This is a genomic window from Mesorhizobium sp. M0139 (assembly GCF_040322455.1).
GTDB lineage: Bacteria > Pseudomonadota > Alphaproteobacteria > Rhizobiales > Rhizobiaceae > Mesorhizobium.
Window position 1 is genome coordinate 1 of sequence record NZ_JAMYTN010000003.1, and the last position, 451,184, is coordinate 451,184.

A 451,184-nucleotide genomic window follows, 5' to 3' on the forward strand; every position below is an offset into this window, starting at 1 on the left:
CATCGCCCGGCGCGGCATCCGTGATCACGTTGCCGCTCGCCGTGCCGCCTTCCGTGACGCTGTCCGTGTCGGCAACCGCCGTCGGCACGTCGTCGACGATCTGAACGGACAGCGTGCCCGGAAGGGACACGTCTCCGTCGGTGTCGGTAACCGTCATCGTCATGTCGTCGAAGATGGAATCTGTCCCCGCGTCGGGGTGAGTCGCGCTATGGACGAGCGTGTAGCTGTAGCTCACCTGGCCTGTGCTGGCGTCGTAGCCGTTGACGGTCAGCGTGTTGCCGAGCGGCGTGATGATGTCGATCGGCGTCGATGCGCTGTTGGCAAGAGCCGCGCCCGAAATCACCTGGCCGGCGATGGTCAGCGAGCCGACACCGTCGGGAGAGGCGATGGTGAAGGTGCCGGTGTTGTGTTCGGAGATGTCGCCGTCAACGCCTGGCGCCGACGCTTCGCCCGAACCTTCCGGCCCAGGGCTTTCCGGCAGGCCCTTTTCATTGACGATGGTGTCGCCGCCCTCGACGGAAGGCGTCAGGTCGATGATCGACGGTGTGGAATCCGGCCGCAGGCTTGGGAACAGCTCGCGATGATCCGGCTGGCCGAACGCCAGGTCTGTCGGAGGCAATAGTGCCGAAAGACCGAACCCGTCGCCGATGCCACCGGGGGGAACCGAGAAGTCTGCGCCGGCGCTTGGGTTCGAACCGCCCGGGCCGGCCGAGATCGAACCATCGGCACCGAAGGCGACATCGACGTGGCTCGCTTCAAGAGCGGCCAGCAAGGCCACGCGCGGAACTTCGACATCACCGATGATGAAGGTCGGCACGTTGAGCGCGCCATCCTTGATGAGGATGACTGAACCGTCGGGCTGTTCCAGCAACAGATTGTGGCCGTCGACCTTGATGTTGTCGATGGAGACGTCCGCCGGAAGTTTCACGATGTTGCTGGCGTCGGCCACGTATTCATGCGGCGCGGCTGCCGCCGGCGCTTTCGCCTCCGCGGGTGCTGCCGGCTGAACGGGTGCGCCACTGCCGACATCGACCGGCACCGGCTCGGCAGGCGCCGCCTGAGCGGCCTGCGCTACCTGGATGCCTGCCTGCGATGGCGAGCCGCCATGTTCATGTGAAGAGTGCTCGTCCCAAGAATTCGAGACGGTATCTAAATCGTTACTGGTCGTCATCGCCAAACCCCTCCGGCATTTCCCGGATAAAGACAGTGACGACTTCTGCTTTGCAACTGTCCCGCAATCAATTTCATATATCCCGGTATGCAAGTCTCGGCATTTTTTACGTGTGGTAAACCCGGAAGATATAATCTGATATACATTGGCCGCGCCGCGCTTCGTTTGATATCCGCCGGCTGAGCTGGATTGGTAAACAGAAGTATAAATTTGAATAAAGTTTTACACAAAATAGGTATTCCCGATTGAAGGAAACTTATCCACCTTCCTTTCCAGTAATTTGAGACAATATTGGTACCGTCCACAGTCAAGAGGTGGGCGTCATGAAAAAAGAAAACTCTGCCCTGGGAATAACCGGGCTCAGGCTCCTCCTGCTGGCAATGGCGATTGCAAGCCTGCCGCAGCCATCATCCGCGAAAGCAATTGCCGTGAATGCCGGCGCTGCCGCTGGAGTTCTGGCGGCGGTCGAAACCCCGTCCAGTCTCGGCGGCGTTTCGCTGGCTCGGCCGCAGCCATGGCAGCCGGTTTCAGCCTACCGGATCGGCATGATTTTCAGCAGCTCTGTTGCCGTTGATGAAAAGCGTGGTTCTTCGATCGCGCCGCCCGCCGCCGGGATCGACCTGATCCAGACGGCGGCGATCATTCCCGGCGTGTTCGGTTCTGTTGCCCTGTCGATGCGCAATTTCCCGGTTTCGGCGCGCTGGGCGCCGGTCTACAAGGCAATTGTCGACTGTACCGCGAGCAGCGCGTGCGAACGCAAGAACAGCGCCTTTGCCGAGATAGTCAAGGCAGCCGGGAACAAGAGCTTCATCGACAAGTTGTCCTTCGTCAACTCAAGTATAAATCGCGCCATCGCCTACAAGAAGGACAGCGTGGTTTACGGCAAGCTCGACTACTGGGCCAAGCCCCGGGAAATCCTTGAGCGGCGGGCAGGGGACTGCGAGGATTTCGCCATCCTCAAGATGGCCGCGCTGCTGCATGCAGGCATCCCGGCGCAGAGCATGTCGCTGGTCGTCTTGCAGGATCGCAAGCGCGGTTTCTTTCATGCCGTGCTGTCGGTCAGCACCGGCAGCGGCGTCTTCATCCTCGACAGTTTGAGCAATGTAGTTTCCCGCGACACAGACCTGCCGACCTACGTACCGCTCTATTCGTTCAGCACCGATCGCGCGTGGATCCATGGCGCGAAGACCGGTTCTGCTCAAATAGCCGATATCAAGGGCGGCCTTTCGACGGTCGCGCCTGGTGAAGGTGTGCAGCCGTAAGCTCCCATCAGAGAGTCTTGAGCGCTCTATCTCTTGTTTGACGCAATTTTCCACGAAAACCGCTCACACTTTTCCCGGAATTGCTCTAGCCGCCGAAGACGAACGCCATCAGCAGTTCCGGCTCGACCACCGGCGCCCGCACCGCGCTCAGTTGACCGCGGTAGCGGCGGTCGCCGGCGCCTATGACGAAACCGGTCGCGACCGGCGTCTCGCCATTGGCGTCGAGCCTGGCGAATATGTCGGCGACATTGAGGTCCAGCGCCAGCTTGAGATCCTGGCGCGCGTCCTCGTTCGGCGCCACCGGCAATTGCCGCCGCACCAGTTGCTGGAACGGCGCATTGAAGGTCAGGATCTTCTTCGACGATGCCAGGGCAAAGGCCGGCGAGGGACAGGCGACGAGAATGGCGCTGATGGTCTTGATCGACGCGAGCCTCTGCAAGGTGAGGTTTTGGTCGGCCAATCCACGCATGCAGGCTACGCGAATTGCCGATGTCAGGTTTCCGGCGTTGGCGTGGCTCTCTGCAATTTCCTCGATCAGTGTGCCGATGGTGCATTTGCGGCTTTCCGCCATCTGCTTCAGCGATGTCCAGAACGCCCGTTCCAGACGAATGCCGCGGCGCATGCCGCCACGCGCCACAACCCGGAACTCCAGTCCGAAATCCTCTGCCGCCAGCGGTGGCAGCAGCCGGTCGCGATCGGCAGGAAGGGAGACCGCGCTATCGCTCACTCATTGCCTCCTCTCGCGCCTTGTTGATCGGCTTCATAAGGTAGGTGAGAATCGTTTTGCGTCCGGTCTTGATGTCGACCGAACAGATCATGCCGGGGATGATCGAATAGGTCTTGCCGTCGCGTGTCAGCGTCGATTTGTCGGTGGCGACACGGACCTGATAATAGGGTTCGCCGGTCTTCTGGTCGACCAGGCTGTCGGCAGTGATGTTCGAGACCTTGCCTTCGATGCCGCCGAAAATCGAGAAGTCATAGGCGGTCACCTTGATCAGGGCATCCTGGCCCGGCCGGATGAAGGCGACGTCCCGCGGTGAGACCCGGGCTTCGACCAGCAGGGTCTCGGACGTCGGCACGATACCCGCGACGACCGCGCCGGGCTGGACGAAGGCGCCGACCGTGTTGATGTCAAGCGTGTTGACGATACCATCGACAGGCGAACGGATATCGGTACGCGCCACCTTGTCGGTGGCACCGCGTATCGTCTCGTCCACCACCGAGAGATCGGCCAGCGCCTGCGTCAGATCGCTGAGCGCTTCCTGTTGCAGCTGGAGGCCAAGTTCGTCGACCTGAAGCTTGGCTTCCGTGATGGCAGACCTGGCTTTCTTGATGGTCTCTCCGGCAAGCGTCAGCTGACCATTGAGCTCGGTCTGCTCGCGCTCGACGCGGAGCTGCTCGGTTCGCGCCATCAGGCCTTTCTTGACCATCGCTTCGACCAGCTTCGCCTCCTGGTCGCTGACGGCCAGGTTCTTGGTGAGGCGATCGGCATTGGCGTTGGCTTCGTCGAGTTCCTTCTCACGCTGATCGAGCCGCGACTTTAGAACCGACAGTTTGACTTCGAAGTTATCGCGCCGCGCGATTAGCAGCTTCTGCTCGTTGTCACAGATTTCCGGCGCCACCTTCTGGATCTCTGACGGACAGGGAAACGCGCCCTCGAGGCTGCCGGTCTGTTCGAATTGGAGCCGTGCAATGCGCGTCTGCAGCGCCCGCGCCTTGGCCTGCTGCTCGCCAAGGCTGGAAGTGTTGAAGGTGTTGTCGAGACGAATGATGAGGTCATTCTTCTTGACGACCTGACCGATCGTCACGGCGATTTCCTGAACCACGCCCGGCTCGCTGGCCTGGATGATCTGGGTCTTCGACGCCGGTATGATCTTGCCGTCGCCGCGTGCGATTTCATCGACCTCGGCGAAGGATGCCCAGGCTACCGAACTCGCAAAAAGCGCCCCGATAATGAATATCGAAGCCGACGCAAAAAGCGGCGGACGGTCTTCCCTGGCTAGCATTTACCACGTCCCAACGTGCTGTGTTCACGCATAATTCTGTTCGTCAGGCGCTTGTTTTCTGCAGCGCTTGTATCACTTGGTCTTTCGGTCCATCGGCAACGATCTTGCCCTGCTCGATGACGATCAGGCGGTCGGCCAGCTCGAGCATGCTGAAGCGGTGCGTCGATACGATCAGGGTCGTGTTGCGATCGAAAGCCACTTTGAGCTGCTTGATCAGCTGGCGCTCGGAAGCCAGATCCATCGAGCCGGACGGCTCGTCCAGGAACACGATTTTCGGTTTGGTCAGCAACAGGCGGGCAATTGCCATTGTCTGCCTCTGACCGCCCGAGAGATTGGTGCCGCGCTCGCCGACATTCATGTCGTAGCCTCGCGGATGGCGGGAGACGAAGTCGTCGACGCCGGCAGCCTTGGCCGCCTCGACGATCTGCTCATCGGTCGCCTCCGGGCACGCCATCAGGAGATTTTCCTTGATGGTGCCGGAAAATAGATCGTTGGCTTGCGCGACGATCCCGACCGCGGCGCGAACCTCAGATGGGTGGTATTGGCGGATGTCGATCCCGTCCAGCAGCAGCTCGCCGGAGGTCGGCAGGAAAAGCCTGCCGATCAGCCTCCCCATGGTCGTCTTTCCCGAGCCTATGCGGCCGATGATGCCAATCCGCTCACCGGGCTTCACCGAGAAATTCAGGCCGGTCAGCACTTCGTTTTCGGAACCCGGGTAGACAAAGCCGACATTCCTGAATGCCATTGCACCGTTGCGAATGGGGCGGTTGACGAAACCAACCGTGTCCGGCCGATCCTCAGGCTGCGCCATGATCGAATTCACCATTCGCAGGGACAGCATCGCCTGGCGAAGTCTGGACAAGGTGATCGCAATCTGCCCAAGCGGGGCCACCGCCCGGCCTGCCAGCATGACGGTGCCGATGATGGCGCCGGTCGAGACATGCCCTTCCGAAAAGGCATAGGCGCCGGCCACGATCAAAGCGACGGTGACCATCTGCTGGATGGCTTGGGTTATGTTGCCGGCGGCAGCCGAAAGCTGTTTGATCTTCTCGGACGTGTTGGATGCGTTCTTGGAATGCTCCGCCCATTTTCGCAGAAGGTAAGCCTCTGCGCGCAGCGATTTGATCGTTTCCAGCGTGGAGATGGATTCCACCAGCAGGGCCTGGCGCTGCGAAGCCTCGTTCATGGAAGCGGCAACGCGTTTGCCGATGCGCCGTTGCGTGATCAGCCCGACGATCACCGAGGCCACAAAGGCAATGGCCGGTATGACGACCAGCCAACCGCCTATCGCATAGATGACAAGAAGAAAGACGAAGACGAACGCTGTGTCGATGAAGACGCTGATGGTGTTCGACGTGAAAAACTCACGCACGAACTCGTACTGGGTCACCCGATTTGCATATTCGCCGGTTGAGCCGGGCCTTGCCGACAAGGACGAATTCAGCACCTTCTCGAAAAGCATATAGGAGATGCGAAGATCGGCCTTGCGCCCGGCATAGTCGATCAGTGACGCTCTGGCGGTCTTCAAGAGCAGGTCGAACAGAATGACCGCGCCGATCCCGATCGACAGCACCCAGAGCGTCGATATCGCCTTGTTCGGCAAGATCCTGTCGTAGACGTTCATGGTGAAGATCGGTGAGGCAAGAGCCAGCAGATTGATGAATACCGCCGACAGGATGACCTTCGAATAGGTGCGCCAGAACGGCCCCATCGTGCCGGTCAGCCAATGTCGCCGCTCGATCTTGGCCGCCGAACCGACGCTCATCGCCTCTACTGCGTTGGCATAGGTTATCGAGAAGGAAACGCCGCCACTAATATAACTTCCGGAAAACTCGGATTTGCTAATTGTGGTGCGCCCGTCTTCCTGGGGAGCGGTCGTAAATCCACCGTCCTCGGTCTGGGCAAGCAGCGCAACCGGCAACTGGCTGACGCGAAACAGAATGGCGGGAAGGTCGATGCGTCCGCGAAGAAAGTCGCGATGGCTGAATTCCGTGATTTCAAGACCGATGCGTTCGGCAAGATGCCGGATGGCGTCGATATCGATGCGGGTGTCTGACAGCGGCACGCCGGCAAACAGCACGGTCTCGGAACTCGGCCTGCCGAGGTACCCGGCAACAGCGGAGAAGCAGGCCTTGAACGCCTCTTTTGGGGAGAGGATTTTGGGTTGTGGGTTCACGATCGGCCCGCAGGACTATCGTTCGTCCTTGACCTTCCTACTTCTTTCTTACCGGTGCGAGGATGTCGAAAGGCAGATCGTTCGTCTGCTCCGACGGCGTGCGCCCATACGTTTCGGTGTCGGCCGTTTCAGGCGCATTGAACTCGGCCTTGGCATAGGCGGTGGCCTGTTTTGCCGGCTGAAGATTCATGGTCTTCAGCAACTGCCCGGTTGCCGCCAGCAGCCGGTACTGCGCGAAAAGCGACGCGTAGGATGCGGTGTCGGCAAGCGTAGCTGTGTTGAACCGCGTGTTCTGCGCGTCGAGCACGTCGAGCAGCGAGCGCTGTCCGACCTTGAACTGCTCGCGATAGGACGCCACCAGCCTTTCGTTGGCGGCAGCCTGAAGCTTCAATGTCTTTGCCAGATCGGCCTGCCGGAAGCGGCGATCCCATGACGTACGGACGGCTTCCTCGATCTCGCGCAGAACCTGGTGCAGCACAAGGCGCTGCTCGCTGGTGCGGCGGACCTGCTCTTGCTCGTTGGCTTTGTCGATGCCGCCGCGATAGAGGTTCCAGCGCAGCACCAGCCGCGCCTGCAGGTCGCTAGCGTCGCCATCGTCGCCGTCGATGTCATAGCCGCCGCGGGCGCGGCCTTCGGCGATGACGGAGGGCCCGAATTTCGCCCGCGCCGCATCCACCAGGGAGGCGGCGGCGTCGATATCGCTGTTGGCCATGTGGACGCGCGGATTGTTCTGTCGCGCCAGCCCTAGCGCGTCGTCGAGCGACCTTGGCAGCGCGCTCGAGACATCGCCTGGCCTTGACGCGTTGGTCAGCGGCTTACCGACCGTCTTGAAGAACCGTATCTTGGAAGCCTCCAGTTCTTCGGTCGCCTCCTGCATACGTGCCTTGGCAGCGAACAGCCGCTCCTCGGCCTGCTGGCGATCAGCCTCGTTCAACGCGCCGCCTGCAATACCTTGCCGGATGTCGCCGAGGATTGCCTGGTGAAAGCCCAGATTCTTCTTCGCTTCTGAAACGATCGAAGCCTGCAGCATGTATTCGAGATAGTCCTGGACGACAGACAGTCCAATGAATTCAGACCGTTCCAGCACCCGGAACGATGCGCCGTCGACCCGCGACGCCTGACGGTTCAGTTCCGCCCGCCTTGCGCCGCTGTCATAAAGCGTCTGCGTGACAACGACATCGGCTTCCGCCGGATAGAGCGCGTCATCCTCTATGGACAGCGAACGCCGGGAGGAATTGTCGAGACGACGAACCCCCGCCGACGCCTCGACATCGACGCTGGGAAGATAAAGTCCCTTCGCTTGGCGTAGCTCGAATTCGATTGCTTCGCGGTTTTCGATCGCTTGGCCAATTTCGGGGTTGGACTCCACGGCAACCGCCATCGCCTCCTGGAGAGTGAGCGCGTGAGCATTCCCACAACTCAATATGGCGACCGTCGTCAGCAGGCCGAGGCGCTTGCCTATCGCCGACATAGATGTCGTATTCATTTCACCCCACCCCAACGTTCCCCTGCGCCATTATTGCCAGGCGTTACAACTCAACCGTGATTGTTCACAAATTTGCAAAATATGGGAGCACTTATTGATTTAGTGACCGCTAAAACGCTGAATTCAAGCAAAATTCTATAGAATGTCGCAAAAATGGCACATAAAATACCCACTGCGGTGTTTGGGTAACAGCCGTCCGAGTTTGAACAGGCAAGCGAAACCGCTCCGGGAAGGAGGACCGCAAGGCCACCTTATGACCTATTTGCTCCTGATGGCTTGACTATTTCTGGGTGTACTTTTTCAGCGAGGTGACCGACAACATCTTGGTTGGCAGCTACAATCGGCAGGATAGGCCAGCGTGCCAGCATAGGGCTCGTATGACGGCCGATCAACGAGTGGGTCAACCGAAGAGGTGACGGTACTTTTTGAGGCGGTTCGGTAGGCCATCGAATGCCGCAAGGTCCAAAAATCGCTCGATTGATCCCATAGCTGGTGAAACCTCAAAATATTTCTTGCGGCGATTTTCCGTTAAAATCAAAAGCGTAATTTTTTGACGGTTCTAGTGTCGGCCTTTCGCAGCTCAGAAAAAAATTTGACTGTAACGAGTCATACGCTGTTTAAACAATGCGGAACGAAGTGGTCGGTAGCGCCACCACTTTGCGGGACGACATACGAGAGTTGCAGGACGAGCGGTCAAACATCGAGGGGCCGCCGGCTCGTTAGATACCGCTACTCGTTCTTCCGCGCCATTCCAACAGGCTGAACTTCGAGGCAAGTGAGCCCGTCCTGGTCCGGCGCCTCGACTCGTAAATCCATTCCACCGATTACAACTGCCTGCAAGCTGCCGCTTGTTTGTTACTTCCCAAGTCTCATCGGCATATCGAGGCGCTAGACCGTCGGCTGGTCGCGCGCTGTTGCCGCAGCTGCCGATCTGCAACCGTCCCCATTTCCGCCGTTCTGGACCCTGTCTCCCAACGTTTGCAAAACGAGGTCAGCTATGGTCGGCAGTTTGGGGTCGCGGGAGCATACGGAATGATACGGGACCTTTCAGATTTTGGCCCACCAAAATTCAGCAAAATCAACAGTTTCCGTTCGCCCTCCGGGCCCACCAATAACTCACGGCTTACGCCGAACTCTTTGTTTTGTGAATTGAGCGCTTTCCCGAAAGTATGTGCCTTTGGATCGACATAGTCGTCAGTCCGTTCGTCGATTCACCTTCTGGGGATGCCACCTGTCACACGTAACCCAAGAATTTCAGCTTCGAAAGACTTCCAGCGATTCGTGCGGCAATCGGCGGCTACGACGTGCAACAGGATGGGTTCACACGACCGATGGCTCAAACCACGGGAAGGCGCTCGTTGACAGTCACTATGGTTGTCACGGCCTCACGCTTCAGCTGTCGCTCTCCGCCCCGCCGGCGCTGGGAGGGTCACCACCGAACTTTGGATGGTGTCTCTGGCCGGGGGATATCCAGGTTTCTATGAAATCCAACGGATCTACGCTCCCCGTCATTTCCTTCGCGAGCGTCAGACGCTCCTCCAGGCGCTGCTCACGCTCCTCGTTCGTGCACTTGAGGCGCTCATGCGCATCCGCGAAAAAGCACTCTACCGTCAAAGCCTTTCCCCACCTCTCGATAATTTCGCAAGCTGCTGCTGGCTATCGGCGGATCGTTGATGCGCAACTGTGACGGCGGTCGTTACCGTGGCTCGAGTGTCAGCAGATGTGGTAAGGTTGATTGTCGGCGAGTAGCAGAGGGGTCCAGCAACAATGACTTTGAGACGAACCAGAGCTTACGGCGGATCCGGCTTGGTTCTGGCGGTTTGCACTGTATTTGCTTGGCAAAACGCCACCGCCGCTCAAGATTGCTACGCAGCCGCGACGCCTGGCGTCAATTGGCAGGAGTGTGACAAAAAGCTTCTCATCCTGGAAGGACAGGACCTGAGCGGGGCAAACCTGTTCGGTGTTGATTTCACTTCGACCGACCTCAGGAACAGCAATCTCCTTGCGGCAAATTTTGAGAAGGCAACGCTTGTGCGCGCTTCCCTGGCCGGCTCGACCGCCAAAGGCGCCCGGTTCGACAAAATCGAGGCGTACAGGACCGACTTCAGCCAGATGGACGCGCAGGGCGCTGTGTTTACGGGCGCGGAAGTGCAGCGCTCGAATTTCCAGAACGCCAATCTGGTCAATGTTGATTTCACAAAGGCGGAATTGGGGCGTGCGCAGTTCCATGACGCCGATATCAGCGGCAGCCACTTTTCGTTTGCCAATCTCGCGCGGGCGGACTTCCGAGGAGCGAAGTTCACCGCACCGATAGACTTTGAGGGCGCTTTTTTCTTTCTGACCCGTATCGAGGGCCTCGATCTATCCAATTCGGCGGGTCTGTCCCAGTGGCAGCTCAACATGGCTTGCGGGGACGCCCGGACCGAGTTGCCTTCTGGCATGACGAGGCCAGAAAATTGGCCCTGTCAATTCCAGCAGGAATAGCCCGCCCGTCCGCTTCCCGCCCAAAGGCTGCCGGGCGGCAAAGCGCCTCAATCAGTCCTCGGCCGCGGGTCAAAGCACGACACTGCGGGACATTTCCGGCAATCTCATTTACCGGCGAACGACAACGGCCAAATAGAGGACGGATGCCCAAGGTCAAAGGTGATACCGCTCTGGACAAGGAGCGCGCCAAAACAGAGAAGCTCCTCAAAAAGGTTGGATACACCGCCTTGAAGGAGGCCGGTGTGGTATCCAAGCGACCCGACCTCCCAAATCTAAAGGTTGAAAAGCGAGGGAAATAGCGCGGACACTCGCATGCTGACCTGACGAGGGCACGCCCAAAATGTAGACGTCTGCTTTGCCTTCTCAAGCTAGGAGCGTGCAGGCGGCGCTTGCGAGAACCACAAGGCGGACTGCTGGGCCGGAAGAACTGTCGTATTTCCGCCCCGGTGCGATCCGATACTTCACAACTTTTTCACTTTCAATTGGGGGGCCATATCATATGAACGAAGAGACCGGCGTTCAGAAGTTGGTGCGCACGCTGCGTGCTCGAGCACCTGATGACGCAGCTGAATTGCTCGCTAGAGAGTCTCCCGAGTTCATCCGCGACACACTAAAGCTGTTGCCTGACGGGCACGCCCGTAAGGTGGCCGAGCATTTGCCACTGCATATGCGGCCCATCAGCTCTCATGATGGTGACATGGGTTTCGCGATCCCCGAGTCGCTCGTCGAGGTGATGGACCCGATCCCCGCCAGCGTTCCTGTCGGGACGACGGTTGCTGCCGCGGTGGAAGCTGTCAGAGGCGCCCAGGTGCCGACCGAGCTCACTTATCTCTACGTCACGGACAAGGGCAATAAACTGGTTGGCCTGGCGGTCCTGCGCGATCTGATGCTGAGCGAACCCGACGCGATTGTCGATCACATCATGCTGCCCAGGCCGTTCGCTCTTGATGTCGGTCTCTCTTTGAGTAACGCATGCAAGGCGGCGGTACGGCGTCACTATCCTGTTTATCCGGTGGTGGATGCGGAGAACCGGCTGCTCGGGCAGGTTCGCGGCTGGCGATTGTTCGAGCAGCAAATCATCGAGATTTCCGCCCAGTCTGGACAGATGGTAGGCCTCCAGAAGGAGGAGCGCTCTTTTACGCCGCTGTTTTCAGCCTTCCTGAAGCGTCATCCGTGGCTGCAGTTGAATCTCCTGACGGCCTTCATGGCCGCATTCGTGGTCAGTTCGTTCACAGGCACGATCGAGAAGATCGTCGCTCTGGCGGCGTTTCTCCCAGTCTTGGCCGGGCAGAGCGGAAACACCGGCTGCCAGGCACTGGCTATGACGCTGCGTGGCCTTGCCCTGGGGGATGTGGACAAACGACCGAAGCTGCACTTGGTGATGAGAGAGGGCGCGCTCGCGGCCGCCAACGGCGCGCTCGTCGGCGTTGTTGCGGCTGCGGCGATGTGGTTCTATGCCTCGATGCAACCGGCGTCGGCGGCGCAGGCGCCGATGCTGGCACTTGTGATCCTGCTTGCCATGTCCGGATCGTGCCTCATGTCCGGCATCTCCGGCGTGCTGATCCCGTTGAGCCTGCGCCGGGTAGGCGCCGATCCGGCGGTCGCCTCGGCGATCTTCCTCACCACCGTGACCGATATTGTAGGCATGGGCCTGATGCTGGGGCTGGCAACCATGCTCGTGCTGTAGCAAGCTGCGTGCGGTGACGCGTCCCTGGGAGTTGGGGCAATGAGCTGACCTCGCGTTCAAAGAAATTGCAAGACCCGGGCCGAATCGCACACGCGTCGTGAGAAGCACCTCCGGCAGCTCTCCGCCCCCTGCGAAACGCGACGGAAGGCCTTTGGAGAAGCCGTGGGTCACCTTGAAGCATGGTGACCAGATACGCAGAATCGCCCACCCAATATTAATCTTCTCGGCTGGGCGATCCACTACTGATGAGATTTGAGTTTGTTAAGCCTTGGGCCAAATACTTCAATCACGTGCAGCAATGTCGAGAAGAGTTTTTGACAATCAGCGCAGCCGAAATAGGAATAAACCCGATATCTTGTTGCGCAGCTGCAACAGCTGCTGAGGACTCGCATAAGTCCGGCGACCGTTCAGTCGCCTTTTTCTTGCAGTCGTGCTAAATCTCTCGCACTAGTCGGGTTTGGGGTGGGTTCTCGGCATGCAATCTTCGTTTCGAACGATCTTCGGCGTCGCCGCAGCGCTGCTTTGTGCCGGCGTGTTGCCGGCCGGCGCACAAGGTCTTTTTGGGGCCTATGACGATGCGTTTGCGGCCCGCATCGCCAGTCCGGCCGACAATGGAACGCTCGCCCAATTCGTCACGGTTGCGGTCAATGCTGGGCAATACGATCAGGCGATCTCCTCGATCGAGCAGTATCTGATCCAATACCCGCGCGATGCGCGCGCCCGGCTTGCGGCCAGCCGGTTGTATTATCATGTAGGGTCCTATGAATTGGCCCGGCGGCAGGTGCAGTACGGCATCGAAGTCGGAGGTCTGACCGCAAGTGAGCAACAGGAAGCTGTTCGCCTGCTCGCCCGCATCGAGCGCGCGTTGCGTGGCGTCACCTGGGAACTCGCCCTGACCGGCGGGGTATTCAGCGCATTCACCGATTTTGAGCCAGGCGGGGCGCAGGACGACGACAGCTTCGTCTCGCCTTACGGGCAGGCGGAAGGTTTTGTGCGGTGGGACCTCGGCACGCCAAGTGCCGACGCGCTCGTTCTTTCGGGGTCGTTGACCGCGACAGAGCGTCTCTTCACGGAAGACCTGTCGGTTCCGGGTGGCGAGAAGACTTTTATTCACGGCAACGCAGCAATTACCTGGGACAAGGGACTGCCCAACAGCGGGATCGATTCGCTGCGCCTGCTGCTTTCCGCGTTCACCGTTACGGATCGTTTCGACAGCGATATTTACGAAACCGGGATCGGCCTCAGTGGACGTTTCGTCGTTCGCCCGACGGTCGAGACGACGCTCTTCGCCGGTGGCGGCTACATCGATCTAAGCGCCTCGCAAGGCATTTTCGCCGATAGCAGGGTCTTCTATGAGGCAGGCGGCAGCTACCGCTTCCGCAATGGCCAGGCGCTCGGCTTGCGCTTTGTCGGCTCGAATGACTTCGCTTCCGGATCGGGCGAAATCAGCCGCAGCTATACGGGCGAGGTCCGCTATGGCGGCCTGTTGATGAAGGTACCGGATCTTTTCGCATGGTCGCACCAGATCGCCTTATCGGCCGGCCACAGCGACACTCCCGATCTGTCCGTCGGCATCGGCACAAATATCAAGAGCGACTTCTGGCGCATTGCCTCGGAAAGCGATTTTCAGCTGACGGAAGCGCAGAAGATCAGCGTCGATCTCGCCTACCGCAAAACCAACTTCGCCCTCGCCAACCGCGACCGAAAATCGTTCGAAATGCTCATGAGCTATACGTTGACGCTCAATTGAAAGAGGCCGCGATGAGGTATCTTCAGATCGTCATTTTTGTCGCCTGCCTCGCCTTCGCGGCACCATCCGCTGCTGAGACGGTCGGGTCGATGACGGCCTATCAGACCATCATCGTCCGCAATAACGGCGGGACGATGAACGTTGGCGCCGGCGTCGAACTCGGCGACCAGTTGCGCAGCAATCCCACCGGTCTCGGAATGCTGGTGTTCCGGGATGAATCGAGCGCCAAAATTGGTCCAAACACCAGCCTGACGATCGATGAGTTCGTCTACAATCCGGGCTCCGGGTCGGGAAAGATCGACATCGGGATGAACAGCGGCCTGGCCCGTTTTTATGGCGGCCAGGTTTCGAAAGGGGGCGTCATGCAGGTTGCGACGCCGCACATGGTGCTCGGAGCGAGAGGCGGCATCATCGAAGTGCTGGTGGCAGCCGGCCAGACCGTCGGCATATTGCGCGCCGGCCGCATGACCTGCACGATCAATGGCAAACGGCTGGTCATCACGAACCCGGGCTACGCCTGCACGTCGGACGATGGCAAGCTTCTGGCCGGCTACGGCGGCATCGACGCCTTCCCGATCTTGGACAGTATCGACCGGATAGCGGGAACCGGCCTGCCGGGCGCACCGGGTCCTGGGTTGGACGTAAGCGCAATTTGTGCGTCGGCTCTAGGCTCCTCGCTCAAAGTCTGCGGGTCCAGGGACGGCGCACTGCCAGGAGTGGTCATGGAATTCCCTGACAGCCCAACGCCACCTGCGGGCAGCGGGGGCCGGCGGGGCGAGTGTGAGGGTTGCTGCTACTACTACAACTGCGATTAGGCCTGGCTGCACGAGATGAGCCACTCGGTCGGTAGGCGCTGGGCTGATTGGCGGCAAGCCGGCAGGCGCAAAATATCCGGCCTTTTGGTCGTGCTCCTGCTGCTCGCTTGCCATTTGGCTTTTGACGGGCCGTTGTCGCGCCTGCGTGAGCGGACGTACGACTTTTATCAGTTTCTCGCCCCACGCCAGGCGACGAGCAATCCTGTCGTGATCGTCTCGATAGACGACGACAGCCTCAAGGCACATGGGCGATGGCCCTGGAACCGTGGCCTCTTGGCCGATCTGGTCGATGGCATCACGCAATCCGGCGCGGCGGTGGTCGGGCTTGCGCTGGTACTCCCCGAGGCTGACACCTCGCCTGAGGGCATGGCCGGAGACAAGCGCCTGGCAGCGGCGCTGTCCAAAAATCGAACGGCGCTTGCCGTCAGCCTGGGCAATGAAGCGACGGTTTCAGAAGCAGAACCCAAAGCCGGCTGGTCGATCGTCGGGCAAGTACCCGATACACTTCCCGGCTTCACCGGTCTTACCGGGTCGCTTGCCGAATTCTCGAACGCCGCCGCAGGCCTAGGCGTGATTCGCACCTTGCCCGATCCCGACGGCGTACTGCGCCATGTGCCGCTGCTCTGGCTTCGCAACACCCCTCAACGCGCGCAGCTGTGGCCGTCTTTCGCACTCGAGCTCCTGCGCCTTTACGCTGGACAGGACGGTTACACAGCCCGGATGAATGCAGCCGGGTTCGACGCACTCAGGATGGCAGGCGCCATTGTGCCGCTCGAGCCGGAGGGGAGCATCCGCCTCTGGGAAACCGCCACCGACACGCCTCGCCTGTCTGCCAGCACTATCCTTTCGGGCCATGGCGATCCGCGGCTGCGGGACGCCATCGCCATTGTCGACCTGTCGGCTGTGGGCCTGACGCAGTACCTGCCCACGCCGACGAGTCCAGCGCGACCAGGAGCGGAGATCCACGCCGATGCGATCGGCCAGATGCTTGCCGGGCGCTTCCTGGCAGAGCCAGCGCACGCGCGTATGCTCGAGCGGCTCTGGTTTCTCCTCAGTGCCGTCGTTTTCATCGGGGTTTCCGGAGTGCTCGCCGGGCGTGTCGTGCTTGGCGCCCTCTCCCTGGCGCTGCTGGCCGTCACGCCGTTCGTGTTCGGCGCTCTCGAGTACAGCCTGCAGGGTGCACTCTATGACCCGCTGCAGCCGGCGCTTGCAACCATCATGGTTGCGGGCTTCGAAGGCTATGTCCTCTACAGGCGCAGCGAGCAGCGCCGGTCCACCCTGACGCGACAGTTCTCCCAATATCTGTCGCCCTCCGTGGTGCAGCGCCTCGCAAGCTCGGACACCGAGGCAATCCTGTCCGGCGAGAAGCGCGAGATCACCATTTTGATCAGCGACATACGTGGCTTCACGACCATGAGCGAACAGCTCGACACCCAAGAGATCGCCAAGGTGGTCAACCATTTCCTCGGCATTGCGACCGATGAGATCCTCAAGCGCGACGGCACCATCGACAAGTTCATGGGCGATGCGGTGCTGGCCTTCTGGAACGCACCGCTAGATCAACCCGATCATCGTGAGCGTGCGCTCGACGCGGGCCTGGCCCTTATCGAGCGGGTGAGGCGCGAAGACGCCGCCTTCACCGCGGATGGCCATCGCTCCATCGAAATCGGCGTCGCCATCGAGACCGGCATCTGCTCGGTAGGCAATTTCGGCTCCGAACGGCGCTTCGATTACACCGCGATCGGCTCCCCCGTGAACCGCGCGGCACGGCTCGAATCGACGACCAAGAAGTTGGGCATCCCCCTGGTGCTTGGACCCGGCTTTGCGGCAGGAGCATCGATGCCGGTCGTCCAGGCGGGCGCCTTTGAGCTCCAGGGTTTCAAGGGCGAGGTGCCGGTTTTCACCGTTCCGGAGATGCAAGCTGCTCAACAAGGTATGAGCCGCGAAGTAGAGAGCCAACGTGGTGAGCAATCTGGCGCCCCCGCCATGGTGGTTGGTTCGCCGCCATCCGTGCAAATGGCGCCGCTTGACCTGACACCCCGAACCCGGAGCATCCGCTGATCGGATCCAGCGGATCGCAAGATGCGATTGTCACGGGCACAGACGGACATCTCGTTTCGGCGACCATCGAGGGATGCGACGGCTTGCGTCACTCGTCCTTGAAAGTCACCTTCATATGTTTGTGCACCATTGAGGCGAGGTCCTCGGCATCCCAGTTCGTTAGCCTAATGCAGCCGTGAGAGAAGGTCTTCCCGATCTTGCCGGGTTCGGGCGTGCCGTGAATGCCGTAGCTTTCGATGGAGAGGTCGATCCAGATTGATCCCACGGGATTGTTAGGGCCGGCAGCAATGGTGAAGGGCCGCTTGGTTTTGACTCCCTTGAATGCAAAATCGGGATCGTAGTGATAGGTCGGGTTGTGCACCACCCTTTGGATCTCTGCCTGCCCACTTGGTGCCGGCTTCTCGTCGCTCCCGATCGAGGCGGGGTAGACGGCAAACGCTTTATTGGAGGGGTCGAGCACGCGCACCTGATGAGCGCCTTTGTCGACTTCGACGCCGGCAATGGTGGCGGGAGGTTCACCCCGGCCAACATCTGGTACCAGCAGCGTGGTTCCAGCTTTCCTGAATCCGGTGCCTGGGTTTAGCCTCCTGAGCAATGGTTCGCTCACATGGAAGCGCTCCGCCAGCTTCTCGATCGAGTCGTGATAGCCAAGCCTTCTCAGGCGAGCCATCCTCTCCATGCGCCCCGGAATGCGTTTGGTGAAGGGGCCGCGTACATCTTTGCGGGTCAGTTCATAGGTGATCAGAGCTGGGCTGGTGGAGGTTGCCATCAGCTTGTCCCAAGTCGCCTGGGTGAGCTTGCCATCTGGCGCCAGTCCGTTCGACGCCTGGAAGGCCTTGACCGCCTTGGCGAAGTTCTCTCCAAGGCGGCCGTCGATGAGCCCCGGTGAGAAGCGCGCACGATCCAAAAAAATTTGCGCCTTCAGCACGGCAGGATCGAGCCCTTTCGGATCGCCGGCGGAGAATTGCGCCTGATTTACCGCGGCTAGGTCCAGCTTGGCCGCCTCCGTCCCGCCGCATGCGAAGGCGAGTGCAATGGCGAGGAGGAGAAGGAGCCTGATCATCGATTTCACTCCTTACGTTAAATCGCACCTGATCTGCTTCTATGACGCGCTGTGGCAGATCTGGTTCCATTCGCCGGTAGGGGATCATAGGCAACCAGCCTTACGCTGCCGACCGGTCCGAGACGTTTGATGCCCATGCCTTGCCCCTCACGAGAGGCGTTGCTGGCCGCGCAGATCGGCAGTGTAAAAATGGTCTGGCCATGTTGACGTGAGCTTCTACCTTCAAACTGCCCACTACCTGGACCGGCAGTCAAATGGTCTCAGGGCAGCAAGTGAGGAGATGCGCTGGGAACCGGCTTATCGGGCGGGTATTCTATTGATCTTCGGTATCGATAGATCCATGTTCCGTCGTCACTGTGATCGCGTTGTCGCCCGCGATTGCCCTAGCGTATTCGAAGCGCTCCAACTTCTGTTCTGCCGATAGGCCTTTGAACATCGCGGTGGCCGAGTTCGTGATTTTGAAGTCGCCGCAACTCGGACAGCGAAACTCCCGGATGTCACCAACTGTCTCCGAATTAACGAGCGCCTGCTCATCTGTAATCGGGCAAATTGCGGCCATCCAAGCCATCGTGGTCCTCCGTCCTAAGGCCGTCCCCGATTACCCAAAAGGCATCGTCGAGTGCAAAATCCATTTCTGCCGACGCTCACCCCACCTGGAGTACTCCACCGAGTAGATTGCGCTCTCCACTCTCCAACCCAGAATGTGGATTAAAGCCAGTTCCTCGGCGAGCGATTTGCTGGTGAGCGGTAGGCGCTCTCGCTCTGGAGCCTCTCCCAAACGATCGGAGATGTTCATGTAGCGTCGGGCAGGACCGAAGGGCCGGAACGTGGCGTTTTCATCTCTTCGGCAATCACCAGTAGCGCCTCCAGAGCGACGGCGATCCCCGACATCACCGTACTTATGTCTGCGCTGCCGCCGAGCGTCGAAAGTTCGGCCGCTCGCGTTTGCATGCTTTGGCTCAGCTCTTGTAACTTCAGGCGCAGCTCGTCATCCATGGTATGTTCTCCAAGCTTGACGCTGGAGGAACGCGCCTGCTTACAACCCGTTCCGCCGGTGGCCGCAGAGAACCAGAGACACCGCAGATGCTACAACTTGCGCTGTGGCGGCGCTTAGGATGGGCGGTGGATTGAGCCTCAGCGAATGACCGTCGGCAAATAGCGGATGCTTCAGTCTCGAAAAGGTGCTGGACGGCTCGATATGCACCGCCCCTTGGCCCAGGGTGCTGGTCCCATGCACAGTAAGGCCGTGCAAGTGCGCGCGGCCTCTGGGCTCAACATTCCAGTAGTCATGGTCCAAAGTTGTCCCAAGGTGGGTTCTCACCAAAGTGGGCGGCGAGAAGCGTCACGAAGCTTTGAACTTTGGCGGAAAGATGCCTTCTTGACGGGTACATCGCGTAGATCGACCGGCTTACCGGCTTGAACTGGGGCATCACTGTCTCCAGTTGGCCCGAACGAATGGCTTCTCCAACAAGGAAAGTGGGGCAAAGTACTATGCCTGCTCCACCCAGCGCCGCATCGCGCAGGAGCTGCCCGTTCGTTGCCGTCATCCGTGCAGTGATTTTTACCGCCACTTCCCCCTTTGGTCCGTCGAACCGCCATTTTCCGCGGCTGGCGCGCAACGCGTAGTCCAGACAATCATGGTCGTGGAGATCCGACGGCTTTGTGGGACGCCCGCGTCTGTCCAGATAATCGCGCGAAGCGCAGACCACCTCGCGTGAAGGCGCGATTCGGCGAGCAACCAGATTGGAAACCGTGAGTGGAGCGATGCGTACCGCGACATCCAGGCCCTCTTCCACGATGTCAACCACACGGTCGTCCAACACCAACTCAACCGACACCTCCGGGTAGACCGCGAGATATTCTGCAACGACTCTCCCAAGGTGCATCGCGCCGAAGGAGATCGGCGCGCTGACACGCAGTGAGCCGGTTGGACGTGTCTTGCTCTCGGCCGCGCTCGTACGAACTTCCTCGACATCCTCGATTATGCGCAGACTGCGCTCGTAGACGGAGGCGCCGAGCTCTGTCAGGCTTATGCGCCGGGTCGTCCGGTTGAGAAGGCGTGCGCCAAGCCACTCTTCCAGCATCTGGACATGTTTGCTCACGGCCGCTGGCGATAGTCGCATCCGCTTGGCCGCTCCAGCGAAGCTGCCTTCACCGACGACGTTGGCAAACACGGTCATGCTGGTCAGCCGGTCCAACTGCAATCACCTCTTTCATTCACGTTTCGTGAATTCACCATCCATATCTCCCTCGATTATCAATCCGCAGTGGACAGATTATCTGAAACCAGGCCGGGATCAATTGCCCGATCCGTCTCTCTAACGTTTGCCCGAAACGTTGGCGTCGAGTGCCTTCTCGCGGGCTGGAGGTGATCATGTCTCTGACCAAAGCAGCCCTTCGGGAGAAACAGGGAGCCACTTTTCGCATGTGGCTCTCCGTGCTCACCGTATCGCTGGGTATTTTTTCGATGATCACTGCGGAGCAACTCCCTGTGGGGCTGATTCCGGCAATTTCTTCCGAGTTGAATGTCTCTATTGGGAGTGGCGGTCTCACGGTGACGATACCCGGCGTAATTGCGGCGTTCGCTTCTATCGGTTTGCCGTTGGCAGTGGGGAGGCTCGACCGGCGTATTCTGATGGCGGGCCTGCTCGCGGTAATGGCTGCGGCGAGCGTGATTTCAGCGCTCGCAACGAACTTTCCCGTTCTGCTCGCGTCCAGGCTGCTCGTCGGGATCACCATCGGTGGCTTTTGGGCGATAGCCGGAAGCATCGCAGTACGCCTTGTTCCTGGACCGTCCGTGCCGCGCGCCATGACTACTGTCTTCGGCGGTGTAAGTGCCGCTGCGGTGCTGGGCGTGCCGGCCGGCACGATCATCGGTGATCTAGTCGGCTGGCGCGGCGCGTTCTGGTCTCTCGCCGGCCTGAGCTTTGCCATACTGCTCGCCGCCCTGCTTGTGCTTCCGAAGCTGGAGGCGGCGCAGCCTGTGGAGGTGAAAGCCCTGCGTGCGCAATTGCGCAATCCCGCCCTCCTGTCGGGCGTGGTTGCGACCGCACTGCTGGTGGCTGCCCACTACGGTGCCTACACCTTCGTGAGCCCGGTGTTGCTGGAGGTCTCAGGCGTCACTGCAGGGAGCATAGGCTGGCTACTGTTGGGGTATGGCATTCTCGGAATGATTGGCAACGCCGTCGCAGGCGTCTGGGCCGCAAAATCCGTCGGTCGCACATTGGCCTGCGTCGTCATTGGGCTCGGGGCCACGCTGGCTCTTTTCCCGTTGCTCGGGGTCACGCCGCTCACAGGAACCATCCTGCTGCTGGTGTGGGGCTTCGCGTATGGCGCGGCGCCCATTACGCTGCAGACGTGGGTGCTGAGTGCAGCATCAGAAAGCGCGGAGACCGCGACGGCCATCTACTGCTTCACTTTCAATCTTGCCATCTCCGTGGGTACCCTAGCGACCAGTCAGATCGTGGACACGATGGGCGTGAACAGGGTCCTCTGGGTCGACTCCGCCATCATCCTGCTGGTGCTGCTGCCGGTGTGCCGCGCACCCATGCTTAACCGGAACATCGGAAACTCGTAGACAGCAAGCCATCCTGTGCCGCCCATCTGGCAATGATGTGATAGGTTGAAGTAGATCTTCGTTTCCTCTGTCTTGAAAGTCACGCGCGTCACATCAAACGCGGGTTCCGCCGCACCGTGCGGGTGCCGATGCTTTGCGCCCCCGGAGGACAACTGGCTACTTGAAAAAGGACTTGATCCCCTCGTCGATATGTGTGCTGATATGAGATCGATCTCATGCCGCGCTCTCAATTGCTATTTCTCTACGGGAGCGCGCTCTGGGAAGCATATGTCTGAATGACGATGAAGAGGGAGGTTCAAGTGAGGAAATTGATCGCGTGGCTGGCCTTGGCCACTACCACGCTCGCGTTCGCGTCTGCGGCGTCGGCGGGTGAAACCATCGACCGGGTTACCTCGAAGAAGGCAATGGTGGTCGCCACAAACAGCGGTTGGCCGCCGCAGAGTTTCCTCGACGACAGCAATCAGTTGGTCGGCTTCGATATCGACGTCTCGAAGGAGATCGCAAGGCGCCTCGGTGTGGAGGTCAGTTTCGACACGCCGGACTGGGCGACGATGACGGGCGGCCATTGGCAGGGACGCTACGATCTGGGTGTCGGCTCGGTGACGCCGACCAAAGCGCGGGCCAAGGTGATCGATTTCGAAGGCATCTATTATTATAGCCCCTACGTTTACGTGGTTCACAAGGACAGCCCGGCCAAATCGGTCGCCGACCTGAACGGTAAGATCATCGGCGTCGAGACCGCCACCACGTCGGAGGATTTCATCCGCAGACAACTCGAGATCGATGCTCCCGGCCTGCCGCCCATCGAATACAAGCTGGAGCCCGGTGAGATCAGGACTTTCGCTGACTCAATGCTGCCGTTCGACGATTTGAGGCTCGGCGACGGCGTGCGCCTCAACGCGGTCATCGCACCAGAACAGACGGCTCAGAACGCGATAAAGAACGGCTACCCGTTGCGTGTCCTGGAAGGCGGCTATGCCTTCCGTGAGCCACTGGTGGTGATCGCGGAAAAAGGTGATGCCGAGTGGAATGCCAAGATCGGCGCCATTCTCGACGAGATGAAGAAGGACGGTACCCTCGCGAAACTGACCACCAAGTGGTACGGCAAGGATTACAGCGCCGACTGAGGAGCGTCGTGGATAAAGCTTGAGCGGGATGCATTCAATTGAACATCCCGCTCCATCTGTTTTGTTTCAGCCCCATTTCCACGACACCGGGCGGCTCCGCCTGCCTGCAAAATGCTCTAGTGCCGCCACCTCATCGTATTGATCATGACATGTCCTGACACCTATTACCGACGCACGCTTGCTGACAACACCATCAGACCGCCGCTGAGCGGCGTTTCCGAGTGCGAGACAGTCGTTGTCGGCGGCGGACTGGCCGGCCTGACGACGGCGTTGCAGCTGGCTCGCGCCGGCCAGCAGGTCGTCGTGCTTGAGGCGCAGCGGATAGGCTTCGGCGCTTCCGGTCGCAATGGCGGCTTCGTCAATCCCGGTTTCGCCACCGGCACCGACAACATCGCCGCGATGGCCGGCGTCGACGCGGCACAAAAACTGCACCGCCTGTCCATCGAAGGCGTCGACTTCGTGCGGCAGACGATCCGCGATCTCGACATCAAGGCGGCAGAGCCGCGCTCCGGTATATCGAGCGTGCTTCGCCACGATGGTGGCGCCGCGCTCAAGGCATATGCCGAGCAACTGGCGCGGGATTTCGACTATCGGCTCGACTATCTCGATCGCGACCAGGTGCGAGCGGTGCTGCATTCGGATCGCTACCACCAAGGCCTGCGCGATCCCAGCGCCTTCCACATGCATCCGCTTAACTATCTGCGCGCCGTTGCGGGCGAGATCGAACGGCTGGGCGGCAGGATATACGAGAGAACGGCTGCCGTTGAAGCCAACCTTGACGGCGCCGAAAAGGTCTTGCGCACCGACAGCGGCGAAGTGCGCGCCCGCCAGGCCGTAGTTGCCACCGGCGGATATACGGGCCCACTGGTCGGCCGGCTGCAGCGGGCATTCCTGCCTATCGCCACTTACGTTATGGTGAGCGAGGAGGCGCCTGACCTCATCGCCAAGGCGATTACGACGACCGACGCCGTCGGCGATAACCGTCGCGCAGGCGATTATTACCGTGTTGTCGAAGGCGGCAGGCGGCTGCTCTGGGGAGGGCGCATCACCACCCGGGCAGCCTCATCGGGCGTGTTGGCGAGGCAATTGCGCCGTGAGATGGTCACTACTTATCCGCAGCTCGAACACCTCAAGACCGAACTCGCCTGGTCCGGGCTCATGTCTTATGCCCGGCACATGATGCCCCAGATAGGCCCGTTGCAGCCGGGCGTCTGGTACCTCACGGCTTTTGGTGGCCATGGCATCAACACCACGGCGATCGCCGGCAAGTTGATCGCCGAAGCCATACTGGGACAATCGGACCGTTACCGGCTGTTTGCACCATTCGGCCTTGCCTGGGCGGGCGGCCCGGCTGGACTTGCGGTTGCGCAACTCACCTACTGGAAGCTGCAGGCGCAGGATTGGTGGCGCGAGCGGGCCCGCTGACCGCAGGGAGATCGAAGACGTGATCGGCCGACTATTGCTCAACCACCCGGACGCGGCGCGCCGCGTTGGCGTGTTCTTCGTGCTCGCCGCCATCGCCGCCGGCCTGTATGGGCTCGGCATCAAAGCCAGTTGGCTCGGCAAGCTCGTTCCGGGGTCGGTCGAGTGGCTCGCCGCCAACCCGGACGTCGGGCGGGCGGTCTCGGCGGTGCTGATCGCATTGATCTTGGTGGCGAACTGGAACGCGCTGCGGTATCTCAGCCGCAAACAGCAGATTGTGGCAGTCTGGATAGAGCTGTTCGTGATGCTAATGTTGTTTTTCTATTCCTTCGACTTGTCCTTCGCGTTCATCGCCAAGAAGATCGGCTTCCTCGTCTCGAAGGGTGTGGTGACGACCCTCTACATTTCGGCCATTTCGATCGCCATCGCCACCCTCGTCGCCTTCGTTGGCGCCATCGCCAAACTTTCCCGCAACGGCGTGGTCTATGGCTTGGCGACCTTCTATACCTCTCTGTTTCGTGGCTTGCCGTTGCTGATGCAGATCTACATCATCTATCTCGGCCTGCCGCAGATTGGCTACGTGATCGGCGCCGTGCCGGCCGGTATCATGGCGCTGTCGCTCTGCTACGGCGCGTACATGACCGAGATCTTCCGGGCCGGCATCGAAAGCATCTCGCGCGGCCAGACCGAGGGTGCTACGGCACTCGGCCTTAGCGCTAACCAGACGATGTTCCTGGTCATCCTGCCGCAGGCGATGCGGGTCATCGTGCCGCCGACCGGCAACCAGTTCATTGCGATGCTGAAGGATTCTTCGCTGGTCTCGGTGGTCGGGGTCTGGGAGATCATGTATCTCGCACGCACGCAGGGCCAGACCGAGTTCCGCCACATCGAGATGCTCATCACCGCCTCGATGATCTATTGGCTGCTCTCGATGGGGCTCGAGTTCCTGCAGTCGCGGATCGAAGACCGGTTCGGGCGCTCACTCAAGCGCTGATCGTCATCCGTGATTTTCGCCAAAGCGAGTTGCACAGCACCGCAACAGCCAGCTTCGGAGAGCAGCTGCAGATTGTACGCCACAGCACGCCGTTCGGCGACGCCGTCAAGGGTGAATCAACCCGGTATTTCATCGGCTTAGCCTGATCGGAGGGCAGAATAGAGCAAGTGCTGGACGAGCATGTTCGTTGGCCGACTGCCCGGCAACTTCGACCGATTGCTGGATTTCACCCGCGCCAACAAATCGATAAAATCAACGACTTTAACATGTCCTCCGGGCCAACCATTATCGCTATGTATCGATGGTAGCCGAGTTCGCCACGTGGTTCGCCAATAGGTTTGTCAGGCAGTGGTTTGCGCGTTACCAGCCGCACGACTCGGTCCATGCCCTGCACAGCCAAACGCACCGGCGAGGCTTCCCGGGAATGAAGCTCAGCATGGTGTTTCGTTCCCTTGAAGTGGGCGTGTTTGGGGGAAGACCGTAGTCGGCGCGTTCGCGCCCGATGGAATTTTCGAAGAGTTGTTTCCAACGGCGGGAACGAACCAAACTTCCATGCATTTAGCTCTGGCTTCGTTCATTCACTCTTTCTTCTGGGAGCTGGACCATTGTCATCCGGAGGCTATCTCTTGGCCGACCAACAAACCAATGACGTTTCCATCGTTGATCTGATACCTGCCCTGCGGGCTTTCGCGCGCACCTTCTGCCGCGTTCCAGACGATGCCGACGATCTGGTGCAGGAAACGTTGACCAAAGGGCTCGCCAACATCGACAAGTTCGAACCCGGTACACGCATGAAGTCGTGGCTCTTCACCATCATGCGCAACACCTACTACACCCGGATCAAGATCGCTGCACGGGAAGCGCCAGGCCTTCTCGACTGCGCGTCTTCGAGACCGATTTCGGAAGCTACCCAGGAATGGACCGTTCAGAGCAAGGAAGTTCACGGCGCCATCCAAAAGCTGCCCGAACATCAGCGCGAGGTGCTGATGCTGATCGGCGTTTTAGGAGTGGGCTACGAGGAAACCGCCGAAATCTGCGGCTGCGCGGTAGGGACGGTCAAGAGCCGGCTGAACCGTGCCCGCGCCAACATCCTTGAGCTACTCGGGGAGAGCTCTCTGCAGACATTGATAGAGAGACGAAATCAGCTGTCGGATGGTCAGCTCGATATAGAGGTCGACAACCGCAGATAGTCAGCTCTTCACGTCTCGCCGACGCTTCTCGACGAGAGCGTTTTGCAATTCGATCGCCAGCTTGGAGAGGCGGTCCGGTATCTTTTCCTGCTCTATGGCGGCCAGGAGGGAAGCAATCTCCTGATCCACTGCCATCTCGACACGCAGATCCGTGGTATCGTCGCTCGAATGAGACATCACGTTCTCTTGATAGCATCCCTAGATCCAAGTCTGATGATGAGCGCTCGGCACTACAAGGCGTTGTCGACCGCCGAGAGGCTCACCGGCGGCCCTTGCACAGTTTTTCCTCCGTGCCGCGGCAAGACGCGGCGCGGTGGCGTCAGTCCTTCAGCAACCGGTTTGCGGCGTGATCCTGAAATTGATCGGACTTGATTCGATTGCCGTCCAGCCCGCGCTCTCGGCCATGTTGCTTCCTGTCGCGGTTGGACAAAACCGCGTTTTCCTCGATCTTGTCCTTGTCCAAGGTGGTCATTGCGCCGGCGCCGGCACCTTTGCCTTGGCTGCCTTGGCCGAAATGCTTTTTGCCGCCGGATGCCATGATCTCCTCCTTCGAATCCAGGACACCGATCGGTGCCGACGCCCGAACCGGCATCGCGCTGTAATGTTCCGTCTCACCCAGCAAGCAGGAAGGCGTCGCCATCCCATGACCGAAACGGCTTCTCGCCGTCGATGACGACCCGCAATTGGTGAGCTTGCGCAAGACGGCCGATGTCGGCCCGGTCCAAAGAAAGCGATCCGCGATAAGAATAGTTCAGCAATGCGAGCCGGCCCGGCCGTTTGAGAACGCGCGCAATTTCATCGAAAAGCCGCTCAGCCATGCCGGCCAGGACCAGGTAGGGAAAGCTGTCGACCGCCAACACGCAATCGAAACTGTCGTCGTCGAAGTCGGCCAGATCGAGACCGGAGGTTTGGCGCAGTTCGACATTGCCGAGCGCTTCGCATTGCTCGGAGGCGATAGAGATCATCCGCGATGATATGTCGATGCCGACCATCCGCTTGAAGGAATTGGACAGCGCGCGCTCGAAACGTCCGATGCCGCAACCGATGTCGAGAATGTCTCGTTCAATTCCGGTGAATTCTCGCGCCTCGAGCCATTCAACGATTTCGTCGGTCATGGCTGTCAGCCGCTCGTCATCGCCAAGGGATCCTAACTGGACACTTGCGGCTGTCGAAATTGCTGCCGCGGCATCAAAACTCGAGGCCAGCCTCCTGACCACGGCGACATCCGTCTCGCCGTTACCGCGTTCATGCCGAACGGCGCCGCCTGTCGCTCGCAAAGTGGCAAGGACGCCCGGTTTGTGGCGCAGCAGTCCAGCGACCTTTCGCAGTCTTTCAGCATCGCCGGTATCCGCCGGACGGACTTTCAGCACGACCTCCGCCAATTCCGCCGCTTCAATTGTGGGCGGCAGGTGAAGCGCCAGCCTGACGAGAACAGCTTCGGCGCAGGCACCACCGGCCACACAACCTTCGACCGCCCGTCTGACCGATGTCCGGCGCTGCGCGAGCACACTCATGACATCAACTCCGCGTCCAGATCCTCCGCATCGTCCACCTGTCGACGGCGCCCCAGCCATATTTGTAGGCTTCCTGGCCGCGCAGGAAGTCGAACTCGCGCGCATCCTCGCGGATCGACTCCGCGATCGCGTGGCCGATCAGGATCGCACCTGGGCTCTCCTCGGCATAAGCAGGATCGAGGCCGCCGAGATAGGCATAGGCGCGGCCGCGGTGGTGAAATCCGTAATAGGCGGCGACAGTCGTGCCATCGATCGCGAGCAACCAGCATCGGACCAGACCGTGAGCATCGAGCAAGGGAAGTGAAAGCCCATGGAAGTGCTGCACGGCGGGGTCGGCCAATACACCACCTCCATGTCCAACCCAGCGTGCATGGTGCAGGCGGATCAATTGGTTCAGGAAGTTCTGGTCGCCCCGGGCTGACGCCAACGCGAGCCGGCCGCGTCTGCACGCCGCTTGGCGCGCCCGGCGCAACTGGCGCCTGCGCCGAGCGGGAACGCAGCCGGCCAATGTTTCGTCGCCGGCAACAGCAAGCACGGGGCAGGCTGCATGAATTGCCGGCCTCTCGACCGTTAAACCGGGATGCGCGATCGTAAGACCGGCACTGTTTTGCGGCAGATCAGACAAGATCCATTGTGACCACCCGACCGAGCAGATCGTTTCGGCAATTGTGGACACGACCGCCGCCTCGATATCCCGGACAGCCAGGATGTCCAGATAATCGCTGAGCGAAATACCGACCGGAAGCAGCTTCGAACCGGCCGTTCCATGCTCGAGATAGAGTGGCGCCAGCCCGACCAGATCGCCGCCACGCCAGACCGCGACTGTCGCCAGTTCACCGGGTGCGAATGCGCGCCACCATGGCACCAGCCAGGCGGGGGATTGGAACGGCGTCGCAGAGGAGCTCTGCTCCCATAGTTTCCACCAGTGCGGCGTCAAGGCATCGAATTTTACGGGGTCATCGATGATTTCGCTGCGCAACACTGCTTTTCTCACGGTGCCGCAGCGAAGCGCCGGCAATCTGTGCCAAGTTGTGCCAGCGCCTGATAGGCAGCCATATACGACGAGATCATCCGTTCCAGCGAAAACCGCCGTCGCGCCTCCACCCGGCACGCCTCGGCGTCCAGGCTGGGCGCCGCAAGAATGGCTTGGGCCATTTCGTCGACTGTGTTGACGAGAAAGCCCGTCCTGCCGTGCTCGATGACATCCGCAAGCGCGCCATTCGGGAATGCGACCACCGGGGTACCGCAGGCGAGGGCCTCCATGGCGACAAGCGAGCTTGTCTCGGCGGCGAGGCTCGGAATGACCAGACAGCGGGCTGCGTTGAGAAAGCGCCTCTTGGCGTTAAAACCGAGCGGGCCCAGGAAGCGGCGGCGAGCATCAAGACGGGATTGGACCTCGTCGCGAAAGTAGCGCGTATGTGTTTCGTAGGGGTAGACCTTGCCGCCGATGATCAGGGGCACGCCCGCCTGTTTGGCCGCGTCCAGGGCCAGGTGAATGCCCTTTTCCGGGCAGACTCGGCTGAGAACCAGGGCAAAGTCTCGCTTCGGCTGCACCAGGCTCAGTGCTTCGATGTCAACGCCGTTGGGAATCGGCGCCACCAGTCTGGCCCCTGGTGGCGCCGTTTGCTGCTGGGTGGGCGAGACCGCATGGAGCCACAGGTCGTCGCGCGTCGGTCGCAGAGCCTCGGCCGGATACCAGTCCAAGGGCAGGTGGAGGCTCACCAGGGTCGGACCATCGTCGGGCAGATAGGCATGAAAATCGATGCCGTGCAGATGAACCACATCGATCGGCCATCGGGCGCGGGCAGCGGCGATCGCTTTGCGATGAGCCTGCTGCGCGCGGCTCTTCGCCGCCTCGTCGAGCACGCCGTTTTCAGCCGGTATTTCCACAAGGGTACCGCTCGCGCTGGAGCCGCGGCAGCCAATGACGATAGAGCGGTGGCCGGCGCGAACCAGCCCCCGATCGAGAATCGACAGAACCTGTTCGGCACCGCCGACAGCATCGGGTCCGACGGGTGCGAGAGGGTAGGCGACATTGAGGATAGTGAGCGCCGCGGCTGGTTGCGCCTCGGTCCCGTATGCCGGACCACCTGTCGATGATGCCGCTAATTCGTCCAATGTGTCAGGCGTCTGATGCATGGCAGCATGACACTTTCACGCTGCCGAGGCCCGCCGCGTCGGGAGCGAAGCGGACGTCATGCCGGGCGCATAGCGGCGGATCATGGTTGCGCAGAATTCCGCGAACTCCTCCGGCACCAGTGGCGGGCTGGTGTGGTGGGGCATCATTCCCCGATGCTGCGGTGTAAAGCAAAAGGTGACCGTCACGTCGAAATCGGCGAGTGCCTCCATCTGCCGGTCGAACCAGTCCAGCGCGTTCGGCCGGAAGCTGTCTGCCCAGGAAAGCCCCGTGCGCATATTGGTGACGCCCAGCCGCTTCATCCAGGCGACGGCATCGTCCAGCCGGGGGTCCTCGAAATGAAACCACTGCACCAGCCCCATTGCGGGCGAGTAGCGCAGGAACTCCTCCAGCGCTGGTTTTGGCGTGCCGTCCTGGCGCAGCAGCCCCATGTGGAAATGTCGATAGTAAGAAGAGCCCTCCGCCTCGCGATGCCGCGTCGTTGCTTCCCATTCGCGCGGAAGATCGTAGAGGCTGTACCACTGGATGCGTGATGCGTTGCCAATCAGCAACTCAGCGGTGCGCTTGAGCCCCCAAACCTGGATTTCTTCCGCGCCGAAGGTTGATACGCCGACTTCGCTGACCCAGATGGGAAGGTTGGTGACGGTCGCGATCTCGCCGATCTTCTGTGGCCATTCGTGGATCTGCCACAGGTTCCAGTCGAGCGGAAAGCCGTGCACGGCGACGGCATCGACATGGTCCAGCACGCCGAATTCCTTCATGCGGGTGATAAAGCCCGGATCTATCGGCGAGATGCCACCGAGTACTTTCGTCAAAGACGGGTTCTCCGACGCGATTGCGTCAGCCGACAAGATCGCCATCCTGGCAAAGCGGCTCCAATCGGGATCGAGCTCTGGGTCCCAATGCGATTTGTTGTTGGGCTCGTTCCAGATCATGGCGGCTTCAATCATGGAGCTGTCCTTTCGAGGGGTAGATGGCGCCGCCGCCGGCCGGGTCCCCGGCTGCGCGGCAGAAATAGACCTCCTGCTCGGGGTGCAGAACGATCTCGAAACCGGCGCTGCGCAGCATCGCTTCGGTGCAGGCGCGGTTTGGAATCCACCAGTTGGTGGGATCGTCGGCATAGCGGTGCTCGATAAAATGCAGCTTGGGAAACTGCGGCTGGTCGAACAGGTCATGCGTCCAGAAATGATAGTTTTCTTCCAACTCGGGCAGATCCGCGCTGCCGCGCTGCATGGACTGGAAGATCATCAGGTCACGGGCGACATGTTCGCGGATCAGGTCGAGCGCGAGCAAGGGGTGGCGCAAATGGTAAAGCACCCCCATGAACAGCACGACATCGAACGTCTCGCGCAGCGAACCGACGTCGTAGACCGAAAGCTTCTGGAATTCGATCTCGCAATCGGCAACCTCGGCCGCAAAGCGAGCTTGGGCCAGATAGGCGTCATCGAAATCGATGCCGAGGACACGGTCAGCACCTCGCCGTTTCATCTCGATGGAGTAAAATCCTGCATTGCAGCCGATATCGAGTACCGCCTTGCCCGTCAGATCAGCGGGAATGGCATTGGCAAATTTGCGCCATTTGATCAGCGGGTAGTTGCCCAGAAAATGGTTGGGAGCGGTTTCGACGCCGGCAAGTTCCATGTTGTGGAACCATGGGCCGAGCGCATCGATGCGGCGGCGGATTTCGGCATGGGAATGCAGCATGGCTCAGGCTCCTTCGCCAGGAACGACGGGTACATGCGACTGCGCGCCGGGCATGATCATGGTGGGCCGGCGGTGCGCGGATGGGGCGTCGTTTTCAAGCAACCGCAGAGCTGTTCGATAGCCGTTGAAAGTGCCGACATCGACATAGTCCGACCCAGCCCTGACACCAAAAGCTGTACCGCCGGCCGCAATATAGGCGTTGACCAAAGTGCCGATATATTCGTCACTGCGCTCGCGCTCACGCCAGAGTGCCGCAAGCTGATGCAGGATATGGCCCGGCATCTTGAACGCACCCCAAACCCAGTTCGTGGCGGCATCCTGTCGTTTGACCTGGATTTCGATCACGCGCTCGTGGACGTCGGTGACGACGGCGTCGAAGAATTCCGGCTGATCCACCGGGAAAAGCAGAAATGAGAGCTGATCGTCGGGCAAATGGCGGAAACCGTCCTCGGGAAACCAGATCGTATCGGGAAGGCCGACCAGGACGACCTCGTCGGGCGCGACGAGGGGCGCCGCCCGGAAGATCGCATCGCACAGACCGACGGGGTTCGGCTGCACCACGAAGAGAGCCGCCGCGTCACCGTAGCCGGCGGCGTAGTATTCAAGGATGTCGGATTTGCCCGATCCGATGATGAAGCAAATCTTGTCGACGCCGGCCTGCACCATGCGCCGTACCAGATACTCGCTCACGGCGCAGGGACGCTCGGTCTGTCCATCGATCCGGCTACCGACCGGCAGCAGCTCTTTCGAGAAGCCGAGCGGCTGAATGCGGCTGCCGCGCCCGGCAGCGGGTACGATGCCCAACATCAGACCGCTTCCCTCATCGGTTCGCCGGGAGATCTTTGAAAGGCATCGTTCAGGATGCGATCCAGTTCCGCCGCGCGCCGTGCGGAAGTGTGTTCGCCCAAGACCCGGTCGCGGGCACGCCTTCGAATGCCGTCGAGCTCGCGCTCCGGCAATCGCAATGCGGCGACCACATCATCGGTGTCATGCGCCAACAAGATTTCGCGGCCGGGTTCGAAAAATTCGGCCAGGCCCGGCCATGCATCGGTGACGATGGCAGCCCCACACGCGGCCGCTTCGAAGAGCCGTCCCGACGGGCACCAGCCCTTTTGCGCCATCGCCTCCCGGGTGACGTTCAATGTAAGGCGAGATGATGAGAAGAAAGCCGGATGATCGGCGGGCGGAAGATGCCTGACAAAGAAGATATTGTCGCTCCATGGGAATTCCTGCGGATATTGCGCGCCGCCAATGATGAAGCGGTGGTCAGGCAGGCGCGCGGCCGGGCGGACCAGCAGCTTTTCGACGCCGGCCTGGCGATCCGCCGCGTAGGTTCCGAGATAGGACAGATCACCGGCGAATTCCGCCCGCTTCTCTGCCGGCCGGTGTTGGTCGGGATCGACATGCCCATAGAGCGGCACCACGTGACGCGCGCCCAAAACCGACTTAAGCGCCTCGATCGCAGAGCCGCCGGTGTAACTCAAAACGAGGTCGAAATCGGCGAGACCCTCAGGTCCGAAATAGGGCGGACGCTCGCCTTGCTCGATGCGGGCAAGCGTGACCGGAGTGTCGAGATCGTAGAAGACACGCAATCCGCGACCTGTCTGCTGCGCCAGCCGCGAGGCCTCCACGGCGTCGGCACAGTAGGAGGTAACGACGACGACATCCGCTTGCTTCATTGCCCGCTCCGCAACGCGACGGATGTCTTCCCAGTCCGGATAAATGACGACGTTGCCGCCATCGAGCCGATCGAGATCACGCGTCCCGGCATAGTAGGGGGTATCGCGTTCGAAGAAGGTGATGGACCATCCCAGCCGACCCAGGGCGCGGATCAGTCCGCGCCAGAGCGTGGCATGGCCGTTGCCCCATGATGATGTAACGGTGAGACCGAAAATGACCATCTGCATCCGGAAAGTCCTCGTCAGGCAGCTTCGTTCATTCGCAGGAGCTTGGAGCCCCAGTCACCCGACACGATCGTCGTGATCGAGGCTGGATCGATGTCGAAGCGGAAGCAGTCGCCGACCGGCAAGCCAAGCACCTTGCAGACGGCGGCCTTGATGACGTCGGCGTGGCTGACCAGGGCGACACACTGGTTCGGATGCCGCTCGCGCACTGCGTTCATCAGTGCGACGATCCGCTCCTGGACATCCAGCATGGTCTCGCCGCTCGGTGTCCTGGCCTCCTGCCGCTGGTCGTTCCACGCCCGCCAGCCGGCGTCGCCGTTCAACTCGTCGAAGGTCTTTCCCGACCAATCGCCGAAATCGATCTCGTCGAGTTCGGCGCAGATCGCGATTTCACCGACGCCGCAGGCAAGCGCGATCGGCACGGCCGTCTCTTGCGTACGCTCACGCGGGCTGCACAAGATGGCTTCAATCGGCTCCCGGGCCATGCGGCCACCAAGATGCGCGGCCTGCGCCTTCCCAGCCTCGCCAAGGCAAACGCCGTCCATCCGTCCTGCAAGATAGGAGCCGACATTGTCGTGCGCTGCATGACGGATCAAAAAGAACGTTGTCGTCATTCCGCGGCATCCAGCAAAGGCTCGTCCTTGCCGGCGATGAAAGCGAGCGTGCGCTGCCGCGCTTCGGCGTCGGTGAACTGTTCGGGAGGCGACTTCATGAAATAGCTGCAGGGGCCGGTCAGTGCTCCCGCTATGCCGCGATCGAGCGCAAGCTTGGCGCAGCGTATCGCATCGATCACCACGCCGGCTGAATTTGGAGAATCCCAGACTTCCAGCTTGAGCTCGGCGTTGAGCGGCACGCCGCCGAAGGTCGTCCCTTCCACTCGGATATAGGCCCATTTGCGATCAGTCAGCCACGGTACGTGGTCGCTGGGTCCGACATGAATATTGCCCGGCTCCAGGGGAACATCGAACTGGCTGGCCACGGACTGGGTCTTGGAAATTTTCTTTGATTCCAGCCGCTCGCGTTCCAGCATGTTGAGGAAGTCGGTGTTGCCGCCGAAATTCAGCTGATAAGTGCGATCGATGCGCACGCCGCGCTCGCGGAAGAGATTGGCCAGCAGGCGGTGAACGATGGTCGCCCCGACCTGGCTCTTGATATCATCGCCGACCAGCGGCAGCCCTCGCTGCTCGAAGCGCCGGCGCCATTCCGGACGTGAGGCGATGAAAACGGGTATGCAGTTGACGAAGGCGCAGCCGGCCTCAAGCGCGCATTCGGCGTAGAAGCGCGTCGCCTCCTCGGAGCCCACCGGCAGGTAAGAGACCAGCACGTCGGCGCCGCTGTTGCGCAGGATTTCGCTGACGTCGGCAACCGGCTCCGGCGCCTCCTCGATTTCGTCGCGCAAGTATTTTCCGATGCCGTCAAGTGTCGGTCCGCGCTCGACGCGAACGCCGTTTGCCGCCGAATCGGCAAAGCGGAACGTGTTGTTCGGGGCGGCGTAGATTGCTTCAGCGACGTCGAGGCCAACCTTGCTCCTAGCGACGTCGAATGCGCAGACAATCTCGATGTCGTCGACATGGTAGCCGCCGAGGTCGGCATGCATCAGCCCTGGGATTGGTTCGTTGCTCTTTGCGTGACGATAATAGGAGAGGCCCTGCACCAGGGAGGATGCGCAATTGCCGACCCCGACGATACCGACACGAACCTTTTTCGATCCCACGAAACTGCCGCCCTATGCTGTTCAAAGGTAAGTTCCTGCCGCCGAACCACCAGCGTGCCGGAATGTTCCTTGGCCTGCCGAAAAATTGCGCAAGACAGCATGGATCGAAGCAGCGCTCGCTGCGTTGCCGCAAGGCAAAGCATTGGAAAACCGATCGATGATCGTTTACGGAGACCAGAAGCGGAGGCAGAGCGCAGAACGGCTTCGCGAAGCTGCCAGCGAGATTGCTCAAAGTCTGGACCGCATGGCTCATGGCATCCGACGCCATGCCGCGTTGGTCGGCCTATTCATCAGCGTATCGGAACTGGTTCGCGCGCTTGCCGATGTCGATTTCGAGAACAGGGGCATCGACATCTTTTCGCCGCGGCAACAGCAAGGCGCCAGATTGCTGGTTGGTCTTGCGGCAGAGGTGGCGAAGTCGTGGCGAAGCGGTTTCGCCGTGGGCGGTGGCATCGAGCCGGGACTTCTCCAACTGCTGGACGGGTTGGATTGCGAGGCTGAGGTTCTGACCGGTTCTGCCGAGGGTTACGCGCATTACGCGCTTTATCCCGAAAGCTATTTGGGAGCGGCGCAGGAGTCAGGTCTCGATGCGAACACATGCGTGATCGGCATCCGCAGCATCGGCCTGGGGCTTGCCGCCATAGTGGCTGCCGCGATTGGCGCGCCGGCGCCGTTCAGCGTTCGTCCGGTCGGCCATCCTTTCCGCAGGCACATCAATGCCGATCCGCGCTCGATCGCTTCCTGGAAGAACAATCCATCGGCACGCTTCGCCGTTGTAGACGAAGGTCCCGGTCTGTCCGGCAGTTCGATGCACGCCGTCGTCGCGTGGCTGCGGGAACTGGGTATTGGTATGGACCGCATTCACCTGTTTCCCAGCCATCCTGGCAACCCGGGCATCGAAGCGTCACGGGAGGCCAGGGAGACATGGTCGCGCTGTCCGAAACATGTGGCGACGGCGCTCGAATGCACCTTCCCCGAAAGCTCGAACATTCCCACGCTGCGCGACTGGGTGGCCGAGGCGGTCGGCAGCCCCGAATTACGCCTGACCGAACTGTCTGGTGGCGAATGGAGGAGCGTCCACTACGTCGACGAAAAGCATTGGCCGCCGAGCCCGCGCGGCATCGAGCGGCGTAAATTCCTGGCGTCCGCGGGGTGTGGTCGCTGGCTCGTCAAATTCGCCGGCCTCGGCGAAACCGGACGGCATAAGAAACGAGCCGCGGAAATGTTGGGGAAAGCCGGGTTGGGATCGCAAGTGGTCGGGCTTTGCCACGGCTTTCTGGTCGAACGGTGGATTGACGGCACCACGATAGACCAGGCGCCGCTGCCAAGAGGAAGGCTGGTCGCGGAGTTGGCGCGCTATCTAACCTGGCGGGCGCTCAATCTCCGAACCTGCGAACCGGGTGCATCATTGCTCGCACTCGCGGAAATGGCTGTTTCCAACACATCTGAAGCCCTGGGCGAGAACCGAGCGGCGACGTTGCGCGGCTGGCTCTCGAAAAAAACCCCTGCGCATATTCTGCAGCCGGTGGAAATCGACGGAAAGCTTCACGCGTGGGAGTTTCTCGTTTGTGCCGACGGCTCGGTGGTCAAGACAGATGCCGTCGACCATTGCCGGGCACACGATTTGATTGGCTGCCAGCCGATAGAGTGGGACATTGCCGGCGCCCGTGTCGAATATGGACTGTCCGACAGCGATGTGACGACATTGGTCGAGGGGATGGGGCTCGATATTGACAATGGCCACATCGATTTTTTCGAACCCTGCTATTTGGCGTTCCAAATCGGGCTCTGGAGCACGGCTGCGCAATCCGAAAATGGCCAGGAAAAAGCAAGGCTGGCCGCGACCGCAGACCGATACAGGGCGGGGCTGATACGGTTCCTGGACGAATCTCAGGTGTAGCGTTTCGATCAATCCAGCCTTCGTAGCATGTCTGCTTCCTGCTCGAGAATAGCGGCCACTTCCTCGCGCTGCAGATGCGTCATCATCAGGCTGACGCAGCACTCGAGATAGGTGATGGAGGAGCGCCGCAGATAGGCAGCCGCCTCGCGTTCGGCAATCTTGTCGACATCCTTCGCGGGTCGCTTGGGTTGCATGAGGATGATCCTCCGTGTCGGGTCCCTCCCGCCAAACTACAAGGTTGGATGGATGTTCCGCACGATCTCCGGGCAGGTCCGGCCGCGGCCCACGTCATGCAGGAAGGTTCTGCAGCCCGCCTGCGGGTCTCCTTTTGGCAAGGCCTGTCATCTGATCGCCGATGCCGGTGCCTTCGAGTGCCGCGAAATAATCGATCGTCAGCTTGAGCCCTTCGTTGAGCGGCACTCTCGGCGACCAGCCGAGCAGCGTTTTCGCACGCGAAATATCAGGCTGCCTGCGCCGAGGATCGTCTTGCGGCAGGGGCAGAAATTTCAGATCCGACTTGGTGCCGGTCATCGCCTTCACCAATGCCGCCAGTCGCACGATGGTGAATTCTCCGGGATTGCCCAGATTGACCGGCTTGCCCGGATTGGGGTCGATGTTCATCAGGCGCATCAATCCATCAATCAAGTCGGAGACATAGCAGAAGGATCGCGTTTGCTGGCCGTCGCCGAATATCGTCAGCGGACGCTTCTCGAGCGCCTGCATGATCAAATTCGAGACGATGCGACCGTCGGCCGGATCCATTCTCGGACCGTAGGTGTTGAAGATGCGCGCGACGCGGACGTCGGCCTTGCCGGCCCTTAGATAGTCGAAGCAAAGCGTTTCGGCGGTGCGCTTGCCCTCGTCGTAGCAGGCGCGTGGGCCGGTGCAGTTCACATGACCGACGTAGTCCTCCCTTTGCGGGTGTTGTTCCGGATCGCCATACACTTCGCTCGTCGAGGCCTGCAGCAGTCGCGCGTCATTGCGGACAGCGAGTTCGAGCAGGTTGAGGGTTCCGATCACGCAGGTACGCGTGGTGTGTATCGGGTCGGCCTGATAACGCGGCGGTGAGGCGGCGCAGGCCAGGTTGAAGATGTGATCCACGGGCTCGCCGAGATCCAGTGGCCGGCAGATGTCCTGCTCGATCAACCGGAAACCCGGCCGGTCCATGATCGAGATGATGTTTTCCATGCGCCCGGTCAGAAAATTGTCGACGCAGATCACGCGCCAGCCGTTGCGGAGCAATACTTCGCAAAGATGCGAACCGAGGAAACCCGCGCCGCCGGCAACAAGCACCGTCTTTGCCCTGTGCGCCTTTCTTGTCTGTCGCATCGCTGTTTTCTCCTGTCTGCCGTTCATGCTGCACTTCCAATGTCGAGATCGAGGGCCGTCGCCCTTGGTTGGGTCAGCGCCGCCACGAATTCGCGAGCCCTGGCCCCACCGGTGTGGGAAGCGAGGACGAGTTTGCGAGCCCGGCCGGCCATGGCCAGGCGTGCGCGCTCGGACTCGCCAACGAGGATATCGATGACTTCGTCCGTCTCCGCGGCGGTGTGGATCGCCGATGCGGGAAAGAAGCTGTCGAGCCCTGGCCAGTGGTCGCTGACGATGGGCGTGCCGCAAGCCGCCGCTTCGAACAGGCGCACGCTGGGCGACCATCCTGCGGTGATCATGGAACTGCGTGTGACATTCAGCGTGTAGCGCTGACGGCTATAGAACGCGGCGTGATCGGCTGGCGGCAAATGTTCGATGCGTTCGACATTGTCCGGCCAGATGATGTCGGATGGATATTGGGAGCCGGCCACGACGAAACGGAGGTTCGGCATATGCCGTGCGGGCTCGAGCAGCAGAGCGTTCAGCGTTGTCTGCCGGTCCATGCTGTAGGTGCCGAGATAGCCGAGATCCCAGCGGATCGGATCTCCTGTCGGGTGATGCCGTTCTGGATCGACCGAACAATAGAGAGGTTCGGCATGGCGCGCGCCGAAGTCTTGCGCCAGATGGTTGAGCGTTGGTCCGCCAGTGAAGGAGAAATAGACATCGAAATACGGAATTTGCCGCGAACTCAGATAATCGCAATCGTCGGCTGAAAGCTTGGCCAGGGTCACCGGGGTGTCGATGTCGTAAAAGCAGAGCTGCCCCTTGCAAAGCGAGGCGACGATGTCGATGACCTGGCGTCCTTCTGGAACAAAGGATCCGATGACGATGATGTCGGCCTGCTCCAGGCACTGTGCGTAGTCGCGTTGCAGCTCCGCAGTGGTTTCGTAGTAGCGCAAGGCGCAGAACTCCGGTTCGCGCAGATCGCGGTGATTGGCGTACCATGGCACGTTGCGCTCCAGAAAAGTCACGTGGTGACCGAGTCCGTGCAAGCCTTTCAAAAGACCTCGAAAAGTGGTGGCGTGACCGTTTCCCCACGATGAGGACAGCGACAGGCCGAGAAAGACGATGTCCAGTTTCTTGGTCATTCCGCTGCCTCCACGGCCCCGTGCTCGAAATGACGTTTGAAGACGGCATCCGCCACATCCGCCCGAAGCGCGTAGGTATGGTCCGCCAGCACGCGGTGAAGTGCGGCTTGGCCGATTGCCTTGGCCCGACCGGGGGTCAGCGAGCGCATTATTTCGGCGACATCGCCGCCGTCACGCGCGACCAGGATCTCCTCGCCTGGTTTCAGGAACAGTTCCACGCCCAGCCATGCATCCGTGATGAGACAGGCGCCGGCGCCAGCCGCCTCGAACACTCGCGTGGCCGGTGAAAAACCGTTGGCGGCCATGCTATCGCGGCTGATGTTCAACACGGCTTTTGGGGTGACATTGAAGGCGTTGTGATCGCGGGTGCCGACATGGCCGAGCCAGCCTACATTGGTGGGGAGCGGCTTGTCGCCCCAACCCGAGCCTCCGAGCAGGAAACGCTGTTTCGGCAGCTGGCTGGCGGGATCGAGGAAAAACGATTCGACACGCGCTTCACGGTCCGGCAGCCGGTTTCCGAGGAACGCCAGGTCGCAGGCAAAACGCGCTTTGCTGGCGACCGGATGGTGCGTTTCGGGATCGAGCGCATTGTAGATGGGCACGCACTCCTTGGCGCCCATGGCACGATAGGCCCAGACAACGGGATCGCCGCCACCATAGGTCAGCACGAGGTCGATCTCCTGCAGTGCACGATGGAGCGGGTGGTCCGGCTCGTCGCGCAACTGGGCAAGCGTGGCTGGCGCATCCACGTCCCAGAATACGACAAGCGCGTCGCTGCGGGCGTGGTCGAGAACGGCGCGAAGCAGCGCCTCGTCTTCGAAACCGACGCCACTCGCCTTGACGACGATGTCGGCGCCGGCGGCACGTGCCGCGACCTGCATCAGCGCATGCTGGGTCGCCTCATAAACGACGACAGTGCACCAGTCGGGAGCTTCGATGTCGCGGTTCTTCTGCCGGTCGTAGACATCGGGTTCGTAGAACGTGATCTCGTAACCCAATTGCGAAAGTGCCTTGAGCAAACCGCGATAGTACGTCGCGGCACCGTTCCAGTAGGACGACAAAAGGCTCGATCCATAGAATGCGATCTTCATGCGACGGCTTCCTTTGCGGCTGTCGGGACGGCGGTGTGTCGGTTCGCGCATTGCGTGAGCACGCCGAGCAACTCGTCGACGCGGTGGCGGCAGGTGTGCCGCGAGCGGATGGTCTCGAGACCCGAGGTCACCAGGGAGGCCGCAAAGTCCTCGTCGGACAACACCGTCCGAAGCTGTTGCCGCATTTGCGAGCCATTCTCGGCAAACAGGAAGTCGACACCGGGCCTGAAAAGCTGCTCGACATCGGACCATGGCGCTGAAATCAGCGGAATGCCGCAGGCGAGTGCCTCGAACATGCGGATCGTCGGGATTCCGGGCAACCTCTCGCGATAGGGGCGCCGTGGGATGTGAACGGTGACACGATGCGCGGCGAAGGCCTTCGGCACGTCGGCATTGGCGATCCACCCCTCATAGCGCAGTCCTGCGGTGGCCAGATCCGCAAGTGCGGTCTTGGGGTAGCGTACGCCGTGAACAGCGGCATCAAGGCCGAGATCGTGCACCGGCTCGATCAGAAACTCCTTGAGTTCGGCGGTCCGCTCATCATCGCCCCAGTTGCCGATCCAGACCAGATCGGAGGTGGGGTGGATCTCCGGGTGCGGCTTGAACAGGCGATCGTCCGCCGCTTCATGCCAAGTGAAGACGCGCTTGCCCCAGCCGGCGCGCAGATAGCTCTCGCGCAAGGTTTCGCCAAAGGCGAGAACGCCGTCATAGTGCTCCAGCCGGAGCGCCGAGAGTGCCTCGGTCGCAGACACGGCCCGGTGGTGGGTGTCGTGAAAAAGAAGGATGAAGTTGCCGCCGGCGGCCCGGGCACGGCCAATACGTGCGACGAGCTCCGGATCCGTCCACTCATGAACGATCACAACGTCGGCCTCGGCAATCCAGGCTTCGTGATCAAATCCGGCATCGTAGGTCACCGGCATCAGTTCGGGAAAATCCTTGCGGAAGCGTTCGATGGCGAACGACCCCTTCTCAGCCAGCAGATTCGACCGGCTCCAGCCATTCGCCGGCTCCAGCGCAATAGCCTGATGCCGGCGCTGGACCAGCTCTCGCATGACGCCGCGCAGGAAATGGGCATTGCCATGGTTCCAGTCGGAAACGACCGAGTGGGTGTAAAACACAAAGCGCATGATCAGCGCTCCGCCATCGCTAAGGCCGCTTTGTCGTAGACGCCGCGCATAGCCGCTGTCTGCTTTGTCAGCCTAAACCTGCGGCTGCGTCGGATGGCTGCCTGGCCAAGCTCTCGCCGGAGCTCGGCATCGCTGGAGAGACGGTTGAGGCAGGCAGCGAGATCGTGCGGATCGCGCGCGTCAAAGAATATCGCGGCCCCGTCCCATAGTTCGCGATAGGTGGCGATATCGGATAGCACCAGGGGCGTAGCCGACATGGCGGCTTCCAGCGCGGCCAGGCCGAATGGCTCGTAGAGCGATGGCGATACGAAAATACCCGCGCGAGCCATCAACGAACGCACCTCATCGGACGGCACTGCTCCCAGAGGAACAGCATGGCTGAAGCTGACATGCTCGCCGTTTGGGCCGTTCGTCGAACCGGCGGCAAACAGAGGCCATCGCGTCAGGGACGCCGCCTGATCGACCACCGCCGCATTTTTGCCCTCGTCCCACCAGCGGGCAGCGGCGAAGACGAGCGATTGATGCTTTTCGGCCTTCGGCAGAGGACGGGCACCATTTGTGACCACACTCAAGCGCGCGATCGGGCCGTAGCAGGTCTCTAGCATGTCGGCATGGCTGCGGCTCGGCGCGATGACCGCGTCGGCCCGATCCATGCCGCGTCTGTTGCGCTCCTTCTGCCAGGCCCATGCGCCATCCGCCGCCTGTCCTCTGACCGCATGGAACCAAGTCGTCACGCAGGAATGGGAGACCACCACGACCGGGCATGGCGCGTCGAATCCCGCCGCCTGCGAAGGCGCGTTGAAATGGACAAGGTCGATGGCGTGGTCGCGCATGGGCGCATGCAACTCTCGCGGCAGCGCGTCGAGATCACCGCCGTTGCGGGTCATCCAATCCGGCGGCGTGTTCAGCCAGATCAGCTTCGCGAAAGCCTCCGCCTCGTCGGCCTGCTGCCTGGACGGTGGCGGACCGAGACCGGCAAGCACTACGCTATCGCCGCCGTTGACAAGTTCCCTGGCTAGGTCGAGCGCATAGCGCCACACGCCGCCCACGGCATCGACCGTCATCAGGATGCGCCGCGAGCGCGGCGTCAGTGTCCGCAACATGTCGCCTCCAGTTCCGCCAGCGGACGCGGGCGCCTTTCCTGGATGTCGCTGAACTTCTGGAATGATGCGAGATAGTGATCATGGGCGCGCTCCCAGGCGAGGTCGTCGGGTTCGCCCCAAAGCTCGCGATAGCTTGGCGAACTCGGATATGGATAAAGCGGTACGGGTTCATTGGCCCACACGCCGTTGTCGATGAGGTGCGTTCGCCAGTAATCGACGAGGGCAGGGTCATCCTCGACGACGCCGATCAGATTGGCCTGTACGAATGGAACGTGACGCCTGGCATTGACGAGCAGCGCGGCGAGTTCCTCGGTACCCAGCCGGCAGCGCTTCGCCAGCATCGCACGACCTTCCACGGTCAGGCTTTCGAGACCGGCCTCGATGGAGACGCAGCCGGCCGCACCAAGCAATTCCAGCAGCTCGGGCTTCCAAAGGTCGATGCGGGTCTGCACACCGAACTTCACGTCGCGATGGATCAACGCTTCCAACAGCGCTTTCTGCGGCAGGAAGATTTCATCGATGAAATAAATGTAGCCGACGCCCTGGGCAATCAGCCGATCGATTTCCGCTATGACCGCCTCGTGGTTGCGGCGGCGATAGGCATCGCGGAAATCGATCTTGGCGCAGAAGCTGCAATTGTAGGGGCAGCCGCGCGATGCTTCGACCTCCGCGCCGAACCCAACCTGCTTGTCATCGAACCTGTGATGGTGATGCGAATGGGCTGCGATCCAGTCTGATGGCCATTGGAGTGGCGGATGATCGACAAACGAGCTGGCGTGGACGCCGCCGTTCAAAACCACCTTGGCGTCGCGCAGGTAAGCGGTCGAGGGGACCGCGCTCCAGTCGTCGCGCCGGGCAAGTTCCGCGACGATTTCCTCGCATTCGCCGCGCACAACAATGTCGACGCCAAGCTTGCGCAAGGTTGGCGCGGGCGTAGCCGAGCCATGCGGCCCGACCGCGACTGTGCGTCCACCGCGCCCGGCGAGACGGTTGAGGAAATCGGCCGGCACGCGCAACTCGGGTGGTGCGCAGCGCCAGAACAGATAAGTCGGGGCGGTACTGACGACCGTCATTGCAGGCGCGAAATCAGCCACACGCTCGGAGAGGTCCGAGTTGTCGAGCTTCTGCAATTGCCCATCCAGCATCAGCACCTCATGGCCGGCTGTTTCGAGCAGGGATTTCGAATAGCCGAGTTCCAGCGGGAGATGTGGTTGGCGGCAGCCGAAATAAATGCTGTCGTCATAGGTCCAGAACGGGTTTACCAGGGCGATTTTCATGCGACGTACCTCACGACTTCGGGGCGAGGCTGGAGCCGGTGTTTTTGCAGCCAGTCTGCGAGATCGCGAATGCCTTCGCGCCATGAAACACGAGCTTTCCAGCCAAGCATCGCTTTGATCTTGCGGGTGTCGGCGACGAAGAAGGGCTGATCGCCGGTGCGTTCGCCATCATGGCGGATCGAAAGCTCATGGCCGGTCAAGCTACGGATCTCGCTCAACAGCATGCGCAGGCTGATCGCATTATCGGGGCCGCCGCCAAGATTGAATGCCTGGCCTTTGGTCGTCTCGATACGATCGAGCGTGGCCCTGTAGGCGGCGACCGCATCGGAGACATGCAGTATGTCGCGCACTTGTCTGCCGTCGCCGTAAATGGTGATTGGACGTCCCGTGAGCGCACTCAGCAGGAAGTGCGCGACCCAGCCTTGATCCTCGGTTCCGAACTGGCGCGGCCCGTAAATGCAGCTCATCCGCAGCACCGCCGTCGGCATGCCGTAGGATTTGGCATAGTCGAGCACATATTGGTCCGCCGCGCCTTTGGAGCAGCCATAGGGCGTGCAGAAATCCAGGCTGTGGGTCTCGTCAATGCCATTCGCTTGGATGATGCCGTCGCAAGGCAGGTAACGATCGCCGTCCTCGCGCACCGCGACGTCGGGCAGGCTGCCATAGACCTTGTTGGTGCTGGCGAAGACCACCGGAACAAACTCACTGCTCAGCCGCGCCGCCTCGAGGACATTGAACGTTCCTCGAAGGTTGATGTCGAAATCCTCGTCCGGTTGGACCAGGCTCGTTGTGACTGCGGTTTGCGCGGCCAGATGGAAGATCGCCTTGGAACTCTTCAGAACGGGCGCAAGCGCGTTGGCGTCTCGCACGTCAATGGTTTCGACCATGAGGCGGCTGCCGTGCTTTTGCGCCAGCCATTCAAGGTTCTGTTCGACGCCGGGGCGGCTGAGATTATCGATCACCAGCACCGGCTCGCCATCCGACAACAGGCTGTCGGCCAGGTTCGATCCTATGAAGCCGCTGCCGCCGACAATGGCGACCGGGGCGGCGCGTCGATTGCGCGTATTCATGACACCAGCCCACGTTCTTCGAGCTCGCGTTTCATGTCGGCGCCGCGGTCGATGGCGGAAGAGTTGCGCACCCAGGAAACGAAATCGGCGAGCGAATTCTCCAGTTGTTGCCTCGGCTCGAAACCGAGCAGCTCACGGGCCTTGGATATATCGGCGAAGCAGTTGCGGATATCGCCGGAGCGCGCCTTGCCGAGCAGTTCTGGCGAGCGGTCCGGCGTTCCCATGGCCTCGGCAAGTACCCGCGCGACGTCGCTGATCGCATAGGCTCGGCCGCTGCCGATGTTGATGACGTGACCCCTTGCCTGGCGTTGCTGCAGCGCAAGACGAAAGGCGCGGGCGACGTCATCCACATGGACGAAATCGCGTTTCTGTTCGCCATCCTCGAAGATCATTGGACGTTGGCCGTTGGCGAGACGCGAAGCAAAATTGGCCAACACGCCGGTATAGGGGTTCGATAACGCCTGGCCGGCGCCGAAGACGTTGAACAGGCGCAGCGCGACCGTATCGATGCCATAGGCTTCGCCGAAGATCAGCACGGCGCGTTCCTGGGCGTATTTCGTCAGTGCATAGATAGAGGCGAGATCGACCGGCTTTTCCTCGTCCGTCGGCAGGGGGGAGAGGGGTTCGCCTTCCGGCGACAGCGGATTCCACTGTCCGTTTTTGATGTCGCTCGCCTTGCGCCGGGCATTGTCGATGCGCCGGCCGTCCGATGTAGCATAGAGGCCCTCGCCATAGACACTCATCGATGAGGCGACGACAATGCGCTCGACCGGGTGTTTGATCAGCGCCTCAAGCAGCGTCGCGGTGCCGAGATCGTTGGTGCCGACATAGCGCGCGATCTCGTACATCGACTGTCCGACGCCGACTTCCGCGGCCAGATGAATGACCGCGTCAACGCCTTCCAGCGCCTTGGCGACTGCCTCCCGGTCCCGAATGTCGCCCTTGATCAGCTCGGCCCCGGCGGGAAGGGCGACTGTTTCGCCTGCGTGCACCTGCTCCAGCAGCACATCCAAAATGCGAACCGAATAATCCTGCTCGATGAGTTCCTGGGCGACATGCCGGCCGATGAAGCCGCAGCCCCCTGTAACCAATATCCGTTTCACGACCACTCCTCAGACAGGTAATCTTGGCGACCCGAACTTTTCGGCAAAAGGTTTGTTCCCTTGGCTTCAACAAAGTTCCTTTGGCCGGCTTCGTCCGGAAGCAGCCACATCGCGCTCGCCGCGCCGTGCCGGAACATTGCCGCCCTTGTGCTGTTAGGACGCCGGCAGCCCCGACGATGCCCGATGTTGGCAACGCCGATGATCAAAGGAGATTTCAATGTCCCAGTCGCAAACGACCACCAATCACGACGAAATCCGCAAATGGGCCGAGGAGAGGGATGGACGGCCGGCAGTGGTTCGCACCAAAGGGGCGGGCGGCATCCTGCGGATCGACTTCGGCAAACCCGAGGAAGCATTCGAGCCGGTGGAATGGGACGAGTTCTTCCGCATATTCGACGAGAACGATCTGGCCTTTCTTTACCAGTCCAAGACTGGTGACGGACAAACCAGCCGTTTCAACAAGTTCGTTGAGCGCAACCAGAAAGGCGAATGACGCATTTCGAGCCGGCCGATTTGCCCGACCTGGTTCTCGGGCCAATTTTTCTGGATGCGGTGGAACAATAGGGGCTCCGATCCTTCCGTCGCTGAACCACAGCCGCAGCAACGATCGAAGGCCTTGGCCCTGAGCGCAGGAGGCGGCGGGGCTGGATAGGCGTCAAAAGCTGGAAACCCGCTACTCGTCCTGCCGTGAAACCAAAACGCCGCTCATCAGTCGTCCTGCTGCCTGCGGTGGCGGTGTTTTTCGATTTCCTCGGGCTCTTCATCGTCGATCCGCGTGATGTTCGAGGCATTGTGGTCTGATCGCAGGATCTCATCCAGTTTGGCGTGAATGGCCTGAGTGTCGCGGTGCTCGGCACGCTGGATGAACAGCGTCATGGCCCACGTAAACAAGGTAGCCGCTCCATGCCAGTCCAGGGTCTGTCGCTCGAAGATCATCCAAAGGATTGCGTAGACCAACAGGATCAGGAATGCCGCGGGGCGGGAGGTTAATGTGCCGATTGAGGTAAGCACGCCGGTGACGGGATGATTGGCCATGCGAAAGAACTCGCGGCAGTGACCGTGGTTCCCGACCGCAGTGCATCGCGCCGGCACGAGCCAGCTAGGCGCGACGGATGAATTCACGGCCCAGTGCTTGCCGATCGCAGCTACAACGATGACCACTCGATTGCCGGGCGCGCAATCATCAGCCAGAAAATGGCGAGCACGGCGCCGAAAGCTGGGAAGCCGAAGACAAACCAGCGTCTGAACAGCTGATGGTAGCGCTCGGGAGGAGGTTGGTTGGAGAGTGCGGCCTGTGTGGCTAGATTTCGCATCTCGATCTGCATCCACACGACAGGCAGCCAGAACAGGCCCGTCAAGATGTAGAGCAGGATCGAGAGAACGATCCATCCTTCGGACAGCGAATACCCCGCAACCCTAGCGAGGCCCAGTCCGGTCAGAGGTTGTGCGATAACGGCCGTAGCCGTGAACAGGAAATCAGCCAGCACGACAATGCGGGCGACGGCTGCGATCGTCGCGGCATTCCCGGTCCGGTGTGCCAAAAGCATGAAAAAAGCAATGCCGGCACCAGTTCCGAGCAGCACAGCAGCGCCGATTACGTGCAGGTATTTAAGCACGAAGTACGTCATCAGCGTTCCTCCAGAATGGCCAGCGCTGCAAAATGCAGAACGAGGATCGGGAGGATTTTGATCAACGGCCCGAGTGGCTCGAGCCAAAGATCCGGCCGCAGAATGCTCCCAGCGATCGCATAGAAAAGCGATACCGCGATTGCGCCGAAAAGACCAAGCCGGCTGGTTGGGCGCCAGGCGATAAGCGCCCCGACGGCGATGTCAGCCAGCGCGCCGGCGACTACCGCCGGTTCGGCCAAGGGGCCGGCAGCAGTGCCAATCAGCAAATCAACTCCGCTGCGCCAGCCGGCAGTGAGGGAAATGATGCCCGTCATGATCCAGAAGAGCGGCAAGATGACAAAGAGCGCCGGCTTGACGAAGTAAAGACCGGCGAACCATCGCTCCTGCACCGTCGCAGGATTTAAACGCAGTGCAGATGTAAGACTTGATGGTTGAATGCCGGTCGCCGTCATCCAGGGTTGGGGATCGCCGACAGCGCCTCGGGCAATCTCTTTTGCTGCATTGCTGCGCATCGGCGGGCGCCAGCCCAGCTGAGCCGCGGCATCCCCGAACCTGTATAAGATAGCTGCGGCCCAATTGGGCAAGATGAACTCCCGAGCACTGCTCCATCCGAACCAGCGGCGATAGCGACCCACGACCTCGCTCATCGAAAGTGCCTCGGGCCCAGCCAGGTCCAGCGTGAGGTGCGATGGGCTGCCGGGTTTGAGGAAGAACAGGACGGTGGAGATCACGTCATCGAGTTGGACGACTTGGAGACGGCCCGTGTCGGGCATCAACGGCAAGAGCGGCAACGCCGCGAGGCCGCGAAAAAGTGCACTTGCGCCGAAGGCCGGCCTTCCCAGTACTACGGAGGGGCGCAGGATGACCCAGTCAAGGCTACGTGCCATCAGTGCCTCATCGCCGGCGAGCTTGCTGGCGGAAAAGGCGGACGGCTGCTGGCGATCGACCCCGATGGCAGAAAAGTGGATCACCTTATTCACACCTGCGTGCTCACACGCGGTGAAGAGAGCCGAGGCGCCGGTAGAATGGACATGCCGGGTGTTTTCCCGGGCACTATCCTGCAGGACGCCGGCACAGTTTACGACGGCGTCCACACCGGCGAGATAGGGGGTCCAGTCCTGAGGTCGCAAGGCCCGCGCCATATCCAGGGAAACGGTTGGGATCTCCGGGTGGACGCCAGTGTCTGCGTGGTGAAGCACGCGGACCACTTCATGACTCTCGCCGGCCAGGCGCGCGCAAAGCGCGGCTCCAATCAGACCTGACGCGCCGGTGACGAGAATTTTCATTCCTTCCTCCAGCCGTTCGCCAGCGCGTGCCCGTCCATCAACCCAGCGGCTGCGCCTGGGAGAACTCTAGCAAAGCCGAAGCCGGTAGTCTCACGCCGGGTGGAACAGGTTCCGGGCATCAACGCAGCCAAAGGTGAGCCGGTACGGTGCGTTCGCATCTGCAGGTCAACTTCGCCGGAAGTTCGTCGCGGGCTCGGCGCAATCGCGGAGGTCGTTATGAATGTGAGTTCCAGCCTTGGCGGCGTCTCCGAACGCAACAGCAATTTGATTGAGCCCCTCGGCCACGTCGCCAATGGCATAGAGTCCTGGCGTTGAAGTCTCAAGGTGTCGGTTGACCAGGACATAGCCTTCTGCGTCACAGTTAGCCCCCAGAGCAACCGCGAGTTCGGAGCGTACGTCGCTGCCCATCGAAGGGTACACCACATCGATGTTGCGCATCGGGGCGCCCTCGGCCATGACGACATCGAACCCGGTTCGTCGAGGGATCAGGTCATCGACAGCGTCCCAGATTTCAACTCCGCCTGCCAAGGCGGCGCCGCGGGCAGCTTCGGAAACATCATCCTGGTTATTGGCGAGCAAGGCGACCTGACTGCCATATCCCTTCAGGAACAGAGCCTCCCTGACGGCGAGATGCTCCGGACCAACAACGCCGATGCGGCTACCCCGGGCCTCATATGCATCGCAAATCGGGCACAGTCTGACAATGCCGGTTGCAATCGCCTCCTCCAGTCTTTCAATGGGAGGTGCCTTGTCCACAATGCCCGTTGCCAGAATCACGCGCCTTGCTTGGACAATCCCGCAGGTGGTCGTCAGGACAAAAAAACCTTCGCGTTTTTCGGCGTGGCCTACGCAACCATGGACAAGGCTCGCGCCGTATAGCTGTGCCTGGGCTCGTAGGCGGCCGAGCAGTTCTTCCCCGCTGATGCCGTCGGGGAAGCCGGGACAGTTGCGGGATTTTGGGATGAGCTTGGCACGCGCATGCCCCGCGTCGAGCGAGATCACCGAACGCAGAAACCTGGCTAAATACATGGCTGCAGCGAGCCCCGCGGGGCCGCCGCCGACGATGGCAACGTCAAAAACTTGTTTGCCCGAAAAACTTGGTTCGCCCGAAAAGCTTGGCATAGGGCCTAACTTCAACTCAACAGGCTTGTTCCACAGGGTCGAAATGGACGCAATCAGGATGCACACTGCGCGATAAGAGTGAACTCCAATCGAGTCGTGAAGAGAAAGGCCACTGCCTCATCAAGCCTGCAAAAACCTCGTGGCTCCCAACGCTGTGAGTACAGCCGCCACTGGGAAAGTGAACGCATCATGGAACTTCGGCTCATCGTCGCGCTTAGTTTGGCGAAAGGGTGGTCTGAGATGAGCGCGACCAGAGAGTTTTTTCAAAACTGGCTACAGGAGAATGTCGGCACACTTCCTGGTCGAGAGGAAGTCAGCGTCGCGGTGCTCGCTCAGCAATTCGAGCAAGATGCCGAGGTGGCTGGTTATGGGCGTGAAGTAAGGGAGGACGAACTCGGAAACATCGAAGATGCTATCGTGCAAGCGATCGAGAACGCCGGGTCCGGGGTGCAGAGCCCGAGCTCCGAAAAGAGCGATCCGGCACCTGTAATGGACGCGTTGGAGGTCGATGATGCCAAGAGCGGACCGTAGCCCCTGACACCTTCTTCTGTTCGCCTGAACAAGCCCCCCGGGCTGCTATACGAGCTGAAAAACGGACCTTAGGTGCTTTCCCGTTAGTTCCATGCACCATTGAGGAACATTCCTGCCGCCACGGCGTTAGGAAAGTTCCTTCACACCCGGTGCGCCCGTGCTGACTGCTACCCTTCCAGGCGAATGGCTGACCCGGCATGATCAGGGTCACATCTCGCGGCGGGCCGCTCTTGCGGGTATTTGTTGCTGGCTATTGGGTGCTTCCGCAGAAGCCGCGCCACAGCCATCGCCGCTCGTGCGATTTGGCGTGCTGGGATTTGGCACCGCCGCCTGGGAAGTTGACGTCATGCGGCGACATGCGTTGGACACCATGCACGGCGTATCAATCGAGGCTCAGCGGCTTGCCGGTACCGAAGCCGGTAAGACCGCATTGCTGGCCGGCAGCGTCGACGTCATCGTTTCGGACTGGGTGTGGGTCATGCGCCAGCGCAGCGAAGGCGCTGATCTGGTCTTTTATCCCTATTCTCGTGCCGTCGGCGCGCTGGAACTGCCGCAAGGCTCGCCCATTCGAACTCTTGCGGACCTCAAGGGCAAAAGGCTGGGGATCGCAGGTGGTCCGCTGGACAAAAGCTGGATCCTGTTGCGCGCGCTCGGCCTCCGTCAGGTGAAGCGCGATCTTGCTGAAGAGGTGGAGCCAGTGTTCGGCGCGCCGCCTTTGTTGGAGCAGGAATTTCTGGCGGGGCGACTGGATGCACTGCTGACGTTCTGGAATTTCGCCGCCCGTCTCGAGTCAGAGGGGGCAAGGCCTCTGCTCAGTGTCGCGCAAATCCTGCAGGGGCTTGGCGTATCCGTGGACTTGCCGATGCTCGGCTACGTCTTCCATGAAAGCTGGGCGCGGGCCAACCCGATAGCCCTCGCGCGATTCACGAGCGCGACCGCGGCAGCGAAGTCGCTGCTCGAGTCTTCGGACGACGAATGGCGGGTGCTCGCGCCCCAATTGGGCACGGACGATCCTCACCTACAGGCGGCGCTACGCGCCGCCTATCGAGCCGGAATCCCTCGTCGGTTCGGCAAAGACGAACGTGATGGCGCGGCCCGGTTGTTTGCAATCCTGGCCGAATTGGGCGGCGAGGATCTGGTCGGCAAGGCGACGAGCCTCGATCCTGGTGTCTTCCGGGCCATACCGGCTTGAGCTCGCGCCAATGACCGATGTCCCAGCGTTCCCCATCACAATGCAGCGTTGTCAATCCACTGCGGCATTGCTGACCATGGTGCTCGTCTGGCAGATTGCATCATCGATCGCCGCCGATCGGCTGTTTCCTGGTCCGGTCCAGGTTGTTTCGGTTCTCCTGCACGAAGTGGTTCGGGGCGAGCTGCCATACCATTTGGGCATCTCGCTTGCGCGCGTCGTGGCAAGCCTCGGGTCGGCAATAGTCATCGGCGCGGCCCTTGGCTACGCGGCAGGCCGCTCGCATAGAGCCGACATATGGATGAGGCCTTGGATCGTGTTACTCCTCAACATGCCGGCGCTGATCACGGTCATTCTAATTTATATCTGGCTTGGTCTTGCCGAGACTGCGCTTGTCCTTGCGGTCGCGCTCAACAAGATCCCCAATGTCGTGGTGACTATTCGTGAAGGCGCCAGCCGGCTGGACAAGGACTTTGCCGAAATGGCTGAGCTCTATCGCTTCGGGCGTGCTGCAAAGCTGCAGCATGTCGTGCTGCCGCAATTGGCGCCGTTCTTTCTCGTCACCCTGCGCAGCGGGCTGGCATTGACGTGGAAGATCGTGTTGCTCGCCGAACTGCTCGGCCGCTCCAACGGCGTCGGGTTCCAGCTACAGGTCTATTTTCAGAACTTCGACGTCACCCACATCCTTGCCTATGCGATCAGCTTCGGCGTTGTGATGCTTGCCATAGAGTATGGACTGCTTGTGCCGTTGGAACGTCGTCTGTTCGCCTGGCGACGCTGATGCTGAGGATCAGGATCGAGGACAAGACTTTCCCCGGTGACGACGGACAGCGCCGGACGATCTTTCGCGCGCTGTCGCTTGATATAGCCGACGGACAGGTCTGCGTCCTGACCGGCCCTTCCGGTGTCGGCAAGTCGACGCTGCTGTCGATCGTTTCGGGCGTCGACCGCGAATTTCGCGGCAGCGTGAGCGGACGACCGCTTCCGATAGGCATGCTGTTCCAGACACCGAGGCTGCTGCCCTGGCTCACCGCCTTGCGCAATGTAGAGATGGCCATCCCGGATCGCGCGCCCGATGCGGCCCGGTGGCTTGCCGCTGTCGGCCTGAAAGGCAATGAGAAGAGCTATCCGCAGCGACTCTCGGGCGGTATGGCGCGGCGCGTAGCGCTTGCCCGGGCGCTCGCCGTGGAGCCTGCGCTCCTGCTCCTCGACGAGCCATTCGCTTCACTCGACGAGGCGACCGCGCAAGACATGCGCCGCCTGCTGCAGGATTGTTTCGCCAGTCGGCGGACTACCACGCTGCTGGTTACGCATGATCTCGCATATGCCTCGTCGCTGGGTGATCGGGTTATTGTTCTGGAGGGATCGCCGGCGCGCATCGTGCGCGATGTCGCAATCTCTCGTGGCGATGAAGCGGGATCGTCGCGCTTTGGGCTGGGGGCGACACAATGAGACTGTTGCTGGGCCTTCTCTTTCTTTTGCTGATCACCGGCCCTGGCGTCACCGAGCAACAGACGATGGTGATCGGGTATATCGGCCAGGAGCGCAAACCGGCTCTGCCCCTTGGACCCCTTGATGAAACCGTCACCGACGACGGCCTGCAAGGCGCACGGCTCGGCATTGCCGACGACGAAAGCACCGGCCGGTTTCTTGGGCAGAAATTTCGGCTGGAGGAAAGGATATTGAAACCAACCGAAACGCCGGACGACGCGGTAAGACAATTCGCCGATGCCGGCATCGCCTTTGTCGTCGCCGATCTCGACGCCAGTCAGCTTCTACAGGCCAGTGCCGCGCCCGGTGCCGAGCAGATGACGTTGCTCAACAGCCGGGCGCCGGACGACGTGCTTCGCCAGCAGGACTGCCGTCGGAACGTGCTGCACACGATCCCGAGCCGCGCCATGCTCGCCGACGGGCTGGCGCAATATCTCGCCTGGAAGCGCTGGCAGCGTTGGTTCCTGCTTGTGGGGCCGCATTCGCAGGATCAGGCGATGGCTGCGGCCTTTCGACGGGCGGCGGCTCGCTTCGGAGCCGAGGTCACGATCGACCAGCCGTGGACATTCAGGCCCGCCAACGGACGTGCCGATACAGGGCATGTCACGCTGCAGACCGAAATACCGGCGGTCACGCAGGTCAGCGACTATGATGTGCTCGTGGTCGCCGACGAGGCGGATGAATTCGGCGCCTATCTGGAGGGCCGCACTGCGCTGCCGAGAATCGTCGCCGGCACGCAAGGGCTTGTCGCCACAGGCTGGAGCGCTGTCAGCGAGGAATGGGGCGCCACGCAACTGCAGGACCGTTTCCACAGGCAGGCAAGGCGCTGGATGTTGCCCAGCGACTACGCGGCCTGGCTCGCTGTGCGCAGTATCGGCGAAGCGGCGACGCGCCTGCACAGTCTCGATCCCGCGGCAATCGGCAGATATATACGCGGCGACGCGTTTCTTCTCGCTGGCTTCAAGGGGCAGGGGCTTAGTTTCCGTCCCTGGGACGGACAGATGCGCCAGCCCATTTTGATCGCCGGGCCTCGCCTCTTGATTTCCAGCTCACCGCAACCGGGCTTCCTGCATCAGCGCACGCCGCTCGACACGCTGGGCATCGACCTGGAGGAGAGCACATGCAAGTTCTGATGACGCTGTTGTTGGCGGCGTTCGCTCTTGCTGCTCCCGCCGCCGCCGAGACCATCTATGTTTCCAATGAGCAGGATAATACGGTTGCGGTCGTCGACGGCGTGACAATGACTTTGCTGGCGACGATCGATGTCGGCCGCCGTCCGCGCGGGCTGGCACTGTCGATCGACAACAAGATGCTGTTCGTCGCGGAAGGCGACGACAACCGCATCGACGTGGTCGACGTCGCGAAGCGGCGGGTCGTCGGGGAATTGCCTTCGGGAGCCGATCCGGAATTCTTCGCAGTCCATCCCGATGGCAAGCGGCTGTTCGTCGCCAACGAGAATGACAATCTGGTGTCGGTGGTGGACATCGCCGCGGCCAAGGTCATCGGCACCGTGGATGTCGGCGTCGAACCGGAAGGAATGGCGGCCAGCGCCGACGGCCGCTATGTCGCCTGCACTTCGGAGACCACCAGCATGGTGCATCTGATCGACGCAGGCACGCTTGAACTCGTCGACAATCTGCTGGTCGATACCCGGCCGCGCGCGGCTTTATTCTCGCCGGACGGGAAGCAATTCTGGGTGTCCTCGGAGATCCGGGGCACTGTCACCGTCTTCGACACGGCAACGCGCGCACAGACCGGCAAAGTCGAGTTCGAGGTGCCGGGTATACGACGCGAGGGTGTGCAGGCGGTCGGCATGGCGACGTCTCGCGATGGCACGACCGTCTATGTGGCGCTCGGCCCCGCCAACAGGATTGCGGAAGTCGATGTGAAAACGCTGGCGGTCCGTCGGCTCTACCTTGTTGGTCAACGACCCTGGCACGTTGCGCTCTCCGGCGACGAGAAGCGCCTGGTCAGCGCAAACGGAAATTCCGGCGATATTTCGTTTATCGATCTGGAAAACCAGGAGGTGGTGAAATCGCTGCCGGTAGGGCGGGGGCCGTGGGGCGTCGTGATCGGGCCATGAAAGCCTTGTCGGTCGAGAATCTGGGCCATAGTTTCGGAAACCGGCGGGTTCTCGACGGCGTCTCTTTCTCTGTGGCCCAAGGCAGGATGTGCATCTTGCTAGGCCGCAATGGCGCCGGCAAGACGACGTTGTTCTCGCTGATCACCGGGCTTTATCACGCCCGCTCCGGCTCGGTGCATGTCTTCGACCAGGCGATGGATGTCAACTCGTCCGCCGCGTTGACGCAGATGGGGGTCGTCTTCCAGTTGCCGACCCTCGATCTCGATCTGACGGCCGGCGAGAACCTGCGTTACCACGCGGCCTTGCATGGGCTTAGCCAGGCCTTGAGCAAGGAGCGCTCCATCCACGAACTCGGCCGGCTGGACGTGCTGGACAGGATCGACGATCCTGCCCGAGCGCTTTCCGGGGGGCAGCGTCGCCGTGTCGAGATAGCACGCGCTCTGATGCATAGCCCACGCCTTTTGCTGCTGGATGAGCCGACCACCGGGCTCGACGTGCCTGGCCGCCGCGCGCTCGAGCGGCACGTGCGGGAGCTTTGCCGCGAGCGCGGCATTGCCGTCCTGTGGGCAACACATTTTCTGGAAGAACTAACGGCGGATGACGATGTGGTGGTGCTGCATCGAGGCACAATGCGGTGGGCCGGCCGCGCCGATCGCCTGGCTACCGATCTCGGTGTAGCGAGCACGGGCGAGGCCTTCGCGTCGCTGACGGAGTCCGAATGAAAACGTCTCACGCGGTGCGCGCGCTCAACGGCATCCTGCGCAGGGAGATGCTGCGCACGTTGCGGCAACGCGGCCGGCTGCTCTCGGCGATGGTACGGCCGCTGGTCTGGCTGGCAATCTTTGCCGCTGGCTTCCGCTCCGTTCTCGGTCTGTCGATCACGCCACCCTACCAGACCTATGTTCTCTATGACGTGTATGTGGTGCCCGGGCTAGCGGCCATGATGCTGCTCTTCCATGCCATGGCGAGTTCGCTGGCCATGGTCTACGATCGCGAGATGGGCAGCATGCGCTTGTTGCTGACCGCACCATTGCCGCGCTGGTACCTGCTTGCGGCGCGCCTGCTGGCCAGCGTGATCGTCGGCGTGCCGCTGGTCTATTTGTTTCTGTTGATCGCGCGTTTCTGGGATGTGCGGCCGCCCGTTCTCGGCTACGTCGCGGTATTTCCGGCGCTCGTGCTGGCGGGCCTGATGCTTGGCGCGTTCGGCCTGCTTGTCTCCTCGGTTTCGACACAGATGGAGAACTTTGCCGGTGTCATGAATTTCGTCATCTTTCCGGTGTTCTTTGCCTCGACGGCGCTCTATCCGCTGTGGCGGCTTGCCGAGGCGGGACCGGTGCTGGCAACAATCGCCGCCTGGAACCCGTTCAGCTCGGCGGTCGAGCTGATACGCTTCGCGCTCTATCTGCGGTTCGATCCTGTCGCGGCGATTGTGGTCCTTGGCTGCCTCATCGCCTTCTTCCTCGCGGCGGTCATCGGCTACGATCCCGGCCGCGGCTTGTGGTCCCGGCGCGGCGGCGAGGGATGAATTACCTCAACGCATAGAGATAAGCGGCGATGTCCCGCGCCTGTTGCTCGGTGATCCTCGTCGACGGCATGGCCGTGTGCGGATTGACTTCCCTCGCCGAGCGTATCCAGCGGATCATGTTCTCCGGATTGTTTGCCAGCAGGCCACCGATAAAGACCCTGTCGGCAAGGCCACCGTCTAGGCGGGGTCCGACCTGGCCTTGCGCACCCGGCACGCCGGGTATCGTATGGCAGCCGGAGCAGCCATTCGCCGTCATGATTGGAATGGCGCGGGCGCCTACGCCGCCGGTCGCCGCATCCGACTCGTGCCGGACGCGCTCGCGCCTGTCGGACCACAAAGTCGCCGCTGCGACAGCCGCAGCCAGCAGCAGGATTGCGGCAAGGGCGCCCCCGATCAGCCTACCCAGGTCGGAGCGCATGTGTTGCCTCCCTGGTTGCGCTGCTGCTTATCCAGAGGCCGGCGAGCAGCAAGGCGGCGCCGCCATAGATCAAGCCTGCCGGAACCCACATTACCAATCCGGCGAGCTGCTGGTCCTCGATCGCGGTCATTCCCCACAATGCCGCGCCGGCGCCATTCTCCGGATACCAGAGTTTGGGCGACATCAGCAGCAGGACACCGAGCAGGCCGGTATGAAGCGAGGTGAAGAAAAGATGCATGACGGAGTTGCCATAGGTTTGCTGTCGACCGGGGCGCGGTAGGAGCGCCCACCAGAACAGCAAGGCTGTGCCGAGGAAGCTCGCATGCTGGGCATAATGGAGAAAGCCCTGCTGGAGCGCTGCCTGGAACAACGCCGGAATGTGCCAGATCCAGATGGCGACGCCGTGAATGATCGTCGCGTTGAGGGGGCGGATCACCAGGGCCCAAACCGATTGCAGCGTCTTTGCGCGCGTGAGCTTGCCCGTTCCACGGCGAAGTGAGGCCGGCAAGGACCAGAGCAGGACTGCGCCTGGGCACGCGGCGACAAGGAGAGGCGCCGCCACCGCCATCAGCAGTTCATGCTCGATCATATGGGCGGCAAACACCCGCTCGCCGAGCGCATGGATGGGGCTGACCAGTGCTGCCGTCAGCACGCCCCAACCGGCGGCGAACAACAACGCCTGCCGCATCCGCTCGGGACGGCCTCGGCTGCTGCGGCGCCACAACCGAGTCGCTCCGATGGCATAAAGGAAGGCAATCGCGGCCAGCGGAAACGTGATGGGAAATGCGAGCGTCCATCCGGCCTCGGGCGCGCCGGCGCCGTAGCAGATCGAGGTCGAGAAGAACGCGTCGAAGCTCATCGCAGGCACTCGTCGAGAATGAGAGCCGCGCTGCCTTGCATGATGATGACGAGGGCAAACAGCAATGCCGCAAGCATGCCGAGATCGGCGACGAACTGCTCGGTGCTGCGCGTGCGCTCAGGCTTGAAGGCGGCGCCGCCCTGCCGCTTCGCCCGCCATGACAAGGCACCGCCGAGCAGCGAAAGCACGGCGAGCACCAGTGCCACGGGAAGCACCACCGGCACCTGGCGGTTGCACTGCCATGGTACGAGTGCGTAGTTCAGCTGCGTCGAGATTGCCCAAGCCATCGGCCCCGACAGAAGACCACCCCAGGACGTTCCCATTTTCAACGCACGCATCAGCCTAGCCTCGGCATCCAGTAGATGAGCAGATAGATCGGGATCCAGGTCAGCACCACGAAATCCCAATAGAAGACATTGTCGCCGACATCGCCGAAGCGCCGGCCGCTATAGCCATGGCGTGTGAACATCAGCACCGTCAAAACGATGGTGTCGCCGACATCGGTGATCAGGTGTGTGGTGTGCAGCCCGAGCAGCACCCAGAGCATCGAGCCGTAGGCGTTCGTGTCCCAGTAGATGTTCAGCGCCGGGAATTCGAACCAGCGCACGACAAGCGGGGCCAGACCGAGCAGCGACATCACCACCAGCCCGATCCGCACCGGCACGATCGCGCATTGCTTGGCATGGCCGTGGAGGATGTGATTCGGCACCACGCTGATAATGAACAGGATGGTGACGATCGTTCCGGGCCAATGGTTGGGGTGCGGGGCGCTTAGACGCCAGTTGGGCCACAAAGTGGCGAGATAGAGATAAGCGCCGGCGGCCAACGCAAAGCCCATGCCTTCCAGCGCCATGAAGCCGAGCGTTCCCCACCAGGTCGGGCTGCGCGGACCATGTCCAAAGGTTGGGAGGTCCGAAAGATCCAAGCTGGGACGCTCACTCATCCCTCATCCTCCGGGTCGTCCTTGGGCCAGAACCATCCGATCAAGGTGATGGCGATCGGCGCGGCGCCCCAGACGATCGCCCAGGGCGTGAAGATCGAATAGACAAACGTACCGCCGACAGCGATTGCCGCCAGCAGCGGCCAGATCGACGGTGTCGCCGATTTCTCGCGAATGTCGGGGTGGGCTTCCGCCACGGTTGAGATCAACAGCTCACGGACATCGACGCGGAGACCGGTCGCCACAGGCAGCGCCTCCCGTTCGGCCCAGAGCGGCTCGACATGCGTGACAATCGGTATCCGCGCGAAATTATAGCTTGGCGGCGGCGAAGACGTCGCCCATTCGAGCGTACCGGCATCCCAGGGATTGTTTCCGGCCAGTGCGCCCTTCAACGCGCCGTGTACAAGATTGAACGTGAACAGTACGAAGCTGAGGAAAAAGAGCACCGCGCCGGCGCTGATGAACAGGTTGATGTTGCCCCAGCCAAGCTCGGCCGGATAGGTGTAGACCCTGCGTGGCATGCCCCAGAGCCCGACGAGATGCATTGGGAAAAAAGCCGCGTTGAAGCCGATGAAAGCCAGCCAGAAATGCCAGCGCCCGAGACGCTCGCTCATCATGCGGCCGCTGATCTTGGGGAACCAGAAATAGGCCGCGCCCAGCAGCGGGAAGACCGAACCGCCGATCAGCACGTAATGGAAATGGGCGACGACGAAATAGGTGTCGTGCACCTGGAGGTCCAGCGGCACCGAAGCGAGCATGACGCCGGTGAGGCCGCCGATGACGAAGATGAAAAAGAAGCCGAACACGAACAGCAGCGGCGTGCGGATCACCGGCCTGCCGTCCCACAAGGTCGCCAGCCAGCAGAAGATCTGAACGCCATTGGGGATGGCGATCAGCATGCTCGACGCGGTGAAGAAGCTGGCGCCGAGCTTGGGTAGTCCCGTCGCGAACATGTGATGGACCCAGAGGCCGAACGAAAGGAAGCCGACGGCGATCAGCGACAAGACCAGCCCGAGATGCCCGAACACGGGACGCCGGGCGAAGACCGGGATGATCGCGGAGACCATGCCCGTCGCCGGCAGGAAGATGATGTAGACCTCGGGATGGCCAAAGAACCAGAACAGATGCTGGAAGAGCAGTGCGTCGCCGCCCTCGGCCGGGTTGAAGATATGTGTGCCGACCAGCCGGTCGAGGATCAGGAAGGTCGAGGTGATCATCACCGCGGGCATGGCGAAGACGACGACGAAGGAGGTAACCAGCATTGCCCAGACGTAGAGCGGAATCCTGTCCAGCGACATGCCGGGGGCTCGCTGCTTGAACACGGTGACGATGGTTGCCACCGCGACGGCCAGGGAGGATACTTCTGTATAAGTGATCATCTGGGCCCAGACGTCGGCCCGCTTGCCCGGCGCGAATTCGGGGCCTGACAGCGGCACATAAGCAAACCAGCCGACGTCGGGCGCCATGTTGAGCGCGAAAGACACCCAGGCGAATATGCCGCCCGAAACATAGATCCAGTAGCTGAACGCGTTCAGGCGGGGAAAGGCGATGTTGCGGCTGCCGACCATCAGCGGGACGAGATAGATGCCTGTCGCCTGCACGATGGGCACGGCGAACAGGAACATCATGGTCACACCATGCATCGTGAACAGCTGGTTGTAGAGGTCCGGGCCGATCAGACCGCGCTGCGGCCCTGAGAGCTGGATGCGCATGGCGACAGCGTTGAGCCCGCCCAGGCACAGAAACACGAAGGCGGTGATCAGATAGCGCCGTGCGACGACCTTGTGGTCGACGCTCGACAGCGCGCCGATGATGCCGGGGGGCGTGCGCCATGTCCGCGCCAGCCAGCGATCCAGGCTGGCATCGTCCATGCCGGTGTCGCGCGGTCCGTCATGCTCGGGTGCGACGTCGCCTGTGGCGGGCGTTTCGCGCGGCAGGTCGCGTTCGCTTGTGAGATCCGCGCTGCTCATTTAAGCGCCTCGAGATAGGCGACCATGGCGTTGAGTTCGTCGCCGCTGAGCTCCACCACCGGCATGTGGGATCCGGGCTTGATGCCCTGTGGGTCGGCTATCCAGGCGGCGAGATTGCCGCGGCTCATGGTCAATGTCCCGGCGGCAAGCGTCTGCCGGCTGGCTATATGGGTGAGGTCGGGGGCGACCGTTCCTCCGGCAGGCGTGCCGCCTATTCTGTGACACATCACGCAAGGGCGCTTCAGAAACAGATCCTGGCCGGCCTTGGCCTCGTCCCCCGTCGGAGTAGCTGCCGGCTGCAACTGGTCGTTCCACCAGGCGTCGAACTTCGCACGCGGCTCGGCGATGATGAAGGTACCCATGTTTGCGTGCTGCGCCCCGCAGAACTCGGCGCATTGACCTCGGTAAACACCAGGCTTGTCGGCCTTGAGGTCGAGCACGTTCATGTGGCCGGGAATGAGGTCGAGCTTGCCCGAAAGGCTCGGAATCCAGAAGGAATGGATGACGTCGGTCGAGGTCAGAAGAAGCTTCACCGGTTCCCCGGCGGGGATATGGATCTCGTTCGCCGTGGTCAGGATGCGGCTTGGCGTGGCATCCTCATAGCGCACCTCCCACCACCATTGATGGCCGGTGACCCGAATGGTCAGCGCGGCATCCGAGCCGATCGCGGCGAGCGTCCTGTTGGCGAAGAAGCTCAGCAAGGTCAGTCCGATCAGGACAATGGCGGTCAACCCGACGGCGGTCATCACCGCGCGCAGCTTCCGGTCGTCGGCGCCGGCCTCGATCGCGAGCGGCTCCGCCTGCGCGCGCGACCCCATCATCAAAGGCACGACAAGGGCGATCATCACCAGCACCCACACCACGGCGCAGAGCGCGGTGAAGAACCAGATCAGCCATGCCAGTTCGCTCGCCGCGGGACCTTTCGGGTCGAGGGCGGATTGCCAGCCCGCGCATCCCTGGAGCAACAGAGCCCCGGCGGTGGCGAACGCCATCGAGACGAGACGTTTCACGGCGACTTCCCCAGCGTGGCCGCGTCGGGCATGCGGTTTTCCGAAGGATGCGCCATCATGTCGTCATTGCGTTGCGGCGCGGCGGAAGACGGCGCGTTGCCGCTCAGCGAGCGCACGAAAGCCGCAAGCTCCCAGATCTGGTCGTCGGGAATCTTGTCGCGGAAGCTCGGCATGCCGTTTGGCCGACCGTCGCGGATCGTGGCATGGATGCTTTCGATCGAGCTGCCATAGAGCCACTTTTGGTCCATCAGGGCCGGCCCCATGCCGCCGCCGCCATTGGCGTGGCATCCCGAACAGTTGAACCAGCCGAAAAGCCGTTTCCCTTCGCTCATGTGGAAGGCGTTGGCCTCGAAGCTCGCCGCCTTGTTGTCGCTGGCGGGGGGCCGCTGTCCGCCGGGCTCCAGCGTGGTCACAGGCGTCGGCTGCTCGCCCGATCCGAGCGCCGATTGCGGGCGCGTGTCACGTTCCTCGCGCTGGCAGGCAGCGAGCGCCAGGACTGGAAACAGGAGCATGGCCACCGCGGCTCTCATCGCACCGGGCTCCCCGGGGCATCGAGGCGCGGCACGCCATACTGTGACAGCAAGGCATCTATCTCGACCTTGTGCCTGGACAGGGCGCCATTGACATCGCCGCGCAGCGCATCGTCTTCGCGGCGGACGCCCATCGAGATGTCGTAGATCATCGGCAGTTGCGGTCCGTCGATGCGGGGCGCAACCGGCGTGATGCGGAGCGGCACCTTCTGCCTGGCGGCGAAGTAGCCGGCGAGGGGGCCCCAGACCACGGCAAGGTCGATCTCGCCACTCGCCACCGCTTCGACGATGCGCGCCGGCGGGTTGGGGGCGGAATAATCGCCATAGACCGGATAGCCAACGAGGTGCCCGACGATACCTCGGCGGCCAAGCGCCTGGACCGGAGGCGAATTGGCGCCATCGTCGCCGATGAGCTGAACACCGATCCGCATGTCGCGCAGCCGCGGATCATTGAACGATGCTACGTCGGGGCCGTCCCTGCGGGTGACGAAGACATAAGACGATCGGTAGTAGGGCGTGGTGGTGCGCAGCATTTCGAGGTTGCTCGGCGTGCCCGGCACGAGATCGCATAGACCGGCCTTCAGCGTGTTTCGGATGAAGCCGCGGCGCTGCGCCCACCAGGTATAGGTCAGCTTCGCGCCGAGATCGGACGCAACGATTTCGGCGATCCTGTTCTCGAAGCCCTGACCGGCCGCGTTGGAGAACGGCATGTTGTTCGGATCGGCGCAGACCCTCAGCTCACGTGCGTCGGCTGTGGCCGTCAAGAACACGAAGGCGATGGCGGCCATGCCGATCACCAGCCGTTGACACGCCTTTCGCGCCGGACCTACGGTCAAGTACAATCCATCAAGGCAGCCGGAACACATAAAGCGTGCCTCCCGAGGTTGTCGCGTTCTTCAGATCCTTCATGGCATTGACGAAACCGAGCGCGGCGGTGGCGTCACGCGGGTCAAGATCGCCCGATACAATGGCGCCGGCCCAGCCGCCGACGCCTGAGAGGATGGCGACATATTGGTGCCCGTCGGGACCGCGATAGGTGATGGGCTGGCCGATGATCCCGGACGAGGTCTTGAACTGCCAAAGCAGGTCTCCGGTCTTGGCGCTAACCGCCTTGAACCAGCCTTCCATCGTGCCATAGAACACAACGTCGCCGGCGGTCACTACCGCGCCGCTCCACACCGGGAAATTCTCCTTGAGGCTCCAGGCGGGTTTCTCCGCGGCGATGTCCCAGGCGGTGAAGGCGCCGCGATTACCGCCAGGCCCTGGTATCATGCGGACGTTCATGCCCACATAGGGCGTGCCGGCGATGTAGTTCACCTCGACGCCTTCTTCATCCATGCACAGATTGTTGTGCGGGATGTAGAGCAGGCCGGTCTTCGGCGAGAACGCGGAAGGCTGCCAGTCCTTGAGGCCCGACGCCGTCGGACAGATATCGCGAACGACCTTGCCGGTGCCGGTCTTCTTGTCCGGGTTTACGATCAGCCGACCGGTTTTCAGATCCACACCTTTGCTGGAGTTGACCGGACCAAACGGTTTTGCCGACAGCACCTCGCCGGTTGTCCGGTCGAGGATGTAGAGATAGCCGTTGCGCTCCGGCCGGATCAGCACCTTGCGCGGCTTGCCCTGCCAGGTCATGTCGAGCAGGATCTGCTCGTTGATGCCGTCATAATCGTGGAGGTCGTGCGGGCTCCACTGATAGAACCATTTCGCCGCGCCGGTGTCGGGATCGCGCGCGAAAATGCCAGACGTCCACTTGTTGTCGCCCGGCCGCAAATCCGGATTCCATGGTCCGGGATTGCCGGTGCCGTGGAAGATCAGGTTCAGATCGGGATCATAGGAAATCCAGCCCCACATGTTGCCGCCGCCGATCTTCCAGGCTTCCGGCGGCCACGTCGTGACGCCAAGATCCTTGCCTTTGTCCATGTCGTAGTGCGGCTTGAAGTCCGATCCGATCAGCACGTCCTTGTCCGGCCCGGTGCTATAGGCGATCCAGACGACATGACCGTCGCCGGCGTCGAGCGCCTTTACCCAGCCGCGAACGCCCATCTCGCCGCCGGAATTGCCGACCAGCACTTTGCCCTTCACCACAAGCGGCGCCATGGTGATGGTCTCGCCGATGTTGATGTTGCCGACATGAGTGTTCCAGATCGGCTTGCCCGTGTTCGCATCAAGGGCAATCGTGTGGCCGTCCAGCGTATTGAAAAAGATGCGCCCGTCGGCGAATGCCACCCCTCGGTTGACGACGTCGCAGCAGGCCACCCCCTGTGCCGCCGGCTCGGGATTGGGTTCGTACTTCCACTTCATCGGGGCGCCGGGCTTGGAGAGATCGAGCGCATAGACGAAGTTGGGAAAGGGCGTCACGATATACATGGTGTTGCCGACGACCAGCGGCGCTGCTTCCTGGCCCTTGTTCACGCCTGTCGAGAACGTGAACGCGACCTGCAGGTTCTTGACGTTGCCTTCGTTGATCTCGGAGAGTTCGCTGAAGCGCGTCGACGCGTAGTTCTTGGCCGGCATCGTCCATTGGCCGTCATCGGGTGGCGAGGCTGCGGCTGGCGGTACGATCGCTGGTGTTTTAGGTGGCTCGGACGCAGCGCCCAAAAGCGGCAGGCAGGCGAGCAGCGTCACCAGAAGGATAGCGCCAAAGGAATTCCCGGCAGCCAATTTGCGGGTATGGCGTTCTACGTCAACGCGCGTCAATGCCAACTGGGGCATAGCTTTCATTTATTGATCGAGCCTCCCACGCCGGCGCCGAGTTCGGCCGCGATGTCGGCCTCCGTTCCGGCACAAAGCGGATGGCCCCAGCCCGAAGCGCTTTTGCCGCCGGGGTCCAGATCGTAGACAATGGCATCCTTGCGATTTGGATTGACGCCTGCCGGGACCTTGTCGAAGCCGAGCGCCGCGCGGATACGCCAAGCGACATTGTGATCGGCGCATGAGGAATCGCCTGAAACGCCGAGGCCGCCGACAATGCTCTTGCCGTCGTAGAGGGCAAGTCCGCCGCCAAACACCACGACGCCTCCGATCGGCTTGCCGACGAGCGGGTCGCCGGCGCTTCCGAACGTTTTGGGATCGCCCGTATAGGCCGCGGCCTGGTTGACGGGATTGGTCTCCTGCAGGCCAAATAGCGGTCCGCCGGGCTGCACCCCCGCATAGAGATTGGCCGTCGAGAGGGCCATCTGAGCCAGGCTGAGACCGTTGGCCGTGTTGGCTTTCTCCGCTGCTATGAGCCGACTTCCCGGCCACTGCGAGTCGGGGGTGGGGCCGCTGAACGCAATCGCGCAGACAGTGCCGTCACGGGCAACGATGGCTGCCCATTCGTTGGTTTCAAAGCCGCCATTGGCTGGTCCGCCGCTTGCCTTCACGTTGGCTTTGAGGGCTGCAAGCAGCTTATCGTGATCGGCCGGACAGGGTTCCTGCGCCATGGCCTCGTGCCCGTGGAACAGGCCACCCATCAGCAACAGCAGGCCAAAAAGAGGTACGAAAAGCTGCGAGCGATACATTGTCCTGGCATTCGTTTACAAAACAAGGACCACCCAGGCAGACCGCAGAATGCGAGGATACGTCCAATGGGTCAGTGCCTAACTCGCGTAATGCTTCTATGTTCCTGCTTTGCATAAAATTCGTGCAGTTGGATTTGGGTGCAGGTGTTCAATCAAAGCATGGGACCTGGATACCCGTGGCCACAGGCCAAGCGGTGAGGCAACGCGGCTGATCCAGGAAAATGCGATCGGAAGGACGCAGACGCACCCGCCCTGACAAACGCTGTTGCCTTGTCACGGCGTTCGACGATGGATGATCTCTTCAATAAGTTTCGCGTCGGCTTCGTACTCCGCGGCCCGCGCAGCCATTTGGCTGGCCAGGCTGTGTCTTTCCCGCGCGGCTTCGCGTTTTGCCGTACGTTTCGCCAACTCAGCCCGCTGCTGGTGCGCTCTTAAAAGGCTCCAAAGAGCCTGTTCCGCATCGTCAGCCTGGGCCTGCATTAAAACGTCCGCTCCGAACGCATGTCCGGTGTGGCAGCGGTAACGGGTAATCGGCCCGTCTTCTATCTCCCATAGGGGGCCATGACATTCGGGGCAGACAAATGTCGAGGGGGCGCCAAGCTGGCCTTCGGTCAGTTCCATTGTGCTGTGCTCCTGAGCTGCAATCGCTGCCTCAAGGCGGATGCCGGACGGGATTTCTGGTGTCGGTCCTGCGATTTCGGAAGCAAGCCTGTGCAACAGGCCAGCCATTTCGGACAGAGGGACGCAATGGTCGATTTCCACATTCTGCAAGGCGCTCAGCGGCATGTCGGGTACCGCAGCGTCGCCGGGGTCCTGGACTACGCTGACGCCTCCGCACATCTTGATTGCGTGCAGGCCGGCGGTGCCGTCGGAGAGGCTGCCTGTGAGCACGACGCCGATCACGCTGCCGCCAAAGCTGCAGGCCGCCGATCGAAACAGGGGGTCGATGGCGGGGCGCGCCAGGTTCTCGCGCGGCCCGCGCCGCAGCAGCATATGATCGTCATGTAACAGAAGGTGAGCTCCGGGCGGTGCAACGAAGATGTGCCCGTTTTTAACCTTCATGCCGTTGGAGGCATTTGCAACGGGCATGTTGGCAGCGCGACCGAGAATGTCGCCGAGGTAACTCGTGGGACCAACGTGCTGTACGACGAGGAGAGCCGCCGGGATGTCCGGCGAAAGATCGCGGACAAGTCTCTTCAGCGCGTCGACGCCGCCGGCCGATGCTCCGATTGTCACGATGCACCGGTTCTCGCAACCGTCGGGACGGACCTTATCCGGCTGGCCCGCACGCTCCGAATCTGATCGTGGTGCGGCGGTGGCCATGGTTGCTTCACCCACATTCAGCACAGATGTCGATGCGAGCGCTCCGGCCAGTCCGTTGCTGGTCGGATGCCCTGCCTTCGTCGGTGTTAGCTTCCGGCCGCATCGCGGAACATAGATGCCCGCAATGATGTCGGCTCTGTGCTAACGCCTACGTGCGCGTTTGACAGCAGCCTCTGCCACGGCCGGGGCCTCCTGAATGCTTGCCGCGCCGCCAAAATCGGCGTTCTTGGTACGGCCAGCTCCCGGGCCAGCCCCTAGATCAGCGCCTGTTGTCGGATCGGAAGCCGGATCGGAAAGCGTACGGTCGGCCATCCTGGCCACCACCTTCATGTCTTTGGCCCCCAGCTTGACAGTTGCAAGGCCGTCTCCACCGTCGACGGGCATCACCTCTTCAAGGTCATCGATCCGATCCCACTCTTCGCCGGAATTCCATGGGCCAGCGACATCGCCGTCGCCTTGAGAGGTGTTGACGTACATGCTGGCGTACTTCTCTACGCCTGGGAGCTTGCCGGAAGGGAAATTGTTTTCGATCGCGTAAAGTGCTTTCTCAAACGACTTCTGGTGCGCGATCTCGCGCGTCATCAGGAAGCCGAGCGCGTCCTTGATTCCCGGGTCGTCGGTGATGTTGATAAGGCGTTCGTAAACGATCTTGGCGCGGGCTTCGGCGGCGATATTCGACCGCAAATCCACCGTAGGTTCACCGCGCGAGTCGACATAGGCCGCGGTCCAGGGAACGCCGGCTGAGTCGCACAGCGCGGGAGCGCCGCCGAACAGAATTGATTCCTTGGCTGTTGTGCCGCTGGCGCCGATCATTAGGTAAAGGTCGGCTTCCTTCATTTGGCCCTCGGCCAGCTGTGCCTTGAGCCCCTTGTTGAGCATGGTGACGATTGATCCCACCACTTCGAGATGGCTGAGTTCTTCGGTCGCAATATCGAGCAACATGTCGCGACGGCCAAGATCGTCCTCGCCAAGCCCTTGCGTGAAATAGCGCATGGCCGCTGCAAGCTCGCCATCGGCGCCGCCGAACTGTTCCATGATCATGCAGGCCAGGCGAGGATTCGGCTCCGAGACGCGAACGGTGTACTGCAGGCGCTTGTTGTGCATGAACATGGACATCTCTCCGGTTAGATCATCCGAACATCCCCGCAAGATGATTGTTCCATCCGGCCATCGGCCAGCGAGCATTTTTACGGCAGCTTCAGTGTTGAGCATCGCAGGGAGCCAGAGGCGGCATTTATTTCTCGCTGGGATTCTCCGACTGGCGACCGGCGGCAACGAGATTTCGATCGTGCTGCGCCATCACGGCAATGAGCAAGGCCGCGGATGGGCAAGAGGTCGACAAAATCTGGAGGGATACTGGCTCGGAAAAGTGAAGCCGGGCCATGTCAATATGATGTCGGTGTCCGGCCCTTTTCGCTGCACACCCACGCGGCAAACGGCGTGTTCGGTCACGGGGCGAGCGTCGCGGGCTGTTGCCCGTTCACTTTCGATCCAGCACCTTCCGGACTTTCTCTGCCAATTCGTCGATCGTGTAGGGCTTGGTCAAAAGTTCGGTTCCGAAATCGAGCGTGCCGTTGTGGACAATCGCATTTCGTGTGTAGCCGGTGGTGTAGAGCACTTTTAGCGACGGGTGCATTGTCTTGACCTGATCCACCAGCTCCCGGCCCGACATCTCCGGCATCACCACGTCGGTGAACAGAAGCGACGGCACTTGCCCGCTTTCGACGGCCACCAGCGCTTCGCGTGGACCTTGCATTTCCAGCACAGAGTAGCCCAGTTCCCGCAGCGCTTCCGCGGCCATCAGCCGGACGCGATCTTCATCCTCGACAACCATGATGATCTCGTCTGCACAGCCGGGGTGCTCGCCTGCCACGACGTCGATTTGGCTGTCGAGCACGCCATGGTGCGAGCGCGGCAAATATATTTTCAAGGTGGTTCCAATGCCCTGCTCGGAATAGATCTTCACACTGCCGCCGGACTGGCGAACAAACCCATAGACTTGGCTGAGTCCCAGCCCGGTGCCTTTGCCGACCCCCTTGGTGGTGAAGAACGGATCGAAGGCTCTTGCGACAACATCAGCAGTCATGCCCGTTCCTGTATCGGTGACCGCTATCATCACATACTGGCCGGAGGGGATCGCGTTCTCCCTGGCATAGCGATCGTCGACGTGGGCGTTTGATGTCTCGATCGTCAGCTTGCCGCCAGCAGGCATGGCATCCCTTGCGTTGACGCAAAGGTTGAGCAGCGCGCTTTCCAATTGCCCTGCGTCGGCCTCGACATGCCATAGGCCCGCAGCGAGCACGGTCTCGATCTGGATGGTCTCGCCAAGCGTCCGGTTCAGCAATTCGCTCATACCGGAGACGAGGCGATTTGGATTCAGCCGCTTCGGCGCCAGTGGTTGCTGGCGGGAAAAGGCGAGCAGTCGCCTGGTAAGTTCTGCGGCACGTTGTGCTCCATCGATCGCGCCGGTTACGAATTGGTGGACGTTGGTATCGCCGTTTCTGAGCTTGCGCTGCACAAGGTTCAGGCCGCCGATGATGACGGCCAGCATATTGTTGAAGTCGTGCGCGATGCCACCGGTGAGCTGTCCGACAGCTTCCATCTTCTGGGCTTGGCGCAGGTGCTCTTCTGCTCTGGCGCGTTCCGCAACTTCATCTTTGACACGTTGTTCGAGCGTGCCGTTGAGTGTCTGCAGCGCCTTGAACAGCCGGGAGTTGTCGATGGCCGTCGCGGCATGGCCGGCAAGCCCCAGCAAGGCCGCTTCTTGCTGTTCGGCGAACACGCCGGTCTCTGAATGACCAAGGAAGAGGCCGCCCAGGACCTCGCCCGAACGCGAGACGACCGGCACGGCGAGATAGGAACGCACCGGTAGATGGCCCTCCGGCATTCCCTTGCGGGGCCAGTTCTTGCCGTAGCGCGGATCGGTGAGGATATCGTCGGAACGCACCACGCTTGTTCCGCGGAAAGTGGGCTCGAACACCGCGGTGTTGCGCGGCATGGGAAAGTTTTCGAAAGCAGAACGAGGTGCCCCCGACAGGGCGTAGAGCACATAGCTGTCGCCCTTGTCGTCGATCACATTGTAGAAGAAAGCTCCGAATTGTGCGCCCGACAGCACCACGCCGGCATCGGTTACCGTCTGGACAATTCGCTCTACGTCAAGCTCGGCCGCCACGGCTGCCGCAGTGGCGTTCATCAACTGAAGCTGATGCTCCACCCGCTTTCGCGCGGTGACGTCGACCACGGTGCCGATGAAGCGGATCGCACGGCCGGACTGGAAAAGCGCTTCCCCCGTTGCGGCAATCCAGCGCTCCTTGCCATCCCGAAGGCCGATCGTCCGGTATTCGATGTCGTAGCGGGAGGGGGTGCCTGGCGCGAGCGACTGGCGTACGGCCTCGTCGGCCCGTGCGCGATCTTCCGGGTGGAGGCCCGCCAGGAAGGCGCTTTCATATGTCACCTCCGCGTCCGGCGGCAAACCAAAAAGGGCTTTGCACCGGTCGTCCCAACGCAGCACTCCGCTGATGGGATCGTAATCCCAGGTGCCAATAGCGGCCGCGTCGGTGGCAAGCCTCAGCCTCTCCTCGCTGGCCCGTGCCGCCTGTTCCGAGCGAACGCGCTCGATGTGAGCCCAGGACCGCTCCGTCACCTCGGTCAGCAAGGACAGTTCGCGTTGCGACCAGACGTGGCGCTGCTTGTCGTGGATGGCCATCAGGGCAGTCAGTCGGCCTTGTTTGACCAAAGGCATACAGATGGTTGCCGTTATCCCGATATCCTGAAAGGTCTTCGCTTCCTCGGGAGCAATTTCCTCAAGGTTGTTGTTGATGATAAGCGGCTTGTTGGCGCTGAGGTTGGTGACAGCCAGGCGACCGAAATCGGCAAGACTGTAATATCCCCTGATGCTGGGCGAGCCAGGTGCGCTCCAATCGCCGCGGATGGTGAAATGGTCTTGGTCCTGCTCCATGTCGGCATAGGCGCAAATCGAGACGCCAAGATGTTCGCCGAGGAGCCGAGTGGTGATCTGCATGACAGCATCGGCGTCGGCCGCGAGGGCTATCTCCCTGCCGAGGCGGTCGAGAAAAGCAAGGCGTTCGGCGTTCTCACGCAGGGCCAGTTCGGCGCGAAGGCGTTCTATCGCCGTACGCGTCCGGTCCGCGACTGCCGAAATGAGGGCTACTTCCTCCGTCGCCCAGCGTCTGGGCGCGGAGTGGTTCAGGTATAACAGCGCCACCAGCCCGCCATGCTCGGTAACGGGCATGTTGATGACGGATTGGGCGCTGATGGCTTTGAGTGCCTCCGCATGGCTGCTGGTTCGCGGATCTGTCTCGGCGTTTTCAAAGACAACGGTTTCGCCTCGCTTCAAATCCTCGATATACGAGCCGTAGTTCCTGAAATTCAGCGTCCCAGCCAGGCTTTTGATGCCTGGCGCGTTCCAGTCCCTTTCAATGGTGATCGTTTCTTTCTCTAGATCGATCGTGCCGTATCCGGCTCGGCTGATGCCAAAATGGTTCCCCAGCAGTTCCGCGGCTGCGTAGGCCAGTTCTGCGGGATCCGTAATCTCGCGAATACGGTCGCCCAGCGCTGCCAAAAGCTCGAAGCGCTGCAGTTCAGATCGCCGATTGATCGAAGTGGCCCCCATTTCGCCCCCGTTTTGCCCGGACTTAAATGCAGTCTGCGGCCAAGAGTTCCCCGCAGGACGGCAGTTTCTTTGGCGGGCCGGTCAGCCGAACACGCCGCACCGGTCATAGGTTAATGACAGCTTGGCGCGCTGTGGCGGATAAAGGGGAAACCAGCGGGCACTTGACGAGCTCCCGCTGGCTGGGTGCCCGAACCACACTTCACTCGTTTGGAGACGTTTGATGCTTGACCGACCCATTCTTACGAATACGGACGCTCTCTATCCAGACGACCTGAAAACGCTTCGGTCGGTCTTCGACGCGCTGTGTCAGGAATTTGAGATTTCGTCGGACACTACCGCGGCAGAATCCATCGCGAGAGAGCTGGTCAGACTTTTCCAGACCGGGATGACGGAAGCGGCCATGCTGATGATTGCCGTGCGCGCACGTTGGCAGGGTGATTGGAAAATGGGAGGCAGCAGCGCTGCCCAGGCTTAACGGTCCCAACTCAATGGAGAAGGCCTACTTTAGCCGCTTGAGCCGGCTGTACAGCGTTGTCTTGTCTGGCGGAACAAGCTTTCGCCCCGAGAGTTGGGGTCGGCAGATGGTTTCCAACAGGCACGTGCATGGCGTTCGACAGAGATGGACCGAAACTCGCGACCGGGTTGCTCGCGGCCTCGTTGGCGGCGCTGGCGGCATACAACGCCATCCGCGCCAAACGTGCGATTGCCGGCCGGGCGTGCGGACGTGTGATGGAGATCTATGGTGTGCGCCTGCATTTTATCGAAGCCGGAACCGGCATGCCGCTGCTTCTCCTGCATGGCAATGGATCCATGGCGGAGGATTTCAAGTCGAGCGGCATCTTCGATGAGGCGGCAAAGACCTACCGGGTGCTTGCATTTGATCGTCCCGGTTTTGGGCGAAGCTCACGGCCGCGCGGCCGGCGTTGGTCCGCTCGCGACCAAGCCGACCTTATACATGCCGCGGCCTGCGGGCTGGGTATAGAGAAATACCTCGTGCTTGGACATTCCTGGGGAGCTTGGATCGCCCTCGAACTGGCGCGCAGGCATTCTCAATCGGTCGTCGGCATCGTGCTGGTCTCGGGCTATTACTATCCGCCACCGCGGCTGGATCTTGCACTGGCCGCACTCCCTGCACTGCCTGTGATCGGCACCGCGTTTCGTCACACCTTGCTGCCGCCGCTTGTAAGGCTTGCTTGGCATTGGGCAATGGAGAAGATCTTTAAACCCGCCATCGTCGCCAGCGAGTTCGCCGCACTCGCCAAAGATGTCGCCAGCCGCCCTTCCCAACTGCGGGCGGTTTCTCTGGAGACAGCATCGATGCTGGCCGCGTCCCTGTTGGGAAAGGCCAACTATAGGGACATTGCCGTGCCCACCGGCATCATGGCGGGATCCGGGGATCGGTTGTTCGACGCGCAACGCGATGCACGACGCTTGCACGCGGAAGTCGGTGGGTCTCTCCTTGAGGTGGTTCCGGGCGCCGGCCATATGGTTCATCAGAGCGCCCCCCAAGCAGTGGTCGGCATGGTGCACACTATTGCAGGACGGCACGCCTTGTTCCAAGCGGGCCGTGGGCAGCGACCCAAGTCGTGTGCCGACGAGTTCAAGGCAGATCCGGCCTCGCGGGAGCCACCGGCGATAAGCGACGCCGCTTGCACGGAATGATCTCCAAACGGGGCTTTCAAATGAGCGACCAACGTCCAGCCGACATGCAGTCGGTGCTCCACCAGAACATACAGGCCCTGGTGGAGCACAGGCGACAGCAAGAGGAGCACCAAGGCGTTCAAGCGTGGGTCGCCGGCGCCGTTTCGCGCTTCGCGGGAAGCATGACTTTCGTCTATCTGCACCTTGCAATTCTTGTCGTCTGGGTCCTCGCGAACCTTGGCGCGATACCAGCCGTCCCAGCCTGGGACCCGACTTTCGTGATCCTGGCCATGGTCGCCTCGGTTGAGGCAATCTTCCTGTCTACTTTCGTGCTGATCAATCAGAACAGAATGGCCGCACACAGCGAGCGGCGAGCCGAACTGGATTTGCAGATCAGCCTTCTGAACGAACATGAAACCACGCGGCTGATCGAGATGGTGGCTGCCTTGACGGCGCGTCTGAATATCTCGACCCCGGCCGACAAAGAGCTGCCGGAACTCGCCGAGAATGTCGATCCCCAAAAGGTGATGACGCAAATCCAGCAAGCTTCTGAAGATCAGGAGAACGCTTGATCAAAGCGACCTTGCCGGCAACGGTTCAGCGTCGGCTGCAGCCTGTAATTCAGCCTCATTGTCCAAGGCTGTCGAAGCAGCTAAGCCGGTGTCGGCCTTTTCCAGGGTGGCTTCCCCACGTCACAAGTCCGCCGCGCAATCGAGGCAGCGTAGAGCTTCGATACCAACAGGCTGCTGCGCGTCAGATGGAACCAAGTTGACGCCGAACTCGTATTAGCGATGGCGGCTTGGGGAGATTCCGGATGAGCGAAGGTGCTGTTCTGATCGTCGAAGATGAGACAATGATCCTGCTCGACCTCGAGTCAGCTTTGGAGGAGGCCGGCTTCCAGGTCGTCGGCACTCGGAGTGCCGCCGAGGCGCTGGCGGCTTTCGACCCCGATCCGACCAAGTTCAAGGCCGTGCTCACGGACATCCGTCTGGGAGCAGGACAGTCGGGGTGGGAGGTCGCTCGGCACTTGCGAAGGTCCAACTCGACCATCCCGGTTGTCTATATCAGTGGCGACAGCGCGGTACACTGGGGAGCGGAAGGTGTGCCCAACAGCATAATGATCACCAAGCCCTTTTTTCTGCCGCAGATCATAACTGCCGTTTCTCAACTTTTAAACGCGCAGCAAGGTGCAGAAACTCACCTCTAGGAATCGGACCGCGGCTCCACGAAACCACCGAACATTCTTTCTTCGGCCAATCGGCGCCGTCCGGCGTAAAGCGTTCGCGTCTGCTTGGGTCAAATGTCGGCGGCCTCAACCAGATGTCGACCTCAGCTCCTTTCCCTCGCCACCGGCTCGCATCCACTCGGAAGCCCTCCCGAAAGCAGGGGCGCTCATTGGTTGAGCTTTCGGTCGAGTTCGTCAAGCAATGACCGATGCTCGCTGGGCATGTCCGCATCTGTCGGCAGATCCAGCAACTGGCGAAGCTGGCGACGATTGGCGTCCGATGAAATCCACTCCCGTATGAGGCGGGCTATGACCTTTTGTTGTGCCTTGCCGATTTCTTCCATGTTAGATTCCGAGCTTGTCCGTTGGACGAACTCGGCGGCTCTTTGATGGTTCCCCGTCCTGTACACAAATCGAGGCGAATCGAGGCACAATCTATGGGTTAATGCATGTCGCTCAAAAGTGGCCCTGGTTTTGAGACATGACATGCCAGTGGATGTTTGCAGTCCCAGTCCGCTCGCCTAACGCTGCGCGTAGAGTGCAAATTTATACGTTCGATTTTACCCGAAGCGAGAGGCTCAGCCGCAAAATCTTGGCGCCATTTTCATCGCGCACTTCGATAAACAATTGCTGCCCGTCGACGCTCTTCAGTGACTCTCTCGTGAGGTCGACAAGGCCCTCGAATCCCGCGCGGCGGACCTCCTCGAGGCCAGCGCATTCGACACCTATTTCGTCCTCGAAGATGAGATCGCCATCGCCGCTGTCGAAGAAAAATCGTGCCATCGGAGAGCTTCCGTCACTGCTAATCTGCGGGGTTCCTTTGGTGCAGGTAGGTCGTGTCGAAATCTCCTGCGTGAGTGAGGCCGGCCCAGTCCAGTGCGTGAACTTTTGATCCCGAGGTGGCAATGAGGCCTCTGCGTCGTAGTTCCTGGAGCATCCGGTTGACGTGGACCGTGGACAAACCCAGTGCATCGCCAAGGGCCGCCTGTGTAATGGGGATATCCGCCACGTGATCCTCAATGCGCCCCATGGAGCGCAAGCGAAAAATCAGTTCGCACAGGATGTGAGCCATGCGGGTGTATGCCTCGCGTCTTCCCACATTGATGACCCACTCCCTATAAATCGCGGCATCTATCAACGTCGACCGCCAAAAAGCGGTGGCGATGCGAGGGTGCTGGTCGCAAACGGCGCGCAGAGTGTCATGCCGCATGAAACCTACTCGGGCCGGCGTAAGGGTCGAGAAGTTACAATCCATGACCGACAGATGCAGCCCATGCAGATCAGGAATGTCGCCGGCGACGAAGAATGATGTGATTTGTCGCTTTCCTTCGCCCGTATGTTTGGTGGAACCGACCAAGCCATCAAGAACGATAAACGAGTAAACAGGACGGTCGCCCTCACGCACCAGATCGTGGTTGGCCGAATATTCCTTCTCCTGGATTGGAATGCCTTTCAGAACGCCGATGTCGGCCTCTCGAAGATCCGAGATGGTCTGAAGCTTGCGAATGAGTACATCCGAGGATGAGGTGGGGAACAAATTGACTACCTGGCTGATGTTGGTGATCGAACTATTATCCGCGCCAAAAGTTCCGATTGGCATGGGGACATATGCGCGGCGGCAGAAGGCGCCGCCGTGCGGCATGGTCCCGTGCCTGGGGCGTTTTGCCAGCGTCGAGGGTGGTTGAAGATCCCGGAATGATCCAAGCACCAGTTTTTTAGGACAGCCATAGGTGAGCCAGGCAGCAATGCATTAACCTATGACATAGGCTCGGTTAGAAATTGTCCCGCTGGGCAGCCAGCCCCAGGAGTTCGCCGATCACGGCGCAGCTTTGACCCAGTCGCTCCCCCCAATTTCAAGGGCTGCACCCGCAGCCAGTCCTGGAACTCTTTGATGCGTCACCAGGAACGGGGTGGCTCCGCTGACGTTGTCTCAGTGGCAAGGTGAGATTTCAGTGAACAGGCATATTTCGCGGACGGATGTCGAACAAATCGATCACACGGATGACAGCGGGTTTGTGATAGAGCATGGCGGACCGCCATCCTCAGCAATCGCGGTAGCGCTGGCCCGTGGCCTGGAGACCAGTCGGGATAAGCACATCATCCATATAGCTCCCTCGGAACGCAGTGCCGAGGAGATCGCCGGCGCCTTGCGTCAGTTCCTGCCTGACGCGGATATCATCTTGCTGCCGTCCTGGGATTGCCTGCCCTATGACAGGGTGTGGCCCACACGTGCCAATATGGGGCGAAGGCTTCGTGCGTTGCATGAGATCGCAACGAAGCCGGATCGCCCGCGCATCGCTGTAATGTCGCTCGAAGCCATTCTGCAGCGGGTGCCGCCTGCTCCCGTCATCGCTGGCGGTTTCACAATTCTGGAGGTAGGCCAAAAGCTCGACCGTGACGATTTCAGAACCAGGTCCGAAGCCATTGGCTATGTCGTCGACGAGAGGGTCGACGAACCGGGTGAGATAGCCTTTCGGGGCGATCTCATCGATATTTTCCCTGCTGGCGCGGATGGCCCCGTTCGCATCATCGTTGGTCCCGATGCCTGCATCGGCCAGCTCAAGACCTACGACCCGCTCAGTCAGCTCAGCGATCAGGTTCGAGACTCGGTTACGGTCGGACCGGCATCCGAGCTGATCTTTAAAGCTGGTGAGCATCCTGAGCTGACAGCGATGCGCGCGACGTCGATGGAAGAGCGCCTGGTCGCATCGTATGGCGCTATGCCATCCGTCTTCGATGCGGCTTCCAGCGCTTCGATCTCCTTCCTTGAAGGGACCGACGGGCAGCCGCTCGGCAGAGTTCTGGATCTGGTCGAGGATGCACGTCGTGCCAGGCAGGAGGCAGCCGGAACGAAAAAACCTTTGCCGGGACGATTTCACCTATCCCGTGAAGAGTGGGACGCTGCTCTGCTTAACCGCTGCTGCGTGAGACTAGCCGTTTCTGCCGTGGGAGTTCCCAAATTCTTCCGCCAGGCCCGACCCGGGTATGATTTCGCGGAATTCATCAGAGGGCAGACGAGTGCCGGAGTCAGAGTAGTGTTCACCGGCGATGCCTCTGAACTGCAGCGAGCAGATCGCCTGCTCGATAGGAGACTAGGCCGGCGGGCAGAGGAAGCGGCCGACTTGCCGCAAATCCTTTCGGCCGCGAGGGGCTCTGTTCTCAAGGCTGAATTCGTCCTCGACGAAGGGTTTGTCGACGCGCAATCCAATATCGCCGTGGTGGCCGCATCCGACCTGTTTGGGCCCGCGTTAAAGGCGAGCGGGAGCGCGACCACGGGCATACTCGAACCCGAGTTGCGCATTGGCGATGTCGTCGTCCATGAAGACCATGGCCTGGGCGTGCTCGCCGCGGTCGAACAGGTCGAGTTGGCTGGCCAGCAACAGGATGTCGTCAGACTGGAATATCATGGCGGGGCTTCCTTGCTGGTTCCGGTCGACGACTTTGGACGAATATGGCGCTACGGCTCGGAACCGGAGGCAGTGTCGCTTGATCGCCTCAAAGGCGAGGGCTGGCCGAAGCGACGCGAAGCTGCGTTGCGCGAGATCGACAGGCTGGCCAAACGCCTCTTGAGTCTTGCCAAAATCAGGTCCAGCCAGCCTGCCGAGATCATAAAGCCCTCCCGCACGGACTTGGCCCGTTTTGCGGCGAGATTTCCCTATACGGAGACGCCCGACCAAGCGGCCGCCATCCGCGCTGTGCTCGATGATCTTTCGTCGGGAAGAACAATGAACCGGCTCGTCTGCGGCGATGTCGGCTTCGGCAAGACAGAGGTCGCCCTGCGTGCTTGCGCCGCCGCGGCTTTCTGCGGGAAACAGGTTGCTATCATAGCGCCGACAACGGTGTTGGCACGACAGCACTATGAGACGTTCAGCCGCCGCTTCGCAGGAACCGGCCTGCAGGTCGCCCACCTTTCAAGAATGGTCGGGGCAGCGGACGCGAGAGCGGCAAAAGAGGGTCTGCGGAGCGGCCAGGTTGCGGTCGTTGTGGGTACTCAGGCCCTGGCGTCCAGGAGCGTCACCTTCGCCAATCTTGGACTGCTGGTGATCGACGAGGAGCACCGGTTCGGGGTCAAGTTGAAGCGGGCCCTGCGGACCATGACGCCTTGCCTCCATACGCTGAGCATGACCGCCACACCGATACCCCGGACGCTGCAATCGGCGTTGTCAGGCATCCAGGACGTCAGCGTTCTAAACTCTCCGCCCGCCAAAAGACGTCCCGTTCGCACGATCTTGGCAGCTTTCGATCCAGCATCGGTGCGCGCGGCCCTCCTGCGTGAATTTCACCGGGGTGGACAGAGCTTCTTCGTGGTCCCGCGGATCGAGGATATTGCCCCGGCCTGTGACCAACTGAACAGACTGGTGCCGGAACTCCGGGTCAAGACGGCGCATGGTGAAATGAAGGGGAGACAGCTGGACGAAGTCATGGTCGGATTCGCTGACGGTGATGGCGACATTTTGTTGAGCACCGACATCATCGAGAGCGGCCTCGATGTGCCGCGGGCCAACACCATCATCGTTTGGCGCCCCGACCGGTTCGGTCTGGCGCAGTTGCACCAGCTGCGGGGCCGGGTCGGAAGGGGGGCGGTGCAGGCCGTAGCGTTTCTTCTGACCCAACCTGGCGTTGAACTGGCCGACAGCACCAGGGCCCGGCTTTCGACGATGCTTGCGCTCGATCGGCTCGGCTCCGGCCTGGCAATCAGTCAAAGAGACCTCGACCTGCGTGGCGCCGGAGATCTTTTCGGCGAAGACCAGGCCGGGCATATGAAGCTGATCGGAGTGGGCTTGTACGAGCACTTGCTGGAGCGGGCGGTCTCGGCGGCTGGCGGAAGGCCCGACTTCGGCAAGCAACTTGCCGAGATCAATGGCTCGGGAAAGGGGGCTTTTCCCGAGAGCTATGTCGACGAGCCTACGGTGCGCGTTGGCCTCTATGCGCGGCTCTCCCGCATCCGTTCGGAGCCGGACCTCGATACATTCAGCGAAGAGCTCGAGGACCGCTTTGGAGACATGCCTGGCGAAGTAGCCCTTTTGCTGGAATTTACCAGGTTGCGAATAGCAGCGTCGGAATTGGGCGTCGGCAAAGTCGATGTGGGTCCCGAGGCCATCGCGATCACCCCTCGGAACAAGCCGTCGGCGTCCCAATGGCGGAACAGCAAGGCGTTGGGCCTGGACTACCGGAACGGCCGCCTGATTTTCAGGCCGATCCAGCCCAGCGTCTCAGGCATCGATGCGGTTCGCTTAGCGCTTGATGCCCTACGCGCAGCCCAGCCAAAGCACGAGATCTGACGAGCCTTTTGTCTCCTGGGGCCATCGGTGCGAATGGTGCACTGTGGGCGACCGTGCGTTCGCAGGGCAGCGTTCAAGGCATGGTTCCGGCTTGATGGGGTGTCATGGCGGCCATGTTTTCATTCAGATGGGCCATGATCCAGATAGAGCCCAGAACCACCAGCGCGACGATCAGCACGCCGAAGGCCAGGGCCAGGATGTTGTTGGTGTTGTCCGGCCCGGTGGTCAGGTGCAGAAAGAAGACAAGATGCACGCCCATCTGCGCAACAGCGAGCACCACCAGGGCCGAGATGACCGCGGGCTGGTAAATCAGATCGGTTCGCGCCGCCAGGAATGACGCGATCGTGAGCAGGATGGCCAGCCCGAAGCCGAGCACATAGCCCGAGAGGCCCCCAGCCGTTTCGTGCTCGCTTATGTGTTCCTCGCCCGGCGCTGAATCGCGGCGGTCCTGCAACTCGCCGGTCTTGCTCTCGAACTCGGTCATGACGATGCTCCCAGCAGATAGACCAGGGTGAAGATGGCAACCCAGATGATGTCGAGGGCGTGCCAGAAGAGCCCGAAGCAGTGGAGCCGCCGCAAAATGTCGGGCCGAAAGCCCTTGACCCACAGCTGCGCCATCATCGTTCCCAGCCAGAGCAGGCCGAGACCGACGTGGGCACCGTGGCAGCCAACGAGCGCAAAGAAGGCAGAAAGAAATGCGCTGCGCGAGGGGCCTGCCTGCTCGCCGATCATTGCCGCGAACTCCTGTAGTTCCAGGAACAGGAACGCTGCCCCGAGCAACCCCGTGACGAGAAGCCAGAACTGCGTGGCAGCCATTGATCTGCGACGGGTGGCGAGTGTTGCCACGCCGCCGGTGAAGCTCGAAGTGAGCAGAAGGCCCGTCTGGACCGCAACCCGTGTCGGTTCGAACAGATCCTTGCCTGTCGGTCCGCCGGCGGTTGCCTTGGCGAGCACGGCGTAGGCGGCGAAAAATGCCGAGAACATGATGATGTCGGACAGGAGAAAGATCCAGAAGCCGTAGGTCACCGTGACGAACTTTGAGGCCGGGCCGCCTTCTCCGTGGCCGGTCGCAGAGCGCACCGCGTGCCGACCCGTGTGATTGAGCCGATACGGGTCCCGTGCCTGGGTGCCGACGCTGGAGAATGCATGATCGCTCATGCCGGGCGCTCCCACCCGCGCAGCCGGGCAAACTGGGCTGCCTTGTGGTCATGGTCGATGCGGGCGACCTCGTCGACAGGGATCTCGTAGTCTCCATGATCGCGCCAGGCAAATACGACGAAGGTTGCGTATGCGCCGATGAAACCGACGATCGCCAGCCACCATATATGCCAGATCAGCGCGAAGCCGATCAGTGTGCTGAAGAAGGCGGTGACGAAGCCAGTCGGGCTGTTGCGAGGCATCTCGATCGGCTCATATGCCTTTTCCTCGTCCGCGCTCTGTTCGATCCCTCGTTGCTTGATGCTCCAGTAGGGTTCTTCGTCTTCCACGTGAGGCAGCCGTGCATAATTGAAGACAGGAGGAGGGGAAGATGTCGACCACTCCAGCGAACGCCCGTCCCACGGGTCGCCGGTTTCGTCGCGAAACTTATCGCGATGCCGGATCGAAACGAAAAGCTGTGTGATCTGCAGCGCCGCGCCGGCGATCATCACCACCACGCCGAAAGCGGCCACCACCAGCCACGGTGCCCAAAGGTCCATATCGATATGTTGCAGGCGCCGCGTCATGCCGAGCAGACCGACAATATAGAGCGGTACGAAGACCAGCATGTAGCCGGCCAAGGTGACCCAAAATGCCGCTTTTCCCCAGCCTTCGTGCAAACGGAAGCCGAACGCCTTGGGGAACCAGTAGGTGAAGCCGGCGAATGCTCCAAACAACACGCCCGAGATGATGACGTTATGGAAATGCGCGACGAGGAAAAGGGAATTGTGTAGCACGAAGTCGGCCGGCGGGACGGCAAGCAGGACGCCAGTCATGCCGCCGACGGTGAAGGTGGTCACGAAAGCCAGTGCCCAAAGCATCGGCGTGTCGAAACGAACGCGCCCGCCATACATGGTGAAGAGCCAGTTGTAGATTTTCACACCGGTTCCCACGGCAATGACCGACGTGGCGATGCCGAAGGCGGCATTAACGTCCGCTCCGGCACCCATGGTGAAGAAGTGATGCAGCCAGACCATGAACGAGACGATGCAGATGAACATCGTGGCCGCGACCATCGAACGGTATCCGAACAGCGGCTTCGATGAAAAAGTCGAGAAAATCTCGGAAAAGATTCCGAAGGCGGGAAGCACCAGGATGTATACTTCGGGATGGCCCCACGCCCAGATCAGGTTGACGAACATCATCTGATTTCCACCGGCTTCGTTGGTGAAGAAGTGGAAGCCGAGGTACCGGTCCAGCGTCAGCATTGCGAGCGTGGCAGTAAGGATCGGGAAGGCTGCGACAATGAGCAGGTTGGACGCGAGCGAGGTCCAGCAGAACATCGGCATTCGCAGATAGCCCATTCCCGGCGCCCGCATCTTGAGGATAGTCGTCACCAGGTTGACACCGGTGAGCAGCGTGCCGACGCCGGAGATCTGGATCGCCCACAGATAATAATCGACACCGACGCCCGGCGAGTAGGTGGTTTCCGACAAAGGGGCATAGGGCAGCCAGCCGGTGCGCGCGAACTCGCCGACCACAAGCGAGATGTTGACCAGCAGGGCTCCGGAAGCCGTCAGCCAGAAGCTGACGGAATTGAGCGTCGGAAAAGCGACATCGCGTACGCCAAGCTGCAGCGGCACGACGAAATTCATCAGGCCGATCATGAACGGCATCGCGGCGAAGAAGATCATGATCGTGCCGTGCGCGGAAAAGATCTGGTCGTAATGCTCCGGCGGGAGGTAGCCCGGCCCGTGAATCGCCAGCACCTGTTGTGTGCGCATCATGATAGCATCGATAAAACCACGAAGAAGCATGAGCATCGCCAGCACAATGTACATCACGCCGATGCGCTTGTGGTCGACCGAGCTTATCCACTCGCTCCACAGATATGGCCAGTAGCCCTTCACCGTTATCCAGCCAAGCACGGCGGCTGCTGCCAGAAAGACGCCAAGGGCTGCGCCGAGGGGGATGGGTTGATCGAAAGGAACGGCCGACCAGTCGAGCTTGCCCAGCATCGTCATTCTGCCCCTTGTGGATGATGGGTCATCGTTGCCGCCGCCGCGGGGAATGCCCTTGGGCTCACCTGTGGCTCGCCGCTGGCTGCGCTCTCAGCAGGCCCCGGACCCGGTGGGAGCGTCTGCTGAACGACCGCTTCGAACAGCCCAGGCTGGACATGACCGAAGGAAGCCGGCGCCACATTTGTACTTTGCCGGGCGAGTTCGCGATAGGCATTGGCATTCAGCACGCCGCCCCCGCCACGCAGCGATGACGCCCAGCGGGTGAAGGCATCGGCTGAAACCGCGCTCACACTGAAATTCATATCCGAGAAGCCGTCGCCGCTGAAGTGCGCCGACTGGCCGAAAAAGCTGCCCTCGCGGTCGGCCTGCAGATGCAATTCGGTCTGCATGCCGTTCATGACGTAGACCATGCTGCCAAGCTGGGGCACGAAGAACGTGTTCATCACGCTGGCCGAGGTCAATTTGAAACGCACTGGAACACCGGCGGGGATAACCAGTTGATTGACAGCACCCACGCCCTGCTCGGGATAGAGGAACAGCCATTTCCAGTCGAGCGCCACCACCTGAATGTCGAGCGGCGGCTGGCTAGAAGGGATCGGTTTGCGCGGATCGAGCTGATACGATCCGTAGTAGATCAGCCCGCCAATGAACAGGATGGTGAGCGTCGGGATCGACCAGACGATCAACTCCACGCGTCCCGAATAGGTGAACTCCGGGTTATAGCGGGCGTTGCTGTTCGAGGCGCGGAACTTCCAGGCGAATGCCAGAAGTGCAACAAGCGTGGGAACAACGATCACCAGCATCACCGCCAGCGAGTTCAAAAGGATCGTGCGATTGCCGACGCTAATTGGTCCTTGGGGATCGAGCACTCCCCCCGCGCAACCGTGCAAGAATGCGCCTCCGAGGATCCAGAGCAGTTGGCGTGTCAACTTAGGGCTGGATGGCAACAACACCGGTTCTGCAATCTCTCTTTGCGGGAACGCGCGTTAGAGGCATGCGTTCATCGGGTTTCCATCTGAGCCTCCCCATGGCGCGGAACCTCACGGCACTTCGCGGGGTGTCGCCCCCTGAGCGAGTGCCCCAACTGTCGCCGGCCGGGTTTGTTCCGCTGGACCGAGTTACTCTGTCCGATGGTCCCGCGTTGGCCAATCCGACCATAATTTCAGAACGATGGCGGCTCGATTGGCCTAGCTATCGGCGACGCTGGCTCGCGCACGAATTTCAATTTCGGCGGGACGGCGAATACCCTGAATCGCTCAGCCAGGTTATCGAGAGCCTGCCGCATGCCCACTCCCGCAGCAGCCGCACCGTGTCCACTGATGACCATCTGGGGGCCCAAGGCAGCCAGATGCTTCACGGACCTTTCCGCTGCATCCCAGTCTGGCGTGAAATAGCGCGGCGGACCGTGCATCTCGAGATCCTGAATGGCGACTTCATAGACCGACTCCTGACCGGTGGTGATGAAAGCGTCTCCTACGATGAGCGAGCGGTCTTGCTCGCGCCAGAGCGAGATATGCCCAGGGGCATGTCCGGGTGTGTGCAGCCATTGCCATCCGGGCATTCCGGGGATCGATCCGTCGGCGGGCAAGGGTTCCAAACGGGTGCCAAGATCGATTGGCCCGCGTGGGAAGAGCGGTGACAGCAGCGCCATCAGTCCACCCCCAACCCAGGGATCCGGTGGCGGATAGGATGCGGTTCCGTCCAAATAGGGGTGCTCGAGCGGATGGGCGAAGACAGGCACGTCCCAGCCATTCGCGAGTTCTAGAACGGTTCCCACATGGTCGAAATGGCCATGGGTCAGGATGATTGCAGCCGGCCGTGCGTTGTCGCCGAACCGCTTTTCCGCGACCGCAAGAATGCTGCTGCGGGACGTCGGCAACCCGGTATCGATCAGCACCCAGTTCCGATCTCCGCTGCCCGGTGCGCCGAAGAACACGACATTGACGATTGCTAGCCGCAAGTAACCCAGGTCCGGTGCGATGCTCCAAGCGCCGTCGCCACGATCCTCTCGCCTGGCGTGGTCGATCTCGGAAAGTCGAATCTGAACGGTCATGTGATCCCATGCCTCTGTTGTTGCCGAGCAGCCGCTCGAGTGGATGACGGCGGCTGTACATCGCCCCGAACTTGGGACGGGCCTCCTTGTTCCTCATTTGCACGCGGCGCCCGGACAGTTCACCACCGGAACAAAGGCTCTACCAATGGGTTCGGCACTACCCGGCCACGCAAGGACGAGCTGGACTGAGCAACGAACATGGGGCGCGCCCGACTGAATTCGGTATTTCGCCAACGCGGTTCCCGGTCCGGACAAGGCGGCCGAGTTCGAAGCCGATTGCCCAAAGGAGACTTCGAAAAATGAGCGAAGTGGGACGCCAGACGGAGGCCTCGGTTCCGGAAGCTTCGCGCTTCGCCAGTTTTTTCATGGCAGGCTTTGAATGCTCCTCGCACCGGCGCAAGGACGGCGTTCGCCTCGATCTTATTCGTGCGACCTCGCATAATTTGCATGCCCTGGGCGACTACCGCGGCTGCGCCGAACTCGGCCTTCGCACCATCCGCGACGGCCTGCGTTGGCATTTGATCGAAATCGCTCCCGGAACCTATGACTGGTCAAGTTGGGCGCCAATGGTCGAGGCAGCCCGATCGGCAGGTGTTCAGGTAATCTGGGACATCTTTCACTACGGATCTCCGGACCATGTCGATCAGGGCTCGCTGCATTTCATCGACGCCTATGCCTCGTTCGCGGCAGAAGCCGTCAAGGTACACCGTTCGATCACCGGAACATCGCCTCTGTTGTGTCCCATCAACGAAATCTCCTTTTTCGCATGGGCTGTCGAGGTCGGCTATTTCCCGCGTGTGGGGCCGAACAAACGTGGATGGTTCAAGCGGCACCTCGTGAAGGCCGCCATCGCGGGTGTTCGTGCAATGCGGGAGATCGATCCCGCCTGCAGATTTGTCTGGGCCGAGCCGCTTATCCATATCGCCCCTCGTGACCGGACCCGCAGCGAACGGCGCCGGGCCGAAAACGCCCGACAGGGACAGTTCGAAGCTTACGACATGTTGCTGGGCCGCGTCGAACCTGAGTTGGGCGGGAGCGAAGATGTTGTCGATGTCGTGGGCTTGAATTTTTACCCGCACAATCAATGGTACGTAAACGGGCCGACGATTCCGATGGGACACCACGAGTACCGCGCCCTGTCGGAAATGTTGCTAGAAGTTGCTCATCGATACGGCAAGCCGATGTTCATTGCGGAGACCGGCTCCGAGGGATCCGGCGGGCCGGCTTGGCTCCATTATGTCTGCGACGAGGTGCGTTCCGCAATCAGTCTCGGAGCGCCGATCGAGGGTATTTGCCTGTACCCGATAACGGCCTACCCGGGCTGGGACAATTCGCGACATGCCGAGGTTGGTTTGTTTTCCGTCATCCAGGCTGATGGCAGGCGACACCTGCGCAAACCCACAGCAGATGAACTGGCCCGTCAGCAAGCTCTTCTCGTGGCGGACACGACGCCTTGAAGAGGGCTAAAACGAGGGAGGGGCGGGCGAGCGTCTGCTTCGAAACGCCGCCCGCGCCGGTGCGGTGCATCAGCTTTTTGCAGTCGCCCCAGCCTCGCGCAGCCTGGCATATCGCATGGTAACGTCGCTCAGATTTTCCTTGAGCCAGTTGGCCATGGCTTCCTCTTCGTTCAGGTTCTGCTTGAGGGCCCTTTCAGCATCCTGGAAGCCCCCGGCGTCGGCCAGTACCAGCAGCGAATTGTAGGCAGCAATCTCGTAGTTCTCGAATGCGAAATTCGCCAGGCTGTTCTTGATGATCTCGTCGCCGGCCATCGAATGTCCCATGGCGGCCACGCTGCCAACCATCGACAAGGCAGTGTCCTTGAGGGTGGAGTGCTCCTCACCAAGGCCCTCCAGGACGGACTCGAGTCTCGTGATCTGGCCTTCGGTTTCCTGAATGTGCCGGCGCAAGCGATCGGCCACCTCAGGATAGTTCTCTATACGCTCGACCTGAGGGTTCATGATCGCCAGCGCTTGATTTTCCATGGCGTGCGCGTTGCGCAAGCCGACGATAAATATCTCACGGCTTTCCGAGTTGAAGTTTGTATCCATCGAGTTTCTCCTTCTGATACCCGCCCGATCTTCCGTCTTGGAAGAAACTATCTTCTCGGCTCTGCCAACAACGGCTCCTCCGTGCGCGCCCAGGCCGGGAGGCTTTTTTGGATGCGCGCGAAAGTGGCCAGAGCCTGTCCGACTACCTGGTCCATGTTGTAATAGCGGTAAGTTGCAAGCCGACCGACAAACCAGACGTCTGGGCAGCTTGCCGCGAGCGCTTCATAGCGCTTGTAGAGCACTTCGTTTTCGGGCCGGGGCACGGGATAGTACGGGTCCCCGATGTCCGTGGGGTATTCGTAGGTCAGGCTGGTCCGCGAACTCTGCTGGCCGGTCAGATGTTTGTACTCGGTAATGCGCGTGTAATCTTCCGTCTGGGGATAATTGACCACGGCAACCGGCTGAAATTGCTCGCAATCCAGTGTAACGTGCTCGAAACGAAGCGAACGGTACGGAAGGTGCCCGAGCTGCCAGCCGAAATATTCATCGATCGGGCCGGTATAAACCATGCGCCTGAACGGTATCTTCTCACGAATTTCACGGAAATCGGTCTGCAGCATGATCTTGATATTCGGATGGTCGAGCATGCGCTCGAACATCCGCGTGTACCCGCCGGCCGGCATTTTCTGGAAGCTGTCGCTGAAATAGCGGTCGTCACGGTTGGTCCTGGTCGGCACTCGTGCCGTCACGGATTTGCTCAGCTGACTGGGATCGACGCCCCATTGCTTTCTTGTGTAGCCGCGGAAGAATTTTTCATAGAGCTCGCGCCCCACGGTGCTGACGACGACGTCCTCAGCCGTTCGGACATCCTCCACCGTTTCGCGTCGCGACGCGAAGAAATCCTCCAGCTGTGCCGAGGTCAGGTCTAGCCCGTAAAGCCGGTTGATGGTGTCGAGATTGATCGGGATGGGAACCAGTTGCCCGTCCACGGCCGCCAACACCCTGTGCTCGTACGGCCGCCATTGCGTGAACTGCGAAAGGTGGTCCACGATCGTTTGGCTGTTGGTGTGGAAGATGTGCGGGCCGTAGCGATGGATGAGGATGCCGGCTTCATTGTAGCAGTCGTAGGCGTTGCCTCCCACATGGCTGCGGCGGTCGATCAGCAAAACGCTTTCTTGACGCTGCGACGCTATCCTTTCGGCAAGCACACTGCCGGCGAAACCCGCGCCGACGATCAGCCAATCGAACATGGCTATGCACTCCTGCGAAGGGGCACGACCTTCTTGCGTTGGTAGGCGCGCTCAATGTGAGCTGCCATGGCATTCCATGTCCGTTCCCAGGACATGTCCGCAAGGTAGGCATCGACTTGCTGCAGGAGCATCTGACGCGGTCGCGAAAGAACGGAGCGCAACTTGATTTCCAGATCGTCACAGTCGGCGATTTCCACCAGCCCGGCAGCACCGTAACTGCGCACCACGTCGACGATTGCCGTCGAGATCACCGGCAGACCCGCGGCGAGGAATTCCGGCGTCTTGGTCGGGCTGATGAAACGCGTCGCCTCGTTGAGGGCAAACGGCATCCATCCGGCGTCCCAATGGCGCAAATAGTCGGGCAGATCGCAGTAGGCTTTCGGGCCAAGCCAATGCAGGTTTTCGGCTTGCGGCAGGCTTGCAGGGTCGATCTTGACGACCGGACCGAGCATGACGAAATGCACGTCCGGCATTGTCTTTGCCGCTAGCGCCACGAGATTGACGTCCAGCCGCTCGTCGATGACGCCGAAATATCCAACCCTCGGGGAAGGAATGCCGGCCTGGTCGGCTGGGTCCCTTCCTGGCCGTCTTGCGGTGTGAAAGTGCCTCACATCGATGCTGCTCGGAAATGGAAAGATGGCGGGATGGAGGTGACGCTTGGTCTCGAACAAGCTTAGACCACCGGTGAAAACCAGATCCGCGCGGCGCAGAAGCGCCTTTTCCATCTGGCCCAGCTCGGGGGGCGCATTCTTGAACGCAGAGAGTTCGTCCATGCAGTCATAGACGCATATGTCTGGGTCGAGGAATTCCGTGAAGCGAAGAGCCATTGGGGTGTAGTACCAGGCGATCAGCCGGCTATGCGGCATAGAAGCGATGGTCTGCTGCACAAATCTCCGCTGGACGGCATCTGCTTTCGCGGCCGACGTGCCGAGCGGCAGCACTGGTGTGACAATTAGAATGTTTTCCGATGCCACGCTCGTCCGCATCAGCGGCTGCGGCAATTCTTCGAAAAGGGGTTCTTCAAAGTAGACCACTCGCTGCTGAGCGGATGCGAGAGTGAGGAGATGCTGCGGACGCTGGTGAACAAAATTCCATCGTAAGTGGGAGAAGCAGACCAGTATATTTTCGCGACGAACATATTGACTGCCGGTTACCCCGCCAAAGGCCGCATCCATTGACATACTCCCTCTGTGACACTATTTATGTTACGATTAACATTTGTTAATCGCGAATGGAGAGAACTACTTAGTTCCAGCTCCTAACTTTCGATCAGGTGAGTTGTTCCAACTGAAATGAAGAAGGCCCGGTCGCCCGCTTGTTCCACGCACGAAGCGGGATCTGGTTGCGGAGGCGAGGGCGGCTGTCGGAACCCGGCCGCCACTGAAACCGTGGTTCAACGAGGAATGCTGGTGGACAGCGGCATTGCCGTATTTGCGTTGAACTCGTTGGCTATAGAATGTGCCTAACATCAATGATTCGCCTGTATCTCTGCGCGTCTCCGACTGCCGAGGCGAATTCCGGGGCTGACATGAACATCAACTTTGAAACCAACGTTTTTCCACTGTTTCATCCGCAAAGCGTGGATGATCTCAAGGACCCGTGTCCTGTCTTCGATGGCCGTGTCTGGCACGTCTTCGGGTCAAGCGGCACGGTCACCACTGAGACGTGGAGAATCTTGCATGCCACGGCGCCCGATCTGTATGGACCGTGGGCCGAGCATGAGCCGATCGAACTTCCAATCAACGGCACTGGTGTTGCGGCTCCCGGTGTGACCCACGAGTGCGGCGTCTTCCACATGTTCATCCAGACGGAATTCATGAAGTCGGGTGGCCGTTGCGAGCATGCGGTTTCCAACGACGGGTTCCATTGGGTAGTCCTCAGTCCGGCCATTCTGGCCATCCCGGACACGGAAGAGGACGGAATTTACGATCCGCATCCGGCGGTCATTGGCGGTGGGCGCTACCTCGTTTATTCGGCTATGCCAAAATTCACCAGGGTGCCTCAGCCCGACATCTATCTGGCGCGTAGCCAGTCCGACTCGTGGTTCGGTCCGTGGAAGCGGATCGGCAAAATCCTCGACCACAACGATGTTCCCCACCATAACACCAGAGATGATCCCGACTACGAATGGGGCATTGAGGGCGCGCAACTGATCGAATTGCCGGACGGCCGGGTGCTTCTCAATGCCACGTGCTTTCTTCCGGACGGCCTTCGGGGAAACCGGCAACGGGTGTTTTTTGCCATAGCCGACGAGGTCAGCGGACCTTACGTTTCGATCGGCCCGGTGCTGGAGCCAGGTCAACCGGGCGAGAACGGCCACTCGACAGTGATGATCGAAGGAAGTCAGCTTTCGCTGTTCTACCAGAGCCGGGTTGCCACAACCGATCACCGATGGCGCTACGGTTTGGCCAGATGCGACGTCGCTCTCTTTTCAAAGGTCGCGTGATTCCAGGCTGCCATTAGCGCCTTCAGGCTGCCATTAGCGCCTTGAGGCGGATGCGCGTCATGCGGCCATGAAACTCCTGAGGGTGAAGGTGATCCGCGTCGGGGACGGCAAGTAAAGTGTCATCCGACGCAGCAGGAGAAACGACATGGCCGATGCGGATCGACGATTGCCGCGATCGCAATGAGCTCATAGCTATTTCTTCGGTGCCTTGACAGGGAATGTCGCGTCGCCGTCTTTTTTGCCAGAGATCACCCGCGGATCGGCGCTGGCGACGCCGTCGTTTCCGCCGCCCTTGTGGTCCTTTTCCGACTGACCCTTTGCGTCCTGCTCGGGTGTCCGTTTTGATGTTCGAAGCGTCTTGTCCGCCATCGCGTTTGCCATCCAAACTTCCGGCAATTTCGAAAGTTCCACCGCTTTAGCAAGCCGAAGGACCCAGTGAGTTGGAACGTCGTGGCGGGACGTGAGTTGTAAGCGAGGATATTCACCCGCAGGAGGACGCTTATGGCTAACCGCCGAGAGCAGCAGACGGACCTCACGCCCGCCGAGGCAACAGACCGCATCTGGGAACTCGCCGAGGACATCGACGTCTGCATGTTTGTGACCTGGGACGGCGAGTACAATCGAGCCCGTCCGCTATCTGCGCGTGTGGTCCGTGAAGAAAACGCCATATACTTCCTCGTCAATGACGACAGCGCCAAGAGCAAGCAGCTGTCGACCTATCCAAAGGTCACATTGGCCTGGAGTGACAACAGCCACTACAAATACGTCACCATGTCAGGCCCGGCCACAGTGACAAATGATAGGGAAAAGATCGCCGAGCTCTGGGAGAAAACTGACTCAGCCTGGTGGGATAATGCCGATGATCCCGAGATTCGTCTGATAACGGTCAAACCCGACGAAGGCGAATTGTGGGACAGCCCGGGGCTAATGATGGCTACCGCAACGATGGTGTTTGCGGCCGTTACCGGCGCCAAGCCGAATGTGGGCGACAACGCAAAGGTCGAGCTCTGAGCGAGCGGCTAACCTCTGCTTTCCGGCCGCGTATCCATGCAAGGTTTGTTTGACCCTGCGGAACGGAGCGCTTCTGGTGCATGTTGACTAAAACGTGTTCGATATTTTCCGCAGAGGCAGCGTCGATGAGCATTTTGGAAACCAGCAAGAAAGTGATCGAGAACGTCACCGGTTTCGCAAGACCGCGCAAGGAAGCTGTCGCCGGATTTGTGAGGCAGCGAAAGTCGAATGAGTTCTGGTTCAAGGATGATGGACTTGTACCCAATCATCCAGCATGGCCGCTCGTCGTTTATCGCGGCGCCGTCGAATTGCCCGAAGGACTTGATCCAGCAGCCGTCATGGAGGTGCTTTTCGATGCAAACGGATGGGGCGATAGCTGGCGAAACGGCATCTATGATTACGTTCACTATCATTCGCAAATACACGAGGTTCTGGGCATTGCCCGCGGAAATGCTGAAGTCCGGTTTGGCGGCAAGAAAGGACGAACGCTGTCGCTGAAGGCTGGCGACGTCGCGGTCCTCCCGGCAGGCACCGGGCACCAATGCCTCTCGGCATCCGATGATTTTTTGGTTGTCGGCGCGTATCCTCCATTTGGGACTTATGACGAATGTAGGAGCAAGGATCAGCATAGCGATGCGCTCGCAACCATCCCCAAGGTGGGGCGTCCGCGCAAGGATCCTGCATATGGTAGCCAAGGTCCGCTTCTGAAAAGTTGGAAGCGTTAATTTAGTCGTCGGGGTCGAAAGCCTTGGCAACTGCATCTTTCTCAGCCTGCGGCAGGACTGTCATTGTGAGAATGAACGCTGACAGCAGGAGACAAACGCCATTCGTGATTATGATCGGCCACTCTGCCTTCATGATGCCGAAGGCCAGCCACAAGGCGAACCCCAACACAGTGATGGCATACGTCGGTGCGGAGATGCCGCTTGTCTCTCGTGTCCTGATGATTTTCCAGGCTTGCGGCGTGAAACTGCTCATCGAGCAGACGGTCGCGAGATAGCCGATGAGCGTGACTGTCTGCATGGAAGCGGCCTGCCCTACGTCGCAGATACGCGCTTAAGATCAGATACGCGGACCACGCCGTGCTGGCTGACAAAGGTCAGGGTGGAGTCCGTGCTCTGGCTCTGCGAAACACCGGATATGCGATGGTCGCCTGTGTCATAAATCTCCATCTTTCCATGATCGTCGATGACCAGCCGGCTTCGCTCAGGAAACGCTGCGTAGCGCATATTGTTTTGAGAACCAGCGGCAGACGGGCTCCCAAACTCCTCAGGCCACCATGAGCCGGCGTGGGCCATAGCTGCAGAACGATAGCTCGTGTCGTCGCGTTGTGGCTTGGCGGGATGATCGCGCAGGTAGGCCGAGAGCTCCGCCGCGATAGTGTTGAGCTTCGCCTTGAGGCTGTCATCAAACATGTCGCCGACCATCGTCATGCCGGAGGACCATTGTGACATTCCTCCGAAGTCGACGTGGCTGAACTGGGCCATGGTTCCACCACCACGCCGCAACGCCTCAAGGACAGCCATGACAGCGCCATCAGTGACGCCTTGCTGGCGTGCAAGGCGCGCAATCAGTTCAGCTTCCTTTTGAGTGTTTGTCATCATTGCGTCCTTTGAATCGCTTGGCGCCGGCAGTCCTCATTGTTGACGATAGACATGCGCGGCCAAATGTAATCACGAAGGAGCGCCACCAGGTTCTTCAGGCTCCTTGCCGAGGAAGCTCAATCAAGTTCTATCCAGGCTGGCGCATGATCGCTCGGCTTGTCCCATGCACGCGTTTCGGCATCTACTCCGGCATTCTTCAGGCGATCCAATAGGGATGAACTCAGCAAGAGATGGTCCATCCGGAGCCCGGAACTCCGATCGTACCCGCCGCGGTAGGAGAAGTTCCAATAGGTGTAAATTCCTTTTTCTGGATGAATGCGACGAACCGCATCGAACCAGCCCTGAGCAAGCATTTCGGCGTATGCGCTCCGGCTCTCGGGGTAGTAAACGGCATCGCCAACCCAGCGCCCCGGCACCGCCGCGTCGATCGGGCCTGGAACGACGTTATAGTCGCCGCACAGGATTGTCGGTGAGCTGTCGCCGAGCAGCACCTGGCCATAGGTGATCAAGCGTCGGAACCAGCGAAGTTTGTAGTCGAACTTCGGCCCCGGCGCTGGATTGCCATTGGGCAAATACAGGCAGCCGACAACAAGCCCATTCACATCTGCCTCGATGTAGCGGCTGTGCGAATCGTCGGGATCGCCCGGCAGACCTCGACGACGTTCCAGCGGCTCAATCCCGCGAGCGAGGATTGCCACGCCATTGTAGGACTTCTGTCCGTGCCAGATTGCGCCATAGCCGGCGTTTCTAATCGCGTCGACGGGAAATTTTTCGTCAGAGGTCTTCAGTTCTTGAAGGCAGACGATGTCATAGCCGGTTTCGCCAAGCCACTTGAGAAGCACTGGCAGTCGGCCGTTGACGCCATTGACGTTGAAGGTTGCGATGCGGGTCATCTCGACGATTTAACGTCTTTGCGCCGCTTCGATGCGACATAGAGTCGGTAGCCAAATCTTGCCTTTTGTCATCGTCCATCTGCATTTTTGCTCGAAGCATTGGTGCTTTGACCGGAAGCAGCGGATGTCTTTGCATCTTTGGAATGCGCGGCAATTGCCGGACCCGCGCCGGTAGCTTTCCGCATATCGCCGCTCCCCTTGCCGTCAGTCGATTTCTTGCTCAACAGTCCTGAGAAATATTTTCCAAAGAAGCCCATCCGACTCTCCATCTTGGCGCTCATTCGGCGACTTTGCGGGCCCTGAACTCATCTCTGCGCTGTTCTCGCAGCTGCCGAGGATCGCTGCGCGAACCGCCAAGCGCGCGGCGCCTGACCAGCGCGGCCGAACACTCAAGCAGGAAACATTCCAGTCCTTTGTAGATATGCGTGATCATGTCCTTCATCTCCCGGGACCGCCTCGGCACATGGGTCGCCGAGGCGGTTGGGTAGGCGATCAATCAAGCCGCTTTCCGTTCTGCCGCTCGTTCGTTGACGCCGGCTTCACCGAGGGCAGTCAACGCCTCGTCGGTGGCCTTCTCCTCTTCAAGTGTCGCATTGAGGAGCGCAACCACGTCATCCTTGCCGAGCGTCGTAGCCCAGGCAATCAGGGTTCCATACCTGGCGATCTCGTAGTGCTCCACGGCTTGCGCGGCACCGACGAGCCCTGCATCGAGCGAAGTCGAACCCTTGTACTCCTGAAGGATTTCAGATCCTTCCTCCAGGATGCCGTCGATCGCCGGGCAGGTTTTGCCGCGCGCGGCCGCGCCGAGAATCTCGAAGACCTCCTCCAGACGTTCGACCTGCCCCTCGGTTTCAGCGAGGTGCTTCTCGAATGCTGCCGAAACTTGCTCTTCGGATGCGCCTTTGGCCATCTTCGGCAAGGCTTTCAGAATTTTCTTCTCGGCATAGTAGATGTCTTTGAGGCCATCGAGGAAAAGGTCCTCCAGGTCCTTGTTGTTGCCATTGGCTTTCTTGGCAGTGGGCATTGTGCCGTCTCCTCTGTTGAAAATTGCCCGTCGCGAGCATTTTCTTAACTCGGAAACCCGAACCCGGTTCCGGCATAATGGAGATATCTAAATTTAAAGGGTCCTGCGCTTCAGTGAGAACAACGACCACGTCATTCTCGTCGAAGAGCCGCGGCGGGGTGCACGCCATCGGGCTCCCGCCAACAGTTCACGGTCTGAGGGGCTGGGACTACAGGAGAAGCAAGTTCCGCGGCGGCAGCAGAGCAGTCGGGGCAACGCCTCTCAAGCCTCCTGACCGCTCTGCAGCCGCTTGATTGCTGGCCCTGCTTGCATCCAGCAATTGGGTGATTGGACGCTGCGTATGCAACCAGAATACCTCAGAATGGTTCTAGCTATGATTTGAGCGGGATGGCAGCGAGCGCCGTCCAAAGGTGGCAATTTTTATGGACGTATCACTTTCGCGAACCGCAGACGACAACATCAAGGCCGGCAAGAGCGGCTTGCTGCTTGTCTCGGACAATTATGACGCTTTCGCCGTGCGCGTGCTGGCGGCAAGGAGCGCGGAGCGCAGCCTCGACCTGATGTATTACCTTTGGCATGATGACCACACCGGCCGCTTGCTGCTTCGCGAGGTTTTTCGAGCTGCTGAGCGCGGTGTTCGGGTGCGCATGCTCCTTGACGACGTCAATCCGCGCAAAAATGATGCGGCATATCTGGCGCTGAACCACCATCCAAACATCGAACTGAAGTTGTTCAATCCGAGCGGTATCAGGCGCGGCCGGATCATGCGTGGTGTGGAAGTGCTGTTGCGGCTCTTTGCATTGACGCGACGGATGCACAACAAGGCTTGGATCGTTGACGACAAATTTGCCATTGTCGGCGGTCGGAATGTTGGCGATGCCTATTTCGATGCGGCAGAAACCAATTTCCGGGATCTCGATCTGCTGCTCCTGGGGCCTGCGGTTTGGCAAACCGCGGCGATATTCGATGCCTTCTGGGCTTGCAATGAAGCCAAGCCAATCAAAACCTTGGGATCAGTGGCTGAGCATGAGCATGCCAAATGGCTTGAAGGAAGCGATACCGGCCCCGATCCCAAATTCCTGAACGGCATCGGCAACCGGGGCTCGATCACGGAGTTTATTGCGGCCAGCAACGACGTTCATTGGGTGGATGGCGTGCGGGTCATTTCCGATCCGCCGGAGAAGGTTCGTGGTTGGAGACGTCGCAGCTGGCTTATGAAAGAGCTGCGTCCGATCATCCAATCCACCCGCGGGTGTCTGGAAATTGTGTCGCCCTATTTCATCCCCGGCAAAAGGGGCACAGCGATCTTGCTGGACCTTGTCGGCGCCGGTGTTGACGTTTCGGTTCTGACCAACTCCCTGGCCGCTACCGACGTGGCCGCAGTCCATGGCGCTTACGCAAACTATCGCAAGCGGCTGCTGAGGAATGGCGTCAAAATTTTCGAGCTTCAGCCGTTCAACCGGCGCTCGGCAATCTCGGTGTTTGGCTCGAAGGGCGCCAGTCTGCATACGAAAGCTTTCACCGTCGACGACAATATCGGCTTTGTTGGTTCCTTCAATTTCGATCCACGGTCAGTGTCCTTGAACTCGGAAATGGGCGTGCTGTTTGAGGATCCGAAATTGGTCGCCGAGCTGCGGCATCGATTCCAATCGGAAATATCTCCGGAAACAAGCTATCGGCTCGAACTGAAGCACAATGTTCTGCATTGGCACGGATGCGGCGAAGGCAAGATTCAGGACTATACGCATGAACCAGAAGCCGGATTTTTTCGCCGTATCCTGGCGGTCTTCGTCCGTCACCTCCCGATCGAATCTCAGCTCTAGCATCTGATGATGGCCGAGGACCTCGCGATCTCAGCGAATTGCCCTGCCGGGGATCGCGTGAGCGAAACGTGAAACCCTGATCTACCACGGGTCAGCCAGACCGCATCACACCCGGTTCTTCGACAACCGCGTCGCCAATCCCATGCTGTCCGGCGTCCGGATCACTCGGCAACACGTCGGAAAAATTGACTGTGGCGACCAGGTATCCGGCTTCATCGTAGACCTTGATAGTCGATCCCGATTGCTTGGTTCCTGACCCAGGATCCGCCGCCACCGCTACGCGCGCCATCTCTATTGCTCTCGGACTGGCCATCTCCGCACTCGCTAGCTCTTCCTCGAGAGCGGTAGTCTGGCCGGATACTGTCGTCTCAAAGCGGAATTTTGGCATGGGCAACCTCCTGTTCCTATGCAATTCCGGTGTCCGGGTTGCGTTCCAAAGAAACAGAATTGGTGGGAAGCAGCTAAGATCGCCGCGATGGCCAGACCCGTGTCGCCACGAAGGTCAGCAAACCCGTGATCACAATCCAGGCCTGCACCTCGCGCTGGATGGTTGGCCCAGGGTTCGATGTCTGTCGCGACGGGCTCTCTGCCTCCACTATCGGTTGAAGGTCGGACCGACTGCCGAGACGGACGGAATAGGCCCGCGTGAACTCGGCGCCGAGCAGGAATATCTCAGACGAATAGTAAACCCAAAGCAGCACGACCAGCAGTGCACCCGCCGCGCCATAGGAGGATGCGATCGCGCTGGTTCCGATATACCAGCCAATCAGCGACTTGCCGATGGTGAAGAGCAAAGCGGTCACTGCCGCGCCAATTGCGACATCGCGCCAAGCGAGCGACCGGTCCGGCAGGATCTTGAAGATCGCGGCAAACAGAGCGGAAATCAGCACGAATGATACAATGCCGTTTATCGACGCGAGAATGATCGTGCCGAACGGCAGATGGGCGTTGATGACAGCGCCAAGCGCGGAAATGGCGGCACTCGCCGCCAACGACACAAGCAGTAGAAATCCCAATGCTGCAACCAGACCCAGGCTGGCCGCCCGCGCCCGCACCAATCGCGACACAGACATGGGTGGTGGGTCAATCTTCCAGATTGTGTTGAGCGAAAGCTGCATTTCGCCAAACACCCCGGAGGCTGTCACGAAGAGGGTGACGATGCCCACCAAGGTGGCAAGAGTGCCGGCGGTTCTGTGAGAAGCGCTTTCGATGGTGCTGCGCAGAAGGTCGCCGGTTTGCGATCCCATCACGCCTGCGATTTCGGCCGACAGAGCGAGTTGAGCTGCTTCATGCCCAAAGACAAGTCCAGCAATCGCAACAACGATCAACAAGATCGGGGCCAGGGACGTAACGGCATAGAACGCCATCGCCGCACCGTGGCTGAGGGCATTGTCGTTGATGAATCCGAGGATGCTCTCCTTGCCAAGAACCCAGGCTTCGCGTGCCACCCGCATGGGGAATTCCTTTTACCTCAACGAGCAACCTAGTGCTGTCGGCAACGAAAGCGAGACCTGCCGCCAGTGCGCGAGGCGCGATTGCCGAGACACGCCCGCTTGTCTCTGCACCAACGGCCAGAAATGTTCCATGCGGCGCCGGAACTCGCCGGGCTCGTAATGGTTATCGGTCATCCGATTGGAGTGATCAAAAAATGCCTGATAATGAAAACCATCGCGAGACCGGCGCAACGAAGTACCCGGCTAGAACAGGTCCTGATCCTTCGGATGCGTTCTCTCAGGATGCGGCCGGCAACAAGAAACCCAAGAGTGGGGTCGGTCTGACGCGGCCAGTCAATGAGGTGGATGACAAGACGCACCAATCCGATGGCCAGAACGCCCCGGCGAGGCCGGGCGGCGGAAACACGGTCAAGCCATGAACGTTGCCAATCTTCAGCTTGAAGGGTTGATGATGGCGGTCGCGTCAATCAACAATCTGCTCGTTCACAAAGGTCTGCTGTCAATTGACGAGATCGATACCGCCCTGCGAAAGGCAGAGGCGTCCATGACAAGTGACGAGCGGACCTACGAAGATATGTCACCGGCCAACCGTGACGCGATCTGCTTCCCGATCCGGCTTCTGCAGATCGCAAACAACGCGCAAGGCGAACTGGACATCCCACCATTTTCAGAGCTTGCAAAAATGGTTGGGCAAACCAAGGAACCTTAACGTCAGCGGTGACGACACCTGTAGTCTCCGTGAAGGCCTCATTTGACGCCGATGCCACTCTGAAGCGGAAAAGCAGCATCGGCGTCGTCTCGGCTATGAACCGAACCAAATCTCACCCACTGCGTTGAGTCCCGGCGTTGCGTCATTAGTCGGGGCACTTCCATGAAAACGGGCGAGCTTTCAACCTACCGGGCCAAAAGGGATTTCGCGAAGACGAAAGAGCCCAGCGGCGAAAGCTCGATTGCGGGTTCGAACCGACTCCGGTTCGTCATCCAAAAACACGCGGCCACGCGGCTGCACTATGATCTTCGCCTCGAGCTTGGCGGGGTCTTCAAATCATGGGCTGTGACCAAAGGTCCATCACTGGATCCTCACGACAAACGACTTGCCGTGGAGGTTGAGGATCACCCGCTGGAGTACGGCGACTTCGAAGGCACGATTCCCAAAGGACAATATGGTGGCGGCACGGTGCAGTTGTGGGATCGCGGATATTGGGAACCGGAAGGCGCCATGTCTCCCGAAAAGGCGTTGGAAAAAGGCGACCTGAAATTCACGCTGCAGGGCAAGCGCCTGCATGGAAGTTTCGTCCTAGTGCGCATGAAGCATGACCGCAATGGCGGGAAGCGGACCAACTGGCTGCTGATCAAACACCGCGACAAATACGCGACAGAGGGCAATGGCGATGCGGTGCTGGCTCAGGATCGATCCGTCGCCTCGGGTCGGAGCATGGAGAGGATTGCAGCGGGGAAGGGGGCAGGTCCGAAGCCGTTCATGATGAAAGGTTCATCGTTGGCCGATGCGGATGCCGTTTGGGACAGCAAGCGCGGCCATGCCGACAAGCGCGCCGCCAGGTCGGCAAAGCCTGCTCCGCGGCCGAAGCGAGCCGCTGGTGCCTCAGCGGCGAAGATGCCCGACTTCATCCCACCACAGCTTTGCGCGACGCTCTCCCGGCCGCCGGCCGGGACGAACTGGGTTCACGAAATCAAGTTTGACGGTTATCGCGTCCAGTTGCGCGTGGAAGACAAGGACATCGCGCTTAGGACCCGCAAGGGTCTTGACTGGACGGAGAAATTTGGCGCCATCGCAAAGGAGGCCGCCAGTCTTCCCAACGTCATCATCGACGGCGAGATCGTAGCGCTTGGCGAGAACGGCGCGCCCGATTTTGCCGCACTGCAGGCAGCGCTGTCGGAGCGCCGGACGAAGGACCTGATCTACTTTGCCTTTGACCTGCTCTTCGCAAATGGCGTCGATCTGCGAAAGATGCCTCTCTCACAACGGAAGGAACGTCTGAGCGAGATGCTCGGCGAAGTCGATCGCGGCGAGCAAAATCTCATCCGCTATGTCGAGCACTTCAGCAATGGCGGCGACGCGGTGCTGCGTTCTGCCTGTCGCCTGTCGCTTGAGGGGATTGTCTCCAAAAAGGCCGATGCGACCTATGTTTCGGGGAGGACCGACACCTGGGCAAAATCGAAATGCCGCGCCGGGCATGAGGTGGTCATCGGCGGCTGGTCGACGACCAACGGCAAATTCCGGTCATTGCTCGTCGGCGTCAATCGCGGTGAACATTTCGCTTATATCGGCCGTGTGGGGACCGGATTCAGCGAGGCAAAGGTCAAGCAGCTGATGCCCAGGCTGCAGGAGATGAAAGCCGCGACGTCGCCGTTTACCGGCGATGGCGCACCGAAAAGGAATTCAACCGTCTTCTGGACGAAGCCGGAATTGGTCGCGGAAATCGAGTTCGCCGGCTGGACCGGGGGTGGCAATATCCGGCAGGCCGCCTTCAAAGGCCTGCGTGAAGACAAGCCCGCAAAAGACGTCGAGGCCGAGCGTCCAGCCGATCCTCAAGAGACGCCGATTGCCGACCCTGCCAAGGTGACTGGCAAGACAGGAAAAAGCCCGGTTGTCATGGGCGTCATCATTTCCAAGCCGGACAAGCCGCTTTGGCCGAATGCCGGCGACGGTCAGCCCGTCGACAAGCTCGATCTTGCAGAATATTTCGAGACCGTTGGCCCCTGGATGATCAGACATATCAAAGGTCGTCCCTGTTCACTCGTGCGTGCGCCGGATGGCTACGCCGGCGAGCAGTTTTTCCAGCGCCACGCAATGCCAGGCACATCCAATCTGCTGGAACTGGTAAAAGTCTTCGGCGACCACAAACCGTATCTGCAAATCGACCGCGTCGAGGGTCTGGCCGCGATCGCCCAGATAGGCGGCCTTGAGCTTCACCCCTGGAATTGCCAGCCGGGTCATCCCGAAATACCTGGCCGACTTGTCTTCGACCTTGACCCCGGTCCGGAAGTCCCTTTTGCGAAGGTGGTCGCGGCAGCCAAGGAAATGCGCGATCGTCTCGAAGATCTGGGCTTGGTGAGCTTCTGCAAAACCACGGGCGGCAAAGGCTTGCATGTCGTGACGCCATTGGCGGCCGAACGCAGCAAGACGACATGGGCCGAGGCCAAGGCCTTCGCAAAGGCCGTCTGCATCCAGATGGCGGCAGATAGCCCGGATCTCTACCTCGTCAACATGGCCAAGAAGCTGCGGACATCCCGGATTTTTCTCGACTATCTCAGGAATGATCGCATGGCGACAGCCGTCGCCCCTCTCTCCCCTCGCGCCAGGGAAGGCGCGACTGTATCCATGCCGCTGACCTGGAGTCAGGTGAAGGCGGATCTCGATCCGAAAAAATACACCGTTCGCACGGTCCCGGGCCACCTGAAAAAGACCGTCGCCTGGGCTGACTACGACGATGGCGAACGGTCGATCAGCAGTGCCATCAAACGGATTGGTTCAGCAAAGCTCGCCGCATGACGACGTCGGTTCGCGCAAGAACGCCATGACAGCTGCGGCTACCGCGTCGGCTGCTTCTTCGGCCATATGATGTCCGCTTTCGATCGGTTGGCCCTTCAGTTCGGTGGTCCAGGGTCGCCAAACATCGAGCACGTTGCCGTAGAGTGCCTCAAGGTCATCGCGGGCGGACCAGAGCGCCAAGGTCGGGCACGCGACCCGGCGACCAGCTTTCCTGTCGTCGGCATCGTGCAATTGGTCGATGGCCAGACCTGCCCGATAGTCTTCAAGCATGCCGTGAACAACATTCGGATCGTGGATTGCGTCCTTGTAGTCGACATAGGCCTCAGCCCCCATGGACTCGGCTGAGCTGCGTCAGGATCGGCCATGATTGCGCGTTCGGGCTTGTCCGGCTGTGCGAAAAAGAACCAATGCCACCAGAGCTTCGCAAAGCGGGCGTCGCAGCGTTCGAGGGCTTCCAGGATAGGGACGCTGTCCATGACGATCAGATGGCTGATCGCCGACGGGTGATCCATGGCTGTTCGGAACGCTGTGTAGCTGCCGCGGTCATGGCCTGCGATGGCAAACCGGCGAAAGCCGAGATGTCCCATGAGAGCAATGCAGTCCCTGGCCTTGGCACGCTTGGAGGATCCAGCATGGTCCACGGCGTCCGCCGGTACCGAGGACTGGCCAAAGCCCCTCAGATCGGGGCAGACAACTGTGTGGTCGGCGGCGAGAAGTGGGGCTACCCGGTGCCAGGTAACGTGCGTCCGAGGATGGCCATGCAGCAAAAGAAGCGGCGGGCCTGAACCTCCATACCTGACTCGCAGTGAGGACTCGGGCAGATCCACGGTCTCTAGCTTGAATCCTTCAAACATCCGCTTCTTTGTCGTCAGACTGTGAAAACAAGTCCCGCATGTCCATCTTCAACCCACGCCGGTGAAATTGGTTTCGGGCATTTGTCCGTTTGGAGATCTCTCTCATTCCAATGGTTCGGCCGCCGTTCCGCCAGCCCTGGCGCTGGCTTGCAGATACGACGCCCGAGATCCAGCGTCCTGCCTCACCGGTCTCTGGGATTGCCCAGGGCGGGGTCGCGCGCCCGGGTGTAGCCCTCGACGCGGGGCAAACCGTCATCCATCCTGATAAACGGCAGCCGCATTTCCCAATAGGCCTGGGCTTGGGGATGGTACTTCTCGGGCGCGTCCATGAATCCGATCGAGATGTAGAACTCATTTGGCAAGCCTTCATCGGTGTACCCAATCGAGGTGCCACATTCCGAACAGAAGGAGCGCACGACGCCCCTGGTTTTCGAAAATGTTTTTGGTTTGGAGCCGAGCCAATCGACCTGATCTGGACGATAGCCAATCCAGATCGTCAGTGGGCTGCCGATCGCTCGTCGGCAGTCATCGTCGTGGTCGAAACAAATCCAAAAGGGATCGCCACTGAATTCAGCTGTGATGGCTCCGCAAAAGCAATGCCCTCGATCAATCCGGGCCGGTTTTCTGATCGTCGTTCGGGGTTTGTCGTCCATGGTAATCTTCCGGCCGGCGTGGTGGCGTAACGCCGCGGACGGCAAGCAGTTCCTTTGGACGTCACAGAGCCGCAGATGCGCGCAACCGGCGGGCTGCTGGTCAATATCATTTGAGGCAGATCAGGCCTTAATTTGTTGGGAACATTTTTTCAGGTCCGCACTTTGTTCGCCGTCTGACCAAAGGAGGCGACCTTGAAAACACGACGCGTCGACAGGGAAAAGATCGAGAGGGCGGATCGAGAAGCCAAGTTGCTGTTGGAAGCGGAGCGGCATGCCAGGGAAGCCAAGACGGCGCGGCTTAGAGAACAGCGACAGTTGTTGGAGGCATCGATAGCGCAGACCCCGCCCGCGCCCGTAGCCGCAAAGCAGCCGCCCCGCCAACGAAAGCCGACGCGCAAGGTAATCGAGGTGGACTGACGGTTTGGTCAGTTGGGGCTTTTGCCAAGGTGGGGAGTTGATATGACAGGGCAGGGGATCCGGCAGCATGAATACCAAAGCGGTAAGTCCGGCCGTCGCCAAAGCGGCTGCTCGGCGTGCTGGATCGGGGTCTCATCACCGGTGCGTCCGACGACGATCCTGCGAGAGCCGCTGAAAAAGGCGCCGAGCGGGCCGAGAATGTGATCCAGCGAGTCCGGCTGGACACTTACGTCGGGAACAATCGCACGCGCGGACCGTTCCCCAAGCGATCTTCACGCTCAGGATTTGCTCTTGTTGCAGCGACCGGATGAAATTTTCAACGAGGCCTCGCAAACGGTTGGTGATCCCCTTGAGCGCGACGCCTTAGGTGGGGAGGCTGAGCTAACTGGCGATCGCGCCATCCCGCGTCGTCTGGTTGTCGTCTCGAACAGGCTGGGGAACATTCGCGATCTGTTGCAGGCCGGCGGACTTGCTGTAGGCATCGGGGATGCGTTGGCCGAGCGTGGAGGCCTGTGGCTAGGAGCAAGCGCTGAGTATCAGGACTACGCCGCGAGCGACGAACCGCTGATCCGCTTGGAACGCGTGGGAAAGATCGAGACGGCTGCGCTTACCCTGCCCTATGAGGAGTATTCGCTCTATTACAATGGCTATGCCAACAGCACGCTGTGGCCGCTTTTTCATTACCGACTCGACCTGGTGAACCACCGGGCAGAGTTTCTACACGCCTACCGGCAGATCAATGCGCGGTTCGCGAAGGCGCTCGCAGGACTGCTGTCGGGCAACGACGACCTGGTGTGGGTTCACGACTACCACCTTATCCCCTTGGCCGCCCAGTTGCGGCGGCTGGGAGTCCGGAATCGGATCGGTTTCTTTCTTCACATACCGTTCCCGCCGCCTGACCTGTTTGTAGCCACGCCCGACCATGAAGAACTCATCGATGACCTGCTTCAATATGACGTCGTGGGGTTCCAGACCGAAACGGACGTGGGGAATTTCCGGCGCTCAGTGCAGGCGGCCAACTCCATTACTTTTGATATCAATGGTTCGGCTGAGATGAACGGCCGCACGGTGTTGTCGAGGTGTTTTCCGATCGGCATCGACGTCGATTCAATCGCACGCATGGCCAATGAGGCGGCGGAGGATGTGCAGATCGATTCCATGCGCCGCCAGATTCTGGGCCTCAAGCAAATCATCGGCGTCGATCGGCTGGACTACTCCAAGGGTCTCCCCGGCCGCATGCAGGCTTTCGCGCGTCTTTTGCAAAGGCATCCGGAGCAAGAGCGGGCGGCAACCTATTTGCAGATTGCGTCGCCGACGCGCGAGGAGGTCAGCGCCTATGCCGACATCCGGGCCCAGCTTGAGGCAACCGCCGGCGCGGTCAACGGAAGATACGCGGATTTGGCTTGGACCCCGATCCGCTACATCCACCGTGCCGTATCACGCTCTCGGCTTGCTGGCCTGTTGCGCGCTAGCCAGGTCGGATTGGTCACGCCCCTGCGTGACGGAATGAACCTCGTCGCCAAGGAATACATAGCCGCGCAGGACGAAGCCGATCCCGGAGTGCTGGTGTTGTCGCGTTTTGCAGGTGCGGCCGAAGAACTTGCCGAATCCTTGATCGTAAACCCGTATGCCGTCGACGAGGTTGCCGATGCGATCGCAAAAGCGCTCGCGATGCCGCTTGAGGAAAGAATTGCAAGGCATAGTGCACTGCTCAAGCGCATCACGCGCAATGACGCAGCAGAATGGCGGCGGTCATTTCTCGCCACGCTCGCGGGCGAGAACTAGCGCCTGGCATCGATGCCTGAATCCGTCCGTGTGTCACGCGTTCCCACACGGTCATAGCCCGGCCATAACCCGGCTGGCCGGAGCAGTTCGAAAGGCCTTGAAGCTGATCGTGTATCTTGTCCGTCCGCATCAGAAACTTTTCGCTCATTGACGGAAGCGCGATAGCCCGCCTCAATCGGTGGACTATCGAAGGCTCCAGGGAACACACCGCCGGTCCGGTCGTTTGGGCTCTGATAGGAGATCTGCGATGACAAGGAACCCCACGCGAAAGGACAGTGATCTCTCTGAACAAGAGGCAATCAAGTTGGCCGAAGCCACCGACGTGTCACCCGGGCAGGCCAAAGAGCTTGCAGCCGAGCACGGCAAAGACGGCGCCAAGAAGGAAGCAAGAAATTACAAGGCGGAGGGCTGACTATGGCGGCCAGTGGATCCGCAAACGACAGAGACGCACGAGCCACTCTCTACGCACAAGGCGTAATGGAAGCCGAGCGTAAAGCGCGGGAAGAGAAAACGGCGCGATTGCGCAAAGCCCGTTTGGCGCGCGAGGAGATCAATCCGCCTGCACCCGAGCGGAAACCGGCAGTGCCGAATGCGCCAAAGCGGGCCGCCAAACCAGGCAGCCGAAAAGGTGGAGAAGATTAGCTTCAGCTTCTTCGGCTGTGCCGGCGGCACGCGTCGGGGAAGGGCAGACCGTGCGGTCGATCTGCACGATAAATTTGTACCTCATCGAACGACACAAAGGAGTCCAGTGATGACGGAGCATGTGTCCCGGAAGGAAGAACAGCGTGGCACCCGAAATGTACTCGGGTGGGGCGTCGTCATTGCGGCTGTGATCTTCGTCGCCCTGCTAGCCTTCTTTGTGTTCATACCCCTTTCAGGCGGATCGTGGCAGACATCGCCAGTAAAGCGCACCCCGGAACAGAACCAAGGCGGCAATGCCCCCGCCGAGACATCACCCGCGCCCGGCGTTAAAAAGAACCCGCAAGAAAATACCGAGATGCCAGGGCAGCAGTGATCGACCTTGGGCTGCGACCCAAGTTGGCCCTGATCTTCCTGATCGTCTCATCGGCGTCATGATGGGATCAGGGCCTTCTGGGCGCAGGAACCGCTGAGCTATTGAGACTGGGGTTTCGCCCACATCGAGCGCAGAAAGATTACCGCAGCAGCATCGGTCTGGCGAACGAGGCGATGACGCCATCGTGGAACTCGAGGCACATCAAGATGCCTAGCTGCAGGGCGTTCAGTTGGGATTTTTCAGCTGCTTTGACAACAGCAGTTGCTGCTGCAGCTCAAGGGCGAGCTTCAACAGCCGTTCAGGTGTTTCCTCTTCCGCGATTTCGTCGAGCAGCGCTGCGAGTGCGTCGCCCTCAACAGGATCGCGGAATGAGTCAGGTTTGGTTTGCGGAGGTTTGGCCACGAGGATTTCTAGCAGGAATGCGGCCGTATTTGCAAGACGAAGCGAAGCGCTCTTGGGGACGGGTACCGTAGCGGGGGCGGTCGACAGGGCGGCCTGCGGCAAACTATCGGACAATCTTAATTCATGATGCCAGACCTGTCGTTGCGGAGCACCTCCTCCATGAGCGTGTTGAGCCATTCGCTCAAGGGAAGGTCATGCCGCGTCGACAACCGCTCCTCCAGCGCCGCCTTCAATGTCCGTTCGACGAGGCGATCGGCCGCCTGTGGGTCGCCCAGCAGCAGCCGCGCGGACAGCCTCAGTTTTGGAAGAGCGCGGAAAACATTGTCTTCACCAAGCGCTGTTGATTGCGCGGCGAGGATCCCGGCAACCGTCCTGAACCCGGCCGGCTTGGAGAGGTTTTGGGTGTATCGGAACCGCTCCGGCAGGGTGATCTGATCGTTTCCGGAGAAGAATACGAACGGGATGCCTCTGTCCGTCAGCTCGTCGGCGAGGGGAAAAACAGTCTCACCGTTGAGGTCGATGTCCAGCACCGCCCCATCCGCTGAATCGATATATCGTCGAGCCCGGCTGACTGACGACACCGGCCCCAAAACGGTCGCCCCACAATCGCTGAAATAAGAGGCAAGTTCGCTTGCCAGCAAGAATTCGTCCTCGACGAGCAGAATTCGCATGCCTAATAACATAGCAGCCCTCCGGGCTTTAAACGGCGGTCGCGTCCATCGGTTCCGTGGCGATCGGCGGTGCGGGATGGGAATTCGACCAGGAACGGTTTACACATTGGATCGAAATCAGCGCTGCCGCGTTGCATTTCACTGAAGCAGGACAATTGATGCAAAAGCTGCCGAGGTTCCCCATAGTCGGTATTGGCGCCTCTGCGGGCGGCATTGCCGCCATGGAGGGATTTTTTCGCGGGATGCCGTCTTCGAGCGGGATGGCGTTCGTGATCGTCACGCATCTTAGCCCCGAACGGGAAAGTCTGCTGCACGAAGTGATTGCGCTTTACACCGGAATTCCGGTTCGTGTCGCTGAAGATGGAATGGGTATCCATCCTGACACCGTCTACGTGATGCCGCACAACGCGATCCTCACCATCGAAAATTCCAGCCTAAAGCTGCGCCAACCGAATTCCGTGTCCAGGGAGCGCAAGCCCATCGATATCTTTTTCAGCGCGCTGGCCGAGGATCAGGGCGAATACGCCGTCGGCGTCGTCCTGTCGGGCGGCGATTCCGACGGTACGTTGGGCATCAAGGCAATCAAGGAGAATGGCGGCCTGACGCTGGCGCAACTCTCCGACGAGTCGGGTCCGAGCAATCCCGACATGCCGCGCAGCGCGATCAGTTCCGGTCTGATCGATATCGCCATCCCAGCCGATGAGATGGGTGCGAAACTCATGGAATTTGCCCACAGCTTTGAACTGCTCGACGAGCTTGAAGCTGACGATGGCAAGGCCAGTGCTTTGAAACTCCGCAAGGGCCAGGAGGAAATCTACGCGATCCTGCGCAGCCATTCGGGACATGATTTCTCGGGCTACAAGGCCAAGACGTTCTTGCGTCGCGTCAGGCGACGCATGCAAATAACGCAGAACACCGCGATCGATGCCTATATAGAGTTGCTTCGTTCAAATGCGGAGGAAGTGCGGTCGCTGTTTCGCGACCTGCTGATCAACGTGACAAATTTCTTCCGCGACACGGACGCTTTCAAGACCCTGGAAGAAACCGTCATCCCCAAACTTTTCGAAGGCAAGGACGCCAACGATACGATCCGCGTCTGGGTGCCCGGCTGCGCAACCGGCGAGGAAGTCTTCTCGATCGGAATGCTGATGCGCGAGCATATGGATACACTTTCGGCTGTGCCGCGCATCCAGATTTTCGCCACGGACATCGATGACGCGGCGCTGGGCATCGCACGTTCGGCGCGCTATCCGGAGTCATTGCTTGCGGGCGTTTCGCCTGGACGTCGCGAACGCTTCTTCAGCAATGACGGCACAAGTTTCATCTTGAGCAAGAGCGTACGTGATCTCTGCATCTTCTCGGCGCACAGCGTCATCCGCGATCCACCCTTCTCGCGCATGGACATGGTGTCGTGCCGGAACCTCCTGATCTATTTCGGCCCCGATGTGCAAAAGCAGGTTATTCCGACCTTCCACTATTCGCTGAAGCCCGGTGGCTATCTGTTCCTTGGCACCTCCGAAAGCATAAGCCAGCATGCCGACCTGTTTGCACCGGTCGACAAGAAACAACGGATCTTCAAGGCACGAGAACATTCGGCGCCGCCGCGGCTGCCGATCTTGTTGAATGCTGCGCCTGCAAGCAACTTTTCCAGCGCCAATGACACTCATGCCCGCCGCGGCTTGTCTTATTCCCTAAGGCAAACCGTTGAAGCCCATGTTCTCGAACGCTACGCTCCGGCCCATGTCGTCATCAATGGTGATGGAGATGTCGTCTATTACTCGGTCAGAACCGGCAAATATCTCGAGCCGCCGCAAGGGGTGCCGAGCAGACAATTGCTCACAATGGCACGCAGCGGCCTGCGTCTGGAACTGCGCGGCGCTTTGCGGGAAGCGGCCGAAGGCCGGCGCACGGTTGTGCGCGAAGCGATAGCCATTGAAGAAGATGAAGATCGGGTCCAGTTCGTCACATTGACGATCGAGCCCTTGGTTGATCGCGGCAGCGGCGAGCCGCTGTTTCTCGTCCTGTTCGAACCGGTGGGCCAGCCGCAGCCGCGGCTGGAGGCTCTAAAGGTTCGTCAGCCATCCGGGATTGCTGATTTCGAGCGCGAACTCCGCGATACGCGCGAGCGCCTGCAATCGACGATCGAAGAATATGAGACCGCATTGGAGGAGTTGAAATCTTCCAATGAGGAACTCGTCTCGGTCAACGAAGAAGCCCAGTCCTCCAATGAGGAGCTTGAGGCCTCCAAGGAAGAAATGCAGTCCCTCAATGAGGAATTGAACACCATCAATGCCGAACTGGTTTCCAAGATCGAGGATCTCGATCGGGCCAACAGCGATCTGAAGAACCTGTTCGAGAGCACACAGATCGCGACTGTTTTTCTCGATACCAAGCTGGTTATCCGCAGCTTCACGCCGGCGGCGTCTTCGTTCTTCAATTTGCTGCCGACCGACATCGGAAGACCGCTTACCGATCTTGCCAGCCGGCTCGATTATCCGCACCTGCGCGACCATATCGCGCAGGTTTTCAGGGCCGGCGAGATGATCGAGCACCAGCTACCGCGCGATAGCGACGGCATCCACTATCTCGTGCGGCTGATCCCCTACCGCGACAGCGTGCGGAAAATCCAAGGTGTGGTGGTGACCTTTGTCGATGTGACGACCATGGCTGAAGCCGAAGCCCACCAGCGGGTATTGATCTCGGAACTCAATCATCGGGTCAAGAACATGCTGGCCGTTACGGTCAGCATTGCCAGTCAGACCCTGAAAAATGCTCCCTCTTCGGAGGCTTTCGCCGAAGCGCTCATCGGTCGCCTGCGCGCCATGGCGCGGGCCTACGGAGTGCTCTCGCGCGAAAGCTGGAAAGAGGTCTCGGTAGAGGAAATCGTGCGGCAGGAAGTCGAGCCGTTCGGGCTGGAACGCATCAACACCACAGGCGAGGACATTCGGCTCAAGCCTCAGCAGGGCCTGTCGCTTGGCATGGTGATCCATGAACTTGCCACGAATGCTGGAAAATATGGCGCCTTGTCCGTGCCAAACGGCGTGGTGTCCGTGACTTGGTCGGCGTCGGATCACGGTTTTCAGCTCGAATGGTTAGAAAGCGGCGGTCCCGCTGTCACTCCACCTGAGAAGACGGGATTTGGTCTTTCGCTGGTAAAAGGCGAAATTGAGTATCGGCTTGGCGGAAATTTTGAAACATCTTTCGGTTCCGATGGTTTGAGCTTGCGGATTGAGTTTCCGTTTGATCATCGGGAGAGCGAAACGTGACTGCATCTCGTATCCTTATCGTCGAAGATGAATGGCTGGTCGCGGAGGAGCACCGCGCAATTCTGGAAGAGGCCGGCTTCGCCATCGCCGGGCCAGTGCCGTCCGTTGCTCGCGCGAAAAAGCTGATCGAGAGTGAAGTCATATCTGCCGCGGTCCTGGACATTGGTCTCGGCGGCGAGACCAGCGCTGCCCTTGTCCCTCTTCTAGCGCAACGCGGAATTCCGTTTGTTTTCGTCAGTGGGTACACGGCATCCGACATCCCGCAAGATTTGCGTCATCACAAGATGCTGTCAAAACCCGTGTGGGCTGCTGCGCTGGTCGAGGCCGTGCGAAATATGCTCGGTGTTCAACCGACGTCTTTGGCAAGACACCAGGACAGCGGAACGGTGCCAACCCAACGAGAAGCCCGGTAACGCACTTCTCGTGGGACAAAGACACTGGTTTTTCACCAGATATACGACGACATTCGGGTCCAGGCCCGAGACGGCGTCGCCGGCAGGTGCCTGCGATCCGGCCGGCACGATTGACATGCTCCCGGTCTGGCGTATTCCAGCGCTGGGCGAAACTTGGCGACCGCGCGACGATTGGTCAGGCGATGAGCCTATCAAACAACGGGCAGTTCGCCCTCGGTTTGCCTCGCGTCGAATAGGACGCCAAGGCCGTAAGTGACGGCGCCAGCGGCAATCATCTCTGCCAACGCTGCGCTCGACACCGGGCAATGCGGCATGACCGCCTTGATCGCGAGTTCGGCATTCGCGATCGACACGAAATCGTGCCGTCGCTTACGGGTCTCCAGATATTGTTCGATCAACATCTGCAGTCGCCTTCTTTCTATTTCATCGCCAGCCATTGGTTCCTCCTGTAGACAGTCTGAAAGCCCACCACGCCTAAGGAGCGGTGGCCTTGGCGGCCCTTTTTGAGGACCGTGGACTCGAGTGAGGCGGGCAGCGTTGCTGACCAGGATGTCGAGACCGCCGAGGGGCGTTGCTGCTTCATCGACCAGCTTTCTGCAAAAGGCCTCATTGCGGATATGCCGGCAAGCCTTTTGACCTGCCGCTTTTATTAGGTCCACCAGTTCGTCGGCGTCTTCCTGTTCTTCGGGGAGGTAGCCGAAAGCAACGTCCGCACGCTCGCGCGCGAATGCAATCGCCGCCGCACGACCAATACCGGAATCGCCGCCGGTTATCAGCGCTTTGCGGCCGGCAAGCCTGCCTGATCCTTTGTAGGTTGTTTCGCCGTGATCCGGGCGCGGCACCATCTTGCTGGCCAAACCCGGCCACTTCTGTTCCTGTGGCTTGAAAGGCGGCTGGTGATATTGCGTCACCGGATTCTGTTTTAGCATCGGGCTCGCAGGGCCTGCTTTAGCAGGCACTGTTCCCGTATCGGCTGACGCCGTGGAAGCATAAGCGGCGAGAATTCCTCCCGCCATGCTTCCGACGACAAGTCTGCGCGCTGCGTCTGGTACATAGTCATGCTGGTCGTGGTTCATCATGGGCTCGCTTTGACGGCAGGTGACCGTTACGGAAGTGGCACCTAACCGGCCGTCGACGCGAATGTTCCCTTGTGATTGCAGTGAGTGTCGGTCGCCTTGCCCGTCTTAGCTGTGAGGCCGCGTCACGACTTTGATACAGCCATCCTGCTTGTCGCGGAACGTCTTGTAGGGATCCGGCCCTGCTTTCAGATCGGCCCGGGGGTAATCACAAGGAGGGATCGATTGCGCCGTTCTGGACCATGGCCAATAAAGGTTCCAGGTAGCGTTGCGTATGCGTCTGGCCCATCCGGAAAGCCGGTCCCTTATTCATCGCCGCCAAACGGGATGTGATCGACCAGACCAACATAGAGGCCGGCAACCGAGATGGTGCCGCCCCTGCGGCAGCGATAGATTGCCTCGCGCAGCACATGCGGCCTTGGGAATGCCAGCCCTTTGACGCGAATATTGGCTCAGTCGCTGGACGCCGACCCAGGCTCGGCCATCCTACGGTGCTGTTCGGCCAAGGTGCCTGCCGGCGTGACATGCGCGGCGGCGACCTGCAGCTTGTTTTTCCAACCGCTGACGACCTGTTCATCACCGGCCATCATCGCCTCGTAACCCGTCTTGGCGACATCGGCCGGATTGTCCTTTTCATCGGAGCCGACCTTGGTATCCATCATTTCAGCGCGCTCGAAGAATCGCGTCTGCGTGGGGCCGGGCATCAGCACGGTGACCGTCACGCCGCTATCTTTCAGCTCATGGCGGAGCGCGATCGAGAAGGAATCGATGAACGCCTTCGTGCCGTTGTAGACGGCCTGGAATGTGCCGGGCATGAAGCCGGCGATCGATCCGGTGAACAGGATGCGCCCGCGGCCTCGCCGGGCCATCTTGGCGCCGAGTTCATGCGCCAGATAGACCGTTCCGGTGACATTGGTGTCGATGATCCGGCGGACTTTTCGCCAGTCCTGGTCGACGAAGCCGTTGCCGAGCCCGCGTCCCGCATTGAGAAACAACAGGTCGATATCGCGATCGCCGATCTGGGAGATCAACCGATCGGCGCCCTCGACGGTCGCCAGATCGGCCTCAATGGCTTCGACCGTTACATTGCGGGTCTCAAGTGCCTCTGCCGCCTGCCGGATAGCCGGCTCGTCGGCGGCGATGATCAGGTCGTAACCGTCTTTAGCGCACAGCTTTGCGAGTTCCCTTCCGATGCCACTCGAGGCGCCGGTCACCACAGCGAGTTTGGCGTCCGTCATCATATCCTCCATCTTCGTGCCATCGGAACCACGAGTGGGCACAATTGTTCCGCGGCGTTTGGGCTGGATTGGTCGTGCGCTGTCATGACGGTCAGGCGACGGTCGTCATCGCGGTCGTTGCGCGCATTCATGGATGGGCCGTTGCGACAAAAACCGTTCTACGCCATGAGAACTCGCCATGGCCTACCTTCAAAAAGGCCCCCAAACGCATGGATTGAGTACTCAGAACGGATCAGTTGAAGTTGGAACAAGTGGCCCGGTTGGAAGTTCGAACCGTGCAGCGTTGTTGCCCTCCCATGTTGATGCTGCGCGATCGGGTCATCCCCTCAGCCCGATCTGCCCGCGCTTCTCCGCGCCAAAGAGAAGCGCGGGCCCCCCTCTTTTAACGGCTGTCCGGGATGGAGCGTTTTGTTACGTTGGATTAGCCGACCTCACAGGCTCGTCGTCGGTTTCGTTTGACGAGCTCTCCGAGCGCTCTAGATCATTGATGCCGGACGCAGTTGGTTCGGGCCGGGGAGGAAATCCGCGTGGCGCATCCAACGCGCGCTGTACCCCATAACGACCGTCATTTTCCGGTTGGCTGGCTGTGCTTGCTTCTGATGCTAGCCGGGTTGGCCGGATGCTCGTCTTCCAATCAGGTGGCGCAGCAATCACGAACAGCGGCCTCCGCGGCACAGACCGTATCGATGGTGCTGGATGCCTGGGTGGAGGGAGCGGCACCGTCCGCCTATGCCACGGCCGCACTGCACTCGGTCGGAAAAACGCTGGCCGAGGTCGAGGCGCAAATTCGATCGGCCGAGACCGCTGAACCAGCCGGGCGAGCAGGACTGACGGCAGCAGTCAACAGTTTGTCGGTGGCGGTGGCGCATGCCGAGGCGGGATTGCGGGTGAACAATCGCACTGAGGTGAAAAGCGCACAACAGGATCTTCGGGCGGCCATGCGCTCGCTCGCCGCCGCTTACACCAGCGCTTTCGGACCAAAACCGTGAAGAAGCTTCTGGAAATATCGCTTGGCGTCGTCACCAGTGTCGGAGGTTTCCTCGAAGTCGGGTCGATGGCTACGGCGGCGCAGGCGGGTGCCGCCTTCGGATTCCAGCTGATCTGGGCCATAGTTCTCGGCACCATATGCATCATCTTTTTGGTTGAAATGGCCGGTCGGTTCGCCGCGATGAGCCATCACACGATCTCAGAGGGCATTCGTGAAAGATTTGGGTTCAACGTCTTCCTATGGCCGTTGCTCGTCGTCCTTCTCGTCAATTTCATGGTGCTGTCCGCTGAGATCGGCGGTGTGGCCATCGCACTCGAACTTGCCACCGGCATAGGCTTCCAGTGGTGGGCACTGCCGGTGGCGTTGCTGGCATGGCTGCTGCTGTGGAAAGGCACGTTTGGCTTTATCGAGAAAGGCGTTTCGGTCCTCGGCCTCGTGACGCTGTGCTTCGTGGTTGGTGCGGTGATGTTAAAGCCCGACTGGACAGCGGTCGCTGGCAGCGCCGTGCCTTCGCTGCCGGCTCACGATGCCATCAATTACTGGTTCATGGCGGCCAGCATTCTCGGCGCGTCGATATCGCCTTATCTTTTCATGTTCTATTCCTCGGGAGCTATCGAGGACAAATGGGATGAAAGCCACCTTGGGGCCAATCGTGCCATCGCCGGGCTGGGCATGACCTTCGGTGGGACCATTTCGATCGGCGTGTTGATCGTCGCTGCTCTCGTTCTCGCGACGCGCGGCATCGACCAGGTGGACGACTATCACCAACTGCCGTTGATGCTGATCCCTATATTCGGCTTCTGGGGGTTCGTTCTATTCGTTGCCTCGCTCGCCATTGCCTGTTTCGGCGCCGCACTCGAAGTCGGGTTGCAACAGGCATATCTGGTGGCACAGGGCTTTGGCTGGACGTGGGGTGAGGATCGCAAGCCGCGCGATGATCCGGGCTTCAGTGCCGTCTATACGGCATCATTGTTTTTGGCCGCCATCCCGATCATGCTTGGCCTCGACCCACTGAGGCTGACCATCTTTTCCATGGCGGTAACGGCGGCGAGCCTTCCGCTGACGGTAGTTCCATTTCTCTTCCTGCTGAATGACGAACGCTATGTCGGCGAACATCGCAACGGCATCATTTCGAATGCCGCCGTTGTCTTCATTATCGCGCTTGCCTTCGTGCTCGCCGTGGTGACGATTCCGCTGCAGATATTCGGAGGCACATGATGGAATTGATGCGTGATCTCCTGGACAAGCAGGTGTTCGACCGCCGGCGGTTCAAGATCGGCAAGGTCGACGGAGTGGTGGCCGAGTTGCGGCGGGGCAAACCACCAAGGATTGTCGCGATAGAACTCGGCTCCATCACTTTGGCGCGCCGCCTTGGCGCGCGGCCCGGGGAATGGATGGCGCAACTGGCGACGAGGGTGGGTGGCAAACGCCACGCCGAGCCACACAGGATTGCGTGGAAAAAGGTGCAGGACAACGGGCTCGACATCGAATGTGACATCGAGGTGGGCGAGACGTCGATTTTCGCCTGGCAGGACTGGTTGCGCGATCATGTCATCGGGCGCATCCCAGGAGCGTGATGATGAGGACAGTCAACCTCGAACATCTTGCCGGGCGACGCGTGCTCTCGCAGCGTGGAAAGAGCATCGGTCACATCGAAGAGATTCTCGCCGAACAGCGTGGCGACGAGCTCGTCGTTACTGAATTCCACGTTGGCATCTACGCCGCGTTCGAGCGTCTGTCGGCCTCGACCATCGGCATCGCGATGCTCGACCTGCTTCGGCTGCGCCGCCGCGACGGCCTGTACCGCATTCCCTGGGATAAACTCGATATCTCCGATCCGGCGCGACCGCGGCTGCTATGCCCGATGACCGAGCTTCCCGGATGGAAAGGGCAAAAGGACCTTCGGGAGTAGATGGCTACGGCTCGGGAGGGCTAAGGCGCCGGCATTTTGCCGGCGAACAGCCGTTCGCGCGGATGGCGCCTCCGCAAAGATTACTGCAGGTTCTTGCGAAGGAAGATGCGGGCCTGTCCTGGAATAACGAATTCGACTTTGCCGAATTCCTCAAACCCATGAAGCCGGTAAAATTGAGGCGCCTGGAAACTGCTCGTCTCGACGACGGCTCTCTTGCATCCGCGCCTAATGGCTTCCTCCTCAATCGCCATAAGAAGCTGTGATCCATAGGATCGGCCACGCAATTTTTCAGGCAAGAAGAACATGTCGAGAAACAGGAGCCCCAGTTCCGTTCTGCCCCAAATTCCACCCCAGATCTTTCCCGAGGGGTCGGTAAGCTCCGCGCCGATCACTGCCCGGTCATCGATTCCGGTTTGTTCGATATTTTGTCGGTAGAGCGCAGCGGCCGCCTGCGTTCGTGCATCCCCGTTGTGAGCCAGAGCGATTGTAAATCCTTCGGGTTGAGCCGGCATGCCTTCTGCTCCTGCGTCGGAATGGTCTTGAGATTCAACCGTCAGATTAACATCAAGGCGCCCGGTTCGGTCTCAGCTCTGATCGCCGCTTCTGTTGTAACCCGTCTTGCCCACATTCCGCATCGCGATCCGCGTCGGATGCATGCAGCCGCGCCCAACATATCGCTTTGGTGTTGAACAAAGCCCATCCTGCCTTGTCAGGTCTCATCACAATTCGTGCGCCGTCAAGAGTGTCCACCTCGACGAAGGCTGCTGCGGATCACAATCCATTACGCCGGGAACAATGAGAAAAACCTGTCGTTGGGAAAGCGATCGCAATTCGGCGATTCAAACACGGAGACTCCAATGTTGAAGAAAATTCTAGCCGCGTCGGTGCTAACTATTGCCTTGGCCGGTTCCGCCTTGGCGCAGACAAATGGAACGGGTGCTGGCGGAACGGCTGGCACGGGTAATGGAACTGGTACTGGAACTGTTGGCAGCGGCGGCGCCGCTGGCAATGGCACTGGCAGCGGGAATGCGGCCGTGCCAACCGATCCGAATTCCACAAACTCGACTACAAAATCGAACGGCATGACCGACCGTTGCAAGGACGCCGCAGGCAATGACATCGATAACAACACTGCAAGTGGCGCAACGACCTCGACCGTGCAAAATTGCAACAAGTAGCCGATGGACCTAGCGGCTTCGGCCGCCCGAAGGCCCGCCATCAAGACAATGGCGGGCCTCCGAATACGTGCCTCGCATGCTGCCTGGATACATAGGAGCACATGTGTCCAAAGAGACCCGGCGGGCCAAACTCGATCGCCTAGCAGCCTCGATTCCGAAGCACGAATTCGAATTCCTAATGAAGATTGCAAAGCTAAGCCGTCATGACCTACTTGGCCTGATCGCTAAACACGATGGCGGCAGGGGCAAGGTCTATAGGGACCTTGCGGCCCACTTGGCAGCAACTGAGGCCGCCCCGGAGCCCGTACATGAGGCGGCAGCTGACGACGGCCAAACAGCTGGAGCATCTCCAGCCACGAACTCGCCCGCCGGCAAGTGGCGGCGAAGATCATTTCGGTGCCAGCCCTGACGCTCCACGGCAGCGATGACCGTGTCGTCCTTCCAAAGTCTTCGAATGGGTTGGACGAGCATTTTACCGCGCCTTACTGACGAGTACTGCTGGATACGGCGGGCGGTAGGCGCTTTAAGGCCGGCTGCCATTCAGCTTCATCGGACATGCCGGAACCTGAAGCGCCGCCGCGCATTTCGTCTCCAGGCATCTTGCGGTAATCGCCAGGGAGAAATTCAGATGCAAACTTCAGGCGCAACTTCACAGCAAAACCTTGGCCGATTGGCCATAGAACCGTTTTCCGGCACGGTGACGGTGCGGTTTTCCGACGCCATCGTCGCAGCTACGGAGCGGGCGAAGGTCCTGCGTGAAGACGGGCACGAGCCCGTTTTCTATATCCCCTTCGAGGACATCTATTTCGATCTTTTCGAAAAGACCGACACCACCACCCGGTGCCCGCTTAAAGGCACCGCAAGCTACTGGCGTGTCCACGCCGTCGGCAGTTCTTCCGACGATTTCATGTGGGCCTACGAAACGCCCGATGCGGCCGCTCTGGCTATTGCAGGTCACGGCGCTTTCGATCCGGAAAAGGCCCGTATCGATGTCGACCCTGCCGAGGACAAGCGACACACGCCACATATCGTCGAATAGGTTTCATCAGGCAGAGACAATCACGGTAAGGACAGGCGCGATGAGCATTTTCTACCAGGCGGCAAAGATTGCGGAGGAGGTTCACGCGTCGCAGCGCGATAAGACCGGGCGGCCCTATATCGAGCATTGCCGCCGTGTCGTCGACGCTGTCGAGACAATCGATCAGAAGACTGTTGCCTACCTTCATGACGTTCTGGAGAAAGGCGAAGGCTGGACCCGCGCCAAGCTCGAAGAAGCAGGCTTCGGACCGACAATTGCCGCGGCGGTCGATGCCATGTCGCGCAGTCCGGATGAGGAGTATTTCGCCTTTGTCCGGCGGGCTGCGTCGAACCCAGTGGCGCTCCCCGTAAAACGCGCCGATCTGGAGGACAACATCTGGCAGTCGAGGCAGGTCGGAGCGTCGGCGGCCAAATATGAAGAGGGCCTTCGCATACTTGACCAAGAGTTCTCCCGACAATAGTGCGCGCCCGGCGCTGGCATTGCATCTGCCGAAGCAGCCATCGCCTGCGAGAGCTTGCGGCGCACAGCACGTTTCGGCTCTCCTGGCCGTCAGTTTTTCCGCGCCGGCGTGCGCCTGAGGGTCCTCGTCTGGACCATGGAACGTGTGATCGGGTCAAAGCTCCTCCGGAGATGGATCGCAGCGTCCCGAAAAGGAGTAACGGCCGGCTCGGAATCAGGAACTCCTCCGGCACCGGTGCGTTGACCAGCAAGCCGGGACGAGTTCCCGGCCTCCGCGGGTGGCGGGCAAGCCGCCGCCGAACCCGAACTTCTGCACAATGAAAGGTAAGGCCATGGGCTTCTTTTCGAAGGACATCAAGACACTCGACGATCTCTTCGTGCACACGCTGCGCGACATCTATTACGCCGAAAAGCAGATCGAGAAAGCGCTGCCGAAGATGATCGGCAAGGCAACCGATCCGCAATTGAAGGCCGGATTCGAAAAACACCTCGAGCAGACCAAAGGCCATATCGAGCGCGTCGAACAGGTGTTCGAATTGCATGGCGTCAAGGCCAAGGAGGTCAACTGCCCGGCGATAGACGGCATTCTGGAGGAAGCCGACGATGTGAGCGGCGACGTCGACGACAAGGAGGTTCTAGACGCGGCGCTGATAGCGTCGGCGCAGGCGGTCGAACACTATGAGATGACCAGATATGGCACGCTCATCGCCTGGGCCAAGCAGCTTGGCCGCAGTGACTGCGCCAACGTATTGGCCAAGAACCTGAAAGAAGAGCAGGCGACCGATCGCAAGCTCACCGAAATGGCGGAAAGCAAGATCAACATGCAGGCTGCCGAGTAGACCGTCCCAGGTCATGATGAGATTGGTTGAAATCTCATCATGACCTAACCCTGTTGGAGCATGATTTTTTCCAAAGCCGGCACCAGTGCTGCGTTGAGTCGATCTCCATCGTTGTCCACGGAACTTTCATGACGGGCGAATCTGCCATCTCTCGCGATCTGCCGACGAGTGTAAAATCGTCTTTCGGCGTGGCGTTGAGCACGGCGCCGATGGAAGCAAAGGCTGCCGACACGTTGCCGGCCGATGCTGGCCGATGGCAATACGAACCCAAATGGGACGGGTTCCGCTGCCTGGCCTTTAAATCCGGCGCGGCCGTGGAGTTGCGTGCAAAATCCGGCAAGCCGTTAGGGCGGTATTTCCCGGAAGTCGTCGCGATGTTGCATGAACTGAAAACAAAAGAGTTCGTGGTCGATGGTGAGATCGTCATCGAAATTGCAGGCTCTCTTTCTTTCGACGCCTTGCAGATGCGGCTGCATCCGGCGGAAAGCAGGATCCGGAAACTGTCGGTCGCGACGCCGGCAAAGCTGATCCTCTTTGACATGTTGGCGACCTCCGAGGGCGCCTTGATGCAGCAGCCGCTCTCGGTTCGGCGCGCTGCACTCGAACTGTTCGTAAAGTCGGCCGCGCGAAAGGATCTCGAACTGTCTCGGGCGACGCGTGATTTGGCGGCGGCAGGCAGATGGCTTGGCCAATCCGGACAAGGTTCGACCGACGGGGTCGTTGCCAAGCTTCTCGATGACGAATATCGACCCGGCGAGCGCGCCATGGTCAAAGTCAAGCGCCTGCGCACGGCCGATTGTGTCGTCGGAGGGTTCCGCTACCTGGCGAATTCGCGTGAAGTCGGCTCCCTGTTGCTTGGCCTGTACAATGACCAGGGGCAACTCGACCATGTCGGGTTCACTTCGACGATCGCCCGGGAGGACAGGGCCAAGCTTACGCGACAACTTGAAGCTTTGCGATCGGCTCCTGGCTTCACGGGAAAAGCGCCGGGCGGTCCCAGTCGGTGGAGCACGGAAAGAAGCGGACAATGGGAGCCATTGCGGCCCGAACTGGTGGCGGAGGTGCGGTTCGATCATGTCACCGGCGATCGTTTCCGTCATGGCACCAAATTTCTGCGATGGCGTCCTGACAAAAGCCCGAAGCAATGCACGTTCGAACAGATACTTGGAAAATGAGGCTTGGCGAGGCGTCGACAGGTCCACACCATCGAGACCAAATCCGTCAAGCATTCGGCGCAGCCAAATCCAGTCGCATTTCACTGGCGATCTTGAACCCGGCGGCGAGATAAACGCCTTTGCAGGAGGATGCCGGACCAAACTCGTTGTTCAGTCTGTCACCACGCCTCGCTTTGGCGGATCACGGTTCTCGTCCGGATTAGGAACTGGCACTTCGTCGGGAAGAAGATCCGGCTCAGGCTCGCGTATGTCCGGCGTCCACGTCGGCGCATCCACTGGCGGCTCTTCGGTTGGCTCTGGTTTGGGGGGCACATCTATTCTCCGGGTTTCGCTTGGGCGTGGGGTTCGGCCCGCCACAGGTCGCGCGTCGCCGCGTCTGGAGGCGAAAGGGTCTTTTCACACCCCATGTATTTTTACCGATGGCCAGCGGTCCTGGGGCTTGTCGGCGCCCGATCAGAGTCCTGCGTTCCGGCTCCTTTGAGCGCAATGTTGGCATCCGCTGCCTCTGGCTCTTTGAGGACTGCCCTGTCGACGTTCTTGATCTCGGCCATAAGGCATCGTCCTTGGTGGCCAACGGGCAACCGCGAGAATTGTTCCGAGCTATTAAGGGCGGCTGGAGCTGCTGTGCGGACCTTCTGGCTGGGCAGTTATCAACTATGCTGTCTTGCGTTTCGGTGAGGCTCTCTTTGTGGATCTCGCCAGCCCTTCCTGTTTGAGGCTCTTCTTCAGCACCTCAGCGAGGTTGATGACATTCTCCTGTGGCCTTGGTGCGGGCTTCGGCAGCTTCTTGCCTTTGCGCTTTGCATCGATCATGGCGATCAGCGCGTCTTCATAGGTGTCTTCAAATTTCGAGGGATCGAAGGTCGTCACTTTTTTGTCAATAAGCATGCCGGCGATTTCGAGCAGATCGGGGTCGTATTTCTGCTTGGCCAATCCATCGAACACAGTGCTTTCCGAAACCATTTCGTTGTGGTTGCGAAGCTCGGTCATCACCATCCCCTTGCCATAGGGCTGAATCAGCACTTCGCGGCCGCGCTGGTAGAGCACCACGCAGGATCGAGCGGCCACGCCCTTGTTCTTCATGGCATCGCGGATCACTCCGTATGCTTCGATTGCGGCGCCGTCGGCCGGGATCAGATAGTAGGGCTTCTCGAGATAGCGCGTATCGATATCGTCAATCGATACGAATTCGCCGACTTCGAGCGTGTGCTTCGACGTCAGCTTCAACGCCTTTATGTCGTCAGGTTCGATCTGGAGAAATTCGTCCTTTTCGATCTCGAAACCCTTCACCTGATCCGCTGCATCCACCAGCTTTCCGGTCTCCTCGTCGGCGTAGACGCTCCTGACCGGCAGACCGTCCTTGCGGTTCAAAATCTTGAAATGGATCTTGGATGCTTCGCTGGTTGCGCCGACAATCTTCACGCCGCAAGTAACCGAACCAACCTTCAAGAAGCCCTTCCAGGCAGCACGTGGCGCGGCCATTTTGCGCTTATCCCGTTTCCAGCTAGGGCAACGCGTTTCCGTTCGAATTGTTCCTGCGGCGGGGGCTCGGTGCACCGTGAATGTCCGGTGGGGGGAAATCCTGTCGGTCTCGACAGCCGGGCCGACGCCCTGCATCCGCAGGAACCGAAACCGCACCATGAACATTGTCAGACACAGGCAGGAGAGTGTCATGCAAGTCGTTCGGACCGAAGTGGTGAATGCCAGGGCGCCAGACGGGCAGTCGGTTCGCCGGGTGATATTTTGCGGCGAGGGCGGCGACTGCGTTACGGTGGACATGGCAAACGTCGGGATACAAGCTGAAGATGACGTGCTTGCCCGCGCAAAGGCAATCCTGGTCCAGACAGCGACCTTTGATCTCGCAGCCAATGAATATGACGCGAGCAGCAACGGCAATTTCGACCAGGTCGAGATAACCTCTGCAAGCGACGGCGCCGGCGACGTATATGTCTTTGAGTATCGCGATGGCGAAACCAGCCGACGCATACCGCCGTCGAGGATGGCGAGCCTTGAGGCGGCCCGGTCCGAAGCTATCCGCTGCGCAATCGATCTTCTCGCCGACCTGCAGCCTGGCACGGACGCTCTGTCCGGCTGGCTTGTGAGGGTATCCAACGAAAACGGTGAATTGCTTTACACTGTTGATGTGGCTGAGGCCGATGCAGCGCGGCAGGCAGGCCAGTAACCCAAACCCGACGGAATGCACCAGTGGCCGCCCAAGGATTGATTCACGGACCAATAGGCGACGATGGCCTGCATCTGTGCGTCGACATGCAGCGCCTGTTTGCGCCGGGTGGACCTTGGCCCGTGCCGTGGGCTGAAAAGGTGGTCCCGGCGATCGAAGAACTGGTCGCCAGACATGCCAGCCGTACCCTGTTCACGCGCTTCATTCCTGCCGCCCGCCCGGGCGAGGCGCCGGGAATGTGGGCAAACTACTATCGTCGGTGGGCGGAGGTAACCCTTTCCAACATCGATCCGCGCCTGATCGAGCTGATGCCTCAACTTGCACGATTTGTACCGCCGGCGACGGTGGTCGACAAACATGTCTATTCACCCTGGACCGAGGGGCGGCTCGACGCGCTGCTGAGTGGCTCCGGCGTGCGTGCGCTCGTGATCACCGGTGGCGAAACCGACGTTTGCGTTCTCGCGACCGTGCTTGGCGCCATCGATCGTGGCTTTCGCGTCATTCTCGTCACCGATGCCATCTGCAGCTCTGCCGACCAGACCCATGACGCACTGATGGAAGTCTACCATTCCCGCTTCAGTGAGCAGATTGAGGCGGCCAGCATGACGGAGGTGTTGGAGTGTTGGCCACAACTCACTCGCTGATCTGGGGGGCTTCAAGTGAAAGGGCCGACAATCGTCATTCTGGTCGGGCGGACTGTTTCAGTTGGCGGACGGCACTACAGTGAACCGGAAAACGTATATGAACGGCACGATTGCCTGATCTGGTCGCTCGCGTGAATCAGTGTCTGGAAGCGTACAAAGCCTTGCAGAGCTATCGACAGCGCGGCCAACCGTCATAGAATGAACAGGATACAGCGCCGAAGACTCGATGCCGGCATCTAGCAATCTTTGCGAGACATCCGGCGCCTCTGCCGTCGGCCTTCCGCAGGGAGGATGATGTGCTGAAAACCGAAGTCATTGACCTTGAAACCTATAGCGCAGTCTACGCGGTGATCTCTGGCTATCGCGCTGACGACATTATCTCGACGGCGTTTGCGGTCGATGAAATCCGCGCAAGGTTTCCTCAGTGTCGCTGCGACGACGAGGAATTGGTCGGGCTTATGGTCCATGCCATGTCCGGTAAGAAAATTGCCGTGAGCTTCGACCACCGGGTGGAACCGGTCAGGCGGCGTGCTGCGCTGCCGATCGGTTCGGAGAGCAAAGGACTGCGATAATTGGACCACCATAGGTTCGTTGCGATTTTGGAAGACGAGGCGTTTATCGCGCTCGAACGAATAGCTACGTTGCTTGACGCCCGAAACATCCCCTTTGTCGTCCATTCGGCAAGCTACGCCAATTCGGGTTTTCACGATCCGATTTTCCTTCACGGGACATGGGTCGCAAAGCCTGCCTCGCCTTCCGAGTTCCGCAACGCAATTCATGCCTCTCTGGGCAATGGCAAACGGCCATGACGTGTCGTGGTCGGCTAAAGCCCGATAAATCCACAACCACATCATGAAATCCGGCGTTTAAACCAAGGCGCAATCGTCGGCCTGGAATTCACGGCACGATGGAACAAAATTGAAAATGCCGCGTTTGGGGTCTTGCGGCGCGATCCACCATTGGCCGCGGGGGCAATTTATCCGTATAAATCCATAGGGCTGGGAGTGGCGCTGTGACCGTGCAGGCATCCAAGAAGCAATTGGACCGTCGAAGCATCCTGAATTCTCTGAAAGCCTTCCGGCGCGGCGATTTCTCCGTCCGCATCGACAATGTTTATGAAGGCCTCGATTCCGAGATAGCCGAGACTTTCAATGAGATCGCTGACCTCAACGACCAAGTGACGCGCGAGTTCGAGCGCTTGAGCCGGGTCGTCGGCAAGGAAGGGCGGATAGGCGAGCGCGGCCGGGTTCGCAATGCCACCGGCAGTTGGGAATCCAGTGTCCGTTCAGTCAATGATCTCATCGAAGACATGGTTCAGCCGACGGCTGAGGTTGCGCGCGTTATCGGCGCCGTCGCCAAGGGTGACCTGTCGCAGACCATGATGGTCGAAATTGACGGCCGACCGCTGCGCGGCGAATTCCTGCGCATCGGCAAGATCGTCAACACCATGGTCGGCCAGTTGGCCTCCTTCGCCTCCGAGGTGACGCGCGTCGCGCGCGAGGTCGGTACGGAAGGCAAGCTCGGCGGCCAAGCCCGGGTCAAGGGCGTCGCCGGCACGTGGAAAGATCTGACCGACAACGTCAACGCGATGGCCACGAACCTGACCGGGCAAGTGCGCAACATCGCGGAGGTTACGACCGCAGTCGCCTCGGGCGACCTGTCGAAGAAGATCACAGTCGATGTCAAGGGCGAAATCCTAGAACTGAAGAACACCATCAACACGATGGTGGACCAGCTCAATTCCTTCGCTTCGGAAGTGACGCGCGTGGCGCGCGAGGTCGGCACTGAAGGCAAGCTTGGCGGCCAGGCGCGCGTTGAGGGTGTTGGCGGTACGTGGAAGGATCTGACCGACAATGTGAATTCCATGGCCGAGAACCTGACTGGCCAGGTGCGCAACATCGCCGAAGTGACGACCGCGGTGGCTTTGGGCGACCTGTCGAAGAAGATTACGGTCGACGTGAAGGGCGAGATTCTCGAGCTGAAATCCACGATAAACACGATGGTGGACCAGCTGAATTCATTCGCGGGCGAGGTCACGCGCGTGGCACGCGAGGTTGGCACCGAAGGCAAGCTTGGCGGCCAGGCGCAGGTGCGCGGCGTCGCCGGCACCTGGAAGGACCTCACCGACAACGTCAACTCGATGGCCGAGAACCTGACCGGTCAGGTGCGCAATATCGCCGAGGTGACGACGGCGGTCGCGTCGGGCGATCTGTCGAAGAAGATCACGGTCGCCGTGCAAGGCGAAATCCTGGAACTCAAGGACACCATCAACACGATGGTCGACCAGCTGAACTCCTTTGCCTCGGAAGTGACGCGCGTGGCGCGCGAGGTCGGCACCGAAGGCAAGCTGGGCGGCCAGGCCGAGGTGAGGGGCGTCGGTGGCACATGGAAGGATTTGACGGACAACGTCAATCTCATGGCCGCCAACCTGACTGGCCAGGTTCGAAACATCGCAGAAGTCACCACCGCCGTGGCGCGCGGCGACCTGTCGAAGAAGATCACCGTCGACGTCAAAGGCGAGATCCTGGAGCTCAAGGACACCGTCAACACGATGGTCGACCAACTGAACTCCTTCGCCTCTGAGGTCACGCGTGTGGCCCGCGAAGTGGGATCGGAAGGCAAGCTTGGTGGCCAGGCGCATGTCGAAGGCGTCGGTGGCACCTGGAAGGATCTGACCGACAACGTCAACGCCATGGCCGGCAATTTGACGGTGCAGTTGCGTGACGTGTCGAAGGTGGCAACGGCCATTGCGACCGGCGACTTGACCCAGAAGATCACCGTCGACGCGCTGGGCGAGATCTTGCAGATCAAGGACGTCATCAACACGATGGTCGACCAGCTCAATTCCTTCGCTTCGGAAGTGACACGTGTGGCGCGCGAGGTCGGCTCCGATGGCAAGCTCGGCGGCCAGGCCCAGGTGCGCGGCATCGGCGGCACGTGGAAGGATCTGACCGAAAACGTCAACGCCATGGCGGCCAACCTGACCGGCCAGGTGCGCAACATCGCCGAGGTGACCACCGCCGTGGCGCTCGGGGACCTTTCGAAGAAGATCACCGTCGATGTCCGCGGCGAGATCCTGGAGCTGAAGGACACCATCAACACAATGGTGGACCAGCTCAATTCCTTCGCTTCGGAAGTCACGCGCGTGGCACGCGAGGTCGGCACGGAAGGCAAGTTGGGAGGCCAGGCGCAGGTGCGCGGCGTTGCCGGCACGTGGAAGGATCTCACAGACAATGTGAACTCGATGGCCGAGAATCTGACCGGCCAAGTGCGCAACATCGCCGAAGTCACGACCGCCGTGGCGCGCGGCGACCTGTCGAAGAAGATCACCGTCGATGTGAAGGGCGAAATCCTGGAGCTCAAGTCGACCATCAACACCATGGTGGACCAGTTGAACTCCTTCGCCGGCGAGGTCACCCGAGTCGCGCGTGAGGTTGGCACCGAGGGCAAGCTTGGTGGCCAGGCGCGCGTCGAAGGTGTTGCCGGTACCTGGAAGGACCTGACCGACAACGTCAACCTGATGGCGACGAACTTGACCAATCAGGTGCGCGGCATCGCCGATGTCGTGACGGCGGTCGCGCAAGGCAATCTCAGGCGCAAACTGACGGTCGACGCGAAGGGAGAGATCGCCCTGCTGGCCGACACCATCAACGGCATGATCGAGACGCTTGCCACCTTTGCCGACCAGGTGACCAACGTCGCCCGTGAGGTGGGCATCGAGGGTAAGCTCGGTGGTCAGGCGCGTGTGCCAGGTGCCGCCGGCCTCTGGCGCGACCTCACCGACAATGTCAATCAACTCGCTGCCAATCTGACCACCCAGGTGCGTGCCATCGCCGAGGTTTCGACGGCGGTGACCAAGGGCGATCTTACCCGTTCGATCAGCGTCGAAGCCTCCGGCGAGGTCGCCGCGCTAAAAGACAACATCAACGAAATGATCCGCAATCTGAAGGATCAGACACTGAAGAATGCCGAGCAGGACTGGTTGAAGACCAATCTCGCCCGGTTTTCGCGCATGCTGCAAGGCGAGCGCGACCTTGCCACCGTCTCGCGGCTCATCATGTCCGAACTCGCTCCTCTGGTGAACGCCCAGTATGGGGTGTTCTACGTCACCAATCGCGACGAGGAGGAATCCTATCTTGAGCTGGCGGCTTCCTATGGCGCCGAGAGCAAAGCTGCCATCAAGCAGCGGCTTGATCTGCGAGAGGGCCTGGTTGGGCAAAGTGCCGCCGACAAGCGCGCCATCATGCTGGACAATGTGCCGCCAGAATTCCTTCGGGTCACATCTGGTCTTGGCAGCGCCTCGCCAGCCAATGTCATCATCCTGCCTGCCCTGTTCGAGGATGAAGTCAAAGCCGTCATCGAGCTCGCCTCGTTCGGCGAGTTTCGTGACACACACCAGTCGTTCCTCAACCAGCTCATGGAATCCGTCGGCATCGTTCTCAACACCATCGCTGCGACGATGCGCACGGAGGGCCTGCTCAAGCAGTCGCAACTGCTGACGTCGGAATTGCAAGCGCGTCAAACCGAGCTGACAAAAAAGCAAGAAGAGCTGCATGCGACGAACGAGGAGCTGCAAGAAAAGGCGCAGCTGCTCGAGAACGAAAAGAAGCAGGTCGAAAACAAGAATCTCGAAATCGAGATGGCGCGACGCGCGCTGGAGGAAAAAGCCGAGCAACTGGCGCTCACGTCGAAATACAAATCCGAATTCCTGGCCAATATGAGCCACGAACTGCGCACGCCGCTCAATTCGCTGCTCATTTTGTCAAACCTGCTGGCGACCAACCAGCACGGCAACCTCAACGAAAAACAGGTAGAGTTCGCCCGCACCATCAATTCGGCAGGAACCGATCTTCTCAGCCTCATCAACGATATCCTCGATCTGTCGAAGATCGAGTCGGGCACTGTTTCCATCGACATCAACGATATGCCGGTGACGCATCTTCGCCAGCATATGGAACGAACTTTTCGTCAGCTGGCAGCCGACAAGGGACTTGGCTTCACCATCAAGGTCGATCCGGCGCTTCCCGACACGGTCCGCACAGATGAGAAACGCTTGCAGCAGATTGTCCTCAACCTGCTTTCCAACGCATTCAAATTCACCTCGGAAGGCGAGGTCAGCCTGAACTTCCGGGTTGAAAAGGCCGGCCGCCGCAATGGCGCGACGCAGCCGGTGAAGGCTCTCGCGATCGCCGTCACCGACACCGGCATTGGCATTCCAGAAGACAAACAGAAGCTGATTTTCGAGGCCTTCCAGCAGGCCGATGGCACCACCAGCCGCAAGTATGGCGGCACCGGCCTTGGGCTCTCGATCAGCCGCGAGATCGCTCGCTTGCTTGGCGGCGAATTGCGGGTCGAAAGCACGCCGGGCAAGGGGTCGACATTTACCCTCATCATCCCGTTCGACGGCCCCCGCGTGACGACAGTACAGTCGACCTTGGCTCCGGCGGCGGAGGCGGTTGCTACGACAGCTCTGCTCAGCAGTCCGCCCTCGGCAGAGCTGATCGACGACCGCGATTCAATCCTACCCACCGATCGGATCGTGTTGATCGTCGAAGACGATCCGACCTTTGGCGGGTTGCTGCTTGGCCTCGCCCGGTCGGCCGGGCTGAAAGGCGTTCTGTCGACTGCAGGTTCCGGCACGCTGGCATTGGCCCGCAAGCTCGTTCCCGACGCAATCACACTTGATCTCGGACTTTCGGATATCGATGGCTGGGTGCTTTTCGATCTGCTGCGGCATGACCAGAAGACGAGGGGAATTCCCATCCATGTCATCTCGGGTGCCGAAGACATCGACAGTCTCGCACGCAAGGGGGCGTCCAGCATTTCCACCAAGCCCGTTTCCTCGGACGAGCTGATGAAGGTGTTTCAGGATATCCACTCGAAGAAGCTCCGCGTTCAGCGCCGCGTTCTGGTCGTGGACCCTGACCCGGAGCGGCGTCTGGCGCTGGTCGAGGCAATCCGCGACGGCGTAACGTCGGTCACCGCGATCGGTCGTGTTGCGGCAAATGCAGAAGACGTTGGCCTCGCCTCCTATGATGCCGTCGTGCTCGGCTTTGGACGCTCCGCCAAGGACAACGCAAAGGCGCTGGACGAGATCACGGGCCAATTCGGCGAAGCCTTGCCGCAGCTGCTGTTCTTTACGCCTCACCCGGACGCGCTTGAACAGGTACTGGCATTGAACCCGGCCTTGGCGGAAGCACCGCGGGCGGAGAACTTCGCTCAATTGGCGCTGCATATTTCGGCAACGCTGCCGGGAGAAGGTCGCCAAGAGGCCTTGGCAGGAACTGAACACAACGGCAAGTCCGATCTCGCCGGGGCGAAAGTTCTCATCGTCGACGACGACATTCGCAATATCTATTCGCTCACCAGTGTTCTGGAGACCTATGACATACAGGTTCTGCATGCCGAGCGGGGCCGTGATGGCATCGCGCTTCTTGAACAGGCGCCCGATGTCGACGTGGCATTGATCGATATCATGATGCCGGAGATGGACGGCTACGAGACGATGCGGCGGATTCGCGGCACACCGGCGATTGCTCATATCCCGCTGATTTCCGTCACCGCAAAGGCGATGAAGGGGGATCGGCAAAAATGTCTGGATGCCGGGGCTTCCGACTACATCGCCAAACCCGTCGACCTGGATCTCCTGCTGGCACTGCTTCGTGTCTGGATCGGGCGTGCCCGATCCCGTGTCGAGAGCCCGGAAAAACTTCTCCTGGCAGCGAACTGACGGCCGTTCGATGCAAAAGCTGGCAAGAAACAGGGTAAGGAAACTTGAGGTGGCAGCTCTTGCCGAAGGGCCGGCAAGAGCCCGCATCCTGGCGGTGGACGACGATGAGCGCAATCTGCTGGCGATCAGCGAAGTGCTCGCGACTGTCGGAGAGGTCATCTGCGCCCAATCGGGCGAAGAGGCTCTGCGCTTTCTGCTGAAAGAGGATTTCGCCGTCATTCTCCTGGATGTCCTCATGCCAGGGTTGGACGGGTATGAAACGGCCGCACTTATCCGCCAGCGCGAGCAATCCAAGCGCACCCCAATCATCTTCTTGACCGCCATCAACAAGGAGGATGCGCATATGCTGCGCGGCTATGATGCCGGCGCGGTCGACTATGTGTTCAAGCCATTCGATCCGATCATGCTGCGTTCGAAAGTCGCGGTTTTCGTCGAACTCCACGAGAAGACGCTCGAGATCCAGCGCAAGGCGGAGGTCGAGCAGGGACTATTGGCGCAGGCGTTGCAGGCGCACAAGGACAAGCTTCAGGCCGAACGCGCGCTGCGCAGCGCCGAGCAACGGCAGGATGCCATCCTGAATTCGTTGCCGGTCTGCTTTCATGCTCGGGCAGCCGAGCCACCCTTCGCGGCGCGCTTTGTTACCGAGGGCGTCGAGCGCTTGACCGGCTTTGCGCCTGAATACCTGACATCGGATCCAGAGTTCGGTCTCAGCCGCGTTCATCCGGACGACCTGCCGCGATTGAGGGAAGCGCTGCTGGCGGCAAAAACCACCGGCTCCTATACGTGCGAGTTCCGCTGGCAATGCGCCAATGGCGAGTATCGCATCTTTCTCGACCAGGGCGTGATGTCGGACGGCTCAGATGGCCGTGAACCGGAAATCATCGGCACATTGCTTGACATCACCGAGCGGCGCGGTCTTGAGGACCAGCTGCTTCAATCCCAGCGCATCGACGCTATCGGCAAGCTAACCGGCGGCCTGGCGCATGATTTCAACAACCTGCTCGCCGCAATTCTCAGTGGGTTGGGGCTGCTTGAACGCCGGGCTACGTTCGATGATCAGGCGCAACAGGTACTCGACCTGACGCGGCGTTCTGCAAAACAAGGCGCTGACCTTGTCGCGCGAATGCTGGCATTCTCGCGGCGCCAGACCCTGAAGCCGGAAGCGGTGCGCCTTGCTGCGCTGGGCGACACGATGAACGGATTGGTGGCGCCCGTGATGGGGGGGTTGATCCGTTTCGACTGGCAGATCGATGACACGATCTGGCCGGTGCATGTCGATGCAGGCCAACTTGAATTGGCCTTGATGAATCTGGTTTTCAACGCGCGTGACGCCATGCCCTCTGGCGGGACAATAACCGTGCATGCGCAGAATCGATCGATCGGGACGCGAACAGAGGATATTCCGCCGGGCGACTATGTCTTGATCGCCGTGAAGGACACCGGATCCGGCATACCCCCCGATCTTGTCGCCAAGGTCGTCGAACCGTTCTTCACCACCAAGCCGGTCGGTAAGGGAACGGGCCTCGGCCTCAGCACGGTTTACGGCTTCATGAAGCAGTCAGGTGGGACACTTCGCATAGAAAGCGTCGTCAACCGCGGAACTACCATGCAACTCTGGCTGCCACGTTCGACCGAACAGCCGGTCGATCCTGTGGTGGAACCCGGCATTGAACGAGCGTTCGCCGATGCCGGAATGGAGCACCCATCAATCCTCCTGATCGACGACAGCCATGTTTTGCGGCAATTGACCGCCGAGTCCCTTCGCCAGCGTGGTTTCGAGGTGACCTGCGCGGGAGGAGGGGCGGAGGCGCTGGCCATGATGGAGCGCACTCCCGACGAGTTCGACGTCATTATCACCGATTTCGCCATGCCACTCGTATCCGGCGTCGACGTGATCCGCTTCGCGCGCAATTTGCGCTCGGACTGGCCAGCGGTCATGATCACGGGCTATGCCGATGCCCGGGAGATTGCCGATCGGCCAGCCGACGTGCCCTTGCTCGGCAAGCCCTTCCGGGACGAGGATCTGGTCGAAGCGATTTTCCTCGCGATAGAGAATGCGGCCCCCCAAAGGATCAAAACCGGCTAGCGCTTAGGGGTTGTCAACGGTCTGGCCACGTCGCAAAGGGCCGCATTCCTGATCGGCAATCTTGGTCATTCGCAACAGGCGGCGCTACCAGCGTTCCTCGGTGTCGCGGTCCGGTAGGTCTATTCCGCAGCACACCCAACCAAGGCGCTGCGCTGAACCATAGTTGTACCGAGGCTCCAGATGAGCCGGATCATCGAAGGTACCGACGTGCAGCGCGATCTCGGTTGGCGATGCGTCGTAGCAAAGGCTGAGCGGCGACCCGCATTCTGGGCAGAAGCCTCTTTGCGCAATCGGCGAAGACCTTCGATATGTTGGCTTTCCGGAATTCCAGGTCAGGCTTTGGCAGGGCATCCAGGCAAGAACTGCAAACGCGCTGCCGGTCGCTCGTCTGCACATATCGCAGTGGCAGTAGTGAATCCTCGGTTCGATCCCGACGCTGAATCGGATCCTGCCACAGAGACATCCGCCATGGATGGCCAAGGAACCGGGCAGGCGCTTGCCAACCTCACGCATCAAGATCGATCAAGGCGGCGCCGAACGCTCCGATCGCAGTCAAAGAGGCACTGCCGAGGTTTTGGTGGGTTGCGAAGGCTGTCAGCGCGGCGAAGGCTTCTTCGCCGAGGTCGAGCACCACGACGAAAATTCTTTGCCCGCTGACCTGATTAGCGAGCTTGGGTTTCATGGCGTTCCGAATCTGTTGCGGAGCAGTTAATAGGCATGGTGCTCGGCATTCCGCTTGCGGGTTGCCGCTGCCTTCTTTGCCGATTCCGATCGGCTTGCGGCTGACCGTGAAGCCGATGCCTTGCCGCCGCTTTTCCCACCCTTGTGGGCCGCGGGGTGTCCGGTGTGTTTACCACGACCCGAGCCGCCTTCTTTCTTGCCTCCGCCATCGTCCTTGTTGACGGTCGCCCATGCCCAGCGCTCGGATTCCTTCTCGGAAACACCGCGCTTTTCATAGCCTTCGGCAAAGTGGTCGGCTTTGCGTTCCTGTTTGTCGCTGTATTTCGATTTGTCGCCTCGTGGCATGGTCGTTCTCCTGGCTCAATGATGTTTGAACGGGATGCCGGCGGGAGAGTTCCAAAGTGGAAATTCAGAAAACTGAAACGCGGGCGAGGATTTCGACCAACACGGGCCGTGGCGGGTGCCGTGAAGCGGCGGCGCACGGCACCGATCACGCTTTTCTTGAAGCGATCGAGCGCGGCAAGCGTCTCCCTGGAGACGACGTCGTCGCGTGCCAGCGCGCCGTCTACTCGGTAGCCAACGCAATGAAATACGTTCCGCGACCTCAGTAGCCACCGACCACCGGCAGGATCTCTCCCGTGATGTAACTCGAGCAATGCGACGAGGCGAGGAACACGTAAGCCGGGGCAAGTTCTTCCGGTTGCGCTGGCCGTTTCATCGGCGTATCCGCGCCGAATTTCGAGACGTCGTCGGCTTCCTTGTCCGAAGGGTTGAGCGGCGTCCACACCGGACCTGGCGCGACCGCGTTTACCCGGATGCCCTTGCCGACCAGATTGCCCGAAAGCGCTCGCGTGAAGGCATGAATGCCGCCCTTGGTCATCGAATAGTCAACCAGTTGCTTGGAACCGTCGATGCCGGTCACCGAACCGGTATTGATGATCGCGGAGCCCGGCTCCATGTGCGGCACGCTCTCCTGCGCCATGTGGAAATAGCCGTAAAGATTGGTCTTCAGCGTCGTGTCGAAATGTTCCTCGGTCAGGTCGTTGAAGTCACTGGAATGGATTTGGAAAGCGGCGTTGTTGACCAGCACGTCGATCCTGCCGAATTTTTCGACCGTCAGCGCCACGGCGTTGCGGCAATGCTCGCGTTCACTGACATCGGCTTTTATCAGTATGCAACGCCGGCCTTCCTTTTCGACGGCGTTTTTGGTCGCTTCGGCGTCCCTGTCTTCGCTCAGGTATACGATCGCAATGTCGGCGCCCTCGCGGGCGAACAAGACTGCCACCGAACGGCCGATGCCGGAATCACCACCCGTGATAAGCGCTACCTTGTCGTCGAGTTTTTTCGATCCGAGGTAGTAAGGCGCATCGTAGAGCGGAGCGGGCTCGATCGCCCATTCATGCCCCGGTTTGGGTTGATGCTGCTCGGGAAAAGGTGGCTCGGGATATTTGCGGGCGCCGGCTTGCATCGCTTGTTGCATTTTGCCATTGCTCTTCGTCTCGTCTTTGGCGTCGATACCACGCTGGATATGGCGTTGCTTGGCGGCTTCGGCTGAAGTCTGCGACTTAGTCTGCATGGCTTTCTCCTGTGCTCGGAGAACGAACAACGCATGCCGGGCAAAAAAGTTTGCGCAAATATCTCGATCCCGAAAGGGCTCGCCATTGCGAACAGCCTGCGAGGGGCGTGGAGCATTGGTCGTCAATAAGATCGGAATTGCCATGCCGGTGGCGTTCAGACAAACACCACATTCATTACCCGCTCAAAGCACGCTCTTTTCAGAACCATAGGGTTTGGCAATGCGGACCATGCCTTTCGTCCGGAGGCGCTGGTATAAATAGAAAATCGTCATCAAGCCGATTGCTGTTCCAGCGCCAAGACACAGCGCGAGCAATAGGTCTGCACCGACACGAAACGCAAGCAGAGTAACGCCCGCCGCCGCGACGATGGCATTTATGAATGCGATCATAGTCGCTGCAGTGGTCAGGTACGCCAGGAGAGGCCCAGTACGAAGAGAAGGTTCGGCGTCATTTTCGGGCCAGCGACCGAATTCCTTGGAAAACTGGAAGGCAGCCTCGTCGCCCAAAGTTCGATAGTAGGCTCTGATCCGGGCAATGCCGATATGGGCCTGCATGTTCTCAGCGGCGATGTCGACCAACCTCAAGACGGTAAAGGCACCCAGTAAAAAGACCGATGGCAGCACAACCGCGACAAACGGCAGGAAGAACTCGGAGGACTGCGTAACAAAGCCCGTTGCCACCAGAGCGCTCGACAGAGCCATAATGTAGATGGTCGTCCGCGACGCCATTTCACTTATGGACGTGCTGATCGCTGTCTGCTGCACGAAATGCTCTGTCGTCAGGGCCGCGAGAAACGAAGCATCGGGTGTCGGCGTGTCAGCCATGGAGTATGCTCCTGTCGGGTCGACCTGAGTTTTTCTTCGATATAGCGCTTGCGAGGCTGGCCGCCACTGGATGCTCCCGACGTCTGACCCATGCCGGTTTTATTGTGCCATATCCAGCGAGCCCGCATCACCGATCAGAAAGGGCCGATCATGTGGTCAGCAGACGCTGGCCATATCGCAGGCGAAATGTCTGCCGCGCTCAATCTGTATGGCCTCCTGTTGGGGATCCGGGTCGAAGCGCATTCGCGGCGCGGTTGCAGTTGGGAGCGGTTCCGCGGCGGCGCTGATGCGAGTTCGCGCATTCGTGGCAGCGGCCTCGAAACGAATTCGGTCCCTAGGCCGGCAACTTCACCGGCAAGTTCAATGGTGCGGGCTTGCGGGCCGACTTTTCGGTGGCGAAGCCCATGACCACGGTCCACCAGGACTCATAAATCAGCAGCCCGGATCCTGCCTACTGCGGTATCTCCAGGCCCTGCCGCAATCCTGTCGCGACGACTGAGACCCTGAATTTTCCGGCGAGTGCCCGGTCGAATATGGCGCCGACGATGATGTCGGCGTCGGCGTCGACCTCCTCGCGGATGCGGGTGGCGGCCTCATCGACTTCGAACAGCGTCATGTCCATGCCGCCCGAGATCGAGACCAGGACGCCCTTGGCGCCGATCATCGAGGCTTCGTCGAGAAGCGGGTTTGCTATCGCCGCTTCGGCGGCCTTCCTGGCGCGGTCCTCGCCCGTGGCTTCCCCGGTACCCATCATTGCGCGGCCCATGTCGCGCATCACCGACTTCACGTCGGCGAAGTCGAGATTGATCAGCCCCTCCTTGACGATGAGATCGGTTATGCAGCCGACGCCGGAATAAAGGACGCGATCAGCCATGGCGAAGGCGTCCGCGAAAGTCGTCTTTGCGTCGGCGATCCTGAAGAGGTTCTGGTTCGGAATAACGATCACGGTATCGGCGCATTCGCGAAGCTGCTCGATGCCCTCTTCGGCGGCTTGCATGCGGCGCTTCCCTTCGAAGGTGAACGGCTTGGTGACGACCGCCACCGTCAGGATGCCGGCTGCCCGTGCAGCGTTCGCTATGACGGGCGCGGCACCGGTTCCAGTTCCGCCTCCCATGCCGGCGGTCACGAAGCACATATGGGTTCCCGCTAGGTGGTCCCTGATCTCGTCGATCGATTCCTCGGCTGCCGCGCGGCCGACCGCCGGCAGCGACCCGGCGCCCAGGCCTTCCGTGACATGGGCACCCAGCTGGATCAGCCGCGATGCTTTCGACATGGTCAGTGCCTGGGCATCGGTGTTGGCGACGATGAACTCCGCACCCTGCAGATTTTCGGCAATCATGTTGTTGACCGCGTTGCCGCCGCCACCGCCGACACCGATAACGCTTATCTTCGGCCGCATTTCAGAGATGACGGGCCTTGCCGCGGTGCTCATCGTCTTGTTCTCCTTGGAATTGGTCGACAAAAGGTTCCCGGAACGCGCCGCTTGAACACGCCAGGTGCAAGAATCAGGTTCTATCGCCTTGGCACAGGGAATCAGAGGGTGAACTTTGCGGCAAGACAAGATGTGGGACTTGTATCATATACGCCTGAATGAGCCGACCTTTTGAATGGGTCTAGTCCAATGTTCCGGAATTCGCTCGGCTTCTGGCCAGCGAAAATCCACAATCCGGGATCCAACCCCTTCAAGCTTCACGCGCCCGCCTCACGCGCGAGAACCTTGAGAATCTGGCGGCCGATCGACGCCTGACGCTTAGCGGATCGGCATCTTGCCGCGAAACAACGGCTGATGGGCCCGCATCAGAGCGGCAATCCGGTCGGCAATCTTTCGTACTGGCGGGGAGTGGCGTTCCTCATGATGGGTGACGATCCACTGGTCGGTTTCGAGTTCGGGGATAGGCTGAGCGACGCGAACCAGCCGCGGATCGCTGTCGCCGACGAAACACGGAAACACGGAAAGGCCGGCGCCCGCGGCCACAAGTTCTCGCACCGAATGGGTGTTGTTGCCTCGCACGGCGATGCGGTCGCCATGATGGGCTTGCAGCCAGCGCGCCGAGGCGACGTTTGCTCCTTCGCCGGTGACGCCGACGAACAAGCCGGCAGCGATGCCGTTGATCAGGTGGCGTCCGGAATAAATGGCATACGCGACCTTGCCGCTCTGGCGGCCGGCCAGCCACTGTTCGGTTGGACGCTCGCTGCGGATGCCGATATCGGCGGCGCGGCGACCGATGTCGACCCGGTCGGTGGTGGTGACGAGTTCCACCCTGATGCCGTCATCGACCGTCCAGATTTCGCCGATATGGGCCGAAACGAAGGCCGAGGTCCAAGGCCCGGCCGAGACGCGGACAATGCGGTCGGGCAGGTTTCCCTCGCGCCAGCGGGTCAGCGACTGCATTGCTGCTTCGACGTCTTCGGCGCGCCGCAGCAGTTCTTCACCGACCGGGGTTAGCCGGTAGCCGGTCTGCTGCCGTACGAACAGCGCTTCGCCGATCTGCTTTTCGAGCGCGGTGACGCGTCGTCCCAGTGTGGCTGCGCTGAGGCGCGTGGTTGCCGTAGCCGCGCTCAGGCCACCCAGCCGCGCAACGTCGAGAAACAACCTCAGATCGTCCCAGCCAATATCCATTTTGCAGAAATGAAAAACTCCTTGCGACCGTGGCTGTAGCGCGAAGCGGCCATCACGCGCAAGTATATAGGCATTGGAAGCGCTTGATAATTCTGCCCTGGCGGGAAAATGACAGGCACCTCGGTTGGCCAGGCAGTCAGCGCAATCCGTTCGATCGTGCATACGCTTTGCGCGATTGCTTTGCGTTTTCGACCAATCCAAGAGCGTGGGTATCCTGCTCGCCAAGGAGACGATCATGTTGCATGAACTTCGACACCGTTTCGCCCGCTGGCTTGCCTATCGCCAGACGCTTGCGAGCTTGAGGCGGCTTCCAGACAGCATATTGGCGGATGCGGGCCTTTCTCGCGAAGAGCTCCGCGAGCGTGCCCGCGACGCCAGCCTGCGTCGCTGAGATTGGAGGCGGGCATGCAGAGAATGGAGCCGGCGGCGAGAAGCAATCAGGCGTCGTCTCCTCACTGCTGAGCTGCGGCTAAATCGTGCCAATGCAGTGGCCATGCTTGATGCGGCCGCAGTTTCGCTCCACATCGAAAGGGATGAAGACCGAGACATCCGAGCGGCGGCGGACTTTGCTGTGGGCCTTGCCCGCATCGCTGGTCCTGCACGCGCTTATCACTGCGTTCCTGGTCTACGGCCTGCCCATTCCTCCCGAGCAGCCGCAGGAGGAGCAACCGGTGAACGTCGCGCTCGTGCCGCCGCCCGAACAGCCAAAACCGAAACCCGCTCCCGCGCCGCCGCCACCGCAACCTGGAAAGCCGCCGGAGCAGAAGGTTGAAAAGCCGGCACCGGAAAAGCTGCCGCCGATCGAGGTCCTGAAGCCTGTTTTTCAGTTCGGCGACAAAGACACTGGCCCCAAAAAATCCTTGGATGGAGGCAGCGCTCAAGACAATGCGCCATCGCCGGCCAAGGATAACGAGCCACAGTCGGCTGTCGCGCCAAAGGATGCGGAGAGTAAACCCGCCCCAGCGCCAGACGCCGGAGAGCCGGCAGAGTCAGCCAAGATTAATGAGAAGCCGGAAGCGGACAAACGGGAGGCTGCGACCCCACCCGCTGACAAACAGGCATCCGCGGCCGCAATGCCTTTGGCTGCCCATGGGGACGACGGTGAGATCGAGCTTCCCGCGTCGGCTCAGGCGCCTCGGACCAGACCCGAAAACGTGCCGAAACGCCGCCCCGCAAAGGCTACGAAGTCAGGACGCGGAATCACCGAAGAGCCAAACTCCATCGACGTGGCCTCGGCTACACCGCGGCCATATTCGGGCCTTCCGGGCGTTCGCAAACTCTTTTCGCAAGGCGCTACCGGTGATGTGTTCGCAACGAACTCGATGGCCGACGTGCCTCGCGATCAACGGGCCGCCAGACTTTGCGCCAGCGTTCTTGAGCAAGAGTTGAACGACGCCTCTTATTCTCCCCAATTGATCCCAAGCATTCCGCTCAAGGCCGGCAATGTTCTTGACGCCCCAGACACCGCTTTCCGCACGGCAACGACATGGTACCATCTGAGCTTTCGGTGCGGTATCGACATCAATGCGACGCGGGTCACGTCGTTCGCCTTCCGCGTCGGAGCCGCCGCCTCGCCAGAGGAAAGCGCCTTTCTTGATCGGGACGTCCGTCGGCGGCGCGGTCCCGGCTGAGACGGCCCCCAGTAGTCTGCCGGGGGGCACATCGAATTTCACCGCACATATGGATCGTCTTGAATGCCTGCGTCAATCCGCCGGACGATTGGCTTTGCGCCACTCCTCATATTCGCCGCGGGCATCGTCATGCAGCGGATAGTAGCGCTCCAGCGGTGCGCCCTGCATCAGCTTCTCTCGCGAGAACTCTTCCCAATCGTGATGCTTCTGGGATTCCTCGATCACCTTTGCGGCCATTGCGACGGGAAGCACTACCACCCCGTCGTCGTCTGCGATGATAATGTCGCCCGGGATCACCGTGACACCACCACAGGCTATCGGAACGTTGACGGCGTTCGGATAGATGCTGGTTTGCACATGGTAGTTGGGCGTCCAGCCGCGCAGCCATAAAGGCAGATCGAGCTTTTCGACATTCGGCCGGTCGCGCATACATCCGTCGATGACGATGCCCGCGCCGCCTCTGCCCTTGAAATATGTCGACATCATATCGCCGAAGACGCCCGAGCTCATGTCGCCGCGCGCGTCGACGACCACCACATCGCCTTCCTGCGCGTGATAGAGCACGTGCCGGTGCAGTTGCGTTTCCGGGTCGGCGTATTCTCCCTCGCTGAAGAGGTCCGGCCGCTGCGGCAGGAACTGCAGCGTCAGCGCCGGCCCGACGATCGACTTCCCACGGTTCTGCGCCACCGGACCGACCATGTGGGGATTGCGGAAACCCATATGGCCAAGCGTGCCGGCAACCGTCGCGGCGCCGATTTCCCTCAGGGCGTCAATGAGGTCTTTGGGCGGCCGCGTGATGTCAGGGGTATGCGTCATTGTGGACTCCGGTTCAATTGGGACTACCAGTTCGTAACAGACCCGTCGCGGCGCCTGAGGTGAGGCGCTTCCCAGAAACGAAAAGCCTCCGCCCGGACCGCCGCTTCGTTGACCTCGACGCCGAGCCCCGGCAGGTCGCTGACCGGATAGTCGGGACCGTCGAGCCGTGGCTGCACGGGGAAGAAGTCGGAATTGTCGAAGCCCAGCTTCGTCTCGGGTTCCCTGGTCTCGAGCCACGCGAAGTTGGGTACAGCGGCGGCGAGATGCAGGGTCGCGGCCGTGCACACCGGACCAAGCGGATTGTGCGGCATCAGGTCGACATAATGCGCCTCGCTCCAGCCAGCGACCTTCATCGCCTCGGTGAGCCCGCCGACATTGCAGACATCGAGCCGGTTGAACTGATGGATGCCGCGCTCGATGTAGGGCAGGAACTGCCACTTGCTGGCAAATTCCTCGCCGATGGCAAAGGGAATGTCGGTCATCCTGCGCAGGCATTCGTAGGCTTCAGGTGTCTCGTCGCGGATCGGCTCCTCGAGAAAATCAAGCACGCCGCGGCCGAGCTTGTTGCAGAAGCTCGCCGCCTCTGCCACCGACAGCCGATGATGATAGTCGATGCCGAGGACGACGTCGTCGCCCAGCGCCTCGCGCGCCTTGTTCAGCATGCTCGCGGTAGCGCCGATCGACTCGCGGGGTTCGAAGATGTCCCTGCTGCTTTGCCCTGCGGGGAAGAAGCGGATCGCCTGCCACCCCCGTGCGCGCAGCTCCCGGGCTCGTTCGATGGCGACGTCGCCCTCGGCCTCGTCTCCGGTCGAGGCGAAGGTGGGGATGCAGTCGCGCTGCTTGCCGCCCAGCAGTTCGTAGACAGGCACCCCCAGCGCCTTGCCCTTGATGTCGTGCAGGGCGATGTCGATGGCGGAAATCGCCGCCTGCAGAACGCGCCCGCCCTCGAAGTACTGGCTGCGATATGCCTCCTGCCAGATCCGCCCGATCTGCATCGGGTCACGGCCGATGAGAAACTCGCGAAAATGCTCGACCGCGCCGGCAACGGCCTTTTCGCGCCCGCTCAAGCCGCTCTCGCCCCAGCCGAAGACGCCTAGGTCGGTCTCGATCTTGACGAGCATCTGATTGCGCGTTCCAACCCACACAGGATAGGGCTTGATCGCGGTGATCTTAAGCTTTTCAGTCATCCCCAACGTTCCCAATGAACCCCGTCTCATCTCAGCCGGCCTTGAGGGCCAGTTCAGTTTCGCCATCGAACAGATGCAGCCGCTCCTGGTCGAACTCGAGCCAGATCTGCTCGTCAGGTGCGACGGAGATGTTGGGGGACACGCTGATGTTGACGATGGCGCCTGACAGCAACGCCTGCACGAAGGTGACGTCTCCGGTCGGCTCCACTGTATAGGCCTTGGCCGGGACGCTGCCTGGCGCCGCGCTCTTGTGGAGCCTGATGGTCGAGTGACGTGCGCCGAGCACGACTTTCCTCGACGTTGCTCCCGCAACCTTCCGGGCGTTGAGGGGCGAGAGCTCAAGGCTCCAGCCCTCCGCGCCGGTCAACGCAGTGTTGCCGTTTGCTGTCGATGCCTCCAGTGGAACAAGGCTCATCGCCGGGCTGCCGATGAAGCTGGCGACGAACATGTTCACCGGATGGGCAAAGACCTGCGCCGGAGAATCGTATTGCAACAGGTAGCCGCCGTTCATCACCGCCATCTTGTCGGCCATGGTCACGGCTTCGAGCTGGTCGTGCGTGACATAGATGATGGTCGCCTTGAGGTCCTGGTGGAAGCGCTTGATCTCCGAGCGCATCTGGACGCGCAGTTTGGCGTCGAGGTTGGAGAGCGGCTCGTCCATGAGGAAAACGGCAGGGTCGCGGACGAGGGCGCGCCCCAAGGCGACACGTTGCTGCTGCCCGCCTGAAAGTTCGCGCGGCTTGCGCTCGAGCAGGTGCGTCATGTCGAGCACGCGCGCCGCTTCCTTGACCTTCCTGTCGATCTCGTCCCTGGGCAGCTTGCGCATCTGCAGCGGGAACGCCAGGTTCTTGTAGACCGATTTCTGCGGGTAGAGCGCGTAGTTCTGGAACACCATCGCGATGTCCCGGTCCTTGGGGTCGAGGTCGTTGACCACGCGGTCGCCGATGACGATGTCGCCCGATGTGACCGGGATCAATCCCGCGACAAGATTGAGCGTGGTTGTCTTGCCGCAGCCCGAAGGGCCGACGAGCGCAACGAACTCGCCGTCATTGACCGTCAGCGAAACGTCGTTGACAGCTTTGAAGCCGCCATAGGTCTTGACGAGATCTCTCAGGACCACGTGGGCCATCGGCAACTCCCTACGGCATGATGCCGAAAAGTGTGAAGCGGTTTTCGGACGACATCATGCTCTATCTCTTTGATTTAGAGGCGGATTCAGATTTCAGGTCGAACAGACCTGACATCATCCGGCTCTAGTGTTTGACCGCGCCTTCGGTAAGGGCGCGTACGAAGTATCGTTGCAGGAGGAGGAACAGCACCACGACGGGCACGCTCATCATGAAGCTGGCCGCCATCAGGCCCGGAAAGTCCGTCGTATTCTCCGAGAAGAAACGCTGTATGCCGACCGGCAGGGTCAACTGCTCGTTCTTGGAAAGGAAGGTGTAGGCATAGATGTACTCGTTCCAGGCGCCAATGAAGGAATAGATCGCGGTGGCGATGATTCCGGGCGTCGAGAGAGGCATCACGATCAGGATGAAGGCCTGGAACCGGGTCGCCCCATCGATCCGCGCCGCCTGCTCGAGCTGCACCGGAATGTTGTCGTAAAAGCCCTTGAGCAGCCAGATCGCCAGCGGCAGGCCGAAGGTGAGATAGGTGAGAATGAGCGAGCCATGCGTGTTCACCAGCCCGATCGCGCGCATCAGGATGAAGAGCGGCACGAGAAAGATCACCGCCGGGAACATGTTGCGCAAAAGCACGGTGAAGAACAGGAAGTTTCGACCGGGGAAACGAAAGCGCGAAAAGGCGTAGGCCGCAGGAACGGCCACGATCACCGAAAGGATTGTGGTGACGGTCGACACGTAGAGGCTGTTCCAGAAAAAACGCAGGAAGTCCTGGCCGACGCTGTTTTGCGGATCGAGCAGCTTCTGGTAGCTGGCCAGGGTAGGCTCTTCCGGCCACCATTGCGGTGGGAACTGCATCGCCGCGAAGCCGGACTTGATCGAGGTGATCAGCATCCAGATCATCGGCAACGCGGTGTAAAGCAGCATGAACACGAGGAAGATGCGCCCGGCCCAACGCCATCCGTCGATGCGCATGCGGCGCCGGGCCGGACGTCGAGGGACTGTCTCGACGATCGTGCTCATGCGCTCCCCTCTTTGCGCTCGTTGCCGGCCAGCGCACGGACGTAGAAGTAGCCCAGCACCATCAGCATGAGGAACAGGAGTACCGAATAGGCCGATGCGACACCCCATCGCTGCCGGCCGAAGGCGAGCTCATAAATGTGGGTGATCCAGATGTGCGAAGCGTTCGACGGCCCACCACCGGTCATGATCCACGGGATGATGAAGGAATTGAAATTGGCCACTGCGAGCAGCAGGATCGTCACCGTCGAGACGTTGCGCAGATGCGGGAAGGTGACGTGCCAGAAACGCTGCCATGCATTGGCCCCGTCGACTTCCGCGGCGCGCAGCAACTGGTCGGGGACCGTCTGCAAGCCGGCCATCATCATGATCATGGCAAACGGAAACTCGCGCCAGATGTTGACGACGATCAAGGAGGGCAGCACCGTGCTGACGTTGTCGATGAAGTTCGGCGGCCGGTCTGCCAATCCGAGGCCGACCACCACCGCGCCGATGATGCCGAAGTCCGAATGGTAAATCCACTTCCAGATATAGGAGGCGGCAACCGCGCTGATGACCCAGGGAATGATCAGGATAGCGCGCAGGACACCCCGGCCGATAAACTCGCGGTGGAGGGCCAGCGCGGCGGCAAATCCCAAGGCAAAGGCAACGAAGGTGGATGCGATCGTCCAGATCAGGGTGTTCAAGGTGACTTTCCAGAACACCTGACTGGTGACGATGGCCGTGTAGTTGTCCAATCCGATAAAGGTCTTGTCGCGGAGCTGCAGGCCAGGCGGCGTCTTAAAGAACGACAGCTCGACCGTGTAGTAGATCGGATAGGCGATGACGATGAGCATCACGGCGATCGCTGGAAGCACGTAAGCGTAGTCGGCGCGATGCTCCCAGATATTCCGCAGCACCCCGGAGCTACCGGGTTGCAATCTTCGGCGAGCCTCGGCCTTCCCGGTCACGATCGTCACGATGGCGTGCCCTTGTTGTTCGGAGCAAACCGGCTGCACGCACTATCGGCGCAGCCGGCCGGATCGCAGGTCAGGCCCGGACTAGAGTCCGTCCATCAGGTTTTTCACCTTCTCGGCCGCGTCGTCCGCTGCCTGGTCGACGGTCATCGCTCCGGTCAGGGCGTTCTGCAGCATGTCCGGGACGATGATATTCATGATCTCGGGGGATTGCGGCAGCGCCGGAAACGGAATGCCGTATGGCAACATCGAGGTCGTGACATCGAGGAACTTGATGTTGTCCAGACGTTCCTTCATCCATTTGGTCTTGAAGCCGTTGAGGTTGCCTGGGTTCGAGCCGGCATACGCCATCTTCAACGACCATTCAGGGCTCGTCCACATGCAGATGATGGCCTTTGCGGCCGGCTCGTCCACCTTGCCGCCCTCGACATATTCGGGCTTCAGGATGTGAATGTTCGAGCCACCAAACACGACCGCCCGCTTGCCGTCGGGGCCGGTCGGAATCAGGCCATAGCGCATGTTGTCGATGACGGTCTGCGCCTTGTCCTTGTCGGCGCCCGTTGCCTTCTTCTGCAGGTCGAGCATGACGTTATAGTCGGACGGGTGCGAGACCATCATGCCGAGTTGGCCGGCGACGAACAGGGGCTGGTTATCGGCCTGCTGGTTGGTGAGGGCCGAAACCGGAACCGACTTGTCGCGAACATACATGTCGTAGGAGGCTTGCAACGCCGCCTTGCTCTGCGGGCTATTGAGCTCGACCTCCTTATAGGTCGGGTTCGCGGAGGCTTCGTCGAAGACACCGCCGCCATAGGCCCATAGCTGCGGCATGAAGCGGTACGGCGTGTTGCCGGCGTTCTTGCGCGCCACGAGGCCGTAGCCGGCAATGCCGAGCTTGTCATGGATCTGCTTGGAATATTTGACGACGTCGTCCCAGGTAGCCGGAGCCTTGTCCGGATCGAGGCCCGCACGCTTGAAAATGTCGGCGTTCCAGATGAACGCCATCGTCTCATTGTTGGTGGGAATGCCGTAGGTCACGCCATCCCAGGTTACCGCCTTCATGGCGCCGGGCCAGAAATCCTCTGTGGGATAGCCCACATCTTCCGGCTTGAGCGGCTGCAGATAACCCTTCGAGGCGAACTCGGTTCCGCCCAGGATTTGCAGGCGGACCGCCATCGGCGCGGCATTGCCCAGCAGCGCCGTGCGGAACTTGTCGAGAAGGTCGTTGTAGGTGAGGGCCTGATCCTCGAGCTGGATGTTCGGATAGGTCTTGCGGAAGGTCTCGAAGAAATCCTTGTAGTACTGACGCAGCAGGTCGGGGTCGCCCTCGAACACGCCCTGATACCAGAACGTCAGTCGCCCCTTGTAGTCGAGCGGAGTGACCTTGCCGCAATCGGCGGCCGTGTCGAAATCCTGTGTGCCGGCGATGGAGCGCACATATTCCGGCGACCACTTGCTCAAATCGACTGGCGGCGAACCCAGCGCCGATCCCGACATGAGCGACGCCATCAAAGCAGTGGCGACAGTGCCGCGCAGGACGGCACCGCCGAGTGTAATCCTCGTCATAGTATCCTCCCAGATTCTCCCATGCCGCTGTGCGCCAAGGGGCTCGTCCGACCGTGCGGGATGCGTCCTTCTGCTCAATGTATCCCTTCGATCATCTGGTACGTTTTCAGATCGTGGATTGCCTGTCAACGCACCCGATCGTACATTGTTTGCAAAACGCGTGTATGATATCGAGCATGCGATGTACTAATCGGGGGAGCCGGCTTTGGCCGAAACAAGTGATTTCAAAGCAGAGCCACCCGTGGGGATTGATCCCATCGGGGCGTCCAGCGAGGGCGCCTCGCTTTATGAGCTGATCCGGGAAGACATCATCGAGGGACGGCTCGCCGCCAACGAACGGCTTGTGGTCACCGATCTCGCCCGGCGTCACGGCACCTCGACCAACCCCGTACGCGAGGCGCTGCAGCTGTTGCGAGGGGAGGGCTTCGTCACCTTTGTCGCCAACCGTGGCGCGCGCGTCCGGCCCATAGACCAGGATTTTGTCCGGGATATCTACGAGATCGGAGTCCTGATCGAGCCGGCCCTGACGCGATGGTTCGTGAACATGGCGACCGGCGAGGACATCGCCGAACTCGAACGCATCCAGGCTCTGATCGAAGAGAACAACTTCACCGACACATTGCGGCACAGTGAACTGGATACCGCCTTCCACACCGTGATGTACCAGCGCCACTACAACCGCCATGCCGCCGAGCTTTGGTGGAAGCATCGCGAAGTGCTGCGAGCCGTGAGCCGGCGTTTCAATTTCACGCTCGCGCGGCGGGCCGCCATTATGCGTGAACACCGCGAGCTCATCGCGCATATCAGAGCGGGAAATGCCGACGAGGCGGCCGAACTCATTTCCCGCCATGTCGAGGGTTCCGGTCGGCACGTCCTCGAACAGATGCGTGCGCGCAATGCCGCTCGGGCCGGATAGAGTTTCCAGCCCAGAACATCATTGGTCCAGCCATCAGACAGAGGTAGTTGAGAGATGAAAATCACGAGCGTTCGGCCGTGGCTGATCAAGTCCGATGCTTCCTATTGGGGAGAGTTCCTGTTCGTCGAGGTGACGACCGACGAAGGGGTGAGTGGCTGGGGGGAAATCACCACCACCACAAGGCTCGCCAACCGCGCGCTGTGCACGATCCTGCGGCAGATCGGTGTTGCCGTCACAGGTGAGGATCCGGTGCGCATCGAGCATCTCTGGCACAAGATTTTCCGCAGCTTCACCTATATGGGCAGCCGCGGCGCCGCAGTCGAATGCGTGAGCGCTATCGACATAGCGCTCTGGGACATTCGCGGCAAAGTTCTAGGCAAGCCGATCTACGAGCTGCTGGGCGGACCGGTGCGCGATGAAATTGCGCTCTATACCCATCCCAACCAGGCCAAGTTTACCAGCAAGGAGGCTGTGGTCCGCGAAATTCGAGACATCGTCGAATCCGGACACACCGGGCTGAAGTTCGATCCTTTCCCCCACCAGGGCCGCATCGCCGATGGCTTGGCGCGCGAACAGCGGGACGGCTACCTCGATGGCAGCATGACCCGCAAGGACGAGCGCGAGGCTGCCGAACTAACGGCTTTGATCCGTGAAACGGCGGGGCCCGATGTCGACATTCTCATCGACGCGCATGGCCGCTTCGACGTCCCCACCGCCATTCGCCTCTGCCGAAGCCTCGAGGAAGCCGGCCAGATCGACTGGTTCGAGGAGCCATGCCCGCCAGAAAGCCTCAATGCTCTCAAGCAAGTGCGTGAGAAGGTCAGTGCCGCCATCTCGTGGGGCGAGCGCGGCCACACCAAATGGGATTTCGTGCCGGTGCTCGAGAACAGGCTTGCGGACTACATCATGCCGGACGTTACCTGGACCGGCGGCATTACCGAACTGAAGAAGATTTCCGCCCTGTGCGAAGCCTACTACATCCCGGTCTCGCCCCATGACGCCGCGGGACCGATCAATGTGGTTGCGGGAGCGCAGGTGATGATGACGGTTCCCAACTTCTACAAGCTCGAAACGTCGGAGTGGAACCTGGACAAATATAATCACCTCATCGACGAGCCACTCGATGTCTCGAACGGCAGCCTCAAGCTGGCGTCGAAGCCGGGTCTCGGTGTCGAGATGAACCGAGACTACCTGCAGGCCCACGAGATAGAGCTTGGCTAGCAACGCTTATGCAGGCCGGGGGTGCGGGGCGCCACCAATCAGAACGAGGATAAGCCATGGCAAAGACGGGTAGCGCCGGCGAGGCGCTCAATCGGGTAAATACGAACTCCAGGCCGAGCGACCTGCGCATCACCGACCTGCGCGTTGCCGAGATCGTCGGCGCGCCGTTCACCTCCGCGCTGGTCAAGATCTACACCAACCAGGGCATTGTCGGCCTGGGCGAAGTGCGCGACGGCGCCAGCGCGACCTATGCGCTGATGCTGAAGAGCCGGTTGCTGGGCGAGAACCCTTGCGACGTCGACCGGCTGTTCCGGCGCATCAAGCAATTTGGTGGCCATGGACGGCAAGGTGGCGGTGTCTCGGCAATCGAGATCGCGCTTTGGGACCTCGCCGGCAAGGCGTATGGCGTGCCGATCTACCAGATGCTGGGAGGACGGTTTCGCGACAAGGTGCGTGTCTATTGCGACACCGACGCGGACAAGCCCAGCGGCACCGAGACCGGAAAGCGGCTCAAGGCGCGGATGGATCTCGGTTTCACCTTCCTCAAGATGGATCTCGGTCTGGCGCAGATTTCGCACATATCGGGCGCAGTGGTGGCGCCGGCCGGCGTGCTCGACGGTTTCCGCAGCCATGCCGCGCGCGGTCCGGCACGCACGCTGGCCGAGCGCCGGGCGCGTAATGCCGCCTATGATGCGCAAAACGTGCCGCATCCCTTCACCGGCCTCCACTTCACCGAAAAGGGCATCGACCTGCTCGACCAATATATCCACGAGGTCCGCGAGGTGATCGGCTACGAGGTTCCGCTCGCCATCGACCATGTCGGCCACATCTCGCTGCAGGACGGCATCCGTCTGGCCCGGCGGATCGAGAAATACGCACCGGCCTGGCTCGAGGACGTGATCCCCTGGCAGTACACCGAGCAGTATCGGCAGTTGCAGCAGGCGACGTCGGTGCCGATCTGCACCGGTGAGGACATCTACCTCAAGGAAGCATTCGAGCCGCTGCTCAATTCAGGCATCTCGGTCATCCACCCGGACTTGCTGACCACCGGCGGCATCCTCGAGACCAAGAAGATCGGCGACGCGGCGCAGGAGCATGGCGTCGCCATGGCCATTCACATGGCGGAAAGCCCGATCGCGGCAATGGCCGCCGCGCATGTCGCGGTAGCGACGGAAAACTTCATGGCGCTCGAATATCACAGCGTCGAAGTCGACTGGTGGGACGACATCGTCACCGGCCTGCCCAAGCCGCTGGTCGAGGACGGGTTCATCACCGTGCCCGACAAGCCTGGTCTGGGCATCGACGACATCGTCGACGAAGTGATCAGCCAGCACCTGCAGCCCGGCGTCACCGACATCTGGCAACCGACCGATCACTGGGACGACGAATATTCCTGGGACCGCACCTGGAGCTGACTCTACACTTCTCTCCTCGGAGGGAGAGGTGAACAGAAGGATGGACCATGATCTATGAACTTCGCATTTACGACTGCGTGCCGGGCCAACTCCCGGCGCTGCTCAAGCGTTTCAACGACCATACCTTGGCGCTGTGGGATAGACATGGCATTCGCCAGGCCGGGTTCTTCACCACGGTGGTCGGCGAAAGCAGCAATCGACTGACCTATTTCATCGCCTGGGAATCCCTTGCCGAGCGCGAAGTGAAATGGAAGGCCTTCACCACCGATCCGGCATGGCTCGAGGCCCGCGACGAGTCCGAGCGCGATGGCCCGATCCTGGCCAATATTTCCAGCCAGTTTCTCGCGCCAACCGCCTTCTCGTCGGTGAAATAGAGGACATCATGAAGATCACCGATCTCAGGTGCGCCGTCATCGGCAGGCACCCCATCGTGCGCATCGTCACCGACGAAGGCCTCCATGGCCTCGGCGAGGTCGAGTACACCAAGCCTTATCTGAAACCCTGGGTGCTGCATTTCCGCGACGCGCTGATCGGCGAGGACCCGACCGATGTCGAACGCGTGATGTTGAAAATCCGCCAGCGCGGCTCGTTCAAGCCCTACGGCGCCGCCGTCAGCGCTATCGAGCATGCTCTGTGGGACATCGCCGGCAAGGCGGCAGGCGTTCCGGTCTACAAGCTGCTCGGCGGCAAGGTGCGCGACAAGGTGCGGGTCTATAACGGTTCCATCCGCAAGAAGCGCACCGGCGACAGGCCGGAGGATTACGCGGCCGACGTCAAATGGATGATGGAGCGGCCGGAAGGTTTCTTCATGGTCAAGCAAGGCATCAGCTTTCATTCCAACATGAAGACCAGCGTCCCCGGCTTCCACTACGGCGTGCGTCAGCCGCCGACCTATCACGGCGCGATGGACCAGGGGCAGATCAGCGAGCGCGGCATGGCGCATATGATCGACTGCGTCGTCGCCATGAAGGAGGTGCTCGGCGACAAGGTTTCGCTGGCGCTGGATTGCGGCCCCGGCTGGTTCCTGCCCGACGCCATCCGCTTCGCGCGGGCGGTGGAAAAATACAATCTGATGTGGCTGGAGGACATGCTGACCGGCGACTACGTGCCATGGGTCAACCCGCAAGCCTATCGCGAACTCACGACATCGACGTCCACCCCGATCCATACGGGCGAACAGATTTATCTGCGCCATAATTTCAAGGAACTGATCGAAACACAGGCGGTGCGCGTCATCGGCCCGGATCCCGCCGACATCGGCGGTATCGCCGAGCTCAAATGGGTGGCCGAGCATGCCTATATGCACTCGATCATGATGGCGCCGCACGGCACGGCGAACGGTCTGCTGGGCCTCGGCGCGCTGATCAATGTCTGCGCCACGCTGCCGGCCAACTACATCGCCTTCGAATACCCCAGCGCCTCCGACCCGTGGTGGGAGGACATCGTTGTTGGTCTGCCCAAGGGGCAGATCGTCAGGGATAGCATGGTGGACCTGCTCGAAGCTCCGGGACTCGGCCTCGACATCGATGCCAAAGCGGCGAAGAAATACCTGGCGGAAGAGGACGCCGGTTTCTTCGACCGATAACGATCCGACGCGACTCGAGCGTCAAGGGCTATCGAACGGCTCGCACACATGGGTGAGCGTCCACGCCGTGCCGCCTATTTCGTTTCGGGCAGCATCTCGTCCATCAACTGCTTGACGGCCTCGGCGGATCTTTTCATCCCGGCTTCGTCCATGGCCCAACCGGCGAAGCGTTCCAGCAAGGTGGCGAACCTTACTAGGTCCTGCTCATCCCACTGTGCCAGAGATCCGGCGAAAATCCGCCATTTGGTCTGGCGCACCGCCGCCACGAGGCGCTCACCCTTGGCGGTGAGTTTGAGGCAGATGCGGCGGGCATCGCGTTGCGATGCGACACGGCAGGCATAGCCGCGTTCGACGAGGTCGGCCGCGATGCGGCTGGCGCGCGACGGATCGATCTCGAGGCGCTCGGCGATGACGCCAACCGTCACCTCATCCTGCTGGGTAGCGCTGAAAACCGGATTGTTCGCGATGGCGCTGATCGCATCGAGATGGCTCACTTCCAGCGAAGGGTCTACGCGCGCCAGGATCATGCGGCCGAAGTCGCGGCGCTGGATCGAGCGGCGCACCTTGCTCATTACCGCATCGATGGCGGCCACGGCCTCGGCCGCCGGTTCGGACAGGCCGCTGCCGCGCGCCAGATCGGCGAGATCCCGGTCGCCGCGCGTCTGGAACAGGGCTGGAAATCGGTCCGGACTGCCGGATGCGTTGCTGCTCATCCCATAGCGCGTTAGCAAGAATATATGCTGATGTCAATTATATGCTACGCGCACATATCTGGTTGACACCTCTTGGTTGTGGGGACATAAATCGCGCCCCAAGCTACGGAGACACCGATGACTGTCGAGCAGACGCTGCCGGATGCGCCGCCCGTGGAGGCCCAAGTCAGGCCCGACCTTACGACCTTGATCGTCTATTTCGGCGCGCTGATCGCCATGTTCATGGCAACCATCGACATGCAGATCGTCGTCACCGCCTTGCCCACCATTGCCGGCGAACTCGGCAATCTGCATTTGTTCGGCTGGGTCGGTGCCGCCTACCTGCTCTCGACCGCCGCGGTCTCGCCATTCTACGGCAAGCTTGGCGACATGTATGGCCGCAAGAATGTCGTGCTGACGGCGATCGGCCTGTTCCTGCTGGGCTCGCTGGTCTGCGGCATGGCATGGTCGATGGAGAGCTTAATCGCCGCGCGCGTGCTGCAGGGTATCGGCGGGGGTGGGTTGATGGTTTCGGCCTTCGCCATGATCGGCGAACTGTTTTCGCCGCGCGACCGCGCCAAATATCAGGGCTACAGTTCGGCGGTGTTCGCGCTGTCGTCGGTGCTCGGCCCGCTGGCCGGCGGCTACATCACCAGCCTGTTCGGCTGGCGTTGGGTGTTCCTGGTCAATTTGCCGATAGGGATCATCGTGCTGGCGGTGCTGGCCTTCGCCATGCGCAGCCGGTTCAACGAAAAGCGGCACCGCATCGACTATCTCGGCGGCGTGCTGCTCGCCACCGGCACGACGGCGATCGTTTATTGGGGCTACCACGTGCTCGACCCCAGCGGACCGGACCTCATCACCTTCGCGCTGCCGCTGCTGGCACTAGTCGCCATCACCTTGTTCGTCATGGTCGAGCGGCGGGCCGAAGAGCCGATCGTACCTCTGCGGCTGTTCGGCAATTCGACGGTCAGCATCGTCTCGGGCGTGTCGCTGGTCGCCGGAACGGTGACGCTGGGCATGTTCTTCTATTTTGCCCTCTACATGCAGACGCTGACGGGCCTGAGCCCGGCCGAGGTAGGCTTCCTTTTCCTGCCGGCGTCGCTCACGTCCATGGTCATTTCGATCGTCGCCGGGCGGGTGATCGCGGCAACCGGACGCTACAAATGGATGCCGGTGGTCGCCATGGCTATTGGCGGGTTTCTGATGCTGGGCTTCGTCCTCACCAACCAGCATACGCCGATCTGGGTATTGGCGACGATGATGGCAGTGTTCGGCATCAGCATGGGCCTGCAGTTCCAGGTGCTGATCGTGGCGATCCAGGCGGCAGCACCGCTGCAGGATATCGGCGCGGTGACGTCGCTGATCACCCAGGCGCGGACGCTCGGAGCATCGCTGGGTCTGGCGCTGAACGGCGCGGTGATGATCTGGGCGCTGAACCGGCAGACAGCCGAGCTTCCTGCAGACGCCGCCGCCCTGCTGCCGGGTGGCCTGAACGGGTTGACGCCGCACCTCGCGTCGAGCCTGCCGGGCGCGATCCGCGAAGTGGTGCTCGACCATTACTCCAGTGGTTTCAACGTGATGTTCATCTGGGTGGCGGCGCTCTATTTCGTCGCCATGGGGCTGACGCTGCTGCTCGAGGACAAAGAGATCCCGAAGCGGGCCTGAGCCAAAGCTTGTGTCATGCGCTGGGTTTAGGCATTTGGCGATGATCTGAAATCACCGAGGAGGACAGCCATGATCATCGACACTCATCTGCACCTGATCGACCTGTCGGCGCTGCGCTATCCCTGGCTCAGCCGCGAGCCGGCGCTCAACCGCGATTTCCCGCACGCAGAATATGCGATCCAGGCCCGCCGCGCCGGTATCGAGGCCGCGCTGCATATGGAGGTCGACGTCGATGAAGCCGACATCCAGGCCGAGACCAGCCATGTGAAGGCGCAGTCGCTGGAGAAGGGCAGTCTGTTGCGCGGGGCGATCGCCTCCTGCCGCCCGGAGGAGGCCGGCTTCGCCGCCTATCTCGGGCGCCAGCAAGCCGACCCTTTCGTCAAGGGGTTCCGCCGCGTGCTGCATGTCATGCCGGACGAGCTTTCGGACAGCGCGCTGTTTCGCGAAAACATCAAGCGGCTTGCCGGCACCGGCCTGACCTTCGACCTCGTCGTCCTGCCGCATCAGATTCCAAGGGCGGTTGCGCTCGCCGATCTGGCGCCGGATGTGCAGTTCGTGCTCGACCATTGCGGCGTGCCCGACATCAAGGCCAGTGCGGAACATCCGTGGCGCGAGCATATGACCGAGATCGCGCGGCGTCCCAATGTCATCGGCAAGATCTCCGGTGTCGTCGCCTATGCCGATGCCGGCTCATGGACCGTCGAGACCTTGCGCCCCTATGTCGAGCACACGATCGGCATTTTCGGCTGGGACCGCGTCGTGTGGGGCAGCGACTGGCCGGTGTGCACGCTTGGCGGTGGCCTTGCCACCTGGGTGGCGGCGACGCATGCGCTGATTGCGGGAGCCAGCCCTGAGGAGAGGACGAAACTGCTGTCGGGCAATGCCAAGCGCATGTGGAAGCTGTAGCGCGGTCGGACACCGATTGCCTGCAAGCGCGCAGAACGCCATCATAGCGCTACTTCACGCCAATACCTGCCGTCAGGCCGCCATCGATCCTGTAGTCCGCGCCGGTGCAGAAGCCGGCCTTCGACGAGCACAGGAAGGCGATGAGTTCCGCCACTTCCCCCGGTTCGCCGATGCGGCCGAGCGGATGCGCCGCGCCGAAGCGCTTGTAGGCCTCTTCGACATCGGCATCGCTGCCGCCGTCACCGCGCGCAGCCTTCTCCAGGATCGGCGTGCGGATCGAGCCCGGGCTGACCGAATTGACGCGGATGCCTGATGCCGCGTAGTCGAGCGCCAGCGAGCGCGTCAGCGTGTGGATGGCGCCCTTGGTCGTGGCATAGGCGGCGACGTTCTGCTGGCAGGCAAAGCCCTGCACCGAGGCGACGTTGACGATGGCGCCGCCTCCGCGCTTGATCATTTCCGGAATGCCGAAATGCGCGGTCAGGTAGATCGAGCCGACATTGACCGTCATCGTTCGGTTCCAGGTTTCCCAGTCGGTGGTCGTCGCCGTGCCATAGGGATGGACGGCGGCTGAATTGACGATGACATCCAGGCCGCCGAACTTCGCGACGCCAGCCGCGACCGCGTCGCGCACCTGGTCGGAGATGGACACATCGGTGTCGATGACCAGCACCGCGGCACCAGCACTTTCTAGTTGCGCTTTCATCGCCGCGTTGGCGGCGCGGTCGATGCCGCAGGCGATGATTGCGGCGCCACCGGCCGCAAGGCGTGTGGCGGTTGCCAGGCCGATTCCGGTCGTCCCGGTCACCAGGGCGACCTTGCCGTCGAAATCCGTCATTTCTAAAAACTCCTCCATTTTCTATCGACTCCCATCGGGGTCCAACAATAAGTTGCCAACCTGTCGCAGAAGGAAAGCCGAAATGGAACAATGCTGGCGCTGGTATGGGCCCGATGATCCGGTGACGCTCGATCATGTCAAGCAGGCGGGCGCCACCGGCGTGGTCTCGGCGCTCCACCATATCTATGACGGCCGGGCGTGGCCTGAGGCCGAAGTGCTGGAGCGCAAGCGCATTATCCAGGAAGCAGGACTGACCTGGTCGGTCGTCGAGAGCATTCCGGTCCATAATTCCTTCAAGATCGGCGCGCAGGAACGCGAGCGCTATGCCGGCTATTACCGCGATTCGATCCGCGCGCTGGCCAGGGCCGGCATCGCCACGATCTGCTACAATTTCATGCCGGTGGTGGACTGGACCCGCACCGATCTAGCCTACCGTCTGCCGACGACAGGCTACGCCCTGCGTTTTGATGCCGTTGATTTCGCCGCCTACGATCTGTTCGTGCTGAAGCGCAAGAACGGTGCTGACAGCTATACGCCGGCGCGTATTGCGCAAGCGGAAGCGCGGCTGAAGGAATTGTCGCCAGAGAAGATGGACCAGATCGAGCGCAATCTGATCGCCGGCCTGCCGGCTACAGAGCGCAAGTATGACCGCGACAGTTTTCGCGAGGCGCTTGCGGACTATGACGGAATCGGGCCGAAGGAGTTGCGCGGCAACCTCGCGTGGTTCCTGCGCGAGATCATTCCGGTGGCGGAAGAGGAGGGGGTGCGCATGTGTATCCACCCCGACGATCCGCCGTTTTCGCTCTACGGCCTGCCGCGCGTCGTTTCGACCGCCGAGGATGCGCGTTTCATTCTCAATGCCGTCGACAGCCAGGCCAATGGGCTGACGTTCTGCACCGGGTCCTACGGCACGCGCGCCGACAACGACATCGTCGCCATGGTCAAGGAATTCGGCGACCGCATCCACTTCGCCCATCTGCGCAACATCACCATCGAGGATGACGGCTCGTTCTACGAGGCCGAGCATCTCGAAGGCGGCACCGACATGGCGCATGTCATCCTGGCGCTGATGCAGGAGGAGGCGCGCCGCCGCAAGGAGGGCCGAGCCGACTGGCAAATCCCGATGCGGCCGGACCATGGCCACCTGCTCGCCGACGATATCGGCAAGACAAGGATCAATCCCGGCTACTCGCTGATCGGCCGCCTGAAGGGTTTGGCCGAATTGCGCGGCATCATGCGGGCCGTGGAAACGTTTGGGCTGGCTTGAAGGGGCAACGAACTGCGTTCAATGCCGACGCCGGCTCAGCGTGCGTCGCTGTAGATCCATGCGGCCGGCGCGGACGCAAGACACCTCCGATTGCCAGGTTGACAGAAAGCTGACAATGTATCATATCCGAAAAGCTGAGTATGTATCATATTATTCAGCGCTAGGAGAAAGACCGGCAAAGCCGGCGTCCCAGGGAGGCAATTTTGGGAGAGGCTATCAGCCAGTGGAGCAATTGGTCGGGCTATGTCACGGCCACGCCGCAGGCTTTTGCCGAACCGCAGAGTCTCGATGAGCTGAGTGGTGCCATTCGCAACGCGCCGGGACCAGTTCGATTCGCTGGCACGGGCCATTCCTTCACGCCTCTGGTTAAGAATGACGGGACGATCCTGTCGCTTGATCGCTTCGAGGGCCTGAGGTCGCACAATCCCGAAAGGCTGACAGCACGGGTCGGCGCCGGCACCAAGATCGGCGCGCTGGCAAAGCTGTTGCACGGCGTCGGCCAGGCGCTGCCGAACATGGGCGACATCGACAAGCAGGCGTTCGGCGGGGCGCTGGGCACCGCCACCCACGGCTCGGGCATCACGCTCGGCGCTTACCATACCCAGCTCGAGGCGATGCAGATCGTCGACGGGCGTGGCGCCGTGAAAGAGTTCGACTGCGCCAACAGCCCCGACATGATCGATGCCATGGGCGCCTCGCTCGGCGCCTTCGGCGCCGTCACCGAAGTGACGATCCGCAACGTGGCGAGCTACCGGATGCGGCACCGCCGCTGGACGGCGCCGATCGCCGATGTGCTTGCGCAATTCGAAAGCACCATGACGGCGCATCGTTCGGCCGAGTTCTACTATGTGCCGTTTTCCGGCCAGGCGCTGCTGATTGGCAGCGACATCACCGAGGCGCCGGCGACGGTGCGTCCGCCGACGGAAGACGACGATGCGGTGACGACGCTGAGAAAACTGCGCGACTATCTCAGCTGGCTCCCTTGGCTGCGCCGCCGTCTCATCGGCTCGGCCTTCGCCAAGGTGCCGGCCGAGGATTATATCGAGGAGTGGCTGAAGGTCTTCACCTCCGAGCGCAACGTCAAGTTCAACGAAATGGAATACCACCTGCCGTTCGAGGAAGGGGCGGCCGCACTCAGCGAAATCATTGCGCTGCTCGAGACGCGGTTTCCAGAGGTCTATTTTCCGATGGAGGTGCGCGTCGTCGCGCCCGACAATGTCTGGCTCAGCCCCTTCTACAAGCGCCCGACCTGTTCCATCGCCATCCATCACGGCGTCGAGCGCGATCCGATGGCGTTCTTCAACGCCGCCGAGCCGATCTTCAGGAAGCGCGGCGGCCGCCCGCATTGGGGCAAGATGCACAGCCTGACATCAAGGGAATTGAGCGCGCTCTATCCGCGCTGGAACGATGCGATGGCGGTCCGCCGCGAGATGGACCCGGACAACCGCTTCGTGTCGCCCTATATTGCCAGGCTGCTCGGCGTCGCGGCATGAGCCTGACCGACACCTATTTCGCCGAAATGTCCGGCGCGCTCAGGGCGGCCGGGATCTTTCAGCCTTGCCTGGTGCTCGATCTCGACCGGCTCGATCACAACATCGCTGCGATCAAGGCGAAGTTCGCCACGGGCCTCGATCTGCGCCTCGTCGACAAGTCGCTGCCATGCCTGCCGCTGATCGAACATATCCGCGCGGCGTTTGCGACCGACAGGCTGATGACCTTTCATCTGCCGATCAGCGCCGAGATGCTGAAAGCGTCTCCCGATGTCGATCTCCTGTTAGGCAAGCCGATGCCGGTTGCCGGCGCCAGGCACGCGCTGACCAAGGGCATTCTCGCCGGGCTCGGCAAAGCTACGTCGCGGATCGTCTGGCTGATCGACACCGAGGAGCGGTTGGCCGCCTATGGCGCGCTTGCCGCCGAGCTCGACCGCGAGCTGCGCGTCTGCTTCGAGGTCGATGTCGGCCTTCATCGCGGCGGTATCAGCGATCCCGACTCACTGGCCCGGGCAGTTTCCGCGTTGGCGAATTACCCGCGGCTGAAATGCGAAGGCGTCATGGCCTACGAGGCGCATATCGGCCATATCCCCAAACTGCTGGGAGGACCGGCCAAGGCGCGCGTCAAGGCGATCAGCCTGTTTCGCCAGTATGTCGCTTGCCTTGCCGCCGACCAGCGCAAGATCCTCAATCTTGGCGGCAGCAGCACCGCATTGCTCTATGACAGCTGGGTCGGCGCCAATGAATTGTCCATCGGATCGGCTTTCATGCTGCCGACCGATTTCGACGTGCCGAGCCTCAACCAATTGCAGCCTGCCGCTTTCATCGCGACACCGATCCTGAAGGTGGTCGATGTCCAGGTGCCGGGCCTCGACCAGCGCTCCTGGCTGCTGCAGAAGCTCGGGCTGTTGCCGCGGCGCGGCTGTTTTCTCTATGGCGGAAAATGGATGGCGAAGCCCGTCCATCCCGTGGGGATGAAGACCGACAAGACGTTCGGCTTTTCGACCAATCAGCAATTCATGGCGCTGCCCGACAACGTCAATGTCGGGCCTGACGACTACGCCTTCCTGCGTCCGACGCAGAGCGAATTCGTGCTACAACAGTTCGGTTCGATCCAGGTCTATTCCGGCGGGAAATTCGTCGAGCAATGGGCCGCACTGCCGTTTTCGTAGAGCAATTCCAGGAAAAGTGTGAAGCGGTTTTCCCACAGGAATTGCGTCAAACAAAGAGATCGAGGTGGAGGAGGATAGGATGGTTGCCAAGGCAGTCAAAACCCAGCCCGTGCAGCCTGAATGGGCAGCCGAACTCGACCTCGCGCTCACCGATCTCGACGCCAGGAAGGACGACTGGGCGCAGACCTCGAATGGCGAGCGGATCGCCTTGCTGCGGCAGGTCAAGGATCACATCCGCGAGGTCGCCGAGGCGTGGGTCAAAACCGCGACGCGCAAGAAGGGCATCCCGACCGGCTCGCCGCTGGAAGGTGAGGAATGGCTGGCTGGCCCGGCGGCGCTGATGGATGGCTGCAACCAGTTCATCCACACGCTGAGCCTGATGGAGGGCAAGAAGTTCCTCGACAGACTGCCGGTCCGCACCTTGCCTAGCGGACAGGTGGCGGTGACGGTGGTTCCGAATTCGCTTTGGGACAAGGTGCTGTTCACCGGGCTGAAGGCAGAGATCTGGATGCAGCCCGGCGTGACCAAGGCGAACCTCGCCGCAAACACCGCATCGGCCTATGACGCGCCGCGCACCAGCCGCAAGGGCAAGATCGGCCTCGTGCTCGGCGCCGGCAATGTCGCCTCGATCGCGCCGCTCGACTGCCTGCACAAGCTTTTGGTCGAGCACCAGGTGGTTCTGCTCAAGATGAACCCGGTCAATGATTACCTCGTTGATTTCCTGCGGCCGGCGCTGCGGCCGCTGATCGAATTCGGCGCGCTGCGCATCGTGCGCGGCGGCACCGATGTCGGTGCGTATCTGTGCAACCACGATCTCGTTGACGACATCCACATCACCGGTGCCGCCGCCTCGCATGACGCGATCGTCTGGGGTCCCGGCGAGGAGGGCCGCAAGAACAAGGCGGCGGGCACGCCGCGCAACAGCCGGCGTATCACCTCTGAGCTTGGCGGCGTGGCGCCGACCATCGTGGTGCCCGGCCCATGGTCGAATGCCGACATCGCCTACCATGCCGAACTGATCGCCACACAGAAGCTCAACAATTCCGGTTTCAACTGTATCGCCTGCCAAATGCTCGTGTTGCCCGAAGGCTGGGACAAATCCGACGCGCTTCTGGCGGCCCTCGAAAAGATGATGCAGAAAGCCCCGTCGCGCCCGGCCTATTATCCCGGCGCGACCGAGCGCCTCGCCGCCTTCGAGGCGCATGCCGACAGCGTACAGAAATTCGAGCGGCCCGGCGGGCCGGCCTGCGTGGTGGTGCCGTTCCGGCCGGGCACGGATACCTATCTCGAAAATGCCGAGGTGTTCGCGCCGGCGCTCAGCGTCATGCGGCTGCCGGCGGGCAATGCGGAATCCTATCTGCGCGCCGCTGTCGCCTACGCCAATGAAAAGCTGCACGGCACGCTTGCCGCCAACATCCTCATCCATCCCAGGACGATCGCCGAGATCGGCCGGCAGCGCCTCGAGGAAATCATTGCCGAACTGCGCTATGGCGGCATCGGCATCAATTCCTGGAGCGGCGTTCTGTTCGCGCTGCTGCGCCCGACCTGGGGTGCTTTCCCTGGCCACACGCTCGACGACGTGCAGAGCGGCATCGGCGTCGTCCACAACACCTATTTGTTCGACAGACCGGAACGCAGCGTGCTCGAAGCGCCGTTCCGCATCATGCCGAAGCCGGCCTGGTTCCTGACCCACAAAAGGGCACACATGGTCGGCCGCCTGATCACCGAGTTCAACTACCGGCCGAGCCTCATGAAGCTGCCGCGCATTATCTGGAACGCGCTGCGCGGCTAGCAACGAGCATCCGATCTCAAAAACAAAAGCCGGCACAGGAGCTACGACAATGGCTGACGCGGATGCAATCATCGTTGGCGGCGGGCTGGCCGGCCTGGCCGCAGCCGCGGAACTCGGCGATGCCGGCAAACGCGTGATCATCGTCGAGCAAGAGGGTGGCGGTTTTCTCGGCGGCCAGGCATTCTGGTCGCTCGGCGGCCTGTTTTTGGTCAACACGCCCGAGCAACGCCGCCTGCGCATCAAGGACAGCCGCGACCTCGCCTGGCAGGATTGGCTGGGCTCTGCCCAGTTCGACCGGCCCGAGGACCATTGGCCAAGGAAAGTGGCGGAAGCCTATGTCGATTTCGCCGCCGGCGAGATGCGGCCGTGGCTCTACGCCATGGGCATGCGCTGGTGGCCGGTGGTCGGCTGGGCCGAGCGCGGCGGCGCGCTGGCCAATGGCCACGGCAATTCAGTGCCGCGCTTCCACCTGACATGGGGCACTGGGCCGGGCGTGGTCGCGCCGTTCGAAAGGCGCGTGCGCGAGCACGTCGCCAAAGGGCTGATCACTTTGAAATTCCGTCATCAGGTCAGCCGGCTGATCAAGACCAACGGCGCGGTCACCGGCGTCGCGGGCGAAATTCCGGAGGCATCCGATGTCGAGCGCGGCAAGCAGTCGAGCCGCACGGCCGTCGGCGATTTCGACCTTTCGGCCGGTGTCGTGATCGTCACCTCCGGCGGGATCGGCGGCAATCATGAGTTGGTTCGCAAGGTCTGGCCGGTCGGGCGGCTGGGGCCAGCGCCGAAGCGTATGGTTGCCGGCGTGCCGCACCATGTCGACGGCCGCATGGTGGCGATCACCCAGGACGCCGGCGGGGCCGTCATCAACGCCGACCGCATGTGGCACTATGTCGAGGGGATCAAGAACTGGGATCCGATCTGGCCGAACCACGGCATTCGCATCCTGTCGGCGCCGTCGCCGCTATGGTTCGATGCTCTGGGACAACGCATGGAGGCGCCGTTCTTCCCGAGCTTCGATTCGCTCGGCACCTTGAAGCGTATCCTGTCGACGGGACACGATTATTCCTGGTTCGTGCTGAGCAAGACGATCGCTTCGAAGGAGTTCGTGCTGTCGGGTTCGGAGCAAAACCTAGACTTTACGGCCAAGGATTGGCGGGCCGTGCTGAAGAACCGGCGCGGCGGCAAGGCGCCACCATCGGTGGCAGCGTTCCTGGAAAAGGGCGAGGACTTCGTCGTCCGCGACAACCTGGCCGACTTGGTCGCCGGGATGAACGCGCTGTCAGGCGACAATCTGCTCGACTACGACGGGCTCAACGCCCAGATCGTGGCGCGCGATCGCGAGGTCGACCATGCCTATACCAAGGATGCGCAGGTCACAGCCATCCGCGGCGCCCGCAACTACATCGGCGACAAGATCTTCCGGGTGACCAAGCCGCACAAGATACTCGATCCCAGGCACGGGCCGCTGATCGCGGTGCGCCTCAAAATCCTGACGCGCAAAACGCTTGGCGGCCTGCACACCAATCTCAATTCGCAGGTTCTCGATGGCAATGGCGCGCCCATTGCCGGGCTCTATGCGGCAGGCGAGGTGGCCGGCGGCGGTGGCGGCGGCTATCACGGCTACAATGCGCTGGAAGGGACATTTCTCGGCAGCTGCATCTTCTCCGGCAGGAACGCAGGCCGGCACGCCGCGGGCAGGTGACGCGGCTGGCGGGCCAAGAAAAGGTCGATGAGAACAGGACATCCGCCATGTCCCAGGATAGCGACCGCTTTCGATCGCTTGCCGCAACCCAGGCGGTCAGCAGTTGCGGCTTGCCGGCGCCGACGGTTCCCATGCGCTGGTGCTCGGCGCCGCGGCCCATCAGAGGCCTGCGTTACGCTGGCGCCACCGCGAAATTGAGCTCGAGGTCCTGAAGGCCTGGCAGCAAGATCGGCCGGACTACCACTCGGCAAACGAGCCGTCCTTGTGACGCCAGACCGGGTTGCGCCAGCGGTGGCCTTCCTTGGCGCGTTCCTTGACGTAGTCCTCGTCGATTTCGACGCCGAGGCCGGGACCATCGGGGATTGCGACATAGCCATCCTCGTAGCGGAAGACGTCCTTGTTGGCGGCATAGTCGAGCAAATCGTTTGCGGCGTTGTACTGGATGCCGAGGCTCTGTTCCTGGATGAAGCAGTTGTAGCTGACGGCATCGAGCTGCAGGCAGGCGGCGAGCGCGATCGGGCCGAGCGGGCAGTGGGGCGCCACCGCAATGTCATAGGCCTCGGCCATCGCCGCGATCTTGCGGCATTCGGTGATGCCGCCGGCATGCGACAGGTCCGGCTGGATGATGTCGACGGCGCCCTGTTCGAACACCGATTTGAAATCCCAGCGGCTGTAGAGCCTCTCGCCGAGTGCGATCGGCGTCGAGCCGAGGGCGGCGATCTCCTTCAGCGCCTCGCGATTTTCGCTCAGCACCGGCTCCTCGATGAACATCAGCCGGTAGGGTTCCAACTCCTTGACCAGCATGCGCGCCATCGGCCGGTGGACGCGGCCGTGGAAATCGACAGCGATGCCAATGTTGGACCCAACGGCCTCGCGCACCATGGCGACTCGTTCGACAGCCGCATCTATTCTGTCATGGCTGTCGACGATCTGCAGTTCCTCGGTGCCATTCATCTTCAGCGCCTGAAAACCGCGCGCCACCACTTCCCTGGCGCCATCAGCCACTTCCGCCGGCCGGTCGCCGCCGATCCAGGAATAGACCTTGATGCTGTCGCGCAGCTTGCCGCCGAGCAGTTCGTGCACAGGCACGCCGAGCGCCTTGCCCTTGATGTCCCACAGCGCCTGGTCGATGCCGGCAATGGCGCTCATCAGGATCGGCCCGCCGCGGTAGAAGCCGCCGCGATGCATCACCGTCCAATGGTCCTCGATCAGGCGCGGGTCCTTGCCGATCAGATAATCGCCAAGTTCCTTGACCGCTGCCTCGACCGTCAGCGCACGGCCTTCGACCACAGGCTCGCCCCAGCCGGTGACGCCGGCATCGGTCTCGATCTTCAGGAACAGCCAGCGCGGCGGGACGATGTAGGTGGTGAGCGAGATGATTTTCATGCTGGTCTCAGTTGTTCTTGAGTTTCTTGGCGCTGACCAGGTCGCGCGCCGCAAGGTCGAGGATCCGGCCTGCCGCCGCACGCGCTGCCGCGGCATCGCGCATGCGCAGTGCCTCGACCACCTCGCGGTGCGCCGCCACCGCTTCCATGCGCCGGGCGAGCGAAATGGTCGCCGTTGCTTCGAGCGAGAATTTCAGCCCGGTGTCGATCAGATTGCCGATCTGGCGGAAGATCGGGTTGTGGCTCGCGGCATAGACGATCTGGTGGAAGGTGATGTCCGAGCGCGAGAAGGCGGCGAGATCCTCGCCGGCATTGGCCATGCCGCGCCAGGCGGCTTCGAGATCGGCGATCTCCTGCAGCGTCGCACGAGTCGCCGCCAGTTCAGCTACCAGAGGTTCGATGGCGCGGCGCGTTTCGAGGATGGCGTCGAACAATTTGTCGTCCAGCGCATGCGGCGCGTGCCAGGCCAGCACCTGCGGGTCGATGATGTTCCAGTTGTCCTGTTCACATACAACCGTGCCGATGCGCGGCCGCGACAGCACCAGCCCTTTGGCGGCCAGCACCTTCAGCGCTTCGCGGATGACGGTGCGGCTGACGCCATATTCGACGCCGAGTTCGTTTTCGGTCGGCAGGGACGAGCCGGCGGGATAGCGTCCGGAAAAGATGTCTGAGGCAAGCGCCTTGGTCACATCGGGCATGACGCGCGGGCGGCGGGTGTCGCCTGATGCCTTCTTCGAAGTCTCGGTCACCTCAGCCCTCCTCCAAGGCGGCGAAACCACTGATCTCGCGTCCCCGGCCTTACCGGATGCGGATGATTTACGCCAGCGATCCCTGGTCGGAGCATGTAGCTCAATTATCATACCAGATCAATTGACGAGTATGATAAAAAGAATTAGAGACTCTGCATCCGGGCTGAGCGCCCGGCCATCGCTGGGAGGTAATCATGCGACTTCTGAAGACCGCGCTCGTCGCGGGCGCCCTTGCCGTGCTGTCCGTCACGACCATCGCTGCATATGCTCAGGACACCAAGATCGGTTTCATCGTCAAACAGCCGGAAGAGCCGTGGTTCCAGGACGAATGGAAGTTCGCCGACCAGGCTGCCAAGGAGAAGGGTTTTACCCTGGTCAAGATCGGCGCCGAGGACGGTGAGAAGCTGATGTCGGCGATCGACAATCTCGGCGCGCAGGGCGCGCAAGGCTTCATCGTCTGCACGCCTGATGTGAAGCTCGGCCCCGGCATCGTCGCCAAGGCCGCCGCCAACAATCTCAAGCTGATGACGGTTGATGACCGTCTGGTCGGCGCAGACGGGAAGGCGCTGGAAGACGTGCCGCATATGGGCATTTCGGCGACCAAGATCGGCGAGGCCGTCGGCCAGGCGATCGTCGACGAAATGAAGGCGCGCGGCTGGAAGGCCGACGAGGTCGGCGCCATCCGCGTCTCCTATGATCAGTTGCCGACCGCCGTCGACCGGGTCGAAGGCGCCATTTCGGTGCTGAAGGCCAACGGCTTCAAGGCCGAAAACATCTTTGACGCGCCGCAGGCCAAGACCGATACCGAGGCTGCGCTCAATGCGGCGACGGTGGTACTCAACGCCCATGCCGACATCAAGAAGTGGGTCTCCTTCGGCCTCAACGACGAAGCCGTTCTCGGCGCCGTGCGCGCTTCCGAAAGCGTCGGCATCCCGGCCGAAAACGTGATCGGCGTCGGCATTGGCGGCGCGGATTCGGCGATCAACGAGTTCAAGAAGCCGACCGCCACCGGCTTCGTCGGCACGGTGATCATCTCGCCGAAGCGTCACGGGTACGAGACTGCGCTCAACATGTATGACTGGGTCGCCAACAACAAGGAACCCGAGAAGCTCATCCTGACCGCCGGTGCGCTGGCCAAGCGCGACGACTACCAGACGGTCCGCAAGGGTCTCGGCATCGAATAATCCTCCCTGTACAAACAGGCGGCGGCTCACAGTCGCCGCCTGTTTGGCATGGCAAAAGGATAGGCGCCCCATGTCCTTTCTCGACTTCTCGGAAATCACCAAGACCTATCCGGGCGTCAAGGCGCTGTCGGACGTCTCGTTCGGCGTCGACAAGGGCGCCGTGCACGGCCTGATGGGCGAGAACGGCGCCGGCAAATCCACGCTGATCAAGATCCTGTCCGGCGACCAGCATGCCGATGACGGCGAGATCCTCATCGACGGCAAGATGCAAGCCTATGCAACGACGCGAGATGCCTTCGACAATGGCGTCATCGTCATCCACCAGGAACTGCAGCTGGTTCCCGAGCTCACTGTTGCCGAAAACCTCAGCCTCGGCCGCTTCCCCGCCAACGCCGGCATCATCGCCCGTGCCAGGATGCTGGACGATGTTGGCGCCAAGCTGAAATCAGCCGGCATCGACATCGATATCAGCCGCAAGGTCAAGACGCTGTCGATCGGCGAGCGCCAGATGGTCGAGATCGCCAAGGCGATCATGCTCGACGCGCGCGTCATCGCTCTGGACGAGCCGACCTCGTCATTGTCGTCGCGCGAAAGCGAAATCCTGTTTGCCCTGATCGACGACCTGCGCGGCGAGGGCAAGGTAATCATCTATGTCTCGCACCGGCTGGACGAAGTGTTCCGCCTCTGCGACAGCCTGACCGTGCTGCGCGACGGCAAGCTCGCGGCGCACCATGCGTCGCTGAAAAACGTCACACGCGACCAGGTCGTCGCCGAAATGGTCGGCCGCGAAATCTCCGATATCTGGGGGTTTCGCCCACGCCCGGCCGGCGATGTCCGGCTGAAGGTCGACGCTGTTTGCGGAGTAAAACTGACGACGCCCGCCAGCTTCGAGGCGAGGGCGGGCGAGATCGTCGGCTTCTTCGGCCTGATCGGCGCGGGGCGCTCGGAACTGATGCGGCTGGTGTTCGGCGCCGACCCGCGCTCAGGTGGCAGCATCAGCGTGGACGGCAAGGTCGTGCATGCCACCGATCCGCATGACGCGATCCGCGCCGGGATCGTTTTGTGCTCGGAAGACCGCAAGCATGACGGCATCATCCAGGGCCGCTCGATCGAGGAGAACATCAACATCTCGTCGCGGCGTCATCACACACGCTTCGGAATCTTGAACCGCGCTAGCGAGATCGCCACCGCCGAGACCTTCATCAAGAAGCTCAAGGTGCGCACGCCGTCGCGCAAGCAGGACATCATCAACCTCTCCGGTGGCAACCAGCAGAAGGTCATTCTCGGCCGCTGGCTGTCGGAGCAGGGCGTGCGCGTGCTTATCGTCGACGAGCCGACACGCGGTATCGATGTCGGCGCCAAAGCGGAAATCTACGAACTGCTCTACCAGCTTGCCGAAGACGGCATGGCGATCGTCGTCGTCTCGTCCGAACTGCCGGAAGTGATGGGCATTTGCGACCGCATCCTGGTGATGTGCGGCGGGCGCATCAGCGCCGAACTCGCGCGCGACCAGTTCGCCGAAAAAGCGATCCTGGCCGCCGCTCTTCCCGATCAGAAAACCCCCGACGCGATCGCATCCTGAGGATCTTTGCCATGACCGATCAGTTGAAGAAGATCCTGCTCGGCGAACAGGGCCTCGTCGTGATCTTCATCGTCGCCTTCGCGCTGGTGTCGCTGCTGGTGCCGAATTTTCTGACCGACCGCAACATGCTCGGCCTGCTGCAATCAGTGGTCACCGTCGGCATCGTCGCCTGCACGATGATGTTCTGCCTCGCCGCGCGCGACTTCGACCTCTCGGTCGGTTCGATCGTTGCTTTCGCCGGCATGGTCGCGGTGATGGCGTCGAACTATACCGGTTCGATCCTGCTCGGGCTTCTCGCGGCAATCGCCTGCGGCGCCTTCGTCGGCTTCATCAATGGCGTCGTCATCGCCAAATTCCGCATCAACGCGCTGATCACGACGCTGGCCACCATGCAGATCGTGCGCGGCCTTGCGCTGATAGCATCCGATGGCCGCGCCGTCGGCATCAACAGCCCGGATTTCTACCAGCTGGCGCTATCCAAGCTGTTCGGCATTCCGACGCCGGTCTGGGTCCTGGCCGTGCTGTTCTGCATCTTCGGTTTTGTCCTCAATCGTACCGTCTTCGGCAAGAACACGCTGGCCATCGGCGGCAACCCGGAGGCCTCGCGCCTGGCGGGCGTCAATGTCGACTGGACGCGCATCTGGATCTTTGCTCTGCAAGGCGTGGTCTGTGGCATCGCCGGCATCCTTTTGGCCTCGCGCATCACGTCGGGCCAGCCCAATGCGGCGGTCGGGCTTGAACTCTCGGTCATCTCGGCCTGCGTGCTCGGCGGCGTCTCGCTTGCCGGCGGCCGCGCCACCATGTCGGGCGTCATCGTCGGCGTGCTGATCATGGGCATCGCCGAAAACGCCATGAACTTGCTCAACATCCCAGCCTTCTACCAGTACATTGTGCGCGGCGTGATCCTGCTGCTTGCCGTTTTGCTCGACAATCTGCGTTCGTCGGCACTGGGCCGGCGCTGATCCGTCTTCCAGTGGAGTGACAGCCATGGCTGAGCGCCTGTCCGGCAAACGCATCTTCCTCACCGGCGCCGCGCAAGGCATCGGGCTTGCCATCGCTGAAGCTTGCCTTGCCGAAGGCGCAAAACTGTTCCTGGTCGATCGCGACGGCGCGCTGCTGGACAAAACGGTCGCCGGCCTAGCAGCACCGCAGGGCCATGTCGGGCATGTCTCAGCCGACATCAGCGACGGGGCCGCGATTGCCGCTGCCGTCAGCCGGGCGACCGACGCGATCGGGCCGATCAACGCGCTGATCAACAATGCGGGGATGAATGTGTTCTCGACGCCGCTCGAGGCGACTGAGGAGGAGTGGAACCGCAATTTCGATGTCAACGTCAAAGGCGCCTGGAACTGCGCCAAGGCGGTGCTGCCGGCAATGATCGCAAATGGCGGTGGCGCGATCCTCAACATCGCCTCGACGCACAGCTTCACCATCATCCCTCATACCTTCCCCTATCCCGTGGCCAAGCACGCGCTGCTTGGGCTGACCAAGTCGCTGGCGCTGGAATATGCCGGGCAGGGCGTGCGCGTGAACGCGCTGGCGCCCGGTTATGTCGAGACGCAGAAGGCAGCCGACTATTGGAACAGTTTTGCCGATCCGGTTGCGGCGCGCGCCAGGACGCTGGCGCTGCATCCCGGCGGCCGCATCGCCTCGGCGCGCGAGATCGCGCTGGCCGCTGTGTTCATGATTTCCGAGGAGTGCCCGTTCATGAACGCCGCGACCCTCGTCGTCGATGGCGGGCTCAGCCAGCTACAGCATCCCGCCTGAATGCTAGAGAGGCTCTATTTCTACGGCATCGACCGCCGGCCTAATGGAGCAAGCAGTCGCGATCAGAAACGCTCGCGATAGGCGCGCGGATTGGTGCCCAGCACGCGCAGAAAGCCGCGCCGCATGGTTTCTTCCGAGCCGAAACCGCAGCGGCGGGCCGTCTGGTTGACGGGCTGGCCACGCTCCAGCATCCGCCGCGCCGCCTCGATCCGGATCTCCTCGATCGCGCGGGCAGGTGTCCGGCCGGTGGCCTCGCGATAGCGCCGCGAGAAGCTGCGCGGGCTCATATTGGCGTGGTCGGCCAACTGCGTGAGCGACAGGTCACCGGCCAGATTTTCGAGGATCCAGCCATGCAGCCGGTCGAAGCGCCCGTCGCCTTGCTGCAGCTTGAGGGTCTGGCTGAATTGCGCCTGGCCACCGGGACGTTTCAGGAAGACCACCAACTCGCGCGCCACGCCGAGCGCCGTGTGCCGGCCAAGGTCGGCCTCGACGAGGGAGAGGGCGAGATCGATCCCCGCCGTTACGCCGGCGGATGTCCAGACATTGCCGTCGCGGATGAAGATCGGATCGGGTTCGAGCCGGACCGCGGGAAAGCGCCGGGCGAACTCCGCGCAGCGTCCCCAATGGGTCACCGCGCGGCGGCCGTCGAGCAGGCCAGCCGTCGCCAGCAGCATGGCGCCGCTGCAGACGGAAGCGGTTCGGGTGGCATCGCGCGAGCGACCGGCGATCCACTGGACCAGCACGGGATCGTCGCAGGCCGCGTTGACGCCCCATCCTCCGGGGACAAGCAGCGTGTCGATCTTACCTCCGTGGGTTGGCAGCACTGCTGCCTCCAGCACGAGACCGGCCGATGTCCGGATGCGCGGTGAGGCGGCGACGACCACGACCTCGTAAGGAGCCGGTTCGCCGGCCTGCCTTTTGAAATCATTGGCGCTGGCAAAGACCTGCAGCGGTCCGCTGACGTCGAGGAGCTGGATGTCGGGATAGGCAAGTACTTCGATACGGCGCATTGGTTTGGCCCGAAGCGAGGGATGAATGGCAATCGTGCCAAACCATGATGCCGTAGATTGCCGGAAGTCAACCCACGGAGATTTCCATGCCCCTTCGTTTCGGCATCCTCGTATTCCCCGACGTCCAACAACTCGACCTCACCGGCCCATACGAAGTCCTGGCATCGGCCAAGGATGCCGAGGTGGAACTGATCTGGAAGGATCGCAACCCGGTGACGTCATCGACGCGCCTCTCGCTGACGCCAACCGCGACCTTTGACGATTGCCGGCCCCTCGACGTGCTGTGCATTCCTGGCGGGGGCGGGGTCAACGCGCTGCTGGAGGACCAGACAGTCCTCGATTTCGTGTGGGAGCGCGCGGGGCAGGTGCGCTACATCACCTCCGTTTGCAGCGGTGCCCTGGTGCTTGGGGCGGCCGGACTGCTGAGGGGCAAGCGCGCGACCACGCACTGGTATGCGCATGATTTCCTTGAGGAGTTCGGAGCGATCCCGGTCGACGAGCGTATCGTCGAAGACGGCAAGCTCATCACCGCCGGCGGCGTCACTTCGGGGATCGACTTCGGCCTGGCGCTGGTTGCGAGGCTGCTTGGACAGGAGGAGGCCGAGATCGTGCAGCTCTCGCTCGAATACGCCCCGGCTCCTCCCTTTCGGTCCGGCACGCCCGCCGAGGCGTCGCCTGCGGTGCTGGCGCAGGCAAAAAAGCGCCTCTCTGGTTCGAGGCGGGTTCGCGAGGCAATCTTCGCTCGCTGGCGCGAGGCTCGCGCCGCCGCTGCGCCGGCGCGCATCCACGGCTGAAGCAGCAAGGCCGAAGGTGCATCCCCTGGCCCTTCGGCCTTGCTGCGTTTCCACTGTTGACAGGTCCCTTCGTCTGTGCAGAAATTGGTTGGACCATTGAACCACTTCGGTAATAGCCCCGGTGACCCAATTCAGCCTTCCGCCGATCCAGACGACGGCCCGCGACGACGCGGTGCTGAAGGCGTTGGCCGGCTTCGTCATGCGCGAGAAGCTGGAACCCGGTGAGAGGCTGCCGACCGAACGCATCCTCGCTGAGCGTCTGAAGGTCAGCCGCAATACGGTGCGCGAGGCGCTGACGCGCTGGGAAGGGCTTGGCCTGGTCGAGCGCCGGCAGGGCTCGGGCACCTATCTCAAGGCCGCCGTCTCGCTCGACATGCTGCACATGCCGCTGACGCTTGCCGGCGGCAATGATTTCACCGGCCTGATGCGCACGCTGGAAATCCGCCGCGCGCTGGAAGCGGAAGCCGCCGCCCTTTGCGCCATTCGTGCCGACAGGGACGACCTCGCCGAGATCGAGCGCAAGCTCGACATCATGGAGGAAGAGTTTCTCAGCCGCGCCGGCATGTCGTCGGAAGAGGACTGGGAATTCCATCAGGCGATCTACCGCGCCTGCGGCAATCCGCTGTTCGAGCAGATTATCGCCGCCATGCACGAACTGTTCCACCGCTTCTGGGAACATCCGCTCGGCGTGCGCGATTTCGGCCACGCAAGCTTTCCCTACCACCGCACCATGTTCGACTGCATCGCCGCGCACGATCCGGAAGGCGCCCGGGCCGAAGCGCTGAAACTGATCGCCACGGTCGAGAACGATTTGAAGCGCGGCGCCGCCAACCTCAAACTTTCGGTCCGCACATGAACGAGCACAGCTTCGACCCAGGCATTTCCGGCAGCGACTATCTCGCCGAGGCGGCGACGCTTCTGGCGCATGACGACCCGTTCCCTGGCAATGCGGTGGTGCCGCCGATCTACCAGACCTCGCTGTTCACCTTCGCCAGCTATGCCGACATGGCCGACACCTTTGCCGGGCGCAGGAAGCAGCCGATCTATTCGCGCGGCGACAACCCGACGGTGATGGAATTCGAGTCACGCGTCGCAGCGCTCGAAGGTGCGGAAGCCGCGCGCGGATTCTCCAGCGGCATGGCGGCGATCAGCGCGACATTGCTTGCCTTTGTCGGCGCCGGCGAGCGCATCGTTGCGGTGCGCAACTGCTATGGTGACGCCTACCGACTGTTCGAGCGGTTGTTCCCGCGCCTGCACATCAAGGTCGACTATGTCGACGGCTCCGATCAGGATGCGGTGGCCGCGGCTCTTCCCGGCGCCAAACTGCTCTACCTGGAAAGCCCGACCTCGATGACGTTCGAGCTGCAGGATCTCGAACATCTGACGCGGCTGGCGAAAGAGCAGGGCATCGTCACCACCATCGACAATTCCTGGGCGACGCCGGTGTTCCAGAAGCCGATCCTGCACGGCGTCGATCTGGTGCTGCACTCGGCCTCGAAATATCTCGGCGGCCACAGCGATACCGTCGCCGGTGTGGTGGCGGGCTCGGCCGCCCATATCAAGCACATCAACGACCAGACCTACTCGCAGCTTGGCGCAAAGCTGTCGCCCTTCGAGGGCTGGCTGCTGTTGCGCGGCCTGCGCACGCTGCCGCTGAGACTGCCGCATCACATGAAGAGCGGGCTCATCATCGCCGAGCGCTTGAAGGCGCATGACAAGGTCGAGCGGGTCAATCATCCCGCCTATTCCAACCATCCCGGCAAGAAGACGCTTGCCGGCTATGCCGGGCTGTTCTCCTTCGAGGTGACGGAGGATGTCGACATTCCCGCTTTCGTCGATGCGCTGAAATTTTTCCGCATCGGCGTCAGCTGGGGCGGTCATGAAAGCCTCGTCGTGCCGGCAAAGGCCTCGCTCGAGCAGACACCGGGTCTCAATTCGATGGCGCGCTTCGGCGTCAGCCCCCGAACCATCCGCTTCAATGTCGGATTGGAAAGCGTCGAAGACCTCTGGGCCGACATCGGCCAGGCCTTCGACAAAGCAAAAAAATGACTGGGTTCAAAATGGGAGTTCTGAACATGAAACGACTGAGCATCATGCTTGCCACCGCTGCCGGCCTGGCGATGTCCGCCAGCGGCGCATTGGCCGACACCACCCTCAAGCTGGTCGAGGTCATCACCAGCCCGCAGCGCACCGAATTCCTGAAGAAGCAGATCGCCGAGTTCGAGGCCGCCAATGCCGGCGTCAAGGTCGAGGTGGTCTCGCTGCCCTGGGGGCAGGCCTTCGAGAAATTCCTCACCATGGTGCAGGCCGGCGATACGCCCGACATCGTCGAGATGCCGGAGCGCTGGATGGGCCTGTACGCGACCAACGGCCAGCTCGAGGATCTCGGCCCTTACATGGCCAAATGGGACGACGCCAAGACGCTGGGCGACCGCGCCAAGCAATTCGGCTCGACCGTCAACAACACCCAGTTCATGATCCCGTACGGCTACTATGTGAATGCGCTGTTCTGGAACAAGAAGCTGTTCAAGGAGGCCGGTCTCGACGGCCCGCCGGCGACGCTCGACGACTTCATCGCCGATTCCAAGAAGATCTCCGCCATTCCGGGCAAGTACGGCTACTGCCTGCGCGGTGGCCCGGGCGCCTTCAACGGCATGCACATGTTCATGAACATCGCCGCTGGCAAGGGCGGCTACTTCAACGAGGACGGCACCTCGACCATCAACGAGGAGGGCTCGGTCAAGGGCCTGCAGATGCTGGCCGACATGTACAAGGACGGGCTGGCGCCCAAGGATGCGGTGAGCTGGGGCTTTAACGAGACCGTCACCGGCTTCTATTCCGGCACCTGCGCCATGCTCAACCAGGATCCGGATGCGCTGATCGGCATTGCCGACAAGATGAGTGCCGACGATTTTGCCGTGGCGCCGCTGCCTGTGGGGCCAAGCGGCAAATCCTATCCGACGCTGGGCTATGCCGGCTGGGCGATGTTCGCCAATTCGCAGCACAAGGACGATGCCTGGAAGCTGATGGCGACGCTGTTGTCGCCCAAGGACAATCTCGAATGGGCCAAGGAAGTCGGCGTCGTGCCGATCCACAATGGCGCCGACCAGGATGCCCACTTCAAGACCGAGCAGTTCAAAGGCTGGTTCACCGAACTCAGCGACACTTCCAAATATGAAATGGTGACGCCGCCGACACATCTGGAGAACCTCGGCAATTTCGTCGACCAGGTGGCGATCAAGAATTTCCAGGAAGTGCTGCTCGGCCAGAAGTCGGCCAAGGACGTTGCCGATCAATGGGCCGCGTTCCTGACCAAGGAACAGCAGGACTGGCTGGCCAAGAACAAGAAGTAGTTCTTCCACCTTCTCCCCGTTTACGGTGAGAAGGTGGCCCGAATGCATATCGCCCAAAAGTGCGTAGCGGTTTTGGGGCAACGACATGCACAGACAGGCCCGGATGAGGGGCAGCGCGAGCACCCCAAGGCTGGCGCCGCCCCTCATCTGCCTGCCGGCATCTTCTCCCCGTGAACGGGGAGAAGGGTGCTGTTGCCGCTGTCGGCACCCACCCATGATTGTTGAGCGCTAATGACTTATGCCGTGTCCGAAATACGATCCGCCGGCCGGCCGCGAAAGAAGCGGCTGACGCATGCAGCAATCGAGCCCTGGCTTTATCTCAGCCCGGCGATCGTTCTGCTGGTCGTGGTGCTGCTGGTGCCGCTGATCATCGGCATCAGCTATTCGTTCCGGAAGTTCTCCGCCTTCAAATCCGAATATGTCGGTCTAGGCCAGTATCAGGCGATGCTGACCGACCAGGTGCTCGGGCAGGCGCTGGTCAACACGCTGTGGTGGACCGTCGCCAGCCTGTTCTTCCAGTTCTTCCTCGGCCTGGGTCTGGCGTTGCTGCTCGACAAACCGTTTGTCGGGCGCAAGTTCGTGCAGGCGGTGGTGTTCCTGCCCTGGGCGGTGCCATCTTTCCTGTCGGGCCTGACCTGGGCGTGGCTGTTCAATCCGATCATCGGACCACTGCCGCATTGGCTCTTCACGCTCGGGCTGAAGGCCGAGCCGACCAATGTGCTGTCCGATCCGGCGACCGCCATGTGGGGGCCGATCATCGCCAACATCTGGTTCGGCATTCCGTTCTTCGCCATCACGCTGCTGGCGGCGCTGAAGTCGATCCCGTCGGAACTGCATGAGGCGGCCGCAATCGACGGCGCTTCGCCTTGGCAGCGCTTCACCAAGGTGACGCTGCCGTTCCTGGCGCCGACCATCGTCATCACCGTCATGCTGCGTACGATCTGGATCGCGACCTTCGCCGATCTGATCTTCGTCATGACCGAGGGCGGGCCGGCCGGCTCGACCAGCACGGTGCCGGTCTACATCTATGTCAGCGCCTTCAAGTCGCTGGACAAGGGCTATGCCTCCGCGGTGGCGGTGCTGCTACTGGTACTGCTCATCGCCTATGCGATCGCGCTGATCGCCATCCGCCGGTTGCTGGTGAGGCACGTCTGATGATTGCCGGACGCTCTACCTCCTCGCGCATCTTCAGCGGCGTCGGCCTCTACGCGGCGATTGCCGCCTATATGATCTTCGCCCTGTTCCCGATCTTCTGGACGCTGAAGATTTCGGTGACGCCGGAGCGGCTGCTCTATTCCGAGGGCATCACGCTGTGGCCGTCGCAGACGACCTTCCGCAACTTCATCACTGTCCTGGAAGCCTCTGACTTCCCCCGCTATTTCCTCAACAGCGTTATCGTCTCGGTGTCGACGGCGGCCTTGGTGACAGTCATCGCCACGCTCGCCGGCTACGCCATGTCGCGCTTCACCTTTCGCGGCAAGGCAACGCTGGCGATCATGCTTTTGCTGACGCAAACCTTCCCGCTGGTGATGGTCATTCCGCCGATCTACCGCGTCATGGGCGAGCTTGGCCTGACCAACAGTCTGGTTGGTCTGATCATCATCTACACCGCCTTCAACACCGCCTTCGCCACCTTTCTGATGCAGTCCTTCTTCGACGGCATTCCGAAGGATCTGGAGGAAGCGGCGATGATCGACGGCTGCACCCGGGCGCAGGCGATGCGCAAGGTGATCGTGCCGCTGACCTTGCCCGGCATGGGCGCCACGCTCGGCTTCGTCTTCACCGCCGCCTGGAGCGAATTGCTGTTCGCGCTGATGCTGATCTCCAGCGACGACCAGAAGACCTTTGCCGTCGGCCTGCTCACCTATATCGGCAAGTTCGCCGTGGACTGGGGGCAGATGATGGCGGCGTCGATCCTGGCGCTGATCCCGGTCTGCATCTTCTTCGCCTTCCTGCAACGCTATCTCGTCACCGGCCTCACCGCCGGCGCGGTCAAAGGATAATCGATGGCTTCCGTCACGCTGCAAAACGTCGAGAAGGACTACGGTTCGCTGCGCATCCTGCACGGCGTCGACCTCGAAATCGCCGATGGCGAGTTCGTCGTTCTGGTCGGCCCGTCCGGCTGCGGCAAGTCGACCCTTTTGCGCATGATTGCCGGGCTGGAGGAAGTGTCGGGCGGCGAGATCCATATCGGCGATCGGCTGGTCAACGATGTCGCGCCGAAGGACCGCGATATTGCCATGGTTTTCCAGTCCTACGCGCTCTATCCGCACATGGACGTGTCGTCGAACATGGGCTTCAGCCTGCTTTTGAAGAAGGCGGAGAAGACGACGATCGACGGCAGGGTAGGGGCGGCGGCCAAGCGCCTCGGCCTCGACAGTTTCCTCGGACGTCTGCCCAGGCAACTGTCCGGCGGCCAGCGCCAGCGCGTCGCCATGGGCCGCGCCATCGTGCGCGATCCCAAAGTGTTCCTGTTCGACGAACCGCTCAGCAATCTCGACGCCAAATTGCGCGTCCATATGCGCGCCGAGATCAAGGCGCTGCACCAGCAGCTCAAGACCACATCGGTCTATGTCACCCACGACCAGATCGAAGCCATGACTATGGCCGACCGCATCGTCGTCATGCATGACGGTTACGTCCAGCAGGTCGGCCATCCGCTCGAACTCTACGATCGGCCGATCAACACTTTTGTGGCCGGCTTCATCGGCTCGCCCGGCATGAATTTCTTTCCGGCGACAGTCGCCAAGGGCGGCAAGGTGGATGCGGTGCTGGCCGACGGCCAGAAGCTGAGATTGCCTGATGGCTTGCCATCGAAGGATGGCGATGTGCTCACCGTCGGGCTACGGCCGGAGCACATCCAGCTTGCCGACGATGGTCCGCTCAAGGCAGAAGTCGAGGTGGTCGAGCCGCTCGGCCTGTCGACGCAGTTCTATGTCCGGCTCGCCAACCAGCTGGTTTGTGTCTTCGTCATGGGACGCAGCACTATCCGACCGCGCGATACGGTGCGGCTGTCTGCCGATCCGGCGGCGCTGCATCTGTTCGATCCCGCAAGCGGCAACCGCATCGGGTAATCCTATCGAAGGCTGCCCAGGCTGGCATACATGCCGGTGGTACGGAACTGCGTCGGGTTGATGCCGTAGAGCCGGCGGAAGACTTTCGAGAAATAGTTGGCGTCCTCGAAGCCGCACAGGATGGCGACCTCCTTGACCGGCAGGAAATCGGCTTTGGTTAGCAGCTTCGCCGCCCGCTGCAGCCGCTGCTGCAGCACGAACTCGGCCGGCGGAACGCCTTCGCTCTCGGCGAAGCAGCGCGAGAAATGGGCGCGGCTGAGGCCGCTGATCTGGACGAGCTCGGCCACGGGCAAGGGCTTGTCGAGATTGGCGTTGATATGATCGATGACCGGCTGCATGACGCTCTGTTTCTCAGTGAAGGCGTGCGAGCCGAAGACATCGTCGTAAAGCGCCATCGCCGCCTCATAGGCGATTGCCGAAGCAGCGCCAGGCGAAGCGCCGCCCTTGATCAGGCGCAGGCTGCAATCGGCGAGATGATCGATCGTCTCCGGCTGCAGCCGAAACACCGGGCCGGAGACGCTGAGTATGGATTTGTGGACGCGCAGCGCCTCCTCGCCATTCATCGAGATCCAGAAATATTCCCAGCGGTCGCCCTTCTCCAGCCAGTAGCGATGGTTGTGTGGCACCAGCACCAGCAGCGTGTCGTTGGCCTGCAGGCGGTAGTTGCGGTTCTCGTAGCGCAGCTGGCCGGTGCCGCTGATCGTGTGCTGCAGCACGGTGAACGGTGTCTGGCCGCGCTTGCGCCCATCCCAGTCGTAAGTCACGCCCTCGCGTACTTCATAGCCGGTGCTGGTTGGCATGGCATGCAGGCGCTGGCGGCCGCGCGGCAGCGAGATGGTGCGCATCAACTGTCCGTTGGCGATCAGATCATGCAGCACAAAATTACCCTCGAAAGCATAATCGTTCTCTGGCCGCGCCCTGGAATAACGGCATAATCCAAATCCTGAGAACGCGAAAGACCCGCGGTCGAGGAGCGGGCGGGGAGGAGAACGAGCCGGAATTCCGGCTCGAATGGCATGCGCGCCGAGGCGAGCCGCCATTCCCTTTCCTGTTGCTCCTTACCCGGCATTCGAATGCATCGAGGTGAGGTGATGAGTTTCAAAATCGCTATTATCGGCGCCGGCAGCGTCGGCTTCACCAAGAAGCTGTTCACCGATATTTTGTGCGTCCCGGAATTCAGCGACATCGAATTCGCGCTGACCGATCTCAGCGAACACAATCTGCAAATGATCAAGGCGATCCTCGACCGCATCGTCGAGGCCAACAAGCTGCCGACCAGGGTGACGGCGACGACCGACCGCCGCAAGGCGCTGGAAGGCGCGCGCTACGTCATCAGCTGCGTGCGGGTGGGCGGGCTCGAAGCCTATGCCGACGATATCCGCATTCCCTTGAAATACGGCATCGACCAGTGCGTCGGTGACACGATTTGCGCCGGGGGCATCCTCTACGGCCAGCGCAACATCCCGGTCATCCTCGACTTCTGCAAGGATATATTGGAGGTCGCCGAGCCAGGCGCCAAATTCCTCAACTATGCCAACCCGATGGCGATGAACACCTGGGCGGCGATCGAATATGGCAAGGTCGATACGGTCGGCCTCTGCCACGGTGTCCAGCACGGCGCCGAACAGATCGCCGAAGTGCTCGGCGCCAAGTCGCACAGCGAACTCGATTATGTCTGCTCCGGTATCAACCACCAAACCTGGTTCATCGATTTGCGGCTCAACGGCCGCAAGATCGGCAAGGACGAACTGGTGGCTGCCTTCGAGGCGCATCCGGTCTATTCGCAGCAGGAAAAGCTGCGCATCGACGTGCTGAAGCGCTTCGGCGTCTACTCCACCGAAAGCAACGGTCATCTCTCCGAATATCTGCCCTGGTATCGCAAGCGGCCGGACGAAATCACCCGCTGGATCGACATGTCCGATTGGATCCATGGCGAGACCGGCGGCTATCTTCGCTACTCCACGGAAACCCGCAACTGGTTCGAGACGGAATATCCGCAATTCCTCGAAGCGGCGTCGAAGCCGCTCGACGTATCGAAGCGCTCGAACGAGCATGCCAGCCATATTCTCGAAGCGCTGGAGACGAACCGCGTCTATCGCGGCCACTTCAACGTCAAGAACACCGGCATCATCACCAATCTGCCGCAGGACGCGATCATCGAATCGCCCGGTTTCGTCGATCGCTTCGGCATCAACATGGCGTCAGGCATCACGCTGCCGGAAGCCTGCGCGGCCACCTGCATGGCTTCGATCAACGTTCAGCGGATGTCGGTGCATGCGGCTGTTACGGGCGACATTGACCTGCTCAAGCTCGCGGTGCTGCACGATCCGCTGGTGGGTGCGGTGTCGACGCCGGAAGAGGTCTGGCAGATGGTCGACGAGATGGTCGTCGCCCAGGCGCGTTGGCTACCGCAATACGCCGATGCCGTGCCGGCCGCCAAGGAGCGGCTTTCGAAATCGATGGTGAAAACCCGCGACTGGGCGGGTGCGGCGCGGCGCAAAGTGCGCTCGATCGAGGAACTGCGCGCCGAAAAAACGGCCCTGAAACAGGCCGGCTGAGAATGCTGGCAGGCGGACAGCGGGAGGCCGGTTCGCCAATCAGCCGTCATGAATAGATGCGGGCAGCAGCAGACGTCGAAACATCTGGGAGGAACACAATGAGGAACTTTCGTGGAATTGGCATTCTCGCCGGGCGAAGAATTGGCATTCTCGCCGGGCTGGCGCTGAGCGTCTCGGCATTGGCGCTTGGCAGTGCATACGCGTCCGAGCCGACCACGCCGCCGGCGCCGGCGGCGTTTCCCGCCGAGGGCAAAATCAAATACGTCGCCCGCGATTCCATCCTGGAGTTCAAGGCGCTGCCCGAATATCACGAGCCCGAGTGGGTCACCGAGAAATACGTCAAGACTGGCAAGCTGCCGCCGGTCAAGGATCGCCTGCCGAAGGAGCCGCTGGTGTTCAAGACCGGCAACATGCCGGACGGCATCGGCGTTTATGGCGACACCATGCGCCACGTCATTGGCGGCCGGCCGGAAGGCTGGAATTATGGCGCCGGCCAGACCCAAGGATGGGGCGGCATCGACATCGGCCTTTCGGAATGCCTGACGCGCACCGCGCCTTTGTTCCAGGTCGAGGCCAAGGACACCGAGCCGCTGCCCAACCTCGCCAGGAGCTGGGACTGGTCGAAGGATGGCCACACGCTGACCATGCACCTGGTCGAAGGCGCCAAATGGTCTGACGGCGTTGCCTTCAATGCCGACGATGTCATGTTCTACTGGGACGATGAGGTCGTCGACCCCAATGTCTCGCCGTTGAACGGCGCCACAGCGGAAACCTTCGGTGTCGGCACGACGCTGAAGAAGGTCGACGACTACACCGTCGAGTGGACCTTCAAGGACGCTTTCCCCAAACAGTATCTCTACGCCATGGCCTACGGCACCTTCTGCCCCGGCCCGGCGCATATCCTGAAGCCGCAGCATCCGAAGTACTCGAAGAATACCTACGAGCAGTTCAAGAACGCGTTCCCGCCGGAATATATGAACATTCCGGTGATGGGTGCCTGGGTGCCGGTGGAGTATAGGCCCGACGACATCATCGTCTTGCGTCGCAATCCCTACTACTGGAAGGTCGACGAGAAGGGCAACCAGCTGCCCTATCTCAACGAACTGCACTACAAGCTGTCGACCTGGGCCGACCGCGACGTGCAGGCGGTGGCAGGGGCCGCCGACTTCTCCAACCTCGAGCAGCCGGAGAATTTCGTCGCTTCGCTGAAGCGAGCGGCGGACAAGGACGCGCCGGCCCGGCTCGCCTTTGGCCCGCGCCTGATCGGCTACAATCTGCGCATGAACTTTTCCGCCAATGGCTGGGGCAATCCCGACGAACGCGGCCAGGCGATCCGCGAGCTCAACCGCAATGAGGACTTCCGCAAGGGCATCACCATGGCGCTCGACCGCAAGGCGCTCGGCGACTCGCTGGTCAAGGGGCCGTTCACCGCCATCTACCCCGGTGGCTTTTCCTCGGGCACCAGCTTCTATGACCGCAACTCGACCGTCTACTATCCCTTCGACATCGAGGGCGCCAAGGCGGAACTGGCCAAGGCTGGTCTCAAGGATACGGATGGCGACGGCTTCGTGAACTTCCCGGCCGGGACCGCCGGCGGCAAGAATGTCGAGATCGTGATGCTGGTCAACAATGACTACGGCACCGACAAGAGCCTCGCCGAAGGCGTCGTCGGCCAGATGGAAAAGCTTGGCATCAGGGTCGTGCTCAACGGCCTCAACGGCACCCAGCGTGATGCCTCGCAATATTCCGGCCGCTTCGACTGGCTGATCAGGCGCAACGAGCAGGAGCTGACTTCCGTCGTGCAGAATACCGTGCAACTCGCGCCCGTCGGACCCAAGACCAGCTGGGATCACCGCGCGCCCGAAAGCGGCGTGGTCGACCTGATGCCGTTCGAAAAGGAGCTTGTCGACATCGTCAACAAGTTCGTCTCCTCGTCAGACAATGACGAGCGCGCCAGCCTGATGAAGACGTTCCAGAAGATCTCGACGGAGCATGTCTACAATATTGGACTGACCGAATATCCCGGCGCCCTGATCATCAACAAGCGCTTCTCCAACATCCCGCAGGGAACGCCGATCTTCATGTTCAACTGGGCCGAGGATTCGATCGTGCGCGAACGCGTCTTCGTCGCCGCCGACAAGCAGCAGAAATACGAACTCTTTCCCGACCAGCTTCCCGGCAAGCCCGGCGACAAGGGTCCGACGAACTGAGTTTCCTCCCCTGGCTGACGCCCGGCCGCGCTGCGCGCGCGGCCGGGACGGAGTAAGGTCAGCGGCAACAGATTAGATCCAAGGAGGAGAAACGGTCCGATGCTGCGATTCCTGGCCATGCGCATAGCATCGGCGGTGCCGGTCATGGTCATCCTGAGCCTGGTCACCTTTGCCATCATCCAGGCGCCGCCGGGCGACTATGCCGACTATATCCGTTCGCAGCTCATCAACCAGGGCGGGGCGTCTTTTGCCGAAGCCGACGCGCAGGCGCAGGCCTATCGGGTCGAGCACGGCCTCGATAAACCGCTGCCCGTCCAGTACCTGAACTGGGTCGCCGGCATCATCACCCGCGGCGATTTCGGCTACAGCCTCTATTACAACAAGCCGGTCGCCGCAGTGGTCGGCGAGCGGCTGCCGCGCACGCTGCTGCTGGCATTGGTCTGCCATCTGCTGGCGTCGGTGCTCGGCATCACCTTCGGCATCTGGGCGGCGACCAGGCAATACACATGGATCGACTCGGTGCTGTCGGCCATCTCCTTCCTCGGCATGACGGTGCCGCGCTTCCTGATGGCGCTGATCATCGTCTATCTCCTGGTCTTCCAGTTCAACGTGTCGGAGATCGGCAGCTTCTTCTCGCCGCAATATGGCGGCGCGCCGTGGTCGTGGGCGAAATTCGCCGACCTCGTCAAGCATGTCTGGCCGGTGGTGGCGATCGCCACCTTCGGCGGGCTCGCCTACAATATGCGCGTCATGCGCGGCAATCTGCTCGATACGCTGAACGCGCAATATGTCGAGACGGCCAAGGCCAAGGGCCTGACCGGCAGCGCCGTCGTCATGCGCCATGCCGTGCCCAACGCACTGCACCCGCTCATCATGTATCAGGGCGTGGTGCTGCCCTACATGCTGACCGGCGAGATCGAGACGGCGATCATCTTTGCGCTGCCGACGGTCGGGCCCGCCATCGTCGGCTCGATGGCGGTCGGCGACGTTTATGTCACGGCGACCTTCATGATGGTGCTGTCGGCAACGCTGATCGTCGGCAACATCATCGCCGACATGCTGCTCGCGCTGCTCGATCCGCGCGTACGCCAGTTCAGGGAGAGCTAGATGCTGGCGCGTGACCCATCCCCGCCGCCGCCCCCGGCTGAAGCAACCGCGATTGCGACCCCACGCGGCAATGAGAGCTATATGGCGCTGGTCTGGCGCCGGCTGAGGCGCTCCTGGACCGGCATGGCCGGGCTGATCCTTGTCGTGCTTCTGGTGCTGATGGCGCTGTTCGCCGATTTCTTCGCGCCGATGGACCCCAAGGTGACCGATGTCGCTTTCGCCCCGCCGCAAGTGATGAGTTTTCACGACAGAGACGGGAATTTCGTGCTCCAGCCGCGGGTCTATGCGCTGGCGGATTCTGCAGACCTCGACCCGGTCACCTTCCAGCCGGTCGTCGGGCCGGATTACGAGCATCCGCGCCTGCTCGGCTTCTTCGTCAAGGGCGCCGACTACCGGCTGCTTGGCCTGATCCCCGCCAACCGGCATTTCTTCGCTTCGGCCGACGGCCAGCCGGTGCATTTTCTCGGCACCGACAAATTCGGCCGCGATGTGCTGTCGCGCGCCGTCCAGGGCTCGCGCGTCTCGCTGATGATTGCGCTGACGGTGGTGTTCATCATCACCGTCATCGGCACCACGGTCGGCATGGTCTCGGGCTATTTCGGCGGCCGCTTCGACGTCTGGATGCAGCGCTTCGTCGAGTTGGTGCTCGCCTTCCCGCAATTGCCGCTTTATCTTGCGCTGACGACGCTGATCCCGGTGACCGCGCCGACCAACGTCTTCCTCGCCTTCGTCATCATCGTCATGTCGGCGCTGGGCTGGGCGCAGATGTCGCGCGAGGTGCGCGGCAAGACGCTGGCGCTGGCGCGGATCGACTATGTGCGCGCCGCCATGGCGGTCGGCGCCACCGACATGCGTATCATCATGCAGCACATTTTTCCCAATGTGATGAGCCACGTCATCGTCGCCGTGACGATCGCCATCCCGACGGTGGTGCTGCTCGAAGCCTTTCTCGGCTTCCTCGGCTTCGCGGTGAAGCCGCCGCTGATCTCGTGGGGGCTGATGCTGCAGGACACGGCTACCTATTCGGTCATCGGCACCTATCCGTGGATCCTGTCGCCGGTCGGCTTCGTGCTGATCACCGTCTTTGCCTTCAACGCGCTGGGCGACGGCCTGCGCGATGCCGTCGATCCTTATTGAGGTGGCCGGGATGACTGTAGCGCTCGCAGCCACCTTCGCACCAGCCGTCCGGTTCGACCATGCCGGCCGCCACGACCAACCCATCATCGATGCCCGCAACGTCGAGGTCGCCTTCAAGGTCGAGCACGGCGTCGTCGACGCGGTGAAGGATGTCTCGTTCCAGCTCTATCGCGGGGAGACGATCGCCATCGTCGGCGAGTCCGGTTCCGGCAAGTCGGTGACGGCGCGCGCTGTCATGGGGCTCTTGTCGAAGCGGGCCACCGTGTCGCCGAAATCCACCATCGACTATTGCGGGCAGGACATACTGAAATTCCCCGAGAGCGCCCGGCGCAAGTTGCGCGGCAATCGCATCTCGATCATCTTCCAGGAGCCGATGAGCTCGCTCAACCCGATCTATACGGTCGGCAGTCAGATCGTCGAGGCGATCAGGGTGCATCGAAAGGTCAGCCGCAAGCAAGCCTGGGCGCGGGCGCTCGAGCTTTTGCGGCATGTCCAGATCCCCGAGCCGGAAGCGCGCATCAAACAGTATCCGCACCAGATGTCGGGCGGGCAGCGCCAGCGCGTGATGATCGCCATGGCGCTCGCCAACGACCCTGATGTGCTGATCGCCGACGAGCCAACGACAGCGCTCGACGTCACGGTGCAAGCACAGATCCTCAATTTGATCCGCAATCTGCAAAAAGAACTCAGGATGGCGGTCATCCTGATCACCCACGACCTCACCGTGGTGCGAAAATTCTCCGACTATGTCTATGTCATGCAGCATGGCGAGATGTGCGAGCACAACGTCACCGAGCGGCTGTTCGCCGACCCGCAGCATGCCTATACCAAGCGGCTGCTCGCTTCAGAGCCGCACGGCAAGCCGCAGCCGCTGCCGGAAAACAGCGGCACCATCCTCGAGGCCCGCGATATGCGCGTCTGCTTCATGCTACGCCATGGCAGCTTCCTGAAGCCGGACTGGCGCGAGCTGGTCGCCGTCGACGATCTCGGCCTGAAGCTTTGCCGCCACGAGACACTGGGGCTGGTCGGCGAATCCGGCTCCGGCAAGACCACCTTCGGTCTCGCCTTGCTCAGGCTCACCGAGGCCAAGCGCGGCGAGGTCAGCTTCGACGGCCAGCCGATCCACGGCCTGTCGCGCGCCGGGATGCGGCCGCTGCGCTCGCGCATGCAGGTCGTCTTCCAGGATCCGTTCTCCTCGCTCAACCCGCGCATGACGATCGGCCAGATCATCGAGGAAGGGCTGGTCGTCAACAGGATCGGCGCGACACGGCGCGAGCGGGTCGATCGGGTTCGCGACGCCCTGGTCAGCGCCGGCATGCCCGGCGATATCCTGTCGCGGTTCCCGCACGAATTTTCCGGCGGCCAGCGGCAGCGCATCGCCATTGCCCGAGCCATCGCGCTGGAGCCCGAATTCATCCTGCTCGACGAACCGACATCGGCGCTCGACCTTTCGGTGCAGGCGCAGATCATCGACTTGTTGCGCAAGCTGCAGGACGAACGCGGCCTTAGTTATCTCTTCATTTCGCACGACCTCAAGGTGGTGCGCGCGCTCTGCCATCGCGTCATCGTCATGCAGAACGGCAAGATCGTCGAACAGGGGCCCGTCGACGAGGTCCTCACCCATCCCAAGACCGCCTACACCGAACGGCTCGTCAGGGCCGCCTTCGACGTGGCGTAGCAAAGTGCCGGAGGTTTAATAGTGGCAAGACATCCCAGGATCACCTTCATTGGCGCGGGTTCGACCGTGTTCATGAAGAACATTGTCGGCGACGTGCTGCAGCGCCCATCGCTGTCAGGCGCGACGATCGCGCTGATGGACATCAATCCGCAGCGGCTGGAAGAGAGCGCCATCGTCGTCAACAAGCTGATCGCGACGCTGGGCGTGAAGGCGAAGGCCGAGACCTATTCCGACCAGCGCAAGGCGCTCGCCGGTGCCGACTTCGTGGTCGTCGCCTTCCAGATCGGCGGCTTTGAGCCCTGCACCGTCACCGATTTCGAGGTGCCGAAGAAATACGGCCTGCGCCAGACCATTGCCGACACGCTCGGCGTCGGCGGCATCATGCGCGGCCTCCGGACCGTGCCGCATCTGTGGAAGATCTGCGAGGACATGCTGGCCGTCTGCCCCGACGCGATCATGCTGCAATACGTCAACCCGATGGCGATCAACACCTGGGCGATCTCAGAGAAATACCCTGAGATCAAACAGGTAGGCCTCTGCCACTCGGTGCAGGGCACGGCGATGGAACTGGCGCACGATCTCGACATTCCCTACGACGAGATACGCTACCGCTCGGCCGGCATCAACCACATGGCCTTCTACCTGAAGTTCGAGCACCGGCAGCCGGATGGCTCTTACCGCAACCTCTATCCGGACCTGGTCCGCGCCTATCGCGAAGGCAGGGCGCCGAAGCCGGGCTGGAACCCGCGCTGCCCCAACAAGGTGCGCTACGAGATGCTCACGCGGCTCGGCTATTTCGTCACCGAAAGCTCCGAGCATTTCGCCGAATACACGCCCTATTTCATCAAGGAAGGCCGCCCCGACCTGATCGACAAGTTCGGCATTCCGCTCGACGAATATCCCAAGCGCTGCATCGAACAGATCGAGCGCTGGAAGGGCCAGGCCGAGGCCTATCGCTCGGCCGACCGCATCGAGGTCGAGCAATCGAAGGAATACGCGTCCTCGATCATGAACTCGGTGTGGACCGGGGAGCCTTCGGTGATCTACGGCAATGTCCGCAACAATGGCTGCATCACCTCGCTGCCGGACAATTGCGCCGCCGAGGTGCCGTGCCTGGTCGACGGCTCCGGCATCCAGCCGACCTATATTGGCGAGCTGCCGCCGCAACTCACCGCGTTGATACGCACCAACATCAATGTGCAGGAACTGACGGTGCAGGCGCTGATGACCGAAAACCGCGAGCACATCTACCACGCGGCGATGATGGATCCGCATACGGCCGCCGAACTCGATCTCGACCAGATCTGGGCGCTGGTCGATGAGTTGCTGGCGACACATGGCGACTGGCTGCCGACCTGGGCGCGTGTGAGCGCCAAGGTCCGGGCCGCCTGAGCGCTGCTGCGGCGGTATCTACTCCACCGTCAGGCCTCCGGTGGCGCCGGCAACCGGTGGCGCAGTTCCTCGACCAGCACGCGCTCGTTCTCCGAATAGTCGATCGGAACGACGACGAGATGGACGCCACCGCCGGCAAAAGCCTGTTCAAGCGTCGATTGTATTTCTGAGACGGCGCCGACCCTGGTTCCCTTGGCGCCATAGGCCTCGGCATATCTGACGAAATCGGGATTGCCGAAGGTCATGCCGAAATCGGGGAACTGGTCGACCGCCTGCTTCCAGCGGATCATGCCGAAAGCATTGTCCTCGATGATCAGCACGACCAATTTGAGCTTCAGCCTGACGGCGGTTTCCAGTTCCTGGCTGTTCATCATGAAGCCGCCATCGCCGCAGATCGCCATGACGCGGCGGCCGGGATAGAGCATCGCGGCCGTCATCGCCGAGGGCAGGCCGGCGCCCATCGTGGCCAGGGCGTTGTCGAGCAGCAGCGTGTTGGCGACGCGCGTGCGGTAGTTGCGCGCGAACCAGATCTTGTACATGCCGTTGTCGAGCGCCAGGATGCCATCGGCCGGCATCACCGCGCGCACGTCATGCACCAGACGCTGCGGCGTGAAACGGTCTTCGGTGGCGCGGGCGGCAATGCGGCTCAAAATCCCTTCGCGCAGCGGCAGTAGCGCCTGCGCGTTGGGGATCTTGCCCTCGAGGCGGTCGGCAAGCAGCCTGAGCGAAGCGCCGATGTCGCCGACCACTTCGGTCTGCGGGAAATAGACCTGCTCGACATTGGCCGGCTGGTAACCGACATGGATCACCTTCGGTCCCTTGTCGCCCATAATGAAGGGCGGCTTCTCGATCGTGTCGTGGCCGATAGTGATGATGAGGTCGGCCTGTTCGATGGCCTCATGCACATAGTCGCGCTCGGAGAGCGCGGCGGTGCCCATGTAGAGTTCGGTGCCGCCGGGCACCGTGCCCTTGCCCATCTGCGTGGTGAAATAGGGAATGCCGGTCCTGATCACGAACTGGGCGAGGTCGGACGTCGAGCGCGGCCGCGATGCGGCGGCGCCCAGCATCGCCAGAGGACGCTGCGCCTTGATGATCATCTCGGCGGCGCGGTCGAGCGCAAGCGGGCTGGCCAGCGGAAGCTCGACCGGATGCGGCGGGATCAGCGCGACATCGTCGCACTCCTCGGCCGCGATGTCTTCGGGCAGTTCCAGATGCACCGGTCCCGGACGCTCCTCTTCGGCAATCCGAAACGCTTCGCGCACCACGGCGGGAATGGTCTTCGCCGAGATGATCTGGCGTGACAGCTTGGTCAGCGGCTTCATCGCGGCGACGATGTCGACGATCTGGAAGCGGGCCTGGCGCGACGACCGGATGCCCTTCTGCCCGGTGATCATGATCATCGGCATGGCGCCGAGCAGCGCATAGGCGGCACCCGTCGTCAGGTTCAGGGCGCCGGGTCCCAGCGTGGTGATGCACACACCTGGCTTGCCGGTGAGCCTGCCATGGGTGGCGGCCATGAACGCCGCCGCCTGCTCATGACGGGTGAGGATGAGCTGGATCGAGGATTTGCGGATGGATTCGACGACGTCCAGGTTTTCTTCGCCGGGAATGCCGAAGATGCGATCGACGCCCTCATTCTCGAGGGCGGCAACAAGCAGGTCAGAACCTTTGGGCACGAAGCATCTCCTGGGCAAAGCGGCGGCGAACCGCGTCGGGATATGATCAGACATAGTGCTGGCAAAGCCCTAGCGCGAGGCGCGGCCGCCGCCAATATCGCTCTGCCTTACAGATCCTTCCGTTTCCTGAATTGGCCCGGCGAGACGCCGGCGTGGCGGCTGAAGGCGGTGGAGAAGGCGGCTTCCGAGCTGTAGCCGACCGCCTCGGCGACTTGGCCCAGGCTCTTGCCCTCGTGCAGCAGCCGGCTGGCCTGCCGCATGCGGCAGCCGAAGAGATAGGCCATGGGCGCTTCGCCGACGAGATCGCGAAAGCGGGCGGCAAAGGTTGCCCTGGAGAGCCCGACCGCGCGTGCCAGGGTCTCGATCGTCCAGTCGTGGTCATAGGCTTCATGCAGGGTCGCGAGCGCTCTGGCGATCGCGGGGTCCTGCAATCCCCTCAGCCAACCTGGATTGTCCATGCTTTCCAGACCGGAGCGCAAGGCGCGCGTGACGATGGCCCCAGACAGGCGAGCCATGACTACGTCGCTGCCGGGACCTTCGTCGGTCGCTTCCACCAGCAAGGCCTCGACATAGCCACGCAGCCATTTGGGCAGACGGCCATTCGATCCCCGGATGTGAACGATGCGCGGCAGGCCGGCAAGTGCCGGATGGTCGGCGTCGCGAAAGGCGAAGGCGCCGCACAGGATGACGGTCTTTTCGCCTTCGCCGCCGCTGCGAATACGCCCGGCTGCGGTTTGGGTCGCCAGTTCGGCGGCGGGGACGTTCGCGCTTTTGAGCGCGCCGGGCGACCGCAGCACATGCGGATCGGCGCGCGGTGCAATGATCAGGTCGCCGGCATCGAGAGGCTCGACATCTTCCTCACCGAACACCGCCTCGCATCGCCCCTTGATGACGACGTGAATGCCGCGAAGCCCAGCCTGGCTGAACGAGATCGCCCAGGGCGCGGCCAGTTCGAGGCGCCGGTACCCGGCGGCTGCGAAGTGCAATTCGCGCATGAGGGTAGCCAGGAGGTCCACGCTTCGCTCCAGAAACAGACGATCGATATATCAATCCAGACGCTGTCGAATAGCGCGCCGGCCTTACTGGACCTAGCTATGCCCGACAGGCCGCTTGTCGGCGATAACGAAACTCAGGAGTTATTCATGCCGCCAATCGAGCTTTTTGTCGCGCAGCTTTGTCCCTATGCGCACCGTGTCAGGCTCGCCCTTGCCGAGAAAGGCCTGCAGGCGACGGAAATCGAAATCGATCTGCGCAACAAGCCGGCGTGGTTCCTGAAACTCACGCCGACGGGAAAGGTGCCGCTGCTGCGCCATCAGGGGCAATATGTCAGGGAGTCGTCGATCATCTGCGAATATCTCGATGATGCATTCCCCGAACGGCCGATTTTCCCCAGGGATGCTCAGGCCCGCGCTGAGGCGCGCATCTGGATCAGCTTCGCCGACACGCAGCTTTACGCCCGGACGGCAACCATGATGCACACTTCCGACGCTATGGTTCATAAGCGGATCAAGGCCCAGCTTGCCGACGATCTGCGCTTTGTGGAACAGCATGCCTTCGCCCTGCGAGGGGCGGACGAACGGTTTTTGCTGGGCTCGGAATTCAGCGCCGCCGACATCGCCTTCTATCCCTGGTTCGAACAGCTGTGCGTGCTTGAGAAATATCTGGGCTTCGTCATGCCGACCGAATGCGAGCGCCTGCTGCGGTGGCAGGAAACGGTTGCCGCCAGGGAGGCGGTGCGGACCTGCGCCAGGTCGCCCGGCTTCTACCTGGAATCCTATGGCCCGCTTCTCGCGGCCTGAGACGAGCGGGCAAACGGAAAAAAATTCCTCACTATGGTGCTGCAAGGTCAGTCATTTGCTTCTTGCGGCAGGCGCAAGCCTGTAAATATGCGGTATGAAACCCCGCCGCGAGAGGTGAGAGAAACATGCCCAATCCAACCGTCGTCGGGTTTTCCGGCAATTTCACCAGGCCGTCCAAGACGCGTGGTTTTGTCGACCAGGTTGTCAGGGATATTGCGCGCCAGCATGGCCTGTCGGCGAGCACCTATGACATCGAAGACCTCGGCCCGTCGCTCGGCGCTGCCAAATGGGCGCGCGATCTCGACGGCCAGTCCCGGGCAGTCTTCGACAGCGTCGTCAATGCCGATGTGCTGGTGGTGGGGTCACCGACCTACAAGGGCAGCTACACCGGCCTGTTCAAGCACTTCTTCGATCTGTTCGATCCCGCTTCCTTGCGCGGTAAGCCGGTGGTGCTGCTTGCCACCGGCGGTAACGATCGCCACGCGTTGATCGTCGAGCACCAGTTGCGGCCGCTGTTCGGGTTCTTCGAGGCGCTGACGCTGCCGACAGGGGTCTATGCCACGGACAAGGATTTTTCCGATGGCGTGCTGCGGGCAGAACCCATCCTGAAGCGCGTCGAGCAGGTCGTCGGCGAGGTCGGGCTGGTGCTGGCCAATCGCTCAGCTGCCGGCGTCGCGGCCGGATAGCACGCAGATTTTTACCTCATCCGCAAATCAATACCCCGCCGGCCAGGCTTGGCGGGGTATCGCCGTGCAAAGGTTCCCGCGCTTGCGGTCATCCTGAGCGACGATGACAACGCGGCTTGGCCAACTCCGAAATCCATTTCAGACGGATTTATCGCGATAACTAGTTCCTGTCCGCCGGCTTCGAACGCATCCTTGACACGGTCTCGCGCTCGGCGCGCTTCGAGCGCAGCGGCGGCAGGCCGCGGTCGATCAGGTCCATGTCTTCCAGAACCATGTCGCCCATGCGCTTGAAGGCGATGTCAAGCGCACCGGCGCGGTGGGCGGAGCGCAGGAAGCCGGGGATCGCACGGACCGGATGGTCCGCCGCCAGCGGCTCTTCGGGGAAGACATCGCTGGCGGCAAGGATGTGACCACTCTTCACCGCCGCCATCAAGGCCGGAAAATCGACGACGCCGGCGCGGCTGAGCAGGATGAAGGCGGCGCCCTTGCGCATGCCGGCAAAAGCATCGGTGCCGAGAAAACCCTGGTTCTCCGAGGTCACCGAAGCGACGACGAAGACGAAGTCACTGGTCGACAGCACCTCGTCGAGCGAGGCCGGTTGGACGCCATTGTCGATCAGGATCGATGGCGGCAGCCAAGGGTCGAAGACCTTGGTGCGGGTGCGAAAACCCGACAGCAGTCGGTTGAGCGCACGGCCGAGATCGCCGAAGCCGATGATGCCGACATCGGCGCCGGACAGAAGCCGCGCCGTCAAATTGCCATCGCCGCCCCACAGCTCCTCGCCTTTGCGGAAAGCGAGGTCGGCATCGACAATATTTCGGGCAAGGTTGAGCGCCATGGCGAGGCCAAGCTCGGCCACCGGCTCGGCGAAGACGAGGCCGGTGGTGACGACATGGATGCCGCGCGCAAACAGCGTCTCATAGGGCATGTTGTTGATGAGGTTGGTCTCGACATTGAAGACGCAACGCAGCGCCTGCATCTGGTCCAAGGTCTCGGGCGAGATCGGCGGCTGGCCGATAATATAGCGGGCTTCGGCAAGCACGTCGGCGGGCAAGTTCGCCACGCCCTCGGCCGTCGTCTCGACGACGCGGTAATGCGCCTTGAGGCGCGCCAGCTGCGGTGGGGTGAAGATCAGGTCGAGCGTGCGTGGTTCCGGCGCGCTGATGACCAGCGGCAGGGCCTTGTTTGGCATAACGATTCCTCCCCGGCGCGATCCGTATTGCGTATTTTGCTTTGCACTTGTGGTAGTCCCCAAAACCGCTTGCCGCCGTCCGGCGGCATGTGCTTGAGGGGTAAAATACCCACGATTAAACGATTTACAACTCCGGGAGGGGCCGCCGATCGCGTGGCTCGAGCCTTGCCGGGTTTTGATGCGGGAATCCGTTGGCTCGCCAGGCAACGGCCCTGAGGGCTCCTTTCCTTCTCCCCTGTGAGAGAAGGTGGAGTCAAAACGGATAGTGCTGCCCCGGATCCTCGATGGTCAGCCAGCGCAGGTCGGTGAACTCGGCAATCGAGGCCTTGCCGCCGAAGCGGCCGTAGCCTGAACCCTTGACGCCGCCGAACGGCATTTGCGCCTCGTCGCCGACGGTCGGGCCGTTGATGTGGCAGATACCGGCTTCGATGCGCGCGGCAACCGCCATGGCACGGCGGATGTCGCGGCTGAACACGGCTGAAGACAGGCCGTATTCGGTATCGTTGGCGACACATACCGCTTCGTCCTCGCCCTTGACGCGGATCACCGGCTTGACCGGGCCGAAAGGATTCTTCCGAATAGACGCGCATCGCTGGCGTCACGTGGTCGAGCAATGTCGCCTCGACCACGGTTCCGGTGCGCTTGCCGCCGGCCACAAGCCTGGCGCCCTTGGCGACGGCGTCGGCAACCAGTTCTTCCATCTTGTCGGCGGCTTGGTCGCTGATCAGCGAACCGAGCACGACATGGCCGCGCGGGTCGCCGGCCGGCAGCTGCGCGGCGCGGGCGGCGAGCTTGGCGACGAATTCGTCGGCGACCTTTTCATCGACGACCAGACGCTCGGTCGACATGCAGATCTGGCCCTGATGCATGTAGGCGCCGAAGGTCGCCGCATTGACCGCCGCATCGATGTCGGCATCGTCGAGCACGACCAGCGGCGCCTTGCCGCCGAGTTCGAGCAGCGCCGGCTTCAAGTGACGGCCGGCGAGTTCGGCAATGATCCTGCCGACCTTGGTCGAGCCGGTGAAGTTGACACGCCTTACGGCGGGGTGCGCGACCAGTGCCTCGACGATTGTCGCTGCGTCCTTGGGATCATTGGTGACGACATTGATGACCCCCTTGGGCAGGCCGGCCTCGACCAGCACCTGGCCGATCAGCCGGTGTGTGCCTGGGCACATTTCCGAGGCTTTCAGCACAACCGTGTTGCCGCAGGCGATCGGCATGGCGATGGCACGGGTTCCGAGGATGACCGGTGCATTCCACGGCGCGATGCCGAGGCAGACGCCGGCCGGCTGGCGGATCGCCATGGCGAGCGTGCCGGGCTTGTCGGAGGGGATGACCTCGCCCGAAATCTGGGTCGTCATGGCGGCTGCCTCGCGCAGCATTTTGGCGGCGAGCATGACGTTGAAGCCGGCCCAAGGGCCGGTGGCGCCGGTTTCTTCCATCATCAATTTGGTGAACTCGCCGACCTTGGAGTCCATGACATCGGCCGCCTTGGACAGCAAAGCGCGGCGCTCGCCCGGACCGGTCTTCGACCACGTCTTGAAAGCGGCAGCAGCGGCTTCGACCGCGGCATTGGCGTCGGCGATGCTGGCTGCGGCAGCGCGGGTCGCCAGCTTGCCGGTGAACGGGTCCATGCGCTCGTAAGAGGCTGAGCCGGAGGCATCCCTTTTATCACCGTCGATCAGAAGTCCGATGTCCATTGTTCTCTCCCTCGCTCGCCGTGGAGCGTCTTTTCTATCTATTATCGACCACGATCTGATCCGAACACCGGCTCCCACTTTTCGGGATCATGGTCTAGAAGCCGAGCACCTCGGCATTGATCGATGCTTCAAGCCCACCGTCAACCGGCACATTGGCGCCGTTGACCCAGCGTGCGCCGTCCGAGCACAGGAACAGCACGACAGGCGCGATGTCGCCCGAGGTTCCGGCGCGCCCGACCCTGGCGATGTCGCTGTCCACGCGGGCGTCGCCCAGCACATTGCGGAACTGTTTGAGGATCGGCGTCTCGACCGGGCCGGGGCTCACTGCATTGACGCGGATGCCGCGGCTCCTGAACAGATCCTGATGTGCGGCGCGCTGCGTCCACAACAGCAGCAGTTCCTTGGAAACGGAATAGCCTTCCTCGTTCTTCACCTGATGGTCGGCGACCACCTCCGCCACATCGGGAAAGCCTTCGATGCCGACCATCGATGCCGCGCGGTTGAGATTGGCGCGCCAGCCATGGCCGGCGATCGAGGCGACGTTGACCACGGCGCCGCCTTCACGAAGTGTTGGTGCGAGGCCTTCCGAGAGCGCGCGCAGGCCGTAGAAGTTGACGGCCAGTGTCGACACCGCACCGGTGTTGCCGGGGAGGCCGGCGACATTGCAGAGCGCATCGATGCGCTGCGGCAGGCGCCCGAGGAGATCGTTGACGCCGGCCTTGGATGAGATGTCAGCCTTGACGAAACTGCCGGCCGATGCTGCCGGTTCACGCATATCGACGCCGATCACGTCAGCGCCCAGTTGGCCGGCAAGTTCCGCCGTGCGGGCGCCGATACCGGAGGCGACACCGGTGATGAGGATGGTCTTGCCGAACAGCATGGTCACGCCTTTTCTGGATGGGTTGCGGCCTGTTGCGGCGAGGGCGCCGCGTCACTATCGCCGGCGTTTGCCGGCAGCCTGACGCGGTAGCCGACCGGTAGCAGGCGCAGGCCAAAGCGCTCCTCCAGCGTTCCCCACAGGCCGCGCGGCAGGAACAGCGAGAACAGCACCGCCGTGGCGCCGAGGCCGATCAGATACCAGACGCCGGCGCCGCCGAACCAGGTCTCGATGAGGAAGAACAGCAGCGCACCCAGAATGGCGCCCTCGAAGGTGCCGATGCCGCCGACCAGCACCATGAAGATCATGTAGGCGGTCCACTGGACGTTGAAGTAGGTTTTCGGCTGGAAGGTGATCGACGTGGCCAACCACAGCGCGCCGGCCATGCCGATGCCGAAGGCGGCGAGCACGAAGAGCAGCCGCTTGGTTCCGGTGACGCGCACGCCGACCGATGCCGCGGCCTCCTCATTGTCCCTGATGGCGCGGATGGCCGCACCCGTGCTGCCACGCAGCAGGCTAAACAGGGTGGCGAGCAGCGCCGTCATCGCGGCCATCGCCAGCCAGTAGATCGTCGCCCGCCTGACGCCGGCGTCATAGACGTTGAGCGAGATCAGCGACGTCCCGGTCTCGCCTTGCACCAGCCGGTCGAGATTGACCAGGAGATGGGTGAGCGCCGCGATCACCCACATGCCGATGGCGAACTCGCCGTTCTTCAGCTTCAGCATGAACAGCGACATTGGCCAGGAGATCGCGCCGACGATGATCGCCGAGACAAACAGAGAAGCGAACGGGTTGAGGCCGGCATCGGCCAGGCGGATGGTGAAATAGGCGCCGAGGCCGAAGAACACTTGCTGTCCCACCGAAACCAGCCCGCCGAAGCCGGCCAGCGCGTTCCACATCGCCGCCAGCATCACATAGATGAACAAGGCGGTCATGCGGTCGACGGCGCCGGCCGACAGGAAGTGCGGCGCGATGCCAAGCAGCGCGATGATGACGACAACCGCAATCGCCGAGATGCGCGAGGCGGAGGTGCCGCGCTCGATGACGGGGGCGTTTAAAACCGCGCTCATGATGCTTTCCTCGCGGGCAGGCGCAGCAGGCCGCGCAGGCCGAGGCCGGAGGTGGAGAGCCGGGTGAACAGCACGATCAGGAAGGCGACATGGCCGCCGATCAGAAAACCTTGCGGATGGATCTGCGCGCCGAGCGTCTGGGCGAGCGCCAGCACGATGCCGCCGACCAGCGTGCCCCACAGCGAACCGGCGCCGCCGATCACCGCCGCCTCGAAGGCGAACAGCAATTGCGGTGCGCCGGTGTAGGGATCGAAGGTGGCGCGCATGGCGAGGAAGGAGCCGGCCAGCCCAACGGTGACCATGGCGATGGCGGCGGCGAGGGCATTGGCGCGGCGCGCATCGACGCCGACGAGACCGGCCGTGTCGGGATCTTCCGACGTGGCGCGGATCGAGCGGCCAAGCCTGGTGTTGGTAAGGAACAGCTGCAGTCCGCCAAGCAATATGACGGCGGCGGCGAACATGATCACGGCAAGCTTGCCGACATAGATGCTGCCCGGCCATTCCCAGGAATCGTAGGAGAGGCTGCCGATATAGGGCGCCAGCGAACGGGTATCGGCGCCGAACTGCTCGAACAGCGCATTGTCGATGACGATGGCGAGGCCGAACGTGGTCAGGATCGGCAGCAGCGCGCCGCCGCGGGCGCTGCGCTCGAGCAGGAAGCGCTGCAGCGCCCAGCCGATGGCCGCCATCAGCGGCAGCACGATGAGCAGGCCGACGAAGGGCGAGATATGGAATTGCGAGGCGAGCCACCACAGCGCGTAGGCGGAAAACACGGCCAGGCTGCCATGCGCGAGGTTGATTATGCGCATCACCGAAAACATGAAGGAGAGGCCGCAGGCGATAAGCGCGTAGTAGCCGCCGAGCAGGATGCCCTGGACGATCTGGTTGCTCATGCCGGCACACTCCCGGCGCTTTTTCTGTGCAGACCGAAATAGGCTTTCGTCACTTCATCGCGGGACATGCCCTTGCTCGGGCCTTCCAGCGCGACGCGTCCTTCGAGCATGCAGATGACCTTGTCCGAGACCGAGAGCGCGCGATTGAGGTCCTGTTCGACCAGGATGATCGTCGTGCCGGAGCTGATCAGGCCTTGCAGCGAAGCGTATACGCGATCGACCACCAGCGGCGACAGGCCGAGCGAGACCTCGTCGAGCAGCAGCAGTTCGGGATTGCTCATCAAAGCGCGGCCGATGGCGGTGGCCTGCTGCTCGCCACCGGAGAGATGCCCGGTCTTGGCATGGCGGCGCGGCTTCAGATTGGGGAACGTGTCGAGCACTCGTTCCACGCTCCAGTCGCCGGGACGGCCGGCGGTCTTGCCAAGCAGGAGGTTCTCCTCGACCGTCATCTGCACGAACAGTTTTCGCCCTTCCGGCACCAGCGCGACGCCCATGCCGACGCGCTTGTGCGAGGGAACGCCGGTGATATCGGCACGATTCAGCAGCACGCGGCCGGCCGTCGGCTGGTGCGCGCCGGCGATCGCCCGCAGCAGGGTCGTCTTGCCGGCGCCGTTGGCGCCGACCAGCGCCAGCGTTTCGCCGCGCTCAATCGAGAAGTTCACGCCGCGCACCGCCTGCAACAGGCCGTGGCGGACGACCAGATTCTCGATTGCGAGCAGGCTCATTTCGGGCCTCCGCCGAGATAGGCCCGCACGACTTCGGGGTCGGCCATCACCGCTTGCGGCTCGCCGTCGGCGATGATCTTGCCGGCGTCCATGCAGATCAGCCGCTCGGCCACCTGCAGCAGGATGTGGACGATGTGCTCGATCCAGACGATGCCGATCTTGCGCCGACGCAATTCCTTGATGGTATCGACAAGTTCGCTCGCCTCGCCATCGGTCAGGCCGCCGCCGATCTCGTCGAGCAGAAGCAGCGTCGGCCTTGCCGCGAGCGCGCGGGCAAGTTCTAGCCGCTTGCGGTCGAGCAGGCCGAGCGTTTCGGCGCGCCGGTTGGCCACGCCCAGCATGCCGCACAGTTTCAGCGACGCCAACGCCTCTTCATAGGCCTCGTCGCGGGCGAGACCGGCGCCATGCGACGCGGCAACAAAAACGTTCTCGAACGTGGTCATGCCGCCGAACGGCTTGGGCACCTGGTGCGTGCGCACCAGGCCGAGACGACAGCGCGCTGTAGCCGGCATCGCGGTCACATCGCCACCCTTGAAGGCGACCGTGCCGGCGCTCGGCGGGAAGGCGCCTGATAAGATGCTGAGCAGCGTCGTCTTGCCGGCGCCGTTCGGGCCGACGATGCCGACGGCCTCATCGGCATTCATGGCGAAGTCGACATCGTCGAGCACCACCAGCGCGCCGAAGCGTTTCTGGATGCCGGCAGCGCGGAGGATCGCGGCGTTTGCTGAACCGTTCACGATGCGATCCCCGTAGCCGTCCGTCAGCCGTTATACGGCTGGAGCTTGGCCTCGACCGGAACCTTCGGGTCGGTGGCGTTCTCGGTCACGACGTAGTCGAGCGGGAATTTGCCGCCTTCCTTGGCCGCCACCCATTGGGTGCCGATGATCGGGCCGGGAGAGACATTGGCGACCGGGCCGCTGGTGAAGTCGACCTTGCCGATCATGGTCTCGGTGTTGAGCGCGCTCAGCGCCTTGGCGACGGCCGCCTTGTCCTTGGCGTCGGTGCTTGCCTTCAGCGCCTCGAAGCCGGCGTCGAGCAGCGACATCGAGGCGCCGAGCTGCTGCGTCCACTGCTTGCCGCTGGCGGCCTCATAACCGTCGGCCAGTTCGATTCCCGAAACGCCGGTCAGCGGCGACTTGTAGGGAAAGGCCTTGTGCCAGTAAGCGGCGCTCGAAATCTTGTTGCCGAGATCGCCCAGCGCCTCGATGTCGGACGGGAACAATCCGGTCTTGGCGACCTGGCAGATCTTGATCTGCTTGATCAGGCCTTGCTGTGCAGCCTGACGCCAGAAGGCGGCGAAGTCCGGCGGGATCGGGAAGGAGTTGAAGATCTCGACGCCTTCCTGCTTGAACAGCGCGATCTGCGAGGAATAGTCGGTGGTGCCGGTCTCGTAGGCGCCGGGATCGACGATGGTGAAACCCTGCTTTGCCAGCAACGGCGCCAGATGGGTGCGGATGGCATTGCCGTCTGCGTCGTTGGGATACATGACGCCGACCTTCTTGTTGGTCTCGATCAGGTTCCATTGCGAGATGTAGGTCCGGAAGAACTCGTCGACGCCGAAGCCGAAATGATAGGTCCATTTGAACGGCGAGGGTTCGCCGGGCTTGGCGCCGCGGCCGAAATACCAGGCCTCCCACGGCATGACGGTGGAGAGGCAAGGCACGCCGGCGGCTTCGCAGGCGTCGGCGACCGGGTTGATCACCTCCGGCGTCGACACCGCCAGCATCAGGTCGACGGCCTGGTTGTTGATGAGGTCCTTGGCGAGCTGGCCGGCGCGCGACGGGTCGGATTGCGTGTCCTGGTCGATGATCTCGACACTGTATTTCTTGCCGCCGATGTCGAGGCCGTTGGCGAGCGCCTTGCGGGCGAGATCGAGCACATAGCCGTCGGTCTGGCCGAAGCCGGCGAGCGGCCCGGTGCGCGGGCTGACAAAGCCGACCTTCAGCGTGTCGGCGGCCTGCGCGAATGCCTGGCCGCGGCTGAGCGCAAGTGCCGCGCCGCCGGCGAGCGATGTGGCGATGAACTGGCGCCGCGAGACGCCGGATTTGCTTGAGGTCATGCTGGTATTCCTCCCTTTCCTGACGGCACCTGGAGGTCACCGCCGGCCTGCTCAAAATCGATGCCGCCCGTTCTTAAGATCGGAGATCGCCCCGGCAGGCCTTGAGGCGGCAGCGGAACGCCGCCAATGCCGATAACGGCACGATTTCGATCCTCCCATCGTCACAGTGCCCTAGGTGTTTGGTTTGGTAAAATGATATTTTGCGGTGTTTCGTTAACCAACAGGTTATGGAAATACGGCTGAAGGCCCGCTCTGCGCCAGATTGGCGAAAGGTGCTCAGGCGTTCTGGCTGGCCGCCTCGCGAATGGTCTGCAGCAGGATGGTGAAGGCCGGCGAAGGCGCAGTGTCGGTCCGCATCGTCAGGCCGACCGGCCCTTTGGTTTCCTCGGTGTTGACGGGCAAGGCGACGAAGGCGCCGCTGGAGAGTTCGTTGGCGACGACGCCTGTCGATATGATCCAGACCGCATTGCTTTGGCGCAGGAAGGCACGGCCGAAGGAATCCGAGACGGTCTCGATCTCGGTCGCAGGCGCCGTCATGCCGTTGGTGATGAACAGGCGGTCGACGAAGGGGCGGATGACCGACTCCCGCGTCGGCATCAGCACCGGGAATTCATCGAGCCGGGCGAAGATGTCCTGGCCCGGCTGCAGCAGCGGATGGCCGGCCCTCACCACGAACAGCACCGGTTCGGAATAGAGATGCTCGAAGAAGAAGCCGGTCATGTTTTCCGGCGCCGCAAGCCGGCCGACGACGAGATCGAGCGCACCGACGCGCAACTGTTCCAGCAGGACCGCGTTCTCGCCGGTGACGATCTTGATCGCAGCACCGGTATTTTCACTCAGGAACAGGCTTATGGCGCGTGGCATCACCTTGGCCGACACTGTCGGGAGCGCGCCGATGCGGATCGGATGCCGGTTGATGGCGCCGTCCTGGCGGACGGAATCGACGCCGCGCTTCAGTGCCGTGATCGCCGTGCCGGCATGGCCGAGAAAGATTTCGCCAAGCCGTGTCACCCTGATGCCGCGGCCGTCGCGTTCGACGACAGCGATGCCAAGCGCCTCCTCCAATTCGCGCAACGTCTTGGTCACGGCCGGTGGGCTGACATGGAGAAAGTCGGCCGCCCTCGCCACGCTGCCTTGCCGCGCTACCTCAAGGAATGCCTGCAGGTGACGGAACCTTATGCGGCTTTCGGACATGTTCTCATAACCTAGCAGTTAATGAAACGGCGGAAAATATCATTTTACCAAACCAAATGCCTTGTGCAATGTGAACACGGAGGATCGAAATCGTGCAATTCGTCAACATTGGCGGCATCACGCTGCACCATCGCCATATCAAGGCGAAGGGAAATGCGCGGCCGATCGTGTTCATCAATTCGCTGGGCACCGACTTCCGCATCTGGGACGAGGTGTTGTCCGAACTGGGTGGCGAAATGCCTGCGTTGGTCTACGACAAGCGCGGCCATGGCCTGTCCGACATTGGTGGCGTCAGCTCGATCGACGAGCATGTCGATGATCTGTCGGGCCTGATCGATCATTTCGAATTGAACAATGCGGTGCTGTGCGGCCTGTCGGTGGGCGGCCTGATTGCGCAAGGGTTTTATGCCCGGCGCCCCGAAATCGTCGACGGCCTCATCCTGTGCGACACCGCCCACAAGATCGGCACGGCCGACAGCTGGAACACCCGCATCGAAACGGTCGAAAGCAAAGGCATCCAGGCCATCGCCGATGCCGTGCTCAAAATGTGGTTTACGCCTGCCTTCCACGCGGACCGTGTCGCCGAGCTCGACGGCTACTGGAACATGATGACCCGGCAAGCCGTCGCCGGTTATGTCGGCACCTGCGCCGCGGTGCGTGACGCGGATTTCACCGAGGCCGCGCAGGCGATCGCGGTGCCCACGCTTTGCGTCGTTGGCGACCAGGACGGCTCGACGCCGCCGGATCTCGTCCGCTGGCTGGCCGATCTGATCCCAGGCGCACATTTCGAAATCATTCGTGACGCCGCGCACATCCCTTGCGTCGAACAGCCCGAGGCGCTGACCACCCTGATCCGCGATTTCGTCGCGGCGCTTCCCCTGAGAAAGCAGACCCATGGATGAACTGCCCAAAAACGAAACCAGATACCGAACCGGGCTGACCGTCAGGCGCTCGGTGCTCGGCGACCCTCATGTCGATCGCAGCGAGGATGCCGTCACCGATTTCGACCGGCCGTTCCAGGAGCTGATCACCGAGGCAGCATGGGGCACTGTGTGGGCGCGTCCGGGCTTCAGCAGGCGCGAACGCTCGATCGTGACTCTGGCACTGCTGGCCGCCCTTGGCCATGATGAAGAGGTCGCCATGCATGTGCGCGCCACCGCCAACACCGGTGCGTCGCGCGACGATATCTGCGAAGCGTTCCTGCATGTCGCGATCTATGCCGGCGTGCCGGCGGCCAACCGCGCCTTCAGGATCGCCAAGGAGGTGTTTTCGGAAATGGACGGAAGCAGGGCTGGCCATGCCAGCTGATGCCGGCTCGAACCGCAGGCCCGAGACCGGCGCCTTCTTCCAGCGCGACCGCGGCTGGCACCCGCCGGCGCTGACGCCCGACTACAAGACTTCGGTGCTGCGCTCGCCGCAGAAGGCGCTGCTGGCCTTCGACAACACGGCGTCGGAGATCACCGGTCCGGTGTTCGGCCACGCCGTGCTGGGCGAACTCGACAATGACCTGATCCACAATTTTGCAAAGTCCGGCGAGAGCGCCATCGGCGAGCGTATCATCGTCTATGGCCGCGTGCTCGACGAGCGCGGCCAGGGCGTCTCCGGCGCGCTGCTCGAATTCTGGCAGGCCAATGCGGGCGGCCGCTACCGCCACAAGAAGGACGGCTATCTGGCGCCGCTCGATCCGAATTTCGGCGGCTGCGGCCGCACCATCACCGATGCCGACGGCGGCTATGCCTTTCGCACGGTGAAGCCAGGTCCCTATCCCTGGCCGAACGGGCCCAATGACTGGCGGCCATCGCACATCCATTTCTCGGTGTTCGGCCACGGCTTCGCACAGCGGCTGATCACGCAGATGTATTTCGAGGGCGACCCGCTGATCTGGCGATGCCCGATCGTGCGCGGCATCCGCGACAAGGCGGCGATCGAGACGCTGGTCGCCGCGCTCGATATGCAGGCGACAATCCCCTTCGACGCGCGCGCCTACAAGTTCGACATCGTGCTGCGCGGACGCCGTGCCGCGCTGTTCGAAAACCGGCCGGAGGGCAATTGATGGCGCAATCGCTGACCCGGCTGAAGGAGAGCCCGTCGCAGACCGCGGGGCCCTACGTGCATATCGGGCTGACGCCGAATTTCGGTGGTATCGGCGGCGTCTACCCGACAGACCTGGGCGCCACGATGCTCAACGACAACGCCAAGGGCGACCGCGTTGGTTTGCGCATTCGCGTGCTCGACGGCACCGGCACGCCGCTCAGGGATGCCTTGATCGAAATCTGGCAAGCGGATGCCAATGGCTTCTACAATTTGCCGGCCGAATTGCGCGGCGATGCCGATCCGGATTTTCAGGGCTGGGGCCGTCAGCCGACCGACATGGAAACCGGCCTGTGCAGTTTTCAGACGATCAAGCCGGGACGCGTGCCGTATGGCGACGGCCGGCTGATGGCGCCGCATATCAGCCTGTGGATCGTCGCCCGCGGCATCAATATCGGCCTCCACACGCGGCTCTATTTCTCCGACGAGGCCAAGGCCAATGCCGAGGATCCGATCCTGGCCCGCATCGAGCACAAGGTGCGCGTGCCGACGCTGATCGCCGAGCGGCAAGGCGACAACTATATTTTCGACGTCCATCTCCAGGGGGAGAAGGAAACGGTCTTCTTCGACAGCTGACGGAGGAAACCAGCACATGACCGTATCGCCCTTCGACCATCCGCTGCTTTCCGGCCTGCTCGGCGACGAGGAGGCGGCTCGGCATTTTTCGGTGGATGCGGAAATCGCCGCCATGCTCGATTTCGAGCGCGCGCTGGCGCAAGCGGAAGCCGAAAGCGGGACTATCGGCACGGATGCCGCCGCGGCGATTGTACCTGTCCTGTTGTCATACAAGCCGGACACCGAGCGGCTGCGGGCCGGTGTGGCGAAGGATGGCGTGATCGTGCCCGAACTGGTGCGCCAGTTGAAGGCAGCGGTCGGGGCGCCGCACGACGCCGGCGTGCATTTCGGCGCAACCAGCCAGGACGTCATCGACACTGGCCTGGTGCTTCGGCTGCGCCGGCTCATTGAACATCTCGACCTGCTGCTGACTGAAAACATTCTGCGGCTGGTGGGGCTGGAAGAACGTTTTGGCAGCCGTGCATTGACAGCGATGACGCGCATGCAGCCGGCGATCCCAATTCAGGCGTCGGACCGCGTGGCGGTGTGGCGCACGCCGCTGCAACGGCATCAGCAGAGACTGTCGGAGCAATCCAAGCGTCTGCTCGTGGTGCAGTTTGGCGGCGCTGCCGGCACGCTGGAGAAGCTCGGCGACAAGGGGCCTGCGGTGCGCGCAGCCCTTGCCGCAAAACTCGGCCTTGGCGATGCGCCGCAATGGCACAGCCAGCGCGATGCGCTGGCCGAATTCGCCGGGCTGCTATCGCTTGTCACCGGCAGCCTCGGCAAATTCGGCCAGGACGTTGCGTTGATGGCGCAAGGTGGAACCGACATCAAGCTGTCCGGCGGCGGCGGCTCGTCGGCCATGCCGCACAAGCAGAACCCGGTGAAGGCGGAAGTGCTGGTGACGCTGGCGCGCTTCAACGCCACCCAGCTTTCCGGCATGCATCAGGCGCTGGTGCATGAGCAGGAGCGCTCCGGTGCTGCCTGGACGCTGGAATGGCTGCTCTTGCCGCAGATGGCGGTTGCGACCGCGGCTGCGCTACGGCTCGCCGCCGAACTCGCCGGACAGATCGAAAGCCTGGGACACTGATGCGCACCCGGATTGTCATTGTCGGCTCCGGACCGTCCGGGCTGCTGCTTGGCCAGCTTCTCGGCACCATTGGCGTCGAGACGGTGATCCTCGAACGTTCGAGCCGGGAGCATGTGCTTGGCCGGGTGCGGGCAGGGGTGCTCGAACAAGGCACCGTCGAGTTGCTCGAAGAGGCGGGCGCAGCTGCAAGGCTGCATGCCGAGGGCCTGCTGCATGCCGGCATCTCGCTTGCCTTCGGCGGCGGCCTGCACCGGCTCGACCTCACGGCACTGACTGGGGGAAAGCATGTCACCGTCTATGGCCAGACCGAAGTGACGCACGATCTGATGGACAAGCGCGAGGCGGCCGGGCTGACCACCGTCTATGAGGCGGCCAACGTCGCGCTGCATGGTTTCGATGGCGAAGCGCCTTACGTCACCTATAGCAAGGACGGCGTCGGCCATCGCATCGACTGCGACTTCATCGCCGGCTGCGATGGCTATCACGGCGTCAGCCGCAAATCGGTGCCTGAGCGGGCGCTGAAAACCTTCGAGCGGACCTATCCCTTCGGCTGGCTCGGCGTGCTGGCCGAAGTGCCGCCGGCCGATCACGAACTGGTCTACGCCAACCATGAGCGGGGCTTTGCGCTGTGCTCGATGCGCTCGACACATCGCAGCCGCTACTATGTGCAGGTTCCGGTTGATGAGAGCGTCGAGGCCTGGAGCGACGACCGCTTCTGGGATGAGTTGCGCCGTCGCCTGCCCGAGCAGACTGCCGCCGCCGTTGTTACCGGGCCGTCCTTCGAAAAGTCGATCGCGCCGCTGCGCTCCTTCGTTGCCGAGCCGATGCGCTTCGGCCGGCTGTTCCTGGTCGGCGACGCCGCCCATATCGTGCCCCCGACCGGCGCCAAAGGGCTCAACCTCGCTGCCAGCGACGTGCGCTATCTCTTTGCCGGACTTCGCGAATTCTATCTGGACAAATCGCAGGCCGGGCTTGACGCCTATTCAGCCAAAGCGCTGGCTCGGGTGTGGAAGGCGGTGCGCTTCTCCTGGTGGATGACGACGATGCTGCACCGCTTTCCCGATACGGGCGAGTTCGGCCAGCGCATCCAGGAAGCCGAGCTCGACTATCTCGTGCATTCGCAGGCGGCGTCGACCGCGCTGGCGGAGAACTATGTCGGTTTGCCCTATTAAGGGCAGTGCGATCTCAAACCCGTTCGAGCGCCACTGCGATGCCCTGGCCGACGCCGATGCACATGGTGGCGAGCGCATAGCGGGCGCCGCGCTCGCGAAGCTCCAGCGCAGCCGTGCCTGCAATGCGCGCGCCCGACATGCCCAAGGGATGACCAAGCGCGATGGCGCCGCCATTGGGGTTGACGTGCTCCGCATCCTCGGCGATGCCGAGTTGGCGGAGCACGGCGATGCCTTGGGAGGCGAAGGCTTCGTTGAGTTCGATGACATCGAATTGGTGCGGTGTCAGGCCGAGGCGAGCGCAGAGCTTTTGTGTCGCCGGAGCAGGGCCGATGCCCATGATGCGCGGCGCCACGCCGGCGGCAGCGCCGCCGAGGATGCGGGCGATCGGCGTCAGGCCGTGTCTTTTCACAGCCGCTTCGGAGGCGATGATCAGCGCCGCCGCGCCATCGTTGACGCCCGATGCGTTGCCGGCGGTGACCGTGCCGTCTTGCCGGAACGGCGTCGGCAATTTGGCCAGCGACTCGACCGTGGTGCCGGCGCGGGGATGCTCATCCTTCGATACGATAGTCGCATCGCCCTTTTTCTGCGGGACCGTCACCGGGGTAATCTCCTTCGCCAGCCGGCCATTGGCCTGTGCCGCGACGGCCTTGTCCTGGCTGCGCACGGCAAAGGCGTCCTGGTCGGCGCGCGACACTGAAAAATCCTCGGCGACGTTCTCGCCGGTCTCCGGCATGGAATCGACGCCATATTGTTTCTTCATCAGCGGGTTGATGAAACGCCAGCCGATGGTGGTGTCATGGATCTCGGCATGGCGTGAAAAGGCGGTCTCGGCCTTGGGCATGACGAAGGGCGCGCGGCTCATCGATTCGACGCCGCCGGCGATCATCAACTCGGCTTCGCCCGCCTTGATGGCGCGGGCGGCAATGGTGAGCGCGTCCATGCCGGACCCGCAGAGGCGATTGACGGTCGAGCCTGAAATTTCCTTCGGCAGTCCGGCCAGGAGCAGCGACATGCGGGCTACATTGCGGTTGTCCTCGCCGGCCTGATTGGCGCAGCCATAGACGACGTCGTCGACAGCCTGCCAGTCGATGCCGGCATTGCGCTCGACCAGCGCCTTCAGCGGGATGGCGCCAAGATCGTCGGCCCGCACCGACGACAGCGAGCCGCCGAAACGGCCGATCGGGGTGCGGATGTAATCGCAGATGAATGCCTCGGTCATGTCATGCGGCCTTTTCTTTTCCGCTTCCCTCATGCGCCGCCTTGGTGCGGGCCTGCAGGTCACGCAATGTCGTCAGCTCGAGTTCCGTCGGCGCCGGCGTTTCGTCAAGCGCCTCGGCGAACTTTACGATCCAGCCGCAGCTGTCCTGCACCTGCTGCCGCGTCACGCCGGGATGCAGCGACACCACGGTGAATTCCTTGCTCATCGGGTCGGGCTTCCAGATGGCGAGGTCGGTGATCAGCAGCGTCGGTCCAGCGGTCTCGATGCCGAGGCGCTGGCGATGGTCGCCGCCATTGCCATGGCCGAAGGAGGTGAAGAAGTCGATCTTCTCGACCATGCCGCGCTTGGACTGCGCCATGGTGATGTAGATCTCCTTCGACGAGGTGGCGATCTCCGGCGCGCCGCCGCCGCCGGGCAGGCGGGTCTTGGGATACGCATAGTCGCCGATGATGGTGGTGTTGATGTTGCCGAACTTGTCGAGCTGGGCGGCACCGAGGAAACCGATCGAAATGCGACCGCCCTGCAGCCAGTAGCGAAACATCTCCGGCACCGAGACGGTCGTGACGGCGGTGTCGCAAAGTTCGCCGTCACCGATCGACAGCGGCAAAACATCGGGCGCGGTGCCGATGGTGCCGCTTTCATAGATCAGCGTGATGTCGGGCGCATGCGTCAGTCGCGCGACGTTGCAGGCGGCCGACGGCGCGCCAATGCCGACGAAGCAGACATCGTCGTTTTTCAGGGCTCGGCTGGCGGCAATCGTCATCATCTCATTGGGAGTAAAGCCGCTCATGCCGCGCTCCTCAGATGCTTTACGCGGCCGGCGAAATCGTCCGCCGTGCGCTCAAGGACATTGGCCTGCATCCAGGTCTGGAATTTTTCACGGTCGGCGGCGATGTCGTCCCATTCGAGATAGGCGGCGTTGTCCCTGGCATAGTAGCCGTGCGTGTAGGAGGGATGCGAACCGCCTGATACCACCGAGATCGCAGCGATGGTCCAGCGCGGCAGCACGGTGAGGTTGGGATGCAGGTCGTCGAAATTGTCGACGACTTCCTCTACCGTCACCACGGCGCGCTTGGCCGCGAGCACCGCTTCCTTCTGGATGCCGATAATGCCTTCGACCAGCACATTGCCTTTTTTGTCGGCCTTCTGAGCGTGGATGAAGGTCACGTCCGGTCGGATGGAAGGAACGGCGGCAAGCACCTCGCCGGTGAACGGGCAGGTGACCGAGCGGATGTTGGGATTGACTGCCGCCAGCCCGGCGCCGCGATAGCCGCGGAACACCGCGCAAGGCAGGCCGGCAGCTCCCGCCTCGTAGGCGTTGGCCATGCCGGCATGGCTGTGCTCCTCGATCTCGATCGACCGGGGGAAGCCGTTCTCGATGGCGTCGCGGGCGCGGCGCAGCAGGCCGACGCCGGGATTGCCGACATAGGAGAAGATGATCTTCTTGGCCATGCCCATGCCGATCATCTGGTCGTAGATCAGGTCGGGGGTCATGCGGATGAGCGTCAGGTCGCGAAAGCCCTGGCGGATGGCCTCATGCGCCGCCGCCGTCGGGATCAGATGCGTGAAGCCTTCGAAGGCGACCGTATCGCCATCATGCAGGTTCTCAGCCACGGCCTGTTTGAGCGGCAGGAAATTGACCATCGCCAAGAACTCCGAAGTTCAAAAAGTTCGTATTGCGAACATTTGTTTTGTATGAGATATTTTTACATCGCGCCGCCGAGACGAGTCAAGGCGGCGCATTGTCTTGCGGAGGCCGCATGGAGGACGAGGCAACGACACGCGACCATGTCGGCTCGCTGGAGCGCGGCCTTGCAGTCATGGAGATACTGGCCCGGCATCCGGCCGGGATGACGCTGACCGAAATGGCGGAGGAGGCGGGGCTGACCCGCGCCGGCGCGCGTCGCTTCCTGCTGACGCTAACCGCGACCGGCTATGCCACGCAATCCGGCCGGCAGTTTTCGCTATCGCCGCGCCTGCTCACCATCGTGCGCTCCTGGCTCGGCGGCGCCTCGCTGTGGACATTCGCCGCACCCATCATGCGCGACGTGGCCGCCCAGTTCGACGAGGCCTGTAACGCGGCGGTGCTGTCGGGCGAGGAAGTCGTCTATGTCGCGCGCATTCCTGGCCGCCGCATCCTCAGCGTTTCGCTCGATGTCGGCACCAGGCTGCCGGCGCATTGCACCTCGATGGGGCGCGCCCTGCTTGCGGGGCTGGGCGCGGATGAGCTGAAGGCCTTGCTTGCAGAGGCGAGGATCGAACGGCGCACGCCGAAGACGATCACCAGCCGCGCCGCGCTGGCCAAGGCCATCGACGCGGCGAGGGCGGATGGCTTTGCCGTCGTCGATGAAGAGCTGGAACTTGGCCTGCGCTCGATAGCGGTGCCGATCTATGACCGCGCCGGCAAGACCGTGGCGGCGATCAACGTCTCGACGCAGTCGGCGCGGTTCTCCGTCGAGGCGATGGAGCGGGATATCCTGCCAGCGCTGCGGACGGCCAAGCAACGGATTGAGGAATTTTTCTTCGTGTGAGCGCAAGGCTAATCGCCTGAGGGAAGCGCTGCCCCCGCTCTGTCTCGGAGACGCGACGCCCTGCGCGGTTAGCGTCGCCATGCGAACAAACGATGCCCGGGGCACCTGAGCACAACGCATATGCGTGAATCCAAATATATCGTTGACGCCGCCCTTCCACTCCAATATCGAACAGGACTATACAGGTTTACTGAACAGGTACCCATATGAAGCGGCGCGCGGTTCAACTTTCTCCCGGCACGGGCAAGCCCGAGCAGATCGCCACCGTTCTCGAACATGAGATCCGCTCCGGCGTGCTTGGCTTCGGCGACCGCCTGCAAAGCGAGAACGAACTCGTCCAGCGCTTTTCCGTCAGCCGCAACACGGTCCGCAAGGGCCTCGAGGAGTTGTCCAGCCGTGGGCTGATCACGACCAAGGTCGGCATCGGCTCCTTCGTCACTTTCGACGGCAAGCCGGTCGATGACAGCATTGGCTGGTCGCGGGCGCTGGCCAATGCCGGCGCCAATGCCGAGACGCGGACGCTGCGGCTTGAAGTGATCGAGGATGCCGATCTTGCCGCGCTGCTTGGCATCGAAAGCCCGTTCTTCATCGCCGTCGACCGGGTGCGCACCAATGCCAGCGACGGCCATGCGATCTCCATCGAACGCAGCCGCCTGCCGCTGTCGACCGAACTGGAGGACGTGCCGCTGCGCGGTCTGCGCGAAGGCTCGCTCCACCAGACGCTGCGCGGCGCCGGCCTCATCCCAGACCATGGCGAGGAATGGGTCGGCATCGAGATGCTGAATGCCGAAGACGCCGCCATTCTCGGCTGCCCGCAAGGCACGCCGTTCCTGCGCGGACGCCGGCTGACGCGTGCGGCCGACGACCGGCCGATCGAATATGTAACCAGCCTGCTCAACCCGGCGCATTTCGCGCTGCATATGAGGTTTTGAGCGATGCCGGACAGAACCAACGACACGCTCGATCGCGCCATGGGCGCGCTTGTCGGTGGGGCGCTCGGTGATGCGCTGGGCATGCCGACGCAGCTTCTGTCGCCGGCCCGCATTGCCGAACTCTACGGCCATGTCGAGGATTTCGTGGCGCCGTTTGCCGATCATCCGGTGTCGAAGGGGCTCGTTGCCGGCACCATCACCGACGATACCGAACAGGCGCTGCTGCTCGGCCGCATTCTGGTCCAGTCCGGCGACCGCTTCGATCATGCGCGCTGGGTGAACGCACTGCTCGACTGGGAGCGCGAGGTCAAGGCGCGCGGCAGCTATGACCTGCTGGGACCATCGACCAAGCGCGCCATCGACGCCATCAATGACGGCGTGCCGGCGGAAGAGGCGGGAATCCGGGGCGACACCAATGGCGCGGCCATGCGCATCGCGCCGGTCGGCATCATGATGCCGCTGGAACCGTTCGATGCTTTTATCGCCAAGGTGGCGGAGACCTGCCGTGCGACGCACAACACCTCAATCGCCATCGCTTCGGCCGCAGCAGTTGCCGCCGCCGCCAGCCACGGCGTCGCCGGTGGCGACTGGCGTGCCGCTTCCGACAGCGCGGTAGCAGCCGCGCGGCGAGGCGCCCGGCTCGGACATTGGGTGACTGGTGGCGATATCGCCGCGCGTATCGCCTGGGCGCAGGAGCTCGTGCGCGGCAAGACCATGCGGGATGCGATCGGGCTCATCACCGATCTCGTCGGCACCGGTGTGGCCAGCCAGGAGTCCGTGCCGGCAGCTTTCGCCGTGCTTGAAGTCGCGCAGGGCGATCCCTGGCAAGCGGCAATCATCAGCGCCAATCTCGGCGGCGACACCGACACGATCGGCGCGATTGCCTCAGGCATGGCCGGCGCCTGCGTCGGCTTTTCGCAACTGCCGCAACAACACATTGCCGGGCTCGTCGGCATAGATATGGGGGAGGTGCGCTCGCTTGCCGAAGACCTCGTCGCGGCGCGCACGGCAAAGGCCAGCAAGGATGCCGCGGCATGAGTGGGCGTCTGGTCCATATCGGCAGCGCCGTCGTCGACTATGTCTACCGCATCGACGCCTTGCCGGCGCCGGGCTGCGAGAAGACCGCGTCGAGCTTTGCGCAGGTCGCCGGCGGCGGCTTCAACATGATGGTCGCGGCCAGCCGCACCGGCATGACGGTGGTGTTCGGCGGCCAGCTCGGCAGCGGACCGAATGGCGATTTTTTGCGCGCCGCGTTTGCGGCCGAAGGCATCATAACGCTGACGTCGCCATCCCCTGTCATGGACAGCGGCAATTGCGTCGCCATGATCTCCGGGGATGCCGAGCGCACCTTCGTGTCGTGGCCCGGTGCGGAGAGCATTCTCAGCCTCGAGATGATGAGGCCCGTGGTGGTCGCGTCTGATGATTGGGTGTTCACGTCGGGCTACACGCTGAGCTATCTCGGAAGCCGCAACGCGCTGACCGACTGGATCGAGGCGCTGCCAGAAAACATTCCCTTCGTTTTCGATCCAACGCCGGTCATCGCGGATATCCCGCGTCCCATCCTGTCGCGGGGGCTTGCCCGTACGACATGGCTGAGCTGCAACATGACGGAAGCGGTCGAGATCGCTGGGCAAGGCGATGTCGAGGCACTCGCCGCCCGGCTGCTCGCCGACCACTGCCCAAAGGCCGAAGGCGTCGTTATCCGCGCCGGCGCCAAGGGCTGTTTCGTGAGGTTGGTCAATGGCGAGACGCAGACCATTGCCGGCTTCAAGGTCGATGCCATCGACACCAATGGCGCCGGCGACACCCATATCGGCGGTTTCGTCAGTGCACTCTCGCGCGGCGTGCATCCCTTCGAGGCGGCGCGCTATGCCAATGCGGCGGCAGCACTTTCCGTCACCCGCCATGGCGGCTCATCGGCGCCGACCGACAGCGAGATCCAGACTTTCCTGAGCCAGGCCGCCACGGGCGAGCCGGGCCAGAACCAGAAGGCCCATCAGACAGCCTGACCCGCCAAGCGGGCAAACAAGAGAGGAACGAACATGCGCATGCCAAGACTGACTGCCCTGCTGACGGCGACCGCCGTCATCACCTCCGCGCTCACGCTGGCCGCCAGTGCCGCCGAAGTGCATGTGCTCAACTGGAAGGGCTACGGCGCCGACGAGCCGTGGGCGATCGAAGCCTTCGAAAAGGCGACCGGCAACAAGGTCGTCAACGACTTCTTCAATTCCGAACAGGAAATGCTGACCAAGATCCGCACCAATCCGGGCCTCTATGACGTGGTCATGATCAACGCCGCCTTCAACGATCAGGCGATGGCGGAAAAGCTGATCCAGCCGATCGATGTCTCGAAGCTGCCGAACTATGCCGACATCAGCAAGGACAAGGCGCAATCACCGATGCTCGACCATGACGGCAAGGTCTATGGCGTGCCGTGGGTGTGGGGCCTGACGGCGCTGGCAATCAACGAAAAGTCCTTCGACAAGCCGCCGACCTCGATCGCCGAAATGTGGGACCCAGCGCATAAGGGCCGGGTCGTCATTCGCGACGACGCTGTCGAAGCGGTGCAGTTCGGCGCCATCGCCACCGGTCAGAATATCAACGACATCAAGGATATGGAAGCGGTCAAGGCGAAGCTGACCTCGCTGATGCCGCAGATCAAGACGTTCTGGAGTTCGGAGAACGACTGGAACCAGATGGTCGCCTCCAACCAGATCGACATCGGCACCTATTGGAGCGGCTCGGCCGACCGTGCCAAGACGCATTTCAAGCTGCCGGTCTCGCTGGTCGTTCCGCAGGAAGGCGCCGTCGCCTGGCTCGACGCGTTCTCGATCCCGGTGGGCTCGAAGAATGTCGAAGGTGCGCAGGCCTTCATCAACTGGATGATCGATCCGAAATTCTATGTCGAATGGGTCACCAAGGTCGGCGCTCCGGTGTCGGCCAACACCAAGGCGGTGGAAGCGCTGCCTGAAGACTCCTTCAACCGCAAGGTGATGGGCGATCCCGAGGTGGCCAAGCGCATCCAGTTCCAGGCGCCGATCACCGACGCGCAGCGCGAGGCCTATCTGGCGCTGTGGCAGCAGCTCAAAGTCGACGTGAAGTAACGCTCACGTCCGGACCAGCCGGCGGTTGGCGCCGGCTGGCCCTTCAATCCTGGGGAGGAGGGTATCATGGCGGTACAGGGTGCGGTCGCGTCGCGCAGCGGGCTGAGATCGGCCCTGCCGCTGCTGGCGCCGGCCTATCTCTGGCTGACGGTGGCGATCTTCCTGCCGCTCTCGGCCATGGTGTTCTTCTCCTTCATGACCGACCTGCCGCTGTCGGGAAAGCCGTGGGCCTTGACCCTTGGCAATTACGCCGCCTTCTTCTCGCAGAGCCTGTACCTGACGCTGCTGCTCGCTTCGCTGCGGCTCGGCCTCGAAGTGACTTTGTGGTGCGTCGTCATCGGTTATCCCGCAGCCTATGTGTTGGCCAAGGTGCTGAAGGGGCGCAGCCGCGAGGCGATCTTCCTGCTGGTCATCCTGCCGTTCTGGTCGAACGGGCTGGTGCGCATCTTCTCCTGGGCGATGGTGCTGCGCGAGGGCGGCATCCTCGACACGGCGCTCAACGCCGTGCTGCCGTTCAATATCAACATCGACCTGATGTATTCCTACCCCGCAGTCATCATCGGCCTGGTGCACTCCTACGTGCCCTACATGGTGCTGACCTGTTACCTCACTTTGCAGGCCATCGACGACTCGCTGATCGAGGCCGGACGTTCGCTGGGCGCCTCGCGGCTGCAGGTGCTGAAGCGGGTGATCATCCCGCTGTCTATGCCCGGCCTGGTGGCAGGTGCGGCACTGATCTTCGTGCCGGTCGTCGGCTCGTTCATGGAGCCGCGCATTCTCGGCGGCCGCACCGGCACGTTCTATGGCACGGTGATCGAGGACCAGTTCGTCGCCGTCTTCAACTGGCCGCTGGGGGCGGCGCTTTCCTTCATCCTGCTGGCGGTGGTGCTGGTGATCCTGGCGGTTGCCTCGCCGGTGCTGCGGAGGGCTGCTTGATGATGACGACCCGCATAATCGAAGGACTAGGCCGCTTCTACATCGGACTGCTGCTCGTCTTCCTCTATCTGCCGATCATCATCATGGCGCTGATGTCGTTCAACGTCTCGCCCTTCTACCAATTGCCGTTCGAATGGACGACGGAATGGTATGCCTCGCTCTGGCAGAACGACCAGCTGATCGCGGCGACCTGGAACAGCCTCGAGATCGCGGTCATCACCACGCTCATCTCAGTGGTGCTTGGCTCGGCCGCTTCGCTGGCGCTCTTCCGCTACGACTTCCGCGGCAAGAAAGTGCTGCAGGCGCTGCTGTTTCCGCCGATCGCCATTCCGTGGCTGATCACCGGCACGGCGATGCTGATCTTCTTCTTCGGCGTCGGCATTGGCCGCGGCCTGTTAGCCATCCTGCTCGGCCATGTGGCGCTGGCGCTGCCCTATGTCATCGTCGTCGTCTCGGCCCGGCTGCAGACTTTTGCACCGGAGCTGGAAGAGGCGGCGCGCTCGCTCGGCGCCAACCAGTGGCAGGTGACCGCGCGTGTGACGCTGCCGTGGATCATGCCCGGCGTCATTGCCGGCGGCTTGTTCGCATTTGCCGTGTCGTTCGACCAGTTTGTCGTCTCCTACTTCCTGGCGACGCCGGGGCAGACGACGCTGCCGGTGGAAATCTACGCCGCGATCCGCAAGGGGTTCACGCCCGAGATCAACGCGGTCTCGACCATCATCATTGTCGTGTCGATGGCGCTGATGCTGTTCACGGCGCGCTTCTTCAAATTCGGCGGAGAGAAATAATGGCCGGCGTGCAGGTATCGAACGTCTCCCGCAGTTTTGGCGCGCACAAGGCGCTGGACCACGTCTCCATCGATTTCGCCGATGGCGGTTTCTATGGGCTGCTTGGCCCCTCGGGCAGCGGCAAGACCACGCTGCTCAGGCAAATCGCCGGCTTCGACTTTCCCGACTCCGGCCGCATCGCCATTGGCGGCGAGAGCGTCGAACGGGTGCCGGTCGAAAAGCGGCGCATCGGCATGGTGTTCCAGAACTATGCGCTGTTTCCCAATATGAGCGTCGCCGATAATGTCGCCTTCGGCCTGTCGGTGCGCGGCGAAACGAAAGCGACGATCGCCACCGAAGTGCAGCGCGCGCTCGATCTGGTTCAGCTCGGCAAGCTCGGCGAGCGCCGGCCGCACCAGCTCTCCGGCGGCCAACGCCAGCGTGTGGCGCTGGCGCGCGCCATCGTCACCAAGCCGCGCGTGCTGTTGCTCGACGAGCCGCTCGGCGCGCTCGACAAGGCGCTGCGCGTCGACATGCAGATCGAGCTGAAGCGCATCCAGCGCGAGATCGGCATCACCACCATCTTCGTCACCCACGACCAGGAAGAGGCGCTGACGATGAGCGACCGCATCGGCATATTGCGGGACGGCAGGCTCGTGCAGGAAGGGCCGCCGGAGGAAATCTACGACCGGCCGAAGAGCGAATTCGCCGCCACCTTCCTTGGCGACGCAAACATTTTTCGCGGCGATGCGACCGGCAACGGCATCCGGCTGCCTGACGGCACGGCGATCGCCGCCGGGGTGGGTGATCGGCTTGCCGCCGGTACGAAGGCCAGCTGCGCCGTGCGTCCCGAACGCATTCGCATCGCCACCGATGCCGGGGTTGCGGATGCGGCCAATGCCAACGCTCTGAAGGGCCAGATCTCCAAGCGCATTTTCGCCGGCAACAACAGCACCTATTTCGTCGAGCGTGCCGGCCAGACGTTGAAAGTCATCGTCCAGAATACCGGCAGTGACCGGCTGGCCGAGGGCCAGAATGTAATGCTCAGCTGGTCGCCGGAAAGCACCGTGCTGATTGCCGCAAACTAGTTCGCACCGTCACCCCGGCATGGTTCTGATGGGAATTGATGGAGCGGACCTTGGCTGATGGGCCGGCCATGGCGTTATATCCTGTCGTCCAAGGGAGGAATGGATGGCAGGCCAGGGTTTCGAGCCGGATGTGAGGGTTCGCACCAGCGAATACCGGATCGGTTGCATCGGCGCCGGCATGATCATGGCCGAATGCCATCTTGCCGCCTATGCGCAGGCCGGTTTCCCAGTCGTCGCCATCGCCTCGCGCACCAAGACCAGCGCCGAGAAGGTGGCGAAGCGCTGGAGCATTGCGACCGTCCACGACACACCGGAACAGCTGATCGAGGATTCTGAGGTCGAGATCGTCGACCTTGCCTTTCCGCCCGACCAGCAGCCGGCGCTGATCCGCCATGCGCTGAAGCAGCCTCACATCAAGGCGATCCTGGCGCAGAAGCCACTGGCGCTGTCGGTCGATGAAGCCGTGAAGCTGCGCGACGAGGCAGCCAAGTCAGGCAAGATCCTCTCGGTCAACCAGAACATGCGCTACGACCAGTCGATGCGCGTCCTGAAGCAGATCATCGACAGCGGCGCGCTGGGCGACATTGTCTTTGCGCAGATCGACATGCATGCGATCCCGCACTGGCAGACTTTCCTTCAGGACTACGACCGGCTGACGCTCGCCAATATGAGCGTGCATCATCTGGACGTGCTGCGCTTCCTGTTCGGCGATCCCTCGGAAATCACCACGCTGACGCGCAAGGATCCGCGCACGACATTCGACCATTCAGACGGCATCACCGTCTCGACGCTGCGCTTTCCCTCCGGCGTGCTCGCCGTGTCGCTGGAGGATGTCTGGTCCGGACCGCGCCAGGAGGGCTATGAGGACGACCAGCACATCAACTGGCGCGTCGACGGCACCAAGGGTGTCGCCAAAGGCACGATCGGCTGGCCGAAAGGCGTGGCCTCGACGCTGACCTATGCGTCGACCAAGACGACCGGCGGCGAATGGGTCAGCCCGAGCTGGGACACGATGTGGTTCCCGCATGCCTTCATCGGCGTGATGGAGCAATTGCAGCATGCGGTGAAGACAGGCGCGCCGCCGGCGCTCTCCGTCGCCGATAACGTCAAGACAATGGCACTGGTCGAGGCGGGCTACCGCTCGATGGCGCAAGGCCGCACCGTCAAACTGTCCGAGATATCGATCGACTGAACATGCCGCCGAATAGTGTGGCGGCTGAATCGCTTACCGGGAGGAGTTCACATCATGATGCAGGCAGGTATCTTCACCGGCTATTTCCCCTATGAGCTGGCGGAGGCCGCCCGCCGCATCCGTGCACTCGGCTTCAACACAGTGCAGCTCGACATGCATTTCAGGGATGTCGATCTCACGGCCGGGCAGATCACCGGGGACAAGGCGAGGACAGTGCGCGACACGTTTCGCGACCACAATCTGCCGGTCTGCTGCATCTCGGGCTACACCAACATCATCCATCCCGACAAATCCGAGCGCGAGAAGCGCGTCGGCTATCTCAAGGAAATCATCCGCAATGCGCGCGACTTCGGCTCGCCCTACGTGATCTCGGAGACCGGCACCTACAACACCGAATCCGACTGGGTGCATCATCCCAAAAACAAGACCGAGGAAGGCTTCGAGGAATGCCGCAAGGTGATCTCGGATCTTGCCCAGACGGCTTACGACCATGGCGCGGTGTTCCTGCTCGAAACCTATGTCAACAATGTCGTCGGTTCGGTCGAGGAGACGGTCAAAATGTTCGCGCAGGTCGACCATCCGGGCCTCGGCCTGCTGATGGATCCGACCAATTATTTCGAGGCGCACAATATCGACCGCATGGACCAGGTGCTGAACCAGGTGTTCGACACGCTGACCGACAAGATCAAGATCGCGCATGCCAAGGACGTCAAGCGTTCGGGCAGCGACAAGTCGGAAAAGCATGCCGACATCGGCGACGAGGATGCTATGGAGAGCCACACGTTCCGCGGCGTCGGCGAGATCGAGCTGCCGGCGCCCGGGCTGGGATCGCTGAATTACGATCTCTATCTGCAGCGGCTCAGTGAGAAGCACCCGAACATCCCTGTTATCATCGAGCATCTGACCGAGGACGACGTGCCGCGGGCGAAAACATTTCTCGACGGGAAGTTCCGCGCCAACGGGCTTTGAGGTAGGCGAGACGGTGATGGCGACGGCGGCCAAGACAAAGCGCGATTACGGCCTGGTCGGCGAAAGCACCCGCCGGGCGATCGAGACCGGGCTGGCCTCGGCCGAGTGGTATCACACCGACGTGCCGCGCAAGGCAATGAAGGAAATGATGCAGCGCTCCGACGGGCCGGCGATCCGCGATACAGTGATCTGGATCGCAGCCATCCTGGGCTCGGCCGCCGGCATCGTGTGGTTCTGGGGCACGTGGTGGGTGGTGCCGTTCCTGCTCGTGTATGGCGTGCTCTATGGATCGTCGAGCGATTCGCGCTGGCACGAATGCGGCCATGGCACCGCCTTCCGCACACGCTGGATGAACGATGCGATCTACGAAATCGCCAGCTTCATGGTGGTGCGCAATCCGGTGCAATGGCGCTGGAGCCATGCGCGGCATCACACCGACACGATCATCGTCGGCCGTGACGCCGAGATCGCGGTAATGCGGCCGCCAAATCTGGTCAAGGCGGCGCTTGCCTTCACCGGCATTCTCGATTTCCGTTATTCGCTGCCGATCCTGGCGCGCCAGGCCTTGGGCAAGCTGTCGGACGACGAAAAGAGCTACATTCCTGAGACCGAACAGGGCAAGGCCATCACGGCGGCGCGCTGGCATGTCGCCGTGTACGTTGCGACGATCGCCCTCGCGATCGCGCTGGGTTCATGGCTGCCGCTGGTGCTGATCGGCCTGCCGCGTCTTTATGGCAGCTGGCACATGGTTCTGACCGGCCTGCTCCAGCATATCGGGTTGGCCGACAATGTCGTCGACCACCGGCTGAACACGCGCACCGTCTACATGAACCCGGTCAGCCGCTTCATCTACTGGAACATGAATTACCACGTCGAGCATCACATGTTTCCGATGGTGCCCTACCATGCGCTGCCGAGGCTGCACGAGCTGGTCAAGCACGACCTGCCGGCGGCGAACCCGTCCATGTGGCATGCCTATCGCGAGGTCTGGCCGGTGCTGCTGAAGCAGCTGCGGTACGAGGATTATTTCCTCAAGCGCGAATTGCCGCCGACGGCGCGGCCCTATCGCGGTGAATTTCACGAGCTCGATATGTCGTCGGCGGCCGAGTAGCGGATAAACCACCCGCCTTCTATCCGACCTGTTACGGGGCCGGTAAGGTGACCGGGAAAATCAACCAGCAAACAGGGACATCCCGATGAGCCGAAAGAGACCGACCGTCGCCGATCTGCGCGCCATGAAGGGCAAGCGCCAGCTGACCATGCTGCGCGTCCTGACCATGGACGAGGCCGAGGCTGCCGAGCGGGCAGGGGTCGATATCGTCTCGGTGCCGCCCGAGCTGGTGCTCAACCCTGAGTATCGCGATGCGGCGCCCAGCCTGTTCACCATGCCGGGCGAGAACTTCTATGAAATCGGCACGGCGGACGATTTCCTGCGCTGGGCGTTCCGGCTCTACAAGGCCGGAGCCGACGCCGTTTATTGCAGCGCCGGTTTCGCCACCGTGAAGCGGCTCGCCGACGACGCGATCCCCGTGATCGGCCATGTCGGCCTCATTCCGTCCCGCGCCACCTGGACCGGCGGCTTCAAGGCCGTCGGCAAGACCGCCGACACCGCCATGCAGATTTTTGAGGCGGTCAAGCAGTATGAGGCCGTTGGAGCGCTTGGCGCCGAGATCGAAGTGGTGCCGGTCGAGGTGGCGAAGGCGATCTCAGAACGGACCTCGCTGATCATGCTGTCGATGGGTGCCGGCACCGGCTGCGACGCGCAGTATCTGTTCGCCGACGATATTCTTGGCCAGAACCGGGGCCACATGCCGCGCCATTCCAAGGTCTACCGCAACTTCGCCGCCGAGTACGATCGCCTGCAGGCCGAACGCGTCGCGGCGTTTTCCGAGTACGTTGCCGACGTCGATAGCGGCGCCTATCCGGAAGACAGGCATGTCGTGCGCATGGATCCGGCCGAGCTCAGCCTGTTCATGAAACGGGTGGACGCAAAGGGCTGACTACTCGGCCTCCTTGCCGATCATCGCTGCACCTTGCCATGTTCCGTCAGCGAGCATGGCATGGAGCACCTCGGCATCCGTTCCCAGCGGCCGGTCCTCCCTGAGCATCGCTACATGCGCGCGCACCGCGGTATGGACCGCTGCTGTGCCGGGCGCCAGCTTGAGACCGTCGCGCAGGTCCACGGCCTGTGCGGCGGCCATCAGTTCGAAGGCGATCAGCCGTCGCCACAGCGCGATCATCCCGGCGCATTTCGACACGGCAAGCGGCGTCTGCGTGGCGTGGTCCTCTACGCCTTCGGACACGGCCAGGAAATCCAGCATCACCGGATTGGCCTTGTGGCGGATGCCGGCCAGGATTGCCGTTGCGGTCTTTTGCAGCGGCACGAAACCGGCCGAGGCGCCGCCGACCGGTGACAAATATTTTGGCAGGCCGTTGCGGCCGGAGCCGGCGAGCTGGATGAAGCGGGCAACGCTTGCCGCGGCACATTGCGCGATCGCCAGGCCGAGCGTCTCGAAGGCAAGCGCCAGCGATGCGGTGTGGAAATTGCCGGTCGACAGAACCAGCCCGTCATCGCCCAGCACCAGCGGATTGTCGGCGGCGGCATTGAGTTCGATCTCCAGCGCCAGCCGCGCCTGATCGATCGCCTGGATCAATGCACCATGGATCGACGGCATGCAGCGGATCGACAACGGGTCCTGCAAGGTGGTCGGCGCCGGCTCCTCGTCACGGGCAAGCAGGTCGCGCAGGCCCTTGGCCGCGAGTTGCTGGCAGGCTGCCGGCCGCGCCAGATGCAGGCGCGGATCGAGGATGGTGCGGTTGGCGCCAAACCCTTCCATGGTCAGCGCGCCGGCCTGCTGCTGTTGCGCAAAGGCCGACAGCGCGTCGGCCAGTACCAACGCGCCAGTGCCGGCTGATACCGCCGAGGCGTTGATCAGCGACAGGCCGTCTTTCGGCGCCAGGCTGATCGGAGCCAACCGCGCCATCATCAACGCCTTGGCCGCCGGCATGCGCCGACCCTGATAGTCAGCTTCGCCGTCGCCGGTCAGCAGACGGGCGAGCGCCGCCATCAGCACGAGATCGCCGGCGCCGATCGAGCCCAACTGCGGCATTACCGGATGCACGCCTGCATTGAGCGCATCGACAAGGGCGGTGAAAGCCGCCGGCGAAATGCCGGAGCCGCCGACTGCCAGCATCGCTGCGCGCGCAAGCATGGTCGCCCGCACCGCCTCTTGGGGCAACGGTTCGCCGACAGCGCCGCTTCGCCCTTCCAGCAACTGGCGCTGGAAGGCGCTGGCATCGCCCTCGACCGATGTGCCGAGATTGGCGCCGAGCCCGGTGTTGAGCCCATAGATTTGCTGACCGGACGCGGCGACCTGATCGAGCACTTTTCGCGCTTTGTCGAGCCTCTCGATGACTGTCGGTTCAACCTCGACCTTGCGGCCGCCGCGGGCGACCTGCGCAACGTCCTCGACGCTGACGCCGGCGCCGGTGAGGACGAGCGCGCTCATGCGAAGCGCAGCCTCTGGCCGATGCCTTTATCAGCAGCCTTGGCCAGCATCGCCTTGCCCAGCGCAATGTCGGACAGCGACAGGCCGCGATGCCAGAACAGGATCGTCTCGTCGTCGCTCTGGCGTCCCGGCTTGAGACCGGCAGCGATCTGGCCGAGCTCGGCGTGCAGCGTCGCTTCGCCCAGCCGCCCGGTCTCGACATGGGCGCGCAGCGAGCCGAACTTGCCGCCTTTGCACTGGCCCCAGTCGTCGACGACCATTTTCTGCATGATGTCGGTCAATGACAGCTCCACCGCGCTCATCGTACCATAGGGCACGACCAGCGCACCGGGCTTGATCCATTCGGTCTTGAGCAGCGGCTGCGGCTCCGGCAGCCGCGAGGCCTCGACGACGATGTCGGCGCCCTTGACGCAGCTCTCCCAGTCGGCAACCGCGGTAACTTTCTTGCCGAGATCGGCCGAGAGTTTGGCAGCGAAGCCGTCGCGGCTTTTCGGGCGGCGCGAATGAACGCGGATCTCGTCGAAGTCGAAGAGATGGTCGAGCAGGCGGACATTCCAATAGGCGGTGCCACGTGCGCCGATATGGGCCAGCACCTTGGAGTTCTTGCGCGCCAGATGTTTGGCGCCGATAGCGGTGACGGCGCCGGTGCGCATGTCGGTGATGACGGTGGCGTCGAGAATGGCGCGCGGCGTGCCGGTGCGCGGATCGAACAGGTTTAGAATGCCAAATTCTGAAGGGAGCCCGTGCAGATAATTGTCGACATAGTCGCCGACGATTTTCACGCCCGCCGTATCGAGCGGCGCAACGTAGCCGCGCAGAACGTTGAAATGGCCATGGAAGGAAGGGTCGGGTTCAAGATGGACGCGCGGCTCGATCACCGTCTGGCCATTGCCTTGCGCGATAAGCCCGGCTTCGACAGCGGCAATGATTTCGCCGTCGGTCATCTCCAGGGCTTCGATATCTAGGGCATTGAGGTAGTCGATATAGATAGGCTTCATGCAATGTCCTTGGCCGCCCGCCCATCCATAACAGGCTGCGAGCCGACACGGAAGTTTGTTGGATAAGCTCTGGACGGGGCCAGCCATATGCTGTTCAACGCGGTTCGCTATGACTGCCGTTCCCGACACCGAGGCCTCCGCCGCAACCGCCAGCAATGCGCGGCGCGTGGCGTTGATCGTTGCCATCGCGTTTTTCATGCAGCTGCTGGATTCGACGATCATCTCGACCTCGCTGCCGCAGATGGGACAATCCTTCGGCGTGACGGCGGTGGCGATGAGCATCGGCATCACCGCCTACATGCTGACCATGGCGGTGTTCGTGCCGCTGTCGGGCTGGCTTGCCGACCGCTTCGGCGCGCGCAACATCTTCCTGCTGGCGATTGTGCTGTTCACGCTGGCCTCGCTGGCCTGCGGCTTCTCGCAAAATCTGCCTCAGTTCGTTGCCGCCCGTGTCGTGCAAGGCCTGGGCAGCGCGCTGATGACGCCGGTCGGGCGCATTCTGGTGCTGCGCAATGCGTCGAAGTCGGAGCTGCTCAACGCCACGGCGCTGATCACCTGGCCGGCGTTGTTTGCGCCCGTGGTCGGGCCGGTGCTTGGCGGCTTCATCACAACCTATCTCTCCTGGCACTGGAATTTCTTCATCAACATCCCGCTTGGGCTGGTCGGGCTGGCGCTGGTCGCGCGCTTCATTCCGGGCGACCGCGCGGCCGATCCCAAGCCGCTGGATTGGCCGGGGTTTTTCCTCACGTCGCTGGGGCTCGCGCTGCTGCTCTACGGCCTTGAGCGCATCGCACATCCGGAAGACGGCGCTTTGCCCGCCGTGCTGCTGATTGCCGCCGGCATCGTCATCGGCTGGCTGGCGGTGCGGCATCTCCGGCGCGCGCCGCATCCGCTGCTCGATCTCAGCGCGTTCAGGGTGCAGACCTTCGCCATCTCGACGCTTGCCGCCGGCACCATTTTTCGCGTGGCGATCAACGCCACGCCGTTCCTTTTGCCGCTGCTGTTTCAGGTCGGCTTTGGCCTTTCGCCGGTCGATGCCGGCTTGATGATCCTGGCCTACTTCCTCGGCAATCTCGGCATGAAGACGGTGACGACGCCGACGCTGCGGCGCTTTGGTTTTCGCACGGTCATGGTCGTCAACGGCCTGATCGCCTCGGCCTCGATCATGGCCTGCGCGGCGATCTCGCCGGAGACGCCGCAGGCGCTGGTGGTAGCGCTGATGCTGATCGCCGGCCTGACGCGCTCGATGCAGTTCACAGCGCTGAATACTCTGGCCTTCGCCGATATCGATGCGGCGCAGCGCAGCTCGGCGGCAACTTTGTCGTCCATGCTGCAGCAGATGTCGATGCTGTTCGGCGTAGCGGTGGCGGCTGCCATTCTGAACCTGTCGCAGATCGTCAGGCACCGGCCGGCGCTCGACCTCGTCGATTTTCGCATCGCCTTCCTGGTCATCGGCGCCATCGGGCTGGCGGCGGCGTTGCGGTTCCTCGTGCTGCCGCCCGGTGCAGGCGCCGAAGTTTCAGGCCACACGTCCAGGACCTGAATTCGCGATTTTCGCCGCTCAGGCGGCAATTAATTCCGCCTTGTGCTTTCGCCTCAGAACGGCACCTTCGCGCATACGCGCAATGGTGCAACCAAATGCCAAAAGCGCAGCCTTTTCCTAGGATTGCGCCAGTTCTAGCAATCGGTGCGTCCACTGGAAGATTATCACTGCCAACGGGTGTTCCGAGCGCGGATTCATTTGACGAAGCGGCGCCGAGCCGATTAGCTTTCTTCGGAAGGGGTGGCAGAGCTGCCATCGGGGCGAATGCAGACATGAACACGATTGGCTGGCCAAATGTCAGGAGCCTGAATCAGGAAGGCATTGTCTTTGCCATCGCCGTGGTGCTGTTCGTCGCCGCTGCCATTGGGCTGCCTGGTTTCATCGCTGCCAACAATCTCGTTGCCATCGTCCGCTCGGTGTCGGTGCTGGGCATTTTGGCGCTCGGCATGGCGGTCGTCATAATCGGCAGGGGCATCGACCTGTCGGCGGTGGCGATCATGGCGATGTCGGTCGCCTGGTATCTGCAATTGCTCAACGCCGGAACGCCTGATGGGCTCGCCTTCGCCTATGTGCTGGCAGGCGTGCTCGCCATCGGCCTGCTCAACGGTTTTCTCGTCGCCTATGCCGACGTGCCGGCGATCTTCGTGACGCTGGCGACCGGCTCCTTCGTCTTCGGCTATGTCCGCTCGCAACTGATCACGCAGGATGCGGTGCCGGTGCCTCAGGGCCATTGGGTGGAGTTGCTCGGCGGCCTGCGTTTCCTCGACATTCCGATCGAAGTGTTCGTCTTCGCCGGGCTCGCCTTCCTGTTCTTCCTGTTCCTGCGCTACACCAAATGGGGCCGCTACATCTATTTCGCCGGCGACAATCCGGTCGCCGCGCGCAACATCGGCATTCCGGTGCGGCCAATGCTGGTGCTGCGTTATGTGGTTTCGGCCTTCGTCGCGCTGATCGCCGGCCTGCTGACGGCGTCGAGCCTGCACTCGATCAACACCCGCGTCGTCAACTCGACGCTGCTCTATGACATCGTGCTGGTGGTGGTGATCGGCGGCATCGGCCTGTCCGGCGGGCGGGGCGGAGTGCGCAATGTGCTGGTGGGCGCTGCACTTATCGGCATCCTGTCGAACGCGATGACCATCATCGACATTCCGCTGCTCTATCAAAACCTGATCAAGGCGGCGATCCTGCTCGGAGCCATCATCGTCGACGGCATCATCAATCCGCGCGACGAACAGACCGCGCAGCAGGGCGACATCTAAGGGGTACCCGACGGGTCATGCGGACCGGCCGGCAATAAGTGAAAAACAGAGGATGTGACATGAAACTGATCAGAACACTGATGGCGGCCGCCACGGCGCTGGCCGCTACCGCCTTCGTCGCGCCGACCTTCGCCGCCGACGATCCGGGCCCGGCCGCATACGCGCAGGCGCTCAAGGGCAAGCGCGTCATGCTGGTGCCGCTGGCGATGGGCTTCGACCTTGCGCAGGGCTGGTCGCACTATCTGAAGACGGAAGTCGAGGCCTGGGGCGGCACCTTCGAAACACGCGATCCGAACTGGGTCGTCGATGCCGGCGCACAGGCGATCACCGACGCGATCTCGTCCGACACAAGGCCGGACGTGCTGATCATCCATGCGCCGGATCTCAACTCCTATTCCAAGCTGATGAAGAAGGCGCAGGCTGCCGGAACCTACGTCATACTGGTCGACAATCCCGCCAACTTCCCGGCCGACGCCTTTGTCGGCAGTGACTGGGACCGGCTCGGCCAACTCGAGGCCGAAGCGGCGATCAAGGGCTGCGGCGAGAATTCGTCGAAGAAGATCGGCCTTGTGCAGGGTGATCAGGCCAACTCGTCCAGTCTCTACCAGTATGCCGGCATCATGAAGGTGCTGGAGAAGCACCCCGACTTCAAAGTCGTGGCCAAGCCCGACTCCAACTGGGATCCGACGACGTCGCGCAACGTGACGACGACAATGCTGCAGCAGAACCCCGACATCTGCTCGATCATCGACTTCTGGGATGGCGACGCCACCGGCGCATCCGCCGCCATCCGCGACGCCAAGCTCGACGGCAAGGTCTTTTTGGTCACCACCGGCGGCGGCGAGAAGGCGGCCGATTGCGACAAATTGCAGGACGGAACTTACGGCGCCGTGGTGATGACCGATCTGGCTCGCCAGTCCGGCGACATGAACGCTATCATCAAGTTCCTGCTGCAGAGCGGCCAGCCGGCCGGCACGTCGCACACCTACATCTACACACTGGAGAAGGCTACGACCAAGGCCGACCTCAAGCCCGACAGCTGCTGGGACCTGAAGGCGCTGCAGGCCGAAGCGGCGGCGAAGTAAGCCGCGCTTTTTCGACTGAAATAAACGAGGTGGCTGGACAATCCGGTCACCTCGTTCCCTCATGGAATAGCAGCCGCCGATGTCCTTTCGCGAACGCCTCCAGTCCTGGCGCTACAATCTCGTGCCCGACCATCTGGTCGGCGAAATCCTGACAAAACGCTGGACCGACAACGCCATTCCGTTCCTGGCGCTGGTGGCGACGCTCAGCGTGTTCGGCTCGATCATTCCCGGCTTCTTCAAGCTGACCTCGCTACAGGAATCGACCCGCCAGCTCGGCGAGTTCTCGATGGTGGTCACCGGCATGACGGTGGTGATGCTGGGCGGCGGCATCGATCTGTCCGTCGGTTCGATCTTCGCGCTGTCCTGCTTCTCCGCCGTCTATGTCTTCTTCATTCTCGAACAGTCTATCTGGCTGGCGGTGGCGGCATCGCTCGCCACCGGCCTCATCTTCGGCGCCGTCAACGGCTACCTCGTCGGCTATCTCAGGCTGCGCGCCTTTCTGACTACGCTGGTCACCTTCATTTTTGGCCGGGCGCTGTTCGATATTCTCGTCACCACCTATGCCGCAGACGTGCAGCTTTCCCAGGCGACATCCGATGTGCTCGACTTCATCGGCGACAGCACCTTCTGGGGGCTTTCGGTCTCGGTGTGGCTGGCGATCATTCTTGCCATCGTCACCCATATCGCGCTGACGCGCTCACGGCCGGGCTGGCATGTGCTGGCGGTCGGCGGATCCAGGCGCTCGGCGCACAATGCCGGCATTCGCGTGCGCCGCACCGTGTTCATGACCTATGTCTTTTCCGGCTTCTGCGCCTCGATCGGCGGCTTCCTGATCGCTTGCCGCCTGAGTGGGGCAGGGCCGGGCACCGGCCTCAACCTTGAGATCATGGCGCTGACGGCGGCGGTGGTCGGCGGCGTCAGCCTGGGTGGTGGCCGCGGCTCGGTCATCAAGGGGCTGATGGGCGCCATCATCGTGCTGACCATGACCAACGGGCTGATCCGGCTGGGCTATGGCACCGGCACCAACCAGATGGTGCTGGGCATCATGCTGGCGGTGGCGGTGACGATCGACATTCGCTGGCTGAAGAACCGCCATAAGGTGCTCAACGAAGTCTATGTCGCGCCGGTCTATCTCAAGATGGGCGAGACACAGTCTGCGGTGCCGGGCTCAGGCACGCCCTACGCGCTCGACAACCGGCTGTCGGCGGCCGACCATATCGGGCTCGGCGAGTTGGAAGGGCCGGAAGACGTCATCCTCGACCGCGACGATCACCTCTATTGCGGCACGCGCCATGGCGAGATCGTCCGCTTCTTCGCGCCGGACTATGTGAAATCGGAGGTGTTTGCCCACATCGGCGGCTTTCCGCTGGGCCTGGCCTTCGACAAATCGGGCAATCTGATCAGCTGCGTCGGCGCCATGGGGCTCTATTCCGTCTCGCCGGATCGGGAAGTGAAGCGCCTGTCGGCCGAGACGTCGCGCTCCTGGACCTCGATCGTCGACGATGCGCGGCTGCGCGACCCCAATGATTGCGACATCGCGCCGGACGGGCGCATCTATTTCACTGACTCCACCAAGCGCTATGACGCCCACGATTGGGCACTGGACTCGATCGAGAACCGCGCCACCGGCCGGCTGCTGGTCTATGACCCGAAGGACGGTTCGACGAAGACACTGCTCGACGGCTACCGCTACACCAACGGTGTGTGCATGGCGCATGACGGCAAGTCGCTGTTCTTCGCTGAGAGCTGGGCCTGCCGCGTGCATCGCTACTGGCTGGAAGGGCCGAAGGCGGGCGCCGCCGAATGCGTCATCCGCGACATGCCGGGCTATCCCGACAACATCAACCGCGCCTCCGACGGCAATTACTGGATGGCATGGCTCGGCATGCGCACGCCGAGCTTCGACCTGTCGCTGCGCCATCCCGATATGCGCAAGCGCATGACGCGCCGGCTGCCGCAGGACGAGTGGCTGTTCCCCAACATCAACACCGGCGGCGTGGTGAAATTCAACGACAAGGGCGGCATTATCGAGGCGATGGGCGACCTCACCGGCGGCGCGCATCCGATGGTCACCTCGATGCGCGAGCACAAGGGTTTCCTATTCGTCGGCGGCATCCTCAACAACCGCATCGGCCGCTACAAGATTGCGGGCGCGGACCCGACCTGGACCAGCTCCGCTTCTTATTGGGGAACGCAGCCATGATCCTCGATCCCATCTTGGACATGTTTCGCGGCAAGGCCGTCACCATCCCGCCGCTCGACGGCGCCTTCCGGCCCAACACGCGGCTCGATGATGCGCCGGTTTTTGCCGGACTGATCGAACCCGACAATCTGCTGGTTGCCGATGGCCGGCTGCTCGCTTCCAGCGGCAACGCCATCTATTCGCTTGCCGCAGAAGTGGAGCCGAAGGTTGTCGAGACCTTTCCTTCCCCCATCACTGCGCTGGCTCTATCACTGTCGGGAGAACTGACGGTCGGACTTGAGAGCGGCAAGCTGCTGGTCGCCGGCAAGGAGGTTTCGCTGCCGTCTGGCGTCAGCTGCATCACCGCGCTTGCCTATGCCGAGGACGACACGTTGTGGCTGGCCAATGGCTCGGCTGAGCATGCGCCGTCGCTATGGGCCGCCGACCTGATGAAGAAGGGCGCGTCCGGATCGCTTTGGAGGCGGGACGCAGCCGGCGGCGGGTTCCGCAAAGTGGCCGGCGAGATCGCCTTTCCCTATGGGCTCCATCCCACGGGGCGAGATGTGCTGGTCAGCGAAAGCTGGCGTCACCAGCTCGTTCGCTTCGATGGTGCAACCGGTAGCCGCTCGACCGTGCTGACGCATCTGCCCGGCTATCCCGCGCGCCTTGCGCCGGCCGGCGATGGCGGCGCGTGGCTGGCCCTGTTCGCGCCGCGCAACCGGCTGATCGAATTCGTGCTGCAGGAAACGCATTACCGGCGCGACATGATCGACCAAGTGCCGCCGGCCTATTGGATCGCGCCGGCGCTGGCCTCCAACCGCAGCTTCCTCGAACCGCTGCAATGTGGCGGCATCCGCACCATGGGCATCCACAAGCCCTGGTCGCCGAGCCGCTCCTACGGGCTGGTGGTGAAGCTCGACCGGACCATGCAGCCGCAATTCAGCCTGCACAGCCGCGCCGACGGCACGCGCCACGGCATTTGCAGCGTGGCGGAGAAGGACGGACTTCTATTCATCGCCTCCAGGGGCGGCGATTGCGTGCTCGACGCGGGAGGTTTCTGATGGAACCGATCGTGCGCCTGGAAAATGTCACCAAGAACTATCGCGGCGTGCCCGCGGTCAGACAAGTCAGCTTCGAACTGCGCAAGGGCGAAATCCACGCGCTGCTCGGCGAGAATGGCGCCGGAAAATCGACACTGACCAAGATCATTGCCGGCGTCGTCGACGCCACTTCCGGCAAGATGTTCCACAAAGGCCGCGAGATCGCCTACGCCTCGCCGCATGCGGCGCTCGAGGCCGGCATCGCCATGGTGTTCCAGGAGACCAGCCTGGTGCCGTCGATGACAGTGGCGCAGAACCTCTATCTCGGCACCGAAAAGTTTCTCAACCGGCTGCGCGGCACCTACATTTCGGCGCAACAGTTTTTGCAATCGCTGAACTTCCCGGTCGACCCGAACGCCATGGTGGCAACGCTCGGCGCGGCCAAGCGTCAGATGGTCGAGATCGCGCGCGCCGTTCACCACAATGCCGAGATTATCATCTTCGACGAGCCGACGGCGACGCTGACGCCGGAGGAGAAGCGGCACTTTTTCGCACTGATCCGGCGGCTGAAGGCGAACGGCGTCTCGATCGTCTTCATCAGCCATGCATTGGAAGAGGCGCTAATGATCGCCGACCGCATCACAATCCTGCGCGATGGCGAGTTGGTCATAACCGACGACACATCGGCCTTCGATCGCGACAAGATCGTCGCCGCCATGGTAGGGCGCACTTTGTCGGGACAGATCTACCGCCAGCGCGACGAGGCGAAGCTGCGCAAGGCCGGCAAGAAGGTGCTGTCGGTGCAGGACATTTCGATGAGCAATGTCGTGCGCAACACCTCCTTCTCGATCTTTCAGGGACAGATCACCGGCGTGTTCGGGCTGATCGGCTCGGGCCGCACCGAGACCTTCAAGATCGTGTCGGGCATCTACAAGCGCGATTTCCTGCGCGGCGGCGCCATCGAGCTGGACGACCGGCCGGTACGCTATCTCGTGCCGAGCGAAGCGGTCGCCGACGGCATCGTCTACGTCTCCGAGGACCGCAAAAGCGAGGGCATTTTCGAGACGATGGGCATTGCCGAGAATTTGTTCGGCGGGCTCCTGGCGGCGGGCCGCGAAAAGGCCTGGGTGACCAACCAGCAGGAGATGCGCACGCTTTCCGCAGAATGGACGAAGACGCTGAACATCAAGGCGATAAACGACAACGCCCGCGTGGTCGAGCTTTCCGGTGGCAACCAGCAGAAGGTGGTGATCGGCAAGGGGCTGGTGCAGCAGCCGCGCATCGTCATCTTCGACGAGCCGACGCGCGGCGTCGATGTCGGCGCCATCGCCGAGATCCACCAGATCATCAACCGGCTGGCCGATGAGGGGCTGGCGGTGGTGGTGATCTCGTCCTACCTGCCGGAAATCATGAACCTGTCGGATCGGATTCTGGTGTGCCGACAGGGGCGCATCGTGGAGGAGTTCTCGCCGGCGGAGGCGACGGAGGAGAAGATCATGTATGCGGCAGTGCACTAGGTTGCCGGTCGGTGTTTGACGGTGCGCATACGTCACCAATTGGCGAAGGCCTCAGCGCCTTCGTCATCCTCGGGTCTCCGCGACGGCGCTTCGCGCCTGCTTCGCCCGTGAATGACGAAGCTGAGATGCTTCGGCCAATCGCCATGGTTCTGTCAGCATCAAAAACTGAATCGGAATAGCCGGTTAGCCGCCCTTGCTCGAAACCTGATTCAACCACCTGATCCACCGATTCAACGAAAGGAAACGCCATGGCCGCCACAAAACTCCTCAGCGATGCCGAGGTCGAAAAAATCCCGGTTGCGAAGGCTGTGTTCGACGACATCCGCGCGACGCGCAAGTCGGACTTCGTCAACAATTTCTGGCGCGGGCTGGCCAACGATCCGGCCTTGCTGAAACGGACATGGGAACAGGTGAAGGTGGTGATGGCCACGGAGAGCGCCATCGACCCGCTGACCAAGGAAATGATCTATATCGCGGTGTCAACCGCCAATGGCTGCTCCTATTGCGTCCATTCGCATACGGCAGCCGCCCGCGCCAAAGGCTTGACCGATGCGCAGCATGGCGAACTGGTGTCGATCATCGGACTGGCCGGGCAGACCAACCATCTGGTGACTGCGATGCAGATTCCGGTCGATCCTGAGTTTGAAGTGAAGTGAGGGGCGGCTTTCGCTTCTCCCCTGTGGGAGAAGGGAAAGCGTGCGCTATGCCGGTCTGTAAACCTTCTCTGCTGTATTCCAAAAGATATCCGCTTCCGCCACCGGACCGTGCTTCGCCACGGCTGCACGGTGCGCCTTGATCAGTTCGGCGTGGCTGGTCCAGAGCTTCTCTATCGGGAAGTTGGAGCCGAACATCAGGTGGTCAGCGCCCAGAATGTCAATGGCATTGTCGACGATGTAGGCAATCAACGCCGGATCGTTGCGGTGGGCGAAGGTGCCGAGGCCCGACAGCTTGGCGTAGAAGTTCGGCGCTGTTGATAGCGTACTCAGGCCGGCTTTCCAGGCCTCGGTGGTTTCCGGCTCCATGCCGGTCAGCATGCCGGCATGGGTGAGGATGAAGTTGATCTGCGGGTTCTCGCCGACCAGCGTCAGCCCGTCCTTCATCTGGGCAGGGAAAAGCTGCAGGTCGAAGGACAGGCCATAGTCGTTAAGCCGCGCGACATTGGCCCGCACCTTGGGGTCGATGACCTGATCGGCCGAGGCAGCGAAGCGGAAGGCCGGCGTCTCGTGCCAATGCAGCTGCATGCGCACGCCGCGCAGCAGCGGGTACTTTTTCAATCGATCGATCTGGGGCCGGACATCGTCGACAGTCATATCGGTATAGCCGACGATAGCGTGCGGCCAGCCGGTCTCGTCGGCAGTCTTCTGCAGGAAGGCGACTTCTTTTTCGAAATCCTCCTTGGCCCAGTTGGTCTGGACATAGACGGCCTTCTCGACACCTGCGCCTTGCTGATCGGCGAGAAATTCCTCGATCGGATAGTCGCGGCGGATCGGCTCGTAGGGGCCAAAAATGCGCGGCACCATCGGGCCGACCAGCCAGGGCTGATCCTGCTGGCGCCAGATGTGGAAATGCGCGTCGATGGCTTTCTGCATCACGATACCCTTTTCCAGATTGCCGACGCCGCCGGGGCAGGGCGGGCGAGCGACAGGATGAAATCGGTGAGGCTCCCGGGCGACGAGCCGTCGATGAGATCGTCGAGATCAGGCAGGATGGCGCGGAGTGCTGCCGTGGCGGGAAGGAAACGCGGGTCACCGGCCAGCGGTGTGGCCAGCGACAGGCGAAAGGCGCGGGCGCTCAGGCGGCGTATCGCGGTCTCGAGATCGGCATGGTCGCCGCGCTCCAGCGCGTCCGACAGGATGATCACAGCGGCACCGCGCGTGAAGGCCGAGAACCGCGGCACAGAGAGGAAGGCGAGCAGGGTCGGTCCCATGCGCGTGCCGCCGTCCCAGTCGTCTACGAGTGCCGCCGCTCGGGCGAGAGCCTGGTCGCGATCGCGGATACGCAGTGCGGACGTGATTCGGGTGAGCTGCGTGCCGAAGGTGAAGATTTCGGCACGGTCAGCACCTTGTACGGCGGCGTGCGCCAATTTGAGATAATCCGATGTGTGCAGCTTCATCGAGCCGGAGACGTCGATGAGGATCAGCAGTTTGCGCGGCACCGTCTGGCGGCGGCGGAGCTGCGGCGAGGGGATATCGCCATCGGCGCTGACGATTTCCCTGAGCGAGCGGCGCAGGTCGAGCTTGCCGCGCGAATGGGTGCGCACGGTGCGGAATGAGCGGCGGGCGGGCAGGGCTGAAGCGAGCTTGCGGCGGAAGGGCCCAAGGCCATCGTCGTCGCGGAGGAAATCGCGGCTGCTGAGCTGTTCGATTGCCGACGACAGCTCGCCGCCTTTCTCCTGGCGCGTGGTCTGTTTCTCCTCCTGGCGCGTGCCGCCATCGTCCTTGATGCGGGTTTCCTCGTCTTCTTCGCCTTCGACGGAAGGTTGGCCATCGCCATGGAAGTGATTGCGAAAATGCGCCTCGAACTCGCCGCGGCGATCGGGCGGGGGGGCAAGCGTTGCGAGCGCCGCCTCGCGGATGTCGGCCATCGAGCGCGGGCCGAGCAGGGTGACCGCCTGCATGAAGCTGGAGACCTGCTCGGGGGCGACGGCAAAGGCGTGGCGGCGCAGCAGCCGGGCGAAGTCGAGGAAGGGCGCGGAGGCGAGAGGAAGGGTTCCCTGACGCATCATTCCTTCGCGCCCCCCTCTGTCCTGCCGGACATCTCCCCCTCAAGGGGGGAGATTGGCGGCTTCGGCGCCTTGCTCAGGTCTGCAACTCTGGAGATTGGCGAAAGCCACAATGACAGCTGATCTCCCCCCTTGAGGGGGAGATGTCCGGCAGGACAGAGGGGGGCGCTGTCCCGCCGGCGTTGCGCATTGCCGAAGTCCCGGCTCACCCCAGCGCCTCCTCGACGATGGCACCAAGCTCCGGCGCGATCGCGGACAAATCCTCCTCGTCCTTGATAAGCACGCCGATGGCGCGGCGGAAGGCTTGCGGCCATGGGCTGCCGCCTTTCTCCAGTATGGTGGCGGCGTTGGCCCATTCGACGGCCTCGGAGATGCCGGGCGGCTTGGCCAGCGGGCGGACGCGGATCGACTGCACGGCATTCGCCACGGCGCGGGCGGTCGCTTCGGCGACCCCGCCGGCGCGCAGCATGATGATGGCGGCTTCGCGCTCGGCGTCGGGATAGCCGATCCAGTGATAGACGCAGCGCCGACGCAGCGCCTCCGCCAGTTCGCGGGTTCGGTTCGAGGTCAGGATGACGATCGGCTGCGCCTCGGCGCGGATGGTGCCGCGTTCGGGAATGCTGATCTGGAAGTCGGAGAGGAATTCCAGAAGCAACGCTTCGAATTCGTGGTCGGAGCGGTCGATCTCGTCGACCAGAAGCACACGCTGCCGAGGCGCCCGCAGCACCTGCAGCAGCGGCCGGGCGATCAGAAAACGGTCGTCATAGATGTCGATCTCGTGCTCACCGGCATGCCGGATGGCGAGCAGCTGGCGCTGGTAATTCCATTCGTAGAGCGCGTGTGCTGCGTCGATGCCTTCATAGCATTGCAGCCGCACCAGATCGCGGCCAAGCAGTTGCGCGATCGCCTTCGCAGCTTCGGTCTTGCCGACGCCGGGCGCGCCTTCGAGCAGCAACGGCTTGCCCAGCCGTATGGCCAGGAAGATGGCGGTGGCCAGGCTGTCGTCGGCGAGGTAGCGCGAAGCAGCGAGATGCTGTGCCACCGCCTCCGGCGAGGTCGCGACAGTCTCGGCATTCGGCTCCTGCATGTCGTCCTCAGTTCGCCGCTTGCGCCTTCAGCGCGCGCAATATGCGCTCCGGTGTGATCGGCAGCGTGTCGATGCGCACGCCGACGGCGTCGAAGACGGCATTGGCAACCGCGGGGATCTGCGGGTTCGCGCACATTTCGCCTGGCCCTTTGGCACCGTAAGGACCATCCGCCGACGGCCGCTCCAGCACGATGATCTCGGTTTGGGCGAGATCGCCCGGTCCCGGCATCAGATACTGGTTGAAGTCGGTGCCGCCATGGTCGCGGTTGGGATAATAGGGCTCGGTCGTTTCGTAGAGCGCGTGGCTGATGCCCATCCAGGAACCGCCGACCAGTTGCTGCTCGACCATTTTCGGGTTCAGCGCGCGGCCGATCTCAAAGACGTTCTTCACGGTCAGCACCGTAACCTCGCCCGTCTCGTCATCGACCTCGACTTCGGCCACCGTGCAGGCATGGGCGTAGCAGGTCGACGGCTTCATCGCGCCGGTCTCTTTCTCCGGATAGGAGCGCGGGATCAGGAACATGCCGCGCCCGGATATCGAGCGCCCGCGCTTGAAATGCGCCGACAAGGCGACATCGAAGATCGAGATCGACTTTTGCGGCGCGCCCTTGACCAGAATGTTGCCCTCGCCATCAGTTTCGAGATCGGAGGCGTTCACCTCCAGCTCTTCCGCCGCCACCTCCAGCATCACCTGACGGGCTTCCTTGGCCGCCTGGATGACGGCATTGCCGGCGCGGTGGGTGCCGCGCGAGGCGAAGGTTCCCATGCAGTGCGGGCCGGTGTCGGTGTCGGCGGTGTCGATGGTGACCCGGTCCGTCGGCACGCCGATGGTCTCGGCGCAGATCTGCGCCATGATCTGCTTCAAGCCCTGACCGAGATCGACGCTGGAAAGCGTCACCATGAAATTGCCGGTCGGCGTCGAATGCACCAGCGCCTGCGTCGGGTCGCCGCCAAGGTTCATGCCCGTCGGATAGTTGATCGCGGCGACGCCGCGTCCGCGCCTTATCGCCATCTCAAGCTCCCTTCGTGTAGGAGGACATCGCCATATACTTCTCCGCCACGGGCCAGTTGGCGGCGCGCGACGCCTCCTGCATGCACTCGATCAGCGCCGCTCCTTCGGTCGGCTGGCGATGCGCCTTCATGTCGCCATCGCGATAGGCGTTGATGAAGCGGAATTCGAGCGGGTCCATGCCGATCAGCCGCGCCAGCTTGTCCATCTGCACCTCAAGCGCGAAGTCGCCGATGGTGACGCCGAAGCCGCGCATGGCGGAGGAGGGGGTGCGGTTGGTGTAGACGCAATAAGTGTCGATCCAGACATTGGGAATGGTGTAGGGCCCGGGATAGTGCGCCGCTCCCTTCTGCGCGCCATAAGGCGAGTGGCGCGAATAGGCGCCGGCATCGGTATAGCCGGTCACCTTGCGAGCCACGATGCGGCCATCGTTCATCACGCCATCCTTGATGATTATCTTTTCGGCGGCGCGCGGCGAGGAGATCTGCATCTCCTCCTCGCGGCTATAGACGAAACAGACTGGGCGTCCGGTTTGTTTAGCGCCAAGAATGGCGATCGGCTCGACGATGACGTCGACCTTGCCGCCGAAGCCGCCGCCGACAGTGCCGCCGACGAAATGCAGTTTTGAGCCGGGCATCTGCAGGATGATCGAGGCGTTGTCGAGGGTGAAGAACATCGCCTGGGTGTTGGTGTAGCAGGTGAAGCGGTCATTGCCTTCGGGCACCACGACGCAACCGGTGGTCTCGGTCGGCGCATGCTCGATGGGCGAGGATTGATAACTCTGTTCGAGGATGTGGTCGGCGCCGGCGAAGCTCGCCTCGACATCGCCGAAGCGCACCTTGCGGCATTCGCCGCTGTCATAGAGATAATAGTTCTGGCCGTGATATTCGTTGACCAAAGGCGCGCCAGGCTTCAGCGCTTCTTCCATGTCGAAGACGGCCGGCAGCACCTCGTAGTCGACCTTGACCTTGGCTGCCGCTTCCTGAGCCGCGCGCTCGGTCTCGGCCAGCACCGCCACCACCGCCTCGCCCTTCCAGCGTACCTTGCCGTCGGCCAGCACCGTCTCGTCTTCCGGTCCGACCTGGATCAGGATCAGGATGGTGTAGACATTGTGCGGCACATCCTTGGCGGTGAGGATTTTCACCACGCCGGGATGCTTCTCCGCTTCGGAAGTGTCGATCGAACGGATGCGGGCATGGTGGTGCGGACTGCGCACCATTTTCAGGTGAAGCATATTCGGGAAGTTGCGGTCGGCGAAATAGGCGGTCTTGCCCGTCACATGGCCCGGCGAATCCAGCCGCGGCCGCCCATGGCCGATCTCGTGCAGGCCGTCCTTGCGCTGATCGGCGAAATAGTTTTTGCGCAGTTCCATTCTTTTGGTCCTTAGGCCGCGTTCTGCGAATTGGCTCGGGCCGCGGTCAGCACCGCCTGGATGATCGGCTCGTAGCCGGTGCAGCGGCAGATGTTGCCGGACAGCGCCTCGATCACATCCTCGCGGCTCGGATTGGGCGTGTGGTCGAGCAGCACCTTGGCGGCCATGATCATGCCCGGCGTGCAGAAGCCGCATTGCGTGGCGAAGGCGTCGAGGAAGGCACGCTGCAGCGGATGCAGGACGCCGGCCTCAGCGAGGCCCGATGTGGTGCGGATGTCGGCGCCGCTGCAGGTCTCGGCCACGGTCAGGCAAGAGAGCCGGAGTTCGCCGTCGATGATCACCGAGCAGGCGCCGCAGGTGCCCTGGTGGCAGCCGCCCTTGGGCGAGGTGTCGCCGATCTTGTCGCGCAGCGCGTGCAGCAGCGTCGTGCCGCTGTCGACAAATTCGGCCTTCTCCGAGCCGTTGAGCGTGAACTGAACCGGAACCTTTGCCATGTTTTCCTCCCAGCGCGCCTGCCCGATTGATCGGACAGACGCGCGCCCCCCAAGCGGTGGTTAAGTAAGCAGCAGCCGGCCGAGATGGACCGGGAGAACCTCGGCGCGATACCAGGCGCTGGCGATCGGATCGGTGATTGGCGAAGTGCCTTCACCGGCTGCAGCCAGCGCCGCTGCGACGCCGTCCTGGTCAAGCCTGCTGCCGATCAGTGCCTTTTCCGCAGCGCGGGCGCGCATCGGCCGGTCTGCCATGCAGCCGAGCGCGATCCGCGCCGAGGAGACAGTGCCGTCGCCGGCCTGTTCGAGAACAGCGGCGATGCTGAGCACCGAGACGCCCTTCGGCTTGACCCGCGACACTTTCAGGAAGCGGAAATTCTCGGCCTTCGGCAACGCGAAGGCGACTGATGTGACGATGGCGCGGCTGCCGTCCCGCCAGGCCAGAAAATCCTCGATAGGCAATTCCCCATCATCGGTGGCGACCGTCGCATCCAACGCCAGCAGGGCGACAGCGAAATCACCGTAGGGCGCCGGTGCGAACAGATTGCCGCCGACAGTCGCCATATTGCGGATCGCCGGGCCGCCGACGGCGCGCGCAGCCCTGGACAGCGCCGCAAGCTCGGGATGGCGGGCGATGGCCGCCATTTTCACCGAAGCTCCGATGCGGACCTTGCCGCCGGCAACGGTGATCCCGGAGAGGGCCGGATCAGTCGAGCGGACGAGGCCGGTGACGGAGACATCGCCTTCATTGGCGGCGCGCACGACCAGCGTGCCGCCGCCGAGATAGCGGGTGCCGGGCGCCTTCAGCGCCGCGTTGGCATCCCTGACGGCCGAAAAGGTCTGGAGGGCAAGCGCCATGGCAGTCTCCCTGGTTCAGCTCTGGCCAGAAAAATGGCTCTTCAACGCATTGAAGCCACCCTGGAAGACATTGGCGGCCATGCCGGCGGCGATCTTGTCGGCCTCTTCGGGCGCCGCGTCGAAGCTCGCGGTCCATTCGGCATAGGTGCGATCGCCATCGGTCACGCGGCGCAATTGCAGCGTCGCCTTGTGATTGGTCAGCGGCTGCGGCGTCTCCAGGATGGAGTAGCTGACGCGGAAATTCGCATCGGAGAAGTCGAGCAGTTTTTCGCGGATACGCGCGCCGCTGGCGAGCTCGAAATTACGCACGCAGCCGATGGTTTCGGCGCTCTTGCCGTCTTCGATATGGCTCTTGACCATGCGCGGATGCCAGCCCGGCAGGCCGTTGAAGTCGCGGATGCGCGCCCAGACCTTTTCGACCGGCGCGTCGATGACACTGGAGACGGTGACTTCGGCCATATGATCATTCCCCTACGAATTCGATACGCAGCAGGGTAGGGCGGCGGCCGGTGCTGCGCTTATCAATGGGTCTTGCGGCCCTATCAAGGAGTCTGAAAAACGAACGGCCCGTTCAGGCCATGGCACGCGCCGCTTCGCGGTAAAGCGTCGGCGGCACGCCGACATGGTCGCGGAAGAAGCGCGAGAAATTGCCCTGGGTGGTGAAGCCGAGATTGCAGGCGACCGAGATCAGCGGTTCCTGCGACCACTGCAGCTGCCGCACGGCTTCCTCCATGCGCAGCGTGTTCCAGTAGACATTGGGCGTCAGATTAGTCTGTTCCTTGAATAAAGCAAAGAAGTGCGGCCGCGACAGGCCGACGCTGCGGGCGACGTCGTCGAACGAGATGCGTTCGCAGACATTGGCCTTCATCAGCTGGATTGCCTTGCGGACGCGGAAATCCTGCATTGTGTTGACCCGGATCCGCGCCTCCTGCGGCGCCGAGGCGTCGGCGGCGTCGAGCAGGCTATCGATGAAGCGCTCGATCTCGTAATTGGCGACGTCGTCGATGCTTTCATTATCGCTCAAATGGTCGAGCAGGTTGGCGGCGGCCTGGTGCAGCCAGGGTTCGAGCGTGATCGCAGCCTGTGCAAACAACGGCGCCGACGAAGGCAGGTCGCGGCGCCGGCGCGCCCAATCCGGATCGATGTAGAAAGCGAGGAACAGGCCGGGCCTGCCGTTCTGCGACAGAATGTGGCTGTGCGGCTGGTAGGAATTGATGCCGGCGGCGGTGCCGGGACCCAGCGGCACCGTCTCGCGGCCGACGGTCATCTCGCCGGCCGTGCCCTCCAGCCAGATGATGATGTGGGCCTCGACATGCGCATGGGTGACGAAGTCGCTGGCGACATTCAGGACAGAAACATGTCCGAACCGGCCCCAATAGAGCCTGATCGCGTCCGTCATGGGTTATACCTCCCGCAGACGACTGGCCTCCCTTCGCCTGCGACGGGATTGTGCGGCTGAGTTCGGGCTCGCGTCAAGGCGCGGGGCGAAAGCCGCTGTGTGCTGCCGGCCGTAGTGGTGGATTTTCAGACTGAGCGATAGGGTTTCCCGTCAAACCGAAGCCGTCATGCCGCCGTCGACATAAAGCGTATGGCCGTTGACGAAGGATGAGGCGTCGGAGGCGAGGAACACGGCGGCGCCGATCAGTTCGTCGACATACCCCCAGCGGCCAGCCGGCGTGCGCTTTTCCAGCCAGGCGGAGAATTCCTGGTTGTCGACCAGCGCCTGGTTCATCTCGGTGCGGAAATAGCCGGGGGCGATGGCATTGACCTGCAAGCCGTATTTCGCCCAGTCGGTGCACATGCCACGTGTCAAATTGCGGATTGCGCCCTTGGTGGCCGTATAGGGCGCGATGTTGGGCCGGGCGAGTTCGCTCTGCACCGAGCCGATGTTGATGATCTTGCCCTTGCCGCGCGCGATCATATTGCAGGCGACCGCCTTGCCGGCATGGAAGGCGCCGGAGACATTGGTCTTGAACAGCCGCTCCCACTGCTCCTCGGGAAAGTCCTCGAGCGGGGCGCGAAACTGCACGCCGGCATTGTTGATTAGGATATCGATGGCGCCGATCTCGGCTTCGATGCGGGCGACATCGGCATCGACCGCGCGAGAATCCGTCACGTCGAAGGTCGAGGGGTGCGCTTTGAAGCCGGCATCGCGCAAGCCGGCGACGGCACCGGCAACCTTGCCGGCATCGCGGCCGTTGAGTACGACACTTGCGCCATGCTCGGCAAGGCCGCGCGCCAGCGCCAGGCCGATGCCTTGGCCGGAGCCCGTAATCAGCGCCAGCCGGCCGTTGAGGTCGAACAGGGATTTCGATGTCAAAGCAACGGTTTCCAGCCGAAAGATTCAGTCCAAAAACATTCAGTCATTGCGCCTGAAGTTGCGGATCCGGTCGAACAGCACCGCGAGCAGGATGGCGCCGCCGATGAACACGCCTTGCCAGAAAGCATTGATGCCGAGCAGACCAAGGCTGTTGCGGATCACTTCGATGAGCGCGGCACCGACAATGGCGCCGAAAGCGGTGCCGACGCCGCCGGCGAGATTGGCGCCGCCGATCACGGTGGCGGCGATGACCTGCAGTTCCATGCCGGTTCCGAGATTGGTGGTGACGGCGCCAAGCCATCCGGTCTGGATGATGCCGGCAATGCCCGCCGCCAGCGCCGAGATCATATAGACGGCGACCTTGATCTGCTTTACCGGAACGCCGGTCAGCGTCGCCGCGTGCTCATTGCCGCCAATGGCGAAGATGTGGCGGCCAAACTTGGTCCAGCGCAGCGTGAAGCCGGTGATCAGCGCCAAAAGGATCATGTAGAGCACCGGATTGGCGATGCCGAACACCCAGGCACCGCCGCCCAGCGCCAGAAGCTTGTCGTGATCGGGGCCGAACTGGAAGACGACGGTGTTGTTGGAGGCGACCATGGCGAGGCTGCGGGCAATCGACAGCATACCGAGCGTCACCACGAAGGGTGGAAAGCCGAGATAGGCGATCATGATGCCGTTGAAGGCGCCTATGGCGAGCGCGGTGGCGATCGAGGCGAGGATGCCGACTTCTATGGAGTAGCCGGCATGCATGGTGACGGCCAGCACCATCGACGACAGGCAGAGCACCGAACCGACCGACAGGTCGATGCCGCCGGTGATGATGACGAAGGTCATGCCGAGCGCGATGATGGCGACGAAGGTGATGTTGCGGGTGATGTTGTAAAGGTTCTTCGACGTGGCGAAGGCGTCGGTGGCAAAAGACAGGAACAGGCAGGCCAGGATGACCGCGATCACCACCCAGAAGGTCTGGCTGGCAAACAGTCTTGCCGGCAAGGATTGTTGTTTTTGTTCGATCGGCTGGTCAATTGTCAGTGCCATCGTCGACCTTCATGTGCTGTGCGTGGTGAAATTCGCTGAGATCAAACCTGTTCGATGGCGCCGGTGATCAGCCCGGTGACTTCCTCGGGCGAACTTGACGCAATCGTCTTGTCGGCGACCTTGCGGCCGCGCCGCATGACGATGACGCGGTCGGCGACGGTGAACACGTCAGGCATGCGGTGGCTGATCAGCACCACTGCGATGCCTTGGTCGCGCAAATGGCGGATCAGGTTCAGCACTTCGGCGACCTGGCGCACCGAGATCGCGGCCGTCGGTTCGTCCATCAACACGATCTTGGCCTGCGACAGCATGGTGCGGGCAATCGCTACTGCCTGGCGCTGGCCGCCCGACATCTGCTTGACGAGGTCGCGCGGACGGGTCTCGGACTTCAACTCGGCGAAGAGCTGGCCGGCGCGCTTGTACATGGCGGCATAGTCGAGGATGCGTAAAGGGCCGAGGCCGCGGCGCAATTCACGGCCGAGATAGACATTGGCGGCGGCGGTCAGATTGTTGCACAGCGCCAGGTCCTGGTGGACGATCTCGATGCCGTGCTGGCGAGCTTCCGCCGGCTTGTGCAGGATCAACTCCTTGCCGTCCATGCGCATGACGCCATGGCTGGGGCGGAAATTGCCGGCGATCATCTTGACCAGTGTCGACTTGCCGGCGCCGTTGTCGCCCATCAGGCCGACCACCTGTCCGGGCTCGATCGACAGCGATACGTCGTTGACCGCCTGGATGGCGCCGAAATGCCTCGAGATATTGGTGAGTTCGAGAACCGCCACCAGTCTTTGCCTCCCCGTGTTTTGCGACCCGCTGCTGTTCCCGGCGTGAATGCCGGCGCTGCTTTGGCCCCGCTCTCCCCATCTCCTCCCGGAAACAGCGTCAGCGTTCTTTTACGCAAAAGCCGGCGCTCGTCAATCAATTGTCGGACGAATTGAAGCGTTGGTCATCCAAAAATCCGTTTTGTAGGACAAATAGCATTGACGTTGGCCGCAAGCCGATATTAGCTAAGCGTCGGAGGAGATTATGCCGATGCCGCTGGCGGTTAGCCGGGCGGAATCGGCGGAGGTTATCGGTCGAGGTTGCGGCGCCACCCATGTGTTGAGCCGGGCCAATGCCGCATCTGGAAATGCTTATCGATCTGTCTTGGCGACACGAGTGCTCGTGAAACGAACCTCGGTCATTAAGCATCCGGTCGATCTGTGTGGCGGGCACGCCGTGTCCGTCTGTTTCAAGGGAGGACTGACATGAGGAAAACACTTTTGCTCGCCGCCGTCGCCGCCATGGCGCTGGGCGCCGGGCCGGCTTTGGCCAAGAAACAGCTCGTCATCGTGGTGAAGGGTCTCGACAATCCATTCTTCGAAGCCATCCACCAGGGTTGCGAGAAATGGAACAAGGAAAATGCCAGCTCGGAATATGAATGCTTCTACACCGGCCCGGCGTCGACCTCGGACGAGGCCGGCGAGGCGCAGATCGTTCAGGACATGCTGAGCAAGGCCGACACGGTGGCAATGGCGATTTCGCCATCCAACGCGCCGCTGATCGCTCAGACGATCAAGACCGCCAATCCGACGATCCCGATCATGACGCTCGACGCCGATCTCAGCAAGGAAGATGCCGCGCTGCGCAAGACCTATCTCGGGACCGACAACTATTTGATGGGTCACAAGATCGGCGAGTACATCAAGAAGGGCAAGCCGAACGGCGGCACGATCTGTACCATCGAAGGCAATCCCGCGGCCGACAACATCCTGCGCCGGGCGCAGGGCATGCGTGACGCGCTGTCGGGCAAGGAAGGCCTGGCGGCACTTGCCGGCGAAGGCGGCTGGACCGAAGTTGCCGGTTGCCCGGTGTTCACCAATGACGACGGCGCCAAGGGCGTGCAGGCGATGACCGACATCCTCGCCGCCAATCCCAAGCTCGACGCCTTCGGCATCATGGGCGGCTGGCCGCTGTTTGGCGCACCGCAGCCCTATCGCGACCTGTTCGGGCCGCTCAAGGACCGCATCGCCAGCAACGACTTCGTCATTGGCGCCGCCGATACGATCGGCGATGAAGTGGCGATCGCCCGTGACGGCCTTGTGACCGCTCTGGTCGGTCAGCGGCCGTTCGAAATGGGCTACAAGGCACCATCGGTGATGATCGACCTGGTCGAAGGCAAGGCGGTCGCCGATCCGGTGTTCACCGGCCTCGACGAATGCACCAAGGACACGGTCGACACCTGCATCCAGAAGTAGGTTCTCGATTTCGGGGCGCCCTTTGACGGGCGCCCCGTCTCTTCCCGGACGGACGCAACGGTTGGGGCAGCAGGCTCCGGCTTTGACACGCCTGTAGTTTGGATTTTCGGCAACGAGATCGGCGCGCCGTGCAGGTTCGGACCATTCCGGACGCAGACGGCCGACGCATTGGAACGTGAATGCCGGACGAGAAATCAAAGAAGCGAGCCGAGCGGGCCAAGGCACAAACCAGCCTCGGTCCGGCTGTCATGCGCAGGGCCGGTGCCGCGCATTTTCCGGGAGCGAGCGTCCATGTCTCGCTGGCCGGCGAGATTGGCCTCAGGATCGTGCGCGGCGACTATCCGCCCGGCACCATTCTGCCCAACGAGGCCAAATGGGCCGAGACCTTCGATGTCAGTCGTTCGGCGGTGCGCGAAGCCATCAAGATGCTGATGGCCAAAAGCCTGCTGGCTTCACGGCCCAAGATCGGCAGCTGGGTCGAGCCCAGGGAACGCTGGAACCTGCTCGACCGCGATGTGCTGGCCTGGTACGCGACCGGGCCGGACCGGGAGGCCTTCCTGCGCACGGTGCAGGAGTTCCGTCACATCATCGAGCCGGAAGCGTCGGCCTTTGCCGCCACGCGGCGCAGCGACGAGCAGATGGACGAGATCAGCCAGGCCTGTCGTGAGATGGGCGAGGCTCTGAACCTGCAGGAGCGTATCCGCGCCGATACGCGTTTTCACCTCGCCATACTGCGCGCCTCGGGCAACGATCTGCTGGTGCCGCTTGGCGTTCTGATCGAGTCGGCGCTCGATCATCTCTTTGTCTTCGTCACACGCGAGACCAGCGATCAGCGGCGGGCGCAGGCGCTGCATGAGGCGATCGAGAAGAACATCCGCCTCCAGCGTCCTGCGGCCGCGCGCAATGCGGTGCACAAACTGCTCGCCAACACCGACGATGTTATCGGCCGGTCGAGGCGCTGACACAGGCTTTTCGCCACCTCAAATCGTCTGCTTCTTGCCATCCTTGCTGGGCATCAGGTCGACGCCGTTGACCTTGCCGATATATGTCGCCAGCATCGGCACGAATTGCTCGGCCGGGCCAGTGGCATGGGCACCGGCGAAGGAGTTCTTGGTGGCGTTGCCGAGCGGGTTGGCGATGCCGGCCGCACCCGCCATCGATTCCAGATAGGTCAGGTCCTTGAAGGCGTTGGCGATGGTGAATTTATGCGCGTCGCGGTCGCCCTCCAGCGTCCAGCGCATGAAGGTCTGGTAGAAGCCGCAATCCATGCGGCCGTTGCGGATGACGCTGTCGAAACGCGGTGGCGAGATGCCGACCTTTTCGGCCAGCGCCAGCGCCTCGGAATAGATCGCGGCATAGCCCAGCGAGATGAAGTTGTTGAGCAGCTTCATGCGGTGGCCGTCACCTGTATCGCCAATATGGACGATGCGGCCGGCCCAGGTTTCGATGACCGGCTTCACACGGGCAAACAGCGCGTCGGGCGCGCCGACCATGGCGTCGAGCGTGCCTTCCCAGGCTTCCTTCGGCGTGCGGCTGAGCGGTGCATCGACGAAGTCGACGCCGATCTCCTTCAGTTCCGCCGCCAGCACCACGGTCGAGACCGGATCGGCGGTCGAGCAATCGACGACAACCGAGCCTCTTTTCAGGCCCTCCTTGAGGCCGCCGGGGCCACGGATGATGGCTTCGACCTCGCGCGAGCCGGTGACGCAGATGAAGACGATATCGGATGCCGCTGCCACCTCACGCGAGGTGGCCACTTCCTTCGCACCGCGGCCAGCCAAGTCTTCCGCCGGCTTGCGGTTCTTGCGGCCGAGGAAGGTCAGGCCATAGCCCTTGTCGACGATGTTCTTGGCAATGCCGTGCCCCATCAGGCCAAGGCCGATAAAGCCGATCTTTTCGCTCGCGGCGGTCGTGGTCATGTCTTGAAGTCCTGTTGCGATGATTGATATTGGGCGCCGCCGTCTTGCGGGCGAGGGTGGTTGCGGAATGCCATATTGTCTGACAATACACAGAAATCCTAGGCATTGGAGACGAAAATGACGAAGCGGATCATGTTCACCGGCGGCAGCGGCAAGGCCGGTCGCCATGTCGTGCAATATCTGATCGAACAGGGCTGCCAGGTGCTCAACATCGACACCAAGCCGCTCGACAATCCCAAGGTACGCACGCTGATCACCGACATCACCGACAGCGGCCAGGTGTTCAACGCGCTGTCGAGCTATATGGGTCTGCACGAATTCGACCCGTCGCTGCGCCCGCAGCCGGTCGATGCCGTGGTGCATTTCGCCGCCATACCGCGCATCATGATCACGACCGACAATGAGGTGTTCCGCATCAATGCGATGGGCACCTACAACGTCATCGAGGCGGCGGTGAAACTCGGCATCCCCAAGGTGGTGATCGCGTCCAGCGAGACCACCTATGGCGTGGTGTTCGCCAACGAACCGCGCGACCCCAAATATTTTCCCCTCGATGAAGAATACGACGTCGATCCGATGGACAGCTATGCTCTGTCCAAGGTCGTCAACGAGCACACGGCGCGCGCCTTTGCGCAGCGCAACGGCACCGATATCTATGCCTTGCGCATCGGCAACGTCATCGAGCCGCACGAATATTCGCTGTTTCCGAAGTGGTTTGCCGATCCGGGCTTTCGCAAGCGCATCGCCTGGAGCTATGTCGACGCGCGCGATCTCGGCCAGATCACGCTGCGCGCCGTTGAAACGGACGGGCTCGGCTTCCAGGTGTTCAACGCGGCCAATGACGATACCTCGTCCGACCTGCCGACAGCGGAACTTTTGAAGCGGTTTTACCCCGACGTGCCGGTCAAGGCGGAGCTCGACGAATACGAGACGCTGCTTTCCAACCGCAAAGCCAGGGACATGCTTGGCTTCCGTCCCGAGCACAGCTGGCGCAAATACGTCAAATAGGCCGGCCGGGGGCAAGGTTGCGACCTGATCTGTGCACAGCCGCAGCCTTTGCCGTCAACGTCCCGCCCTTTGCTTGACAGCTTCCGAAATCCGGACTTTGTGGAGGCATGAGGGACGGAAAGCCGAATAAGGGAAAGATGCCTGAAAAGGCGGCATCCGCAGAGCGCCCGGCGACCCTTCGCCGGGCTGACGCGGCCCGGATGCCCGGCACCAGCGTGCATGCGTCACTGGCCAGCGAAATCGGGCTTCGGATTGTGCGCGGCGACTATCCGCCGGGCACCATCCTGCCCAATGAAGCCAAATGGTCTGAAACCTTCAACGTCAGCCGCTCGGCGGTGCGTGAGGCGATCAAGATGCTGATGGCCAAAAGCCTTCTGGCATCACGCCCTAAAATCGGCAGCTGGGTGGAGCCCAGGGAGCGCTGGAACCTGCTCGATCGCGATGTGCTCGCCTGGTACGCGACCGCGCCCGACCGTGAGGTGTTCCTGAAGACGGTGCAGGAATTCCGCCACATCATCGAGCCGGAAGCGACTGCCTTCGCCGCCATGCGACGCACCGAGGAGCAGATGGCCGAGATCAGCCAGGCCTGCCGCGAGATGGGCGAGGCGTCGAGCCTGCAGGAGCGCACGCGCGCCGACACACGCTTTCATCTCGCCATCCTGCGCGCCTCCGGCAACGATCTGCTGGTGCCGCTCGGCGTGCTGATCGAATCCGCCTTCGATCATCTGTTCACCTATACGACGCGCGAACTCGACGATCTGCAGCATGCACAGCAACTGCACGAGGCTATCGAGAAGGCCATCCGCCTGCAGCGGCCGGATGCGGCCCGCAACGCGGTGCGCAAGCTGCTCGCCAATACAGACGGCGTCATCAACACCCGGTAGGATGTGCTGATATTCAGGTGAGGCCGGCCTGCAAACGCCGGCTTTCGCGCTTCACGTACTTAAGTACGCTCCGCTCCGGTTCTCGAAACCCAATGTGTTCGGCGCGGCCTGACCTGAATCTCAACACATCCTGCGAGCGCTCAGCCGGCCTGCGAAGTGGCCAAATGCTGCCTGGTCAGCGCGATCAGCAGCGCCTGGTCGCGGGCGGCGTGCTCGGGGCGGTTGACCACCTCGTCGCGATTGACGATCGCACCCCAGAAGCCGCGCAGTTCCTCGACGAAGGCTTCACCGTAGCCGGCGCGCAGATCCTTCGTCGACAGTGTGTGGCCGTCCGAGGTCTTCACAGTCAGCCGGGTCGGGTGATGGTTGAGCCAGGGCGAGGGGAATTCGAGCTCGAGGCTGGCAGCGTCGAAGAACAGCGTGATGCGTTCCTTGTAGTCGGCGAGCTTCGGCACGGTGAGATGCGTCATCGTCCACAGCGCCTGGCCGTCGAGCAGTTTTACTGCGCCCTGGCCGCCATCGCCATTGGCGAAGATCTGCGCGCCGACGACCTCGCCATCCGGCACGCTGAGCGCGTCGAGCAGGCCGTGTACGGCATTCACATCGTGAATCAAGGCGGAGCTGTAAGCGGCGGTAAATCCACGGAAAGCCAGATCGTTCAAAGGCTGGCCGATAGCGCGTTCGACCTGTTGTTTCTGCCTGGCTTGCGCGGCGGCAATCAGCTCCTCGGGAATGTCGTTGCCGCGCTTGTATCGCTGGTGGGCGATGAACGGCCAGGCATCGGGATCGTTAACCTCGACCGAGACGGACCGCAACGTCTTTGCCGTGCCGGGCAGCGAGGCCAGCGCCAGCCGGTAGCTCGGATCGAAGCGCTTCATATAGCCGACCTGCATGACCTTGCCGGCCTTATCGCGCGCGGCGATGATCTCGGCGATTTCCGCCGGGGAATAGCAGAGCGGCTTTTCGCAGAAGACATGCAGGCCGCGCCCCAGTGCGGCCAGCACCTGCTCTTGATGCAGCGGGTCGGGCGAGCCGATCACGACGGCGTCGAGCTTATGGTCGAACAGTTGCTCCGGCGTTTCGAAATTGGCGATGCCGTGAACTTCGCTGACATATTCCCGCGAAATCCTTGACGGGTCGGCGACGCCGACCAGTTCGAACAGGTCGCTGAGCCGCAACAGATTCGGAATATGCTCGACCTGCGAGATCATGCCGGCGCCGATAACGCCAACCCGTATCCTGCTCATGCTGCTAAAACTCTCTGCAAAGTGTTCCAGGCTCAGGGTGCGGCGGCCGGCCGATTGCCGATCTGCGCCAACAGCCCGGCAATCTCAGCTTCCACCGCCTTCAGATCCTCGCCGCCCGACATGATGGAAATCACCTCGTCGCGCGAGATCTCGGACTTTGCGTATGTGCCGCGATTGCGGCCGCGGTTGAGCAGCGTGAAAGTGTCACCGACAGGGTAGGCGTGGTGGATGTTGTGGCTGATGAAGATCACCGCCAGCCCGCGCATGCGCGCCTCGATGATGAATTTCAGCACCATGGCCGCCTGATGCACGCCGAGCGCCGAGGTCGGCTCGTCAAGGATCAGCACCTTTGCGCCGAAGTGGACTGCGCGCGCGATTGCCACCGATTGGCGCTCGCCGCCCGACAGCGTGCCGACGGCCTGCGTCGGGTCGCGCACGTCGATGCCGATATCGGCCATCGCCTGGCGGGCAATTGTGTTGGCGCGCTCCTTGTCGAAGCGCGAGAAGGGCAGGCGGCTTCTGGTCGGCTCGCGGCCGAGGAAGAAATTGCGCGTGATCGACATCAGCGAGATCATGCCGAGGTCCTGGAAGACCGTCGCGACGCCGAGGTCCTGCGCGTCGCGCGGGCTGCGGAACGTGACGGGCTTGCCGTCGACGAAAATCTCGCCCTTGGTCGGCCGGTGCACGCCCGACAGAACCTTGATCAGCGTCGACTTGCCGGCGCCGTTGTCGCCCAGCAAGCAGTGCACCTCGCCGGGATAGACCTTGATGTCGATATCCTGCAGCGCGCGCACCGAGCCGAAATTGACCGACACACCACGCAATTCCATGGCTGGCTGGATGGCCGGGGACGGGTTTGGGTAGGTCATTTGCCGCCTCCGCGTCCGAGCGCCTTGAGGCGGATGTAGTTGTTGACCAGCACGGCCATCAAAATGACGATGCCGAGGAAGACCTTGAACCAGTCGGTGTCGATGCCGGTGTAGAAGATGCCCATCTGCACCAGGCCGAAGATCAGCGCGCCGAACAGCACGCCATAGACGGTGCCGTAGCCGCCGGTGAGCAGCACGCCGCCGATGACCGCGGCGATGATCGCCTCGAATTCCTTGAGCAGGCCGCGCGTGGTGTCGGCGGAGCCGGCCTCCATCACCTGGATGGTGGCAAGCAAGGTCGCGGCACAGGCGGTGTAGATGAACAGCGCGATCTTAACCCGGTCGACCGGCACGCCGACATTGCGGGCGGCATTGAGGTCGCCGCCGGTGGCGAAGATCCAGTTGCCGTATTTGGTCTGGGTCAAGACATAGCCGGCAAGCGCTGTCAGTCCGAGCCACCAGACGATCGACATCGGAATGCCGACGACGAAGGGAATGCCGTCGGTGCGGGTGGCGATCCAACCTTGCGTGCCCATCCATTGGAAGAAGCCGGTCAGGAGATGGCCGTTGAACAGGCCCGCGGTTGCCGGGTCCGGCGCGCCGTCGAGGATGTAGGGGATCTGCGTGCGGCCGGTGACGGCGCGGGTGATGCCGATCGACAGGCCGCGCAGGATGTAGAGCGACGCCAGCGTCACGATGAAGGAGGGCAGGCGGGTCTTCACCACGATCAGGCCGTTGACGTAGCCGGTGAGGATGGCGACAGCGAAGGCGCAGGCGATGCCGCCCCACAGCGGCAGGCCCAAATATTTCACCGTCAGCCCGATGACGACGCCGGCGAAGCCGACCATCGAGCCGACGGAGAGATCGAACTCGCCGGCGATGATGAGAAGGGCTGCGGCCGTGGCGATGATGCCGAGTTCGGCTGCCAGCGTCAGGAAGGTCATCGACCCCTGCAGCGAATAGAGGTTCGACGCACCCGGCAGCAGGGCGAAGATGATGATGGTGGCGATGAGGCCGCCGGCGGCACCGGCTTCGGGCCGGCGCAGCCATTGCGTCAGCCGGCCGGTGCTGGCCAGCCGCTCGTCAGTGCCGGCAGCCCGTTTCGACGTCATGCCGAAACGGTCCTTGCCCAGTACCCCGGGGGCCGGCGCTTCTGGAGGTATCGCCTTGTCTTCCACAACAGCCATTAGGCTCCCCAATCGCTCACTTCGCAATCTCGACCAGAGACGGGGAGCGCATGGCGGCTCCCCGATCCGTTTTGGTCTTGCCTTAGCGGATGCCGTCCTTGGCGAGCGCCAGGATCGCCTTGGCCTTGTCGGGCGAGTCGATGAACAGCGGCCCGGTGTAGGCGTTGTTCTGCGGCCAGAAGCCATGTGTGGCATGCTCGACCAGATAGATCACCGGCAGGTATCCCATCAGATATTGCTGGGCGTCCATGCCGAAGCCCATTTCGCCGGCGACGACGGAATCCAGGACTTCGGGGCTGATGTCGAAGGTGTAGAGTTTGATCTTGCCGAACAGTTCCTTCTGCCGGAAGAACGGGATCAGCGGATTGGCGGCGGTGGCGCCGAGCGCGAAGACGGCCTGGGTGTCGGGATGCGCCGACAGATAGGCCTCGGTGCGGCGCTGGATGTCGGCCGGATCGGGCGACACGGTAAGCACCTCGGTGCCGCCGCCTGACGGCTTCAGCCCGTCATTCAACCCCTGGCAGCGCTGGTCGAGGCTGACATTGCCGACCTCGTGGTTGATGCAGACGACCTTGAGCGTGCCTTCCTTGGCCAGCCGCTCGCCCGCCTTCTTGCCGGAATCATATTCGGAGACTGTGCCGACGTAGAGAGAGGTGCCGAGTTCGGCGCCTTCCTTCTCGCCGGAATCCAGGACGACCATCGGAATGTTGGCGGCAAGGCCGGCCTTGACCGATTTACCAAGCGCATTGGCGTCGGCAATGGAGACGGCGATGCCGTCGGGATTGGTGGCGATGGCCGCGTCGAGCAGGCGGGCCTGTTCGACCACGTCGAACACTTGCGGCGCATAATATTCGACCTTGGCGCCGGTGAGCGCCGCCGCATCGTCGACGCCGCGCTTGACCACCGACCAGTAGGGATCGGAGGCCGAGCCATGCACCACGAAGGTGATGCGGACATCCTTCGGGTCCTTCAGGCCCGCGGCCTGCACGACGCCCGCCAGCATACTCATCGAGACAAGCGCGCCGAGCGCCAGTTTCAGAACAGTCTTCATGTCATTCTCCCATTGTCGTTGCAGTTCCAAATCCCTCTTTGCGCTGTTGGCCGACGGATCGGCTTACGGCGCTGACCGGGTGGCCGCTTTGCGGGCCTTTGCCGGTGTCGATGCCCCGAGCCGTGCACGCAGTTCCTCGCGCAACGGCTTCATGCCGATGATGTCGATGTCCTGCGCGCCGAGCCAGTCGCGAAAAGCCTGGTCGCGGAAGAGTTCATATTCCTCGGTGCGGATATAGGCGGAGCGCGGCTCGATCAGTTCGAGCTCGCCCGGCGCGTTGAAGTGCAGGCAAAAGAAGGTCAGGCCTTCACGGACCCCTTCGACCAATGCCTTGTAGGCTGGCTCTATCGGCTTGGAGCGTGGACGGCCCCAGGTCGTCTGAATGGCGGCGTCGAAGATGACAAAGCCTTTGGCGCGGGCTCCAGTGACGCCGCGCTGGAACGCCGCTTCGGTGACGCCGACCAGATTGTCGTTCGGCGAATAGGCCGACAGCGTTTTGGTCAACAGCACCGGCAGCCGATATTCCAGGCCGAGCTTGATGTAGACGTCGCAAAACTCCGGCGACAGCGCTGCCCCCATATGGGCGTCAAGATGAGTGACGTCGATGCCGGCGCGGTAGGCGGTGTCGATCTGGGCGCGAAGCTCGGTTTCCACCGCTTGCGGTGCTGCCTTGCGGCGGGTGGTCGCGACATCGGGCCAGAAATAGCCGAACTCGTCCGTCAGGCCGGCCGCGCGCGACGGCGACGTCAGCGGCCGCCATTTGTAGTGCTGCTTTTCGCTGTTCAGCGTCAGGTGGACGCCGAGATCGAGCCGGGGGTCGGCGGCTGTCGCTTCGGCCATCTCAGGGAACCATGGACACGGCACCATCACGGCGCCGGAGCTGCAGGCGCCCAGTGCGGTCAGTTCGAGGAAGGCGCTGTTGGCGCCATGGCACATGCCGACATCGTCTTCATGCAGGACGAGCTGTCGCGTCATGGACGGCCACCGTTTTGCCGGCCACCATCTTGCCGGCACGCCGGTTTCGAGGGTCTTCCAAAGTGTGTCCCGTGCTGCATGGAACCGACCGTTTGCCCAACTGGACGCGATGAAACGCCCAACGCGGGCTTTCCGACAGGGCCACTTCGACGAATTCGGATGGGTACGATTTTTCCGCGGGCCTGCATTCTGGAATGTCGATTTCATTCGATATGCCCACAGTCGGCGCTAAACGCCGCTCCGACGTGAGCAGGATGGCTTGGTCCGATCGCAGCGGAGTGGTTCTTTCAAACGGCGGCCGCAGGCGTACTGCTTTCACACCATCAAGCGATGTGGAGACTTGCCATGTACACCGCCGGCGAAGAAGAGATCGAGGCCATTGCCAGGGTGATCCGCTCGGGCGCGCTGTTTCGCTATGGCGAGAACAGCGAGTGCAACCGCTTCGAGGCCCGCTATGCAAGGCATCTCGGCGTCGAGCATTTCGCGCTTGCCGCCAGCGGCACCTATGGGCTCGCCGCCGGCCTGATCGGCCTCGGCATCGGCCCGGGCGATGAGGTGCTGGTGCCGGCGCACACCTATATGGCGACCGCCACAGCAGTGCTGTCGGTCGGCGCCATTCCGGTCATTGTCGACATCGACGAGAGCCTGACCATCGACCCGGCCGCTCTGCGCGACGCCATCGGCCCGCGCACCAAGGCGGTCATCCCGGTACATATGTGGGGTGCGGCCTGCAACATGAACGCGATCATGGACATCGCTAAAAAACGCGGTCTGCTCGTGCTGGAAGATGTCTGCCAGGGCATTGGCGGCGGCTATGAGGGCAAGAAGCTCGGCTCCATCGGCCATGCCGGCGCCTACTCCTTCAACTACTTCAAGAACATGACGTCGGGCGAGGGCGGCGGCATCGCCACCAGCTATCCGAAAGTGGCGGAGCGGGCGCGCTGCGCCATCGACCCCTGCCACTTCTACTGGCAGGGCCGCAGCGACAGCATCAAGCCGTTCGCCGGCATCGGCGCGCGCGCCTCGGAATTGATGGGCGCGATGCTCAATGTCCAGCTCGACCGTCTCGACGGCATCATCGAGGCGATGCGGGCGGAGAAGAAGAAGGTGCTGGCCGGCACGCGCCATCTCGGCAATCTCGGTCTGACGCCGTCGCCGATGAACAGCCCCGACGACGATTGCGCGGCGCAGGTGATGTATCTGCTGCCCAGCGAACAGGCGGCGCAGACTTTTTCGAAGACCATTCCGAGCGTCATTGCCGGCAAGACCGGCCGCCACAATTTCACTCAGTGGGACCAGGTGCTGATGCATGAGGGCGCGCATCATCCGGCGCTCAATCCGTACACGCTGCCGGAAAACAAGGGCCTGCGGCTGACCTATGCCGACGATCTCGGCAAGGGTTCTCTCGACATCCTCAACCGCACGGTGATGATCGCGATGAATCCGGCGCATGGCGACGCCGACATCGACGACATGGTCCATAACATCGATGCGGCGGCCCGTGTGGCGCTGGAGAATGCCTCGCTGGACGATGTCGAGGTGCGCAAGGCAGCGCCCGTCGATCTGCAGAAATTCGATAGTGTGAATTGAAGCGCTCAGCGCTGGATCGGCCTATTGCCGGTCCAGCCGCATGAAGGCAGCGCGCAACGCCAGCACCGCGCGCAGGATCTGGCGTTCGTCCATCGCGGCATAGCCGAGCAGCAGGCCGTGTTCCGGCTCGCTCGAATGGTAGTTGATCGAGATGCCCTGCACGTCGAGGCCCTCCTTGACGGCGGCGGCGACGACGTCACTGTCCTTGTAGGGTCGGACAAAACTGGCCAGCAGTTGCATGCCGGAATCGTTCTCGGTCACAGTCAGCCATTCGGCCAGATGCTCCTGGCACAGTTTTACGAAATTGGCCTGCCGGCGCGCATAGAGCCGGCGCATACGCTTCAGATGCGTGGCGAAATAGCCTTGCGTGATGAAGTCGTTGACCGTCGCCTGCAGGATCAGCGGCGCGAACTGGCCGGTGATCGAGACGGCGCGGTCGAAGGGGACCGACAGTTCGCGCGGCACGATGAGATAGCCGATGCGGAGCGCCGGGATCAGCGTCTTGCCGAAGGAGCCGATATAGACGACCCGGTCGGCGTGATCGAGGCCGCGCAGCGCCGGTACCGGCCGGCCACGGTACCGGTACTCGCCGTCATAATCATCCTCGACGATCCAGGCGCCGTGGCGGTCGGCGATGTCGAGCAGCTGCAGCCGTTCCTCGATGCGCATGATGGTGCCGAACGGCCACTGGCAGGATGGCGTCACATAGATCAGGCGCGGCGGCGGCAGCTCTGGGTCTGCGAGATGCCATCCAAGGCGATCGACCTTCAAGGGCGCAAGCTGCGCGCCGCTGGCGAGAAAGGCGCTCTTGGCGCCGAGATAGCCGGGCTCCTCCATCCAGACATGGTCGCCTTCGTCCATCAGCACGCGCGAAGCGAGGTCGAGTGCTGCCTGCGCGCCGGTGACGATGATGACCTGGTCGGCGGTGCAATTGATGCCGCGCGACAGGCTTATGGTCGAGGCGATGGCCTGGCGCAGGCCGGGATGGCCGGCAAAGGAGATATAGCCGAGCAAATTCTCATCGCGGCTGCGCGCATTGCGCACCAGAAGGCTCGACCAGATGGTGAAGGGAAAGGATGCCGATTCCGGCACGCCCGGATGGAAGTTGATGACGCCGGCATTGCGTGGCGGCTGCGGGCCGTTGACGATGGTCTGACCGCGCCGCGAGAGTTTTTGCGGGGCGGCGAGGCCGGCGCGCAGCGCGGCCGGCGGGCGTTTCTGCTGGATCGGCGCCACCCAGGTGCCGGACCCGGCGCGCGCCTCTATAAACCCTTCGGCGAGCAGCTGGTCGTAGGCGGCGATCACCGTGTTGCGGCCGACCTTGAGATCCTCGGCCAGCGAGCGTGTCGAAGGAAGCAGCGTGTTCTGCTGGATCTGGCCGTCGAGGATGAAGCGCCGCAAGGCGCCGTAGATCTGCCGGTGCATCGGTTCGTCCGAGCCGCGGTCGACCGACATGATGTCGAGGGAAAGGCGCATATGGTCGGCCAAGCTAGTCTCCGACCAACCTGGCGGCGCGGGCGATCTTCTCTTCGTTAAGCAGGCAGACAGTCTCCAGCACCAGCCGTCTGGTTTCGGGACGGACCTCGCGGCTGTTCTTCAGCGCGCGGTGAACGGTTGCCGCGCCGAGTTCCGCCTTCTCGGCGATCTCACGGATGGTGCAAAGCCGTTCCATGCCGAGTGCCGCCTCGAATGCCATGTCGCTCCTCCATCTGCATCAAGGCATGCCTCGTCCCCAGCCTCAAGCTGGAAACGCCGGGCCGGCAACTCGGGGGCAAAAATTTCGATGCCAAGAACTGTGCGATCCGCGCCGCCAAGGGAGGGCGGCGGCGCGGATCGCCGGGCGCTTTCGCGTCGCTACCCCTACCGAGGCGCGCGCCCAACCGGCCCAACCACCAGCCCCCCGGCGGTGGTTAGGCCATGTCTCGTATTGCCACGTCGAACCCGGCCGCGCAGGCCGTTTTGAGAAGCGAAGCGTAACCTTTCGTGGCATAGGTCAAGGGGTGTGCCTTGGCCGGATCCTGCTCGGCCTCGACGACGATCCAGCCTTCGAAGCCATGGCTGGCCAGAGGCTGCAGCAGCGACAGGAAATCGACGGAGCCATCGCCGGGCACGGTGAAGATTCCTTCCATCACTGCCGCCATGAAACTCATGTCCTCGCGCCGTGCCTTCTCCAGCACGGCCGCGCGGACGTCCTTGCAATGGAAATGCACGATGCGGTCGAGATGCCGGTTCAGGAGGGAGGCCGGGTCGCCGCCTGAGAACAGACAATGGCCGGTATCGAACAGCAGGCCGACGCTCTTGCCGGTTGCGGCCATCAGCCTGTCGACCTCGTCATCGCTCTCGACGATCGTGCCCATATGGTGATGGAAAGCCATGCCGACGCCGAAGGCAGCCATGCGGTCGGCGAGTTCGGTCAGCTTCTCGCCATAGGCGGTCCATTCGCCGTCAGCGAGGCGCGGACGCTGTGAGATCGGCGCGAAAATGCCGTCATGACGGCCGCGCGAGGTGTCGGCATAGACGACGACCTTGGCGCCGAGGTCGCGCAGCAGGGTCAGATGCGAGGTGAGGGCGGCGAATTCCTCGTCGACCGTGCGGTCCAGAATGCGGCCGTCATACCAGCCGGAGACGAGTTCCAGTCCGTAAGAAGACAGGATCGGTCCAAGCTCGTCGCTTCGCCTGGGGAATTTGCCGCCGAGTTCGGTGCCGCGATAGCCGGCCTGCCTGGTTTCCGACAGGCATGTCGCGAGCGGCGTATCGCCGCCGAGTGCGGGAACATCGTCATTGCTCCAGGTGATGGGATTGATGCCGATCTTGACCGTCATGCCGCTACTTCAAAGGGCTCGGGGAAACACAAAGCCGAGGCCGGCAAACTGAGGGGAAAGAGGACCTGTCACTAGGTCCAGTTGAGGTGAATTTGGTAGAGCCAATCGGGAGCGCTAAAGCGCGTCCCGTTTGAACGGACTAAGTCGACGCGCTTAGGTCTTTGCATGTCGTTGTCTCAAAACCGGCGCCACTTTTGAGCGACATGCATTAATCCTGCTGCGGCCTTCCGAAGGCCGCGCGCAGTTCGTCCTTGGCGTCCTCGAGCACTTTCCGGCGCGCCTGCGGCAGGTTCTTGCCGGCGCGGTTGATGTAGAAATTCAGCATCGACATGGCCGACTGAAACGGCTCGGCCTTGCGGCGGTCGCTGTGCTCGGCCGAGCGCTTGAGCGAGGCCGCGATCTTCCTGGCGTCGTCGGCTTCGAAGATGTGGTCCTCGAGGTCCATCGCATCGCTGTGCTCGGTCACCTCGGCCGACCATTTCTTTTTCGCGGTCATGACAAACTCCTTCCTGTCGCAAAAACTCGAGCAGGCCGCCGCCGGTTCCCGAGAAAGTCGCCGGGCCGCTGGAGCCACGGATCATGGCCCTGTGGCGCTGCCCGTCGCGGTGAATGCGCCGATAGTGGCGACACAACGGTCGACTTCCCAGGACCGTAGACAGGAAACGCCTTGACCCCGATCGTCGCCAATCAGGCGGATAGCCCCGGCATCGACAGCAGCTACGCCTGGATGCGGCTTGCCATCTCCATGCTGCTGGCGACGATCGGTGCGGTCGGCATGTGGGCCGTCGTCGTCGTGCTGCCGGCCGTGCAGGCCGAGTTCGGCGTTGACCGCGCCGCGGCATCGATGCCCTACACCGCAACCATGGTCGGCTTCGCCGCCGGCAATGTGCTGGTTGGCCGCGCGGTCGATCGCATGGGGTATTGGATCCCGGCACTGCTATCCTCGGTGGCTCTCGCCGCCGGCCTGCTGCTCGCCGCGCTGTCGACCTCTATCCTGCAATTCACCCTTGCCCAGGGCGTGCTGATTGGTGTCGGCACATCGGTGATCTTCGGGCCGCTGATCGCCGACATCTCGCACTGGTTCAACCGTCGGCGCGGCGTCGCCGTCACAGCTGCGGCGGCTGGCAACTATCTCGCCGGAGCGCTCTGGCCAACCATCATGCCGACACTGATCAAGGCGGAAGGCTGGCGCTTCACCTATGCCGGCATCGGTGTCTTCTGCCTGGTCACCATGGTGCCACTGGTGCTGTTGTTGCGGCGCGCTGCTCCGGCGGCGGCTGCCGCCGGTTCGCCCGGAAGCCGGCCAGTGCAGTCGATTTCGCTGTCGCCGGCGGCGTTACAGGTGCTGCTGATCGTTGCCGGTCTCGGCTGCTGCGTGGCGATGTCGATGCCGCAGGTGCACATCGTCGCCTATTGCATGGATCTTGGCTACGGCATTGCGCATGGCGCCGACATGCTGTCGATCATGATGGCGGCGGGTGTCGTCAGCCGGCTCGCCTCCGGCTTTGTCGCCGACCGCATCGGCGGCGTGAAAACCCTGCTTATCGGTTCCGTGCTGCAATGCCTGTCGCTTTTGTTTTACATCCCGTTCGATGGGCTTGCCTCGCTCTATGTCGTGTCGCTGGTGTTCGGCCTGTCGCAAGGCGGCATCGTGCCTTGCTATGCCATCATCGTGCGCGAATACCTGCCCGCCAGGGAGGCCGGCCAGCGTATCGGCATCGTCATGATGGCGACCATCTTCGGCATGGCGATCGGTGGCTGGATGTCGGGCTGGATCTACGACCTGACCGGCTCTTACGCCGCCGCGTTCCTCAACGGGATCGCGTGGAACTTGCTGAACATAGTGGCCATCGGGCTGCTGCTGTGGAAAGCAAAACGCAGTGCTGCCCTGATGGCTTAGGAAGGCAGGATTGCCCTGTTGCTTGACAAGGGCGATTGGCTGCGCGACGCCAGCAGGCGAGTGGGTGCGGCAGCAGCCGGTTGGCATGGTGGCAGTGGAAAAGCTGAACATGGTTTCGCAAGGGCGCAGCGGCCGGGGCCTGGCACGTGGAGGATGTCCATGACCAAGCCGCGCTCGCGTCGTGGGGGCGGCCGCCCGACCCTATCAGATGTGGCGCGCAAGGCCGGCGTCGGCGCCATTACCGTGTCGCGGGCGCTGCGCGAACCGGAACGCGTCAGCCAGGATCTGCGGCGCCAGATCCAGGCCGCTGTCGACGAACTTGGTTATGTCCCGGATCCCAATGCACGGGCACTGGCCTCGGCGCGCGCCGATGTGTTCGGCGTGCTGGTGCCGTCGCTGACCAACAACGTCTTCGCAGAAGTGGTGCGCGGCATCTATGACAGCCTGTCGGACGGCCCGTTCCGCGTCCAGCTCGGCAACACCCATTATTCCGGCCTCGAGGAGGAGCGCCTGCTGCAGGTGTTCGCACCGCAGCGCCCGGCGGCGCTGATCGTGGCCGGCATCGACCAGACGCCGACCTCGCGAAAGCTGCTGGAGAGCGCGGGCTGCCCGGTGGTGCAGGTGATGGAGACCGGGCCCGATCCGGTCGACATGCTGGTCGGCTTCTCGCATTTCGACGGCGGCCGCACCGCGACCGAGCATCTGATCGAGGCGGGCTGCCGGCGGATCGGCTTCATCGGCGCACGCATGGACCCGCGCTCGCAGCGGCGGCTTGCCGGCTATCGCGCGGCAATGGAGAAGGCCGGCCTGTTCGACCCGCGGCTCGTCACCACCACTCCGCTACTGTCCAGCGTGACGCTCGGCCGCGAGCTGCTTCGCGATGCGCTGGCCAAGATGCCGGCGCTCGACGGCGTTTTCTGCAACAATGACGACATCGCGCTCGGCGTTTTGTTCGAATGCCATAGCGCCGCGCTCAACGTGCCGAAAACAATCGGCATTGTCGGCTTCAACGACCTCGAAATGATGCAGGCGGCGTTCCCGCCGCTCACCAGTATCCGCACCCCTCGCTATGAAATCGGCCGTCGGTCTGTCGCCATGGCGCTGGCGGCGATCGCAGGACGAAGGCCTGAGCAGCGGGTCGTCGATCTCGGTTTCGAACTCAAGCCCCGCGAGAGCACCGCACGCTGAACACGCTTTGGCTGCCTCAGCAAATGGTGCTTTACACAACGTCATGGTAGCGCTACCATTTTCGTCGGGCAGACGTTTTGATGAAAGGCCGCCCCTGTTTATTATACATAAGCAACAGCTCATGCTTGTTTATTATGTATAATATGCTAGTTTCGTTTCTCGCCTGTGAAGCGGCGAGGGGGAGGGGATCGGGCCGGCTTCGGGCCCTTGAGACGTGGCGCCGGCCAGGCTGGAGGGCCTTCGGCAGGCGTGGAAAACACACCACGACAAACAGCATCAAATAAACAAGCAGCAGCAAACAAAACTACAACTGGGAGGAATATCGATGATCAAGTCACTTGTTGGTGGCATCGTTGCCGCCACTGCATTCGTCATGCTGAGTTCGTCGGCCATGGCCGACCCGGAAGTTGTCAAGGGACCGTCGGCTGAGCCGGATTGCTTTGCGCCCTGGGCGGCCGATACGCAGTTCTTCAAGTTCCCCAAGAAAGACGGCCCATACCGCATCGCGCTCGCCAATGGCTATATCGCCAACACCTGGCGCATCCAGATGGTGCAGACCGCCAAGGCCTATGCGGCCCAGCCGGAGGTCGCCGCGAAACTGAAGGAATTCAAGGTCGTCTCGACCGGCGAGGACGTGCCGGCTCAGATTTCGGCGATCAACAACTTCATCGATTCCGGCTATGACGCGATCGTCGTCAACGCCCAGAACCCGACCGCTTTCGGGCCGGTCATCAAGCGCGCCAGGGAAGCTGGCGTCATCCTCGTCGCCTTCGACAATATTCTCGACACCAAGGACGCCATCAACGTCAATGTCGACCAGAAGGGCCTTGGCGAATTGTGGGGCAAATGGCTGGTCGGCCATGTGCCGAATGGCGGCAAGGTGCTCGAAGTGCGCGGCGTTGCCGGAACTTCCGTGGACACCGACCGTCACAACGGCATCCATGAAGCGCTCGATGCCTCCGGCAAGAAATGGGACGTCACCGAGGTGGTCGGCAAATGGGACGACGGCGTGGCGCAGAAAGCCACGGCCGACGCCATTGCCACCAACGGCCCGTTCGACGGCATCACCGGGCAAGGCGGCGACACCGGCATCGTGCAGGCGATGATCGATGCCAAGCATGCTTTCGTGCCGTTCGGCGGCGAGACCGAGAACGGTTTCCGCAAGTTCTGCGCGGCACATGCCGGCGACGGGCTGAAATGCTCATCGGCCGGCACCGGTCCGGCGCAGGTCGCGGTCGCCATCAAGACGGCGATTGCCGCGCTCGAAGGCAACGTTGTGCCGCAAGCGGTGAAGCTGCCGCTGGCGATCGTCGAGGACCCGAACTTCAAGGCCGGTCAGGATTTCTTCCCCGACCAGTCCGACAATTTCTTCGTCGGCAATTCCTTCCCGACCTGCGGCATCAATTTCACCGCGCAGGAAATTATGGGCCAGACCAAAGCTGACCAATAGGGGCTGACCAATAGGCGGCATATCCGGCGCCGCGGGATCTCCGCGGCGCCGGCCACTCGATATCCCTTGAAGTCAAACTGCCTCGGGAGGGCCGATGGACGGTGCGGTTCCGCTTTTCCGGATGGAAGGCATATCCAAGCGCTATGGTGGTGTGCGGGCGCTGGAAAAGGCCGAGCTTTCGGTCGCGTCCGGTAGCATCCACGCCATTCTCGGCGAAAACGGCGCCGGCAAATCGACGCTGATCAAGGTCATGGCGGGCGTCGTCGCGCCCGACGAAGGCCGCATGATGCTGAACGGCAGCGAGGTGACGTTCGCTTCGCCTGCTGCTGCAAACAAGTCCGGCATCGTCTGCATCTTCCAGGAGCTGTCGCTGGTTCCCGAACTCAGCGTTGCCGACAACATCGTCATCTCCGATCCGCCGAAGCGTTTCGGCATGATCGACCGCAAGGCGCAGCGCCGCATTGCCGAGGATGCGCTGGCACGCGCAGGTGCGGCCGACATCCATCCATTGGCGCTGGTCAAGGATCTTCCGCTTTCAAGAAGACAGATGGTCGAGATCGCCAAGGCATTGGCCAGGAAGCCGCGCATCCTGATCCTCGACGAGGCGACCTCGGCGCTGACCGCGACGGACGTCGCCAGGATATTCAGCGTGCTCAAGCGGTTGCGCTCGGAAGGGTTGGCGCTGCTTTACATTTCGCACCGCATGAACGAGATCGCCGAGCTTGCCGACCACTGCACGGTGTTTCGCAACGGCCGCAATGTCGCCAGCTACAAGGCAGGCACAAAGAGCGACAACGAAGTCGTCGAACTGATGATCGGGCGCGAATACAGCCATATTTTCCCGCCGAAACCCGCGCGCACCGCAGCCGCCGCCGTTCCCGTGCTGGAGGCGCGCAAGCTGTCCTGGACGGACCGGCTGGACAATGTCTCGCTGACGGTCGGGGCAGGCGAGGTCGTCGGCCTTGGCGGCCTGGACGGCCAGGGCCAGCGCGAATTGCTGCTTGCCTTTTTCGGTGTGCTGCGCGGCCTCGGCGGCCAGATCCTTATCGACGGCAAGCCGGTTTCGATCGCCAGCCCGCAAGCGGCGCGCGACGACCGCATCGGCATGGCGCTGATCCCGGAGGACCGCAAGACCGAAGGCCTGATGCTGCCGATGACGGTGCGCGAGAACCTCTCCTTTGCCGCCCTAGACCGGCTGTCCAAGGCCGGCATCATCGACCGCGCCGCCGAACAGCGGCTGATCGACGACATGGTCGGGCTGCTGGCGATCAAGACGGCCGGCCTCGACATTCCGGTCGGTGCGCTGTCGGGGGGCAACCAGCAGAAGGTGGTCATCGCCAAATGGCTGATGCGCCAGCCGCGTATCATCCTGCTCAACGATCCGACGCGCGGCATCGATGTCGGCACCAAGCAGGAACTCTATCAACTGATGCGCAAGCTGGCGGATGCGGGGGCGGCGATCCTGTTCTATTCAACCGACTATGACGAACTGATCGGCTGCTGCGACCGCGTGCTGGTGCTCTATGACGGCGCGGTCAAGCGCGAGCTGGTCGGAGCCGAGATCACCGAGCGGGCGCTCATTGCAAGCGCGCTCAACATCCACGGCGATGACGGCGCGAGAGACGATGCCGGCGCAAGACAGGGAGCGGACGCGTGAAAGAGTGGCGCTACTGGCTGGCCGAGCAGCGCGGAACACTGATGGCACTCGGCATATTCATTGTCATGTTCGTCATCTACACCTCGAACCATCCGGCGGGCTTCACCGCCAATGTCGTGCAGACAGCGTCCAACAAGGGCGTGCTGCTCGCCTTCGTCGCCATGGCCCAGACACTGGTCGTGATCACCGCCGGCATCGACCTCTCCGTCGGCATGATCTTCACGCTGACCAATTGCCTCGCCTCCTGGCTAGTCATCGGCACCGGCCTCGAGACCGCTTTCGGCGTCATCGCCGTGCTCGGCACCGGGTTCCTGTGCGGGGCGATCAACGGCGCCATCGTCATCTACGGCCGCCTGCAGCCGATCGTCGCCACGATCGCCACGGGTGCGGTCTATTTCGGCATCGCGCTGCTGCTGAGGCCGTTTCCCGGCGGTTCGGTCAACGAAGGTCTCGCCGACGCGCTGACCGGACGCCTGTTGGGCGTGGTGCCGGCGAGCCTGGTCGTGCTGCTCGCCGTCGTGCTCGTGGTCTGGGTACCGTTCAGCCGCTCGGTGCTCGGGCGCGCGGCCTATGCGGCCGGATCCTCGGAGACGGCGGCCTACATGTCCGGTGTGCCGATAAGGCGCGGCAAGTTCGCTGCCTACGCGCTCGCAGGCCTGTTGGCCGCGATCGGCGGACTGTTCCTGACCTTCTTCACCTATACGGGCGATGCAGCCTATGCCAGCGGCAACGCCTATACGCTGTTTTCAATCGCCGCGGTGGTGCTGGGCGGCGTCTCGCTGTTCGGCGGCAAAGGCAGCGCCATCGGCGCCATCTTCGGCGCGCTGGCCTTCCGCACCATCGGCGACCTGTTGTTCGTGTTCGATTTCGACCCGCTATGGCAGCCACTGTTCCAGGGCGTTATCCTGCTGGTTGCGGTCAGCCTCGGCGCCTTCGCACTGTTTCGGGTCCGCAACCGGCTGGAGTGGTTCCTGTGAGCGAAACGACGTTGGGCGGCATAGCCGGCCGCATGCCGAAATTCATCCGCCGCGCCGATCCGGCGGTGCTGACGGCCTTCGCCTGCATCGTGCTGTTGCTGTTCCTAGGCAGCCTCTATTCCAGGAGCTTTCTGTCGCCTGAATATCTCTTGCAGCAGCTCAAGGTGGCCTCGTTCCTCGGCGTCATCGCCACAGGCATGATGCTGGTCATCCTGCTAGGCCAGATCGACCTGTCGGTGCCGTGGGCGGTGGCGGCGGGCGCGATGATGGCGTGTGCGGCTGCGGCCTATGGCCCGATCGGTGTGGCGCTGGCCATCCCGTTCGGCATCTTCTGCGGGGTGCTGATCGGCATCGTCAACGGCTTTGGCGTCGCCTATCTGCGCATACCCTCGATGATCATCACGCTCGCAACCAACGCTGTCGCTCAGGGGCTCATGGTCGTTTATACCGGCGGCTACTCGCCACAGGATTCGGCCACCGGCGCCATGCGCTATCTTGCGACAGGTTTTACCATTCCAGGCGTGCCTAACGCCGTCATCATCTGGGCCCTGATTGGTGCGGCGATGGTGTTCGTGCTGTCCCGCACCAGCTTCGGCCGCACCGTCTACGGCATCGGCAACCGCGAGCGTGCCGCCTATCTCTCCGGCATCGATACAAGGCGCGTGGTGATGATCGCCTTCGCTATCTCAGGCGGGCTGTCCGCCTTTGGCGGAGTGCTTCTCGCCGGCTATGCCTCCAAGGCGGCGCAATCGATGGGCGATGCCTATCTCCTGCCGTCGATCGCCGCCGTGGTTCTGGGCGGCACCTCCATCCTGGGTGGCCGCGGCTCCTATCTCGGCACCGTCGCCGGTGTCATTCTGATCACCCTCCTGCAGTCCATACTCTCGGTCATGCAGATGCCGGAGGCGGGGCGGCAGATCGTCTATGGCCTGGTCATCGTCGCCATGCTCCTGCTCTACGGCCGCGCGCCGGCAAGCCGCTGACCATGGACGAAAAGACCGCAAAGGCGCCAATGGGCGCTACCGGCTCAGTGCCTCGGGCCATTGTGGTGATGGGCGTCGCCGGCTGCGGAAAATCGGCTGTCGGCAAAGCATTGGCAGCAGAGGAAGGGGCCGTCTTTGTCGAAGGCGACAGGCTGCACCCACCCGAAAACGTCGCCCGCATGGCGAGCGGCGAGCCGCTCACAGATCAACTGCGTGAGGGCTGGCTCGATGCCATCGGCGAGCGGATCGCCCACCTGACCGGCAGCGGCCAAAGCGTGGTTGCCGCCTGCTCGGCGCTGAAGCGCAGCTACCGCGATCGTCTGCGTGGCTTCCGCCGGGATATCGATTTCATCTATCTGAAGATCGATCCCGCAACCGCCAAGCAGCGTGTCGCCAACCGCAAGGGCCATTTCATGCCGGCAAGCCTGGTCGAAAGCCAGTTCGCCATCCTTGAGCCGCCTGGCGCCGACGAGCGGGCGCTGACGGCCGACGCCACACTTCCAGTGGCTGAGATCGTCACCGCCGTTGCCAGCCTGCTGGCCGGCGCAAAATCATGAACCACCCTCGTCGGGCAAGGCGGTTTCCGGTCGTTCGGTGAACCGGTCGGCGCCGGACCAGACCATCATTTGCTCGGGATAGAGTTTCAGCGCCTCCAGCAAGCGGTCGCGCTTGAGCAATATGTACTCGGCCTGCAGCGCCATGTTCTTGGCGCCGGCTCTGGCCGCGCGCTCGCCGGCCTCTGCCGGGGCCGGCACCAGTTCGGGACTTAGGACGGCGCGGTATTGGCGGAACGGATCGGTCTCGAAGGTCGACATGGAAAACAGCGCCGCCTTGCCTCTGGCAGCGAAATTCGTCGGCGCCGAGGCGAGGTGAGTCCAGCCGCTCTCGCCAAGGCCGACTTCGGTGAATGTCGAGCCGGCATGCACGGTGTTGGTCACCAATACGACGCCGTTGCTGCCAAGGATCTTCTGGATCCGGCCGGTGACCTGGTAGGCGTCGCTGCGGTCGAACACGATCCGGCTTTTCAGGAAACGGTTCTCGACCCGAACCATCGGCGGGTTCAGGAAGCGCAAGCCGAAGGTCGAATCGGATATGCCGTGAGCCCTGACGCTGAGCTGGTGTGTCTCGATACCGGCCTCATGGAGAGCGCGTTTGCCGATGATGGTCTGTGCCGTGAACTGATCGCACCAGATGATAGCGCCGTGGCCGCGCTTCAGCGCCGCTTGCAGGCCTTCCAGGCCCTCCAGCCGGATATCAGGTGACCAGCGGCGGCCGATGAGATGCGCGGCAAGCAGCAAACGCCGGCGGTGGTTGGCGCAGAGCAAGGCCCTGAACTGCCTTTGCGCATCGATGCCATTGCCGAGCACGGCGCGCGTCGCGGCGGCGTAGCGCACGAAATCCTTGCGGATATGGCGCTTGAGGCGCAGCCCCGATATGCGACTGCAGATCGCGGCCCACCAATTGACCGGCAGCAATGCCGCGACCCCGAGATAGAAGGCGGCCAGCAGCAGCTCGCGGAAATCCCTGTTGTTGAAGGTGCGCAACTTGCCGGCGCGGACCTGCTTGCGGCTGAAGAAGCGGACATGCTCGGCGCGTTCGGGCACCAGGATGTCGGCGATGATTTCCGTATGATAAATGACGGCGGAAGATGGTGTCCGGTCGGCTTTCCGGGATTTTCCCAACCACGGCAGCCTCATCCGATCGGTGTCCACCTGTTCTTGCGTGCGTCCGGAAATCGCTTTACTGCGTCTGCCACGGGCGCGCAATCGGCGCCGGCAAGGCCATGGTGAACGCCATTCAGGGTTCGAACTTGAAACAGGCCCTATCGGTAGCACTTCCCCAACTGGCGCCCTGGCGGCCGGCTGCGGTGGCGCTGATGGCGCCGGACCGGCCGTCCCTGAGCTTTGCCGGCCTCGCCAATCTTGTCGACAAGCTCTGCGGCGATCTCGCCAGGCGTGGCGTTGCCCGCGGCACGGCCGTCGGCATCGTCTTGCCCAACGGCCCGGAAACGGCGGCCTGTTTCCTGGCGGTCTCGGCGTTGGCGACGGCGGCGCCGCTCAATCCGGCTTACGGCGAAGACGAATTCCGCTTCTATCTCGGCGATCTCGATGTGAAGCTGCTGCTGTGCGGACAAGGCATGGGCGATGCCGCGCGCAACGCCGCAAAGGGGCTCGGCATTGCGGTGCTCGACGTCGTCGTGACTGACGGCGCCAAGGCTGGCGAGTTTCTGCTGGCGGGCGACGCCGAGGTGGAGGCTGCCAGCGAGGCTCGCCTCGACGATATGCAGTTCAACGGACCCGACGATTTCGCGCTTGTCCTGCACACATCGGGAACCACGGCGCGACCGAAGATCGTCGGCTTGCGGCAGCGCAATCTGCAGGCATCGATGGCCAACATCGCCAGCACCCTGGCGCTGTCGGCAAACGATATGTGTCTCAACGTGATGCCGCTGTTCCACATTCACGGGCTGATGGCGGCGCTCAGCGCACAGCTGGCAGTCGGCGGCGCTGTTGTCTGCACGCCGGGCTTCAACCCGCTCAAATTCTACGGCTGGCTGGGCGATTTCCGGCCGAGCTGGTACAGCGCGGTGCCGACCATGCATCAGGCGATCCTGGCGCGCGCCGCCCGCAATGGCGAAACCATCGCGGCTGCGCGGCTGCGCTTCATCCGCTCGTCTTCGGCAGCGCTTCCCGACACCGTGTTCCGCGACCTCGAGCGCGTCTTCGGCTGTCCGGTGGTCGAGGCCTATGGCATGACCGAGGCGGCGCACCAGATGACATCCAACGGCCTGCCGCCGGCACGCCGCAAGCCAGGCTCGGTCGGCCTGCCTGCGGGTCCGCAGGTGACGATCCTGGACGACAAGGGGACGATCCTGCCGGCGGGTGAAAAGGGCGAGATCGCGGTGCGCGGCGCCAACATCCATGATGGCTATCTCGACAATCCGGTGGCCAATGAAGCTGCCTTCAGCGATGGCTGGTTCCGCACCGGCGACCAGGGCCTCATCGACGAGGATGGCGATCTGAAGATCACCGGGCGGCTGAAGGAGATCATCAATCGCGGCGGCGAAAAGATCTCGCCGCTCGAGGTCGACAATGTGTTGCTCGATCATCCGCTGGTGGCGCAGGCGGTGACCTTCGCCGTGCCGCACGCCATGCTCGGCGAAGAGGTGGGTGCGGCCATCGTGCTGGCCGAGGGCGCCACCGCCGATGCCGAGCAGATTCGTGATTTCGCGCGCAGCCGGATCGTCGAGTTCAAGGTGCCGCGCCACATCCTGTTTCTCCAGGAGATACCCAAGGGTCCCACCGGCAAAATCCAGCGCGTCGGCCTGGCCGGCAAGCTCGGCCTGGTCTGAGGACTCTCATTTCAGCATGATCTTGTCCGAAAACCGGTTCGCACTTTTCGGGACCATGCTCTAATTTAGATCTGCGATGTCAGTTCGACCGGAAAATCATCATTGTCGGCGTCGCGCATGGCGGCGAGGCTGCGATTGTCCAGCACTTCGGCGATCGCCTGGCGCACTTCCAGCATCATGTGCCGGACTTGGCAGGTCGCCTCGTCGCAATCCTCGCAGCGCTGGTATTGCGTGCGGCTGGCGCAGGGTATGGGAGCGAGCGGGCCGTCCAGCACGCGCACGACGTGGCCGATCTTGATTTCGGAAGCCGGCCGGGCGAGGCGATAACCGCCTTCCTTGCCCTTGCGGCTGAGGACGAAGCCGGCATTGCGCAGCTCGCCCAGAATGGCATCCAGAAATTTCTTCGGGATGTTGTTGGCGATCGCGATGTCGTTGACGAATGCAAGCTGGCCGACCGGCAGGCCGGAAAGATGCACGAGGGCCTTGAGGCCGTATTTGCCTTTTTTGGTAAGCATGCCCGCTTCAGTTCATGAAAACCCCAACCACCCGCATCTGGCGGTTGTTTGTGTGCAAATCATGACGTTTCGCCTGAACAACCCGGTTTCGCGTAGAACAAGCCGCCCGGTTGAGATGTTAGGCACAAAGGCGTTGATTCTTTGTAACGTTTTCGCCGATCGCGACAGATTCCGCCTGAAAGCCGTTTGTCGGCGCGCGAAATCAAAAAAGCCGGCAAAGCGCCGGCTTTCTTGTGAGGTGAGGTCGAACGCTGCTGATATCAGCGGCTGCCATAGGTCTGGTCGAGCAGACCGCCGGCGGCGAAGTGCTCCTTCTGTACCTTGTCCCAGCCGCCAAAGACGTCTTCCACCGTCAGCAGGCGGACATCGGGGAAGTCGGCCTTGTATTTTGCCGCGACTTCAGCGTTGCGGGCGCGCAGGCCATTTTCAGCCGCGATGGTCTGGCCCTCGGGCGTGTAGAGGAAATCGAGATAGGTCTTGGCGAGGTCACGGCTGCCGTGCTCGTCGGCGACCTTGTCGACGATCGCCACCGGGAATTCGGCGAGCAGGCTGACCGTTGGCGTGACCTGTTCGAACTTGTCGTTGCCATACTCCTTGCGGATGCCGCGCGTTTCCGACTCGAAGGTGATCAGCACGTCGCCGATCTCGCGTTGCACGAAGGTGGTGGTGGCGGCGCGCCCGCCGGTGTCGAAGATCGGCACGTTGTTGAACAGCTTGGTGACGAACTCCTTCACCTTGGCGTCGTCGCCCTTGAAGGCTTCCTTGGCGTAGGCGGTTGCGGCCAGATAGGTGTAGCGCGCATTGCCCGAGGTCTTGGGGTTGGGGAAGATCACCTGCACGTCGTCGCGCACGAGGTCGTTCCAGTCCTTGATGTGCTTGGGGTTGCCCGCGCGGACGAGAAAGGATGGGAGCGAGTAGAAGGGCGAGGCGTTGTCGGGGAAATCCTTCTGCCAGTCGGCGGAGACGAGGCCTTTCTTGACCAGAAAGTCGATGTCGGTGACCTGGTTGAAGGTGACGACATCGGCGCCGAGGCCTTCGGCAATGGCGCGCGCCTGCGCCGAGGTGCCGGCGTGCGACTGGTCGACGGTGACGCCCGGATGGCCGGCGACGAAAGCCTTGTTCACCTGGGCGAACAATTCGCGGCCGACATCATAGGAAGCGTTGAGCAATTTGTCGGCCGACCAGGCCTGCGAACAGGCGAGGATCAGGCCGGCGACAGTGGCGACGCTGAGGAAAAATCGCTTCATGAACACAGGCTCCGATGTGCAATGCGTTGCCAGAACATAGCCGGGCCGGAGGGTGTACTGCGAGGCACACGGGGCAGACGTATGGCGTTGCAGCGAAAAAGAAATCGCTGAAGCAGGTTATCGGCGAAATTTCATTCCAGCCGAAATGCCGATGCGTTGGGGTTTTCTGTGGTTTGCAATTCGAGGCCGAGTGGCATATACAAATGGCATATACAAGTGGAACAGACAGGGGAGGCTGCCATGCCGCAGCACCGTCACTCAATACCACCCCCCAGGGAGGCGAAGTTGTTTCGCAACAACCGCAGTCAGGCGGTTCGCATCCCTGTCGAATTCGAGCTGCCTGGCGAGAAGGTCCTGATCAGCCGCGATGGCGACCGGCTGATCATCGAGCCGGTCCGTCAACCAGGCCTCACCGCCTTGCTCACCCAATGGGCGAAAGAGCCGCCGCTTGGTCCTGAAGACGACTTTCCCGAGATCCATGATGCGCCCGTGGGGCCTGAGGATATCTTTTGATGCGGTTCATGCTGGACACCAACATTCTCAGCGACATGATCCGAAACCCTACCGGCAAGGCTGCCAGTGCGGCGGTTCGCGCGGGAGACGGTGCCCTGTGCACCAGCATCGTTGTCGCCTCGGAGCTGCGTTATGGCTGCGCCCGCAAGAGATCGGCCAAGCTGCTCGCCAAGGTCGAGCAATTGCTCGCCGAGGTTCCTGTGTTGCCGCTCGATGTGCCGATGGATAACGAATACGGAGCACTTCGTGCCGAGCTGGAGGCCAGAGGCCAGCCAATCGGCCACAATGATCTTTTCATTGCTGCCCATGCCTGTGTGTTGGGGACGACACTGGTGACGGCCAACACCGCTGAGTTCCGTCGGATCAAGGGCCTGACGGTCGAGAACTGGCTGGAGTAGCGCCGGATCGATGTCTATGCCGCCGGGAAAAGCTTCCAGCGCCTCGGCCTGAACGCCACCCGGCTCTTCTGCGCCGCAGGATGGTCCACAGGCAGTTCGATCTCGACGCGCTGGCGCTCGCCGCCGATTTCCAGTTCGACGCGTCTTGTGCCGGCGACGCGGCGGCTGGCGGCGACCGTGCCGGCGATGCAGCCGCTGCAGCCGTCGAGCAGTTCGATATCGTGCGGGCGGAAGTACAGCGTCGCATCGCCCTCGGGTGCGTGCGGCGCCGACACGCCGATCGGACGGTCGGCGAGCCAGATCTCGCCATTCTCAACCTTGACCGGCAGCATGCTCGATTCGCCGATGAAGGAGTAGACGAAGGGCGAGTTCGGCGTGTCGTAGATCTCGTCGGCGGAGCCGACCTGCTCGATGCGCCCCTGGCTCATCACCACGACGCGGTCGGCAAGCTCGAGCGCCTCTTCCTGGTCGTGGGTGACGAAGACGGTGGTGTGGCCGGTACGGTCATGGATCTCGCGCAGCCAGCGGCGCAGTTCCCGGCGCACCTGCGCATCGAGCGCGCCGAACGGCTCGTCGAGCAACAGCACCTTGGGCTCGATGGCCATGGCCCGGGCGAGCGCCACGCGCTGGCGCTGGCCACCGGAAAGTTGCGCCGGATAGCGCTTTTCCAGGCCGGAAAGCTGAACGAGATCGAGCAGTTCGGAGGCGCGTCGGCGGATTTCGGCCGCCGGTGGTCGCGACGGTCCATGCCGGACCTTGAGGCCGAAGCCTATATTGTCGGCGACCGTCATGTGCCGGAAAAGCGCATAGTGCTGGAAGACGAAGCCGACATTGCGCTCCTGGATCGAGCGGTGCGAGGCGTCCTCGTCGCCGAAGAAGATCTTTCCGCGCGTCGGCCGCTCCAGGCCGGCGATAAGCCTCAGCAGCGTCGTCTTGCCGGAGCCGGATGGCCCAAGCAGCGCGATCAGCTCACCCGACTTGATGTCAAGCGATACGTCATGGAGGGCCGGAAACCGGTCAAACTCCTTGCGTACGTTGGCAACGCGAACTTCCATGTAGATCCCTCAGTAATTTGGTGCATGTCGATGTCGCAAAACCGGTTCCCAGTCTTGGGCGACATGCATTTAGTCAGTGCCCGCGCGTCGCGGCGATCTCGGCGCCGTAGCGCATCTCTAGAAGTGTTTTCAAGACCAGCGTGACCAGCGCCAGGCCGGCAAGCAGCGAAGCGACGGCAAAAGCGCCGACGGCGTTGTACTCGTTGTAGAGGATTTCGACATGCAACGGCATGGTGTTGGTCAGCCCGCGTATGTGGCCCGACACGACCGAGACCGCGCCGAATTCGCCCATCGAGCGGGCGTTGCATAAAAGCACGCCGTAGAGCAATCCCCATTTGACGTTGGGCAGCGTCACGTACCAGAAGGTCTGCCAGCCATTGGCGCCCAGAGAGAGCGCGGCTTCCTCGTCGCCGTTGCCCTGTTCCTGCATCAGCGGGATCAGTTCGCGGGCAACGAAGGGGAAGGTGACGAAGATGGTCGCGAGCACGATGCCGGGCACGGCGAACAAGATCTGGATGCCGTGCGCCTTCAGCCATTCACCGAACAGTCCCTGAGCGCCAAACAAAAGCACATAGACCAGGCCGGAAATGACCGGCGAGACCGAGAAGGGCAGGTCGATCAGCGTGGTTAGAAAAGCCTTGCCCTTGAACTCGAACTTGGCGATCGCCCAGGCAGCCGAAATGCCGAAGACGACGTTGAGCGGAACGGCGATCACCGCCACCAGCAGCGTCAGCCGGATCGCCGAGCGCGTATCGGGATTGGAGAGCGATTCCGTGTAGGCGCCAATGCCTTTCGCCAGCGCCTCGTGGAAGACGATGATCAGCGGCAGCAGCAGGAAGATGGCGAGGAAGGCGAAGGCCACCGCCATCAGCAGCAGCCGCACCGGCCGGCTTTCGGTCACCGCCGCCGACCGGCTCTCGTGATGCGGTTCGTAGGATTTGATCTCGGGGTCAGCCATAGCGCTTGCGACTCCATGACTGCGCCAGGTTGATGACCAGCAGCATCACGAACGACAGCAAAAGCATGATCGCCGCGATCGCGGTGGCCGCCGGATAATTGTACTCCTCGAGCCGGATGACGATCAGAAGCGGTGCGATCTCCGACTTGTAGGGAAGGTTGCCGGCGATGAAGATGACCGAGCCGTATTCGCCGACGCCGCGCGCGAAGGCGAGTGAGAAGCCGGTGATGATGGCCGGCGCCAGGCCGGGAAACAGGATGCGGGTGATGATCTGGAAGCGGTTGGCGCCGAGCGTCGCGGCGGCCTCCTCCACTTCCTTGTCGATCTCCTCCATGATCGGCTGCACCGTGCGCACGACAAACGGCAGGCCGATGAAGACAAGCGCCACGACGATGCCGAGCGGCGTGTAGGCGACCTTGATGCCGAGCGGCGCCAGGAGATGGCCGATCCAGCCATTGGGCGCATAAAGAGTGGTCAGCGCAATGCCGGCTACTGCCGTCGGCAGCGCGAAGGGCAGGTCGACCATGGCGTCGACGACGCGGCGGCCGGGGAAACGGTAGCGCACCAACACCCAGGCGACGAGCGTGCCGAAGACGACGTTGACGGCGGCTGCCATGAAGGCTGTGCCGAAGCTGATTTCGAGTGCGTTGATGGTCCGGCGGTCAGTGACGATCGCCCAGAAATCGGTCCAGCCGAGGGCTGCCGAGCGCCAGATCAGGCCCGACAGGGGAATGAGGATGATGAGCGTGAGGTAGGCAAGCGAGAAGCCGAGCGTCAATCCGAAACCCGGAATGACACTCGGCTGTCTGAATCGCCACCCCGCCTTGGCGGGTGCTATGGTCATGTCGTCCTGATCTAAATCCTACTGGGCCGGCTTGTAGATCTGGTCGAATATACCACCGTCGCCGAAATGATAAGGCTGTGCCTTCTTCCAGCCGCCAAAAAGCGGATCGTCGATGGAGATCAGCTTGATTTCGGGCGTCTTCGGAATGTCAGCCGCATCCACCAACTCGGGCTTGGCCGGACGATAGTGGTTCTTGGCGATGATCGTCTGGGCTTCCTTGGAATAGAGCCAGCCGAGATAGGCTTCGGCGACCTTGCGGGTGCCCTTGGCATCGACATTGGCGTCGACGATCGCCACCGGCGGCTCGGCCAGGATCGAGGTCGGGGGATAGACGATCTCGAAATTGTCGGCTCCGAATTCATTGAGCGCCAGATAGGCGTCGTTTTCCCAGCCGATCAGCACGTCGCCGATGCCCTTTTGCGCGAAGGTGACCGTCGAGCCGCGCGCACCGGTGTCGAGCACCGGAGCATTGGCGTAGAGCTTGCCGACGAATTCCTTGTTCTTGGCTTCGTCGCCGCCATCATTGGCGTTGGCATAGGCCCAGGCGGCAAGGTAGTTCCAGCGCGCACCGCCGGAGGTCTTGGGGTTCGGCGTGATCACCTGGACGCCGTCCTTGACCAGATCGCTCCAGTCGTGGATGCCCTTCGGGTTGCCTTTGCGGACCAGGAAGATGATGGTCGAGGTGTACGGCGCCGAATTGTTCTCGAATTTCTTGCGCCAGTCCGGATTGATCTTCTTCGATTTGGTGACGATGGCGTTGATGTCGCCCTCAAGCGCCAGCGTGACCACATCGGCATCGAGGCCGTCGATCACGGCGCGGGCCTGGGCGCCCGATCCGCCATGCGATTGCTGGATCGTGACCGTCTCGCCGGTCTCGGCCTTCCAGTGTGCGACGAAGGCTTCGTCATAGGCCTTGTAGAGTTCGCGTGTCGGGTCGTAGGACACGTTCAGAATGGTCGTATCGGCAAACGCGAAACCGAGCGTGCCGAACTGGATCGATGTGGCGACCAGTGCGCCGAGCAGTTTCTTGAAATGAGGTTTGGTCATTCCCGCCTCCGTTGATGACGGCTGAACTCTATCGAATTGATAGAAATTAGATGCATTCAACGTTGCCTTTTTTGTCCGCTCGAAGGAAATTTTCGCCGATATTGGGTCTCGGAAGGAAATATTTTCCTCATATTGGTCTAACCCAAATCCGGCCGGTTTGACGCTATCTAGGAGCTGACACCGCAGAAGCAAGGCCGAGCGAGGGAAGGCTCGGTGTAGCACCGGGCGGTTCAGCCCGCAGTGATGGGAAAATCGAAGCGCAGCTTTGGATACGGCTCATCCCGAAGCGTGTAGTGCCACCACTCGCGCGCATAATTCTTGAAGCCGCCGGCGCGCATGGCGTCGAGCAGCCTTTTGCGGTTTGCCGCCGCTTCTGCCGCCAATGGGCGATGGGCGGTTTCGCTTGCCGGGTCGAAACAGTCGAAGCTGGTGCCGAAACCGAGCGTGCCGGCGCCGGCCGCGCCGCAAGCGGCGGATGACTTGTTCTTGCCGTCGCTGCGGGCGATGGCTACATCGACGGTCGAGCCGCGCGAATGGGTTGACAATTCGCCGATATAGCCCTTGGCGATGAGGTCGCCGCGCTGCACCTGAGGGTACCATTGCGGATCGGGCGGGCCGCCCTCTCTGGTCCATTTGCCCATGTCGGCAACGGCGCGGGCCGGGCGGTAGCAGTCGAAGACGACCAGCGTCAGGCCATCGGCGGCGAGCGCTTTCTGCACACCGGACAGCGCTTGCGCAGCTTGCTTCGTGAGTATGCAGATTGGGGCGTCGTAGCCATCGGCCTTGCGATGCAGGAAATTTTCCAGGCCGGCATAGCGGATGTCCTGGCGGATCGAGGGATCGACATCGGCCAAGCGGACGAAGCCGGCGGGCAGGGGATCGGCGTGGGCGGGGGGTGCAACGAGGATCATCAGCGTTGCCGCCATGAAGCTTGCCAACGAAGGACAGCGCGAGGCACCCCCCTCTGCCCTGCCGGGCATCTCCCCCTCAAGGGGGGAGATTGGCGGTTTGGACCTCGCGCTTACTACTCGACCGTTGGAGATTGGCGAAGGCAGCGAGGCGAATAATCTCCCTCCTTGCGGGGGAGATGGCCGGCAGGCCAGAGGGGGGTGCCTCGCGCCGGGCCTCGGGCGAAGAAGCCCAATCCCCTGAATCGCTTGGCGCCATCTATTCAACGAACACCTTCACGCTTGCCGCGCGTCCCACGGCGTCGATGACGGTGAGCGTCGAATAGCCGGCGCCGTCGGGCAGCCAGGTCGCGGTGCGGCGGCGGTCGATGCCGACGAGCGGCTTGCCATTGGCCAGCCAGCGGAACGGCGCGCGGCCGCCTTGCAGTTTCAGCACCAGCGGCGAGGCCTCGGCGGAATTGGTGGCGAGATCGACGCGGGCGCCGTTGGGCGGGAAAATGATCGTTGGCGCCGGTTCCGTCGGGCCTGCCTGCACCAGTCCGTCGGCGCCGGCGCCGAAGCGCCCCAATGTCACCGGCAGGTCTTCGCGCCTGGCCTTGAGGACACCGGCCGGCTGGCTGGGCAACGGGACGGCGGTGAGGCCGGAGCGGACGAAGCCCTCGAACAGGATGGGGGCGGCCGAGACATAGCCGGACAGGCCGGGCACCGCACCGGCATCGGCGCGGCCGACCCACACACCCAGCACGTAGCGGCCGTCGAAGCCGACCGACCAGGCGTCGCGGTAGCCGTAGGACGTCCCAGTCTTGTAGGCGATGCCGCGCTGCAAGGCGCCCTCGGGCGGCTTTACGCCCGACAATATGTCGGTGATCTGCCAGTTCGCCTGGGCGTCGAGGATCGTGGCGGTGGTGCGCTCGGCATTGGCCGGCTCGGTGCCGTCATGCAGCGTGTTTGCCTTGCCGCCATTGGCGAGGCCGGTATAGAGCTGGACGAGATCGCGCAGCGTTACGCCGACGCCTCCGAGGCCGATGGCGAGGCCCGGCGCCTCGTTGACCGGTAGCACTGGGCTGACGCCGGCCTGGCGGAAGCGCGCCATCAGCCGTGCCGGGCCGACCGAGTCGAGCACGCGGATCGCCGGAACGTTGAGCGACAGCTGCAGCGCCTGGCGGATCGAGACATCCCCCTGATAGCCCATGTCGAAATTCTTTGGCCGGTAGCCGCCGAAATCGACCGGACTGTCCTCGATCAGCATTTCCTGCGCCACCAGCCCTTGCTCGAAGGCGAGGCCATAGATGAACGGCTTCAGCGTCGAACCGGGCGAACGCACGATCCTGGTCATGTCGATCCAGCCGGAGCGGCTGGCATCGAAGAAATCGGCCGAGCCGACTTCGCCAAGAATGTCGCCGGTGCGCGCGTCCGCCATCACCATGGCGACCGACAGGCGCGGCCCAAGCTTGATCGCGGCATCTCGCGCCACCTGTTCCAGCCCTTGCTGGACGCTTTTGCGGATCGTCAGCTGCAATGGCTTGCCGGGTACGGCCTTGGGCAGCATGGCATAGGCGGCATGTGGCGCCAGTGCCGGCAGTTTGCGGCGCAAGCCCGAGACATCATCGAGCGCTGCGCGCGCGGCCTCGCGCTCGCCAAGCAGGTCAGCTGATACCATGCGGGTCAGCACGCGGTCGCGGGCTGCATGAGCGATGGTGAGATTGCGGTCGGGCCGGCGCTTTTCCGGCAATTGCGGCAGCGCAACCAGCAGGGCGGCTTCCGAGACCGTCAGCCGCTTCGGCTCCTTGCCGAAATAGGCGAGTGACGCGGCGCGCACGCCTTCGAGATTGCCGCCATAAGGCGCCAGCGTCAAATAGCGTTCGAGGATCTCCTGCTTAGACAGCCGCCGCTCGATCTGGATGGCACGCAGCATCTGCTTGATCTTCGAGCCGAGGCTGCGGTTTTCGCGTGGCTCGATCAGCCGGGCAAGCTGCATCGACAGGGTCGAGCCGCCGGAGACGATATGGCCGCTGGTGGCGAACTGGCCGGCGGCGCGCGCCAGCGCCAGCACATCGACGCCATCATGGTCCCAAAAGCGCTTGTCTTCATAGGTGACCAGCATGTCGACGAACTGCTTGTCGACCTGGTCGAGATGAGTGTCGAGCCGCCAGTAACCGTCCGGCGTGGCGAAGGCGCGCAACAGCTGGCCGTCGCGGTCCTGGACCTCGGTGGAGACGGTGAGCCTTCCGGGCAGCGGCGGCGGAAAAGCGCGGTCGAGTTCCCAGAGAGAAGCGGCAGCGATCGCCGCAAAGCCGACGAGGGAGGCGGCGGCGATGCCTGTTCGACGGAGAAATTTTCTGGAGAGCATGGTGGTGCCCTTCATCCGCCTGCCGGCTCCTTCTCTCCGCATAGCGGGGAGAAGGAGATGGTCGCGGACATCGGCGTGTTCATCTTCGTCAAGGCGCCTTACGGCGCCTTGATCTCCATCATGCCGGTGGCGGTGCGGGCCGAATATTGCGGCCGGTACATGTCCTCCACCGTGGCTGCCGGATGGGCATAGGTGCCCGGCGTTACCGCACGCACGACGTAGGCCAGCATGATGTTGCGGTCGCCATCGCCGTCATTGGGATTGAATGCCGCGACGAAACGGTCGTCGCGGAATTCGAGATGGGCTGCGTCCGTTTGCGCCAGCCAGGTGAAGTTCGACAATTGGGCGCTGGAGACAAGGCCCGGATTGTCGATCTCGAAGCCGGCCGGCAACAGGTCGGTGATCAGCAGGCGCGAAGGCCAGCGGTTCTGCTCGTAAACCTTGAGCACGACCACGTAGCGTTCGTTCTGCGTCGCCTCGGTGACGTTGGCTTCGGTGCCATCGAGCTTGTAGTAGGTGCGGTCGATGGTGAAGCCGTCGCCGCCGGCCGGCAAGGGCTCTACCGGCGAGGCGACCGTGGTGACGACCGCCTGCAGCGGCGTGGCGCCGGTGTTGGCGATGGTCAGCGGGCTGTCGGCAATGTCGGTGCCGCTGAGGTGGTTGGAATATCCACCTGCATGCGGCGCGCCGTTGACCGAGAGCGTGATCGAGTCGTTGCCCGACTTCAGCGCGCGGGCCGCCAGAAGCATCCAGGACTCGTCCTGCGTGCTGGTCCAGCGGGCATCGGCGCGTTCCCTTGCCACCAGCCGGATCAGCTCCGGCACGATGGTCGGCACCGGCTTCGATTCGGCGGCGAGCGCCAGGATCGCGGCGCCATCACGCAGCCGCGAGCCATAGTCGGACCGGTAGTAGTCGTATTCGGTGGTCGACTTGGCCAGCTGCAGCGCCGTCTGGAAGGTTGCTTCCGAACGCTGCGCGTCGCCGTAGAGCGCCAGGCTCGCCGCCAACTGGGCGACGGCCATCGGGCTCGAGAAGGCTTCGAGCTTGGTGTCGGCGTAGTAGCGCAGATCGCCGACCGAGGCCTTCTTGTTGCGGGCCAGAACATAGAGCGCGTAGGCGATTTCGCTGCCGCGATCCTGGACGTCCTGGTCGTAACCGACCGAGTTTTGCAGATTGCTCAGCGCCTGGCTCATCGCCAGGGCCGGCACGTCGTAGTTCTGCTCGCGCGCCCGGGTCAGGAAGTCGGTGACGTAAGAGTCGAGCCACAGATCGCCGGAGCCCGGACCCCACAGGCCGAAGCTGCCGGCCGAAGCCTGGTAGCTCAGCACCTTGTAGATGGCGGCCTGCACGCGGCCGTGCAGTTCGGGATCGCTTTGCATGCCAACGCCGGACGCCAGATCGTTGACGTAGAGAAGCGGCATGGCGCGGCTGGTGGTCTGCTCGGCGCAACCATAGGGGTAGCGGTCGAGCGTCATCAGCAGTGACGGCACGTCGAAGGCCGCAGCCTGCGAAACGCCGACGCTGATCGAGGCGCCGTCGAGCAGGCTTGCCGCGAGCAGCTCCTTGTCGACGCGCAGCGAGCCGCCATTGCCCTTGAGGTCGACGACCAGACGGGTGGTGACCGGCAATTGCGCCGGACGCACCGGAACATACAGCGTCTGCTCGACGGCGGTGCCGTCGCCATGGGCGAGCTTGATGGTGATCGAGGCATTGCCCGCCGTCTGTGCAATCAGCGGCACGGTCAGCGTCTGGCGCTTGCCCTTGGCCAGCGTCAGCTTTTCGGGCAAGGGCTTGTCGCCGGTCGAGAGGTCGCCGGTCGTGGCGATCGACAGGGCATAGTCGCCCTCCGGACCGTCGGTGTCGGCGACGTCGAGCCGCATGATAGCTGCATCTCCAGGCGCCAGGAAGCGGGGCAGGCCGGCAGTGATCACCACCGGATCGCGCACGATGACATCGGTCGTGGCATGGCCGACGGCCTCCTTGGTCCAGGCGACGGCCATGACGCGCACGGTGCCGTTGAACTGCGGGATGTCGAAGTCGATCCTCGCCTTGCCGTCGGCGTCGAGCTGGACCGGGCCGGAGAAGAAGGCGACCAGCTTTTCGGTCGGCGGACTGCCTTGCGGCTGCATTGAGGCGCCGTCGCCGCCGGTCCTGAGCTTGCCGGTGGTGCCGAGGGAGCCGTCGATGAGACGGCCATAGATGTCGCGGACTTCGAGCCCGAGCATGCGCTGGCCGAAATACCAGCCCTCCGGATCCGGCGCCTTGTAGTTGGTGAGGTTCAAAATGCCGACATCGACGGCAGCGACCGTGACATAGGCATTGCTGCCCGGCGCTACGCCGGCGACCGAAACCGGGATCGACAGCTGCTGGCGCGGCATCGTCTTGTCCGGCGGCGTCAGGGTGACGGCGAGCTTTTTCGAGCCTGGGTCGACCGTCAGCCATTTTACGCCGATGGCGCGCGCCGGCATGCGGGTTTCCTGCGCATCGCCGGGCCGGAACAGGGTTGCGGTGATGTAGGCGCCGGCGCCCCAGTCGTCACCGACCGGGATGTCGACCGTGCTGCCGCCGGCCGGCATGGTTGCCGTGACGGTCTTGAGCAGCTTGTCGGCGCCAATGGTGACCAGCAGTTCGCCGGCAAAATGCGGCGACACCTTCAGCTTGGCCACGTCGCCGGCGGCATAGCTGTCCTTGTCGAGAGCGATCTCGAGCCCATCAGGCGTTTCGGTGGAGGTCGAGGAGACATACCAGCCGGCGTCGAACTCATAGCTGGTCGCCGGGCCCTCGGGATCGGCAGTCTCGATCTCGAGCCGGTACTGGCCCCAGTCGACCGGCATCGTCACGGTCGCCTCGGCATCGGCGCTGAGATCGACCTGGCCGTTGGCGATCGACTTGGTGAAGGTGACCGGTTCGTAGTTCCACGAGTTGTTGTTGCGATACCACTGGTAATTGCGTTCGACCTTGACCAGCGACCACTGCGCGCCCTTCAGCGTCTCGCGCTTGCCGTCGGGGTCGACCGCGATGAGGCTGAACTTGGCGGTGCCGCCCTGCGGCACCTCATTGTCGGCGAAATCCGGACGAATGCCGATCATGTGGCCTTGCGGGCGGATGCCGATGTTGAGCGAGCGTTCGATGGCGCGGCCGCCGGTTTCACGCATGCGAACCGTGACCTTGGCGTCGACCAGCTTGGTGGTCGCGGGCAACTGGTCGACCGTGACCGGGAAGGTCGCCTTGCCGTCGTCGCCGACCACCGGCAGACCGGTGAACGGGGTGACCGAAGGCTCGGCCGACTGCTCGTCGGCAAGGCCGAACGAATAGCCGGCGAAACGGTCCCAGTCGCGCGCCGTCGACAGCGTCAGCTCGCCTTCGAGCGCGAGGCCGGCGGCCGGCGCGCCATAGAGGAAGCGGCCGTCAATGTCGATGTTGGCGGTTTCGCCCTGGGCGATCTCCTGCTTGTCGGACTTCATGTCGAACTCGATGCGATCCGGCACGAAGTCTTCGACCAGGAACATCTGGCTGGAAACGGCCGCCTGCTTGGGATCGGTATAGATCGACACCGTCCAGGTGCCGCGCATGGCGTTGGCTTCCAGCGGCAGGTCGACGGCATAGCCGCCGGCCGAGACGCCATCGGCAACGATGCGGCGGTTCTCGACGCCGTCGGGACGGGTGAAGATGAAGGTCAGCGGCAGGTTTTCCACCGCTTTGGAGGCGCCGTCGCGGGCAAGGGCTGCGACATGCACATCCTCGCCGGCGCGGTAGATGCCGCGTTCGGTCCAGGCATAGACATCGAGCGCGCCCGGTGCGGCGCGTCCGGCGACGCCGCGATCGGACAGATCGAAGCCGGCGCGGCCCATGTCGAGGAAGACGAAATCGTTGTCGCCCTGCTTGGCCATCAGAACGGCCGGCACCATGCCGCCGTCGCCGCGCGTCAGGCCGGGGTTGAAGACAGCATGGCCTTCGGCGTCCGACGTGGCTGTGCCGAGGATTTCATTGTTCCTGGCCAGCAGCGTCAGTTCGGCGCCGGCGATCGGCTTGGCGGTTCCGAGCGAGCGGGCAAAGACATTGAGGCCATCCTGGCCGGTATAGGTCGACAGGCCGATGTCGGAGACGACGAACCACTGCGTGGCAAGCGAATTGTAATTGTCCTCGTCGTTTTCGTTTACCGCTTGCGCGGTCAGCACGTAGACGCCGGGCTTGCGCTGCGGCAAAGCTTCGTCGACCGGGAACGACGTCGTGACGTCCTTGTTGAGGTCGTTGGCGATGTCGAGCTGGCCCTGCCAGACCGGCTCACCCATCTGGTCGGAAATGCTGGAGATATCATAGCCGTCGAGCTGCTTCAGGAACTGATAGCCGGACAGAAGCTGCGCCAGCGAACGATCGCCGATACGGTAGAGCTTCATCTGCGCGGTGTTCATGTTGACGGTGACGATGGGGATGCCACGGCGGGCGCCGGCGGGCAGCACGAAGCTGTCGCCGGTGAAGCGGGCGGACGGCGCGCGGTCCTGCACATAGATCGACAGCACGACCGGAGCGGCGGTGACCTCGCCAATGGCGGCCGGCAGACCGGCGCGGAAGGTCACTTCGTAATGTTGGCCGTGCTCCAGGCCTTCGACGCAGATCTGCTTGTCCTTGGCCTCGACGCCCTTGGGCGGCTGGTTGTCGACGGTGACGAACTGGGCGTAGTCGACGCCGGTCTTGACCAGCTCCTCGGAAAACTGCGCGCAAATGCGCGGCGCGCTGGTGTCGGCGTCGATCGAGTGATCGATGACGCGGAAGCCCTTGCGGGCCTTGAGATCCTCATATTCGGCCTTGACCGCCGGCGAACTGACCAGCGCGAGGCTGGCTTCATAAGCCTGCAGGGCCGGACGGTAGAGATCGCGGCGGTCGAGGCCGTTGCCGAGCAGCGCCAGCACTTCGGCGCGGGTCTTGGTGGTGCGCAGCAACTTGTAGGCGTTGATGGCGGCGGAGGTGCCTTTGACCGGCAGATTGTAGGATTCGGAGGTGCCGCTGGCCGGCTGTATGGCAAGCGTTTCACGCGCCAGACCGAGCCAAAGCTGACCGTCGTCAGGCAGGACCGAGACCGCGGCCTCGTATTTGTTCATGGCCTGCCCATGGTCGCCGGTCAGTGCAGCCTGTTCGGCGGCGGCGCGGAGTGATTCCAGCCCGTCGGTCGGCTTGTCATAGGCCGGATCGGTCAGCTTGTTGCGGTATTGCTGGGCCTGGTCGGCCATCCAGTTGGGGAAGAAGGCGAGTTCCGGCGGGGCGCCGATATCGGGGTCGCCATCGACATTGACGACCTTGCCCGCGACCGCGCCGCTGAAGGGTTTCAACTGGTTATAGTCGGACTTTAGGAAGCACCATTTGGCCTTGTTGTTGTAAGTAAAGGCGCGGCAGGCGGGGTCGCCGAGGCATGTCGTCTTGCACTGATCGAGGCTGACATTCTGGTCCGATCTGAGATCGAAGCCGAAATAGTCGGAATTATTTGAGGTCACCACCCGGCGGGCTTCGGCCGCTTGCGCTACAGACCCCCAGGCGAAAATGAGAAGAATCAAGATCGACAGACCACGAGCCGCCGCGCGCATCGCCATAACACCCTCCAGACACTGCTACGTCCGCGGCATGTTCAAGCTTCAGTCAAGCTTGTCAACACGAGGACGGGCAGGTTTCCGCCCGCCAACGGTTCCCAAACCGGCCAATGACCGGTATGCCGATAGTTCATCCACGGGAAAGGGATCACGCTTTCTTGCGAAAACGCAGAAGGTGTGAATTCCAAGCCCTGCCTATTTCAGACAATTGGATTGTGGCCCCTTTACGAGCGCTTCAAAACTTCATTCCAATTTTAGTTTTGTAACCTAGGTTGTCCTGATGCCGGCGTATGAAGCGCAGATGTCGAAGGTAAGTGCGCCACGGCGCACGCTTTCGCGTGCGCTGATTGTGGCGTTGGCGTGCTCGACCGTGCTCGTTGCCGAATCGGGGTCGGCGGCCGCCTTCGAGCTCTTCGGCATCAAATTGTGGGGCTCTTCGAATGACGAGGACGCCGATATCGTCGACCCGCTGCGCTATGCGGTGACCATCGAAGCGCCCGATGCCGACAAGGACCTGGTCAAGAAGCTCGAAAACGCCTCGTCGCTGAAATCCGACGAAGACCGCCCGGTTTCCGGCTCGCTCGGCCTTTTGGCGAAGGCGCGTAGCGACCGCGAACAGCTGGTCGCCGCGCTTTATGCCGACGCCCGTTATGAAGGCGTCGTCACTATCACCATCCAGGGCAAGGCGCTCGACGATTTGCCGCCCGATGCCGAATTTACGGGTCCGCAGCCGATCCCGGTGGTGATCAGCATCTCGAGCGGGCCCAAATTCACGCTCGGCAATATTCGGCTGGAGGGCGATGCCGCCGGGCTGGCGAGCGCCGATTTCGGCCTGATAGCCGGCGGCGATGCCGGCTCGGGCGCCGTGCTCAAGGCCGAGGCGCTGATCGTGCGGGCGCTGAAGCAGGAGGGCCGGCCGCTGGCCCGGATCACCGACAGGCAGGTCGTGGCCGAGCACACCACCTCGACGCTCGACGTGACGCTGACGGTGGCCGCCGGGCCGGTTGCCGGTTATGGCGACACCACCGTCGATGGCACCGAGAAGGTCAATCGCGAGTTCACCGAATATATGACCGGGCTGAAACGCGGCCGGCAATATTCGCCCGACGAGATCGACGATGCCCGCGACCGGCTGCTGAGGCTCGAAGTGTTCAACAGCGTGACGCTGAAGGAAGCCGACAGTCTCGACGCCGACGGCAACATTCCGATCGGCGTTCAGGTCAGCGAGCGCAAACCACGCTATTTCGGCGTTGGCGGCACTTTCTCCAACACCGAAGGGCTAGGCCTGGAAGGCTATTGGGGCCACCGAAATCTGTTCGGCCGGGCCGAAAAGCTGCGCATCGAGGGCAAGATCAGCGGCATCGGCAGCAACGATCTCAGCGAGCTCAACTACAATGCCGGCATCATGTTCGAGAAGCCGGGCGTGGTCGGGCCGGCCTCGAAATTCATCGCCAGCGTCAAGACCGTCCTCGAACATCCCGATGCCTACGACCATTTCTCGGTCAAGGGCAGCACCGGCCTGTCCTATGAGATCGACAAGAAGCAGACGGTTTCGGCTGAAATCGCGCTGGACTATTCCAGGATCACCGACGCCTTCGGCAAGCACAAATACCTGATCGCCAGCATTCCGCTGCAATATGTCTATGACAACAGGGACAACCGGCTCAATCCGACCAGCGGCTTCAGGGTTCTGGCCTATGCCGAACCGAGCTACGACATTCTGAGCGGCGCCGCCTTCCTCAAGCTCAGGGGCGAGGGGTCGGCCTATCAGTCGCTCGACACGGCCTCGAAATTCGTGCTTGCCGAACGCGTCGCGCTGGGTTCGATCGTCGGCACCGGCCTTCAGAACGTTCCAGCCGACAGGCGCTTCTATTCCGGCGGTGGCGGCTCGGTGCGGGGCTATGCCTATCAGGGCATCGGACCGAAGGACATCGACAATCAGCCGATCGGCGGGCTTTCCTTCTTCGAAACATCGGTCGAAATGCGCATTGCGCTGACCGACACGATCGGCATCGTGCCGTTCGTCGACGCCGGCACTGTCTCGACCACAGCGACGCCGGACTTTTCCGACGTGAAGGTCGGCGCGGGCGTTGGCCTGCGCTACATCACGCCGTTCGGGCCGCTGCGCATCGACGCCGCCGTGCCGCTCAACCGCGACCGTGGCGACCCGCGTTTCGGCATCTATGCCGGCATCGGACAGGCGTTCTGACGATGAAGATTTTGAAACGCATCCTTCGCCTGTTTTTCTACACGCTGCTGATCGTGGCGGCGGCGGGCATCGGCGCGCTGGTCGTGCTGACCAAGACCGAGCGCGGCCGCGAAAATCTCGCCGGCATCATCTCTGACATGGCCTCGTCAAGGGACAGCAAAGTCACGGTCAGCGGCATTAACGGTATCTGGTCCGGCGCGCTGACGGTCGACCATGTCGTGCTGGAAGACCGCGAGGGCGCCTGGCTGGTGGCCCGCAGGGTGGCTATCGACTGGTCGCCGCTGGCGCTGCTGTCGAAGAATTTCAGCGCCGACCGCATAGCGGCCGAACGGATAGAACTGGCACGGTTGCCTGTGGCGAGCACCGAGCCGAGCCAGAGCGGATCAGGCGGCCTGCCGGTTTCGCTTGATATCAGAGCGATCGATTTGCCGGAGATCGCGCTCGGCCAGCAACTTGCCGGCAGCGGCATTGCCGAACTTGCGGCCAAGGGATCGGCAAAAGTCGATGCGTTGCCGCTGGCGATCCAGACGGTGCTCAACGTTACCCGCCATGACGGCAAGCAAGGCAATGTCGACGCCAACATCCACTTCGCGCCGGATGAAAACAAGCTCGACCTCGATCTCAAGGCTTCCGAGCCGGCCGGCGGCATCATCGCCAACCTGCTCAAGCTACCCGGTGGGCCGCCGGTCAACATCGTCGTCTCGGGCACCGGGCCGCTGGCCAACTGGAGCGGCATCGGCACCTTTATGGTCGACGGTCAGATCGTTACCCAGCTCACCGGCCGGCACCAGCTGACCGACAAGGGCAACCGGATCGAGGCCAAGGGCGACGGTTCGTTCGAAGGCTTCCTGCCGGAACGGTTCAAGTCGCTGTTTGCCGGCAAGACCAGTTTCGACCTAGCCGGCACCGCGACCGCGGCCGGCGGCGTCGACATCGAGCGCGCTGCGATCGAGAGCGACGCAGTTCATGGGACCGCTGCCGGCATGGTCGACCCCAAGGGCGCCAGCGACCTTTCGGTCGAACTGGTGGCCAAAGCCAAGCCGGTCACGGTCAATGTCGGTACCCCGGCGCAGCCGATCATGGTGGCCATCAACAATGTGACCGCGCGCGCCTTCGGTGACGGCAAGGCGCCGATGATTGACGCCAGCGCTTCGCTCGTCTCGGTGGTTGCGGGCGGTTCTCAGGTGAACAATCTCGATGCGCGGATCCATTCCGACGGTTTCGACATCGAGAACCGCAGCGGCCCGGTCAGCGTGTCGCTGGCGGCGGCCGGGCTGAAGACCGACGTCGCGACGCTGGCCCCGCTGGTCACCGGCAAGCTGACGGCCTCTCTTTCCGGCTCGATCAGCAAGGATGAGATCTCGCTCGATGAGGGTACGCTGCGCAGCGATGCGCTCAATGCCGGGCTGACGGCCAAGGTGGCGCTGGCCGACCTCGCCATGACGCTCAAGATGAATGCCGATGCGGTGTCGACGGCGCTGCCGCCGCAGATCAGTTCACTGCTTGGCGAACGGGTCAAATTCTCGGCGACCGCGACGCGCGATCCGCAGGGCTCTTTCGCCGCCAACTCGATCGAACTCACTTCCGGTTCGCTGAGCGCCAGCGGCACCGCCAGCGCGCAAGGCAGCGATATCCAGGCCGACATCAAGGGCAAGCTCGGCGACGTCTCGGTGCTGTCTTCGCTGGTCGGCGTGCCGGTCGCCGGCGGGGTCGATTTCGCGCTGACGGCAAGCGGCGCGCGCAACGCACCGGATTTCTCGGTTTCGGCCGACAGTGCCAGCCTGACGGCCTCCGGCCGCACGGTCAAGGACATCAAGCTGACCGCATCGGGCAAGGCCGACATTGTGAGCCCGGCCGCAGATATCTCGCTGACCGGCGCGGTCGACGAACAGCCGCTCGCCATCAAGGCGGCGCTGGTGACGAGCGATGGCAAGCGCTCCATCAAGGGGCTCAGCGTAGCGCTGGGCGACAACAAGGTGTCGGGCGACCTCACGCTCGATGAAAAATTCCTGCCGCTGGGGACGCTGACGATCTCCGCCCCCGATATCGCGTCGCTGGCGTCGCTGGCCGGGCAGACGGCGGCCGGCGATATCGGCGGCACCGTGGTGTTCGCCAAAGACGGCGAGGCTCCCACTGTCACCATCAATGCAGCCAGCGTGTCGATCGCGCGCGGTGATGTGGCAGCCAAGGCAGTCACCGTCAGCGCACTGATCGCCAACTATCTCAACAGCCCTGCGATCTCCGGCACGATCAAGGCCGAGAGCGTGACCTCGGGAACGACCGTCGTCAGTGGCATCGGCGTCGACCTCAAGCGTGACGGCGACTGGACGAATTTCACCGGCGGAGCAACCATATCAGGCATTCCGGCGACAGCTGCCGGGCGGGCGAAGATTGCTGGCGGCGCGACCAGCGTCGAGATCGCGTCCGGCGAGGCGACGGTGCGCGGCATCAAGGTGGCGATCGCCGAGCCGTCGAGCCTGACCATTGCCGATGGCATAACCAACATTCAAAGGCTGGTAGTCGATCTCGGCGGCGGCTCGGTGACGCTGTCGGGCACGGTGGGCCAGACGCTCGATCTGGCGGCGACCTTCTCGGCGCTGCCGGCTGCGCTTGCCAATGGCTTTTCGCCCGGCCTCGATGCCGCGGGCACGCTCGACGGCACGGCGCAAATCACCGGGCCGTCAGCAAATCCCGACATTCGCTTTAATGCAAAACTGGCCGGCGCCGAGACCAGCCAGACCCGTCAGGCCGGGCTCGGACCGCTCGATGTCGATGCGGCCGGCAGCTATTCGACGGCCGGCGGCGTCGTGCTGGATCAGGCGACGCTGTCGGGCCAAAAAATCTCCGGCAAGGCCGCCGGCACCGTCAACCCGAACGGCGCCAGCGATTTCGCGCTCGATCTGACATCGTCCGGTCCGAGCCTGCCGTTGACGCTGGGCAGCGCGGAAAGCCCGATCAAGCTCGAATTGCAGGCGCTGTCGGTGAAGGCGGCCGGGCAGGCTGCGCAAGCCAAGCTCGACATCTCGGCGGTACTGCCTTCGGTGGCGACGGATGACGCCAAGGTCGAGGGCATTGCGCTTGCGCTGCATTCCGATGCATTTGATCTGAGAAGCCGCACCGGTCCGATCTCGGGCACGGTGACGGCGGACAAGATCGGTCTGGACAATCCGACCATCGCACCGCTGATCGCCGGCAAAGTCACCGCCAAGGTCGCGGGCAGCCTGGCGGCCGATGCGATCACCATCGACAGCGGCTCGGTGCAGGGCGATGCGCTGGGCAGCGCCTTCAATGGCCGTGTCGGCTTTGCCGATGGAGCAATCGACCTCAACCTCAACGCCGACGTGCTGTCGGCGGCGTTGCCGGCGGCGGCGCGCAGCGTGCTGGCAGAGCGCACGCAGCTCAGCGCCACGCTGAAGCGGGATGCCAATGGCAATGTCAGCGCCAATCCGGTCACGCTGGCGTCGGGCGCACTGACCGCGGACGGTCAGGCCAGCCTCGCCGACAACAAGCTTAGCGCAAATATCAAGGGTGCACTGGCCGACATCTCGCTGTTGTCGAAAGATGCCAAAGGCGCGATCAGCTTTGCACTCAACGCGCAGGGGCCCAGCCTGGCCCCGGATCTGTCGCTGACGGTCAGCAGCGACCGGCTTCTCGTGGCGGAACGCGAAATCACCGGGTTGAAGCTGACCGCCACCGGCAAGGCCGATGCCGCCAATCCGGCGGCCAATGTGCAACTGACCGGCAATGTTGCTGGGCAGGCGCTGCAAGGCAGCGCGGTGCTGGCGACGGCGGACGGCAAGAGCGCCATCAACGGCCTGCTGCTGTCGCTCGGCAAGAACAAGATTTCCGGCGACCTTGCGCTCGACGAGGCTTTCGTGCCGGTCGGCACCATCGCGCTCGACCTGCCGGATATCGGGCCCCTGGCGGCGCTGGCGCTGGAAAAGGCCGAAGGCGACGTGCGCGGCACCATCGCCTTCTCAAAGACCGCGGATGGCCCGAACGTCGCCGTCAAGGCTGCGACCGCTTCGATTACGCGCGGCGACCTGCAGGCGAAGACGGTGTCGATCGATGCGCTGGTCGCCAACTATCTCGCCGCGCCGGTCATCTCGGGCAAAATTCGCGCCGACAGCGTCATTTCCGGCGGCACCGCCATCAGCGGCATCGATGTCGATTTGAAGCGCGACGGCGACTGGACCGGGTTTTCCGGCGGCGCCACCGTCAAGGGCATTCCGGCGAAGGCTGCGGGCAGGATAAAGGTGGCTGGCGGCACCACCACCATCGAACTCGCTTCCGGCCAGGCCACGGTGCAGGGCATCAAGGCGGCCATCGCCCAGGCCTCGACCGTCAGCATCGCCAACGGCACAACGACGCTGGACAAGCTGGTGCTCAATCTCGGTGGCGGCACGGCGACGGTGACCGGCAAGGTCGGGCAGGCACTCGACATCAGTGCCGCGCTGTCGAAGGTGCCGGCTTCGCTGGCCAACAGTTTTTCGCCGGGCCTCCAGGCCGCCGGTTCGATTTCAGGGACTGTGAAGGTGACGGGCGCGTTGGGCAATCCGGCTGTCGCCTTCGATATCGATGCCGGCGGGGTGCAGACCTCGCAGACGCGCAGCGCCGGTCTTGGCGGCATGAATATCTCTTCGTCGGGAACATTTGCCGGCAAGAAGCTCACCTTCAACGCCGACATCAGCGACGGCGCCGGGCTTGGCCTCAAGGGCGGCGGTACGGTGACGACGGCCGGCACACCAGCGCTGGTGCTCGACTTCAACGGCAAGATGCCATTTTCCTTCCTGGCCGCCAAGCTTGCGGCGCAAGGCCTGTCGCTCAGCGGCACCGCCAACGTCAATATCCAGATGCGCGGCCCGGCGGCGTCGCCGGTGATCGGCGGCACGGTCAGCACGTCGGGCGCCCGCCTGGTCGACGCGCGCTCCGGCCTTGCCGTCAACGACATTGCCGCCGACATTTCGATCGGCAACGGCGTTGCCCGGATCAACCGGCTGACCGGCACGCTGTCGACACGCGGCAGCCTGTCGGCCTCCGGCACCCTCGGCATCAATCCGGCGCAAGGTTTCCCAGCCGATTTGTCTATCAAGCTGGTTGACGGCCGCTATACCGACGGCAGGGTGGTGACAGCCAATCTCGGCGGCGACCTGACCATCAAGGGGCCGCTCACCTCGGCGCCGGTGATTTCGGGCACCGTCAATCTGGCCAAGACCGTCATCACCGTTCCCGATAAGCTGCCGGGCTCGCTGGCAGCGCTCGGTGTCAAGCACAAGAACGCGCCCGCCTCCGTGCGGGCGCAGGACAAGGCCTTGCGACCGGCGGCGGCCAGCGGTGGTGGCGGCAGTGGGCTTGTCCTCGACGTCACGGTCAATGCGCCGAACCAGATCTTCATCCAGGGCAGGGGCGTCGATGCCGAGTTCGGCGGTTCGCTGAGGCTGACCGGCCCGGCGGCTTCGCCGCAGGCGGTCGGCACCTTCACCTTGCAGCGTGGGCGGCTGTCGATCCTCGGCAAGCGGCTGACCTTTACCGAAGGCACGGTCGGCTTTTCGGGCTCGCTGGTGCCCTACCTCAACTTGACCGCGACATCGACCACGACCAGCGCCACCGTCACCATCGTCGTCTCGGGCGAAGCGACCAATCCGAAATTCGACTTCTCATCGGTGCCGGCGCTGCCCGAGGACGAGGTGCTGGCGCAGCTGATTTTCGGCCGCTCTATGTCGAACCTGTCGCCGCTGCAGATCGCGCAGCTGGCCGAGGCCGCCGGCCAACTGGCCGGCGTCGGCGGCTCGACCTCGCTGCTCGAAAACCTGCGCAGTGCAATCGGCGTCGACGACCTGGATGTGACCACCGATGACCAGGGCGGCACCGCCGTGTCGGCGGGCAAGTACCTCAATGACCGCACCTATGTGACGATCCAGAAAGGCGACAGGCCAGGGTCGGGCAAGGCGACGATCGACCTCAATGTCGGACGCGGCGTCAAGCTGCGCGGCGAGGCCAATGATGGCGGCGAGGCCAAGGGCGGCATATTCTACGAAAAGGAATATTGAGTTCCTGGCCCTTACCGCCACCGGAACTGGCGCTGTGTCAACCCGCCCAAATGTATCAATTACTCGCCTAAGCAGATTCCGGCGGAATCTGGGCGCGCTAGCACTTTTGCGCCAAGTCTGTCGTTATCACGCGAACCGCTCCCTTTTCAAAGTTGCACATTCCCTAACAGGTTCCGTAGCCATGCCGTCTTTGACATCACGGCAGGGATGCGGAATGTTAAAAGGCGGAAAGCCAACAATGGGAGTTAAGGTATGACAAATTACAAGAGTAATGGCGATCGCGTTCCCGATCACATCCTGGCCATGGCCGAAGAAGCCAAGGCAGGCAAAGTCGATCGCCGCGAGTTCCTCGCCATGGCGAGCGTGTTCGGCGCGTCGACTGCGATGGCCTACGGCATGCTCGGCGTAGCCGTGCCGACCCAAGCCAGGGCCGAAGAGGTGCAGGGCAAGAAGGGCGGCATCCTTAAAGTCGCGCAATGGGTCAAGGATCCCAAGGATCCGCGCAAGGCCGACTGGTCGGAAATCGCCAATGCCGAGCGTCAGGCGCTTGAGCCGCTGGTCAAGTACACCAGCGAATACACGTTCCGCCCGTACCTTCTGGAGAGCTGGGAGGTCAACGACGACGCCACCGAGTACACGTTGCATGTGCGCAAGGGTGTGACCTGGTCGAATGGCGATGCCTTCACCGCCGATGACGTCATCTTCAATCTCAAGCGCTGGGCCGACAAGAAGGCCGAGGGCAATTCCATGCCTGGCCGTCTCGGCACGCTGGTCAAGGACGACAAGCTCGACGAAAGCGCCGTGACCAAGGTTGACGACCACACCGTCAAGCTGAAGCTCGGCAAGGCTGACATCGCGCTCATTCCGAACATGTGCGACTATCCCGGCCTCATCGTGCACAAGAGCTTCGACGAGAAGGGCGGCGACTTCAAAGCCTGCCCGATCGGTACCGGCCCGTTCGAGCTCGTCTCCTACGATGTCGGCCAGAAGGTGGTCTACAAGCGCCGCGAGGACAACAAGTGGTGGGACGGCGAGGTGTTCCTCGACGGCATCGAATTCGTCGACTACGGCACCGATCCGGCAGCCATGGTCAGTGCCTTCGAGGCCGGCGAAGTCCATACCAATTTCGAGACCTCGGCCGACTATGTGTCAATCCTCGACGGACTGGACCTGGTCAAGTCCGAAATCGTCACCGCGTCGACCATCGTGTGCCGCACCAACATCAACAACAAGCCTTACGGCGACCAGAAGGTACGCAACGCGCTGCAACTCGCGGTCGACAACAATGTCGTCCTGCAGCTTGGCTACGGAAATGCCGGCACGGTGGCTGAAAACCACCATGTCTGCCAAATCCACCCGGAATATTACGAGCTGCCCAAAGTCGCTCGCGATCCGGCCAAGGCCAAGGCGCTGATGGCGGAAGCCGGCCAGGCCGACTTCGAGCATGAGCTGATCACGGTCGACGAAGACTGGCACAAGAATACCGGCGACGCCATCGCCGCGCAGATGCGCGACGCCGGCCTCAAGGTAAAGCGCACGGTGCTGCCGGGCTCGACGTTCTGGAACGACTGGACCAAGTATCCGCTGTCGATGACCAACTGGAACATGCGCCCGCTCGGCGTTCAGGTTCTGGCGATCGGCTACCGCACCGGCGAGGCGTGGAACGAGTCGGCCTATTCCAACCCCGAATGGGATGCCAAGCTCAATGCAGCATTGGCCGTTGCCGATGCGGCCAAGCGCAAGGAGATGATGAAGGACATCGAGCAGATCCTGCAGGATTCCGGCATCATGATCCAGCCATACTGGCGCAAGCTCTACAGCCACTCGGTCAAGGCGGTGCAGAATTACAAGATGCATCCGACCTTCGAGCGCGACTACGGCAAGGTCTGGCTCGACCAGGCGTGATCGGAACGTCAGGGAAGGGGCGCTTCGCTCCTTCCCGTCACGCCTCGCTTGGTCCAGAACCGGAAGCCGCCGCAGCAAAAAGTTGCGGACTCTCCTGAAAGACCGTTCAATAAAACTGGGTTGATTGCATCCGAGTGCCGATTTGACGGCCAACTCTGCCGGCAACGGCAAAGCTGGTTTTTCGAACTGGCTCCAACCCCAACCAGACCGGCAGGGGACCGCCATGCTTTCTTTCGTAATCCGGCGTCTCGGCACCATGGCATTGACGATGCTGTGCCTGACGATGATCGTCTTCTTCCTGATCAACCTCGAGCCGAATTTGAAGAAGCTGGCGATCAGCCAGACCGAAATGCACACATCGGCCGAACAGCTCGAAAGCTGGCTGGTCAACCATGGCTACCGGCAGAACTTCTTCGTGCGCTACGGGCAATGGCTGGGCGTCGTCCCGAAGCAACCGGTGACCGATCCGGCGACCGGCAAGCCGACGCAGCGTTTCTCCTTCTGCAACGATCCGCTGGAGCCGAAATTCTCCGGCATCCTGGAAGGTGATTTCGGCTGCTCGACGAAGTTCAAAACCTCCGTTGCGTCAAAGCTCTTCCCCGCACTCGCCGCCACCGGCATTCTGATGCTCTGCGTGCTGTTGGTGATGGTACCGATTTCGCTGCTGATCGGCATCCTGGCCGGCATGCGCGAGGGCTCGCGAACGGACCGAACGCTGTCCGTCGCCTCGATCGCGTCGACGGCGACGCCCGAATATGTGTCCGGCGTCATCTTCACCGTCATCTTCGCCTCCTGGCTCGGCTGGCTGAACGGTTCGGCCGCCTCGGCAAGCCAGGGCATCACCTTCTACAATTTCACCCTGCCGGTGATGACGCTGGCGATCTACGGCATCGGCTACATCGCCCGCATGACGCGCGCCTCGATGGTCGAGGTGATGACGCAGCAATATATCCGCACCGCCCGGCTGAAGGGGCTTTCCTTCGGCAGCGTCGTCGTCAAGCACGCGCTGCGTAATGCGCTGATCGCGCCGTTCACCGTCATCATGCTGCAATTTCCCTGGCTGCTTACCGGCGTCGTCATCGTCGAGGTGATGTTCCGCTACCAGGGCTTTGGCTACACGCTGGTCGAAGCCGCCGGCAACAACGACATCGATCTGCTGCTTGGCTGTTCACTGGTCTCGGTGTTCATCGTGCTGATCACGCAGCTCATCTCGGATGTCGGCTACGCGTTCCTCAATCCGCGTATCAGAGTTCAATAGGGGGCTGGGGCAGATGCAGGTCGAATATATCGGTGCCTTCAATGTCGTGCTCGGCGTGATTGGGCGTTTCTGGCCGGTCTGGTTAGGGCTTGCCCTGGTGATGGGAGCGAGCTTCGCCTACAAGAAAAGGCTAGGCCTCTACGGCCAGCTGTTCGATAGCGGCGTCGGCATTGTCGGTGTCGGCATCTGCCTGTTCTGGCTGTTCACTGCAATCTTCGCGTCGACCGTCGCGCCCTTCGATCCGCTCGCCCAGGTCCCGATCATGAAGGATGCGCTGCCGGGCGCGCTCGAGCCGGTATCGAAACTCATCTACTATTTCGGCGGCGACAAGCTCGCCCGCGATGTCTTTTCGCGCATGGTCTATGGCAGCCAGATCGTGCTGATCATCGCACCGGCTGCGACCGGTTTCGCGCTGATGGTCGGCATTACGCTCGGTCTGCCCGCCGGCTACTATGGCGGCCGGATCGACACTGTGCTGTCCTTCCTGGCCAATCTGGTGCTGGCCTTCCCGGTGATCCTGCTGTTTTACCTGCTGGTGACGCCGGGCATCATGGATACGCCGATCCCCTACGCCATGGCCGGGCTGTTCTTCCTGTTCCCGATCATCTTCTTTTCGGTGCTGTTCTGGACCCGCTACAAGAACCGGCCGGACCGCCTCTATATATTGCTCGGGCTGACGCTGGTCATCGGCGGCTGGGTCTATGCCGGCCTGGTGTTCGACGCCGATCCGTTCAAGATCATCCACATCGATCCCAACCAGCTCAACATCTTCGTGGCGGTGGTGTTCGCCTCCAGCCCCGGCGTGTTCCGCATCGTGCGCGGCCTGGTGATGGACATCAAGACGCGCGACTATGTGGCGGCGGCGCAGACGCGCGGTGAATCGCCCTGGTACATCATGCTGTGGGAGATCCTGCCCAATGCGCGCGGACCGCTGATCGTCGATGCCTGCCTGCGCATCGGCTACACCACGATCCTGCTCGGCACGCTCGGCTATTTCGGGCTGGGCCTGGCGCCGGAGAGCCCGGATTGGGGCACCGCGATCAAGGACGCCAGCCGCCTGCTGCGCTCGTTCATCCACCCGGCGCTGCCGCCGACAATCGCGCTGATGTCGTTCGTGCTGGGCTTGAACCTGCTTGCCGACTCGCTGCGCGAACAATCGATGAAAGACTGATCTGCGGGTTTCGGCCCCGCGAGCATAAAAATAGGATTGGAGCGACCCATGAATGAGGCAGTTCGAAATCCCGGCAACCCGACCCTTGGGCCAAGCGCTGCGCCGATCATCGAGATCGAGAACCTGTCGATCTCCTTCTTCACCCGCAAGGGCGAGATCCCTGCCGTCATGGACTTTTCCTGCACGGTGATGCCGGGCGAAGCCATGGGCATCGTCGGCGAGTCCGGCTGCGGCAAGTCGACCGTGTCGCTCGGCATCATGCGCGACCTCTCCAACATCGGAAAGATCGTCGGCGGCAAGATCAAGTTCCAGGGCAAGGACATGGGCGAGCTGTCCGACGAGGAGTTGCGCTCCATCCGCGGCAACAAGATCGCCATGATCTACCAGGAGCCGATGGCGAGCCTCAATCCGGCGATGAAGGTCGGCCAGCAATTGATGGAAGTGCCGCTGATCCACGACAAGGTGTCGAAGGAAGAGGCTTACAAAAGGGCGCTCGAAATGGTGCGCTCGGTGAGATTGCCCGATCCCGAACGCATGATGCGTTCCTATCCGCACCAGCTGTCCGGCGGCCAGCAGCAGCGCATCGTCATTGCCATGGCGCTGCTGTCGAAGCCGGCGCTGCTTCTGCTCGATGAACCGACGACGGCGCTCGACGTGACGGTGGAGGCCGGCATCGTCGAACTGGTCAAGGGGCTGGGCGAGAAGTTCGGCACGTCGATGATCTTCGTGTCGCACAATCTGGGCCTCATCCTCGAGACCTGCGACCGCATCACGGTGATGTATTCGGGCGAAGCGGTCGAGACCGGCAAGATCAAGGACGTGTTCGACCGGATGCGTCACCCCTATACGCAAGGGCTGTTCCGCTCGATTCCGCTGCCGGGCGCCGACAAGAATTCGCGGCCGCTGATCTCTATCCCCGGCCAGTTGCCGCTGCCGCATGAGCGGCCCAAGGGCTGCAATTTCGGGCCGCGCTGCCACCATTTCGTCGAGGGCGTCTGCAACGCCGCCGAAATCCCGATGATCGAGGTCGCCGGTCACGAAGGGCATTTCTCGCGCTGCGTGCGCTTCAACGAGATCGACTGGGAAGCGCTGCCTCCCGGCGCCAAGAAGGTCAATGAGAAGGTCGTGCCCGGCGCCCCGGTGCTCAAGATCGAGGATTTGAGAAAATACTACAAGGTCGGCGGCAGCGAAGTGTTCGGCTCCAGCGAAGGCCGCGTCGTCAAGGCCAATGAGACGATCTCGTTCATGGCGCGCGAATCCGAGACCGTCGCCATCGTCGGCGAGTCCGGCTGCGGAAAGTCGACACTGGCCAAGGTCCTGCTGGGGCTGGAGACGGCAAGTGCCGGCACAGTGACGCTGGGCAACAAGGAGATCCAGTCGACCGGCATCGAGAAGCGCAGCGTCGAAACGGTGTCGTCGATCCAGATGGTGTTCCAGAACCCGTTCGATACACTCAATCCCAGCCACTCCGTCGGTTCGCAGATCATCCGCACGCTGGAAAAATTCAAAGTCGGCAACAATGTCGCCGAGCGGCGCAAGCGCATGCTGGAGCTGCTCGACCTGGTGAAGCTGCCGCGGGCCTTCGAGACGCGCAAGCCGCGTCAGCTCTCAGGCGGCCAGAAGCAGCGCATCGGCGTGGCGCGCGCCTTTGCCGGCGATGCCAAGGTGGTGGTGGCCGACGAGCCGGTGTCGGCACTCGACGTCTCGGTGCAGGCGGCGGTGACCGAGCTCCTGATGGACATCCAGCGCAAGAACAAGACGACGATGCTGTTCATCAGTCACGATCTGTCCGTGGTGCGCTACATCGCCGACCGGGTCGTCGTCATGTATCTCGGCTACATCGTCGAGCAGGGCACGACCGACCAGATCTTCGCGCCACCCTATCACCCCTACACAGAGGCGCTGCTGTCGGCTATCCCGATCGCCGACACCAGCGTGGTCAAACGGCACATCGTGCTCGAAGGCGATATCCCGTCGGCGATGAACCCGCCGAGCGGCTGCCCGTTCCAGACGCGCTGCGGCTACAAGAGGCTGGTGCCGGACAATCTGTGCGAGACCAAGGTGCCGCCGGTGAAGCATCTCGGCGATGGCCATATGAGCCTGTGCTGGCTGTCGGACGATGTGCTGGCGACGATGGAGCCGGTGATCAAGTTCGACAGGGAACACGCAGCGCATGAGGGCGTGCCGGAAGACGCACCGGATGGGATCGGCCCCGGTTTCGCCGGTGAACCGCCGAAGCGCCCGCATGGCAAGAAGCCGAGCTGACCAGCCATAGAGGCAATGCCGCTCGTTGGCGCATTGCCGCAGCGTCGCCATAGCTCAAGGAACGACAGCTACGTTCGCTTGAATATTGCTGTCCATTGCTTTATGTGATGCGTGATGTTTGATGCGCGATAGGGAGCATATTGTGAGAACCACACTTGCAATCGATGACGATGTCCTCCTTGCCGCCAAGGCCATCGCGCGACAGCAGGATCGCAGCGTTGGCGATGTCATTTCCGATCTGGCTCGCCGCTCACTGCGCAGGCCACCGACCGGCGGTGAACGCAACGGCATCCCCTTGCTTGCATCGCGGCCCGACGGCCCGATGGTCGATCTCGAAATGGTCAATGCGCTTCGCGACGAATTGCCGTGACCTTCCTGCTCGACGTCAATGTGTTGGTTGCGTTGATCGATCCGGCTCACGTCGCGCATGAAGATGCCCATCGGTGGTTCCAATCCACCGGGCATTTATCATGGGCAACATGTCCCATTGCCGAGAATGGCGTCATCAGGATTGTAAGCAACCCGAAATACCCCAATTCTCCGGGTTCGCCCGCCGTGGTGGCGCAGATTGTCGGCAAGCTGCATGCCCTTTCAGGACATCAGTTCTGGCCTGACGAGATCAGCCTTGTCGGTTCCAACGACATCGATGCAGCCAGGATCCTCACCCCGGCACAGGTAACGGATAGCTATCTGTTGGGACTCGCCAAGGCGCGTGACGGCCAATTGGCGACGTTTGACCGAAAGCTGTCAACGGCAGCGGTAAGGGGAGGAAGGTCGATCCTCCACCTGATCCCAAGCGAATGAATGGCTGAGTTCCGCTTCGATCGCAAACTGCGTGGCTGCAAGACCGCTTGGCAACGTCAGCTGCCGCATTGCCGCAGCTGTTCGGCATAGTCGCGGGCCATCTTTTCGGTCGCCCTGGCATAGCCCTGCACGCCGGCGTCACCACGGTTGCCACGGCCGTAGGCGGTCCAGCCGAGATAGTAGGCGAGATAGAGATTGTAGGTGTCGTTGCGGGCGACGCCGAACGTGTCTGATGTCTTGGAATGATACCAGCCGACGAAATCGACGGCATCGGCAAACTTGGTCCGCCTCGCCGCCCAACTGCCGGTTTCGCTTTGGTATTGCGACCAGGTGCCGTCGAGCGCCTGCGAGAAACCGGTGGCCGACGAGACATGCTTCCACGGAATGAAGCCGAGCAGTTTGGTACGCGGCGGCCTGGCATTGCTCTTGAAACCGGATTCCTTGCGCACCGTCGCCATCAGCACGGGGACGGGGACGCCGTATTTCTGCGAGGCGCGCTCGGCGGCCGACTGCCAGTTGTCGAACCAGCCGTCGTTCTGGTCGAAGACGGCGCAGACATCGTTGATATGGTTGGGCGGCGTCGCGCAGGCCGGCAAAGCCAGCAGCACGCCAACCGCTACAATTTTACTCAAATTCGAACTACGCATGGAAGACGGATAGGCCGAAATCATAAAGGGAATCTTTCGGCGTTTCTTAACGGCTTGCCGGCCTGGCTGCGCTCAGTGGGCCTGTATCATTATTCCGACCTTTCGCGTCGCCTTTATCTCCGTCAGAATTCAAAAATGCCGCCTTGGCTAAAATCACGTCCGCGAAGGGCGGATTTCTGACAGCGATGTCCGGATGCCGGCGCTCTGATGACAGGCATGAATGAACCAAGACGCAAGCGCGGCGCGGAGCGAACCAGCAACCGGGGGCCTGCCGCCATCCCGCAACTTCCACTGCGGCGGGTGACCAATCCCTATCCGCCGATGGCGATGCTCTCAGTCGACCAGGTCGAAGCGATCCACCAGGCGTCGATGCATATTCTGGAAAATTTCGGCATCGAGGTGATGTCTCAGCGGGCGCTGGCGCTGTTCGAGAAGGCGGGCGCAAAGGTCGACCATGCAACGGCGAACGTCCGCATCGACCGGGGCCTTGTCGCCGAGGCGCTGAAGACCACGCAGTCCAGCTACCGGCTGACGCCGCGCAACCCCGCCAACACCATTCATCTCGGCGGCAACACGATCAATTTCACCCTCGTCGCCGGGCCGCCCAATGTGCACGACATGGAGCGCGGCCGGCGCGCCGGAAACTTGCGCGACTATGCCGATCTGACCCGGCTGGCTCAGCATTTCAACTGCATCCACATGCTCGGCAACCAGGTCTGCGCGCCGGTGGAACTGCCGGCGAACACCAGGCACATGGATACCTATTTCACCAATCTGACGCTGACCGACAAATCCTTCCATGTCTCGGCGATCGGACGAGGCCGGGCGCTGGACGGCATCGAGATGATGGCAATCGCGCGCGGGCTGACGCTGGACGAGATGCGCGATGATCCCGGCATTGCCACCATCATCTCGGTCAACTCGCCGCGGCGTTTCGACGAGATGATGGCCGAAGGGCTGATGACCATGGCTGAGTTCGGCCAGTCGGTGGCGGTGACGCCGTTCACGCTGATGGGCGCGATGAGCCCGGTGACGCTCGCCGGCGCCCTGGCGCAGCAGAATGCCGAGGCGCTGTTCGGCGTGGTGCTGACGCAACTGGTGCGCCCCGGCGCGCCGGTGATGTACGGCGCCTTCACCTCCAACGTCGACATGAAGTCGGGCGCGCCGGCCTTCGGAACGCCGGAGAACACCAAGGCCAACATCGCCTCGGGGCAATTGGCGCGGCGCTACAATCTGCCCTACCGCACGACACCGGGGTCGGCATCGAATGCGGCGGACGCGCAAGGCGCCTACGAGACGCTGATGGCGCTGTGGGGCGCTGTGCTCGGCCACGGCAACCTCGTCTATCATGCCGCCGGCTGGCAGGAGGGCGGGCTGACGGCATCGTTCGAAAAGCTCATCATTGATGTCGAGATGATCCAGCACATGATGGAGTTCCTGCGCCCGATCGTCGTCGACGAGGCGGAGCTTGCTGTCGAGGCGCTGGGCGCGGTGCCGACCGGCGGCCATTTCTTCGGCGAACCGCACACGCTGGAACGCTATGCCACCGCCTTCTACCAGCCGATGCTGTCCAACTGGCAGAATTACGAGGCCTGGCAGGAAGCCGGCGGCCTCGACACCACGGCGCGCGCGACCCGGCTGTGGAAGAAGGCGCTGGAAGACTATGTCGAGCCGGTGATGGACATCGCCGTGCGCGAGGCGCTGGAGGCATACATGGCCAGGCGCAAGGAAGCGATCGGGCAGGGCGAGCCGTGACTTTTTCAGCGTCGGCGCGCGGCGCTGCCTTTCTGATTCACCTTATCTCCTCAACTCATTGATAACAGAGAAAAACTCATGAAATCGCATGCAAAGGTCGTGGTCATTGGCGGTGGCGTCGTCGGGTGTTCGGTGCTGTTCCATCTGGCCCGCCATGGCTGGACCGATGTCGTGCTGCTGGAGCGCGACGAGCTGACCTCGGGCTCGACCTGGCATGCGGCCGGCGGCATGCACACGATCAATGGCGACCCCAACGTCGCCAAGCTGCAGAAATACACGATCTCGCTCCACAAGGAGATCGAGGAGCTGTCGGGGCAGGCGACCGGCGTGCATCTGACCGGCGGCGTGCTGCTGGCGGCGACCGAGGCGCGGCTCGACTGGCTGCGCGGCGTCGTTGCCAAAGGGCGTTACCTCGGCATCGATCTCGAGGAAATATCGGCCAACGAAGCGGCTGAACTGATGCCGCTGATTGATCCCAAGCAGTTCGTCGGCGCCGTTCGCAACAAGGAAGACGGCCATCTCGATCCCTCCGGTGTGACGCATGCCTACGCCAAGGCCGCGCGCAAGCTTGGCGCCGAGGTCGAGCGCTTCACCAAGGTGGAAGACATTGTGCGCCGGCCCGACGGGATGTGGCGGGTCATCACCAACAAGGGCGAGGTCGTGGCCGAGCATGTCGTCAATGCCGGCGGCCTGTGGGCGCGCGAGGTCGGCCGCATGGTCGGGCTGGAACTGCCGGTGCTGGCCATGGAGCACATGTACCTGATCACCGAGGATATGCCGGAAGTCGCGGCGTGGAACGCCAAGACCGGCACCGAGATCATCCACGCCGTCGATTTCGACGGTGAGCTCTATCTGCGCCAGGAGCGCGGCGGCATGCTGATGGGCACCTATGAGAAGGCCAACAAGGTGTGGTCCGAGTTCCAGACGCCTTGGGATTTCGGCCATGAACTGCTGGAGCCGGACATCGACCGCATCGCGCCGTCGCTCGAGGTCGGCTTCCGGCATTTCCCGGCCTTCGAGAGGACCGGCATCAAGCAGATCATCAACGGGCCCTTCACCTTTGCACCGGACGGCAATCCGCTGGTTGGGCCGGTGCGCGGGCTACCGGGTTTCTGGGTCGCCTGCGGCGTCATGGCGGGCTTTTCACAAGGCGGCGGCGTCGGCCTGGCGCTGTCCAACTGGATGATCGAGGGCGATCCCGGCGCCGACATCTGGGCGATGGATGTCGCGCGCTACGGCGACTGGGCGACGATGGCCTACACCAATGCCAAGGTGCGCGAGAACTATTCGCGCCGCTTCTCGATCCGCTTCCCCAATGAGGAACTGCCCGCGGGGCGGCAGCTGAAGACGACTCCGATCTACGATCTGCTATCGGCCAAGGGCGCGCAATGGGGCGTGTCCTATGGGCTGGAAGTGCCGCTATGGTTTGCGCCCGAGGGTGTCAGGGACGAGTTCTCGTGGCGGCGGTCCAGCGATTTTTCCCATGTCGCCAATGAGGTCGCGACGGTTCGTGAGAGCGTCGGCCTGGCGGAGATTTCGAACTTCGCCAAATACAAGGTGACGGGAGAAGGGGCGGCCGCTTGGCTCGACCTGATCTTTGCCTGCAAGTTGCCCAAGCCAGGCCGCATGACGCTGGCGCCGATGCTGAAGGATGACGGCAAGCTCATCGGCGATTTCACGCTGGCCAATATCGGTGCCCCCAATTCCAACGGGACCGAGTGGTTCATCGCCGGCTCCGGCATTGCCGAGCAATATCATATGCGCTGGTTCGAGGCGCATTTACCTGCGGATAGCTCAGTGCGCATAGAGGCGCTGGGCCAGAGGCTGACCGGCCTCGCCATTGCGGGGCCCAAGGCGAGGGAGGTGCTGGCAAAGGTCAGCCGCGCGGATGTCGCCAACACCGCATTCCCCTTCATGGCGGTCGCGAAAATGGACATCGGCACGGCGCCGTGCCTGGTCGGCCGCGTCAGCTACACCGGCGATCTCGGCTACGAGATCTGGGTGGCGCCGGAATATCAGCGCGCTGCCTTCCAGGCGTTGATGGCGGCAGGCGAGGAATTCGGCCTCGGCCTGTTCGGCTCGCGCGCGCTCAATGGGCTGCGGCTGGAGAAAAACTACGGCTCATGGGCGCGCGAATACCGGCCGATCTACGGGCCGCTGGAGGCCGGGCTCGACCGTTTCGTCGCCTATGGCAAGGATGCCGATTTCATCGGTAAAACCGGCGCTCTTGCCGAGCGCAAGCAGGGCGGCAAGCTCAGGCTGCGCACATTTATCCTCGATGCCGACGATGCCGATGTCATCGGCGACGAGCCGATCTGGTACGATGGCGCGGTGCGCGGCTGGGTAACGTCGGGCGGCTATGCGCATCACTCGAAGAAATCCGTCGCCATCGGCTATGTGCCGAAGGAGATCGCAGACAAGAGCGACGGCTTCGAAATCGAACTTTTGGGCAAGCGCCACGCGGCGCGCGTTCAGGCAGCGCCGCTCTTTGACGCGAACTTCGAGCGAATGCGCGCCTGAAGCGCTTCGGCTTCGCCGAGGCGCTTCAGATTCTTGGTGCAAGTCGTTATCCCAAAACCGCTGCGCACTTTTGGGCGACATGCATTAGGCGCGTCAGGTGCTGCGGCGGTTGTCGAGCGCGAAAGCGCCGGCGCCGGCAAACACCAGATAGAGGAAGATGAAGCAGAAGGAGATCGCCGCATCGCCGCCGTTGTTGACCGGGAAGAAGTCGCGCGGATAGTGCGCCATGAAATAGGCGATGGCCATCTCGCCGGCCAGAAGGAACGCGACCGGGCGGGTGAACAGACCGAGCGCCAGCAGGATGCCACCGGCGAACTCCAGGATGCCTGCCGTCGCCGTCAGGCCGCTAAGAGCGTGAGGCTCGGCGCTGACCGGAAAATTGAACAGTTTCTGCGAGCCATGCTCGAGGAACTGCAGGGCCGTCATGATGCGCAGGACGCCGAGTGCCTGCGGCTGAAATCTGGCGAGACCGTCAAAAAGCTTCATCTAAACTCCATTTTTCCAACCATGTGGCCCGGCCATAAATCATCACCCGGCGCTGGACCATTCACTTCCCATGGCCTGTCATCAACAATCGGTGATTGCAATTATTTCCAGTCTGACTTCGAAATTTGCTCTCGTTATGGTTGCATAGATCTCGTTAAGGTTGTATATCTGCGAGTAGACACTCCAAACCAGACGGGTTCCTTCGCCATGAAAAAAGCCGCCATCAGCCTGTTCGCAATCCTCGCAAGCACCAGTTTCGCCATGGCCGCTGATGCTGGCTGCGATGCCTTCAAATGGCCGGTGACACGCGAGCAGGAACTGTTTCCGGCAGCGCCCGCCGCGCAGTCCGGTGCCTCTCTTGCTTTCGGCGAAGCCGCGGATATGGCGCTGGAGCCCGTCGATGCGGTCAGCTTCACGGTCTCACCGCAACGCGCGCCGGCAGCCGGCACGTTCGGCGCGACGGCAAACGTGGCCGTGCCAGCGGAAGGAGAGCTCCAGATCAGCCTGTCCGAGGAGGCCTGGGTCGACGTCATTCAGGATGGCCAAGCCGTGAAATCAGCGGGTTTCAGCGGCGTGAAGACCTGCCCCGGCATCCGCAAGAGCGTGCGCTTCAAGCTGACGCCTGGCGCAGCCACGATCCAGCTCAGCGGCGCCAGGAAAGAGAACCTCAAAGTCGCGGTGCTGGCGCCGGAGTGACCGCGCCCGGACGCGCCTCTCATCGCACCGGCAGTGCGATGAGAGCAGTTTCCGTGCAGGCGAGTACCGGAGGGGGTCAGCGGCCCGGCGCGATCAGCGCGAAATAGGCGCCTTGCGGATCGGTGAACTGGGCAATCCATTGGCCGGTCTGAACCGGCATCGGACCCATGACGATCTTGCCGCCATTGTCGGTGACGCGTTTGGCGGCTGCGTCGATGGCGCCGACATTGAAGTAGAACAGCCAGACCGGCACCGGCAGCGGTTGCGGCTTGTTCATGATGCCGCCGCCGGATTCAGGGCCGGCCGAGAAGGTCTGATAGATGCCCATCTCGCCGACGTCCATGCTACCGGCATCGGTCCAGCCGAACTGGCTTGAGTAGAAATCGAAGGCCTTCTGGCGGTCGGCCGCATAAAGCTCGTGCCAGCCGACATGGCCCGGCGTCGTTGCCGGAAGGACGGGCTGGTCGGGCCCACTGGGCTGCAGGAACATGAAGGCGGCGCCTTGCGGGTCGGCGACGACGGAGAAGCGGCCGACGCCGGGAATGTCGTCGGGTTCGCGGTGAACAGCCCCGCCGGCGGCTTTCAGTGCCTCGGTCGAGGCATCGGTATCGCTGGTGTGGATATAGCCGAACCAGGCCGGCTTCAGACCCGTCCTGGCTGCTTCCTCGGGCAGGGTCATCAGCCCGCCGACGCCACGCTCGGCGGAGTTCACCACGATATAGCGCGGCATGCCGGGCGCCTTGTCGAAGGGCTCGGCCCGCCAGCCGACCACGCTGGTGTAGAACGCTTGCGCCGCATCGAGGTCGCTGGTCATCAACTCGTACCAGAAGAAGGGCATTGGGGATCTCGGCATTCTCGGTCTCCTCACCTATGCATAGATCGTCGTCCGATCCATCAAAGGACGTTTTCAGCGACGCGAATCCGACAGCGAAGCGGAGAAAGTTCAACGGCTGCGTTGACACATCGTTCCGCACTTCGTCCCGCTCGACGCCTTGCACATGCGGCGGTTTTCGACTTTCCTTGGGCAAACGAGGGGTTGTCGTTTCATGCGCCTTATGTCGCTCACGCCTGAGCTTGTTTCACTGTGCCATCGCGAAGAGGTCGATCCTGGACCCGACGGCAGCTGGACGCAGCTGAACGACGAGGATTTCCGTGCTCTTGCCGCGCGGCTCTCCAACGAAGCGGATGCGGGGCCGCTATGGGTGTTCGCCTATGGCTCGTTGATCTGGAAGCCGGCTTTCGAGTCCGTCGAACGGCAGCGCGCCACTGCGTTTGGCTGGCATCGCTCCTTCTGCCTCGACATGGTGCGCTGGCGCGGCAGCGTCGCGCAGCCGGGGCTGATGATGGCGCTCGAACGCGGCGGCCGATGCGACGGCGTCATCTACCGTCTGCCCGACGGCGACAAGCCGCAGCAGATCGAAAGACTGCTGCGGCGCGAGATCGACGATCATGAGAGTGTCAGCTCGGTCCGGTGGGTTCCCGTGCGCACCCAGCAGGGTCGGATACGGGCGCTCGGCTTCTGGGTCGGGGTGACGGGCAGGGGAACCTCGCTCGGGCAGCCGCTGGACACGGTGGCGGGGGTGCTTGCCAGAGCCTGCGGCCATGTCGGCTCGGGCGCGGAATATCTCTACAACACCGTCAGCCACCTCGAGGAATTCGGCATCCGCGACCGCAATCTGTGGCGGCTGCAGCAACTGGTTGCCGACGAGATCAGGTCGATCCATGGCGGCCGCTCAGATGCCAGCCTACAGCTGGCACCTTCGTAGCGAACAGCCACCAATCTTGGCCTGTGCCGGAGCGTATGCGGTTTCAAGGCGTTTCGCTCCCCGGGTGATCAGATCCAAGAAGGAGTGGCTTCACGAGCAATGACCTCAACCGTGCATTCGAGACTGAGCAGCAGAAAATGCGTACAGTCTTCTGTCGGGCCAAGTGTCGATCGCAACCAGTGCGAGTTCTCCACTCGCAGGATCGGCCACCTGTAGGAGGCTTGCCTGCCAGATCCAATCAATGGGATCGAGGTGTCCGCACGGATTTTGGTCAGTCCCAGCATGTCATCATGGGCAGCCAGGGCTACTACCCCTTGAAAATCGATCTTGAGAGTTCGTTCCGATGTCCCGAAGTCGCCTTCGACGGTCAGCTCAAAGTTATTGTCGGATTTTAGACGCCACACCTGACAGGCAGCCAGAGGTAAATCTCCCACGGGCTCCCACCGGTGAGCCGTCTCCCTATCATCGGTCATTGCCTTCTCCGTTGAATGAAAGCCGCGCATCGTGCTCAAGCGCCCTATCATTTCGCGCTGGCCTGGAACAGCTTGCCGCGACTTGGAGCTTGTCGCGCTCCCCTCTTTGAGGACGCAACCGTCACTCATAACATGAGGAACTAAATCATATTATCAGCTAGTCTTTTCAGCGGCTTGGGTCGAAAATTGACCAATTGATAAAAAAATAAAACGTGCTAGCCTTCCCCAAAACGAAAACAGGGGAACTGACGATGCCAGAAGGCCAGTTCAAGGACGGCATTGCCGGCGGCCGGCTTGCCGCCGACCAGTACGCCGAGAATTTTTCCGACCTGCATCCGCCGCTCGATCACCACGAGGCGCTGGTCGAATCCGACCGCTGCTATTTCTGTTACGATGCGCCGTGCATGAATGCGTGCCCGACCTCGATCGACATTCCGCTGTTCATCCGCCAGATCTCGACCGGCAACCCGATCGGTTCGGCCAAGACTATTTTCGACCAGAACATATTGGGTGGCATGTGCGCCCGCGTCTGCCCTACCGAGACGCTGTGCGAAGAGGTCTGCGTGCGCGAGGTGGCGGAAGGCAAGCCGGTGCAGATCGGCCGCCTGCAGCGCTACGCCACCGATGTCGCCATGGCCGAGCACAAGCAGTTTTATTCGCGCGCTGAATCGACCGGCAAGTCGGTCGCCGTGGTCGGCGCCGGTCCGGCCGGCCTCGCCGCGGCGCACCGGCTCGCCCGCCATGGCCACGAGGTGACCATACTGGAAGCCCGCCCGAAGGCCGGCGGCCTCAACGAATACGGCATCGCCGCCTACAAGAGCATCGACAATTTCGCCCAGGCCGAAGTCGACTATGTCACGGGGATCGGCGGCATCGATATCCAGAACGGCAGGGCGCTCGGCCGCGACTACCGGCTGTCGGACCTGATCCGGAATTACGATGCCGTCTTCCTCGGCATGGGGCTAGGCGGCGTGAATGCGTTGCGCGCGGATGGCGAGGACGCCGATGGCGTTGTCAATGCGGTCGAGTTCATCGCCGGGCTACGCCAGGCCAGCGATCTCGCGAGCCTGCCGGTCGGCCGGCGCGTCGTCGTCATCGGCGGCGGCATGACGGCGATCGACGCCGCCGTGCAGTCGAAGCTGCTCGGCGCCGAGGAGGTGACGATCTGCTACCGGCGCGGCCAGGAACACATGAACGCTTCCGAGTTCGAGCAGGATCTGGCAGCCGCCAACGGCGTCACCATCCGCCACTGGCTGGAGCCGAAGCGGGTCATTGTCGAAGGTGGCAAAGTGTCGGGCATCGAGCTCGAATACACAGCGATGAACGGCGACACGCTTGTCGGCACCGGCGAGCGGCTGACGCTGGCCGCCGACCAGGTGTTCAAGGCGATCGGCCAGAGCTTTGTGCCGGCGGCACTTAACGGCAGCGGTGCTGCGATCGAACTCGAAGCCGGCCGCATCAAGGTCGACGCAGAAGGGCGCACCTCGCTCGCCAATGTCTGGGCCGGCGGCGACTGCATTTTTGGCGGCGACGATTTGACGGTATCGGCCGTCGCGCAAGGCCGCGATGCGGCGGAGAGCATCAACCGGAGTCTGGCACAGGGATAGAGATCATGGCCTCAGTGGAATCAGGCATCGCGCGTCACTACGACGTCTCGGATCTTGAGCAGCACATTCTTGCCGTGCTCGCCGATACCGGCGTGGAAATTGCCCATCTACGCGCTGGCGATCTCGAAGCGGTCGACGAGTTCCACATTGGCGGTATCGCCGCCACCAGGGAACTCATCGGCCAGATGGGTTTGAAGCCGGGGGCCAGGCTGCTCGACATTGGTTCCGGCGTGGGTGGTCCAGCCCGCTTCGCCGCCAACAATGCCGGCGCCGATGTCACCGGCATTGATCTGACGCAAAGCTATGTCGACATCGCGACCAGCCTGTCGAAGCGGGTGGGAATGGCCGACAAAGTCCGGTTCGTGCAGGGCAGCGCGCTGGACATGCCGTTCAGCAACAAAAGCTTTGATACGGCCATGATCCTGCATGTCGGCATGAATCTTCCCGACAAGAAAAAGCTGATGAGCGAGGCGGCGCGTGTGCTCAAGCCGGGCGGCGTCTTTGCCGTCTACGATGTGATGCGGCTCAAGGCAGGTGCGCTGACCTATCCGCTGCCATGGGCATCCGACGAGAGCATGTCCTTCGTTGCCACGCCCGACGACTATCGTTCGGCTGCCGCCGCCGCGGGGTTCTCTGTAACCGCCGAGCGCCCTCGTGGCGCCTTCGCCATCGAATTTTTCGACACGATACGGGCGCGCATGGCTGCGGCGCAGGCGGAAGGAAAAAAGCCGCCGCCTGGCGTTAATCTTATCATGGGCGAGAACGCCGGCACCAAGATCGCCAATCTCACCCCCGCGCTTAAAGGCGGCATTCTCGCGCCCGTGGAAATGCTCCTTCGTCTCGGTTGAAAGGGACCTGTCATGGCAGACATCCGCAACAATTTCGTCGGCATCAAATCGCCCAATCCGTTCTGGCTGGCTTCGGCGCCGCCGACCGACAAGGCCTACAACGTCATCCGCGCCTTCAAGGCGGGCTGGGGCGGCGTCGTGTGGAAGACGCTGGGCGAAGAAGGTCCGCCGGTGGTCAACGTCAACGGCCCGCGTTATGGCGCGATCTGGGGGGCGGACCGGCGCCTGCTCGGCCTCAACAATATCGAGCTGATCACCGACCGCGATTTGCAGGTCAATCTGCGCGAGATCAAGCAGGTCAAGAAGGACTGGCCCGACCGCGCCATCGTCGTCTCGCTGATGGTGCCATGCGTCGAGGAAAGCTGGAAGGCGATCCTGCCGGTGGTCGAGGAGACCGAAGCCGACGGCATCGAACTCAATTTCGGCTGCCCGCACGGCATGTCGGAACGCGGCATGGGCGCGGCTGTCGGCCAGGTGCCTGAATACATCGAAATGGTAGTGCGCTGGTGCAAGGCCAACACCCGCATGCCTGTCATCACCAAGCTGACGCCGAATATCACCGATGTGCGCAAGCCGGCGCGCGCCGCACTCTCCGGCGGAACCGACGCGGTGTCGCTGATCAACACCATCAACTCGATCACCGGCGTCGACCTCGACAGTTTCGCGCCGCAGCCGACCATCGACGGCAAGGGCTCGCATGGCGGCTATTGCGGCCCGGCGGTGAGGCCGATCGCCATGAACATGGTGGCCGAGATCGCCCGCGATCCGGAAACGCGCGGCCTGCCGATCTCCGGCATTGGCGGCATCACCACCTGGCGCGATGCGGCTGAATTCATGGCGCTCGGCGCCGGCAATGTGCAGGTGTGCACGGCGGCGATGACTTACGGCTTCAAGATCGTGCAGGAGATGATCGCCGGTCTCGAAAACTGGATGGACGAGAAAGGCCACGCCTCGCTCAACGACATTGTCGGCCGCGCCACGCCCAACGTCACCGACTGGCAGTATCTCAACCTCAATTACATCGCCAAGGCGCATATCGACCAGGACGCCTGCATCAAATGCGGCCGCTGCCACATCGCCTGCGAGGACACTTCGCACCAGGCAATCACCAACATGGTCGACGGCGTCAGGCATTTCGAGGTGATCGAGGCCGAATGCGTCGGCTGCAATCTGTGCGTCAATGTCTGCCCGGTCGAGAACTGCATCACCATGGAGCCGCTGGCCGCCGGCGTCATGGACCAGCGCACCGGCAAGCCGGTGTCGCCGATCTATGCCAACTGGACGACGCACCCGAACAACCCGATGGCCAAGGTGGCCGCAGAGTAGGGAACGGGTCGAAGAAAAAAGCGGCGCTTTCGAGCGCCGTTTTTCATTTTACTATTGCAGATAAAATCTATCTAGGATAAAAGATATCCATGAATAGGAGCGCAACATCGTGAAACTGGGCGAGGGTGTAGAAGCGGCCATCCATTGCGCGGCCACACTGGCCAGCGTGGAGGGCAACAGCACGATACCGGGTGCTGCTTTGGCAGAGTCCTTCGGCCTGTCGCCGAGCTATCTGCTGAAACATCTGAACCAGCTGACTGCTGCGCGCATCCTGGAATCGGTGCCGGGACCGGCGGGCGGCTACCGGCTGGCGCGTCCGGCCGAGCGCATCACGCTGCTCGATATCGTGCTTGCGGTCGAGGGTCGCGAGCCGGCCTTCCGCTGCGGCGAGATCCGCCAGCGCGGCCCGGTCAAGATCGATGCTTCGGCCTATGTGAAGCCGTGCGGCATCAATGCCGCGATGCTGAAAGCCGAGCGTGCCTATCGTGCCGCTCTCGCGGAAACCCGGTTGTCCGACATCGTGGCTGACTACAAGGCCGAAGGCGATCCGCGATCGTTTGCCGCCAGCTGTGCCTTTGTGGCGCGCCATCAGCGGCCGCAGAAACCCGCTTCGACCAAACAGATTTAATCCCCCGCAAACAGATGTGAAAGGAAAGACGATGAAACAGAGACTGCAATTCTTCGCCAAGGCGCCTGAGATCATGAAAGCCGTGTCGGCGCTCAACAAGGCGGTCGACGAATGCGGGCTTGAAGTGAGCCTGCTGCATTTGATCAAGCTCCGCGCCTCGCAGATCAATGGCTGCTCCTACTGCGTCGAGATGCATAGCCGCGAGGCGAGGCGCGATGGCGAAACCGAGACACGGCTCTATCTGGTTTCGGCCTGGAAGGAATCGCCGCTGTTTTCCGAGCGCGAACGCGCGGCGCTTGCTTGGACCGAGGCAACGACCCTGATCGCCAACAATGGCGTTTCGGACGAACTCTATGCCCGCACGCTAGAGCACTTCTCGGAAGAGGAACTGGTCAAGCTGTCGGTCGCGATCGGCATGATCAACACCTGGAACCGGCTCTGCATCCCGTTCCACGCCATTCACCCGATGCCGGCTGCCAAAGCAGCCTGACCGTCCGGTTAGTCATGGAGCGCCGTGGAAAGGGCGGCGCTCCACCTGTTTCATGCTTAAGTACGGGGAAGATTTCATGCCTGTCGATTTGCCTTCGACCTTTTTGTTTCTCGGCCGCCTGTTGCTCGGCGGCGCCTTCGTTTGCGCCGGCCTGCGCAATGTTCAGAACGAGACCTTCCTGACAGGGCTGATGACCGCGCGCGGCGTGCCGCAGGCGAGATTGGCGTTGTGGGCCGGCATCGTCCTGCAGACCATTGCCGGCGCGCTGTTGATGGCCGGCCTGTGGACTGCGACCGCCTGCGCCGTGCTGCTGCTGTTTCTCATCGTCGCCACGCCGATGTTCCACAATTTCTGGGACCATCAGGGCCCGGACCGGGCGTCGCGCATCAACGGTTTCGTAGGCAACGTCGCACTGGCCGGAGGCCTTCTCACGCTGATCGCGCAGTCGCTGTAAGGTCACGCCGCGTAGCGCAGGCCGCCGTCGCAGGTCAGCACCTGGCCGGTCATGAAGCCGTTGGAGACTAGAAAGGCGATTGCGCCGGCGACGTCTTCGGCGCGGCCGATCCTGCCCACCGGGGTTTTGCCGGCATATTCGCTGAACACCGCCTGCCGCTGGTCTTCGGCCAGGAAATCCCACCACGGCGTGTCGATGACGCCGGGCGCCACGACATTGACGCGCAGCGGCTTCAGTTCGACCGCCAGGATCGGCACCACCGTCAACAGCATGCCGTTGACGGCGGCAATGCCAGCCACGCCGGGCGCCGACAATTGTGCCGACACCGCCGAGATGAAAGTGACCGATCCCGATCTGTTGAGCGTCGGCAAGGCAGCCTGCAGGCAGGACAGCTGCGGCCTGACTTTCTCGTCGACGCCGCCGGCGATGTCTGAGAGGTCGAGGGTTTCGAACGGCCCAAGTCCCTTGCCGCCGCTGGCAGCCAGCACGAGGTGATCGAACGGTCCGAGTTCCCCAAAGAACTGGCGAACTTCGCCCGGCTTCGAAGCATCGAAGGCAGCTTTTTCGGCGGCGCCGCCGAGCCTCTTCCAAGCGCTGGTGAGCTTGTCCTGGCTTCGTCCGGTGATGGTCACCTTCATGCCTGGGCCCAGCAGTTTTCGCGCCGTTGCCAGGCCGATGCCGGATGAGCCGCCGATGACGACCGTGTGTTCGATCTTGCCGGTCATGAATGCTGTTCCTTCGATTGTGGGGAAGCCTGGCCGACGAGGTCGAGGCTCAGGGTTCGCAATTGCTGCCTGGCCTTGGCGTCATAGGCTTGTGCTTCGGCGCGGGATTCCTTTTGGCCGTCGAAATAGAGGCCACTGCGGCCCTCCAGGGCGGGCGATGTCGCGAGGTTGAGAATGGCGTCGGCGCCGGTCTCGACCGAGCTCCATGGCGTCACGCCGGCCTGGCGGACCATGGTGGTGTTCATGTAGCTCGCCGGATGCAGAGCGTTGACGGTGACGCCGCTGCCTTTCAACTCTCCGGCCAGGTCGATGGTGAACAGGATCTGCGCCAGCTTGCTCTGGCAATAGGCGCGCACGCCGTCATAGGAACGTGTCAGCATGACATCGCCGAAATCGATCGCCTGCTGGCCGGCCGAGGCGACGTTGATGATGCGCGCCGGCGAACTCGCCTTGAGCAGCGGCAGCAGTTCCGAGGTCAGCAGGAAACCGGCGAGATAGTTGACCGCAAAGCGCAGTTCGAAGCCGTCGGCGCTGAGCTGTCGCTTGGCGCCGGCCGTGCCGATGCCGGCATTGTTGATGAGGATGTCGAGCCGGTCGGTTTTTGCGCGTACGGCCTCGGCGAGGCGGCGGACCTCGGCTAGCGAGGCGAGGTCCGCGGCGAGGAACTCGGCCTTGCCGCCGGCGGATTCGATTTCTGCGACGGCTGCCTTGCCGCGAGCCGCGTCACGGCCATGCACCAGCACGCGCGCGCCGCCGGCGCCCAGCCTTTGCGCGACGACACGGCCGACGCCATCGGTCGAACCGGTGATGAGGATTGTCTTGTCTTTCAGATCCATATTCAGAGCCTCCATCTCTCTGGATGGAAGATGGGGCGCCTGACCCAGCCCAAACAGTTCAAACTTTATCCTGGTATCAATACTGCTATAATAGCTCTCATGGATGCCCCCACGCACTCCGCTGAAGACAGCCGCCGGCGCGAGCTTGGCGCCTTCCTGCGCTCGCGCCGCGAAAGATTGACGCCGTCCGCCACCGGCATCGCGACCGGCCTGCGGAGACGCACGCCAGGCTTGCGTCGCGAGGAAGTGGCGATGATCGCCGGCGTCGGCACCACCTGGTACACATGGCTAGAGCAGGGGCGCGAGGTCAGACCCTCGGTGGAGGTGCTAGCGGCGCTCAGCGAAGCGCTGCGCCTCGACGCCGTTGAAAGGCGGCATCTGTTCATCCTGGCAGGCCGCCAGCAACCGGAGAACCGCGTGGCTGCGCCGGAAAAGGTCGATGGCCCGCTGATGCATATGCTGGAGAGCCTGGTGCTGCAGCCGGCCTATGTCGTCGGGCGGCGCTGGGATGTGCTGGCCTGGAATCCGGCGGCGGTAGCGGTGTTCGGTGATTATGGCCTGCTAGAGGGCGACGCCCGCAACATCGTCCACATGGTGTTCACCAATCCGCATCACCGGCGCCTGCTGGTTGACTGGGAGCAATTGGCGCGCACCGTGCTGGCCTCGTTCCGGGCGGAAAGCGCCCGCTATGTGGGCGATGCGGATTTCGAGCGGCTGATCGTGCTTATGACGCGCTCAAGTCCGGAGTTTCGCGACTGGTGGCCGCAACGCGACGTGGCACGCCGATTGTCGGGGGTGAAACATGTCCGACATCCGAGCGCCGGCGCCATGACGTTCGAGCATATGAGCCTGTCGATCGACGACGGCTCGGACATGAAGCTGATCGTCTACACGCCGCTGGCCGAACAGAATTCGATCGAGAAGCTGCAGAATTTGCTTGAGGCGATGCCGGCGGAGCGCCGCAGCGCCTGACGCCCAAGGTCAGCCCTTCGGCTTCAGCCCATCAATGAACAACTGCTCCAGAAACCGCGCCGCATCCTCGAAGCGGCCGTCGCCGCCGCGGTCGGGCCCGAGCACCGCGCGGACCTGGACATCGAAATCGGCATAGTGCTGCGTCGTCGCCCAGATCGAAAAGATCAGGTGCCAGGGATCGGTGCGGGCGATTTTTCCGGCGCGCATCCAGCCCTTGATGACGTTGGCCTTCTCGTCGACCAGCGTTTTCAGCTCACCCGCCAGCAGCGGCATGATGCGCGGCGCGCCTTGCAGGATCTCGTTGGCGAACAGCCGGCTCTCCCTGGGAAAATCACGCGCCATTTCGAGCTTGCGCCGGATGTAGCTCCTGAGCTCGGTCAGGGGGTCGCCGATGTCGTCGAGTTCACGTAGCGGCGCCAGCCAGGTCGCCAGCAGCCGCTCCATCAGCGTTTCGTGGATGTCTTCCTTGCGGCGGAAATAATAGAGCAGGTTCGGCTTCGACATCCCCGCGGCCTCGGCGATCTGGTCGATGGTCGAGCCGCGAAAGCCGTTGGCGGAGAAGACCTCGAGGGCTGCCTCCAGGATCAGTTCGCGCTTTTCCTGCTGGATGCGGGTGCGGCGAGGGGCTGAGCCTTCCATGGCGCCGCTCACCCCTGCAAGCCTTGGCCGAGCGGGTCATCTGGACCAATTCTCTGGACCAGTTTTTCTCTTACCCGTGGAGCGCACTTCGCAGGCCGCATTTCCGCTAGTAATCCCTTGACCGCCGACAGGGCGGTGCTAACGTTTGTCCAATCGGTCAAAAATTTGCGTAGCATGAAAACGCAGCAAAGACCAAGCTTTGGAAAGACCAAGCGTTAGCCGCACCGAAACAGGTTACAAGGGGAAGTCTTGGTCATGTCCAACCGGCTGAAAGTCACGCCGAACGATCTCAGCGCATTCTGGATGCCGTTCACGGCAAACCGGCAGTTCAAACAGGCGCCGCGCATGTTCGTTTCCGCCAAGGACATGCACTACACCACCAGCGACGGCCGCAAGGTGCTCGATGGCACCGCCGGCCTCTGGTGCGTCAATGCCGGCCATTGCCGTCCCAAGATCACCGAGGCGATCCAGCACCAGGCGGCCGAACTCGACTATGCGCCGGCCTTCCAGATGGGCCACCCGATCGTGTTCGAACTGGCAAACCGCCTGGTCGATCTCGCGCCCAAGGGCATGGACCATGTCTTCTTCACCAATTCCGGTTCGGAATCGGTCGAAACGGCGCTGAAGATGGCGATCGCCTATCACCGTGTGAAGGGCGAGGGCGCGCGCACCCGCCTGATCGGCCGCGAACGCGGCTATCACGGCGTCAATTTCGGCGGCATCTCGGTCGGCGGCATCGTCACCAACCGCAAGATGTTCGGCACGCTGCTCGGCGGCGTCGACCACATGCCGCACACGCATCTGCCGGAAAAGAACGCCTTCTCCAAGGGCGTGCCGGAATATGGCGCGGAACTCGCCAACGAGCTGGAGCGCATCGTTGCCCTGCATGACGCCTCGACCATCGCCGCTGTCATCGTCGAACCGGTCGCCGGCTCCACCGGCGTCATCCTGCCGCCGAAGGGCTATCTGCAGAAACTGCGCGAGATCTGCACCAAGCACGGCATTTTGCTGATCTTCGACGAGGTCATCACCGGTTTCGGCCGTCTCGGCGCGCCGTTCGCAGCGGATTATTTCGGCGTCACGCCCGACATCATGACCACCGCCAAGGGCGTCTCCAACGGCGTCATCCCGATGGGCGCGGTGTTCGTGAAGAAGGAAATCCACGACGCCTTCATGACCGGCCCCGAGCACATGATCGAGTTCTTCCACGGCTACACCTATTCGGGCAATCCGATTGCGTGCGCCGCGGCACTCGGCACGCTCGACACCTACAAGGAAGAGTGCCTGCTGACCCGCGGCGAGGAACTGGCGCCCTACTGGGAAGATGCGCTGCATTCGCTGAAGGACGAGCCGCATGTCATCGACATCAGGAATATCGGCCTGATCGGCGCGATCGAACTGGCGCCGATCGCCGGCAGCCCGACCAAGCGGGCCTTCTCGGCCTTCGTCAAGGCGTTCGAGCGCGGCGCGCTGATCCGCACCACCGGCGACATCATCGCGCTGTCGCCGCCACTGATCATCACCAAGGGCCAGATCAACGAATTGATCGACCATGTCAGAGAAGTGCTGAGGGCGATCGATTGACAAACCGGGCGCGGATAGCCCTCCCCCTCGAGGGGAGGGTGGCCGCGAAGCGGTCGGGTGGGGTCGGTGCGACCGGACGCCGACCTGCTCTTTTGTTCCGAGGCCGCTCCTGATGCCCCGTACCCGCGTGAGCTTCGAAATGCGCCAAAAGGCGCGAGCGCTTCGAATTCACGCGACCAAGGGAGAATCGCTGCTGTGGTATGAACTGCGGGACCTGAAATCAGCCGGCATCAAGTTTCGCCGTCAGTGCCCGATTGGCCCGTACATCGTGGATTTTGCCTGCTTGGCGGTGAAGCTGATCGTTGAGGTCGATGGCGACATGCACGAACACGACAGGGGTAGTCGGCACGATGCCGTTCGCGATGCTTATCTGCGATCGCTCGGATTTGAAGTCTTCCGTGTTGACGAGCCCGATGTCATAAACAGCGCTTGGCACGTCGCGCAGGTGGTCAAAGAGAAGGTCGCGCGCGTCGCGGGCGACCCCACCCGACCGCTTCGCGGCCACCCTCCCCTCGAGGGGGAGGGGGACGCCGCCGCCCCGCAACCGATGAGGTTTTAGAGCATGGCCGCCCCAGGCGAGAATCTGCGAATCAATTCAGACCGTTTGTGGGATTCCATCATGCAGATGGCGAAGATCGGCCCCGGTATTGCCGGCGGCAACAATCGCCAGACCGTGACCGACGAGGACGGCGAGGGACGGCATCTGTTCAAGCGCTGGTGCGAGGCGGCCGGGCTCGAAATGGGGCTTGACGAAATGGGCACCATGTTTGCCCGCCGGGAAGGCGCTGATCCCAGCCTGCCGCCGGTTTATGTCGGCAGCCATCTCGACACGCAGCCGACCGGCGGCAAATATGACGGCGTGCTCGGCGTGCTCGGCGGGCTGGAGATTATTCGCTCGCTTAACGATCTCGGCATCCAGACCAGGCATCCGATCGTCGTTACCAACTGGACCAATGAGGAAGGCTCGCGCTTTGCCCCGGCTATGATGGCGTCCGGCGTGTTCGCCGGTGTGCTCGATCAGGCGGACGTGTATCAGCACACTGATAAACAGGGCAGGAAATTTGGCGAGGAGCTGGAGCGCATCGGCTGGAAAGGCACCGAGAAAGTCGGTGATCGCAAGATCCACGCCTTCTTCGAACTGCATATTGAGCAGGGGCCGATCCTCGAGGACGAAGGCATCGACATTGGCGTCGTCACCCACGGCCAGGGCCTGAAATGGCTGCAGGTAACGCTGACCGGCAAGGAGGCGCATACCGGCTCGACCCCGATGCCCAAGCGCCGTAATGCCGGGCTCGGCATGGCTCGGGTCATCGAACTGGTGCACGAGATCGCCATGGACTACCAGCCCGACGCCGTCGGCGCGGTCGGCCACATGGAGGTGTTTCCGAACTCGCGCAACATCATCGCCGGGCGCACCGTCTTCACCATCGACATCCGCTCGCCCGAGAAGGAAGTGCTGGACGCGATGGATGGGCGCATACGCGAAGGCATCGACACAATCTGTGAGGCGCTCGACATCCAGTACAAGGTCGAGCAGGTCGGCGCTTTCGATCCGGTCACCTTCGATGCCGGCTGCGTCAAGGCGATCCGCGACGCCGCCGATCGGCTCGGCTATTCCCACCGCAACATCGTCTCCGGCGCCGGCCACGACGCCTGCTGGATCAACCGCGTTGCGCCGACCGCCATGGTGATGTGCCCCTGCGTTGACGGGTTGTCACACAACGAGGCTGAGGAAATCACCAAGGAATGGGCCGGCGCCGGCGCCGACGTGCTGTTCCATGCGGTGGTAGAGACAGCGGGGATCGTGGCGTGAACTAAGATCTGTATTCAAAACGACGCTCACAAGAAGCGCGAAGAGAACAAGGGAACACGACAATGACCAAAGTCATCCGAAACGGCACCATCGTCACCGCCGACCGCACCTGGAAGGCCGATGTGCTGATGCAGCACGGCAAGATCGTCGCCATCGGCTCGAACCTGCATGGCGACCATGAGTTCGACGCCAGCGGCTGTTACGTCATGCCGGGCGGCATCGATCCGCACACCCATCTCGAAATGCCGTTCATGGGCACCTATTCGGCCGACGATTTCGAGTCCGGGACGCGTGCGGCCCTTTCCGGTGGCACCACGATGGTGGTCGATTTCTGCCTGCCGGCGCCGCAGCAGTCGCTGCTGGAAGCGTTGCAGATGTGGGACAACAAGACCTCGAAGGCTGCCTGCGACTACTCCTTCCACATGGCGATCACCTGGTGGGGCAAGCAGGTGTTCGACGAGATGGCCACCGTCGTCGACAGAGGCATTACCTCGTTCAAGCATTTCATGGCCTACAAGGGCGCGCTGATGGTGGACGACGACGAGATGTACGCGTCGTTCCAGCGCTGCGCCGATCTCGGCGCGCTGCCGCTTGTTCATGCCGAGAATGGCGACGTGGTTGCGGCGCTGTCGCAAAAGCTGCTCGCCGCCGGCAATAATGGCCCCGAGGGACACGCCTATTCGCGGCCGCCGGAAGTGGAGGGCGAGGCGACCAACCGCGCCATCATGATCGCCGACATGGCCGGCGTGCCGCTCTATGTCGTGCATGTGTCCTGCGAGCAGAGCCACGAAGCCATCCGCCGCGCCCGCCAGAAGGGCATTCGGGTTTTCGGCGAGCCGCTGATCCAGCATCTGACGCTGGATGAAAGCGAGTATTTCGACAAGGATTGGGACCATGCGGCGCGCCGCGTCATGAGTCCGCCCTTCCGCAACAAGCTGCACCAGGATTCGCTGTGGGCCGGCCTGCAGGCGGGATCGCTGCAGGTGGTGGCGACCGACCACTGCGCCTTCACCACCAAGCAGAAGCGCAACGGCGTCGGCGATTTCACCAAGATCCCGAACGGCACTGGCGGGCTTGAAGACCGCTTGCCCGTGCTGTGGACGACGGGCGTCAACACCGGGCGGCTGACGATGAACGAGTTCGTCGCGGTGACTTCGACCAACATCGCCAAGATCCTCAACATGTATCCTAGGAAGGGCGCCATCGTCGAAGGCGCGGACGCCGACATCGTGGTGTGGGACCCCAGCGCCAAGAAGACCATCACCTCGAAGAAGCAGCAATCGGTGATCGACTACAACGTCTTCGAAGGTTTTGAGGTGACCGGCCTGCCGCGCTTCGTCTTTTCGCGCGGCGAATTGTCGGTCGAGGAAGCGGAGGTCAAGGCCAAGCCCGGCCATGGCGAATTCGTCGCCCGCGAGCCGAACGCGGCGGTCAACCGGGCTCTATCGACCTGGAAGGACATCACCGCGCCGCGCAAGGTCGAACGCACCGGCATTCCGGCGACAGGCGTTTGACGTTGCGGAGCCCGGGGGCGCTCATTTCACTGGTCGTGGCGATGGTGGTCGCTGGTCCGGCAACAGGGGCCGAGAGGCTGGTGGGCTTCTGGGGCAACGATGCCGGTTGTGTCTTTGCAAAGGCCGGCTTTCAGGGCCGCGACGATTATATCGTGCTGACCGCCGAGGGCATCGAGACCTATGGCAGCGGCTGCCGGTTCGCGCAGCAATTGACGTGGGCGCCGGGCACGCAATCACTTGATGCGACCTGTTCCGCCGAAGGCGAGGCGGGGACGACGGCTGAAACCGTTGTGGTCACCAACAAGGGCGAGGGTGGGTTCTTCGTGACCATTCCCGGTCTTGAAGAAATGGGGCCGTTGCAACCGTGTTCGTGACGTTGGAGCTGGGGGAATGAGCGCGCGCGGTTTGGGGCCGTCTGTTGCGATGGTAGTCGTTCTGGCTGCGGGTCAGGCCCTTGCGGCAGGCATCGACCTGACGAAACCCTATGGGGACAAATATGGCTGCATCAACCGCAACGGCCAGGAAGTCGCCGCCGATCGGATGCTGCTTTTGACCGACGAGGCATTGGTCACCGCCGCCAGCGCCTGCACCTTCACGGAGAAGCAAGCGCAGGCTGATGGTTCGCTGGTGGTGACGGCGACATGCGAGGCCGAAGGTGAAGACGGACAGGAGCCGACCAAATTCACCATCAAGCGCAGCGCCAAGAACGCCAAGAAGCTGACGGTCGCCGACGAGGACGGCAATGTCATGGGCGAAGTGGCGCGGTGCAAATGACGGCAGTCCCGTCAGCGTCAGGCCACCAGCGCATCCAGCTCCGGCAACAGGACGACGCTTTCCTGTTCATTGGGATCGGTGCGGGCGATGACGGCCGAGGACGGGGCGTTGCTCATATTGGCCGGCAGATGCGGTACGCCGGCCGGGATGTAGAAGAGGTCGCCGGCCTTGACGACGATGTGGTTCTCGAGCCTGTCGCCATACCATGTGTGGACCTCGCCCGAGAGCACATAGATCGCCGTCTCATGGCTTTCATGCAGATGCGCCTTGGCGCGGGCGCCGGGCGGCAGGGTGAGCAGATGCATGCAGATGCCGGACGAGCCGACCGTCTCGGCTGCAATGCCGGCAAAATAGGTCAATCCCTGCTTGCCTTCATAAGTGCTTTCAGGACGGATAAGGTGACAAGTGGGTTTGGGCGACATCGGCAAGGCTCCGGGCGTCGAGTGGGTGGGATTGGACGAGTGGAAAGCAACATCAACGCGAATGCAACGGCATTTCATCCTGGGCGGCTGCGAGAGGCAGGCAGCAAGCGATGACGGGACAATCGCCAGCCGTCGTCTCGGCAAGCAGACTTGGCCTTACCTTTCAGACCAATGACGGTCCGGTAGAGGCGCTCTCCAATGTCGACCTGACCATCGGCAAGGGCGAGTTCGTCTCCTTCATCGGCCCATCGGGCTGCGGCAAGACCACCTTGCTGCGCGTCATCGCCGATCTGGAAAAACCGACATCGGGCATGATCTCGGTCAACGGCATGACGCCGGAACAGGCGCGCGAGAAACGCGCTTATGGCTACGTCTTCCAGGCGGCAGCCCTTTTCCCGTGGCGCACGATCGAGCGTAACGTGGCGCTGCCGCTGGAGATCATCGGCCTTTCGAGAGCGGAGCAGGCCGAGCGCATCAAGCGCACGATGGAGCTCGTCAACCTCTCCGGCTTCGAGAAGAAATACCCTTGGCAGCTTTCCGGCGGCATGCAGCAGCGCGCTTCGATCGCCCGCGCGCTCGCCTTCGACGCCGACCTGTTGCTGATGGACGAGCCCTTCGGCGCGCTGGACGAGATCGTGCGCGACCATCTCAATGAACAGCTTCTGGAATTGTGGGCGCGCACCAACAAGACGATCTGCTTCGTCACCCATTCCATCCCCGAGGCGGTGTATCTGTCGACGCGCATCGTCGTCATGTCGCCGCGCCCAGGTCGGGTTACCGACATCATCGAATCGACGCTGCCAAAAGAGCGGCCACTGGATATCCGCGAGACGCCGGAATTTTTGGCGATCGCGGCCAGGGTACGCGATGGCTTGAGGGCAGGGCACAGCTATGATGATTGAGGGGGTAGCGAATGAGTGCGGACGTCGCCGCCACGCCTTCGTCATCCTAGGGCGAAGCAAGGAGCGAAGCGACGCGGGGCAGACCCTAGGATCCATACCGTTACCTATACGGTCCGCAACGGTGCAAAACGGTGCACACGCCGCTGCGCCCGCGAAGGCGAACATTCTCAACCGCTTATACCCCTCGGCCAACGTCACGGAATGGATCCTAGGGTCTGCACGACGCTTCGTGTCGCTCCGCCCTAGGATGACGAACGCGGAGGTGGTCGGCCTCCGCTTCGCTCCGGCCACCCTCTTCCCGGCGGGGAGAGGAGAAGGGGAGCGCGCCTGATGGACACCTTCCGCGAAAAATTCATCCCCGTGACCTCCATCCTCCTGGGCGTGGTGGTGCTCTGGTATGTCTTCGCCGTCATCCTAAACGCGCCCTTCCAGCGCGACCTCGACCGGCGCGCCGGGGAAACCCACGACCCCGTCGAATTCATCGGCAAGACGCTGTCGCAGCCCAAGCCGACGCTGCCGGCGCCGCATCAGGTGGCGGTGAACTTCTTCGAGAACACCTTCCTGCGGCCCATCACATCGAGCCGAAGCCTCGTCTACAATGCCTGGGTGACCCTGTCGTCGACGTTGCTCGGCTTTGCCTTCGGCACGGCGCTCGGCATCGTCATCGCGGTTGGCATCGTGCATGTGGCGACGCTCGACCGCAGCCTGATGCCGTGGATCATCGCCTCCCAGACGATTCCCATTCTGGCGGTGGCGCCGATGATCATCGTCGTGCTGGGGGCGATCGGCATCAGCGGTCTGATCCCAAAGGCGATGATCTCGACCTACCTGTCGTTCTTCCCGGTGACGGTTGGCATGGTGAAGGGCCTGCGCTCGCCCGAACTCATGCATCTCGACCTGATGCACACCTACAATGCCAGTGTCTCGCAGACCTTCTGGAAGCTGCGGGTGCCGGCCTCGGTGCCGTTCCTGTTCACCTCGATGAAGGTTGCGGTGGCGGCGAGCCTGGTCGGCGCCATTGTCGGCGAACTGCCGACCGGTGCTGTCGCCGGCATCGGCGCCAAGCTTTTGGCAGGCGCCTATTACAGCCAGTCCATCGACATCTGGTCCGCCCTTGTGGCGGGCTCGGTGGTGGCGGCCCTTCTGGTCATGGTGGTCGGCATAGCCGGGCGCCTCGTTGACCGCGCGATGGGCGGGAGGCCGGCATGAACTGGCTGAAGCCCTCCTGGCAAGCCGTGCTGGCCATTGCGCTGTGCCTCGTCGCCGTCGCGCTCGGTGCGATGTCGAAGCCGGAAGCGGCCGCCCTTGCAGACCCGACAGCAAGCTTCGACTACCCCTATTTCGGGATAAAGACCCCGATGATCGGCCTGGCCGTGCTGGCAGGGCTGATCTCGATGATCAGAATTTCGCCGCTGGCCGAGGCTGCGGTGCTGTTCATCGGCGCTCATCTCGTCGCCTGGATGCTGATCTCGGGCATTACAGGTTTCGAAGGCACGGCATTGGCGCCTTATTTCCTGCTGCTCGCCGCTGCCTGGCTGCTGGCCTGGCGCTGTGTGGCGGTGCTGTCGGGGCTTCGCCCGATGGCAAAAGGGGCGCGGATGGCGCTGCGCCTCATCATCCCGGCGATCTTCGGCGCCTGGATCCTGATCATATGGGAAGCGGTGACGCGTGGCGCCGGCATTCCCTTCATCCTTTTGCCGCCGCCGAGCGCCATCGGTGTGCGCATCGCCAGTTCCCTGCCGGTGCTCGGCGCCGATATCAGGCAGACCATCTTCAAGGCGGTGATCTTCGGTTATGTCATCGGCAGCGGCGCCGGCTTCCTGGTGGCGATTGCGGCCGACCGCGTGCCGTTCCTGCGCCGCGGTCTGCTGCCGATCGGCAATATGGTCTCGGCGCTGCCGATCATCGGTGTGGCGCCGATCATGGTGATGTGGTTCGGCTTCGACTGGCCGTCCAAGGCCGCGGTCGTCATCATCATGACCTTCTTCCCGATGCTGGTGAACACGGTTGCCGGTCTTGCCGCCTCCGGCCATATGGAGCGCGATTTGATGCGCACCTATGCGTCGGGCTACTGGCCAACACTCTTGAAGCTCCGGCTGCCGGCGGCAGCGCCCTTCATCTTCAACGCGCTGAAGATCAACTCGACGCTGGCGCTGATCGGCGCCATCGTCGCCGAGTTCTTCGGCACGCCTGTGGTCGGCATGGGCTTTCGCATCTCGACCGAGGTCGGGCGGATGAACATCGATATGGTCTGGGCCGAAATCGCAGTTGCAGCACTGGCGGGTTCGGTCTTTTATGGCGTGGTCGCTCTCGTCGAGAGAGCCGTCACGTTTTGGCATCCCTCTGTCCGTGGTGGATAGGGCGGTGGGTTCGGGTGTTAACTTCAGAGGGTAAAAACATGAAAAGACTGATCATTCCGATGCTGGCCGGCGCGATGTCGCTGGGCGCGTTCCAGGCAATGGCCGCCGACAAGGTGACCTTGCAGCTGAAATGGGTCACGCAGGCGCAGTTTGCCGGCTACTATGTCGCCAAGGCCAAGGGTTTTTATGAAGCCGAAGGCCTCGACGTCGACATCAAGCCGGGCGGTCCCGATATCGCACCCGAGCAGGTGATCGCCGGCGGTGGCGCCGACGTCATCGTCGACTGGATGGGTGGGGCGCTCGCCGCGCGCGAAAAGGGCGTGCCGCTGGTCAACATCGCCCAGCCGTTCAAGAAGGCCGGCATGGAGCTGGTCTGCCCGAAGGATGGCCCGATCAAGACCGAAGCCGATTTCAAGGGTCACACGCTCGGCGTCTGGTTCTTCGGCAACGAATATCCTTTCTACGCCTGGATGAACAAGCTCGGCCTGAAGACCGAAGGCGGCCCGGATGGCGTCACGGTTTTGAAGCAGAGCTTCGACGTGCAGCCGCTGATCCAGAAGCAGGCGGATTGCATTTCGGTCATGACCTACAACGAGTACTGGCAGCTGATCGATGCCGGCTACAAGCCGGACCAGCTCACCGTGTTCAACTACTCGGCGATGGGCAACGACCTGCTTGAGGACGGGCTCTATGCCTCGGAAGACAAGCTCAAGGATCCGGCTTTCGAAGACAAGATGGTGCGTTTCGTGCGCGCCTCGATGAAGGGCTGGAAATATGCCATCGACAACAATGACGAGGCCGCGGGCATTGTCATGGACGGCGGTGGCCAGGACGAAAACCACCAGAAGCGGATGATGAGCGAAGTCGCCAAGCTGATCGACAATGCCGACGGCAAGCTCGACCCGGCGACCTACGAGCGCACCGCCAAGGCGCTGCTCGACCAGAAGATCATCACCAAGGCGCCGACCGGCGCCTACACCACGGCCATCACCGACAAGGCGATCAAATAAGCCTGGCCAGGCAATTTCGACCTCGAGAGCGGCGCCTTTGACCAAATGTCAGAGGCGCCGTTCCTTTATGGTGTTCATGACGAAGCTGGTCTCGATCGAAGCGACGCATTTCAGCCGCGCGATCTTTTCCTTGATGAAGCGCTCGTACTGTTCGAGGCTGCCGGTCACCACCTTCAGCACATAGTCGCGCGCCCCGGTGACGAGGTGGCATTCCAGCACCTCTTCCCACCCGCGGATGGCGTCCTCGAACATGACGATCTCGTCCTCGTTCTGGCGGCTGAGCCGGACGGTGGCGATGGCGACCATGTTCCACCCGAAGGCGGCCGGGTCGACCAGCGTGGTATAGCCCCTGATGATGCCGGCCTCCTCCAGCCGGCGTACCCTCCTCAAACATGGCGACGGCGACAGGCCGATGCGCTCCGCCAGCTCATTGTTGGTGATGCGGGCGTCGGCCTGCAGCTCGCGCAGGATCTTGCGGTCGAAATCGTCGGCTATCTTCTGTTGCACTTTTGCTCTCGCTCGGCAATTTGTTGCCGGAATGCAGCCATGCGAGGCCGAAAATAGCAAGGACTGGTGGACCGGGATCGCATAAATTGCTGGACGAGACTCCTCCAGAACGCAGGAAAAGCCATGACCGCGCCGCGCCCGTCGAAAACCCACATCGGCAACCACAAGCTCCATCCGGAAACGTTGATGTTGAGCTATGGCTTCGATCCGCAACTGTCGGAAGGCGCCGTCAAGCCGCCGGTGTTCCTGACCTCGACCTTCGTGTTCAAATCGGCGGAGGAGGGACGCGACTTCTTCGACTACACATCCGGCCGCAAGGAGCCGCCGAGCGGCACGGCGTCCGGCCTGGTCTATTCGCGCTTCAATCATCCCAACTCGGAGATCGTCGAGGACCGGCTGGCGGTCTATGAGGGAACGGACGCCTGCATCCTGTTCTCGTCGGGCATGTCGGCGATCGCCACGACGCTGCTCGCCTATGCCCGGCCGGGCGATGTCATCCTGCATTCGCAGCCGCTTTACGGCGGCACCGAGACGCTTTTGACGCGCACGCTGTCCGGCTTCGGCATCGGCGCTGTCGGCTTCGCCGACGGCGTCGACGACAAGGCGGTGCGGGCCGCTGCTGATGCAGCGGTGGCGAAGGGGCGTGTCTCGGTCATTCTCATCGAAACGCCGTCGAATCCGACCAACAGCCTGGTCGACATCGCACTGATCCGGAAGTTTGCCGACGAGATCGGCGCAAGCCAAGGATCAACGCCGATCATCGTCTGCGACAACACGCTGCTCGGCCCGGTGTTCCAGCGACCGATCGAACATGGCGCGGATGTCTCCGTCTATTCGCTGACCAAATATGTCGGCGGCCATTCCGACCTGATCGCCGGTGCGGCGATGGGCAGCAAGGCGGTGACCAAGCCGATCAAGGCGCTGCGCGGCGCCATCGGCACGCAACTCGACCCGCATTCCTGCTGGATGCTCGGCCGCTCGCTGGAGACGCTGTCCATCCGCATGGAGCGCGCCAACGACAATGCGCGGCTCGTGGCCGAATTCCTGCGCGATCACGCCAAGGTCGAGAAGGTGCATTACCTGCCGTTCCTGGGCGAGGATACGGCAGCGGGACGGGCCTACAAGGCGCAATGCAGCGGCGCCGGGTCGACATTTTCTTTCGATATCAAAGGCGGAGAGAAGGCGGCCTTCGCATTTCTCAACTGGCTGCAAATATTCAAGCTGGCGGTGAGCCTCGGCGGCACGGAGTCACTCGCCAGCCACCCGGCGGCGATGACGCACTCCGGCATTCCCTTCGACGTGCGCCAGCGCATTGGCGTGCTGGAGACCACGGTCAGGCTGTCGATCGGCGTCGAGCATCCGGACGATCTTATCGCCGACCTGACGCAGGCGCTGGCAGCGGTCTGATAGCTCGCTTGTAGATATCAGGAAAGGGGCGATCGTCTTGGCAGCGTCGGCGGGACAGCACCCCCCTCTGTCCTGCCGGACATCTCCCCCTCAAGGGGGGAGATCAGCAGCTCTGACCATAGCGCCCTGTCTGCAACGCTGCAGATTGGCGAAGGGCGACATGACATCCAATCTCCCCCCTTGAGGGCCCGTTGCGTTATAGGCTTTGGGCGTGGAGAGAGACGGCAAGGGCAATGCGAGGTGGCTTCCGGCGCTGGTTTGTGGCCAGATGGGGTAGGAGTTGGCGTATTCGGCGGATTTCGGGCGCAGTGCGACCCTAGATCAGGTCGCCAGCGTCACCCAGCGACGCATGTTGAAGGCCATGGCGGCGATGAGAACCTGTCCTGCCGCCTTGGCCAGACCGCGATAGCGGATGGCGCAAAGTCGCATGCGGTTCTTCAAGGTGGCGAAGGTCGTCTCGACGGCAAAACGTTGCCGGGCGATCAGTTGGTTGAACTGCTTCAGGCGCGCCGGCAGGCGCGGATGATGCTTGTTGGCCCGCCGCATCAGCCGCGGCTTGATCCCGCGCTGCCTCAGCGACAGCTCGCGCGCCTTGGTGTGATAGGCCGCATCCGCCAGCACCGCGCCTCGTCGCCACAGATCAGATGATCCGCCTCGACCGTGTCGTTGACGTTGGCTGCTGTCGTCCTCACCCGGCGGATCAGACCAGAACCCTGGTCGACGCCGACATGGGCCTTGTAGCCGTAGGAGGAGCCAGGCTTGCCCTGCCGGCGTGTAAAGCCGGCATCGGGATCGCCGGCATCGCCCGCTTCGTGCGCGGCCCCACTGGGCGGCCGTGCCGCCGCCGTCTCGATCACCGTGGCATCGAGCATCGTGCCGCGCCGCAGGATCAGCCCGGCCTTGTCCAGTTGATGGTCCAGTTCGCCAAACAGCTTCTCCAGAAGCCCGGCCTCCACGAGAAGATTGCGAAAGCGGTTGAGCGTGGTGTGGTCGGGCACCGTCTCCTCGAGCGTCAGTCCAACGAAGCGGCGGAACGACAGCCGATCGGCGAGCGCCTCCTCCAGTTCGTTGTCCGACAGCCCATACAAGGATTGCAGCAGAAGCGCCTTGAACATCACCAGCGAATTGTACGCAGGCCGCCCCGGCCCAGTTGGCGAGCGCAGCCGCGCCAGGATCTTCTCGAAGCGATACCACTTCACCAGCGACGACAGCCGGTCCAGTCGTCCGCTCCGACCAAGACCCTGCGGCAGCAGAGCCTCTACAAAACTGAACTGACCGCTCGGCTTTGTCGTCATCGCAAAATCCCGTTTCAAAAACAGGGAATCACATCCACCCAATTTTGCAACAGTCCCCTTGAGGGGGAGATGTCCGGCAGGACAGAGGGGGGTGTGACGGAACTCGGCTTTCGCTGCCAACTTCTCAGCTCTTGTCGCGGATCTGCGTCATCGTCCGCGTCGGCGTGATCGCCTCGGGATCGAGCCTTATCTCGACGATCGCCGGCTTGCCGCTGGCGCGGGCCCGCTCGAAGGCAGGGGCAAAATCTGCCGTGTTCTCGACCGTCTCGCCGTGGCCGCCATAGGCGCGGGCAAGAGCGGCAAAGTCAGGGTTCTTCAGATCGGTGGCGACGACGCGGCCGGGATAGTCGCGCTCCTGGTGCATGCGGATGGTGCCGTAGATGCCGTTGTTGACGACGATGACGATGATCGGCAGGTCGTATTGCACGGCGGTGGCGAATTCCTGTCCGTTCATCAGGAAGCAGCCGTCGCCGGCAAAGGCGATCACGGTGCGGTCGGGATGGAGCGCCTTGGCGGCGACCGCGGCCGGCGTGCCATAACCCATCGAACCGGAGGTCGGCGCGCCCTGCGTGGCGAAGCGGCGAAAGCGGTGGAAGCGGTGCACCCAGGTGGCGTAATTGCCGGCGCCGTTGGTGAAAATGGCGTCGTCGGGCAGAACCTTTTCCAGGTAATTCATGATCGGTCCCATCTGGACCGGGCCGGGGCCGGTCTCAGGCGGCGTCGACCAGTCGAGGTAGGCGGCATGGTGCTTTGGCGTCTCATCCGCCCAGGCTGGCGCGGAGGCTGGCTTGCGCTTGGCGAAGGCTTCGACGAAGGCCGATGGCGAGGCGTTGATCGCCAGCGTCGGCCGGTAGACGCGGCCGAGTTCACCGGCGTCGGCATGGACATGGACCAGCGTCTGGTCGGGATAGGGGCTTTTCAGCAAAGTGTAGTCGGAGGACGGCATCTCGCCCATGCGGCCGCCGATCAGCAGCACCAGGTCGGCCTGCTTGATGGCGGTGGCCAGCTTCGGGTTGATGCCGATGCCGACATCACCGGCATAGTTCGGGTGCAGATGGTCGAACAGCATCTGGCGGCGGAAGGAGCAGCCGACCGGCAGCGACCAGGCCTCGGCAATGGTGCGCATGCGAGCCACCGCTTCCTCGTCCCAGCGTGTGCCGCCGAGGATGACGAAAGGGCGTTTGGCCTTGCCGAGCAGTTTCTCCAGCGCGTCGAGTTCGGCTTCGCCGGGGCGGGTTTCGACCGGCGTGTGCGGCAAGGCCGCAGGCGCGTCGACCAGGCTGGTCAGCATGTCTTCCGGCAGCGAGATGACGACGGGGCCGGGGCGGCCCGATGTCGCGACGGCGAAGGCGCGGGTGACGAGTTCGGGGATGCGCGCGGCATCGTCGATCTCCACCACCCATTTGGCGATGTCGCCGAAGAAGCGCTTGTAGTCGACCTCCTGGAAAGCCTCGCGCTCCTTGGCGTGGCTGGCGACCTGGCCGATGAACAGGATGACGGGTATCGAATCCTGCATGGCAATGTGAATGCCGGCCGATGCATTGGTGGCGCCGGGGCCGCGGGTGACGAAGCAGATCCCGGGCTTGCCGGTCAGCCGCCCCTGGCAGTCGGCCATCATGGCGGCGCCGCCTTCCTGTCGGCAGACAATGGTGCGGATGGGCGAGTCATGCAATGCGTCGAGCACCGCGAGATAGGATTCGCCGGGCACGCAGAAGATGCGGTCGGTGCCGTTCGCCTCGAGTGCGTCGACAATCAGTTGTCCACCGGTCTTCATCGTCCAGACTTCTCCAGTTCGGCAAGGATTTCTTGCGTGTGTTCGCCAAGGCGCGGCGAGGGACGCTCATAGACCAGCGGTGTGCCGGACATCACCATCGGCGCGCGTACCGAGGGCAGACGATTGCCATGGCCATCGTCGAGGTCGAGGCGCATGCCGCGTGCGATCGTCTGCGGGTCGGCAAACATCTGGCCGATGTCGTTGATCGGGCTCGCCGGCACGCTTGCCGCTTCGAGCTTGGCCAGCAATGGGTCGCGATCCCAATTCTTCAGCGTCTCGATCAAGTGCTCGCGCAACTTCACCCGGTTGGCCACGCGGGCCGGATTGGTGGCGAAATCGGGATTCGCTGAGAGATGGTCGAGCCCGACGGCGGCGCAGAATTTGGCGAACTGGCCGTCATTGCCGACCGCCAGGATGATGTGGCCGTCCCTGACCGGGACAACCTCATAGGGCGCAATGTTCATATGCGCATTGCCTATCTGCACCGGCGCCTTGCCGGAGACGAGATAGTTGAGGTTCTGGTTGCCGAGTGCGGAAATCTGCGTGTCGAACAGGGCCATGTCGATATGCTGGCCTTCGCCGGTCTTTTCGGCATGGCGAAGCGCTGCCTGGATGGCGATCACCGAATAGAGGCCGGTGAAGATGTCCGATATGGCGACGCCGGCCTTTTGCGGCTCGCGCCCGACCTCGCCGGTGATCGACATCATGCCGGCCATGGCCTGGATGATGAAATCATAGCCGGCGCGTGGGGCGTAAGGCCCGTCCTGGCCGAAGCCGGTGATCGAGCAGTAGACGAGCTTTGGATTGATCGCCTTCAGGCTCTCGTAATCGAGCCCGTATTTCTTCAGGCCGCCGAGCTTGAAGTTCTCGATCAGAACGTCGGCCGTGGCAACCAGCCGGCGCACCGTCTCGGCCCCTTCGGGCGTCGAGAAATCGACCGCGATGGAGCGCTTGCCGCGATTGCAGGAGTGGTAATAGGCGGCCGACAGGTTCTCGCCATCATGGCTCATGACGAAGGGCGGACCCCATTTGCGGGTATCGTCGCCGCCATCAGGGCTCTCGACCTTGATAACATCGGCGCCGAGATCGGCCAGCAATTGTCCTGCCCACGGGCCGGCCAGGATGCGGGCGAGTTCGACGACGCGGACGCCTTTCAGCGGAGGTTCAGCCATAAATCACCAAAAACGGGTCGGAACCGCAGCCTCTATCAACCCGGGATGCCGCTGTCACGGGCCTTGCGGTGGGCCAGCGATGTCAGCGTTTCAACACACTATCGGCCCACGCGGCAAAATCGGTCATGACGGAGTCGCGGTTCACCTCGTTCAAGCTTTCGTGGCGGGTGTCGGCGTAAACCTTTGAAACCAGATTCGAAAAGCCCATCGCGCGCATGCGCTTGGCGAGATGGTCGATGCCCTTGCCGTAGTCGGAGGCCGGATCCTTCTCGCCGCCGACGATGCTGACGGGCAGGTCGCGCCTGATGCCGGCAAAGCCCGCATCCTTGCCGCCTTTCTGCGCCATCTCCACGACATCGCGCCACATCGAGATCGAGGCATCCCAGCCGCACAGCGGGTCGGCAATGTACTTGGCCACTTCAGCCTCGTCGCGCGACAGCCAGTCGAACGGCGTCTTGTGGCTGGGCACCGCCTTGCCCCAGGCCTGGAAGGTCAGCCTGGGCAAGATGCGTGAGGGGACATCGGAACCGAGCCTGAAGCGCTCATAAGCGAGGATGGCGAGCGCAAGCCGGCCGAGCAGGCCTTGTGAGAAATTGCCGTTCCAGATCGCCGCGGCGTGGACGCGCGGCGAGTGCGCCAGCAGGTAGTTGAGCGCCACCGACGCACCCATCGAATGGCCGAACAGGATGACCGGCAGGCCGGGCTGCTCCTTCGCAATCAAATCGTGGACTGCGTCGACATCGGAGATCACCTTGGCCGGGCCGCTTGTGCCGGCGAACCTGCCGAGCGGCGCGTCGGGCGCCTTGGTCGCGCCGTGGCCGCGATGGTCGTGCACGTAGACATGAAAGCCGCGGGTGCTGAGGTAATCGGCGAAGCGGGCATAGCGCGCGGCGTGTTCGGCCAAGCCATGGTTAATCTGGACGACGGCCCGTGGAGAGCCGCTCGCGTGCTTCACATAGAGGTTGAGCGTGGCCCCGGTCGGTGAGGCCAGCGTCGTCTGCTTGTCAAATGCCATGTCTCGCTCCCTCGGCGACTGTTGGGCGACGGCGGGACCGACGTCAAGGGGAGGTCGAAATCAGCCGGGGCCACTATTGACAGCTTGCTGTCAATTTGGTTATATGACAGCATACTGTCAATTGGATCGGAGCATGACCATGAAAACCGTTTCGCGCCGCGCGTTTCTGCTGGCGAGCCTTTCATCCGCAATGCTCCTGCCCGGCATTGCTTCCAGCCAAACCAGGGAGATGACCATGAAGACCATTGCCGGCCCGCAGGGCCAGCTTGCCGGCTACGACATCAAATCCGGCGACGGCCTGCCGATCCTGTTCGCGCATGGTGATTGCAGCCGCGCCACACAGTGGAACCGGGTGATGCAGCTCACCGCAGGTGGCCGTGAGGCGGTCGCCTTCGATTTTCGCGGCCATGGCGCATCGGCGCCTGCAGCTGATGCCGACTACGGCTATGACGGCCGTGCCGACGATATCGGTGCGGTGGCCGATGCGTTCGGCCTGAAGCGGTTTGTCCTCGTTGCACATAGCGGCGGCAGTGGGGCCGCGCTCGCCTATGCCGCCGGCCATGCCGACCGTGTTGCCGGCATCCTGCTGGTCGATCCGGCGACCGATCCGCGCGCCCTGCCCAAAGAGATTCGCGACGGGTTCGTGCGCGATCTGGCGGGGCCAAACGGCGGCGGTGTCCTGAGCGCTTATTACACCTCGATCGCCGGCCCCAATGAAGATGTCCGCAAACAGGTCCTCGCCGATGCGGCGGTGGTCGATCCGGCGGCTCGGGCAGGCGTCGGCAAGGCGCTGGCGGAATGGAATCCCGAACCGACGCTCGACGCCTATCGCGGGCCGATCTTCGTGCTGGCCACGGAGGCCAATGACAATGCGGCGGCCCTGTTTCGGCTGCGCAGCGGAATTGGCCACAGAACCGTCGCCGGTTCCGGCCATTGGGTGATGCTTGACAACCCGGAGGCGGTGGCTGAAGCCGTCAACACTTTCGTTTCCACCATCGAGGCCGGCCAGAAATGACAAGCAGGACCGAAGCCGGAGATGTGCTCACCGAACTGGTGCTTGCCGTGTTCCGGCTGAATGGCGGGTTTCTCGACGCGGCCGACCGGCTGGCCGAGCCTGCCGGGTTGACGGCGGCGCGCTGGCAGGTTCTGGGCGCGGTGCTGAAGGAGCCGAAATCGGTGGCCGACATTGCCCGCGACATGGGGCTTGCCCGCCAGAGCGTGCAGCGCCTTGCCGACATTCTGGCCGCCGAAGGGCTTGCCGCCTATGCGGACAACCCGGCGCACCGCCGAGCCAAGCTCCTGGCGATGACCGATGCCGGCCGGGCCGCGATCCGGGATATCGGCACGCGCCAGCATGTCTGGGCCAACCGCATCAGCGAGGGCATCGAGCCTCGCGCGCTCGAGACAGCGCTTGATCTGCTGCGTATGTTGACGAAGCGGGTCGAGGAGGGCGGGGTCTGATCGACCGAGCGATTGTTTTTTGCGGCGGACGAAAGAAATCGTAATTCTGACATGTCGCACGTTTCTAGCTTGCGCTATGAAACGCTAGGAGTGCTGGAATGCGGATATCGGCGATATGGGGTGCGGTGTTGGTGGCGCTGGCCGGTGTCGGCCTAGCGCGCGCCGATGTGAAGATGAGCGGCTCCTTCGTGGCCGATGCGGCTTGCCCGGCGACGCAGGCAATCAAAAGCGGCAAGAACCCCGGCAATATCGCGACAACGGCTGGACAGAGCTACGACCTCCTGGCCGGCAACAAGGATGCGCCGACGCATTACCTCATCCGCGTGCCGGGCGCCGATCCTGAGCGTCGCTGGGTCAAGATCAGCTGCGGTCATGTCACCGGCGGCAGCGCGGCCGCCCAGCCGGCCGCGCCCGCCGATCAGGGCAAGCCTGCGGCTTCGGGAAAGCCCGAATATGTCTTTGCGCTGAGTTGGCAGCCGGCCTTCTGCGAAACCAAGGCAAGCAAGCCCGAATGCCAGGCGCAGACGGCGGGCGGTTTCGACGCGTCGCATTTCACCTTGCATGGTCTGTGGCCGCAACCGAACGGCAATTTCTATTGCCAGGTGCCGGCGAGCGACAAGGCCAATGATAATCCGGCCCATTGGGCCGACCTGCCGCCGGTCAACCTCGATGCTGATACGCGCGCCGAACTCGACCAGGTGATGCCTGGCACCGACTCCAAGCTCGAACGGCATGAATGGATCAAGCACGGCACCTGCTACGGCAAGAGCCAGCAGGAGTATTTTGCCGAGGCGTTGAACCTGATGCGGGCGGTGAATGCCTCACCGGTACGCGAGCTCTTCACCAGGAATGTCGGCAAGCAGCTCACTTCGGACCAGATCCGCAGCACCTTCGACAGCGCCTTCGGCGCCGGGGCGGGCGCGCGGGTGCGTGTCTCCTGCCTGGTCGATCCGTCGAGCGGCAGGCGGCTGATCGGCGAGCTGACGCTGGGCCTGACCGGCCCGATCGGCCCCGACAGTTCGCTGGGCACTCTCATGCTCGCCTCGGCACCGACGACCAAGGCGGGCTGTCCGAAGGGCTCGGTCGATGCGGCCGGATTCCAATAGGATATCCGTCTGCCGCTTGGCAGTGACGCGGTGATATGGTCTGGATGTGTTTCATTCGGCGGGGGTGGCGATGAGTGGCATGACATCAGGCGCGCTGGCGCGGCTGGCTTTCTGGGCGAGGGGGATGACCGCCATAAAAGACGGCCGCATGGAATGGCCGGGCTTTTCCTATACCGATGCCGAGTGGGCGCGCATGCGCGTGCTTGCCGCGCCGATCGGGGCAGGCCGCTACCAGCTGTTCACTTGGGTCAATGCCGCGATCTTCATCGCCATTGCCGCGCTCGGCATCGTCTGTGTCTTCCTGCCGCTGGCGACACTTTTGTTTCCGGTGCCGGCCGAGACCAGCGCGCTCAAATTCTCGGCTCTGCTGGCGGCGTGTGCCTTCCTCATAATCGGGCTCGGCTTGCCGATCTCCATGCGTCTGTCGAGCGCGTTGGCCATCTCCCGGGAGATGCGCGCCGGTCTTGTCGGCGAAGCCGGTGACGAAGCGCTGGCAGCAAAAGTGTCTTGGCAGATCAACCGCATCATGCTGGTCATGTGCGGCCTGCTGGTGCCCGGCATTCTGTTGTTCATCGCTTATGACATCGACGCCAGTCCGATCATCACCGTGCTGAAATGGCTGGCCATCGCGCTGATAGCCGTTTCAGTTGCGGTCGGCGCGTTGCAGCAGCGCAAGCGGAGCTGACAACCTTATCCGCTGACGCCACGTGTGGACAATGTCCAGGCACTGAGGTCTTCGGCATCGTCATGCGCTTCGCCGACGACGCGGTCACGCCCGGTGGATTTGGCCCTGTAGAGACGCTCGTCGGCAAGGGCGAAGAGATCGGCAAGCGAGGCTACGGTCTCGTCGACAGTGGCGATGCCGGCGCTGACGCTGATGTCGAACCGGTTTACGCACGCCTTGACGGCCTGGCGGAGGTTTTCTCCGAGCAACCTGGCGACCGCATGCGGCTGCGAGCAAAGGATGGCGAACTCCTCGCCGCCGATCCTGAAAACCTGATCGTGCGCGCCGGCCGCCTGGGTCAGTACCTGGGCGATGGATCTCAGCACCCTGTCGCCCTCGGCATGGCCGAAGCGATCGTTGATCGACTTGAAATGGTCGACGTCGACGATCAGCAGGCTGAGCGGCTGGGCCGTGCGCAGGCTGACAGCAACCAGACGTTCGCCGTCGCTGTCAAAGCGTCCCCTGTGCAAGAGGCCGGTGAGGCCGTCGCGGCCGACATGTTCGACCAGGCTTCGTAGCGCTCGCGATAGGTCAACGTGTCGAAGACGTCGGACAGCCCGCGGGGTGCCACGACCTGACGCGTTTCGAACCATCTGAGGTAGGCGACAAGCATGGCGCTGTAGGCAAAAGCGGCACCCATCTTGGCCAACCAGCCGCCGAAGAAGACCGCAATCGGTGCGCCTGCGACGAAATGCAGGGCGGTGAAAAATCCGGCCTGGTCGAAGGTGAGCACGCAGGCGACGCAAATCAGGATGCGGGAGAACGGCGCCTTGCGCAGATAACGCCCGAGCTTTTCGTAAAGCAGGATGATCAGGATGGCGTCGATGAAGAGCAGCGTCGTGCCCCACACCATCAGCCAGCCCAACTGGTCGATGAAACCGATATCGGGAAGCTTGCCGTCGGAAAGGGCTGAAATATCGTGCAGGCGCAGGATCAGGACCAGCCCGATCATCAAGGCGTTGCCGAGCAAAAGGCCATAGATCGGCTGGCGCACCGTGGCCGCATCTTCCTTCATGTAGAGCAGAAGCAGCATCACCAGCTTGCCGGAAAACAGCACCGCCGAGCCTGGCGAGACCATGCCGAAGGGCAGGGCGACATAGAAGACGCTGGCGAGATAGGTTTCGAGGAAATGCATGGCGCCCAGCGCGCAGACGAAGACGCCGAGGCCGATGCGATCCCTGAAGCGGAACAGCGTGACCATGACGCTGAAGTAGACGACCGCTTCGGCAAGGAGCAGGAAACTGTTCAGCACTACCTTCGGTCCGATCTCTACTTTCGATCGCGACAGGCCAGCGATCGATCCTGTTTTGACGCTGAAGGGTTAACCGGGGATTTCAACGCTCCCTACAACCGGCGGAAAACTTAACGTGCGGTGTACACCCGGCTTGAAATGGCAAAAGCGATTGCCGTTCGGCCCGGCATCGCCTACATAGCGGCCAACCTCCATTCAATCCGACATTTCGGTCAATCATCAAGGAAAGCGCGCGTGGCACGCCAGTTCATCTATCACATGGCCGGCCTCAACAAGGCCTATGGCACCAAGAAGGTGCTTGAGAATGTCCATCTCTCCTTCTATCCCGACGCCAAGATCGGCATCCTCGGCCCCAACGGCTCGGGCAAGTCGACGATCCTCAAGATCATGGCCGGGCTCGACAAGGAGTGGAACGGCGAAGCGTGGCTCGCCGAAGGCGCCACCGTCGGCTATCTCGCGCAGGAGCCGGCGCTCGATGCCAACAAGACGGTGTTCGAGAACATCATGGAAGGCGTCGCCGCCAAGACCGCCATCATCGAGCGCTACAACGAATTGATGATGAACTACTCCGACGAGACGGCTGACGAGTCGGCCAAGCTCCAGGACGAGATGGACCGGCTCAATTTGTGGGATCTCGAACAGCAGGTCGAGATGGCGATGGAAGCGCTGGGCTGCCCGCCCAAGGATTCCGAGGTCACCAAGCTTTCGGGCGGTGAGCGCCGCCGCGTCGCGCTCTGCCAGCTGCTGCTGCGTCAGCCCGACCTCTTGCTGCTCGACGAACCGACCAACCATCTCGACGCCGAAACCACGGCGTGGCTCGAAAAGCATCTGCGCGCCTATCCGGGCGCCGTGATGATCATCACCCACGATCGCTACTTCCTCGACAATGTCACGGGATGGATCCTCGAGCTCGATCGCGGCCGCGGCATTCCCTATGAGGGCAACTACACCAAATACCTCGAAGCCAAGGCCAAGCGCCTCAAGCAGGAAGGTCGCGAGGACGACGCCCGCCAGCGCGCCATCGGCCGCGAGCGCGAGTGGATCCAGTCCAGCCCGAAAGCCCGCCAGACCAAGTCCAAGGCGCGTATCCAGGCGTTCCAGGAGCTGCTGGATGCAGCCGACAAGCGGCGTCCGAGCGATACGCAGATCGTCATTCCGCATGGCGAGCGGCTCGGCAATGTGGTGATCGAGGCGGAAGGCTTGTCGAAGGGCTTTGGCGACACGCTGTTGATCGAAGGCCTGGAATTCAAGCTGCCGCCAGGCGGCATCGTCGGCGTCATCGGCCCGAACGGCGCCGGCAAGACGACGCTGTTCCGCATGATCACCGGCCAGGAAACGCCGGATGCCGGCTCTGTCCGCATCGGCGAAACGGTGAAGCTCGGCTATGTCGATCAGAGCCGCGATGCGCTCGATCCGTCAAAGACCGTCTGGGAAGAAATCTCGGGCGGCGCCGAAGTGGTCAAGCTCGGCAAGTTCGAAGCCAACACCCGCGTCTATTGCGCATCGTTCAACTTCCGTGGCGGCGACCAGCAGCAGAAGGTCGGCAACCTCTCCGGCGGCCAGCGCAACCGCGTGCATCTGGCAAAAATGCTGAAGACCGGCGGCAATGTGCTGCTGCTCGACGAACCGACCAACGATCTCGACACCGAAACGCTGGCGGCGCTCGAAGACGCGCTGGAAAACTTTGGCGGCTGCGCCGTCATCATCTCGCACGATCGTATGTTCCTCGACCGGCTGGCCACCCACATCCTGGCCTTTGAAGGTGACAGTCATGTCGAATGGTTCGAGGGCAATTTCGAGGACTACGAGCAGGACAAGATCCGTCGTCTCGGCCCCGAAGCCGTCAACCCGCACAGGATGACCTACAAGAGGCTGACGCGGTAAGGGAGCAACCGGGGCGGCGAATTTCTCAACTGATACGAGGAAAGCTTGAATGACCGACTGGTCAGCCGCCCAATATCTGAAATTCGAGGATGAGCGCACACGGCCGGCGCGCGATCTTGTTGCGCAGGTGCCGGTGGATTTCCCGCGCCGGGTGGTCGACATCGGCTGCGGCCCGGGTAATTCGACCGAGCTGCTGGTCGAGCGCTGGCCGGATGCTGATATCAGCGGCTTCGACACCTCTCCCGACATGATCGAGAAGGCGAGGGCGCGCCTGCCCAGCGTCAATTTCGACCTCGCCGATGCCTCGACGTGGCAGCCGGCCGAGCCGGTCAATGTCATCTTCGCCAATGCCGTGTTCCAGTGGCTGCCCACCCATCCGGCTGTGTTTCAGCGGCTGATGGGCTTTCTCGCCCCCGGTGGCGCGCTCGCCGTCCAGATGCCCGACAATCTGCTTGAGCCGTCGCATCAGGTGATGCGCGAGACGGCCGCCGAAATGCCGTTCGCCGCCAAGATGGCAGGTGCTGCGCGCGGACCGCTGCCGGCGGTGTCGTTCTATTATGATCTCTTGTCGCCGCTCTCCGACCGGGTGGATATCTGGCATACAGCCTACAATCATCCGCTGACCGACGCCGAGGCGATCGTCGAATGGGTGAAGTCGACGGGGCTGAAGCCTTTCCTCGATCCGCTGGACGCCGGCGAGCGCAAGACCTTCCTCGACAGCTACACGGCCAAGATCACCGAGGCCTATCCGAAGACCGCAAACGGCAAGGTGCTGCTGCGCTTTCCGCGTATCTTCATCGTCGCCAAGCGGGCCGGCTAGCACTCCCGATGACATCCGGCCACAGCCTATGGTTTAAGCCGGCGTAAACCGGTGGGGTGAGAAAAGTGTTGTGTCGCGCCCCTTCGTCGTTCACATGAGAACGACAACGCCTGCGCATGGACGGACTGGATATGCATCGCGTCATCATCAGCGGCATTGGCGTTGAAATCCCTGAAGCCAAGATCACCAATGAAGAACTGGTCGCCAGCTTCAATGCCTGGGTCGACACCGAGAATGCACGCCGGCAAGGCACGGATGAGACGCTGCTGCAGAAATCCGACAGCGCCTTCATCGTTCATGCCTCGGGCGTCCAGACCCGGCATGTGATCGAGCGCGAAGGCATTCTCGATCCGACCCGCATGGCGCCGCGCATTCCGGCGCGGCCCGACGATGCGCTGTCGCTGCAGGCCGAGTTCGGCGTCGCCGCAGCCAGGAAGGCGCTCGACCATGCCGGCCTGAAGCCGTCCGACATCGACCTGGTGATCTGCTCGGCCTCGCACCAGCAGCGGCCCTATCCGGCGATCGCCATCGAAATGCAGGAGGCGCTGGGCACCAAGGGCGCCGGCTTCGATATGGGGCTTGGTTGTTCATCGGCCGCGGCCGCCTTGCACATTGCGGCCAATCTGGTGCGGGCGGGCGCGCACAAACGCGTGCTGGTGGTCACGCCGGAGATCATCACCGGCCATCTCAATTTCCGCGACCGGCAGACGCATTTCATCTTCGGCGATGCGTCGGTGGCGATGGTGGTCGAGGGGCTGGCCAGGGGCGAGAAGCGGCCGGGGCGCTTCGAGGTGCTGGACACGCGCACCTGGACGCAGATGTCGAACAATATCCGCACCAATCTGGGCTATCACACCCGCACCGCCCAGGACGATCCTTACATGATCAACCTTGAGGGCAATCTGATCAAGCAGGTCGGCAACAAGGTGTTCAAGGAAGTCACCGTCGCCGGCCACAAATTCATTGTCGAATTCCTCGCCGAGCACGGGCTGACGCCGCAAGCCATCAGGCGCTTCTGGCTGCATCAGGCCAATGCGCGCATGAACGCCATGATCCTGAAACTGGCCTTCGGCCACGAGGTCGACCACGACCGCGCGCCGATGGTGCTGGAGCGGCTCGGCAACACCGCCGGCGCTGGCGCCATCATCGCGCTGTCGGAAAACCACGCCGACATGAAGCCCGGCGATTTCGGCGTGCTGTGCGCCTTCGGCGCCGGCTATTCGATCGGCGGCGCGCTTTTGCGGATGCTGTAATCAGGCCGGCATGAACGGCACCAGCATCGGTACGCTGCGGGCATAATCGTCATAGGCGTCGCCGAGTTCGCCGCGCAGAAAGCGTTCCTCCAGCCTTGCCTTCATGACGATGCCGATGGACGCCATCAGCCGGTTTGATCGAATCATCATCGCTTTCGACTGGACCCGAGCCCACGGCTACGGCTATTTGCGACGTCATCCTGCAGAAGGAACGAAGCCATGCTGGACCTCTTCCCGGAGTCTGAGAAGCCGGTCGACATCATCCCCGCCAGGAAGCTGTCCGCCAAAGTGGCCGCTTTGTACGTCGCCCCGTCGAATCACTTCCAGACGCGCCCGGTGGAAGCATTGCAGCTCGGTTTCGAAGGCATCGACGGCGACTTCCACGCCGGCGCCACCCGTCGTTCCGGCGGTCGCGAACCCTGGTATCCGCGCTGCACCGAAATCCGCAACGAGCGGCAGATATCAATCGTAGCAGCGGATGAACTCGCCGTCGTTGCCGAGCGGATGGGGCTGGCCGAGATCAAGCCGGAATGGATCGGCGCCAATCTGCTGATCGAAGGCGTGCCGCATCTCTCGATGCTGCCGTCAGGCACGCTGCTGTTCTTTAGAGGTGGCGTGACGATCAAGGTCGATGCGCAGAACGGACCTTGCCGCCTTGCCGGACGTTCGATTGCCGAAAACGCCGGGATGGCCGATCGGGAGGCCGGCGCGCTGGCCTTCCCGAAGGCGGCGAAACGGCTGCGCGGCCTCGTTGCCTGGGTCGAGAAACCGGGTCGTATGACAACAGGGGAAGAGATCTCGGTGCGCGTGCCCGAGCAGTGGATTTATCGATCCTAGTACCGGGCTAGGGCAAGGGCTGCGCCGCCGGGGCGACGCACCCGGATTTCAAGACGCGCTCAGGCCGCCTTGCGGTTCTTCTTAGCGCCCTGCGCCTCGACGGAAACGTGGTCCCACTTTTCCCACAGCGCGATGCGGTTGGCGTATTCCTGCTTGATCATCGGCAGGCCGCCATCGCCGAAGAAGACGCGCAGCGGCGGCTCGGCCGCGTCGACGATTTCAAGCATCGCCGGTCCGGTGGCCTCGGGGTCCCCGGCGACCGAGTTGGCGCGGCGTTCCGCCATCTTGGCACGGGCCGGCGCGTAAGCCTCGATCGCTTTGGAGACCTTGGCCGAAGCGCCGGACCAATCGGTGGAGAAGCCGCCCGGCTCGACAAGCGTCACATGGATGCCGAATTCGGCGACCTCGATGCTGAGCGACTGGCTGAAGGCTTCGAGCGCCCATTTCGAGGCATGGTAAAGGCCGAGCGAGGCGAAGGCGTTGACGCCGCCGATCGACGAGATCTGGATGATATGGCCGGAGCGCTGCGCCCGCATGATCGGCAAAGCCGCCTGTGTGACCCAGAGCGCGCCGAACACATTGGTTTCGATCTGGTCGCGAGCTTCCTGTTCGCTGACTTCCTCGATGGCGCCGAAATGGCCATAGCCGGCATTGTTGATGACGACGTCGAGCCGGCCAAAGCGCTTGTGCGCCTCGGCGATGGCCGCATCGACAGCCTTCTTGTCGGTGACGTCGAGCTTGATCGCGGCGACATTATCGCCGTATTTCGCGACGAGATCGGCGAGCGTGCCGGCATCGCGCGCGGTTGCGGCGACACGGTCGCCGCGAGCGAGTGCGGCCTCGGCCCAGACTCGGCCAAAGCCTTTCGACGATCCGGTGATGAACCAAACCTTTGATGTCATGACGTGGAATCCTTGCCCATGCGGGCCGTGAACTGGGAAGCGGAGGCTTCTCCGCTTCCGCGATATACGGTGCGTCGAGCGATTTTCCAGAGGCGAGGGGGAATCTTTTTGGTCACGACATCGTGTGGAGCAGGACCTTCGCCGGTCAGGGATAGCGCACCGGGCTCGACCAGGCCGGGTCGTCATGCTTTTGCCAGTAGAGCGCCATCAAGCGCTTTGTGATCCCGCCTATCTTGCCGTAGGCGACAGCAGCGCCGTCGATCACTGTCACCGGCATGATGCCGCCGGCGGTGGAAGTGATGAAGACTTCGTCGGCAGCCTTTAGCGCGGCAACGCTGACATCGGCCGAGTCGGCGACAAGGCCTGCCTCGGCGCAGAGGTCGAAGACGGTGCGCCTGGTGATGCCGGGCAGCACGCCGGCGGCTGGCGTCGACAGCCTGCCGTCCTTGACGCAGAACACGTTGAAGCCGGGGCCTTCGGCGACATTGCCGTTGAAGTCGAGTATCAATGCGGTTTCGGCCCCACGGTCATAAGCGTCGTAGAGGCCGCGCACCAGGTCGAGCCAGTGATAGTTCTTGATCGCCGGATCGATCGAAGCCGGCGGAATGCGCACCTTGTCGCTGATGGCGACATGCAGGCCGCGCCGCAACTGCTCGGCATTGGCGACCGAGCCGAAGGGAACGGCGAAAGCCATGAAGCGGTTGACCGCCTGGCGCGGGTCGCGGCTGAAGGTCGGCGAGGCGCCGCGCGTGCACAGCATTTCGACATAGGCGGCGCGATGGCCCGACAGCGCCACGCAATTGTGCAGGATTTCACTCACCCCGTCGCGGTCGAATGGGATCGTCATGCGCAGTTCTTGCAAGCCGGCGAAGAAGCGGTCGAGATGCAGGTCGAGTCGGAAGAAGCTCCCGTCCCACACATGCACGGTGTCGTAGGTGGCGTCGGAATGCAGAAACCCCCAATCCAGCACCGAGATTTTGGCCTGCGACATCGGCAGATACTGACCATCGAGAAAGGCGATGCCGTCGGGATAGGAATGCGGATCGATATGGCGATCCGACAAAGCCGGCAATGGCACAATGCTACCCGCTGCTGCGCTTCGGTTCATGGCGATTGGTCCTTCGGCTTGATGCGGCAGAGTCAAGCTAGTGGTCCCCTGCAGGCGGCATAGGGCCACCCAACTATCGCTGTTTGTCCTAGGTGGCACATTCGATATGCCCTATGGTCCGGCTTGAAAATATCCGGCCGGGAGGGGCAAAATGGGCAAATCTTTTCGGACCATCAGCTTTGCAATTTTCGTCGTCTTCGTCACTGGCGATGCCTTCGCGCAATGCGCTCGCGAGGGCGAGGCGCTGTGCCAGAACGGCCAGACCTATCGTTGCGAGAAGACGGGCAGCGAACTGACGCCGATCTTTCAGAACGTGCCTTGCGTGGTCAACGCGACGGGGCTCAACGGGATCTGGACCGGCAGCGGCCATCAAAGTCCGGCCGGGGCTGCCGGCGCCGATTGGGCGATCGCCATGACCATCGGCGATGGCGCCGCGTCGATCGACTATCCGTCGCTCGGCTGCGGCGGACCGTTGACCCAGATTTCTCGCGACGACAGTTCGGCGGAATACCGGGAAAGCATCAGCTACGGCCAGGACAAGTGCATCGACGGTGGCGGCATCACCGTCCGGTTCTTCAAAGGGAACCTGTCCTGGACCTGGGTTGGGCAGGCGGACGGCCAGCCCTACAATGCGGTTGCCGTATTGAAGCGACGGTAGCTGAAATTATTCCTCTTCGTCCTCTGCATCGAGCAGGCGCGTGGCGCGCCAACGGGTCAGCACCATGTTTGTTTGCTCGATGACGAAGAACCGCGCCGAGTCGCGGTCATAGCCCTCGGCCAGCAGCTTTTCATAGTCGGTATGGCCGTGCCTGATATGGGCGATCGTCGCCAGCCAGACCGCGATGCCCGGCGGCAGCGTCTTCATGTGCACGGCGCCGGCCCCGGTGCGGATTTTCTCCATATCGGCATAGGGCGCCAGGGGCAGCAGTGCGGTCAGCGCCTTGGCGATGGCGCGGCGGCGGCCGGTGGGCGCGCTCATTTTTCGTCACGCCCGGCAATGGTCGCCTCGGGAAAGGCGTCGGTCGAGGCGAAATAGGGCTTGATGTCGATCACCGGGGTGCCGTCGAGCACATCGATGGCGTCGATGGCGATGCGGCCGTGGTCGATGTCGACGGCGATCAGGCCGGCGATATGCAGCCCGACTGGGTTCGGCCGGGCAGGGGAGCGCAGCGAGAAAACGCCTTTCGGCTCAGCCGCATGGCGGGGTCTCTGGACAATCAGTGCCCGCGGCGCGTGATGCAGCCAGGACAGGATGACGATGTGGCTGGCCCGCTCCAGCGCAAGCAGGCCGTCGCGATAGGCAGGGTCGATGAGAACCGTGGCCGCCTGTCCGGCCTCGCGCGCCGCGCGCATGTTCTTTGGGCAGGTTTGCCTGGATGTCCATGGCGAGGCGATGCGGCCGATGAACACGATATGGCCATCCGCCGGCATGTCAGCCGGGTCAGTCTGCAGGAGCTTTTCGCCGTCGCGCTTCTCGAACATGGCTTTCGCCCTAGCACAAGTTTCCAGCCGATCGTCAGGGAAAAGCGGTTCTCTCAGGCGGGGATCATGTGTGCGGCATTTTCTTGTCAGGAAGCGACATAGGCCTTGCCATGTCGTCAAAGCTGACATAAACATATGTTTATATCTTTTTCAACGAGAACGCGCCGATGCATGTTTCGCTCGATACGATGGTTGATACGTTGAAGGCTGCGGCCGAATCGAGCCGGCTCCGCATCCTGGCGCTGCTGTCGCGCGGCGATCTCACCGTGTCCGACCTCACCGAGATCCTCAGCCAGTCGCAACCGCGGGTGTCGCGGCATTTGAAGCTGCTGCTGGAGGCCGGGTTGATCGGCCGCTACCAGGAGGGCTCGTGGGCCTTCTTCCGGCTGTCGGATACGGATTCCGCGCGCGACTTCGTCATGGGGCTGGTCTCTGGCATTCGCGGCGCCGATCCACAGGTCGAGCGCGATCTCGAGCGGTTGGCATCGGTCAAGCGCAAGCGCCAGGACCGTGCCGCCGAGTATTTCTCCGAGAACGCCGCCAGCTGGGATCACATCCGCTCGCTGCATGTGCCGGACCGCGCGGTGGAAGCCGCACTCCTCAAGCTGGTCGGCAAGCGGCCATTCCAGTCGATGCTAGATCTCGGCACTGGTACCGGGCGGCTGCTGGAGATATTTTCGCCGCTCTACCGGCGCGGCGTCGGCATCGACATGTCGCGGGAAATGCTGACGGTGGCGCGGGCCAATCTCGACAAGGCAGGCATCGCCAATGCGCAGGTCCGCCAAGGCGACATTTTCGCGCCGCCGGTCGAGCGCGACGCCTTCGACCTCGTCACCATCCATCAGGTGCTGCACTATCTCGACGATCCGGCACGCGCCATTCGCGAGGCGGCGCGGCTGCTGCGTCCGGCGGGCCGGCTGGTGATCGTCGACTTCGCGCCGCATGCGCTGGAATTCCTGCGCGACCAGCATGCGCATGTCAGGCTGGGCTTTTCCGACCGCCAGATCTCCGAATGGTTTGCCGAGGCCGGGCTTGATCTCGAGGATGCCCAGGAATTCGAGCCGCGCGGCGGCAACGAAGCCAGGCTCACCGTCAAGCTGTGGCTCGGCCGCGACCGCCGCATGCTGATCGCCGAGCCTTCAAATGACACCCAACCTACCAAAGCGTACCCTATGGGGGAAATCGCCTGATGAACCAGTTCCGCTTTTCCCGCCGTCCCGACATTGGCGACAAGGTGCGCGTCTCCTTCGAGTTCTTCCCGCCGAAGACCGACGAGATGGAAGCCAGGCTCTGGGACACCGTCACCAGGCTGGAGCCGCTGAAGCCGAGATTCGTCTCGGTGACCTACGGCGCCGGCGGCTCGACGCGGGAGCGCACGGCGCGCACGGTCAAGCGCATCCTGAACGAGACGACGCTGACGCCGGCGGCGCACATGACCTGCGTCGACGCCGCCCGCCATGAGGTCGATGCCGTGGTCCGCGAATTCGCCGATATGGGCGTGAAGCGCTTCGTTGCGTTGCGCGGCGATCCGGCGGCGGGTGTCGGTACGGCCTACCGGCCGCATCCCGATGGCTATGCCAATGGCGCCGAACTTGTCGGAGCGCTGAAGGACGCCGGCGATTTCGACATCTCGGTCTCGGCCTATCCCGAAAAGCATCCGGAAAGCCCCGACTTCGCCACCGACTTCGACATGCTGAAGCGCAAGGCCGACAATGGCGCGACGCGGGCGATCACCCAGTTCTTCTTCGACAACGATCTCTACGAGCGTTATGTCGAGAAGGCGCGCCGTGCCGGCATCTACATCCCGATCGTGCCTGGCATCCTGCCGGTGCACAATTTCACCCAGGTCGCCAATTTCTCGGCGCGCTGCGGCGCGCTGGTGCCGGCATGGCTGGTCGAGCGTTTCGAAGGGCTGCACAACGATCCGCAGACGCATGCGCTCGTGGCGTCTGCCGTGGCGGCCGAGCAGGTGCTCGATCTCGTCGAGCGCGGCGTCAGCGACTTCCATTTCTACACCATGAACCGGGCCGACCTGGTGTTTGCCATCTGCCATATGATCGGCATCCGCTCCCACGAAACAGAGGCAGCTGGATCCGCCGCCGCCTGAGCTTCATCGTGGTATGAAATCTGAAATGCAAAGGCCGGGCGAAACACCCGGCCTTTCGAATTTGTGGGCTATTGCTGCTGTTCTTCCGCTCCGGCGGTTACGGAAGAACACCTATGATAAGGGCGCCAATGAAGGCAAATGCAGCACAGATCATCAATGCGTTGATTGGCCTCGTAAGTCCCATGTCATAGTCTCCTCTTCAAGAGCTATGGGTGGAGTCTAGGGGCATTTGTGCCACAGGCAAGCGGAAAATATGCTGCAATGCGACGCGATTGTGGAATTTGCGACCTGCCACCTGTCGTTAAGCGTTGAAACTCTTCGGCAAAAGCCGCTGGCAGCCTGTGAATAAATTGTGACGCGGCCGTGGCGAAAGCGAGGCATGGCAGCGCTACCAGACCTAAAGCGCGTCGTTGTCCCAAAACCGCTGCGCACTTTTGGTCGACAGGCATTAGCGCCGACCAAACAACCGCCCGTCGATCGTCAACAGGCCAAGCGCGATCAGTGCCATGCCGCAGAACTCGAACAGAGCGAGCCGCTCGCCGAGGAACAGGAGGCCGAGCAGGATGGCGCTGGCCGGGACGATGAGCGTGACCAGCGAGGCGTTGGTGGCGCCGGCCGAGGCGACGAGGTTGAAATAGAGGATGTAGGCGAAGGCGGTGGAGAGCAGCGCCAGCGCCAGCACCGCCGTCCAGACCGGCGGCGAGGCCGAGAACAGGCCGGCCGGGCCATAGGTGAGCAGCACCACCGGGATCATGATGATGGTCGACGCCGTCAATTGTCCGGTGGCGATGACCGGCGAGGGCACGCCCTTGAAGCGGCGGGCAATCATCAGCGCGACGGCGTATGACAGCGAGGCGCCGATCAGCGCGAATTTCGCCCAGACCGGGCCGCCGAGCCCGGCCAGCAGGCCGGGGCCGATCATGACAGCGGTGCCGGCGATGCCGAGCCCGATGCCGGCAAGCTTGTTCCAGGAGAGCTTTTCGTCCGCTGTCAGCGCGTTGGCGAGGATCAGCGTCCAGAACGGCGTCGTCGCATTGAGCACCGAGGCGACGCCGGCGCCAAGCGCGGTCTGGCCGGCAAAGATCAGCGAGAACGGGACGACATTGTTGGCGAGCGCCAAAAGGAAAAACAGGCCGGCATGCGGGAAGGCGAGGCGGAAGGACGGACCGCGAATGCCGAGATAGAGCTGCAGTGCAATGGCCGCAATGGCAACGCGAAACAGCACCAGCACCAGCGGGTGCATTTCGGCAACGGCGATGCGGGCAAAGAAGAACGAGCCGCCCCAGATGGCGCCGAGCAGCAGAAGCTGTCCCCAGTCCCTCAGCGTCATCGGTCCGCGCTGCACGGCTGTCGTGGCTATTGCCATCGTGAACGTCCTTCCCCGCGGCATCAATGCCAGCCACTCAGGCAGAAGGCATATCGGGTCCGGCGACAAGAGCCACCCGAAACCTGATTGCTGGCAACAGTGCTGCCAGAGGGTGCGCCGCTGGGTCAGTGCCCGCCAGACACAGAATTGTTTTCTTTGGCCGCTAGCTTGGATTAATTGTGCGCAGCCGAGAAGTCAGGGGATTCGTCCATGCAGCGATTCGAGAATGCCCGCGAGGCGGCGCTGGCGCTTCGGCCGGACGATCCGGTCTACTGCTTTCGCCCGCAGGTGCTGAAGGCGGATGCCAAACAGTTCATGGGCATGTTTCCCGGCAAGACAGCCTACGCAGTCAAGACCAATGGCGAGCAGATCGTGCTGAAGGCGCTGGTCGAAGCCGGCGTCACCGCCTTCGATGTGGCCTCGCCCGGCGAGTTCGCCGCAGTGCGCGCCGTCTCACCCGACGCCGAGATGCTCTACATGCATCCGGTCAAGGCGCAGTCGGACATCAAGCTTGCGCTGGAAAAATACGCCATCCGCGTCATTTCGCTCGACCATGAGGACGAGATCACCAAGCTGACGCGGGTGGTGCGGGCGCTTGACATCGATCCGGGCTCCATCAGCGTGTTCGTGCGAATCCAGACCAAGGGTTCGGCGGCCTATGAACTGTCGAAGAAATTCGGCGCCGGGCCGGCCTATGCGGTGGAACTCGCCGAGCGGCTCAACCGCACCGGCTACAAGGTCGGCCTGTGCTTCCATGTCGGCAGCCAGATCGAGGATCCCGACACCTATGAACGGGCGCTGGCCTCCGCCGATTGGGTGCGCAACCGGCTGACCTTCGACATTGCGGGGCTCGATGTCGGCGGCGGCTTTCCCGCCGAGTACGGCCATGACCCCAATCGCAAGCAGATCGAGATGCCGTCGCTCGGCCAGATCATGTCGCGGCTGTCGGGCGACCTCAGGGAATACCAGTTCGACCAGATCCCGTTGGTGGCCGAGCCCGGCCGGGTGATCGTGGCGCGCTGCCTCTCGCTGATCGTGCGGGTGCTGCTGCGCAAGGGCAAGCGGCTCTACATCAATGACGGCATCTGGGCGTCGCTGTCGGATTCTTGGACCGGCAAGATCACACTGCCGGCCCGCTTCATCCCCGATCCGGCGATCCGCTCGCGCAATGGCGAGGAGAAGAACATCGTGCCGTTCAAGGTCTGCGGCGCGACCTGCGATTCCGTCGACATCCTGTCGCGGCCGTTCTGGCTGCCGGAAACCGTCGACACCGGCGACTGGATCGAGATCGGCCATATCGGTGCCTATTCGCTGTCGCTGAGAACCCGCTTCAACGGCTTTTATCCCGATACCTTCGTCGAGGTGACGACACCCTTCGATGAAGGCGATGCGCCGCAGGGATTCGCCAGCCTGGAGACAATGGCGGATTAGGCGACGCCTCCACCGGCCTGGATATTCTCGCCGGTCAGCCAGCGGGCCTCGTCGCTGGCCAGGAAGACCGCGACATCGGCAACGTCGCGGGGCGCGCCGATCCTGCCAAATGGAGACATGCCGGCCGCCACGGCGCGATCGCGCTCGGGAAGCAGGTCCGTGTCGGTGAAGCCAGGCGACAGCGCATTCACGGTGATGCCGCGCGGTCCGAGTTCACGCGAGAGCACACGGACGAATTGTTCGACGGCGCCCTTGCTGCCGAGATAGAGCGCCGTTTGCGTGAAGAACATCTTGGTGCCGCCGGTGGAGACCGCGATGATGCGGCCACCGTTTCGCACACGGCGCGCTGCTTCCTGAAGCACGAAGAAGGTGCCCTTGGCATTGGTGCCGAAGACATGGTCGAAATCGGCTTCGGTTGCCTCCGTCAGAGGCTTGATGACGGCGACGCCGACATTGGCAACCACGATGTCGATCGCGCCGAACTCACTCTCAGCCTCGTCAAACAGGCGATGAATATCCGAGACGCTTGATATGTCGGCCTGGATGGCGATCGCCTTTCCTCTCCTGCCGGCGATGGCGGCCACGACCTCGTCAGCGGCTTCGTGGTTGCCGACATAGTTGACGACGACGGCAGCGCCCTTGGAGGCGAGTCCTTCGGCGATGGCTCGCCCAATGCCGCGCGAACTGCCGGTGACGAGTGCGGTTTTGCCTTGCAAGGACTTGGGCATGATACGTTTCCTTCAATCATTCAGGCCCGTGCCGGTTTCATCTGACGGGTCCGCCAGTCGAGAAATAGGGCCATGCAACTGATCAGATAATGGCCTATTATCTGACTAGCTTGTTAATCTAGGGATACACAATGCGCGGTTCTGAATTCGCCGAGCTCAAGGCATTCGCCGCAATCGTGGAAGAGCGTAGTTTCGTCCGCGCCGCCGCCCGGCTGCGTGTTTCCCCGCCGGCGCTCAGCCAGTCGATTCGGCAACTGGAGGCTCGCATCGGCATCAGGTTGCTGAATCGCACGACGCGTAGTGTTTCACCCACTGGTGCCGGCGAGACGCTGTTTGCGCGCCTTGCCGTTGCGTTCGAAGAGCTGGAGGGCGCCGTAGCGGACATTCAAGCCGCGCGTGATCGGCCGGCGGGTTCGCTACGAATAAACGTGCCGCGTGTTGCCGCGGTGCGGTTCATCGGCCCGATCCTTGGCGACTTCCAACGCGCCTATCCTGATATCGCGCTGACCGTCATCGTCGACGATACGCTGACCGACATTGTTCGAGGACGGTTCGATGCCGGAATCAGGCTTGGCGAGCGGCTGGAGAAGGACATGGTGGCAGTGAAACTGAGCGGGGATTTGCAGATGGCGGCGGTGGCCGCTCCCGTCTATCTCGAAAATCGGGCCATACCGCGCCATCCGCAGGAGTTGCATCAGCACCAATGCATAACATTCCAGTGGCCTGGTGGCGGCAACCTCTATCGATGGGAGTTCGCGCGCGGCAAACGGTCTCTGGAAATCGCCGTCGAGGGCAGCCTGACTGTTAACGACACCGAGCTGATGCTGAACGCGGCGCTGGGTGGAGCAGGCGTTGCCTACATGATCGACTATCAGGTCCAGTCCTGGATCAATGCGGGCAGGCTGATGAGATTTCTAGAGCCCTGGTCGCCCAGCTTTCCAGGCTTCTTCCTGTATCACCCGAGTTCGAGGCACGTCCCCCCGGCTTTGCGGGCATTTATCGACTTCGTCCGGGCAAGGAGTAGGGAATAAGGAACCCAGCTTGGGCAGATTCTACTCACAGTTTCCCCAAAAGCTCCGGCGTCGGCCAGCCGTCGACCGGCATGCCGAGCCGCATCTGTTCCTTGCGGATGGCTTCGCGGGTGTTGGTGCCCAGAATGCCGTCGACGGTGCCGACGTCATAGCCCCTGGCTTCGAGCTTGGTCTGCAATTCCTTCATCTGGTCGCCATTGAGCCCGGTTTCGGGATTGCGCGGGTCGAACTGCTTTGCCCCGGCCAGCCGGCTGGCGAAGTTGGCGGCGGTCAGCGCGTAGGTGAAGGACTGGTTCCATTCGAGATAGACGTCGAAATTGTCGTAGGCGAGGAAGGCCGGACCTTTGCGGCCCATCGGCAGCGCCAGGCCGGCCTTCAGGCCATTGTCGATCAGCGGCGTGCCATCGGGATTGGTGACGCCCCACGCGGCCCATTGAGACAGCGGCAGCTTGTTGGTGCGGCCGGTCTGCTCCCAGGGCATGTCCTCGGGCACGCGCACTTCCTCGATCCACGGCTGGTCGCGTTTCCAGCCGCGCGACAGCACCTTGTTGGCCGTGGTCATGATCACGTCGGGTACGCTGCGCCTGAGGTCGACGATGCCGTCGCCGTCGCCGTCGACGCCGCGCGCGAGATAGTCGGAAGGCAGGATCTGCGTCTGGCCGATCTCGCCGGCCCAGGCGCCGGTGACGTCGGCCGGAACGACGCCGCGATCGATCAGCGTCAACAGCGGCAGCAGTTGCGGCCGAAACAGCTGCGGGCGGCGGCAGTCATGCGACAGCGTCACCAAGGCGCTCAGCGTGTGGAAATCGCCCTGTACGGCGCCGAAATCGGTCTCCAGCCCCCAGAAGGCGGTGATGATCGGCGCCTGGACACCGAACTGCTGGTCGGCGCGCGCAAAGATTTCGGCGTATTTCTTCAGATTGGCCGCGCCCTGCTTCAGCCGGTAGGCCGAGATCATGCGGTTGGAGAACTGAACGAAGGTCTGGGCGAAGACGCCCTGGGCGCGGTCACGCGCGAGCACCTTGTCGTCGATGGTGGCGGCCTCCAGCGCGTTAAGGCCGACAGCGCCGACACCGGCTGCCTTGGCTTCCGCCGCCACGCCTTGCTTCCAGGTTTCGAAGTCGCCGCCGCATTCCTGCGCCGCCGCCGGCATCGCCGTAGCGCCGAGCAGCAGGGCCGCGAGCAGCCCGGAGCGCAGGCGGCTCTTCGACTGTTTCCGGCGTAAATATCCCAGTGGCTGCAGGTAGGTGCGCATGGGACGTCGAAAAGCAGGCGGTAGAGCCGGTGTCAACGGGTGTTCTGCCGCAGCCACTTTTTCCAGGCTGCCTCAGTGCCGTTGAAGACGTTGATATCGGACTTGCCGTTCATGCCGGGCACGATACCGGTTCCGGTGTATTGCCAGAAGGTGAAAGGGTGGCTGCCGTACCTCTGGCGGGGGTGGCCGGCCACCGAGCGCAGCCAGTAGGGATAGCCGCGGAAGGTCGCAAGGTCGTTATCGTCGAAGAAGTCGACCGAGGTGTAGATGATCGGCTTCTTGCCATAGTGCCGCTCGATCATCTCGAGAAAGGTGGTCATTTCGGCCCGCACCGTCGCTGAATCCGGGCGCAGCCGGCAGGTCGGCGATTGCGGGTTCCACTCCATGTCGAGCACCGGCGGCATGGCCGAGCGGTCGACGGGCACGTTCTGGATGAACCAGCGCGCCTGGGTGGCGGCAGGCGTGCAGAAATAGAAGAAATGGTAGGCCGCGCGCGGAATGCCATTGGCCTTGGTGCGCGACCAATGCTCGTTGAAATACTCGTCGAAACGGTCGCCGCCCTCGGTCGCCTTGATGAAGGCGAAGGAGATGCCGCTGGCCTTGGCCGTCGGCCAGTCGACCGAGGTCTGGTATTTGGAGACGTCGGTGCCGTGAACGGCATAGTTCCAAGGCGCGCCGCTATCCCATTCATGCGGCTTGGAGTCTTCGAAACGCGGTGCGCGCACGGCAACCGTCGGGCTGCTGGATGGCGACATCGAGGGCACGAGATCGCCGGCGGTCGAGCAGGCGGCCAGCAGCGTCAACGTGATGAGGGCCGCGAAACGGCGCATCGCATTTCCCGAGCCGGAATCAGCCGGTCGCTGTTGGGTTGTCGTTGCAGGTGCCCCTCAGGCGATCGCCCCACAGCATCGCCTGATACGCTATTTTCGTGCATGTCGTTGTTCCAAAACCGCTGCGCACTTTTGGGCGACATGCACCAGTGATCGCCGATCATGGTTGATAACAGGTTGACGGCGCTCGACAAGAACACCGATTTTGCGGAAGCAATGGCGGCAAATCGATGACATAAATCGGGCCGCAAGCCACGGGCAGCGGAAAAGCAGGGACGGAAAGATGCGGATCGCCGTGAAGATCATCAAATGGCTGCTCGGCCTGGTCGTGTTGGCCATAGCCGCCCTGTTTACCTGGCTCTACGTCGCGCCGCCCGAACTGATCCGCGTCGGTTCCGGCTATTCCGCCAAGATTGTCTGCTCGAATGTTTTTATCGCCGGCCGTGATCCCAATGAGGTGCTTGCCATCGACGTGCAGGCGCCCGGCCATCCGCTTCTCAGGCTGATGAAGGTGTCGGTCGACAAGAACAGGGGGACCGCCTCGGCCGGGCTGCTTGGCTTCCTCGGCAAGAGCGTTGCTGTTGCGCGCGCCGGCCTGGGTTGCGCCTCGGTTCCTGATGGCGACGTCGGCAAGGCACGGCGCACGTCAATCCCTGCCGAGGCGTCGGCGGCCACCAAGGGCGATCTGTGGCCCGAGGGAGATCGAGTCGATGCCTCGCAAAATCCCGAAATCAACAAGATCCTCGACGGTGCGGCGATGACCGGAATCGGCATGCGCGCCGTGGTGGTGGTCAAAAATGGCCGCATTGTTGCGGAGCGTTATGGCGACGGCTTTTCGGCGAAAACGCCGCTGCTGGGCTGGTCGATGACCAAGACAGTCAACGCCGCGCTCGTCGGCACGCTGGTCAAGGACGGCAAGATGGCGGTGACCAATCAGGGCCTGTTCGGCTCATGGAAGGCGGACGGCCGCGCCGCCATCAGCCTTGCCGATATGATGGCGATGTCGAGCGGACTCGAGTTCAACGAGGATTATGGCGACGTTGCCGATGTGACGCGCATGCTCTACCTCGAACCTGATATGGCGGGCTTCGCCGAGGCCAAGCCGCTGACCGGCGACGTCGGCAAGGTCTTTTCCTATTCGAGCGGCACGGCGGTGATGCTGTCGCGGCTGTGGCAGGATGCTATCGGCGACAAGGACAAGGCGCTGATGTGGCCAAGGACAGCGCTGTTCGGGCCGCTCGGCATGCAGAGCGCGGTGCTCGAAACCGACGAGGAGAGTACCTTTGTCGGCTCATCCTACCTCTATGCCACGGGGCATGACTGGGCGCGGTTCGGCCAATTCCTGCTGCAGGGCGGCGTCTGGAACGGCAACCAGATCCTGCCGGCCGGTTTCGTCGACTGGATGTGCGAACCGGCACCGGCCTCGAAAGTCTACGGCAAGGGGCAACTTTGGATCGAAGCCCCGGGGGACGAAGGAAATCCCGGCGCCGGCGTCGCCGCCGGACTGCCCAACGATACCTACTGGATGGAGGGCCATGACGGCCAGACGGTCGCCATCATCCCGTCGGAGCAACTGGTGGTGGTGCGGCTGGGGTTGACGCCGGCCAAGCTCGGCTACCGGCCGCAGGTGATGGTCGGCGCGCTGATGAAGGCACTGCGCTAGCTCCCTTACCCTCCCTTGATGGGGAGGGTCGGCGCGTAGCGCCGGGGCGGGGTGCCTGGCCACCCGCGCCTTCGGCGCGACCTCCCCCATCGAGGGGGAGGTAAGAGTGCGCGATCTTGACGACCGCCAGCCAGGCATAGCCGCGATAAAGCGCGCGGAAACAGAAGCTTGCGCCGGTTCGCCGAGATTCCGATTCCAAGACTTCGCGCAATGATTCACGTGGCGTGACATGGAATTTCTTGAGCCAGCCGCGCAGCAATGTCCGGAACCAGTTGGGCAAGCCTTCCTGCTGGCCGAAATCGACGACATGCAGCGAGCCGCCGGGCGCGAGTGCCGCAAGGGCTGCCGAAACCGTCTTTTCCCAACCGGGGATCATCGACAGCGAATAGGACACGAAGATGCGGTCGAAGCGCTCGACGCCGAACAGCGTCTTGGCGTCGAAATCGGTGGCGTCGCCGCGCGCCAGCACGGCGCGGCCGGACAGGCCGTCGCGGCCGATCGCCTTGCTCGCCGTCTCCAGCATCTCGGCCGAGATGTCGAGGCCGTAGAGGCGGGCGTCGGGATAGCGGCGGGCGGCAAGCGCGATGTTGCGGCCGGTGCCGCAGCCAAGTTCGAGCACTCTGCCATTCGCCGGCACATCCAGCCCGGCTATCATCTGGTCGCGGCCAAGCAGATAGTATTTGCGGGTCAGGTCGTAGATATGGCGTTGCCAGCGATAGACGCCGTCCATCAGTTCGGCATGGTCGGCCGGCAGCTCGCTCGCGCTCATGCCGCGCGCTTCACATAGAGGTGGAAGCCGCCATAGATGGCCGAGCGGTCGCGGGCCGAACAGTCGCGCGAGGCCTCGTCCTCGTAGGTCCACTGGTCGAGCAGCGAGATCGAGACGCGGCCCGGCAGCAGGCTGGGCTCGGCGGCGGTACGGAAGATGACTCGGGCGCCGACCGAGGCGGTGCGGGTGATCTCCGACCAAAGGGCATTGAGCTGGTCGTTCGTCATCCAGTCCTGCGCGTCGAGCAGGACGAAACGATCGACGGTGCTTGCGTCCTTGCCGGCCAGAAATTCGATCAGATTGGCGTGGTGGATGCCGACGCGATCGACATTGTTGCGGATCGCCTTGTAGTTGGCCTCTTCTAGATAGGCGGGCAGGGCGGCCTCACCCGGATTGGGATAGCGACGGGCGAAGGCTTGCCAAGCGAAGTAGTTGTTCTTCAGTGGAAAATCGCAAGCGAGCTTTTCCAGCCGGGCCTTCAGCACGCTGGCCATCGAACCATCGCCCGAGGTGATCAGCGAATCGTACTGCGCCGGCGGAATGCCGAGGCCGAACAGCGAAGCCTTGCGCGAGGTAGCCCAGCGCAACAGCTTCTTGTCGAAGACCGGCGCCAGCTCTTCGTTGAAGAAGCGGCGCTGGTCGGCGAGGCTCTTCGACGCCATGATACCGGCGGGATCGACGCCGAAGAATTTGGCGATGCGGTGGCCCATGGCGATGAACAGGCCGAGCAGGCCGGTCTGGTAGAAATTGCGGTCGAAGACGGTGATGCGCCGGCGGCCGGGCCAGCTGCGACGCTCCCAATAGTGGCGGCTGACCGGGTCGAGATGCGGCGCGATGAAGCGGTCATAGGCTTGCGAATTGTGGCTGGTGCCGGCGGCGCCGAAGAAACGGAACAGATCGCCCTGCGAGGGCAGATGCCGCACCGCCTCCAGCTTCATCCGGTTCAAGGCGATGTGGGCGGCGTTGAGGTCGACCGCATCGACGCGTTCAGGCGAGCGGGTGAGGTAGGCGAGGATGTTGCAGCCGCCCGACGCTATGGTGACGACGCGGTGACCCTGGCCAAGCTGCATGGCCTCCATGTCGACTTCAGGGTCTTCCCAGATCTGCGGATAGACGAGACCGGAAAACAAGAGGGCGAACAGCCGCTCCGAGATGCCGGCCTTCGACAGCGGGCGGTTCTGGTAGACGGCTTTTCCAACTTCCTTGCCGCGGCGAAAAACGAGATCCGAGGAGACGTCCGTCATGGCAAAGTGATTCCCCATTTGCTTTGCCGCAAGCGGGTAACTCAGGGGCATGACAGGCGGGTGACAGCCTGTTGACGCGAGTTCAGGCCTTGCCAAATCCCCCGGGTGTCGGCGTCGTCAGGATGACGGCGTCGCCGGCGTCGAGCACGGTCTGGTCGCAGGCCTTCAGCGTCTCGACGCTGCCGTCCTGGCGGCGGACCTTGGTCGAGCCGACCTCGCCGTCACCGCCGCCGTCGAGGCCTTGCGGCGGGCGGTTGCGGTGCGAGGACAGGATGGCGCATTCCATCTTTTCGAGGAAACGGATGGTGCGCCTGGTGCCGTCGCCGGCGCTCCATTCGCCTTTGCCGCCGGAGCCTTCGCGAATGTGAAAATCCTCGAGCAGCACGGGAAAACGCAATTCCAGCACTTCCGGGTCGGTGAGGCGCGAATTGGTCATGTGGGTGTGGACGCCGGATGTGCCGGCAAAGCCGCGGCCGGAGTTCATCCGGCCTGCCGGCGAGCCGGAGCAGATGGTCTCGTAATACTGGTACTGCTTGTTGCCGAAGGTCAGGTTGTTCATCGTGCCTTGCGCATTGGCCATGGCACCCATGGCGCCGAACAGCGCGTTGGTGACGTGCTGCGAGGTCTCGACATTGCCGGCGACGACGGCGGCGGGGTAGGCGGGCTTCAGCATCGAGCCTTCGGGGATGATGATGTTGATCGGCCTGAGGCACCCGGCATTCATCGGGATCATGTCCTCGACCATGACACGGAAGGCATAGAGCACGGCGGCGCGGGCGACGGGCTCGGGCGCGTTGAAATTGTTCTTCTCGACCTTCGAGGTGCCGGTGAAGTCGACGGTCGCCTCGCGCTTTTGCCGATCGACGGTAATCTTCACCTTGATCACCTGGCCGGTGTCGGTCGGGTATTCGTACTCGGAACTATCGGGCAGCCGCTCCAGCACGCGGCGAACGCTTTCGGCGGCGTTGTCCTGGACATGGCCCATATAGGCTTCGACGACATCGAGGCCGAAATGGCCGACCATCTTGCGCAATTCCGCCACGCCCTTTTCATTGGCGGCGATCTGCGCCTTGAGGTCGGCGATGTTCTGGTGCGGGTTGCGGGCGGGGTAGGCGTGGTCGGTGAGCAGCGTTTGCAACTCCGCCTCGCGGAATTTTCCACGATCGACGACCCGGAAATTGTCGAACAGCACGCCTTCCTCGTCGACCGTGGTGGCAAGCGGCGTCATCGAGCCGGGAGCCGTGCCGCCAATGTCGGCATGGTGGCCGCGCGAGGCTACGTAGAAGATTACTTCCTCCCCCCTTGAGGGGGAGGTGGCGGCGGAGCCGCCGGAGGGGGTCGTTGCGGCAGTGCTCGACGCTCTTGTGGTGCCTTCTGAGAGGACCCCACCCGGCCGCTGCGCGGCCACCCTCCCCTCAAGGGGGAGGGAAAACACCGGCGTCACCACCGTGATATCAGGCAAATGCGTGCCGCCATTATAGGGGGCGTTCAGCGCAAAGACGTCGCCGGGATGGATGTCGCCGGAGTTCAGCCGGATGATGGTTTCGACCGAGCGGTCCATGGAGCCGAGATGCACCGGCATGTGCGGCGCGTTGGCGACCAGCGCTCCATGACGGTCGAAGACGGCGCAGGAAAAGTCCAGCCTTTCCTTGATGTTGACGGAATAGGCGGTGTTCTGCAGCGTGACGCCCATCTGCTCGGCGATCGACATGAAGAGGTTGTTGAAGACCTCCAGCATCACCGGATCGGCTTCGGTACCGAGGGCAGCCGTGCGAACTTTCCGTTCCGTGCGGCGAATGACGACGTGATTGAGGTTGGTGATTTCGGCCTGCCAGCCCGGCTCGACGACGATGGTCTGGTTCGGCTCGATGATCAAAGCGGGGCCTGGGACCAGATTGGATGGGCGCAGGTTTTCGCGGCGATGGATGCCGGCCTCATGCCAGCGGCCCTCGGTGTAGATGCGCCGCGTTCCCGACGCACCCGCTTCAACCCTTGCCGGTCCGGCGGGCGCAACGGCTTCGGCCGTGGTCTCGACGATCTCGGCGCCTTCCACGCCAACGGTCTCGACGATCATCGGCTTGTCATCATAGACGAACCCGAACTGCGCCTTGTGGGCGATTTCGAAATCGCGCCTGGCCTGGAAGATCGAGTCGCCTTCGAAATTCACCGGCAGCGTGGTGTCGGTGCCGTCATAGCGGATGTGCAGCACCGGCTTTGCCGCAATCTTGTCCTCGGCGATGCCTTGCGCTGCCAATTCGGCGATGACGGCTTTTTTCAACGTGCCGATGAGGCTGCCCATCTGGGTCCTGGATTCTTCGGCAAGCGGCTTCAGGAGCGCCTGCTGGCGCGACGCGAAAACCGACGACAGGCCGATACCATAGGCTGAGAGCAGACCGGAGAAGGGGTGGATCAGTACCGCCTCCATGCCGAGCGCGTCGGCAACCAGGCAGGCATGCTGGCCGCCGGCGCCGCCAAAACAGTTCAAGAGATATTCGGTGACATCGTAGCCGCGCTGCACGGAGATCTTCTTGATAGCATTGGCCATGTTTTCCACCGCGATGGTAACGAACCCTTCGGCGACGGCTTCCGGCGTGCGGCCATCGCCGATTTCGGCGGCGAGCGCAGCGAATTTTTTATGCACGGCGGCGACGTCGAGCGGCTGGTCCTGGCCGGGTCCGAAAATCGCCGGAAAGAAATCGGGCTGCAGCTTGCCCAGCATGACATTGGCGTCGGTGACGGCAAGCGGGCCGCCGCGCCGGTAGGCGGCGGGGCCAGGATTGGCGCCTGCGGAATCCGGGCCGGCGCGGAAACGGCCGGCTTCGTAGTGCAGGATCGAGCCGCCGCCGGCAGCGACGGTATGGATGCGCATCATCGGCGCGCGGATGCGCACCCCGGCGACCTCGGTGTCGAAGGCGCGCTCATACTCGCCGTCATAATGGGCAACGTCGGTCGAGGTGCCGCCCATGTCGAAGCCGATGACTTTCTCGAAGCCGGCGAGTTTCGCCGTCTCGACCATGCCGACGACGCCGCCGGCCGGGCCGGACAGCAGCGCGTCCTTGCCCTGAAACATGTCGGCGGCGGTGAGCCCGCCCGACGACATCATGAACATCAGGCGAGGGTTTTCCCTCCCCCTCGAGGGGAGGGTGGCGGCGGAGCCGCCGGGTGGGGTTGGATCGACCGGGCTCAGCGCATTGGCGGTGCCTTCCGAGAGGACCCCCTCTGGCTGCTTTGCGGACTGCCCTTCGCTATGTCTCCGGGCGTTCGTCGCTGAAAAAGCCAAATCGTTGGCTTTTTCTCGGCCTTTGGCCGACCGCTCCTCACCCTCCAGAAGTGGGGAGATTGGCGTCGCGCCCAGTTCTCCCGCTACTCTTTGCACATAGCGCGACAGGATCGGCGACAGATAGGCATCGACCACGGTGGTGTCGCCGCGGCCGACCAGTTTGATCAGTGGCGAGACTTCATGGCTGACCGAGACTTGGCTGAACCCGATCTTGCGGCAGACTTTCGCCACCGCCTTCTCGTGGTCGGGATATTTCCAGGCATGCATGAAGACGATGGCCACCGCATCGATGCCGTCGGCCTTCGCCTGTTCGATGGCGGGCCGGCAGGCGGCGATGTCGAGCAAGCGCTCGACCTCGCCATTGGCGCGCACACGCTCGTCGATCTCGATGACTCGCTCGTAGAGCTGTTCGGGAAGGATGATCTCCTTGGCGAAGATGTCTGGTCGCGCCTGATAGGCGATCTTCAGCGCATCGCGAAAGCCCTTGGTGATGAGCAAAAGCACACGGTCGCCCTTGCGCTCCAGCAGCGCATTCGTGGCAACGGTGGTACCCATCTTGACGTCACCGACCAGGCCCGGAGGAATAGCGGTGCCGGATTTCAGCCCCAGAAGCTCGCGGATGCCGGCTATGGCCGCGTCGGGATAGGCTTCGGGATTTTCCGACAGGAATTTCCTGGGATGCAAACCGCCTTGCGGATCACGTCCGATCACGTCGGTGAAGGTGCCGCCGCGGTCGATCCAAAAATCCCATTTCTTGTCCACGCAGAACTCCGGCATTGCATTTGGGTCCAGACTGTTAGTTCGGCATCGCCCGGCCCGCAATCGGTAGTGCGCGGATGTTACATCAGGAAACGCAACGTTACGAAACTCATGGCCGTTTGATGCATTTTGCCTTCGACCGTTCACCGCAACGTGAGCGTGTGTTGAAGGAGAGATGTCATGAAAAAGCTCATTCTTGCTTCCGTTTCCGCCCTGGCCCTGTTCGGCGTTGCCGCCTGCAGCGACAGCGGTACGGATAACACCACCACCCAGAGCACCAATCCGCCAGCCGCCGAGCCCATGAAGCCGGCGACGCCGGATGCACCGAAGCCTGCAGAACCGGCTCCGGCAACACCTGCTCCTGCCCCCGCGCAGTAGCAACAGTCTCGGTCACTTTGACGTGACGAGAGAGGAGGCCGGCTTAGCGCCGGCCTTCCTGCGTTTAGGTCGATTCGGGGCTCAAGGGTCTTGAACCGGCTCTTTCCTACGGTTTGGGATCTGGCGCGTCGGTTGCTTGCGTAAATTCGATCCACTCTGCGGCGCTGTCTTGGCTTGATAGCGATGGCCGGCGGCCCTAATAAGCGCTCATGTCGATTTGGGATCGCCTCGGCGACTTCATCAACCGCGTTTCATCTTCAGCCACGTCCGGCGTAGCCGATGTGGTCGAGGCCGTGCGCACGGTTTTCTCCGGCGACGCCGATCTGCGCCGGCGCGTCGCCTTCTCTGTGGCGATGATTGCGCTGTCAGCCAAGATGGCCAAGGCCGATGGCATCGTCACCCAGGACGAGGTTCGCGCGTTCCAGGAAATATTCGAGGTGCCGCGAGAACAGACCCGCAATGTGGCGCGGCTTTACGATCTGGCCAAGCGCGACGTCGCCGGGTTCGAGACCTATGCCGAGAGTATGGCGCAGATGTGCGGCTCGGGCCATTCGAACTGCGTCATGCTGGAAGACATACTCGACGGTCTGTTCCATATCGCCAAGGCGGACGGGCTGGTGCATGAGCGCGAAGGGATTTTCCTGCACCGTATTGCCGAGATTTTCCGCATCGACGAGGTGCACTACGAGGCCATCATGGCCAGGCACGTCAATCTCGGCGCCGGCGATCCCTATATCGTGCTCGGCATTGAGCGCGGCAAGCCGTTCGAGGAGGTCAGGAAGCGATACCGCAAGCTGGTCTCCGACAATCATCCGGACCGGCTGATCGCGCGCGGCCTGCCGCAGGAATTCATCAAGATTGCAACGACCAGGGTCGCGGCGATCAACGCGGCCTATGAAATGATCGAGCGGGGCCTCAGGCACGCATGAGCGGCTTCTCGCCCGACGAGCCAAGCGCGGAGGTCAGGGTATCGCCGAATTTCGGCCCGCGGCGCGAAACGCTCAGGCCCGACATGATCGTGCTGCACTATACCGGCATGGCGACTGGTGCTGCCGCGGAAGCCTGGTTGTGCGACCCCGCAAGCGAAGTCTCGTCGCACTACCTCGTCCATGAGGATGGCCGCATCATCCAGATGGTGCGCGAAAGCGACCGCGCCTGGCATGCCGGTGCAAGTTCCTGGTTCGGTCGTCGCGACATCAACTCCTGTTCGGTCGGCATCGAAATCGTCAATCCCGGCCATTCGCTCGGCTATTCGGCCTTTCCCAAGCGGCAGGTGGAAGCGGTGATCGGGCTTTGCCTTGGTATCATCGAACGCCATTCCATTACGGCGCAAAGGGTGCTTGCCCATTCCGACATCGCGCCGGGGCGCAAGATCGACCCGGGCGAGAAATTCCCCTGGAATGCGCTGTTTGCGGCCGGGGTCGGCCATCTCGTGCCTGCGGCGCCGGTCCGGCGCGGCGCGGTGCTGAAAGCCGGCGATACCGGCGCCCAGATCGAGGCACTGCAGTCTATGCTGGCGCTCTATGGCTATGGCGTCGAGATATCAGGTGTCTTCGACCGCCAGACCGAAATCGTCGTCGAAGCTTTTCAGCGGCATTTCCGACCACGCCTGGTGGATGGCGTCGCCGACGGCTCTACGTCTAGCACGCTGCAAAGCCTGCTGACTTCCCTTAGGTCAGTTGCGTCTAAATAATCTTTTCCTGATATTCAAGTTACAGCCTGTCACTGAAAGTGAATTGCCTCGCCTTGTTCGACACAAATTCCGCCCTCAAAGGCAGTTCGTGCAAGTTATCGGACCTCCAGCCCCCCGGATGCTCCGATATTGATTAGGCGTTGCTGCGTGAAGATCTTCGCGCGGCCAAACAGAACAGGACCACATGCAGAAATTGACCGTTGTAACGGCAGCTATTGCTGCCGGAGTAATGACTTTTGCCTTCAGCACGGCCGATGCCGCACCACTGAGCCAGAGGGCAGACCAGGGCTTCATCGCCGCACCCGCCAAGGCCACCATGACGAAGGCAAACCCGAAAGCAAAAAGGGCAACCACCGCGAAAGTGCGCAAAGCAGCCGTGGTGAAGGCCAGAAAAGCCACGGCCAAGAGGCATGTTAAGCGCAACAGGAAGAGCGTCGACCTGACGACGACCGCATCGATCCGCCCAAGCACCGCTGCGGAGTCGACTGCGGCAGGCGCGCTTGGCGGCCAGTATTTGGCAATCATTGCCCGCTATGCTGCGGCCGAAGGCGTGCCGGTGTCGCTGGCCCAGGCGGTCATCAAGATCGAGAGCAACTACCGGCCGAACATCGTCGGCAGCGCGGGTGAAATCGGCCTGATGCAGATCAAGCCGGCAACGGCGCGGATGATGGGGTATAGCGGCTCCGCCAAGGGTCTGTTCGATCCCGACACCAACATCAAATACGGCATGAAGTACCTTGCCATGGCGCGCAATCTCGGCGGCGGCACCACCTGCGGCACGATCCTGAAATACAATGCCGGCCATGCCGCGACGCGGATGAACCCGGTGTCGGCGGCGTATTGCGGCAAGGTCAAGGTGCAGTTGGCGGCATTGGGATCGCCGGCATAAAGTCTGCTTTTTCATTTGCGTTTTGGAACGTCAACCCCTTTATACGCTGTGCCAGCTGGCCGGGCGGCCGCACCCGCAAAGCCGAAAGGCTGCGGGTGAGGAAAGTCCGGGCTCCATGGAGACACGGTGCCGGTTAATGGCCGGCGGGGGCGACCCCAGGGAAAGTGCCACAGAAAGCAAACCGCCACGATTTATCGGGGCAAGGGTGAAAGGGTGGGGTAAGAGCCCACCGCGCGACTGGCAACAGGAGCGGCACGGTAAACCCCACCGGGAGCAAGACCGAATAGGGACGGTGCGAGGGGAAACCTTCGAGGGCTGTTTCCGGCTCACCGTCCGGGTAGGTTGCGTGAGGCGGATGGCAACATGCGCCCAAGATGAATGGCCGCCACGTTCTCGCCCCGAAAGGGGCGAGGGCCATACAAAACCCGGCTTACAGGCCAGCTGGCAATTTCTCCCCCATATCGCGATTAATCCTTTGGATCAGCAGTCTGCGCCTTCGGGCGCAGCTGGCGATTCAGGTGCTTGAGCGATTGAATCAAGTACGCATGCTGGGGTCGAGACAAACGCATCCTTGAAGCTGGTACGATTTAATCGTACCATGATTGTCATGGTTTGATCAGGAGCGCATCATGGGTCACGTCGACAAACGCAGCATCACGCTTTCGCCGGAACTGGCGGCGGCGGTCGACGATGTCGTGGCCGCCGGCGAATATGCCTCGGCCAGCGAAGTCATCCGTGATGCGCTGCGGCAATGGAAAGACCGCCGCGATCTTCTCGGCTACACGGTCGAGGAATTGCGCAGGCTGGTTCAGGAGGGGATCGACAGCGGACCGGCGGTGGACGGCCAGCCCTTCATGGACCGGCTGCGAGCCAAATATCACAGGATGTCGGAAGCTGCAGGCTCGGAAGAGTGAAATATCGGCTGCTTCCTCAGGCGATATCAGATGTCGAAGGCATCGGTGACTACATTGCGGAACATAGCCCAAAGGGAGCCATGCGCCTTGTGGGCGCTTTGGAGAGGCGCTGGACACTGCTCACCTTGCACCCGTTCTCAGGTGCGCCGCGCGATGATATCGCGCCCGGCATTCGTCATCTGATCGTCGGCGAATATGTCACTCTGTATCGCATGGGCGAAGACGCGATCGAGATCGTCCGCGTTTTGCACGGCAGGCGCGATATTGGCGCCGACGACTTGGTGACCTAACCGCCAGCTCAGATGCCGATCTTGTCCAGCGATGCCTCGATCGCCTGCCAGAGTTCTTCCACCGGCTCGCAGCCCACCGACAGGCGCACGAAGCCGGGCGGAACCGAATCTCCTCGCTTGGCCCGCCGCTCGGCGGAGGTGTGGACACCCCCGAACGACGTTGCCGCCTGCATCAGCGTGCAGTTGTTGATGAAATCCTCGGCCTTTTCCTGGGAGAGGAGTTCGAAGGACATGAGGAAGCCGAAGCGCTCCATCTGCGCCCGGGCGAGGTTGTGCGACGGGTCGCCCTCCAGCCCGGGGTAGCGCAAGCCGCTAACGGCGCGATGGTTTTTCAGGCGCTTCGCGATCACCTCGGCAGAAGAACACATGCGGTCGAAGCGTACCTCCAGCGTCTCCAGGCCGCGATGCACCAGCCAAGCCTCGAACGGGCCGGGAATGCCGCCCGCGGTCTCGCGCCAGCCGGTGACGGCCGCGATGATATCTGGATTGCGGCTGGCGACATGGCCGAACAGCACGTCGGAATGCCCATTGGCCGCCTTGGTGTCGGCAGCAACGACAATGTCGGCGCCGAGATCGAGCGGGCGCTGGCCGAACGGCGTCATCGTGGTGTTGTCGACGACGACGATCGCGCCCGCTTGGTGCGCGGCCTCGGTGACGGCTGTGATGTCGCAAATGTCCAATCGCGGATTTGACGGGGTTTCAACGTAGACAAGGCGGTAGCCGCCGAAGCCGCCATCGAGGAATGTAGCTGTCGGCCGCAGATCATAGGCGACGCCGAAGGGCTTGAGGAAGCGTTCCGCCAGCGCCCGTGTGGCATGGTAGCCGTCCGAAGGCAAAAGCACGCGGTCGCCGGATTTCAACAGGCCGAAAAACACCGCCGAGATTGCCGCCATTCCGGATGGGAAGCCGACGCATGGCGCGTCTTCGAGATGCGCCAGCATGTGCTCGACTGCATCCCAGGTGGCGTTGCTGTAGCGGCCGTACTGGCTGTAGCCGGCGCCGTCGCCCGGGTTGTGGAAAATAGCGGCCATGGTCAGCGGCAATGGGATGGGGTCGCCTTTGGCAAGTCCGTCGCGCCGCAGATGGGCAAGGGAGGCCGCGCGGGACCTTGCTGTTTCGGACATGGATTTCTGACCTTGTTGCTCAGCGAAAAGACTGACGACGCTATTCGCGGCAGTGATGCGCGGCAAGCCGCTTCCGCTTGGGCCAGCCCGCTCTAAACGGTTCGTTAGGCTTAATGGGAGATAAAAGACGGGAGTGTTGTCAGAGCTGCTCTCACCGGTTGTGGCGCGCGTGTTTGTGAAGCCTGTTCCCGTTGACGCCCATAGTGCCCCATGATATCCCATTTCGATACCAAAGCCTTCGTTCCGCGTCAGGGTAAAGCGTACGCCAATCGGGCAGCCGCGGCGGCTGTGCGTTTGCGGGGTTTTGCCGCTGGGACCGAAGCGGATTTTCGGCAGGGGACGCGCTTCGGCGCGGACGAAAACATGGAGAGGGGTGCGGCGGCGGAAGCGGCTGCAGCGTGTCATGGACCGGTTTCTGTCAAGCGCGGTGAACAGGATCGATGCCAAGGGGCGGGTCTCCGTTCCGGCGCATTTCCGCGCGGTCGTGCAGAAGCGTGGCTATTCGGAACTCTATGCGCTGCGCGGCCTGGACGTGCCTGCGATGGATGTCGGCGGGCTCGATCTGCTCGACCGCTACGAGCAGCGCATCGCGCTGGAAGACCCTTTTTTGCAGACGGCGGACGATATGTCGTTCTTCTGCCATGGCGACGGGACGTTCCTGAAGCTCGATCAGGATGGCCGCATCACGATGAGCGATTTCATCCGCGAGCATACGGGCATCACGAGCGAAGTGGCCTTTGTCGGCCGTGGCAATTTCTTTCAAGTTTGGGAGCCTGGACGGCTGGCCGCCTATGGGGCGCAGGCGCGCGCTCGGCTTTTGCAGCTTCGGCAGGGGACGAAGGCTCACGAGGCCAAGGCTGGGGAGCGGCCGGAATGATGGCGGATCACGGCGATGATCTCAGCGCCGTTGGCGGACCGGTCCGCCACATTCCGGTCCTCCTCGCCGAAGTGCTGGAGGCGCTCTCACCCAAAGCCGGCGATGTGATCGTCGACGGCACGTTTGGCGCCGGCGGCTACACCAAGGCGATCCTGGCGAGCGGCGCCTCGGTGGTGGCGATCGATCGCGATCCCGATGCGATTGCCGCCGGGCGCGGCCTGGAACAGCAATCCGGCGGCAGGCTAAGGCTAGTGCAGGCGCCATTTTCGACGCTGGACGAGCAGGTCGAAAGCGCCGACGGCGTTGTCCTCGACATCGGCATTTCCTCCATGCAGGTCGACCAGCCCGAGCGCGGCTTTTCGTTCCGCACCGACGGGCCGCTCGACATGCGCATGGCGCAGGCGGGCTTGAGTGCTGCCGACGTCGTCAATTCGTTCAAGATAGGCGACCTTGCCCGCATCTTCGGCTTCCTCGGCGAAGAGCGGAATGCCGGCCGCATTGCCCGCATGATCGAGTCACGCCGCGAAAAACGTCCGTTCGAGCGCACGCTCGATCTCGCCGACGCCATCGAAACGCATATCGGCCGCGCGCCGAAGGACAAGATTCATCCGGCCACCCGCGTCTTCCAGGCGCTGCGCATTTTCGTCAATGACGAGCTGGGCGAATTGGCCAAAGCCCTAATGGCATCCGAGCGGGTATTGAAGCCCGGCGGGCGGCTTGCGGTGGTGACGTTCCATTCGCTGGAAGACCGCATCGTCAAGCGCTTCATCGCCGACCGCGCCGACGTCGCCACCGGCTCACGTCATTTGCCCGAGGCGCACGCGCGCACTGCGACCTTCCGCAAGGCTGGTGGCGGCGTGACGGCAGGCGATGCCGAGGTCGCTGCCAATCCGCGGGCGCGCTCGGCCAGGCTGCGTACCGCCATCCGCACCGAGGCGCCGGCGCGCGCCGGTGATCTCACCATTTTCGGCCTTCCAAAGCTTCCCGGCATCCAGGCGCCGCGAGAGAGGTGAATACGTGTTTCGAACCAGCGACATAGTCCTGATCGCCGTCATGGTCTCGGCCGCGGCCCTGACCTACAAGGCCAAGCGCGAGGCCGAGGAACAGCTGGCTTCGGTGCAGAAGATCGAGGCGCAGATCCGCTATGAGGAGGACACGATCGACCTGCTCAAGGCCGACTGGAGCCTGCTGACCCAGCCGTCGCGCCTGCAGAAGCTGGCTGAAATCTACAAATCGCAGCTCGCACTCGAGCCGGTCAATGCGCGGCAGATCGTCGGGCTCGACGACCTGCCGGCAAAACCGCTCAACATCGAGGACCTGTCGTCGCAACGGCTTGGCGGCATGGCCGACAATTCCGGCAAAGGACCAGCCGACAAGGATCCCGTGGTCACCGGAGCCATCGTCCAATGATCGCTGGATTTCCAATGCGCGCCAAACTTCCGTCGGTCGGCAAATTGCTGAAGCGCCGCGCACGGACCGGCGAGGACGGCTCCATCGTGGTCGAAGGCGCGCGCAAGGCGACCGGCGGCAAGGCCAAGACCCGCATCGTGATGACGATGGCGGTGTTCTTCGGCATCTATTCGACCATCGCCGGGCGGCTGGTCTATCTCGGTTTCCAGTCCCCCGACATGTCGAATGGGCCGCAAAGCCGGGTGACGGCGTCGCGTCCCGACATCGTCGACCGCAACGGCGAGGTGCTGGCGACCGACATCAAGACGGCATCGCTGTTTGCCGAGCCGCGCCGCATCGTCGATGCCGACGAGGCGATCGAAAAGCTGTCGACCATTCTGCCCGACATCGACCCCGAGCAGACCTATCACAAGCTGAAGAGCGGCGCCGGCTTCGTCTGGCTGCAGCGGCAGCTGACGCCCAAGCAGCAGGCCGACATCATGCAGCTCGGCATTCCCGGAATCGGCTTTCGCACCGAAAAGCGCCGCTTCTATCCGGCCGGCGTGACCTCGTCCTACATTGTCGGCCTCACCAACATCGACAATCAGGGCATCTCCGGCATGGAGAAATACATTGACGAGCAGGGCTTAAGCGACCTGCAGGCCTCAGGCCTTGCGATCGCCAAGGATCTGAAGCCGGTTCAGCTGTCGATCGACCTGCGCGTCCAGCATGTGGTGCGCGACGAGATTGCCGCCGGCCTCGAGCGCTATCGGGCCATGGGCGCCGGCGCCGTCGTGCTCAACATCAAGACCGGCGAAGTGGTGGCGATGGCCTCGGTGCCGGATTTCGATCCGAACAATCCCTTCAATGCGCAGGACAAGGATCGGCTGAACCGCATGTCGGCCGGCCTCTACGAGATGGGCTCGACCTTCAAGAGCTTCACCTCGGCCATGGCGCTCGATTCCGGCAAGGCGAACATGAACAGCCGTTTCGACGCCTCGCACCCAATCCGGGTCGGCCATCAGGCCATCCACGATTTCCATGGCAAGAACCGCGTGCTGTCATTGCCGGAGGTGTTCCTTTACTCCTCCAATATCGGATCGGCCCGTGAGGCCGAAATGGTCGGCATCGAGGGGCACCGCGAATTCCTGCATCGCCTTGGCCTTCTGGACAGGATGCAGACCGAACTGCCTGAAGTCGCCCGCCCGACCGAACCGAAGGTCTGGAAGCAGGTCAACTCCTTCACCATCGCCTTCGGCCATGGCGTGTCGACGACGCCGCTGCAGGCGGCCGTCGGCTGCGCGGCGCTGATGCAGGGCTATTTGATCCCGCCGACTTTCCTGGTCCGCAGCGAGCAGGATGCCATGGCGGTGGCCAAGAGAGTGGTCAGCGAAAAGACTGTGGAGGGCATGCGCTACCTCTACACGCTCAATGCCGAGAAAGGCTCGGCCAGAAACGCCAGGGCCCCCGGCTACCGCGTTGGCGGCAAGACCGGAACCGCCGAGAAGGTGATCAATGGCCGCTACTCGAAGGAACTGAATTTCAACACCTTCGTCGCCGCCTTCCCGATGGACGATCCGCAGTATCTGGTGTTTACGATCGCCGACGCTCCGCACCCGGAAAAGCCCGGAATGACTGACGTCGCCGCCAACAATGCGGGTGTCATGGCCGGAAACATCATCAGGCGGGCAGCCGCCATGCTTGGCGTGAAGCCAGATTTCAGCCATGAAAATGGCGCAACGCTGGTTTCCTATCAGTGATTCTTAGGGCGCGCCGGCAACTGCGCGCCATTTTGTTGAGATAAACGGGGTTCGATGCACCTGAGAGATTTAGCCGGTATCCTGCCTGTCGAGGGAACATCTTCCCGCGATGTGGAGGTAACCGGGATTTCGTCGGATTCCCGCACGGTCAAGACCGGCGTGGTCTTTTTCGCGCTCGCCGGCAGCAAGGCGGATGGTTCGGCCTATGCCGCCGATGCGGCAAAGCGCGGCGCAGCGGCGGTTGTCGTGGGCAAGGCCGGCGCCATTTCCGGTCTGTCCGTCCCGGTGCTCAGCGTCGACGACCCACGCCTGGCGCTGGCGCTGAGCGCGGCACGTTTCTTCGGCAGCCAGCCGGAGACCATGGTCGCGGTTACCGGCACCGCAGGCAAGACCTCGGTCGCCGCCTTCACCAGGCAGATCTGGGAGCAGGCCGGCTTTGCAGCCGCGTCCATTGGCACCACCGGCGTGGTGGCGCCGGGCCGCAACGATTACGGTTCGTTGACCACACCCGATCCAGTGGCTTTGCACCAGTTGCTCAAGGAATTGGCGGAGGCCGGCGTCACACACGCCTCGATGGAGGCTTCCAGCCATGGTCTCGACCAGCGCCGTCTCGATGGCGTCAAGCTCGCCGCGGGCGGTTTCACCAATCTCGGCCGCGACCATATGGACTATCATCCGACGGTCGAGGACTACCATCGCGCCAAATTGCGCCTGTTCGACACGCTGCTGCCGAAAGGCGCGCCGGCGGTCATCTTTGCCGACGATCCGTGGTCGGCGCCGACCATCCAGGCTGCGCAGGCCGCGGGGCTCAATGTGCTGACTGTCGGCCGCCATGGCGATTTCCTGCGCCTGAAGCGGGTCGAGCACGAGCGCCACCGCCAGCGCGCCGAGGTCGAAGCTGACGGCGTGCTCTACGAGATCGACCTGCCGCTCGCCGGCGACTTCCAGATCGCCAATGCCCTGGTTTCGGCAGGGCTGGCCATTTCCACCGGAACGCCGGTCGCCAAAGCTTTGATGGCATTGGAGAAACTCCAGGGTGCGCCGGGACGGCTCGACCTGGTCGGCGCCACCGCCAATGGCGCGCCCGTCTATGTCGACTATGCCCACAAGCCGGATGCGCTGGAAAATGTACTGGCCGCCGTGCGCCCGTTCACCACCGGCCGCGTCATCGTCGTGTTCGGCTGCGGCGGCGACCGCGACCGGGGCAAGCGGCCGATCATGGGCGCAATCGCCACGCGGCTGGCCGATGTCGTCATCGTCACCGACGACAATCCGCGCTCGGAAGTGCCGGAAACGATTCGTGCCGCGATCCTGGCAGCCGCACCCGGCGCCATCGAAATCGGCGACCGCCGCAAGGCGATCCACGAAGCGGTCGCCATGCTCAAAGCGGGCGATACGCTGATCGTTGCCGGCAAGGGCCATGAAGAGGGCCAGACCATCGGCTCCGAGACGTTTCCCTTCTCCGACCACGAGGAAGTCCGCTCGGCGCTGCGGGAGCGGGCCGCATGAGCGTGCTCTGGACTTCCGAGGCGCTGGTCGACGCCATGGGCGGTCGGCCGCTCGGGCCGATGCCGGAGGGAATTTCGGGGATCTCGATCGACAGCCGCAGCCTGCAGCCGGGCGACGCCTTCTTCGCCATCAAGGGCGAGGCGATGGACGGCCATGACTTCGCGACCGCGGCGATCAAGGCCGGCGCCGGCGTTCTGGTCGTCGCCGAAGTCAAATTGCCGTCGCTCGGGCGGCTGACGGCGCCGATGATCGTCGTGCAGGATGTGCTGGCAGCACTGGAGAAACTCGGTGTTGCCGCCCGCGCCCGTTCCAGCGCAAAAATCATCGCGGTGACCGGATCGGCCGGCAAGACCACCACCAAGGAGGCGCTGCGTCATGTGCTGTCGGCCGTTGGCAAGGTGCACGCGTCGGCGCAGTCGTTCAACAACCATTGGGGCGTGCCGCTGACACTGGCGCGCATGCCCGACGATTGCGATTACGCCGTGTTCGAGATCGGCATGAACCATCCCGGCGAAATCCGGCCACTGGTCAAGATGGTCCGCCCGCAGGTCGCCATCGTCACGCTGATCGCCGCCGCCCATCTCGGCTTCTTCAAAAACCTCGAAGAGATCGCCAAGGCCAAGGCCGAGATTTTTGAAGGCATCGAGCCCGGCGGTGCGGCCTTGCTCAACCGCGACGATGCGCGATGGAAGCTGCTCGACAAGATGGCGCGAGCCGCCGGCGTCGAACATGTCTTTGGCTTCGGCGAGAATGCACGGTCGACCTACAAGCTGACCAAATGCGAGCTGCATGCCGATCATTCCGACATCACCGCCAGGATCGGCGGGCAGGATGTCGTTGCCCGGATCGGCGCGCCCGGCCGCCACATGGTACAGAATGTGCTCGCCGTTCTTGGCGCGGCGCATCTCGTTGAAGCCGACATCGCAAAGGTGGCGGAAGCGCTGGCCGATCTCTCCGCCGAACGCGGCCGTGGCAAGCGCCATGTGCTGCGCCATCCCAAGGGACTGATCACACTGATCGACGAGAGCTACAACGCCAATCCGGCCTCGATGGCTGCTGCCATGGCGCTGCTCAATGCGACGCCTGTCACGGGCGAGGGCCGGCGCATCGCCGTGCTCGGCGACATGCTCGAACTCGGCGACCATTCGGCCAAGCTGCATGCAGCCCTGGCCGAACTGATCGTCGGGACCGGCACAAACACGGTCTTTCTCGGCGGCCCGGAAATGCGGGCGCTGGCAGACATCCTGCCCGACAAGATCAAAACGGAATACCGCGCCGGCGCCGAGGAATTGAAGCCGCTGCTGCTGTCGACGCTGGAGGCCGGCGACGTGGTGATGATCAAATCGTCGAAAGGCATCGGCTTTTCAAAGCTGGTCGAGGCCTTGCTCGGCAAATATCCGGCGGAAGCCGCAGGCACGAAACAGAACTAGTCCGGGGAACGGAATCGTATGTTTACATTGCTCGTCGATTTTGCGGACAAGGTCTCGGTCTTCAATGTCTTCCGCTACATAACTTTCCGCACCGGCGGTGCGCTGATCACCTCGGCGCTGATCGTCTTCATCTTCGGGCCGACCATCATCAATTCGCTTAGGCTGCGGCAAGGCAAGGGCCAGCCGATCCGCGCCGATGGCCCGCAGACGCATTTCAAGAAGGCCGGCACGCCGACCATGGGCGGGCTGATGATCCTGTGCGGCATCGTCGGCTCGTCGCTTCTATGGGCGAACCTCTCCTCGATCTATGTCTGGGTGGTGCTCTTGGTGACGCTGGGCTTCGGTTCGATCGGCTTTTACGACGACTATCTCAAGGTAACCAAGCAGTCGCATCTCGGCTTTTCCGGCAAGGCGCGGCTGGCGTTGGAATTCGTCATCGCCGGCATCGCCGCCTGGGCGATCATGCATAATGGCCAGGCGCCGTTCTCATCGTCGCTGACTTTCCCCTTCGCCAAGGAATTCATCATCAATCTCGGCTGGTTCTTCGTGCCGTTCTCCTGCTTCGTCATTGTCGGCGCCGGCAATGCGGTGAATTTGACCGATGGCCTCGACGGGCTGGCGATCGTGCCGATCATGATCGCGGCGGCATCCTTCGGCGTTATCGCCTACCTCTCCGGCAATGCGGTGTTCGCCGAATATCTGCAGATTCATTTCGTGCCCGGCACCGGCGAACTGGCTGTCGTGCTTGGCGCCGTCATCGGCGCCGGCCTCGGCTTCCTCTGGTTCAACGCGCCACCGGCAGCGATCTTCATGGGCGACACCGGTTCGCTGGCCATGGGTGGCCTGATCGGTACGGTCGCGGTCGCCACCAAGCACGAAATCGTGCTGGTCATCGTCGGCGGATTGTTCGTCGTGGAAATCCTGTCGGTCATCATCCAGGTCGGCTACTTCAAGATGACCGGCAAGCGCGTCTTCCTGATGGCGCCTATCCATCATCATTTCGAAAAGCTCGGCTGGACCGAAAGCCAGGTGGTGATCCGCTTCTGGATCATCGCCGTCATCCTGGCGCTGGTCGGCCTGTCGACCCTCAAGCTGAGATAGGAACCCGCTTGATCCCCGCCGCATCCTTTTCGGGCAAACGCGTTTCGCTCTTCGGGCTCGGTGGCTCGGGGATCGCCACGGCGCGCGCGCTGATCGAGGGCGGCGCCGACGTGCTCGCCTGGGACGACAATCCCGATAGCGTCGCCAAGGCTGCTGACCAAGGCATTGCGACCGCCGACCTGCGCGGCGCCGACTGGTCGAAATTCTCGGCCTTCGTGCTCTCACCCGGCGTGCCGCTGACGCATCCCAAGCCGCACTGGACGGTGGAGTTGGCGCGTGGCTCCGGCGTCGAGGTGATCGGCGATATCGAATTGTTCTGCCGCGAGCGGATTGCGCGCGCGCCTGATGCGCCGTTCATCGCTATCACCGGCACCAACGGCAAGTCGACGACCACGGCGCTGACCGCGCATATCCTCAAATCGGCAGGGCGCGACACGCAGATGGGCGGCAATATCGGCCGGGCCATCATGACGCTCGATCCACCGCAGGCTGACCGGGACTATGTCGTCGAGTGTTCGTCCTACCAGATCGATCTCGCGCCCTCGATCAACCCGACGGCCGGCATCCTGCTCAACCTGACGCCCGACCATCTCGACCGCCACGGCACCATGCAGCATTACGCTTCGATCAAGGAGCGGCTGGTTGCCGGCAGCGAGACGGCGATCGTCGGCGTTGACGATTCCTGGTGCGCGCAGATCGCTGACCGGCTGGAGAGGGCGGGCCGGGAGGTGATCCGCATCTCCAAGCGGCTGCCGCTGACCGACGGTTATTTCGCAGACGGTTCCGATCTGATGGAAGCCGTCCATGGCCGCTACAGCCGCGTCGCCTTCCTCGAAGGCATCGGTTCGTTGCGCGGCCAGCACAATGCGCAGAACGCGCTTGCCGCTGTTGCCGCCTGCCTCAGGGTCGGCTTGAGCCTGGGCGAGATCCAGGCGGGACTGGAGAGCTTTCCAGGCCTCGCGCATCGCATGGAGCAGGTCGGACGCAAGGACCACGTGCTGTTTGTCAACGATTCCAAGGCGACCAATGCCGATGCGGCGGCACCCGCGCTGTCGAGTTTTTCGCGCATTTACTGGATCGCCGGCGGACTGCCCAAGGAAGGCGGCATCGAGCCGCTGCGCGGTTTTTTCCCACGCATCGCCAAGGCCTATCTGATCGGCGAGGCGGCGCCCGCGTTCTCGGCGACGCTCGGCGAAGCCGTGCCCTATGAAATCTCGGGCACCCTGGCCGCCGCGGTCGACCATGCCGCGAAAGACTCGGCCAAGGATGACAACGGCGAGGTGGTGGTGCTGCTGTCGCCGGCCTGCGCCAGTTTCGACCAGTTCAAGAATTTCGAAGTTCGCGGCGAAGCCTTCAGGCAAGCTGCGAATGCTATCGAGGGTGTCAAACCCATCGGAGGGGCACGATAATGCAAAGCCGTCTCGACAAAAGCCCGGTTGCAACCTGGTGGTGGACGATCGATCGCTGGTTCCTGGCGGCGTTCCTGTCGCTAATGGGGCTTGGCATCGTCTTGTCCTTTGCGGCAAGCCCGGCGGTGGCCGAACGCATCGGCCTCGATAGTTTCCACTTTGCCACCAGGCAGATCATCTTCACCGTGCCGGCGCTCGGCGTGATGCTGGCGGTCTCCTTCCTGGAATCGCGGCAGATCCGGCGCATGGCGCTGATCATCCTGGGCATCATGCTGGTGCTGATGGTGGCCGTGCTCTACATCGGCGTCGAGGTGAAGGGCGCGCGGCGCTGGGTGTCGTTTGTCGGCATGTCGATCCAGCCGTCGGAATTTCTGAAACCCGCCTTCGTCATCGTCTGCGCCTGGCTGTTCGCCGAACACAAGCGCCAGCCCGACATCCCCGGCAATTTGTTTGCCATGCTGCTGCTGATCCTGGTCATCTCGCTTCTGGTGGCGCAGCCCGATCTCGGCCAGACCATGCTGGTGACCGGCACCTGGGGCGTCATGTTCTTCATGGCCGGCCTGCCATGGCTATGGATCATCGCGCTTGGCGCCACCGGCGCCGGCGGCCTGTTTGCCGCCTATACGGTGTTCCCGCACGTCGCCGCCCGCATCGACAAATTCCTGACCGGCGAAGGCGACACGTTCCAGGTCGACATGGGCCGTGAGGCGCTGATCAACGGCCACTGGTTCGGCGTCGGCCCGGGCGAGGGCACGGTCAAGCGGGTCATTCCCGACGCGCATGCCGATTTCGTGTTTTCGGTCGCCGGCGAAGAGTTCGGGCTGATCATGTGCTTCTTCATCATGTCGATCTTCGCCTTCATCGTGCTGCGCGGCTTGAGCACGGCATTGAAGGAACATGATGATTTCACCCGCTACGCCGTCGGCGGTCTCGTCACCGTCTTCGGCCTGCAGTCGGTCATCAACATGTGCGTCAACCTGCAACTGATGCCGGCCAAGGGCATGACGCTGCCTTTCATCTCCTATGGCGGCTCCTCGCAGATCGCCATTGCCATCTCGATGGGCATGGTGCTGGCGCTGACGCGCAAGCGACCGGAAAAGCGCAAGCAGATGGGCTTTGCCCTGTCGCAGCGCGCCCTGCCGGCGGAGTGATATGGCGCGGGGTGTCATCCTTCTCGCGGCTGGCGGAACCGGCGGACATCTGTTTCCGGCCGAGGCGCTGGCGCATGAGCTGATCGAGCGCGGCTGGGGCGTGCATCTGGCGACGGACGACCGCGCCGAGCGCTTTGCCGGCCATTTCCCGGCCGCCGCCATCCATCCGATCCAGTCGGCGACGATGGGCTCGAAAAACCCTGTCGCGCTGCTTGGCGCGTTCTGGAAGATCTGGCGCGGCGTGCGCCAAGCCTCCGCCGTCATCGCCAGGATCAAGCCTGATGCGGTCGTCGGCTTTGGCGGTTATCCGACCTTGCCACCGCTCTATGCCGCGACGCGGCGCAAGCTGCCGACGCTGATCCATGAGCAGAACGCAGTGATGGGCCGCGCCAACCGGGCGCTGTCCGGGCGCGTCGATGCCATCGCCGGCGGCTTCCTGCCGCAAGATGAAAGTGCCACAGGCGCCAAGACGGTGACGACAGGCAATCCGGTCAGGCCGCCAATCCTGGAGGCGGCAAAGACGCCCTACACCGCATCCAAAGGGGCGGATCCGTTCAGGCTCCTGGTGTTCGGCGGCAGCCAGGGCGCGCAGTTCTTTTCCGACGCCATGCCGACGGCGATCGCACTTCTGCCGGAGGCGCAGCGCAAGCGGCTGGTGATCACCCAGCAGGCCCGCGCCGACGACGTGGCGCGGGTGAAGGCCGGCTATGCGGCACTCGGCGTCCATGTCGACGTCTCGCCCTTCTTCACCGATATGGCACAGCGCATGGGCGCGGCGCATCTGGTGATCTCGCGCTCCGGCGCCTCGACGGTTTCGGAGATCGCCGTCATCGGCCGGCCGGCGCTGCTGGTGCCTTATCCCTATGCGCTGGATCACGATCAGGCGGCGAACGCAGCCGCCCTTGCCGCGGCGGGCGGCGGCGAGGTGCATCCGCAATCGTCACTGTCGCCGGAGCGCATCGCGGCTCTCATTGGCGGGCTGATGGACACTCCCGAGCGGCTGACGGCCATGGCTGCCGGAGCGAAGTCGGCTGGCCGGCCGAACGCGGCACGGTTGCTCGCTGATCTCACAGAGGCTATTGCGTCCAGAAAAACCGTTTCGGATTTCAGGAAAGGGACGCATTGATGAAGATGCCGCAGACCATCGGCCTTGTGCATTTCATCGGCATTGGCGGCATCGGCATGAGCGGCATCGCCGAGGTTCTGCACAATCTCGGCTACAAGGTGCAGGGTTCGGACCAGGCCGACAGCGCCAATGTCCAGCGGCTGCGCGACAAGGGCATCGAATGCTTTGTCGGCCACAAGGCCGAGAATATCGGCGCGGCCGAAGTGGTGGTCGTCTCCACCGCGATCAAGAAATCCAATCCCGAGCTGAAGGCCGCGCGCGAAAAACTGCTGCCGATCGTGCGCCGGGCCGAGATGCTGGCCGAACTGATGCGCTTCCGCCAGGCGGTCGCGATCGGTGGCACGCATGGCAAGACCACAACCACGTCGATGGTGGCGACGCTGCTCGATGCCGGCGGGCTCGACCCGACGGTGATCAATGGCGGCATCATCAATGCCTATGGCACCAATGCCCGTATGGGCGATGGCGAGTGGATGGTGGTCGAAGCCGACGAAAGCGACGGCACCTTCCTCAAGCTGCCGGCCGAGATCGCCGTCGTCACAAACATCGATCCCGAGCATCTGGACCATTATGGCAGTTTCGACAAGGTGCGCGAGGCGTTCCGGCAATTCGTCGAGAACGTGCCGTTCTACGGTTTTGGCGTGATGTGCACCGACCATCCGGAAGTACAGGCGCTGGTCAGCCGCATCGAGGACCGCCGCGTCATCACCTATGGCGAGAACGCGCAGGCCGATGTGCGTTTCACCAACCACCGGATGGCCGGTGCCGTCTCGGCATTCGACGTGGTGATCCGCGACCGCAAGACCGGCGGCCAGACGACGATATCGGATCTGCGGCTGCCGATGCCCGGCCGCCACAACGTCTCCAACGCCACCGCCGCAATTGCGGTCGCGCATGAACTCGGCCTATCGGCCGAAGCGATCAAGAAAGGGCTGTCGTCCTTTGCCGGCGTCAAGCGGCGCTTCACCCACACCGGCTCGTGGAACGGCGTCGACATCTTCGACGATTACGGCCACCACCCGGTCGAGATCACGGCGGTGTTGAAAGCGGCGCGCAGCGCCACCAAGGGCCGCGTCATCGCCATTGCGCAGCCGCACCGCTTCACCCGGCTGCACGATCTGTTCGACGAGTTTTCGGTCTGTTTCAACGATGCCGACACGGTGATGGTGGCGCCGGTCTATGCGGCGGGCGAGGAGCCGATCGACGGCGTGACCTCGGAGGCGCTGGTGTCGCGCATCCGCTCCGGGGGCCATCGCGATGCGCGCTACGTCGAAACCCCTGCCGCGATTTCGCCCGTCATCCGCGCGTTGGCGAAACCGGGCGACTTCGTCATCTTCCTGGGCGCCGGCAACATCACCCAATGGGCCTATGCGCTGCCTGGGGAACTCGGCGGTACCGTCTCATGATGCGCGGCCAGGACCTGCTCGACAAACTTGGCGACCGGCTTGCCGGCCTGCGCGGCCGCATCACGCCCAATGCCGAGATGGACAAGATCACCTGGTTCCGCGCCGGCGGTCTGGCGGACGCCCTGTTCCAGCCGGCCGACGAGGAGGATCTGGCTGCCTTCCTGCGCGCCGTGCCGGAGGACATCCCGCTCACCATCGTCGGTGTCGGCTCCAACCTCCTGGTGCGCGACGGCGGCATTCCGGGTTTCGTCATCCGGCTTTCGGCCAAGGGCTTTGGCGAAGCCGAGGTGGTTTCGCCGACCGTCATCAAGGCCGGTGCTGCGACGCCCGACAAGCGCGTCGCGGCCGTCGCTTATGAGGCCGGTATTGGCGGCTTTCATTTCTATCACGGCATTCCCGGCGCCATCGGCGGGGCGCTGAGGATGAATGCCGGCGCCAATGGCGTCGAGACGCGGGAACGTGTCGTCGAGGTTCGGGCGCTCGACCGCAAGGGCAATCTCCACACCCTCAGCAATGAAGACATGGGCTATGCCTATCGTCACTCGGCCGCACCTGCCGGGCTGATCTTCACCTCCGCCGTTTTCGAAGGTGTTCTGGAAGACCAGGAGGCGATCAAGGCGGCCATGGACGCCGTCCAGACGCATCGCGAGACGGTGCAGCCGATCCGCGAGAAGACCGGCGGCTCGACCTTCAAGAATCCGGAAGGCACCTCGGCCTGGAAGGAAATCGACAAGGCCGGCTGCCGCGGGCTGATGATCGGCGGCGCGCAGATGTCGCCGATGCACTGCAACTTCATGATCAACACCGGAACAGCGACCGGATACGACCTCGAATATCTCGGCGAGACGGTGCGCGCCCGCGTGCTTGAAAATTCAGGCATCCGCCTGCAGTGGGAAATCAAGCGGCTCGGCAATTTCCGCCCCGGCCATGCCGTGCAGGAATTCCTCGGACAGCTTCTTTAGCGCAAGCTGAAGTTCATGTGATGCTTGAACTTCAAACGGTCTGAAACAACAGCGCCACCGTTGCTCCAAAGACTCACAACACGCTTTTTCCGGCCGTTTTCGCGGAAAGTGAATCTGTCGGAATCATAAGCACTTGCCAGCGAATCAACTCTCTGATTCTCTGCCTTAAAGCGTTTCCTGATTTGAGTCGTTCGACGCGTCGACCGCGTTTTCCGTCTGGGGGGGGGCAACCTGCCGGGAGACTCGGACTCAATCTGGTCGCTGAATGCGTGGTTGCGGGCCCGCCGTGAGAGGGATGACGGGATATGAAGAACAAGCATGTGGCTGTCCTCCTGGGCGGATTCTCGTCCGAGCGGCCCGTGTCTCTGTCTTCGGGAAAGGCGTGTGCGGATGCGCTTGAGAATGAAGGCTACCAGGTTACCCGCGTCGATGTTGCGCGCGATGTCGGCGCCGTGCTCACCGAACTCAAGCCCGATGTCGTCTTCAACGCACTGCACGGCCCGTTCGGTGAAGACGGCACCATCCAGGGCATCCTCGAATATCTGGCCATTCCCTACACCCATTCGGGCGTGCTCGCCTCGGCGCTCGCCATGAACAAGGAGCAAGCCAAGAAGGTCGCCAAGGCTGCCGGCATCGCGGTGGCGGAATCGAAGGTTGCCAGCCGCTTTGCCATCCAGAACAAGCATCCGATGAAGCCGCCCTACGTGGTCAAGCCGGTCAATGAAGGCTCAAGCTTCGGCGTCGTCATCGTGCATGAAGGGCAGTCGCATCCGCCGCAGGTCATCGGCTCGTCCGAATGGAAATATGGCGAGACCGTCATGGTCGAGCGCTACATTCATGGGCGCGAGCTGACCTGCGCCGTCATGGGCGACGTGGCGCTCGGCGTCTGCGAGATCATTCCGACCGGCCATTCCTTCTACGACTATGATTCAAAATACGTCGCCGGCGGATCAAAACACGAAATCCCTGCTAAAATTTCATCAAATATTTACCAAAAAATACAGACACTGGCGCTCAAGGCACATCTGGCTATCGGCTGCCGGGGCGTTTCCCGATCGGACTTCCGCTATGACGACCGTCACTCCGAAAACGGCGAGATTGTCTGGCTCGAGATCAACACTCAGCCGGGCATGACGCCGACGTCTTTGGTGCCTGAAATCGCCGCCCAGGCCGGGCACTCGTTTGGCAAATTGTTGAGTTGGATGGTGGAGGACGCTTCGTGTCTGCGTTGAAATGGGGACAGGACAAGGGCAGGGGCGGCGCCGGGCCGGCGCTGTTCGGCATGCCGTTGTCGTTCGACCATTTCGTGCTGCCGCGCGTGCTGCGCCGGCCGGTGCGCGTGCTGGCGCGCCTGGGCGGCGGCGACTTCGTCGCGCCGCGCTTTTCCGCGGCCATCCTGTCGGCTTCGCTCATTGCATCAAGCAGCCTCTATGGCGCCATTCTCGGCGGTCATGCCGACGACATCGTCCAGAGCATCACCGCCCGGACCGGCTTTGCCGTCGACCAGATCAAGGTGGTCGGCAACCGCCAGACTTCGGAGATCGACATATTGGACCGGCTCGAGCTCGACGGCTGGACGTCACTGATCGGCTTCGATGCCGAGGCCGCGCGTGAACGTATTGATACCTTGCCCTGGGTCGAAGTGGCGGCGGTGCGCAAGGTCTATCCACATACGCTGGAAGTGCGTGTCGAGGAGCGCGAGCCCTTCGCGCTCTGGCAGCAGGGCGCGGAGCTTTCGGTCATCGAACGCTCCGGCGCGGTGATCGCGCCGTTCTCCGGCGGCAAGCAGGCGCTGCTGCCGCTGATCATCGGCACCGGCGCACCGGCCAAGGCGCCCGACTTCGTGGCCAAGATCAAGAAATTTCCCGAGCTCGCGGCTCGGGTCAAAGGCTATATCCGCATCGGCGAACGGCGTTGGGACCTGAAGCTGGAAAACGGCATCACGATCAAGCTGCCCGAGGATGGCGAGGATCAGGCGATCGCCGACCTGGTTCGGATGGACCACGACAACGGGCTTCTGACGCGGGACATCGCCGCCGTCGACATGCGCATCTCCGATCGCCTGGTGGTGCAGCTGACGCCGGAAGCGGCGACGCAGCGCCAGGCCGCGCTCAATGAAAAGCCGCAAAATCTGAAGCGCAAGTCGGGGACGAAGATATGAGCTGGCTTGGCGGCAACAGCGATGCCTCTTCGCGGCGTTCCGGCACGCTCACCGTGCTGGATGTCGGCTCGAGCAAGGTTTGCTGCGTGGTGGCGAAACTGAAGCCGCGCGAGGACGGCAAGCTGTTGCGCGGCCGCTCGCACCGCATCCAGGTAATCGGCATCGGCCACCAGAAATCGCAAGGCGTGAAGTCGGGCGTGGTCGTCGATCTCGACCGTGCGGAGCACGCCATTCGCCTGTCCGTCGACGCCGCCGAACGCATGGCGGGACTGACGGTGGATTCGCTGATCGTCAACATGACGGCGGGCCGGCTGAAGAGCGAAACCTATTCGGCCACGATCAATCTCGGTGGCCATCAGGCCGACGAAGCCGACATCAAGCGCGTGCTTGCCGCCGGCGCCAAGCAGGCGCTCAAGGCCGAACGCGACGTGATCCATTCGCTGCCCGTCGGCTTTTCGCTGGACGCCGAGCGCGGCGTGCGCGATCCGCGCGGCATGGTCGGCGACCAGCTCGGCGTCGATATGCATGTGCTGACGGGCGATGCCGCGCCGCTGCGCAATCTGGAGCTCTGCATCAACCGCTCGCATCTTTCGGTCGAGCGCATGGTGGCGACGCCCTATGCCAGCGGGCTTGCGGCCCTGGTCGACGACGAACTGGAAATGGGTGCGGCCTGCATCGACATGGGCGGCGGCACGACGACCATCTCGGTGTTTTCGGAAGGCAAATTCGTCCACGCCGATGCCATTGCCATCGGCGGCAATCATGTGACGCTCGATATGGCCAAGGGCCTGTCGACCTCGCTCGACGCCGCGGAGCGGCTGAAGGTGATGCATGGTTCGGCGCTGCCTGGCAGTGCCGACGATCGCGACCTGGTCTCGATCCAGCCGATCGGCGAAGACGGCGAGATGCCGCTGCAGATCCCGCGCTCGGTGATGACGCGCGTCATCCGCGCCCGCATCGACGAGACGCTGGAACTGTTGCGCGACCGGCTGAACAAGTCGGGCTACGGCAATGCCGTGGGAAAACGCGTCGTGCTGACCGGCGGCGCCAGCCAGCTTGCGGGTCTCCCCGAGGCGGCGCGCCGCATTCTGGGACGCAATGTGCGCATCGGACGCCCGCTCGGCGTGGCGGGCCTGCCGGAAGCTGCCAAGGGGCCGGCTTTCTCGACGGCGGTCGGGCTGCTGATCTATCCGCAGATGGCGAGCTTCGAGAGCCATCCGGCGAAAGGAATTTCCGGTCTCAGGATGACCGGGACGGGCGGAAAACTGCATCGCATGAGTCAGTGGTTGAGAGACAGTTTCTAATTGACGGGGACAGCCCCATAGGCGGCCGCGGCGGCGAAGCGGCGGGAAAGGCAAAGGACGGAGACAATGACGATCAATCTGCAAAAGCCGGACATCACCGAGCTCAAGCCGCGGATCACCGTATTCGGTGTCGGCGGCGGCGGCGGCAATGCCGTCAACAACATGATCACCGCGGGCTTGCGCGGTGTCGAGTTCGTCGTGGCCAACACCGATGCACAGGCGCTGACCATGTCGAAGGCCGAGCGGCTGATCCAGCTCGGCGCGCATGTCACCGAGGGGCTCGGCGCCGGCTCGCAGCCTGAAGTGGGCCGTGCGGCGGCGGAAGAGTGCATCGATGAGATCATCGATCATCTCTCCAACACCCATATGTGCTTCGTCACCGCCGGTATGGGTGGCGGCACCGGAACCGGTGCGGCTCCCGTGGTTGCCCGCGCGGCGCGCGAACGGGGTATCCTCACCGTCGGCGTCGTCACCAAGCCGTTCCATTTCGAAGGCCAGCGCCGCATGAAGACGGCGGATCTCGGCATCGAGGAGCTGCAGAAATGTGTCGATACCCTGATCGTCATCCCCAACCAGAACCTGTTCCGGCTGGCCAATGACAAGACCACCTTTGCCGACGCCTTCGCCATGGCCGACCAGGTGCTCTACTCCGGTGTTGCCTGCATCACCGACCTGATGGTCAAGGAAGGTCTGATCAATCTCGACTTCGCCGACGTGCGTTCGGTGATGCGCGAAATGGGCAAGGCGATGATGGGCACCGGCGAAGCTTCGGGCGAGGGCCGCGCGATGGCCGCCGCCGAGGCGGCGATCGCCAATCCGTTGCTCGACGAGACCTCGATGAGGGGCGCCAAGGGCCTGCTGATCTCGATCACCGGCGGCCGCGACCTGACCCTGTTCGAAGTCGACGAGGCCGCGACCCGCATCCGCGAGGAAGTCGATCAGGACGCCAACATCATCCTCGGCGCCACCTTCGACGAGGAACTCGAAGGCGTCATCCGCGTCTCGGTGGTCGCCACCGGCATCGACAAATCGGCAGCTGAAATTGCCGCGGCGCCGATCTCGATCCGGGCCGTGCCGCCGCAGCAGAAGCCGGTCAGCCGCCCAGCGGCTTCGGGGGCGGAAGGCCGTCCGGCACCGGTCCAGCAGCAGACCTATGAGCAGCGCGCGGCCGATCCGGTGGCCGAGGCGATCCAGCTTGCCGAGGCCAATGCGGCGGCAATGGCTCGTCCGGCGCCGATGGCCCAGGCGGAAGATTTCCGCCCGCAGAGCAAGATCTTCCAGGCCCCGCCTGCCCAGCCGCAGCCTGTCGTGCAGCAGGTGATGCAACCGGCGCCGCTGCGGGAAATGCCGCAGCCGGTGGCTGCCGCACCGCAGCGCATGCCGCGGGTGGAGGATTTTCCGCCGGTGGTGCGGGCCGAGGTGGAAGCCAAGGGCCGTCCGGCCGACCATGAAAACAGCGGGCCGATGGGGCTGCTCAAGCGGCTGACCAACGGACTGACGCGCCGCGAAGAAGAGCCGGCCCGGTTGCAGCCGGCACAGCCGCGCGAACCGAAACTGCGCCAGGCGGCGCCGGAAATGCGCCGCCTTGCCAGCCAGGATCCGCAGCTTTACGCGCCGCGCCGCGGCCAGCTCGACGATCAGGGCCGGTTGACGCCGCAGACCAGGTCGACCCAGGAAGACGACCAGCTGGAGATACCGGCTTTCCTGCGCCGCCAGGCCAACTGAGCCGTTAACGGTATGTAACACTTGTTAACAGGCAGACGAGAGATTGTCTGCCTGTTAACGTTTAAAGGGGTTTAATAACAAGGCGTTACGATGTGACGCTCAAGGTCTGTCGCGGTTACACAGAGTAAGAAACCGTGATTTGGAGTCTCCCTGACAGACCATTATCTTTGCGGCAGCACTTTCGGTGTGCTGGGATTCGGGGAAGTGGCCCTGCCTGCCGATAAAAAAGAGCCGCGCCTTTTGGGTTAAAGCGGACTTAGGCGTTTGGGCTATGGGGTTTGTCTTGCAAGACTATCAGACGACACTGAAATCGCGTGCAACGCTGACCGGTACCGGCGTTCACAGCGGCAAACCGGTCACCGTCAATTTCCTCCCTGCGGACGCCGACACCGGCGTGCTCTTCCACCTTTCGAACGGAAGCGAGAGCCGCGAGTTCCGCGCGCTGGTTGCTGAAGTCGGCGCGACCGATCTCTGCACCATGCTCGGCGATCCGGCAGGCGAGCATATCGCCACCGTCGAACATCTGATGGCGACGCTTTTCGGGCTCGGCATCGACAACATCGTCATCGAGATCGACGGTCATGAGGTTCCGATCCTCGATGGCAGTGCGGTGGCGTTCGTGGAAGCCATCGACCAAGCCGGCATCGAGACGCTGGCGGTCAAGCGCCGCTACATCAGGGTGGTCAAGCCCGTCCGCATCGAGAATGGCGCGTCCTGGGCCGAGTTCAGGCCCTATAGCGGCACGCGCTTCGAGGTCGAGATCGATTTCGAAAGCCCGGCGATCGGCCGCCAGCTATTCGCCTCCGACATCAACCCCGACATCTTTCGCCAGGATATCGCGCGCGCCCGCACCTTCGGCTTCATGAAGGATGTCGAGCGGCTGTGGGCGGCCGGCTATGCGCTGGGCTCCTCGCTGGAGAACTCGCTGGTGATCGGCGACGACAACCGGGTGATCAACATGGGCGGCCTGCGCTACCCCAATGAGTTCGCTCGCCACAAGACGATGGACGCGATGGGCGATCTGGCGCTGGCCGGCGCCCGTTTCATCGGTTGCTTCCGCTCCTATCGCGGCGGTCACCGGATGAATGCGGCTGCTTTGCGGCGGCTTCTGTCCGACCGTTCGGCCTTCGAGGTCGTCGAGACCACGCGCCGCGAGCGCGGCCGCACCGCCGAGATGAGCGCCGTCACCGGCCCTGTCTTTGCGCCCTGGGTGATCTGATTCTTAACGATTTTCTGGCTCTCTGAACGCTGGCCGGTGTTGCACGAAAGCATCACCGGCCAGTGAAAGTGCGTAGCATTCGGGGCAACACCAAGCCGCCACAAAAATGTGCGATTGGCTAGACATAGCGTTGCTGGGCAAGGCAGTTATGGTTTATGGCTGCTGCCGTCTGTTAGGCGCATGTCGCTCAAAAGTGGGGATCAGTTTTGAGGGAACGCCATGCGAAAGGCATTGAACTAACGCCGAAAGGGCGCAATCCAATCATGTTCTTCAAGCGAGTTGGTCAATCGAAAGCGCCGTATCGGGCTGTTTTCCTGGCGCTTTCGGTGGTTGTGCCATCGCTCTTCCTCTCGGCCTGCATGTCGTCCGAGAAAGACGTCGACCTGTCGACCTATGTCGACCAGACCGAACCGGCCGACGTCCTTTACAATCAAGGCCTTGCCAATCTCAATGCCGGCCGCCTGGATGAGGCGAGCAAGAAGTTCGACGCCGTCGACCGCCAGCACCCCTATTCGGAATTCGCCCGCAAATCGATGGTGATGGGCGCCTTCGCCGACTATCGCGCCGGCCGTTATGACGAAGCGATCGGCTCGGCCAAGCGCTATCTCACGCTCTATCCGTCGACCGACGACGCGGCTTACGCCCAGTATATTATCGGGCTGAGCTACTACAAGCAGATCAAGGACGTCACCCAGGATCAGAAGGAAGCACGCCAGACCGTGCAGACGATGCAGGATCTGGTGACGCGCTGGCCGACGTCGGAATATGTCGACGACGCCAAGGAAAAGATCCGTTTCGCCAACGACCAGCTGGCCGGCAAAGAGATGCAGATCGGCCGCTATTATCTCGAGCGGCGCGAATACATTGCTGCCGTCAAGCGCTTCCGCAACGTTGTCGAGAACTATTCCAACACCCGCCATGTCGAAGAGGCGCTGGCGCGTCTGGCCGAAAGCTATTACGCCATGGGCTTGACCTCGGAAGCGCAAACCGCCGCTGCTGTGCTCGGCACCAATTATCCCGACAGCCAATGGTACAAGGATACCTACAAGCTGTTGCAGAGCAACGGGCTTGAGCCGCGCGAGAATGCCGGATCGTGGATATCCAAGGCCGGCAAGCTGATCACCGGCGCCTGACGCCCGAGCATCGACTGAGGCGGAACGCGCTTTTCGGATTGATCCGACGCTCAAACAAAAAGATAGTGCGGCGCTGCGACTCCATCGGTCGCATGCCGCTTCACAGCGGTTCAGTGGTTTGATTGAGGCGCTGAACCGTCCTAACTTTTTGTTCTACGCAATTCCGGACGGAAAACCGCTACGCACTTTTCCCGGAATTGCTTGAGGTCCGGGTTCTGATGCTTTCCAGACTGTCGATCCGCGATATCGTCCTGATCGAGAAGCTGGATATCGACTTCCAGCCCGGCCTTTCCGTGCTGACCGGTGAAACCGGCGCCGGCAAATCCATCCTTCTCGACGCGCTGTCGCTGGCGCTTGGCGCGCGCGGCGACGCCTCGCTGGTGCGCCACGGCGCGGCACAGGGCCAGGTCATTGCCGTCTTCGATGTGCCGCGCAACCACCCGGTGCGCGCGCTGCTGGCCGAAAACGCCATCGAGGATGACGGCGACATCATCCTGCGCCGGCTGCAGACCGCGGATGGCCGCACCCGTGTCTTCGTCAACGACCAGCCGTCCAGCGTCACCCTGATGCGCGACATCGGCCACGCGCTGGTCGAGATCCACGGCCAGCATGACGAGCGGGCTCTGGTCGATCCCGGCGCCCATCGCGAATTGCTGGACAGTTTTGGCGGCCATCTGGGCGCTGCCCGCGCGACCGGCGAGGCGTGGCGCTACTGGCGTGGCGCCGAGCAGGAGTTCGTCAGGCACCGCGCCAAGGTCGAGGCGGCGGCGCGCGAGGCCGATTATCTCAGGGCCTCGGTGGCGGAACTGGCAAAGCTCGATCCGCAGCCCGGCGAAGAGACGCAACTGGCCGAATTGCGCGCCACGATGATGCGGGCCGAAAAGATCGCCTCGGAAATACACGATGCGCAGGATGTGCTGTCAGGCCCGTCCTCGCCACTGCCGCAACTGGCCAGTTTGCTCCGGCGCCTGCAGCGCAAGGCCAGCGAAGCGCCGGGCCTGCTCGAGGATGTGGTGAAGTCGCTGGATGAGGCGATGCTGTCGCTGGATGCAGCGCAATCGGGCGTCGAGGCGGCACTGCGCGCTACCGAATACGACCCGCAGCGGCTGGAGAAGGCGGAGGAGCGGCTGTTTTCGCTGCGTGCGGCCTCACGCAAGCACAGTGTCGCTGTCGACGATCTGGCGCAACTGCGCGACACCATGTTGGCCGACCTTGCCGATCTCGATGCCGGCGAGGGGCGCCTGCATGTCCTGGAAAAGCAGGCCGCGGCGGCGCGCGAGGCCTACGATATCTCCGCAGCCCAGCTGTCCTCGCTTCGCCATGCCGCGGCGGTCGGGCTGACCAAGGCTGTCATGGCCGAGCTGCCAGCGCTGAAGCTGGAACGGGCCGAGTTCATCGTCGAACTGGCCAGCGATGGCGAGAACCGCATGGAAGAAGGCATCGACCAGGTCGAGTTCTGGGTGCGCACCAATCCCGGCACCAGGCCTGGGCCGATGATGAAGGTCGCCTCCGGCGGCGAGCTGTCGCGCTTCCTGCTGGCGCTCAAGGTGGCGCTGGCCGACCGTGGCTCGGCGCCGACATTGGTCTTCGACGAGATCGACACCGGCGTCGGCGGCGCCGTGGCCGATGCGATCGGCCAAAGGCTGGCCAGGCTGTCGAAGCGCGTGCAGGTGCTGTCGGTCACGCATGCTCCGCAAGTGGCGGCACGCGCGGCAACGCATTTCCTGATCTCCAAATCCGGCGGCTCGGACAAGGTCGCCACCGGCATCGCCGAAATGGACCGGGCGGCGCGCCAGGAAGAGATCGCGCGCATGCTGGCCGGCGCCACCATCACCGAAGAGGCGCGCGCAGCCGCCGAACGGCTGCTACGCGAGAATATTGCTGCAGCGTAGTCGTCGCAAGGCTTTCGGACTGAGTCAGGATATGGCTCCATCCCGCTGTTCAGGAATGCTTTTTCCGAAATCCTGATTTATGGTGTCGCGCCACTGTCCAGGGACCGCTGCATGTCTGAAAAGCCAGTCGAATCGTTGAGCGAAAGCGAAGCCGCGGATGAGCTCCAGCGGCTGGCCGAGGAGATCGCCGGTCATGACAGGCGCTATCATGCCGAGGACGCGCCGACGATTACGGACGCGGAATATGACGCGCTGCGGCGGCGCAACCTTGCCATCGAGGAGCGGTTTCCCGGTCTGGTACGCGAGGATTCGCCCTCGCTGCGGGTCGGCGCCGCGCCGGCGGAAGGCTTTGCCAAGGTGCGCCATGCGGTGCCGATGCTCAGCCTCGCCAAGGCCTACACAGACGAGGACGTCACCGATTTCATCGAGCGTGGCCGGCGCTTCTTCGACCGCGACAAGGATCTCGACATCGCGTTTACGGCCGAGCCGAAGATCGACGGACTGTCGGCGTCGCTGCGCTATGAACGCGGCGTGTTCGTGCAGGGTGCTACGCGCGGCGACGGCGCTGTCGGCGAGGACATCACCGCCAATCTCAGGACCGTCGCCGACATCCCCGCCAAGCTCAAAGGATCGGGCTGGCCCGAGACCATCGAGATCCGCGGCGAAGTCTACATGACCTATGCGGAATTCGAGGCACTGAAGGCCCGCTCGGCGGCGGTGGGCGGCCAGGACTATGTCAACCCGCGCAATACGGCAGCGGGCTCCTTGCGACAGAAGGATGCGTCCGTCACCGCCAGCCGCAATCTTAAATTTTTTGCTTATGCCTGGGGCTACACGACAGCGGATCCGGCGCCGACCCAATATGATTCGGTGCAGAAATTCGCCGAATGGGGGTTCAAGGTCAGCCCATTGATGGTGCGGGCGAAGTCGGTCGAGGAGCTGATCGCGCACTACCACAAGATCGAGGAGCTGCGTTCGTCGCTCGGCTACGACATCGACGGTGTCGTCTACAAGGTCGACCAGCTGGAATTGCAGCGTCGCTGGGGCTTTGTCACCGGTGAGCCGCGCTGGGCCGTTGCGCACAAATTCCCGGCCGAACAGGCGATGACGACGGTGCAGAAGATCGACATCCAGGTCGGTCGTACCGGTACGCTGGCGCCGGTGGCGCGGCTGGCGCCGGTCACGGTTGGCGGCGTGGTGGTCGAAAACGTCACGCTGCACAATGAGGACTACATCAAGGGTTTTGACAGCAACGGCTTGCCAATTCGCGACGGCATCGATGTCCGCATCGGTGACACGGTTGTCATACAACGGGCGGGCGATGTCATTCCGCAGATCGTCAGCGTCGTCGTCGACAAGCGGCCGGCTGATGCGGTGCCTTACGAATTCCCGCACATTTGTCCGGTCTGCGGCTCGCCGGCGACGCGCGAAATCAACGAGAAGACCGGCAAGGAGGATTCGCGCCGGCGCTGCACCGGCGAGCTGATCTGCGCCGCGCAGGCCGTGGAGCGGCTGCGTCATTTCGTGTCGCGCGGCGCGCTCGACATCGAGGGGCTGGGCGCCGAGAATATCGACCTGTTCTTCAATTCGGGACTGGTCAAGACCGCCGCCGATATCTTCACCCTCAGGGATCGCCGCCCGGCCGTCACCAGGGCGCTGGCCGAGCGGCGCGAGGAGCAGGCCAGGCAGCGCGAGGCGGCATCGGGCAAGGCGCGCAAGAATGTGCGCGGTGTCGAGGACCGCAATTATGAAGGCCTCGACAAGCTGTTCGCGGCCATCGATTCGCGCCGCGAGCCGGAGCTCGACCGCTTCATCTTCGCACTCGGCATCCGCCATATCGGCGAAACGACGGCGGCCGTGCTTGCCCGGACGTTTTCGACCATCGAGCAGCTGATCCGCGTCGGCAAGGAAACGGCGGCGGCTGAGGATCCGCACAGCGTCTTCCCCTCCATCAACGGCATTGGCGACACGGTGATCGATGCGTTGCGCGATTTCTTCGGCAATGAACGCAATGACGACGTGCTCGACAGACTGCTCGAACAGGTCAAGCCGAAGCCGTATGTCGTCACCGTGTCGGCCGACAGCGAGGTTGCCGGCAAGACCATCGTCTTCACCGGCACGCTGGAAAAGATGACACGCTCCGAAGCCAAGGCGATGGCCGAACGGCTCGGCGCCAAGGTGGCGGGTTCGGTGTCGGCGAAGACCGATCTGCTGGTGGCCGGGCCGGGCGCAGGCTCCAAACTGAAGCAGGCCAGCGAACTCGGCGTCGAAGTCATCGACGAGGACACCTGGCTGCAACGGGTCGGCAAGGCGTGATGGCCGGTTCGTTCAAAGGGTTCGGGCAAAAGGCCCTACCGTTCCTCAAGGCGCTCGACTTCCACCAGAGCCGCGAATGGTTCCAGGAAAACCGCGCGCTTTACGACAGCGAGTTGCATGAGCCGTTCTGCGATCTGGTCGAGACGCTGACCGAGCGCTTCGCGGCGGCGGGTCTGGGCTTGCGCGGAGACCGCAAGAAGTCACTGTTTCGCATCAACCGCGACGTGCGCTTCGCCAAGGACAAGCGGCCCTACAACCAGCATTTGTCGGCCATGCTGTCGCCGGATGGCACCAAGATGGAGCAGGGCGTGTTCTTCGTCTATGTCGGGATCGACCGCTGCTTTGCCGATGTCGCCTGGTGGAATCCGGAGCCGTCCCTGCTGCTGGCGATGCGCAAGGCGATCGTCGCCCGGCCGGCCGAGTTCCGAAAACTGCTCTCAACGCTGAAGAAAAACGGCTTCGAACTTGAAACCGAGGGCCGCATGAAGCGCACGCCGCGCGGCTTCGAGCAGGTCAACGAACCCGATCTTGTCGACGCCATCCGCAACCGGCACTTCTATGTCCAGCACATGATCGATCCGGCTGGAATTCACGCGCCGACGCTGGTCGACGAGCTTGTCGATTTCGCCTTGCGCGCCAAGCCGCTGCTTGACTGGGGCAGGGCGATCCAGGGCACGGCACCGCGGAGCTAAATCAGCCCGGCGCACTGCACGGCTACATCCGCATCAAAAGACCGCCGTCGACTGCCAGTTCGATGCCGGTGATGTAGCTTGCCGCATCGGAAAGCAGGAATAGCGCGGCATTGGCCATGTCCTGCGGCGTGCCGATGCGGCCGAGCGGCGCATAATTGGCAACGGCCGCGCGTTTCTCTTCGGTGTCCCAGCGCGCCTGCAGCGGCGTCAACGCCATTCCCGGGCAGATCGAATTGGAGCGGATGCCATCGCCCGCCAACTGCATGGCGAGCGACTTCGACAGCGCACAGACGCCGGCCTTCGATGCCTGGTAGGCATCCTGCGGGGTCGGATCGCCGCGATACCACTGGATGGTGGAGAAGTGCACCATGGCGCCGCCGCGTCCGCCGGCCCGCATATGCGGAACCACCGCCCGCGCGGTGTGGACGAAGGATTTCAGATTGATGTTGAAGACCTGATCCCAGACATCGAGGTCTATCTCGAGGGCCGATTTGTCGCGACCGAACCAGAGCACGCCTGCGACATTGGCGAGATAATCGATGCCGCCGCGCTCGCGGCCCGCGGCATTGATGGTCTGCTCGACGAAGGCGGCGTCGGTGAGGTCGCCCTGGGCAAAGGTGAGCCGGTCGTCATAGGCGGCAAGCGACGCCGGACGCGGCTTGACGTCGATGGCGGTGACCGAGGCGCCGGCATCGAGCAGCGCCAGCGAGATCGCCTCGCCCATACCGCCACCGGCGCCGGTGACGACCGCGTGCCTGCCGGTGAAGTCATAAGCGATCATCCGAACCCCCTCATTTGTTTTTACAACATCAGTTTCGCTGATTTGTTGGCTCAAGCGAATTCGTCTGACTTTTCAAACGCCGGCTCCTACATAGCAGCGCGAGATGGGAATGTGACATGTCGGCAGAGACCTTAAGCGAAAATTCCGTGGCCAGCGACTTCTGGGACGGCGTGCGGCTGTCGATGCCGGTGGTTGTCGCCGCGGCGCCATTTGGGCTGCTGTTCGGCGCCATCGCCGTCGACAACGGCTTTTCCGTTCTCGAAGCTTTCTTGATGAGCGCGCTGATCTTCGGCGGCGCCAGCCAGATGGTCGGCATCGAATTGTTCGGCCAGCATGTCGCGCCATGGCTGATCGTGCTGTCGATCTTCGCCGTAAACTTCCGTCACGTGCTTTACTCCGCCAGCATCGGCCGGCGAATCGCGCACTGGCCGGTTATCAGCCAAGCGCTGGGCTATTTCGTGCTCACCGATCCGCAATTCGCGGTGGCCGAGCGTAAGGCCGAAGCCGGCGAGACCGTTAGCTTTGCCTGGTACATGGGGCTTGGCCTGCCGGTCTATGTGTTCTGGGGGATCGAGAGCGCGCTGGGCGCGGTGTTCGGCAAGCTGATCCCGGACACGCATGCGCTCGGCATCGACTTCCTGCTGCCGATCTATTTCCTTGGCCTGGTCATGGGCTTTCGCAACCGGCCACTGTGGCTGCCGGTGGTGATCGCCAGCGCCGCGGCGTCGATCATTGCCTACAAAACTGTGGGATCGCCATGGCACGTCTCCATCGGCGCCGTTGCAGGCGTGCTTCTGGCCGTCATCCTGCCGCCGCACCATAGCGGTGTGGAGGCAAAACGATGAGCGCGACTTTGTGGATCATCATTGCCGGCGCGATCGCCACCTATCTCACCCGCGTCGGCGGCCATCTGGTGATCTCGCGCTTCGACCACATCCATCCACGCGTCGAGGCTGGCTTGAACGCCGTGCCGGCGGCGGTGTTGACGACGCTGGTGGCGCCCGCCGCACTCAGCGCCGGACCGGCGGAATGGGCGGCACTGGTCGTCGCCGCTGTGGTCTCGCTGCGCGGCGGACTGATGGCGATGTTTCTGGCAGGGGCTGCCGTACTTATTATCGCACGGCAGTTCGTCGGGTAATCAAATCTTCGCGTCGTGCGGCAGCGGCGCTGTCGCTTTTTCCAGCCAGGCCAGCGTCTCGCCGTCGAGCATCGGGCCGATCTCGGCCAGCACCCAGGCATGGTAACTATCCAGCCAGTGCAACTCCTCGCGCGTCAAAAGGTCGGTGCGGATCAGCCTGATATCGATCGGCGCCAGCGTCAGCGTCTCGAAACCGTGCATGGCGATGTCGCCGCCCTCCACCTGTTCGGCCGGCGTCACCAGGATCAGGTTCTCGATGCGGATGCCGTAGGAGCCTTCCTTGTAATAGCCGGGCTCGTTGGACAGCATCATGCCGGCCAGCAGCTTTTCGGTGCCGGTGCGGGCGATGCGCTGCGGCCCTTCGTGCACCGCCAGATAGGAGCCGACGCCATGGCCGGTGCCGTGGGCAAAGTCGCAGCCATGCTTCCACAGCGCCATGCGCGCCACCGCGTCGATTTCCGAGCCGCGCGTGCCGGCGGGAAAGCGCAGCGTCGAAATGCCGATCATGCCCTTCAGCACCAGCGTAAAGCGCTCGCGCATCTCCTCGGTCGGCTGGCCGATCGGCACCGTGCGGGTGATATCGGTGGTGCCGTCCTGATACTGGGCGCCGGAATCGAGCAGGAACAGCTCGCCCTTTGCCAACTCGCGGTTGGTGGCGCGCGACACGCGGTAGTGCATGATGGCGCCGTTCGGACCGCTGCCGGAAATGGTGTCGAAGGAGACATCGCGCAGCGGCATCTGCGTTTCCTCGCCGGTCTGCCGGCGCACCTCCTCCAGCTTGGTGACAACGGTTATTTCGTCGAGCGTGCCCGGCTTTTGCCGTTCCAGCCAGCACAGCAGTTTCGCCACCGCCGCCCCGTCTCGGCGGTGCGCCGCGCGGCTGCCGGCGATTTCCGCCTGGTTCTTCGTGGCGCGCGGAATGCGGGCGGGATCGGGCGCCAGGACGACGGCGCCGCCATTGTCCTCGACCAGCATTCTCAGCTTTTCTGCCGCCAGCACCGGATCGAGCGCGATCTTGGCGCCGCCCTTGGCAAGGGCGACGACCGCCGCCTCGAATTCGCCGGGCTCGTGCAGATCGGCGAGTTGGGTGAGATAGGCGGCAACCGTGCGCGAAAACTTGCGGCTGTCCATGAACAGCTGGTGCTTGCCATCTGCTGCAAGGATCGCAAAGCCGAGCGCCAGCGGCGTGTGCGGCACGTCACCGCCACGGATGTTTAAGGCCCAGGCGATCGAGGAGGGATCGGTGAGCACGGCGTGCGTCGCGCCCTCCTTGCCGATTGCCGCCGCCAGCCGCGCCAGCTTGTCCTTCGCCAGTTCCCCGGCAAAGCCGATCGGGTGGATTTCGACTGGCGCCGCCGGTGGTGCCGGCTGATCCTTCCAGATGATGTCGATCGGGTTATTGTCCAGCGGCACCAGCGTCGCGCCGGATTGCTCGGCCGAAGCCTTCAGCGCCTTGATGTCGCCAATCGTGTGCAGCCAGGGGTCGAAGCCAAGCGTGGCGCCCTTGCCGAGATTGTCCTTGATCCAGGAGGCCGGCGGGTTGTCGACGAGACTCTCGATCGCAAAAATGTCGAGATCGACCTCGTGGCGCACTTGCAAGGTATAGCGGCCATCGACGAACATGAAGGCGCGGTCACGCTGCACAAGTGCTACGCCGGCCGAGCCGCTGAAGCCGGTCAACCATTTCAGCCTCGCCGAGCGATCGGCGACATATTCGCCCTGGTGCTCGTCCGCGCGCGGCACCAGGAAACCGTCGAGGCCATTATCCGCCAGCCATCGCCGCAGCAACGTCACGCGCGGCTTGCCGACGCTCGGGTCGCCTGCGGAATCGAAGGTCTGGAACATGGTATGCCTCCTGTATCGGGCGCGACCGTAGCGCATGACCCGGAAAACCGGAATCGATTTTCGCCAATCGCAACAGGCTCGGATTGGTCCAAAGCGCGTTGCGTCTCAGTGCTTCAGGTGGATCGTTACCCAGCCTTCGCGATGCAAGGTCCTGACATGGCGAAAATTCTGGCCGACATAGGCCGAGATCACCGCGTTGCACTGGCGCTCGAGGATGCCGGACAGCACGATCGAGCCGCCGAGGCTGATGTGCCTGGCCATCTCAGGCGCCAGCCGCATCAGCGGCCGCGCCAATATGTTGGCGACGATGAGGTCGAAAGGCGCCCGCTTGCCGAAGATCGGGTGGTGGAAGCCGGGCGCCGTCACCGTTTCAACCAGCGCCTTGACGTGGTTGAGGCGGGCGTTGGCGGCGGCGACCCTGACGGCGATCGGATCGATGTCGGTCGCCAGCACCGGAATATGCGCCAGTTTGGCGACGGCGATCGCCAGCACCGCGCTGCCGGTGCCGAGGTCGAGGGCATTCCTGGGACGTTCGCGGCGCACGACCCGTTCCAGCATTTCGAGGCAGCCGGCAGTGGTCCCGTGATGGCCGGTGCCGAAGGCAAGGCCGGCCTCGATCTCGATGGCGAGTTCGCCGCTGTGGCGCTTCCGGCGGTCATGCGCGCCATGGACGAAGAAACGTCCGGCGCGCACCGGTTTCAGTCCCTCCAGCGAGCGCGCCACCCAGTCGATGTCGGGCAGAACCTCGCGCTCGATCGGCTTCGACAGGGACAGTCCGGCAAGGCTGTCCCTTAGCCGCGCCTCAACTGCGTCGACATTGCCGTCGGTGTAGAGCGAAACCTCGTAGATGTCGCGGTCTTCATCGACTTCGAGCACGGCGATCGGCAGGCCTTCATCCTCGAAAGCTGGCTCGAGCGCGGCAAAGATGCGGTCGGCCTCGATCTTCCCAGCGATGAAGTGGAGCCTGGTCTGACCCATCAGCTGTTCTCTTGCTTGAGCATGATCTCTGGAAAACACTTTTCTGTCCGAGAAAACCGGATTCCACATTTCGGGATCATGCCTAGCCTGCCGCCAGCCGCTTCAGCTTGGCGATCGCGGTATCGGCGCTTTCGCCATAGGCTATGGTGCCCGAAAACTCGCCCTTGGCGTTGAGCAGCAGCGCGGAGGCGGTGTGGTCCATCGTGTAATCGCCGTCGCCGGTGTCGACCTTCTTCCAGTAGATGTTGAAGGACTTCGCCATGGCGTGCACCTTGTCGGGATCGCCCGATATGCCGACGATGCGGTCGGAGAAATTGCTGACGTAAGTGTTCATCACCGGCGGCGTGTCGCGCTCTGGATCGACTGTAACGAAGTAGGCGTTGAGGTTCTTGCCGTCGTCGCCCAGCGCCTTCAGCCAGCCGGCCATTTCGAACAAAGTGGTCGGGCAGACTTCCGGGCAATGGGTGAAGCCGAAGAAGACGATGCTGGGTTTTCCCCTGAAGGCGGCTTCGGTGATCGGCGCGCCTTTCTGGTCGACCAGCGTGAATGGCGCACCATACGGCTCGCCACCATAGTGGCCGCGATAGAAGTCAAAGGTGAGCCAACCGATGCCCGCCGCCATCAGAACCAGAATGCCGACCAGAATTGAACGCATCATCAGGAAGTGTCCGTCGCAGAAATCGAGCGCCGGATCGGCGCTCCTGTTGGCGAGCAGTCTTAGCCGGTCGCAGGGGGCAAGGCAAAGATGCCGCGTTGCCGCAACCGGGCTGGGCGCTACCTTGCAAACAGCTGGCCCTTATCCCACCTGAGACCGGCAAACTGAACCTGAGGAGGCTCCCTTGCAAAGACGGACTGGGCAGAGACGGATTGGGCAGAAACTGATCGGCGGCGCGCTGGCCGCATGCATTGCCCTTGGCGCCGGTGCCGCAGCGGCAGAGGAAGTCGGCAAGGTCGGCGTCGATTGGGTCGGCAACGACATCATCGTCGAGGCGATCAAGGATCCCAAGATCGACGGCGTGACCTGCCATGTCTCCTATTTCGACCGCAGCGTCATCGACCGGCTGCACAAGGGCAACTGGTTCGAGGATCCGTCTGATTCCTCGATCTCCTGCCGCCAGACCGGGCCGATCACCATCGGCGACATCGACATGAGCGAGGGCGGCGAAGAGGTGTTCAAGCAAGGCATCAGCCTGATCTGGAAGAAGCAGGTGGTGAACCGCATCTACGACAAGAAGAACGAGACGCTGATCTATCTCTCGCATTCGCGCCAAGTGCAGGACGGCTCGGCGAAAATGTCGGTGACGACCGTGCCGCTGTTCGGCCAGAACGTGGTGTGGACCGGCGGCAAGCCGAAATAACGATCCTCCGGGCGCAACGCGACAATTGCTTCCGCAATTGCGCGGGGGTAAATCCGCCAGATGGACCGTACCGAAAACCTCGTCCTGAAAGATCCCGAGCCGCGCATCCATTCGACCGCGGAGCTGAAAGCGTGCAAGCTTGGCCGCTATGCCTCGATCGGCGAACGGGTGGTGCTGCGCGAGGTCAATGTCGGCGATTTCTCCTATTTCGAGCGCCACGCCGAGGCGATCTACACGACGATCGGAAAATTCTGCTCGATCGCCGCCAACAGCCGCATCAATGCCTTGGAGCATCCGATCGAGCGGATCACGCAGCACAAGCTCAGCTACCGGCCGAACGAGTATTTCCGCTGGCTGGGCGTCGACGCGGCGTTCCGCGCGCGGCGGCAGGCCAAGGCGGTCGGCATCGGCAACGATGTCTGGATCGGCCATGGTGCCGTCATCATGCCCGAGATCAGCATCGGCAATGGCGCCATCATCGGCGCCAATTCGGTGGTGACGCGGGATGTGCCGGCCTACACAATCGTCGCCGGCGTACCGGCGAAGCCGTTGCGCATGCGCTTTCCCTCCGAGATCGCGGCGCGGATCGAAAGCCTTGCCTGGTGGGACTGGCCGCCGGAGAAACTCGCCAAAGCGGTTCCCGACATGCAGGCCTTGCCGATTGAGGATTTCCTCGATCGTTGGGAGCAAGAGCATTCCTGAGAGCTCGCCGCGCGTGCGCGGTTTCATCGACTGGCTGGCCGAAATCCTGGCGCCAAAATTCTGAACGGCACGTGTCGGGAAGAGTTCCGCCGGTCTGCGGCAACGCAACGGACCCCTTCCGCCATGCGGGGGTGGCGCAGCGGAAGGGGCTTGGAGACAAATCCGCCGTGAAGCGGAACGAACAGGTTTTGGCCTGCATGGCGACTATGGCAACAAACCGATAAGGCGGCTTTTCACGGCGCTGCGCCTTTGGCGTGCATACAATTGCACCAGCGATGCCCTCTGCGACAGGGAACCGGAAGCGGCTGCCGGTTGTTTATTGTTGGAGCGATGAATGCGGCCTTGGTCAGCTCGTCGCGCTTTGAACGGTCGAGGATGTGAATGATCGAAAAGCTGTTTACCAGAATCGCCAACACCGTTTCGCACTTGGCGGGCCTGCCGCCGACTTTCATCGCCTGTTGCGCCATCGTTATCGTCTGGGCGGTAAGCGGGCCATTCTTCGGCTTCTCCGATACGTGGCAGCTCGTCATCAACACGGGAACGACGATCATCACCTTTCTGATGGTGTTCCTGATTCAGAACACCCAGAACCGCGACGGCGCCGCGGTTCAGGCCAAGCTCGACGAACTGATCCGCGTCAGCGAGGGCCACAATCATTTCATCGGCATCGAGCACCTGACCGAATCCGAGGTCGAGGAGATCAGAGACAAATGCGAGCGGGCGGCAAAACGCCATGACCACGAGCTCGCCGAACTGGCGGGCAAGAAGGCCGTCGCGCAAAAGCGCACCGCGAAAAAACGCGCGCCCGCCTGAGTCTCGGCTTTGGCTGAGTTCGACGATCAGTTTCCCATAAAGGCCGCGAAAGCGTCCTTATGGTCGGGGTGCCAGCGCGAGAGAGCAGGCCGGTTCTCGATGATGTCGCCGATCGCCCAGGCCATGCGCTTTTCATCGGTCGGCCGCATCACCTCATTGTCGGGGCACAGGATGTAGAAGTCCCCGCGCGCCAGCGAAGCCAGCATGAAGTCGACCACCTGCTCGCCGGTCCAGGCGCCAGCGGGTTTTTCGACCGCTCCTTCGGTGAGGCCGGTGAAGGTGAAGCCGGGAATGAGAAGATGCGCCGCGACCTTCGCGCCCGGCTCGTTGCGCAATGCGTGCGCCAGGCCTTCGGTGAACGTCTTCAATGCCGATTTGGATACGTTGTAGGCGAGATTGCCGGGTGGCGTGGTGATGCCTTGCTTGGAGCCGGTGTTGATGATCAGGCCAGGCTCTCCGGAGGCCAGCATGGCCGGAGCGAAGGCCTCGACGCCATGTACGACGCCCCAGAAATTGATGTCGATCAGCCGCTTCCAGGCGTCGCCGTTCTCCCACGGTTTTCCCGGATTGTTGCCGACGCCGGCATTGTTCATCAGCAGCGATACGGCGCCGAAAGCGGCATGCGTCTTTTCCGCCAGCCGGCCGAGTTCGTCGGCCTTCGACACGTCGGTGGCGACGGCAAGCACGGCATTCTCGCCGGTGATCGCGGCGACTGCCTGGCGGGCCGCATCGAGGCGCGCGCCGCCAATGTCGGCCAGCACCAGTCTCATGCCCATAGCCGCCAGCCTTTTGGCGGCGGCAAGCCCGATGCCGCTGGCGCCCCCGGTGACGACGGCGACGTTGCCTCGGTTGAGGGCGGGCAAAGCGGATTGGATTTCGGCGTCGGAGGTCATGATCTTTTTCCTAGGGTTCGGGTGGCGCCGAACTTAGCGCGGGACGCGCATCGTGCAAGGCCGTCCCGCGTGTTCGGGTTGACCGCATCAACGGCGGCCGTGCATGCTGCGGCTGAACAGGAGACTGCCGATTGACCGACTGGGTTGCGATCCTGAAGGAGCAGACCGCCACCGGCGACCAGATGGGCCGCGAGGTGCCACAGATGCTTGCCAATCCGGACATAAGCGAAGCGCAGGTGAAGACCTTGTTTTCGGCACTCGAAAAACAGGCCGAGTTCGTCGAGAAATTGCGCATGGCGCTGGAAAAATTCGGCCATGATTTTTCGATCATCAAGGCGGCCGAGCGGCTGGAGGAGCGCTATGCCGACCTTGCGGCGTCGGTTGCCGAAAAGCTGAAGGCGATGCGCAAGTAGAGACGTCCTACGCTACTTTTCCAGCACCCGCGAAAAACGCGTGTCCGGCACGAACCAGACGGCGGCCACCAGCACGAAGATCGCAACGCCGATCCATTGGTTGACGAAGGCAAGCGGGACGGCTGCGGCGTAGAGGGCCACCGAGATCTTGCCCTTGCGGTCATTGCCCAGCGCCTTGGCGAAGGCGGTGTCGTTGCCGTGCAAATGGTGCAGCTTGGTGGCGAGAAAGGTGTAGGCGACCGCACACAGCACCAGGTCGATGCCATAGACGGCGACGGGGACCGGCGCGAAATGGTTCTCGCCCATGAAGGCCGTCGTTGCCGGCATCAGCGACAACCAGAACAGAAGGTTGAGGTTGGCCCACAGCACGCGGCCGTCGACCCTTTGGACGGTGTGGAACATGTTGTGCAGATTGTTCCAGTAGATGCCGACATTGATGAACGACAAGACATAGCTGAAAAAGATCGGCCACAGCGGCAGAAGCGCTGAAAAATCCTCGCCATGCGGCACTTTCAGCTCCAGCACCATGATGGTGATGATGATGGCGACCACCCCATCGGTGAATGCCTCGACTCTACCTTTTCCCATGGTTTCTCCCTCTCGATGGAAAGACGTTAAGCGAGGACTTCGGGCAAGACCATCCTGACAAGGTTGTCAGGATGAAGTTCGGCGCGTGGAACGGCCATCCTTACATGGACGTTGGGGCGCAATTGGGCGTTGGGCGATTGGCCGGAGGTTGCCATGACCAGCTATGCCGAGACCACGACGCGCGACAACGGACTCGATGGCCGGCCCGCGATGGCCGCGGTTGCCGCCATGATCGCCGCGCTGTTCGCCGGCAGCACGGTGCTGACGCCGCTTTACGTCATCTACAAGCAGGCCTTCGGTTTCTCGCAGATCACGCTGACGCTGGTCTACGCCGTCTATGTCGTCGGCAATCTCGGCGCATTGCTGATGTTCGGGCGCTTGTCCGACGGCATTGGCCGCCGTCCTGCGGCGCTGGCGTCGATGGCCATAGCGGTGGTCAGCGCGGTGGTGTTCCTGCTGGCCGAGAATGTCGCATGGCTCGATGTCGCCCGCATATTGAGCGGCCTTGGCATCGGCGTCGGCGCTGGAACCGGCACGGCCTGGCTTGCCGAATTGATCGAAGGTAAGGACAAATCGCGCGCGGCAATCATCGCCACCAGCACCAACTTCGTTGGCCTTGGCCTCGGCGCGCTGGCATCGGGCCTGCTCGCCGAATATGCGCCCTGGCCGTTGAGACTAACGTTTGCGGTCTATCTTGCCTTGCTGGTGGTGGTGACGCTGCTGATCTGGCGTACCCGCGAAACCGTGTCCCGGCCGGGCAGGCTGACCGACGTTTCGTTGCGGCCACGGCTATCGGTGCCGAGCGATATCCGCGCTGCCTTCGTGGCGCCGGCGGTCACCGGTTTCGGCGCCATGGCGCTGGTCGGCTTCTATGCAGCCCTGGCGCCGAGCATCCTGGCGCAGCAACTGCATGTGGCCAACCATGCCGAGGCCGGCGCGCTGTTCTTTGAACTGTCGATCGTTGCGGCCGCGACCATTCTGGCCACGACCCGACTGTCCAGCCGCGCCGGCATGCTGGCCGCGCTGGCGCTGATGATCCCGGCCGTAGGGCTGATGGTTGCTGCTCAGTTTTTCGCGTCGATGTCCCTGATGGTTGCCGCCACCGCTGTGTGCGGCGTGGCGGCGGCGCTCGGCTATCGCGGCGGCCTGCAGGTGGTGAACCAGATCGCACCTGCCGAGCGTCGCGCCGAATTGGTGTCGGCGTTCTTCATCTGCTGCTTCTGCGGCAATGCGCTGCCGGTGATCGGCATTGGGCTGCTGTCGAGTTGGGCCACTCCGACGACGGCAAGCCTGGCCTTCGCCGGCATGATCACGCTGTTCTCTGTCGTAGCGCTGGGGTTCGGCGTCAAATACGCGCGCTGAGCCTCACCCGTTTGGCGTCTCGGGCGCCATGTTTGCCCGTCCGCGCGGGATGCCGAGGCCGGTGTCGGGCGGCTCGCCGGCGGCCGGCCGGTCCTCGATCATGTGCATGGTGCGCCAGCGGCCGAAGCGATAATAGGCGGCGGCCAGCACCAGCGAGGTGATCGATCCCGCCGGAAAACTCCACCACAGCGCTTCCTCGCCGATGTAGCTCCTGAAGAAGTAGGCAAAGCCGGTACGCACGACCAGCACGGAAATCACCAGAATGATCAGCGGCGGCATCACGGCACCGGTGGCGCGCACGGTGGCGAACAGCACGATGGTGACGCCGAACAGGATGAACGACCAGGACGCCACCTTGTTGATGTGGGCTGCAATGTCGATTGCGGTGCTGTCGCGGCTAAGGAACAGGCCGAGCACCGGCCTGTCGAAGAGGAACAGCAGCGCCACCAGGGCGCCGGTGAGCACCAGGTTGAAGCCGACGCCGGACGCCGCGATGCGACCGATGCGGTCCCAGCGCCCGGCGCCGACATTCTGGGCCGCCATCGACGAGACTGCGGCTCCGATCGCCAGTGCAGGCATCTGGATATAGGTCCACAGCTGCGCCGCGATGCCGTAGGCGGCGGCGACCTGCGAGCCATAGGAGTTGACGATGCCCATCACGGTCAGCGCCGCCGCCGAAATGACGATCATCTGCAGGCCCATCGGCACGCCCTTGAAGACGACGATCCTGAGCAGCGCCGGATCCGGCCGCAGCAGAGCGAGGTTCGCGCCGGCGAGCCGCAACGGATGCTTTTTGGCATAAAGCACGACGAGGATGGCGATCACGCTCACCGTCTGGCCGATCAGCGTCGAGGTGGCGGAGCCGGCGATGCCGAGTTCGGGGAAGGGGCCGATGCCGCGAATGAGCAGCGGATTGAGGATGATGTCGAGCACGACCGCGAGCGCCATGAAGAAGAATGGCGTGCGCGAATCACCCGCACCGCGCAGCACCGTCATGACGAAGGACAGAAGGTTCATCATCGGCACGGCGACGAAGATGATGCGCAGATAGGAGCGCGCCAGCGGCAGCGCATCGGGCGGGGTGCCCAGTGTGTTGAGGATGGCGTCGACCCAGATCCAGCCGCAGACGGCGAAGATAGCCGAGACGAGGAAGAAGAAGCTGGCGCTGGTGCCGACGATGCGCCGCGCCTCGGGCAGGTCGCGGGCGCCGACCGATTGCGCCACCAGGATGGTGGCGGCCATGCCGATGCCGAATACGGTGCCAAGAATCAGGAACAGAACCAGATTGGCGTTGGAGGTGGCGGTCAGCGCCGATTCACCGAGGAAGCGGCCGACCCAGACAGCGTTGATCGAACCGTTGAGCGACTGCAGCACATTGGAGCCGAGCACCGGCAGAGCGAACAAAAGCAGCGTGCGCGGAATCGGGCCGCTGGTCAGGTCGCCGGTGCGCCGGCGCGGTGGTATTTTTTCGTCCATGGGCTGTTCGGCGAAGGTTCATCTCAAAGTCCGCCCGGCAATGATCGCCGATTTGACGGACAAGGTCGATGCGGCATTGGAACATCAAGCTTAACGCGGCTGAGGCGATCAGGTTCTCAAAGCTTGCGTAATGGGCTATGGGTCATCGCCGCGAGGGGCCGCAAACCGGGGGGATCATGTCCGACAATCCATTATTTTCCGAGCGCCTGAATAGGCGCGCGTTTCTGGGAGCATCCGCTTTGGGTGCCGCTGCCATGGCACTTTCGGCCTGCACAACCACTGATGTGGCAGTACCGCCGACGCCGGCGCCGGCACCCGCACCCGAGCCCGCTTTCGGCGATGCCGCCACCATGTATTCGGCGCGCGTCGATGAGGGCTTTTCATTGCCGGCAATCCCCGTGGCCAAGCTCGATCCGAAGTTCGTGCGCCAGATCGTGGACGATCCGACCGGCGAAAAACCCGGCACGATCGTCGTCGATACATCCGAGCATTTTCTCTATCTGGTGCGCGACGGCGGCAAGGCAATGCGCTATGGCGTCAGCCTCGGCAAGGCCGGGTTTGGCTGGACCGGCAGCGCCGTGATCCAGGCGCGCAAGAAATGGCCGGTGTGGACGCCGCCGCCGGAAATGATCCAGCGCCGGCCGGAACTGGCGAAATATAAGGACGGCATGCCGCCCGGACCGCAGAGTCCGCTCGGCGCGCGCGCGCTCTATCTGTTCCGCGACGGCAAGGACACGATGTACCGGCTGCACGGCACGCCGGAATGGGATTCCATCGGCAAGAACGCGTCGTCAGGCTGCGTGCGCTTCATGAACCAGGACATCATTGACCTCTACAGCCGGGTCAACGGCGTAGCCCAGGTCTATGTGCGCCCGAACCTGTCGGCCGCGGGCAAGATCATGGCTGTGTCGAGCCGGACCGCCGAGCCGATCGATGCCGGCGTGCCAAGGGATGCGGAGATTTTGAAATAGGTGCCTTCACGGCATCGCTGATCGCTGACAGACGGTTAGAGGCGGACGCGCCGGGCGCGTCCGCCTTTCCGTATACGGCTACTTGTTGGCGAGGCCCGGAAGCGTGACCTGATAGACCAGGAACATGGTGTCGACATCGGCGCCGTCGTCGGCCTTGTAGGGCGCGCCGACCTGAAAACCGTCTTGGGTGAGAAAGTCGTTATCGTTGCCGACGAACAGGAAATAGTCGTCGGGCAGCGCCGGATCGAGCAGGCTGACCACAGACATTGCTTCCCACTTCTCCGAGAGATTGTTCTTGTCGTTCGGCTTGCCGTCATGCAGGCCGAAACGGCCGAGTTCCTTGTTGTCGTTGATGTCGATGAACGGCGTCAGCCTGGCCGGGGTCACCGAGGGGTCGAGCACGCCCTTGGGCGCCAGCGGCTTGTTGGCGGCATCGAAGGCGCCGCCGGCAATGTCGGTGGCGCCAGAGACGTCGACGACGAAAATCTGGCGCAGCAGCGAAGTATCGCCCTTCACCCCCTGGCCGTTTCCGCTGTCGCGCGCCAGCATCAGGAAGGTCTTGTCGGACAGCGCCACGATTTCGCTCTGCGCGGCGACCTTGGTCTTGTCCTTGGCGTCCTTGAACACCGGCAGCGGCACGGCATATTCATGCACCAGCTTGAGATGGGCCGGGTCGGAGGCGTCATAGACCAGCGCGCGGGTGTTTTGGCGCGTCGCGGGCGAATCGCCGCCATCCTGGCGGGGTGCCGACTGCAGCACAGCGATCAGCGACTTGCCGTCCGGCGTCAGCGCCATGCCTTCGAGACCCTGGTTGTTCTGGCGGCCGGTTTCGGGATCCTTCGGATCGGGTTCGGCTGCACCGGGGCCTGGATTGTCGGAGGCGAAGTTCGGCCCGCCCTTGCGCATCGGCACCAAAGCGGCCGGCGGCTGCGTTGCCGACAACAGATGGCCGTTGGCCGAGAAGCGGTAGATGTTGGGGCCGTATTCGTCGGAGATGAACATGGTGCCGTCGGGCAGCCGCGCGATCGCCTCATTGTCGAGCGCCAGCTTGCCATTGGCCTCGGGCAGGATCGGCAGGTCGCCATTGGCCGCGCGCACGCCGTTGAGCGGATCGAGACCGGTGGCGTCAGCGCCCTTGTCGTCGGTGAGGAGCAGGGAATCGGCAAGCGTCGCCTTGACGCCGGTCTGTTCCTGGCCGGAGGTGGGCGTGGCGCCTAGTGCTACCGGCGTGAACTCGATGCGAATAGTGTTGAGGCGCGGCCGGTAATCGGTGGTGCCGACGACATTGTAGCCACGGTCCGGCAGCAACCAGAGCGAGCCCTTGTAGCCGTCCGCGCCACGGGTCCAGCTTGCGGCGTCGATGGACATGCCGGAGCCGGAGCCGAAGGTCTCGCCGAACTTGTCCTTCTGATCGGCCGGGATGCGGCCGACGCCGACCAGACCCTTGTTGACGAAGCCGCCAACGGTGGCGGTGCTGTCGGCAAGGGCAGGGGTCAGGGCGGTAAACAGCGCCAGCGCGGCGCCGAGCGACACGGTTCGGTGCGAGATTTTCATGGAGATCCTTTTTGTGACAAGCCTTGAGCGGCGCAAAGGGGCCACCGCATCGCATCGACGATGTCGCCCTCTCGCAAAGCGGTCTAGGACGCGAACATGATACTTGCGTGACAGAGAGGGCCTCTTCCTTCTCCCTTGTAGGAGAGGGAAGAGCGCAATGATCAATCGCTGTCGCGGGCGATCAGTTCCAGCGGCCAGACTTCGCGGATGATGCGCGGACCTTCCGGGCCGGCAAAGGCGGGAAGCGAGGCCAGCAGCATTTCGGCCAGCCGCCGGCCCATCGGCTCCAGCGACGGACGGAAGGCGGTCAGCGCCGGCGAGAAATAACGGCAGAGCGGCGTGTCGACGATGACGATCACCGCGATGTCGTGGCCGGGCCTGATGCCCATCTCGGCCAGTGCCTTGCAGCCGCCGAGCGCCATTGCGTCATTGTTGAAGATGATGGCTGTGGGCCGGTCCTTGGAGAGCATCACGCGCGGCGTCACCTGGTAGCCTCCGGCCTCGTTGATGAAGCCGTCGGCGATCAGGCCGGGGTCGACTTCGATGCCATGCCGCCCCAGCGCCTTGCGGTAGCCGTCGAGGAACAGGTAGCCGAAGTTGAGATCCAGCGAAGGGCGGATGGCGGCAATGCGGCGGTGGCCGCGCGCGACCAGCCGGTCGACGGCTTCATCACCCGCCCTCTCGAAATCGATATCGAGCGAAGGATAGGTGTCGTCGCCGGATTGACTTCGGCCAAGCGTGGCGAAGGGAAAGCCAGCCTTGCTGAGATAGTCGATCCGATCGTCTTCCCGCCGTGTATTGGCCAACACGACCGCGTCGGCTCGGCGCGTCTCAACCACGCGGCGCAGCCTCTCCTGCTGATATTGGCCGGGCTCGCCCATGACGACCATCAGATCCAGGTCATCCTCGGCCAGTCGGCCCTGCAGACCGATCAGGAACGGGATGAAGAAGGGTTCGCCATATTGCTGGTCGCCCGGATGCGGCTGCAGCATGAAGGCGATCGAATGGGTGGTGCCTTGCCGCAGACTGCGGCCGGACTGGTTGGGCGAATAGTTCAATTGCTTGGCGGCGGCGAGCACGCGCTGGCGGGTGTCGGCATTGACGTCGGCGCGGCCGTTCAGCGCCCGCGACACGGTGCCGATCGAAATGTTCAGGTGACGCGCAAGGTCATGGATGCTGGACGCCAAGGACAGTTCTCCCCCTGTCTTGGCTAGCACCGGCTGCCGCCCAGGCCAAGGCTTCGGGATGATTTTCGCTGGCAGCCGATTGACATTCTACGCCATCGGGTGTGTTCTCGTAAACGTTTACGGAGAAACGTTTACGGTGGTGCCGGAAATGCCGTGACATTCGGTCTGGAGGGACCGGACGGGAGGAATGCCGGATGATGAATGCCGTCCTCGTCGGCTGTGGTGCGATGAGCAAGGCCTGGCTCGATGCCGCGAGGCAGATCGACGGGCTGGCCATTGTCGGCTTGGTCGATCTCGACGCAGAACGGGCGAAGGCGAGGGCGCGCGAATACGGGCTCGACGGCGCGGTAATCGGCACCAGCCTCGACGCGGTGCTCGACCAGACCAGGCCCGACGCGGTGTTCGATGTCGTGGTTCCAGCCGCCCGGCGTGATGTCGCCTTTGCCGCCTTTGCCCATAATTGCCATCTGCTGACGGAAAAGCCGCTGGCCGATACTCCGGAAAATGCGCGCGCCATCGTCGATGCGGCACGTAACGCGGGGCGTATCCATGCGGTCGTGCAGAACCGCCGCTACGTCGCCAATGTCCGGCGCATCAGGCGCTTTCTCGACTCCGGCGCCATCGGCAAGCCAACCAGCATCCATGCCGATTTCTTCGTCGCGCCGCATTTCGGCGGCTTTCGCGAGGAGATGGCGCATGTGCTTTTGCTCGACATGGCGATCCACACATTCGACGCCGCCCGCTACATGGTCGCAGGCGATCCCGCCGGCGTCTTTTGCCAGGAATGGGAGCCGGCGAATTCCTGGTACCGGCAGGGATCGTCGGCCAGCGCTATCTTCGATCTCGGCGGCGGCAAGGTGTTCACCTATGCAGGCTCTTGGTGCGCGGCGGGCTTCCGCACCAGCTGGGAGAGCACGTGGCGCATCGTCGCCGAGCACGGCAGCCTGGTCTGGGACGGCGAGGACGGACTGAAGGCCGAAGTTGTGTTGTCGGTCCGCGACGGCCTGTTCGACCTGACCCAGCCCATCACAGTACCGCCGCTCGATTCCGCCGACCGCGTCGGCGGTCATCTCGGCATCATCAAGGATTTCATCCACGCCATCGAGACCGGCAGCGAGCCGGAAACCCGTGGCAGCGACAACATCAAAAGCCTGGCCATGGTTTTTGGCGCCATCGAAAGCGCCGAGACCGGACGGCGCGTCGCAATCACACAGGAAGCATCATGATGCCAAACCCGCTTCTCGACATCCGCATCGGCACCATGGTGCGGGCCAATCTCGAAGACCCGGCCGCCTACATCAAAGAGATTCTGCCGCTCGGCTTCGAGAGCATCCAGCCCTTCTTCTGGCAGACGCTGGGCGGCAAGGATTTGGCGCGGCTCGCCGGTGAGATTGGCGAGGCGATCGGCGATGCCGATGTCGCCGTGTCGTCGATCGGCGTGTTCGGCAATCCGCTGGAGGATGGCGAGGTCGATCGCGGCGTGCTCGCGGCCTGGGAAACCGTCATCGACAATGCGCATCTGTTCGGCGCTTCGATCGTCAGCGGCTTCACCGGACGTCTGCGTGGCAAGAAGCTGACAGACAGCCTGCCGCGCTTCCGAGAGGTTTGGGGTCCGCTGGCCAGGCGCGCCGCAGACAAGGGCGTGCGCATCGCCTTCGAAAATTGCGCCATGGATGGCAACTGGGCGGCCGGCGACTGGAACATCGCCCACAATCCCGATGCCTGGGAGTTGATGTTCAACGAATTGCCCGACGACAATCTCGGCCTCGAATGGGAGCCCTGCCACCAGCTTGTCTACCTCATCGACCCGATGCCGCAGATCCGCAAATGGGCGCCGCGCATTTTCCATGTCCACGGCAAGGACGCGACGGTGCGCTGGGATGTGATCCGCGAGCACGGCGTGTTCGGCAAGCTGCCCTTCGTGCAGATGCGCACGCCCGGGTTTGGCGACAGCGACTGGACGCGGGTGATCAGCGAATTGCGGCTGGCCGGTTACAAGGGCGCCATCGACATCGAGGGCTGGCACGACCCGGTCTATCGCGGCGACCTCGAAATCACAGGCCAGGTGCGCGGGCTGGAATACCTCAAGCAATGCCGGGGAGGAGCGACCTACCTGCCGAACCCGGCGTGACCGAGGGCCGGTGGGAGGAGCCGGCCTGACAGATTGCCAAGCACTGCCGACAAGCACTGCCGACAGGCGAACGACGAAACCCCTCGGCTCACCGAGGACAAAAGGGAGGAACGTGCATGAGCATCGCAATGAGAACGACACTTCTGCGCTCGACCGTCGTGGCCGCCGCCACGGCGCTGTGCGCTGCCATCTCCACTCTGCCGGCGCAGGCGCTCGACGCCCAGTGGTGCAAGGATGTCCACATCCGCTTTTTCGTCGGCGGCGCCGAGGGCGACGCTTTCGGCACCATCGTCTACAATGGCGCCAAGCAGGCGGCGTCCGATCTCGGGCCGAAGGTCGACTACATCTTCTCGCAGTGGGACGTCGAGAAGATGGTGCAGCAATTGCGTGAGGCCGTCGCCGTGAAGCCAAACGGCATTGCCATGATGGGCCATCCGGGCGACGCCGCGATCATGCCGCTGGCCGAACAGGCGCATAAGGACGGCATCAAGATGATGTACCAGAACGTGCCGGTGCCGAAGGTGGTGGACGCGTTCGGCGGCGGCTATGTCGGCGCCCAGCAGGAGCAGCAGGGCCGCGCGCTCGGCACTGAGGCGTTCAAGCTCGGGAAGCTCAAGTCCGGCGACAAGGCGATCATGATCGGTCCGTTCGAGAACGAGGCCCGCGGCGCGCGCGAGCGCGGCACGGTGGCAGCACTCAAGGAAGCCGGCGTCGAGGTCATCCAGCTGTCGTCGCCGCCGAGCGGCGAATGGGCGTCCGACCCCAATCTGGCGATACCGGTGATCACCGCGGCCCTGCTCAACAATCCCGACGTCAAGGCGGTCGGCTATCCCGGCGGCCAGATGCTGGGCAACGTCGCCACCTACATGCAGGCGGCAGGACGCAAGCCCGGCGACATCTTCAACTTCGGCTTCGATACCAGCCCGCAGATCGTCGAGGCGTTCAAGGGCGGCTGGGTGCAGCTGACGGCTGATCAGCAGCCGTTTCTGCAAGGCTATCTGCCGATCCTCAGCCTTTGCCAGCAGGTGGTGCTGGGCCTGGCGCCGATGAATGTCGACACCGGGGCGGGCTTCGTCACGCCGCAGAATTACGAGATCGTCGCCGAGCTCGCCAAGCAGGCGCTGCGCTGACCTCCCAAACTGCCGGCTGGGCGCAAGCCCGGTCGGCGGGACCGCCGGCACCAGGCCGGGATGATACCACAGGAGCGAGGATCGCCATGGCCGAACGCATCATCGAACTGCGCGACATCAGCAAATCCTATGGCCAGGTCTATGCGCTGGGCGGGGTCAATCTCTCGGTCGACCGCGGCGAGGTGGTTGGCTTGATCGGTGACAATGGCGCCGGCAAATCGACGCTGATCAAGATCCTGTCCGGCGTCGTCAAGCCGACCAGCGGCGAGATCCTGGTGCGCGGCAAGCCGGTGACCGGCTGGAGTGCGGCACGCTCGCGCGACGCCGGCATCGAGACGGTTTTCCAGGACCGGGCGCTGGCCGTGCAGCAGACCATCGTGCGCAACATCTTCATGGGCCGCGAACTCACCGGCTTCATGGGCTTTCTGAAGGTCAATAAAGAGATAGAGGAGGCGAGCCGGCTGATGCGCGAGATCGGCTTTACCTCGAAAGTGTTCACGCCGCATTCGATCGTCGGCCAGCTCTCGGGCGGCGAACGCCAGGGCGTGGCGATCGCGCGCGCCATCTACAAGCAGGCGGAGCTGATCATCCTCGACGAGCCGACGACGGCGCTGTCGCTGACCGAGACCGCCAAGGTCTTCCATTTCGTGCGCCAGGTGCGGGCGAGCGGCCGTTCGATCCTGTTCATCGGCCACAACATCCACCATGTCTTCGACATCGCCGACCGCTTCGTGGTGATTGACCGCGGCAAGGTGGCGCTGACCGCCGATCGCACCGAGGTCAAGTCGGCCGAAGAGCTGATCAATTTCATGGAAGACGTTGCGCATCCCGGAGGACTGCCGGGGCTGCACGAGGCCGGCGACGCGGAGAGGGCAGCACGATGAGCAAGACCATGGAACCCGATCTGCAGAGCCCGCTCGGCGGCAAGGCAGCCCGGCCTGAGTGGAAGCACCCGTCCGACCATTGGCTGCGCGGTTTCGTCATCGACAACCGCGCAGCGCTCGGCACGCTCGCCGTGTTCATCATCATGATGGCGGCGTTCCTGATCGCCAACCCGACCGTGTTCACCACCTGGTATCTCTACAGATCCGTGCTGACCACGCTGCCGGTTGCCCTGTTCGTGGTGGTGCCGCTGGTCTTCGTCGTCACCTGCGGCGAGATCGACCTGTCGTTTCCCGCAACCATGGGCTTTGCCTCCTGGGTGTTCGCGCTGGTGGTGCAGGCCGGTTACGATCCGTTTCTCGGCATCGCAGCGGCGATTCTCACCGGCACGCTGCTCGGCTTTCTCGTCGGATCCCTGGTCGTTTATGGCGGGCTGTCGTCGCTGATCGCCACGCTCGGCATGAATTTCCTGCTGCGGGGACTGATCCAGATCATCAACGAGGGCAGATCGACGGCATTGACCGGTCTCAGCGACAGCTGGGCGTACACCATCTTCTCCAGTCAGGTGTGGGGTTTTCCGGTGCAGGTCTTCTGGGCACTCGCCTTCGTCATTTTGTCGGCAATGCTCTACAACCGGCACCGCTTCGGCGCGCAGGTGAGGGTCGTCGGCGACAACCCCGACAGCGCCCAGCAAATGGGCATCGACGTCAAGCGTGTGCGGGTGAAAGTGTTCATCTTCACCGGCATCGGGGCCGCGATCGCCGGCACGTTTTCGGTGATGATCAACTTCACCTGGTGGCCGACCGCGGGCGACGGCTATCTGCTGCCGGTGCTGGCGTCAGTGTTCGTCGGCGGCACGCCGACCTGGGGCGGCATCGGTACGGTTGCCGGCGGCGCCATCGGCGCGGTCACCGTGTCCTTCATCCAGACCGGCGTCGTGGCGGCGGGCTTGAGCGGCTTCTACGTGCAGTTCTTCAACGGCCTGATCATCATCCTGTCGCTGCTGGGGCATAAGTGGAACCAGGCGCGGTACAGGTGAGGGGCGGGCTAAATTGACGGGGACGCTCATGTTGCGGACCGCATGCCCCGACGACTGGGCAGACGCCCGTCGCTTCGTCATTCTAGGGCGGAGCAGGAGCGAAGCTCCGTCGCGTAGACCCTGGAATCCATTCCGCGACCTTGGAGTGCAGCTGTGCAGGATTCCGCACCGTGGCAACGCGTTGAAGACGCGGGATGGATCCTCGGGTCTACGCTGCGTCGCTACGCTCCTTGCTCCGCCCGTGGATGACGAGGCGGGGAGGGCTCCGCCAGACTACAACAATGTGGTCGCTTGTAGGACAACAGGACAAGCGGGCGCTCACACCGCCGCCACAAACCCGTCGAGCACGCGTTTCTGGCCGGCCTTGTCGAAGTCGATGGTCAGCTTGTTGCCTTCAATGTTGGAAATGTTGCCGTTGCCGAATTTCTGGTGGAAGACGCGGTCGCCGACGCTGAAGGGCGAGGGCGTGTCGGCGACGGATTTGGCGACCAGTTCGCCGTCGATGGTGCGGCCTTTGACCGAGGTGCGGCCGGCGCCATAACCGCTGTCGGTCTCGCCATAGCCGATGCGCTCGACCTGATGGCCGGAGCGCGAGCCCCAGTTGCGGTCGGTGGCCTCGGTGCGGTTGGCCTGCGCGCGCTGCCAGCCGGGCGTGGCATAGGTGTTGGAAAAGGCGCCGGATTTTTCCGCGCCGACATTGTCAAAGCGCGAGGCGCCGTAGGGGTTCTGCCGTCCTGCGCCCTGGCCGCCACGGCCCGACGCGAACGAACCGCCGCCATAGGAATTGCCGTAGCCGCCGTAGGAATTGCCGCTTTCGGCGACCTCGACATGGGCTTCCGGCAGTTCGTCCAGAAAGCGCGACGGGATGGTCGACTGCCACAGGCCGTGGATGCGGCGGTTGGAGACGAACCACAGATGCAGGTTCTTCTTGGCCCGGGTCAGGCCGACATAGGCGAGACGGCGCTCTTCCTCCAGGCCGGAGCGGCCGCCTTCGTCCAGCGCGCGCTGGTGCGGAAACAGGCCTTCCTCCCAGCCGGGGAGGAACACGGTCTCGAATTCGAGGCCCTTGGCCGAATGCAGCGTCATGATGTTGACGGCGTCAAGCTCGGCATTCTGCTCGGCGTCCATGACCAGCGCGACATGTTCGAGGAAGGAGCGCAGCGATTCGTACTCCTCCATGGAGCGGAGCAGCTCTTTCAGGTTTTCCAGCCGGCCCGGCGCCTCGACCGAACGGTCGTTCTTCCACATGTCGGTGTAGCCGCTCTCCTCCAGAATGGTCTCGGCGAGTTCGGTGTGCGGCGTGGTTTCCAGCGCTTTCTGCCAGCGTTCGAAATTGGCCGCCACTTCGCGCAAGGCCGCGCGCGGTTTCGGCTTCAGCTCGTCGCTTTCCGCAAGCTTGGCGGCTGCCTCCAGCATCGGGATGCGCAAGCTCCGCGACGTGTCGTGGATCTGCCGGATGGTGGCTTCGCCGAGGCCGCGCTTGGGCACATTGACGATGCGTTCGAAGGCGAGGTCGTCGGCGCCTTGGGCGACGACGCGGAAGAAGGCCAGCGCATCGCGGATTTCCATGCGCTCATAGAAGCGCGGACCGCCGATGACGCGGTAGTTGAGGCCGAGCGTGACGAAGCGATCTTCGAATTCGCGCATCTGGAAGGACGCGCGGACCAGGATGGCCATGTCGTTCAGCTTGTGCTTGGCACGCTGGTAGGTCTCGATGGTTTCGCCGACGGCGCGCGCTTCCTCTTCGGAATCCCACGCGGCGTGGACATGCACCTTCTCGTCGTCCTCGGCGACCTTCTCGGTGAACAGCGTCTTGCCGAAGCGACCCTCATTGTGGGCGATGAGGTGCGAGGCGGTGCCGAGGATGTGCGCCGTCGAGCGGTAGTTGCGTTCCAGCCGGATGATGGTGGCGCCCGGGAAATCCTTGTCGAAGCGCAGGATGTTGTCGACCTCGGCGCCACGCCAGCCATAGATGGACTGGTCGTCGTCGCCGACGCAGCAGATGTTGACTTTGTTTTCGCTCACGGGCCGTTCCGCGCCTGCCGGCACAGGCCCTCCGCCCCCTCTTTTTTGCGCGCCTTCGGCGTCGCGGGAGTCGCCTCGCAACGGCTCGGACGCCTGGTCGGGCTTGCGGCCTTCGGCCGAGCGCGCTTTACCCTCCCCTGGATGGGGAGGGTCGCCCCGCACGGGCGGGGGGGGGGGGGGGGGGGCGGGCCACTGGCGCCGCCGCTGCCACCCCCACCCGCACCGCTACGCGGCGCGACCTCCCCCATCGAGGGGGAGGTAGGTCTTTGCGCCAGGAGCCGCAGCCACATGTATTGCGCGGTGTTGGTGTCCTGGTACTCGTCGACGAGGATGTATTTGAAGCGCTTGTGGTAGTCCTTCAGCACGTCCGGATTGGCGCGGAAGATGCGGATAGGGTGGCAGAGCAGATCGCCGAAGTCGCAGGCGTTCAGGGTTTTCAGCCGCTCCTGATAGGCCTTGTAGAGTTCCCGGCCCTTGCCGTTGGCGAAGCTGCGGGCGTCGCCCTCGGCAATGTCGGCGGGGCCTTGGCCCTTGTTCTTCCAGCCGTCGACCATCTGCGCGAACTGCTTGGCCGGCCAGCGCTTGTCGTCGAGGCCTTCGGCCTGGATCAGCTGCTTGATCAGCCGTACGACGTCGTCGGTGTCGAGGATGGTGAAATCGGATTTGAGCCCGGCCAGCTCGGCGTGGCGGCGCAAGAGCTTGACGCCGATGGAGTGGAAGGTGCCGAGCCACGGCATGCCCTCGACGGCTTCGCCGACGAGATGGCCGATGCGCTGCTTCATCTCGCGCGCGGCCTTGTTGGTGAAGGTCACTGCCAGGATCTGCGAGGGGAAAGCCCTGCCGGTGGCCAGGATATGGGCGATGCGGGTGGTCAGCACGCGGGTCTTGCCGGTGCCGGCGCCGGCCAGCACCAGGACCGGGCCTTCGGTGGTTTCCACCGCCAGCCGCTGCTCGGGGTTGAGGCCGTTGAGATAATCGGGTGCGCTGTTGGGTCCGCTGCGGGCCGCCATGGCGCGCGCGGCTATGCCCGACGGGGCCGCGGGCCGCGCATTGGGTTCGTCGAAAAAGGGCATGTCTTCCGCAAAGCCGGACATCTCCCCCGAATGTAGTGATTCGGGAGCGAAAGACCAGAAGTGTCTACGTTTTGTTCTGGTTTGGAAGTGAGATTCTGGGGCGCAGTGCGAATTTCATCGTCCCGACGCCCGACAATGTCGTGGAGGTGCTGCAGCGTGGGAGCGGAATGAAGTCGAGCGTTTGCTCTCGCCTTATGCTGGCAGGGCCAGCTTGACACACGCGGCCTGGGGGAGAAAGCTGGCGACAGGGCAGGGGCGGCTGCCCGTGAGGCGCTGCAAAGCGCATCAGTCGAAGGAGTATCGTCTTGGCTGTCGTCATCACCTCCCTCATCCTGTTCCTCATCGGCCTCGCACTTGGCGGCGGCGGCGTCTGGCTCGCGATGCTGGGCGGCAGCTGGTACTATGTCGTCACCGGTCTCGCCTTCCTCATCGCCGCATGGCTGCTCTTCCGGCGCAAATCGACGGCGCTCTGGCTCTACGCGGCGATCGTGCTCGGCACGCTGGCCTGGGCGGTGTGGGAAATCGGCTTCGACTGGTGGGAACTCGGACCGCGCGGCGGCATCATCGTGCTTCTGGCGCTGTGGCTGCTGACGCCTTGGGCAAGGCGGGGCCTGACCGGCCCCGACGCGCGAGCGCCGCTCATTCTGGCCGTGCTCGCTTCGCTCGCCGTCGCCGGTTATTCCATGACGGCCGATCCCAAGGACATCGCCGGCGACCTCAGCGCCGACAAGGTGACGCCGACTGCCGATCTCGGCGGCAACGTGCCTCCGGGTGAATGGCACTTCTACGGCCGCACGCAATTTGGCCAGCGCTATTCGCCGCTCGACCAGATCACGCCCGACAATGTCGCCAAATTGCAGCCGGCCTGGACATACCAGACCGGCGACGTGAAAGGGCCGGACGATGTCGGCGAAACCACCTATCAGGTGACGCCGCTGAAGGTGGGCGACGCGCTCTATATCTGCACGCCGCACAATTTCGCCATCGCCATCGATGCCGCCACCGGCAAGGAGAAATGGCGTTTCGATCCCAAGATCAAGCTCGACAAGGACCGCCAGCACCAGACCTGCCGCGGCGTGTCCTATTATGCCGATGCCAAGATCGCCGCCGGCCAGCCTTGCGCGACGCGCGTCTATCTGCCGACCTCGGATGCGCGGCTGATCGCGCTCGACGCCGCCAACGGCCAGGTCTGCCCGTCCTTCGCAGAGGCCGGCACGCTCAATCTGTTGACCAACATGCCGTATCCGAAGTCGGGCTATTATTACTCGACCTCGGCGCCGCTGATTGCCGGCGGCAAGATCATCATCGGCGGCGCGGTCAACGACAATTATTCGACGCAAGAGCCGTCCGGCGTCATCCGGGCCTTCGACGTCGACACCGGCGCCCTGGTGTGGAACTGGGATTCCGGCAATCCGGACCAGACAACGCCGCTGGCGGCAGGCCAGACCTACACCCACAACTCGCCCAACATGTGGTCGACGGCAAGCGCCGACGAGAAGCTCGGCCTGCTCTATGTGCCGCTCGGCAACCAGACGCCGGACCAGCTCGGGATGGCCCGCAGCGCCAATGTCGAGAAGTTTTCCTCCTCGATCACCGCGCTCGATCTGGCCACCGGACAAGTGCGCTGGGTGCGGCAGACCGTGCATCACGACCTCTGGGACATGGATGTGCCGGCACAGCCGACCCTGGTCGACATCACCACCGCTGCCGGCGTCGTTCCGGGCCTGGTTGGACCGACCAAGCAGGGCGACCTCTACGTGCTCGACCGGCGCAGCGGCGAGCCGATCATCCCGATCAAGGAAGTGCCGGCGCCGGGCGGCGCTGTCGAGGGCGATCACACGTCGCCGACGCAGCCGGTCTCGGATCTCTCCTTCAATCCGAGGCCGCTGACCGGCGCCGACATGTGGGGCATCACCATGTTCGACCAGCTGGCCTGCCGGATCGAATTCCAGGGTCTGCGCTACGAGGGCCGCTATACCCCGCCATCGGTGCAGGGCTCGCTGGTCTATCCCGGTAATTTCGGCACCTTCAACTGGGGCGGTGTCGCCGTCGATCCGGTGCGGCAGGTGATGTTCGGCATGCCGACCTATCTGGCGTTCAAATCGCAGCTCATTCCGCGCGACCAGGTGCCGCCCCCGGATGAGGGGCGCGGCAGCGAGCAGGGGCTGAACCGCAATGAGGGCGCACCCTATGCGGTGGTGATGGGGCCGTTCCTGTCGCCGCTCGGCGTGCCCTGCCAGGCGCCGCCATGGGGCTATGTGGCGGGAGCGGACCTCAGAACCGGCAAGATCGCCTACAAGCACCGCAACGGCACCGTCTATGACATGACGCCGTTGCCATTGCCGCTGAAGGTCGGTGTTCCCGGCATTGGCGGGCCGATGATCACCGCCGGCGGCGTCGTCTTCCTGGGCGCGGCGGTCGACGACTATCTGCGCGCCTATGACCTGACATCGGGCAAGCAGCTCTGGCAGGCCAGGCTGCCGGCCGGTGGGCAGTCGACGCCGATGACCTACACCGTCGCCGACGGCCGCCAGTTCGTGGTCATCGTCGCCGGCGGCCACGGCTCGGTCGGCACCAAGCCGGGCGACTATGTGATGGCCTATACGCTGCCGAAGTAGCAGCGATGCGACTTAGGTAGGTGATCGGCCCGGCAGATATTCTGGCAATGTCGCGCCGCCCCTCATCTGCCTGCCGGCATCTTCTCCCCGTATAGTGACGGGGAGAAGGGGCAGCTTCAGCGTTGGCGCCCTTTCCTGCAACGCTGGCGATTGGCGAAATCATCGATGACGGCATCCTTCTCCCCGTCACTATACGGGGAGAAGTGCCCGGCAGGGCGATGAGGGGCAGCAGCAGCCTTGGTCAGCTTGCGTAAGAGATGGCCTTTGAGGCTGGGCACGGAGCCCAGTACTTCATTGGTTAGCTGCGGCCCTGTTTCGGCCTGCTGGATCAGCGTGGTGACGGCCGACGCCGGTCGACGCGGACATTCACCATCCGAGCGGCGGCTGCGGCAGCAGCGGAGCGCATTGCCAGCAAGGCAGCAACAGCAAGCACGAGCGCGCTTGCAAGGATCGGAGTAGACAAGGTCATGGCGTTGTTCCTTCTCGTCGGGCTCGCCGCTACGAGCGAGACCATCATCAGCTTCCTTCCATATTGTGGCGGCACCATCGACATTCTCTGAAATGACCAAAATGTGATGGGCGCGTTCCGCGGGGCCGCCGCATCGTTCGATGGCGCAAGCGTCACCCATCCGAGACTGGACCGTGCGAGCTTGCACCCTATCTTGATCCGCGAGTCATCCCGGAGTGACCGCGAGGTCATCCCGGAGTGACCATGAGGTCATCCCGGAGTGACCGTGAGATCATCTCCTAACGAGGAGCACGCCATGACGAAACCCACCGCCGAAGCCGTCAAACCTGCCAAACCTGCCATCACCCAGGCGATGATCGATGCCTATGACGAATACACGCATCTGACGCTCGACCGCCGCCGCTTCATGGAACAGCTGACCAGGCTTGCCGGATCGGGCGCGGCGGCGGCCGCGATCGCGCCGCTGCTTGCGGCGAATTCGGCGCAGGCGGCAATCGTCGCCGACAACGATCCGCGCGTGAAGGCTGAAGATATCACCTATTCCGGCAGCAGCGGTGAGATGAAGGGCTATCTTGTCAGGCCGGCGGACCAGTCCGGCAAGCTCGGCACCGTCATCGTGGTGCATGAGAACAGGGGGCTCAACCCGCATATCAAGGATGTGGCGCGGCGCGTTGCGCTGGAGGGGTTCGTGGCGCTGGCCCCGGATTTCCTGTCGCCGCTCGGCGGCACGCCCGCCGACGAGGACAAGGCGCGCGACATGTTCACCAAGCTCGACGCCAGCCATGTCACCGCCGATGGTGTGGCGACCATCGCCTATCTCAAGGGCGAGAAGGACGGCAACGGCAAGGTCGGTGCTGTCGGCTTCTGCTGGGGCGGCGGCACGGTCAACAATCTGGCGGTCAACGCGCCCGATCTCGCCGCCGGCGTCGCCTATTACGGCATGCAGCCGAAGGCCGAGGATGTGGCGAAGATCAAGGCGGCGCTGTTGCTGCACTATGCCGGGCTGGACGAGCGCATCGACGCCGGCATCGATGCCTACAAGAAGGCGCTCGACGCCGCCCATGTCGAATACACCGTCTATGTCTATGACGGCGTCAACCATGCCTTCAACAACGACACCTCGGCCGCGCGCTATGACAAGAAGGCAGCCGATCTCGCCTGGGGACGGACGATCGCTTTCCTCAAGGAGAAGCTGGCGTAAGCTTCAGGCCGCCGACGACGCCCATACGCTTTCATAGGCCGGCGACAGCGTAAAACCGGCCGGCAGCACCGAGACCGGGGGCGGGCGCCGCACGCCCTCCTGCAGATAGCGCAACGCCGACACCAGTCCGTTCATCGTGTAGGGCTTGGCGATGACGCCGATCGCGCCGGCGAAATGGTCGGGGATGCGTTTTGGATTGGCGGTCATGAACACCACCATGGAACGGTTACCCTCGCGGATATGCTCGGCAACCTCGACCCCGGTTGGTCCGTCGGCGAGGTGGATATCGACAAAGGCAATATCGGCATCGGCGGTATCAATCATACCTCTTGCTTCGGCCAACGATGTCGCCCAACCCACAACGCTGTGGCCGGCTTCCTCGACGAGGCTTTCCAGTTCCATCGCCAGCAACGCCTCATCCTCGACGATCAGGACCTTGAGCGGTTCGTTCATGACAGCTTCCCTTTCTGCTGCGGTTGGTTCGGCATCGAGATGACGACCTTTGTGCCCGGGCCGGCGTCGCGCCATTCGATGTCGGCATGCAACTGACGGGCAAGCGACTTGATCAGCCGCATGCCGAAAGAAGCATCGCCACTGGCCTCGGCCATGCCGACGCCGTCATCGGAAACCTCGATGTTGAAGTGGCCGTCGGGCTGGCTCATCTTGATGCCGATGCGCCCCGCGGTGGTGCCGTCCGGCTTTTCCTTGAAGGCATGCTTCAGCGCGTTGGTGACAAGCTCATTGACCATCAAGGCAACAGGCGTGGCTTTTTCGGCCGGAATGACGATGGGTTCGAGGTCCAGCGTCGGCTTGATCTCGGCGCGCCCCGATGCGGTCAGCAGGTCGGTGACCAGATCCCTGGCGAAATCCGAGACATCGAAGCGGCTGACATCCTTTGACTGGTAGAGACGGCGATGCACAGTGCTCAGCGCCTCGATGCGCTCCAGCATGGTGGTCAGGGATCGCTTCGTCGCTTCATCCTTGATTGCCCGGCTTTGCATGATGATCAGCGAGGAGATCATCTGCAGGTTGTTTTTCACCCGATGGTCGACCTCGTGCAGCAGCGTGGTCTGCGCCTCAAGGGCGGCCTCAAGCTCGCGCGTGCGTTCCTTGACAGCCTTTTCAAAGCGGTTCTTGTCGGCGGTGATGCGATCCTCGGAGCGCTTGCGATCGGAGACATCGAGCTGCGAGGCAAAGAAGAACAGGAGTTCGCCTTTGTCGTTGGAAACCGGGCTGATGTAGAGCGCATTCCAGAATGTCGAGCCGTCCTTACGGTAGTTCAACAGATCGATGGCGATATCGGTTCCCGCTGCTATCGCGTCGCGCACGCTAGCCACAGCTGCCTTGTCTGTCTCTGGCCCCTGCAGGAAGCGGCAGTTCTTGCCCATGACCTCGTCGCGCTCGTAGCCGGTCAGGCGCAGGAACGCGTCATTGGCAAAGACGATCGGATTGTCCGCCTGACGGGGATCGGTGATGACCATCGACATGCGGGTGGCGCGGATGGCGGCCGCGAACGGATCGCCCTTGCCGTGCTCGGCATGCAGATTGTCCGTCATGTGCCATGCGTCGGCCGGTTCCCTGGTCCTTTTCCAGTCCATGCTTTCACTCCAAGCCGTTTTTCAGGGGTCACAACGGCTTAGACGTGGAATTGGTTCAATCTTGATCTTCTTGTCGCAGGCAGCCGTTTGCGAAACCGAATCGCCGGTTGCGCAAACTGTCGAAATGAACGGTTTTTGAAGGTTGTCGGATGTAGCCGATTCGCTGAAAGCAGGGCTGGCGCCGACCTATAGAAATGATCAGGTCGCAATGGTCCGTGGCGGCGCTCGCCGGTGGCGGCTTTCTCAGAACAGCGGAAACATCAGGCGTGGCCACGCTTCATGCGCGCCTGCTTCAGGATGGCGCGCCAGCGGATCATGTCGAAGGGGATAGGCTCGTTGTTGTTGGCGATGTGGAAGATCTCGTTGTTGACGTTCTTCAACGAGCGCCAGAAATCATAGTCGGTGATGCGCGGATCGGCAGCCAGCCTGTCCACCTCGACCTTGATGTCGGTTTTCATGCACGTTCCTCGAACCGCCTGTTGCCCGCCGCCCGCATCGCAACTCGCATGGCACCGTTCTCAAACGGTCCGCTGAGTCGTTCAATGGCCCAAATGGCTTGTTCACGTTAAAACCTTGGTAAGGTTAACGCGGGCGTGGCAGCGCTTCAAGCGGTCCTGCGGCGAATACCGATCGAACGGCCGGCGCGTTCGGGCATCGGCAGTGCAGAGTGGGCGGCGCGCATGGCTTTCACCTTGGCCTGCACATCGGCGGGGAAGGGCGCGACTTTCGGCCCGGACATGTCGACATGCAGCGACAGGGTTTCGGAAGTGGCGGCGAGCCAGCCATCGACATGGCGGATTTCCTGGTAGGCCCGCAGCCGCTTGTCGTCGTGATCGATCAGCTGGAAGGATACGACGACCTTGTGTTCGAGGTGCAGTTCCTGGACATAGCAAACATGGACTTCGGCCGTGTAGATGGTCAGGCGCCGCTCTTTGACATAGTCCAGCCCCATGCCCATCGCCTCGAACGCCTCATCCGACCAGCGGTCGAACAACACGTTGTAATAGGCCATGTTGAGATGGCCGTTGTAGTCGATCCAGTCCTTCTCGATGTCCATCGGTTTGGAAACGAAGGGGGCAGGGATGGGCATGGAAACTTCCTTGTTCTGGTGCTGGACCGAGTTCAGGGGCTGGACAGGGCGTGGACGCTGAGACTAGAGCGGTTCACCGTCTCGCGGAAACGGTGAACCGCTTTAGTTTTTGTTTTGACGCAATCCCGGACGGAAAACCGCTTCACACTTTTCCTGGAATTGCGTCATGTGCATCCATAATCGCATAACAAGCGTGGACGCTGGTCCATTCGCGGAGGAATTCATGGCTCTGAGCGACCTAAATCCGGTCGAACGCAACGAGGAAGGCATCGCCGTCGTGCTCGGCATTCTCAAGCAGCAGCTCGGCGAACGCTTCCAGACCGGCGCGGCGATCCGCTCGCAGCATGCGCACACCACCACCTATATTCCGACGCAGGCGCCGGACGGTGTCGCCTTCCCGGAGACGACGGACGAGGTGCAGGAGATCGTGCGCGCCTGCGCCGCGCACCGCGTGCCGGTCATCGCCTTCGGCGTCGGTTCCTCGCTGGAGGGCCACACCAACGCGCCGGGCGGCGGCATCTCGGTCGACACCTCGCGCATGAACCGCATCCTGGCGGTCAACCCGGAGGATCTCGACTGCACGGTCGAGCCTGGCGTAACGCGCGAGGATTTGAATCGGCACCTGCGCGATACCGGCCTGTTCTTCCCCATCGATCCCGGCGCCAATGCCTCGCTCGGCGGCATGGCGGCAACGCGGGCCTCCGGCACCAATGCGGTGCGCTACGGCACGATGCGCGAGAACGTGCTGTCGCTGACAGCTGTCATGGCTGATGGCGAGACGGTGACGACCGGCAAGCGGGCGAAGAAGAGCTCGGCCGGCTACGATCTGACGCGGCTTCTGGTCGGCTCGGAAGGCACGCTCGGCATCATCACCTCGCTGACCTTGAAGCTGCAAGGCATTCCGCAGGCGATCTCCGGCGGCGTCTGCCCGTTTCCGAGCCTCGAGGCAGCTTGCAACGCGGTGATCGCGACCATCCAGATGGGCATTCCGGTGGCGCGCATCGAACTGGTGAATGGACTGCAGATGCGGGCGATGAAGAATTACTCGAAGCTCGATTACCCCGAGAGCCCGTGCCTGTTCGTCGAGTTCCACGGCAGCGATGCCGGTGTCGCCGAACAGGCCGAAACCTTCGGTGCCATTGCTGAAGACAATGGCGGCGGGCCATTCCTTTGGACCAGCGTCGCCGAGGAGCGCACGAAACTCTGGAAAGCCAGGCACGATGCTTATTGGGCGTCGCTGACGCTACGGCCGGGCGCCAAGGGCCTTTCGACCGATGTCTGCGTGCCGATCTCGCGGCTGGCCGAATGCGTTGCCGAAACCGAGGCCGACATTGCCGAGATGGGCCTGGTTGCGCCGATCGTCGGCCATGCCGGCGACGGCAATTTCCATGTGCTGGTGCTGATGGATGTCAACGACCCCAAAGAGATCGCGCTGGCGGAGAAATTCGTCTCGCGGCTGAACATGCGGGCGATCGCCATGGACGGCACCTGCACCGGCGAACACGGCATCGGCCAGGGCAAGATCGGCTTCCTGCGCCATGAGCTCGGCCATGGTGTCGACATCATGCGCTCCATAAAAAAAGCGCTCGACCCGCAAGACATCATGAACCCAGGCAAGATATTACCTGCATAGCCGAAATGTGAGGAGCGGCAATGGATACCCTGATTATAAGGGCATCGCTTGGCAAGACACTGTTATTGCTGTCGGCCAGCCTCTTCTTTGTCCTGGCCTGCGCTTTCCTGATTTATGTCTCCGAGGACGGCGACACCGCCGGCCTTTGGTGGTGCGTGGCCTTTTTCGGGCTGGTCGCGTTGGTGTTTGCCTGGCAGCTTGTGCGGCCGCAGATTCTGGTGCTGAACGGACAAGGTTTCAGTCTCGGCGGAGGCCTTGTTCGATCGCCCAAGCTGGTCCCCTGGAAGAATATCGAAAGCTTCTTCGTCGTCCATCGCCGGCGCAGGATAGGCGATATGATCGGGTACAATTTCGCACCGGGGGTCAAGAAAAGCTCCGTCATGGGCAGCGTGACCAAAAGCCTCGGCGCCGAAGCCGCATTACCGCAGGGCTGGACATTGTCGCCTGAGGAGATGGTGGTGCTGCTGAACGAATATCGCCGACGGGCCATGGCAGGATAGTCTCTTGCGCACAGGCCGGACCGCGGTCAAAGGCGTCCAAAAATCTCTGCTCTTCCAGATACATCAGAGATCAAGCAACTCTGGATGAATTGCCTCTTTATCGACACGCTGATGCGGGTAGAGTGCGGCTGACTTTCAATCAACCCGTTCGGAGCTGATGCTCGCACGCCTGTTCGTGATCTTCGGTGGCTTGTTTGTGCTGGTGCTGGTTGCGGCGCTGGTGGTGCCGTATTTTGTCGATTGGACCGGGTACCGCGCCCAATTCGAGCGCGAGGCGAGCGCCATTCTCGGCCGCAAGGTGACGGTGCAAGGCGACGCCACGGCGCGGCTGTTGCCGTTCCCCTCGGTGACCTTCTCAAACGTCACGGTCGCCGGCGGCCCCGGCGGCCAGCCGGCAATGACCGTCGAGACCTTTTCGATGGACGCGGAACTGGCGCCGTTCCTGCGCGGCGAAGTGCTGATTTTCGACATGCGGCTGGTGCATCCGAAGGCGACGATCGACATCGCCGATAACGGCACGGTCGACTGGGCGATACGGCCGTCCTCGCCCTTCGATCTCAACCAGATCTCGATCGAGAAGCTCACGGTGACGGAGGGAGAAATTGCGCTCCGCCATGCCGCAGGCGGGCGCAGCCATCTGATTTCCGAGATCAATTCGACCATCTCTGCCAAGTCGCTGGCCGGGCCGTGGCGCATGGACGGAACGTTGCTGCTCGACGGACTGCGTTCGACGGTTGCGGCTTCGACCGGCAAGGCCGAAGGCAGCGGCCAGATGCGGCTGAGGCTCAAGGTCGATCCCGATGCCTATCCACTGGTCATCGAAACCGACGGCAATGCAGGCATCGTCAATGGGGCTGCCGTCTATTCCGGCCAGTTCAAGATTTCCGGCAACGACAAGAATTCGGCTACGCTGCGCGGCAGCGATGGTGAGGTTGTCGAGATCAATACGGGCAAGGTCAGCGCCGGCAAGCCCGATCCGGGCTTCCGGCTGAACGGCAAGTTCTCGCTTGATCACCAGAAGCTCGGCGTCGACGAATTCCGCTTCGAGACCGGGCCGCTCGACAATCCCTACACAGCCGACGGCAAGGCTTCGGTCGATCTCGGCCTTAGGCCGAACTTCGCCATCGAGGCCAATGGCGCGCAGGTGCAACTGGACGAGGCGGTGGGCGCTGAGAAGGGCGCCGGCCTGACGCTGGACCAGCGCATTGCCGGAATCGAGCAGGCGCTGCTCGAACTGCCGAAGCCGAGCATCCCCGGCACTGTCGAGGTCAAGCTGCCGGCGGTGGTGGCCGGCGACACCACGGTGCGCGACGTGCATCTCTCGGCCGAGCCGGTCGAGGGCGGCTGGTCGGTGAAATCGCTGGCCGCGACCTTGCCCGGGCGCACGACGCTGGAAGCCAGCGGCATGCTCAGCGTCGAAGATCATTTCGGTTTCAGCGGCTCCATGCTGCTGGCGGTGGCGCAGCCTTCCGGCTTTGCTGCCTGGTTGTCGAAAGATGTCGACGAGGCGATCCGCCGGCTGCCGGCCGCCGGCTTCAAGGCCAAGGTGGACCTGTCGGAGAAGCGCCAGGCGTTCAGCGATCTCGAACTGATCCTCGGCAAGTCGAAGTTCACCGGCCGCATCGATTCCAACCAGCCCGACGACGCCAAGTCCTCGGTGCTGATGCGGCTCGAGGGCGGCGAACTCGATGTCGACGGGCTGACGGCCTTCGCCTCGATCTTCGTCAGCCACAAGGGCGCCAACCGCTTTTCCGACCGTGACCTCGATTTTCAGATCAAGGCAGGGCCGGTCAATGCCGGCGGGCTCACCGCCGACACGGTCGATACCGCGCTCCGGCTCCGCGACGGGCTGCTCGAAATCGACCGGCTGTCGATTGGCGGCCTTGCCGGCGCCTCGATCAGCGCCACCGGCCGGATCAAGGATTTTCCGGCAAGCCCGACCGGCAAGCTCGATGCCTCGGTGGTCGCCGTCGATCTGAAGCCGCTGATCGACATTGCCGCGCAACACTATCCCGACAATCTGATGCTGAAGGGACTGGCTGGCCGCACGGCCGCCTATCCTGAACTGTTCCAGGACGCGCGCGTCGATCTGGTGGCGAGCGCCGCCGACAATGGCGACGGCACGACCGGGCTGGCGGTGAGCGGACAAGGCAAGGCCGGCGGTTCGGCCTTTTCGGCGTCGCTGTCGGGCAAGGGTGCCGTCGGCCAGTTGCTCGACGCGCCGGTGACGGTGACCTTCAACGCCAAAAATCCCGACGCCACCGTGCTGCTGGCGCTCTACGGCCTGCCGGCGCTGCCGCTCGGCATGCTCGGCCAGGCAAGCACCGATATTTCGGCCAAAGGCACGTTTGGCGGCGGCCTGGCGACGAGCTTCAATTTCGCCGCCGACGACTTCAGGGCGACGTTCGACGGCACCGTTGCTCAGACACCGCAAGGCGCCACCGCCAAGGGCAAGATCGGCCTCGACGCCTCCGACATCGAGCCCTGGCTGATGACGACCGGCGCCGGCCTGCCGGGCATGGGAACGGGCACCTCGACCTCGCTCAGCGCGGATGCCGATTTCGGCAATGGCCTGCTGGTGTTGAGCGGTCTCAGCGGATCCATCAACGAGTCGGAGATTTCGGGCGACGTCAACATCGATGCGAAGCAGGGGCTGCCGCATTTTGCCGGTGCGCTGGCGCTCGACGAACTGGACCTCGACCCGATTGCGGTTGCGCTGTTCGGTGACCAGTCGTTCCTCAGCAGCAACGCGAACTGGCCGACGGCGCCATTCAGCCAGAAATCCAGCCTGCCGTTCAGCGCCGATCTCGATCTGACGACGGCGACGCTTGCCGCCGGACCGCTGGCGACAGCCTATGATGCGTCGCTGTCGTTGAAACTGGACCAGGAAGGCATCCGCGTTTCGGACCTGAAGGCAAAACTGCTCGGCGGCGCGCTCACCGGATTGTTCGAGTTGAAGAACACAGACGGCACGGGCCTGTTCTCCGGCCAGATGAGGCTTGCCGGCGCTGACCTGGCGACTGTGCTGCCGGCTGCCGGATTGAGTGGCAACGGCGATTTCTCGACAGGGCTGTCGACCAGCGGCAAATCGGTCGACGCGATGATTGCCGCACTCTCCGGCTCGGGCACGGCGGCGCTGAAAGGCCTCACCATTGCCGGCGTCAATCCCGATGCCTTCGGCGCGTTGATTGCCAAGGCCGATGCGATCGGGCGCGACATCGACGTGGCCAAGACCGCGGGCTTTGCGCCGCAGATTGCCGGCGACGGCAGCTTTGCTGCCGGCGATGCCGACATCGCCTTCACGGTCGCCGGCGGCACGTTGCGGGCACCACCGATCAAATTCGAAAACCAGGCGGCGACGCTGTCTGCCGACATCACGGCCGACCTCAACACCGGTACCGTCGCCACCAAGGGCGCGGTCACCTACAAGCCTGGCGACGAGGCGCTGGTCGGCTCCGATCCGACGGTCAATTTCAGCGTCGATGGGCCGTTCGGGGCGCTGAAGAAGCAGTTCGACAGCGAGCCGCTGGCGCAATTTTTGACACAGCGCGCGCTGGAAAAGGAGCAGCAGCGGGTCGAGGCGATGCAGGCAGCACTGCTCGAGAAGCAGCGGCTGCGGCGCGAGGTGCGCTACTACGCCGCCCTGCAGACCGAGCGCGACAACGCCGCCGAGGAATTGCGCAAGCAGGAGGAAGCGGCACGGCTCAAAGCCGAGGCCGACGCCAAGGCGAAAGCGCAGGCCGACGCAAAGGCACAGGCCGAAGCGGATGCCAAGGCCAAGGCGGATGCCGAAGCAAAGGCCGATGCCGATGCGAAAGCGCAGGCAGAGGCTGACGCAAAGGCCAAGGCAGATGCGGACGCGAAAGCCCAGGCCGAAGAGCAGGCTGCCGAAGACGCCGCCAAGGCCGAGGACGAACGGAAGAAGGCCGAACAGGCTCGGATCGCTTCGCAGGAAAAAGCCAGGCTGGAGGCCGAGCGCAAGGCTCAGGAGCAGGCGCCGAAGGTCGACCGCTCACTTCCCGGCGTCAATGACGGTTCGGCCCCGGCGCCGCCGAAGCCCAGGACAAATCCGTTCTCGGTCGACAATTTGCTGAAGTCGCTGGGCAATTAAAAACCATTCAGACAGCGCCGCGCTTGGCCCAGTCCAGCACATGCAGCCTGAGCGCCGAGGACAGGTTCGCATCGCGCGGTCTTGTCTCGTCGATCTCCGCGACCAGGGCAGCAAGCGTCAGCTTGCGCGCGGCGGCGATGGCGACGAGATCGTCATAAAAGGGTTTTTCGAGGGAATAGCTGGTGCGATGGCCGCGGATGGTCACCGAGCGTTTTTCGACCGGGCTCACCGCAGGCCGTCCATCAATCGCCCTGGTCTTCCGGGCGTTCGCGGCGGTGGCCGGCGACGAATTTTTCGGCCTTGTCCGATGTAAGACGGTCACGAGTTCTTTCGGCTTTGGAACGGCCGTGCAGAGCGCGGTTCTCGCCGGCGAGCTTTTCGTTTTCGGTGCGCGCCTTCTGCTTGCGGACCTGGCGAAGGTTGACGATTTCGCCCATGTCGCGCCGACCGTCCCGCTACTTCTTGCGGAAGGCGTCGAGCGACACGACGTCGGCGCCCTTGCCGGCGGCGGCATCGGCCACGGCGGGCTTTTTCTCGACCTCGGTGGCAGCTGCCCTCTTCTCGGCCTTCGGCTTTTTCTCGGAGACGATAGCCAAAGGCTCGGCAGCCGGCTGGGCGGCTGCATCGTCTTCCGCCGGGACGTCGGTCTTAACGTCGAATTCGAGTTCGAAATTGACCGATGGGTCGTAGAAGCCGCGTACGGCCGAGAACGGAATTTCCAGCTTCTCCGGCACGTCGGAGAAGGACAGCCCGACCTCGAAGCCGGTATCGGTCACCTTGAGGTCCCAATACTGGAACTGGATGACGATGGTCATCTGTTCGGGATAGCGCTCGCGCAGCCTGGAGGACACCCGCACGCCCGGCGCGCCGGTCAGGAATGTGATGAAGAAATGATGATTGCCGGGAAGGCCGGTGCGCGCGACTTCGGCCAGGACCTTGCGCATGACGCCGCGCAATGCCTCCTGGGCCAGAATGTCGTAGCGGATGTGGTCGTCGGCCATGTGCTGGTCGGGTTCCGTTGAATCGTCCGCATAGCTGTAATCAAGCTTGAGCGCGGCGTAAACCGGATATAGATCGCTGATGCGCCGAAGCGAAGCCCGTAACGGACGATTTGATCGCCTGCTTTGGCGTTCAGGCGCTGGCCAGCTGTTTTTCCACCGCTGCCGCTGATCTGCGCTTGCCGAAGGCGCGCAGGAATGTGCGCACGCCGTGGGTCGCGGATTGCAGCACTTCATCTTCCGACGGCATGCCGCCGAGCATGAAGGTGGTCTGCAGTTCGGCGTTGGCTAGCGCCAGGAACTGGCGTGCGGCGACATCGGGATCGTCGACCGCGAGATGGCCGGCATGGGCGAGGCGGGCAAAACGGGCGGCAAGTGCCGGCCAGGTCCGGCCCGGCCCCTGGTCGCGCCATTCGGCGAAGAGCTCGGGATAGCGCTCGCCTTCGGTCTGGATCAGCTTGCGCAGGAAGCGTCCGTCGCGGTTGCAGATGCAGTTCTGATTCATGCGCACGGCAAAGCCGATCAGGTCGGCTTCCAGATCCTTCGGCTGGTCTGGGAAAGAGGCGAAGGTGGCGAAGATGCCGGCATTGCAGCGCTCCGTCAGATCGCGCACCACAGCCATGAAGAGCTTTTCCTTGTCGCGGTGGTGATTATAGATGGTCTGGCGCGACACGCCGGCCTCCACCGCGATCAGGTCGATATTCGCGCCGGCAAAGCCTTCCCGGCAAAAGACCGAAGCCGCCGCATCGATAATCGACATACGCTTGGCCTCGTGGCCGCGTGGGGGGAAAATGTCAGGAGAAACGGCAAGCTTCATAGAAATCTATATAGAGGTGATTGACGAATTAGACAAGGCTGTCTAAATTTGTGGACACAATAAATGGGGAATTCGCTCCGTAGAGACGAATAATCTCGCTCTGAGCCGTCGGATTTCAACGGGATGGAACGTCCTAGGGTTAGTCGTCGCGTTGGCGGCGCCAACCAGACTTGAAAGAAGCCTTTATCATGAGTCCCAAATTCCTCAGCATCGCGGTCGTGCTCGGCCTGTTGTCCGCTATCGGCCCCTTCGCCATCGACATGTATCTGCCGGCGTTGCCTTCGATCGGCGAAGATCTGCATGCCGGCACCGCCGCCGTTCAGATGAGCCTTTTGATCTTCTTCCTGTCGATGGGCTTCGGCCAGATCGTCGTCGGACCGATCTCCGACATGGTCGGCCGCAAGCTGCCGCTTTACGGCGGCCTTGCGCTGTTCATGGTCGGCGGTATCGGTTCGGCCATGAGCCCGACCATCGAATGGCTGATCGCCTTCCGCTTCCTGCAGGGACTGGGCGCCAGCGCCGGCATGGCGGTGCCGCGCGCCATCGTGCGCGACCTGCACACCGGCACCGAAGCCGCCAAGCTGATGTCGCTGCTGATGCTGGTGTTTTCGGTGTCGCCGATCCTGGCGCCGCTGACCGGCAGCCAGATCATCGAGAATTTCGGCTGGCGCGCCGTGTTCTGGACGGTGACGGGCGCGGCCCTGCTGGCCACCATTCTGCTGGCGACCTCGCTGAAGGAGACGCGGCCGGCGGAAGAACGCGTCGGTTCCTCCTTCGGAACCGCACTCGCCGGCTATCGCTTCCTCATGGGTGACCGCAATTTCCTCGGCCTGGTGGCGATCGCCGGCTTCGGCATCGCCAGCTTCTTCGTCTACCTCTCGAGTTCGTCCTTCATCCTGATCGACCATTACGGGCTGTCGCCTTCCGTCTACAGCGTGTTCTTCTCGATCAATGCGGTGGCCTTCATCGGCATGTCGCAACTGACGGGGATGCTGTCGGAGCGCTTCGGGCTGAAGCGCGTCGTCTGGGTGGCGGTAACCGGCTATGCCACGACGATGGTTGTGCTGTTCGCAGTCATGGCGACCGGCGTCGACCGGCTCGATGTTATGGCGGCACTGCTGTTCGTCGGCTACGGCTTCCTTGGCCTAGTCATCCCGACGACGTCGGTGCTGGCCATGGAAGAGCATGGCGAGATCGCCGGCACGGCCTCGGCGCTGATGGGCACGCTGCACTTCGCCATCGGTGCGCTGGCGATGGGCGTCGCCGGCATCTTCTTCGACGGCACCCCGCTGCCCATGGTGGCCGGCATCACGCTCTGCGCCGTAATCTCGTTCACGCTGGCCAAACTGACGCTCGGCCGCTCGCGCGAAGCCGTTGAAGCGCCGGCCGAGTAAGCTGACCGCAATCGACCGGAAAGGCCGGGTCATCCCGGCCTTTTTCACGTCTGGGGTAATCCGGCCCGGCCAGAACCACGGCCTTCGACCGACGCCAGCGGCAAATTGCACCAGCTCATGGCTCAATTTGGTGTAGGCTTCGCGGCCCATCGTCATGCGAAATCCGGCCAGCGGCAGCCGGCATTGAGCGTACGATATCGAGGAGGGGAGAAGTGGAGGTTTCTGTTGCCAGGTACCTCCGAACCCCGCCTAGAAGTGCGAACCTCTAGGGCTTGATTTGAAGCTATCGCACCGCTTACGCGGCGAGACGTGCTTCCGCATAGTTGTCATTTGCAACTACAGGTTTAGCCCGATGACGGTGGTACCATGCCGGGCAAAAGTACGATCTTTACACCTTCGTCGATCCTATTTCGCCCCCAGCAACAGCCGCTCTGATCACAGAGCGGTTCTTGGTGGAGGCGCCGGGTACCGCCCCCGGGTCCGAACGGCTTATTACATCGCCCATTTATCGCCATAGTCGGTCAAGCCCGACAAAACGAATATAGGGGGGCGGCGCACAAAATGAAAGGCCGCAATGACACTTCTTGGCCGCACCAAACTGCGGCGCCGAGGGTTGACTCGCGCGCGGTCTCAACCGAAGCTTTGCGACGGTGAGGAGTACCGACCGAGCGCACAAGTTGCGGCAGCGCGCCACAGCCCTCATCGATCGGATCCCGTGGCGCCGACATGGGGAAATTTGATGGCCGATTATCTCGCAGACGTGAAGAAATACGACGCCGCCGCAAATGCCGATGTGGTTGCCAAGATTGTGAAACATCTGGGCATCGCGCTGCGCAACCGCGACTCCTCGCTGGTATCCTGCACCGACCCCAAGGAATTGGAGCGCGTCAAGACCAACTGGGTTGCCAAGAAACTCGGCGTGACCGACGGGGCGAAAGCCGAGTCGGCGATCGAGAAGACCTGCAAGGCGTTGGCCGCCGACAGCTCCAAGAGCCGCGTGACTTTCTACTATCTGGTCGCCAAGGATCTGGGCAAGCTCGGCTCTTTGTAGAGATTATTTCCGATAGGCAGAGCGCGCGTTTGATTTTGCTCCTCACCGGAGGTCAGCACCGCCCCTCATTGCCCTGCCGGGCATTTCTCCCCGTATAGTGACGGGGAGAAAGGGCTGACCGCAGCCTTGGCTCTCTCTCTCGAACAAGCTTGTGATTGGCGAAACCGCTGATGACAGCGCCCCTCTCCCCGTCCCTATACGAGGAGAGGATGCCGGCAGGCAGGTGAGGGGCAGCGCCACCTCTTGAGAGATGGGGCAAGCCGCGTTCTGGTCCCTTTTGCTGTGTTCGGCCGGCGGCCAGTCGGTTATGATGGCGGTAACCCCGAATCGAGGCGAAGCCGATGCGCCAGTATCTCGACCTTTTGCAGCATGTGCTGGACAATGGCGCCGATCGTGGCGACCGCACGGGCACCGGCACGCGTGGGGTGTTCGGGTACCAGATGCGCTTCGACCTGTCGCGCGGCTTTCCCGTCACCACCACCAAGAAGCTGCATCTGAAGTCGATCATCCATGAACTCCTGTGGTTCCTGGCCGGCGACACCAACATCAAATACCTTAGAGATCATGGCGTTTCGATCTGGGACGAATGGGCCGACGAGAATGGCGATCTCGGCCCGGTCTATGGCAAGCAGTGGCGCTCCTGGCCGGATGGCCATGGCGGGTCGATCGACCAGATTGCCAATGTTCTGAAGGAGATACGCAGAAATCCGAATTCACGCCGGCTGATCGTTTCGGCGTGGAACCCGGCCGAAGTGGAGGCGATGGCGCTGCCACCGTGCCACTGCCTGTTCCAGTTCTACGTCTCGGAGGGCAAGCTGTCCTGCCAGCTCTACCAGCGCTCGGCCGACATTTTTCTCGGCGTACCCTTCAACATCGCTTCCTACGCGCTGCTGACCTTGATGGTGGCGCAGGTGACCGGGCTGAAGCCCGGCGAGTTCGTCCATACGCTGGGCGATGCGCATCTCTATTCCAACCATTTCGAGCAGGCGCGCGAGCAATTGCGTCGCACGCCCAAGGCGCTGCCGACGCTGTGGATCAATCCGGAAGTGAAGGACCTGTTCGCCTTCCGCTTCGAGGATTTCCGGCTGGAAAACTATTTTGCCGACGCGTCGATCAAGGCGCCGATCGCGGTCTGATCCGCCCACCTTCAATCAATGCCGACCATGACGCCCGATGCCTTGATCACGGCATAGGCCTGCTTGCCTTTTTCGAGCTCGAGATCGGCAACGGCCTCGTTGGTGATCGAAGCGGTGACGACTGAGCCGCCGACATCACCGCGGACAGGCGAGGTGCTTTGGCGATCTCGACGATCGTTCCCTTGAGGATGTTGCGGGCGCTGATCTTCATCGGAGTTCCTTTCCGGGATTTCGGTGCACGTCCAAACCACAACAATCATGCCGAACATACGCTTTCGCAGGAGGCGGCCTTCCCTTGTTATATTCATCCAGATATATCGGTCGGCAGGAGTCGAGCCAGCAGATTTCAAGCCCAGGGAGAGTTTTCATGTTGGGGCACAAAGGTTTTGGTTTGAGGGCGATCGCGATTGGCGGCTTTGCCGTAGCTCTGATGGCCGTGATGCCGGCGGCTCACGCGGGAGACAAGGTGATCGTGTTTGCCGCAGCCAGCCTCAAGGACGGGCTCGACGCCGTCACCAAGGCCTGCGAAGCCGATGTCGGTGAAGCGGCGACCGTCTCCTACGCCGCGAGCTCGGCGCTGGCCAAGCAGATCGAAAGCGGGGCGCCCGCCGATGTGTTCATCTCGGCCGACCTCGACTGGATGAAATATCTCTCCGACAAGAAACTGACCAAGCCGGACACCGAGGTGAAACTGCTCGGCAACCACATCGTGCTGGTGGCGCCGAAGGATTCCAAGGTCGAAACCAGGATCGAGAAAGGCTTCGACCTCGCCAAGCTGATCGGCGACGGCAAGCTCGCCATGGGCGACGTCAAGGCGGTGCCGGCCGGCAAGTATGGCAAGGCGGCACTTGAATCGCTCGGCGTCTGGTCGTCGGTCGAAGGCAAGGTGGCGCAGGCCGAGAATGTGCGCGCCGCGCTGAAGCTGGTTTCAACGGGCGAGGCCGCGCTCGGCATCGTCTATGCCACCGACGCGCATGCCGACAAGGGAGTCAAGGTGGTCGGCACCTTCCCGGAGGATTCGCACCCGCCGATCATCTATCCGGTTGCCCAGACCACCGATTCGAAGGACAAGGATACCCCGGCTTTCCTGAAGTGCCTGCAGTCCGCCAAGGCGGTGGAGCTGTTTAGGGATCAGGGTTTCACCGTGCTCACGCCGAGCAATTAAGGTAGCGGCTGACGCATGAACTGGCTGCTGGACCTCACTCCCGACGAATGGAATGCGGTCCGGCTGTCGATCAAGGTGGCGACGGTGGCGATGCTGTTCAGCCTGCCGCCGGGCATCTTGATGGCGCTTTTGCTGGCCCGCGGAAAATTCTGGGGCAAGACGCTGCTCAACGGTGTGGTTCACCTGCCGTTGATCCTGCCGCCGGTGGTGACAGGTTATCTCTTGCTGCTTACCTTCGGCCGGCGCGGGCCGGCGGGAGCGTTCCTGGCCGAGCATTTCGGCATCGTCTTCTCGTTTCGCTGGACCGGCGCCGCACTGGCCTGCGGTATCATGGGCTTTCCCCTGATGGTGCGGGCGATCCGGCTGTCGATCGAGGCGGTCGACCGCAAAATGGAGGCAGCGGCGGGAACGCTCGGCGCCAACCCGATTTGGGTCTTCGCCACCATCACGCTGCCGCTGATCCTGCCCGGGCTGATCGCCGGCTCGATCCTGTCCTTCGCCAAGGCGATGGGCGAGTTCGGCGCCACCATCACCTTCGTCTCCAACATTCCCAACGAGACGCAGACGCTGCCTTCGGCGATCTACACCTTCACGCAGGTGCCTGGCGGCGATGACGGGGCGCTCAGGCTGACGCTGATCTCCATCGTCATCTCGATGGCCGCATTGGTCGCCTCGGAAGTGCTGGCGCGGCGCGTCGGCCGGCGGATGGACATCGAATGAGCGTGCTGGTGGACATCAGCCATCGGCTCGGCGGTTTCGCCGTCGACGCGCGTTTCGAAAGCGCCGGGCGGCTGACGGCGCTGTTCGGGCCATCGGGCTCCGGCAAGACGACGCTGATCAACGTGATCGCCGGCCTGATCCGGCCGACCAAGGGCCGTATCGCGGTCGACGGCTGTGTGCTGGTCGACACCGATGCCGGCATTTTCGTGCCGAAGCACAAGCGCCGGATCGGCATGGTGTTCCAGGACGCGCGGCTGTTTCCGCATATGAGCGTGGCCGGCAATCTGCGCTATGGCCGCTGGTTCACGCCACCGGCGGAGCGCTATGCGGATGTCGACGCGGTCGTCGAACTGCTCGGCATCGGTCCTCTGCTCGACCGGCGACCGGCAAAGCTCTCGGGCGGCGAGAAGCAGCGCGTGGCGATCGGCCGGGCGCTGCTTGCCAGCCCGAAACTGCTGTTGATGGACGAGCCGCTGGCCTCGCTCGACGATGCGCGCAAAGCCGAGATCCTGCCCTATATCGAGCGGCTGCGCGACGAGACCAAGCTGCCCATCGTATATGTCAGCCACTCCGTCGCCGAGGTGGCGCGGCTGGCCAGCGACGTGGTGGTGATGGCGCAAGGCAAGGTCGCTGCCTCAGGCCCGACCGGCGCGATCATGCAACGGCTCGAATTGCTGCCGGCGGAGGAACGCGGCGAGGGCGGCGCGGTTCTCGACACCAAGGTGCTGCGCCATGACGAGATCTTCGGGATGACCGTGCTCGGCTCGGCGGCGGGGGAAATCCGGGTGCCGCAATTGGCGGTCTCGGTCGGCGCGCCTGTGCGCATCCGAATCCGCGCCCGCGACGTGATGATCGCCACCGAACAGCCGAAAGGTCTCAGTGCGCTCAACATCCTGCCGGGCGCCATCGTCGCAATCGGCTCGGGCGAGGGGCCGACGGTCGAAATCGGCATCGACTGCAATGGCGCAACCGTGCTTGCGCGCATCACCGAACAATCCAGGCAGGTACTGAACCTTCAACTCGGCGGCAAGGTGTTCGCGGTGATCAAGACGGTCAGTTTCGACCGTGCCAACACCGGCGCCGGGCTGCCGGCCGAAGCGGATGGCTGATAGCCGCTATATCGTTTTGGAATAGCGCTATGGGTCGAGAGGGGCTAGTGTGACTGTGGAGGACAAGAGATGCCGTCGCTGAGCCTGCGGATAAATCTCGATCCGGACGGGCGCATAGGTCCGGGCAAGATCGAATTGCTGGAGCAGATCGCCACTTTCGGCTCGATCTCGGCTGCGGCACGCGGCATGGAGATGTCCTACAAGCACGCCTGGGATCTGGTGGAAGATATGAACCGTGTGTTCGGCAAGCCACTGGTCGCGGCGCAGACCGGCGGCAAAAAGGGCGGCGGCGCACAGCTGACCTCAGTTGGCCTTGCAGTTGTCAGCCGTTTTCGCGCTATCGAGCGCGCTGCGGCGGCAGCGGCGGCCACGCATATGGACGCCTTGCAGGCGGAGATCGATGCTGGGTGAGGGTTGAAGCTTGCGATCCGTCACACCCCCCTCTGTCCTGCCGGATATCTCCCCCGCAAGGGGGGAGATCAGCTAGCCCGTAGACGGGCGCTAATCTGTTAGGCGATTGGCGAAATCCTCCGTGACGGCCAATCTCCCCACTAGAGGGGGAGATGTCCGGCAGGACAGAGGGGGGCGCGAAGGAACTCGACCTTTGAGCGCGCTATTCCTCGGGCTCTCCTGCTTTACGCAGCAGATAGGTGTCCATGATCCAGCCCTTTCTTTTCCGGGCTTCTTCTCTCGTCCTCTCAATCTCCTCGCCGACATCACCCAGGCGACCGGAAACGATGATCTCGTCCGGTGTGCCGAGATAGGCGCCCCAATGGATGATCAGATCCTTGTCTGCCAGCGTGTTGAAGGCGCATTTGCCGTCGAGCATGACCACGGCGCTGCCGGCATTGTGCGGCATGCCTTGTTCGGCGAGGCGGCGGCCGGTGGTGATCAGCACGGGGTCGCCGATGCGGTTCAGCGCCATCTTGTGGCCGGCGGCTAGCGCCTGGACGGCGGTGATGCCGGGAATGACCTCCAGTTCGAATGCGACATTGCCCCTCAGTCGTACGCGCGCGAGGATGCGCAGCGCGCCGTCATAGAGCGAGGGGTCGCCCCAGATCAGGAAGGCGCCGCAGCCGTCCTCGGCAAGTTCGTCGCGGACTAGGCTCTCATAGATCTGGGCGATGGCCTCGTGCCAGTCATCGACGGTCGAGCGATAGGAAGGCGCCGGCTCGGCGCGCACCGGCACGTCGAACTCGACGCGGCGCGATTTCGGATTGCTGACGAAACGGTCGCAGATATGGCGGCGCAATTCGGCAAGGTCGTTCTTCTTCGCCCCCTTGTCGGGGATAAACAGGACGTCCGCCCGGTTTAGGCCTGATATGGCCTGCACGGTCATATGGTCGGGATTGCCGGCGCCGATGCCGATGACGAGAAGCTTGCGCATGACGCGAACTCCTGCCCGATCGAAACCTGTTAGTCCAGACCGCCGATTGGCGTGTCCAGACACTGTGGCGTCCTGCTGGGAGACGGAAGGCTTTGAAACGCCACATTGAAACGGCTAGGGTCGCGGCATTCTTGGCGAGGGGCTTCGATGTTGCAATATGTTCTGTCCGTAGCGCTGGCGCTTTTTGCCGTGCCCGCGCTGGCCAATGATACGACCGCCGAACTCGGCACAGGTGGCCTGATCCTGTCGCGTAGCGACGCGGTGTCGATGCAAAGCGAGGATCTCTATATCTCGCCGGAAAAGATCACGGTCGACTACGTCTTCCACAACAACACCGACAAGGATGTAAATGCCATCGTCGCTTTTCCGCTGCCGGACATCGAAGGCAATCCGGAGGAAATGCCGGCCATCCCGGAAAACCAGAGCGACAATTTCCTTGGCTTCGAGGTGACGATCGACGGAGCGCCGGCAAAGCCGCAGCTCGAGCAGAAAGTGTTCGCTGTCGGCATCGATATCGGCGCCGATCTGAAGGCGCAGAACGTGCCGTTCAATCCGTTCGGCGATGCGGCCAAGGCGGCCCTGGCGAAGCTGCCGAAAACGGTTGCCGAGGATTGGGAAAACCGCGGCATCATCATCGACGATACGGGCAGCGACGGTACCGAGGCGAACAAGGTCTATACGCCGTGGTGGCAGTTGCGCTCGACCTATTGGTGGCGCTCGACATTTCCGGCCAACAAGGATGTCCATGTCTCGCACCGCTACAAACCGAGCGTCGGCGGCACGTCATCGGTCAGTTTCTTCTATGACGGCAAGTTCTCCGAGGGCAGCCAATATACAAGCTACAAGACCCGGTTCTGCATGGACGACGCGTTCGAGGATGCGGTGCGCAAGGCGGCCAAGGACGATCCGGACGGTTATCCCAAGTTTTACGAGAACCGTATCGCTTATATCCTGACCACCGGCGGCAACTGGGCCAATGGCAGCATCGGCAAGTTCAAGCTAACCGTCGACAAGGGAAATCCGAAAGCGCTGATCTCGTTTTGCGGCGACAATGTCAAGAAGGTCGGGCCGACGACCTTCGAGACGGCGGCGCAGGATCTCTATCCCGAGCACAACATCGACATATTGCTTTTGGAGCCGTCGGATGACGGCGCCGGGGGAGCCAACTGATGGACGTCGCGATCTATGTCGCCATTGCGCAGAACGGCGTCATCGGGCGCGACGGCGGCTTACCGTGGCGGCTGTCCACCGATCTCAAGCGCTTCAAGGCCGATACGATGGGCAAGCCCGTCATCATGGGCCGCAAGACTTATGAAGGCATCGGCCGGCCGCTGCCGGGCCGATTAAACATCGTGGTGACCCGCGACAAGGCCTGGCGCGCCGAGGGCATAGAGGTGGCGCACTCGCTGGAGGCAGCGATCCAGCTGGCCACGGTGCGCGGGCGTTGCATGGCCGGCGTCGACGAAATCTGCATCATCGGCGGCGGCGAGATCTATGCGCAGGCGCTGCCGCTGGCAGACCGGCTGCACGTCACCCATGTGCTGGCGGCGGTCGATGGCGACGCGCATTTTCCCGACATCGATCCGGATTTGTGGCGCCTTGTCAGCGCTCAGGACGTTCCGGCCGGTGAAAAGGACAGCCATGCGACGCGCTATTCGGTTTACGAGCGACGCCGCGGCGTGCATTGAGACGATAAAAGGGTCGCGAACGTCCAAAACGGACATGCTCGGCAGCGGATCGCGTTGAAAGCGCATCGCTGCGTCCCTATAGAAGAACAACTGGATTTTGCGCCGCAACGTCGGCGCTGAGGGAATCCCAAGCGAAAGGACATTCATGCCCTGGAACGACAAGAGCGGCGGCGGCGGCCCATGGGGCGGCGGCGGCAACAATCAGGGACCCTGGGGGCAGGGACCGAAGGGGCCTAGCGGCCCGCCGGGGTCACCTCCCGATCTCGAAGACATCATCCGCCGCGGCCAGGACCGGCTGCGGCGCGCGCTGCCCGGTGGCGGCGGCGCCAGCCCGGCCGTCTTTGCGCTGATCGCAGCGGCTCTGATCGTGCTGTGGGCGTTCAAGGCGGTCTACACCGTGCAGCCGGACGAGGTTGCGGTCGAGCTGCGCTTCGGCAAGCCGAAGGCGGAGCTGTCGCAGCCGGGTCTGCATTTCCATTGGTGGCCGGTCGAAACCGTCGAGACGGCCAACATCGCCGAACAACTCGTCGATATCGGTGGTGGCGGCGCGACGAGCGGCAACTCGTCGGGGCTGATGCTTACCGGCGACCAGAACATCGTCAACGTGCAGTTTTCGGTGGCCTATCAGGTCTCCGATCCCCGGGCCTATCTGTTCGACGTCTCCGATCCCGAAGGCATGCTGCAGCAGGTCGCAGAGAGCGCCATGCGCGAAGCGGTCGGCCGGCGACCGGCCCAGGACATCTTCCGCGACGACCGTCAGGGCATCGCCGCGTCGGTGCGTGAAATCATCCAGACGACGCTGGACGGCTACAAGGCCGGCCTGAATGTCAACGCGGTTTCGATCGAGGACGCGGCGCCGCCGCGTGAAGTGGCCGACGCGTTCGACGAAGTGCAGCGCGCCGAGCAGGACGAAGACAAGTTCGTCGAGCAGGCCAACCAGTATTCCAACCAGAAGCTTGGCCAGGCGCGTGGCGCCGCGGCGCAGATCCGCGAGGACGCGGCAGCCTACAAGAACCGTGTCGTCCAGGAAGCCGAAGGTGAGGCGCAGCGCTTCATCTCGGTCTATGACGAATACGCCAAGGCGCCCGACGTGACGCGCCGGCGGCTTTATCTGGAAACGATGGAGAAGGTGCTGAAGGATTCCAACAAGGTCATCGTCGAACAGGGCAATGGGCAAGGGGTCGTTCCCTATCTGCCGCTGCCGGCACTGCAGCCGAAGGCGCCGCCGCCTGCGACCACGGGAGGAGCCCAGTGATGGCCAATCGTCTTCCCATCATCGCGGTCATCGCGGCCGTGCTTCTGTTCCTGCTCTACTCCTCGGTCTTCGTGGTCAACGCGCGCCAGCAGGCGCTCGTGCTGCGGTTCGGCGAGATCGTCGACGTGAAGAATGAACCCGGCATCTATTTCAAGGCGCCTTTCGCCTTCTTCGACGCCGACAGCGTGCAATTGATCGAAAACAGGGTGCTGCGCTTCGATCTCGACAACATCCGCGTCCAGGTTTCGGGCGGCAAGTTCTACGAGGTCGACGCTTTCATCGCGTACCGCATCTCGGATCCGCGCGTGTTCCGCTCAGCCGTGTCCGGTCAGATCACACTGGCCGAAGCACGACTGAGGACGCGTCTCGATGCGGCGCTGCGCCGTGTCTACGGTCTGCGCGACTTCGAGGCGGCGCTTTCGGAAGAGCGGGCCGTGATGATGCGCGAAGTGCGCGATCAGCTTCGGCCCGACGCCACCTCGCTCGGCCTGCAGATCGAGGATGTGCGCATCCGCCGAACCGATCTGACGGCCGAGGTTTCGCAGCAGACCTTCGACCGCATGAAGGCCGAACGTTTGGCCGAGGCCGAACGGCTGAGGGCACGCGGCAAAGAGGCCGCGCAGCGCATCACCGCCCGCGCCGACCGCGAAGTGGTGGAAATCGTCGCCGAAGCGCGCAAGGAATCGGAAATCCTGCGTGGTGAAGGTGAAGCCCAGCGCAGCGCGACCTTTGCCGACGCCTACAAACGCGATCCGGCGTTCTTCGACTTCTACCGGTCCATGAATGCCTATGGCACGGCGCTGGACAACTCCGGGACGACGATGGTGCTGTCGCCGAACTCGGAGTTCTTCCGCTTCTTCCGCAATCCGGACGGGACGGACGCGAAGCCGGCTGCGCCTGCGGCTCCGGCGACGGCACCTGCCGCGCCGGCTGCACAACCTGCACCCGCCCAGTAGGGCGGTGCAGGATTTCCTTGCGGCCATAGGCCTGGTCTGCGTCGTAGAGGGTCTGGTCTATGGCGGCTTTCCCGGCCTTGCCAAACGTCTTGCCGGCGAAGTGCTGTCGACGCCGGAAATTGCGCTGCGCATCGTCGGGCTGGTGGCGATCGCCATTGGCGTCGGCATCGTCTGGTTGGTGCGTGGCTGAGGACCGCTGATCTAACCAATTCCAGGAAAAGTGTGAGCGGTTTCCGTCCGGAATTGCGTAAAAGCAAAGAGATTGAACGGTTCGCCGTTTCCGCGAGACGGCCAACCGTTCTAGAAGGTGTAACGGAGGATTTCTCCTCCTGATGTGGCCATAGCCGCAAACGTGCCGTATTTCTTGCCAACATGACGCGACGCGGCGTTTTGCCGAAGCGCTTTTTCTTTTCAGCAATCCGGGAGGCTTTCGATGACATCCAACACCCTTCTGCGCGCGGCGCGGCGGACGTTCATCGCAGGTGCTGCGGCACTTATGGTCGGCGCGCTTGCCGTTCCGGCTTTCGTGACGCCGACGGTGGCCGCGGACGGACCGGCTTCGGTTGCCGACCTCGCCGAAGGCCTGCTCGGTGCGGTGGTCAACATCTCGACCTCGCAGACCGTGAAGGGCACGGAAGGTCCGGGCGCGGTGCCGATGCCGCAGCTGCCGGAGGGTTCGCCGTTCCAGGATTTCTTCGACGACTTCTTCAAGAACCGTGGCGGCGACAAGGATGGCGGCGCGCAAAAGGTACAGTCGCTGGGCTCCGGCTTCGTGGTCGACGCCGAGCAAGGCATTGTCGTCACCAACAACCACGTCATCGCCGATGCAGACGACATCGAGGTGAATTTCTCCGACGGCGTGACGCTCAAGGCGACGCTGGTCGGCACCGACACCAAGACCGACGTGGCGGTGCTCAAAGTCGACCCGAAGGGCCACAAGCTGACGGCGGTGAAATTCGGCGATTCCAACAAGATGCGCGTCGGCGACTGGGTGATGGCGATCGGCAATCCGTTCGGCCTTGGCGGCACGG

General features: G+C 62.6%; 412 protein-coding genes, 2 other RNA genes and 7 pseudogenes (1 of these 421 running past the window's edge). 231 read left to right on the forward strand and 190 right to left on the reverse strand.

Going from position 1 to position 451,184, the window contains the following annotated elements; genetic code table 11:
• Positions 1-1,171, reverse strand: a 1,171-nt coding sequence (locus NKJ58_RS05020) for a hypothetical protein (protein WP_352852850.1), incomplete at its 3' end; no start/stop codon positions are given.
• Positions 1,172-1,494: 323 nt separating this feature from the next.
• Here NKJ58_RS05020 and NKJ58_RS05025 point away from each other — a divergent pair.
• Complete coding sequence (locus NKJ58_RS05025; RefSeq protein ID WP_352852851.1) at positions 1,495-2,433, forward strand: transglutaminase-like cysteine peptidase; 939 nt, start codon at positions 1,495-1,497, stop codon at positions 2,431-2,433.
• Positions 2,434-2,518: 85 nt separating this feature from the next.
• On the opposite strand, the gene NKJ58_RS05030 is transcribed toward NKJ58_RS05025, so the two are convergent.
• The 4 genes from NKJ58_RS05030 to NKJ58_RS05045 are packed head-to-tail and all read right to left on the reverse strand — an operon-like array spanning position 2,519 to position 8,101.
• Positions 2,519-3,160: a ribbon-helix-helix domain-containing protein gene (locus tag NKJ58_RS05030; protein WP_023681069.1), complete on the reverse strand. Its 642-nt coding sequence runs from the start codon at positions 3,158-3,160 to the stop codon at positions 2,519-2,521.
• Entirely contained in the window at positions 3,150-4,439 is a 1,290-nt protein-coding gene (locus NKJ58_RS05035; protein WP_023681070.1) for an HlyD family type I secretion periplasmic adaptor subunit, read from the reverse strand. Before NKJ58_RS05035 ends, NKJ58_RS05030 begins: the two co-directional genes overlap by 11 nt.
• 43 nt (positions 4,440-4,482) lie before the next feature.
• Positions 4,483-6,615 carry a type I secretion system permease/ATPase gene (locus NKJ58_RS05040; RefSeq protein ID WP_023691465.1) on the reverse strand — a complete coding sequence of 711 codons (2,133 nt, stop codon included), beginning with the start codon at positions 6,613-6,615 and terminating at the stop codon, positions 4,483-4,485.
• Positions 6,616-6,652: 37 nt separating this feature from the next.
• Entirely contained in the window at positions 6,653-8,101 is a 1,449-nt protein-coding gene (locus tag NKJ58_RS05045; RefSeq protein WP_352852852.1) for a TolC family protein, read from the reverse strand.
• 1,767 nt (positions 8,102-9,868) lie between these two features.
• Between NKJ58_RS05045 and NKJ58_RS05050 the strand changes: the two genes are divergently transcribed.
• From NKJ58_RS05050 to NKJ58_RS05070, 5 genes are all read left to right on the forward strand, one after another.
• On the forward strand, positions 9,869-10,585 hold the full coding sequence (locus NKJ58_RS05050) for a pentapeptide repeat-containing protein (RefSeq protein ID WP_352761701.1): 717 nt from the start codon (positions 9,869-9,871) through the stop codon (positions 10,583-10,585).
• 499 nt (positions 10,586-11,084) lie between these two features.
• The gene (locus tag NKJ58_RS05055; protein ID WP_352852853.1) at positions 11,085-12,272 is read left to right on the forward strand and encodes a magnesium transporter; all 1,188 of its coding nucleotides are present in this window, start codon (positions 11,085-11,087) and stop codon (positions 12,270-12,272) included.
• Positions 12,273-12,804: 532 nt separating this feature from the next.
• Complete coding sequence (locus tag NKJ58_RS05060) at positions 12,805-14,022, forward strand: tetratricopeptide repeat protein (RefSeq protein WP_198020010.1); 1,218 nt, start codon at positions 12,805-12,807, stop codon at positions 14,020-14,022.
• 11 nt (positions 14,023-14,033) lie between these two features.
• On the forward strand, positions 14,034-14,837 hold the full coding sequence (locus NKJ58_RS05065; RefSeq protein ID WP_352852854.1) for a FecR family protein: 804 nt from the start codon (positions 14,034-14,036) through the stop codon (positions 14,835-14,837).
• Positions 14,838-14,852: 15 nt separating this feature from the next.
• The gene (locus NKJ58_RS05070) at positions 14,853-16,898 is read left to right on the forward strand and encodes a CHASE2 domain-containing protein (protein WP_352723266.1); all 2,046 of its coding nucleotides are present in this window, start codon (positions 14,853-14,855) and stop codon (positions 16,896-16,898) included.
• An 88-nt stretch (positions 16,899-16,986) separates the two neighbouring features.
• On the opposite strand, the gene NKJ58_RS05075 is transcribed toward NKJ58_RS05070, so the two are convergent.
• The 4 genes from NKJ58_RS05075 to NKJ58_RS05090 form a co-directional block, all read right to left on the reverse strand.
• Positions 16,987-17,961 carry a L,D-transpeptidase family protein gene (locus NKJ58_RS05075; RefSeq protein ID WP_023736093.1) on the reverse strand — a complete coding sequence of 325 codons (975 nt, stop codon included), beginning with the start codon at positions 17,959-17,961 and terminating at the stop codon, positions 16,987-16,989.
• Positions 17,962-18,274: 313 nt separating this feature from the next.
• Complete coding sequence (locus NKJ58_RS05080; RefSeq protein ID WP_023699977.1) at positions 18,275-18,529, reverse strand: hypothetical protein; 255 nt, start codon at positions 18,527-18,529, stop codon at positions 18,275-18,277.
• A 224-nt stretch (positions 18,530-18,753) separates the two neighbouring features.
• Positions 18,754-18,957 carry a hypothetical protein gene (locus NKJ58_RS05085; RefSeq protein WP_023667962.1) on the reverse strand — a complete coding sequence of 68 codons (204 nt, stop codon included), beginning with the start codon at positions 18,955-18,957 and terminating at the stop codon, positions 18,754-18,756.
• A 290-nt stretch (positions 18,958-19,247) separates the two neighbouring features.
• Positions 19,248-20,159, reverse strand: coding sequence for a LysR family transcriptional regulator (locus NKJ58_RS05090; protein WP_023691455.1), 912 nt, complete (start codon positions 20,157-20,159; stop codon positions 19,248-19,250).
• 176 nt (positions 20,160-20,335) lie between these two features.
• Between NKJ58_RS05090 and NKJ58_RS05095 the strand changes: the two genes are divergently transcribed.
• The 5 genes from NKJ58_RS05095 to NKJ58_RS05115 all read left to right on the forward strand — a co-directional run bounded on the left by NKJ58_RS05095 (position 20,336) and on the right by NKJ58_RS05115 (position 26,271).
• Entirely contained in the window at positions 20,336-21,538 is a 1,203-nt protein-coding gene (locus NKJ58_RS05095) for an MFS transporter (RefSeq protein WP_352852855.1), read from the forward strand.
• A gap of 299 nt (positions 21,539-21,837) precedes the next feature.
• Positions 21,838-22,665, forward strand: coding sequence for a transporter substrate-binding domain-containing protein (locus NKJ58_RS05100; protein ID WP_352512437.1), 828 nt, complete (start codon positions 21,838-21,840; stop codon positions 22,663-22,665).
• A gap of 144 nt (positions 22,666-22,809) precedes the next feature.
• Entirely contained in the window at positions 22,810-24,090 is a 1,281-nt protein-coding gene (locus tag NKJ58_RS05105; RefSeq protein WP_023681084.1) for an NAD(P)/FAD-dependent oxidoreductase, read from the forward strand.
• Between the two features lie 19 nt (positions 24,091-24,109).
• Positions 24,110-25,081 carry an amino acid ABC transporter permease gene (locus NKJ58_RS05110; protein WP_023681085.1) on the forward strand — a complete coding sequence of 324 codons (972 nt, stop codon included), beginning with the start codon at positions 24,110-24,112 and terminating at the stop codon, positions 25,079-25,081.
• A 626-nt stretch (positions 25,082-25,707) separates the two neighbouring features.
• A complete protein-coding gene (locus NKJ58_RS05115) occupies positions 25,708-26,271 on the forward strand; it encodes a sigma-70 family RNA polymerase sigma factor (RefSeq protein ID WP_023681087.1) in 564 nt (187 codons plus the stop codon).
• On the opposite strand, the gene NKJ58_RS05120 is transcribed toward NKJ58_RS05115, so the two are convergent.
• From NKJ58_RS05120 to NKJ58_RS05170, 11 genes are all read right to left on the reverse strand, one after another.
• Positions 26,272-26,448: a hypothetical protein gene (locus NKJ58_RS05120; protein ID WP_023681088.1), complete on the reverse strand. Its 177-nt coding sequence runs from the start codon at positions 26,446-26,448 to the stop codon at positions 26,272-26,274.
• A gap of 142 nt (positions 26,449-26,590) precedes the next feature.
• On the reverse strand, positions 26,591-26,809 hold the full coding sequence (locus NKJ58_RS05125; protein ID WP_023681089.1) for a hypothetical protein: 219 nt from the start codon (positions 26,807-26,809) through the stop codon (positions 26,591-26,593).
• A 73-nt stretch (positions 26,810-26,882) separates the two neighbouring features.
• Positions 26,883-27,785 (reverse strand): class I SAM-dependent methyltransferase, encoded by a 903-nt coding sequence (locus tag NKJ58_RS05130; RefSeq protein WP_023681090.1) that lies wholly within the window; start codon positions 27,783-27,785, stop codon positions 26,883-26,885.
• 4 nt (positions 27,786-27,789) lie between these two features.
• Positions 27,790-28,767, reverse strand: coding sequence for a GNAT family N-acetyltransferase (locus tag NKJ58_RS05135; protein WP_023714679.1), 978 nt, complete (start codon positions 28,765-28,767; stop codon positions 27,790-27,792).
• Positions 28,768-28,775: 8 nt separating this feature from the next.
• Positions 28,776-29,924, reverse strand: a complete 1,149-nt coding sequence (locus NKJ58_RS05140) for a glycosyltransferase (protein ID WP_352852856.1) — start codon at positions 29,922-29,924, stop codon at positions 28,776-28,778.
• A 15-nt stretch (positions 29,925-29,939) separates the two neighbouring features.
• The gene (locus tag NKJ58_RS05145) at positions 29,940-30,872 is read right to left on the reverse strand and encodes a glycoside hydrolase 5 family protein (protein ID WP_352518779.1); all 933 of its coding nucleotides are present in this window, start codon (positions 30,870-30,872) and stop codon (positions 29,940-29,942) included.
• The gene (locus NKJ58_RS05150; RefSeq protein ID WP_023687791.1) at positions 30,865-31,626 is read right to left on the reverse strand and encodes a TIGR04290 family methyltransferase; all 762 of its coding nucleotides are present in this window, start codon (positions 31,624-31,626) and stop codon (positions 30,865-30,867) included. The genes NKJ58_RS05145 and NKJ58_RS05150 overlap by 8 nt, the downstream gene beginning before the upstream one ends.
• A gap of 3 nt (positions 31,627-31,629) precedes the next feature.
• A complete protein-coding gene (locus NKJ58_RS05155; RefSeq protein WP_023725532.1) occupies positions 31,630-32,433 on the reverse strand; it encodes a sugar phosphate nucleotidyltransferase in 804 nt (267 codons plus the stop codon).
• Entirely contained in the window at positions 32,433-33,533 is a 1,101-nt protein-coding gene (locus NKJ58_RS05160) for a CgeB family protein (protein ID WP_023714676.1), read from the reverse strand. The genes NKJ58_RS05155 and NKJ58_RS05160 overlap by 1 nt, the downstream gene beginning before the upstream one ends.
• A 14-nt stretch (positions 33,534-33,547) precedes the next feature.
• Positions 33,548-34,144, reverse strand: coding sequence for a histidine phosphatase family protein (locus NKJ58_RS05165; protein ID WP_023667978.1), 597 nt, complete (start codon positions 34,142-34,144; stop codon positions 33,548-33,550).
• Positions 34,141-35,244, reverse strand: a complete 1,104-nt coding sequence (locus tag NKJ58_RS05170) for an inositol-3-phosphate synthase (RefSeq protein WP_031197850.1) — start codon at positions 35,242-35,244, stop codon at positions 34,141-34,143. The genes NKJ58_RS05165 and NKJ58_RS05170 overlap by 4 nt, the downstream gene beginning before the upstream one ends.
• 85 nt (positions 35,245-35,329) lie before the next feature.
• Between NKJ58_RS05170 and NKJ58_RS05175 the strand changes: the two genes are divergently transcribed.
• Positions 35,330-37,144 (forward strand): hypothetical protein, encoded by a 1,815-nt coding sequence (locus NKJ58_RS05175; RefSeq protein WP_352518778.1) that lies wholly within the window; start codon positions 35,330-35,332, stop codon positions 37,142-37,144.
• A gap of 8 nt (positions 37,145-37,152) precedes the next feature.
• Here NKJ58_RS05175 and NKJ58_RS05180 read toward each other — a convergent pair whose 3' ends face one another.
• From NKJ58_RS05180 to NKJ58_RS05220, 9 genes are all read right to left on the reverse strand, one after another.
• A complete protein-coding gene (locus NKJ58_RS05180) occupies positions 37,153-37,338 on the reverse strand; it encodes a hypothetical protein (protein ID WP_023667982.1) in 186 nt (61 codons plus the stop codon).
• Between the two features lie 94 nt (positions 37,339-37,432).
• The gene (locus tag NKJ58_RS05185; RefSeq protein ID WP_023681096.1) at positions 37,433-38,473 is read right to left on the reverse strand and encodes a UDP-glucuronic acid decarboxylase family protein; all 1,041 of its coding nucleotides are present in this window, start codon (positions 38,471-38,473) and stop codon (positions 37,433-37,435) included.
• 23 nt (positions 38,474-38,496) lie between these two features.
• Positions 38,497-39,600: a CgeB family protein gene (locus tag NKJ58_RS05190; RefSeq protein ID WP_023804820.1), complete on the reverse strand. Its 1,104-nt coding sequence runs from the start codon at positions 39,598-39,600 to the stop codon at positions 38,497-38,499.
• The gene (locus NKJ58_RS05195) at positions 39,597-40,691 is read right to left on the reverse strand and encodes a CgeB family protein (RefSeq protein ID WP_023667985.1); all 1,095 of its coding nucleotides are present in this window, start codon (positions 40,689-40,691) and stop codon (positions 39,597-39,599) included. Before NKJ58_RS05195 ends, NKJ58_RS05190 begins: the two co-directional genes overlap by 4 nt.
• Positions 40,688-41,818 (reverse strand): CgeB family protein, encoded by a 1,131-nt coding sequence (locus NKJ58_RS05200; protein WP_023696369.1) that lies wholly within the window; start codon positions 41,816-41,818, stop codon positions 40,688-40,690. The genes NKJ58_RS05195 and NKJ58_RS05200 overlap by 4 nt, the downstream gene beginning before the upstream one ends.
• 2 nt (positions 41,819-41,820) lie before the next feature.
• Positions 41,821-42,921 (reverse strand): glycosyltransferase family 4 protein, encoded by a 1,101-nt coding sequence (locus NKJ58_RS05205; protein WP_023804821.1) that lies wholly within the window; start codon positions 42,919-42,921, stop codon positions 41,821-41,823.
• A complete protein-coding gene (locus NKJ58_RS05210) occupies positions 42,906-44,198 on the reverse strand; it encodes a TIGR04295 family B12-binding domain-containing radical SAM protein (protein WP_023712229.1) in 1,293 nt (430 codons plus the stop codon). The genes NKJ58_RS05205 and NKJ58_RS05210 overlap by 16 nt, the downstream gene beginning before the upstream one ends.
• Positions 44,195-45,268 carry a GDP-mannose 4,6-dehydratase gene (locus NKJ58_RS05215; RefSeq protein WP_023804822.1) on the reverse strand — a complete coding sequence of 358 codons (1,074 nt, stop codon included), beginning with the start codon at positions 45,266-45,268 and terminating at the stop codon, positions 44,195-44,197. Before NKJ58_RS05215 ends, NKJ58_RS05210 begins: the two co-directional genes overlap by 4 nt.
• Positions 45,265-46,371, reverse strand: coding sequence for an NAD-dependent epimerase/dehydratase family protein (locus NKJ58_RS05220; RefSeq protein WP_023733216.1), 1,107 nt, complete (start codon positions 46,369-46,371; stop codon positions 45,265-45,267). The genes NKJ58_RS05215 and NKJ58_RS05220 overlap by 4 nt, the downstream gene beginning before the upstream one ends.
• Positions 46,372-46,588: 217 nt before the next feature.
• Between NKJ58_RS05220 and NKJ58_RS05225 the strand changes: the two genes are divergently transcribed.
• Entirely contained in the window at positions 46,589-46,864 is a 276-nt protein-coding gene (locus NKJ58_RS05225) for a hypothetical protein (RefSeq protein WP_023667991.1), read from the forward strand.
• A 215-nt stretch (positions 46,865-47,079) separates the two neighbouring features.
• Here NKJ58_RS05225 and NKJ58_RS05230 read toward each other — a convergent pair whose 3' ends face one another.
• The 4 genes from NKJ58_RS05230 to NKJ58_RS05245 all read right to left on the reverse strand — a co-directional run bounded on the left by NKJ58_RS05230 (position 47,080) and on the right by NKJ58_RS05245 (position 50,407).
• Positions 47,080-47,406, reverse strand: coding sequence for a low affinity iron permease family protein (locus tag NKJ58_RS05230; protein ID WP_023681103.1), 327 nt, complete (start codon positions 47,404-47,406; stop codon positions 47,080-47,082).
• Positions 47,407-47,516: 110 nt separating this feature from the next.
• Positions 47,517-47,999, reverse strand: coding sequence for a DUF2269 family protein (locus NKJ58_RS05235; protein WP_023741841.1), 483 nt, complete (start codon positions 47,997-47,999; stop codon positions 47,517-47,519).
• The gene (locus NKJ58_RS05240; RefSeq protein WP_031201446.1) at positions 47,999-49,285 is read right to left on the reverse strand and encodes an SDR family oxidoreductase; all 1,287 of its coding nucleotides are present in this window, start codon (positions 49,283-49,285) and stop codon (positions 47,999-48,001) included. Before NKJ58_RS05240 ends, NKJ58_RS05235 begins: the two co-directional genes overlap by 1 nt.
• A 165-nt stretch (positions 49,286-49,450) precedes the next feature.
• Positions 49,451-50,407 carry an NAD(P)/FAD-dependent oxidoreductase gene (locus NKJ58_RS05245; RefSeq protein WP_352518777.1) on the reverse strand — a complete coding sequence of 319 codons (957 nt, stop codon included), beginning with the start codon at positions 50,405-50,407 and terminating at the stop codon, positions 49,451-49,453.
• 189 nt (positions 50,408-50,596) lie between these two features.
• Between NKJ58_RS05245 and NKJ58_RS05250 the strand changes: the two genes are divergently transcribed.
• The 8 genes from NKJ58_RS05250 to NKJ58_RS05285 all read left to right on the forward strand — a co-directional run bounded on the left by NKJ58_RS05250 (position 50,597) and on the right by NKJ58_RS05285 (position 57,226).
• Complete coding sequence (locus NKJ58_RS05250; protein ID WP_023667997.1) at positions 50,597-50,938, forward strand: DUF768 domain-containing protein; 342 nt, start codon at positions 50,597-50,599, stop codon at positions 50,936-50,938.
• 157 nt (positions 50,939-51,095) lie between these two features.
• Positions 51,096-52,130, forward strand: a complete 1,035-nt coding sequence (locus NKJ58_RS05255; protein ID WP_031204096.1) for an ABC transporter substrate-binding protein — start codon at positions 51,096-51,098, stop codon at positions 52,128-52,130.
• A gap of 10 nt (positions 52,131-52,140) precedes the next feature.
• A complete protein-coding gene (locus NKJ58_RS05260; protein WP_032999834.1) occupies positions 52,141-52,908 on the forward strand; it encodes an ABC transporter permease in 768 nt (255 codons plus the stop codon).
• A complete protein-coding gene (locus NKJ58_RS05265) occupies positions 52,908-53,579 on the forward strand; it encodes an ABC transporter ATP-binding protein (protein ID WP_023714661.1) in 672 nt (223 codons plus the stop codon). The genes NKJ58_RS05260 and NKJ58_RS05265 overlap by 1 nt, the downstream gene beginning before the upstream one ends.
• Positions 53,576-54,751, forward strand: coding sequence for a lanthanide ABC transporter ABC transporter substrate-binding protein PedA1 (locus NKJ58_RS05270; protein WP_352518776.1), 1,176 nt, complete (start codon positions 53,576-53,578; stop codon positions 54,749-54,751). Before NKJ58_RS05265 ends, NKJ58_RS05270 begins: the two co-directional genes overlap by 4 nt.
• Positions 54,739-55,701 (forward strand): PQQ-dependent catabolism-associated beta-propeller protein, encoded by a 963-nt coding sequence (locus NKJ58_RS05275; protein ID WP_023729523.1) that lies wholly within the window; start codon positions 54,739-54,741, stop codon positions 55,699-55,701. Before NKJ58_RS05270 ends, NKJ58_RS05275 begins: the two co-directional genes overlap by 13 nt.
• A complete protein-coding gene (locus NKJ58_RS05280) occupies positions 55,698-56,423 on the forward strand; it encodes a lanthanide ABC transporter ATP-binding protein PedB/LutE (RefSeq protein WP_352518775.1) in 726 nt (241 codons plus the stop codon). Before NKJ58_RS05275 ends, NKJ58_RS05280 begins: the two co-directional genes overlap by 4 nt.
• On the forward strand, positions 56,420-57,226 hold the full coding sequence (locus NKJ58_RS05285; RefSeq protein ID WP_023681112.1) for a lanthanide ABC transporter permease protein PedC: 807 nt from the start codon (positions 56,420-56,422) through the stop codon (positions 57,224-57,226). Before NKJ58_RS05280 ends, NKJ58_RS05285 begins: the two co-directional genes overlap by 4 nt.
• Position 57,227: 1 nt before the next feature.
• On the opposite strand, the gene NKJ58_RS05290 is transcribed toward NKJ58_RS05285, so the two are convergent.
• The 13 genes from NKJ58_RS05290 to NKJ58_RS05350 all read right to left on the reverse strand — a co-directional run bounded on the left by NKJ58_RS05290 (position 57,228) and on the right by NKJ58_RS05350 (position 72,412).
• On the reverse strand, positions 57,228-57,644 hold the full coding sequence (locus NKJ58_RS05290) for a c-type cytochrome (RefSeq protein WP_023681113.1): 417 nt from the start codon (positions 57,642-57,644) through the stop codon (positions 57,228-57,230).
• The gene (locus NKJ58_RS05295) at positions 57,625-58,503 is read right to left on the reverse strand and encodes a cytochrome c oxidase assembly protein (protein WP_023681114.1); all 879 of its coding nucleotides are present in this window, start codon (positions 58,501-58,503) and stop codon (positions 57,625-57,627) included. The genes NKJ58_RS05290 and NKJ58_RS05295 overlap by 20 nt, the downstream gene beginning before the upstream one ends.
• On the reverse strand, positions 58,500-58,841 hold the full coding sequence (locus tag NKJ58_RS05300) for a hypothetical protein (protein ID WP_023681115.1): 342 nt from the start codon (positions 58,839-58,841) through the stop codon (positions 58,500-58,502). The genes NKJ58_RS05295 and NKJ58_RS05300 overlap by 4 nt, the downstream gene beginning before the upstream one ends.
• A complete protein-coding gene (locus NKJ58_RS05305) occupies positions 58,841-59,446 on the reverse strand; it encodes a cytochrome c oxidase subunit 3 (protein ID WP_023681116.1) in 606 nt (201 codons plus the stop codon). The genes NKJ58_RS05300 and NKJ58_RS05305 overlap by 1 nt, the downstream gene beginning before the upstream one ends.
• A complete protein-coding gene (gene ctaD, locus NKJ58_RS05310; RefSeq protein WP_023681117.1) occupies positions 59,443-61,413 on the reverse strand; it encodes a cytochrome c oxidase subunit I in 1,971 nt (656 codons plus the stop codon). Before ctaD ends, NKJ58_RS05305 begins: the two co-directional genes overlap by 4 nt.
• A complete protein-coding gene (gene coxB, locus NKJ58_RS05315; RefSeq protein WP_023681118.1) occupies positions 61,410-62,423 on the reverse strand; it encodes a cytochrome c oxidase subunit II in 1,014 nt (337 codons plus the stop codon). Before coxB ends, ctaD begins: the two co-directional genes overlap by 4 nt.
• Complete coding sequence (locus tag NKJ58_RS05320) at positions 62,420-62,953, reverse strand: c-type cytochrome (protein ID WP_023681119.1); 534 nt, start codon at positions 62,951-62,953, stop codon at positions 62,420-62,422. Before NKJ58_RS05320 ends, coxB begins: the two co-directional genes overlap by 4 nt.
• Positions 62,950-63,741, reverse strand: a complete 792-nt coding sequence (locus NKJ58_RS05325; protein WP_023668012.1) for a substrate-binding domain-containing protein — start codon at positions 63,739-63,741, stop codon at positions 62,950-62,952. Before NKJ58_RS05325 ends, NKJ58_RS05320 begins: the two co-directional genes overlap by 4 nt.
• Before the next feature lie 58 nt (positions 63,742-63,799).
• Positions 63,800-65,677: a methanol/ethanol family PQQ-dependent dehydrogenase gene (locus NKJ58_RS05330; RefSeq protein ID WP_023681121.1), complete on the reverse strand. Its 1,878-nt coding sequence runs from the start codon at positions 65,675-65,677 to the stop codon at positions 63,800-63,802.
• Positions 65,674-66,456 carry a heme-binding protein gene (locus tag NKJ58_RS05335; RefSeq protein ID WP_023712209.1) on the reverse strand — a complete coding sequence of 261 codons (783 nt, stop codon included), beginning with the start codon at positions 66,454-66,456 and terminating at the stop codon, positions 65,674-65,676. Before NKJ58_RS05335 ends, NKJ58_RS05330 begins: the two co-directional genes overlap by 4 nt.
• A 273-nt stretch (positions 66,457-66,729) precedes the next feature.
• Positions 66,730-67,779: a chemotaxis protein CheB gene (locus NKJ58_RS05340; protein WP_023681123.1), complete on the reverse strand. Its 1,050-nt coding sequence runs from the start codon at positions 67,777-67,779 to the stop codon at positions 66,730-66,732.
• A gap of 141 nt (positions 67,780-67,920) precedes the next feature.
• Positions 67,921-68,889: a manganese catalase family protein gene (locus tag NKJ58_RS05345; protein ID WP_023681124.1), complete on the reverse strand. Its 969-nt coding sequence runs from the start codon at positions 68,887-68,889 to the stop codon at positions 67,921-67,923.
• A 370-nt stretch (positions 68,890-69,259) separates the two neighbouring features.
• The gene (locus NKJ58_RS05350) at positions 69,260-72,412 is read right to left on the reverse strand and encodes a GAF domain-containing protein (protein WP_352518773.1); all 3,153 of its coding nucleotides are present in this window, start codon (positions 72,410-72,412) and stop codon (positions 69,260-69,262) included.
• Between the two features lie 220 nt (positions 72,413-72,632).
• Here NKJ58_RS05350 and NKJ58_RS05355 point away from each other — a divergent pair, with 220 nt between their 5' ends.
• From NKJ58_RS05355 to NKJ58_RS05370, 4 genes are all read left to right on the forward strand, one after another.
• The gene (locus NKJ58_RS05355) at positions 72,633-72,887 is read left to right on the forward strand and encodes a hypothetical protein (RefSeq protein WP_023668018.1); all 255 of its coding nucleotides are present in this window, start codon (positions 72,633-72,635) and stop codon (positions 72,885-72,887) included.
• A 128-nt stretch (positions 72,888-73,015) separates the two neighbouring features.
• Positions 73,016-74,074 (forward strand): alpha/beta fold hydrolase, encoded by a 1,059-nt coding sequence (locus NKJ58_RS05360; RefSeq protein ID WP_023748053.1) that lies wholly within the window; start codon positions 73,016-73,018, stop codon positions 74,072-74,074.
• A 20-nt stretch (positions 74,075-74,094) separates the two neighbouring features.
• The gene (locus NKJ58_RS05365) at positions 74,095-74,625 is read left to right on the forward strand and encodes a DUF1003 domain-containing protein (protein WP_023668020.1); all 531 of its coding nucleotides are present in this window, start codon (positions 74,095-74,097) and stop codon (positions 74,623-74,625) included.
• A gap of 242 nt (positions 74,626-74,867) precedes the next feature.
• Positions 74,868-75,260: a response regulator gene (locus NKJ58_RS05370; protein ID WP_023687818.1), complete on the forward strand. Its 393-nt coding sequence runs from the start codon at positions 74,868-74,870 to the stop codon at positions 75,258-75,260.
• A 185-nt stretch (positions 75,261-75,445) separates the two neighbouring features.
• Here NKJ58_RS05370 and NKJ58_RS05375 read toward each other — a convergent pair whose 3' ends face one another.
• The 3 genes from NKJ58_RS05375 to NKJ58_RS05385 form a co-directional block, all read right to left on the reverse strand.
• Positions 75,446-75,622, reverse strand: a complete 177-nt coding sequence (locus NKJ58_RS05375; RefSeq protein WP_023687819.1) for a hypothetical protein — start codon at positions 75,620-75,622, stop codon at positions 75,446-75,448.
• 202 nt (positions 75,623-75,824) lie between these two features.
• Positions 75,825-76,061, reverse strand: a complete 237-nt coding sequence (locus tag NKJ58_RS05380) for a DUF6894 family protein (RefSeq protein ID WP_023668023.1) — start codon at positions 76,059-76,061, stop codon at positions 75,825-75,827.
• Positions 76,062-76,080: 19 nt separating this feature from the next.
• On the reverse strand, positions 76,081-76,920 hold the full coding sequence (locus NKJ58_RS05385) for a Crp/Fnr family transcriptional regulator (RefSeq protein WP_245259912.1): 840 nt from the start codon (positions 76,918-76,920) through the stop codon (positions 76,081-76,083).
• Positions 76,921-77,230: 310 nt separating this feature from the next.
• Between NKJ58_RS05385 and NKJ58_RS05390 the strand changes: the two genes are divergently transcribed.
• Entirely contained in the window at positions 77,231-80,560 is a 3,330-nt protein-coding gene (locus NKJ58_RS05390; protein ID WP_352518772.1) for a DEAD/DEAH box helicase, read from the forward strand.
• A 73-nt stretch (positions 80,561-80,633) separates the two neighbouring features.
• Here the strand turns inward: NKJ58_RS05390 and cyoD are convergent, their stop codons facing one another.
• The 5 genes from cyoD to NKJ58_RS05415 all read right to left on the reverse strand — a co-directional run bounded on the left by cyoD (position 80,634) and on the right by NKJ58_RS05415 (position 85,771).
• Positions 80,634-81,044: a cytochrome o ubiquinol oxidase subunit IV gene (gene cyoD / locus NKJ58_RS05395; protein ID WP_023668026.1), complete on the reverse strand. Its 411-nt coding sequence runs from the start codon at positions 81,042-81,044 to the stop codon at positions 80,634-80,636.
• Positions 81,041-81,718, reverse strand: a complete 678-nt coding sequence (locus tag NKJ58_RS05400; protein WP_023741834.1) for a cytochrome (ubi)quinol oxidase subunit III — start codon at positions 81,716-81,718, stop codon at positions 81,041-81,043. The genes cyoD and NKJ58_RS05400 overlap by 4 nt, the downstream gene beginning before the upstream one ends.
• Positions 81,715-83,715: a cytochrome o ubiquinol oxidase subunit I gene (gene cyoB / locus NKJ58_RS05405; RefSeq protein WP_023733200.1), complete on the reverse strand. Its 2,001-nt coding sequence runs from the start codon at positions 83,713-83,715 to the stop codon at positions 81,715-81,717. The genes NKJ58_RS05400 and cyoB overlap by 4 nt, the downstream gene beginning before the upstream one ends.
• Before the next feature lie 2 nt (positions 83,716-83,717).
• Complete coding sequence (cyoA, locus tag NKJ58_RS05410) at positions 83,718-84,683, reverse strand: ubiquinol oxidase subunit II (RefSeq protein ID WP_084558947.1); 966 nt, start codon at positions 84,681-84,683, stop codon at positions 83,718-83,720.
• Between the two features lie 197 nt (positions 84,684-84,880).
• Positions 84,881-85,771: an MBL fold metallo-hydrolase gene (locus tag NKJ58_RS05415; RefSeq protein ID WP_023754461.1), complete on the reverse strand. Its 891-nt coding sequence runs from the start codon at positions 85,769-85,771 to the stop codon at positions 84,881-84,883.
• Positions 85,772-86,070: 299 nt separating this feature from the next.
• Between NKJ58_RS05415 and NKJ58_RS05420 the strand changes: the two genes are divergently transcribed.
• Positions 86,071-87,228, forward strand: a complete 1,158-nt coding sequence (locus tag NKJ58_RS05420; RefSeq protein ID WP_352518771.1) for a beta-glucosidase — start codon at positions 86,071-86,073, stop codon at positions 87,226-87,228.
• Positions 87,229-87,297: 69 nt separating this feature from the next.
• Here the strand turns inward: NKJ58_RS05420 and NKJ58_RS05425 are convergent, their stop codons facing one another.
• From NKJ58_RS05425 to NKJ58_RS05435, 3 genes are read right to left on the reverse strand one after another with little or no spacing between them, the layout of a single operon-like run.
• Positions 87,298-87,819, reverse strand: coding sequence for a ferritin-like domain-containing protein (locus NKJ58_RS05425; protein WP_023681139.1), 522 nt, complete (start codon positions 87,817-87,819; stop codon positions 87,298-87,300).
• 47 nt (positions 87,820-87,866) lie between these two features.
• On the reverse strand, positions 87,867-89,009 hold the full coding sequence (gene glf / locus NKJ58_RS05430; RefSeq protein WP_023681140.1) for a UDP-galactopyranose mutase: 1,143 nt from the start codon (positions 89,007-89,009) through the stop codon (positions 87,867-87,869).
• A gap of 2 nt (positions 89,010-89,011) precedes the next feature.
• The gene (locus NKJ58_RS05435) at positions 89,012-90,184 is read right to left on the reverse strand and encodes a glycosyltransferase family protein (RefSeq protein ID WP_023681141.1); all 1,173 of its coding nucleotides are present in this window, start codon (positions 90,182-90,184) and stop codon (positions 89,012-89,014) included.
• A 353-nt stretch (positions 90,185-90,537) separates the two neighbouring features.
• On the opposite strand from NKJ58_RS05435, the gene NKJ58_RS05440 reads away from it, so the two are divergent.
• Positions 90,538-91,455: a glycoside hydrolase family protein gene (locus NKJ58_RS05440; RefSeq protein ID WP_023681142.1), complete on the forward strand. Its 918-nt coding sequence runs from the start codon at positions 90,538-90,540 to the stop codon at positions 91,453-91,455.
• Between the two features lie 192 nt (positions 91,456-91,647).
• Here the strand turns inward: NKJ58_RS05440 and NKJ58_RS05445 are convergent, their stop codons facing one another.
• Positions 91,648-91,836 carry a hypothetical protein gene (locus NKJ58_RS05445; protein WP_023681143.1) on the reverse strand — a complete coding sequence of 63 codons (189 nt, stop codon included), beginning with the start codon at positions 91,834-91,836 and terminating at the stop codon, positions 91,648-91,650.
• Between the two features lie 120 nt (positions 91,837-91,956).
• Between NKJ58_RS05445 and NKJ58_RS05450 the strand changes: the two genes are divergently transcribed.
• Both NKJ58_RS05450 and NKJ58_RS05455 read left to right on the forward strand, forming a co-directional pair.
• Positions 91,957-92,466, forward strand: coding sequence for a pyridoxamine 5'-phosphate oxidase family protein (locus NKJ58_RS05450; RefSeq protein WP_023712198.1), 510 nt, complete (start codon positions 91,957-91,959; stop codon positions 92,464-92,466).
• 125 nt (positions 92,467-92,591) lie between these two features.
• The gene (locus NKJ58_RS05455; protein WP_023681145.1) at positions 92,592-93,191 is read left to right on the forward strand and encodes a cupin; all 600 of its coding nucleotides are present in this window, start codon (positions 92,592-92,594) and stop codon (positions 93,189-93,191) included.
• Between the two features lies 1 nt (position 93,192).
• Here the strand turns inward: NKJ58_RS05455 and NKJ58_RS05460 are convergent, their stop codons facing one another.
• The 5 genes from NKJ58_RS05460 to NKJ58_RS05480 all read right to left on the reverse strand — a co-directional run bounded on the left by NKJ58_RS05460 (position 93,193) and on the right by NKJ58_RS05480 (position 95,987).
• Entirely contained in the window at positions 93,193-93,489 is a 297-nt protein-coding gene (locus NKJ58_RS05460) for a SemiSWEET family sugar transporter (RefSeq protein ID WP_023681146.1), read from the reverse strand.
• Positions 93,490-93,503: 14 nt separating this feature from the next.
• A complete protein-coding gene (locus NKJ58_RS05465) occupies positions 93,504-94,067 on the reverse strand; it encodes a hypothetical protein (protein WP_033000226.1) in 564 nt (187 codons plus the stop codon).
• A 119-nt stretch (positions 94,068-94,186) separates the two neighbouring features.
• Positions 94,187-94,963, reverse strand: coding sequence for an exodeoxyribonuclease III (gene xth, locus NKJ58_RS05470; RefSeq protein WP_023681148.1), 777 nt, complete (start codon positions 94,961-94,963; stop codon positions 94,187-94,189).
• A gap of 68 nt (positions 94,964-95,031) precedes the next feature.
• On the reverse strand, positions 95,032-95,244 hold the full coding sequence (locus NKJ58_RS05475; RefSeq protein ID WP_245259911.1) for a hypothetical protein: 213 nt from the start codon (positions 95,242-95,244) through the stop codon (positions 95,032-95,034).
• Positions 95,245-95,459: 215 nt separating this feature from the next.
• Positions 95,460-95,987, reverse strand: a complete 528-nt coding sequence (locus NKJ58_RS05480) for a YciE/YciF ferroxidase family protein (protein ID WP_023681150.1) — start codon at positions 95,985-95,987, stop codon at positions 95,460-95,462.
• Positions 95,988-96,409: 422 nt separating this feature from the next.
• Here NKJ58_RS05480 and NKJ58_RS05485 point away from each other — a divergent pair, with 422 nt between their 5' ends.
• The gene (locus tag NKJ58_RS05485) at positions 96,410-97,810 is read left to right on the forward strand and encodes a phospholipase D family protein (protein ID WP_023733192.1); all 1,401 of its coding nucleotides are present in this window, start codon (positions 96,410-96,412) and stop codon (positions 97,808-97,810) included.
• A gap of 91 nt (positions 97,811-97,901) precedes the next feature.
• On the opposite strand, the gene NKJ58_RS05490 is transcribed toward NKJ58_RS05485, so the two are convergent.
• The gene (locus NKJ58_RS05490) at positions 97,902-98,198 is read right to left on the reverse strand and encodes a hypothetical protein (RefSeq protein ID WP_023668045.1); all 297 of its coding nucleotides are present in this window, start codon (positions 98,196-98,198) and stop codon (positions 97,902-97,904) included.
• Positions 98,199-98,271: 73 nt separating this feature from the next.
• The gene (locus NKJ58_RS05495; protein WP_023681152.1) at positions 98,272-99,264 is read right to left on the reverse strand and encodes a YihY/virulence factor BrkB family protein; all 993 of its coding nucleotides are present in this window, start codon (positions 99,262-99,264) and stop codon (positions 98,272-98,274) included.
• A gap of 194 nt (positions 99,265-99,458) precedes the next feature.
• Here NKJ58_RS05495 and NKJ58_RS05500 point away from each other — a divergent pair, with 194 nt between their 5' ends.
• The 3 genes from NKJ58_RS05500 to ligD all read left to right on the forward strand — a co-directional run bounded on the left by NKJ58_RS05500 (position 99,459) and on the right by ligD (position 102,778).
• Positions 99,459-99,683 carry a hypothetical protein gene (locus NKJ58_RS05500; protein ID WP_156933724.1) on the forward strand — a complete coding sequence of 75 codons (225 nt, stop codon included), beginning with the start codon at positions 99,459-99,461 and terminating at the stop codon, positions 99,681-99,683.
• Entirely contained in the window at positions 99,680-99,973 is a 294-nt protein-coding gene (locus tag NKJ58_RS05505; RefSeq protein WP_023817832.1) for a hypothetical protein, read from the forward strand. Before NKJ58_RS05500 ends, NKJ58_RS05505 begins: the two co-directional genes overlap by 4 nt.
• Positions 99,974-100,135: 162 nt before the next feature.
• Positions 100,136-102,778, forward strand: a complete 2,643-nt coding sequence (gene ligD, locus NKJ58_RS05510; protein WP_352518769.1) for a DNA ligase D — start codon at positions 100,136-100,138, stop codon at positions 102,776-102,778.
• A 95-nt stretch (positions 102,779-102,873) separates the two neighbouring features.
• Here the strand turns inward: ligD and NKJ58_RS05515 are convergent, their stop codons facing one another.
• The gene (locus NKJ58_RS05515) at positions 102,874-103,632 is read right to left on the reverse strand and encodes an alpha/beta fold hydrolase (protein ID WP_352518768.1); all 759 of its coding nucleotides are present in this window, start codon (positions 103,630-103,632) and stop codon (positions 102,874-102,876) included.
• A gap of 182 nt (positions 103,633-103,814) precedes the next feature.
• A complete protein-coding gene (locus tag NKJ58_RS05520) occupies positions 103,815-104,285 on the reverse strand; it encodes a GFA family protein (protein ID WP_352852857.1) in 471 nt (156 codons plus the stop codon).
• 192 nt (positions 104,286-104,477) lie between these two features.
• Here NKJ58_RS05520 and NKJ58_RS05525 point away from each other — a divergent pair, with 192 nt between their 5' ends.
• The 4 genes from NKJ58_RS05525 to NKJ58_RS05540 all read left to right on the forward strand — a co-directional run bounded on the left by NKJ58_RS05525 (position 104,478) and on the right by NKJ58_RS05540 (position 107,502).
• A complete protein-coding gene (locus tag NKJ58_RS05525; protein ID WP_023681156.1) occupies positions 104,478-104,702 on the forward strand; it encodes a hypothetical protein in 225 nt (74 codons plus the stop codon).
• A gap of 291 nt (positions 104,703-104,993) precedes the next feature.
• Complete coding sequence (locus NKJ58_RS05530; protein WP_352497954.1) at positions 104,994-106,487, forward strand: alpha,alpha-trehalose-phosphate synthase (UDP-forming); 1,494 nt, start codon at positions 104,994-104,996, stop codon at positions 106,485-106,487.
• Between the two features lie 247 nt (positions 106,488-106,734).
• Positions 106,735-106,899, forward strand: coding sequence for a hypothetical protein (locus tag NKJ58_RS05535; protein WP_023729495.1), 165 nt, complete (start codon positions 106,735-106,737; stop codon positions 106,897-106,899).
• A gap of 339 nt (positions 106,900-107,238) precedes the next feature.
• Positions 107,239-107,502, forward strand: coding sequence for a hypothetical protein (locus NKJ58_RS05540; protein WP_023681159.1), 264 nt, complete (start codon positions 107,239-107,241; stop codon positions 107,500-107,502).
• 225 nt (positions 107,503-107,727) lie between these two features.
• On the opposite strand, the gene NKJ58_RS05545 is transcribed toward NKJ58_RS05540, so the two are convergent.
• Both NKJ58_RS05545 and NKJ58_RS05550 read right to left on the reverse strand, forming a co-directional pair.
• Positions 107,728-108,018 carry a hypothetical protein gene (locus tag NKJ58_RS05545; RefSeq protein WP_031262058.1) on the reverse strand — a complete coding sequence of 97 codons (291 nt, stop codon included), beginning with the start codon at positions 108,016-108,018 and terminating at the stop codon, positions 107,728-107,730.
• Positions 108,019-108,020: 2 nt separating this feature from the next.
• Positions 108,021-108,575 carry a response regulator gene (locus NKJ58_RS05550; protein ID WP_050588792.1) on the reverse strand — a complete coding sequence of 185 codons (555 nt, stop codon included), beginning with the start codon at positions 108,573-108,575 and terminating at the stop codon, positions 108,021-108,023.
• A 158-nt stretch (positions 108,576-108,733) separates the two neighbouring features.
• Between NKJ58_RS05550 and NKJ58_RS05555 the strand changes: the two genes are divergently transcribed.
• The gene (locus tag NKJ58_RS05555; protein ID WP_352852906.1) at positions 108,734-111,841 is read left to right on the forward strand and encodes a CheR family methyltransferase; all 3,108 of its coding nucleotides are present in this window, start codon (positions 108,734-108,736) and stop codon (positions 111,839-111,841) included.
• Entirely contained in the window at positions 111,838-112,254 is a 417-nt protein-coding gene (locus NKJ58_RS05560) for a response regulator (protein ID WP_023696326.1), read from the forward strand. The genes NKJ58_RS05555 and NKJ58_RS05560 overlap by 4 nt, the downstream gene beginning before the upstream one ends.
• Positions 112,255-112,445: 191 nt before the next feature.
• On the opposite strand, the gene NKJ58_RS05565 is transcribed toward NKJ58_RS05560, so the two are convergent.
• Positions 112,446-113,333 (reverse strand): SDR family NAD(P)-dependent oxidoreductase, encoded by an 888-nt coding sequence (locus NKJ58_RS05565; RefSeq protein ID WP_023826398.1) that lies wholly within the window; start codon positions 113,331-113,333, stop codon positions 112,446-112,448.
• 449 nt (positions 113,334-113,782) lie between these two features.
• A complete protein-coding gene (locus NKJ58_RS05570; RefSeq protein WP_027048652.1) occupies positions 113,783-114,568 on the reverse strand; it encodes an SDR family NAD(P)-dependent oxidoreductase in 786 nt (261 codons plus the stop codon).
• A 527-nt stretch (positions 114,569-115,095) separates the two neighbouring features.
• On the opposite strand from NKJ58_RS05570, the gene NKJ58_RS05575 reads away from it, so the two are divergent.
• From NKJ58_RS05575 to NKJ58_RS05590, 4 genes are read left to right on the forward strand one after another with little or no spacing between them, the layout of a single operon-like run.
• Positions 115,096-115,557 (forward strand): hypothetical protein, encoded by a 462-nt coding sequence (locus tag NKJ58_RS05575; RefSeq protein WP_245263532.1) that lies wholly within the window; start codon positions 115,096-115,098, stop codon positions 115,555-115,557.
• Complete coding sequence (locus NKJ58_RS05580) at positions 115,554-116,774, forward strand: NRAMP family divalent metal transporter (RefSeq protein WP_023668066.1); 1,221 nt, start codon at positions 115,554-115,556, stop codon at positions 116,772-116,774. The genes NKJ58_RS05575 and NKJ58_RS05580 overlap by 4 nt, the downstream gene beginning before the upstream one ends.
• A complete protein-coding gene (locus NKJ58_RS05585) occupies positions 116,771-117,133 on the forward strand; it encodes a hypothetical protein (RefSeq protein ID WP_245264474.1) in 363 nt (120 codons plus the stop codon). The genes NKJ58_RS05580 and NKJ58_RS05585 overlap by 4 nt, the downstream gene beginning before the upstream one ends.
• Positions 117,134-117,135: 2 nt before the next feature.
• Positions 117,136-117,468: a hypothetical protein gene (locus NKJ58_RS05590; protein ID WP_023736049.1), complete on the forward strand. Its 333-nt coding sequence runs from the start codon at positions 117,136-117,138 to the stop codon at positions 117,466-117,468.
• Between the two features lie 80 nt (positions 117,469-117,548).
• Here NKJ58_RS05590 and NKJ58_RS05595 read toward each other — a convergent pair whose 3' ends face one another.
• On the reverse strand, positions 117,549-117,980 hold the full coding sequence (locus tag NKJ58_RS05595) for a GNAT family N-acetyltransferase (protein WP_023804854.1): 432 nt from the start codon (positions 117,978-117,980) through the stop codon (positions 117,549-117,551).
• 345 nt (positions 117,981-118,325) lie between these two features.
• Here NKJ58_RS05595 and NKJ58_RS05600 point away from each other — a divergent pair, with 345 nt between their 5' ends.
• The 5 genes from NKJ58_RS05600 (at position 118,326) to NKJ58_RS05620 (ending at position 122,158) form a co-directional block, all read left to right on the forward strand.
• The gene (locus NKJ58_RS05600; protein WP_031195797.1) at positions 118,326-118,646 is read left to right on the forward strand and encodes a hypothetical protein; all 321 of its coding nucleotides are present in this window, start codon (positions 118,326-118,328) and stop codon (positions 118,644-118,646) included.
• A 628-nt stretch (positions 118,647-119,274) separates the two neighbouring features.
• Positions 119,275-119,685, forward strand: a complete 411-nt coding sequence (locus tag NKJ58_RS05605; RefSeq protein WP_023704637.1) for a DUF427 domain-containing protein — start codon at positions 119,275-119,277, stop codon at positions 119,683-119,685.
• 40 nt (positions 119,686-119,725) lie between these two features.
• Entirely contained in the window at positions 119,726-120,145 is a 420-nt protein-coding gene (locus tag NKJ58_RS05610) for an HD domain-containing protein (RefSeq protein ID WP_023744501.1), read from the forward strand.
• Positions 120,146-120,476: 331 nt separating this feature from the next.
• The gene (locus NKJ58_RS05615) at positions 120,477-120,983 is read left to right on the forward strand and encodes a YciE/YciF ferroxidase family protein (RefSeq protein ID WP_023668075.1); all 507 of its coding nucleotides are present in this window, start codon (positions 120,477-120,479) and stop codon (positions 120,981-120,983) included.
• 128 nt (positions 120,984-121,111) lie between these two features.
• On the forward strand, positions 121,112-122,158 hold the full coding sequence (locus NKJ58_RS05620) for an ATP-dependent DNA ligase (protein ID WP_023815880.1): 1,047 nt from the start codon (positions 121,112-121,114) through the stop codon (positions 122,156-122,158).
• A 654-nt stretch (positions 122,159-122,812) separates the two neighbouring features.
• On the opposite strand, the gene ku is transcribed toward NKJ58_RS05620, so the two are convergent.
• Positions 122,813-123,640, reverse strand: a complete 828-nt coding sequence (ku, locus tag NKJ58_RS05625) for a non-homologous end joining protein Ku (RefSeq protein WP_023681176.1) — start codon at positions 123,638-123,640, stop codon at positions 122,813-122,815.
• Positions 123,641-123,797: 157 nt separating this feature from the next.
• Here ku and NKJ58_RS05630 point away from each other — a divergent pair, with 157 nt between their 5' ends.
• The 5 genes from NKJ58_RS05630 (at position 123,798) to NKJ58_RS05650 (ending at position 133,800) form a co-directional block, all read left to right on the forward strand.
• On the forward strand, positions 123,798-124,340 hold the full coding sequence (locus NKJ58_RS05630) for a DUF6894 family protein (RefSeq protein WP_023700055.1): 543 nt from the start codon (positions 123,798-123,800) through the stop codon (positions 124,338-124,340).
• Positions 124,341-124,363: 23 nt separating this feature from the next.
• Complete coding sequence (locus NKJ58_RS05635; RefSeq protein WP_352459537.1) at positions 124,364-124,984, forward strand: cysteine hydrolase family protein; 621 nt, start codon at positions 124,364-124,366, stop codon at positions 124,982-124,984.
• Positions 124,985-125,280: 296 nt separating this feature from the next.
• Positions 125,281-125,556 (forward strand): hypothetical protein, encoded by a 276-nt coding sequence (locus NKJ58_RS05640; protein ID WP_023681179.1) that lies wholly within the window; start codon positions 125,281-125,283, stop codon positions 125,554-125,556.
• A gap of 446 nt (positions 125,557-126,002) precedes the next feature.
• Entirely contained in the window at positions 126,003-131,714 is a 5,712-nt protein-coding gene (locus NKJ58_RS05645) for a HAMP domain-containing protein (RefSeq protein ID WP_352518792.1), read from the forward strand.
• Positions 131,662-133,800, forward strand: coding sequence for a PAS domain-containing hybrid sensor histidine kinase/response regulator (locus NKJ58_RS05650; RefSeq protein WP_352812064.1), 2,139 nt, complete (start codon positions 131,662-131,664; stop codon positions 133,798-133,800). The genes NKJ58_RS05645 and NKJ58_RS05650 overlap by 53 nt, the downstream gene beginning before the upstream one ends.
• An 84-nt stretch (positions 133,801-133,884) precedes the next feature.
• Here NKJ58_RS05650 and NKJ58_RS05655 read toward each other — a convergent pair whose 3' ends face one another.
• From NKJ58_RS05655 to NKJ58_RS05665, 3 genes are read right to left on the reverse strand one after another with little or no spacing between them, the layout of a single operon-like run.
• Positions 133,885-134,313: a GFA family protein gene (locus NKJ58_RS05655; RefSeq protein WP_352518760.1), complete on the reverse strand. Its 429-nt coding sequence runs from the start codon at positions 134,311-134,313 to the stop codon at positions 133,885-133,887.
• Positions 134,306-134,482 (reverse strand): PCC domain-containing protein, encoded by a 177-nt coding sequence (locus tag NKJ58_RS05660; protein WP_352518759.1) that lies wholly within the window; start codon positions 134,480-134,482, stop codon positions 134,306-134,308. Before NKJ58_RS05660 ends, NKJ58_RS05655 begins: the two co-directional genes overlap by 8 nt.
• A 26-nt stretch (positions 134,483-134,508) precedes the next feature.
• The gene (locus tag NKJ58_RS05665) at positions 134,509-134,826 is read right to left on the reverse strand and encodes a plasmid stabilization protein (RefSeq protein ID WP_352518758.1); all 318 of its coding nucleotides are present in this window, start codon (positions 134,824-134,826) and stop codon (positions 134,509-134,511) included.
• Positions 134,827-134,882: 56 nt separating this feature from the next.
• Here NKJ58_RS05665 and NKJ58_RS05670 point away from each other — a divergent pair, with 56 nt between their 5' ends.
• Complete coding sequence (locus NKJ58_RS05670) at positions 134,883-135,092, forward strand: hypothetical protein (protein WP_156933213.1); 210 nt, start codon at positions 134,883-134,885, stop codon at positions 135,090-135,092.
• Here NKJ58_RS05670 and NKJ58_RS05675 read toward each other — a convergent pair.
• The 4 genes from NKJ58_RS05675 to NKJ58_RS05690 all read right to left on the reverse strand — a co-directional run bounded on the left by NKJ58_RS05675 (position 135,086) and on the right by NKJ58_RS05690 (position 139,502).
• Positions 135,086-136,057 carry an SDR family oxidoreductase gene (locus NKJ58_RS05675; protein WP_023736044.1) on the reverse strand — a complete coding sequence of 324 codons (972 nt, stop codon included), beginning with the start codon at positions 136,055-136,057 and terminating at the stop codon, positions 135,086-135,088. The genes NKJ58_RS05670 and NKJ58_RS05675 overlap by 7 nt on opposite strands.
• A 183-nt stretch (positions 136,058-136,240) precedes the next feature.
• Positions 136,241-136,882, reverse strand: a complete 642-nt coding sequence (locus NKJ58_RS05680) for a hypothetical protein (protein ID WP_352512503.1) — start codon at positions 136,880-136,882, stop codon at positions 136,241-136,243.
• Positions 136,883-137,333: 451 nt separating this feature from the next.
• Entirely contained in the window at positions 137,334-138,314 is a 981-nt protein-coding gene (ftsZ, locus tag NKJ58_RS05685) for a cell division protein FtsZ (RefSeq protein ID WP_352518757.1), read from the reverse strand.
• A 318-nt stretch (positions 138,315-138,632) separates the two neighbouring features.
• On the reverse strand, positions 138,633-139,502 hold the full coding sequence (locus tag NKJ58_RS05690; protein WP_023752143.1) for a LysR family transcriptional regulator: 870 nt from the start codon (positions 139,500-139,502) through the stop codon (positions 138,633-138,635).
• Positions 139,503-139,707: 205 nt separating this feature from the next.
• On the opposite strand from NKJ58_RS05690, the gene NKJ58_RS05695 reads away from it, so the two are divergent.
• Entirely contained in the window at positions 139,708-139,893 is a 186-nt protein-coding gene (locus tag NKJ58_RS05695; RefSeq protein WP_210164148.1) for a DUF1127 domain-containing protein, read from the forward strand.
• Between the two features lie 142 nt (positions 139,894-140,035).
• Positions 140,036-141,133 carry a DUF930 domain-containing protein gene (locus NKJ58_RS05700; protein ID WP_352497938.1) on the forward strand — a complete coding sequence of 366 codons (1,098 nt, stop codon included), beginning with the start codon at positions 140,036-140,038 and terminating at the stop codon, positions 141,131-141,133.
• A 72-nt stretch (positions 141,134-141,205) separates the two neighbouring features.
• Here the strand turns inward: NKJ58_RS05700 and NKJ58_RS05705 are convergent, their stop codons facing one another.
• From NKJ58_RS05705 to NKJ58_RS05730, 6 genes are all read right to left on the reverse strand, one after another.
• Entirely contained in the window at positions 141,206-141,949 is a 744-nt protein-coding gene (locus NKJ58_RS05705) for a ribonuclease activity regulator RraA (protein ID WP_352518756.1), read from the reverse strand.
• 23 nt (positions 141,950-141,972) lie between these two features.
• Positions 141,973-143,136, reverse strand: coding sequence for a mandelate racemase/muconate lactonizing enzyme family protein (locus NKJ58_RS05710; RefSeq protein ID WP_352518755.1), 1,164 nt, complete (start codon positions 143,134-143,136; stop codon positions 141,973-141,975).
• A gap of 31 nt (positions 143,137-143,167) precedes the next feature.
• Positions 143,168-144,265 carry an ABC transporter ATP-binding protein gene (locus NKJ58_RS05715; RefSeq protein ID WP_023702109.1) on the reverse strand — a complete coding sequence of 366 codons (1,098 nt, stop codon included), beginning with the start codon at positions 144,263-144,265 and terminating at the stop codon, positions 143,168-143,170.
• Between the two features lie 124 nt (positions 144,266-144,389).
• Entirely contained in the window at positions 144,390-145,280 is an 891-nt protein-coding gene (locus tag NKJ58_RS05720) for a carbohydrate ABC transporter permease (RefSeq protein WP_023714612.1), read from the reverse strand.
• A complete protein-coding gene (locus tag NKJ58_RS05725; RefSeq protein WP_023830842.1) occupies positions 145,277-146,236 on the reverse strand; it encodes a carbohydrate ABC transporter permease in 960 nt (319 codons plus the stop codon). Before NKJ58_RS05725 ends, NKJ58_RS05720 begins: the two co-directional genes overlap by 4 nt.
• 81 nt (positions 146,237-146,317) lie before the next feature.
• Positions 146,318-147,796: an ABC transporter substrate-binding protein gene (locus tag NKJ58_RS05730; protein ID WP_023668101.1), complete on the reverse strand. Its 1,479-nt coding sequence runs from the start codon at positions 147,794-147,796 to the stop codon at positions 146,318-146,320.
• A 205-nt stretch (positions 147,797-148,001) separates the two neighbouring features.
• Here NKJ58_RS05730 and NKJ58_RS05735 point away from each other — a divergent pair, with 205 nt between their 5' ends.
• Genes NKJ58_RS05735 through NKJ58_RS05755 form a run of 5 tightly spaced genes read left to right on the forward strand, consistent with a single transcriptional unit; the run spans position 148,002 to position 152,933 of the window.
• The gene (locus NKJ58_RS05735) at positions 148,002-148,712 is read left to right on the forward strand and encodes a GntR family transcriptional regulator (protein ID WP_023739522.1); all 711 of its coding nucleotides are present in this window, start codon (positions 148,002-148,004) and stop codon (positions 148,710-148,712) included.
• Positions 148,713-148,766: 54 nt separating this feature from the next.
• Positions 148,767-149,933, forward strand: coding sequence for a mandelate racemase/muconate lactonizing enzyme family protein (locus NKJ58_RS05740; protein WP_023752135.1), 1,167 nt, complete (start codon positions 148,767-148,769; stop codon positions 149,931-149,933).
• Between the two features lie 56 nt (positions 149,934-149,989).
• Positions 149,990-151,348: a mandelate racemase/muconate lactonizing enzyme family protein gene (locus NKJ58_RS05745; protein WP_023725475.1), complete on the forward strand. Its 1,359-nt coding sequence runs from the start codon at positions 149,990-149,992 to the stop codon at positions 151,346-151,348.
• A 47-nt stretch (positions 151,349-151,395) separates the two neighbouring features.
• On the forward strand, positions 151,396-151,722 hold the full coding sequence (locus NKJ58_RS05750; protein WP_023712163.1) for an NIPSNAP family protein: 327 nt from the start codon (positions 151,396-151,398) through the stop codon (positions 151,720-151,722).
• Positions 151,723-151,730: 8 nt separating this feature from the next.
• Entirely contained in the window at positions 151,731-152,933 is a 1,203-nt protein-coding gene (locus NKJ58_RS05755; RefSeq protein WP_352518754.1) for a mandelate racemase/muconate lactonizing enzyme family protein, read from the forward strand.
• A 74-nt stretch (positions 152,934-153,007) separates the two neighbouring features.
• Here NKJ58_RS05755 and NKJ58_RS05760 read toward each other — a convergent pair whose 3' ends face one another.
• A complete protein-coding gene (locus tag NKJ58_RS05760; protein WP_023739519.1) occupies positions 153,008-153,646 on the reverse strand; it encodes a MarR family winged helix-turn-helix transcriptional regulator in 639 nt (212 codons plus the stop codon).
• A 117-nt stretch (positions 153,647-153,763) separates the two neighbouring features.
• On the opposite strand from NKJ58_RS05760, the gene NKJ58_RS05765 reads away from it, so the two are divergent.
• Together NKJ58_RS05765 and NKJ58_RS05770 are read left to right on the forward strand one after the other, a co-directional pair.
• Positions 153,764-155,293, forward strand: coding sequence for an MDR family MFS transporter (locus NKJ58_RS05765; RefSeq protein WP_031253278.1), 1,530 nt, complete (start codon positions 153,764-153,766; stop codon positions 155,291-155,293).
• A gap of 69 nt (positions 155,294-155,362) precedes the next feature.
• Positions 155,363-156,199: an amidohydrolase family protein gene (locus tag NKJ58_RS05770; RefSeq protein WP_023739518.1), complete on the forward strand. Its 837-nt coding sequence runs from the start codon at positions 155,363-155,365 to the stop codon at positions 156,197-156,199.
• Positions 156,200-156,248: 49 nt separating this feature from the next.
• Here the strand turns inward: NKJ58_RS05770 and NKJ58_RS05775 are convergent, their stop codons facing one another.
• A complete protein-coding gene (locus NKJ58_RS05775; protein WP_352518753.1) occupies positions 156,249-157,034 on the reverse strand; it encodes an SDR family NAD(P)-dependent oxidoreductase in 786 nt (261 codons plus the stop codon).
• A gap of 82 nt (positions 157,035-157,116) precedes the next feature.
• On the opposite strand from NKJ58_RS05775, the gene uxuA reads away from it, so the two are divergent.
• The 5 genes from uxuA to NKJ58_RS05800 all read left to right on the forward strand — a co-directional run bounded on the left by uxuA (position 157,117) and on the right by NKJ58_RS05800 (position 164,457).
• Positions 157,117-158,301: a mannonate dehydratase gene (gene uxuA, locus NKJ58_RS05780; RefSeq protein ID WP_023687892.1), complete on the forward strand. Its 1,185-nt coding sequence runs from the start codon at positions 157,117-157,119 to the stop codon at positions 158,299-158,301.
• Positions 158,302-158,504: 203 nt separating this feature from the next.
• A complete protein-coding gene (locus tag NKJ58_RS05785) occupies positions 158,505-159,794 on the forward strand; it encodes a D-arabinono-1,4-lactone oxidase (RefSeq protein WP_352852858.1) in 1,290 nt (429 codons plus the stop codon).
• Positions 159,791-160,963 (forward strand): alanine racemase, encoded by a 1,173-nt coding sequence (locus NKJ58_RS05790; RefSeq protein ID WP_352518751.1) that lies wholly within the window; start codon positions 159,791-159,793, stop codon positions 160,961-160,963. The genes NKJ58_RS05785 and NKJ58_RS05790 overlap by 4 nt, the downstream gene beginning before the upstream one ends.
• 79 nt (positions 160,964-161,042) lie before the next feature.
• Entirely contained in the window at positions 161,043-162,755 is a 1,713-nt protein-coding gene (locus NKJ58_RS05795) for an aldehyde dehydrogenase family protein (protein ID WP_352518750.1), read from the forward strand.
• Between the two features lie 49 nt (positions 162,756-162,804).
• Entirely contained in the window at positions 162,805-164,457 is a 1,653-nt protein-coding gene (locus NKJ58_RS05800; RefSeq protein WP_352852859.1) for an FAD-binding dehydrogenase, read from the forward strand.
• 237 nt (positions 164,458-164,694) lie between these two features.
• Here NKJ58_RS05800 and dgoD read toward each other — a convergent pair whose 3' ends face one another.
• Together dgoD and NKJ58_RS05810 are read right to left on the reverse strand one after the other, a co-directional pair.
• On the reverse strand, positions 164,695-165,843 hold the full coding sequence (gene dgoD, locus NKJ58_RS05805) for a galactonate dehydratase (protein WP_352852860.1): 1,149 nt from the start codon (positions 165,841-165,843) through the stop codon (positions 164,695-164,697).
• 7 nt (positions 165,844-165,850) lie between these two features.
• Positions 165,851-166,540 carry a FadR/GntR family transcriptional regulator gene (locus NKJ58_RS05810; protein WP_245259915.1) on the reverse strand — a complete coding sequence of 230 codons (690 nt, stop codon included), beginning with the start codon at positions 166,538-166,540 and terminating at the stop codon, positions 165,851-165,853.
• Between the two features lie 245 nt (positions 166,541-166,785).
• On the opposite strand from NKJ58_RS05810, the gene NKJ58_RS05815 reads away from it, so the two are divergent.
• The 4 genes from NKJ58_RS05815 to NKJ58_RS05830 all read left to right on the forward strand — a co-directional run bounded on the left by NKJ58_RS05815 (position 166,786) and on the right by NKJ58_RS05830 (position 171,124).
• A complete protein-coding gene (locus NKJ58_RS05815; protein ID WP_023668118.1) occupies positions 166,786-167,775 on the forward strand; it encodes an arabinose ABC transporter substrate-binding protein in 990 nt (329 codons plus the stop codon).
• Positions 167,776-167,845: 70 nt separating this feature from the next.
• A complete protein-coding gene (araG, locus tag NKJ58_RS05820; protein WP_023817865.1) occupies positions 167,846-169,357 on the forward strand; it encodes an L-arabinose ABC transporter ATP-binding protein AraG in 1,512 nt (503 codons plus the stop codon).
• 11 nt (positions 169,358-169,368) lie between these two features.
• On the forward strand, positions 169,369-170,319 hold the full coding sequence (gene araH / locus NKJ58_RS05825) for an L-arabinose ABC transporter permease AraH (protein ID WP_023668120.1): 951 nt from the start codon (positions 169,369-169,371) through the stop codon (positions 170,317-170,319).
• 25 nt (positions 170,320-170,344) lie between these two features.
• Entirely contained in the window at positions 170,345-171,124 is a 780-nt protein-coding gene (locus tag NKJ58_RS05830) for an SDR family oxidoreductase (protein ID WP_352852861.1), read from the forward strand.
• Between the two features lie 62 nt (positions 171,125-171,186).
• Here NKJ58_RS05830 and NKJ58_RS05835 read toward each other — a convergent pair whose 3' ends face one another.
• Positions 171,187-172,134 carry a GlxA family transcriptional regulator gene (locus tag NKJ58_RS05835; protein ID WP_023685300.1) on the reverse strand — a complete coding sequence of 316 codons (948 nt, stop codon included), beginning with the start codon at positions 172,132-172,134 and terminating at the stop codon, positions 171,187-171,189.
• Between the two features lie 86 nt (positions 172,135-172,220).
• Between NKJ58_RS05835 and NKJ58_RS05840 the strand changes: the two genes are divergently transcribed.
• From NKJ58_RS05840 to NKJ58_RS05870, 7 genes are all read left to right on the forward strand, one after another.
• Positions 172,221-172,928 (forward strand): DJ-1/PfpI family protein, encoded by a 708-nt coding sequence (locus NKJ58_RS05840; RefSeq protein WP_023691357.1) that lies wholly within the window; start codon positions 172,221-172,223, stop codon positions 172,926-172,928.
• Positions 172,929-173,049: 121 nt separating this feature from the next.
• Complete coding sequence (locus tag NKJ58_RS05845; RefSeq protein WP_352444560.1) at positions 173,050-173,784, forward strand: FadR/GntR family transcriptional regulator; 735 nt, start codon at positions 173,050-173,052, stop codon at positions 173,782-173,784.
• Entirely contained in the window at positions 173,781-174,977 is a 1,197-nt protein-coding gene (locus NKJ58_RS05850) for a PLP-dependent transferase (RefSeq protein ID WP_023824826.1), read from the forward strand. Before NKJ58_RS05845 ends, NKJ58_RS05850 begins: the two co-directional genes overlap by 4 nt.
• Before the next feature lie 26 nt (positions 174,978-175,003).
• Positions 175,004-176,281 carry an ABC transporter substrate-binding protein gene (locus NKJ58_RS05855; RefSeq protein WP_023685297.1) on the forward strand — a complete coding sequence of 426 codons (1,278 nt, stop codon included), beginning with the start codon at positions 175,004-175,006 and terminating at the stop codon, positions 176,279-176,281.
• A gap of 231 nt (positions 176,282-176,512) precedes the next feature.
• Positions 176,513-177,436: a carbohydrate ABC transporter permease gene (locus NKJ58_RS05860; RefSeq protein WP_023685296.1), complete on the forward strand. Its 924-nt coding sequence runs from the start codon at positions 176,513-176,515 to the stop codon at positions 177,434-177,436.
• Complete coding sequence (locus tag NKJ58_RS05865) at positions 177,436-178,284, forward strand: carbohydrate ABC transporter permease (RefSeq protein WP_023691354.1); 849 nt, start codon at positions 177,436-177,438, stop codon at positions 178,282-178,284. Before NKJ58_RS05860 ends, NKJ58_RS05865 begins: the two co-directional genes overlap by 1 nt.
• Before the next feature lie 3 nt (positions 178,285-178,287).
• Positions 178,288-179,355 carry an ABC transporter ATP-binding protein gene (locus tag NKJ58_RS05870; protein WP_023668129.1) on the forward strand — a complete coding sequence of 356 codons (1,068 nt, stop codon included), beginning with the start codon at positions 178,288-178,290 and terminating at the stop codon, positions 179,353-179,355.
• A 2-nt stretch (positions 179,356-179,357) separates the two neighbouring features.
• Here the strand turns inward: NKJ58_RS05870 and NKJ58_RS05875 are convergent, their stop codons facing one another.
• On the reverse strand, positions 179,358-180,200 hold the full coding sequence (locus NKJ58_RS05875) for an AraC family ligand binding domain-containing protein (RefSeq protein WP_081725414.1): 843 nt from the start codon (positions 180,198-180,200) through the stop codon (positions 179,358-179,360).
• 246 nt (positions 180,201-180,446) lie between these two features.
• Here NKJ58_RS05875 and NKJ58_RS05880 point away from each other — a divergent pair, with 246 nt between their 5' ends.
• From NKJ58_RS05880 to NKJ58_RS05905, 6 genes are all read left to right on the forward strand, one after another.
• The gene (locus NKJ58_RS05880; RefSeq protein ID WP_023687911.1) at positions 180,447-181,913 is read left to right on the forward strand and encodes an alpha-glucosidase/alpha-galactosidase; all 1,467 of its coding nucleotides are present in this window, start codon (positions 180,447-180,449) and stop codon (positions 181,911-181,913) included.
• 98 nt (positions 181,914-182,011) lie between these two features.
• Positions 182,012-184,123 (forward strand): ABC transporter substrate-binding protein, encoded by a 2,112-nt coding sequence (locus NKJ58_RS05885; protein WP_023725460.1) that lies wholly within the window; start codon positions 182,012-182,014, stop codon positions 184,121-184,123.
• A 99-nt stretch (positions 184,124-184,222) separates the two neighbouring features.
• Positions 184,223-185,230 carry an ABC transporter permease gene (locus tag NKJ58_RS05890; protein ID WP_023668135.1) on the forward strand — a complete coding sequence of 336 codons (1,008 nt, stop codon included), beginning with the start codon at positions 184,223-184,225 and terminating at the stop codon, positions 185,228-185,230.
• On the forward strand, positions 185,231-186,367 hold the full coding sequence (locus tag NKJ58_RS05895) for an ABC transporter permease (protein ID WP_031204340.1): 1,137 nt from the start codon (positions 185,231-185,233) through the stop codon (positions 186,365-186,367). It abuts the gene before it with no gap.
• Positions 186,368-186,377: 10 nt separating this feature from the next.
• Positions 186,378-188,045, forward strand: a complete 1,668-nt coding sequence (locus NKJ58_RS05900; RefSeq protein ID WP_352852862.1) for an ABC transporter ATP-binding protein — start codon at positions 186,378-186,380, stop codon at positions 188,043-188,045.
• Positions 188,046-188,066: 21 nt separating this feature from the next.
• Positions 188,067-189,437, forward strand: a complete 1,371-nt coding sequence (locus NKJ58_RS05905) for an alpha-glucosidase/alpha-galactosidase (protein ID WP_023756329.1) — start codon at positions 188,067-188,069, stop codon at positions 189,435-189,437.
• Positions 189,438-189,466: 29 nt separating this feature from the next.
• Here the strand turns inward: NKJ58_RS05905 and NKJ58_RS05910 are convergent, their stop codons facing one another.
• Both NKJ58_RS05910 and NKJ58_RS05915 read right to left on the reverse strand, forming a co-directional pair.
• Positions 189,467-191,113 (reverse strand): acetolactate synthase large subunit, encoded by a 1,647-nt coding sequence (locus NKJ58_RS05910; RefSeq protein WP_023714588.1) that lies wholly within the window; start codon positions 191,111-191,113, stop codon positions 189,467-189,469.
• A gap of 107 nt (positions 191,114-191,220) precedes the next feature.
• Positions 191,221-192,108: an AraC family transcriptional regulator gene (locus NKJ58_RS05915; RefSeq protein ID WP_023739495.1), complete on the reverse strand. Its 888-nt coding sequence runs from the start codon at positions 192,106-192,108 to the stop codon at positions 191,221-191,223.
• 147 nt (positions 192,109-192,255) lie between these two features.
• Between NKJ58_RS05915 and NKJ58_RS05920 the strand changes: the two genes are divergently transcribed.
• Positions 192,256-192,912: a glutathione S-transferase family protein gene (locus NKJ58_RS05920; RefSeq protein WP_023739494.1), complete on the forward strand. Its 657-nt coding sequence runs from the start codon at positions 192,256-192,258 to the stop codon at positions 192,910-192,912.
• Positions 192,913-193,037: 125 nt separating this feature from the next.
• Positions 193,038-193,598 (forward strand): FMN reductase, encoded by a 561-nt coding sequence (gene msuE, locus NKJ58_RS05925; RefSeq protein ID WP_352518748.1) that lies wholly within the window; start codon positions 193,038-193,040, stop codon positions 193,596-193,598.
• A gap of 160 nt (positions 193,599-193,758) precedes the next feature.
• Here msuE and NKJ58_RS05930 read toward each other — a convergent pair whose 3' ends face one another.
• The 9 genes and pseudogenes from NKJ58_RS05930 to pcaQ all read right to left on the reverse strand — a co-directional run bounded on the left by NKJ58_RS05930 (position 193,759) and on the right by pcaQ (position 203,308).
• Entirely contained in the window at positions 193,759-194,790 is a 1,032-nt protein-coding gene (locus NKJ58_RS05930; RefSeq protein ID WP_352518747.1) for a hydroxyacid dehydrogenase, read from the reverse strand.
• 253 nt (positions 194,791-195,043) lie between these two features.
• Positions 195,044-196,490 (reverse strand): annotated as a pseudogene (locus tag NKJ58_RS05935) (aldehyde dehydrogenase).
• Positions 196,491-196,584: 94 nt separating this feature from the next.
• On the reverse strand, positions 196,585-197,370 hold the full coding sequence (locus NKJ58_RS05940) for a coniferyl-alcohol dehydrogenase (RefSeq protein ID WP_352518791.1): 786 nt from the start codon (positions 197,368-197,370) through the stop codon (positions 196,585-196,587).
• A gap of 2 nt (positions 197,371-197,372) precedes the next feature.
• Entirely contained in the window at positions 197,373-198,437 is a 1,065-nt protein-coding gene (locus NKJ58_RS05945) for a branched-chain amino acid ABC transporter permease (RefSeq protein WP_352518746.1), read from the reverse strand.
• Positions 198,434-199,330: a branched-chain amino acid ABC transporter permease gene (locus NKJ58_RS05950; protein WP_352852863.1), complete on the reverse strand. Its 897-nt coding sequence runs from the start codon at positions 199,328-199,330 to the stop codon at positions 198,434-198,436. The genes NKJ58_RS05945 and NKJ58_RS05950 overlap by 4 nt, the downstream gene beginning before the upstream one ends.
• Positions 199,327-200,055 (reverse strand): ABC transporter ATP-binding protein, encoded by a 729-nt coding sequence (locus NKJ58_RS05955; protein WP_023736026.1) that lies wholly within the window; start codon positions 200,053-200,055, stop codon positions 199,327-199,329. Before NKJ58_RS05955 ends, NKJ58_RS05950 begins: the two co-directional genes overlap by 4 nt.
• On the reverse strand, positions 200,052-200,726 hold the full coding sequence (locus tag NKJ58_RS05960; protein ID WP_502902275.1) for an ABC transporter ATP-binding protein: 675 nt from the start codon (positions 200,724-200,726) through the stop codon (positions 200,052-200,054). The genes NKJ58_RS05955 and NKJ58_RS05960 overlap by 4 nt, the downstream gene beginning before the upstream one ends.
• 89 nt (positions 200,727-200,815) lie before the next feature.
• Entirely contained in the window at positions 200,816-202,114 is a 1,299-nt protein-coding gene (locus NKJ58_RS05965) for an ABC transporter substrate-binding protein (RefSeq protein ID WP_023815843.1), read from the reverse strand.
• 276 nt (positions 202,115-202,390) lie between these two features.
• Positions 202,391-203,308 carry a pca operon transcription factor PcaQ gene (gene pcaQ, locus NKJ58_RS05970; RefSeq protein WP_023685275.1) on the reverse strand — a complete coding sequence of 306 codons (918 nt, stop codon included), beginning with the start codon at positions 203,306-203,308 and terminating at the stop codon, positions 202,391-202,393.
• 92 nt (positions 203,309-203,400) lie between these two features.
• On the opposite strand from pcaQ, the gene pcaD reads away from it, so the two are divergent.
• Genes pcaD through pobA form a run of 6 tightly spaced genes read left to right on the forward strand, consistent with a single transcriptional unit; the run spans position 203,401 to position 208,216 of the window.
• The gene (gene pcaD, locus NKJ58_RS05975) at positions 203,401-204,210 is read left to right on the forward strand and encodes a 3-oxoadipate enol-lactonase (RefSeq protein ID WP_352518745.1); all 810 of its coding nucleotides are present in this window, start codon (positions 203,401-203,403) and stop codon (positions 204,208-204,210) included.
• On the forward strand, positions 204,203-204,616 hold the full coding sequence (gene pcaC, locus NKJ58_RS05980; RefSeq protein ID WP_023668153.1) for a 4-carboxymuconolactone decarboxylase: 414 nt from the start codon (positions 204,203-204,205) through the stop codon (positions 204,614-204,616). The genes pcaD and pcaC overlap by 8 nt, the downstream gene beginning before the upstream one ends.
• Positions 204,606-205,361 (forward strand): protocatechuate 3,4-dioxygenase subunit beta, encoded by a 756-nt coding sequence (gene pcaH, locus NKJ58_RS05985; protein WP_023687923.1) that lies wholly within the window; start codon positions 204,606-204,608, stop codon positions 205,359-205,361. Before pcaC ends, pcaH begins: the two co-directional genes overlap by 11 nt.
• Positions 205,361-205,975: a protocatechuate 3,4-dioxygenase subunit alpha gene (gene pcaG, locus NKJ58_RS05990; protein ID WP_352852864.1), complete on the forward strand. Its 615-nt coding sequence runs from the start codon at positions 205,361-205,363 to the stop codon at positions 205,973-205,975. Before pcaH ends, pcaG begins: the two co-directional genes overlap by 1 nt.
• A gap of 16 nt (positions 205,976-205,991) precedes the next feature.
• The gene (locus tag NKJ58_RS05995) at positions 205,992-207,044 is read left to right on the forward strand and encodes a 3-carboxy-cis,cis-muconate cycloisomerase (RefSeq protein WP_352518743.1); all 1,053 of its coding nucleotides are present in this window, start codon (positions 205,992-205,994) and stop codon (positions 207,042-207,044) included.
• Positions 207,044-208,216, forward strand: a complete 1,173-nt coding sequence (gene pobA / locus NKJ58_RS06000; protein WP_023685269.1) for a 4-hydroxybenzoate 3-monooxygenase — start codon at positions 207,044-207,046, stop codon at positions 208,214-208,216. Before NKJ58_RS05995 ends, pobA begins: the two co-directional genes overlap by 1 nt.
• Positions 208,217-208,229: 13 nt before the next feature.
• On the opposite strand, the gene pcaF is transcribed toward pobA, so the two are convergent.
• Genes pcaF through NKJ58_RS06015 form a run of 3 tightly spaced genes read right to left on the reverse strand, consistent with a single transcriptional unit; the run spans position 208,230 to position 211,079 of the window.
• Complete coding sequence (gene pcaF / locus NKJ58_RS06005) at positions 208,230-209,435, reverse strand: 3-oxoadipyl-CoA thiolase (RefSeq protein WP_352518742.1); 1,206 nt, start codon at positions 209,433-209,435, stop codon at positions 208,230-208,232.
• A 1-nt stretch (position 209,436) separates the two neighbouring features.
• Positions 209,437-210,225 carry a CoA-transferase subunit beta gene (locus NKJ58_RS06010; protein ID WP_352518741.1) on the reverse strand — a complete coding sequence of 263 codons (789 nt, stop codon included), beginning with the start codon at positions 210,223-210,225 and terminating at the stop codon, positions 209,437-209,439.
• Positions 210,222-211,079, reverse strand: coding sequence for a CoA transferase subunit A (locus NKJ58_RS06015; RefSeq protein WP_023685266.1), 858 nt, complete (start codon positions 211,077-211,079; stop codon positions 210,222-210,224). The genes NKJ58_RS06010 and NKJ58_RS06015 overlap by 4 nt, the downstream gene beginning before the upstream one ends.
• A gap of 116 nt (positions 211,080-211,195) precedes the next feature.
• Between NKJ58_RS06015 and NKJ58_RS06020 the strand changes: the two genes are divergently transcribed.
• From NKJ58_RS06020 to NKJ58_RS06075, 12 genes are all read left to right on the forward strand, one after another.
• Positions 211,196-211,966, forward strand: a complete 771-nt coding sequence (locus tag NKJ58_RS06020; RefSeq protein ID WP_352852865.1) for an IclR family transcriptional regulator domain-containing protein — start codon at positions 211,196-211,198, stop codon at positions 211,964-211,966.
• A gap of 206 nt (positions 211,967-212,172) precedes the next feature.
• Positions 212,173-212,898 (forward strand): GntR family transcriptional regulator, encoded by a 726-nt coding sequence (locus tag NKJ58_RS06025; RefSeq protein WP_352852866.1) that lies wholly within the window; start codon positions 212,173-212,175, stop codon positions 212,896-212,898.
• A 3-nt stretch (positions 212,899-212,901) separates the two neighbouring features.
• Entirely contained in the window at positions 212,902-213,936 is a 1,035-nt protein-coding gene (locus tag NKJ58_RS06030; protein ID WP_352668180.1) for an ADP-ribosylglycohydrolase family protein, read from the forward strand.
• Positions 213,933-214,907, forward strand: coding sequence for a PfkB family carbohydrate kinase (locus NKJ58_RS06035; RefSeq protein ID WP_352852867.1), 975 nt, complete (start codon positions 213,933-213,935; stop codon positions 214,905-214,907). Before NKJ58_RS06030 ends, NKJ58_RS06035 begins: the two co-directional genes overlap by 4 nt.
• Positions 214,908-214,940: 33 nt before the next feature.
• Positions 214,941-216,002, forward strand: a complete 1,062-nt coding sequence (locus NKJ58_RS06040; RefSeq protein WP_023687931.1) for an ABC transporter substrate-binding protein — start codon at positions 214,941-214,943, stop codon at positions 216,000-216,002.
• Positions 216,003-216,068: 66 nt separating this feature from the next.
• Entirely contained in the window at positions 216,069-216,938 is an 870-nt protein-coding gene (locus NKJ58_RS06045) for an ABC transporter permease (protein ID WP_023712105.1), read from the forward strand.
• Positions 216,938-217,726 carry an ABC transporter permease gene (locus tag NKJ58_RS06050; RefSeq protein ID WP_023712104.1) on the forward strand — a complete coding sequence of 263 codons (789 nt, stop codon included), beginning with the start codon at positions 216,938-216,940 and terminating at the stop codon, positions 217,724-217,726. Before NKJ58_RS06045 ends, NKJ58_RS06050 begins: the two co-directional genes overlap by 1 nt.
• The gene (locus tag NKJ58_RS06055) at positions 217,726-218,793 is read left to right on the forward strand and encodes an ABC transporter ATP-binding protein (RefSeq protein WP_023712103.1); all 1,068 of its coding nucleotides are present in this window, start codon (positions 217,726-217,728) and stop codon (positions 218,791-218,793) included. Before NKJ58_RS06050 ends, NKJ58_RS06055 begins: the two co-directional genes overlap by 1 nt.
• Before the next feature lie 103 nt (positions 218,794-218,896).
• Entirely contained in the window at positions 218,897-219,985 is a 1,089-nt protein-coding gene (locus NKJ58_RS06060; RefSeq protein WP_023712102.1) for a Gfo/Idh/MocA family protein, read from the forward strand.
• A 54-nt stretch (positions 219,986-220,039) separates the two neighbouring features.
• Positions 220,040-220,954, forward strand: coding sequence for a sugar phosphate isomerase/epimerase family protein (locus NKJ58_RS06065; protein ID WP_352852868.1), 915 nt, complete (start codon positions 220,040-220,042; stop codon positions 220,952-220,954).
• Between the two features lie 16 nt (positions 220,955-220,970).
• A complete protein-coding gene (locus tag NKJ58_RS06070; RefSeq protein ID WP_352852869.1) occupies positions 220,971-222,065 on the forward strand; it encodes a fatty acid desaturase family protein in 1,095 nt (364 codons plus the stop codon).
• 85 nt (positions 222,066-222,150) lie between these two features.
• Entirely contained in the window at positions 222,151-222,954 is an 804-nt protein-coding gene (locus tag NKJ58_RS06075) for a 3-methyl-2-oxobutanoate hydroxymethyltransferase (protein ID WP_023725437.1), read from the forward strand.
• Here NKJ58_RS06075 and NKJ58_RS06080 read toward each other — a convergent pair whose 3' ends face one another.
• A complete protein-coding gene (locus NKJ58_RS06080) occupies positions 222,955-224,463 on the reverse strand; it encodes an HAL/PAL/TAL family ammonia-lyase (RefSeq protein ID WP_023815628.1) in 1,509 nt (502 codons plus the stop codon).
• Positions 224,460-225,461, reverse strand: coding sequence for an ornithine cyclodeaminase family protein (locus NKJ58_RS06085; protein WP_023829197.1), 1,002 nt, complete (start codon positions 225,459-225,461; stop codon positions 224,460-224,462). Before NKJ58_RS06085 ends, NKJ58_RS06080 begins: the two co-directional genes overlap by 4 nt.
• Before the next feature lie 109 nt (positions 225,462-225,570).
• Here NKJ58_RS06085 and NKJ58_RS06090 point away from each other — a divergent pair, with 109 nt between their 5' ends.
• From NKJ58_RS06090 to NKJ58_RS06120, 7 genes are all read left to right on the forward strand, one after another.
• The gene (locus NKJ58_RS06090; RefSeq protein ID WP_023696221.1) at positions 225,571-227,004 is read left to right on the forward strand and encodes a DHA2 family efflux MFS transporter permease subunit; all 1,434 of its coding nucleotides are present in this window, start codon (positions 225,571-225,573) and stop codon (positions 227,002-227,004) included.
• Between the two features lie 272 nt (positions 227,005-227,276).
• Complete coding sequence (locus NKJ58_RS06095) at positions 227,277-228,263, forward strand: ABC transporter permease (protein ID WP_352518737.1); 987 nt, start codon at positions 227,277-227,279, stop codon at positions 228,261-228,263.
• 59 nt (positions 228,264-228,322) lie between these two features.
• The gene (locus tag NKJ58_RS06100) at positions 228,323-229,348 is read left to right on the forward strand and encodes a sugar ABC transporter substrate-binding protein (protein WP_023668177.1); all 1,026 of its coding nucleotides are present in this window, start codon (positions 228,323-228,325) and stop codon (positions 229,346-229,348) included.
• A gap of 79 nt (positions 229,349-229,427) precedes the next feature.
• Positions 229,428-231,551, forward strand: coding sequence for an ABC transporter permease (locus NKJ58_RS06105; protein WP_352518736.1), 2,124 nt, complete (start codon positions 229,428-229,430; stop codon positions 231,549-231,551).
• Positions 231,548-232,591, forward strand: coding sequence for an SMP-30/gluconolactonase/LRE family protein (locus NKJ58_RS06110; RefSeq protein WP_023696217.1), 1,044 nt, complete (start codon positions 231,548-231,550; stop codon positions 232,589-232,591). The genes NKJ58_RS06105 and NKJ58_RS06110 overlap by 4 nt, the downstream gene beginning before the upstream one ends.
• Positions 232,591-234,087: a sugar ABC transporter ATP-binding protein gene (locus NKJ58_RS06115; RefSeq protein WP_352852870.1), complete on the forward strand. Its 1,497-nt coding sequence runs from the start codon at positions 232,591-232,593 to the stop codon at positions 234,085-234,087. Before NKJ58_RS06110 ends, NKJ58_RS06115 begins: the two co-directional genes overlap by 1 nt.
• A 248-nt stretch (positions 234,088-234,335) precedes the next feature.
• Complete coding sequence (locus NKJ58_RS06120) at positions 234,336-234,743, forward strand: carboxymuconolactone decarboxylase family protein (protein WP_023699677.1); 408 nt, start codon at positions 234,336-234,338, stop codon at positions 234,741-234,743.
• A gap of 45 nt (positions 234,744-234,788) precedes the next feature.
• Here NKJ58_RS06120 and NKJ58_RS06125 read toward each other — a convergent pair whose 3' ends face one another.
• From NKJ58_RS06125 to NKJ58_RS06180, 12 genes are all read right to left on the reverse strand, one after another.
• Positions 234,789-235,676 carry an amidohydrolase family protein gene (locus NKJ58_RS06125; RefSeq protein ID WP_352518788.1) on the reverse strand — a complete coding sequence of 296 codons (888 nt, stop codon included), beginning with the start codon at positions 235,674-235,676 and terminating at the stop codon, positions 234,789-234,791.
• Positions 235,676-236,812: a vWA domain-containing protein gene (locus NKJ58_RS06130; RefSeq protein WP_352518734.1), complete on the reverse strand. Its 1,137-nt coding sequence runs from the start codon at positions 236,810-236,812 to the stop codon at positions 235,676-235,678. Before NKJ58_RS06130 ends, NKJ58_RS06125 begins: the two co-directional genes overlap by 1 nt.
• A gap of 202 nt (positions 236,813-237,014) precedes the next feature.
• Entirely contained in the window at positions 237,015-237,896 is an 882-nt protein-coding gene (locus NKJ58_RS06135; protein WP_352518733.1) for an AAA family ATPase, read from the reverse strand.
• A 7-nt stretch (positions 237,897-237,903) separates the two neighbouring features.
• Positions 237,904-238,908, reverse strand: coding sequence for a xanthine dehydrogenase family protein molybdopterin-binding subunit (locus tag NKJ58_RS06140; RefSeq protein WP_023690781.1), 1,005 nt, complete (start codon positions 238,906-238,908; stop codon positions 237,904-237,906).
• A gap of 1 nt (position 238,909) precedes the next feature.
• Positions 238,910-240,277: a xanthine dehydrogenase family protein molybdopterin-binding subunit gene (locus tag NKJ58_RS06145; RefSeq protein WP_352499685.1), complete on the reverse strand. Its 1,368-nt coding sequence runs from the start codon at positions 240,275-240,277 to the stop codon at positions 238,910-238,912.
• 11 nt (positions 240,278-240,288) lie between these two features.
• The gene (locus NKJ58_RS06150) at positions 240,289-240,771 is read right to left on the reverse strand and encodes a (2Fe-2S)-binding protein (protein WP_023682241.1); all 483 of its coding nucleotides are present in this window, start codon (positions 240,769-240,771) and stop codon (positions 240,289-240,291) included.
• Positions 240,772-240,831: 60 nt separating this feature from the next.
• Positions 240,832-241,626 carry an FAD binding domain-containing protein gene (locus NKJ58_RS06155; protein ID WP_023682240.1) on the reverse strand — a complete coding sequence of 265 codons (795 nt, stop codon included), beginning with the start codon at positions 241,624-241,626 and terminating at the stop codon, positions 240,832-240,834.
• Between the two features lie 15 nt (positions 241,627-241,641).
• The gene (locus NKJ58_RS06160; protein ID WP_023682239.1) at positions 241,642-242,085 is read right to left on the reverse strand and encodes an SRPBCC family protein; all 444 of its coding nucleotides are present in this window, start codon (positions 242,083-242,085) and stop codon (positions 241,642-241,644) included.
• A gap of 112 nt (positions 242,086-242,197) precedes the next feature.
• The gene (locus tag NKJ58_RS06165; RefSeq protein WP_023673046.1) at positions 242,198-243,025 is read right to left on the reverse strand and encodes an AraC family transcriptional regulator; all 828 of its coding nucleotides are present in this window, start codon (positions 243,023-243,025) and stop codon (positions 242,198-242,200) included.
• Between the two features lie 150 nt (positions 243,026-243,175).
• Complete coding sequence (locus tag NKJ58_RS06170; protein WP_031197944.1) at positions 243,176-243,946, reverse strand: SDR family oxidoreductase; 771 nt, start codon at positions 243,944-243,946, stop codon at positions 243,176-243,178.
• A 39-nt stretch (positions 243,947-243,985) separates the two neighbouring features.
• Complete coding sequence (locus tag NKJ58_RS06175; RefSeq protein WP_023673048.1) at positions 243,986-244,984, reverse strand: ABC transporter permease; 999 nt, start codon at positions 244,982-244,984, stop codon at positions 243,986-243,988.
• A 41-nt stretch (positions 244,985-245,025) separates the two neighbouring features.
• Entirely contained in the window at positions 245,026-245,766 is a 741-nt protein-coding gene (locus tag NKJ58_RS06180; RefSeq protein WP_023682237.1) for an ATP-binding cassette domain-containing protein, read from the reverse strand.
• 465 nt (positions 245,767-246,231) lie between these two features.
• Between NKJ58_RS06180 and NKJ58_RS06185 the strand changes: the two genes are divergently transcribed.
• Complete coding sequence (locus NKJ58_RS06185) at positions 246,232-247,221, forward strand: sugar-binding protein (protein ID WP_023673050.1); 990 nt, start codon at positions 246,232-246,234, stop codon at positions 247,219-247,221.
• 179 nt (positions 247,222-247,400) lie between these two features.
• On the forward strand, positions 247,401-248,183 hold the full coding sequence (locus NKJ58_RS06190; RefSeq protein WP_023682236.1) for a FadR/GntR family transcriptional regulator: 783 nt from the start codon (positions 247,401-247,403) through the stop codon (positions 248,181-248,183).
• Positions 248,184-248,201: 18 nt separating this feature from the next.
• Here NKJ58_RS06190 and NKJ58_RS06195 read toward each other — a convergent pair whose 3' ends face one another.
• The gene (locus NKJ58_RS06195) at positions 248,202-249,140 is read right to left on the reverse strand and encodes an NAD(P)-dependent oxidoreductase (RefSeq protein WP_352518732.1); all 939 of its coding nucleotides are present in this window, start codon (positions 249,138-249,140) and stop codon (positions 248,202-248,204) included.
• A gap of 117 nt (positions 249,141-249,257) precedes the next feature.
• On the opposite strand from NKJ58_RS06195, the gene NKJ58_RS06200 reads away from it, so the two are divergent.
• Together NKJ58_RS06200 and NKJ58_RS06205 are read left to right on the forward strand one after the other, a co-directional pair.
• Positions 249,258-250,148 (forward strand): NAD-dependent epimerase/dehydratase family protein, encoded by an 891-nt coding sequence (locus NKJ58_RS06200; RefSeq protein WP_023682234.1) that lies wholly within the window; start codon positions 249,258-249,260, stop codon positions 250,146-250,148.
• A gap of 107 nt (positions 250,149-250,255) precedes the next feature.
• On the forward strand, positions 250,256-251,032 hold the full coding sequence (locus NKJ58_RS06205) for a FadR/GntR family transcriptional regulator (protein ID WP_023682233.1): 777 nt from the start codon (positions 250,256-250,258) through the stop codon (positions 251,030-251,032).
• Between the two features lie 140 nt (positions 251,033-251,172).
• Here NKJ58_RS06205 and NKJ58_RS06210 read toward each other — a convergent pair whose 3' ends face one another.
• From NKJ58_RS06210 to NKJ58_RS06230, 5 genes are all read right to left on the reverse strand, one after another.
• Complete coding sequence (locus NKJ58_RS06210; protein ID WP_352518731.1) at positions 251,173-252,279, reverse strand: Gfo/Idh/MocA family protein; 1,107 nt, start codon at positions 252,277-252,279, stop codon at positions 251,173-251,175.
• A 32-nt stretch (positions 252,280-252,311) separates the two neighbouring features.
• Positions 252,312-253,148 (reverse strand): ATP-binding cassette domain-containing protein, encoded by an 837-nt coding sequence (locus NKJ58_RS06215; protein ID WP_023712088.1) that lies wholly within the window; start codon positions 253,146-253,148, stop codon positions 252,312-252,314.
• Complete coding sequence (locus NKJ58_RS06220) at positions 253,145-254,260, reverse strand: ABC transporter permease (RefSeq protein WP_502902276.1); 1,116 nt, start codon at positions 254,258-254,260, stop codon at positions 253,145-253,147. Before NKJ58_RS06220 ends, NKJ58_RS06215 begins: the two co-directional genes overlap by 4 nt.
• Positions 254,261-254,417: 157 nt before the next feature.
• On the reverse strand, positions 254,418-255,386 hold the full coding sequence (locus NKJ58_RS06225) for a rhizopine catabolism ABC transporter substrate-binding protein (protein ID WP_023687959.1): 969 nt from the start codon (positions 255,384-255,386) through the stop codon (positions 254,418-254,420).
• Between the two features lie 63 nt (positions 255,387-255,449).
• Positions 255,450-256,361: a polysaccharide deacetylase family protein gene (locus tag NKJ58_RS06230; RefSeq protein WP_352518730.1), complete on the reverse strand. Its 912-nt coding sequence runs from the start codon at positions 256,359-256,361 to the stop codon at positions 255,450-255,452.
• Between the two features lie 345 nt (positions 256,362-256,706).
• On the opposite strand from NKJ58_RS06230, the gene NKJ58_RS06235 reads away from it, so the two are divergent.
• A complete protein-coding gene (locus tag NKJ58_RS06235) occupies positions 256,707-257,951 on the forward strand; it encodes a DegT/DnrJ/EryC1/StrS family aminotransferase (protein WP_352518729.1) in 1,245 nt (414 codons plus the stop codon).
• A gap of 21 nt (positions 257,952-257,972) precedes the next feature.
• Here the strand turns inward: NKJ58_RS06235 and mocR are convergent, their stop codons facing one another.
• From mocR to NKJ58_RS06255, 4 genes are all read right to left on the reverse strand, one after another.
• On the reverse strand, positions 257,973-259,439 hold the full coding sequence (mocR, locus tag NKJ58_RS06240; protein ID WP_352518728.1) for a rhizopine catabolism transcriptional regulator MocR: 1,467 nt from the start codon (positions 259,437-259,439) through the stop codon (positions 257,973-257,975).
• Position 259,440: 1 nt separating this feature from the next.
• Entirely contained in the window at positions 259,441-259,647 is a 207-nt protein-coding gene (locus tag NKJ58_RS06245; protein ID WP_023673063.1) for a LacI family DNA-binding transcriptional regulator, read from the reverse strand.
• A 214-nt stretch (positions 259,648-259,861) separates the two neighbouring features.
• The gene (iolE, locus tag NKJ58_RS06250; RefSeq protein ID WP_023673064.1) at positions 259,862-260,773 is read right to left on the reverse strand and encodes a myo-inosose-2 dehydratase; all 912 of its coding nucleotides are present in this window, start codon (positions 260,771-260,773) and stop codon (positions 259,862-259,864) included.
• Between the two features lie 208 nt (positions 260,774-260,981).
• Entirely contained in the window at positions 260,982-261,269 is a 288-nt protein-coding gene (locus NKJ58_RS06255) for a DUF3175 domain-containing protein (RefSeq protein ID WP_023673065.1), read from the reverse strand.
• A gap of 231 nt (positions 261,270-261,500) precedes the next feature.
• On the opposite strand from NKJ58_RS06255, the gene NKJ58_RS06260 reads away from it, so the two are divergent.
• The 7 genes from NKJ58_RS06260 (at position 261,501) to NKJ58_RS06290 (ending at position 269,485) form a co-directional block, all read left to right on the forward strand.
• Entirely contained in the window at positions 261,501-262,673 is a 1,173-nt protein-coding gene (locus NKJ58_RS06260; RefSeq protein ID WP_050587434.1) for an MFS transporter, read from the forward strand.
• A gap of 159 nt (positions 262,674-262,832) precedes the next feature.
• The gene (gntR, locus tag NKJ58_RS06265; RefSeq protein ID WP_023712085.1) at positions 262,833-263,861 is read left to right on the forward strand and encodes an HTH-type transcriptional regulator GntR; all 1,029 of its coding nucleotides are present in this window, start codon (positions 262,833-262,835) and stop codon (positions 263,859-263,861) included.
• A 325-nt stretch (positions 263,862-264,186) separates the two neighbouring features.
• On the forward strand, positions 264,187-265,311 hold the full coding sequence (locus NKJ58_RS06270; protein ID WP_023673068.1) for a sugar ABC transporter substrate-binding protein: 1,125 nt from the start codon (positions 264,187-264,189) through the stop codon (positions 265,309-265,311).
• 94 nt (positions 265,312-265,405) lie between these two features.
• Complete coding sequence (locus tag NKJ58_RS06275; protein WP_352518727.1) at positions 265,406-266,968, forward strand: sugar ABC transporter ATP-binding protein; 1,563 nt, start codon at positions 265,406-265,408, stop codon at positions 266,966-266,968.
• On the forward strand, positions 266,965-267,945 hold the full coding sequence (locus tag NKJ58_RS06280) for an ABC transporter permease (protein ID WP_023733121.1): 981 nt from the start codon (positions 266,965-266,967) through the stop codon (positions 267,943-267,945). Before NKJ58_RS06275 ends, NKJ58_RS06280 begins: the two co-directional genes overlap by 4 nt.
• On the forward strand, positions 267,942-268,928 hold the full coding sequence (locus NKJ58_RS06285) for an ABC transporter permease (RefSeq protein ID WP_023673071.1): 987 nt from the start codon (positions 267,942-267,944) through the stop codon (positions 268,926-268,928). Before NKJ58_RS06280 ends, NKJ58_RS06285 begins: the two co-directional genes overlap by 4 nt.
• A gap of 2 nt (positions 268,929-268,930) precedes the next feature.
• Complete coding sequence (locus NKJ58_RS06290) at positions 268,931-269,485, forward strand: gluconokinase (RefSeq protein WP_352518726.1); 555 nt, start codon at positions 268,931-268,933, stop codon at positions 269,483-269,485.
• On the opposite strand, the gene NKJ58_RS06295 is transcribed toward NKJ58_RS06290, so the two are convergent.
• Positions 269,480-270,625, reverse strand: a complete 1,146-nt coding sequence (locus NKJ58_RS06295) for a hypothetical protein (RefSeq protein ID WP_352518725.1) — start codon at positions 270,623-270,625, stop codon at positions 269,480-269,482. The two genes, NKJ58_RS06290 and NKJ58_RS06295, sit on opposite strands and share 6 nt — an antisense overlap.
• A 113-nt stretch (positions 270,626-270,738) precedes the next feature.
• On the opposite strand from NKJ58_RS06295, the gene NKJ58_RS06300 reads away from it, so the two are divergent.
• Positions 270,739-272,280: an acyl--CoA ligase gene (locus NKJ58_RS06300; RefSeq protein ID WP_502897526.1), complete on the forward strand. Its 1,542-nt coding sequence runs from the start codon at positions 270,739-270,741 to the stop codon at positions 272,278-272,280.
• Positions 272,281-272,345: 65 nt separating this feature from the next.
• Here NKJ58_RS06300 and NKJ58_RS06305 read toward each other — a convergent pair whose 3' ends face one another.
• Positions 272,346-272,795: an RrF2 family transcriptional regulator gene (locus tag NKJ58_RS06305; protein ID WP_023673075.1), complete on the reverse strand. Its 450-nt coding sequence runs from the start codon at positions 272,793-272,795 to the stop codon at positions 272,346-272,348.
• A gap of 260 nt (positions 272,796-273,055) precedes the next feature.
• Positions 273,056-274,042 (reverse strand): sulfate ABC transporter substrate-binding protein, encoded by a 987-nt coding sequence (locus tag NKJ58_RS06310; RefSeq protein ID WP_023707711.1) that lies wholly within the window; start codon positions 274,040-274,042, stop codon positions 273,056-273,058.
• Positions 274,043-274,282: 240 nt separating this feature from the next.
• Between NKJ58_RS06310 and NKJ58_RS06315 the strand changes: the two genes are divergently transcribed.
• Together NKJ58_RS06315 and NKJ58_RS06320 are read left to right on the forward strand one after the other, a co-directional pair.
• Complete coding sequence (locus NKJ58_RS06315; RefSeq protein ID WP_023682213.1) at positions 274,283-274,555, forward strand: AbrB/MazE/SpoVT family DNA-binding domain-containing protein; 273 nt, start codon at positions 274,283-274,285, stop codon at positions 274,553-274,555.
• Positions 274,555-274,953 (forward strand): type II toxin-antitoxin system VapC family toxin, encoded by a 399-nt coding sequence (locus NKJ58_RS06320; protein ID WP_023705604.1) that lies wholly within the window; start codon positions 274,555-274,557, stop codon positions 274,951-274,953. Before NKJ58_RS06315 ends, NKJ58_RS06320 begins: the two co-directional genes overlap by 1 nt.
• Positions 274,954-274,967: 14 nt before the next feature.
• Here NKJ58_RS06320 and NKJ58_RS06325 read toward each other — a convergent pair whose 3' ends face one another.
• The 7 genes from NKJ58_RS06325 to NKJ58_RS06355 all read right to left on the reverse strand — a co-directional run bounded on the left by NKJ58_RS06325 (position 274,968) and on the right by NKJ58_RS06355 (position 287,700).
• Complete coding sequence (locus tag NKJ58_RS06325; RefSeq protein ID WP_023673079.1) at positions 274,968-276,008, reverse strand: sulfate/molybdate ABC transporter ATP-binding protein; 1,041 nt, start codon at positions 276,006-276,008, stop codon at positions 274,968-274,970.
• 73 nt (positions 276,009-276,081) lie between these two features.
• On the reverse strand, positions 276,082-276,966 hold the full coding sequence (gene cysW, locus NKJ58_RS06330) for a sulfate ABC transporter permease subunit CysW (RefSeq protein ID WP_023690809.1): 885 nt from the start codon (positions 276,964-276,966) through the stop codon (positions 276,082-276,084).
• On the reverse strand, positions 276,959-277,810 hold the full coding sequence (gene cysT, locus NKJ58_RS06335; protein WP_023815605.1) for a sulfate ABC transporter permease subunit CysT: 852 nt from the start codon (positions 277,808-277,810) through the stop codon (positions 276,959-276,961). Before cysT ends, cysW begins: the two co-directional genes overlap by 8 nt.
• 18 nt (positions 277,811-277,828) lie before the next feature.
• Positions 277,829-278,857 carry a sulfate ABC transporter substrate-binding protein gene (locus NKJ58_RS06340; protein WP_023673082.1) on the reverse strand — a complete coding sequence of 343 codons (1,029 nt, stop codon included), beginning with the start codon at positions 278,855-278,857 and terminating at the stop codon, positions 277,829-277,831.
• Positions 278,858-279,087: 230 nt separating this feature from the next.
• Entirely contained in the window at positions 279,088-279,783 is a 696-nt protein-coding gene (locus NKJ58_RS06345) for a M15 family metallopeptidase (protein ID WP_352518723.1), read from the reverse strand.
• Between the two features lie 241 nt (positions 279,784-280,024).
• Positions 280,025-282,130, reverse strand: a complete 2,106-nt coding sequence (gene pbpC / locus NKJ58_RS06350; protein WP_031249190.1) for a penicillin-binding protein 1C — start codon at positions 282,128-282,130, stop codon at positions 280,025-280,027.
• A gap of 83 nt (positions 282,131-282,213) precedes the next feature.
• Positions 282,214-287,700 (reverse strand): alpha-2-macroglobulin family protein, encoded by a 5,487-nt coding sequence (locus NKJ58_RS06355; RefSeq protein WP_352518722.1) that lies wholly within the window; start codon positions 287,698-287,700, stop codon positions 282,214-282,216.
• A 277-nt stretch (positions 287,701-287,977) separates the two neighbouring features.
• Here NKJ58_RS06355 and NKJ58_RS06360 point away from each other — a divergent pair, with 277 nt between their 5' ends.
• The 8 genes from NKJ58_RS06360 (at position 287,978) to NKJ58_RS06395 (ending at position 303,359) form a co-directional block, all read left to right on the forward strand.
• Positions 287,978-289,906, forward strand: a complete 1,929-nt coding sequence (locus NKJ58_RS06360) for an autotransporter assembly complex protein TamA (protein WP_023804940.1) — start codon at positions 287,978-287,980, stop codon at positions 289,904-289,906.
• Between the two features lie 2 nt (positions 289,907-289,908).
• Positions 289,909-295,956: a translocation/assembly module TamB domain-containing protein gene (locus tag NKJ58_RS06365; protein ID WP_352518721.1), complete on the forward strand. Its 6,048-nt coding sequence runs from the start codon at positions 289,909-289,911 to the stop codon at positions 295,954-295,956.
• Between the two features lie 252 nt (positions 295,957-296,208).
• A complete protein-coding gene (locus NKJ58_RS06370; RefSeq protein WP_023668187.1) occupies positions 296,209-297,861 on the forward strand; it encodes an ABC transporter substrate-binding protein in 1,653 nt (550 codons plus the stop codon).
• Between the two features lie 223 nt (positions 297,862-298,084).
• Positions 298,085-299,119: an ABC transporter permease gene (locus NKJ58_RS06375; protein WP_023668188.1), complete on the forward strand. Its 1,035-nt coding sequence runs from the start codon at positions 298,085-298,087 to the stop codon at positions 299,117-299,119.
• A 13-nt stretch (positions 299,120-299,132) separates the two neighbouring features.
• Positions 299,133-300,290, forward strand: coding sequence for an ABC transporter permease (locus tag NKJ58_RS06380; protein WP_023682205.1), 1,158 nt, complete (start codon positions 299,133-299,135; stop codon positions 300,288-300,290).
• Between the two features lie 48 nt (positions 300,291-300,338).
• A complete protein-coding gene (locus NKJ58_RS06385; RefSeq protein WP_023668190.1) occupies positions 300,339-302,555 on the forward strand; it encodes a dipeptide ABC transporter ATP-binding protein in 2,217 nt (738 codons plus the stop codon).
• A 142-nt stretch (positions 302,556-302,697) separates the two neighbouring features.
• Positions 302,698-302,925, forward strand: coding sequence for a CopG family transcriptional regulator (locus NKJ58_RS06390; RefSeq protein WP_352852872.1), 228 nt, complete (start codon positions 302,698-302,700; stop codon positions 302,923-302,925).
• Positions 302,922-303,359 carry a TA system VapC family ribonuclease toxin gene (locus NKJ58_RS06395; protein ID WP_352852873.1) on the forward strand — a complete coding sequence of 146 codons (438 nt, stop codon included), beginning with the start codon at positions 302,922-302,924 and terminating at the stop codon, positions 303,357-303,359. Before NKJ58_RS06390 ends, NKJ58_RS06395 begins: the two co-directional genes overlap by 4 nt.
• A gap of 56 nt (positions 303,360-303,415) precedes the next feature.
• Here NKJ58_RS06395 and NKJ58_RS06400 read toward each other — a convergent pair whose 3' ends face one another.
• Entirely contained in the window at positions 303,416-304,006 is a 591-nt protein-coding gene (locus tag NKJ58_RS06400; protein ID WP_352852874.1) for a transglycosylase SLT domain-containing protein, read from the reverse strand.
• 216 nt (positions 304,007-304,222) lie between these two features.
• Between NKJ58_RS06400 and NKJ58_RS06405 the strand changes: the two genes are divergently transcribed.
• Together NKJ58_RS06405 and NKJ58_RS06410 are read left to right on the forward strand one after the other, a co-directional pair.
• On the forward strand, positions 304,223-305,761 hold the full coding sequence (locus tag NKJ58_RS06405; RefSeq protein WP_352852875.1) for a trimethylamine methyltransferase family protein: 1,539 nt from the start codon (positions 304,223-304,225) through the stop codon (positions 305,759-305,761).
• Positions 305,762-305,839: 78 nt separating this feature from the next.
• Positions 305,840-308,281: a GcvT family protein gene (locus NKJ58_RS06410; RefSeq protein WP_352852876.1), complete on the forward strand. Its 2,442-nt coding sequence runs from the start codon at positions 305,840-305,842 to the stop codon at positions 308,279-308,281.
• Between the two features lie 93 nt (positions 308,282-308,374).
• Here NKJ58_RS06410 and NKJ58_RS06415 read toward each other — a convergent pair whose 3' ends face one another.
• Positions 308,375-308,767, reverse strand: coding sequence for a DoxX family protein (locus NKJ58_RS06415; protein ID WP_023735991.1), 393 nt, complete (start codon positions 308,765-308,767; stop codon positions 308,375-308,377).
• Positions 308,768-308,974: 207 nt separating this feature from the next.
• On the opposite strand from NKJ58_RS06415, the gene NKJ58_RS06420 reads away from it, so the two are divergent.
• Entirely contained in the window at positions 308,975-309,463 is a 489-nt protein-coding gene (locus NKJ58_RS06420; protein ID WP_023668197.1) for a hypothetical protein, read from the forward strand.
• A gap of 76 nt (positions 309,464-309,539) precedes the next feature.
• Here NKJ58_RS06420 and NKJ58_RS06425 read toward each other — a convergent pair whose 3' ends face one another.
• Positions 309,540-310,316, reverse strand: coding sequence for a VOC family protein (locus tag NKJ58_RS06425; RefSeq protein WP_023668198.1), 777 nt, complete (start codon positions 310,314-310,316; stop codon positions 309,540-309,542).
• Positions 310,317-310,509: 193 nt separating this feature from the next.
• On the opposite strand from NKJ58_RS06425, the gene NKJ58_RS06430 reads away from it, so the two are divergent.
• Positions 310,510-311,229 (forward strand): gamma-glutamylcyclotransferase, encoded by a 720-nt coding sequence (locus NKJ58_RS06430; RefSeq protein WP_023687984.1) that lies wholly within the window; start codon positions 310,510-310,512, stop codon positions 311,227-311,229.
• 68 nt (positions 311,230-311,297) lie between these two features.
• Here NKJ58_RS06430 and NKJ58_RS06435 read toward each other — a convergent pair whose 3' ends face one another.
• Positions 311,298-311,741, reverse strand: coding sequence for a hypothetical protein (locus NKJ58_RS06435; protein ID WP_156935986.1), 444 nt, complete (start codon positions 311,739-311,741; stop codon positions 311,298-311,300).
• 212 nt (positions 311,742-311,953) lie between these two features.
• Between NKJ58_RS06435 and NKJ58_RS06440 the strand changes: the two genes are divergently transcribed.
• The 6 genes from NKJ58_RS06440 (at position 311,954) to NKJ58_RS06465 (ending at position 317,055) form a co-directional block, all read left to right on the forward strand.
• Positions 311,954-313,309, forward strand: coding sequence for an NAD(P)-dependent oxidoreductase (locus tag NKJ58_RS06440; RefSeq protein WP_352852877.1), 1,356 nt, complete (start codon positions 311,954-311,956; stop codon positions 313,307-313,309).
• A 5-nt stretch (positions 313,310-313,314) separates the two neighbouring features.
• Entirely contained in the window at positions 313,315-314,157 is an 843-nt protein-coding gene (locus NKJ58_RS06445; protein WP_023690824.1) for a class I SAM-dependent methyltransferase, read from the forward strand.
• A 12-nt stretch (positions 314,158-314,169) separates the two neighbouring features.
• Positions 314,170-315,483, forward strand: a complete 1,314-nt coding sequence (preA, locus tag NKJ58_RS06450) for an NAD-dependent dihydropyrimidine dehydrogenase subunit PreA (RefSeq protein ID WP_352852878.1) — start codon at positions 314,170-314,172, stop codon at positions 315,481-315,483.
• Positions 315,484-315,592: 109 nt separating this feature from the next.
• Complete coding sequence (locus tag NKJ58_RS06455) at positions 315,593-316,111, forward strand: RrF2 family transcriptional regulator (RefSeq protein WP_023668205.1); 519 nt, start codon at positions 315,593-315,595, stop codon at positions 316,109-316,111.
• 31 nt (positions 316,112-316,142) lie between these two features.
• Positions 316,143-316,601: a carboxymuconolactone decarboxylase family protein gene (locus NKJ58_RS06460; protein ID WP_023668206.1), complete on the forward strand. Its 459-nt coding sequence runs from the start codon at positions 316,143-316,145 to the stop codon at positions 316,599-316,601.
• A gap of 76 nt (positions 316,602-316,677) precedes the next feature.
• Entirely contained in the window at positions 316,678-317,055 is a 378-nt protein-coding gene (locus tag NKJ58_RS06465) for a DoxX family protein (RefSeq protein WP_023668207.1), read from the forward strand.
• Positions 317,056-317,057: 2 nt separating this feature from the next.
• Here NKJ58_RS06465 and NKJ58_RS06470 read toward each other — a convergent pair whose 3' ends face one another.
• A complete protein-coding gene (locus NKJ58_RS06470; RefSeq protein WP_352518716.1) occupies positions 317,058-317,780 on the reverse strand; it encodes an SDR family oxidoreductase in 723 nt (240 codons plus the stop codon).
• Positions 317,777-318,616 carry an SDR family oxidoreductase gene (locus tag NKJ58_RS06475; protein ID WP_352852879.1) on the reverse strand — a complete coding sequence of 280 codons (840 nt, stop codon included), beginning with the start codon at positions 318,614-318,616 and terminating at the stop codon, positions 317,777-317,779. Before NKJ58_RS06475 ends, NKJ58_RS06470 begins: the two co-directional genes overlap by 4 nt.
• Positions 318,617-318,715: 99 nt before the next feature.
• On the opposite strand from NKJ58_RS06475, the gene NKJ58_RS06480 reads away from it, so the two are divergent.
• Positions 318,716-319,588, forward strand: a complete 873-nt coding sequence (locus NKJ58_RS06480) for a helix-turn-helix transcriptional regulator (RefSeq protein ID WP_023697054.1) — start codon at positions 318,716-318,718, stop codon at positions 319,586-319,588.
• Positions 319,589-319,597: 9 nt separating this feature from the next.
• Here the strand turns inward: NKJ58_RS06480 and NKJ58_RS06485 are convergent, their stop codons facing one another.
• Positions 319,598-320,227, reverse strand: coding sequence for a TetR family transcriptional regulator C-terminal domain-containing protein (locus NKJ58_RS06485; RefSeq protein ID WP_023668211.1), 630 nt, complete (start codon positions 320,225-320,227; stop codon positions 319,598-319,600).
• A gap of 255 nt (positions 320,228-320,482) precedes the next feature.
• Between NKJ58_RS06485 and aptA the strand changes: the two genes are divergently transcribed.
• From aptA to NKJ58_RS06515, 6 genes are all read left to right on the forward strand, one after another.
• Positions 320,483-321,811: an omega-aminotransferase AptA gene (aptA, locus tag NKJ58_RS06490; RefSeq protein WP_023817919.1), complete on the forward strand. Its 1,329-nt coding sequence runs from the start codon at positions 320,483-320,485 to the stop codon at positions 321,809-321,811.
• A 139-nt stretch (positions 321,812-321,950) separates the two neighbouring features.
• Positions 321,951-322,370: an endonuclease domain-containing protein gene (locus NKJ58_RS06495; RefSeq protein ID WP_245261377.1), complete on the forward strand. Its 420-nt coding sequence runs from the start codon at positions 321,951-321,953 to the stop codon at positions 322,368-322,370.
• 3 nt (positions 322,371-322,373) lie between these two features.
• Positions 322,374-323,624 carry a Zn-dependent hydrolase gene (locus NKJ58_RS06500; protein ID WP_023744579.1) on the forward strand — a complete coding sequence of 417 codons (1,251 nt, stop codon included), beginning with the start codon at positions 322,374-322,376 and terminating at the stop codon, positions 323,622-323,624.
• A gap of 62 nt (positions 323,625-323,686) precedes the next feature.
• The gene (hydA, locus tag NKJ58_RS06505) at positions 323,687-325,138 is read left to right on the forward strand and encodes a dihydropyrimidinase (protein ID WP_023699634.1); all 1,452 of its coding nucleotides are present in this window, start codon (positions 323,687-323,689) and stop codon (positions 325,136-325,138) included.
• An 80-nt stretch (positions 325,139-325,218) separates the two neighbouring features.
• Positions 325,219-325,512, forward strand: a complete 294-nt coding sequence (locus NKJ58_RS06510) for a hypothetical protein (RefSeq protein WP_245260000.1) — start codon at positions 325,219-325,221, stop codon at positions 325,510-325,512.
• 16 nt (positions 325,513-325,528) lie between these two features.
• Entirely contained in the window at positions 325,529-325,912 is a 384-nt protein-coding gene (locus NKJ58_RS06515; RefSeq protein ID WP_031197044.1) for a hypothetical protein, read from the forward strand.
• 17 nt (positions 325,913-325,929) lie between these two features.
• Here the strand turns inward: NKJ58_RS06515 and NKJ58_RS06520 are convergent, their stop codons facing one another.
• Positions 325,930-326,334: a cupin domain-containing protein gene (locus NKJ58_RS06520; RefSeq protein ID WP_031196380.1), complete on the reverse strand. Its 405-nt coding sequence runs from the start codon at positions 326,332-326,334 to the stop codon at positions 325,930-325,932.
• A gap of 110 nt (positions 326,335-326,444) precedes the next feature.
• Between NKJ58_RS06520 and NKJ58_RS06525 the strand changes: the two genes are divergently transcribed.
• From NKJ58_RS06525 to NKJ58_RS06540, 4 genes are all read left to right on the forward strand, one after another.
• The gene (locus NKJ58_RS06525; protein WP_023682182.1) at positions 326,445-327,236 is read left to right on the forward strand and encodes an ABC transporter ATP-binding protein; all 792 of its coding nucleotides are present in this window, start codon (positions 326,445-326,447) and stop codon (positions 327,234-327,236) included.
• A gap of 330 nt (positions 327,237-327,566) precedes the next feature.
• Entirely contained in the window at positions 327,567-328,445 is an 879-nt protein-coding gene (locus NKJ58_RS06530; RefSeq protein ID WP_352852880.1) for an ABC transporter permease, read from the forward strand.
• Positions 328,442-329,596, forward strand: coding sequence for an ABC transporter permease (locus tag NKJ58_RS06535; protein ID WP_023682179.1), 1,155 nt, complete (start codon positions 328,442-328,444; stop codon positions 329,594-329,596). Before NKJ58_RS06530 ends, NKJ58_RS06535 begins: the two co-directional genes overlap by 4 nt.
• Before the next feature lie 38 nt (positions 329,597-329,634).
• Positions 329,635-330,606 carry an ABC transporter substrate-binding protein gene (locus tag NKJ58_RS06540; protein ID WP_023668223.1) on the forward strand — a complete coding sequence of 324 codons (972 nt, stop codon included), beginning with the start codon at positions 329,635-329,637 and terminating at the stop codon, positions 330,604-330,606.
• A gap of 48 nt (positions 330,607-330,654) precedes the next feature.
• Here the strand turns inward: NKJ58_RS06540 and NKJ58_RS06545 are convergent, their stop codons facing one another.
• Positions 330,655-331,113 carry an Lrp/AsnC family transcriptional regulator gene (locus NKJ58_RS06545; protein ID WP_023668224.1) on the reverse strand — a complete coding sequence of 153 codons (459 nt, stop codon included), beginning with the start codon at positions 331,111-331,113 and terminating at the stop codon, positions 330,655-330,657.
• Positions 331,114-331,236: 123 nt separating this feature from the next.
• Between NKJ58_RS06545 and NKJ58_RS06550 the strand changes: the two genes are divergently transcribed.
• Positions 331,237-332,520, forward strand: coding sequence for a cystathionine gamma-synthase family protein (locus NKJ58_RS06550; RefSeq protein WP_352852881.1), 1,284 nt, complete (start codon positions 331,237-331,239; stop codon positions 332,518-332,520).
• Between the two features lie 321 nt (positions 332,521-332,841).
• On the opposite strand, the pseudogene NKJ58_RS06555 reads toward NKJ58_RS06550, so the two are convergent.
• The 4 genes and pseudogenes from NKJ58_RS06555 to NKJ58_RS06570 all read right to left on the reverse strand — a co-directional run bounded on the left by NKJ58_RS06555 (position 332,842) and on the right by NKJ58_RS06570 (position 337,776).
• Positions 332,842-333,815 (reverse strand): annotated as a pseudogene (locus tag NKJ58_RS06555) (IS5 family transposase).
• Between the two features lie 124 nt (positions 333,816-333,939).
• Positions 333,940-335,589: a thiamine pyrophosphate-binding protein gene (locus NKJ58_RS06560; RefSeq protein WP_352463562.1), complete on the reverse strand. Its 1,650-nt coding sequence runs from the start codon at positions 335,587-335,589 to the stop codon at positions 333,940-333,942.
• The gene (locus NKJ58_RS06565) at positions 335,586-336,761 is read right to left on the reverse strand and encodes a CaiB/BaiF CoA transferase family protein (protein WP_023741719.1); all 1,176 of its coding nucleotides are present in this window, start codon (positions 336,759-336,761) and stop codon (positions 335,586-335,588) included. The genes NKJ58_RS06560 and NKJ58_RS06565 overlap by 4 nt, the downstream gene beginning before the upstream one ends.
• Before the next feature lie 82 nt (positions 336,762-336,843).
• On the reverse strand, positions 336,844-337,776 hold the full coding sequence (locus NKJ58_RS06570) for an alpha/beta fold hydrolase (RefSeq protein WP_023741718.1): 933 nt from the start codon (positions 337,774-337,776) through the stop codon (positions 336,844-336,846).
• Between the two features lie 133 nt (positions 337,777-337,909).
• Between NKJ58_RS06570 and NKJ58_RS06575 the strand changes: the two genes are divergently transcribed.
• From NKJ58_RS06575 to NKJ58_RS06590, 4 genes are all read left to right on the forward strand, one after another.
• Positions 337,910-338,791: an alpha/beta fold hydrolase gene (locus NKJ58_RS06575; RefSeq protein WP_023741717.1), complete on the forward strand. Its 882-nt coding sequence runs from the start codon at positions 337,910-337,912 to the stop codon at positions 338,789-338,791.
• Positions 338,788-339,237, forward strand: a complete 450-nt coding sequence (locus tag NKJ58_RS06580) for a MarR family winged helix-turn-helix transcriptional regulator (RefSeq protein WP_352852882.1) — start codon at positions 338,788-338,790, stop codon at positions 339,235-339,237. The genes NKJ58_RS06575 and NKJ58_RS06580 overlap by 4 nt, the downstream gene beginning before the upstream one ends.
• A gap of 98 nt (positions 339,238-339,335) precedes the next feature.
• Positions 339,336-340,343, forward strand: a complete 1,008-nt coding sequence (locus NKJ58_RS06585; RefSeq protein ID WP_352852883.1) for a ribonuclease T2 family protein — start codon at positions 339,336-339,338, stop codon at positions 340,341-340,343.
• Between the two features lie 70 nt (positions 340,344-340,413).
• Positions 340,414-341,028, forward strand: a complete 615-nt coding sequence (locus NKJ58_RS06590; RefSeq protein WP_352672903.1) for a hypothetical protein — start codon at positions 340,414-340,416, stop codon at positions 341,026-341,028.
• 5 nt (positions 341,029-341,033) lie between these two features.
• Here NKJ58_RS06590 and NKJ58_RS06595 read toward each other — a convergent pair.
• Positions 341,034-342,319: pseudogene (locus NKJ58_RS06595) on the reverse strand (GGDEF domain-containing protein).
• A 234-nt stretch (positions 342,320-342,553) separates the two neighbouring features.
• Between NKJ58_RS06595 and ettA the strand changes: the two are divergent.
• The 3 genes from ettA (at position 342,554) to NKJ58_RS06610 (ending at position 346,276) form a co-directional block, all read left to right on the forward strand.
• The gene (gene ettA, locus NKJ58_RS06600; protein WP_352852884.1) at positions 342,554-344,203 is read left to right on the forward strand and encodes an energy-dependent translational throttle protein EttA; all 1,650 of its coding nucleotides are present in this window, start codon (positions 342,554-342,556) and stop codon (positions 344,201-344,203) included.
• A 49-nt stretch (positions 344,204-344,252) separates the two neighbouring features.
• Positions 344,253-345,023: a trans-aconitate 2-methyltransferase gene (gene tam / locus NKJ58_RS06605; protein WP_352852885.1), complete on the forward strand. Its 771-nt coding sequence runs from the start codon at positions 344,253-344,255 to the stop codon at positions 345,021-345,023.
• 131 nt (positions 345,024-345,154) lie between these two features.
• Positions 345,155-346,276, forward strand: coding sequence for a beta-ketoacyl-ACP synthase III (locus tag NKJ58_RS06610; protein ID WP_023823182.1), 1,122 nt, complete (start codon positions 345,155-345,157; stop codon positions 346,274-346,276).
• Here NKJ58_RS06610 and NKJ58_RS06615 read toward each other — a convergent pair whose 3' ends face one another.
• Positions 346,277-346,426 (reverse strand): hypothetical protein, encoded by a 150-nt coding sequence (locus NKJ58_RS06615; protein ID WP_245260604.1) that lies wholly within the window; start codon positions 346,424-346,426, stop codon positions 346,277-346,279.
• A gap of 69 nt (positions 346,427-346,495) precedes the next feature.
• On the opposite strand from NKJ58_RS06615, the gene NKJ58_RS06620 reads away from it, so the two are divergent.
• Positions 346,496-347,113, forward strand: coding sequence for an MOSC domain-containing protein (locus tag NKJ58_RS06620; protein WP_352519900.1), 618 nt, complete (start codon positions 346,496-346,498; stop codon positions 347,111-347,113).
• A 59-nt stretch (positions 347,114-347,172) separates the two neighbouring features.
• Here the strand turns inward: NKJ58_RS06620 and NKJ58_RS06625 are convergent, their stop codons facing one another.
• Both NKJ58_RS06625 and NKJ58_RS06630 read right to left on the reverse strand, forming a co-directional pair.
• Complete coding sequence (locus tag NKJ58_RS06625) at positions 347,173-348,015, reverse strand: SDR family oxidoreductase (protein ID WP_352519899.1); 843 nt, start codon at positions 348,013-348,015, stop codon at positions 347,173-347,175.
• A 145-nt stretch (positions 348,016-348,160) separates the two neighbouring features.
• Complete coding sequence (locus NKJ58_RS06630) at positions 348,161-349,123, reverse strand: D-amino acid aminotransferase (protein WP_352852886.1); 963 nt, start codon at positions 349,121-349,123, stop codon at positions 348,161-348,163.
• Positions 349,124-349,274: 151 nt separating this feature from the next.
• Here NKJ58_RS06630 and NKJ58_RS06635 point away from each other — a divergent pair, with 151 nt between their 5' ends.
• On the forward strand, positions 349,275-349,781 hold the full coding sequence (locus NKJ58_RS06635; protein WP_023733083.1) for a hypothetical protein: 507 nt from the start codon (positions 349,275-349,277) through the stop codon (positions 349,779-349,781).
• Positions 349,782-349,787: 6 nt separating this feature from the next.
• On the opposite strand, the gene NKJ58_RS06640 is transcribed toward NKJ58_RS06635, so the two are convergent.
• Together NKJ58_RS06640 and tsaA are read right to left on the reverse strand one after the other, a co-directional pair.
• Positions 349,788-350,102 carry a DUF2293 domain-containing protein gene (locus NKJ58_RS06640; protein ID WP_023739874.1) on the reverse strand — a complete coding sequence of 105 codons (315 nt, stop codon included), beginning with the start codon at positions 350,100-350,102 and terminating at the stop codon, positions 349,788-349,790.
• A complete protein-coding gene (tsaA, locus tag NKJ58_RS06645) occupies positions 350,099-350,605 on the reverse strand; it encodes a tRNA (N6-threonylcarbamoyladenosine(37)-N6)-methyltransferase TrmO (RefSeq protein WP_023690854.1) in 507 nt (168 codons plus the stop codon). The genes NKJ58_RS06640 and tsaA overlap by 4 nt, the downstream gene beginning before the upstream one ends.
• A gap of 167 nt (positions 350,606-350,772) precedes the next feature.
• Between tsaA and NKJ58_RS06650 the strand changes: the two genes are divergently transcribed.
• Both NKJ58_RS06650 and metF read left to right on the forward strand, forming a co-directional pair.
• Positions 350,773-351,795 (forward strand): ArsR/SmtB family transcription factor, encoded by a 1,023-nt coding sequence (locus NKJ58_RS06650; RefSeq protein WP_023739873.1) that lies wholly within the window; start codon positions 350,773-350,775, stop codon positions 351,793-351,795.
• The gene (gene metF / locus NKJ58_RS06655; RefSeq protein ID WP_352852887.1) at positions 351,795-352,712 is read left to right on the forward strand and encodes a methylenetetrahydrofolate reductase [NAD(P)H]; all 918 of its coding nucleotides are present in this window, start codon (positions 351,795-351,797) and stop codon (positions 352,710-352,712) included. The genes NKJ58_RS06650 and metF overlap by 1 nt, the downstream gene beginning before the upstream one ends.
• Before the next feature lie 448 nt (positions 352,713-353,160).
• Here the strand turns inward: metF and NKJ58_RS06660 are convergent, their stop codons facing one another.
• The gene (locus tag NKJ58_RS06660) at positions 353,161-354,078 is read right to left on the reverse strand and encodes a DMT family transporter (RefSeq protein ID WP_023699616.1); all 918 of its coding nucleotides are present in this window, start codon (positions 354,076-354,078) and stop codon (positions 353,161-353,163) included.
• Positions 354,079-354,288: 210 nt separating this feature from the next.
• Between NKJ58_RS06660 and NKJ58_RS06665 the strand changes: the two genes are divergently transcribed.
• Positions 354,289-355,509, forward strand: a complete 1,221-nt coding sequence (locus NKJ58_RS06665) for an alanine racemase (RefSeq protein WP_023668250.1) — start codon at positions 354,289-354,291, stop codon at positions 355,507-355,509.
• Here the strand turns inward: NKJ58_RS06665 and NKJ58_RS06670 are convergent.
• The gene (locus tag NKJ58_RS06670) at positions 355,506-356,237 is read right to left on the reverse strand and encodes an SDR family oxidoreductase (protein WP_352852888.1); all 732 of its coding nucleotides are present in this window, start codon (positions 356,235-356,237) and stop codon (positions 355,506-355,508) included. The two genes, NKJ58_RS06665 and NKJ58_RS06670, sit on opposite strands and share 4 nt — an antisense overlap.
• Before the next feature lie 131 nt (positions 356,238-356,368).
• Between NKJ58_RS06670 and NKJ58_RS06675 the strand changes: the two genes are divergently transcribed.
• Positions 356,369-357,268, forward strand: a complete 900-nt coding sequence (locus NKJ58_RS06675) for a LysR family transcriptional regulator (protein ID WP_023682153.1) — start codon at positions 356,369-356,371, stop codon at positions 357,266-357,268.
• A gap of 25 nt (positions 357,269-357,293) precedes the next feature.
• Here the strand turns inward: NKJ58_RS06675 and NKJ58_RS06680 are convergent, their stop codons facing one another.
• Entirely contained in the window at positions 357,294-358,523 is a 1,230-nt protein-coding gene (locus tag NKJ58_RS06680) for a lytic murein transglycosylase (protein ID WP_352852889.1), read from the reverse strand.
• 32 nt (positions 358,524-358,555) lie between these two features.
• Positions 358,556-359,353 carry a glycoside hydrolase family 25 protein gene (locus NKJ58_RS06685; RefSeq protein ID WP_023833911.1) on the reverse strand — a complete coding sequence of 266 codons (798 nt, stop codon included), beginning with the start codon at positions 359,351-359,353 and terminating at the stop codon, positions 358,556-358,558.
• Between the two features lie 283 nt (positions 359,354-359,636).
• On the opposite strand from NKJ58_RS06685, the gene NKJ58_RS06690 reads away from it, so the two are divergent.
• The gene (locus NKJ58_RS06690; protein WP_352852890.1) at positions 359,637-361,016 is read left to right on the forward strand and encodes a serine hydrolase domain-containing protein; all 1,380 of its coding nucleotides are present in this window, start codon (positions 359,637-359,639) and stop codon (positions 361,014-361,016) included.
• A gap of 112 nt (positions 361,017-361,128) precedes the next feature.
• On the opposite strand, the pseudogene NKJ58_RS06695 reads toward NKJ58_RS06690, so the two are convergent.
• The 3 genes and pseudogenes from NKJ58_RS06695 to NKJ58_RS06705 form a co-directional block, all read right to left on the reverse strand.
• Positions 361,129-361,785 (reverse strand): annotated as a pseudogene (locus NKJ58_RS06695) (class I SAM-dependent methyltransferase); the annotation flags it as partial.
• Positions 361,782-363,080: a BtaA family protein gene (locus NKJ58_RS06700; protein ID WP_031201832.1), complete on the reverse strand. Its 1,299-nt coding sequence runs from the start codon at positions 363,078-363,080 to the stop codon at positions 361,782-361,784. The gene NKJ58_RS06700 and the pseudogene NKJ58_RS06695, both read right to left, overlap by 4 nt.
• A 31-nt stretch (positions 363,081-363,111) precedes the next feature.
• Positions 363,112-367,071, reverse strand: a complete 3,960-nt coding sequence (locus NKJ58_RS06705; RefSeq protein WP_352852891.1) for a hydantoinase B/oxoprolinase family protein — start codon at positions 367,069-367,071, stop codon at positions 363,112-363,114.
• A 177-nt stretch (positions 367,072-367,248) separates the two neighbouring features.
• Here NKJ58_RS06705 and NKJ58_RS06710 point away from each other — a divergent pair, with 177 nt between their 5' ends.
• From NKJ58_RS06710 to NKJ58_RS06740, 7 genes are all read left to right on the forward strand, one after another.
• Positions 367,249-367,446 carry a hypothetical protein gene (locus NKJ58_RS06710; RefSeq protein WP_023668260.1) on the forward strand — a complete coding sequence of 66 codons (198 nt, stop codon included), beginning with the start codon at positions 367,249-367,251 and terminating at the stop codon, positions 367,444-367,446.
• Between the two features lie 209 nt (positions 367,447-367,655).
• Complete coding sequence (locus NKJ58_RS06715; protein ID WP_023705557.1) at positions 367,656-368,375, forward strand: J domain-containing protein; 720 nt, start codon at positions 367,656-367,658, stop codon at positions 368,373-368,375.
• Complete coding sequence (locus tag NKJ58_RS06720) at positions 368,372-369,139, forward strand: N-acetylmuramoyl-L-alanine amidase (protein ID WP_352519892.1); 768 nt, start codon at positions 368,372-368,374, stop codon at positions 369,137-369,139. Before NKJ58_RS06715 ends, NKJ58_RS06720 begins: the two co-directional genes overlap by 4 nt.
• A 184-nt stretch (positions 369,140-369,323) precedes the next feature.
• The gene (locus tag NKJ58_RS06725) at positions 369,324-370,028 is read left to right on the forward strand and encodes a lytic transglycosylase domain-containing protein (RefSeq protein WP_352519891.1); all 705 of its coding nucleotides are present in this window, start codon (positions 369,324-369,326) and stop codon (positions 370,026-370,028) included.
• Between the two features lie 51 nt (positions 370,029-370,079).
• An RNA gene (gene rnpB, locus NKJ58_RS06730) (RNase P RNA component class A) lies at positions 370,080-370,477 on the forward strand.
• 180 nt (positions 370,478-370,657) lie between these two features.
• Positions 370,658-370,942 (forward strand): type II toxin-antitoxin system ParD family antitoxin, encoded by a 285-nt coding sequence (locus NKJ58_RS06735; RefSeq protein WP_023668264.1) that lies wholly within the window; start codon positions 370,658-370,660, stop codon positions 370,940-370,942.
• Positions 370,939-371,232: a type II toxin-antitoxin system RelE/ParE family toxin gene (locus NKJ58_RS06740; RefSeq protein WP_352519890.1), complete on the forward strand. Its 294-nt coding sequence runs from the start codon at positions 370,939-370,941 to the stop codon at positions 371,230-371,232. The genes NKJ58_RS06735 and NKJ58_RS06740 overlap by 4 nt, the downstream gene beginning before the upstream one ends.
• A gap of 8 nt (positions 371,233-371,240) precedes the next feature.
• Here NKJ58_RS06740 and NKJ58_RS06745 read toward each other — a convergent pair whose 3' ends face one another.
• Positions 371,241-372,356, reverse strand: coding sequence for a cystathionine gamma-lyase (locus NKJ58_RS06745; protein ID WP_352519906.1), 1,116 nt, complete (start codon positions 372,354-372,356; stop codon positions 371,241-371,243).
• 403 nt (positions 372,357-372,759) lie between these two features.
• Between NKJ58_RS06745 and mraZ the strand changes: the two genes are divergently transcribed.
• From mraZ to NKJ58_RS06850, 21 genes are all read left to right on the forward strand, one after another.
• The gene (mraZ, locus tag NKJ58_RS06750; RefSeq protein ID WP_023682144.1) at positions 372,760-373,233 is read left to right on the forward strand and encodes a division/cell wall cluster transcriptional repressor MraZ; all 474 of its coding nucleotides are present in this window, start codon (positions 372,760-372,762) and stop codon (positions 373,231-373,233) included.
• The gene (gene rsmH, locus NKJ58_RS06755) at positions 373,230-374,246 is read left to right on the forward strand and encodes a 16S rRNA (cytosine(1402)-N(4))-methyltransferase RsmH (protein WP_023714771.1); all 1,017 of its coding nucleotides are present in this window, start codon (positions 373,230-373,232) and stop codon (positions 374,244-374,246) included. Before mraZ ends, rsmH begins: the two co-directional genes overlap by 4 nt.
• A 4-nt stretch (positions 374,247-374,250) precedes the next feature.
• Positions 374,251-374,643, forward strand: coding sequence for a cell division protein FtsL (ftsL, locus tag NKJ58_RS06760; RefSeq protein ID WP_023682142.1), 393 nt, complete (start codon positions 374,251-374,253; stop codon positions 374,641-374,643).
• Between the two features lie 14 nt (positions 374,644-374,657).
• Positions 374,658-376,382 carry a peptidoglycan D,D-transpeptidase FtsI family protein gene (locus NKJ58_RS06765; RefSeq protein ID WP_023682141.1) on the forward strand — a complete coding sequence of 575 codons (1,725 nt, stop codon included), beginning with the start codon at positions 374,658-374,660 and terminating at the stop codon, positions 376,380-376,382.
• A gap of 54 nt (positions 376,383-376,436) precedes the next feature.
• A complete protein-coding gene (locus tag NKJ58_RS06770) occupies positions 376,437-377,891 on the forward strand; it encodes a UDP-N-acetylmuramoyl-L-alanyl-D-glutamate--2,6-diaminopimelate ligase (RefSeq protein WP_352519888.1) in 1,455 nt (484 codons plus the stop codon).
• On the forward strand, positions 377,888-379,321 hold the full coding sequence (locus NKJ58_RS06775) for a UDP-N-acetylmuramoylalanyl-D-glutamyl-2,6-diaminopimelate--D-alanyl-D-alanine ligase (protein ID WP_352519886.1): 1,434 nt from the start codon (positions 377,888-377,890) through the stop codon (positions 379,319-379,321). The genes NKJ58_RS06770 and NKJ58_RS06775 overlap by 4 nt, the downstream gene beginning before the upstream one ends.
• Positions 379,322-379,339: 18 nt before the next feature.
• Positions 379,340-380,422: a phospho-N-acetylmuramoyl-pentapeptide-transferase gene (mraY, locus tag NKJ58_RS06780; RefSeq protein WP_023668273.1), complete on the forward strand. Its 1,083-nt coding sequence runs from the start codon at positions 379,340-379,342 to the stop codon at positions 380,420-380,422.
• A gap of 8 nt (positions 380,423-380,430) precedes the next feature.
• Positions 380,431-381,831: a UDP-N-acetylmuramoyl-L-alanine--D-glutamate ligase gene (gene murD, locus NKJ58_RS06785; RefSeq protein ID WP_023712435.1), complete on the forward strand. Its 1,401-nt coding sequence runs from the start codon at positions 380,431-380,433 to the stop codon at positions 381,829-381,831.
• On the forward strand, positions 381,831-382,982 hold the full coding sequence (ftsW, locus tag NKJ58_RS06790) for a putative lipid II flippase FtsW (protein ID WP_023668275.1): 1,152 nt from the start codon (positions 381,831-381,833) through the stop codon (positions 382,980-382,982). The genes murD and ftsW overlap by 1 nt, the downstream gene beginning before the upstream one ends.
• A 1-nt stretch (position 382,983) precedes the next feature.
• Positions 382,984-384,108, forward strand: coding sequence for an undecaprenyldiphospho-muramoylpentapeptide beta-N-acetylglucosaminyltransferase (murG, locus tag NKJ58_RS06795; protein WP_023682136.1), 1,125 nt, complete (start codon positions 382,984-382,986; stop codon positions 384,106-384,108).
• Complete coding sequence (murC, locus tag NKJ58_RS06800) at positions 384,108-385,514, forward strand: UDP-N-acetylmuramate--L-alanine ligase (RefSeq protein WP_023668277.1); 1,407 nt, start codon at positions 384,108-384,110, stop codon at positions 385,512-385,514. Before murG ends, murC begins: the two co-directional genes overlap by 1 nt.
• On the forward strand, positions 385,511-386,476 hold the full coding sequence (gene murB / locus NKJ58_RS06805) for a UDP-N-acetylmuramate dehydrogenase (protein WP_027050618.1): 966 nt from the start codon (positions 385,511-385,513) through the stop codon (positions 386,474-386,476). Before murC ends, murB begins: the two co-directional genes overlap by 4 nt.
• A 305-nt stretch (positions 386,477-386,781) precedes the next feature.
• Positions 386,782-387,708 (forward strand): D-alanine--D-alanine ligase, encoded by a 927-nt coding sequence (locus tag NKJ58_RS06810; RefSeq protein ID WP_023744604.1) that lies wholly within the window; start codon positions 386,782-386,784, stop codon positions 387,706-387,708.
• Positions 387,696-388,637, forward strand: a complete 942-nt coding sequence (locus NKJ58_RS06815) for a cell division protein FtsQ/DivIB (protein WP_023725356.1) — start codon at positions 387,696-387,698, stop codon at positions 388,635-388,637. The genes NKJ58_RS06810 and NKJ58_RS06815 overlap by 13 nt, the downstream gene beginning before the upstream one ends.
• On the forward strand, positions 388,634-389,941 hold the full coding sequence (gene ftsA / locus NKJ58_RS06820; RefSeq protein ID WP_023688034.1) for a cell division protein FtsA: 1,308 nt from the start codon (positions 388,634-388,636) through the stop codon (positions 389,939-389,941). The genes NKJ58_RS06815 and ftsA overlap by 4 nt, the downstream gene beginning before the upstream one ends.
• 66 nt (positions 389,942-390,007) lie before the next feature.
• Positions 390,008-391,666 (forward strand): cell division protein FtsZ, encoded by a 1,659-nt coding sequence (gene ftsZ, locus NKJ58_RS06825; RefSeq protein ID WP_023744605.1) that lies wholly within the window; start codon positions 390,008-390,010, stop codon positions 391,664-391,666.
• A 271-nt stretch (positions 391,667-391,937) separates the two neighbouring features.
• Positions 391,938-392,885 carry a UDP-3-O-acyl-N-acetylglucosamine deacetylase gene (gene lpxC, locus NKJ58_RS06830; RefSeq protein ID WP_023668283.1) on the forward strand — a complete coding sequence of 316 codons (948 nt, stop codon included), beginning with the start codon at positions 391,938-391,940 and terminating at the stop codon, positions 392,883-392,885.
• Positions 392,886-393,148: 263 nt separating this feature from the next.
• Complete coding sequence (locus tag NKJ58_RS06835; protein ID WP_023668284.1) at positions 393,149-394,018, forward strand: outer membrane protein assembly factor BamD; 870 nt, start codon at positions 393,149-393,151, stop codon at positions 394,016-394,018.
• Between the two features lie 218 nt (positions 394,019-394,236).
• Positions 394,237-395,910 (forward strand): DNA repair protein RecN, encoded by a 1,674-nt coding sequence (gene recN / locus NKJ58_RS06840; protein WP_023697015.1) that lies wholly within the window; start codon positions 394,237-394,239, stop codon positions 395,908-395,910.
• A 111-nt stretch (positions 395,911-396,021) separates the two neighbouring features.
• Positions 396,022-398,226, forward strand: a complete 2,205-nt coding sequence (ligA, locus tag NKJ58_RS06845) for an NAD-dependent DNA ligase LigA (RefSeq protein WP_023699601.1) — start codon at positions 396,022-396,024, stop codon at positions 398,224-398,226.
• Positions 398,226-398,918 (forward strand): DUF2461 domain-containing protein, encoded by a 693-nt coding sequence (locus NKJ58_RS06850; RefSeq protein ID WP_023688039.1) that lies wholly within the window; start codon positions 398,226-398,228, stop codon positions 398,916-398,918. The genes ligA and NKJ58_RS06850 overlap by 1 nt, the downstream gene beginning before the upstream one ends.
• Before the next feature lie 22 nt (positions 398,919-398,940).
• On the opposite strand, the gene NKJ58_RS06855 is transcribed toward NKJ58_RS06850, so the two are convergent.
• Positions 398,941-399,699 carry an SDR family NAD(P)-dependent oxidoreductase gene (locus tag NKJ58_RS06855; RefSeq protein WP_352519885.1) on the reverse strand — a complete coding sequence of 253 codons (759 nt, stop codon included), beginning with the start codon at positions 399,697-399,699 and terminating at the stop codon, positions 398,941-398,943.
• Between the two features lie 116 nt (positions 399,700-399,815).
• Between NKJ58_RS06855 and NKJ58_RS06860 the strand changes: the two genes are divergently transcribed.
• Together NKJ58_RS06860 and NKJ58_RS06865 are read left to right on the forward strand one after the other, a co-directional pair.
• Complete coding sequence (locus NKJ58_RS06860) at positions 399,816-400,544, forward strand: AzlC family ABC transporter permease (RefSeq protein ID WP_023739853.1); 729 nt, start codon at positions 399,816-399,818, stop codon at positions 400,542-400,544.
• Positions 400,541-400,837 (forward strand): AzlD family protein, encoded by a 297-nt coding sequence (locus NKJ58_RS06865; RefSeq protein WP_023682127.1) that lies wholly within the window; start codon positions 400,541-400,543, stop codon positions 400,835-400,837. The genes NKJ58_RS06860 and NKJ58_RS06865 overlap by 4 nt, the downstream gene beginning before the upstream one ends.
• Here the strand turns inward: NKJ58_RS06865 and NKJ58_RS06870 are convergent, their stop codons facing one another.
• The 3 genes from NKJ58_RS06870 to NKJ58_RS06880 all read right to left on the reverse strand — a co-directional run bounded on the left by NKJ58_RS06870 (position 400,838) and on the right by NKJ58_RS06880 (position 404,318).
• Positions 400,838-402,682 (reverse strand): aminopeptidase P family protein, encoded by a 1,845-nt coding sequence (locus NKJ58_RS06870; RefSeq protein ID WP_023682126.1) that lies wholly within the window; start codon positions 402,680-402,682, stop codon positions 400,838-400,840. It lies immediately after the preceding gene.
• A gap of 105 nt (positions 402,683-402,787) precedes the next feature.
• On the reverse strand, positions 402,788-403,660 hold the full coding sequence (locus NKJ58_RS06875; RefSeq protein ID WP_023682125.1) for a 50S ribosomal protein L11 methyltransferase: 873 nt from the start codon (positions 403,658-403,660) through the stop codon (positions 402,788-402,790).
• Between the two features lie 82 nt (positions 403,661-403,742).
• Entirely contained in the window at positions 403,743-404,318 is a 576-nt protein-coding gene (locus NKJ58_RS06880; RefSeq protein WP_023682124.1) for an SCO family protein, read from the reverse strand.
• A 181-nt stretch (positions 404,319-404,499) separates the two neighbouring features.
• Here NKJ58_RS06880 and NKJ58_RS06885 point away from each other — a divergent pair, with 181 nt between their 5' ends.
• From NKJ58_RS06885 to NKJ58_RS06895, 3 genes are all read left to right on the forward strand, one after another.
• Positions 404,500-405,018 carry a CreA family protein gene (locus NKJ58_RS06885; protein WP_023753104.1) on the forward strand — a complete coding sequence of 173 codons (519 nt, stop codon included), beginning with the start codon at positions 404,500-404,502 and terminating at the stop codon, positions 405,016-405,018.
• Positions 405,019-405,078: 60 nt separating this feature from the next.
• Positions 405,079-405,720: an LbetaH domain-containing protein gene (locus NKJ58_RS06890; RefSeq protein WP_023733062.1), complete on the forward strand. Its 642-nt coding sequence runs from the start codon at positions 405,079-405,081 to the stop codon at positions 405,718-405,720.
• Between the two features lie 381 nt (positions 405,721-406,101).
• Entirely contained in the window at positions 406,102-406,533 is a 432-nt protein-coding gene (locus NKJ58_RS06895; protein ID WP_023750938.1) for a low affinity iron permease family protein, read from the forward strand.
• A gap of 26 nt (positions 406,534-406,559) precedes the next feature.
• Here the strand turns inward: NKJ58_RS06895 and NKJ58_RS06900 are convergent, their stop codons facing one another.
• Positions 406,560-407,426: an SDR family NAD(P)-dependent oxidoreductase gene (locus NKJ58_RS06900; RefSeq protein ID WP_023815565.1), complete on the reverse strand. Its 867-nt coding sequence runs from the start codon at positions 407,424-407,426 to the stop codon at positions 406,560-406,562.
• Positions 407,427-407,557: 131 nt separating this feature from the next.
• Here NKJ58_RS06900 and NKJ58_RS06905 point away from each other — a divergent pair, with 131 nt between their 5' ends.
• On the forward strand, positions 407,558-407,839 hold the full coding sequence (locus NKJ58_RS06905; protein WP_023668298.1) for a hypothetical protein: 282 nt from the start codon (positions 407,558-407,560) through the stop codon (positions 407,837-407,839).
• A 12-nt stretch (positions 407,840-407,851) separates the two neighbouring features.
• Here NKJ58_RS06905 and NKJ58_RS06910 read toward each other — a convergent pair whose 3' ends face one another.
• Positions 407,852-408,427, reverse strand: a complete 576-nt coding sequence (locus tag NKJ58_RS06910; RefSeq protein WP_023682120.1) for a TMEM175 family protein — start codon at positions 408,425-408,427, stop codon at positions 407,852-407,854.
• 153 nt (positions 408,428-408,580) lie between these two features.
• Between NKJ58_RS06910 and NKJ58_RS06915 the strand changes: the two genes are divergently transcribed.
• Positions 408,581-409,789: an MFS transporter gene (locus NKJ58_RS06915; protein WP_023690889.1), complete on the forward strand. Its 1,209-nt coding sequence runs from the start codon at positions 408,581-408,583 to the stop codon at positions 409,787-409,789.
• Positions 409,790-409,792: 3 nt separating this feature from the next.
• Here the strand turns inward: NKJ58_RS06915 and NKJ58_RS06920 are convergent, their stop codons facing one another.
• The gene (locus NKJ58_RS06920; RefSeq protein WP_023712449.1) at positions 409,793-411,265 is read right to left on the reverse strand and encodes an MATE family efflux transporter; all 1,473 of its coding nucleotides are present in this window, start codon (positions 411,263-411,265) and stop codon (positions 409,793-409,795) included.
• Positions 411,266-411,441: 176 nt separating this feature from the next.
• On the opposite strand from NKJ58_RS06920, the gene NKJ58_RS06925 reads away from it, so the two are divergent.
• The gene (locus NKJ58_RS06925) at positions 411,442-412,236 is read left to right on the forward strand and encodes a L,D-transpeptidase (protein WP_023705536.1); all 795 of its coding nucleotides are present in this window, start codon (positions 411,442-411,444) and stop codon (positions 412,234-412,236) included.
• A 78-nt stretch (positions 412,237-412,314) separates the two neighbouring features.
• On the opposite strand, the gene NKJ58_RS06930 is transcribed toward NKJ58_RS06925, so the two are convergent.
• On the reverse strand, positions 412,315-413,790 hold the full coding sequence (locus NKJ58_RS06930) for an esterase-like activity of phytase family protein (protein WP_352852892.1): 1,476 nt from the start codon (positions 413,788-413,790) through the stop codon (positions 412,315-412,317).
• 161 nt (positions 413,791-413,951) lie between these two features.
• Positions 413,952-414,977, reverse strand: a complete 1,026-nt coding sequence (locus NKJ58_RS06935; protein ID WP_023697001.1) for a LacI family DNA-binding transcriptional regulator — start codon at positions 414,975-414,977, stop codon at positions 413,952-413,954.
• A 194-nt stretch (positions 414,978-415,171) separates the two neighbouring features.
• On the opposite strand from NKJ58_RS06935, the gene NKJ58_RS06940 reads away from it, so the two are divergent.
• The 5 genes from NKJ58_RS06940 (at position 415,172) to NKJ58_RS06960 (ending at position 420,159) form a co-directional block, all read left to right on the forward strand.
• Complete coding sequence (locus NKJ58_RS06940; RefSeq protein WP_023832878.1) at positions 415,172-416,203, forward strand: Gfo/Idh/MocA family protein; 1,032 nt, start codon at positions 415,172-415,174, stop codon at positions 416,201-416,203.
• On the forward strand, positions 416,200-417,108 hold the full coding sequence (locus tag NKJ58_RS06945; RefSeq protein WP_023832879.1) for a sugar phosphate isomerase/epimerase family protein: 909 nt from the start codon (positions 416,200-416,202) through the stop codon (positions 417,106-417,108). Before NKJ58_RS06940 ends, NKJ58_RS06945 begins: the two co-directional genes overlap by 4 nt.
• 116 nt (positions 417,109-417,224) lie before the next feature.
• Positions 417,225-418,238 carry a substrate-binding domain-containing protein gene (locus NKJ58_RS06950; protein ID WP_023699592.1) on the forward strand — a complete coding sequence of 338 codons (1,014 nt, stop codon included), beginning with the start codon at positions 417,225-417,227 and terminating at the stop codon, positions 418,236-418,238.
• A gap of 86 nt (positions 418,239-418,324) precedes the next feature.
• The gene (locus NKJ58_RS06955; protein ID WP_023668308.1) at positions 418,325-419,122 is read left to right on the forward strand and encodes an ATP-binding cassette domain-containing protein; all 798 of its coding nucleotides are present in this window, start codon (positions 418,325-418,327) and stop codon (positions 419,120-419,122) included.
• A complete protein-coding gene (locus tag NKJ58_RS06960; RefSeq protein ID WP_352513492.1) occupies positions 419,119-420,159 on the forward strand; it encodes an ABC transporter permease in 1,041 nt (346 codons plus the stop codon). The genes NKJ58_RS06955 and NKJ58_RS06960 overlap by 4 nt, the downstream gene beginning before the upstream one ends.
• A gap of 318 nt (positions 420,160-420,477) precedes the next feature.
• Here NKJ58_RS06960 and NKJ58_RS06965 read toward each other — a convergent pair.
• Both NKJ58_RS06965 and NKJ58_RS06970 read right to left on the reverse strand, forming a co-directional pair.
• A pseudogene (locus tag NKJ58_RS06965) lies at positions 420,478-422,237 on the reverse strand (ATP-dependent helicase); the annotation flags it as partial.
• 207 nt (positions 422,238-422,444) lie between these two features.
• Positions 422,445-423,278: pseudogene (locus NKJ58_RS06970) on the reverse strand (ATP-dependent helicase); the annotation flags it as partial.
• Positions 423,279-423,562: 284 nt separating this feature from the next.
• Here NKJ58_RS06970 and NKJ58_RS06975 point away from each other — a divergent pair.
• Positions 423,563-425,875: a glucose/quinate/shikimate family membrane-bound PQQ-dependent dehydrogenase gene (locus tag NKJ58_RS06975; RefSeq protein ID WP_023753113.1), complete on the forward strand. Its 2,313-nt coding sequence runs from the start codon at positions 423,563-423,565 to the stop codon at positions 425,873-425,875.
• A gap of 116 nt (positions 425,876-425,991) precedes the next feature.
• On the opposite strand, the gene NKJ58_RS06980 is transcribed toward NKJ58_RS06975, so the two are convergent.
• Positions 425,992-426,504: a hypothetical protein gene (locus NKJ58_RS06980; protein ID WP_155922556.1), complete on the reverse strand. Its 513-nt coding sequence runs from the start codon at positions 426,502-426,504 to the stop codon at positions 425,992-425,994.
• 135 nt (positions 426,505-426,639) lie between these two features.
• Here NKJ58_RS06980 and NKJ58_RS06985 point away from each other — a divergent pair, with 135 nt between their 5' ends.
• Positions 426,640-427,545, forward strand: a complete 906-nt coding sequence (locus NKJ58_RS06985) for a dienelactone hydrolase family protein (RefSeq protein WP_023735955.1) — start codon at positions 426,640-426,642, stop codon at positions 427,543-427,545.
• A 3-nt stretch (positions 427,546-427,548) separates the two neighbouring features.
• Here the strand turns inward: NKJ58_RS06985 and NKJ58_RS06990 are convergent, their stop codons facing one another.
• The 4 genes from NKJ58_RS06990 to NKJ58_RS07005 form a co-directional block, all read right to left on the reverse strand.
• Positions 427,549-427,998: a response regulator gene (locus NKJ58_RS06990; protein ID WP_023668313.1), complete on the reverse strand. Its 450-nt coding sequence runs from the start codon at positions 427,996-427,998 to the stop codon at positions 427,549-427,551.
• Positions 427,995-429,143, reverse strand: a complete 1,149-nt coding sequence (locus NKJ58_RS06995; protein WP_352519602.1) for a histidine kinase dimerization/phosphoacceptor domain -containing protein — start codon at positions 429,141-429,143, stop codon at positions 427,995-427,997. The genes NKJ58_RS06990 and NKJ58_RS06995 overlap by 4 nt, the downstream gene beginning before the upstream one ends.
• Positions 429,144-429,403: 260 nt before the next feature.
• Entirely contained in the window at positions 429,404-429,601 is a 198-nt protein-coding gene (locus tag NKJ58_RS07000; RefSeq protein ID WP_013531006.1) for a hypothetical protein, read from the reverse strand.
• Positions 429,602-429,747: 146 nt separating this feature from the next.
• Positions 429,748-430,233, reverse strand: a complete 486-nt coding sequence (locus NKJ58_RS07005) for a thioesterase family protein (RefSeq protein WP_352519601.1) — start codon at positions 430,231-430,233, stop codon at positions 429,748-429,750.
• 223 nt (positions 430,234-430,456) lie between these two features.
• Between NKJ58_RS07005 and NKJ58_RS07010 the strand changes: the two genes are divergently transcribed.
• The 3 genes from NKJ58_RS07010 to NKJ58_RS07020 all read left to right on the forward strand — a co-directional run bounded on the left by NKJ58_RS07010 (position 430,457) and on the right by NKJ58_RS07020 (position 436,477).
• Positions 430,457-431,866: an FAD-binding oxidoreductase gene (locus NKJ58_RS07010; protein WP_023714754.1), complete on the forward strand. Its 1,410-nt coding sequence runs from the start codon at positions 430,457-430,459 to the stop codon at positions 431,864-431,866.
• 20 nt (positions 431,867-431,886) lie between these two features.
• Positions 431,887-432,366, forward strand: a complete 480-nt coding sequence (locus tag NKJ58_RS07015) for a hypothetical protein (protein ID WP_023815557.1) — start codon at positions 431,887-431,889, stop codon at positions 432,364-432,366.
• Between the two features lie 157 nt (positions 432,367-432,523).
• Positions 432,524-436,477 (forward strand): AsmA family protein, encoded by a 3,954-nt coding sequence (locus NKJ58_RS07020; protein WP_352813154.1) that lies wholly within the window; start codon positions 432,524-432,526, stop codon positions 436,475-436,477.
• Between the two features lie 7 nt (positions 436,478-436,484).
• On the opposite strand, the gene NKJ58_RS07025 is transcribed toward NKJ58_RS07020, so the two are convergent.
• From NKJ58_RS07025 to NKJ58_RS07040, 4 genes are all read right to left on the reverse strand, one after another.
• The gene (locus NKJ58_RS07025; RefSeq protein WP_023668319.1) at positions 436,485-436,706 is read right to left on the reverse strand and encodes a ribbon-helix-helix domain-containing protein; all 222 of its coding nucleotides are present in this window, start codon (positions 436,704-436,706) and stop codon (positions 436,485-436,487) included.
• 13 nt (positions 436,707-436,719) lie between these two features.
• Complete coding sequence (locus tag NKJ58_RS07030; protein ID WP_023688061.1) at positions 436,720-436,914, reverse strand: DUF4169 family protein; 195 nt, start codon at positions 436,912-436,914, stop codon at positions 436,720-436,722.
• Positions 436,915-436,932: 18 nt separating this feature from the next.
• Complete coding sequence (locus NKJ58_RS07035; RefSeq protein WP_023688062.1) at positions 436,933-437,478, reverse strand: SspB family protein; 546 nt, start codon at positions 437,476-437,478, stop codon at positions 436,933-436,935.
• 130 nt (positions 437,479-437,608) lie between these two features.
• A complete protein-coding gene (locus tag NKJ58_RS07040) occupies positions 437,609-438,292 on the reverse strand; it encodes a TetR/AcrR family transcriptional regulator (protein WP_023668320.1) in 684 nt (227 codons plus the stop codon).
• A 188-nt stretch (positions 438,293-438,480) separates the two neighbouring features.
• Here NKJ58_RS07040 and NKJ58_RS07045 point away from each other — a divergent pair, with 188 nt between their 5' ends.
• On the forward strand, positions 438,481-439,686 hold the full coding sequence (locus tag NKJ58_RS07045; protein ID WP_352519598.1) for a multidrug effflux MFS transporter: 1,206 nt from the start codon (positions 438,481-438,483) through the stop codon (positions 439,684-439,686).
• Positions 439,687-439,897: 211 nt separating this feature from the next.
• Here NKJ58_RS07045 and ssrA read toward each other — a convergent pair.
• Positions 439,898-440,257, reverse strand: a transfer-messenger RNA (tmRNA) gene (gene ssrA / locus NKJ58_RS07050).
• Positions 440,258-440,425: 168 nt separating this feature from the next.
• Here ssrA and NKJ58_RS07055 point away from each other — a divergent pair.
• Entirely contained in the window at positions 440,426-440,737 is a 312-nt protein-coding gene (locus NKJ58_RS07055; RefSeq protein WP_352519597.1) for a DUF2853 family protein, read from the forward strand.
• Positions 440,738-441,078: 341 nt separating this feature from the next.
• Positions 441,079-441,873: a thymidylate synthase gene (locus NKJ58_RS07060; RefSeq protein ID WP_023682098.1), complete on the forward strand. Its 795-nt coding sequence runs from the start codon at positions 441,079-441,081 to the stop codon at positions 441,871-441,873.
• Positions 441,874-441,884: 11 nt separating this feature from the next.
• Here NKJ58_RS07060 and NKJ58_RS07065 read toward each other — a convergent pair.
• Positions 441,885-442,084 (reverse strand): annotated as a pseudogene (locus tag NKJ58_RS07065) (TOBE domain-containing protein).
• A gap of 156 nt (positions 442,085-442,240) precedes the next feature.
• Here NKJ58_RS07065 and modA point away from each other — a divergent pair.
• The 4 genes from modA (at position 442,241) to NKJ58_RS07085 (ending at position 445,278) form a co-directional block, all read left to right on the forward strand.
• Positions 442,241-443,038, forward strand: a complete 798-nt coding sequence (modA, locus tag NKJ58_RS07070) for a molybdate ABC transporter substrate-binding protein (RefSeq protein WP_023735950.1) — start codon at positions 442,241-442,243, stop codon at positions 443,036-443,038.
• Between the two features lie 15 nt (positions 443,039-443,053).
• Entirely contained in the window at positions 443,054-443,758 is a 705-nt protein-coding gene (gene modB / locus NKJ58_RS07075; RefSeq protein ID WP_023667413.1) for a molybdate ABC transporter permease subunit, read from the forward strand.
• Positions 443,755-444,867, forward strand: coding sequence for a molybdenum ABC transporter ATP-binding protein (modC, locus tag NKJ58_RS07080; RefSeq protein ID WP_023741674.1), 1,113 nt, complete (start codon positions 443,755-443,757; stop codon positions 444,865-444,867). The genes modB and modC overlap by 4 nt, the downstream gene beginning before the upstream one ends.
• A 69-nt stretch (positions 444,868-444,936) precedes the next feature.
• Positions 444,937-445,278, forward strand: coding sequence for a winged helix-turn-helix domain-containing protein (locus NKJ58_RS07085; protein ID WP_023667411.1), 342 nt, complete (start codon positions 444,937-444,939; stop codon positions 445,276-445,278).
• Between the two features lie 202 nt (positions 445,279-445,480).
• Here the strand turns inward: NKJ58_RS07085 and cobF are convergent, their stop codons facing one another.
• Positions 445,481-446,254 carry a precorrin-6A synthase (deacetylating) gene (gene cobF / locus NKJ58_RS07090; RefSeq protein WP_023741673.1) on the reverse strand — a complete coding sequence of 258 codons (774 nt, stop codon included), beginning with the start codon at positions 446,252-446,254 and terminating at the stop codon, positions 445,481-445,483.
• Positions 446,255-446,401: 147 nt separating this feature from the next.
• On the opposite strand from cobF, the gene NKJ58_RS07095 reads away from it, so the two are divergent.
• The 6 genes from NKJ58_RS07095 to NKJ58_RS07120 all read left to right on the forward strand — a co-directional run.
• Positions 446,402-447,424 (forward strand): DUF4424 domain-containing protein, encoded by a 1,023-nt coding sequence (locus NKJ58_RS07095; protein ID WP_352852893.1) that lies wholly within the window; start codon positions 446,402-446,404, stop codon positions 447,422-447,424.
• Positions 447,424-447,942, forward strand: a complete 519-nt coding sequence (locus NKJ58_RS07100) for a dihydrofolate reductase (RefSeq protein WP_023667408.1) — start codon at positions 447,424-447,426, stop codon at positions 447,940-447,942. The genes NKJ58_RS07095 and NKJ58_RS07100 overlap by 1 nt, the downstream gene beginning before the upstream one ends.
• A 145-nt stretch (positions 447,943-448,087) precedes the next feature.
• Positions 448,088-449,197, forward strand: coding sequence for an FtsH protease activity modulator HflK (hflK, locus tag NKJ58_RS07105; protein WP_023682090.1), 1,110 nt, complete (start codon positions 448,088-448,090; stop codon positions 449,195-449,197).
• Complete coding sequence (gene hflC, locus NKJ58_RS07110) at positions 449,197-450,153, forward strand: protease modulator HflC (RefSeq protein ID WP_023750917.1); 957 nt, start codon at positions 449,197-449,199, stop codon at positions 450,151-450,153. The genes hflK and hflC overlap by 1 nt, the downstream gene beginning before the upstream one ends.
• 4 nt (positions 450,154-450,157) lie before the next feature.
• Positions 450,158-450,343: a DUF2065 domain-containing protein gene (locus tag NKJ58_RS07115; protein ID WP_352852894.1), complete on the forward strand. Its 186-nt coding sequence runs from the start codon at positions 450,158-450,160 to the stop codon at positions 450,341-450,343.
• Positions 450,344-450,586: 243 nt separating this feature from the next.
• On the forward strand, positions 450,587-451,184 hold the 5' portion of the coding sequence (locus tag NKJ58_RS07120) for a DegQ family serine endoprotease (RefSeq protein WP_023682088.1). Its footprint extends 920 nt past the window's final position; the window shows 598 of its 1,518 coding nt (coding positions 1-598); its start codon is at positions 450,587-450,589; its stop codon lies beyond the right edge, outside the window.

What these genes read in the sequence shown, in the direction of transcription:
- NKJ58_RS05025 (WP_352852851.1), top strand. Translation starts at nt 1,495, where the DNA reads ATGAAAAAAGAAAACTCTGCCCTGGGAATAACCGGGCTCAGGCTCCTC.
- NKJ58_RS05035 (WP_023681070.1), bottom strand. Translation starts at nt 4,439, where the DNA reads ATGCTAGCCAGGGAAGACCGTCCGCCGCTTTTTGCGTCGGCTTCGATA.
- NKJ58_RS05045 (WP_352852852.1), bottom strand. Translation starts at nt 8,101, where the DNA reads ATGAATACGACATCTATGTCGGCGATAGGCAAGCGCCTCGGCCTGCTG.
- NKJ58_RS05050 (WP_352761701.1), top strand. Translation starts at nt 9,869, where the DNA reads ATGACTTTGAGACGAACCAGAGCTTACGGCGGATCCGGCTTGGTTCTG.
- NKJ58_RS05055 (WP_352852853.1), top strand. Translation starts at nt 11,085, where the DNA reads ATGAACGAAGAGACCGGCGTTCAGAAGTTGGTGCGCACGCTGCGTGCT.
- NKJ58_RS05065 (WP_352852854.1), top strand. Translation starts at nt 14,034, where the DNA reads ATGAGGTATCTTCAGATCGTCATTTTTGTCGCCTGCCTCGCCTTCGCG.
- NKJ58_RS05070 (WP_352723266.1), top strand. Translation starts at nt 14,853, where the DNA reads ATGAGCCACTCGGTCGGTAGGCGCTGGGCTGATTGGCGGCAAGCCGGC.
- NKJ58_RS05075 (WP_023736093.1), bottom strand. Translation starts at nt 17,961, where the DNA reads ATGATCAGGCTCCTTCTCCTCCTCGCCATTGCACTCGCCTTCGCATGC.
- NKJ58_RS05080 (WP_023699977.1), bottom strand. Translation starts at nt 18,529, where the DNA reads ATGGCTTGGATGGCCGCAATTTGCCCGATTACAGATGAGCAGGCGCTC.
- NKJ58_RS05085 (WP_023667962.1), bottom strand. Translation starts at nt 18,957, where the DNA reads ATGGATGACGAGCTGCGCCTGAAGTTACAAGAGCTGAGCCAAAGCATG.
- NKJ58_RS05095 (WP_352852855.1), top strand. Translation starts at nt 20,336, where the DNA reads ATGTCTCTGACCAAAGCAGCCCTTCGGGAGAAACAGGGAGCCACTTTT.
- NKJ58_RS05105 (WP_023681084.1), top strand. Translation starts at nt 22,810, where the DNA reads ATGACATGTCCTGACACCTATTACCGACGCACGCTTGCTGACAACACC.
- NKJ58_RS05120 (WP_023681088.1), bottom strand. Translation starts at nt 26,448, where the DNA reads ATGTCTCATTCGAGCGACGATACCACGGATCTGCGTGTCGAGATGGCA.
- NKJ58_RS05125 (WP_023681089.1), bottom strand. Translation starts at nt 26,809, where the DNA reads ATGGCATCCGGCGGCAAAAAGCATTTCGGCCAAGGCAGCCAAGGCAAA.
- NKJ58_RS05130 (WP_023681090.1), bottom strand. Translation starts at nt 27,785, where the DNA reads ATGAGTGTGCTCGCGCAGCGCCGGACATCGGTCAGACGGGCGGTCGAA.
- NKJ58_RS05140 (WP_352852856.1), bottom strand. Translation starts at nt 29,924, where the DNA reads ATGCATCAGACGCCTGACACATTGGACGAATTAGCGGCATCATCGACA.
- NKJ58_RS05145 (WP_352518779.1), bottom strand. Translation starts at nt 30,872, where the DNA reads ATGATTGAAGCCGCCATGATCTGGAACGAGCCCAACAACAAATCGCAT.
- NKJ58_RS05150 (WP_023687791.1), bottom strand. Translation starts at nt 31,626, where the DNA reads ATGCTGCATTCCCATGCCGAAATCCGCCGCCGCATCGATGCGCTCGGC.
- NKJ58_RS05155 (WP_023725532.1), bottom strand. Translation starts at nt 32,433, where the DNA reads ATGTTGGGCATCGTACCCGCTGCCGGGCGCGGCAGCCGCATTCAGCCG.
- NKJ58_RS05160 (WP_023714676.1), bottom strand. Translation starts at nt 33,533, where the DNA reads ATGCAGATGGTCATTTTCGGTCTCACCGTTACATCATCATGGGGCAAC.
- NKJ58_RS05165 (WP_023667978.1), bottom strand. Translation starts at nt 34,144, where the DNA reads ATGACGACAACGTTCTTTTTGATCCGTCATGCAGCGCACGACAATGTC.
- NKJ58_RS05180 (WP_023667982.1), bottom strand. Translation starts at nt 37,338, where the DNA reads ATGCAACCCAAGCGACCCGCGAAGGATGTCGACAAGATTGCCGAACGC.
- NKJ58_RS05185 (WP_023681096.1), bottom strand. Translation starts at nt 38,473, where the DNA reads ATGCGACAGACAAGAAAGGCGCACAGGGCAAAGACGGTGCTTGTTGCC.
- NKJ58_RS05190 (WP_023804820.1), bottom strand. Translation starts at nt 39,600, where the DNA reads ATGACCAAGAAACTGGACATCGTCTTTCTCGGCCTGTCGCTGTCCTCA.
- NKJ58_RS05195 (WP_023667985.1), bottom strand. Translation starts at nt 40,691, where the DNA reads ATGAAGATCGCATTCTATGGATCGAGCCTTTTGTCGTCCTACTGGAAC.
- NKJ58_RS05200 (WP_023696369.1), bottom strand. Translation starts at nt 41,818, where the DNA reads ATGCGCTTTGTGTTTTACACCCACTCGGTCGTTTCCGACTGGAACCAT.
- NKJ58_RS05205 (WP_023804821.1), bottom strand. Translation starts at nt 42,921, where the DNA reads ATGTTGCGGACACTGACGCCGCGCTCGCGGCGCATCCTGATGACGGTC.
- NKJ58_RS05210 (WP_023712229.1), bottom strand. Translation starts at nt 44,198, where the DNA reads ATGAAAATCGCCCTGGTAAACCCGTTCTGGACCTATGACGACAGCATT.
- NKJ58_RS05215 (WP_023804822.1), bottom strand. Translation starts at nt 45,268, where the DNA reads ATGAATACGCGCAATCGACGCGCCGCCCCGGTCGCCATTGTCGGCGGC.
- NKJ58_RS05225 (WP_023667991.1), top strand. Translation starts at nt 46,589, where the DNA reads ATGTCCCAGTCGCAAACGACCACCAATCACGACGAAATCCGCAAATGG.
- NKJ58_RS05230 (WP_023681103.1), bottom strand. Translation starts at nt 47,406, where the DNA reads ATGGCCAATCATCCCGTCACCGGCGTGCTTACCTCAATCGGCACATTA.
- NKJ58_RS05235 (WP_023741841.1), bottom strand. Translation starts at nt 47,999, where the DNA reads ATGACGTACTTCGTGCTTAAATACCTGCACGTAATCGGCGCTGCTGTG.
- NKJ58_RS05240 (WP_031201446.1), bottom strand. Translation starts at nt 49,285, where the DNA reads ATGAAAATTCTCGTCACCGGCGCGTCAGGTCTGATTGGAGCCGCGCTT.
- NKJ58_RS05245 (WP_352518777.1), bottom strand. Translation starts at nt 50,407, where the DNA reads ATGCCAAGCTTTTCGGGCGAACCAAGTTTTTCGGGCAAACAAGTTTTT.
- NKJ58_RS05250 (WP_023667997.1), top strand. Translation starts at nt 50,597, where the DNA reads ATGGAACTTCGGCTCATCGTCGCGCTTAGTTTGGCGAAAGGGTGGTCT.
- NKJ58_RS05260 (WP_032999834.1), top strand. Translation starts at nt 52,141, where the DNA reads ATGACCGATGTCCCAGCGTTCCCCATCACAATGCAGCGTTGTCAATCC.
- NKJ58_RS05265 (WP_023714661.1), top strand. Translation starts at nt 52,908, where the DNA reads ATGCTGAGGATCAGGATCGAGGACAAGACTTTCCCCGGTGACGACGGA.
- NKJ58_RS05270 (WP_352518776.1), top strand. Translation starts at nt 53,576, where the DNA reads ATGAGACTGTTGCTGGGCCTTCTCTTTCTTTTGCTGATCACCGGCCCT.
- NKJ58_RS05275 (WP_023729523.1), top strand. Translation starts at nt 54,739, where the DNA reads ATGCAAGTTCTGATGACGCTGTTGTTGGCGGCGTTCGCTCTTGCTGCT.
- NKJ58_RS05280 (WP_352518775.1), top strand. Translation starts at nt 55,698, where the DNA reads ATGAAAGCCTTGTCGGTCGAGAATCTGGGCCATAGTTTCGGAAACCGG.
- NKJ58_RS05285 (WP_023681112.1), top strand. Translation starts at nt 56,420, where the DNA reads ATGAAAACGTCTCACGCGGTGCGCGCGCTCAACGGCATCCTGCGCAGG.
- NKJ58_RS05290 (WP_023681113.1), bottom strand. Translation starts at nt 57,644, where the DNA reads ATGCGCTCCGACCTGGGTAGGCTGATCGGGGGCGCCCTTGCCGCAATC.
- NKJ58_RS05295 (WP_023681114.1), bottom strand. Translation starts at nt 58,503, where the DNA reads ATGAGCTTCGACGCGTTCTTCTCGACCTCGATCTGCTACGGCGCCGGC.
- NKJ58_RS05300 (WP_023681115.1), bottom strand. Translation starts at nt 58,841, where the DNA reads ATGCGTGCGTTGAAAATGGGAACGTCCTGGGGTGGTCTTCTGTCGGGG.
- NKJ58_RS05305 (WP_023681116.1), bottom strand. Translation starts at nt 59,446, where the DNA reads ATGAGTGAGCGTCCCAGCTTGGATCTTTCGGACCTCCCAACCTTTGGA.
- ctaD (WP_023681117.1), bottom strand. Translation starts at nt 61,413, where the DNA reads ATGAGCAGCGCGGATCTCACAAGCGAACGCGACCTGCCGCGCGAAACG.
- NKJ58_RS05320 (WP_023681119.1), bottom strand. Translation starts at nt 62,953, where the DNA reads ATGAGAGCCGCGGTGGCCATGCTCCTGTTTCCAGTCCTGGCGCTCGCT.
- NKJ58_RS05325 (WP_023668012.1), bottom strand. Translation starts at nt 63,741, where the DNA reads ATGGCCGCCATCGCCTTCGTGTTCTTGACGGCCACAGCCGACGCACGT.
- NKJ58_RS05330 (WP_023681121.1), bottom strand. Translation starts at nt 65,677, where the DNA reads ATGAAAGCTATGCCCCAGTTGGCATTGACGCGCGTTGACGTAGAACGC.
- NKJ58_RS05335 (WP_023712209.1), bottom strand. Translation starts at nt 66,456, where the DNA reads ATGTATCGCTCGCAGCTTTTCGTACCTCTTTTTGGCCTGCTGTTGCTG.
- NKJ58_RS05340 (WP_023681123.1), bottom strand. Translation starts at nt 67,779, where the DNA reads ATGGCCACCGCCGCACCACGATCAGATTCGGAGCGTGCGGGCCAGCCG.
- NKJ58_RS05345 (WP_023681124.1), bottom strand. Translation starts at nt 68,889, where the DNA reads ATGTTCATGCACAACAAGCGCCTGCAGTACACCGTTCGCGTCTCGGAG.
- NKJ58_RS05350 (WP_352518773.1), bottom strand. Translation starts at nt 72,412, where the DNA reads ATGGGGGCCACTTCGATCAATCGGCGATCTGAACTGCAGCGCTTCGAG.
- NKJ58_RS05355 (WP_023668018.1), top strand. Translation starts at nt 72,633, where the DNA reads ATGCTTGACCGACCCATTCTTACGAATACGGACGCTCTCTATCCAGAC.
- NKJ58_RS05360 (WP_023748053.1), top strand. Translation starts at nt 73,016, where the DNA reads ATGGCGTTCGACAGAGATGGACCGAAACTCGCGACCGGGTTGCTCGCG.
- NKJ58_RS05365 (WP_023668020.1), top strand. Translation starts at nt 74,095, where the DNA reads ATGAGCGACCAACGTCCAGCCGACATGCAGTCGGTGCTCCACCAGAAC.
- NKJ58_RS05370 (WP_023687818.1), top strand. Translation starts at nt 74,868, where the DNA reads ATGAGCGAAGGTGCTGTTCTGATCGTCGAAGATGAGACAATGATCCTG.
- NKJ58_RS05375 (WP_023687819.1), bottom strand. Translation starts at nt 75,622, where the DNA reads ATGGAAGAAATCGGCAAGGCACAACAAAAGGTCATAGCCCGCCTCATA.
- NKJ58_RS05380 (WP_023668023.1), bottom strand. Translation starts at nt 76,061, where the DNA reads ATGGCACGATTTTTCTTCGACAGCGGCGATGGCGATCTCATCTTCGAG.
- NKJ58_RS05385 (WP_245259912.1), bottom strand. Translation starts at nt 76,920, where the DNA reads ATGCCGCACGGCGGCGCCTTCTGCCGCCGCGCATATGTCCCCATGCCA.
- cyoD (WP_023668026.1), bottom strand. Translation starts at nt 81,044, where the DNA reads ATGACCGAGTTCGAGAGCAAGACCGGCGAGTTGCAGGACCGCCGCGAT.
- NKJ58_RS05400 (WP_023741834.1), bottom strand. Translation starts at nt 81,718, where the DNA reads ATGAGCGATCATGCATTCTCCAGCGTCGGCACCCAGGCACGGGACCCG.
- cyoB (WP_023733200.1), bottom strand. Translation starts at nt 83,715, where the DNA reads ATGCTGGGCAAGCTCGACTGGTCGGCCGTTCCTTTCGATCAACCCATC.
- NKJ58_RS05415 (WP_023754461.1), bottom strand. Translation starts at nt 85,771, where the DNA reads ATGACCGTTCAGATTCGACTTTCCGAGATCGACCACGCCAGGCGAGAG.
- NKJ58_RS05420 (WP_352518771.1), top strand. Translation starts at nt 86,071, where the DNA reads ATGAGCGAAGTGGGACGCCAGACGGAGGCCTCGGTTCCGGAAGCTTCG.
- NKJ58_RS05425 (WP_023681139.1), bottom strand. Translation starts at nt 87,819, where the DNA reads ATGGATACAAACTTCAACTCGGAAAGCCGTGAGATATTTATCGTCGGC.
- glf (WP_023681140.1), bottom strand. Translation starts at nt 89,009, where the DNA reads ATGTTCGATTGGCTGATCGTCGGCGCGGGTTTCGCCGGCAGTGTGCTT.
- NKJ58_RS05435 (WP_023681141.1), bottom strand. Translation starts at nt 90,184, where the DNA reads ATGGATGCGGCCTTTGGCGGGGTAACCGGCAGTCAATATGTTCGTCGC.
- NKJ58_RS05440 (WP_023681142.1), top strand. Translation starts at nt 90,538, where the DNA reads ATGAACATCAACTTTGAAACCAACGTTTTTCCACTGTTTCATCCGCAA.
- NKJ58_RS05445 (WP_023681143.1), bottom strand. Translation starts at nt 91,836, where the DNA reads ATGGCAAACGCGATGGCGGACAAGACGCTTCGAACATCAAAACGGACA.
- NKJ58_RS05450 (WP_023712198.1), top strand. Translation starts at nt 91,957, where the DNA reads ATGGCTAACCGCCGAGAGCAGCAGACGGACCTCACGCCCGCCGAGGCA.
- NKJ58_RS05455 (WP_023681145.1), top strand. Translation starts at nt 92,592, where the DNA reads ATGAGCATTTTGGAAACCAGCAAGAAAGTGATCGAGAACGTCACCGGT.
- NKJ58_RS05460 (WP_023681146.1), bottom strand. Translation starts at nt 93,489, where the DNA reads ATGCAGACAGTCACGCTCATCGGCTATCTCGCGACCGTCTGCTCGATG.
- NKJ58_RS05465 (WP_033000226.1), bottom strand. Translation starts at nt 94,067, where the DNA reads ATGACAAACACTCAAAAGGAAGCTGAACTGATTGCGCGCCTTGCACGC.
- xth (WP_023681148.1), bottom strand. Translation starts at nt 94,963, where the DNA reads ATGACCCGCATCGCAACCTTCAACGTCAATGGCGTCAACGGCCGACTG.
- NKJ58_RS05475 (WP_245259911.1), bottom strand. Translation starts at nt 95,244, where the DNA reads ATGAGCGCCAAGATGGAGAGTCGGATGGGCTTCTTTGGAAAATATTTC.
- NKJ58_RS05480 (WP_023681150.1), bottom strand. Translation starts at nt 95,987, where the DNA reads ATGCCCACTGCCAAGAAAGCCAATGGCAACAACAAGGACCTGGAGGAC.
- NKJ58_RS05485 (WP_023733192.1), top strand. Translation starts at nt 96,410, where the DNA reads ATGGACGTATCACTTTCGCGAACCGCAGACGACAACATCAAGGCCGGC.
- NKJ58_RS05490 (WP_023668045.1), bottom strand. Translation starts at nt 98,198, where the DNA reads ATGCCAAAATTCCGCTTTGAGACGACAGTATCCGGCCAGACTACCGCT.
- NKJ58_RS05495 (WP_023681152.1), bottom strand. Translation starts at nt 99,264, where the DNA reads ATGCGGGTGGCACGCGAAGCCTGGGTTCTTGGCAAGGAGAGCATCCTC.
- NKJ58_RS05500 (WP_156933724.1), top strand. Translation starts at nt 99,459, where the DNA reads ATGCCTGATAATGAAAACCATCGCGAGACCGGCGCAACGAAGTACCCG.
- NKJ58_RS05505 (WP_023817832.1), top strand. Translation starts at nt 99,680, where the DNA reads ATGAACGTTGCCAATCTTCAGCTTGAAGGGTTGATGATGGCGGTCGCG.
- ligD (WP_352518769.1), top strand. Translation starts at nt 100,136, where the DNA reads ATGAAAACGGGCGAGCTTTCAACCTACCGGGCCAAAAGGGATTTCGCG.
- NKJ58_RS05515 (WP_352518768.1), bottom strand. Translation starts at nt 103,632, where the DNA reads ATGTTTGAAGGATTCAAGCTAGAGACCGTGGATCTGCCCGAGTCCTCA.
- NKJ58_RS05520 (WP_352852857.1), bottom strand. Translation starts at nt 104,285, where the DNA reads ATGGACGACAAACCCCGAACGACGATCAGAAAACCGGCCCGGATTGAT.
- NKJ58_RS05535 (WP_023729495.1), top strand. Translation starts at nt 106,735, where the DNA reads ATGACAAGGAACCCCACGCGAAAGGACAGTGATCTCTCTGAACAAGAG.
- NKJ58_RS05540 (WP_023681159.1), top strand. Translation starts at nt 107,239, where the DNA reads ATGACGGAGCATGTGTCCCGGAAGGAAGAACAGCGTGGCACCCGAAAT.
- NKJ58_RS05550 (WP_050588792.1), bottom strand. Translation starts at nt 108,575, where the DNA reads ATGCGAATTCTGCTCGTCGAGGACGAATTCTTGCTGGCAAGCGAACTT.
- NKJ58_RS05555 (WP_352852906.1), top strand. Translation starts at nt 108,734, where the DNA reads ATGCAAAAGCTGCCGAGGTTCCCCATAGTCGGTATTGGCGCCTCTGCG.
- NKJ58_RS05565 (WP_023826398.1), bottom strand. Translation starts at nt 113,333, where the DNA reads ATGATGAACCACGACCAGCATGACTATGTACCAGACGCAGCGCGCAGA.
- NKJ58_RS05570 (WP_027048652.1), bottom strand. Translation starts at nt 114,568, where the DNA reads ATGACGGACGCCAAACTCGCTGTGGTGACCGGCGCCTCGAGTGGCATC.
- NKJ58_RS05585 (WP_245264474.1), top strand. Translation starts at nt 116,771, where the DNA reads ATGATGGAATTGATGCGTGATCTCCTGGACAAGCAGGTGTTCGACCGC.
- NKJ58_RS05590 (WP_023736049.1), top strand. Translation starts at nt 117,136, where the DNA reads ATGAGGACAGTCAACCTCGAACATCTTGCCGGGCGACGCGTGCTCTCG.
- NKJ58_RS05595 (WP_023804854.1), bottom strand. Translation starts at nt 117,980, where the DNA reads ATGCCGGCTCAACCCGAAGGATTTACAATCGCTCTGGCTCACAACGGG.
- NKJ58_RS05600 (WP_031195797.1), top strand. Translation starts at nt 118,326, where the DNA reads ATGTTGAAGAAAATTCTAGCCGCGTCGGTGCTAACTATTGCCTTGGCC.
- NKJ58_RS05605 (WP_023704637.1), top strand. Translation starts at nt 119,275, where the DNA reads ATGCAAACTTCAGGCGCAACTTCACAGCAAAACCTTGGCCGATTGGCC.
- NKJ58_RS05610 (WP_023744501.1), top strand. Translation starts at nt 119,726, where the DNA reads ATGAGCATTTTCTACCAGGCGGCAAAGATTGCGGAGGAGGTTCACGCG.
- NKJ58_RS05615 (WP_023668075.1), top strand. Translation starts at nt 120,477, where the DNA reads ATGGGCTTCTTTTCGAAGGACATCAAGACACTCGACGATCTCTTCGTG.
- NKJ58_RS05620 (WP_023815880.1), top strand. Translation starts at nt 121,112, where the DNA reads ATGACGGGCGAATCTGCCATCTCTCGCGATCTGCCGACGAGTGTAAAA.
- ku (WP_023681176.1), bottom strand. Translation starts at nt 123,640, where the DNA reads ATGGCCGCGCCACGTGCTGCCTGGAAGGGCTTCTTGAAGGTTGGTTCG.
- NKJ58_RS05630 (WP_023700055.1), top strand. Translation starts at nt 123,798, where the DNA reads ATGAACATTGTCAGACACAGGCAGGAGAGTGTCATGCAAGTCGTTCGG.
- NKJ58_RS05655 (WP_352518760.1), bottom strand. Translation starts at nt 134,313, where the DNA reads ATGCGTGAGGTTGGCAAGCGCCTGCCCGGTTCCTTGGCCATCCATGGC.
- NKJ58_RS05660 (WP_352518759.1), bottom strand. Translation starts at nt 134,482, where the DNA reads ATGAAACCCAAGCTCGCTAATCAGGTCAGCGGGCAAAGAATTTTCGTC.
- NKJ58_RS05665 (WP_352518758.1), bottom strand. Translation starts at nt 134,826, where the DNA reads ATGCCACGAGGCGACAAATCGAAATACAGCGACAAACAGGAACGCAAA.
- NKJ58_RS05675 (WP_023736044.1), bottom strand. Translation starts at nt 136,057, where the DNA reads ATGCAGACTAAGTCGCAGACTTCAGCCGAAGCCGCCAAGCAACGCCAT.
- NKJ58_RS05680 (WP_352512503.1), bottom strand. Translation starts at nt 136,882, where the DNA reads ATGGCTGACACGCCGACACCCGATGCTTCGTTTCTCGCGGCCCTGACG.
- ftsZ (WP_352518757.1), bottom strand. Translation starts at nt 138,314, where the DNA reads ATGAGCACCGCGGCAAGGCCCGTCATCTCTGAAATGCGGCCGAAGATA.
- NKJ58_RS05690 (WP_023752143.1), bottom strand. Translation starts at nt 139,502, where the DNA reads ATGGATATTGGCTGGGACGATCTGAGGTTGTTTCTCGACGTTGCGCGG.
- NKJ58_RS05700 (WP_352497938.1), top strand. Translation starts at nt 140,036, where the DNA reads ATGAAGACCGAGACATCCGAGCGGCGGCGGACTTTGCTGTGGGCCTTG.
- NKJ58_RS05705 (WP_352518756.1), bottom strand. Translation starts at nt 141,949, where the DNA reads ATGACGCATACCCCTGACATCACGCGGCCGCCCAAAGACCTCATTGAC.
- NKJ58_RS05710 (WP_352518755.1), bottom strand. Translation starts at nt 143,136, where the DNA reads ATGACTGAAAAGCTTAAGATCACCGCGATCAAGCCCTATCCTGTGTGG.
- NKJ58_RS05715 (WP_023702109.1), bottom strand. Translation starts at nt 144,265, where the DNA reads ATGGCCCACGTGGTCCTGAGAGATCTCGTCAAGACCTATGGCGGCTTC.
- NKJ58_RS05720 (WP_023714612.1), bottom strand. Translation starts at nt 145,280, where the DNA reads ATGAGCACGATCGTCGAGACAGTCCCTCGACGTCCGGCCCGGCGCCGC.
- NKJ58_RS05730 (WP_023668101.1), bottom strand. Translation starts at nt 147,796, where the DNA reads ATGACGAGGATTACACTCGGCGGTGCCGTCCTGCGCGGCACTGTCGCC.
- NKJ58_RS05740 (WP_023752135.1), top strand. Translation starts at nt 148,767, where the DNA reads ATGAAAATCACGAGCGTTCGGCCGTGGCTGATCAAGTCCGATGCTTCC.
- NKJ58_RS05745 (WP_023725475.1), top strand. Translation starts at nt 149,990, where the DNA reads ATGGCAAAGACGGGTAGCGCCGGCGAGGCGCTCAATCGGGTAAATACG.
- NKJ58_RS05750 (WP_023712163.1), top strand. Translation starts at nt 151,396, where the DNA reads ATGATCTATGAACTTCGCATTTACGACTGCGTGCCGGGCCAACTCCCG.
- NKJ58_RS05755 (WP_352518754.1), top strand. Translation starts at nt 151,731, where the DNA reads ATGAAGATCACCGATCTCAGGTGCGCCGTCATCGGCAGGCACCCCATC.
- NKJ58_RS05760 (WP_023739519.1), bottom strand. Translation starts at nt 153,646, where the DNA reads ATGAGCAGCAACGCATCCGGCAGTCCGGACCGATTTCCAGCCCTGTTC.
- NKJ58_RS05765 (WP_031253278.1), top strand. Translation starts at nt 153,764, where the DNA reads ATGACTGTCGAGCAGACGCTGCCGGATGCGCCGCCCGTGGAGGCCCAA.
- NKJ58_RS05770 (WP_023739518.1), top strand. Translation starts at nt 155,363, where the DNA reads ATGATCATCGACACTCATCTGCACCTGATCGACCTGTCGGCGCTGCGC.
- NKJ58_RS05775 (WP_352518753.1), bottom strand. Translation starts at nt 157,034, where the DNA reads ATGACGGATTTCGACGGCAAGGTCGCCCTGGTGACCGGGACGACCGGA.
- uxuA (WP_023687892.1), top strand. Translation starts at nt 157,117, where the DNA reads ATGGAACAATGCTGGCGCTGGTATGGGCCCGATGATCCGGTGACGCTC.
- NKJ58_RS05790 (WP_352518751.1), top strand. Translation starts at nt 159,791, where the DNA reads ATGAGCCTGACCGACACCTATTTCGCCGAAATGTCCGGCGCGCTCAGG.
- NKJ58_RS05795 (WP_352518750.1), top strand. Translation starts at nt 161,043, where the DNA reads ATGGTTGCCAAGGCAGTCAAAACCCAGCCCGTGCAGCCTGAATGGGCA.
- NKJ58_RS05800 (WP_352852859.1), top strand. Translation starts at nt 162,805, where the DNA reads ATGGCTGACGCGGATGCAATCATCGTTGGCGGCGGGCTGGCCGGCCTG.
- dgoD (WP_352852860.1), bottom strand. Translation starts at nt 165,843, where the DNA reads ATGAAAATCATCTCGCTCACCACCTACATCGTCCCGCCGCGCTGGCTG.
- NKJ58_RS05810 (WP_245259915.1), bottom strand. Translation starts at nt 166,540, where the DNA reads ATGCCCGATGTGACCAAGGCGCTTGCCTCAGACATCTTTTCCGGACGC.
- NKJ58_RS05815 (WP_023668118.1), top strand. Translation starts at nt 166,786, where the DNA reads ATGCGACTTCTGAAGACCGCGCTCGTCGCGGGCGCCCTTGCCGTGCTG.
- araG (WP_023817865.1), top strand. Translation starts at nt 167,846, where the DNA reads ATGTCCTTTCTCGACTTCTCGGAAATCACCAAGACCTATCCGGGCGTC.
- araH (WP_023668120.1), top strand. Translation starts at nt 169,369, where the DNA reads ATGACCGATCAGTTGAAGAAGATCCTGCTCGGCGAACAGGGCCTCGTC.
- NKJ58_RS05830 (WP_352852861.1), top strand. Translation starts at nt 170,345, where the DNA reads ATGGCTGAGCGCCTGTCCGGCAAACGCATCTTCCTCACCGGCGCCGCG.
- NKJ58_RS05835 (WP_023685300.1), bottom strand. Translation starts at nt 172,134, where the DNA reads ATGCGCCGTATCGAAGTACTTGCCTATCCCGACATCCAGCTCCTCGAC.
- NKJ58_RS05840 (WP_023691357.1), top strand. Translation starts at nt 172,221, where the DNA reads ATGCCCCTTCGTTTCGGCATCCTCGTATTCCCCGACGTCCAACAACTC.
- NKJ58_RS05850 (WP_023824826.1), top strand. Translation starts at nt 173,781, where the DNA reads ATGAACGAGCACAGCTTCGACCCAGGCATTTCCGGCAGCGACTATCTC.
- NKJ58_RS05855 (WP_023685297.1), top strand. Translation starts at nt 175,004, where the DNA reads ATGAAACGACTGAGCATCATGCTTGCCACCGCTGCCGGCCTGGCGATG.
- NKJ58_RS05860 (WP_023685296.1), top strand. Translation starts at nt 176,513, where the DNA reads ATGACTTATGCCGTGTCCGAAATACGATCCGCCGGCCGGCCGCGAAAG.
- NKJ58_RS05865 (WP_023691354.1), top strand. Translation starts at nt 177,436, where the DNA reads ATGATTGCCGGACGCTCTACCTCCTCGCGCATCTTCAGCGGCGTCGGC.
- NKJ58_RS05870 (WP_023668129.1), top strand. Translation starts at nt 178,288, where the DNA reads ATGGCTTCCGTCACGCTGCAAAACGTCGAGAAGGACTACGGTTCGCTG.
- NKJ58_RS05875 (WP_081725414.1), bottom strand. Translation starts at nt 180,200, where the DNA reads ATGCGCACCATCTCGCTGCCGCGCGGCCGCCAGCGCCTGCATGCCATG.
- NKJ58_RS05880 (WP_023687911.1), top strand. Translation starts at nt 180,447, where the DNA reads ATGAGTTTCAAAATCGCTATTATCGGCGCCGGCAGCGTCGGCTTCACC.
- NKJ58_RS05885 (WP_023725460.1), top strand. Translation starts at nt 182,012, where the DNA reads ATGAGGAACTTTCGTGGAATTGGCATTCTCGCCGGGCGAAGAATTGGC.
- NKJ58_RS05890 (WP_023668135.1), top strand. Translation starts at nt 184,223, where the DNA reads ATGCTGCGATTCCTGGCCATGCGCATAGCATCGGCGGTGCCGGTCATG.
- NKJ58_RS05895 (WP_031204340.1), top strand. Translation starts at nt 185,231, where the DNA reads ATGCTGGCGCGTGACCCATCCCCGCCGCCGCCCCCGGCTGAAGCAACC.
- NKJ58_RS05900 (WP_352852862.1), top strand. Translation starts at nt 186,378, where the DNA reads ATGACTGTAGCGCTCGCAGCCACCTTCGCACCAGCCGTCCGGTTCGAC.
- NKJ58_RS05915 (WP_023739495.1), bottom strand. Translation starts at nt 192,108, where the DNA reads ATGCGCGAATTGCACTTCGCAGCCGCCGGGTACCGGCGCCTCGAACTG.
- NKJ58_RS05920 (WP_023739494.1), top strand. Translation starts at nt 192,256, where the DNA reads ATGCCGCCAATCGAGCTTTTTGTCGCGCAGCTTTGTCCCTATGCGCAC.
- msuE (WP_352518748.1), top strand. Translation starts at nt 193,038, where the DNA reads ATGCCCAATCCAACCGTCGTCGGGTTTTCCGGCAATTTCACCAGGCCG.
- NKJ58_RS05930 (WP_352518747.1), bottom strand. Translation starts at nt 194,790, where the DNA reads ATGCCAAACAAGGCCCTGCCGCTGGTCATCAGCGCGCCGGAACCACGC.
- NKJ58_RS05940 (WP_352518791.1), bottom strand. Translation starts at nt 197,370, where the DNA reads ATGCTGTTCGGCAAGACCATCCTCATCACCGGTGTCGCCTCCGGTATC.
- NKJ58_RS05945 (WP_352518746.1), bottom strand. Translation starts at nt 198,437, where the DNA reads ATGAGCGCGGTTTTAAACGCCCCCGTCATCGAGCGCGGCACCTCCGCC.
- NKJ58_RS05950 (WP_352852863.1), bottom strand. Translation starts at nt 199,330, where the DNA reads ATGAGCAACCAGATCGTCCAGGGCATCCTGCTCGGCGGCTACTACGCG.
- NKJ58_RS05955 (WP_023736026.1), bottom strand. Translation starts at nt 200,055, where the DNA reads ATGAGCCTGCTCGCAATCGAGAATCTGGTCGTCCGCCACGGCCTGTTG.
- NKJ58_RS05965 (WP_023815843.1), bottom strand. Translation starts at nt 202,114, where the DNA reads ATGACCTCAAGCAAATCCGGCGTCTCGCGGCGCCAGTTCATCGCCACA.
- pcaQ (WP_023685275.1), bottom strand. Translation starts at nt 203,308, where the DNA reads ATGTCCGAAAGCCGCATAAGGTTCCGTCACCTGCAGGCATTCCTTGAG.
- pcaC (WP_023668153.1), top strand. Translation starts at nt 204,203, where the DNA reads ATGGATGAACTGCCCAAAAACGAAACCAGATACCGAACCGGGCTGACC.
- pcaH (WP_023687923.1), top strand. Translation starts at nt 204,606, where the DNA reads ATGCCAGCTGATGCCGGCTCGAACCGCAGGCCCGAGACCGGCGCCTTC.
- pcaG (WP_352852864.1), top strand. Translation starts at nt 205,361, where the DNA reads ATGGCGCAATCGCTGACCCGGCTGAAGGAGAGCCCGTCGCAGACCGCG.
- NKJ58_RS05995 (WP_352518743.1), top strand. Translation starts at nt 205,992, where the DNA reads ATGACCGTATCGCCCTTCGACCATCCGCTGCTTTCCGGCCTGCTCGGC.
- pobA (WP_023685269.1), top strand. Translation starts at nt 207,044, where the DNA reads ATGCGCACCCGGATTGTCATTGTCGGCTCCGGACCGTCCGGGCTGCTG.
- pcaF (WP_352518742.1), bottom strand. Translation starts at nt 209,435, where the DNA reads ATGACCGAGGCATTCATCTGCGATTACATCCGCACCCCGATCGGCCGT.
- NKJ58_RS06010 (WP_352518741.1), bottom strand. Translation starts at nt 210,225, where the DNA reads ATGAGCGGCTTTACTCCCAATGAGATGATGACGATTGCCGCCAGCCGA.
- NKJ58_RS06015 (WP_023685266.1), bottom strand. Translation starts at nt 211,079, where the DNA reads ATGGTCAATTTCCTGCCGCTCAAACAGGCCGTGGCTGAGAACCTGCAT.
- NKJ58_RS06020 (WP_352852865.1), top strand. Translation starts at nt 211,196, where the DNA reads ATGGAGGACGAGGCAACGACACGCGACCATGTCGGCTCGCTGGAGCGC.
- NKJ58_RS06025 (WP_352852866.1), top strand. Translation starts at nt 212,173, where the DNA reads ATGAAGCGGCGCGCGGTTCAACTTTCTCCCGGCACGGGCAAGCCCGAG.
- NKJ58_RS06030 (WP_352668180.1), top strand. Translation starts at nt 212,902, where the DNA reads ATGCCGGACAGAACCAACGACACGCTCGATCGCGCCATGGGCGCGCTT.
- NKJ58_RS06035 (WP_352852867.1), top strand. Translation starts at nt 213,933, where the DNA reads ATGAGTGGGCGTCTGGTCCATATCGGCAGCGCCGTCGTCGACTATGTC.
- NKJ58_RS06040 (WP_023687931.1), top strand. Translation starts at nt 214,941, where the DNA reads ATGCGCATGCCAAGACTGACTGCCCTGCTGACGGCGACCGCCGTCATC.
- NKJ58_RS06045 (WP_023712105.1), top strand. Translation starts at nt 216,069, where the DNA reads ATGGCGGTACAGGGTGCGGTCGCGTCGCGCAGCGGGCTGAGATCGGCC.
- NKJ58_RS06050 (WP_023712104.1), top strand. Translation starts at nt 216,938, where the DNA reads ATGATGACGACCCGCATAATCGAAGGACTAGGCCGCTTCTACATCGGA.
- NKJ58_RS06055 (WP_023712103.1), top strand. Translation starts at nt 217,726, where the DNA reads ATGGCCGGCGTGCAGGTATCGAACGTCTCCCGCAGTTTTGGCGCGCAC.
- NKJ58_RS06060 (WP_023712102.1), top strand. Translation starts at nt 218,897, where the DNA reads ATGGCAGGCCAGGGTTTCGAGCCGGATGTGAGGGTTCGCACCAGCGAA.
- NKJ58_RS06065 (WP_352852868.1), top strand. Translation starts at nt 220,040, where the DNA reads ATGATGCAGGCAGGTATCTTCACCGGCTATTTCCCCTATGAGCTGGCG.
- NKJ58_RS06070 (WP_352852869.1), top strand. Translation starts at nt 220,971, where the DNA reads ATGGCGACGGCGGCCAAGACAAAGCGCGATTACGGCCTGGTCGGCGAA.
- NKJ58_RS06075 (WP_023725437.1), top strand. Translation starts at nt 222,151, where the DNA reads ATGAGCCGAAAGAGACCGACCGTCGCCGATCTGCGCGCCATGAAGGGC.
- NKJ58_RS06080 (WP_023815628.1), bottom strand. Translation starts at nt 224,463, where the DNA reads ATGAGCGCGCTCGTCCTCACCGGCGCCGGCGTCAGCGTCGAGGACGTT.
- NKJ58_RS06085 (WP_023829197.1), bottom strand. Translation starts at nt 225,461, where the DNA reads ATGAAGCCTATCTATATCGACTACCTCAATGCCCTAGATATCGAAGCC.
- NKJ58_RS06090 (WP_023696221.1), top strand. Translation starts at nt 225,571, where the DNA reads ATGACTGCCGTTCCCGACACCGAGGCCTCCGCCGCAACCGCCAGCAAT.
- NKJ58_RS06095 (WP_352518737.1), top strand. Translation starts at nt 227,277, where the DNA reads ATGAACACGATTGGCTGGCCAAATGTCAGGAGCCTGAATCAGGAAGGC.
- NKJ58_RS06100 (WP_023668177.1), top strand. Translation starts at nt 228,323, where the DNA reads ATGAAACTGATCAGAACACTGATGGCGGCCGCCACGGCGCTGGCCGCT.
- NKJ58_RS06105 (WP_352518736.1), top strand. Translation starts at nt 229,428, where the DNA reads ATGTCCTTTCGCGAACGCCTCCAGTCCTGGCGCTACAATCTCGTGCCC.
- NKJ58_RS06110 (WP_023696217.1), top strand. Translation starts at nt 231,548, where the DNA reads ATGATCCTCGATCCCATCTTGGACATGTTTCGCGGCAAGGCCGTCACC.
- NKJ58_RS06115 (WP_352852870.1), top strand. Translation starts at nt 232,591, where the DNA reads ATGGAACCGATCGTGCGCCTGGAAAATGTCACCAAGAACTATCGCGGC.
- NKJ58_RS06120 (WP_023699677.1), top strand. Translation starts at nt 234,336, where the DNA reads ATGGCCGCCACAAAACTCCTCAGCGATGCCGAGGTCGAAAAAATCCCG.
- NKJ58_RS06125 (WP_352518788.1), bottom strand. Translation starts at nt 235,676, where the DNA reads ATGCAGAAAGCCATCGACGCGCATTTCCACATCTGGCGCCAGCAGGAT.
- NKJ58_RS06130 (WP_352518734.1), bottom strand. Translation starts at nt 236,812, where the DNA reads ATGATGCGTCAGGGAACCCTTCCTCTCGCCTCCGCGCCCTTCCTCGAC.
- NKJ58_RS06135 (WP_352518733.1), bottom strand. Translation starts at nt 237,896, where the DNA reads ATGCAGGAGCCGAATGCCGAGACTGTCGCGACCTCGCCGGAGGCGGTG.
- NKJ58_RS06140 (WP_023690781.1), bottom strand. Translation starts at nt 238,908, where the DNA reads ATGGCGATAAGGCGCGGACGCGGCGTCGCCGCGATCAACTATCCGACG.
- NKJ58_RS06145 (WP_352499685.1), bottom strand. Translation starts at nt 240,277, where the DNA reads ATGGAACTGCGCAAAAACTATTTCGCCGATCAGCGCAAGGACGGCCTG.
- NKJ58_RS06150 (WP_023682241.1), bottom strand. Translation starts at nt 240,771, where the DNA reads ATGGCAAAGGTTCCGGTTCAGTTCACGCTCAACGGCTCGGAGAAGGCC.
- NKJ58_RS06155 (WP_023682240.1), bottom strand. Translation starts at nt 241,626, where the DNA reads ATGGCGCTTGCCCTCCAGACCTTTTCGGCCGTCAGGGATGCCAACGCG.
- NKJ58_RS06160 (WP_023682239.1), bottom strand. Translation starts at nt 242,085, where the DNA reads ATGGCCGAAGTCACCGTCTCCAGTGTCATCGACGCGCCGGTCGAAAAG.
- NKJ58_RS06165 (WP_023673046.1), bottom strand. Translation starts at nt 243,025, where the DNA reads ATGACGGACGCGATCAGGCTCTATTGGGGCCGGTTCGGACATGTTTCT.
- NKJ58_RS06175 (WP_023673048.1), bottom strand. Translation starts at nt 244,984, where the DNA reads ATGGCACTGACAATTGACCAGCCGATCGAACAAAAACAACAATCCTTG.
- NKJ58_RS06185 (WP_023673050.1), top strand. Translation starts at nt 246,232, where the DNA reads ATGAGGAAAACACTTTTGCTCGCCGCCGTCGCCGCCATGGCGCTGGGC.
- NKJ58_RS06190 (WP_023682236.1), top strand. Translation starts at nt 247,401, where the DNA reads ATGCCGGACGAGAAATCAAAGAAGCGAGCCGAGCGGGCCAAGGCACAA.
- NKJ58_RS06195 (WP_352518732.1), bottom strand. Translation starts at nt 249,140, where the DNA reads ATGACCACGACCGCCGCGAGCGAAAAGATCGGCTTTATCGGCCTTGGC.
- NKJ58_RS06200 (WP_023682234.1), top strand. Translation starts at nt 249,258, where the DNA reads ATGACGAAGCGGATCATGTTCACCGGCGGCAGCGGCAAGGCCGGTCGC.
- NKJ58_RS06205 (WP_023682233.1), top strand. Translation starts at nt 250,256, where the DNA reads ATGAGGGACGGAAAGCCGAATAAGGGAAAGATGCCTGAAAAGGCGGCA.
- NKJ58_RS06210 (WP_352518731.1), bottom strand. Translation starts at nt 252,279, where the DNA reads ATGAGCAGGATACGGGTTGGCGTTATCGGCGCCGGCATGATCTCGCAG.
- NKJ58_RS06215 (WP_023712088.1), bottom strand. Translation starts at nt 253,148, where the DNA reads ATGACCTACCCAAACCCGTCCCCGGCCATCCAGCCAGCCATGGAATTG.
- NKJ58_RS06220 (WP_502902276.1), bottom strand. Translation starts at nt 254,260, where the DNA reads ATGACGTCGAAACGGGCTGCCGGCACTGACGAGCGGCTGGCCAGCACC.
- NKJ58_RS06225 (WP_023687959.1), bottom strand. Translation starts at nt 255,386, where the DNA reads ATGAAGACTGTTCTGAAACTGGCGCTCGGCGCGCTTGTCTCGATGAGT.
- NKJ58_RS06230 (WP_352518730.1), bottom strand. Translation starts at nt 256,361, where the DNA reads ATGACGCGACAGCTCGTCCTGCATGAAGACGATGTCGGCATGTGCCAT.
- NKJ58_RS06235 (WP_352518729.1), top strand. Translation starts at nt 256,707, where the DNA reads ATGTACACCGCCGGCGAAGAAGAGATCGAGGCCATTGCCAGGGTGATC.
- NKJ58_RS06245 (WP_023673063.1), bottom strand. Translation starts at nt 259,647, where the DNA reads ATGGCATTCGAGGCGGCACTCGGCATGGAACGGCTTTGCACCATCCGT.
- iolE (WP_023673064.1), bottom strand. Translation starts at nt 260,773, where the DNA reads ATGACGGTCAAGATCGGCATCAATCCCATCACCTGGAGCAATGACGAT.
- NKJ58_RS06255 (WP_023673065.1), bottom strand. Translation starts at nt 261,269, where the DNA reads ATGACCGCGAAAAAGAAATGGTCGGCCGAGGTGACCGAGCACAGCGAT.
- NKJ58_RS06260 (WP_050587434.1), top strand. Translation starts at nt 261,501, where the DNA reads ATGCGGCTTGCCATCTCCATGCTGCTGGCGACGATCGGTGCGGTCGGC.
- gntR (WP_023712085.1), top strand. Translation starts at nt 262,833, where the DNA reads ATGACCAAGCCGCGCTCGCGTCGTGGGGGCGGCCGCCCGACCCTATCA.
- NKJ58_RS06270 (WP_023673068.1), top strand. Translation starts at nt 264,187, where the DNA reads ATGATCAAGTCACTTGTTGGTGGCATCGTTGCCGCCACTGCATTCGTC.
- NKJ58_RS06275 (WP_352518727.1), top strand. Translation starts at nt 265,406, where the DNA reads ATGGACGGTGCGGTTCCGCTTTTCCGGATGGAAGGCATATCCAAGCGC.
- NKJ58_RS06290 (WP_352518726.1), top strand. Translation starts at nt 268,931, where the DNA reads ATGGACGAAAAGACCGCAAAGGCGCCAATGGGCGCTACCGGCTCAGTG.
- NKJ58_RS06295 (WP_352518725.1), bottom strand. Translation starts at nt 270,625, where the DNA reads ATGAGGCTGCCGTGGTTGGGAAAATCCCGGAAAGCCGACCGGACACCA.
- NKJ58_RS06305 (WP_023673075.1), bottom strand. Translation starts at nt 272,795, where the DNA reads ATGCTTACCAAAAAAGGCAAATACGGCCTCAAGGCCCTCGTGCATCTT.
- NKJ58_RS06310 (WP_023707711.1), bottom strand. Translation starts at nt 274,042, where the DNA reads ATGAAGCGATTTTTCCTCAGCGTCGCCACTGTCGCCGGCCTGATCCTC.
- NKJ58_RS06315 (WP_023682213.1), top strand. Translation starts at nt 274,283, where the DNA reads ATGCCGCAGCACCGTCACTCAATACCACCCCCCAGGGAGGCGAAGTTG.
- NKJ58_RS06320 (WP_023705604.1), top strand. Translation starts at nt 274,555, where the DNA reads ATGCGGTTCATGCTGGACACCAACATTCTCAGCGACATGATCCGAAAC.
- NKJ58_RS06325 (WP_023673079.1), bottom strand. Translation starts at nt 276,008, where the DNA reads ATGGAAGTTCGCGTTGCCAACGTACGCAAGGAGTTTGACCGGTTTCCG.
- cysW (WP_023690809.1), bottom strand. Translation starts at nt 276,966, where the DNA reads ATGGCTGACCCCGAGATCAAATCCTACGAACCGCATCACGAGAGCCGG.
- cysT (WP_023815605.1), bottom strand. Translation starts at nt 277,810, where the DNA reads ATGACCATAGCACCCGCCAAGGCGGGGTGGCGATTCAGACAGCCGAGT.
- NKJ58_RS06340 (WP_023673082.1), bottom strand. Translation starts at nt 278,857, where the DNA reads ATGACCAAACCTCATTTCAAGAAACTGCTCGGCGCACTGGTCGCCACA.
- NKJ58_RS06345 (WP_352518723.1), bottom strand. Translation starts at nt 279,783, where the DNA reads ATGGCGGCAACGCTGATGATCCTCGTTGCACCCCCCGCCCACGCCGAT.
- pbpC (WP_031249190.1), bottom strand. Translation starts at nt 282,130, where the DNA reads ATGAAGGGCACCACCATGCTCTCCAGAAAATTTCTCCGTCGAACAGGC.
- NKJ58_RS06355 (WP_352518722.1), bottom strand. Translation starts at nt 287,700, where the DNA reads ATGGCGATGCGCGCGGCGGCTCGTGGTCTGTCGATCTTGATTCTTCTC.
- NKJ58_RS06360 (WP_023804940.1), top strand. Translation starts at nt 287,978, where the DNA reads ATGCCGGCGTATGAAGCGCAGATGTCGAAGGTAAGTGCGCCACGGCGC.
- NKJ58_RS06365 (WP_352518721.1), top strand. Translation starts at nt 289,909, where the DNA reads ATGAAGATTTTGAAACGCATCCTTCGCCTGTTTTTCTACACGCTGCTG.
- NKJ58_RS06370 (WP_023668187.1), top strand. Translation starts at nt 296,209, where the DNA reads ATGACAAATTACAAGAGTAATGGCGATCGCGTTCCCGATCACATCCTG.
- NKJ58_RS06375 (WP_023668188.1), top strand. Translation starts at nt 298,085, where the DNA reads ATGCTTTCTTTCGTAATCCGGCGTCTCGGCACCATGGCATTGACGATG.
- NKJ58_RS06380 (WP_023682205.1), top strand. Translation starts at nt 299,133, where the DNA reads ATGCAGGTCGAATATATCGGTGCCTTCAATGTCGTGCTCGGCGTGATT.
- NKJ58_RS06385 (WP_023668190.1), top strand. Translation starts at nt 300,339, where the DNA reads ATGAATGAGGCAGTTCGAAATCCCGGCAACCCGACCCTTGGGCCAAGC.
- NKJ58_RS06400 (WP_352852874.1), bottom strand. Translation starts at nt 304,006, where the DNA reads ATGCGTAGTTCGAATTTGAGTAAAATTGTAGCGGTTGGCGTGCTGCTG.
- NKJ58_RS06405 (WP_352852875.1), top strand. Translation starts at nt 304,223, where the DNA reads ATGAATGAACCAAGACGCAAGCGCGGCGCGGAGCGAACCAGCAACCGG.
- NKJ58_RS06410 (WP_352852876.1), top strand. Translation starts at nt 305,840, where the DNA reads ATGAAATCGCATGCAAAGGTCGTGGTCATTGGCGGTGGCGTCGTCGGG.
- NKJ58_RS06415 (WP_023735991.1), bottom strand. Translation starts at nt 308,767, where the DNA reads ATGAAGCTTTTTGACGGTCTCGCCAGATTTCAGCCGCAGGCACTCGGC.
- NKJ58_RS06420 (WP_023668197.1), top strand. Translation starts at nt 308,975, where the DNA reads ATGAAAAAAGCCGCCATCAGCCTGTTCGCAATCCTCGCAAGCACCAGT.
- NKJ58_RS06425 (WP_023668198.1), bottom strand. Translation starts at nt 310,316, where the DNA reads ATGCCGAGATCCCCAATGCCCTTCTTCTGGTACGAGTTGATGACCAGC.
- NKJ58_RS06430 (WP_023687984.1), top strand. Translation starts at nt 310,510, where the DNA reads ATGCGCCTTATGTCGCTCACGCCTGAGCTTGTTTCACTGTGCCATCGC.
- NKJ58_RS06440 (WP_352852877.1), top strand. Translation starts at nt 311,954, where the DNA reads ATGCCAGAAGGCCAGTTCAAGGACGGCATTGCCGGCGGCCGGCTTGCC.
- NKJ58_RS06445 (WP_023690824.1), top strand. Translation starts at nt 313,315, where the DNA reads ATGGCCTCAGTGGAATCAGGCATCGCGCGTCACTACGACGTCTCGGAT.
- preA (WP_352852878.1), top strand. Translation starts at nt 314,170, where the DNA reads ATGGCAGACATCCGCAACAATTTCGTCGGCATCAAATCGCCCAATCCG.
- NKJ58_RS06460 (WP_023668206.1), top strand. Translation starts at nt 316,143, where the DNA reads ATGAAACAGAGACTGCAATTCTTCGCCAAGGCGCCTGAGATCATGAAA.
- NKJ58_RS06465 (WP_023668207.1), top strand. Translation starts at nt 316,678, where the DNA reads ATGCCTGTCGATTTGCCTTCGACCTTTTTGTTTCTCGGCCGCCTGTTG.
- NKJ58_RS06470 (WP_352518716.1), bottom strand. Translation starts at nt 317,780, where the DNA reads ATGACCGGCAAGATCGAACACACGGTCGTCATCGGCGGCTCATCCGGC.
- NKJ58_RS06475 (WP_352852879.1), bottom strand. Translation starts at nt 318,616, where the DNA reads ATGGATCTGAAAGACAAGACAATCCTCATCACCGGTTCGACCGATGGC.
- NKJ58_RS06480 (WP_023697054.1), top strand. Translation starts at nt 318,716, where the DNA reads ATGGATGCCCCCACGCACTCCGCTGAAGACAGCCGCCGGCGCGAGCTT.
- NKJ58_RS06485 (WP_023668211.1), bottom strand. Translation starts at nt 320,227, where the DNA reads ATGGAAGGCTCAGCCCCTCGCCGCACCCGCATCCAGCAGGAAAAGCGC.
- aptA (WP_023817919.1), top strand. Translation starts at nt 320,483, where the DNA reads ATGTCCAACCGGCTGAAAGTCACGCCGAACGATCTCAGCGCATTCTGG.
- NKJ58_RS06495 (WP_245261377.1), top strand. Translation starts at nt 321,951, where the DNA reads ATGCGCCAAAAGGCGCGAGCGCTTCGAATTCACGCGACCAAGGGAGAA.
- NKJ58_RS06500 (WP_023744579.1), top strand. Translation starts at nt 322,374, where the DNA reads ATGGCCGCCCCAGGCGAGAATCTGCGAATCAATTCAGACCGTTTGTGG.
- hydA (WP_023699634.1), top strand. Translation starts at nt 323,687, where the DNA reads ATGACCAAAGTCATCCGAAACGGCACCATCGTCACCGCCGACCGCACC.
- NKJ58_RS06515 (WP_031197044.1), top strand. Translation starts at nt 325,529, where the DNA reads ATGAGCGCGCGCGGTTTGGGGCCGTCTGTTGCGATGGTAGTCGTTCTG.
- NKJ58_RS06520 (WP_031196380.1), bottom strand. Translation starts at nt 326,334, where the DNA reads ATGTCGCCCAAACCCACTTGTCACCTTATCCGTCCTGAAAGCACTTAT.
- NKJ58_RS06525 (WP_023682182.1), top strand. Translation starts at nt 326,445, where the DNA reads ATGACGGGACAATCGCCAGCCGTCGTCTCGGCAAGCAGACTTGGCCTT.
- NKJ58_RS06530 (WP_352852880.1), top strand. Translation starts at nt 327,567, where the DNA reads ATGGACACCTTCCGCGAAAAATTCATCCCCGTGACCTCCATCCTCCTG.
- NKJ58_RS06535 (WP_023682179.1), top strand. Translation starts at nt 328,442, where the DNA reads ATGAACTGGCTGAAGCCCTCCTGGCAAGCCGTGCTGGCCATTGCGCTG.
- NKJ58_RS06540 (WP_023668223.1), top strand. Translation starts at nt 329,635, where the DNA reads ATGAAAAGACTGATCATTCCGATGCTGGCCGGCGCGATGTCGCTGGGC.
- NKJ58_RS06550 (WP_352852881.1), top strand. Translation starts at nt 331,237, where the DNA reads ATGACCGCGCCGCGCCCGTCGAAAACCCACATCGGCAACCACAAGCTC.
- NKJ58_RS06560 (WP_352463562.1), bottom strand. Translation starts at nt 335,589, where the DNA reads ATGAAGACCGGTGGACAACTGATTGTCGACGCACTCGAGGCGAACGGC.
- NKJ58_RS06565 (WP_023741719.1), bottom strand. Translation starts at nt 336,761, where the DNA reads ATGGCTGAACCTCCGCTGAAAGGCGTCCGCGTCGTCGAACTCGCCCGC.
- NKJ58_RS06570 (WP_023741718.1), bottom strand. Translation starts at nt 337,776, where the DNA reads ATGGCATTTGACAAGCAGACGACGCTGGCCTCACCGACCGGGGCCACG.
- NKJ58_RS06575 (WP_023741717.1), top strand. Translation starts at nt 337,910, where the DNA reads ATGACCATGAAAACCGTTTCGCGCCGCGCGTTTCTGCTGGCGAGCCTT.
- NKJ58_RS06580 (WP_352852882.1), top strand. Translation starts at nt 338,788, where the DNA reads ATGACAAGCAGGACCGAAGCCGGAGATGTGCTCACCGAACTGGTGCTT.
- NKJ58_RS06585 (WP_352852883.1), top strand. Translation starts at nt 339,336, where the DNA reads ATGCGGATATCGGCGATATGGGGTGCGGTGTTGGTGGCGCTGGCCGGT.
- NKJ58_RS06590 (WP_352672903.1), top strand. Translation starts at nt 340,414, where the DNA reads ATGAGTGGCATGACATCAGGCGCGCTGGCGCGGCTGGCTTTCTGGGCG.
- tam (WP_352852885.1), top strand. Translation starts at nt 344,253, where the DNA reads ATGACCGACTGGTCAGCCGCCCAATATCTGAAATTCGAGGATGAGCGC.
- NKJ58_RS06610 (WP_023823182.1), top strand. Translation starts at nt 345,155, where the DNA reads ATGCATCGCGTCATCATCAGCGGCATTGGCGTTGAAATCCCTGAAGCC.
- NKJ58_RS06615 (WP_245260604.1), bottom strand. Translation starts at nt 346,426, where the DNA reads ATGATGATTCGATCAAACCGGCTGATGGCGTCCATCGGCATCGTCATG.
- NKJ58_RS06620 (WP_352519900.1), top strand. Translation starts at nt 346,496, where the DNA reads ATGCTGGACCTCTTCCCGGAGTCTGAGAAGCCGGTCGACATCATCCCC.
- NKJ58_RS06625 (WP_352519899.1), bottom strand. Translation starts at nt 348,015, where the DNA reads ATGACATCAAAGGTTTGGTTCATCACCGGATCGTCGAAAGGCTTTGGC.
- NKJ58_RS06630 (WP_352852886.1), bottom strand. Translation starts at nt 349,123, where the DNA reads ATGAACCGAAGCGCAGCAGCGGGTAGCATTGTGCCATTGCCGGCTTTG.
- NKJ58_RS06635 (WP_023733083.1), top strand. Translation starts at nt 349,275, where the DNA reads ATGGGCAAATCTTTTCGGACCATCAGCTTTGCAATTTTCGTCGTCTTC.
- NKJ58_RS06640 (WP_023739874.1), bottom strand. Translation starts at nt 350,102, where the DNA reads ATGAGCGCGCCCACCGGCCGCCGCCGCGCCATCGCCAAGGCGCTGACC.
- tsaA (WP_023690854.1), bottom strand. Translation starts at nt 350,605, where the DNA reads ATGTTCGAGAAGCGCGACGGCGAAAAGCTCCTGCAGACTGACCCGGCT.
- NKJ58_RS06650 (WP_023739873.1), top strand. Translation starts at nt 350,773, where the DNA reads ATGCATGTTTCGCTCGATACGATGGTTGATACGTTGAAGGCTGCGGCC.
- metF (WP_352852887.1), top strand. Translation starts at nt 351,795, where the DNA reads ATGAACCAGTTCCGCTTTTCCCGCCGTCCCGACATTGGCGACAAGGTG.
- NKJ58_RS06660 (WP_023699616.1), bottom strand. Translation starts at nt 354,078, where the DNA reads ATGGCAATAGCCACGACAGCCGTGCAGCGCGGACCGATGACGCTGAGG.
- NKJ58_RS06665 (WP_023668250.1), top strand. Translation starts at nt 354,289, where the DNA reads ATGCAGCGATTCGAGAATGCCCGCGAGGCGGCGCTGGCGCTTCGGCCG.
- NKJ58_RS06670 (WP_352852888.1), bottom strand. Translation starts at nt 356,237, where the DNA reads ATGCCCAAGTCCTTGCAAGGCAAAACCGCACTCGTCACCGGCAGTTCG.
- NKJ58_RS06675 (WP_023682153.1), top strand. Translation starts at nt 356,369, where the DNA reads ATGCGCGGTTCTGAATTCGCCGAGCTCAAGGCATTCGCCGCAATCGTG.
- NKJ58_RS06680 (WP_352852889.1), bottom strand. Translation starts at nt 358,523, where the DNA reads ATGCGCACCTACCTGCAGCCACTGGGATATTTACGCCGGAAACAGTCG.
- NKJ58_RS06685 (WP_023833911.1), bottom strand. Translation starts at nt 359,353, where the DNA reads ATGCGCCGTTTCGCGGCCCTCATCACGTTGACGCTGCTGGCCGCCTGC.
- NKJ58_RS06690 (WP_352852890.1), top strand. Translation starts at nt 359,637, where the DNA reads ATGCGGATCGCCGTGAAGATCATCAAATGGCTGCTCGGCCTGGTCGTG.
- NKJ58_RS06700 (WP_031201832.1), bottom strand. Translation starts at nt 363,080, where the DNA reads ATGCCCCTGAGTTACCCGCTTGCGGCAAAGCAAATGGGGAATCACTTT.
- NKJ58_RS06710 (WP_023668260.1), top strand. Translation starts at nt 367,249, where the DNA reads ATGAAAAAGCTCATTCTTGCTTCCGTTTCCGCCCTGGCCCTGTTCGGC.
- NKJ58_RS06715 (WP_023705557.1), top strand. Translation starts at nt 367,656, where the DNA reads ATGTCGATTTGGGATCGCCTCGGCGACTTCATCAACCGCGTTTCATCT.
- NKJ58_RS06720 (WP_352519892.1), top strand. Translation starts at nt 368,372, where the DNA reads ATGAGCGGCTTCTCGCCCGACGAGCCAAGCGCGGAGGTCAGGGTATCG.
- NKJ58_RS06725 (WP_352519891.1), top strand. Translation starts at nt 369,324, where the DNA reads ATGCAGAAATTGACCGTTGTAACGGCAGCTATTGCTGCCGGAGTAATG.
- NKJ58_RS06735 (WP_023668264.1), top strand. Translation starts at nt 370,658, where the DNA reads ATGGGTCACGTCGACAAACGCAGCATCACGCTTTCGCCGGAACTGGCG.
- NKJ58_RS06745 (WP_352519906.1), bottom strand. Translation starts at nt 372,356, where the DNA reads ATGTCCGAAACAGCAAGGTCCCGCGCGGCCTCCCTTGCCCATCTGCGG.
- mraZ (WP_023682144.1), top strand. Translation starts at nt 372,760, where the DNA reads ATGGACCGGTTTCTGTCAAGCGCGGTGAACAGGATCGATGCCAAGGGG.
- rsmH (WP_023714771.1), top strand. Translation starts at nt 373,230, where the DNA reads ATGATGGCGGATCACGGCGATGATCTCAGCGCCGTTGGCGGACCGGTC.
- NKJ58_RS06765 (WP_023682141.1), top strand. Translation starts at nt 374,658, where the DNA reads ATGCGCGCCAAACTTCCGTCGGTCGGCAAATTGCTGAAGCGCCGCGCA.
- NKJ58_RS06770 (WP_352519888.1), top strand. Translation starts at nt 376,437, where the DNA reads ATGCACCTGAGAGATTTAGCCGGTATCCTGCCTGTCGAGGGAACATCT.
- NKJ58_RS06775 (WP_352519886.1), top strand. Translation starts at nt 377,888, where the DNA reads ATGAGCGTGCTCTGGACTTCCGAGGCGCTGGTCGACGCCATGGGCGGT.
- mraY (WP_023668273.1), top strand. Translation starts at nt 379,340, where the DNA reads ATGTTTACATTGCTCGTCGATTTTGCGGACAAGGTCTCGGTCTTCAAT.
- ftsW (WP_023668275.1), top strand. Translation starts at nt 381,831, where the DNA reads ATGCAAAGCCGTCTCGACAAAAGCCCGGTTGCAACCTGGTGGTGGACG.
- murG (WP_023682136.1), top strand. Translation starts at nt 382,984, where the DNA reads ATGGCGCGGGGTGTCATCCTTCTCGCGGCTGGCGGAACCGGCGGACAT.
- murC (WP_023668277.1), top strand. Translation starts at nt 384,108, where the DNA reads ATGAAGATGCCGCAGACCATCGGCCTTGTGCATTTCATCGGCATTGGC.
- murB (WP_027050618.1), top strand. Translation starts at nt 385,511, where the DNA reads ATGATGCGCGGCCAGGACCTGCTCGACAAACTTGGCGACCGGCTTGCC.
- NKJ58_RS06810 (WP_023744604.1), top strand. Translation starts at nt 386,782, where the DNA reads ATGAAGAACAAGCATGTGGCTGTCCTCCTGGGCGGATTCTCGTCCGAG.
- ftsA (WP_023688034.1), top strand. Translation starts at nt 388,634, where the DNA reads ATGAGCTGGCTTGGCGGCAACAGCGATGCCTCTTCGCGGCGTTCCGGC.
- ftsZ (WP_023744605.1), top strand. Translation starts at nt 390,008, where the DNA reads ATGACGATCAATCTGCAAAAGCCGGACATCACCGAGCTCAAGCCGCGG.
- lpxC (WP_023668283.1), top strand. Translation starts at nt 391,938, where the DNA reads ATGGGGTTTGTCTTGCAAGACTATCAGACGACACTGAAATCGCGTGCA.
- NKJ58_RS06835 (WP_023668284.1), top strand. Translation starts at nt 393,149, where the DNA reads ATGTTCTTCAAGCGAGTTGGTCAATCGAAAGCGCCGTATCGGGCTGTT.
- recN (WP_023697015.1), top strand. Translation starts at nt 394,237, where the DNA reads ATGCTTTCCAGACTGTCGATCCGCGATATCGTCCTGATCGAGAAGCTG.
- ligA (WP_023699601.1), top strand. Translation starts at nt 396,022, where the DNA reads ATGTCTGAAAAGCCAGTCGAATCGTTGAGCGAAAGCGAAGCCGCGGAT.
- NKJ58_RS06850 (WP_023688039.1), top strand. Translation starts at nt 398,226, where the DNA reads ATGGCCGGTTCGTTCAAAGGGTTCGGGCAAAAGGCCCTACCGTTCCTC.
- NKJ58_RS06855 (WP_352519885.1), bottom strand. Translation starts at nt 399,699, where the DNA reads ATGATCGCTTATGACTTCACCGGCAGGCACGCGGTCGTCACCGGCGCC.
- NKJ58_RS06860 (WP_023739853.1), top strand. Translation starts at nt 399,816, where the DNA reads ATGTCGGCAGAGACCTTAAGCGAAAATTCCGTGGCCAGCGACTTCTGG.
- NKJ58_RS06865 (WP_023682127.1), top strand. Translation starts at nt 400,541, where the DNA reads ATGAGCGCGACTTTGTGGATCATCATTGCCGGCGCGATCGCCACCTAT.
- NKJ58_RS06870 (WP_023682126.1), bottom strand. Translation starts at nt 402,682, where the DNA reads ATGTTCCAGACCTTCGATTCCGCAGGCGACCCGAGCGTCGGCAAGCCG.
- NKJ58_RS06875 (WP_023682125.1), bottom strand. Translation starts at nt 403,660, where the DNA reads ATGGGTCAGACCAGGCTCCACTTCATCGCTGGGAAGATCGAGGCCGAC.
- NKJ58_RS06880 (WP_023682124.1), bottom strand. Translation starts at nt 404,318, where the DNA reads ATGATGCGTTCAATTCTGGTCGGCATTCTGGTTCTGATGGCGGCGGGC.
- NKJ58_RS06890 (WP_023733062.1), top strand. Translation starts at nt 405,079, where the DNA reads ATGGACCGTACCGAAAACCTCGTCCTGAAAGATCCCGAGCCGCGCATC.
- NKJ58_RS06895 (WP_023750938.1), top strand. Translation starts at nt 406,102, where the DNA reads ATGATCGAAAAGCTGTTTACCAGAATCGCCAACACCGTTTCGCACTTG.
- NKJ58_RS06900 (WP_023815565.1), bottom strand. Translation starts at nt 407,426, where the DNA reads ATGACCTCCGACGCCGAAATCCAATCCGCTTTGCCCGCCCTCAACCGA.
- NKJ58_RS06910 (WP_023682120.1), bottom strand. Translation starts at nt 408,427, where the DNA reads ATGGGAAAAGGTAGAGTCGAGGCATTCACCGATGGGGTGGTCGCCATC.
- NKJ58_RS06915 (WP_023690889.1), top strand. Translation starts at nt 408,581, where the DNA reads ATGACCAGCTATGCCGAGACCACGACGCGCGACAACGGACTCGATGGC.
- NKJ58_RS06920 (WP_023712449.1), bottom strand. Translation starts at nt 411,265, where the DNA reads ATGGACGAAAAAATACCACCGCGCCGGCGCACCGGCGACCTGACCAGC.
- NKJ58_RS06925 (WP_023705536.1), top strand. Translation starts at nt 411,442, where the DNA reads ATGTCCGACAATCCATTATTTTCCGAGCGCCTGAATAGGCGCGCGTTT.
- NKJ58_RS06930 (WP_352852892.1), bottom strand. Translation starts at nt 413,790, where the DNA reads ATGAAAATCTCGCACCGAACCGTGTCGCTCGGCGCCGCGCTGGCGCTG.
- NKJ58_RS06940 (WP_023832878.1), top strand. Translation starts at nt 415,172, where the DNA reads ATGATGAATGCCGTCCTCGTCGGCTGTGGTGCGATGAGCAAGGCCTGG.
- NKJ58_RS06945 (WP_023832879.1), top strand. Translation starts at nt 416,200, where the DNA reads ATGATGCCAAACCCGCTTCTCGACATCCGCATCGGCACCATGGTGCGG.
- NKJ58_RS06950 (WP_023699592.1), top strand. Translation starts at nt 417,225, where the DNA reads ATGAGCATCGCAATGAGAACGACACTTCTGCGCTCGACCGTCGTGGCC.
- NKJ58_RS06955 (WP_023668308.1), top strand. Translation starts at nt 418,325, where the DNA reads ATGGCCGAACGCATCATCGAACTGCGCGACATCAGCAAATCCTATGGC.
- NKJ58_RS06960 (WP_352513492.1), top strand. Translation starts at nt 419,119, where the DNA reads ATGAGCAAGACCATGGAACCCGATCTGCAGAGCCCGCTCGGCGGCAAG.
- NKJ58_RS06980 (WP_155922556.1), bottom strand. Translation starts at nt 426,504, where the DNA reads ATGGGTGACGCTTGCGCCATCGAACGATGCGGCGGCCCCGCGGAACGC.
- NKJ58_RS06985 (WP_023735955.1), top strand. Translation starts at nt 426,640, where the DNA reads ATGACGAAACCCACCGCCGAAGCCGTCAAACCTGCCAAACCTGCCATC.
- NKJ58_RS06990 (WP_023668313.1), bottom strand. Translation starts at nt 427,998, where the DNA reads ATGAACGAACCGCTCAAGGTCCTGATCGTCGAGGATGAGGCGTTGCTG.
- NKJ58_RS06995 (WP_352519602.1), bottom strand. Translation starts at nt 429,143, where the DNA reads ATGGACTGGAAAAGGACCAGGGAACCGGCCGACGCATGGCACATGACG.
- NKJ58_RS07000 (WP_013531006.1), bottom strand. Translation starts at nt 429,601, where the DNA reads ATGAAAACCGACATCAAGGTCGAGGTGGACAGGCTGGCTGCCGATCCG.
- NKJ58_RS07005 (WP_352519601.1), bottom strand. Translation starts at nt 430,233, where the DNA reads ATGCCCATCCCTGCCCCCTTCGTTTCCAAACCGATGGACATCGAGAAG.
- NKJ58_RS07010 (WP_023714754.1), top strand. Translation starts at nt 430,457, where the DNA reads ATGGCTCTGAGCGACCTAAATCCGGTCGAACGCAACGAGGAAGGCATC.
- NKJ58_RS07015 (WP_023815557.1), top strand. Translation starts at nt 431,887, where the DNA reads ATGGATACCCTGATTATAAGGGCATCGCTTGGCAAGACACTGTTATTG.
- NKJ58_RS07020 (WP_352813154.1), top strand. Translation starts at nt 432,524, where the DNA reads ATGCTCGCACGCCTGTTCGTGATCTTCGGTGGCTTGTTTGTGCTGGTG.
- NKJ58_RS07030 (WP_023688061.1), bottom strand. Translation starts at nt 436,914, where the DNA reads ATGGGCGAAATCGTCAACCTTCGCCAGGTCCGCAAGCAGAAGGCGCGC.
- NKJ58_RS07035 (WP_023688062.1), bottom strand. Translation starts at nt 437,478, where the DNA reads ATGGCCGACGACCACATCCGCTACGACATTCTGGCCCAGGAGGCATTG.
- NKJ58_RS07040 (WP_023668320.1), bottom strand. Translation starts at nt 438,292, where the DNA reads ATGAAGCTTGCCGTTTCTCCTGACATTTTCCCCCCACGCGGCCACGAG.
- NKJ58_RS07045 (WP_352519598.1), top strand. Translation starts at nt 438,481, where the DNA reads ATGAGTCCCAAATTCCTCAGCATCGCGGTCGTGCTCGGCCTGTTGTCC.
- NKJ58_RS07055 (WP_352519597.1), top strand. Translation starts at nt 440,426, where the DNA reads ATGGCCGATTATCTCGCAGACGTGAAGAAATACGACGCCGCCGCAAAT.
- NKJ58_RS07060 (WP_023682098.1), top strand. Translation starts at nt 441,079, where the DNA reads ATGCGCCAGTATCTCGACCTTTTGCAGCATGTGCTGGACAATGGCGCC.
- modA (WP_023735950.1), top strand. Translation starts at nt 442,241, where the DNA reads ATGTTGGGGCACAAAGGTTTTGGTTTGAGGGCGATCGCGATTGGCGGC.
- modB (WP_023667413.1), top strand. Translation starts at nt 443,054, where the DNA reads ATGAACTGGCTGCTGGACCTCACTCCCGACGAATGGAATGCGGTCCGG.
- modC (WP_023741674.1), top strand. Translation starts at nt 443,755, where the DNA reads ATGAGCGTGCTGGTGGACATCAGCCATCGGCTCGGCGGTTTCGCCGTC.
- NKJ58_RS07085 (WP_023667411.1), top strand. Translation starts at nt 444,937, where the DNA reads ATGCCGTCGCTGAGCCTGCGGATAAATCTCGATCCGGACGGGCGCATA.
- cobF (WP_023741673.1), bottom strand. Translation starts at nt 446,254, where the DNA reads ATGCGCAAGCTTCTCGTCATCGGCATCGGCGCCGGCAATCCCGACCAT.
- NKJ58_RS07095 (WP_352852893.1), top strand. Translation starts at nt 446,402, where the DNA reads ATGTTGCAATATGTTCTGTCCGTAGCGCTGGCGCTTTTTGCCGTGCCC.
- NKJ58_RS07100 (WP_023667408.1), top strand. Translation starts at nt 447,424, where the DNA reads ATGGACGTCGCGATCTATGTCGCCATTGCGCAGAACGGCGTCATCGGG.
- hflK (WP_023682090.1), top strand. Translation starts at nt 448,088, where the DNA reads ATGCCCTGGAACGACAAGAGCGGCGGCGGCGGCCCATGGGGCGGCGGC.
- hflC (WP_023750917.1), top strand. Translation starts at nt 449,197, where the DNA reads ATGGCCAATCGTCTTCCCATCATCGCGGTCATCGCGGCCGTGCTTCTG.